The 461,373-nt window shown below is 47.6% G+C and carries 408 protein-coding genes, 22 tRNA genes, 6 rRNA genes, 1 other RNA gene and 1 pseudogene (2 of these 438 cut by a window edge); 113 read left to right on the plus strand and 325 right to left on the minus strand.

The annotated features are described in order from the left end of the window. Together OCU49_RS20325 and OCU49_RS20330 are read left to right on the plus strand one after the other, a co-directional pair. Positions 1-465 carry the end of an ABC transporter permease gene (locus tag OCU49_RS20325; RefSeq protein ID WP_261842373.1) on the plus strand. The gene continues 534 nt to the left of window position 1, outside the view, so 465 of the gene's 999 nt are visible here — the last part of the coding sequence; its start codon lies off the left edge, out of view; its stop codon occupies positions 463-465. Next, positions 462-1,610, plus strand: coding sequence for an ABC transporter permease (locus OCU49_RS20330; RefSeq protein ID WP_261842374.1), 1,149 nt, complete (start codon positions 462-464; stop codon positions 1,608-1,610). The genes OCU49_RS20325 and OCU49_RS20330 overlap by 4 nt, the downstream gene beginning before the upstream one ends. A 78-nt stretch (positions 1,611-1,688) precedes the next feature. Here OCU49_RS20330 and OCU49_RS20335 read toward each other — a convergent pair whose 3' ends face one another. Beyond that, complete coding sequence (locus OCU49_RS20335; RefSeq protein ID WP_261842375.1) at positions 1,689-2,855, minus strand: nucleotide sugar dehydrogenase; 1,167 nt, start codon at positions 2,853-2,855, stop codon at positions 1,689-1,691. Between the two features lie 196 nt (positions 2,856-3,051). Here OCU49_RS20335 and mnmC point away from each other — a divergent pair, with 196 nt between their 5' ends. Both mnmC and OCU49_RS20345 read left to right on the plus strand, forming a co-directional pair. Next, entirely contained in the window at positions 3,052-5,037 is a 1,986-nt protein-coding gene (gene mnmC, locus OCU49_RS20340) for a bifunctional tRNA (5-methylaminomethyl-2-thiouridine)(34)-methyltransferase MnmC2/FAD-dependent 5-carboxymethylaminomethyl-2-thiouridine(34) oxidoreductase MnmC1 (RefSeq protein ID WP_261842376.1), read from the plus strand. Positions 5,038-5,075: 38 nt separating this feature from the next. Next, positions 5,076-5,747 carry a CBS domain-containing protein gene (locus tag OCU49_RS20345; RefSeq protein WP_261842377.1) on the plus strand — a complete coding sequence of 224 codons (672 nt, stop codon included), beginning with the start codon at positions 5,076-5,078 and terminating at the stop codon, positions 5,745-5,747. A 35-nt stretch (positions 5,748-5,782) separates the two neighbouring features. On the opposite strand, the gene OCU49_RS20350 is transcribed toward OCU49_RS20345, so the two are convergent. From OCU49_RS20350 to ccmA, 13 genes are all read right to left on the minus strand, one after another. Beyond that, positions 5,783-6,421, minus strand: a complete 639-nt coding sequence (locus OCU49_RS20350; protein ID WP_261842378.1) for a DUF4126 domain-containing protein — start codon at positions 6,419-6,421, stop codon at positions 5,783-5,785. 17 nt (positions 6,422-6,438) lie between these two features. Further along, positions 6,439-6,651, minus strand: a complete 213-nt coding sequence (locus OCU49_RS20355; RefSeq protein ID WP_261842379.1) for a YheU family protein — start codon at positions 6,649-6,651, stop codon at positions 6,439-6,441. After that, positions 6,652-8,676, minus strand: a complete 2,025-nt coding sequence (gene ligA, locus OCU49_RS20360; protein WP_261842380.1) for an NAD-dependent DNA ligase LigA — start codon at positions 8,674-8,676, stop codon at positions 6,652-6,654. Between the two features lie 39 nt (positions 8,677-8,715). Further along, complete coding sequence (gene zipA, locus OCU49_RS20365; RefSeq protein ID WP_261842381.1) at positions 8,716-10,869, minus strand: cell division protein ZipA; 2,154 nt, start codon at positions 10,867-10,869, stop codon at positions 8,716-8,718. A gap of 229 nt (positions 10,870-11,098) precedes the next feature. Continuing rightward, positions 11,099-12,355, minus strand: a complete 1,257-nt coding sequence (gene ccmI, locus OCU49_RS20370; protein ID WP_261842382.1) for a c-type cytochrome biogenesis protein CcmI — start codon at positions 12,353-12,355, stop codon at positions 11,099-11,101. Next, positions 12,352-12,840 (minus strand): cytochrome c-type biogenesis protein, encoded by a 489-nt coding sequence (locus tag OCU49_RS20375; protein ID WP_261842383.1) that lies wholly within the window; start codon positions 12,838-12,840, stop codon positions 12,352-12,354. Before OCU49_RS20375 ends, ccmI begins: the two co-directional genes overlap by 4 nt. Next, positions 12,837-13,367: a DsbE family thiol:disulfide interchange protein gene (locus OCU49_RS20380; protein ID WP_261842384.1), complete on the minus strand. Its 531-nt coding sequence runs from the start codon at positions 13,365-13,367 to the stop codon at positions 12,837-12,839. Before OCU49_RS20380 ends, OCU49_RS20375 begins: the two co-directional genes overlap by 4 nt. A 24-nt stretch (positions 13,368-13,391) precedes the next feature. Beyond that, entirely contained in the window at positions 13,392-15,356 is a 1,965-nt protein-coding gene (locus tag OCU49_RS20385; RefSeq protein ID WP_261842385.1) for a heme lyase CcmF/NrfE family subunit, read from the minus strand. Continuing rightward, the gene (gene ccmE, locus OCU49_RS20390; protein WP_261842386.1) at positions 15,353-15,820 is read right to left on the minus strand and encodes a cytochrome c maturation protein CcmE; all 468 of its coding nucleotides are present in this window, start codon (positions 15,818-15,820) and stop codon (positions 15,353-15,355) included. The genes OCU49_RS20385 and ccmE overlap by 4 nt, the downstream gene beginning before the upstream one ends. After that, entirely contained in the window at positions 15,817-15,996 is a 180-nt protein-coding gene (ccmD, locus tag OCU49_RS20395; RefSeq protein ID WP_261842387.1) for a heme exporter protein CcmD, read from the minus strand. Before ccmD ends, ccmE begins: the two co-directional genes overlap by 4 nt. 62 nt (positions 15,997-16,058) lie before the next feature. Next, complete coding sequence (locus tag OCU49_RS20400; protein ID WP_261842388.1) at positions 16,059-16,820, minus strand: heme ABC transporter permease; 762 nt, start codon at positions 16,818-16,820, stop codon at positions 16,059-16,061. A gap of 42 nt (positions 16,821-16,862) precedes the next feature. Continuing rightward, positions 16,863-17,552, minus strand: a complete 690-nt coding sequence (gene ccmB / locus OCU49_RS20405) for a heme exporter protein CcmB (protein ID WP_261842389.1) — start codon at positions 17,550-17,552, stop codon at positions 16,863-16,865. 64 nt (positions 17,553-17,616) lie between these two features. Next, positions 17,617-18,267 carry a cytochrome c biogenesis heme-transporting ATPase CcmA gene (ccmA, locus tag OCU49_RS20410; RefSeq protein ID WP_261842390.1) on the minus strand — a complete coding sequence of 217 codons (651 nt, stop codon included), beginning with the start codon at positions 18,265-18,267 and terminating at the stop codon, positions 17,617-17,619. 180 nt (positions 18,268-18,447) lie between these two features. On the opposite strand from ccmA, the gene fliK reads away from it, so the two are divergent. Together fliK and OCU49_RS20420 are read left to right on the plus strand one after the other, a co-directional pair. Beyond that, positions 18,448-20,397: a flagellar hook-length control protein FliK gene (fliK, locus tag OCU49_RS20415; RefSeq protein WP_261842391.1), complete on the plus strand. Its 1,950-nt coding sequence runs from the start codon at positions 18,448-18,450 to the stop codon at positions 20,395-20,397. Between the two features lie 7 nt (positions 20,398-20,404). Then, entirely contained in the window at positions 20,405-20,692 is a 288-nt protein-coding gene (locus OCU49_RS20420; protein WP_261842392.1) for an EscU/YscU/HrcU family type III secretion system export apparatus switch protein, read from the plus strand. Position 20,693: 1 nt separating this feature from the next. On the opposite strand, the gene OCU49_RS20425 is transcribed toward OCU49_RS20420, so the two are convergent. From OCU49_RS20425 to OCU49_RS20580, 32 genes and pseudogenes are all read right to left on the minus strand, one after another. Next, a complete protein-coding gene (locus tag OCU49_RS20425; RefSeq protein WP_261842393.1) occupies positions 20,694-21,101 on the minus strand; it encodes a DUF2802 domain-containing protein in 408 nt (135 codons plus the stop codon). Positions 21,102-21,129: 28 nt separating this feature from the next. After that, positions 21,130-23,205: a hypothetical protein gene (locus OCU49_RS20430; RefSeq protein ID WP_261842394.1), complete on the minus strand. Its 2,076-nt coding sequence runs from the start codon at positions 23,203-23,205 to the stop codon at positions 21,130-21,132. A gap of 2 nt (positions 23,206-23,207) precedes the next feature. Next, entirely contained in the window at positions 23,208-23,975 is a 768-nt protein-coding gene (locus tag OCU49_RS20435) for a ParA family protein (RefSeq protein WP_261842395.1), read from the minus strand. Beyond that, positions 23,975-24,949, minus strand: a complete 975-nt coding sequence (locus tag OCU49_RS20440; protein ID WP_261842396.1) for a flagellar motor protein MotB — start codon at positions 24,947-24,949, stop codon at positions 23,975-23,977. Before OCU49_RS20440 ends, OCU49_RS20435 begins: the two co-directional genes overlap by 1 nt. A 17-nt stretch (positions 24,950-24,966) precedes the next feature. Next, on the minus strand, positions 24,967-25,707 hold the full coding sequence (locus OCU49_RS20445) for a flagellar motor protein (RefSeq protein ID WP_261842397.1): 741 nt from the start codon (positions 25,705-25,707) through the stop codon (positions 24,967-24,969). Next, positions 25,707-26,873: a protein-glutamate methylesterase/protein-glutamine glutaminase gene (locus tag OCU49_RS20450; protein WP_261842398.1), complete on the minus strand. Its 1,167-nt coding sequence runs from the start codon at positions 26,871-26,873 to the stop codon at positions 25,707-25,709. Before OCU49_RS20450 ends, OCU49_RS20445 begins: the two co-directional genes overlap by 1 nt. Before the next feature lie 61 nt (positions 26,874-26,934). Further along, positions 26,935-29,073, minus strand: a complete 2,139-nt coding sequence (locus OCU49_RS20455; RefSeq protein WP_261842399.1) for a chemotaxis protein CheA — start codon at positions 29,071-29,073, stop codon at positions 26,935-26,937. Between the two features lie 12 nt (positions 29,074-29,085). Beyond that, a complete protein-coding gene (locus OCU49_RS20460) occupies positions 29,086-29,889 on the minus strand; it encodes a protein phosphatase CheZ (protein ID WP_261842400.1) in 804 nt (267 codons plus the stop codon). Between the two features lie 10 nt (positions 29,890-29,899). Continuing rightward, positions 29,900-30,283 carry a chemotaxis response regulator CheY gene (gene cheY, locus OCU49_RS20465; RefSeq protein ID WP_207758392.1) on the minus strand — a complete coding sequence of 128 codons (384 nt, stop codon included), beginning with the start codon at positions 30,281-30,283 and terminating at the stop codon, positions 29,900-29,902. Between the two features lie 73 nt (positions 30,284-30,356). After that, entirely contained in the window at positions 30,357-31,067 is a 711-nt protein-coding gene (locus OCU49_RS20470) for an RNA polymerase sigma factor FliA (protein ID WP_261842401.1), read from the minus strand. An 18-nt stretch (positions 31,068-31,085) separates the two neighbouring features. Further along, on the minus strand, positions 31,086-31,910 hold the full coding sequence (locus OCU49_RS20475; protein WP_261842402.1) for a MinD/ParA family protein: 825 nt from the start codon (positions 31,908-31,910) through the stop codon (positions 31,086-31,088). Positions 31,911-31,934: 24 nt separating this feature from the next. Then, positions 31,935-33,470 carry a flagellar biosynthesis GTPase FlhF gene (flhF, locus tag OCU49_RS20480; protein ID WP_261842403.1) on the minus strand — a complete coding sequence of 512 codons (1,536 nt, stop codon included), beginning with the start codon at positions 33,468-33,470 and terminating at the stop codon, positions 31,935-31,937. Between the two features lie 53 nt (positions 33,471-33,523). Further along, the gene (flhA, locus tag OCU49_RS20485; RefSeq protein WP_261842404.1) at positions 33,524-35,632 is read right to left on the minus strand and encodes a flagellar biosynthesis protein FlhA; all 2,109 of its coding nucleotides are present in this window, start codon (positions 35,630-35,632) and stop codon (positions 33,524-33,526) included. A 182-nt stretch (positions 35,633-35,814) separates the two neighbouring features. Then, positions 35,815-36,957 (minus strand): flagellar biosynthesis protein FlhB, encoded by a 1,143-nt coding sequence (gene flhB, locus OCU49_RS20490; protein WP_261842405.1) that lies wholly within the window; start codon positions 36,955-36,957, stop codon positions 35,815-35,817. Next, positions 36,958-37,743, minus strand: a complete 786-nt coding sequence (gene fliR / locus OCU49_RS20495) for a flagellar biosynthetic protein FliR (RefSeq protein WP_261842406.1) — start codon at positions 37,741-37,743, stop codon at positions 36,958-36,960. Between the two features lie 3 nt (positions 37,744-37,746). Further along, entirely contained in the window at positions 37,747-38,016 is a 270-nt protein-coding gene (gene fliQ, locus OCU49_RS20500) for a flagellar biosynthesis protein FliQ (RefSeq protein WP_261842407.1), read from the minus strand. A gap of 8 nt (positions 38,017-38,024) precedes the next feature. After that, on the minus strand, positions 38,025-38,777 hold the full coding sequence (gene fliP, locus OCU49_RS20505) for a flagellar type III secretion system pore protein FliP (RefSeq protein WP_261842408.1): 753 nt from the start codon (positions 38,775-38,777) through the stop codon (positions 38,025-38,027). A 5-nt stretch (positions 38,778-38,782) separates the two neighbouring features. Continuing rightward, positions 38,783-39,223 (minus strand): flagellar biosynthetic protein FliO, encoded by a 441-nt coding sequence (gene fliO, locus OCU49_RS20510; RefSeq protein ID WP_336605351.1) that lies wholly within the window; start codon positions 39,221-39,223, stop codon positions 38,783-38,785. Further along, on the minus strand, positions 39,223-39,663 hold the full coding sequence (fliN, locus tag OCU49_RS20515; RefSeq protein WP_261842409.1) for a flagellar motor switch protein FliN: 441 nt from the start codon (positions 39,661-39,663) through the stop codon (positions 39,223-39,225). Before fliN ends, fliO begins: the two co-directional genes overlap by 1 nt. Positions 39,664-39,753: 90 nt before the next feature. After that, on the minus strand, positions 39,754-40,725 hold the full coding sequence (gene fliM, locus OCU49_RS20520) for a flagellar motor switch protein FliM (protein WP_261842410.1): 972 nt from the start codon (positions 40,723-40,725) through the stop codon (positions 39,754-39,756). A gap of 10 nt (positions 40,726-40,735) precedes the next feature. Continuing rightward, a complete protein-coding gene (locus tag OCU49_RS20525; protein WP_261842411.1) occupies positions 40,736-41,257 on the minus strand; it encodes a flagellar basal body-associated FliL family protein in 522 nt (173 codons plus the stop codon). A gap of 165 nt (positions 41,258-41,422) precedes the next feature. Continuing rightward, positions 41,423-43,234: a flagellar hook-length control protein FliK gene (locus OCU49_RS20530; protein WP_261842412.1), complete on the minus strand. Its 1,812-nt coding sequence runs from the start codon at positions 43,232-43,234 to the stop codon at positions 41,423-41,425. Between the two features lie 110 nt (positions 43,235-43,344). Then, positions 43,345-43,785, minus strand: a complete 441-nt coding sequence (fliJ, locus tag OCU49_RS20535) for a flagellar export protein FliJ (protein ID WP_261842413.1) — start codon at positions 43,783-43,785, stop codon at positions 43,345-43,347. Further along, positions 43,785-45,160: pseudogene (gene fliI, locus OCU49_RS20540) on the minus strand (flagellar protein export ATPase FliI). The gene fliJ and the pseudogene fliI overlap by 1 nt, the downstream one beginning before the upstream one ends. Then, on the minus strand, positions 45,153-45,908 hold the full coding sequence (locus OCU49_RS20545) for a flagellar assembly protein FliH (RefSeq protein WP_261842414.1): 756 nt from the start codon (positions 45,906-45,908) through the stop codon (positions 45,153-45,155). Before OCU49_RS20545 ends, fliI begins: the two are co-directional and overlap by 8 nt. A gap of 3 nt (positions 45,909-45,911) precedes the next feature. Beyond that, complete coding sequence (gene fliG, locus OCU49_RS20550; RefSeq protein ID WP_261842415.1) at positions 45,912-46,934, minus strand: flagellar motor switch protein FliG; 1,023 nt, start codon at positions 46,932-46,934, stop codon at positions 45,912-45,914. Beyond that, positions 46,927-48,603, minus strand: a complete 1,677-nt coding sequence (gene fliF / locus OCU49_RS20555; RefSeq protein WP_261842416.1) for a flagellar basal-body MS-ring/collar protein FliF — start codon at positions 48,601-48,603, stop codon at positions 46,927-46,929. The genes fliG and fliF overlap by 8 nt, the downstream gene beginning before the upstream one ends. A 42-nt stretch (positions 48,604-48,645) precedes the next feature. Continuing rightward, complete coding sequence (fliE, locus tag OCU49_RS20560; RefSeq protein WP_261842417.1) at positions 48,646-48,990, minus strand: flagellar hook-basal body complex protein FliE; 345 nt, start codon at positions 48,988-48,990, stop codon at positions 48,646-48,648. A 183-nt stretch (positions 48,991-49,173) separates the two neighbouring features. Continuing rightward, the gene (locus tag OCU49_RS20565; RefSeq protein ID WP_261842418.1) at positions 49,174-49,797 is read right to left on the minus strand and encodes a 3'-5' exonuclease; all 624 of its coding nucleotides are present in this window, start codon (positions 49,795-49,797) and stop codon (positions 49,174-49,176) included. Between the two features lie 16 nt (positions 49,798-49,813). Continuing rightward, positions 49,814-51,628, minus strand: a complete 1,815-nt coding sequence (locus tag OCU49_RS20570) for a DUF294 nucleotidyltransferase-like domain-containing protein (RefSeq protein WP_261842419.1) — start codon at positions 51,626-51,628, stop codon at positions 49,814-49,816. A gap of 113 nt (positions 51,629-51,741) precedes the next feature. Beyond that, on the minus strand, positions 51,742-53,550 hold the full coding sequence (locus OCU49_RS20575) for a sodium:solute symporter family protein (RefSeq protein ID WP_261842420.1): 1,809 nt from the start codon (positions 53,548-53,550) through the stop codon (positions 51,742-51,744). A 27-nt stretch (positions 53,551-53,577) separates the two neighbouring features. Continuing rightward, complete coding sequence (locus OCU49_RS20580) at positions 53,578-53,835, minus strand: DUF4212 domain-containing protein (protein ID WP_261842421.1); 258 nt, start codon at positions 53,833-53,835, stop codon at positions 53,578-53,580. A gap of 355 nt (positions 53,836-54,190) precedes the next feature. Here OCU49_RS20580 and OCU49_RS20585 point away from each other — a divergent pair, with 355 nt between their 5' ends. Then, positions 54,191-58,138, plus strand: coding sequence for a NahK/ErcS family hybrid sensor histidine kinase/response regulator (locus OCU49_RS20585; RefSeq protein ID WP_261842422.1), 3,948 nt, complete (start codon positions 54,191-54,193; stop codon positions 58,136-58,138). 58 nt (positions 58,139-58,196) lie between these two features. Here OCU49_RS20585 and OCU49_RS20590 read toward each other — a convergent pair whose 3' ends face one another. The 9 genes from OCU49_RS20590 to OCU49_RS20630 form a co-directional block, all read right to left on the minus strand. Beyond that, positions 58,197-58,862, minus strand: coding sequence for a response regulator transcription factor (locus OCU49_RS20590; protein WP_261842423.1), 666 nt, complete (start codon positions 58,860-58,862; stop codon positions 58,197-58,199). 283 nt (positions 58,863-59,145) lie between these two features. Further along, positions 59,146-61,098 carry an acetate--CoA ligase gene (acs, locus tag OCU49_RS20595; RefSeq protein ID WP_261842424.1) on the minus strand — a complete coding sequence of 651 codons (1,953 nt, stop codon included), beginning with the start codon at positions 61,096-61,098 and terminating at the stop codon, positions 59,146-59,148. A gap of 422 nt (positions 61,099-61,520) precedes the next feature. Beyond that, entirely contained in the window at positions 61,521-62,885 is a 1,365-nt protein-coding gene (locus OCU49_RS20600) for a sigma-54-dependent transcriptional regulator (protein WP_261842425.1), read from the minus strand. Between the two features lie 47 nt (positions 62,886-62,932). Continuing rightward, positions 62,933-64,051 carry a sensor histidine kinase gene (locus OCU49_RS20605; protein ID WP_261842426.1) on the minus strand — a complete coding sequence of 373 codons (1,119 nt, stop codon included), beginning with the start codon at positions 64,049-64,051 and terminating at the stop codon, positions 62,933-62,935. A 2-nt stretch (positions 64,052-64,053) separates the two neighbouring features. Then, a complete protein-coding gene (locus OCU49_RS20610) occupies positions 64,054-65,475 on the minus strand; it encodes a sigma-54 dependent transcriptional regulator (RefSeq protein ID WP_261842427.1) in 1,422 nt (473 codons plus the stop codon). Positions 65,476-65,682: 207 nt separating this feature from the next. Further along, a complete protein-coding gene (gene fliS, locus OCU49_RS20615; RefSeq protein WP_261842428.1) occupies positions 65,683-66,069 on the minus strand; it encodes a flagellar export chaperone FliS in 387 nt (128 codons plus the stop codon). A 30-nt stretch (positions 66,070-66,099) separates the two neighbouring features. Then, positions 66,100-68,124, minus strand: a complete 2,025-nt coding sequence (gene fliD, locus OCU49_RS20620; RefSeq protein WP_261842429.1) for a flagellar filament capping protein FliD — start codon at positions 68,122-68,124, stop codon at positions 66,100-66,102. Between the two features lie 99 nt (positions 68,125-68,223). Beyond that, positions 68,224-68,604: a flagellar protein FlaG gene (locus tag OCU49_RS20625; protein ID WP_261842430.1), complete on the minus strand. Its 381-nt coding sequence runs from the start codon at positions 68,602-68,604 to the stop codon at positions 68,224-68,226. Positions 68,605-68,676: 72 nt separating this feature from the next. After that, the gene (locus OCU49_RS20630) at positions 68,677-70,950 is read right to left on the minus strand and encodes a flagellin N-terminal helical domain-containing protein (protein WP_261842431.1); all 2,274 of its coding nucleotides are present in this window, start codon (positions 70,948-70,950) and stop codon (positions 68,677-68,679) included. Positions 70,951-71,248: 298 nt separating this feature from the next. Between OCU49_RS20630 and OCU49_RS20635 the strand changes: the two genes are divergently transcribed. Further along, positions 71,249-71,563 carry a flagellar protein FliT gene (locus tag OCU49_RS20635; protein ID WP_261842432.1) on the plus strand — a complete coding sequence of 105 codons (315 nt, stop codon included), beginning with the start codon at positions 71,249-71,251 and terminating at the stop codon, positions 71,561-71,563. Positions 71,564-71,644: 81 nt separating this feature from the next. Here OCU49_RS20635 and flgL read toward each other — a convergent pair whose 3' ends face one another. The 13 genes from flgL to OCU49_RS20700 form a co-directional block, all read right to left on the minus strand. Continuing rightward, entirely contained in the window at positions 71,645-72,943 is a 1,299-nt protein-coding gene (gene flgL / locus OCU49_RS20640; RefSeq protein ID WP_261842433.1) for a flagellar hook-associated protein FlgL, read from the minus strand. 54 nt (positions 72,944-72,997) lie between these two features. Beyond that, positions 72,998-75,733, minus strand: a complete 2,736-nt coding sequence (gene flgK, locus OCU49_RS20645; RefSeq protein ID WP_261842434.1) for a flagellar hook-associated protein FlgK — start codon at positions 75,731-75,733, stop codon at positions 72,998-73,000. Between the two features lie 76 nt (positions 75,734-75,809). Next, entirely contained in the window at positions 75,810-76,871 is a 1,062-nt protein-coding gene (gene flgJ / locus OCU49_RS20650; protein ID WP_261842435.1) for a flagellar assembly peptidoglycan hydrolase FlgJ, read from the minus strand. Position 76,872: 1 nt separating this feature from the next. After that, positions 76,873-77,964, minus strand: coding sequence for a flagellar basal body P-ring protein FlgI (locus tag OCU49_RS20655; RefSeq protein WP_261842436.1), 1,092 nt, complete (start codon positions 77,962-77,964; stop codon positions 76,873-76,875). 14 nt (positions 77,965-77,978) lie between these two features. Further along, positions 77,979-78,653 carry a flagellar basal body L-ring protein FlgH gene (gene flgH / locus OCU49_RS20660; protein ID WP_261842437.1) on the minus strand — a complete coding sequence of 225 codons (675 nt, stop codon included), beginning with the start codon at positions 78,651-78,653 and terminating at the stop codon, positions 77,979-77,981. 19 nt (positions 78,654-78,672) lie between these two features. After that, positions 78,673-79,461, minus strand: coding sequence for a flagellar basal-body rod protein FlgG (gene flgG, locus OCU49_RS20665; RefSeq protein ID WP_261842438.1), 789 nt, complete (start codon positions 79,459-79,461; stop codon positions 78,673-78,675). Positions 79,462-79,554: 93 nt separating this feature from the next. After that, entirely contained in the window at positions 79,555-80,298 is a 744-nt protein-coding gene (gene flgF / locus OCU49_RS20670; protein WP_261842439.1) for a flagellar basal-body rod protein FlgF, read from the minus strand. A 145-nt stretch (positions 80,299-80,443) separates the two neighbouring features. Next, entirely contained in the window at positions 80,444-82,774 is a 2,331-nt protein-coding gene (locus OCU49_RS20675; RefSeq protein WP_261842440.1) for a flagellar hook-basal body complex protein, read from the minus strand. A 14-nt stretch (positions 82,775-82,788) separates the two neighbouring features. Beyond that, positions 82,789-83,466, minus strand: a complete 678-nt coding sequence (locus OCU49_RS20680) for a flagellar hook capping FlgD N-terminal domain-containing protein (protein ID WP_261842441.1) — start codon at positions 83,464-83,466, stop codon at positions 82,789-82,791. A 38-nt stretch (positions 83,467-83,504) separates the two neighbouring features. Further along, complete coding sequence (flgC, locus tag OCU49_RS20685) at positions 83,505-83,939, minus strand: flagellar basal body rod protein FlgC (protein WP_261842442.1); 435 nt, start codon at positions 83,937-83,939, stop codon at positions 83,505-83,507. Positions 83,940-83,941: 2 nt separating this feature from the next. Further along, positions 83,942-84,349 (minus strand): flagellar basal body rod protein FlgB, encoded by a 408-nt coding sequence (flgB, locus tag OCU49_RS20690; protein ID WP_261842443.1) that lies wholly within the window; start codon positions 84,347-84,349, stop codon positions 83,942-83,944. A 291-nt stretch (positions 84,350-84,640) separates the two neighbouring features. Continuing rightward, complete coding sequence (locus OCU49_RS20695) at positions 84,641-85,498, minus strand: CheR family methyltransferase (protein ID WP_336605392.1); 858 nt, start codon at positions 85,496-85,498, stop codon at positions 84,641-84,643. Beyond that, positions 85,498-86,445 (minus strand): chemotaxis protein, encoded by a 948-nt coding sequence (locus OCU49_RS20700; protein WP_261842444.1) that lies wholly within the window; start codon positions 86,443-86,445, stop codon positions 85,498-85,500. The genes OCU49_RS20695 and OCU49_RS20700 overlap by 1 nt, the downstream gene beginning before the upstream one ends. 69 nt (positions 86,446-86,514) lie before the next feature. Between OCU49_RS20700 and flgA the strand changes: the two genes are divergently transcribed. The 4 genes from flgA (at position 86,515) to OCU49_RS20720 (ending at position 88,293) form a co-directional block, all read left to right on the plus strand. Further along, positions 86,515-87,213: a flagellar basal body P-ring formation chaperone FlgA gene (gene flgA / locus OCU49_RS20705; protein ID WP_261842445.1), complete on the plus strand. Its 699-nt coding sequence runs from the start codon at positions 86,515-86,517 to the stop codon at positions 87,211-87,213. A gap of 128 nt (positions 87,214-87,341) precedes the next feature. After that, complete coding sequence (gene flgM / locus OCU49_RS20710; protein WP_261842446.1) at positions 87,342-87,650, plus strand: flagellar biosynthesis anti-sigma factor FlgM; 309 nt, start codon at positions 87,342-87,344, stop codon at positions 87,648-87,650. Positions 87,651-87,662: 12 nt separating this feature from the next. Next, the gene (locus OCU49_RS20715; protein WP_261842447.1) at positions 87,663-88,157 is read left to right on the plus strand and encodes a flagellar protein FlgN; all 495 of its coding nucleotides are present in this window, start codon (positions 87,663-87,665) and stop codon (positions 88,155-88,157) included. Between the two features lie 60 nt (positions 88,158-88,217). Continuing rightward, positions 88,218-88,293 (plus strand) — tRNA-Arg (locus tag OCU49_RS20720). A gap of 24 nt (positions 88,294-88,317) precedes the next feature. On the opposite strand, the gene OCU49_RS20725 is transcribed toward OCU49_RS20720, so the two are convergent. After that, positions 88,318-89,955 carry a tetratricopeptide repeat protein gene (locus OCU49_RS20725; protein ID WP_261842448.1) on the minus strand — a complete coding sequence of 546 codons (1,638 nt, stop codon included), beginning with the start codon at positions 89,953-89,955 and terminating at the stop codon, positions 88,318-88,320. Between the two features lie 326 nt (positions 89,956-90,281). On the opposite strand from OCU49_RS20725, the gene OCU49_RS20730 reads away from it, so the two are divergent. Next, a complete protein-coding gene (locus tag OCU49_RS20730) occupies positions 90,282-91,205 on the plus strand; it encodes a histone deacetylase family protein (protein WP_261842449.1) in 924 nt (307 codons plus the stop codon). A 70-nt stretch (positions 91,206-91,275) separates the two neighbouring features. On the opposite strand, the gene OCU49_RS20735 is transcribed toward OCU49_RS20730, so the two are convergent. The 7 genes from OCU49_RS20735 to OCU49_RS20765 form a co-directional block, all read right to left on the minus strand. Beyond that, complete coding sequence (locus OCU49_RS20735) at positions 91,276-92,577, minus strand: sodium ion-translocating decarboxylase subunit beta (RefSeq protein WP_261842450.1); 1,302 nt, start codon at positions 92,575-92,577, stop codon at positions 91,276-91,278. A gap of 11 nt (positions 92,578-92,588) precedes the next feature. Next, positions 92,589-94,358, minus strand: a complete 1,770-nt coding sequence (gene oadA, locus OCU49_RS20740; RefSeq protein ID WP_261842451.1) for a sodium-extruding oxaloacetate decarboxylase subunit alpha — start codon at positions 94,356-94,358, stop codon at positions 92,589-92,591. A gap of 60 nt (positions 94,359-94,418) precedes the next feature. Continuing rightward, positions 94,419-94,646 carry an OadG family protein gene (locus tag OCU49_RS20745; RefSeq protein WP_336605352.1) on the minus strand — a complete coding sequence of 76 codons (228 nt, stop codon included), beginning with the start codon at positions 94,644-94,646 and terminating at the stop codon, positions 94,419-94,421. Between the two features lie 320 nt (positions 94,647-94,966). Then, the gene (gene thiI / locus OCU49_RS20750) at positions 94,967-96,424 is read right to left on the minus strand and encodes a tRNA uracil 4-sulfurtransferase ThiI (protein ID WP_261842453.1); all 1,458 of its coding nucleotides are present in this window, start codon (positions 96,422-96,424) and stop codon (positions 94,967-94,969) included. A gap of 109 nt (positions 96,425-96,533) precedes the next feature. After that, positions 96,534-97,499, minus strand: coding sequence for a sensor domain-containing diguanylate cyclase (locus tag OCU49_RS20755; RefSeq protein ID WP_261842454.1), 966 nt, complete (start codon positions 97,497-97,499; stop codon positions 96,534-96,536). 2 nt (positions 97,500-97,501) lie between these two features. After that, positions 97,502-98,548 (minus strand): response regulator, encoded by a 1,047-nt coding sequence (locus OCU49_RS20760; protein WP_261842455.1) that lies wholly within the window; start codon positions 98,546-98,548, stop codon positions 97,502-97,504. A gap of 239 nt (positions 98,549-98,787) precedes the next feature. Next, entirely contained in the window at positions 98,788-105,540 is a 6,753-nt protein-coding gene (locus OCU49_RS20765) for a VCBS domain-containing protein (protein ID WP_261842456.1), read from the minus strand. Between the two features lie 288 nt (positions 105,541-105,828). Here OCU49_RS20765 and OCU49_RS20770 point away from each other — a divergent pair, with 288 nt between their 5' ends. Genes OCU49_RS20770 through OCU49_RS20780 form a run of 3 tightly spaced genes read left to right on the plus strand, consistent with a single transcriptional unit; the run spans position 105,829 to position 110,996 of the window. Continuing rightward, positions 105,829-107,463 carry a peptidase domain-containing ABC transporter gene (locus tag OCU49_RS20770; RefSeq protein ID WP_261842457.1) on the plus strand — a complete coding sequence of 545 codons (1,635 nt, stop codon included), beginning with the start codon at positions 105,829-105,831 and terminating at the stop codon, positions 107,461-107,463. Between the two features lie 12 nt (positions 107,464-107,475). After that, positions 107,476-109,647: a peptidase domain-containing ABC transporter gene (locus OCU49_RS20775; protein WP_261842458.1), complete on the plus strand. Its 2,172-nt coding sequence runs from the start codon at positions 107,476-107,478 to the stop codon at positions 109,645-109,647. Next, on the plus strand, positions 109,644-110,996 hold the full coding sequence (locus OCU49_RS20780) for an HlyD family type I secretion periplasmic adaptor subunit (protein ID WP_261842459.1): 1,353 nt from the start codon (positions 109,644-109,646) through the stop codon (positions 110,994-110,996). The genes OCU49_RS20775 and OCU49_RS20780 overlap by 4 nt, the downstream gene beginning before the upstream one ends. A gap of 580 nt (positions 110,997-111,576) precedes the next feature. Here OCU49_RS20780 and OCU49_RS20785 read toward each other — a convergent pair. From OCU49_RS20785 to OCU49_RS20840, 12 genes are all read right to left on the minus strand, one after another. Further along, positions 111,577-111,653: transfer RNA gene (locus tag OCU49_RS20785), tRNA-Arg, on the minus strand. A 128-nt stretch (positions 111,654-111,781) separates the two neighbouring features. Further along, positions 111,782-111,858, minus strand: a tRNA-Arg gene (locus OCU49_RS20790). Between the two features lie 52 nt (positions 111,859-111,910). Beyond that, positions 111,911-111,987, minus strand: a tRNA-Arg gene (locus OCU49_RS20795). Between the two features lie 4 nt (positions 111,988-111,991). Then, positions 111,992-112,081: transfer RNA gene (locus OCU49_RS20800), tRNA-Ser, on the minus strand. A gap of 61 nt (positions 112,082-112,142) precedes the next feature. Beyond that, on the minus strand, positions 112,143-112,328 hold the full coding sequence (gene csrA / locus OCU49_RS20805; protein WP_205660109.1) for a carbon storage regulator CsrA: 186 nt from the start codon (positions 112,326-112,328) through the stop codon (positions 112,143-112,145). A 129-nt stretch (positions 112,329-112,457) separates the two neighbouring features. Continuing rightward, positions 112,458-113,693 (minus strand): aspartate kinase, encoded by a 1,236-nt coding sequence (locus OCU49_RS20810; protein ID WP_261842460.1) that lies wholly within the window; start codon positions 113,691-113,693, stop codon positions 112,458-112,460. A gap of 35 nt (positions 113,694-113,728) precedes the next feature. Beyond that, the gene (alaS, locus tag OCU49_RS20815; protein ID WP_261845272.1) at positions 113,729-116,284 is read right to left on the minus strand and encodes an alanine--tRNA ligase; all 2,556 of its coding nucleotides are present in this window, start codon (positions 116,282-116,284) and stop codon (positions 113,729-113,731) included. Between the two features lie 191 nt (positions 116,285-116,475). Continuing rightward, the gene (locus OCU49_RS20820; RefSeq protein WP_261842461.1) at positions 116,476-116,961 is read right to left on the minus strand and encodes a regulatory protein RecX; all 486 of its coding nucleotides are present in this window, start codon (positions 116,959-116,961) and stop codon (positions 116,476-116,478) included. 85 nt (positions 116,962-117,046) lie between these two features. Next, positions 117,047-118,090, minus strand: a complete 1,044-nt coding sequence (gene recA, locus OCU49_RS20825) for a recombinase RecA (RefSeq protein ID WP_261842462.1) — start codon at positions 118,088-118,090, stop codon at positions 117,047-117,049. A 95-nt stretch (positions 118,091-118,185) separates the two neighbouring features. Next, positions 118,186-118,683, minus strand: a complete 498-nt coding sequence (locus OCU49_RS20830; RefSeq protein WP_261842463.1) for a CinA family protein — start codon at positions 118,681-118,683, stop codon at positions 118,186-118,188. A 32-nt stretch (positions 118,684-118,715) separates the two neighbouring features. Then, on the minus strand, positions 118,716-119,267 hold the full coding sequence (locus OCU49_RS20835; RefSeq protein WP_261842464.1) for a hypothetical protein: 552 nt from the start codon (positions 119,265-119,267) through the stop codon (positions 118,716-118,718). A 26-nt stretch (positions 119,268-119,293) separates the two neighbouring features. Then, complete coding sequence (locus OCU49_RS20840; RefSeq protein WP_376787885.1) at positions 119,294-120,037, minus strand: substrate-binding periplasmic protein; 744 nt, start codon at positions 120,035-120,037, stop codon at positions 119,294-119,296. A gap of 291 nt (positions 120,038-120,328) precedes the next feature. On the opposite strand from OCU49_RS20840, the gene mutS reads away from it, so the two are divergent. After that, positions 120,329-122,908, plus strand: a complete 2,580-nt coding sequence (mutS, locus tag OCU49_RS20845) for a DNA mismatch repair protein MutS (RefSeq protein WP_261842465.1) — start codon at positions 120,329-120,331, stop codon at positions 122,906-122,908. A gap of 69 nt (positions 122,909-122,977) precedes the next feature. Here the strand turns inward: mutS and OCU49_RS20850 are convergent, their stop codons facing one another. Further along, on the minus strand, positions 122,978-123,814 hold the full coding sequence (locus OCU49_RS20850; protein ID WP_261842466.1) for a 6-carboxytetrahydropterin synthase: 837 nt from the start codon (positions 123,812-123,814) through the stop codon (positions 122,978-122,980). 143 nt (positions 123,815-123,957) lie between these two features. Here OCU49_RS20850 and rsuA point away from each other — a divergent pair, with 143 nt between their 5' ends. Genes rsuA through OCU49_RS20865 form a run of 3 tightly spaced genes read left to right on the plus strand, consistent with a single transcriptional unit; the run spans position 123,958 to position 126,407 of the window. Next, complete coding sequence (gene rsuA / locus OCU49_RS20855) at positions 123,958-124,650, plus strand: 16S rRNA pseudouridine(516) synthase RsuA (RefSeq protein ID WP_261842467.1); 693 nt, start codon at positions 123,958-123,960, stop codon at positions 124,648-124,650. Further along, a complete protein-coding gene (locus OCU49_RS20860; protein WP_261842468.1) occupies positions 124,647-125,699 on the plus strand; it encodes a class I SAM-dependent methyltransferase in 1,053 nt (350 codons plus the stop codon). The genes rsuA and OCU49_RS20860 overlap by 4 nt, the downstream gene beginning before the upstream one ends. A 27-nt stretch (positions 125,700-125,726) precedes the next feature. After that, a complete protein-coding gene (locus OCU49_RS20865; protein ID WP_261842469.1) occupies positions 125,727-126,407 on the plus strand; it encodes a YciC family protein in 681 nt (226 codons plus the stop codon). A gap of 51 nt (positions 126,408-126,458) precedes the next feature. Here the strand turns inward: OCU49_RS20865 and OCU49_RS20870 are convergent, their stop codons facing one another. After that, the gene (locus OCU49_RS20870) at positions 126,459-127,001 is read right to left on the minus strand and encodes a redoxin family protein (protein ID WP_261842470.1); all 543 of its coding nucleotides are present in this window, start codon (positions 126,999-127,001) and stop codon (positions 126,459-126,461) included. Positions 127,002-127,159: 158 nt separating this feature from the next. Between OCU49_RS20870 and OCU49_RS20875 the strand changes: the two genes are divergently transcribed. Further along, the gene (locus OCU49_RS20875) at positions 127,160-127,504 is read left to right on the plus strand and encodes a hypothetical protein (protein WP_261842471.1); all 345 of its coding nucleotides are present in this window, start codon (positions 127,160-127,162) and stop codon (positions 127,502-127,504) included. 1 nt (position 127,505) lies between these two features. Here the strand turns inward: OCU49_RS20875 and OCU49_RS20880 are convergent, their stop codons facing one another. Continuing rightward, positions 127,506-129,206 (minus strand): putative bifunctional diguanylate cyclase/phosphodiesterase, encoded by a 1,701-nt coding sequence (locus OCU49_RS20880; protein WP_261842472.1) that lies wholly within the window; start codon positions 129,204-129,206, stop codon positions 127,506-127,508. A gap of 402 nt (positions 129,207-129,608) precedes the next feature. On the opposite strand from OCU49_RS20880, the gene OCU49_RS20885 reads away from it, so the two are divergent. Next, a complete protein-coding gene (locus tag OCU49_RS20885) occupies positions 129,609-130,445 on the plus strand; it encodes an HDOD domain-containing protein (RefSeq protein ID WP_261842473.1) in 837 nt (278 codons plus the stop codon). A gap of 88 nt (positions 130,446-130,533) precedes the next feature. Here OCU49_RS20885 and fusA (OCU49_RS20890) read toward each other — a convergent pair whose 3' ends face one another. From fusA (OCU49_RS20890) to OCU49_RS20945, 12 genes are all read right to left on the minus strand, one after another. After that, the gene (gene fusA / locus OCU49_RS20890; protein WP_261842474.1) at positions 130,534-132,624 is read right to left on the minus strand and encodes an elongation factor G; all 2,091 of its coding nucleotides are present in this window, start codon (positions 132,622-132,624) and stop codon (positions 130,534-130,536) included. Positions 132,625-132,926: 302 nt separating this feature from the next. Then, positions 132,927-134,819: a propionyl-CoA synthetase gene (locus OCU49_RS20895; RefSeq protein ID WP_261842475.1), complete on the minus strand. Its 1,893-nt coding sequence runs from the start codon at positions 134,817-134,819 to the stop codon at positions 132,927-132,929. 287 nt (positions 134,820-135,106) lie between these two features. Continuing rightward, positions 135,107-135,850, minus strand: a complete 744-nt coding sequence (locus tag OCU49_RS20900; RefSeq protein ID WP_261842476.1) for a 1-(5-phosphoribosyl)-5-[(5-phosphoribosylamino)methylideneamino]imidazole-4-carboxamide isomerase — start codon at positions 135,848-135,850, stop codon at positions 135,107-135,109. A gap of 444 nt (positions 135,851-136,294) precedes the next feature. Further along, positions 136,295-136,410, minus strand: a 5S ribosomal RNA gene (rrf, locus tag OCU49_RS20905). A 161-nt stretch (positions 136,411-136,571) separates the two neighbouring features. Beyond that, positions 136,572-139,461 (minus strand): 23S ribosomal RNA (locus OCU49_RS20910). A 275-nt stretch (positions 139,462-139,736) separates the two neighbouring features. Further along, a tRNA-Ala gene (locus OCU49_RS20915) sits at positions 139,737-139,812 on the minus strand. Positions 139,813-139,875: 63 nt separating this feature from the next. Beyond that, positions 139,876-141,415, minus strand: a 16S ribosomal RNA gene (locus OCU49_RS20920). Together the 16S, 23S and 5S rRNA genes with 1 tRNA gene alongside form the textbook arrangement of a ribosomal RNA operon. 654 nt (positions 141,416-142,069) lie before the next feature. Next, complete coding sequence (locus OCU49_RS20925; protein ID WP_261842477.1) at positions 142,070-142,672, minus strand: Yip1 family protein; 603 nt, start codon at positions 142,670-142,672, stop codon at positions 142,070-142,072. A 140-nt stretch (positions 142,673-142,812) separates the two neighbouring features. After that, complete coding sequence (gene cyoE, locus OCU49_RS20930) at positions 142,813-143,721, minus strand: heme o synthase (protein WP_261842478.1); 909 nt, start codon at positions 143,719-143,721, stop codon at positions 142,813-142,815. Beyond that, positions 143,708-144,727, minus strand: a complete 1,020-nt coding sequence (locus tag OCU49_RS20935; RefSeq protein ID WP_261842479.1) for a COX15/CtaA family protein — start codon at positions 144,725-144,727, stop codon at positions 143,708-143,710. The genes cyoE and OCU49_RS20935 overlap by 14 nt, the downstream gene beginning before the upstream one ends. A gap of 21 nt (positions 144,728-144,748) precedes the next feature. After that, complete coding sequence (locus tag OCU49_RS20940) at positions 144,749-145,198, minus strand: redox-active disulfide-containing membrane protein (RefSeq protein ID WP_261842480.1); 450 nt, start codon at positions 145,196-145,198, stop codon at positions 144,749-144,751. Continuing rightward, a complete protein-coding gene (locus OCU49_RS20945) occupies positions 145,198-145,965 on the minus strand; it encodes an SURF1 family protein (RefSeq protein WP_261842481.1) in 768 nt (255 codons plus the stop codon). Before OCU49_RS20945 ends, OCU49_RS20940 begins: the two co-directional genes overlap by 1 nt. Positions 145,966-146,016: 51 nt before the next feature. On the opposite strand from OCU49_RS20945, the gene OCU49_RS20950 reads away from it, so the two are divergent. Beyond that, positions 146,017-146,238 carry a twin transmembrane helix small protein gene (locus OCU49_RS20950; protein ID WP_261842482.1) on the plus strand — a complete coding sequence of 74 codons (222 nt, stop codon included), beginning with the start codon at positions 146,017-146,019 and terminating at the stop codon, positions 146,236-146,238. On the opposite strand, the gene OCU49_RS20955 is transcribed toward OCU49_RS20950, so the two are convergent. The 13 genes from OCU49_RS20955 to rluD form a co-directional block, all read right to left on the minus strand. After that, the gene (locus tag OCU49_RS20955; RefSeq protein ID WP_261842483.1) at positions 146,239-147,123 is read right to left on the minus strand and encodes a cytochrome c oxidase subunit 3; all 885 of its coding nucleotides are present in this window, start codon (positions 147,121-147,123) and stop codon (positions 146,239-146,241) included. It abuts the gene before it with no gap. Continuing rightward, positions 147,120-147,692 (minus strand): cytochrome c oxidase assembly protein, encoded by a 573-nt coding sequence (locus OCU49_RS20960; protein ID WP_261842484.1) that lies wholly within the window; start codon positions 147,690-147,692, stop codon positions 147,120-147,122. Before OCU49_RS20960 ends, OCU49_RS20955 begins: the two co-directional genes overlap by 4 nt. Before the next feature lie 9 nt (positions 147,693-147,701). Continuing rightward, positions 147,702-149,285 (minus strand): cytochrome c oxidase subunit I, encoded by a 1,584-nt coding sequence (ctaD, locus tag OCU49_RS20965; RefSeq protein WP_261842485.1) that lies wholly within the window; start codon positions 149,283-149,285, stop codon positions 147,702-147,704. 9 nt (positions 149,286-149,294) lie between these two features. After that, the gene (gene coxB, locus OCU49_RS20970; RefSeq protein ID WP_261842486.1) at positions 149,295-150,407 is read right to left on the minus strand and encodes a cytochrome c oxidase subunit II; all 1,113 of its coding nucleotides are present in this window, start codon (positions 150,405-150,407) and stop codon (positions 149,295-149,297) included. Between the two features lie 700 nt (positions 150,408-151,107). After that, positions 151,108-151,713, minus strand: coding sequence for a protein-methionine-sulfoxide reductase heme-binding subunit MsrQ (gene msrQ, locus OCU49_RS20975; protein ID WP_261842487.1), 606 nt, complete (start codon positions 151,711-151,713; stop codon positions 151,108-151,110). Then, positions 151,704-152,717, minus strand: coding sequence for a protein-methionine-sulfoxide reductase catalytic subunit MsrP (msrP, locus tag OCU49_RS20980; RefSeq protein WP_261842488.1), 1,014 nt, complete (start codon positions 152,715-152,717; stop codon positions 151,704-151,706). Before msrP ends, msrQ begins: the two co-directional genes overlap by 10 nt. A gap of 20 nt (positions 152,718-152,737) precedes the next feature. Then, positions 152,738-153,541 (minus strand): CDP-diacylglycerol--serine O-phosphatidyltransferase, encoded by an 804-nt coding sequence (pssA, locus tag OCU49_RS20985; RefSeq protein WP_261842489.1) that lies wholly within the window; start codon positions 153,539-153,541, stop codon positions 152,738-152,740. Positions 153,542-153,674: 133 nt separating this feature from the next. Further along, positions 153,675-154,433 (minus strand): type 1 glutamine amidotransferase, encoded by a 759-nt coding sequence (locus OCU49_RS20990; RefSeq protein WP_261842490.1) that lies wholly within the window; start codon positions 154,431-154,433, stop codon positions 153,675-153,677. Between the two features lie 55 nt (positions 154,434-154,488). Further along, positions 154,489-155,733 carry a 5-demethoxyubiquinol-8 5-hydroxylase UbiM gene (gene ubiM / locus OCU49_RS20995; RefSeq protein WP_261842491.1) on the minus strand — a complete coding sequence of 415 codons (1,245 nt, stop codon included), beginning with the start codon at positions 155,731-155,733 and terminating at the stop codon, positions 154,489-154,491. A gap of 88 nt (positions 155,734-155,821) precedes the next feature. After that, entirely contained in the window at positions 155,822-156,256 is a 435-nt protein-coding gene (locus tag OCU49_RS21000) for a GFA family protein (protein ID WP_261842492.1), read from the minus strand. Positions 156,257-156,452: 196 nt separating this feature from the next. Next, on the minus strand, positions 156,453-159,041 hold the full coding sequence (gene clpB / locus OCU49_RS21005) for an ATP-dependent chaperone ClpB (RefSeq protein WP_261842493.1): 2,589 nt from the start codon (positions 159,039-159,041) through the stop codon (positions 156,453-156,455). Between the two features lie 158 nt (positions 159,042-159,199). Further along, a complete protein-coding gene (gene pgeF / locus OCU49_RS21010; protein ID WP_261842494.1) occupies positions 159,200-159,928 on the minus strand; it encodes a peptidoglycan editing factor PgeF in 729 nt (242 codons plus the stop codon). Further along, a complete protein-coding gene (rluD, locus tag OCU49_RS21015; RefSeq protein WP_261842495.1) occupies positions 159,925-160,893 on the minus strand; it encodes a 23S rRNA pseudouridine(1911/1915/1917) synthase RluD in 969 nt (322 codons plus the stop codon). The genes pgeF and rluD overlap by 4 nt, the downstream gene beginning before the upstream one ends. 184 nt (positions 160,894-161,077) lie before the next feature. On the opposite strand from rluD, the gene OCU49_RS21020 reads away from it, so the two are divergent. Further along, complete coding sequence (locus OCU49_RS21020; protein ID WP_261842496.1) at positions 161,078-162,019, plus strand: outer membrane protein assembly factor BamD; 942 nt, start codon at positions 161,078-161,080, stop codon at positions 162,017-162,019. Between the two features lie 148 nt (positions 162,020-162,167). Here the strand turns inward: OCU49_RS21020 and OCU49_RS21025 are convergent, their stop codons facing one another. The 17 genes from OCU49_RS21025 to rlmE form a co-directional block, all read right to left on the minus strand. Next, a complete protein-coding gene (locus OCU49_RS21025) occupies positions 162,168-164,183 on the minus strand; it encodes a putative bifunctional diguanylate cyclase/phosphodiesterase (RefSeq protein WP_261842497.1) in 2,016 nt (671 codons plus the stop codon). 55 nt (positions 164,184-164,238) lie between these two features. Beyond that, positions 164,239-164,832, minus strand: a complete 594-nt coding sequence (locus OCU49_RS21030; protein ID WP_261842498.1) for a putative pterin-binding protein — start codon at positions 164,830-164,832, stop codon at positions 164,239-164,241. Between the two features lie 463 nt (positions 164,833-165,295). After that, entirely contained in the window at positions 165,296-167,398 is a 2,103-nt protein-coding gene (gene pnp, locus OCU49_RS21035; protein WP_261842499.1) for a polyribonucleotide nucleotidyltransferase, read from the minus strand. A gap of 180 nt (positions 167,399-167,578) precedes the next feature. Then, positions 167,579-167,848, minus strand: a complete 270-nt coding sequence (rpsO, locus tag OCU49_RS21040) for a 30S ribosomal protein S15 (RefSeq protein WP_261842500.1) — start codon at positions 167,846-167,848, stop codon at positions 167,579-167,581. Between the two features lie 118 nt (positions 167,849-167,966). Next, positions 167,967-168,923, minus strand: coding sequence for a tRNA pseudouridine(55) synthase TruB (truB, locus tag OCU49_RS21045; protein WP_261842501.1), 957 nt, complete (start codon positions 168,921-168,923; stop codon positions 167,967-167,969). A 3-nt stretch (positions 168,924-168,926) separates the two neighbouring features. After that, positions 168,927-169,358 (minus strand): 30S ribosome-binding factor RbfA, encoded by a 432-nt coding sequence (gene rbfA, locus OCU49_RS21050; RefSeq protein ID WP_261842502.1) that lies wholly within the window; start codon positions 169,356-169,358, stop codon positions 168,927-168,929. A gap of 6 nt (positions 169,359-169,364) precedes the next feature. Beyond that, positions 169,365-171,887 carry a translation initiation factor IF-2 gene (infB, locus tag OCU49_RS21055; RefSeq protein WP_261842503.1) on the minus strand — a complete coding sequence of 841 codons (2,523 nt, stop codon included), beginning with the start codon at positions 171,885-171,887 and terminating at the stop codon, positions 169,365-169,367. Positions 171,888-171,911: 24 nt separating this feature from the next. Then, complete coding sequence (gene nusA, locus OCU49_RS21060; RefSeq protein ID WP_261842504.1) at positions 171,912-173,402, minus strand: transcription termination factor NusA; 1,491 nt, start codon at positions 173,400-173,402, stop codon at positions 171,912-171,914. Positions 173,403-173,441: 39 nt separating this feature from the next. Next, the gene (gene rimP, locus OCU49_RS21065; protein ID WP_261842505.1) at positions 173,442-173,900 is read right to left on the minus strand and encodes a ribosome maturation factor RimP; all 459 of its coding nucleotides are present in this window, start codon (positions 173,898-173,900) and stop codon (positions 173,442-173,444) included. Positions 173,901-174,241: 341 nt separating this feature from the next. Further along, positions 174,242-174,318: transfer RNA gene (locus tag OCU49_RS21070), tRNA-Met, on the minus strand. A gap of 132 nt (positions 174,319-174,450) precedes the next feature. Next, a tRNA-Leu gene (locus OCU49_RS21075) sits at positions 174,451-174,537 on the minus strand. Between the two features lie 9 nt (positions 174,538-174,546). Further along, positions 174,547-174,906, minus strand: coding sequence for a preprotein translocase subunit SecG (gene secG, locus OCU49_RS21080; RefSeq protein ID WP_261842506.1), 360 nt, complete (start codon positions 174,904-174,906; stop codon positions 174,547-174,549). A gap of 12 nt (positions 174,907-174,918) precedes the next feature. Continuing rightward, positions 174,919-175,683, minus strand: coding sequence for a triose-phosphate isomerase (gene tpiA / locus OCU49_RS21085; RefSeq protein ID WP_261842507.1), 765 nt, complete (start codon positions 175,681-175,683; stop codon positions 174,919-174,921). Between the two features lie 135 nt (positions 175,684-175,818). After that, positions 175,819-177,159, minus strand: a complete 1,341-nt coding sequence (gene glmM / locus OCU49_RS21090; RefSeq protein WP_261842508.1) for a phosphoglucosamine mutase — start codon at positions 177,157-177,159, stop codon at positions 175,819-175,821. A gap of 61 nt (positions 177,160-177,220) precedes the next feature. Beyond that, on the minus strand, positions 177,221-178,087 hold the full coding sequence (gene folP / locus OCU49_RS21095) for a dihydropteroate synthase (RefSeq protein ID WP_261842509.1): 867 nt from the start codon (positions 178,085-178,087) through the stop codon (positions 177,221-177,223). 78 nt (positions 178,088-178,165) lie between these two features. Continuing rightward, positions 178,166-180,139 (minus strand): ATP-dependent zinc metalloprotease FtsH, encoded by a 1,974-nt coding sequence (gene ftsH / locus OCU49_RS21100; RefSeq protein ID WP_261845274.1) that lies wholly within the window; start codon positions 180,137-180,139, stop codon positions 178,166-178,168. Positions 180,140-180,234: 95 nt separating this feature from the next. Beyond that, positions 180,235-180,855: a 23S rRNA (uridine(2552)-2'-O)-methyltransferase RlmE gene (gene rlmE / locus OCU49_RS21105; RefSeq protein WP_261842510.1), complete on the minus strand. Its 621-nt coding sequence runs from the start codon at positions 180,853-180,855 to the stop codon at positions 180,235-180,237. Positions 180,856-180,997: 142 nt separating this feature from the next. On the opposite strand from rlmE, the gene OCU49_RS21110 reads away from it, so the two are divergent. Further along, on the plus strand, positions 180,998-181,300 hold the full coding sequence (locus OCU49_RS21110) for a YhbY family RNA-binding protein (RefSeq protein ID WP_261842511.1): 303 nt from the start codon (positions 180,998-181,000) through the stop codon (positions 181,298-181,300). A gap of 101 nt (positions 181,301-181,401) precedes the next feature. Here OCU49_RS21110 and greA read toward each other — a convergent pair whose 3' ends face one another. The 3 genes from greA to carA form a co-directional block, all read right to left on the minus strand. Further along, positions 181,402-181,878, minus strand: coding sequence for a transcription elongation factor GreA (greA, locus tag OCU49_RS21115; protein ID WP_261842512.1), 477 nt, complete (start codon positions 181,876-181,878; stop codon positions 181,402-181,404). Between the two features lie 19 nt (positions 181,879-181,897). Further along, entirely contained in the window at positions 181,898-185,104 is a 3,207-nt protein-coding gene (gene carB / locus OCU49_RS21120) for a carbamoyl-phosphate synthase large subunit (RefSeq protein ID WP_261842513.1), read from the minus strand. Positions 185,105-185,218: 114 nt separating this feature from the next. Further along, positions 185,219-186,358, minus strand: a complete 1,140-nt coding sequence (gene carA / locus OCU49_RS21125) for a glutamine-hydrolyzing carbamoyl-phosphate synthase small subunit (RefSeq protein ID WP_261842514.1) — start codon at positions 186,356-186,358, stop codon at positions 185,219-185,221. Between the two features lie 343 nt (positions 186,359-186,701). Here carA and OCU49_RS21130 point away from each other — a divergent pair, with 343 nt between their 5' ends. Beyond that, on the plus strand, positions 186,702-188,696 hold the full coding sequence (locus OCU49_RS21130; protein WP_261842515.1) for a methyl-accepting chemotaxis protein: 1,995 nt from the start codon (positions 186,702-186,704) through the stop codon (positions 188,694-188,696). 83 nt (positions 188,697-188,779) lie between these two features. On the opposite strand, the gene sbmA is transcribed toward OCU49_RS21130, so the two are convergent. The 7 genes from sbmA to OCU49_RS21165 all read right to left on the minus strand — a co-directional run bounded on the left by sbmA (position 188,780) and on the right by OCU49_RS21165 (position 192,576). Beyond that, entirely contained in the window at positions 188,780-190,072 is a 1,293-nt protein-coding gene (sbmA, locus tag OCU49_RS21135; RefSeq protein ID WP_261842516.1) for a peptide antibiotic transporter SbmA, read from the minus strand. 240 nt (positions 190,073-190,312) lie between these two features. Beyond that, positions 190,313-191,077, minus strand: a complete 765-nt coding sequence (locus OCU49_RS21140; protein WP_261842517.1) for a trypsin-like serine peptidase — start codon at positions 191,075-191,077, stop codon at positions 190,313-190,315. 103 nt (positions 191,078-191,180) lie between these two features. Beyond that, a complete protein-coding gene (locus OCU49_RS21145) occupies positions 191,181-191,861 on the minus strand; it encodes a trypsin-like serine peptidase (RefSeq protein ID WP_261842518.1) in 681 nt (226 codons plus the stop codon). A gap of 327 nt (positions 191,862-192,188) precedes the next feature. Further along, positions 192,189-192,264 (minus strand) — tRNA-Lys (locus OCU49_RS21150). Positions 192,265-192,310: 46 nt separating this feature from the next. Further along, positions 192,311-192,386, minus strand: a tRNA-Lys gene (locus tag OCU49_RS21155). A 4-nt stretch (positions 192,387-192,390) separates the two neighbouring features. Continuing rightward, positions 192,391-192,466, minus strand: a tRNA-Asn gene (locus OCU49_RS21160). 19 nt (positions 192,467-192,485) lie between these two features. Further along, positions 192,486-192,576 (minus strand) — tRNA-Ser (locus tag OCU49_RS21165). 237 nt (positions 192,577-192,813) lie between these two features. On the opposite strand from OCU49_RS21165, the gene OCU49_RS21170 reads away from it, so the two are divergent. The 4 genes from OCU49_RS21170 (at position 192,814) to msrB (ending at position 198,770) form a co-directional block, all read left to right on the plus strand. Then, positions 192,814-193,650, plus strand: a complete 837-nt coding sequence (locus OCU49_RS21170) for a CvfB family protein (protein WP_261842519.1) — start codon at positions 192,814-192,816, stop codon at positions 193,648-193,650. Positions 193,651-193,714: 64 nt separating this feature from the next. Further along, the gene (locus OCU49_RS21175; protein ID WP_261842520.1) at positions 193,715-194,788 is read left to right on the plus strand and encodes a hypothetical protein; all 1,074 of its coding nucleotides are present in this window, start codon (positions 193,715-193,717) and stop codon (positions 194,786-194,788) included. A 469-nt stretch (positions 194,789-195,257) separates the two neighbouring features. Further along, a complete protein-coding gene (locus OCU49_RS21180) occupies positions 195,258-197,513 on the plus strand; it encodes a slr1591 family oxidoreductase (protein ID WP_261842521.1) in 2,256 nt (751 codons plus the stop codon). 96 nt (positions 197,514-197,609) lie between these two features. Continuing rightward, positions 197,610-198,770: a peptide-methionine (R)-S-oxide reductase MsrB gene (gene msrB, locus OCU49_RS23715; protein WP_336605353.1), complete on the plus strand. Its 1,161-nt coding sequence runs from the start codon at positions 197,610-197,612 to the stop codon at positions 198,768-198,770. 178 nt (positions 198,771-198,948) lie between these two features. Here the strand turns inward: msrB and OCU49_RS21195 are convergent, their stop codons facing one another. The 3 genes from OCU49_RS21195 to OCU49_RS21205 all read right to left on the minus strand — a co-directional run bounded on the left by OCU49_RS21195 (position 198,949) and on the right by OCU49_RS21205 (position 203,124). Next, on the minus strand, positions 198,949-200,745 hold the full coding sequence (locus OCU49_RS21195; protein ID WP_261842522.1) for a GIY-YIG nuclease family protein: 1,797 nt from the start codon (positions 200,743-200,745) through the stop codon (positions 198,949-198,951). 224 nt (positions 200,746-200,969) lie between these two features. Further along, positions 200,970-201,785: a beta-keto acid cleavage family enzyme gene (locus OCU49_RS21200; protein ID WP_261842523.1), complete on the minus strand. Its 816-nt coding sequence runs from the start codon at positions 201,783-201,785 to the stop codon at positions 200,970-200,972. 4 nt (positions 201,786-201,789) lie between these two features. Beyond that, positions 201,790-203,124: an aspartate aminotransferase family protein gene (locus tag OCU49_RS21205; RefSeq protein WP_261842524.1), complete on the minus strand. Its 1,335-nt coding sequence runs from the start codon at positions 203,122-203,124 to the stop codon at positions 201,790-201,792. 139 nt (positions 203,125-203,263) lie between these two features. Here OCU49_RS21205 and OCU49_RS21210 point away from each other — a divergent pair, with 139 nt between their 5' ends. Next, a complete protein-coding gene (locus OCU49_RS21210; protein WP_261842525.1) occupies positions 203,264-204,151 on the plus strand; it encodes a LysR substrate-binding domain-containing protein in 888 nt (295 codons plus the stop codon). 14 nt (positions 204,152-204,165) lie between these two features. Here OCU49_RS21210 and OCU49_RS21215 read toward each other — a convergent pair whose 3' ends face one another. Then, complete coding sequence (locus OCU49_RS21215) at positions 204,166-204,519, minus strand: hypothetical protein (RefSeq protein WP_261842526.1); 354 nt, start codon at positions 204,517-204,519, stop codon at positions 204,166-204,168. Positions 204,520-204,742: 223 nt separating this feature from the next. Here OCU49_RS21215 and OCU49_RS21220 point away from each other — a divergent pair, with 223 nt between their 5' ends. The 6 genes from OCU49_RS21220 (at position 204,743) to OCU49_RS21245 (ending at position 210,100) form a co-directional block, all read left to right on the plus strand. Further along, a complete protein-coding gene (locus tag OCU49_RS21220; RefSeq protein WP_261842527.1) occupies positions 204,743-205,858 on the plus strand; it encodes a high-affinity branched-chain amino acid ABC transporter substrate-binding protein in 1,116 nt (371 codons plus the stop codon). Positions 205,859-205,968: 110 nt separating this feature from the next. After that, positions 205,969-206,895, plus strand: a complete 927-nt coding sequence (gene livH, locus OCU49_RS21225) for a high-affinity branched-chain amino acid ABC transporter permease LivH (protein WP_261842528.1) — start codon at positions 205,969-205,971, stop codon at positions 206,893-206,895. After that, positions 206,892-208,154 (plus strand): high-affinity branched-chain amino acid ABC transporter permease LivM, encoded by a 1,263-nt coding sequence (locus tag OCU49_RS21230; RefSeq protein WP_261842529.1) that lies wholly within the window; start codon positions 206,892-206,894, stop codon positions 208,152-208,154. The genes livH and OCU49_RS21230 overlap by 4 nt, the downstream gene beginning before the upstream one ends. Beyond that, a complete protein-coding gene (gene livG / locus OCU49_RS21235; RefSeq protein WP_261842530.1) occupies positions 208,151-208,918 on the plus strand; it encodes a high-affinity branched-chain amino acid ABC transporter ATP-binding protein LivG in 768 nt (255 codons plus the stop codon). The genes OCU49_RS21230 and livG overlap by 4 nt, the downstream gene beginning before the upstream one ends. 4 nt (positions 208,919-208,922) lie before the next feature. Beyond that, a complete protein-coding gene (locus OCU49_RS21240) occupies positions 208,923-209,624 on the plus strand; it encodes an ABC transporter ATP-binding protein (RefSeq protein WP_261842531.1) in 702 nt (233 codons plus the stop codon). Between the two features lie 275 nt (positions 209,625-209,899). Continuing rightward, entirely contained in the window at positions 209,900-210,100 is a 201-nt protein-coding gene (locus OCU49_RS21245; RefSeq protein ID WP_261842532.1) for a hypothetical protein, read from the plus strand. 110 nt (positions 210,101-210,210) lie between these two features. Here the strand turns inward: OCU49_RS21245 and parC are convergent, their stop codons facing one another. The 3 genes from parC to OCU49_RS21260 all read right to left on the minus strand — a co-directional run bounded on the left by parC (position 210,211) and on the right by OCU49_RS21260 (position 215,144). Further along, positions 210,211-212,493, minus strand: coding sequence for a DNA topoisomerase IV subunit A (gene parC, locus OCU49_RS21250; RefSeq protein WP_261842533.1), 2,283 nt, complete (start codon positions 212,491-212,493; stop codon positions 210,211-210,213). A gap of 37 nt (positions 212,494-212,530) precedes the next feature. Beyond that, positions 212,531-214,420 carry a DNA topoisomerase IV subunit B gene (parE, locus tag OCU49_RS21255; RefSeq protein ID WP_261842534.1) on the minus strand — a complete coding sequence of 630 codons (1,890 nt, stop codon included), beginning with the start codon at positions 214,418-214,420 and terminating at the stop codon, positions 212,531-212,533. 100 nt (positions 214,421-214,520) lie between these two features. Continuing rightward, positions 214,521-215,144: a YqiA/YcfP family alpha/beta fold hydrolase gene (locus tag OCU49_RS21260; RefSeq protein ID WP_261842535.1), complete on the minus strand. Its 624-nt coding sequence runs from the start codon at positions 215,142-215,144 to the stop codon at positions 214,521-214,523. A gap of 179 nt (positions 215,145-215,323) precedes the next feature. Between OCU49_RS21260 and ilvY the strand changes: the two genes are divergently transcribed. Further along, a complete protein-coding gene (gene ilvY / locus OCU49_RS21265; protein WP_261842536.1) occupies positions 215,324-216,196 on the plus strand; it encodes an HTH-type transcriptional activator IlvY in 873 nt (290 codons plus the stop codon). 13 nt (positions 216,197-216,209) lie between these two features. Here the strand turns inward: ilvY and OCU49_RS21270 are convergent, their stop codons facing one another. The 6 genes from OCU49_RS21270 to OCU49_RS21295 all read right to left on the minus strand — a co-directional run bounded on the left by OCU49_RS21270 (position 216,210) and on the right by OCU49_RS21295 (position 221,210). After that, positions 216,210-216,602: an acyl-CoA thioesterase gene (locus OCU49_RS21270; RefSeq protein ID WP_261842537.1), complete on the minus strand. Its 393-nt coding sequence runs from the start codon at positions 216,600-216,602 to the stop codon at positions 216,210-216,212. 35 nt (positions 216,603-216,637) lie between these two features. After that, positions 216,638-217,546: a hypothetical protein gene (locus OCU49_RS21275; protein ID WP_261842538.1), complete on the minus strand. Its 909-nt coding sequence runs from the start codon at positions 217,544-217,546 to the stop codon at positions 216,638-216,640. A 152-nt stretch (positions 217,547-217,698) separates the two neighbouring features. Further along, positions 217,699-218,301 (minus strand): phosphonate metabolism protein/1,5-bisphosphokinase (PRPP-forming) PhnN, encoded by a 603-nt coding sequence (gene phnN / locus OCU49_RS21280; RefSeq protein WP_261842539.1) that lies wholly within the window; start codon positions 218,299-218,301, stop codon positions 217,699-217,701. A 193-nt stretch (positions 218,302-218,494) separates the two neighbouring features. Next, entirely contained in the window at positions 218,495-218,737 is a 243-nt protein-coding gene (locus OCU49_RS21285; protein WP_261842540.1) for a hypothetical protein, read from the minus strand. A gap of 257 nt (positions 218,738-218,994) precedes the next feature. Then, positions 218,995-219,486 (minus strand): acetolactate synthase small subunit, encoded by a 492-nt coding sequence (gene ilvN, locus OCU49_RS21290; protein ID WP_261842541.1) that lies wholly within the window; start codon positions 219,484-219,486, stop codon positions 218,995-218,997. 2 nt (positions 219,487-219,488) lie between these two features. Continuing rightward, positions 219,489-221,210 (minus strand): acetolactate synthase 3 large subunit, encoded by a 1,722-nt coding sequence (locus OCU49_RS21295; RefSeq protein ID WP_261842542.1) that lies wholly within the window; start codon positions 221,208-221,210, stop codon positions 219,489-219,491. Positions 221,211-221,688: 478 nt separating this feature from the next. On the opposite strand from OCU49_RS21295, the gene OCU49_RS21300 reads away from it, so the two are divergent. Beyond that, the gene (locus OCU49_RS21300) at positions 221,689-221,955 is read left to right on the plus strand and encodes a hypothetical protein (protein WP_261842543.1); all 267 of its coding nucleotides are present in this window, start codon (positions 221,689-221,691) and stop codon (positions 221,953-221,955) included. Positions 221,956-222,057: 102 nt separating this feature from the next. Here OCU49_RS21300 and OCU49_RS21305 read toward each other — a convergent pair whose 3' ends face one another. The 3 genes from OCU49_RS21305 to rpmE form a co-directional block, all read right to left on the minus strand. Continuing rightward, complete coding sequence (locus tag OCU49_RS21305) at positions 222,058-222,888, minus strand: 23S rRNA (adenine(2030)-N(6))-methyltransferase RlmJ (RefSeq protein ID WP_261842544.1); 831 nt, start codon at positions 222,886-222,888, stop codon at positions 222,058-222,060. A gap of 146 nt (positions 222,889-223,034) precedes the next feature. Then, positions 223,035-224,306 carry a malic enzyme-like NAD(P)-binding protein gene (locus OCU49_RS21310; protein WP_261842545.1) on the minus strand — a complete coding sequence of 424 codons (1,272 nt, stop codon included), beginning with the start codon at positions 224,304-224,306 and terminating at the stop codon, positions 223,035-223,037. 366 nt (positions 224,307-224,672) lie between these two features. Then, a complete protein-coding gene (gene rpmE / locus OCU49_RS21315; RefSeq protein WP_261842546.1) occupies positions 224,673-224,888 on the minus strand; it encodes a 50S ribosomal protein L31 in 216 nt (71 codons plus the stop codon). 247 nt (positions 224,889-225,135) lie between these two features. Between rpmE and OCU49_RS21320 the strand changes: the two genes are divergently transcribed. The 8 genes from OCU49_RS21320 to OCU49_RS21355 all read left to right on the plus strand — a co-directional run bounded on the left by OCU49_RS21320 (position 225,136) and on the right by OCU49_RS21355 (position 233,990). Beyond that, positions 225,136-227,322: a primosomal protein N' gene (locus OCU49_RS21320; protein WP_261842547.1), complete on the plus strand. Its 2,187-nt coding sequence runs from the start codon at positions 225,136-225,138 to the stop codon at positions 227,320-227,322. Positions 227,323-227,488: 166 nt separating this feature from the next. After that, entirely contained in the window at positions 227,489-229,183 is a 1,695-nt protein-coding gene (gene argS, locus OCU49_RS21325; protein ID WP_261842548.1) for an arginine--tRNA ligase, read from the plus strand. Between the two features lie 3 nt (positions 229,184-229,186). Continuing rightward, the gene (locus tag OCU49_RS21330; RefSeq protein ID WP_261842549.1) at positions 229,187-229,915 is read left to right on the plus strand and encodes an SPOR domain-containing protein; all 729 of its coding nucleotides are present in this window, start codon (positions 229,187-229,189) and stop codon (positions 229,913-229,915) included. A gap of 211 nt (positions 229,916-230,126) precedes the next feature. Further along, on the plus strand, positions 230,127-230,660 hold the full coding sequence (gene hslV, locus OCU49_RS21335; protein ID WP_261842550.1) for an ATP-dependent protease subunit HslV: 534 nt from the start codon (positions 230,127-230,129) through the stop codon (positions 230,658-230,660). Between the two features lie 21 nt (positions 230,661-230,681). Beyond that, entirely contained in the window at positions 230,682-232,010 is a 1,329-nt protein-coding gene (gene hslU, locus OCU49_RS21340) for an ATP-dependent protease ATPase subunit HslU (protein ID WP_261842551.1), read from the plus strand. A 62-nt stretch (positions 232,011-232,072) separates the two neighbouring features. Beyond that, positions 232,073-232,447, plus strand: coding sequence for a gamma-butyrobetaine hydroxylase family protein (locus OCU49_RS21345; RefSeq protein ID WP_261842552.1), 375 nt, complete (start codon positions 232,073-232,075; stop codon positions 232,445-232,447). 147 nt (positions 232,448-232,594) lie between these two features. After that, positions 232,595-233,356, plus strand: coding sequence for a bifunctional demethylmenaquinone methyltransferase/2-methoxy-6-polyprenyl-1,4-benzoquinol methylase UbiE (gene ubiE / locus OCU49_RS21350; RefSeq protein WP_261842553.1), 762 nt, complete (start codon positions 232,595-232,597; stop codon positions 233,354-233,356). A 4-nt stretch (positions 233,357-233,360) separates the two neighbouring features. Continuing rightward, on the plus strand, positions 233,361-233,990 hold the full coding sequence (locus OCU49_RS21355; RefSeq protein ID WP_261842554.1) for a ubiquinone biosynthesis accessory factor UbiJ: 630 nt from the start codon (positions 233,361-233,363) through the stop codon (positions 233,988-233,990). 54 nt (positions 233,991-234,044) lie between these two features. On the opposite strand, the gene OCU49_RS21360 is transcribed toward OCU49_RS21355, so the two are convergent. Continuing rightward, positions 234,045-234,458: a CopD family protein gene (locus OCU49_RS21360; RefSeq protein ID WP_261842555.1), complete on the minus strand. Its 414-nt coding sequence runs from the start codon at positions 234,456-234,458 to the stop codon at positions 234,045-234,047. 144 nt (positions 234,459-234,602) lie between these two features. Beyond that, positions 234,603-235,265, minus strand: a complete 663-nt coding sequence (locus OCU49_RS21365; RefSeq protein WP_261842556.1) for a fumarylacetoacetate hydrolase family protein — start codon at positions 235,263-235,265, stop codon at positions 234,603-234,605. Between the two features lie 190 nt (positions 235,266-235,455). On the opposite strand from OCU49_RS21365, the gene ppnP reads away from it, so the two are divergent. After that, complete coding sequence (gene ppnP / locus OCU49_RS21370; protein ID WP_261842557.1) at positions 235,456-235,737, plus strand: pyrimidine/purine nucleoside phosphorylase; 282 nt, start codon at positions 235,456-235,458, stop codon at positions 235,735-235,737. A 122-nt stretch (positions 235,738-235,859) separates the two neighbouring features. Here the strand turns inward: ppnP and OCU49_RS21375 are convergent, their stop codons facing one another. Next, positions 235,860-236,402, minus strand: coding sequence for a GNAT family N-acetyltransferase (locus tag OCU49_RS21375; RefSeq protein ID WP_261842558.1), 543 nt, complete (start codon positions 236,400-236,402; stop codon positions 235,860-235,862). 292 nt (positions 236,403-236,694) lie between these two features. Here OCU49_RS21375 and OCU49_RS21380 point away from each other — a divergent pair, with 292 nt between their 5' ends. Beyond that, positions 236,695-237,057 carry a VOC family protein gene (locus OCU49_RS21380; RefSeq protein ID WP_261842559.1) on the plus strand — a complete coding sequence of 121 codons (363 nt, stop codon included), beginning with the start codon at positions 236,695-236,697 and terminating at the stop codon, positions 237,055-237,057. A gap of 109 nt (positions 237,058-237,166) precedes the next feature. Here OCU49_RS21380 and OCU49_RS21385 read toward each other — a convergent pair whose 3' ends face one another. After that, positions 237,167-237,937, minus strand: a complete 771-nt coding sequence (locus OCU49_RS21385; protein WP_261842560.1) for a substrate-binding periplasmic protein — start codon at positions 237,935-237,937, stop codon at positions 237,167-237,169. A gap of 346 nt (positions 237,938-238,283) precedes the next feature. Between OCU49_RS21385 and serA the strand changes: the two genes are divergently transcribed. Both serA and OCU49_RS21395 read left to right on the plus strand, forming a co-directional pair. Continuing rightward, positions 238,284-239,516 (plus strand): phosphoglycerate dehydrogenase, encoded by a 1,233-nt coding sequence (gene serA, locus OCU49_RS21390; protein ID WP_261842561.1) that lies wholly within the window; start codon positions 238,284-238,286, stop codon positions 239,514-239,516. Positions 239,517-239,852: 336 nt separating this feature from the next. Continuing rightward, positions 239,853-240,074 (plus strand): hypothetical protein, encoded by a 222-nt coding sequence (locus OCU49_RS21395; RefSeq protein WP_261842562.1) that lies wholly within the window; start codon positions 239,853-239,855, stop codon positions 240,072-240,074. Positions 240,075-240,394: 320 nt separating this feature from the next. On the opposite strand, the gene OCU49_RS21400 is transcribed toward OCU49_RS21395, so the two are convergent. The 8 genes from OCU49_RS21400 to OCU49_RS21435 all read right to left on the minus strand — a co-directional run bounded on the left by OCU49_RS21400 (position 240,395) and on the right by OCU49_RS21435 (position 249,206). Then, positions 240,395-241,345 (minus strand): LuxR C-terminal-related transcriptional regulator, encoded by a 951-nt coding sequence (locus tag OCU49_RS21400; RefSeq protein WP_261842563.1) that lies wholly within the window; start codon positions 241,343-241,345, stop codon positions 240,395-240,397. Between the two features lie 150 nt (positions 241,346-241,495). Next, entirely contained in the window at positions 241,496-242,533 is a 1,038-nt protein-coding gene (locus OCU49_RS21405; protein WP_261842564.1) for an NADP(H)-dependent aldo-keto reductase, read from the minus strand. Positions 242,534-242,559: 26 nt separating this feature from the next. Next, positions 242,560-243,747: a class I SAM-dependent rRNA methyltransferase gene (locus OCU49_RS21410; protein WP_261842565.1), complete on the minus strand. Its 1,188-nt coding sequence runs from the start codon at positions 243,745-243,747 to the stop codon at positions 242,560-242,562. A 121-nt stretch (positions 243,748-243,868) separates the two neighbouring features. Next, on the minus strand, positions 243,869-244,261 hold the full coding sequence (gene gcvH, locus OCU49_RS21415; protein ID WP_261842566.1) for a glycine cleavage system protein GcvH: 393 nt from the start codon (positions 244,259-244,261) through the stop codon (positions 243,869-243,871). A 307-nt stretch (positions 244,262-244,568) separates the two neighbouring features. Beyond that, positions 244,569-245,897 carry an FAD-dependent monooxygenase gene (locus OCU49_RS21420; protein WP_261842567.1) on the minus strand — a complete coding sequence of 443 codons (1,329 nt, stop codon included), beginning with the start codon at positions 245,895-245,897 and terminating at the stop codon, positions 244,569-244,571. A 10-nt stretch (positions 245,898-245,907) separates the two neighbouring features. After that, a complete protein-coding gene (gene ubiH / locus OCU49_RS21425) occupies positions 245,908-247,194 on the minus strand; it encodes a 2-octaprenyl-6-methoxyphenyl hydroxylase (protein ID WP_261842568.1) in 1,287 nt (428 codons plus the stop codon). After that, positions 247,194-248,525, minus strand: a complete 1,332-nt coding sequence (gene pepP / locus OCU49_RS21430; RefSeq protein ID WP_261842569.1) for a Xaa-Pro aminopeptidase — start codon at positions 248,523-248,525, stop codon at positions 247,194-247,196. The genes ubiH and pepP overlap by 1 nt, the downstream gene beginning before the upstream one ends. A gap of 78 nt (positions 248,526-248,603) precedes the next feature. After that, positions 248,604-249,206 carry a UPF0149 family protein gene (locus OCU49_RS21435; RefSeq protein WP_261842570.1) on the minus strand — a complete coding sequence of 201 codons (603 nt, stop codon included), beginning with the start codon at positions 249,204-249,206 and terminating at the stop codon, positions 248,604-248,606. A gap of 315 nt (positions 249,207-249,521) precedes the next feature. On the opposite strand from OCU49_RS21435, the gene OCU49_RS21440 reads away from it, so the two are divergent. From OCU49_RS21440 to OCU49_RS21455, 4 genes are all read left to right on the plus strand, one after another. Beyond that, entirely contained in the window at positions 249,522-249,731 is a 210-nt protein-coding gene (locus OCU49_RS21440; protein ID WP_205659874.1) for a TIGR02449 family protein, read from the plus strand. Further along, positions 249,728-250,027 carry a cell division protein ZapA gene (locus OCU49_RS21445; RefSeq protein ID WP_261842571.1) on the plus strand — a complete coding sequence of 100 codons (300 nt, stop codon included), beginning with the start codon at positions 249,728-249,730 and terminating at the stop codon, positions 250,025-250,027. The genes OCU49_RS21440 and OCU49_RS21445 overlap by 4 nt, the downstream gene beginning before the upstream one ends. A gap of 108 nt (positions 250,028-250,135) precedes the next feature. Beyond that, a non-coding RNA gene (gene ssrS, locus OCU49_RS21450) (6S RNA) lies at positions 250,136-250,315 on the plus strand. Between the two features lie 10 nt (positions 250,316-250,325). Continuing rightward, complete coding sequence (locus tag OCU49_RS21455) at positions 250,326-250,937, plus strand: 5-formyltetrahydrofolate cyclo-ligase (protein WP_261842572.1); 612 nt, start codon at positions 250,326-250,328, stop codon at positions 250,935-250,937. 106 nt (positions 250,938-251,043) lie between these two features. Here OCU49_RS21455 and OCU49_RS21460 read toward each other — a convergent pair whose 3' ends face one another. Together OCU49_RS21460 and OCU49_RS21465 are read right to left on the minus strand one after the other, a co-directional pair. Further along, positions 251,044-251,169, minus strand: a complete 126-nt coding sequence (locus OCU49_RS21460; protein ID WP_261842573.1) for a hypothetical protein — start codon at positions 251,167-251,169, stop codon at positions 251,044-251,046. A 170-nt stretch (positions 251,170-251,339) separates the two neighbouring features. Beyond that, the gene (locus tag OCU49_RS21465) at positions 251,340-252,263 is read right to left on the minus strand and encodes an AEC family transporter (RefSeq protein ID WP_261842574.1); all 924 of its coding nucleotides are present in this window, start codon (positions 252,261-252,263) and stop codon (positions 251,340-251,342) included. Positions 252,264-252,421: 158 nt separating this feature from the next. On the opposite strand from OCU49_RS21465, the gene OCU49_RS21470 reads away from it, so the two are divergent. Continuing rightward, complete coding sequence (locus tag OCU49_RS21470) at positions 252,422-252,934, plus strand: glycine cleavage system transcriptional repressor (RefSeq protein WP_261842575.1); 513 nt, start codon at positions 252,422-252,424, stop codon at positions 252,932-252,934. A 79-nt stretch (positions 252,935-253,013) separates the two neighbouring features. On the opposite strand, the gene OCU49_RS21475 is transcribed toward OCU49_RS21470, so the two are convergent. Continuing rightward, positions 253,014-254,993: a methyl-accepting chemotaxis protein gene (locus OCU49_RS21475; RefSeq protein ID WP_261842576.1), complete on the minus strand. Its 1,980-nt coding sequence runs from the start codon at positions 254,991-254,993 to the stop codon at positions 253,014-253,016. Between the two features lie 327 nt (positions 254,994-255,320). After that, the gene (argH, locus tag OCU49_RS21480) at positions 255,321-256,715 is read right to left on the minus strand and encodes an argininosuccinate lyase (protein WP_261842577.1); all 1,395 of its coding nucleotides are present in this window, start codon (positions 256,713-256,715) and stop codon (positions 255,321-255,323) included. 299 nt (positions 256,716-257,014) lie between these two features. Between argH and hemC the strand changes: the two genes are divergently transcribed. From hemC to OCU49_RS21500, 4 genes are read left to right on the plus strand one after another with little or no spacing between them, the layout of a single operon-like run. Further along, positions 257,015-257,956: a hydroxymethylbilane synthase gene (gene hemC, locus OCU49_RS21485; RefSeq protein ID WP_261842578.1), complete on the plus strand. Its 942-nt coding sequence runs from the start codon at positions 257,015-257,017 to the stop codon at positions 257,954-257,956. After that, positions 257,949-258,755, plus strand: coding sequence for a uroporphyrinogen-III synthase (locus OCU49_RS21490; protein WP_261842579.1), 807 nt, complete (start codon positions 257,949-257,951; stop codon positions 258,753-258,755). The genes hemC and OCU49_RS21490 overlap by 8 nt, the downstream gene beginning before the upstream one ends. Before the next feature lie 2 nt (positions 258,756-258,757). Further along, a complete protein-coding gene (locus tag OCU49_RS21495; protein ID WP_261842580.1) occupies positions 258,758-260,011 on the plus strand; it encodes a uroporphyrinogen-III C-methyltransferase in 1,254 nt (417 codons plus the stop codon). Beyond that, positions 260,012-261,328 carry a heme biosynthesis HemY N-terminal domain-containing protein gene (locus OCU49_RS21500; RefSeq protein ID WP_261842581.1) on the plus strand — a complete coding sequence of 439 codons (1,317 nt, stop codon included), beginning with the start codon at positions 260,012-260,014 and terminating at the stop codon, positions 261,326-261,328. A 100-nt stretch (positions 261,329-261,428) separates the two neighbouring features. Here OCU49_RS21500 and OCU49_RS21505 read toward each other — a convergent pair whose 3' ends face one another. The 4 genes from OCU49_RS21505 to trxA form a co-directional block, all read right to left on the minus strand. After that, positions 261,429-262,499, minus strand: coding sequence for an FAD-binding oxidoreductase (locus tag OCU49_RS21505; protein ID WP_261842582.1), 1,071 nt, complete (start codon positions 262,497-262,499; stop codon positions 261,429-261,431). Continuing rightward, entirely contained in the window at positions 262,462-263,943 is a 1,482-nt protein-coding gene (gene ubiD, locus OCU49_RS21510; RefSeq protein ID WP_261842583.1) for a 4-hydroxy-3-polyprenylbenzoate decarboxylase, read from the minus strand. The genes OCU49_RS21505 and ubiD overlap by 38 nt, the downstream gene beginning before the upstream one ends. An 89-nt stretch (positions 263,944-264,032) precedes the next feature. Further along, entirely contained in the window at positions 264,033-265,292 is a 1,260-nt protein-coding gene (gene rho / locus OCU49_RS21515; RefSeq protein ID WP_261842584.1) for a transcription termination factor Rho, read from the minus strand. A 219-nt stretch (positions 265,293-265,511) separates the two neighbouring features. After that, positions 265,512-265,835 (minus strand): thioredoxin TrxA, encoded by a 324-nt coding sequence (gene trxA / locus OCU49_RS21520; protein WP_261842585.1) that lies wholly within the window; start codon positions 265,833-265,835, stop codon positions 265,512-265,514. 230 nt (positions 265,836-266,065) lie between these two features. On the opposite strand from trxA, the gene ppx reads away from it, so the two are divergent. Both ppx and OCU49_RS21530 read left to right on the plus strand, forming a co-directional pair. Continuing rightward, positions 266,066-267,580 (plus strand): exopolyphosphatase, encoded by a 1,515-nt coding sequence (gene ppx / locus OCU49_RS21525; protein WP_261842586.1) that lies wholly within the window; start codon positions 266,066-266,068, stop codon positions 267,578-267,580. 172 nt (positions 267,581-267,752) lie between these two features. Continuing rightward, positions 267,753-268,118, plus strand: coding sequence for a hemerythrin family protein (locus OCU49_RS21530; protein ID WP_261842587.1), 366 nt, complete (start codon positions 267,753-267,755; stop codon positions 268,116-268,118). Positions 268,119-268,189: 71 nt separating this feature from the next. On the opposite strand, the gene rplQ is transcribed toward OCU49_RS21530, so the two are convergent. From rplQ to OCU49_RS21795, 53 genes are all read right to left on the minus strand, one after another. Next, positions 268,190-268,585, minus strand: coding sequence for a 50S ribosomal protein L17 (rplQ, locus tag OCU49_RS21535; RefSeq protein ID WP_261842588.1), 396 nt, complete (start codon positions 268,583-268,585; stop codon positions 268,190-268,192). A gap of 40 nt (positions 268,586-268,625) precedes the next feature. Further along, on the minus strand, positions 268,626-269,630 hold the full coding sequence (locus OCU49_RS21540) for a DNA-directed RNA polymerase subunit alpha (RefSeq protein WP_261842589.1): 1,005 nt from the start codon (positions 269,628-269,630) through the stop codon (positions 268,626-268,628). Positions 269,631-269,656: 26 nt separating this feature from the next. Then, entirely contained in the window at positions 269,657-270,277 is a 621-nt protein-coding gene (gene rpsD / locus OCU49_RS21545; RefSeq protein WP_261842590.1) for a 30S ribosomal protein S4, read from the minus strand. Between the two features lie 17 nt (positions 270,278-270,294). Beyond that, positions 270,295-270,684, minus strand: coding sequence for a 30S ribosomal protein S11 (rpsK, locus tag OCU49_RS21550; RefSeq protein ID WP_205659855.1), 390 nt, complete (start codon positions 270,682-270,684; stop codon positions 270,295-270,297). A gap of 25 nt (positions 270,685-270,709) precedes the next feature. Then, complete coding sequence (gene rpsM / locus OCU49_RS21555) at positions 270,710-271,066, minus strand: 30S ribosomal protein S13 (protein ID WP_261842591.1); 357 nt, start codon at positions 271,064-271,066, stop codon at positions 270,710-270,712. Between the two features lie 139 nt (positions 271,067-271,205). Next, complete coding sequence (gene rpmJ / locus OCU49_RS21560) at positions 271,206-271,322, minus strand: 50S ribosomal protein L36 (RefSeq protein ID WP_083935407.1); 117 nt, start codon at positions 271,320-271,322, stop codon at positions 271,206-271,208. A gap of 21 nt (positions 271,323-271,343) precedes the next feature. Further along, positions 271,344-272,672 carry a preprotein translocase subunit SecY gene (gene secY / locus OCU49_RS21565; RefSeq protein WP_261842592.1) on the minus strand — a complete coding sequence of 443 codons (1,329 nt, stop codon included), beginning with the start codon at positions 272,670-272,672 and terminating at the stop codon, positions 271,344-271,346. Next, the gene (rplO, locus tag OCU49_RS21570) at positions 272,673-273,107 is read right to left on the minus strand and encodes a 50S ribosomal protein L15 (protein WP_261842593.1); all 435 of its coding nucleotides are present in this window, start codon (positions 273,105-273,107) and stop codon (positions 272,673-272,675) included. Between the two features lie 13 nt (positions 273,108-273,120). Further along, positions 273,121-273,303 (minus strand): 50S ribosomal protein L30, encoded by a 183-nt coding sequence (rpmD, locus tag OCU49_RS21575; protein WP_205659851.1) that lies wholly within the window; start codon positions 273,301-273,303, stop codon positions 273,121-273,123. 6 nt (positions 273,304-273,309) lie between these two features. Further along, positions 273,310-273,810, minus strand: coding sequence for a 30S ribosomal protein S5 (gene rpsE / locus OCU49_RS21580; protein WP_261842594.1), 501 nt, complete (start codon positions 273,808-273,810; stop codon positions 273,310-273,312). 11 nt (positions 273,811-273,821) lie between these two features. Next, positions 273,822-274,172: a 50S ribosomal protein L18 gene (rplR, locus tag OCU49_RS21585; protein ID WP_261842595.1), complete on the minus strand. Its 351-nt coding sequence runs from the start codon at positions 274,170-274,172 to the stop codon at positions 273,822-273,824. Between the two features lie 9 nt (positions 274,173-274,181). Next, the gene (gene rplF / locus OCU49_RS21590) at positions 274,182-274,715 is read right to left on the minus strand and encodes a 50S ribosomal protein L6 (protein ID WP_261842596.1); all 534 of its coding nucleotides are present in this window, start codon (positions 274,713-274,715) and stop codon (positions 274,182-274,184) included. 11 nt (positions 274,716-274,726) lie between these two features. Beyond that, on the minus strand, positions 274,727-275,119 hold the full coding sequence (rpsH, locus tag OCU49_RS21595; protein WP_261842597.1) for a 30S ribosomal protein S8: 393 nt from the start codon (positions 275,117-275,119) through the stop codon (positions 274,727-274,729). Positions 275,120-275,192: 73 nt separating this feature from the next. Continuing rightward, positions 275,193-275,498 carry a 30S ribosomal protein S14 gene (gene rpsN, locus OCU49_RS21600; protein WP_261842598.1) on the minus strand — a complete coding sequence of 102 codons (306 nt, stop codon included), beginning with the start codon at positions 275,496-275,498 and terminating at the stop codon, positions 275,193-275,195. A 9-nt stretch (positions 275,499-275,507) separates the two neighbouring features. After that, positions 275,508-276,047, minus strand: coding sequence for a 50S ribosomal protein L5 (rplE, locus tag OCU49_RS21605; RefSeq protein ID WP_261842599.1), 540 nt, complete (start codon positions 276,045-276,047; stop codon positions 275,508-275,510). A 14-nt stretch (positions 276,048-276,061) separates the two neighbouring features. Further along, positions 276,062-276,379 carry a 50S ribosomal protein L24 gene (gene rplX / locus OCU49_RS21610; RefSeq protein ID WP_261842600.1) on the minus strand — a complete coding sequence of 106 codons (318 nt, stop codon included), beginning with the start codon at positions 276,377-276,379 and terminating at the stop codon, positions 276,062-276,064. Positions 276,380-276,476: 97 nt separating this feature from the next. Next, positions 276,477-276,845 (minus strand): 50S ribosomal protein L14, encoded by a 369-nt coding sequence (gene rplN, locus OCU49_RS21615; RefSeq protein WP_261842601.1) that lies wholly within the window; start codon positions 276,843-276,845, stop codon positions 276,477-276,479. 102 nt (positions 276,846-276,947) lie between these two features. Beyond that, positions 276,948-277,211: a 30S ribosomal protein S17 gene (gene rpsQ, locus OCU49_RS21620; RefSeq protein ID WP_446680417.1), complete on the minus strand. Its 264-nt coding sequence runs from the start codon at positions 277,209-277,211 to the stop codon at positions 276,948-276,950. Positions 277,212-277,213: 2 nt separating this feature from the next. Beyond that, on the minus strand, positions 277,214-277,405 hold the full coding sequence (gene rpmC / locus OCU49_RS21625; RefSeq protein WP_261845276.1) for a 50S ribosomal protein L29: 192 nt from the start codon (positions 277,403-277,405) through the stop codon (positions 277,214-277,216). Continuing rightward, the gene (rplP, locus tag OCU49_RS21630; RefSeq protein ID WP_261842603.1) at positions 277,405-277,818 is read right to left on the minus strand and encodes a 50S ribosomal protein L16; all 414 of its coding nucleotides are present in this window, start codon (positions 277,816-277,818) and stop codon (positions 277,405-277,407) included. Before rplP ends, rpmC begins: the two co-directional genes overlap by 1 nt. A 12-nt stretch (positions 277,819-277,830) precedes the next feature. Further along, entirely contained in the window at positions 277,831-278,517 is a 687-nt protein-coding gene (gene rpsC / locus OCU49_RS21635; RefSeq protein ID WP_261842604.1) for a 30S ribosomal protein S3, read from the minus strand. A gap of 11 nt (positions 278,518-278,528) precedes the next feature. Continuing rightward, a complete protein-coding gene (rplV, locus tag OCU49_RS21640) occupies positions 278,529-278,861 on the minus strand; it encodes a 50S ribosomal protein L22 (RefSeq protein ID WP_205659839.1) in 333 nt (110 codons plus the stop codon). Between the two features lie 16 nt (positions 278,862-278,877). Next, complete coding sequence (gene rpsS / locus OCU49_RS21645; protein ID WP_205659838.1) at positions 278,878-279,153, minus strand: 30S ribosomal protein S19; 276 nt, start codon at positions 279,151-279,153, stop codon at positions 278,878-278,880. 15 nt (positions 279,154-279,168) lie between these two features. Further along, a complete protein-coding gene (gene rplB / locus OCU49_RS21650; RefSeq protein WP_261842605.1) occupies positions 279,169-279,996 on the minus strand; it encodes a 50S ribosomal protein L2 in 828 nt (275 codons plus the stop codon). 14 nt (positions 279,997-280,010) lie between these two features. Further along, positions 280,011-280,307, minus strand: coding sequence for a 50S ribosomal protein L23 (gene rplW, locus OCU49_RS21655; protein ID WP_205659836.1), 297 nt, complete (start codon positions 280,305-280,307; stop codon positions 280,011-280,013). After that, entirely contained in the window at positions 280,304-280,909 is a 606-nt protein-coding gene (rplD, locus tag OCU49_RS21660) for a 50S ribosomal protein L4 (RefSeq protein ID WP_261842606.1), read from the minus strand. The genes rplW and rplD overlap by 4 nt, the downstream gene beginning before the upstream one ends. Before the next feature lie 11 nt (positions 280,910-280,920). Beyond that, positions 280,921-281,559, minus strand: coding sequence for a 50S ribosomal protein L3 (rplC, locus tag OCU49_RS21665; RefSeq protein ID WP_261842607.1), 639 nt, complete (start codon positions 281,557-281,559; stop codon positions 280,921-280,923). A 103-nt stretch (positions 281,560-281,662) separates the two neighbouring features. Continuing rightward, entirely contained in the window at positions 281,663-281,974 is a 312-nt protein-coding gene (gene rpsJ, locus OCU49_RS21670; RefSeq protein ID WP_036511965.1) for a 30S ribosomal protein S10, read from the minus strand. 238 nt (positions 281,975-282,212) lie between these two features. Next, positions 282,213-283,436: an elongation factor Tu gene (gene tuf, locus OCU49_RS21675; protein ID WP_261842608.1), complete on the minus strand. Its 1,224-nt coding sequence runs from the start codon at positions 283,434-283,436 to the stop codon at positions 282,213-282,215. Between the two features lie 29 nt (positions 283,437-283,465). Next, a complete protein-coding gene (gene fusA, locus OCU49_RS21680) occupies positions 283,466-285,559 on the minus strand; it encodes an elongation factor G (RefSeq protein WP_261842609.1) in 2,094 nt (697 codons plus the stop codon). An 18-nt stretch (positions 285,560-285,577) separates the two neighbouring features. Then, positions 285,578-286,048 (minus strand): 30S ribosomal protein S7, encoded by a 471-nt coding sequence (gene rpsG / locus OCU49_RS21685; protein ID WP_261842610.1) that lies wholly within the window; start codon positions 286,046-286,048, stop codon positions 285,578-285,580. 132 nt (positions 286,049-286,180) lie between these two features. Further along, positions 286,181-286,555: a 30S ribosomal protein S12 gene (gene rpsL, locus OCU49_RS21690; protein WP_205660170.1), complete on the minus strand. Its 375-nt coding sequence runs from the start codon at positions 286,553-286,555 to the stop codon at positions 286,181-286,183. 119 nt (positions 286,556-286,674) lie between these two features. Continuing rightward, entirely contained in the window at positions 286,675-290,898 is a 4,224-nt protein-coding gene (gene rpoC, locus OCU49_RS21695; protein ID WP_261842611.1) for a DNA-directed RNA polymerase subunit beta', read from the minus strand. A gap of 68 nt (positions 290,899-290,966) precedes the next feature. After that, complete coding sequence (gene rpoB / locus OCU49_RS21700; protein WP_261842612.1) at positions 290,967-295,067, minus strand: DNA-directed RNA polymerase subunit beta; 4,101 nt, start codon at positions 295,065-295,067, stop codon at positions 290,967-290,969. A 184-nt stretch (positions 295,068-295,251) separates the two neighbouring features. Next, complete coding sequence (gene rplL / locus OCU49_RS21705) at positions 295,252-295,623, minus strand: 50S ribosomal protein L7/L12 (RefSeq protein ID WP_261842613.1); 372 nt, start codon at positions 295,621-295,623, stop codon at positions 295,252-295,254. A gap of 63 nt (positions 295,624-295,686) precedes the next feature. Beyond that, a complete protein-coding gene (gene rplJ, locus OCU49_RS21710; RefSeq protein ID WP_261842614.1) occupies positions 295,687-296,181 on the minus strand; it encodes a 50S ribosomal protein L10 in 495 nt (164 codons plus the stop codon). Positions 296,182-296,393: 212 nt separating this feature from the next. Then, entirely contained in the window at positions 296,394-297,089 is a 696-nt protein-coding gene (rplA, locus tag OCU49_RS21715) for a 50S ribosomal protein L1 (RefSeq protein WP_261842615.1), read from the minus strand. Then, positions 297,089-297,523, minus strand: a complete 435-nt coding sequence (gene rplK / locus OCU49_RS21720; RefSeq protein ID WP_261842616.1) for a 50S ribosomal protein L11 — start codon at positions 297,521-297,523, stop codon at positions 297,089-297,091. Before rplK ends, rplA begins: the two co-directional genes overlap by 1 nt. A gap of 106 nt (positions 297,524-297,629) precedes the next feature. Beyond that, on the minus strand, positions 297,630-298,163 hold the full coding sequence (gene nusG, locus OCU49_RS21725) for a transcription termination/antitermination protein NusG (protein ID WP_205660176.1): 534 nt from the start codon (positions 298,161-298,163) through the stop codon (positions 297,630-297,632). A gap of 13 nt (positions 298,164-298,176) precedes the next feature. Further along, positions 298,177-298,545 (minus strand): preprotein translocase subunit SecE, encoded by a 369-nt coding sequence (gene secE / locus OCU49_RS21730; RefSeq protein ID WP_261842617.1) that lies wholly within the window; start codon positions 298,543-298,545, stop codon positions 298,177-298,179. A 61-nt stretch (positions 298,546-298,606) separates the two neighbouring features. Continuing rightward, a tRNA-Trp gene (locus tag OCU49_RS21735) sits at positions 298,607-298,682 on the minus strand. A 73-nt stretch (positions 298,683-298,755) separates the two neighbouring features. After that, positions 298,756-299,979 (minus strand): elongation factor Tu, encoded by a 1,224-nt coding sequence (gene tuf, locus OCU49_RS21740; protein ID WP_261842608.1) that lies wholly within the window; start codon positions 299,977-299,979, stop codon positions 298,756-298,758. A 105-nt stretch (positions 299,980-300,084) separates the two neighbouring features. After that, a tRNA-Thr gene (locus OCU49_RS21745) sits at positions 300,085-300,159 on the minus strand. Positions 300,160-300,169: 10 nt separating this feature from the next. Beyond that, positions 300,170-300,243: transfer RNA gene (locus OCU49_RS21750), tRNA-Gly, on the minus strand. A gap of 25 nt (positions 300,244-300,268) precedes the next feature. Beyond that, positions 300,269-300,352: transfer RNA gene (locus OCU49_RS21755), tRNA-Tyr, on the minus strand. 25 nt (positions 300,353-300,377) lie between these two features. After that, positions 300,378-300,453 (minus strand) — tRNA-Thr (locus OCU49_RS21760). A 24-nt stretch (positions 300,454-300,477) separates the two neighbouring features. Beyond that, on the minus strand, positions 300,478-301,137 hold the full coding sequence (locus OCU49_RS21765) for a hypothetical protein (protein ID WP_261842618.1): 660 nt from the start codon (positions 301,135-301,137) through the stop codon (positions 300,478-300,480). A gap of 1 nt (position 301,138) precedes the next feature. Next, entirely contained in the window at positions 301,139-301,861 is a 723-nt protein-coding gene (locus tag OCU49_RS21770; RefSeq protein WP_261842619.1) for a type III pantothenate kinase, read from the minus strand. Then, positions 301,858-302,826, minus strand: coding sequence for a bifunctional biotin--[acetyl-CoA-carboxylase] ligase/biotin operon repressor BirA (gene birA / locus OCU49_RS21775; protein WP_261842620.1), 969 nt, complete (start codon positions 302,824-302,826; stop codon positions 301,858-301,860). The genes OCU49_RS21770 and birA overlap by 4 nt, the downstream gene beginning before the upstream one ends. Before the next feature lie 2 nt (positions 302,827-302,828). Then, on the minus strand, positions 302,829-303,344 hold the full coding sequence (locus OCU49_RS21780; RefSeq protein WP_261842621.1) for a dihydrofolate reductase: 516 nt from the start codon (positions 303,342-303,344) through the stop codon (positions 302,829-302,831). A 226-nt stretch (positions 303,345-303,570) separates the two neighbouring features. Beyond that, on the minus strand, positions 303,571-304,404 hold the full coding sequence (locus tag OCU49_RS21785) for a thymidylate synthase (protein ID WP_261842622.1): 834 nt from the start codon (positions 304,402-304,404) through the stop codon (positions 303,571-303,573). 33 nt (positions 304,405-304,437) lie between these two features. After that, positions 304,438-305,235 (minus strand): prolipoprotein diacylglyceryl transferase, encoded by a 798-nt coding sequence (gene lgt, locus OCU49_RS21790; RefSeq protein WP_261842623.1) that lies wholly within the window; start codon positions 305,233-305,235, stop codon positions 304,438-304,440. Positions 305,236-305,405: 170 nt separating this feature from the next. After that, entirely contained in the window at positions 305,406-306,200 is a 795-nt protein-coding gene (locus OCU49_RS21795; RefSeq protein WP_261842624.1) for a sulfite exporter TauE/SafE family protein, read from the minus strand. A 48-nt stretch (positions 306,201-306,248) separates the two neighbouring features. Here OCU49_RS21795 and OCU49_RS21800 point away from each other — a divergent pair, with 48 nt between their 5' ends. Then, on the plus strand, positions 306,249-307,061 hold the full coding sequence (locus OCU49_RS21800; protein WP_261842625.1) for an NRDE family protein: 813 nt from the start codon (positions 306,249-306,251) through the stop codon (positions 307,059-307,061). Between the two features lie 41 nt (positions 307,062-307,102). On the opposite strand, the gene ptsP is transcribed toward OCU49_RS21800, so the two are convergent. Both ptsP and OCU49_RS21810 read right to left on the minus strand, forming a co-directional pair. Next, positions 307,103-309,385, minus strand: coding sequence for a phosphoenolpyruvate--protein phosphotransferase (gene ptsP, locus OCU49_RS21805; protein ID WP_261842626.1), 2,283 nt, complete (start codon positions 309,383-309,385; stop codon positions 307,103-307,105). A gap of 135 nt (positions 309,386-309,520) precedes the next feature. Continuing rightward, positions 309,521-310,015 (minus strand): RNA pyrophosphohydrolase, encoded by a 495-nt coding sequence (locus OCU49_RS21810; protein WP_261842627.1) that lies wholly within the window; start codon positions 310,013-310,015, stop codon positions 309,521-309,523. A gap of 184 nt (positions 310,016-310,199) precedes the next feature. On the opposite strand from OCU49_RS21810, the gene OCU49_RS21815 reads away from it, so the two are divergent. Continuing rightward, positions 310,200-310,853 carry a histidinol-phosphatase gene (locus OCU49_RS21815; protein WP_261842628.1) on the plus strand — a complete coding sequence of 218 codons (654 nt, stop codon included), beginning with the start codon at positions 310,200-310,202 and terminating at the stop codon, positions 310,851-310,853. A gap of 25 nt (positions 310,854-310,878) precedes the next feature. Then, complete coding sequence (locus OCU49_RS21820) at positions 310,879-311,628, plus strand: SDR family oxidoreductase (protein ID WP_261842629.1); 750 nt, start codon at positions 310,879-310,881, stop codon at positions 311,626-311,628. A gap of 483 nt (positions 311,629-312,111) precedes the next feature. On the opposite strand, the gene OCU49_RS21825 is transcribed toward OCU49_RS21820, so the two are convergent. Both OCU49_RS21825 and OCU49_RS21830 read right to left on the minus strand, forming a co-directional pair. Continuing rightward, positions 312,112-314,676: an FAD-dependent oxidoreductase gene (locus OCU49_RS21825; protein WP_261842630.1), complete on the minus strand. Its 2,565-nt coding sequence runs from the start codon at positions 314,674-314,676 to the stop codon at positions 312,112-312,114. A gap of 243 nt (positions 314,677-314,919) precedes the next feature. Continuing rightward, positions 314,920-316,272, minus strand: a complete 1,353-nt coding sequence (locus OCU49_RS21830) for an aminotransferase-like domain-containing protein (RefSeq protein ID WP_261842631.1) — start codon at positions 316,270-316,272, stop codon at positions 314,920-314,922. Between the two features lie 144 nt (positions 316,273-316,416). On the opposite strand from OCU49_RS21830, the gene OCU49_RS21835 reads away from it, so the two are divergent. Next, positions 316,417-317,034, plus strand: a complete 618-nt coding sequence (locus OCU49_RS21835) for a DJ-1/PfpI family protein (RefSeq protein WP_261842632.1) — start codon at positions 316,417-316,419, stop codon at positions 317,032-317,034. A gap of 84 nt (positions 317,035-317,118) precedes the next feature. Here the strand turns inward: OCU49_RS21835 and OCU49_RS21840 are convergent. From OCU49_RS21840 to OCU49_RS21855, 4 genes are all read right to left on the minus strand, one after another. Beyond that, positions 317,119-317,194 (minus strand) — tRNA-Thr (locus tag OCU49_RS21840). A gap of 430 nt (positions 317,195-317,624) precedes the next feature. Then, on the minus strand, positions 317,625-317,813 hold the full coding sequence (locus tag OCU49_RS21845) for a hypothetical protein (protein ID WP_261842633.1): 189 nt from the start codon (positions 317,811-317,813) through the stop codon (positions 317,625-317,627). A gap of 138 nt (positions 317,814-317,951) precedes the next feature. After that, positions 317,952-319,316, minus strand: coding sequence for a sensor histidine kinase (locus OCU49_RS21850; protein ID WP_261842634.1), 1,365 nt, complete (start codon positions 319,314-319,316; stop codon positions 317,952-317,954). Beyond that, entirely contained in the window at positions 319,294-319,977 is a 684-nt protein-coding gene (locus tag OCU49_RS21855) for a response regulator (protein WP_261842635.1), read from the minus strand. The genes OCU49_RS21850 and OCU49_RS21855 overlap by 23 nt, the downstream gene beginning before the upstream one ends. A 327-nt stretch (positions 319,978-320,304) precedes the next feature. Here OCU49_RS21855 and OCU49_RS21860 point away from each other — a divergent pair, with 327 nt between their 5' ends. Beyond that, positions 320,305-320,721, plus strand: coding sequence for a DUF5677 domain-containing protein (locus OCU49_RS21860; RefSeq protein WP_261842636.1), 417 nt, complete (start codon positions 320,305-320,307; stop codon positions 320,719-320,721). Between the two features lie 30 nt (positions 320,722-320,751). Here OCU49_RS21860 and OCU49_RS21865 read toward each other — a convergent pair. From OCU49_RS21865 to OCU49_RS21880, 4 genes are all read right to left on the minus strand, one after another. Further along, positions 320,752-320,828: transfer RNA gene (locus tag OCU49_RS21865), tRNA-Asp, on the minus strand. A 43-nt stretch (positions 320,829-320,871) separates the two neighbouring features. Next, a tRNA-Thr gene (locus OCU49_RS21870) sits at positions 320,872-320,947 on the minus strand. Between the two features lie 133 nt (positions 320,948-321,080). Then, positions 321,081-321,157, minus strand: a tRNA-Arg gene (locus OCU49_RS21875). 104 nt (positions 321,158-321,261) lie between these two features. After that, positions 321,262-324,240 (minus strand): DUF3857 domain-containing transglutaminase family protein, encoded by a 2,979-nt coding sequence (locus tag OCU49_RS21880; RefSeq protein ID WP_261842637.1) that lies wholly within the window; start codon positions 324,238-324,240, stop codon positions 321,262-321,264. 420 nt (positions 324,241-324,660) lie between these two features. Here OCU49_RS21880 and OCU49_RS21885 point away from each other — a divergent pair, with 420 nt between their 5' ends. Then, complete coding sequence (locus tag OCU49_RS21885) at positions 324,661-325,095, plus strand: c-type cytochrome (RefSeq protein ID WP_261842638.1); 435 nt, start codon at positions 324,661-324,663, stop codon at positions 325,093-325,095. Between the two features lie 100 nt (positions 325,096-325,195). Here OCU49_RS21885 and rep read toward each other — a convergent pair whose 3' ends face one another. Next, positions 325,196-327,211: a DNA helicase Rep gene (gene rep / locus OCU49_RS21890; protein WP_261842639.1), complete on the minus strand. Its 2,016-nt coding sequence runs from the start codon at positions 327,209-327,211 to the stop codon at positions 325,196-325,198. A gap of 343 nt (positions 327,212-327,554) precedes the next feature. Here rep and OCU49_RS21895 point away from each other — a divergent pair, with 343 nt between their 5' ends. After that, positions 327,555-329,291: a putative bifunctional diguanylate cyclase/phosphodiesterase gene (locus OCU49_RS21895; RefSeq protein ID WP_261842640.1), complete on the plus strand. Its 1,737-nt coding sequence runs from the start codon at positions 327,555-327,557 to the stop codon at positions 329,289-329,291. Positions 329,292-329,294: 3 nt separating this feature from the next. Here the strand turns inward: OCU49_RS21895 and OCU49_RS21900 are convergent, their stop codons facing one another. Together OCU49_RS21900 and OCU49_RS21905 are read right to left on the minus strand one after the other, a co-directional pair. Continuing rightward, a complete protein-coding gene (locus tag OCU49_RS21900) occupies positions 329,295-330,806 on the minus strand; it encodes a YifB family Mg chelatase-like AAA ATPase (protein WP_261842641.1) in 1,512 nt (503 codons plus the stop codon). 76 nt (positions 330,807-330,882) lie between these two features. Then, positions 330,883-331,140, minus strand: a complete 258-nt coding sequence (locus tag OCU49_RS21905; RefSeq protein WP_261842642.1) for an accessory factor UbiK family protein — start codon at positions 331,138-331,140, stop codon at positions 330,883-330,885. Between the two features lie 301 nt (positions 331,141-331,441). Here OCU49_RS21905 and amtB point away from each other — a divergent pair, with 301 nt between their 5' ends. Both amtB and glnK read left to right on the plus strand, forming a co-directional pair. Next, entirely contained in the window at positions 331,442-332,701 is a 1,260-nt protein-coding gene (gene amtB, locus OCU49_RS21910) for an ammonium transporter AmtB (RefSeq protein WP_261842643.1), read from the plus strand. Between the two features lie 185 nt (positions 332,702-332,886). Then, positions 332,887-333,225, plus strand: a complete 339-nt coding sequence (gene glnK / locus OCU49_RS21915; RefSeq protein ID WP_261842644.1) for a P-II family nitrogen regulator — start codon at positions 332,887-332,889, stop codon at positions 333,223-333,225. Positions 333,226-333,869: 644 nt separating this feature from the next. Here the strand turns inward: glnK and rrf (OCU49_RS21920) are convergent. The 7 genes from rrf (OCU49_RS21920) to OCU49_RS21950 all read right to left on the minus strand — a co-directional run bounded on the left by rrf (OCU49_RS21920) (position 333,870) and on the right by OCU49_RS21950 (position 342,281). Continuing rightward, positions 333,870-333,985: ribosomal RNA gene (rrf, locus tag OCU49_RS21920) — 5S ribosomal RNA — on the minus strand. A 160-nt stretch (positions 333,986-334,145) separates the two neighbouring features. Further along, positions 334,146-337,035 (minus strand): 23S ribosomal RNA (locus OCU49_RS21925). 275 nt (positions 337,036-337,310) lie between these two features. Then, a tRNA-Ala gene (locus OCU49_RS21930) sits at positions 337,311-337,386 on the minus strand. 63 nt (positions 337,387-337,449) lie between these two features. Beyond that, positions 337,450-338,989: ribosomal RNA gene (locus OCU49_RS21935) — 16S ribosomal RNA — on the minus strand. 672 nt (positions 338,990-339,661) lie between these two features. After that, positions 339,662-340,897 (minus strand): organoarsenical effux MFS transporter ArsJ, encoded by a 1,236-nt coding sequence (gene arsJ / locus OCU49_RS21940; RefSeq protein WP_261842645.1) that lies wholly within the window; start codon positions 340,895-340,897, stop codon positions 339,662-339,664. Continuing rightward, entirely contained in the window at positions 340,894-341,907 is a 1,014-nt protein-coding gene (locus OCU49_RS21945) for an ArsJ-associated glyceraldehyde-3-phosphate dehydrogenase (RefSeq protein WP_261842646.1), read from the minus strand. The genes arsJ and OCU49_RS21945 overlap by 4 nt, the downstream gene beginning before the upstream one ends. A gap of 32 nt (positions 341,908-341,939) precedes the next feature. Then, complete coding sequence (locus tag OCU49_RS21950; RefSeq protein WP_261842647.1) at positions 341,940-342,281, minus strand: ArsR/SmtB family transcription factor; 342 nt, start codon at positions 342,279-342,281, stop codon at positions 341,940-341,942. A 250-nt stretch (positions 342,282-342,531) separates the two neighbouring features. Between OCU49_RS21950 and astA the strand changes: the two genes are divergently transcribed. After that, positions 342,532-343,572, plus strand: a complete 1,041-nt coding sequence (gene astA / locus OCU49_RS21955; RefSeq protein ID WP_261842648.1) for an arginine N-succinyltransferase — start codon at positions 342,532-342,534, stop codon at positions 343,570-343,572. 316 nt (positions 343,573-343,888) lie between these two features. On the opposite strand, the gene OCU49_RS21960 is transcribed toward astA, so the two are convergent. Continuing rightward, positions 343,889-345,286 carry a sensor histidine kinase gene (locus OCU49_RS21960; protein ID WP_261842649.1) on the minus strand — a complete coding sequence of 466 codons (1,398 nt, stop codon included), beginning with the start codon at positions 345,284-345,286 and terminating at the stop codon, positions 343,889-343,891. Next, positions 345,286-345,996, minus strand: a complete 711-nt coding sequence (locus tag OCU49_RS21965) for a response regulator (protein WP_261842650.1) — start codon at positions 345,994-345,996, stop codon at positions 345,286-345,288. Before OCU49_RS21965 ends, OCU49_RS21960 begins: the two co-directional genes overlap by 1 nt. Before the next feature lie 174 nt (positions 345,997-346,170). On the opposite strand from OCU49_RS21965, the gene OCU49_RS21970 reads away from it, so the two are divergent. Further along, positions 346,171-346,650, plus strand: a complete 480-nt coding sequence (locus OCU49_RS21970; RefSeq protein WP_261842651.1) for a Spy/CpxP family protein refolding chaperone — start codon at positions 346,171-346,173, stop codon at positions 346,648-346,650. Positions 346,651-346,714: 64 nt separating this feature from the next. On the opposite strand, the gene OCU49_RS21975 is transcribed toward OCU49_RS21970, so the two are convergent. Beyond that, positions 346,715-347,326 carry a uracil-DNA glycosylase family protein gene (locus OCU49_RS21975; protein ID WP_261842652.1) on the minus strand — a complete coding sequence of 204 codons (612 nt, stop codon included), beginning with the start codon at positions 347,324-347,326 and terminating at the stop codon, positions 346,715-346,717. Positions 347,327-347,768: 442 nt separating this feature from the next. On the opposite strand from OCU49_RS21975, the gene OCU49_RS21980 reads away from it, so the two are divergent. After that, a complete protein-coding gene (locus OCU49_RS21980) occupies positions 347,769-348,920 on the plus strand; it encodes a cytochrome-c peroxidase (RefSeq protein ID WP_336605356.1) in 1,152 nt (383 codons plus the stop codon). A gap of 60 nt (positions 348,921-348,980) precedes the next feature. Here OCU49_RS21980 and OCU49_RS21985 read toward each other — a convergent pair whose 3' ends face one another. Further along, positions 348,981-350,972 carry an SLC13 family permease gene (locus OCU49_RS21985; RefSeq protein ID WP_261842653.1) on the minus strand — a complete coding sequence of 664 codons (1,992 nt, stop codon included), beginning with the start codon at positions 350,970-350,972 and terminating at the stop codon, positions 348,981-348,983. A 122-nt stretch (positions 350,973-351,094) separates the two neighbouring features. Between OCU49_RS21985 and OCU49_RS21990 the strand changes: the two genes are divergently transcribed. Beyond that, complete coding sequence (locus tag OCU49_RS21990) at positions 351,095-351,928, plus strand: LysR family transcriptional regulator (protein ID WP_261842654.1); 834 nt, start codon at positions 351,095-351,097, stop codon at positions 351,926-351,928. A gap of 6 nt (positions 351,929-351,934) precedes the next feature. Here the strand turns inward: OCU49_RS21990 and OCU49_RS21995 are convergent, their stop codons facing one another. The 5 genes from OCU49_RS21995 to tkt form a co-directional block, all read right to left on the minus strand. Continuing rightward, complete coding sequence (locus OCU49_RS21995) at positions 351,935-353,254, minus strand: methyl-accepting chemotaxis protein (protein WP_261842655.1); 1,320 nt, start codon at positions 353,252-353,254, stop codon at positions 351,935-351,937. A 341-nt stretch (positions 353,255-353,595) separates the two neighbouring features. Continuing rightward, complete coding sequence (gene fba / locus OCU49_RS22000; RefSeq protein ID WP_261842656.1) at positions 353,596-354,645, minus strand: class II fructose-bisphosphate aldolase; 1,050 nt, start codon at positions 354,643-354,645, stop codon at positions 353,596-353,598. A 90-nt stretch (positions 354,646-354,735) separates the two neighbouring features. Then, positions 354,736-355,896, minus strand: coding sequence for a phosphoglycerate kinase (locus OCU49_RS22005; protein ID WP_261842657.1), 1,161 nt, complete (start codon positions 355,894-355,896; stop codon positions 354,736-354,738). 36 nt (positions 355,897-355,932) lie between these two features. Then, complete coding sequence (locus OCU49_RS22010) at positions 355,933-356,952, minus strand: glyceraldehyde 3-phosphate dehydrogenase NAD-binding domain-containing protein (RefSeq protein ID WP_261842658.1); 1,020 nt, start codon at positions 356,950-356,952, stop codon at positions 355,933-355,935. A gap of 63 nt (positions 356,953-357,015) precedes the next feature. Next, positions 357,016-359,010 carry a transketolase gene (tkt, locus tag OCU49_RS22015; protein ID WP_261842659.1) on the minus strand — a complete coding sequence of 665 codons (1,995 nt, stop codon included), beginning with the start codon at positions 359,008-359,010 and terminating at the stop codon, positions 357,016-357,018. Between the two features lie 333 nt (positions 359,011-359,343). Between tkt and metK the strand changes: the two genes are divergently transcribed. From metK to OCU49_RS22060, 9 genes are all read left to right on the plus strand, one after another. Beyond that, positions 359,344-360,534 (plus strand): methionine adenosyltransferase, encoded by a 1,191-nt coding sequence (gene metK / locus OCU49_RS22020; RefSeq protein WP_261842660.1) that lies wholly within the window; start codon positions 359,344-359,346, stop codon positions 360,532-360,534. A gap of 123 nt (positions 360,535-360,657) precedes the next feature. Next, on the plus strand, positions 360,658-361,395 hold the full coding sequence (locus OCU49_RS22025) for a 16S rRNA (uracil(1498)-N(3))-methyltransferase (protein WP_261842661.1): 738 nt from the start codon (positions 360,658-360,660) through the stop codon (positions 361,393-361,395). Between the two features lie 144 nt (positions 361,396-361,539). Further along, complete coding sequence (gene gshB / locus OCU49_RS22030) at positions 361,540-362,499, plus strand: glutathione synthase (protein WP_261842662.1); 960 nt, start codon at positions 361,540-361,542, stop codon at positions 362,497-362,499. A gap of 53 nt (positions 362,500-362,552) precedes the next feature. Continuing rightward, positions 362,553-363,503 (plus strand): energy transducer TonB, encoded by a 951-nt coding sequence (locus OCU49_RS22035; protein WP_261842663.1) that lies wholly within the window; start codon positions 362,553-362,555, stop codon positions 363,501-363,503. A gap of 117 nt (positions 363,504-363,620) precedes the next feature. After that, a complete protein-coding gene (locus OCU49_RS22040) occupies positions 363,621-364,235 on the plus strand; it encodes a YqgE/AlgH family protein (protein ID WP_261842664.1) in 615 nt (204 codons plus the stop codon). A gap of 18 nt (positions 364,236-364,253) precedes the next feature. Then, entirely contained in the window at positions 364,254-364,730 is a 477-nt protein-coding gene (gene ruvX / locus OCU49_RS22045; RefSeq protein WP_261842665.1) for a Holliday junction resolvase RuvX, read from the plus strand. Beyond that, positions 364,711-365,223: a bifunctional pyr operon transcriptional regulator/uracil phosphoribosyltransferase PyrR gene (gene pyrR / locus OCU49_RS22050; protein WP_261842666.1), complete on the plus strand. Its 513-nt coding sequence runs from the start codon at positions 364,711-364,713 to the stop codon at positions 365,221-365,223. Before ruvX ends, pyrR begins: the two co-directional genes overlap by 20 nt. A 28-nt stretch (positions 365,224-365,251) precedes the next feature. Further along, positions 365,252-366,268 carry an aspartate carbamoyltransferase catalytic subunit gene (locus tag OCU49_RS22055; RefSeq protein ID WP_261842667.1) on the plus strand — a complete coding sequence of 339 codons (1,017 nt, stop codon included), beginning with the start codon at positions 365,252-365,254 and terminating at the stop codon, positions 366,266-366,268. A gap of 15 nt (positions 366,269-366,283) precedes the next feature. After that, the gene (locus OCU49_RS22060) at positions 366,284-367,561 is read left to right on the plus strand and encodes a dihydroorotase (protein ID WP_261842668.1); all 1,278 of its coding nucleotides are present in this window, start codon (positions 366,284-366,286) and stop codon (positions 367,559-367,561) included. A gap of 102 nt (positions 367,562-367,663) precedes the next feature. Here the strand turns inward: OCU49_RS22060 and OCU49_RS22065 are convergent, their stop codons facing one another. The 3 genes from OCU49_RS22065 to OCU49_RS22075 all read right to left on the minus strand — a co-directional run bounded on the left by OCU49_RS22065 (position 367,664) and on the right by OCU49_RS22075 (position 371,981). After that, positions 367,664-369,397 carry a BCCT family transporter gene (locus OCU49_RS22065; RefSeq protein WP_261842669.1) on the minus strand — a complete coding sequence of 578 codons (1,734 nt, stop codon included), beginning with the start codon at positions 369,395-369,397 and terminating at the stop codon, positions 367,664-367,666. 480 nt (positions 369,398-369,877) lie between these two features. Continuing rightward, on the minus strand, positions 369,878-371,020 hold the full coding sequence (locus tag OCU49_RS22070) for a trans-sulfuration enzyme family protein (RefSeq protein ID WP_261842670.1): 1,143 nt from the start codon (positions 371,018-371,020) through the stop codon (positions 369,878-369,880). Positions 371,021-371,072: 52 nt separating this feature from the next. Next, a complete protein-coding gene (locus OCU49_RS22075) occupies positions 371,073-371,981 on the minus strand; it encodes a LysR substrate-binding domain-containing protein (RefSeq protein ID WP_261842671.1) in 909 nt (302 codons plus the stop codon). Between the two features lie 178 nt (positions 371,982-372,159). Between OCU49_RS22075 and OCU49_RS22080 the strand changes: the two genes are divergently transcribed. The 5 genes from OCU49_RS22080 to OCU49_RS22100 all read left to right on the plus strand — a co-directional run bounded on the left by OCU49_RS22080 (position 372,160) and on the right by OCU49_RS22100 (position 378,105). Further along, positions 372,160-373,125: an NAD(P)-dependent oxidoreductase gene (locus tag OCU49_RS22080; protein WP_261842672.1), complete on the plus strand. Its 966-nt coding sequence runs from the start codon at positions 372,160-372,162 to the stop codon at positions 373,123-373,125. Between the two features lie 105 nt (positions 373,126-373,230). After that, entirely contained in the window at positions 373,231-374,664 is a 1,434-nt protein-coding gene (locus OCU49_RS22085; RefSeq protein ID WP_261842673.1) for an aldehyde dehydrogenase family protein, read from the plus strand. Between the two features lie 543 nt (positions 374,665-375,207). Next, positions 375,208-376,221 (plus strand): TRAP transporter substrate-binding protein DctP, encoded by a 1,014-nt coding sequence (gene dctP, locus OCU49_RS22090; RefSeq protein WP_261842674.1) that lies wholly within the window; start codon positions 375,208-375,210, stop codon positions 376,219-376,221. Beyond that, positions 376,221-376,757: a TRAP transporter small permease subunit gene (locus OCU49_RS22095; RefSeq protein ID WP_261842675.1), complete on the plus strand. Its 537-nt coding sequence runs from the start codon at positions 376,221-376,223 to the stop codon at positions 376,755-376,757. Before dctP ends, OCU49_RS22095 begins: the two co-directional genes overlap by 1 nt. Before the next feature lie 25 nt (positions 376,758-376,782). After that, positions 376,783-378,105 (plus strand): TRAP transporter large permease, encoded by a 1,323-nt coding sequence (locus tag OCU49_RS22100; RefSeq protein WP_261842676.1) that lies wholly within the window; start codon positions 376,783-376,785, stop codon positions 378,103-378,105. Between the two features lie 75 nt (positions 378,106-378,180). On the opposite strand, the gene OCU49_RS22105 is transcribed toward OCU49_RS22100, so the two are convergent. From OCU49_RS22105 to OCU49_RS22125, 5 genes are all read right to left on the minus strand, one after another. Then, positions 378,181-378,699, minus strand: a complete 519-nt coding sequence (locus tag OCU49_RS22105; RefSeq protein WP_261842677.1) for an NUDIX hydrolase — start codon at positions 378,697-378,699, stop codon at positions 378,181-378,183. 77 nt (positions 378,700-378,776) lie between these two features. Continuing rightward, entirely contained in the window at positions 378,777-379,349 is a 573-nt protein-coding gene (locus OCU49_RS22110; RefSeq protein ID WP_261842678.1) for a cytochrome b, read from the minus strand. Positions 379,350-379,450: 101 nt separating this feature from the next. After that, on the minus strand, positions 379,451-380,674 hold the full coding sequence (locus OCU49_RS22115; RefSeq protein WP_261842679.1) for a sensor histidine kinase: 1,224 nt from the start codon (positions 380,672-380,674) through the stop codon (positions 379,451-379,453). Further along, positions 380,640-381,326 (minus strand): response regulator transcription factor, encoded by a 687-nt coding sequence (locus OCU49_RS22120; protein ID WP_261842680.1) that lies wholly within the window; start codon positions 381,324-381,326, stop codon positions 380,640-380,642. The genes OCU49_RS22115 and OCU49_RS22120 overlap by 35 nt, the downstream gene beginning before the upstream one ends. 178 nt (positions 381,327-381,504) lie before the next feature. Continuing rightward, positions 381,505-382,371 (minus strand): SDR family NAD(P)-dependent oxidoreductase, encoded by an 867-nt coding sequence (locus tag OCU49_RS22125; RefSeq protein WP_261842681.1) that lies wholly within the window; start codon positions 382,369-382,371, stop codon positions 381,505-381,507. 223 nt (positions 382,372-382,594) lie between these two features. On the opposite strand from OCU49_RS22125, the gene OCU49_RS22130 reads away from it, so the two are divergent. After that, the gene (locus OCU49_RS22130; RefSeq protein ID WP_261842682.1) at positions 382,595-383,383 is read left to right on the plus strand and encodes an SDR family NAD(P)-dependent oxidoreductase; all 789 of its coding nucleotides are present in this window, start codon (positions 382,595-382,597) and stop codon (positions 383,381-383,383) included. Between the two features lie 93 nt (positions 383,384-383,476). Here the strand turns inward: OCU49_RS22130 and OCU49_RS22135 are convergent, their stop codons facing one another. Continuing rightward, complete coding sequence (locus OCU49_RS22135; RefSeq protein WP_261842683.1) at positions 383,477-384,007, minus strand: peroxiredoxin-like family protein; 531 nt, start codon at positions 384,005-384,007, stop codon at positions 383,477-383,479. 162 nt (positions 384,008-384,169) lie between these two features. On the opposite strand from OCU49_RS22135, the gene OCU49_RS22140 reads away from it, so the two are divergent. Together OCU49_RS22140 and OCU49_RS22145 are read left to right on the plus strand one after the other, a co-directional pair. After that, positions 384,170-385,009 carry an AraC family transcriptional regulator gene (locus OCU49_RS22140; protein ID WP_261842684.1) on the plus strand — a complete coding sequence of 280 codons (840 nt, stop codon included), beginning with the start codon at positions 384,170-384,172 and terminating at the stop codon, positions 385,007-385,009. Between the two features lie 177 nt (positions 385,010-385,186). Further along, positions 385,187-385,858, plus strand: a complete 672-nt coding sequence (locus tag OCU49_RS22145; protein ID WP_261842685.1) for a haloacid dehalogenase type II — start codon at positions 385,187-385,189, stop codon at positions 385,856-385,858. A gap of 17 nt (positions 385,859-385,875) precedes the next feature. Here the strand turns inward: OCU49_RS22145 and OCU49_RS22150 are convergent, their stop codons facing one another. Continuing rightward, positions 385,876-387,072, minus strand: a complete 1,197-nt coding sequence (locus OCU49_RS22150; RefSeq protein WP_261842686.1) for a benzoate/H(+) symporter BenE family transporter — start codon at positions 387,070-387,072, stop codon at positions 385,876-385,878. 122 nt (positions 387,073-387,194) lie between these two features. Between OCU49_RS22150 and OCU49_RS22155 the strand changes: the two genes are divergently transcribed. After that, positions 387,195-387,755 (plus strand): helix-turn-helix domain-containing protein, encoded by a 561-nt coding sequence (locus OCU49_RS22155; protein WP_261842687.1) that lies wholly within the window; start codon positions 387,195-387,197, stop codon positions 387,753-387,755. 136 nt (positions 387,756-387,891) lie between these two features. Here OCU49_RS22155 and OCU49_RS22160 read toward each other — a convergent pair whose 3' ends face one another. Then, complete coding sequence (locus OCU49_RS22160) at positions 387,892-388,416, minus strand: DUF3833 family protein (protein ID WP_261842688.1); 525 nt, start codon at positions 388,414-388,416, stop codon at positions 387,892-387,894. 87 nt (positions 388,417-388,503) lie between these two features. Continuing rightward, positions 388,504-389,259 carry an SDR family NAD(P)-dependent oxidoreductase gene (locus tag OCU49_RS22165; RefSeq protein ID WP_261842689.1) on the minus strand — a complete coding sequence of 252 codons (756 nt, stop codon included), beginning with the start codon at positions 389,257-389,259 and terminating at the stop codon, positions 388,504-388,506. A gap of 97 nt (positions 389,260-389,356) precedes the next feature. Here OCU49_RS22165 and OCU49_RS22170 point away from each other — a divergent pair, with 97 nt between their 5' ends. After that, on the plus strand, positions 389,357-389,728 hold the full coding sequence (locus OCU49_RS22170; protein ID WP_261842690.1) for a thiol-disulfide oxidoreductase DCC family protein: 372 nt from the start codon (positions 389,357-389,359) through the stop codon (positions 389,726-389,728). An 8-nt stretch (positions 389,729-389,736) separates the two neighbouring features. On the opposite strand, the gene OCU49_RS22175 is transcribed toward OCU49_RS22170, so the two are convergent. Genes OCU49_RS22175 through OCU49_RS22185 form a run of 3 tightly spaced genes read right to left on the minus strand, consistent with a single transcriptional unit; the run spans position 389,737 to position 391,219 of the window. Further along, on the minus strand, positions 389,737-389,952 hold the full coding sequence (locus tag OCU49_RS22175) for a TIGR02450 family Trp-rich protein (RefSeq protein ID WP_261842691.1): 216 nt from the start codon (positions 389,950-389,952) through the stop codon (positions 389,737-389,739). 2 nt (positions 389,953-389,954) lie between these two features. Continuing rightward, complete coding sequence (locus OCU49_RS22180) at positions 389,955-390,611, minus strand: ChrR family anti-sigma-E factor (RefSeq protein ID WP_261842692.1); 657 nt, start codon at positions 390,609-390,611, stop codon at positions 389,955-389,957. Next, the gene (locus tag OCU49_RS22185) at positions 390,608-391,219 is read right to left on the minus strand and encodes a sigma-70 family RNA polymerase sigma factor (protein WP_261842693.1); all 612 of its coding nucleotides are present in this window, start codon (positions 391,217-391,219) and stop codon (positions 390,608-390,610) included. Before OCU49_RS22185 ends, OCU49_RS22180 begins: the two co-directional genes overlap by 4 nt. 205 nt (positions 391,220-391,424) lie before the next feature. On the opposite strand from OCU49_RS22185, the gene OCU49_RS22190 reads away from it, so the two are divergent. The 3 genes from OCU49_RS22190 to OCU49_RS22200 are packed head-to-tail and all read left to right on the plus strand — an operon-like array spanning position 391,425 to position 394,783. Continuing rightward, complete coding sequence (locus tag OCU49_RS22190; RefSeq protein ID WP_261842694.1) at positions 391,425-392,780, plus strand: NAD(P)/FAD-dependent oxidoreductase; 1,356 nt, start codon at positions 391,425-391,427, stop codon at positions 392,778-392,780. Continuing rightward, positions 392,773-393,582, plus strand: a complete 810-nt coding sequence (locus tag OCU49_RS22195; protein WP_261842695.1) for a DUF1365 domain-containing protein — start codon at positions 392,773-392,775, stop codon at positions 393,580-393,582. The genes OCU49_RS22190 and OCU49_RS22195 overlap by 8 nt, the downstream gene beginning before the upstream one ends. After that, complete coding sequence (locus OCU49_RS22200) at positions 393,569-394,783, plus strand: SAM-dependent methyltransferase (protein WP_261842696.1); 1,215 nt, start codon at positions 393,569-393,571, stop codon at positions 394,781-394,783. Before OCU49_RS22195 ends, OCU49_RS22200 begins: the two co-directional genes overlap by 14 nt. A 100-nt stretch (positions 394,784-394,883) precedes the next feature. On the opposite strand, the gene OCU49_RS22205 is transcribed toward OCU49_RS22200, so the two are convergent. The 6 genes from OCU49_RS22205 to OCU49_RS22230 all read right to left on the minus strand — a co-directional run bounded on the left by OCU49_RS22205 (position 394,884) and on the right by OCU49_RS22230 (position 398,821). After that, positions 394,884-395,309, minus strand: coding sequence for a nuclear transport factor 2 family protein (locus OCU49_RS22205; RefSeq protein ID WP_261842697.1), 426 nt, complete (start codon positions 395,307-395,309; stop codon positions 394,884-394,886). Beyond that, positions 395,306-396,091 (minus strand): SDR family NAD(P)-dependent oxidoreductase, encoded by a 786-nt coding sequence (locus tag OCU49_RS22210; protein WP_261842698.1) that lies wholly within the window; start codon positions 396,089-396,091, stop codon positions 395,306-395,308. Before OCU49_RS22210 ends, OCU49_RS22205 begins: the two co-directional genes overlap by 4 nt. A gap of 12 nt (positions 396,092-396,103) precedes the next feature. Beyond that, positions 396,104-396,697 carry a DUF3833 domain-containing protein gene (locus OCU49_RS22215; RefSeq protein ID WP_261842699.1) on the minus strand — a complete coding sequence of 198 codons (594 nt, stop codon included), beginning with the start codon at positions 396,695-396,697 and terminating at the stop codon, positions 396,104-396,106. A gap of 12 nt (positions 396,698-396,709) precedes the next feature. Further along, on the minus strand, positions 396,710-397,219 hold the full coding sequence (locus OCU49_RS22220; RefSeq protein WP_261842700.1) for a chalcone isomerase family protein: 510 nt from the start codon (positions 397,217-397,219) through the stop codon (positions 396,710-396,712). After that, a complete protein-coding gene (locus OCU49_RS22225) occupies positions 397,212-397,736 on the minus strand; it encodes a DUF2878 family protein (protein WP_261842701.1) in 525 nt (174 codons plus the stop codon). Before OCU49_RS22225 ends, OCU49_RS22220 begins: the two co-directional genes overlap by 8 nt. A gap of 173 nt (positions 397,737-397,909) precedes the next feature. After that, complete coding sequence (locus OCU49_RS22230) at positions 397,910-398,821, minus strand: helix-turn-helix domain-containing protein (RefSeq protein WP_261842702.1); 912 nt, start codon at positions 398,819-398,821, stop codon at positions 397,910-397,912. A gap of 170 nt (positions 398,822-398,991) precedes the next feature. Here OCU49_RS22230 and exaC point away from each other — a divergent pair, with 170 nt between their 5' ends. Next, positions 398,992-400,512, plus strand: a complete 1,521-nt coding sequence (exaC, locus tag OCU49_RS22235) for an acetaldehyde dehydrogenase ExaC (protein WP_261842703.1) — start codon at positions 398,992-398,994, stop codon at positions 400,510-400,512. Between the two features lie 191 nt (positions 400,513-400,703). Then, entirely contained in the window at positions 400,704-401,072 is a 369-nt protein-coding gene (locus OCU49_RS22240) for a SpoIIAA family protein (protein WP_261842704.1), read from the plus strand. A gap of 120 nt (positions 401,073-401,192) precedes the next feature. On the opposite strand, the gene OCU49_RS22245 is transcribed toward OCU49_RS22240, so the two are convergent. From OCU49_RS22245 to OCU49_RS22300, 12 genes are all read right to left on the minus strand, one after another. After that, positions 401,193-401,969 (minus strand): heme ABC transporter ATP-binding protein, encoded by a 777-nt coding sequence (locus OCU49_RS22245; RefSeq protein WP_261842705.1) that lies wholly within the window; start codon positions 401,967-401,969, stop codon positions 401,193-401,195. A 26-nt stretch (positions 401,970-401,995) separates the two neighbouring features. After that, positions 401,996-403,060, minus strand: coding sequence for a FecCD family ABC transporter permease (locus OCU49_RS22250; RefSeq protein WP_261842706.1), 1,065 nt, complete (start codon positions 403,058-403,060; stop codon positions 401,996-401,998). After that, entirely contained in the window at positions 403,060-403,992 is a 933-nt protein-coding gene (locus tag OCU49_RS22255; protein WP_261842707.1) for a heme/hemin ABC transporter substrate-binding protein, read from the minus strand. Before OCU49_RS22255 ends, OCU49_RS22250 begins: the two co-directional genes overlap by 1 nt. After that, the gene (locus tag OCU49_RS22260) at positions 403,989-405,071 is read right to left on the minus strand and encodes a hemin-degrading factor (RefSeq protein WP_261842708.1); all 1,083 of its coding nucleotides are present in this window, start codon (positions 405,069-405,071) and stop codon (positions 403,989-403,991) included. Before OCU49_RS22260 ends, OCU49_RS22255 begins: the two co-directional genes overlap by 4 nt. Before the next feature lie 155 nt (positions 405,072-405,226). Then, positions 405,227-407,101, minus strand: a complete 1,875-nt coding sequence (locus OCU49_RS22265; RefSeq protein ID WP_261842709.1) for a TonB-dependent receptor plug domain-containing protein — start codon at positions 407,099-407,101, stop codon at positions 405,227-405,229. 174 nt (positions 407,102-407,275) lie between these two features. Further along, positions 407,276-407,431, minus strand: a complete 156-nt coding sequence (gene hemP, locus OCU49_RS22270) for a hemin uptake protein HemP (protein WP_261842710.1) — start codon at positions 407,429-407,431, stop codon at positions 407,276-407,278. Between the two features lie 295 nt (positions 407,432-407,726). Then, a complete protein-coding gene (locus OCU49_RS22275; RefSeq protein WP_261842711.1) occupies positions 407,727-408,938 on the minus strand; it encodes a tetratricopeptide repeat protein in 1,212 nt (403 codons plus the stop codon). A 47-nt stretch (positions 408,939-408,985) separates the two neighbouring features. Continuing rightward, the gene (locus OCU49_RS22280; RefSeq protein ID WP_261842712.1) at positions 408,986-409,732 is read right to left on the minus strand and encodes a TonB family protein; all 747 of its coding nucleotides are present in this window, start codon (positions 409,730-409,732) and stop codon (positions 408,986-408,988) included. After that, complete coding sequence (locus OCU49_RS22285; protein WP_261842713.1) at positions 409,732-410,142, minus strand: ExbD/TolR family protein; 411 nt, start codon at positions 410,140-410,142, stop codon at positions 409,732-409,734. Before OCU49_RS22285 ends, OCU49_RS22280 begins: the two co-directional genes overlap by 1 nt. Beyond that, complete coding sequence (locus OCU49_RS22290; protein ID WP_261842714.1) at positions 410,142-410,651, minus strand: MotA/TolQ/ExbB proton channel family protein; 510 nt, start codon at positions 410,649-410,651, stop codon at positions 410,142-410,144. Before OCU49_RS22290 ends, OCU49_RS22285 begins: the two co-directional genes overlap by 1 nt. After that, positions 410,641-412,011: a DUF3450 family protein gene (locus OCU49_RS22295; RefSeq protein WP_261842715.1), complete on the minus strand. Its 1,371-nt coding sequence runs from the start codon at positions 412,009-412,011 to the stop codon at positions 410,641-410,643. The genes OCU49_RS22290 and OCU49_RS22295 overlap by 11 nt, the downstream gene beginning before the upstream one ends. Next, positions 412,008-412,784, minus strand: coding sequence for a DUF3450 domain-containing protein (locus OCU49_RS22300; protein ID WP_261842716.1), 777 nt, complete (start codon positions 412,782-412,784; stop codon positions 412,008-412,010). Before OCU49_RS22300 ends, OCU49_RS22295 begins: the two co-directional genes overlap by 4 nt. Positions 412,785-413,265: 481 nt before the next feature. On the opposite strand from OCU49_RS22300, the gene OCU49_RS22305 reads away from it, so the two are divergent. Continuing rightward, a complete protein-coding gene (locus tag OCU49_RS22305; RefSeq protein WP_261842717.1) occupies positions 413,266-413,409 on the plus strand; it encodes a hypothetical protein in 144 nt (47 codons plus the stop codon). A 105-nt stretch (positions 413,410-413,514) separates the two neighbouring features. Here OCU49_RS22305 and OCU49_RS22310 read toward each other — a convergent pair whose 3' ends face one another. From OCU49_RS22310 to OCU49_RS22335, 6 genes are all read right to left on the minus strand, one after another. After that, positions 413,515-414,633 carry a YHYH protein gene (locus OCU49_RS22310; RefSeq protein WP_261842718.1) on the minus strand — a complete coding sequence of 373 codons (1,119 nt, stop codon included), beginning with the start codon at positions 414,631-414,633 and terminating at the stop codon, positions 413,515-413,517. A gap of 154 nt (positions 414,634-414,787) precedes the next feature. Further along, positions 414,788-416,131, minus strand: coding sequence for a flavin monoamine oxidase family protein (locus OCU49_RS22315; RefSeq protein WP_261842719.1), 1,344 nt, complete (start codon positions 416,129-416,131; stop codon positions 414,788-414,790). Positions 416,132-416,150: 19 nt separating this feature from the next. Next, positions 416,151-417,437 (minus strand): NAD(P)/FAD-dependent oxidoreductase, encoded by a 1,287-nt coding sequence (locus OCU49_RS22320; RefSeq protein WP_261842720.1) that lies wholly within the window; start codon positions 417,435-417,437, stop codon positions 416,151-416,153. 14 nt (positions 417,438-417,451) lie between these two features. Beyond that, the gene (locus OCU49_RS22325) at positions 417,452-417,805 is read right to left on the minus strand and encodes a cupin domain-containing protein (RefSeq protein WP_261842721.1); all 354 of its coding nucleotides are present in this window, start codon (positions 417,803-417,805) and stop codon (positions 417,452-417,454) included. Between the two features lie 125 nt (positions 417,806-417,930). Beyond that, positions 417,931-418,968, minus strand: a complete 1,038-nt coding sequence (locus tag OCU49_RS22330) for an AraC family transcriptional regulator (RefSeq protein ID WP_261842722.1) — start codon at positions 418,966-418,968, stop codon at positions 417,931-417,933. Between the two features lie 110 nt (positions 418,969-419,078). Next, positions 419,079-419,486, minus strand: a complete 408-nt coding sequence (locus OCU49_RS22335) for a flagellar basal body-associated FliL family protein (RefSeq protein ID WP_261842723.1) — start codon at positions 419,484-419,486, stop codon at positions 419,079-419,081. Positions 419,487-419,834: 348 nt separating this feature from the next. Here OCU49_RS22335 and rsd point away from each other — a divergent pair, with 348 nt between their 5' ends. Further along, positions 419,835-420,314: a sigma D regulator gene (rsd, locus tag OCU49_RS22340; protein WP_261842724.1), complete on the plus strand. Its 480-nt coding sequence runs from the start codon at positions 419,835-419,837 to the stop codon at positions 420,312-420,314. A gap of 9 nt (positions 420,315-420,323) precedes the next feature. Further along, positions 420,324-421,304 (plus strand): WD40 repeat domain-containing protein, encoded by a 981-nt coding sequence (locus tag OCU49_RS22345; protein ID WP_261842725.1) that lies wholly within the window; start codon positions 420,324-420,326, stop codon positions 421,302-421,304. Positions 421,305-421,404: 100 nt separating this feature from the next. On the opposite strand, the gene OCU49_RS22350 is transcribed toward OCU49_RS22345, so the two are convergent. From OCU49_RS22350 to OCU49_RS22360, 3 genes are read right to left on the minus strand one after another with little or no spacing between them, the layout of a single operon-like run. Next, positions 421,405-422,469 (minus strand): 3-oxoacyl-ACP synthase III family protein, encoded by a 1,065-nt coding sequence (locus OCU49_RS22350; RefSeq protein WP_261842726.1) that lies wholly within the window; start codon positions 422,467-422,469, stop codon positions 421,405-421,407. Beyond that, complete coding sequence (locus OCU49_RS22355) at positions 422,466-423,179, minus strand: hypothetical protein (protein WP_261842727.1); 714 nt, start codon at positions 423,177-423,179, stop codon at positions 422,466-422,468. The genes OCU49_RS22350 and OCU49_RS22355 overlap by 4 nt, the downstream gene beginning before the upstream one ends. A 53-nt stretch (positions 423,180-423,232) precedes the next feature. After that, positions 423,233-425,335: an efflux RND transporter permease subunit gene (locus OCU49_RS22360; RefSeq protein WP_261842728.1), complete on the minus strand. Its 2,103-nt coding sequence runs from the start codon at positions 425,333-425,335 to the stop codon at positions 423,233-423,235. 143 nt (positions 425,336-425,478) lie between these two features. Between OCU49_RS22360 and OCU49_RS22365 the strand changes: the two genes are divergently transcribed. Further along, positions 425,479-425,955, plus strand: coding sequence for a YHS domain-containing (seleno)protein (locus tag OCU49_RS22365; protein ID WP_261842729.1), 477 nt, complete (start codon positions 425,479-425,481; stop codon positions 425,953-425,955). Positions 425,956-426,037: 82 nt separating this feature from the next. Here the strand turns inward: OCU49_RS22365 and rpiA are convergent, their stop codons facing one another. Next, entirely contained in the window at positions 426,038-426,709 is a 672-nt protein-coding gene (rpiA, locus tag OCU49_RS22370; protein ID WP_261842730.1) for a ribose-5-phosphate isomerase RpiA, read from the minus strand. Between the two features lie 223 nt (positions 426,710-426,932). On the opposite strand from rpiA, the gene ilvA reads away from it, so the two are divergent. Continuing rightward, positions 426,933-428,450, plus strand: coding sequence for a threonine ammonia-lyase, biosynthetic (ilvA, locus tag OCU49_RS22375; RefSeq protein ID WP_261842731.1), 1,518 nt, complete (start codon positions 426,933-426,935; stop codon positions 428,448-428,450). Positions 428,451-428,497: 47 nt separating this feature from the next. Here the strand turns inward: ilvA and OCU49_RS22380 are convergent, their stop codons facing one another. The 11 genes from OCU49_RS22380 to OCU49_RS22430 form a co-directional block, all read right to left on the minus strand. After that, entirely contained in the window at positions 428,498-428,998 is a 501-nt protein-coding gene (locus OCU49_RS22380; protein WP_261842732.1) for a hypothetical protein, read from the minus strand. A 149-nt stretch (positions 428,999-429,147) separates the two neighbouring features. Next, positions 429,148-430,389: a transporter gene (locus tag OCU49_RS22385; RefSeq protein ID WP_261842733.1), complete on the minus strand. Its 1,242-nt coding sequence runs from the start codon at positions 430,387-430,389 to the stop codon at positions 429,148-429,150. 220 nt (positions 430,390-430,609) lie between these two features. Continuing rightward, positions 430,610-431,398 carry a hypothetical protein gene (locus OCU49_RS22390; RefSeq protein WP_261842734.1) on the minus strand — a complete coding sequence of 263 codons (789 nt, stop codon included), beginning with the start codon at positions 431,396-431,398 and terminating at the stop codon, positions 430,610-430,612. A gap of 27 nt (positions 431,399-431,425) precedes the next feature. Further along, on the minus strand, positions 431,426-432,169 hold the full coding sequence (locus tag OCU49_RS22395) for a C39 family peptidase (RefSeq protein ID WP_261842735.1): 744 nt from the start codon (positions 432,167-432,169) through the stop codon (positions 431,426-431,428). Between the two features lie 188 nt (positions 432,170-432,357). Beyond that, positions 432,358-433,689: a FapB/FapC family functional amyloid domain-containing protein gene (locus OCU49_RS22400; RefSeq protein WP_261842736.1), complete on the minus strand. Its 1,332-nt coding sequence runs from the start codon at positions 433,687-433,689 to the stop codon at positions 432,358-432,360. A gap of 43 nt (positions 433,690-433,732) precedes the next feature. Further along, the gene (locus OCU49_RS22405; RefSeq protein ID WP_261842737.1) at positions 433,733-434,362 is read right to left on the minus strand and encodes a FapB/FapC family functional amyloid domain-containing protein; all 630 of its coding nucleotides are present in this window, start codon (positions 434,360-434,362) and stop codon (positions 433,733-433,735) included. 2 nt (positions 434,363-434,364) lie between these two features. After that, positions 434,365-434,709, minus strand: a complete 345-nt coding sequence (locus OCU49_RS22410; protein WP_261842738.1) for a hypothetical protein — start codon at positions 434,707-434,709, stop codon at positions 434,365-434,367. A gap of 382 nt (positions 434,710-435,091) precedes the next feature. Next, positions 435,092-436,474, minus strand: a complete 1,383-nt coding sequence (locus OCU49_RS22415) for a sigma-54 dependent transcriptional regulator (protein ID WP_261842739.1) — start codon at positions 436,472-436,474, stop codon at positions 435,092-435,094. A 199-nt stretch (positions 436,475-436,673) separates the two neighbouring features. Continuing rightward, entirely contained in the window at positions 436,674-438,071 is a 1,398-nt protein-coding gene (locus tag OCU49_RS22420) for a TRAP transporter large permease (RefSeq protein ID WP_261842740.1), read from the minus strand. After that, positions 438,068-438,664 (minus strand): TRAP transporter small permease, encoded by a 597-nt coding sequence (locus tag OCU49_RS22425; protein WP_261842741.1) that lies wholly within the window; start codon positions 438,662-438,664, stop codon positions 438,068-438,070. Before OCU49_RS22425 ends, OCU49_RS22420 begins: the two co-directional genes overlap by 4 nt. 240 nt (positions 438,665-438,904) lie before the next feature. Continuing rightward, on the minus strand, positions 438,905-439,888 hold the full coding sequence (locus OCU49_RS22430) for a TRAP transporter substrate-binding protein (RefSeq protein WP_261842742.1): 984 nt from the start codon (positions 439,886-439,888) through the stop codon (positions 438,905-438,907). Between the two features lie 431 nt (positions 439,889-440,319). Here OCU49_RS22430 and OCU49_RS22435 point away from each other — a divergent pair, with 431 nt between their 5' ends. Further along, a complete protein-coding gene (locus OCU49_RS22435) occupies positions 440,320-441,915 on the plus strand; it encodes a methyl-accepting chemotaxis protein (protein WP_261842743.1) in 1,596 nt (531 codons plus the stop codon). A gap of 61 nt (positions 441,916-441,976) precedes the next feature. Here the strand turns inward: OCU49_RS22435 and OCU49_RS22440 are convergent, their stop codons facing one another. Beyond that, positions 441,977-443,323: a sigma-54-dependent transcriptional regulator gene (locus tag OCU49_RS22440; protein WP_261842744.1), complete on the minus strand. Its 1,347-nt coding sequence runs from the start codon at positions 443,321-443,323 to the stop codon at positions 441,977-441,979. A gap of 72 nt (positions 443,324-443,395) precedes the next feature. After that, complete coding sequence (locus OCU49_RS22445; protein ID WP_261842745.1) at positions 443,396-445,633, minus strand: PAS domain-containing sensor histidine kinase; 2,238 nt, start codon at positions 445,631-445,633, stop codon at positions 443,396-443,398. 281 nt (positions 445,634-445,914) lie between these two features. Between OCU49_RS22445 and OCU49_RS22450 the strand changes: the two genes are divergently transcribed. The 3 genes from OCU49_RS22450 (at position 445,915) to OCU49_RS22460 (ending at position 450,180) form a co-directional block, all read left to right on the plus strand. Further along, the gene (locus OCU49_RS22450) at positions 445,915-448,062 is read left to right on the plus strand and encodes a Tex family protein (RefSeq protein ID WP_261842746.1); all 2,148 of its coding nucleotides are present in this window, start codon (positions 445,915-445,917) and stop codon (positions 448,060-448,062) included. 171 nt (positions 448,063-448,233) lie between these two features. Continuing rightward, complete coding sequence (gene gshA / locus OCU49_RS22455; protein ID WP_261842747.1) at positions 448,234-449,799, plus strand: glutamate--cysteine ligase; 1,566 nt, start codon at positions 448,234-448,236, stop codon at positions 449,797-449,799. A gap of 138 nt (positions 449,800-449,937) precedes the next feature. Next, on the plus strand, positions 449,938-450,180 hold the full coding sequence (locus OCU49_RS22460) for a YciI family protein (RefSeq protein WP_261842748.1): 243 nt from the start codon (positions 449,938-449,940) through the stop codon (positions 450,178-450,180). Positions 450,181-450,203: 23 nt separating this feature from the next. Here the strand turns inward: OCU49_RS22460 and OCU49_RS22465 are convergent, their stop codons facing one another. Next, positions 450,204-450,494 (minus strand): hypothetical protein, encoded by a 291-nt coding sequence (locus OCU49_RS22465; RefSeq protein ID WP_261842749.1) that lies wholly within the window; start codon positions 450,492-450,494, stop codon positions 450,204-450,206. A gap of 52 nt (positions 450,495-450,546) precedes the next feature. Next, entirely contained in the window at positions 450,547-451,422 is an 876-nt protein-coding gene (locus tag OCU49_RS22470) for a LysR substrate-binding domain-containing protein (protein ID WP_261842750.1), read from the minus strand. Between the two features lie 230 nt (positions 451,423-451,652). Here OCU49_RS22470 and OCU49_RS22475 point away from each other — a divergent pair, with 230 nt between their 5' ends. The 3 genes from OCU49_RS22475 (at position 451,653) to OCU49_RS22485 (ending at position 455,743) form a co-directional block, all read left to right on the plus strand. Then, positions 451,653-452,807 (plus strand): TauD/TfdA family dioxygenase, encoded by a 1,155-nt coding sequence (locus OCU49_RS22475; protein WP_261842751.1) that lies wholly within the window; start codon positions 451,653-451,655, stop codon positions 452,805-452,807. 210 nt (positions 452,808-453,017) lie between these two features. Further along, positions 453,018-453,701, plus strand: a complete 684-nt coding sequence (locus OCU49_RS22480; RefSeq protein WP_261842752.1) for a hypothetical protein — start codon at positions 453,018-453,020, stop codon at positions 453,699-453,701. Between the two features lie 137 nt (positions 453,702-453,838). Continuing rightward, positions 453,839-455,743, plus strand: coding sequence for an MFS transporter (locus OCU49_RS22485; RefSeq protein ID WP_261842753.1), 1,905 nt, complete (start codon positions 453,839-453,841; stop codon positions 455,741-455,743). Between the two features lie 58 nt (positions 455,744-455,801). On the opposite strand, the gene OCU49_RS22490 is transcribed toward OCU49_RS22485, so the two are convergent. After that, positions 455,802-456,668 carry a LysR substrate-binding domain-containing protein gene (locus tag OCU49_RS22490; RefSeq protein WP_261842754.1) on the minus strand — a complete coding sequence of 289 codons (867 nt, stop codon included), beginning with the start codon at positions 456,666-456,668 and terminating at the stop codon, positions 455,802-455,804. A 133-nt stretch (positions 456,669-456,801) separates the two neighbouring features. On the opposite strand from OCU49_RS22490, the gene OCU49_RS22495 reads away from it, so the two are divergent. Continuing rightward, positions 456,802-457,461 carry an ureidoglycolate lyase gene (locus OCU49_RS22495; protein WP_261842755.1) on the plus strand — a complete coding sequence of 220 codons (660 nt, stop codon included), beginning with the start codon at positions 456,802-456,804 and terminating at the stop codon, positions 457,459-457,461. A 589-nt stretch (positions 457,462-458,050) separates the two neighbouring features. Continuing rightward, positions 458,051-458,749, plus strand: a complete 699-nt coding sequence (locus tag OCU49_RS22500; RefSeq protein ID WP_261842756.1) for an HNH endonuclease — start codon at positions 458,051-458,053, stop codon at positions 458,747-458,749. A 544-nt stretch (positions 458,750-459,293) separates the two neighbouring features. Here the strand turns inward: OCU49_RS22500 and OCU49_RS22505 are convergent. From OCU49_RS22505 to OCU49_RS22515, 3 genes are all read right to left on the minus strand, one after another. Beyond that, positions 459,294-459,593 (minus strand): cytochrome C oxidase subunit IV family protein, encoded by a 300-nt coding sequence (locus tag OCU49_RS22505; RefSeq protein ID WP_261842757.1) that lies wholly within the window; start codon positions 459,591-459,593, stop codon positions 459,294-459,296. Positions 459,594-459,598: 5 nt separating this feature from the next. Next, positions 459,599-460,225 carry a cytochrome c oxidase subunit 3 family protein gene (locus tag OCU49_RS22510; RefSeq protein ID WP_261842758.1) on the minus strand — a complete coding sequence of 209 codons (627 nt, stop codon included), beginning with the start codon at positions 460,223-460,225 and terminating at the stop codon, positions 459,599-459,601. A gap of 854 nt (positions 460,226-461,079) precedes the next feature. After that, a protein-coding gene (locus tag OCU49_RS22515) for a 4a-hydroxytetrahydrobiopterin dehydratase (protein WP_261842759.1) crosses the window boundary here: on the minus strand, positions 461,080-461,373 show its 3' portion. It continues 15 nt past the right edge of the window; only the last 294 of its 309 coding nucleotides appear in the window; the start codon falls outside the window, past its right edge; it ends in the stop codon at positions 461,080-461,082.

Here is a 461,373-nt window from a genome sequence, read left to right on the forward strand (position 1 = left end):
GATCAGGACTGGAGCTGGGCCAAACTTAAGTCAGTACTGGAACACTTGTGGATTCCAGTACTGGTTATTGGCACCTCTGGTACAGCAGGTATGATTCGACGTTTACGTGCAAACCTGATGGACGAGTTACGTAAGCCCTATGTTGTAACAGGTCGCTCAAAAGGCTTAGGCGAGACCCGTCTGCTGATCAAGTATCCCCTGCGTCTTTCAATGAACTTCTTTATCGCGGATATCGGCAGCTTATTGCCGAGTATCATCTCCGGAGCAGAGGTTGTTGCGGTAGTACTATCTTTGCCAACGACAGGCCCCATACTCCTTGCCGCATTACAAAGCCAGGATATGTATCTGGCGGGATCCTTCCTTATGTTTCTCGCAGCGCTAACAGTAGTAGGTGTGCTTATTTCTGACATATTACTCGCCATGATTGATCCCCGTATCCGTTTACAGGGAGGCGCACAACGATGAGTCAGCACTGGGTCAGCGACAAACCTTTTGATCCCCATGCCACCAGTGCACTTAGCCCTGAGCAGGAAAAGTTTTTTCTGGCCTCACAATGGAAACTAATTTGGTGGAAATTTAAGCGACACCGTATCGCAATGCTGTCCGCAGTATTTTTAATTCTGACCTATAGCATTGCTTTTTTTGCTGAGTTTTTTGCGCCTTATGCACTGGATACACGGCATACCAATAAGATCTACTCTCCCCCTCAATCTATTCACTGGTTTGATGACGGCAAGCTTGTCGGGCCGTATGTACATGGCTGGTCTTACCAGCTAAATATGGACAAGCTCATTCGCGAGTACACTGAAGATAAGACAGAAAAATACCCTGTTCAATTTTTCTGCGAAGGCGATGACTACGAACTCTGGGGCATGTTCAAAAGCAATGCTCATCTGATGTGTGTCGATGCACCTGGCAGTTTGTACCTGCTGGGCACTGACCGTCTTGGCCATGACATGCTCTCACGTATTATATACGGCGCGCGGATCTCATTAACCATAGGCCTTATTGGCATAATACTCAGCTTCACAATGGGCCTCACTCTGGGTGGTCTGGCCGGTTTCTATGGTGGTTGGATTGACAGCAGTGTCCAGCGGGTAACCGAGATTATTCGCTCATTCCCAGAACTGCCACTGTGGATGGCTCTGTCTGCGCTGTTACCGCTGAACTGGAGCCCGTTATGGATATTCTTTGGTATCACACTAATACTCGCAATGCTGGACTGGACTGGCTTAGCCAGGGCTGTACGTTCTAAAATTCTCGCCCTGCGTGAGGAAGACTACACAACAGCGGCCATCCTGATGGGGGCTAAACCATCCAGAGTTATTACCAGACATATGCTGCCAAGCTTCTTTAGTCACCTGGTAGCATCAGCATCATTATCCATACCAGCAATGATACTCGGTGAAACGGCCCTGTCATTCCTTGGTCTGGGGTTACGCCCCCCCATTACCAGCTGGGGAGTATTGCTGAACGAAGCTCAAAACATCAATAATGTTGCAGTCTACCCATGGCTTATGTTGCCTGTTGTCCCGGTGATACTCGTTATTCTGGCCTTCAACTTTATGGGAGACGGTCTGAGAGACGCAGCTGATCCTTATCGAAACTGAGCTAGCATTCTCTAAAAGAAAAGCTCAAACAACAAAAAAGGCCTCTTATGAGGCCTTTTCATTATCAATAACAGTTATCTAATCGCTGCCAAATAAATCACGTGTATACACGTTATCAGCAACATCTTTGATATCGTCAGACAAACGATTAGCTACAATCACATCGGCAATACTTTTAAACTCATTCAGGTCTCTGATTACCCGGGAATTAAAAAACGTTTCATCTTCAAGTGTTGGCTCATACACAACTACTTCGATACCCTTTGCCTTCACCCGCTTCATAATCCCCTGAATCGCTGATGCACGGAAATTATCAGACCCGGATTTCATTACCAGACGATAAATCCCTACTACTTTTGGCTCACGGCTTATTATCGAATCGGCAACAAAATCTTTGCGGGTAGTGTTTGCATCAACAATCGCACGCACCATATTACTTGGAACATCTTTAAAATTTGCCAACAATTGCTTGGTATCTTTAGGTAAACAATAACCACCATAGCCAAAAGACGGATTGTTATAATGGTCGCCAATTCGCGGATCAAGCCCTACACCCTTAATAATTTGCTCGCTATTCAGGCCATGACTTTCAGCATATGAATCTAGTTCATTAAAATATGCAACACGCATAGCAAGGTAAGTATTTGAGAATAACTTCACAGCTTCAGCTTCAGTAGAATCCGTAAACAACACTTCAATATTATCTTTACGGGCCCCTGTCTGTAACAATCCTGCAAACACCTCAGCTCTGGAAGAGCGTTCTCCGACAATAATTCGTGAAGGATAAAGGTTGTCATATAAAGCCTTTCCTTCCCTCAAAAACTCTGGCGAAAACATCAACTGCTCGCAGCCAAGCTCTGCTTTCAAACGCACAGTAAAACCGACAGGCACCGTGGATTTAACAACCATCACGGCATTAGGATTCAGTGACATAACATCTCGAACAACACTTTCAACAGAACTGGTATTGAAGTAATTCGTTTCCGGGTCATAATCAGTCGGTGTAGCAATGATGACAAAATCAGCATTTTCATATGCTTTCTGCTTATCCAGTGTCGCTGAAAAGTTCAGGCTATCGTCCCGTAAAAAGGCTTCAATTTCGACATCAATAATAGGGGCTTGGCGACTATTAAGTAACTCTACCCTCTCAGCAACAATATCCAATGCAACAACTTCATTGTGCTGCGCCAGTAAAAGCGCATTCGATAAACCTACATAACCAGTTCCGGCTACAGCAATTTTCATATACTTAAACCTATTAAAAGCTTGATTCCAAATAACAAAGTCCGTTTCTGTGTAGCATAGTCATACCTCTGAAATTCTAACTATGGAACTTCACTTCAGGTTAAATGACCGTCCGGCTATCAACACAACTTCTAGAGTAGAAAATGTTACCATAGTTTCCCTGATTTAATCCGAATATCCCTGCAGATCTACTGATATGAGCCAAAACACTTCTTGCCAGAATGCCCTACTCGAATGGCGTGACAACCAACCTTTTTCAACTCAATATGAAGATGTTTATTTCAACAGTGAAAATGGACTCGAAGAAACGGATTACGTTTTTCTTCAGGGGAATAACCTTAAAGAACGCTTTCAAAACCTTACAAGCCATAACAATCAAAACTTTGTAATTGCGGAAACGGGCTTTGGCAGCGGTATGAACTTTCTCAGTACCTGGAAGTTATGGCTGGAATACGCACCTAAAAATGCCTATTTACACTTCATCAGTGCTGAACGCTTTCCCTTTAGCCGTGAAGACCTCCAAAACGCTTTAAGCATATGGCCTGAATTTCAACCGTTCCTGCCGGAGTTAATCCGTCAATACCCAATGCTAATCACTGGCTTTCACCGTCTAAACTTTACTGATAGCCGAATTAAGCTAACGTTGATGTTTGGTGATGCCTGCGCTTCCTATACCCAGTTATCAGGTAAGATAGACGCGTGGTTCCTTGACGGTTTTGCACCTTCAAAAAATGCAGACATGTGGCAACCAGAATTATTCGAAACGATGGCAAAGCTCAGTAAAACCGGCACAAGCTTTTCCACATTCACCTCAGCAAGCATAGTCCGCAAGGGCCTTCAGTCAGCAGGGTTTGAAATCAGAAAAATACCGGGATTCGGCCTTAAGCGAGAAATGCTAACAGGTAGTTTTCTAAACAAAACCAAAACAATATCATCCGGTACACCTTGGCTAAACGTACCTCAGCCTCCGAGCCATCAACGACACGCGACTATCATTGGTGCCGGCCTCGCTGGCTGCTGTACGGCCTGGAGCCTCGCTCAGCGAGGCTGGCAGGTTGAAGTCATAGATCGACATTCCAAAGCAGCACAAGCCGGCTCAGGCAACCACCAGGGCGCCCTATACGCTAAACTGCCCGCTAAACCTATCAGCAGCAGTCAAATCCATCTCCAGGGATTTGTATATTCGCTTAACTTTCTTGAAAACTGTATTTCTGCATCTGATATCTGGGACAAATGCGGCATGCTACAACTAGCCACTAATGAGAAGGAGACATCACGCCAGGCAACACTTGTTGATACGGCTCTTTATCCATCAAGTCTTATTCATGCCGTAGAACCCCTCGAAGCAAGTAGCATTGCAGGCCAGCAAGTTAACTGTTCTGGATTACATATTCCGAATGCCGGCTGGGTAAGCCCAGGAAAACTCTGTAATCTTCTGCTACAGCACTCAAATATCAAAACACGCTTCGATACTTATGTAGACCGGATAAATTATTCGGACAACGAATGGCACCTCTATGATGCAGATAACAACACCATTGCCCAATCAACCATCGTCATAGTTGCCGGTGCCAGTGAAAGTAAACGCTTTGAACAGCTAAGTCATTTTCCAGTGAAACCCATACGGGGCCAGGTCAGCCTGCTAAGCACTACACCACAAACACCCACACTCAATACTGTAATCTGTGGTGAGGGCTACATCTCTCCACCATTAGATGATCAATGGTGCTTTGGCGCCAGCTTTGACGTTAAAACTCCAACTAATGAGCTTCGTGACGAAGATCATAAAAGTAACTTTAAAAAACTTCAGCGGGTTTTGCCGGAACTGGCAGCTCACTTCGAGACTCATAGTAATAAGATTCACGGTCGGGTTAGCCATCGTTGCGCATCCGCAGACTATATGCCAATAATCGGTGCAGCCCCCGACTACAATGCCTTTATCAATGATTTTGCTAAGCTGAATAAAGACAGTAAATGGCACTTCGACTGTCAGGCAAAACACCATCCAGGCCTCTATGTAAACCTGGCACACGGCTCGAAAGGATTAATCACAGCTCCTCTTAGTGGTGAAATATTGGCAGACATACTCAATTTGACACCTATACCACTGGAAAAAAATTTGATAAATGTTATGAATCCAGGCCGTTTTATCATCAAGAATTTGAAAAAAGGGACGATATAGAGGTATACATATAAGAGAATCAACTAACGGATCCACACATGGCGCTAGTCATTTACGATCAAGGGTATCGCATCCAGACACCGGTGAGGTCGAATTTTCCACCGACAGGTGTTGAACAACTGACAGACTTGTCGCAATCCAAAGAGACTGCGACACAAGCTGATCACGAGCGTGATCTTATTGCCGCCACTCAGCATAAAGAGTCGCAGCAGAATAGTGCACGCGCGCATCAAAAAGCGGCAAATATCTACCAGCAAGCCCGAAGTAGCAACCCTGCAGAGGCCGAACCACGCAGCTATATTCCTGCAGCAATGATCATGTCACAACCTGTTCAGAGTGTTTTATCTGGCAGCCCTATCCGTGCAGCACTTTATAAGATGCAACAGTTACGGATTGATCACCTGATTGTACTTTCTGGCCAGGGCTTACTGTTAGGCGTGGTAACAAAGTTACTGCTGATGCAGGCACTCAGCAAAGCATCCCTGATGGGTAAAGAACTGGAAGATACAATCGACGGCTGTTTCGATACTAAGGTTGTTACAGCTACGCCGGAAACAAATATCCGGCAATTAGCGGTTACCTGTGTCGACAAGAAACTAACCTGCATACCGATCGTCAGTGAGGAAGGAGACATCAAGGGAATAGTAACCCGAACAGACCTGTTACAATCTCTGATCAACAATGAATGGCTGGATAGCCGGGGATTATAACCTTCCCGGCCACCTCTATTTACTTAAGGAAAAATCTAGTTTTCAAGCAGAGACTTAGGTGCAATCTGCTCTTTCTTATCTTCAGGAAAAATCCAGCGGAAAACCTTTTTAATACCAGTCCATATTTTTGGTAACAACCAAACGGCAAATAAAATAAAGACTAATAACGCGACAAGAAAAAATACCGGTTGAGTCAGTGCTGTCCATAACCCTGCTATGACCAGAATATCTTCTGAAAATGAAGCTAACCAGTTTGAAAGCGGTTCCGGCGATGTATTGATTAATACCCGACTACCGGCTTTCAGTGTATGGCTGGTAGCAGCCATTGTGCCGCCGACCAGCCCTGCAGCTAACATTGCAGCACCATTAACATCGCCCATTGCACCTGCTGCTAACACAGCTCCTGCCGGAATCCTGATAAAGGTATGCAAGGTATCCCATCCGGTATCAACACCAGGAACCTTATCGGCAAAAAACTCTACGCAATACATAAAGCCTGCGGCAATCAGCACCATTGGATCGGCTACTAATTCTAATCCGGGCGGCAGCGCCATATGCCCCATATTAGACATCAAACCAAGCATCAGAATAGCTGCATAAAGATTTATACCACTGGCCCAGCCAACCCCCATACTCAACGCAATCAAGGTTATTACCTGATCAAGCTGTTCCATAAGCACCTCGCACAATTTCAGAGAGTGTTACGGTAAACTATATTACAAGCGCCTGTATTCTGACTGAATAAGATAACTACTTCGCCACTGCTCAACCTTGCCTCAACCTGTGCTACACGGTCCTTCAGTGCCATTTCAACACTGCCATAATCAGTGCCGTCGCGGGTGACAAACTCTTCTATCAAGTTGAGTAAAGCATCCCTGGAAAGCTGATCATGAGGAATTATCATTTAGCCTTCCAGCTCAGTTAGCCGCTCAATCAATTGCGCTTCATCGAGCACGTCTATCCCCAGAGATTCTGCTTTTTCCAGTTTGGAACCTGCTGCAGCACCCGCGACTACATAACTGGTTTTTTTCGATACACTGCCAGCCACTTTCGCACCCAGATTCTGTAACCGCTGTTTCGCTTCATTTCGGGTTAATTGCTCTAAAGTTCCGGTTAAAACCCAGGTCTGACCATCCAAAGGTACCGTTTGCTCACTCACTTCAATGTTCGACCAACTTACGCCTGCATCCCGGATCGCCTGAATAACTTCAAGGTTATGCGGCTGACGGAAGAAACTCAAAATGTAACGCGCCACAACCGGACCTACATCCGGCGTCTGCTGCAACATTTCTTCATCAGCGGCCTGTACCGCTTCCAGGCTTCCAAAGTGCATTGCCAGTGTGCGCGCAGTAGCTTCACCAACTTCACGGATGCCTAACGCGTAAATAAAACGGGGTAATTCAGTTTGTTTACTGGCATCAATGCTATTCAAAACATTAACTGCTGACTTATCCCCCATACGTTCCATTTTAGAAAGCTGAAGATGCTTAAGATGGTACAAATCTGCCGGACTGTGGACTAACTCCCGTTCCACTAAGCCATCAATCAGCTTCTCACCCAGGCCATCAATATCCATCGCTTTACGGGAGATATAGTGTTTCAGGGCCTCTTTACGCTGCGCCGCACAACTTAAACCACCGGTACAGCGTGCAACTGCTTCGTCTTCAAGGCGCATGACTGCGGAATCACACACAGGACAGGTATCCGGCATAACGACTGGCTTAGTTCCTTCAGGCCGACGCTCTGACACAACGCTGACAATCTGCGGAATAACATCACCGGCACGGCGGATAATAACACTGTCGCCAGCGCGCACTCCTAAACGTTCCACTTCATCCATGTTATGCAAAGTCGCATTACTAACCGTCACCCCACCGACAAACACGGGTTCTAAGCGCGCCACGGGCGTAATTGCGCCAGTACGCCCCACCTGAAACTCAATCGCTTTTACTTCAGTAATTTCTTCCTGTGCAGGAAACTTATGCGCAATCGCCCAGCGTGGTGCCCGCGATACAAAACCTAGGCGCTGCTGAGTACGTAATTCATTAACTTTAAATACGATACCATCGATATCGTACGGCAAAGCTTCACGGCGTTCAGACAGATCTGCAAAGTATTCCATACATCCCGCTACACCATTTACAGCACGCATTTCAGGATTAATTTTAAACCCCCAACCCGACAGCTGCTGTAACACACCGGTATGCGTATCGGCCAAATCACCCTCAACGATACCTACGCTGTAGCAGCACATTTCCAATGGACGCGAAGCGGTTATTCTGGAATCAAGCTGACGTAAGCTCCCGGCGGCGGCATTACGAGGATTAACAAAAGGCTTATCCCCTCTGCTCAGAGCTAATTCATTCAGTTTCTCAAAGCCCGCTTTCGGCATATAGATTTCACCGCGAACTTCTAAACGCCGGGGATAACCCTCGCCCAATAAACGCAACGGAATACTGTTGATCGTCCTAACATTTTGCGTAATATTCTCACCGGTTGAACCATCACCACGCGTTGCTCCCCGCACTAACTTGCCGTCTTCGTACAGTAAACTGACAGCAATACCATCAAGCTTTGGCTCACAAGCATACTCAAGCTCGCTATCCAACAGTTCAAGGCGGTCCTTCAGACGCTTATTAAAGGCCCGCATGTCATCGGCATCGAAAGCATTATCAAGTGACAACATTGGCATTTCATGACTCACCTGCCCAAATGCGGCAAGAGGTACATCACCGACCCGCTGAGTTGGCGAATCATCAGTTATCAGCTCAGGATTATCTGTTTCCAGACTTTTTAATTGCTGAAACAGACGGTCATATTCCGCATCCGGTACGGTGGGCTCATCCAGCACATAATACTGATAGTTATAACGACGTAGCTGCGCCCGCAAACGCTCTGCTGTCTGACTGACAGAAGTATCCTGACTCATGAAATTTCCGGTGAACTTGATTTAAGACCCCAGCTGTGATTACAGCTGAGGTTTGAGTTTACGCATTTCAAAATGGCGAATGCGTTCACGATAATGTTCTTTAGTCTGAGTTCTCATGCTCGAGCGATTTTCATCCAGCAATTCACCGCCCAGATTTTTAGCGACAGCTTCCGCAGTACCCAACATACACTCGTATGCATTCATGACATCACGAGGCTCTTCCATCGACATAAAGAAAGTCACTCCGCGGGTATCCAGACTTTCCATATTATCAATATCAAAAATGCCAGGCTCCATCGCATTAGTCATGCTGAACTGAATAGCCCCCTGATCAAAACCATCTTCGTAACGGTTAAAGATCTGCATTTCACCAAAGTGCATGCCGCATGCTTTAACAATTTGCAGCAAGTTACGACCGTTAAAGCCGTCTTCTTCACGGGTAACAACTGAAATAACTAAAACTTTATCCGCATCCGGGACAGCTTGTACAGTACGTTTCTTTGACTCAGGCACAGCAACAACTGACTCATTAGCTTCCTGAATCGGCTCAGCTACCTCTTCTAAAAGCTCATCAAAAGTCTTTTCCTCTATATCCATAGATGGTTCTATGTACATAGGCTCTGGTTCAATATCAGTAAAAGTTGGCTCTTGCCGTTCTATTACCGATTGCTCTTCAAGCTGCTCAGACTCATACACCGCTTCACCAATCAGTGGTGCATGGCTAAGATCATCAGTATCATCCTGGTCTGCATTATAACGCGAAGCAGGCACCGTCATCTCTTCAGCGGCTATGTCGTCAACAATAGCCTCTTCAGTTACGAAATCTTCAATTACAAGCTCTTCAATTACTGGCTCTTCAGCGCTAAAAGAGCCGGCTGTAGCCAATTCAGCTCTTGTTTCCGGATCTGAATAATTACTACCAAGATCCATAGTCGCTTGCATTGGGCCTGAAGTATGAGCAGAACCATTGCCAAACAGCTCTGTTATAGGCTTCTCAAAGTCCAACTCGCTATTCTGATCATCATCTCCCTGATCAACGTCATCCACTGCCTTTGTCAGACGTGGAGAAATGAACTCCTCTACCCCCTGACTTAAATCATCAATGTCTTCTTCATCATACTGGTAGTGAGAAGGCCTGGAATCGACAGGTTCAGACTGCAGCTCGCGACTCGCTTCTTCGAATTGATAGACCGGCTCTGCTTCAGTTTCAGGCGTATCATAATGCATATCAGTTGATGCTGACTCCTCCCTCACTCGAGAAGCAGATACACCATCATAGTCATACAAATCTTCATCGACAGCCTCCAGAGGCTCAAACAATGGATCTCGCTCTGCAAAACTGTCAGCATCAAATGCAGGAGCACTATTTGCAACTCTCTGATCTTTAGAATTATTACTCTTGGATGCACTACCATCTAAAGCAGAAATTACCTGTGCATCACTTATATCTTCATTACCTGCACTGAAAGAAACAGGCGCTTCTGTCGCTGGCGCTTCTGAAACAGGGCTTTGAGTTTCGGCAATTAACTCTGGCTGCGCATCATATTCAGCGGCATAACGTACATCGCCAAGATTCTCGAAGTTAACCTCATCATCTTTCGAGGCTTCAGCAAACGCAGGTTCAGTTTGTATAAATTCCGACGGTAAGTCTTCAACGACAGGCTGATCAATGAAAGCGTCATCAACAAAAGATTCTTCAGTCACTTCAGAAGTATTAGCAACAATACGTGGCGCTGAAAGGCCATCATGGCCAGTAGTATTGAAGTCCTGCTGGGTATATTCAGTATCGTCGTTAGATAACGTCTGATTAACAGTCTCAAATTTTGGCTGAATATTGTCATCAAAATCGGCTTCAGAGCTAACTTCAGATGCCAACTCGCCCAACTCTACAGCAGGCTCTGCTGTATATTCATCGGAGGGTTCTGGGGGTAATTCAGATTCGACATCACTGGCAAGAGAGTCTGAAAACTCACGCTCAACAAAATCCGTATGATCAGGATCGTCAAGAACACGAAAGCCGCCATTAGGCAGCTCGGGGTTGTGGGTTTCGTCAGGAAGATCCACCAGGCTCTTATCGATCTGCATGCGCAATGTATTTCGATTGCTGCGCATACGTCGCCACCCGTCGATGATGATTAATGCAATGACTATAACGCCACCAATAATCAGCCATTCACGTAAACTTAGCTCCATCAATGAATCTAACCCTTAGCAATAACAATAGACTGTAAAAATAACGTCTATTTTATGATTGAGCATAAGCACCTGCAACACAACAAATCACAGATAAGTGATTGTTTAACAAAAAACAGGCGCAAAACCCGGCTTTATATATATGACCCTTTTTTTTATCTGATGTTCCAGGTCATCCGTCCCACCGAACCTTTATTACTTCGCAAGGCCCGGCAAGACAAAACAGAGCTTACTCAACAATATGATCGATAGACAGGTCTAATATATCAACTTGTTGCTGAACAGCAACAGGAGAAATGGTGCCGGTAAGATCACCAGCCTGCGGACGCAACTCACCACTTGAGGAAACCCGGGCAATGACTTCAACTTCAGCAACAGAAGAAAGCGTCATCTGAGGCTGCATCGCCATGCTGTCATCTAACACAACTTCAGCGGGTAAATCAGCCACGGTTAAACGCACTGCTGCTAATGGCACACGTCCACCAACAGGTCGGGCAAAAATAAATACCGGACTATCTGCACTTACCGAAGCAGCAATTTCAGGCTTGAGCGAAACTTTAATACGCAAAGATGCCGATTTAAGTTCAGGCAATTCAGGTACAGTTTCACCCAGCTCGATCAATGCCTGACGCGCAGACTCAATACCACTGCGTAATGACTCCTGCTGAACAGGCTCAGCATTATCATAAGCACGGCGCCAAAAGCCTAATGCCTCGCGATAACGCTGGTTTTCATAAGCATCAATACCTAATAATCCTAACGCAGTTACTTCATAAGGTTCATTCGCAAGAATATCATCAAGAATACCGCGAATCTGACCATTCATCTGATTCTCATTCGCTAGATATAACGCCTGTGCATATTGCCCCTGAACGCCTGCAAACTGCGGCGCATCCTCAGGTAAAAACTCCAGTACCCGGGCAAAACTGCGGGCTGCATCCTGATAACGCTGCATATTCATGTAGCTATTAGCTAACAAAAACCAGCCTTCCGGCTTATCCGGCTCAGCACTTAAACGGGCTTCAAGCTCTGTCACAGCTTCATTCATACTTGGGGTCTGTCCGTTAAACGGATCAGCCTCCCCGTTCAGCATGGCAGTCACATCGTCCACACGGCCATATTCGCCGTAAATTGCAATGGCGGATACTGGTACCAGAATTGCCAGTAAAATTGCCGTAACAAGTGTCTGAGATGTTAATCGCAACGGCTTACCGTTAAGAGCCTCAAGATCGGCGACATCATTAAGCAGGTTCTTTTCCAGCTCCAGCTTTAATCCCGCATGATCATCATTCGATAAATTACCTGCATCGAGCTCAGCATCAAGTTCCGTTACACGTTCTTTATAGATTGCAATGTTCTGTGCCTGACGATCAACCGCAACATCTTGCGGCTGGCTCAGTGCTCGGCGGGCACGAAAATAAGGTAACAGAACAAAACACATTGCTAACACTGTTAATGCGGCAATACCTAACCAAAAACTCGTCATGCGTCTTTATCCTGATCCTGTTTTAAAAGCGCATCCAGGCGTTGCTGCTCCTGAGGAGACAACCCAGATTTTTCTTGCTGTTTACCTACAGACTTCTTACGACGGGTAAGTGCAAAAATAACGGCAACACCTATCACCAGAAGTCCCGCAGGCGCATACCAAAGTAAATAAGTCTGACTGGATACACGGGGACGATAGAGCACAAACTCACCATAGCGCATCACCATGAAATCAATGATTTCATCATTATCAGCACCACTATCCAACATCCGGTAAAGCTCATCACGAAGATCTTCAGCAATAGGAGAGTTAGAATCTGCAATATTCTGATTTTGACACTTAGGACAACGCAGTTCAGCACTCAACTCCTGAAAACGTTCTCTGGTTGCGTTATCTTTAAACTCATATGTATCAATAGCGGCAACGCTTGCCTGGCTAATAAGCACTAACCAACCTGCAAACAAAACACCTAAGGCTTTACTCATGAATCAGCCTCCAACGCCTGCATCTGTGCTTTTAATTTTTGCCAAACTTTCTCATTAACCTCACCGATGTGTTTATATCGGATAATTCCGTCAGCATCGATAAGGTAAGTCTCCGGCGCACCGTACACACCCAAATCCAGCCCTAACCGGCCATTTGGATCAAATACATTTTTCGCATAAGGGTCCAGATACTTGTCCAGCCAGACTTTTGCTTTAGCCCGGTCATCTTTATAGTTAATCCCGTAAATCGTCACGCCTTCATCTCGGGCAATACGGTTCAGCTGCGCATGTTCCTGCTTACAGGTAGGACACCAGGTAGCCCAGACATTTATCAGTGCAGGACCCGTTAAGTCAGAAGCGGACATTATCTGATTTTCATCATATAAAGACGTTAGCGAAAACTCAGGAACAGCTTTACCCAGCAAAGGGGACGGGATAGATGTAGTATCCTGCCCTATGCCGCGCCACAGGAACAACGCCAGCCCGATAAAAATAAACAATGGCAATAAAACTAAAAAACGACGCATCGCAGAATCCTATTCTTAATGTCTTCAGACAGCCTGACGGCTAGCCAGCTCACGTTTTGCCTGACGGCTATAACGCTTATCCATAGCAGCTAAAATACCGCCTAAAGACATCAGCAGGCCACCCAGCCACAACCAGCGTACGAATGGCTTATACTGAACCCTTACAGCCCAGGCACCATATTCCAACGGCTCACCTAATGCCACATACAGATCACGGGTAAAACCCGGATCAATTGCGGCTTCGGTCATTACATTGCCACGGGCTGCATATAAACGTTTTTCAGGTAACAGCTGCGTATAAGGTTCACCATCTTCGAGGATCCGAATAACGCCCTGATCAGCTTTATAGTTTGGTCCCTGTACTTTACGGGCACCATCAAAAATAAACTCATATTGTGCAAAAGTTACCCGGTCACCCGGCGCCATTCGTAAATCACGTTCTTCATTATAGATAGACACCATCAGCGCACCGACTATTGTGACTGCAACGCCAACATGCGCCAGCATCATACCTACATAGCTACGGGACAAACCACGCATTCCGGACCACAGACCAGACTTCGCAGAAACCCGCTTATACAGATCCTGTAACCCAGTAAATGCCAGCCAGAAAACCAGCACCATAATACCGACAACCTGAAAGTTAAATTCCCCCTCATACAACCACTGCGTACCAATACCGGCAACAATACTTAATACAGCAGGTTTCCATAACTGACGAGCCAGCAACTCAATCTTAGTCTGGCGCCAGCGCGCCATAATACCTATCCCCATAAAGCCAGCCATCAACAACACCAGAGGAATAAACAGTGCGTTGAAGTAAGGAGGACCTACTGAAATTTTACCCCAGCCTAACGCATCGACAATAAGAGGATAAATTGTCCCCAACAACACCGTCATAGTTGCGATAACCAGCAGAATATTATTTATCAGTAACAGAGTTTCCCGGGATACCAGACTAAAACTGGATTCGCTTTTTACATCGGCAGCTTTCCAGGCATACAACACTAAAGAACCACCAACTGAAATCGCCAGTAACACCAAAATGAAATAGCCACGCGCTGGGTCCGAAGCGAAAGCATGCACCGACGTCAACACACCGGAACGTACCAGGAAAGTCCCTAATAAGCTCAACGAAAAAGCAAAAATTGCCAGCAATACCGTCCAGCTTTTGAAGACGCCTCGTTTTTCAGTCACAGCCAGTGAATGTACCAGTGCAGTACCGATCAGCCATGGCATGAAAGACGCATTTTCAACCGGATCCCAGAACCACCAGCCGCCCCAGCCAAGTTCGTAATATGCCCACCAGCTTCCTAACCCGATACCCAGAGTCAGAAACGCCCAGGCAACATTTGTCCAGGGACGGGACCAGCGGGCCCATGCTGCATCTAACTGGCCACTTAGTAGCGCAGCGATCGCAAACGCAAATGCAACCGAGAAGCCCACGTATCCCATATACAACATTGGCGGATGAATAATCAGACCAATATCCTGTAGCAGAGGATTAAGATCTGCACCATCTTGCGGAAATACCGGCAAATGACGATCGAACGGATTGGAAGTAAGAATAATGAAGAGTAAGAAACCTACGCCAATCATACCCATTACAGCTAAAACCCGGGCTACGATCGCCGGTGGTAAATTATCACTACGTACAGCAACAGCAACGGTCCAACCACCCAAGATAACGATCCACAGCAACAACGAGCCTTCGTGACCACCCCAAATTGCACTTATTTTGTAGTAAACCGGCAACGCTGAGTTTGAATTACCTGCGACATAAGCCACCGAGAAATCATCGACAACAAACGCAAAACCAAGGCACAGCAGAGCTATAAATAAAAACAAAAACTGAGCAACAGCCAATGGACGCGCATAAGACATCCACAGAGGATTATTGTTGGCAGAGCCAATCAATGGCACCGAAGCGAGAAGAAAACTCAGGCAAAGCGATAGGATCAGGGCGTACTGGCCAAATTCAGGAATCATTCTGCCTTAGCCTCTTGTGCACGCATCTGCTCTGGCATTTTGCCAGCTTTTTCTAATGCTTCTGCCACTTCCGGTGGCATATAATTTTCATCATGCTTAGCAAGAACTTCGGCAGCAATTAATTGCCCCTGCTCATTCATTTCGCCCTGCGCAACAATGCCCTGACCTTCGCGGAAAAGGTCAGGTAAAATACCTTCGTACACTACATTTACAGTACTGGCAAAATCAGTCAGGCCAAACTCAACCCGCAAACTTTCCGGGTCACGCTTCACACTGCCTTCAACGACCATACCACCAGCACGAATTCGGGTTTCAACCGGCGCCTTACCAGCCGCGATATCCGTCGGCGAATAAAACAAATTGATATTTTGACTTAGCGCGTACATCACCAGGCCAACGGCAACTGCTGCGCCAATTACTATAGATAAAACGATGAATAATCGTTGTTTACGCTTAGGGGTCATATTTGGCTTTGCTCCCGGCGCAGACGGCGTGCCTGCTCTTTATGAATCTGTTTTTTGGTACGCAGAGGTGCTATCAAATTCAGCACCACCACAACCAGGGCAATCGCGTAGCTCAACCAGACATAAAGTCCGTGGCCACCCATCGCCAGAAAATCACTAACACTCTCGAAACCCACTACAACCTCACTCGCACCGGTTTGCTCATTCCGCCGATGCTCTTAATATTAGTTTCGGAAACTTAACGGCTTTGCGCCTGAACCAATTCTTTCACCCAGCCACTGCGGCGCTCACGGGTAACGATTTCATTACGCAGCCTTAGCATCATGGCAACTGCAAAAAAGCAATAAAATCCCAGCACCATAATCAACAGAGGCATCCACATTTCAACTGGCATGGCAGGCTTTTCTGTCAGCGTGAAAGTCGCTGGCTGATGCAGAGTATTCCACCAGTCAACCGAATACTTAATAATTGGAATGTTAACCAGACCAACCAAAGCTAATACAGCGGTAGACTGCGCCGCAGTAGTTTGGTTTTCTATAGCTGAATTCAGCGCCATAACGCCAAAATAAAGAAACAACAAAATCAGCATAGATGTTAACCGGGCATCCCATACCCACCAGGCACCCCAGGTAGGTTTACCCCAGATAGCCCCAGTCGCTAATGCCAGCACTGCGATTGATGCTCCTATTGGCGCGCAACATCTGGCGACCATATCCGCCACTTTCATTTTCCATATCAGTCCAACAGCGCCGGCAATTGCCATCAACATATAGCAGGACTGAGCAAGAATCGCAGAAGGCACATGGATATAAATAATTCTAAAACTATTGCCCTGCTGATAATCTGCCGGCGCAAACGCTAACGCCCATGCAGTACCGCCCAACAACAGCAATAAGGCTGCCCAAGCAAACAAAGGCAACAACTTGCCAGTAATGTCATAACACCAACGGGGAGAGGCCAACTGGTAGAACCACCGTGGCACCCACTTTTTATCTGCCATATTACAACTACTTAACTGTTTAACAGTCTGTCAATTTGCCAGTTAACTACTGGCACTTATTCGCAACGCGGCAGCAATGGCAAACGGCGCCAAAACCAGCCCTAAAACTAAAATCGCGCCCAACAACGCCAAATAACCTGACAATGGTAAGCCCGTAATCGCTGCCTGAGCAGCCCCGGTGCCAAAAATCAGGACCGGGATATATAAAGGCAGCACCAGCAACGAGATAAGGACGCCACCTTTGCGCAAGCCTACTGTCAACGCAGCGCCAATTGCACCTATCAAGCTCAGGGTTGGCGTACCGAGCAGCAAACTCGCCATCAACCCCCACATACCTTCTACAGGCAGGAATAACATCACTGCCAGCAATGGTGATAACAATGTCAGCGCCAAACCTGTCATCATCCAGTGCGCAAATACTTTTGCCAGCACCACTAAAAACAATGGCTGTGGGCTCAACAAGGTTTGCTCAAGTGTTCCGTCTTCAAAATCTGACCGAAACAACCCATCCAGAGACAATAACGTAGCCAACAATGCAGCTACCCATATAACCCCTGGTGCTACTTCTTCCAAAAACGTCGGCTCAGGGCTTACACCTAATGGAAACAGACTGGCAACCATGAGAAAAAAGATCAAAGGGTTAACCAAGTCACTCTTGCGGCGGAAGGATAATAACAGATCCCGCTTCAGCACACCCCAAAAGAACATTTCACCAGCACCGCCGTTAGTCATATGTTTGACTCCGAAGTTCCGGTAGTTTTCCTTATGCACACAAATATTTGCCCAAGACAGGTTTTCATTTTACCTGTCCTCCGCGATTAGCTAATTGATCAAGGTTAATTTTTCGTAAAGTTCCTGCCATTGCTAACTCATGATGGGTGGTTAAGATAACCATTCCTCCCTGAACGGCATGATTGGCAATTAGCTGCTCAAGAGTAGCAACCCCCTGCTTATCAATAGCAGTAAAAGGCTCATCCAGAATCCACACTGGCGCAGTGCTTAAATACAACCTCGCCAGACTAACCCGGCGGTTCTGCCCGGCGGAAAGTGTATGACAAGGCACATCTTCAAACCCCTTTAAACCAACTTTCTGCAACGCCCAGTCAAGCTTTTCCACATTAATATGTGGCTGTATTGACGCATACCAATGCAAGTTTTCTAACGGTGTCAGCAAAGCTTTAACACCCGCCTGATGACCAAAATAAAGTAAATTTTGACGATACTCATCAGCACAGTCAGCAAGTAGCTGATCACCCCAGAAAATATCGCCTTCGTAATGATTAGACAGCCCACTCAACATTCGCAGCAAGGTTGTTTTCCCACTGCCATTTTGCCCTTCTATGCGAACCACATCACCCGCGGTCACGGTAAATTCAAGCCCGTCAAACAGTACGCGCTCATCCCGTTCACAAAACAGATTATCGACCCGAAGTGGTTCAACTGCCAATCTAAAAACCTCAGTTAAGCCTGAATATCACAGACATTTTTTTCACAATAAACACGGACTAAACCTATAATTTTTTCAGTATCCGCCGAAAGCAAGGCATTATATACAAAATAACTTCGTGAAGTGCACAGTTGCGGCAAAACTACTGCGCTATATCAACGCTCCGTGAGGCTACCAACTATGTTACCTCCCTCCAATATTCAAAATTCTGCGGGCACAACCAGTAACCCGCGAACTACTCAGGAGCTGGCAAACGCCCTTACGGTAGGTAAAGCGGCACAAGTTACCATCAAGCAGGTTTCTGTCAGCCCACTATCAGGCAATAATCCAAACCAACCCGCAACGGCCTCTTTAGTTATCCAGCTTGGAGGGCAGCAATATCAGTTAAAAATTCAACAACAGCCCGGAGAGTCTCTCACCGCACAGACCCAGGCTATTTTAACACGTACGGCGGACGGCAAAATCCTGCTCGACTTTTTACAGCAACCATTAACACCAGGGAAAACTGCGCCACCATCTGAGCAGACAGTTAAAACCAATGCCTCTGCTACATCGGCTGACCAGACAGCCCGCAATAACACTCCTGCAGCGCCTCAAGCGAAAACAACCAGCCAAGCTACTGTGAATCCCCATCAGACACTATCGACTGGCACGCAACGCAATTCCCCCATACAGGTAAACCTTGGACAGCCCCAACCTGCAGCATTGACCATAAACCGCCCTATATCAGGACAGACAATACAAGTTATTCCACAAGCACCACCTGCTGCTGCACCGCTTCAAACAGGCACAGCCCTTGCTTCAGTAACAACGCAGCCAGCAAGCCATACCCCACACTCTACTCAAAGCAACACAGCTCAACCTCCCGCTGCTCAATCAGGCATAACTAACGCTCAACCAGCAGAGAGTCAGGCAAACAACCGGCCTCTTCAAAAGTCATCGACTCCATCAGGAGCAGTGCCAACAAACAGCGCGCCAGTATCTCAGTCGCCAATAAATCAAAACAGCCAGAGAACGGCTCAAGCCACTGTAACAGCTAATCAAAGTAGCCCTACAGCCTCCTCATCAGCTCAAACAGTTCAATTATTAGCACAACCCAGCGCAGCACTAAGCAAGCAACTACCGCTGCAAAGGCCAGTTTTAGTTAACATTGAACAATCCACTCTACAAACAAACGGCAGCCAGACAATACAAGTGAAACTCGGTGACCAAAGCCTACAGCTTCGAAGCCCAATACCACTTAGCATCAACGACAAAGCAGTATTACTCAGAACCTCTGGTACACAGGCGGTACTGCAACCCATTAGCCCGGATATTCAAAGCAAAGAAAACCAAAAAATCATCAGCGAAACCCTACGGGAAGTTTTACCCAATCAGCAACCACTGGCCAATGTACTTAACCAGCTACAACAGATTGGTAAACAGAATAATAAACCGGAGAACAGTAATCTGAACAGATTACTGTCATCACTTATGAGCCTCTACAGCGTGCCTTCAGAAGGCGGTAAAGAAGCCAGCCAAAGTGTGCAGCGCAATGTACAAGACGGCGGTTTATTCAGCGAACGGCAGTTACTGAACAACAAACCACCTGCGCAGGACCTGAAAGCACAACTCGGTCAGCTCTTAAATGCTGCTGACAGTTTGCCGGAACAACCGCGCCAGCAAATGCTGGATCTGATAAAGTCATTACTTAACCGGGTTACTCAAAACCAGCTGGAAAGCCTGCAACAAAATCGCACAAACCCTGACGGGAGTCTCGAACGTTTATTTACGTTAGACTTACCGGTCCGGCAAGGCCAGCAGCTTGATAACGTAGAGTTAAAAATTAACGAGTATCGCCGCGAAGTTAACGAACAGGAATGGCAAAGCAGCTGGAAAGTTCGCCTGCACTTTAATTTAGAACAGCAAGGCACTGTCGATGCCGAGATATTACTGGAACAGGAAAACGAAGTAACCGCGCAATTCTGGTGCAGCCATCCATCAACAACAAACTTATTAAACGAAAAGCTCAACAGCTTTAACCAACATTTACAGGACCAGGGATTCGTTATCAACAACCTGAATTGTCATACGGGTAAAACACCCACTGCCAAAAATCAAGTACAGCAACTTATCGACATAAATACCTAGAGTAAACATGGCCAAAAAACCGACAGAGCAAAAACAGCTTAATCAGAAAGCCATCGCGCTGAATTATGACCGGGACTCTGCGCCAAAATTAGTGGCGAAGGGACGAGGGGTTATTGCCGAACAGATTATCGCCCTCGCTAACGAACATGACGTACATATTCATGAGAGCCCAGAGTTGGTAGAAGTACTGCTACGGCTGGAACTTGGGGATGAAATACCAGAAAGCCTGTACCGCGCAATCGCTGAAATAATCGCCTTCACTTATAATCTAAAACAGAATACAGCAAAGTCATAAATCAGCGTCGACCACGCACTTGTGGAGCTGCAACTTCCTTATGCAGTAAAGCCATCAATTCGGCTTCCGGACGGCCAATACCACAATTCTGTACAAGATCATCTACATCAGCGCCCATTTCCATAAGCCTCGCGGCCTGATTATACGCCAGCACACCCGGATCACGGTTAGCCAATTCCTGCTGTTTCTCGGCAGTAATGTTAAGACGACTCTCAATATCAACCAAGCGGTGCCCCATACCAATTGAGCTACTGGTCATCGCCTGAATTTCATTACGCAGAACGTTGATCAGCGCCTCGTACTGACGCTGATGCTGCTGTAGCTGACGATGAGCGCGTAAACTGTAAACAGTTGCAACAACAGCCAACAAAGCGACCACTGTGAATCCTATCCATATCATTACGTTCATCACTCTACCGACTCAACCAGGGAGGCTATTATAACGCCTCTTCCAGCTGTTTACACAAGGCAGGAATATCAACAATTGCACACTTATGTGTCATGCTGGTTCCCAACAACCAGGGGCGGCGGGTTTTATCTGTATTCAGAGTTACCTCATCCATACTGATAACCTGCGCCGTTATCATTTTGTCATATGTGAGCGCCCATGGTTTGCCCTGCAATAACAGGATCTCATCATAGGTTGCGTTATGTGGCTCATAGCTTTCAGGAATTAACCACATCGCCGTATCCACGACATCAATCTTAAAGTTCAGATCCAGAAAACTACCTAATACCCAGTCATACTGATCATCGAGTACCAAAGACATATCTGCAATATGCCGTGGCTCCAGTACATGCTCTAGCGGCATTGCTAACTGCAAACCATGCATTTCAACAATAATACACTGCATATCCACTGCCGGCGCTGGCTCAAATAAGGTCGACACTTCCGGTTCAAAACTTTCTCCAGTTGCCGGAATAGCTTCTTCCAGCTCTTCGGGAAACTCTATAGCGTCATCTACAGATGCAACAGAAGCTTCCGTGAATACATCAGACTCTGTTACTTCTTCGTCGACTTCAGCCTCTGCAGCCATAGCTGCAGCAAACTCAGCAGCCAATTCATCTTCGGATAACGACTCAGAATCTGCCAAGAATTCTATATCAGTAGCAGTTTCAGCGTCATCTTCACCTAAGTCAAAGTTAATCTCGTCTTCAACAACCGCATCAACCGTATCCAGAATATCTTCCGACTGCTCCACATCTGCGGACTCTACAGACAAGTCTTCTGATTCAGCACTAAGACCTATCTGATGATGAGTCGAAAACTCCTGAGCAATCTGCTCTATTTTCTGTATAACAGCTTCGGCAACAGAGTGATCAGAAACAATTTCAGCTAACTGAGACAGTAACGCGGCTATCTCATGCTCATCATGATGCTCTTCCTGCTTTGCAGGAACCGCTGGCTGCATACTGCTAATATCTTCAACATATGCATCCAGATCCGCTGACGCAGACAGCTCATCCCCTGAAGGTTCTTCAACATCTTCGACAACAGAATCTGTAGCAGGTAGTAAAGCCTGAGGCTCAGTCGCTATCTCAGGGATATCTTGCAGTGCTGCAACCTGCTCATCAGAAACAGTTTCATCAAACAAATCAGTATCGTACTGATCCAACTCTTCGTGTAGCAACTCTGCTGCAACACTTATCGGATCACTGATTGTGGAAATTCCATCTTCAGCGGTTACATCGTCAGATTCAGGAATGCCCACTTCAGGTGCATCAGCCAACTCCGATACCTGATCACTCAGCATATGCTCATCCGGCGTCTGTTGTGTAGCAGACAACCCTTCAGCATCTTCAGCTTTAACCGATTCAATAGCATGCAAGGCAGCATCAAGCGCTTCTTCGTTATCCGGAGTAATAAGATGCTCATCGGCAACCTCTGCCAATTCCGTATCTAGACCATCAGAAACATCACTAACCGCAATATCCTCAAACGCATCATCCATTAGCTGAACAGGCTCTGATAGTTCCTGCCCAACCATATCAGGCACAACTGTATTCGTATCAGACAAATCACTTTCCGATACATCTTCTACCTGCGACTGAAGCGCCACATCAGATATTAAACCTTCAGCCTGGATATTTTCTGCAATACCAGCAGACAAATCTCTAGTGTCATCTGATGATGAAATTGAAACTTCTGAAACCTGCTCAACCTGCTCAACCTGCTCAACCTGCTCAACCTGCTCAACCTGCTCAACCTGCTCAACCTGCTCAACCTGCTCAACCTGCTCAACCTGCTCAACCTGCTCAACCTGCTCAACCTGCTCAACCTGCTCAACAGTATCAATAGCCTCAGACAGCAATGGAAGCTCATCAAGCTCCGGCTCGGCAATAACTTCAACTTCCTCAGTCGGAATATGAGGCTCTTCAGTAACTACTTGTTCGAGCTCTCCCTGCGCGACAACCTCACTCAGTTCATCTTGTGCTTCAGGGTCTGTCAGTAATGCATCCAGATATTCCTGCACCATTTGTTGCTGGTGATTGCTCCATGGGGTATCTGTCATAGTTATGGCCTCTCTCCAAGCGCACGCAATATCCGGCCATAAGCTTGCACACCGGCACTGCTGTCATCCAAAGCAGAAGGTGTTACACCCTTCGAACTGGCAACCCGGAAGCGAGCATCAACAGGTACCACAGTACTGGCCATTTGCTCGGGATAACGCTGATGTAACTCACGCAGACAATTCACGGATGATGCTATCGAACGATCGTAAAAAGTGGGAATAAGTGTGAACTCGAGCTTTCGTTTACGCGCCCGGTTAACCATATTGATCGTCCGCAACATACGGTCCAGCCCTTTCAGCGCCAGATATTCTGTCTGTACCGGAACAAGTAGATGCCTGCAAGCCGCCAGTGCGTTAATCATCAGCACACCCAACACAGGAGGGCTGTCTATCAGTACAACATCGTAGCGGTCTTTCAGTAAGCGCAAAGCTTTAGCAACCTGAAGCCCCAGACCTTCCTGCCCTACAGCTTTTCGCTCTAGTGTCGCCAGCGCTGTAGTGGCCGGCATCAGGTCAATTTGTGGATCAGTGGTCGGCACAAGAATACTGTCGACACGGTTCAGTGAAATCTGCGACTGCATAAACAAATCGTAAACACTGTGCTCCAGCTCATCCGGGTCATATTTAAAATAACTGGTCATAGAGCCATGCGGATCAAGATCCACTAACAAAACTCGCTTACCTGCATCGGCCAATAAACCAGCCAAAGCGACCGCCGTTGTCGTCTTACCAACACCGCCTTTCTGATTTGCTATTGCCAAAATCTGCATTATTGTTCTGTCTCCACCGGCGTCGTTACTGGCTGTGTAAGCCTTTCAACCTCAAGCTCATTGCGAGGTATTTTACGCCTAAAAATTACTTTACCATCATCAGTTTCAACCCGCTCCATATCAGCGGGGGCTGCCCTGTCTTCTACTAAAACTGAGCTCACAGCATCTTCACTCACCTGCTGACTGCCAAATGCCGCCACTACCCGCTGCGTTTTACGGTCTCTGGATACGACAATAACAGCACGACGGTTAATCCGCCGACCATCCTCAGTGCCGTTATCCCGCACTGGCTGATACTCTCCAAACCCTACCGCAGCCATACGGTGAGGCTCAATACCGTTCAGCTCCAAAATGCGCACAATTGATGCTGCACGGGCGGCAGATAACTCCCAATTAGAAGGGAATTCATCTGTAGAAATATACTGATCATCCGTAAAACCTTCGACATGTATCGGGTTTGGATAATCTTTCAAAATCTCTGCCACCTGAGCAAACAAAGGGTCAACACTTATGGCGGGTAGAGCACCACCTTCAGGAAATACCAGATTAGAACCCAGCTCAATTGCTACCCATAAATTATTACTTTGCACTTTCAGATGACCCGAGCGAATCAGTTTTTTAAACTGCAGCTGGGTTTTATCTGCTATTTCACCCAGAATAACGCTATTTTCTGGCTTAGGCGGTACAATTTTAACAGTTGGGCTATTGTCATTTGACTCACCACCATCAAAAATCCCAATCCCGATGGAGTCAGCCTCAGCATCCTGATTAGCCGGACCTTCAAGCTGATCCGTCTGAAATCCCGCAAACACACCTGATAACGCTGAAGCAATGTCTTTATATTTTTCTTCATTCACAGAAGAGATGGCATACATCACAACAAAAAAAGCGAACAGAATCGTAATAAAATCTGCGTAGGAAATTATCCAGCGATCAGTATGGGAATTATCATCTTCGACTCTACGACGTGGCATCTGACACCTCTTAACGGTTAGCTGAGGTAGCCTTGCAAACGCTGTTGAATAATACGCGGACTTTGCCCTTCGGCAATGTACAGTAAACCTTCAAGCATCATTTCCTGATAATGAAAACGCTGTTGAATCAATGCACGAATTTTATTAGCAACAGGTAAGAAAAACAGGTTAGCAATACCAACACCATATACCGTCGCCACAAACGCAGTCGCAATACCGGCACCCAGTTCATCAGGGCTATCAAGGTTCGACATGACATGAATAAGGCCTAATACAGCACCAATAATTCCCAATGTCGGCGCATAACCCCCCATCCCCTCGATGACTTTCGCCCCTTGAATATCCCGGTATTCACGGGTAACCAGCTCGGCCTCAAGTGATGAACGAATAACATCAACTGCACGCCCATCAACTAATAACTGCAAGCCAGACTGAATGAAAGGGTCTGATTGCTGCTCAATTTCTACTTCAAGGCCCAGCAAACCTTTACGACGGGCTGTCGCACACCAGCCTACAATCTCAGTAATACCATGCTCAAAATCAACTTTATTACGCCCAAAAGCCCAGCCAAGCAGATATATACCACGTTTAAAATCACCGCTTGGTGACTGCACCAGAGATGCTGCAAAAGTACCGCCAATAACAATCAGTGCTGCCGGAATATTAATCAGTTGTTCCAGCTCACCACCGTCTAAATAATTGCCGCCAATGACTGCTAACAGCGCCAGGATTAACCCACCAATGCTGACCAGATCCATTAACGCCCTCCCTTATTTTTTAACAGCTGCCCAATATCATTGAGCTTAAGTATGTGGTCTGCCACACCTGCATTTATAACAGCTTTTGGCATGCCAAAAATAGTACAGGTAGACTGATCCTGAGCCCAAACACTGCTACCGGCCTGTTTAAGCAACTTGGCACCTTCGGCACCATCTGCGCCCATCCCGGTAAGCACAATTCCTAAAACATGCTTACTGTGTATCTTTGCGGCAGAAGCAAAGGTCACATCAACACTCGGCTTATAGGTTACCCGCTCATCGCTCGGAAACACTTTCACCCGATCACCACGACCTGGTTCAAAAATCATCTGGCTGCCACCCGGTGCAAGATATGCATGCCCCGGCTTTAATACGTCACCATCTTCAGCTTCTTTAATATTGATCTGACAAATACCATTCAACCGTTGAGCGAAGACAGAAGTAAATGTCTTCGGCATATGCTGAACCAGTAAAATTGGATAAGGAAATCCAGCTGGAATAGAAGGTAATATATCCTGAAGTGCCGCAGGACCTCCCGTAGAAGAGCCAATCACAACAACTTTACAGGTAGGAAAGCTGACTTTATTAACAAAATCATGTCCGCCGGATGTTGTAGATGAACCAGACACTGGAACGCCTGCTGCAGGACGTGAAGTTGCTTTCGGTGGTGTTTGGCGAGCTAAACTTGCTGCACTTGTCGTGCGTGAAGAAGGTACTGAGTCAGCCCGACTACTCAGAGAAGCAGATTTACGCGGCGGATGCGAACGATGCCGGTTCCCAAGTAACAGAACCCGTTCAACTACCTGCGCCGACACATCGCTTTCTTTTTCGATCCACAGCTTAGCGTCTTTTTCCAGGTAATCAGCGGCACCAGCTTCCAGTGCCTCCAGTGTTACCCGGGCACTTCGCCGTGTGAGAGAAGATAGCATCAAGATCTGACAGGGCGCATCTTTCATTATGCCCTTAACTGCTTCAATGCCATTTAACACTGGCATCTCCACATCCATCGTAATTACATCAGGATTAAGCTGAACAGCCTGCTGAATTGCTTCACGGCCGTTTTTAGCAGTTCCTACAATTTGAATACGCCTGTCCTGGCGCAAAATCTGGCTAATGCGGTTACGAAAAAAAACAGAATCATCAACAACAAGAACCCTAACCGCCATCCATTCCTCCGGCGACAAATAAAACTGCGAGCCATGCCCTGACGGGCATGGCATAACTCACTTAAGACGCGTAATGCTTAAGCAGATTAGGGATATCGATAATCAGCGCGATACGGCCATCACCGGTTATAGTTACACCAGATAAACCAGGTGTACCGTACAGGACACTACCCAACGGCTTGATTACGACTTCTTCCTGACCAACCAGCTGATCAACAACAAACGCTACCTGAACAGTACCAACATTGGCGATAACCACGTGCCCCTGATCCGGCAACTGATCACCCTGGTGACCATCTACTAACCAACGTTTAAGATGGAATAGCGGCAGAGCACGATCACGTACAACAATTGCCTGCTGACCATCAACCACGTTAATTTGCGTCAGATCCAGACTGAAGATTTCATTCACATTCACCAATGGTAATGCAAAAGCTTGCTCTTCAAGCACGACCATCAGAGTTGGCATAATAGCCAGTGTCAGAGGTACCTGAATCTCAATACGAGTACCTTCACCGAGAGTAGAGTCGATTTCCAACTTACCATTCAGCTGAGAGATCTTCGTCTTAACTACGTCCATGCCGACACCACGGCCAGACACGTCAGAGATTTGCTCTTTAGTCGAGAAACCAGCAGCAAATATCAGGTTAAAACACTCTTGATCGCTGAGTCGGTTCGCCGCTTCAAAATCCAGCATGCCACGCTCTACAGCCAAACCACGCAGCTTATTCGGATCCATACCTGCGCCATCATCTTCAATGACCAGCAAGATATGGTCACCTTCCTGCTCTGCAGATAACAGTACACTGCCTTCACGAGGTTTTTCACGGCTAACACGTTCGTCCGGCATTTCAATACCGTGGTCAATTGAGTTTCGTACTAAGTGAATCAACGGATCTGCAAGTGCTTCAACCAGGTTTTTATCCAGATCAGTATCTTCACCACGTAACTCCAGGCGAACTTCTTTGTTCAACTGACGGGAAAGATCTCGTACCAAACGAGGGAAACGGCCAAATACTTTTTTCACCGGCTGCATGCGTGTCTTCATAACAGACATTTGCAGATCACCGGTAACCATATCCAGCGAAGCAAGTGCTTTAGTTAACTCACTGTCTTCATTATCTGCACCCAGTCGAACCAGACGGTTACGAACCAGTACCAACTCACCAACCATATTCATGATCTGATCAAGCAGGCGGGTATCAACACGAACATTAGTTTCAACATTAGCTTTTTTCGCATCTGCCGCTTTAGCCGGAGTAGCTTTTGCGGCAGGCTTAGACTCAGCCTTAGGTGCATCAACAAAAGCGCCCTGACCTTTAGACTGAAGATCATCCAGCAGATTTTCAAACTCTCGTTCAGTAATCAAATCATCCTGAGCAGTTCTGGCAGATGCCGGTGTTGTCGCCTTTACGGGCTCTGCTGCCGGAGCAGGTGCTTTCGTCGCCTGCTGCACAGCTTGGTCTAGCAGTTGATCAAACTCGGAATCAGCCATTGAACTCGTCTTAGGCGTTGCAGGATCAGCACCTGGCACACCATTCGGCCCATGCAGTTCGTCCATCAATGAATCAAATTCATCTTCTGTAATTAGATCATTTTTCGCACTGACTGCAGGCACAACACCTGGCGCACCACTGCCATGAAGATCATCCAGTAACGATTCAAACTCATCTTCAGTAATCAAATCTGACCCTGCAGACACCGGAGCTTCTTCGGCAGCAGAAATTCCTGAAACCATTTGACTGAACTGTGCACCCAAATCAGCAGCGGGCTCAGCCGCGGCAGGAGCAGGTGCGACATCCGCAATTGCCTGACCGGCAGCCAGGGCATCCAGCTTGGCGATAAGTTCAGCAGGTGCAGGTTCTGGATTCTCTCCGCCGCGAACATCTTCAAACATTGCATTTACAGTGTCGAGGGCCTGTAATACAACGTCCATCAAGGCTGCAGATACTTGTAAATCATCATTACGCAGCATGTCGAAAAGATTTTCTGCACTGTGGCAGCAGTCAACCATTGGCTCAAGCTGTAAGAAACCCGCACCACCCTTAACGGTATGGAAACCACGGAAGATTGCATTTAACAACTCCCGGTCTTTTGGATTTTGCTCGAGATCAACTAACTGCTCAGACAGAAGTTCAAGGATTTCTCCCGCTTCTACCAAAAAATCTTCCAGTATTTCCTGATCAACATTTAAAGCCATTGCCTACCCCTGTTAAAAACCTAAACTGGAAAGGAGGTCATCCACATCATCCTGGCTGGAAGCAACTTCACTCTTATCTTTTGCTGCCAATTGTGGGCCTTCAGCCATTACTTTCTTTTCTTTCGCCAATGCTTCTGCTTCGGCCGTCATTCCATCAAAACCATTCAGACGATTAACTCTGGAAGCAACTTCCATCAAATTAACCAACTGAGATTCAATATCTGTTACCAACTGAATTACACGCTTTATCAGCTGACCAGTTATATCCTGATACTCTTGCGCCAATAAAATATTCGTCAGCCGTTCTTTCAATTCAACCAGCGCATCTGAATTATCACATGCATGCTGACAGGCAAGCTTATACAGGCCTTCTAACTCTGGCTTTTCTTGCTGAACTTTATCGAACTCATCCAGTAAACGCTGGCGACGATTAAAGCCTTCTTCAAGCTCCGACACCAGAGTCAAAGAGATATCTACGCTATCGATAGTCTTATGCGCGTTACTCTCAGTGAGTTCAATAACATAAGACAAGCGATCACTTGCATCAGATATTGAAGCAATGTGCTCTTTAGAATCCTGCAACATTGCACTACTGCTGACATCATCAGAGAAACTGACAATTGCATTGTGCAAAGAACGAGTAAGAGTGCCTACTTCGTGATACAACGCTTGATGGCGCTTCTCATTCAGATCATGGATCAGCGTCATTGCTGCGCCAACATCACCATTAGCCAAATGCTCTACTAATTTGTCAGCATCCTGCTTCAGCTCAAGCTCAAAGCCACCTGCGCCTTTATTATCTTCCGTCTCAGACATAGCAGCCCACCTAGCCTAGTCGTTCAAAAATCTTATCGATTTTTTCTTTCAGCACAGCTGCAGTAAACGGCTTAATTACATAGCCATTTACACCTGCCTGAGCCGCCTCAACAATCTGATCACGCTTAGCTTCCGCTGTAACCATCAATACCGGAATATGCTTCAGATTCGGATCAGCCCGGACCGTCTTAAGCAAGTCGATACCGGTCATAATTGGCATATTCCAGTCGGTTACCAAAAACTCAATGCTACCGCTTTGCAAAATCGGCAAAGCAGTCTTGCCGTCATCGGCCTCAACTATGTTAGTAAACCCCAGATCACGGAGCAGATTTTTAATGATGCGTCTCATAGTAGAGAAGTCATCTACTACAAGTATTTTTATGTCTTTCTTCAAGACTATCCCTCCATCAGGAAAACTATCTGACTGACTGCAGTTAGCCAGCGTTGTCTTACCCACAGACTGCCAGCTATTGCCAGTCTCTTAATCGACTACGCAAGCGTAACGCTGCCTGACTATGAATCTGGCTAACTCTGGATTCACTGACACCCAGGATCTGACCAATTTCTTTTAAATTCATTTCTTCGTCGTAATACAACGACAACACTAATTTTTCTCGCTCCGGCAATCCTTCAATTGCTGTCGCAATCGCCTGAATAAAACCAAATTCTTCATGCTCTTCTTCAGGACTTAAATTCTCTGCGGCGATGTTTTCGCCAGGACCGTCTTCCTGCGGCTCAATCAGTTTTTCAAAACTGAACAACCGGCTCTCCGCGGAATCTTTTAATAATGCGTGATATTCAGTGACAGTGATATTTAATTCGGCAGCAACATCCCCATCTTGGGCATCTCTACCAGTACGGGATTCAATTGCCTGAATTGCTTCGGAAACTCGGCGCCCATTGCGGTGCACAGAACGGGGAGTCCAATCTCCCCTACGCACCTCATCAATAATTGAGCCGCGAATCCGGATGCCGGCATAAGTTTCAAAACTTGCGCCTTTAGAAGGGTCATATTTTTTGCCGGCTTCAAGCAAACCCACCATGCCTGCCTGAACTAAATCATCCAGCACAACATTTGCAGGCAAGCGCGCCAGCAAATGATGCGCGATACGTTTTACTAACGGCGCATATTGCTCAATCAGCTCTTGACCTGACTTAAACTGTAACTGGTTATACATATTCGCTCTTCTGACTTGTCAGCGTTGATTAGCCCCTTTAACCAATCGCTCAACAAAAAACTCCAGATGACCACGGGGTGATGAAGACACTCCCCACTCATCTACTTTTGCCGCCAGCAGCTTATATGCTAACGAGGCTTTGCTCTTAGGAAACGCTTTTAAAACAGCACGTTGCTGTTGAACACCCTTGCGGACCGACTCATCATAAGGGATTGATCCCAGGTATTGAAGCGTCACATCCAGAAACCTTTCCGAAACGGTTAACAGCTTACTATATATATTCCTGCCTTCCTGCTCAGAACGTACCATATTGGCAAGTACTCTAAATCGACTCACCTGATAGTCCCGATTCAACAGCTTCATGAGTGCATAAGCATCAGTTATCGATGTCGGCTCATCACAAACGACGACAACCACTTCCTGGGCAGCTTTGACGAAACTTACTACCGTATCGGAAATACCCGCTGCAGTATCGATTATCAGCACATCCAGATCATCTTCGATATCGCTAAACGAGTGAATCAGTTCAGAATGTTCATGCGCACTCAGGGTTGTCATGGCCTGCGTACCGGAAGCTGCTGGCACAATATGGACGTTTTTATCCACTTCAATCAACAGATCGCGTAAGGAACAGTCTCCCGCTAACACATCAGTAATATTTTGTGTTGCCTTAACTCCAAGCAGAACGTCAACGTTTGCCAACCCTAAATCGGCATCCATAAGCACGACCCTTCGACCTATCTCACCTAATGCAAGACTCAGGTTTACAGATACGTTCGTCTTACCAACGCCGCCCTTACCACCGGTAACAGCAACAACTTTCACGGGGTGCGGACTAGTCATTATGTCTTCCTATCTGATATCCCATCAATCAACCCACTGCCCATTTTGTGAAAGTTTATCCTGACGACGATCCTGAGCCATGCGTTGATTGCGTGATACACGCTGTGCAGTAACCACCGCACGGCTCACCAAATCACGCTTATGAGCAACTTCTAAATCGTCCGGAACCCGCTGTCCATCGGTCACATAAGTGACAGGCAAGCCGTTATCCACAATCAGTTCAATGGCCTCACCAAGATTCCCGGACTCGTCTAACTTACTGAGAATACAACCATTAAGCCCCATACGGCTGTAAGTTTCATAGGCATTTTCAATAACATGCCGCTGACTTGAGCATGAAAGCACCAATAATTTTTTCATTCGGACGCTAACACTTTGTAACATATCCAGTTGAGCTTGCGTATGCGGCTCATGCGCACTCATACCAGCAGTATCAATCAACACCAGTCGCTTATTACGTAACGACAATAAAACTTCATCCAGGCTATGATTTTCATCTACAACCCGCACTGGAATATCTAAAATCCGGCCAAAAGTTAACAACTGCTCATGTGCAGCAATACGATAAGAATCTGTGGTAACAAGCGCGACACTTGAACTGCCATGCTTCAAAACATAACGCGCTGCTAACTTGCCGATAGTCGTTGTTTTACCTACACCCGTCGGACCTACAAAAGCAATCATCCCGCCACGTTCGACAAAATCACCACCGATAACAGGAATAGAATCACTCAGCTTAGCTAAGGTATCTCGCCAACTATCATCCAGACTTGCAGTACCATCCAGCTTAATTAGCTGTCGCCGCAAGTGAGGACCTATACCAAGCTTTTCCAGGCGATTCTCTACCCGGCGCTGCAGAACACTTTCTTCCGAAGCCTCTGGCTGTGGCTTTGGCATAACGGTTGCCCGTTCAGGCGCTGATACAGCCTCTTTAGGCTGAGAAACTTGCTGTATGAGTAATGATTTAAGCGTATCGATTTCCGCCCGCATAGTCGCAACCTGAGGATCAGGTGCCGGAGCGGTATAAGACGGTTCCTGACGGGTAGCCGGCTTAGACTGAGCAACATACTCATCAATACCAGGTGCAGGCGGAGGTGTTACTGGGTCCGGAGGTACGATTGACCCAGGCTGACGTTGTTCATTACGTTCGAAGTTACGGGCTGCCTGCTGGGCTTGCCGCTGCTTAAGAGTATCAAGAATGCCATCCAGGTCTGTATCATCAACCTGTTGATTTTTTGCTTTCGCCGGCTCTTCAGTACCCGCCTGAGCAGCTGCAATTCTGGCCTGAGCTTTACGTAACTCATCTGCCAGATTACTCTGCAACTTCGGGCTAGCTTCCCGGGCGCTTTGCTGCTGAAGCTGCTGTTGTTGTTTTTCCTGGGCTTGTTTTCGCTTAAAGGCTTCCTGCGCGGCTTCATACTCGTGCTCGTGAGCGGCAACAACCTCTACCCCTCCGGCAACCCGATGATTAGACACAATAACAGCGTCAGGTCCGATTTCTTCTCGAACCCTCTGCATTGCTTGTCGCATGTCCGGCGCAAAAAAACGTTTAACCTTCATAACCGTTCCTGTATATCGGCCATCCCTTAAAAAACTTTGATACTTCAACACTATTACTGATCACGATTCTGCCCCCCAACAGTGGCAATAATCGTCACCCGTTTATTCTCTGGAATTTCCTGATAAGAAAGTACAGAAATCTGCTGTTCACCATATCTGACAAACTTGGCTAATAAAGGCCTCACTGGTGCAGCAACCAGTAACACAGCCGGCCGGCCTGCGATTTCCTGTTGCTGTGCAACATCCGCAAGCGACATTTGTAACTGCTCAGCCATACCCGGCTCAATCACGAGCCCTTCACTATTACCTTGCTGCATAGAGCCAAGTAATAACTGCTCCAATTGAGGATCAAGTGTAATGACCGGCAACTCCGGCTCCGAACCATTAATATTCTGTACAATCAATCTACACAAGGCGACCCGCACCGCTGCTGTCAAACTCATAGGATCAGCACTGCGCGGCACAGCTTCAGCCAATGCCTCCGTAATGGTACGGAAATCCTTAATAGGCACCTGCTCCATTAACAGATTCTGAAGCACTTTCAGTATGATACTGACAGACAACTTGCCAGGTACAAGATCTTCTACCAATTTTGGTGACGTTTTTGCCAAGATATCCAGTAACTGCTGGACTTCGTCATGTCCCATTAACTCATGGGAATGTGCCTGAAGCAGCTGATTCAAATGCGTAGCTACCACGGTTCCGGCATCAACAACGGTATACCCAAGCGTCTGAGCTTGTTCTTTCTGGCTCTGCTCAACCCAAACTGCATCTAATCCAAAGGCAGGGTCTTTGACTGTAATCCCCTGCAAATTACCAAAAACCTGTCCCGGGTTAATCGCCAGCTCACGGTCGGGATACACCTCAGACTCACCGACAATTACTCCCATTAAAGTAATCCGGTATGCGCCAGGCATCAGATCCAAGTTATCTCGAATATGAACAGACGGCACAAGGAAGCCTAAGTCCTGAGACAACTTTTTTCGTACACCTTTAATACGATTAAGTAACTGTCCACCCTGCAACTTATCTACCATAGGAATGAGACGATACCCCACCTCAAGGCCTATCATATCCACAGGCATTACATCATCCCAGTCCAACTCTTTCACATCTGCATCTGGCTCCGGCATTGGCGGCGCTTCAGCCTCGGCAGCCTTCGCTTGTTCTTCCGCTTCCAGGTTACGCTTATAAATAAAATAAGCACCAGCACCACCAATCAACGCCAGCGAGAGGAAAGCAAAGTGTGGCATACCGGGAATAATACCCATAATAAACAGGATTGCCGCCGCAACCGCCAACGCACGATGCGAGCCAAACAACTGCCCCAACACCTGTTGCCCCATATCATGCGAGGCATTTACCCGCGTAACCATGATCGCTGCGGCAGTAGATAACAGCAACGATGGAATCTGAGCAACCAGACCGTCACCAATAGTCAGCAATGAGTAATAACGAGCCGCCAGATCAAAGGAAAGATCATGCTGGACCATACCGATGCCCAGACCACCCAGAATATTGATGACCAGAATCAGAATACCTGCAACCGCATCACCCCGAACAAACTTACTGGCACCATCCATTGAACCGTAAAAATCAGCTTCCTGAGTAACGTCCTCACGACGGGTTTTAGCCTGCTCCTGATCAATAATGCCGGCATTTAAATCGGCATCAATTGCCATTTGCTTACCGGGCATCGCATCCAGAGTAAATCGCGCACTCACTTCTGATATACGACCAGCACCTTTGGTGACTACGACAAAGTTAATAATGACCAATATAAGGAAAACAACCAAACCAACTACATAGTTACCGCCTATTACAACCTCACCAAAGGCCTCGATAACTTTACCCGCAGCATCTCCACCTTCATGACCATACAACAACACAACTCGCGTAGAGGCTACATTCAACCCCAAACGCATGAGCGTTGCTATCAGCAAAATCGTCGGAAAAACTGCAAAATCAAGTGGCCGCATTGCATATACGCACACAAGAAGAACAACAATAGAAAGGGCAATATTGAAGGTAAACAGAACGTCCAGCAGGAATGGAGGCATTGGCAATGTCACCATTGCCAAAATTACCAGCAGCAGGAAAGGCACACCCAGGTTGCCTTTACCTATACTGCGAACATTATTATAGATAGCCGCTCTATCCACTGCCTGCCTGCTTAGTCAGAGACGCCTACACATTAAAAAAGCGTCAAAAAAACATCATTAAATATAAAACCACTCGTAGAGTGAGTAAAATACCATTAATAAGCAGCAACAAACATCAATTTTTTGACGCATCACTTCCCATACTGAGAGATAATGCAAGAAATTCGCCAACTTACCGACAGTTACTCAGTTTCATCCCGTCGTAGCTCATCAGGAATAGGCAGTTTTTCAGACAACCTCTGAGGGGCCGGCCCCTCTTTCTTATTATGTCTCTTCAGCTGATACACATAAGCAAGCACTTCAGCCACAGCTTTAAATAGCCCGCCCGGAATTTCGTCATCAATTTCAGTAGAATAATAAATTGCCCGGGCCAATGCAGGAGAAGACAAGATAGGCACATCATTCGCTTCAGCAATTTCTCGAATCTTCAACGCCAGAAAATCACCACCTTTAGCTACCATCACTGGCGCATGACCACGATCCTGGTCATATTTTAAAGCCACAGCAAAATGAGTCGGGTTGGTAATTACTACATCAGCCTCCGGAACAGCACTCATCATCTGCCGCTGTGAAATTTCGCGCTGCAACTGTCGGATTCGGCCTTTTACTTCAGGCTTACCTTCAGTATTTTTCATTTCATCCTTAACTTCCTGCATCGTCATCTTGAGCTTTTTACTGTAGTCATGGATTTGAAAAGGGACATCAATAACGGCGATCAAAATCATCGTTGAGCTCATTGCAACAAATGCCCAAAGCACTATTTCTGTTGCACCAGCCATTGCTGTGCGGATATCTTGCGCACCCAAAGCAAACAATGACTCTTTAACATTGTCGAGAATAAAGAAAGATAGCGAACCAACAACTAAGAACTTAGCCAGAGCCTTAAATAGCTCAATAAGCGCTTTCATCGAAAACATGCGCTTAATGCCCGAAAGCGGATTAATCCTGCTCCCTTTCGGCATCATAGCCTTACCACTCATGTTCCAGCCGCCTAAACCTAATGGGCCCACAAAGGCTGCAACCAACATAATAAGGAAGAACAACGCCACAGCCATCAATCCTTCTCGCAAGGAATACCCAAGATGCTGGAACATAAGATTTGGATCAAAAGCAGCCTGCCGATCAAGCGCGAAGTTATAGCTCATCATATTCATCATGACATCAGCAACTGTTTCGCCCAGCATAATAGCCGCAAAGGCAGCGGCCAAGAGAGACACTGTCGTCGCCAATTCTTTTGAGCGAGCTATATCCCCCTTCTCTTTAGCGTCCCTTAATCGTTTGGGGGTGGGTTCTTCGGTTTTCTCCTGACCACTCTCTTCAGCCATTTACAGTCCTCCTACCCCAAGTACCTGCTCTATATACTGGAATGCGAACTCGGTGAAACGATAATACTGCCCCAGAAAGCCCTCGAGACTTACCCAGGTGATGATCAACCCCATTAACATAGTAAAGGGAAAGCCAACAGCAAATATATTTAGCTGAGGGGCCGCTTTAGTCATAATGCCAAATGCAAAATTAATAACCAACAATGCAGTCACCGCAGGCAAAGACATTAATAGTGCACTGGAAAACAACCAACTACCTGAAGTGACAAGAGCCATCAAACCGGAGGAAGAAATACTGCCTTCCGTAACAGGCAGAACATAAAAGCTTCTCACCAACACTTCTATCAACACCAAATGGCCATTCATCGCTAAAAACAGCATCATCACGACCATCAGATAAAACTGCGACAAAACAACCACAGATACGCCATTAGCAGGATCACTCACCGACGCGAAGCCTAAACCCATCTGAGAAGCTATTAACTGACCACCAAGCGCATATATCTGAAACAAAACCTGAATGAGAAACCCCATAGAGATTCCGATCAGGATTTGCTCTGCAATCCACAAATACGTTTGTAATGACAAGCCATTAATTGTTGGTAAATCGGGTAATAAAGGAACTATTACGACAGTAACAGCCAGAGCCAGCCCCATACGTATACGTGCAGGAACCATCCGCGTACCAATAATTGGCACAAGCATAAAAAAGGAAGCCACCCGAAAAAATGGCAGCATAAACTCCGCTACCCACTGTTCAATTTCGAGAAAACTGGAACCAAACACCCATCACCCCAGAAACAGAGGGATATTTGTAAAAATATTGCCGAAGTGATCCAGCAACTTTGTCAGAATCCAGGGACCCGCCCACATAATTGTCAGCAAAGTCACCAGCAAACGCGGCAAAAAACTCAGCGTTTGCTCGTTAATCTGAGTAGCGGCCTGAAAAGTCGCTATCACCAAACCAACTAACAGTGAGGGTAATACGATTACCGCGACCAATACCACAACCAGATAAAGCGCCTCACCATACAGATCAAGAACCATTTCCGGCGTCATAGAATCACCTACACAACTACAAAACTAGCGGCCAGAGTTCCCACAACCATAGCCCAGCCATCTATAAGTACAAATAGCATAATCTTAAACGGCAAGGAAATAATAACAGGAGATAGCATCATCATACCCATTGCCATCAAAATACTCGCCACCACCAAGTCAATCACCAAAAACGGGATAAACAACATAAAACCAATCTGAAATGCAGTTTTCAACTCACTGGTTACAAAAGCAGGCACAAGCACGTTAAATGGAATTTCTTCCGGCGTATTAACCGGTGGTGTCCGGGAAATATTCATAAACAGGTTAAGATCGTTTTCACGGGTTTGTGCCATCATAAACTGTCGAAATGGCACACTGGCAGCCTGAACGGCCTCTATCGAGGTTATTTCCTCATTAATATAAGGCTGAACTGCCGCTTCATTTACCCGATCGATAACCGGAGTCATAATAAATAAGCTAAGAAATAACGCTAAACCTACCATTATCTGGTTCGAAGGCGTTTGCTGCAGACCCAATGCCTGCCGCAAAATAGCAAATACAATGATGATTCGTGCAAACGATGTCATCATCATCATAATTGCAGGCAGGAAAGTAAACAGAGTCATCAGCGCAAGAATCTGAATCGTCACGCTATAGTCAGCAGAACCATCCGGATTAGTTGTCAGCGTTACTGCTGGAATAGCAGGATCAGCCGCTATAGCTAAAGCAGGGAACAACACACAAACTAAAACTAAGAAACCACGTATCGTAGTTATCATTCCCTTCATTCCTGCTTCACCCTGCTCAACGCCTGCTGTAGCTTCACAGCAAAATCGCCTTTCTGACCAACCTCAATAAGCGGATTATCATAACTGGCAAGCAGATTAACTCTGCCTGGCGCAACGCCCAATAGCAGCTGCTGCTCTCCAGCCTGAACCAGCACCACTTTTTCTCTTGCACTTAATGGCAAGGCAGCAACAATTTGCAAACTTTTATTTTGCCCTGGAAGGCCAGAATACCTGCGCAACAACCAAGCCAATGTAAAAATAAGCCCAATTACAACAATCAGACCAAGAGCAAGTTGTGAGATGGCGCCAGAATTAAACGGTTCTTTATACACCAGACCAGTAGACGGGTTTGCTGCTACTGCTCCTGATACTGTCTCAGCAAATAGCCAGGACGACTGCAAACTGAAAATCAGAAAGACAAGAGAACGCCAGACCACTAGCGCAGTTTCTCGATGCGTTCTTGCGGACTGATAACATCAGTCAGGCGAATGCCATAACGGTCATTAACAACAACAACCTCACCATGCGCCACCAGTGTTCCATTCACTTTCACATCAAGTGGCTCACCGGCTACACGGTCCAATTCAATCACAGATCCCTGATTAAGCTGCAACAAATTACGAATCGGGATTTCAGCATGTCCTACCTGCATAGAAATCGTTACCGGAATATCTAAAATCACATCGAGCTTAGGATCATTTACGAAGGAACCGTCATCAGTCAGCTCATCCAGTTCAACTGTCTGGGCAGCCTCACCTGTAGCCTGTTCAGCAAGCGCATCGCCCCAGTCTGCATCGCCGCCAACCTGCTCAGCCATTGCGGCACCCCAGTCATCGGCCATTGCACCCTGGTCAACATTATCTGTGTCATCACTCATGCCAGAACTCTCATCGTATTGGTAATTTCAGCAAACTTAACTGCTTTTCAGTTCAGTTATATGGATAGTCTTTACTTATTTAAATAACTATCAACGCTTTATTTGATTCAGAATTTTAACCGCCAGGTTTCCACGTGAAGTACCGAGATTACAAGTAAATATCGGCACCCTGTTAGCGGTTAATTTCAACTTATCCGGTATATCAATAGGTATGATATCACCAACTTCAAACTCAACCACATCACGCAAGGTTAATTGGCGCTCCGCAATTGACAGTCCCAACTCCATTGGTGCTTCCATAACTTCCTGTTGCAAGCTACTCAGCCATTGCTCATCCAGCTCTTCTTCTGCACGCTGGAAACCAGACACTAGTGTATCTTTTATAGGTTCCAGCATGGCATACGGCATAGTGACGTGAAACTCGCCCATGCCGCCATCAAGGTCTACCTGAAAAGAACTGACAACAACTACTTCTGAAGGGTTGATTACATTTGCCATTGCCGGGTTAACTTCGTGCCCATTAACCTCAAACTTGAGTGGCATTACTGGCTGCCAGGAGTCTTCCAGATCTCCAAAAAACTGTCCAATAACCTTATTGATCAGGCGTAACTCTGTTGGTGTAAACTCACGCCCTTCAATTTTGGCATGCCGACCATCACCGCCAAAAAAGTTATCCACCAGTTTGAACACCAGCTTGGCATCCATCACCAGCAAAGCAGTACCCCGTAACGGCGAAACACGTAATAGGTTAATACTGGTTGGAACGTATAGCGTATGTATATAGTCGCCATACTTCATAATCTGTACGCCGCCCACAGACACATCCGCATTACGGCGCAGTAAATTAAACAGGCTTATTCGGGTATGCCGGGCAAAACGTTCATTAATCATTTCCAGAGTAGGCATCCGACCACGAACAATTCGTTCGTGACTAGCCAGGTCATATACCCTAACCCCACCCGTATCCTGAGGCTCTTCTTCCTGAGTTTCTACATCTCCGCCATCAACACCATGTAATAAGGCATCAATTTCGTCTTGCGACAGCAGATCTTTAACGGTCATATATTAACCTTCACTGCATGATAAAACCGGTAAACAGTACTTTTTCAATGCCTGGTTTACCGATTTTCTCCTGCATTTCTGCCTGAATTTCCTGTGTTGCTGCAGCCTGTAAATCAAGTTTCCCCTGCAAAGTACGCAACGTTGAAAGAGACTGGTTACTAAACAGACGGGTAAGACGATTGACGATACGCGGCATATGCTTTGTCAGCGCAGCAACGACTTCATCATCACGTGTTTTGGTCTCTACATAGACCTGAAGGTAATGGGTTTTACCGTCATTACTGTTTATTGTCACAGTAAAATACGGATCCCCGGAAAGAATTCGAATCTTGCTATATTGTGCCTGTTTTGGCGCGGCAGGGGCTGCTTCAGCCGTCTCAACTGATTCATCATCCCCACCCAAAAACATCAAACCGCCTACAGCACCGCCTGCAGCAACTAAAATAGCGCCAACAATAATCAGGATAAGCTTCAGCTTACCGCCTTTTTTGCCTTCACCGGCCCCATCTGCTTCAGTATTTTCTTCAGCCATCAAAATTCCCAGCGGCATTCAGCCGATTTACCTAACAATAATGGGCTTAATATAACATACTGATTCAGCAGCGGAAGCCACCAAATTCCGCATTCCGCGCAGAAGAAATATATTCCTGAGATGGATTTTTTAAAATTCTACACTAGCTGAAGTTCAAACTGTCGTTTAAGCATAATAGTCAACCATTGAAATGCTTTGTTCTGCCTGACTAACGAGCACTTCAGACTCGCCGTCTACCTCACCATCGGCACCGTATCCCGCACTGGCGACCGCTTCACGCTCCTGAGCATTTTCCCGCTGTCCTGACCCCTGATCCTCTACCGAAGAGTCAGCCAATTCCAGGCCCTGCTCCGCAAACATTTCCCTCAAACGTGGCAGACTTTGCTCTAAGGACTCTTTGACACTGGCATGCGGCGTATTAAAAACAACACTTACCTGTTCATTTTTAATTTCCAGTTTCACATTCAGGCTGCCAAGCTCTGGCGGATCAAGACGAATTTCCGCCACTTTACCATTCTGCGATGCTAACCAGACAACTCTATCACTAACAGCTTGCCCCCAGGCAGGATTACCCGGCCTCAAGCCCTGCTGCATTTGTAACTGATGCGGTTCTGCTCCCACTTTTTCAGCGCGTGCCGCACCAGTCGCAGCCAATGAACTGGTAAGTGACTCAGCAAAACTCTCACCCCTGGCTTCAGCACTTACAGCCGCTGTTGATGTTTTATTAGCTGTCTGATTTGCCAGTTGCTCACTTAGCTGAAATGCTGAGTTTTGTAGCTTTGCCAAGCTATCTGATCCAGCAGCTCCAGCTAAGAAAGTTTTTTGCCCTTCAGGTGAGCCTTTATTGTCTCCAGCTTTATTGTCAGCAACCAACCCTTTCAGTAAACCATTTTCTTCAGCAGCACTTTGCCCAACACCATTCACAGACGGACTAACTGTCTGCTTAGCATCTGACTTAGCAATACCTGCTGCCTGTACAGCAACGCTTTCAGCACCCGGAGCCATCACTTTTGCCGCCTGAGACTCCACTGATTGCTGTGCAACTTGCTGCTGTACTACCTGAGTATTCTGTAATGACTCTGCAGATACATTACCTGTAGCTTGTGGCAAAGCCGTGGCTAAGGAATCACTTGGGGATGCGGTAACCTGTTGATCAGCTGCGGTTACGGCATTCCTACCTGCAACAGAAACCTGTGCATTAATCAGCGCCGGATCAACAATGCGCTCAGCCTGATCAGGACTATCGCCTACTGGCGTAATCGGCGCTACCGGGGTGAGTACCCCCTCATTCTGCTGCCGGACACCTGCTGTATTCTGAGCACCCTCAACAACTGCAGTTTGCTGAGCTACTTGCTGCTGAGTTTTTTCACCAGCAACTGACACTGAAACGTCTTTGGCTGCAACAACTTGTTGCTGTCCGGCAGCATCAGATGTTACTGGCGTTTTTTCCGTACCAGATGCAGCCACCAATTCATGTACAGCTTTACTTAAAGGCGCTTCATCAACAGGTACCCGTGCAATCTCTGCCACTAGCGGCTCAGTTGCCACCTGAGAAACAGCTGCACCCTGAGACACTGGAGCCCCAACCAAAGCACTAGTCGCAACAGCCTGAGTAGAAGCGGCGCTTTTTTCCTGAATCAATGAATACTCAGCGGTGACGTCTGCTTCCAGAAACTTCTTCAACTCGCTCAGCGCATCGCTACCATCAATATTCTCTTGCTTGCCAGAAACACTCTGAGGGGATTTTTCCTGTTCAATTGATGCCTGCTGATGCCCAGGCGGCAAACTCTCTCCGCTTACTGCCGGCACTTGCCCCTGAGAGCTGACGGCAGCAGACTGACTCGCCCGAGCCTGACTGGTTTGTAAAATCATGGCATTAAAGTCCCCACCAGCCCCCGCATTTGCTGGTGCGACGCCGGCTCCAACCAAATCTGGCATTGATCCGGTACTGATAGAAACAGGAAGCGATGAATTCATATGGCAGCCCTAATTAAACACTCAAAACGCTTATTACGTTTATTTATTAGTATTTAAAGCAGGATTAATGCCAAAAAAGGAAAAACGCCTAAATCAGGTTTGATTTATCGTTAAATGAAAGGAGTACGGACGAGCTGAGAACGCTCATCTATTTGTTGTTGTTGTTTTTTATCATCGGCCCGGCGCTCATCATCCCGCGCCTTTTCTATTACCGAATCAATCGCTTTAAAATGTCCATAAGCAGCCTTCCAGTGCTCACGGACCTTCTCAAGATGTTGCTGATCAGACTCAACCGCCTGACGTTGTTGCTGGATCGCGGTACGCAGCTTTTGCATGAACGCCTGATGGGTATCCAGTTGCTGAACACTCACACCAGCAGCACCATTTGCATAAAAATTATTGGCATATTCAGCATAATACTGCTCCAACTGCTGCATTGTCTGAATTCCTTTCTGAATTCGCCCCTGAGTATCAGCCAGCAACTGATCAGCCTGCTTACGCTTCCGCTCAGCCTGCTCCAATACGATTGCCAACCGTTTTGAGCGTTTCATCACTGAGCCTTAACTGAAGCAGCGGTGCTTTCACCGCCTTGTGGATTCGGAGACAAAACCATAGCCATACTTTGCAAACTGGTATTAAAGTCAAAAGACTCCTTTAATCCCTGCTGAAGAAACTCACGCATTAACGGCATTCGCTCAATCGCGAAATCTGTCTCAGGATCACTCCCTCTCATATAAGCCCCCACCGAGATTAAATCACTACTTTGTGATACTTGGCATAAATCTGCTTAAAGCCCATAGCCGCCTGCAAATGCTCGGGAGACACAATCTGCGGCATCGCCCTGCTAATAGACTGTTCAACATCGATCGCAGGATAATGCCCACGCTCAGCAAGTGAACGAGATAACACCACATGGCCATCTAAAATTGCCCGGGCAGAATCAGCGATAGGATCCTGCTGATCATCGCCTTCCGTTAACACAGTATAGAAAGCAGTTACTGAACCACCACCATGATCGCCATTACCGGCGCGCTCAACCAACTTAGGCAGTTTAGCAAACACTGAAGGCGGATAACCTTTCGTCGCCGGAGGCTCTCCTACCGCCAGCGCAATCTCACGCTGCGCTTGTGCATAACGGGTTAGCGAATCCATCAGTAAGAGTACATTTTTACCCTGATCGCGAAAATACTCAGCAATACGGGTAGTCAGCTGCGCAGCACGTAACCGCATCAAGGGAGAATCATCTGCGGGAGAGGCAACCACTACGGAACGAGCCATCCCCTCTGCGCCCAGACTGTGATCTATAAACTCCCGTACCTCTCGCCCCCGCTCACCGATCAAACCAACAACAACTATTTCTGCTTCAGTAAAGCGGGTCATCATCCCCAGTAATACACTTTTACCGACACCACTGCCGGCAAACAAACCTAAACGCTGCCCCCGGCCAACGCTTAGCAGGGCATTCATACAACGAATACCGACATCAAGCGTCTGATTAATTGGCTGGCGAGCCAGAGGATTAATAGTACGACCATGCAAAGGCACTCGGGTATCACACCCCAAAGGCCCACGCCCGTCCAGCGGCTTACCAATACCATTAATAACCCGGCCTAACAGACTAAAACCAACCTCTACATCACCACCACCCTGCTTTGGCAGAACTTTAGCCCCAGGGGCAAGCCCTTCCACAACATCTATTGGCATCAAATAAATACGATCGCCCGCAAAACCAACAACCTCAGCCTCCGTTGGTAAACCTTTTTCAGGATAAACCAGACAATAATCACCCATTGAAGCTTTAATACCGACAGCCTCAAGTGTAAGTCCAATCAAACGGGTTATGTGGCCTTCAGAAACAGGCACGGGCGGGACATAAGACACATTATGAAGTCGTGATAAACGCGTTAAAAGACGATTATCACTCATTATTTAAATCAGGCGCACCCTGGTGTGCCACCTCAATGAGATGTGCCTGTAACTGGCTGGCAACTGCCTGAAAACGTACCTCAGCTGTATGCTCGATCAATGCATTACTGGTCTTAACCTTGCAACCACCAGCCTGAATCGAATCATCCGCCAAAAACCGCCAGTTATCATGACTTTGCAGCAAAGGCTCAAGCAGCTCTACCTGCTCAGGATTGACAGATATATTAACCGTACCACTCTCTCTGGGTAGTTGCGACACTGCATCCTGAACGGCTTGTTTAACCGCCTCTGTGCTGGTTTCTAGTTCAGCATTAACAACTGCACGGCTCAACTCCAGCACCATATCCACCAACATTTTTTCGACGTCAGTATTGATTTGCTCCAACGGTTGCTCAAGCTGCAGAAACATTGCTTCTAACTTCGACACCTGTTGAGCAATATCATTATTACCGGCAGCTAAGCCTTCCTGATAACCAGCTTGTTGCCCCTCTTGCTGACCAACTTCAGTGCCTGACTTAAGTCCTTCCTTGTAACCTTCCTGACGAGCATTTTCTCGAATCGACTCAAGTTCAGATAAGGTAAGCTTTTCAGCAACAATTTCATCTTCAACAACGGCAACCTCAGGCTCCTGAGGCATTTCATGCAAAGCCACTACATGATGGCTCTTCACCACTGGCAATTCCCAGGGCTGCGTGATTACTGCTTCATCGGCGCGAATACGCACCATAGAACTATCAATAGCTTTCATCGGTTAGAGCATCTCTTCGCCACCGCCACCCAGCATGATTTCACCATCATCTGCGAGGCGACGTGCCACACCCAGAATCTCTTTCTGAGCTTCTTCCACTTCACTTACACGTACCGGACCTTTCGCTTCCAGATCGTCGCGCAGCAAGTCAGCAGCACGTTTAGACATATTGCGGAAAATCTTTTCCTGCAAACTGGTATCAGCACCTTTAAGCGCAACCACCAGTACATCGGTATTTACTTCACGAAGAATAGCCTGAATACCACGATCTTCAATATCAATCAGATTATCGAATACAAACATAAGATCGGAAATCTGGTCGCTGAGACTTTCATCAACTTCTTTGATTTTCTCCATAATGTCTTGCTCAAGAGAACTGTCAATGAAGTTCATAATCTCTGCGGTTGTTTTCAGGCCACCCAGAGATGCTGTCTGACTGGATGCACCGGCAAACTGCGCTTCCAGAATATCATTCAATTCTTGCAGCGCAGATGGCTGAATCTGATCCAACGCGGTAATACGCATCAGGATATCCAGACGCACTACATCATCAAAACTTGCTAACACTGCCGCAGACTGATCGGCAGAAAGATATGCCAACACCACTGCCTGAATCTGAGGATGTTCGTAACGAATTATTTCCGCAACCTGACGCGGGTCCATCCAGCGCAATGTTTCAAGACCGGATGTATTGGTATTCATCAGAATCCGGTCGATCAGCGTCTGAGCTTTCTCTAAACCTAAGGCCTGCCCAAGCATCTCTTTAATATAAATATCATTATTAATACCAATGCTTGTCTGGTCACTAATCGCTTCCATAAAGTCTGCCATTACCGCTTCTACCGCTGACTGTGGAATATTATCCAGGTCATTCATCGCAGAACCGATCAGCTGAACTTCTTTCTGCCCCAGATACTTGAGTATCTCTGCGGCATCAGCCTCCCCCATACTGATAAGCAATACCGCTGCTTTCTGCAGCTTATTCAACTCAATAGCTGGCTCAGTACTTTGATTTGGCTCACTCATCTTCGTTTACCCACTGACGAATCGCCTGCGCCACTTTGGCAGGGTCTTCAGCAATCATACTGCGAATGGCATTTAACTGATATTCGTATGTCTCATTAGGCGTCGGTGACAAAGCACTATCAATACCACTGAAAGTCACCTGATCAGCAGACATACCATCCATTTCCAATGACTCTAATTGCGCAGAGATCTCACCTTCAGGACTGCTCTCATCTGTTTTTTCTTTCTGACTGGCAACAGCCAGATGATTCAGAATTGGACGCAACAAACCAAACACTAGCAACAGAACAAATAAACCTGCAGCAGCCTTCCGGGCAATATCCCACACCCATTCCTGCTGCCAGATTGGAATTTCTTCATCAACAAACTCTTCCGGCGCAGCAAAAGGTGAATTCAAGACATTCACACTGTCACCACGTAACGCAGAAAACCCTACGGAGTCCCGAACCAGAATCGTCAGCCGATCCAGATCCTGCTGAGCCCAGGCAGTCTTACCAGCGCCAGCAGCTCCTCCCGCAGGAAGAAAATCATCAACGACTACAGCAACAGACAGACGCTTAACACGCCCCATCTGGTGTCGCGTGTAGCTTATCGAACGATCTAGCTCATAGTTACGCGTGGCCTGTGAACGGGCACTTTGTGGCGGTTCACTTTTTGCTATAGGCACACCATTAGCGTCGAGAACCACTTCAGGGACAGTCGTTTCTCCCGGAGGCTGGTTAGATAATGCCCCAGGAATTCCCCGTGCTTCATCGCTCCCAGTTGTATTCTCATCCAGGGTTTGCTCACTACGTAAAGAAGGTAAGTCCGGATTAAAAATCTCATCCGTTTGCTCAACAGCTGTAAAGTCGATATCAGCAGAGACTTCTGCCCGAAAATTACCTAATCCAACAACCGGCTGTAAGATACTGTTTACCCTGTTTAGCAATGTCTCTTCAATCTTACGGGTATACTCCAGCTGCTTCGCCGCCAACACCACATCAACATCTGCATCACGTGTATTCAGCAGTCGCCCTTTCTGATCAACAACAGTTACATCTTCACTGGAGAGTGATGGAATACTGGATGCAATCAGATTAGCTATAGCTTCAACCTGCACACGGTCTAACTTACGCCCTGCCAACAACTCAAGAAACACTGAGGCTGTTGGCTTACGCTGATCGCGAACAAATACAGACTGCTTAGGTAACGCCAGATGAACCCGCGCCTTGCGTACCGAAATCATACTGCTGATCGTACGGGCTAGCTCCCCCTCAAGACCACGGCGATAGCGGGCGTTTTCCATAAACTGACTGGTGCCGAGCCCTTGTTCTTTGTCGAGCAACTCGAAGCCAACAGTGTTATCACCACTGAAACCTTCAGAGGCGAGACGCAAACGTGCTTTATGTAACTGTTCATTAGGCACCAGGATCGAACGACCTGATGAATCAAACTTATAAGGGATACCGAATAACTGTAGTTGATCAACGATTTCATTCGCATCAGCATAGGCAACATTATTATACAGAACCCGGTAATCAGGTTCCTGAGACCACAGCACCACAGCAAAACCGATAGCGATAGTAGCCGCCAAGCCAATCATCAGCCCGAGCTGACGAACTAAGCTTAAACGATTGTAACCAAAGGTAACCCCTTTGCTGCCACCCGCTGCCATAGATGCGTTTTCCATTTAGTTGAGTGCCTTACACAACCGTTAATTTAAAAAGTGCCATTAAATTGGCATCTTCATAACATCTTCATAGGCCGACACCATCCGGTTTCGAACCTGCGTCATCGCCTGAAATGAAACAGATGCTTTTTCCATGCTGATCATCACCTGATGCAAATCAACACCCGGGTCTCCCCGCTCAAAAGACGTAGACAGAGCTTTGGCTTCTTTCTGCATGCCATTCACTTTATCCACAGCCCCTTTCAGCATTTCGCCAAAACCTGGTGCATCATCAGTGACACCAGCAACCGGCATCGCCATTGGAGCCTGCTGCATACCTTGTTGCGCCTGGGACTTCATCGCGCGCATCTGTTCTAAAACAGAATTTATGTCAGCTCTTTCGATCATACCCACCTCAGAAATCGGCAATATATTGACATTATATGCGTAGACTAGGTCTATTCAAGTAATAATCTTCCATATTCGCCAAAAAAACGTCATTCAATAACGTCAAAAAACTATACACATACACTTAAAAGCAAAAAACGGGCCATTAAGCCCGTTCATTTTTTGACAGATAGATATAACAAATTACACCCTCGGAGCTTCTCCGTATTTCAGACGCACATACATCAACGCCACCGTAATGGCATCTCCTAACGCGGTATGCCGCTCAAGTATCGGAATATCAAGATTCTTAGAAATTGTATCGAACCTGAGATCAACATTGCCGCCAATACTCTTCCACTTAAGAATGTCATGATATACATGCGACAACTCAATTGCCTTTCCCGGCAACCCAAAGCCATAACGGGGCCGCAAGAATTTATCTAACATACGAATATCATAATTGACGTAATAACCCAGTACGGGACGATTGCCTACAAACGCCAGCACCTGCTCCAACGCCTCATCCATCTCCACACCATCAACCAGATCTGCAGCTCGTATCTTATGAATTTTTATCGAATCTCCGGTAAGGCTTTTTGGCGGTTTAAGTTTAATATCCAGCCTTTCACTGGTGACAACTTTTTGACCTTTGATCTTTACAGCACCGATAGAAAGAATCTCTCCTTCTTTGACATTAAGGCTAGTGGTTTCACAATCCAGCGATACCACTTCATCTCCCTCATAAGGTGCGAACAGCTCTCCATGAGGCCCGGCCTTATGATCTATCCGTTCTTTAAACTGCCTGATGGTGCGGGGAATAATCATCCTGATTGCCTCCAGATTAACCTGCCAGATGATAACGCAACGCAAGATGCTTCTTAAAACCCTTCACTATATGTAAAGCATCACGCAACATATCACGTTCCATTTTATCCAATAACGCAAGATCAACGGTATTGGGCGTTTGATCTACATTACCTGATTCCGTGCGGACAACTTGTTGCCCCAGCCTTACCTGAATAAACAACGACAGCGCCTCACAAAGCTCACGACCATGTTTTTCTTTAATTTGCCCTAACTTTACTAACGCCTCTATTCGCTTAAAAGTATTGGTTTCAAGAATCCGATATTCCAGTGCCAGGGTTCGAATACCGTGAACAATCGGGAAGATCCCCCCTTTCTTCACATCCAGCTGACCTTTCTCTTTAAGGCTTCCAAAAAAACTCAACGGGGTATCAAACTCCAACGCTACTTTTGCAAAGTGAGCAAAAAACACTTTATTACTCTGCAGGTGTCGCATAAACCAGTTTCGTGAAGTCTTAAACAGTGCATGATTTCCCGCTACAGGGTGAGCATCGACTGCGATTGCCAGATTCATTTGCGCCAGCCCATCACAGTTTTGTGACCAGTCACTTAGCTGCTGAGTCCAGTCTCCAATTGACTTAACCCAGGCCGGATTCGATACCATGATATTGCCCGGACACTCAGGAAAGCCAAATGAAATAAGAGTGTCAGTAAAATGGCGCATAGTTTTATACATGTCTGGCCAGATTAAACCGTCCCGATAAATCAGGCCGTTATCCTGATCCGTTTTCATTATTTGCTCGCCTCGTCCCTCACTTCCCATTACCACCAGGCAAACATGAGGCTGCATATCCAGCGGAACAATCAGATCAAACAACTTAGCAATAATCCGTCCGTTCATTGCCGCAATCAGATCCATTACAAAACGCGCTTTTACACCCTGACCAACCACTGCACGAACCAGATCACTTAAGCCTTCAGCAGCCTCTCGCAGAGCAGCAATATTATCTGCACGCTCAATTCGCAAACCAATAACATGAGAATGACTGGAGAAGTAACTGAGCACATCAGTGAGCTCTACAACCCCAAGTAATTGCTGATCATCCATTACCACAACCCGCTCGATATGTTGCTGTGTCATAGTAATCAGAGCATTAAATAAATAATCATCCGAAGCAGTGGTTATAAGGCGGTAACTGGCAATCTCGGCCACATCTGTATCTAAAGGAAACCCATCAATAACGATGGCGTCCAGTAAATCAGTTCCAGTGACCATACCGTAACGATTACCTCTCTTAACCAACATGCAATCAGCCCGCTGCTGGCGCATTAACCGGGTAGCCGTTTCGATACTGTCTCCCTGCTGAATAATAAGCGGCTCACGGATGGCGCCATCTTTTATCTGCGCAAGCATGAATTCAGCCATATCCTGATCGCCACCCAACTCAGAGCGAATCTCAGTTTTCGCAGATAAACTCTGCTGAAAATAATCCGCAAACCGGCTATTTACAGCACACAGGTCCAAGAGGGCTTTGGTCGGTAAAATATGGCAAATAGTTTCTTCTTCCGCGATGAAGTTATGAATCGCGCGTCCTTTTATGGCAGACCAGCCACCAAAGTAATCTTCTGCGGTGTAGTGCACGAAGACATGGTCAACATCACTGCCTCCGACATCATTCTCACTGACAACACCTTTTAATATAACGTATACCCCTTCAGGCACATCACCAGCCGCCAGTATCGTCTCATTTCGCTGGTAATAACCAATATCAAGACTATTACGCAGCAGTGTCTGTTCAGGCTCATCAAGCAAGCTGAACGGCATATTCGTCATATTAAAAGAGGAAGGCATTAATACGGTCCTTATTATTTAAAACACCGGCGGAACCTGCCGGACAGAAAAAAGGGCACGCCTGCTCTCGCGGGCGCGCCCTTATCACTTCTCTCCAAAGGAGAGGCTAACTATTAGTGAGCGTGAGCTGCACCCGCACCACGTGGTACACGGATATTCTCAACCATGTTTTGAATTTCAACTGGCGGAGGCGGCGTCATCATAGAAACAACATACGCAACAGCAAAGTTCAGAAGCATACCCACGAAGCCGAAGCCACCAGTAGAAATACCCAGGAACAGATCTTCTTTCGCACCACCCATGAAGGTGAAGTAAACCATATAAGCTATTGTCGAGCCCAAGCCTACAATCATACCTGCAATAGCACCTTCCTTATTCATACGCTTATTGAAGATACCCATAACGATTACCGGGAATACCGAGGAAGAAGCCAAGCCGAATGCGAGAGCAACCACCTGTGCCACAAATCCCGGCGGATTTATCCCAAAGTAACCGGCAATACAAATAGCCACCACTGCAGCTATCCGCGCATACATAAGCTCCTGCTTATCCGAAATATTCGGATTAATACAGGTCTTCATAAGGTCATGAGATATCGCAGTAGAGATTACCAGCAGCAATCCGGCCGCTGTAGACAGTGCCGCAGCTACAGCACCCGCCGCCACCAAGGCAATAACCCAGTTAGGTAGCTGTGCAATCTCAGGGTTTGCCAGAACCATGATGTCGCGGTCAACATACACTTCGTTGGCATATGGTGCGCCATTCACAGCCACTGGATTTTCAACAGCATTAGTAACTGCACGCTCGCCATATTCACCGCGGTTTTCACCGTCAAAGGCGGGCTTACCTTTCTTACCATTGAAAGCAGCGCCAGCAGCGTACTGAACTTTGCCATCACCGTTATAGTCATGCCAGCCAAGCAGACCTGCATTTTCCCAGTTTTTGAACCACTGAGGCATCTGCGCGTATTCAGTACCTGCGTTATCAGCACCGTTAATAGTCTGAATCAGATTTACACGACCAAAACCAGCAACACCTGGTACAGAGGTATACAGAATAGCAATAAAGATCAGCGCCCAGCCTGCAGAAGTACGTGCATCTTTTACACGAGGTACAGTAAAGAAACGAACAATTACATGCGGTAAGCCTGCGGTACCTGCCATAAGAGCAGCTGTTAAACAGAACATATCAATCGTTGATTTCTTACCTGCTGTGTATTCAGCAAAACCAAGATCTGTAGATAACTGATCAAGGGTTGCCAGGACCGACAGACCTGAGTCCAGAGTTGCACCTAAACCAATCTGCGGCAGTATATGGCCGGTAATTTGTAATGACAGGAAGAATGCTGGCACAGTGAAAGCCAGAATCAGTACACAATACTGTGCAACCTGAGTGTAAGTAATACCTTTCATGCCGCCAAGAACGGCGTAGAAGAATACGATTGCCATGCCGATAAACACACCCGTGTTAATATCAACATGCAAGTAACGAGAGAATACGATACCCACACCACGCATCTGACCAGCTACGTAAGTGAAGGAAATTACGATTGTACAAATAACCGCAACAATACGCGCAAAATTAGAGTAGTAACGATCGCCGACAAAGTCAGGGACAGTAAACTTACCAAATTTACGTAAATAAGGTGCCAGAAGCATTGCCAATAGCACATAGCCGCCAGTCCAGCCCATTAGATATGCAGCACCATCACGACCAATGAAAGACACAAGGCCCGCCAGAGAGATGAAGGAAGCCGCAGACATCCAGTCTGCTGCGGTTGCCATACCGTTTGCCACTGGATGTACACCACCACCGGCTACGTAGAATTCTTTTGTTGACCCTGCACGGGCCCAGATTGCAATACCGATATAGAGCGCAAACGAGCCGCCTATAAACAGGTACGTCAGTACATCAAGACTCATAATACCGTCCTCAGATTCTTGTTATTGTTATTCGTGAACGTCGTATTTCTCATCCAGCTTATTCATGCTGAATGCGTAGGCCCAAATCAGACCAACGTAGACGAAGATAGAACCCTGCTGATCAATCCAGAATCCTAATGGGAAGCCGAAGAACGGAATTACATTGAGTTGTTCCACCAGCAAGATACCGCACACATATGAGACTACAAACCATATAGAAAGGTATGTAATGATAATGCGCAGATTTTCAGACCAATAGGCCTGAGCGTTCTCAGACGAAGACATTGGCACCATCCTTATTTTTGTTATTGGGTTAATAGAATTTCGTCATATAACGCTAACAAAGTGCCTCCGCTTAGAAAGCCCCGACTTTAGTATCAGGCTGTTTTTTGAGCACCCACCGGTTTCGCTACAAGCCAGTAACAACAAGGGATTCAGATGAATGTTTTGCAGTGCAGCGCAAAGCTGCCTGTAGACAAAGGTATAATTCTGCACGGTGCTTTTTTACTGCATTTTTACTGCCAGACTGTGTTTAAATGAAACTCTGACATGCAATAAAACTCGCTGTGAATGATTTGCAGGCGCCAAAAGTTTACCGGCAGCAGGCAGTATTTCCTCCACAGTACAGGAACCGGAAAACATGCTCTCTGGCGCATCAATTATTTTCATTTCACTGGCCTATGTATGCCTGCTTTTTGCCATCGCGTATTTTGGTGACCGCAGCCGTAAAGGACGTTCTTACGCCAGCAATCCGGTTATCTATTCTTTATCTCTGGCCATATATTGCTCCTCCTGGACTTTCTATGGCGCAGTTGGTCGCGCAACTACCAGTGGCTGGGAGTTCCTTGCGACATATTTAGGCCCTGTACTGGTATTTATATTTGCCTGGCGGATCATCGAAAAAATCATTCTTGTCGGTAAGCAACAAAACACCACCTCCATTGCCGATTTCATCTCATCCCGCTACGGTAAAAGTCAGTCACTGGCAATTCTGGTAACTGTCATCGCAGTATTTGGCACCATTCCATATATAGCGATGCAGCTAAAAGCTGTGGCCATCAGCTTCGATGCGCTGACACCAAATATTGCAGACGGTCTTAGTAAAGGCAGCGATACAGCCTTATTTGTAGCCTTGCTGATGGCGGTTTTTGCCATTCTCTTCGGTACCAGGCATATAGACGCAACCGAACACCACGAAGGCATGGTATTAGCGGTAGCATTTGAATCCATCATCAAACTAACCGCTTTCATAATGGTCGGCCTGTTTGCGGCATTTGAAATTTTTGAAGGGGTAGATGATCTGATCTTTAACATCAGTCATCAGCTTAGTTACAACGTAAACTTCCGCGGACCGCTGAGTAACGGCTTTATCATTGAAGTATTACTGGCCTGCGCAGCAATCATCTGTCTGCCACGTCAGTTCCATGTAACCATTGTGGAAAACACCCAGCTGGATAACCTGAAAACCGCCCGCTGGCTATTCCCTCTCTACATGGTGTTGTTAGCTCTATTTGTTTTACCAATTGCCACAGCAGGCATGAGCGTTTTTAACCCTAGCACTACCAACGCAGATACTTACGTACTCTTACTACCATTACGTTTTGGCCACGAGAACCTGGCTGTCTTCGCGTTTATTGGTGGTTTATCAGCAGCCACCAGCATGGTAATTGTTGCTTCTATCACACTGGCAACCATGGTGTGCAACGACATAATCATGCCATTACTGTTACGTATTTCCTGGTTACATCTGTCTGACAATAGAGACCTTGGGGCACTGCTTCTGCGGGTACGACGCATCACTATCGTCTGCCTGATGCTAATGGCTTACTTCTATTACCGTATTCTCGGCGACCAGACGTCTCTGGCGTCTTTCGGTTTACTGGCGTTTGCGGCTGCAGCTCAGTTAATCCCCGGCATTATCGGTGGTATATACTGGAAGAATGGCTCCCGCTACGGCGTACTCGCCGGATTAAGCGCTGGCTTCATTCTCTGGATCTACACCCTGGTTTTACCAACGTTGGCCAGCGTTGGCTTACTCGACAACAATATCATTGAAAACGGTTTGTTCGGCTATGAAAGCCTTAAACCCATGGCACTGTTCGGTATTACAGGACTGGACATTCTGACTCACGGCACTCTGTGGAGCGTCGGTGTTAATACCTTGTTATATTTCGGTGTCTCCCACTATACCTCGCAACGACTGGTTGACCGGATTCAAGCCAGCGCATTTGTTGATGCATATAATAAGGACCTGAACGAGCCTCAACGCACCACCAACACCCATGCAACCGTTGGCGACCTGCAAACCCTGGCTGAACGCTTCTTAGGCACTAACCGGGCACAACACGCCTTCACCGACTTTGCCCTGAAGTTCAGCCAGACACCACCACTGGCCGGCGAAAAAGCCAGTCACGAGCTAATCCAGTTTACTGAACGCTTACTCGCAGGCGCTATCGGTGCGTCTTCCGCACGTATAGTGCTGGCTTCAACCCTGCGTGGCAAAGACATGCAGATCGGCGATATTGTGACTATCGTGGATGAGGCTTCACAGGCACTACGCTTTAACCGCTCCTTACTACAATCCACCATCGAAAATATTTCGATGGGGATCAGCGTTGTGGATCAGCAAATGCGTATCGTTGCCTGGAACCGTCGCTATATTGAGATGTTTAACTACCCCGAGGGACTGGTCTGTGTCGGCCGGCCAATTGAAGATATTTTTCGTTATAACGCCCGTCACGGTGAATATGGTAACGGTGATATCGAAGCATCAGTTAAAGCCAGACTGGATGCGATTCGCTCCGGTGAAAACCAGTCTTATGAACGCCACCGCCAGAACAATACCGTGCTGGAAATTCGCGGCAATACCATGCCCAATGGCGGATTCGTTAATACCTATATGGATATTACTGATCATAAAGAAGTTCAGGAAGCGCTCCGCGAAAGTGAGCAGAACATCCGTATTTATACCGACAATGTGCCAGTGTTAATCGCATACCTGAATAATGATCAGTACTACCAGTTCGTGAATAAATCTTACGCCCAAACCTTCGGTATTGACCGCCACAATATTGCCGGCATGCACTGCACCAGCGTTCTCAGCAAAGAAGAATATCAACAACGCCTGCCTTATATTAAAAGTGCTGTTGCTGGTGAACGACAACGCTTTGAAACCCAGCTACCGACCAAAGATGGCTCGCCACGCTACGCAGAAGTCACCTATATTCCACACTTTGGCTATCAGGGAGAAATCCCCGGCTATTTCACTCTGTATCAGGACATTACTGAGCGACGCCTGGCTGAGCAGGCTTTACAGGAAACCAACGAAAATCTGGAACAACGGGTACAGGAACGAACTTACTCCCTGTCAGTAGTAAACAATGAGTTACGTAAAGAAAACACCGTAAGAGCACTGATTGAGGATGAACTGCGCCAGGCAAAGGCAAGTGCTGATGCAGCCAATCTGGGCAAAACCCGCTTTCTGGCTGCAGCCAGCCATGACGTGCTACAGCCATTAAATGCTGCCCGCCTGTTCACCTCAGCTCTCGCACAGCAACAGCACAGCGAAGCCACCACTCAGCTCATAGACAACCTTGACGGCTCCCTGAAAGCTGCTGAGACGCTAATTTCTGCTATTCTGGACATATCCAAGCTGGACGCTGGCGCTCTGGTGCCAAACCGTAGCCATTTCAGCCTGACAACGCTGTTTGAGAATCTAAACACCGAATTCACTGTACTGGCTAACGAAAAGGACCTGCTATTCCGTTTCGTTAACTGCCATCAGATTGTTCATACCGACCCCCAGCTGTTACGACGAGTACTGCAGAACTTTATTTCCAACGCTATACGCTACACCCAGAAAGGCAAAATTTTGCTGGGCTGCCGCCATACCGGGAACAGCATTCGCATCGAAGTGTGGGATACAGGTGTAGGTATTCCGGAAGACAAGCTCAGTGAAGTCTTCGAAGAGTTCCGTCGTATCAATAATCCTAAACATTCAAAGGTAGAAGGCCTGGGCCTGGGCCTGGCTATAACAGAACGTATCGCTCATATTCTTGAACATCCGATCAGCGTCCGCTCATGGCCAGGCAACGGAACAGTATTCAGCGTTAACGTACCGCTTGGCGACACCAGCAAAGCGATTAAACAACAACCGGAAAGCCGTGGCTGGACCCGCAGCAAAGGACTTGAAGGCGTCAACATCTTAGTTGTGGATAACGAACCAAGCATCCTGGATGGTATGACTGCATTGCTTCAGGGGTGGTCCTGCAACACCTTATGCGCGTCATCGAGCATCAATGCTATCAAGCTTATTGAAGAGCAAAACTTTACTCCGGATATTATCCTGATGGACTACCATCTGGATGACAGCCTGACCGGCACTATGGCTCTTAAAGACCTTTCCCGTCTTTGGCCAGTAAAAATTCCGGCAGTAGTTATTACTGCAGACCGTACAGACGAAGTACAAAGTGAAATCCGCCAGTCTGCTGCTCAGCATCTGAATAAGCCAATTAAGCCGGCAGCATTGCGGGCCATGATCAACAAACTCATATCCAGCAGCCGGCAACAGGAATCCGAACCGTCCTGAACGGCACAAAAAAAGGGCCTCCAGGCCCTTTTTCAATATTAGCGTTATAACAACAGTACTAAGCGAGTTCAGTCTTCGGTGGCTCTACACCTAACCGTTGTGCTGCGATAACTGCCTGAGTACGACTGTGCACACCTAACTTACGCAAAATAGCAGTTACATGGGCTTTAATTGTCGCTTCAGACACACTTAGCTCATAAGCAATCTGCTTATTCAGTAAACCTTCGGTCAGCATTGTTAATACACGGAACTGCTGCGGTGTCAGTGAAGCAAGATTATTGGCAAACACCTGATCTTCCGCTGGCACATCGTCCATATTATCTGCCAACGCCTGCGGCAACCATTCTTCACCCTGCAAGACTTTAGAAATAGCTTCAGCAATAATATCCAAAGGCGAAGACTTAGGAATAAAGCCAGATGCGCCATAATCGATAGCACGCTTCATTACCTGTGGCTCTTCACTGCCGGAAACTACGACAACAGGAATACCCGGGTTCTGACCACGTAAAAACACCAGACCAGTGAAACCATTCGTGCCAGGCATATGCAGATCCAACAAAACCAGATCAGCATCACTGTGCGTATCCACAGCCTCCTGAACCGCCGCCAGCGAATCAGCTTCTACAATTTCAACGCCGGAAACAGCTTGAGTCACCGCCTGTTTAAGCGCGGCACGAAACAGCGGATGATCATCCGCAATGATAATTTTCTGCGCTAACTGCATTCAACCTCTCCCCATATGCGTCATGTTACTTAGCATAGCAGTGAAAACCCTTTATCAAAGGCAGGACTCAGTCCTGTTCACACTGCTTATTTAACTAACATCTTATCACTGGCTACCCGCTAAACAAACTTCACCCGCAGGCTCTGGCGGATTTTATTGTTTAAGCTCAACAAGTTAGCCTTAGACTTAAGTCGAAGATTTACCAAATTTAAACCTTCATACATTTGTTTCCAGTATAAACAACAACGCCCCGTACAAAGACGGGGCGTTCATTGTTCAACACTTACTTACGGTTCATACGATGTTCAATCAGATCGTCGACCACCGATGGATCAGCCAGTGTTGAAGTATCACCCAAGGCAGCAAAATCATCTTCAGCAATCTTACGCAGAATGCGTCGCATGATCTTACCGGAACGGGTTTTTGGCATACCCGGCGCAAACTGAATTAAATCCGGTGATGCAATTGGGCCAATTTCCGCACGCACCCAGTTACGCAACTCTTTCATCAGCTCATCAGATTCTTCAAACCCAGACTGTAAAGTCACATACACATAGATGCCTTGCCCCTTTATCTGATGCGGATAACCAACAACAGCAGCCTCAGCAACAGCAGCATGTGCTACCAGTGCGGACTCAACTTCAGCCGTTCCCATACGATGACCGGATACATTGATAACGTCATCTACACGGCCGGTAATCCAGTAATAACCATCTTCGTCACGGCGGGCTCCGTCACCGGTGGTATACATACCTTTGAAAGTAGAGAAATACGTCTGCACGAAACGTTCGTGATCACCCCAGATTGAGCGTGCCTGCGCCGGCCATGAATCCGTTAACACCAGATTACCATCAACAGCGCCGCTCAGCTCATTGCCTTCATTATCCAGCAACGCAGGCGTAACACCGAAAAATGGTCGTGTCGCTGAACCAGGCTTCGCCGCTGTCGCACCAGGTAAAGGTACAATCATTACGCCGCCAGTTTCAGTCTGCCACCAGGTATCAACAATTGGACATTTTTCCTGTCCTACAACCCGGTGGTACCACTCCCATGCCTCAGGATTGATTGGTTCACCAACCGAACCAAGAATCCGCAATGAAGACAGATCAGCATCTCCTAACACATCTTCACCCTGCTGCATCAGGGCACGGATAGCAGTAGGTGCGGTATAGAACTGATTAACTTTGTGCTTTTCAATCACCCGGCCAAACCGACTGTTGTCCGGATAGCTTGGAACACCTTCAAACATAAGCGTTGTTGCGCCGTTCGCCAGCGGACCATAAACAATATAGCTATGCCCTGTTACCCAACCAACATCCGCTGTGCACCAGTAAATATCACCCGCTTTATAATCGAATACATACTCATGGGTCATGGAGGCATAGACCATGTAGCCGCCCGTCGTATGTTTCAGACCTTTAGGCGCGCCGGTTGAACCTGAGGTATACAGAATAAACAGCGGATCTTCTGCATTCATTTCTTCCGCCGGGCACTCAGCAGATGCAGCAGCTGTTAATTCTTCATACCATTTATCGCGACTATCGTCCCAGGCAACTTCTTTATCAACACGCTTAACAACCAGAACACTGCTGATACATGCGGCAGCAGCCGGGTTTTCCAGCGCTTTATCAACGTTGGCTTTCAGTGGAACGGCTTTACCACCACGTAACGAATAATTCGCAGTAATAACTACTTTAGAATTAGCGCCTTCAATACGGGCAGCCAGTGCTTCAGGGGAAAATCCACCAAAGACTATAGAGTGCACAGCACCGACACGGGCACAGGCCAACATTGCTACTGCAGCTTCAGGAATCATTGGCATGTATAAAGTAACAACATCACCCTTTTCAACACCCTGAGCTTTCAGAACATTAGAAAAACGGCTAACACGCTCATGCAGATCACGGTAAGTAATGTTTTCAGACTCGCTCGGATCATCGCCTTCCCAGATAATTGCGACCTGATCACCACGGGTTTCCAAATGACGGTCTAAGCAGTTATACGCGGCATTCAGGGTGCCGTCTTCAAACCAGCGGATATCTACATTGTGCGGATCGAACGACGTATTCTTAACTTTTGAATAAGGCTTAAACCAATCGATACGCTTGCCATGCTCACCCCAGAACGCATCAGGATCGTTAACGGATTGTTCGTACATCGCTGTATATTTTGCGTTGTCGATATGCGCAGAAGCGGCCATCGCTTCAGAGACCGGATACATCTTTGAGTCGCTCATGATCATGCCCTTAACTTGTTATTTTATATTCGTTATCAGCTGATAATGCATAACTGACAGCTATGCATCCATGCTCAGGATACAGAGTTTGCCTGCGCAACTTGCTCCCAACAGTAGGTTTATTATATAGACGCCGGGAGTTGGCGAGGCGCGAAAATCTGTTTCCAAATTAATTAAAAACTCTACTAATTGCATGCTTTATGCGGCATTGCCTCACATGCTATCGCCAGGAATTCTCAATGTTAATCTGATGTCTGATCAATGTATAAAGACTGACCTGTGGCCTAAATTAGACATTGGTCGATTCGAGGCAAGCCATTAGTCTTAGATACATGAAGGCCGAGCGTATCTTTATAGCCCTATATGAACAATAGGCTACAGGTTCTGCAAATGTTGCCATTTGCAGAACAAACATCTAATAACTAGCCAAGCATAGCATCAAGATCGACACCATCTTCACGCATTTTCGCCAATTTATAACGCAGTGTGCGTGGGCTGATTCCTAATTGCTGTGCAGCGTCTTTACGGCTACCTCCGGTCTCCCGAAGCGTATCAATAATTAACTGGTATTCATGCTGGCGCACACCCGCAACTAACGGATTAGCGTCACTTCCGGATGACAACTCAACATTCTGATCGAACTCAGCTGTCTGTATACTGGTCGGCTGAATATGTAAATCACGGGCATTAATTAATGCCCCTTGCTGTAGGATTAATGCCCGTTGCACCACATTATCAAGCTCACGAACGTTACCCGGCCAGTCATGGTTAGTCAGCGCCTGCTCCGCATCAGGCCCAAGAGAAACCGCTGTCCGATTCATTTTAAGTGAGTACTTACTAAGCAGGCGTTTTGCCAACGGCGCTATATCCGCCCGGCGTTCTCGCAGAGGTAGCCACTGCAATGGAAAAACATTCAGACGATAATATAAATCTTCACGGAATTTATTCTCACCGACATAGGCTTCTAACTTGCGGTTGGTTGTAGCCAGAATCCGAACATCAAGGCTAATCACTTTTCGTCCGCCAACTCTTTCAACTTCCTGCTCCTGAAGCACCCGTAAAAGCTTAGCTTGCAGACCCAAATCCATTTCGGATATTTCATCCAGCAAAATAGTCCCGCCGTTAGCTTGCTCGAACTTACCCGGATTACTGCTATAAGTACCGGTAAACGCACCTTTCTCATGACCGAACAAGGTAGCTTCCAGCATACTTTCCGGAATTGCTGCACAGTTAATGGCGATGAAAGGCTGATCCGCACGTGGCGAATGATTATGAATATATTGCGCCAACACCTCTTTACCCGTTCCGCTTTCGCCTGTAATCAGTACGGTTGAATCAGTTTCAGCCACACGGCGAGCGACCTGAAGCAGTTGTTTACTGGAGTTTTCTTCAGCAATTGGCTGAAGATTATCCTGCTTACGAATCTGCGTACCTGTATAACGCTTAACAACCTCGATGAGTGCATCCGGTTCAAACGGTTTCATCAGATAATCGACAGCGCCGCTACGGATTGCATCTACCGCTTTATTTACCTGACCATATGCCGTAATCAGCATCACAGGAAGACAAGGATGTTGCTGCTGAATTTTTTCCAGTAATTCATGGCCGTCCATGCCGCCCATGTTTACATCACTGACAACCATATCAACAGACTGCTGACCCAGAAGCGTTAATGCATCTTCGCCGGACTCAGCCTCAAGACAACTAAAATCTGCCAGCTCTAAAGTATCTACAAGGGCTTCTCTCAAGCTAGCATCATCTTCAACTACCAGTATCTGCGTTGCCATGTATATTCCCGTTACATTATCTATATAAAGTATGAAGAGCCGCCAACTTATACGCCGCTCATATCAGAATCTTTTGGGTAAGGCAGCAAAAATGCAGCCCGGGTCCCTTTTCCTGGTTCAGACACCAACACAAATTCACCGTGATGCGCCTTAGCCACTACCTGAGCGACTGCAAGCCCCAGCCCTGTACCATGTGATTTGGTTGAATAAAAAGGTTCGAGTACTTTCTGACATTGCTCCTGATCCATACCAGGTCCGTTGTCAGCTACCATCAGGCACAACCGCTCATCAAGTACAGACGCTTCGATACTTAACTCAGCACCTTTGCCGGTCGCCTGCAAACTGTTCTCTACTAGATTCATTAAAGCACCCAACAAGGCTTCTTTATTACACTGCAGCTGAATATCCGGTACTGAATTTATGCATTCGCAGTCTGCATCCCAGGTTACCAGCGGCACATCTAACGCATCTTCAATATCCCGAAACAACTCCACCAGTGTTATACGATCATCCAGGCGTGTCTCACCCCGGGCAAATACCAACATATCCCGCACCTGATGTTCGAGGTTTTCAAGACGGGATTTAATTTTGCCGGCAAACTTGATTTGTTTGTCGCCCGGTAAACCCGGCTTAATCAGATGACTGGCATACAGTAATGCTGCCGATAAAGGCGTACGAATCTGATGTGCCAGCGACGCCATCATTCGTCCCATTTCGGATAAACGCTGATAGTGCGCCACCTGTCCTTGCAGTAACCGGGTTTCTGTCTGATCCGTCAGCATAATCAACTGACCGGTTTCATTTTCAAGTGAACGGGTGGATAAGCTGACCCTTCGTCCGCTTTTTAAGGACACTTCATGACCATCGTCACTGCGCGGTGCAAAGCTTCGCTGAATGACTTCAATCCAGGGTACATCTAGTAACGGCGTCCCAAGAAACTCTTCTGCCGCTACATTAAACTCACTGATCTTTCCTTTTGAACCCACTACCACAACGCCTGCTGGTAACAAATTTAAAAGATTATCCATTCGACCACTAAGCCGGGTATTTTCAGCCAGCTGCTGTGCTTGCATCCCCTGACTTTCTGCTAAACGGTTCTGCAGCACTTCAACTTGCTGCCTTAACTGGGTATTTTCTGCATCAGCAGATATATTCTGATCAGCCATAACTACTTACGCTGTATTCCATACTTACGCATTTTTTCAACTAAGGTTGTTCTGCGAATCTGCAATTTGTCTGCCGCACGGGCAACAACATTATTGGTACTGTCCAGCGCCTGTTCAATCAATGTTTGCTCAATACCTTCCAGATAGGCTTTCATATCCATTCCAGCTTCAGGCAACCCTGCCCCTGAGATGACATTCTCTTCGGCAGACACTCTTTCAGAAGCATCAGCTTCAAAACGCTGTTGCATAAGCAGATCTGCTTCACTTTCAGATACAAAGCGAAACTTCTCCGGTAGCTCCTGAATGCCAATAACACTATCAGGATGCATAATTGTCAGACGCTCTATCAGGTTAGCTAATTCGCGCACATTTCCTGACCAGGGATACTGGCACAAGGACTCAAGTACCGCTGGAAGAATCCGAATCCGGCCAAAGCCCTGTGCTTCTGCACGCTGAATAAACAACTCACACAGCACGGGCAAGTCCTCTAAACGGTCTCGTAACGCCGGCATAGTGATTGGAAACACATTTAAACGGTAATAGAGGTCTTCCCTGAATTCACCAGCCTCAATCATAGCTTCAAGATCTTTATGCGATGCGGCAATGATTCTTACATCGCAATCGATGGTTTTAGTACCACCTATACGCTCAAAGCACTTTTCCTGTAAAACTCTTAGCAGCTTAACTTGCATGGTTAACGGCATGTCGCCAATTTCATCAAGAAACAGAGTGCCGCCATTCGCTAATTCAAAACGCCCTGCCCGGCTGGAAACCGCCCCCGTAAAAGCACCTTTTTCGTGCCCAAACAGTTCACTTTCCAATAACTCAGCAGGAATTGCACCACAGTTAATAGGTACAAAGGGACCACCAGCGCGGTCAGACACCTTATGCAAACAATTTGCGACAACCTCTTTTCCTGTACCCGACTCACCGCTAATCATGACACTTACATCGCGGCTGGCCACCTGTGCCATCAGACTACGGATATCATTCATAGCAGAGCTCTTGCCCGCCAGATCAGAAAAGGTTCCCATGAGTTGTGCAGCGTCATCTGACTGTAAGCTTAAATGCGAAAACAATTGCGCCAGATGCAGCTGCTGCATAATCTCAGCAAGACCAGCGTTTGCATCTATATCACCAACAAACCGCTGCAAAACATCTTCATTAATCGTGTCACGATAAGCCCAGCTGCCAACAGCAATCAAAGGCAGCTTTTTCGGCAAGCGTTGTTCAAGTAATTGATTAATATCTATTGGATGATCGCAACGTCCCAGTAATACAGCTACAACATCATCTTTGGTGCCACTTGAAGCCTGAAGCCAACTGACATAGTCCAGACTATTACACTGAATACCGGCAAAATTAAGCCCATTAGAAAGACTCTCCCGAAGAGCTGAATCATCATCTACATAAAGAAGCTGCATAAGCTATTCACACTGTTGCTGAACAAAACAAAGACCTACTCATTACCAACGTCAAATTTATGACATACAAGCAGTCTACACAAGTACTAATCTGTTATTTTTTTGACGCTAGATGTATTTACCACAAAACCCGGCTTCAACAAGACAAAAAAAAGCCGGTATCAAAACTGATACCGGCTTCCTTAAATAACTAAGCTCTGGCTAGAACTAAGAAACTTCCATTTGTGCCCAGCCCGACTTGATCGTCAACAGCAGATCCATAACTTCCTGCACTTTTTCAGAATTTACTTCACGATTTGCTTCAGAAATCGAACGAACCATGTAGTCATACAGAGCATCCAGGTTTGCTGCGATCTCACCACCTTTCTCATGGTCCAGGTAATCTTTAAGCGCCAGTACAATATCAGTGGCCTTATTCAGCTGAGTTGAGCGCCCCTGAATATCATTACGCTCAATAGCCCCTTTCGCCTTAGCCAGCGAACCTAATACACCGTCAAATAGCATAGTAATAAGCTGTTGTGGAGAAGCCGCATGCACTGCAGAGGCCAAGCCTACACTCTGATACTGACGAAGGGCATTTAAATTAACACTCATTTTTTTACTCCAATAATATCAGCTAAACACTTAGCTAGACTTAGCGGTAAATGGTAATCGATCCACCAATCCTGTCAATGAATCTGACGTTGTTCTGAAACTGGCCAGGATATTTTCCATCGCCACATACTGACTAGTTAACCGCTCATGCATAATGGCCATTTTACGATCCAGCTCAGTCTGGTCAGTCTTTATATCTTCAAGCTGATTATTAATACTGTCTTCACGGTTCTTGATAACACCTGTATTAGACAGAAAACCATCTATCAGCAAGGACATTTCACCGGCAAACCCGCGAGAAAACGTAAAACTAAAACTTCCTGAAGCGCCTTCCTGAACCTGTAAATTCAAACCGTAAGGAGCAGTATCAATTTTTGGCAATAATACATCACCTGCACCAAACGCAGCTTCACCAGCAATCGTACCGGAAACATCAGTACCATTCAGCCTTACCGAAGCAGTTGAGAGCCCGGTTGCATTCGTAAAATCGGTACCGGAAGCAGTGAACTCCACTTTTGTATTTGCGCCATACTGTCGAGATTGAAGCTTAAATTCACCGCCATCGATCACTACATCAATAGCCTGACCAGCTTCTTTCAATGTAGTTTCATTATTAATTAACGACTGTAGCCCGGCACGTAACTCTTCTTGCGAATTATAAGTACCCGTCAATGTTAATGCCGCAGACTCAGTACCGTTTACATTAACCGTAAATGTATAATCACCCGTACTCGTATCAACTGGGAAAGTCGACGTTAAACCCGCACCTGTTACAAAACCTTTACTCGGGGCAGTTGTAATATTTGCCTGATAAGTGCCCGCTGTCGCCCGGGATCCAAAACTACCCACTTCTACCGACACTGCACTATTTGTCGAACTTGTAGTCGTCGAAAATATTGCAGCGACATCTGCAAAGTTATCTTTAAAAGCAGCATCAAAATCATCAGTATCTATCTCAAGCGTTCCGTCCAGCTTGGTTAAAATACCTACATTACTCAGGGAATTAAAACTATCCACACCAGGCACAGATGAAGAAATCATACTGCGCATACGTGACAACAAGTTCTTAGCAGTACCGTCGTTAGCTAACTCGCCCCGCTTGGTCTGGTTAGTTTCACTATCTGTTGTCGTACTGGTCAACCCCTTGAGGGTCTTATAAAGCGTGTTGTAGCCCTCAATAAAATTATTAACAGCTGTTTTAGCAGTTTCTTTATCTTCTGTAATAGAGAAACTCAGCTTATCGCCCGGGCTTGCCTTATTAAGTGTTAAAGAAAGTCCCTGAATAACATCATCAATATCATTACTTGGACGCTTTACATTCAAACCATTGATATTAATGGAAGCGTCTTTAGCCTGCTGAGTTTCAGTTACGTTGCCGTGATTTGATTCATTAAAATTCAGAAAATCCAGGCTGGCATCACTGCCAGAAATACGTAATGCATTTTCCTCACCTGAAGGCGCAGATATTAATAACTGATAAGAGCCATCAACCAGCAGCACAGAAGCTTCTACATCTGAACTGTCTGCATTAATTTTATTGGCAATTTCCTGAATAGAGTCTGTCGCGGTCACTTCTATTTCAAGCGCAGTTAAGGCTTCGTTTTCTGCAAAGCTTGAAGGATTACCGGAGGCATAAGTCCACTCCCCCTGCGCAATCGTTAGCGTACCGCTCACACCTGCTGCTGCATCTTTATCAGCAAACGTCTGATTCGCAACTAAGGACTGCCCCTGCGCGACTTCCAGCACTTCCAGCTGATACGTACCCAGCTGAGCATTCGCATCCAGAGTATTCGCTGTAACAATATCAGTTGTAGGCAACGACACAGAACGTGCTTTAAAAGTGTCAGGATTAGACAACGGCGTCATTAAGTTCTGAAACTCAGACAAACTGCTTTTCAGAGTACCGTAAGCTGAAACCTGCGCATCGAGAGTGGTCTTTTTACTGTCCAGGCGGGATTGCTGTGGCGCTTTCTGAGCATCAACTAAGCTATTTACCAGACTAGCCGTATCGATTCCTGAGCCGGCTCCCAGTGCAGAAACAATATTAGTAGCCATAGTAAATCCCTCTCGTTCAGACGCTTAGCTTAGTTGTTACAGAATGCCCAGATATTCTACATGAATACTGCTTTAACGGAGCCATCATATAGGTTGATATCAGGCTTTATCGTTAAAGATCAGCCCCATTGCTGCTTCCAGATGTTTCGCTAGCTCAACAGCCTCTTCAGAAGGATACTGTCGAATGACTTCCTGAGTTTCGCTGTCCAATACCTTTATGATGGTATCGTTACTTTCTTCATCAACAGAAAACGCTAAATTACGTTGTTTACTGTCCATAAACTCATTCAAACGATCAGCCAAAGCAGCAGCTTCTTCATTAGTTAGCTTTTGCTGTGGTGCCTCGTTATTTGCAGTTTGAGCTGGCTGCTGAACAACAGAATCAGTTACCGGTTGCTGTGTTTGGGCTTGTTGTGTTTGCTGCAGTGGCTGCCCGGTTGCACTTGCAACATTAGCAGCATTGATTGATTCCACTGACATAATCTCACCTCCAAAAACAAAAACCCCCCGATGGCACGAGGGGTTTTATCGGTTAACGTAAAGCGTTACCTATTACTGTAGTAAAGACAGTACCTGCTGTGGTGCAGCGTTAGCCTGAGCCAACATTGCAGAGCCAGCCTGTTGCAGTACCTGCGCACGACTCAGGTTAGCAGATTCTGCTGCAAAGTCGGCATCAAGGATCTGAGAACGTGCTGCTGCAGCATTTTCAGATACGTTAGACAGGTTACTTACTGTAAAGTCCAGACGGTTATTTACCGCACCCAGCTCACCCCGGGTTTCGTTGATAGTTGTCAACGCATTATCAATAACACCAATTGCTTTCTGAGCGCCTGCTGCTGTTGAGATATCAACACTGCTGATAGATGAACCTGAACCATTACCACCAAAAGAAGTGTTCTGCTCAATTAAGCCAGTATTTGCTGCGCCACTACCACTCAACTCAATGCTAATTGGATTACCGTTTAACGATTTCAACTCAAGACCTGGTGCATTCGCGCCAGCCGATAAACCTAAGGTATTAAGTACCTTTTCACCATTCACATCACCGGCAGCAACGTTAAACGCTGCATTTGAATCCAGTACAATCTCACCCTGGTCATTAACAGACGCATGTACACCCGTTGTTGCCTGCGCACCGTTAATATCAGCCACGATCTGATCCAGATCATCTGCATCAGTTAATACAACTTCCTGGTCATTCAGACGAATCGTATCATTATCGGCAATTGCTGTTGCGGCTGTAGTACCGTTAGCTATACCGAAAGCTGTTTGAATATTACCTGCACCGTTAGTACCGTCAGCTAAGGTAATACTGCTTTCAGAGTATAAGAATATCTCTGTGCCATCATCACTCTTAGAAGCTGTTACACCAGTATTTGTAGCATCAGCATTGATTGCAGTAATAACTGCATCAATATCAGTACCGCCGGCAGCGATTGTACGACCATTGATAATAATATCATCCGTACCAGCAATTGCCTGACTTGTATCTGCAGTACCTGTAAGCTGGGTACTTGTCTTAGCTAAATCAACTTCGCCAGAAGACTCTGCTACTAAGCTTGCAACTACATTCGTATCACCAGTAGCAGCATTGATGTTATCGACCTTGCCTTGCAGTGAATCAGTGTTTTCATGATCAATAATAGAGCCATTAATAGTCAGCTCACCGTAGGCTAATGCCGTAGCGTTCAATGCTCCACCACGAATAGTGTCGTCACCTCTGGTTTCCTGGAAACCCAGGTTTGCCAGATCCCCTGATGTACCATTAACCCCAGCCTCCACAGTAATATCATTACCGTCATCCGACGTAAGGCCAATTTGACCAAGTGATGTTTGCTCTGCGGCAGATAAACCTGTAGCAGTTGTAATACCAGCAGCACCACCAGCACCACCAAATGTAATAGAAGCACCTGTACTATTAGACAAATTCAGCTTGCCACTATCATCGATAGACGCTGTTACTGCTCCCGCTGTTTGAGTATTAATCTCGCTAACTAACTCTTCCAGATTATTGGTAGCACCAAGCGTATACAATGAAGTACCGCCGTTAGTTTCACCTATCGAGATAGTTAACGCCGCAGCTGAAGTTGTAACACCGTTACCAACATCAGTTGCTTCAACATTGTTAAAGCCACTCGCAGTAACACCGTTTACATTGGTATTAATCTGACTGATCAGCTCATCAAAGTTTTTGCTTGAACCGTCAAAGGCGCCTATATTCTGACCGTTAATCAGTACATCGCCATCATCAATAGTCGTAGCAGTTAACGCCTGAGCAAGATGAGTACCAGCCGTGTCAGAAGAAGTAGAACCTAAACCTAAGCTCTTAGAGTCCAGCTTACCGATTTCAAAAGAAATTGTCTGGTTAGCTTCAGAACCTACCTGCAGAGCAATTTTACCCTGGGAACCGTCCAGAATGTTCTGGCCGTTAAAAGAAGTTGTTTCAGAAATACGGTCTAATTCTGCAACCAGCTGCTGTACTTCCGCGTTCATTGAGCCACGGTTACCGGAATCGTACGTGCCGTTGGCAGACTGGATAGACAGTTCACGCATACGCTGCAGGATGTTAGTAGACTCGTCCAGTGCACCTTCTGCAGTTTGGATAAGTGACACACCGTCATTTGCGTTACGAACTGCCTGGTTCAGACCGTTGATTTGAGAAGTCATACGGTTAGAGATTGCAAGACCAGCCGCATCATCTGCTGCTGAGTTGATACGCTTACCGCTGGATAAACGTTCACGTGCTTCGTTCTGCTCCATCTGCGCACTGTTCAAGTTACGCTGTGCATTCAGTGACTGAATATTGGAATTAATTACTAATGCCATGAGACCTTCTCCTCTCAACCAAGTCTGACTGGTTGTTTATTTGTCCAGTTTGAATCACATTCATCCGTGTAAAAATATGAATACGATTCCAGTATGTTTTAAGTTATCGACCGTCGGTCGTATTACTTGAAATTTTTTTTAACTTATTTTTACAGCAGTTATTTCACGATGTTAATACTCTGTGAAACCCTTATTATTGCTGCCTATAAGCTCGCTTCAGGTGTACTATATCGGTCACTAAGGAACAGACTTTAATCACATCTGCAAATTTTTATTACATAAATACTCAGGTGATAAAATGATCGACGCACTACGGAAAATTCTCCAGCTATCTGAACAGATTCTGGAGGCTGCTGAAGCCCAAAACTGGCAAGCAGTAGAAACATTACAACAGCAAAGAGAGTTGGCAAGCGAAGAAACTAAGTTAACGGATGTTCCGCAGGATAAAGACACTTCTCTGCAAGCAGAAGACCTGATCAGACATATCAGCCAGATTGACGAAAAGTCACTCGTGTTGATCGAAGCAAACAGGCAAGAATTGATTAAGGAAAAGCTGCAATCAAATAAGCGCAATAAAATGGCACGCGCTTATCAAAACCAGCCTAAATATTGAAAAAGGCAGAATGAAACATTCTGCCTGAAGGTATGAGTTACGCTTAATTAATAGAGTTAAGCCTAATTTATAAAGCTAAACCTAATTAATATAGTTAAACAAGGACAGAGAACTCACTCGACCAAAGGTAGCCTGAGCAGCCTGCAGCGTTGTTTGCTCAAGCGTAAATTCACTGATCACTTTCGACATATCCGCATCTTCTATGCTTGATATTGCCGTTTGTGTAAATAACTTGAAGTCCAGATTAGACGAACTGACGTTTTCCAAGGTTTTCAAACGTGAGCCTACAACTGTTTGTGATTCAGTGGTTTTATCTGCCGACATTTTGAATTGCTCTAACGCCCGGGCAACAGCCTCGTTTCTTTCCGTTCGCATTTGCTCGTTTTCAATCGGCTGAGACAGCACATTTGATAAAGCAGTAGCTGCATCCATCACATTCATTTTTTCAGGCGTAGCTGAGAGCTTTATTTCATTCGCACTGGCAATATCAGCAGGTTCATGAAGCTCCAGACTCAAACCGTGAATATTTATTTGCGCAGGCGTAGCCGCAATGTCACCCACCGCAATATTAGCAATATCATTACCGCTAGCATCTTTAACCGGTGCACCAGAGCTATCAAACACTGAATATTCAAAGTTATCAGGAGTCGGTTCAGTAACCCTTATAGTTAATTCACCCAGCCCTTTCGTTGCTTCCTTAAACGTATTTTCCGCCGCTAATGTCGCAAATTCCGTAGTACGTACGAAAGGCTCAACAGGTGGCACTTGTTGTGCGGCATTAAACACAGCCTGGCCAGACAGCTTTGTCTGTAACGGGCCATCAATTGATTCAAATAAAGCCTCACCTGAATCATTTGAAGGCACAAACAAATCAGATCCTACCTGAATCAGCCTCTGGCCATCATCACCCACATAATCATAACTGCCATCACCCTGCTTCACATAAGGCGCATCACCACCTTTGTTACCGGCAAACAGGTATTCACCCTGAGCATCCTGCGTATTCATCAGACCTGCGACATAGGTCACCAGCTGATCCAGCTCCTGAGCGATGGTACTTCTGTCAGCATCATTGATAGTGTCACTACCAGCCTTAATCGTCAGTTCCCGCATACGGTCAGTCGCTATATTAATTGAGTCAAGAATCGAATCTTCCTGCTCTAAACGACGCTGAGTTACATTGATATTGTCATCATACTTATTGTACTGAGAAAGCTCGCGTTCCAGCTTAACCACCTGCGCGGCACCAACCGGGTCATCAGATGGATTACGTAATCGTTTACCGGTAGAGATCTGATCCTGAAGATCTGCTATTCGCGATTGCGAACGTTGCATGTCATCAATTGAACGCAAAAATTGCTGTTGTGTTGAAATTCTCATGACCTGATTACCTTTTACTTAAACAGCCGAAAGTAATATCCGCTTTAATGACGTTTATACAGCTTGTAACAGACTGTCAAAAATAGATTGTGATACACGAATTAGCTGGGCAGTTGCCTGATAAGCCTGCTGGAACTGAACTAAGCGCGCAGCTTCTTCATCAAGGTTTACACCGCTGACGCTGGCTTTTGTATTAGCGGTTGTGTCCATGACAGCTTTACTGGCATCGGTTGCTATTTTTGATGTCGCTGTCGTTGTACCAACTTTTTCAATCAAACTGCCATACAAATCCTGATAGTCTGACCCACCGACAACTTTAGTGTTCTGCAGGTTAGATATTTTTAATGCATTACGGTTGTCTGATATACCGTCTTTATTAAACTCAAAACTAAAGCGGTCTCCTGATGAAGGCTGATTCGCAATAGTAATATCATAGCCATTAAGGCTAACAACCTGCCCAGGTGTAAACGCCTGATTAACCAGCGGTCCATTACCTGTATCCAAAGGCACAGGATTGGTTGGCTCACTGATGTCATACACGGTGTAACGAATGGGGTCTGCATTATCAAAGACAATTTCAACGGGCGGTTGTAACTGGCCGTCTACAGCAAAAGATGTCGCGCTTGTATCGGTAATATCGACCGTTGCCACACCCGTCCCCTGGTTACTGTCGGCAGGAGAAACCCTCACAGGTGAAGCCAGAGCCAACTGATTACCATCCTGAATAACTTTTTTAAGGTCTTCAGCACCTGTGCGCACAGCGTTAATGGAATAACGATCGCCATCAACAAAAGTACCATCAACCTTCAGCGTGACTTTTATGCCGTCAACAGCAAAAGATAAGGTACCCTTATTCGGATCAAGGTAATACTCACCTTCACTCACATCAGCAACACCTTGTGCCACATTGCCAACAGTGGACGCAACATTATTAGTAGCATCAATCATATTGACACTTGCACCGCCGATAAGCCCCGTACCGCTGGAAGCAATACTCAATGAGGTAACTGTACCGTCTATGGTTGCCGTAGAATCATCCAGATAACCTGAAGCAATTGCTTTAACTTGTGCAGGGGTATTAGCAGTTAAAGCAGCACCCGCCCCTTGTGTTGTGTCATTGGTGTACTGCTTTACCGTCATGACATCTGCATCGGTATTATCTGTAAATTCAACAGCTATGTTACCGCCTGTAGAATCAGTAATTTTGACGTCAGTCCCATCCATAGCAATGCTGATATTGGACATATCATGCCCGGCCGTTTCCAGGCCAGCCAGCGCAACATCTAACGCTGCTTTACTGTTAACAGCTGCAGTACCACCAGTCGGTAAAGTAATCGTCATTGTTCTGGCCGTACCGGTATTATCCAACACCTCTACAGTATACTGAGCGCCGTTAGCACCCGCTTCTGTAATGTCAGTAATGCCGACAGCAGAGGTTGCACTCACACCTGAAACGCCCGCTGTTCCATTCAAAGCATCAGCCACACCTTTGGCTGAATCAACGCCGGCAAAAGCAGTCGCCACACCGTTCAATGTTACTGTTAAATTTTCCGTGGGTGCCGTTACAGCTGTTGTACCACTGGTTAAAGCAGCAACTGTGCCAACGGAATTAGCCTCTACAGTACGATCGGCAGTAGAAGGCGTTAGCCGGTCAATATCAAACACCTTGCCATCTTCTTCCCGGGTCAGCGTGATTTGATTTTCTCCGCCATACGTTAACTCGTAACCAGACGCCTGCAGTAAATCTACGTTTTCAATCGACACGGCTGAAGATGATAAATCAGATCGGTTAGCAACATGCGATTGCAGGCGGCTTGCCTGAGCAGCAGATGAATTAACATCACTGAAGATGTCACCACCATAATTATTATTTACATCGATACCTGAACGGTGTTGCTGGTTCATAGTTTCAGATAATGCGATTGCAATACGGCCTAATTCATCCCGGGCATCATTTAACGACTCATCACGATAGCGCAATACACCGCCCAGTTTTCCGCCACTCAGCTGATCAGTTACTTCAGTGGTATTACCAGCAATAACAAGCTTTACAGAACGTTCATTAGGGATGGAGTCACTGGGAGTGCTGATCATCTGGTTAGATGATGGTCCAACCACCAGCGGCTGGCCATTGGCCAGAAAGACACTGTAACTTTTATTACCTTCTTCCAACACATTGATAGACACTAAGTCAGACAACTCATTGACTAACTGATCGCGCTGATCTTCGAGTTCGTTACTCGGTTTATTGGCTGCGACAGCAAGATTAATTTTATCATTCAGATCAGCAATATTTGATCCAAGCGTACTTACCTGGCTGGTGTAATCATCAATCAGAGTATTTACGTTTGCTTCCTGAATTCGCAGATTTGCGTCCAGGTTATTGAACCGCTGCACCAGCGCCTCAGTCTCAGCAATAAACAACTCACGATTCGGGTTTGAAACCGGATCATCTACTACGTTTTGTAATGAACTGAAGTACTTGTCCATTGCATCAGACACACTGGTGGTTTGCTGAGCCAGCAAATCATCTAACTGCGCCGTCAGAGAAGAGAATGTAGATGACTGGTTATAACTGGATAAGTCGCTCCACAATTGCTTGGTCAATAAATCATCGGCGAGGCGTTCAACACTGGTAACTTCAACGCCACCGTAAGCCGGTAAGCTATCAAAATTAACACGCTGGCGGGTATAACCATCAGTATTAACATTACTGATGTTCTGTCCGGTTGTAGCCAACGCATTCTGGTTAGCAATTAAGCCTTGCTTACCAATGTTTAATAAATTCATTTCAAACTCCTCGCCAGGAATATAGTGCCGTTACTCTGGCCTTTCGGCTGACGTACTTTATGCTATCGGCCGATAATTAACTTTCTTTGCTATTTGTGCCGGTGTTATTTACCAAACTGGTACTGCTATCTGCCCGGCTAATCAATTCACCACTAAAAATCCGGCTGATTTTATTTGAGTACTCGGGATCAGTGGCATATCCAGCCTTCTGTAACTCTTCAACATACGTAAAAGGATTAGCTGCTTGCTGCAAAGCATCCTGATATCGGGGGCTGCCTTTAAGAAAAGCCACATAGTCGTTAAAGCTTTCCTCATAAGAATTATAAGATCTGAATGAAGCTTGCTCACGCTGTGCAACGCCGTCACGGTACTCAAGAGTACTAACCTGAGCTTGCTCACCACTCCAGCGAGAGTCGGCTTTAATATTGAAAAGGTTATAGCTGCTGTTTCCGTTCCCTTGCTGAATTACGTGTTTTCCCCAGCCAGTCTCAAGCGCAGCCTGAGCCAACAGCACCTTAGGATCTACACCTAACTCATCAGCAATCTTTTCAGCGATAGGTAATAAGGACTCGACAAAGGCTTCGGGTGAGTCGAACTTACCCGGAAGAGACTCGCCAGCAGCAACAGATGTTGCTTTAGCAGACTCACTTACGTTTGGCACTGCACTGTCGGCCTTCCGAACAGACTGTTGTTGAGCCTGTCCTAAAATTGCAGAAGCTGCCGCGCTTGCAGTACTGTCGAAGGCTCTGCTTAGCATCTGCTCAGACTCACTAAGCTCAGGTTTCTCGCTTGATTTATCTGCACCAGGATCAACTTCGATGCCATAACCGGAGCTTAGCTGTTTAACAATAATATCTGCCAAGCCGATACCACCAGATTCCGACAAGTTCTTTGTCAGCTGAGTATCCGCCATGTCCTGATAGAACTTCACCTTTGAGGAATTCAAAGGATTATCCGAGCTGAATGCATCATTAGCCTGACGCATACTCTTCATCATCATGTTCATGAATAGCTGTTCAAACTGCTCGGCAACCGCCTTCAAAGCTTCCGGATCTTTCTCCTTCGCTTGCTGACGCAGCTTATTCATTTCACCAAACTCGGTATAAAGCTGTGCATTCTGACTAGCGTTAGTCTTCATCTTAAATCACCACTAACTCAGCTTTTAACGCTCCGGCCTGGCGTAGCGCTTCTAATATAGCCATCAAATCACCAGGGGCTGCGCCTACCTGATTCACAGATTCGACAATATCCTGAAGAGATGCACCAGGTGCAAACTCAAACATGTGCCCGCTGCCTTCATCTACTTCAATACCCGTCCTTGGCGTGACAATAGTTTCACCTTGCGACAGAGGATCTGGCTGATTTACGTCGATGTTTTCATTGATGGCAACAGTCATACCACCATGCGTAATAGCAACAGGCGAAACCCGCACATTCTGACCAATAATGATGGTACCGGTACGTGAATTAATAATGACCTTAGCTACTTCCTGCGCTGGCTGAACGTCGAGGTTCTCTAATACAGACAGGAAAGATACCCGCTGGGACGGATCACGTGGAGCCCGAACCCGGATAGATGTCGCATCAATCGCTTTAGCCATCTCAGGCCCTAACAGACTGTTAACCGTTTCAGACACACGACGTGCGGTCGTAAAATCCGGATGATTCAGGTTAAGCACCAAACTATCACCCTGCGCAAACGCGTTAGGCACTGTACGCTCTACTGTTGCACCACCTGGAATACGCCCCACGCTTGGCACATTTAAAGACAACCGTGAACCATCAGCCCCTTGCACACCAAAGCCCGAGACGACCAAGTTTCCCTGAGCTAAAGCATAAACCTGACCATCAGCACCTTTAAGCGGAGACATAATCAAGCTACCGCCACGCAAACTCTTAGCATCACCAAGAGTAGAGACCGTCACATCAATAACCTGACCCGGCTTAGCAAACGGAGGCAAGTCAGTATGGATCGCCACCGCTGCAATATTTTTTGATGCCGGATCAATATTAGGCGGAATTGCCACGCCAAAATTATTCAACATGTTTCTAAAGGTCGCTGAGGTGAACGTCGTTTTATCACCTGTACCATCCAGGCCAACAACCAAACCATATCCAACCAACTGGTTGCTACGCACACCCGCAACTGTTGATATATCTTTAAGCCGTTCAGCAATTGCGCCTGTACTTAACAGAAGCGAAACAGCCACTACTATCATTGATCTAAGCATCTGCCTTCTCCTGATTAAAACGGCCACAACTGACCAATAAAGAACTGCGATAACCACCCCATAGTATTGGAGTCATGCACTGCTCCGGTGCCACTGTAAGAAATACGCGCATCAGCAATTTGTGTCGAGTTAACCGTGTTATTAGCACTGATATCCTGAGGACGAATAATGCCGCTAACACGGATATACTCGTCACCCTGATTCAGGGTCAGCCACTTTTCACCTTTCACTACCAGTACACCGTTGGCCAGTACTTCATGAATGGTTACGGAGATATTACCCGTCAGGCTGTTACTCATATTTACTTTGCCCTCTCCATCAAAGTCTGTGGTCGAGGCACCAAAGTTTGCCGATATAGGGTTACCACCAATAGACAGGTCCTGGCCAAACAACGTAGGTTGCGCCAATGTCTGCGTATTACTTTTATCAATTTCCGTCTTACTGTTTTTCTGAGACGAAGTACTTTCCTGCAAGACAACAGTAATGATGTCACCCACGCGATGTGCCCGGCCGTCACCATACAAATTAATATTTGTCGCACTGCTAAAAATAGAACCATTAACCGATTTAGGCGTCTGTAAAGCCTGTGGACGAATAGGTGCAAAATGCGGATTATCCGGTTTAGGTGGCGTACTCACACACCCGGACAGCACCAAAGCAGAAACTAAGATAATCAACATTTTATTCATGATATTCACCCAAACTGGCTTACAGTTGCTGCGTTACAAACGACAGCATTTCATCTGCAGTCGAAATCACTTTAGAGTTCACTTCATAAGCACGCTGTGTCGTAATAAGGTTTACCAGTTCCTCAACAGCATTGACGTTTGAACCTTCAAGAGAACCTTGCAACAACGCACCGGTACCGCCTTCGCCCGGATTATTTAAAATAGGTGCGCCACTTGCATTGGTCTCCAAAAACATATTTTGACCAATGGCTTCCAGCCCCGCCGGATTAACAAAGTCCGCCAACTGTATCTGGCCAATATTTTGTGCCGCGGTATTACCTGCTGTAACGACTGTTACCTGTCCATCCTGACCTATAGTCAAAGTCTGAACTTCAGCAGGCAACGTTATGCCGGGTTGCAACACAAAACCTTCCGCTGTTACCAGTTCATTATCAGAATTAATTTGCCACTGACCATGACGTGTATAACCGGTGTCGCCCGTTGGCAAAGTGACCGGAAAAAAACCTCTTCTGCCATTGATCGCAACATCAAATGCATCTCCGGTATTCTCAATCGAACCTTCCTGAAACAGTTTTTGAGTACCAACAATCCGTACACCTGTTCCCAGCTGTAAGCCGGATGGCAACTGAGAACCTTCTGCAGATTCGGCACCTGGCTGACGCTGTGTCTGATACATCAAATCCTCAAACACGGCTCTGTCGCGCTTGAAACCAACAGTACTCACGTTTGCCAAGTTGTTCGAAATAACCCGCAATGCTGTATCCTGAGCAGACAAACCTGTTTTCGCTACAAATAACGCACTGTTCATTTTTTACCTCTCTGAGTAGCGTACAAACCGCTACTTTTTTATTCTTAGTCAGTAATGCTCGATAGTTAACGAACAATCACTTATTGAATACTATTACTGCATTTGCAATATACGTGCCGCTGCAGTGGAGTTTTCTTCTGCCGTCTTCATCATCTTCACCTGCATCTCGTACTGCCGTGACAAAGAAATTATCGACGTAAGCTCACCGACAGAATTAACGTTACTGGTTTCGAGAAAACCGGATACAACTTTGACATCATTTGCCGGCGGCAAAGGCACAGCATTGCCGGTATGCATAAAAGAATCCAAGCCTTTAAATAAAGTTCCGGGCTCAGGATTAACCACTTTTATCCGATCAACAATCGCCAGCGCTTCCGGCCCTTCACCTAATGGCTGAACTGTAATGGTTCCATCACCACCGATATCCAGTTTTTCAAAAGCAGGTAACGTGATAGGAATACCGCCATTCCCCATCACAGGGGCTCCTCCAGCGGTTACCAACTGATTTTGCGCATTAACCGTAAACTCACCCGAGCGGGTATAAGCTTCCTGACCATCCGCACCAATCACTGAAAACCAACCATCACCCTCGATAGCCACATCCAGATCCCGCCCTGTAGGCGTAAGTACTCCGGAACTAATGTCAGTCGCAGGGCGCTCGCTCATGGCATAAACCCTGGATGGCAAGCCATCGCCATATACAGGCATAGCTCTTGCCTGAGCCAAATCAGTTTTAAAGCCGGTAGTATTTACGTTGGCAAGATTGTTTGAGTGCGCATGCTGGGAGCGCATATTCTCGGTCGCCCCACTCATGGCCAGATACAGCACCTTATCCATTACTTACCTCTCTATGCATCAACACTAGCGGTGACAGATTGCCGCTTTTTACAATACATATAAAAAAGCAATTAGTGTGCCAACATAAGCAGAAATACCCAGCAGGTTAAGAACCGGCCGGGTATAAGGAAAATAAACAGAGTATTTAGATCTGAAGTATTGCCTGAGTAACGGTATTCAGCGTCTCTAAGGTCTTGGAGTTTGCCTGGAAGTTTCGCTGCGCTTCAATCAGCCGCACCAATTCACTGGAAAGATCCACATTCGATTGCTCTAAAGCCGCCGAACGTAAATTACCATTCAACCCGGTACCCGGTGGGTTCAAAATTGCATCGCCTGAAGTCAGGGTTGCAATCCACTCCGTATCACCTGAAGGCTGCAAGCCTGACTGATTTTCAAAGGTAGCAAATGCAACTACGCCCAGATTTTGCGTCTGTCCATTTGAGAAACTGGCGACCATTTCACCGGTTTCAGCGAATGTCACACCAATCAAATCCCCTTTGGTATAACCATCCTGTGTCGCTGCTTTTACAATAGACGCAGAGGCAAACTGAGTCGTATTTGTAATATCCAGGTCAATAACCGTAGTCGGATCAGCCGGGTCAGCACCCGTAATTGAAATACTTGGCGCAGTACCACCGATCGGTACATTCACACCGTTAACCGAACTAAGCAAACCATTGGTTGAGTTAAATGTCACCAATATAGGCCCGGTCTCTGAAGTACCGCCCGGCTCACCTGGATCTGGCGCTTTACCTATATCAAGAGTTTCTGTCCCGTTAAGGTAAGCATACATCCGGTAAACCCCTTCATAGGAGTTATCACCTGAATCAATGGTTGATATAGCCATTACTGGCTGAGTACCCGGAGTCGTGGTAGAACCATCACCAAAGTCCACTGCCAATATATCGTTCGGCACATCACCGGACTCTGGCTTATAAGTAACCACCAACTGGTTAGAAGCATTGAACGCAACGGATGCAACATCAGGATTAGCATCTAAGATTGCCGCCTGATTTGCAGCAATTTTTGAAGCAATTGTTTCCTGAGTATCCGCAGTATCTAACTGAATAGAAATACCACCGATTGTTATCGAAGGTGACGCATCCAAAGTCCCACTTGCAAAAGCAGCACTGTTAAATGCATACGTATGAGATTCGCTTGCTGCCAAGTTAGCCGATGTTATAGCAACATCCGTTATCAGGTTACCCGCACCATCACGCAACTGAATATCATCAACATCTGAAGCAGAAGCTTTAAAACGAATATCTAAAGACTCGCCATCTGCAGCAACTTGCACAGAACGCACACGAGTATCAGCATTTAGCAACGACTGAACTTCACTGCCAAAGTCGTTCATTGCGGTTGTTTCAGTAACAACACCGCCCGTCGCACCTGAAATACTGGTAGCAGGCGCAGACTCGGAATCATCGAACTGAAAATACACAACAGCTGAGTTAGCAGGATCATTAATTATATTGATTAAACGTGGCTGACCTGCTGGCAAGTTCGCATTGTAATCATCAATAATCGTTTGCGCTGATGTTTCTAACTGATCACCTAAGTCCGCATTCGTACCGGTAGTGGTGATACCCGTTAAGTTAACCGTGTAAGTACCAAGCGCAATATCCACACCCGTTACACCTGCACCAGAGCCAGTAATTGTCATTGCCTGAACCTGACCAGGAAAACGATAATCACCATCTACCAGCGTACCATCAGGATCTAGCCCAATACCGCTTCGTAACACATCCTTATCAATTGTCTGACCACTAATGACAACTGTACCACCCGCTACATTGGGAGGCGTTGCTCCAGAAAAGTTAAGCGTTTGCACTTCTCGAATAGGTGGTTGCTCAACCATATTGAACTTAATCGTATGCTCGTTACCAAGACTGTCAAACGTACGCACTGTAGTACTGTAAGAAAAGGTCGCTGGATTATCTCTGTTATAAGGCTGCGTCAAAACACCTGCATCTAAACGATCATCAACGTTAAAAGATAAATTAATATCTTCTGTCGCCTTTGGCGGACTCTCTTTCTGAGTCACTGCCAGATCACCAATCGGCAAGCGGTTACCATCACTATCCAACCCGTAACCCTGAAGCTTCTTACCTGACTTTGAAACAACAAATCCATCTTTATCCAGCTCAAATGCACCCGCTCGGGTATAACTCACACCTCCCTGGCCATCATCTAACTGGAAGAATCCAGATCCGTTAATTGCCAAATCCAGATTGTTATTTGTGAATTCAATGGTGCCCGCCTGAAAGTCCTGGGCGATATCCGTAACAATTACACCTGAACCGGCAACATTACTTGAACCCGCACCAACAACAGCCGTTGCATAAATATCACCAAACTCAGTCCGGGATGATTTGAAACCGATGGTGCTGGAGTTAGCAATGTTATTACCTGTCACATCCAGATCGGTTGTTGCTGCTTTTAAACCTGTAATCGCAGTATTAAAACCCGCCATGTTACTCTCCCGCCTTAACCAATCTGCTTGATGTCACTAAACGCAATAGATCCGGCGTCAGTATTCAATTTCATGCCAACACCGTTTTGCCCAAGGGTCACACTGTTGACGTTATACGACAGATAACTGTTAGCAACTTTATAGCCATCTGCGGTTGCTGCCTCAGCCACTACACGGTAATCCCCGGAAGCAGCATCACCGGCATTCCAGGCAAAATTAAGATCACCGGCATTCTTAGCGCCCAAATCCAGCGTTTCAATTTTCGCACCGTTACTGTCATAAATTGAAACACGTAGATTCGTTGTTGAGATCGGCAATTCAATAATGCCTTTCACATCTTTATTATCCGCAGTAATGGTTGCTACATCTGTTTTGGCATAAACGTTTTGCCCAACCATAGATGATGCCTGAAGCGCTGACTGACTAGACAGCAGCGAATTCGACAGGTTATTCATCGTTACATTCAGATTATTAATGCTCTCAACCTGACTCATGCTGGATATTTGTTGCATGAAATCGTTGGTTTCTGCCGGACTGGTAGGGTCCTGATTTTGCAACTGTGCGATCATCAGCTGCATGAACATATCACTGTCACTGGATGTCTGAGACGTCTGAGTCGACTGCGATTTATTCTGCGCATTAATCTGATCGTAGACACTAGATGTCGTTTGATTCGTATTAATAGTAGCCATAACTAATTACCTCTGAACTCTCACGTAGCCCGACACTATCAACCCTGACCCAAGGTCAGCGCCCGCTGCGTCATTTGCTTCGCAGTATTCATAATTTCAGCATTGATCTGAAATGAACGAGAAGCAGAAATCATATCTGCCATCTCTTCTACAACGTTTACGTTAGGATAAAAAACATATCCATCTTCGTTTGCCATTGGGTGATTCGGGTTGTATTCCTGACGCAACGGCGCATCACTCTCAACAATTCCCGCAACTTCAACCCCCTGACCAGCCTGCGTACCTAGCGGTACACCCGGCTGCATTTCATTTTGTCTTCCAAGCTCAAAAACAGCCTTTCGAGCACGATAAGTTTCACCATAACTACTGCTTACACTGTCCGCATTGGCCATGTTACTGGCAGTCGTATTCAGACGAACTGTCTGAGCACTCATTGCCGAACCGGCGATATCAAAAATATTAGACAATGACATAATTATTCACCCTTAATCGCGCTTTTTAATCCCTTGAATTTTTTATCAAGAAATTGAAATGAAGCCTGATAATCCAAAGCATTTTCTGTATAGCGCGCCATCTCAGTCTGAACATCGACAGTATTACCATCAATACTTGGCTGGCTCGGAATGCGATACATCATCTCAGCGGCAAAATCCGGATTAACCAGGCCTTCGCTATGCCCGCTCTTGGTTTTTGCCAACTCCAGCTGTCCCATCTGCATTTGCGACTCTTTACCCTGCAGAATAGCTTTGAAGTCCATATCGCGCGCTTTGAAATTCGGGGTATCTGCATTTGCAATATTGTTTGCCAACACTTCTGCACGCTGACTACGTACGTAGACTGCTTGCTCATGTATTCCCAGTGCTGATTCAAAACTTATTGCCACGCCGACACTCCTTTTTTATTAACTGACCACTTAAAAGCAATTCAAATGCCAACTATACAAAACGCAACAAAAACAATAAGTTAATATTAACCCAGAAGTACAAAGCGGCAATTAAATCGCCTTATATCCAGAAAGGCGGCAACCCCTGACAGTTGAGCGGCAAGCAAGCGGCAATTCCCTCCTCCTAATGCCCCTGCTTTCCCACAAATGCAGGCATTCCTCATAATCAAGACACAAAAAAACCCCGAATAACCTAGTTATTCAGGGTTTAAAGTAACAAATGAAAATCTGTTAAATGGCTTTGTAAATAATTCCTGGTCGACAATGAATCATTTCATAGCAATCACTCAGTCCCGATAAAGACTCAGAAGCGCCTAAAAACAAATAGCCACCTTTCTTTAAAGACTTATGCATCTTTCTTAAGATTTCTAACTTTAACTCTGTAGAGAAATAAATAAGTACATTACGGCAAAAGATAATATCAAGCTGACCTATGGTGCTATATGAACCTAAAAGATTCAGCTCACGGAAGTTAATTCTCCGCTTAAGCTCAGGCTTAATTGTCCAGATATCATCCCCTTTAGGTGCGAAAAATCGATTCAACCGCTCCTGAGACAAACCTCTACCTAAAGCCAACCGCTCGTAATCACCTGTTTTAGCTTGCTGAAGCACCCGTGTGCAAATATCAGTAGCAACTATTTCTTCACCACTAAAACTGCCTTTCCCGGACTGTTTAAACTCTTCAATCGACATGCTTATTGAATAAGGCTCCTGACCGGTAGAACACGCCGCTGACCAGATACGCAAGCGCTGCCTGCCACCAGCAGCCAACTCAGGCAACACCTGATTATTCAATATTGCATAAGGATGTATATCACGGAACCATAACGTCTCATTCGTCGTCATGGCATTAATAACCTGCTCGTTTAAAGCCCGGCTACCCGGCCGTTTCAACTGCTCGACCAAGGTAGCGAGAGTGGCGATACCACGCTCCTTCATCAGGCGCCCTAAGCGGCTTTCAACAAGATACAGCTTATGCCTGGCTAGCAGAATACCGCAGGCATTTTCCAGATAATCACAAAACTGGGTAAATTCCTGATCCGTAATCTTTAACTTAGAAGTATCCAGAACCTTTACTCCACCACCTATTAAAGGCCGGACTCAACCGCCTTCATACGATCTACAACTGCAGTTGCCAATTCATCAGCATCGAACTTGCCAATAAATGCATCAGCTCCCACCTTTTTAATCATGGACAGATTAAACCGACCACTTAAAGAACTGTGCAACACAACATGTAACTTACGCAAGCCTTCATTTTCACGGATACGGTTAACCAGGGTATAACCATCCATTTCAGGCATTTCGATATCCGACACTATCATCAGGAATAACGAAGGCACATCAACACCCTTATCAACCAACTGCTCTAATAATGTTAATGCTGCTTTACCGTTCTTAGCTGTCGTAACTTTAATGCTCATGCCTTCAAATACCTGTTGCACCTGCTTCAATGCAATATTTGAATCGTCCACGACCATCACGTGATATTCCTTCGCGTGATTTTTAACTTCCTCAGTAGCTATATCTTCACTCACAGCAGTATTGGTAGGAATCAAATCCGCCAAGATCTGTTCAACATCCAGAATTTCGATCAGGTTACCATCATGTTCAAGTACAGCAGTCAGATAATTCTGACCAACCAATTCAACTGGAGGTGGAGTAACGTTATCCCAATGCGTTGCCAAAATCCGGTCAACCCGTCGCACAAGAAACGATAAAGTACGGCGACTATATTCAGTAACAACAAGAAAGCAGCTGCGGCGCTCATCCGGACTAACAGGCTCTTCCCCTATAGCCTCGGACAAATCTATAACAGGAATAGTCTCACCACGGATATGAGCCATGCCTTTTAAGGACGTTGTTTGTTTAGGAATTCCCGTCAAATCCGGGCACGGAAGAACTTCCCGCACCTTAAATACGTTGATACCATATTCCTGATCAGTATTAAGGCCAAATAGCAATAATTCCAGGCGGTTATGGCCAACATCACTCACCCGCTGTCGCTGGTTTACACTAATCTTATTTACTGACATGATTGTTCCTACGTACTGAGTGGGGCTGCTTAGTTTACTCAAATGGTAAGTAATGGTTTAAATTATCCAGTGAATAACTCAACCATCACATTAATATGTACTTTTATAGCGATCTTCACTCTGGCAGTAAAGGCCCAAGCAACCCCATACCACGCCAAAATCAAACAACAAGCCGAAGATTACCTGCATTCTATCTACACTATTGAACAACCATTAGCGCGCACAACAGTTCGCCTCAAAGCTTTAAGCCCACAACTTAAACTGCCTCGTTGCAAGCAGCCAATCAGCTTCAAACACGCACCAACACGGGCCAGCAGGGTAAGTATCGCCGTTCAGTGCAGCCAGCCAACATGGCGTGTTTTTCTCACAGGTACTATCGAACAATGGCTTCCTGTTGTTCGTACAACCAGACCCATTAGCAAGGGCACCATTTTGGGGGATAAGGACCTGGTTCTAATGGAAACAGACATTCGACGCGTTAACAAACCCTACTATACGGACCGAACCGAACTGCTAGGCAGACAATTGAAGCGAACGCTTGGAATTAAACAACTCATATCTGCCTCATCTTTGAGTAAGCACTTAATGGTCAGGAAAGGAGATCTTGTTGTCATAGAGGCTAAAAAAGGCGGTATGGTTATACGTATGAACGGCATCGCGATGGATAACGGAGAACAGGGAAAACAAATCAACGTTAAAAACTCACGTTCAGGCCGTATCATCCGCGCATATGTTACCCGGGTTGGCGTAGTATCAGTTTCTCCCTAGCCCATTCGCACCTGCGAAACTTCACTGATATACTTGTTCTAAATCTCTGACATTTATTTAAGTTTTTTTTCTAAAGATTATCCGTGTCACGCCGATACACTCACTCATAGAAGAATGAGGTTCAGAAAATGGTTATTGATATCACGGGTTTATCGTCCAATCAGGCGACCCAATCTCGTGGCAAGGTGAGCGAACAACCTGCAACGGGAAATAAAACAACTGAAAACACTGCTACGGCCAGCAAGCCTGCCAGCAGCGTTAATATCAGTGATACCGCTCAGGCTATTCAGAAGACTATCGACAACAGCTCAGCTGATGACGGTATTAATTCTGATCGTGTTGCTGAACTAAAAGCCGCTATCGAAGATGGCAGCTATCAGGTTGATGCACTAAGCACTGCTAAAGGTATTTTCCAGATAGAAAGTCAACTTGGTTAGTAATATACGTTTATGCAAACAGTAACGCCTGCACAATTTAATGAACTCAATACCCTGAATCAGCAGGGTATTGTTGTTATCAGTAAATTAAGCGGCCTCCTTGACCAGGAATTCGCGGCGTTATCTGAACGAGACGTTGAGAAAATCCAAAGCACTGTTCAAGAAAAAACAGATACTCTTCGCGAGCTTGAAGCAAACAGTAAATCTCGAAATGAGCTTTTTGCACAGCTGCAAATCACCGCGAACAAACAAGGTCTCGATACATTTAAGAGCTCACTCCCTTCCGCACAACAAGCCGTGTTTCTAAAACACTGGAAACCTTTGGAAGAACTACTCTTAGAAGTAAATGATAAAAACCAGAGAAACGAGACCGTTGTTAATCGTAACAGCCGCAACCTTGATCGACTGATGAGCATCATTCGCGGACAGAACCAAAAGAACATGCTCTACGACAATATCGGCGGCAAAGGCAATTACTCTGCACAGCAGCGCTTAGGAAAAGCTTAAAATTTTTCCGTCCTTACCCCGTGACTCCTCACAGAAACATCAGTAGAATCAGCGACCTGCCTCCCCGTAGTTCAACCGGATAGAATAGGGCCCTCCTAAGGCTTAGATAGGGGTTCGAGTCCTCTCGGGGAGGCCACTATCCCACCTACGCTTCCAACAGTTACTTTATTAACTCTCCTAGCGGGCCGTGAGGCAGGGATTTAGCCGGCAGTTTTCTGAACCGCTCAAGCACACTCAGCTTTTTTTGCTGAATCTCCGATAGCTGGCCTTTACGCAACAATCCCAAATAACGATCTACCATTTTTAACCGCCCCTCCCGGCGATCTTCATCATCCCGCGCAGTCTCCAGGAACAGCTGAGCGAGATTCAGCATTGCTGAAAAATTGGTAAAATCAAACTCTACAGCCGCACCAAAAGATTTAATCGCCCCTCCTACTTTACCGCTCATATAATGCTTAATACCCAAGCGATTAGCTTTAAGACTCATTTCAGCATCTTTTGCTTTCTTGCTTCCAGCTTCAGGTACTGGCGCTATAGCCTTCTCCGGCTCCAGCATAGGCACTGCATCACCTGACAAGGCCAACACTTCACGATCAAGATTCAGCGGCGCTTCAAGACGATCATTAATCAGTATTGCCTCTTTCAGCAAACGCTCTCCCTCTCCGAAATCACCAGTACTTTCTGCAAACTGACTTCTGATTAAATGACTACGCACTTCCAGCCCCAGATCATTAGGAAAGCTTTTCTTTGCCCGCTGCAACAACACATCCATATCACGTGAGAGTTGATACTGCGTTTTTTCATCCGAGCCTTTGGCTTCTAACATAAAAACATTCGCCAGGCATAAATATGGCTCTGCTGAACGCAGGCTACTTCTTTTACCCAAAGAGATCGAACGCTTATAAGCAGACTTGGCAACCTCCATCACTTTCGTCTTTGTCGCCACACGGCCCAACTTCATTTGCCGGGGAATACCTAAAGGTGCTTTAGCCGTTGCTTCACGTAACATCTCACGCGCCTCACCTAAATCCCCCAGACGCTCATAGACTTCAGCTAAAAGATCATATGCAGCCACCATCAAAGGATGGCGCTCAATCAGCTTAAGCAACTGCTCCTGAGCCTGAGCCAGCTCATCTAACCCGCAATAGGCTTTTGCGAGATAAAAGCCTGCTTCTTTTTCGCCGTTTTCCTGATAAATCGATTCAAATAATCGCCGCGCATCCTCAAATCGTCCCAACTCTAAGAGCAATGAACCACGCACAATCTGCAGATGATCAAACTCCGGATGTTCACGATAAATCAGATTCTCGCAAATCTTCAAAGCCTGCCCAATTGACCCAGCCTCAACTGCTAAATCAACAGGACGCAAAGCCATCTTACGCCGCATAACCTGATCAATACGCTGCTTAAGCTCTTCCATTGTGAATGGTTTGATTAACAGGTCATCCGGATTACTATCAATAACCTGTAAAATGGCTTCCTGAGAAGAATCACTGGTCATACAAATCCAGGCAGCACTTGGCCTGATAAACCCGCGATAACGTGCTTCTTCCAGTATTTGAATACCCGTGACGGAATCACGTACATTATGGCTAAGCAGAATGATGTCAAAATCATTCTGGGAAACGAGCGGTATAACCCTCTCATTGCTCGTGACAGCTTTAATATTATGCATGCCAAACTCGCGCAACATGTAATACACCGTTGCACGCATATTGCCACTACTGTCGATCAACAGAACACTTGTGTCACTGTAATCAATTTGGCTATTTAGTTTTACATCGGAAACAAGTGGCACAGAAACGCTTTTCCTAAAATATATCAACACGCATGAATAACTCTAATCAGGTTATCAGAATGTCAAAAGCAGGTGGAGCGAAGTCGGAGGGGATTTTACCCAAAGCATCTTAAAATGGGCAAAAAAAAAGCACCGGTGTAGGGTGAAACACGCGGTGCTAAATACAGTTCTATGCTGTGATGATCATATTACGCAGCTACTCGCCAGCGCACCATGATCCATGTCAATATCTGTACCATAAAGCAAATTAGTTACACTTTTGACTAAGCGCCCGGACTTTGTAAATTCAGTAGACTACAAAAAACACAGGGAATAAGAATAATATTATGACTACAGCCTTTATTAGCCATGAGGATTGCGGCCTGCACAATATGGGCCCGGAACACCCGGAAAGCCCAGTCAGGCTAATCGCAATCCAGAAGGTCTTAAGCAAAACAGGACTGATTGAAGATCTCGCTCAGTTCGAGTCTGTTCACGTTACACCAGAACAGATTAAACGGGCGCACTCCAGCCATCATCAGTCAGACTTATTAAAACTGTCACCTGAGACTGGCATCAATCACGCCGATGCCGATACCGCTCTTTGCCCAGACAGCATGCATGCAGCAAGCCTGGCAGCAGGCTCTGCAGTACTGGCAACAAAGCAGGTTATCAGCAAGCAAGTAAATAATGCGTTCTGCTCCGTACGTCCGCCAGGCCATCATGCTGAGCATGGATTAGCGATGGGCTTTTGTTTGTATAACAATGTCGCAATAGGCGCGATGCACGCCTTACTGCAACCGGAAATAAACCGGATAGCCATCGTTGATTTCGACGTCCATCACGGCAATGGCACCGTTGATATATTCAAAGACATGCCTGAAGTCATGGTGTGCTCAACATTTCAGCATCCATATTACCCCGGACGTTTTCACGATATTCAGCGTGAGAATATCATTAACTGCCCCCTCTCAGCAGGCAGCGGAAGTCTGGCATTTCGACAACAATTAGAAGACGTCTGGCTACCCGCACTACAACAACATAAGCCTGACATGATTTTTATTTCAGCGGGATTTGACGCCCATGAAGAAGACCCTCTGGCTGATCTCAACCTTCGGGAAGAAGACTATTACTGGGCAACCAAACTGATCATGGATGTAGCCAACAGCTATAGCCAAGGGAGAATCGTGTCCATTCTTGAGGGCGGCTACAACCCTGTCGCACTCGCCTTCAGCGTGCAATCTCACCTGGAAGCTCTCAGCGGTAAATAATCGCTCTGAAGTTTTTCAACACAAACAAAAAAAGGCTGCCAATGGCAGCCTTTTCTACAAGCTTGTAGCATTAGCCAACAAACTTAATCATAACACCAGCAGCAACTGCCGAGCCGATTACACCCGCTACGTTTGGCCCCATTGCGTGCATGAGCAAGAAGTTCTGAGAGTTAGCCTCCAGACCCAGCTTGTTAGATACACGAGCAGCCATAGGTACAGCAGATACACCTGCAGAACCAATTAGCGGATTGATCGCATTACCACCTGCCATCTTATTCATGGTTTTAGCCATCAGAACACCGCATGCAGTACCGATACCGAATGCAACAACACCCAGCAGCAAAATACCCAGAGTTTCTACATCAAGGAACTTATCTGCAGACAACTTAGAACCAACAGACAAACCCAGGAAGATAGTAACAATGTTAATCAGCGCGTTCTGTGCCGTATCACTCAGACGATCTACAACGCCACATTCACGCATCAGGTTACCGAAACAGAACATACCTAACAGTGGAGCAGCATCCGGTAGCAGCATAGCAACCAGGATCAGCAACACAATCGGGAACATGATCTTTTCAGACTTAGCCACATGACGCAGCTGAACCATCGCGATCTTACGCTCACTTTCAGTTGTCAGAGCACGCATAATAGGCGGCTGAATCATTGGTACCAGCGCCATATATGAATATGCAGCTACAGCAATCGCACCCAAAAGATCCGGCGCAAGCAGACTAGCAACATAAATCGCTGTCGGACCGTCAGCACCACCGATAATACCGATCGCTGCGGCGTCCTGAATACTGAAGTCCATGAGACCCAGCGTCGTCAGACCAACAGCACCCAATACCGTCGCAAAGATACCAAACTGCGCTGCAGCTCCCAGGAACAGAGTTTTTGGATTCGCCAGTAGCGGACCAAAGTCTGTCATTGCACCTACGCCCATAAAGATAAGCAGAGGTGCTACTCCCGATGCAATCGCTACGTTGTAAAAGTTATACAACATACCGTTATTGAAGCCTGCATCCTGTGCAGCATAGACCGCAGCAGTATGTTCAGCAGCAGTTGAAGTCGCATAAGCGCTCTTCAGTTCATAAATGTCATTAGTATTAACATTTAATGAAGCAGCAATTGACTGAATGACTTCAGGACCACCCAGGTTAAGGGCATTTTCAACAGCCGCGTAAGCCAAACCCGCTTCCGGGATATTGGCCATAATGCCGCCAAAGCCTATTGGTACCAGCAACAGTGGTTCAAAATTCTTACGGATAGCAAGAAACAAGAGCAACAGGCCGACTAATATCATCACAACCTGCCCGCCAGAGATATTATATATCCCGGAGGCGTGCCATAAATTCAGTAGGTTTTCCATGTAACCAGCCCTTATGCCAAGCTAATCAGGCTATCGCCCACTTGAACAGTATCACCTTCTTTCACATCAACGCTGGAAACAGTACCGGCACGTGCAGCACGTACTTCAGTTTCCATCTTCATTGCTTCCAGAATCACCAGAACGTCGCCTTCCTGCACAGCCTGACCAGCTGCTACTTCAACCTTCCAGATGTTACCTGCCAACGGAGCTGGAACAGATTCAGCAGGACCAGCAGCCGGCGCTGCAGCTGCAACTGGAGCAGCAGGTGCCGCAGCAGTAATATCACCACCTTCAGAAACCTGAACTACGTAGCTCTGACCATTAACGTTGATAGTATAAGTCTGTGGACCAGTATTCTTAGGTGCAGCCATGGCTTGTGCGTCCTCTAAAGTTGGTGCCGGTTCAAAGGCATCCGGATTGTTTCGGTTTTCCAGGAATTTCAGTCCGACTTGTGGGAATAACGCATAAGTCAGCACATCATCAATCTGGTTATCAGCAAGGGTCAGACCTTTATCTGTCGCCAGTTGTTCCAGTTCAGCTTTCAGCTTATCCAGTTCAGGTTCAAGCAGGTCAGCCGGACGACAGGTGATTGCTTCTCCGCCATCCAGTACACGCGCCTGCAGGTCAGCATTATAAGCCGCTGGTGCTGCACCGTACTCACCTTTCAGAATACCCTGAACTTCTTTAGAGATGGTTTTATAACGCTCACCCATCAATATATTGATAACAGCCTGAGTACCCACAATTTGTGAGGTAGGCGTTACCAGAGGAATCATCCCCAGGTCTTCACGAACCCGAGGAATTTCCTGTAATACTTCATCAAACTTATCTGAAGCACCCTGTTCGCGAAGCTGATTTTCCATATTGGTCAGCATGCCACCAGGCACCTGTGCAACCAGAATACGGGAGTCAGTACCACGCAGAGACCCTTCAAATTTCGCATACTTCTTCCGTACTTCACGGAAATAAGCAGAAATTTCTTCCAGCAGATTCAGATCCAGACCTGTATCACGGTCAGTACCTGCCAGCGCTGCTACTACAGACTCTGTAGAAGTATGGCCGTAAGTCATCGACATAGAAGAAATCGCAGTATCAACACGGTCTATGCCGGCTTCAACCGCTTTCAGAATACTCATATCAGACAAACCAGAAGTTGCGTGCGCGTGCAGCTGAACTTCCAGTTGGGTCTGCGCTTTCAGACGTGACACCAGATCAAAAGCATCATAAGGCGTCAAAATACCTGACATGTCTTTAATCGCAATAGACTCAGCACCCATATCTTCCAGAGTCTTAGCGAACTCAACCCACATGTCTGTGGTATGCACGTCACTCTTGGTATAAGAAATAGTGCCCTGTGCATGCTTGCCAGTTGCTTTAACCGCCTTGATAGCAGTTGCCAGGTTACGGGGATCGTTCATCGCATCAAAGATACGGAAAACATCCACACCGTTTTCAGCAGCGCGCTCTACAAACTTTTCTACTACGTCATCAGCATAATGACGGTAGCCCAGCAGGTTCTGACCACGCAGCAACATCTGCTGCTTAGTATTCGGCATCACTTTTTTCAGTTCGCGAATACGTTCCCAGGGATCTTCACCGATAAAGCGGATACATGAATCAAATGTTGCTCCGCCCCAGCTTTCCAGGGACCAGAAACCAACCTTGTCCAGTTTTTCAGCGATCGGCAGCATGTCATCCAGGCGCATACGCGTAGCAAACAGCGACTGATGTGCGTCACGCAATACTACATCGGTAATGCCAAGAGGTTTTTTATCAGACATGGGTATAGGCCTTTTGTCGATTATTGCTCTTAAAATAAATTCGTTGCTTTCGCTAAAAAATTAGCGAGAACGATGTTGATGAACCGCAGCAGTCATAACCGCAACCAACTCATCATTATTATTAGCAGCTGGTGCAGCTGCAGGGGCTTTCGGTCTAGCTTTTGGCTCTGGGTCCGGTGCAATCTTGCTCACAACAGCTGACATGCTGTTAGTTGCAAACACCAGCAAGGTCAGGAATACGAATACGAATCCCATACCAAAAACCATAAGGCTTAAACCTTCGGACATTAGACTTTCCATCTAACGGGCGCTCCTCTGTTTCACCAAAAATCCCGCAACACCGTAAAGTGTTCCGGAACCAGATTCAGCCTGAACCTTATAGTTCTCTGCAAACGACAATTATTCTTGTAGTAAAAAATAATTGGGTAGCCTGCAAATTGGCTGAATTGTTAATAAACGGGCAATAATTAAACCCGAAAACTGCCCTACAGGCAACAAGTTCCCCGCACTTTAGCGACAAAAAGTTGCTTTTAAAATCTTGTAAAAAAACTACAAAAAACGCTAATTCCCAAAATCATGCAGTCAAAATGTCGCTCTCAAGAAAGCCATCAAGTACCCGGCCGATACACCTTCACATTACTGTAACCTTTATCTTGCAGACTCTGCGCATGCATCTGGCTCATGACCCCTTTATCGCAGTACAACAGGTATTCCTTGGTCATATCTAAAGCTGCAAAGCTGGTCTCCAGTTCAAAGAACGGTATTTTCAGCACTTCACATTTAGGCATATTCAGAGGCTTTCTCTCCTGCTCATGCTGATGTCGCACATCGATAATCACTTGCCCCTCAGCGACACGCGTTAATGCTTCAATCGATTCTTCGGCATCCAGGTCTTCGATGATTTTATCTATCGCGACTACCTGTGCATTTTCCAACGCCTGCTCCAGCACCTCATAATCGAAGTTAGCCTCTTCCTCTTCGATACGCTCTATCTTCGCATTCGTCGTCGGACGGTCTGAAATTACCCCACAGTACTCAGGAATACTTTTAGCCATATCATAAGCGCCAATCTGCTTAGTAATATCAATAATGTCCTGCTTATCCATAGTGATCAGCGGCCGCAACACTAACTTACTGGTCGATCCGTCAATCAACGCCAGATTAGGCAACGTCTGACTGGACACCTGGGCAACACTTTCACCGGTTACCATTGCATGCAACTTCATCCGGCTGGCAACTTTCTCGCCAGCCCGCATCATCATCCGCTTCAGCACTACGCCCATCTGGGTATGGTGTACATTCTGCAGAATCTCACCGACCACTTCTTCAAATGGTACGGTGACAAACTTAACCCGCGCAGCTGAGCCATATTTTTGCCATAAAGAAAGTGCAACTTGCTTCACGCCAATCTCATGTGCCTTACCGCCCAGGTTAAAAAACAGGAAATGGGTTTTGCAGCCACGGCGCATTGTCATATAGCTGGCAACCACAGAATCAAAACCGCCTGAAATCAGTGACAGAACCGCTTCCTGACTGCCTAACGGATAGCCACCCAGGCCTTTAAACTTATTCGCAATGATGAACAGATTCTCATCGCGAATTTCCAGTTTTACTTTTACATCAGGTGAGTGCAGATCAACACCTGCTGTATCACAGTGTTGCAAAAGGCCACCGCCTACATAGCGCTCCAGATCACCGGATTTAAAATCGTGCTTACCTGCTCGCTTAATTCGTACTACAAAGGTTTTGCCCCGTACGATGTCAGCATATGCTTCCCGGGTTAACTGGAAAACATTATCGAAATCACCCAGCGGATGCTGGTCAACTTCCAGAAAATGCAAAATACCTGGTGTTGCCTGCATAACTTCTATCATTTGTTCACGAAGCTGAGCGTCTGAACTTTTCACTTCTACTTCAATTTTATCCCACAGCGCCCGCACCTTAATGTCATCGCTGAGGCGTTTCAGAGTAATCTGCATATTGGACTGTAATCGCTGAATGAAACGCTTACGGACAGGTTTGCTCTTAATAGTAATTTCAGGAAATAGCTTAACGATAAACTTCATAGTGTTTTTTACATGTGGATTGGAAATGAGGTCGGCTATTATACATAGCCGCCTATATATTGAACAAAATACCGACAGAACTGCCGGTTAAAGAGAGAGGAAATAGCAATTAATCGACGGCAGAATACAAACTGACACAATTTCGACCGTTTTCTTTTGATGAGTAGAGCGCTTTATCAGCACATGCAATCCATTCCTGGCTCGTCTGAATGCCGATTTCCAGTGAAGCTAACCCGAGACTAATCGTATATTTCAGTTCTTCACCGTCGCAGGTTACAACAGATGATTCCACCGCCTTACGTAACCGCTCAGCCAGCTGAGCAGCGTCCTGTAATGAAGTATCGCCCAAAATAATCGCAAACTCTTCGCCACCATAGCGGCCAGATATATCGATTTCCCGGGCATTGTGCCGAACCAGTCGGGCTAAATGACGAATCACGTCATCGCCAACGGGATGCCCATAGTTATCATTAATACTTTTAAAATGATCTATATCCAGCATTAACAGACAGGAACGATGCTTAACCCGCTGCCAACGCTTGTATTCGCGTTCAAGACATTCTTCCCAGTGCGCCCGATTATACAGCTTAGTCAGACCATCAGTCTGACTAAGCACTGCCAGTTCCTGATTTGCTTTCTGTAAGCCCTGTTTATGCACAGCAGTATCAGTCACATCGTAGACAATCATGCAGATGTGCGTCACTTCCCCATCCGCCGTAAACAAGGGAATAAAGGTCACGTTCTGATACATAAACTCAGCACCACCGGTGACCGGACGGTAATTATCAAAACGAAACAGATATGGACGCTGCTCCCATATCATGAAAGCTTTATTTTGTAGTAAGAAAACCGAATCCACTTTTTTCCGAAACCAGTCGTCCGGAATATCTTCAAATAGCCCGGTAATAACCTGATGCTTAACCTCAGTGGAAGATTTACCACTGTGATTCTCCATAAAGTCATTCCAAAACTGCACTTTAAGTTCCTGATCAATGACCACCAGCCCCACATCAATATTGCGGAGTATTTCCATCAGGGAATAAAGTTTGTCGATCTGATGTTGTTCCAGAGCCATAATCAATCCAGCAAATGCAAAACTTTTTCACTCAGTTTTTGCATTGATTTTTCAGTAAATAACAGCAACAAGTCACACTTAATTGCATGACCTTCTATTCCATAGCTGATCTCAATCGCTAACGTCTTCTGCAAAGTCTTAATATTGTCATCCATCAGGTCTGATATATGACAATGCTGCCCAAGAACTACCGGGTGCCCCTGACTGAACTTAAAATCCAGTTGTTCGGAAATACCGCCCAAACACGCACCAATTAAAACATTGGCAACATCCATCAACAGTTCCAACTCTGCCTGCTCATCAACGCCTTCGCTGTAATTCATCAATGCGGCAAGATCAAGAAAACTGGAATCATTCAGAATCAGTAACGCTTCACCAGAGATACCGCCACCGATAAACCCCTGACAAACCCCTGAAATACTTTCATCCGCTTCAATGGCACTCAGCGCCATGCTTACTTCGCTAACAGCTATGTAATTCACATTAGGAACAGGCAGCATTACAAATACATTCAACAGCCGTGCTAATAAATCACCTGCACGGCCCATCGCGATGTTAGCGATTTCCTGATAACAATCACGCAAACGCGGCGACAGCTCTCCGGATACACTCAGTTTCTTAACATCCTGACTGGTATCTTCCGCTGCCACTTCAACAACAGGTTCAGGTTTGAAATCCCCATCATTAAACACACCGTACTGAAGCAGCACATGATTGAGCGTATTCTGATCAACAGGTTTTTTAATGAAGTCTAACGCACCTAACAGCTTTACCCGCTGATACGCTGAGGGTTGAATGTCACCGGAAATGACAATGACCATAGTCGGTAGGTCTTCACGCTGAATTGCTTCCAGAACCTGATAACCATCCATCACAGGCATATTCAGATCAAGCAGCAACACATCACCTTTTCCGGCACGGATTGCTTCCAACGCTTCGCCACCATGGGTTGCAAAACTTATATCAACAGCAAGATTATCAGGTAATGACCTGGCAATTTGCTTGCGCGCCAGCGCGGAGTCATCACAAATCAGTAAAGGCGTAGCCATACAGCACTAATTCCATTCTATACAACAGATTATCAAGGGTACGCCGGCACATAAATGCTTTAAAAACAGTCATTTTTAGTGCAAAAGGGAAAGCGACACAATGATCAAAAAATGTACATTTCGCTCGAGTGTATCAGCTCTCCCCAAGCCAGGTAAGAGCAGATTCAAACAGAAGTAACCAAATTGCCCAGAAACAAAAAAAGGGCTTTACGCCCTTTTTCTTTTCTGCTCAGCGGAATTTACCACTCGATTTTCTCGACACCTTCAAACGTCAACTCACTGCCATCAGCCATAGTAACGACACCTGAGGTATCCGGATTCAGCTCTAGTGCCTTGGCCGCCAAGTCATATTCCACTTCCTGGCCATCAACCGTAATAGTCCATGGATTGCTTGGATCACTGGCACCGTCCTGAGATAACTGAACAATATCAGTCCAGCCACCACCATTGCCTCCGGAAAAGGTATCGTTTCCATCAAAAGGATTATAAATGTATGTATCAGAACCATCGCCACCGGTAACAGTGTCACTCCCTGTTCCACCGGACAACAAATCATCACCCGATCCACCATCTATATTATCGTTACCTTCACCGCCTAATAACTGATCGTTACCAGCACCGCCATCCAGCAAATCATTGCCACTGCCACCACTGACATAATCTTTATCATCACCGCCATAAAGATGATCATTTCCTGTCCCCCCCAGGAGGGTGTCTTCCCCATCACCGCCATATAGATGATCGTTTTTATCCCCACCGTCCAGCAGATCATTTCCGCCCTCGCCATAAAGATGATCATTTTTATCACCACCGGAAATGTAATCAGCGTTATCCGTACCAGTAATATCGTCATTCTTTGAACTACCGGAAATAGCATTTAGTCCACTGGTATCAGTAATTTCACTGCCATAATTGGAATAATCTATTCCTGAGCTGGCAGAGCTTTCCTGCGCTGCTGAATTACTATCCCAGGCATTCCCCTGGGACTCAGCCTCATAAAGGCTGGTTACATCGGATTCAGATAAGCTGCCGTCAAATACTTTGACCTCATCCATCTGCCCTGTCATGTCATAATAGCCGCTGCTATCAATACCTGAACGGCCAAAATGGATCGTGCCGTTAGCGGAATCAATATTGGCATTTGAATTATTAGGCGATCCCTGAATCTGGGTTAAATTCTGCTTAGCGCCATCGATGTAAAGCTCATTTTGGGATACATCGCCATTAGTAAACACAGCTACCACATGATGCATCTGCCCATCATCAAAAGCACTTGCGTCAGCACCAAACAAATCCGAGCTCCAGGTATTAAATCCAATACTTCCACCCTTTGTATAAAGCCCATACTGGTGCGAGCCGGCAATAGCTTCCCAATTGCCATCCGGATTAATCTGAACCCAGAGCGAAACAGTAGTCTGACCTCCATTACTGGAATTCAGGTTCAGATTGTCCATTGCAAAGCTGGCATCGTTGATGGCTGCTGCAGCCCCTACCTGACCATCAGCAACAGCACTAACTGTACCGTTAACACCACTCGGCAGACCATTATCAAAATCCATCTCACCAAGCAGTTTTTCTGCTGAGACAGCAGTTGTCGCAGACGAACCTGTATTCGATCCTGTAACCGTAATCTGTATTTGCTGAGTATGCGTAGCTCCGTGCTCATCTGTTGCAGTCACGGGGATTGACAAGGTTTGTGTTTCATCAGTCTCTAAGGAACTATACGCATCATTACCTGGATCAAAACTGTAGCTACCATCAGCAGCTAAACTAAAACCATCTGGCGCAACAGCTCCTTCCTGCATGCTATAAGTGACACTGCTGCCATCATCTATATCAGTAACGACAAGTTGACCATTGACCGTAGCATCTGCCTGAACAGTTTCAGTTTGCGTCAACTGAATATTATCCAGGTACATACCCCGTCCATAATTCTGCGCCTCACCTGTAGCTACGAACTCAATAGTCATTGGCTGGCCAGTGCCAGTAAATGTTATTTGCCCGTCTTCCCAGGAAAGATCAGACTGACCACTGGCATTGTCGGAGAATGTATTTATTACTTCGCCGTTAATTTTAACCTGCATTTCGTTAACATTAGCACCGTAGCCAGCCCGACCTGCAAAATCAAAATCCAGGGTATAACTAGCACCATCTACCGTATCTACTGAACGGGAGATATGCGTAGCATCATCATAGTTATCGAGCTTATCGTCATTCAGCTCAATGAATTTACCATCACCGGTGCTGCCTGACCCTGAGGTCCAGACTTCTATTGCATCCGAATCAGTTCCCCAACCATCAGCGTTCTGTACAAAGCTATCGGCATCATTGCCGCTCTGTACATCATTAAACGTAGTGTTGAATAGAACTGTCGTATTCGACACTCCTGCCTGAGGTACATCCACAGAAATGGGCTGGACAACCGACATCACCGGCGCATCATTGGTCCCAGACAATACTATCTGCAACTGCTGCGTATCAGTTTCACCATTATCATCAGTAACAGTAACAGGAATTGTCAGTGTCTGACTGTCGCCAACAGCAAGATGCTGATAAGAGTCATCAGCAGGATCAAAGGTATAGGAACCATCACTGTTAAGGTTGAAGCCAGCGGGTGCATTCCCTACCAGAGAATAACTCAGAGATGCTGAATCATCGGCATCTGTTGCACTGAATGAGCCACTTAGCTGCGGTGCATCCTCAGCTACATTTCTGCTTATGTCAGCTCCCGCCACCGGCGCATCGTTGGTACCGTTAACGGTAATCTGAATCTGCTGCGTATCAGTCGCGCCGTTTTCATCGGTCACCGTCACAGGAATGGTCAGGGTCTGAACATCACCTGCATCCAGGCTATCGTAGGCCGCATCCTGTGGATTAAAGCTGTACGAACCATCACTGTTAAGCGTGAAGCCCGCTGGTACTGAAGCACCGCTGGTCACGCTGAAACTTAAGGTCGCTGAATCATCCGAATCCGTCGCCGACAACTGACCCGAGATCGCTGAATCACCTTCGCTCACCGTGGCAGAGACATCCGCCCCTGCAACCGGCGCATCGTTGGTGCCGTTGACGGTAATCTGAATCTGCTGGGTATCAGTCGCACCGTTTTCATCGGTGACTGTGACAGGAACTGTCAGCGTCTGAACATCACCCACATCCAGGCCATCGTACGCTGCATCCTGTGGATTAAAACTGTACGAGCCGTCGTTATTAAGGGTGAAGCCCGCTGGTGTGCTCGCACCGCTGGTCACGCTGAAGCTTAATGACGCAGAGTCATCCGCATCGGTCGCGAATAACTGACCAGAAATAGCTGAATCACCTTCGCTCACCGTGGCAGAGACATCCGCACCGGCCACCGGCGCATCATTAGTACCGTTAACGGTAATCTGGATTTGCTGGGTATCGGTCGCGCCGTTTTCATCGGTGACTGTTACCGGAATCGTCAGCGTCTGCACATCGCCTGCATCCAGGCCATCGTAGGCTGCGTCCTGTGGATTAAAGCTGTACGAGCCATCGCTGTTAAGGGTGAAGCCAGCTGGCACTGAAGCACCGCTGGTCACGCTGAAGCTTAATGAGGCCGAGTCATCCGCATCCGTCGCGGACAGCTGGCCGGAGATTGCACTGTCGCCTTCGCTCACGGTGGCAGACACATCCGCACCGGCCACCGGCGCATCGTTCGTGCCGTTGACGGTAATCTGGATCTGCTGGGTATCGGTGGCACCGTTTTCATCGGTCACCGTCACAGGAATGGTCAGCGTTTGCACATCGCCCACATCCAGGCCATCGTAGGCTGCGTCCTGTGGATTAAAGCTGTACGAGCCATCGCTGTTAAGGGTGAAGCCAGCTGGCACTGAAGCACCGCTGGTCACGCTGAAGCTTAATGAGGCCGAGTCATCCGCATCCGTCGCGGACAGCTGGCCGGAGATTGCACTGTCGCCTTCGCTCACGGTGGCAGACACATCCGCACCGGCCACCGGCGCATCGTTCGTGCCGTTGACAGTAATCTGGATTTGTTGCGTATCGGTGATACCGTTTTCGTCAGTCACTGTGACTGGAATGGTCAGGGTCTGAACATCGCCGGCATCCAGGCCATCGTAGGCTGCGTCCTGTGGATTAAAACTGTACGAACCATCGCTGTTAAGGGTGAAGCCCGCTGGCGTATTCGCCCCGCTGGTCACGCTGAAGCTTAAGCTCGCTGAATCATCCGCATCGGTCGCCGCTAGCTGACCGGAGATCGCTGAATCGCCTTCGCTCACCGTGGCAGACACATCCGCACCGGCCACCGGCGCATCGTTAGTGCCATTAACGGTAATCTGAATTTGCTGGGTATCGGTCGCGCCGCTCTCATCGGTCACCGTCACGGGAATCGTCAGGGTCTGCACATCACCTGCATCCAGGCCATCGTAGGCTGCATCCTGTGGATTAAAGCTGTAGCCGCCATCCGTATTCAAGGTGAAGCCCGCGGGTGTCGAGGCACCGCTGGTCACGCTGAAGCTTAATGACGCAGAGTCATCCACATCCGTCGCAGACAGCTGACCAGAAATAGCACTGCCACCTTCGCTCACCGTCGCAGACACATCCGCCCCTGCGACCGGCGCATCGTTGGTACCGTTCACCGTAATCTGAATCTGCTGGGTGTCCGTCCCGCCGTTTTCGTCAGTTACCGTCACAGGAATCGTCAACGTCTGAACATCGCCTGCATCTAAACCATCGTAAGCCGCATCCTGTGGATTAAAGCTGTACGAACCATCCGCATTCAGGGTGAAGCCCGCTGGCACGGACGCACCGCTGGTCACGCTGAAGCTTAAGCTCGCCGAGTCATCGACATCGGTCGCCGCCAGCTGACCCGAGATCGCACTGTCGCCTTCGCTCACCGTCGCAGACACATCCGCCCCAGCCACCGGCGCATCGTTGGTACCGTTCACCGTAATCTGAATCTGCTGGGTGTCCGTCCCGCCGTTTTCATCGGTCACCGTCACAGGAATCGTCAGCGTTTGTACATCGCCGGCATCTAAACCGTCGTAGGCAGTATCTAATGGATTAAAGCTATACGAGCCATCTGCATTCAGGGTGAAGCCCGCTGGCACTGAAGCACCGCTGGTCACGCTGAAGCTTAGGCTAGCTGAATCATCTACATCAGTTGCAGTCAACTGACCGGACACAACTGAGTCACCTTCTAATACAGTAGTACTGACGTTCGCGCCTGCCGCAGGTGCATCATTAGTACCACTAACTGTAATCTGAATTTGCTGAACATCGGTAGCCCCCTGCTCATCAGTCACGGTGATAGGAATTGTCAAAACCTGACTATCCCCAACACCTAAGTGTTGATAAGCACCAGCAGTAGGTTCAAAACGGTAGTTACCATCAGCATCCAGCGTAAAACCAGCTGGAGTATTCGCGCCTGGCGTGACACCAAATGTAAGGTTGCTGTCATCATCTACATCCGTGGCCACCAGCTGACCGGCAATCGCAGCTTCACCTTCCTGAACATTCGCAGTTATATCTGCTCCCGCAACCGGAGCATCATTCGTACCATTAACGGTTATGCGAATTTGCTGGATGTCTGTCGCACCATGCTCATCTGTCACTGTAACAGGTACAGTGACGACCTGACTGTCACCTGCACCTAAGCGCTGATAAGCACCATCAGCAGGGTCAAAACTATAATTGCCCTGTTCATCGAGCGTAAAACCAGCTGGCAGTGTTGCACCGTCAGTAACAGAAAAGGTTAGTACTGCGCCATCATCAGCATCAGTAGCCGTTAGCTGACCATTAATAGCCGTCGCGCCTTCATCCAGACTGCTGACAATATCCGCACCGGCAACCGGAGTATCGTTGGCACCGGAAATAGTAATTTTAATGAACGCTGTATCTTCTAAGCCACCGGAATCCGTTACACGAACAGGAATCGTCAACTGCTGAGAATCACCTGCACCCAAATGATCATATGCACCACTGGTAGCATCAAAACTATAATCACCGTTCGATTGTAATGTGAATCCCACTGGTAACTGATCAGGATCAACAGCCGTAAAAGTGAGTTGCTCACCGGCATCCTGATCCTGCGCTACCATGCTGGCATTAATCACACCCTGATCTTCTACAACAGTAACATCCGCTGCTTCAAGCACCGGCGCTTCATTTACATCAGTCAGGTTGACAGTAATGGTTTTGGTAAAGGTATTACCGCTAGAATCAATCGCGGTAATTTCAATTGGATATTCTGAGCGTGTTTCAAAGTCCAGCGTAACACCTTGCTTAACGACCAGCGTATTGCCACTGACTTCAAAGGTATTCGCCCCTTCTCCGGTAAGGCTAAAGCTCAGTTGATTCTCACCCTGATCATCGGTACCTAAAATAGTTGCTACAAAGTCACCGGCAACGGCACCTTCGGCCACATCTGAGTCTGATAAGTTGATATCACTGGGTGCATTATCAATAAAGGCCTGTTCACTCTGAAGTGCACTTGCGAGATTGTCGAAGTTAATATCGACCGGAATTTGAGCAGTAAAATCACTGTCGTTACTGGTGACTCGAATATCTAACCCAAACTGCTGACCACGAACGGGGGTAAAATCTTCCAGCGTAGCTAAACTGTCCCCCTGTAAAACAAACTGACTGGAATCAAGCGTAAAGCTAAAGTTACCGCCAGAAACAGGCAACTCGAGAACAGCTAGCTGCGTACCGGCAGGAATCACACCACCTTCAGGCAGCTCAGAGAAAGCATTGATGTCTGTAAAGCTAAATCCGGTTGAGGAAAATACCGGTGAATAGTCCTGATTTGCAGTATCAGCCTGATCGTCTTCCTGATCATCAATACGCCCCTGCAGATTCTGTTTGAACAGCTCTTCATTGTGCTGCTGTTCATCACCCAGATACTCTTCTTCCAGATCTCTTACCCGGCGATTGTTACCCAGCCCCTGGTTAAACAGGTCCTCGGTCGCTTTATCCCTCGCGTTTACAACACTGTCGCCTTTGCTTTCCTCAGCCATGGTTTACTGCCTCTGGTCTTAAACTTTTATAAAACTCAAAATATGCCCGAACAATACGCTGTAGAGACAATCACTTACAGCAAAAACTTCTGTAATCACTTGTGTCTCATCAGGATTAGTAGCAATATAAGTCGGCGTTATAAGAATGGAATTTAATGGGCTACACCCAAGATCCAAATAACCTATTTTCGGAATAAATGAACACAACTCATGAGTATAAAGAAGTCACATGTGTTTTCCGTAAAACGGCTAAGAACTCCGGGGACCTGGAGTCAACCCAGTGTTCTGATGTCTTCCCTGGCAATCAACATTCTCGCGCTCGCACTGCCTACCGTAATCCTCCAAGTATATGATCGTATAATACCCAATCAGGCCATCGGTACTTTTATATTCCTCATTCTGGGTATGCTTGGTGTCGTAGTAATCGACACTGCACTGCGTATTTTCCGCTCATCGATACTCAGTTGGCATGGCGCAAAATTCGATCACAGAGAAAGCCTGAAAGCGATGAACCGAATTCTCGATGCCGATAATCAGGCATTTGAGGACAACACCGCCGGCTATTACCTGGATAAGATTCAGGCATTGGAACAGATTCAGGAATTCTATTCCGGTCAGTCAGTGCTACTGATCATGGACTTACCTTTTGTCATTCTTTTCCTGGGACTGATTTGGGTCATTGCAGGCCCACTTGTAGCTATACCTATTACTTTGCTAATCGTATTCCTGCTGGTTGCTTTTATAACCGGCAGAAAGCTGCGCAAAGCGTTAGAAACTCGCTACACAATGGAAGATCGCCGTCAGAACTTTATTATTGAATCCCTGAAAGGCATTCATACGATTAAATCTATGGCGATGGAAGCACTGATGCTACGCCGCTATGAAAAACTGCAGCATCAGTCAGCGGAAAGCGTTTACGAATTAAGCCGGGTTAACAGCATTGTTCAGGGCATAGGTGCAACCTTCTCCCAACTGGCAGTCGTCATCTTTGTTGGCGTTGGCAGCCTCTTTGTAATAGAAGGTAATTTAACTGTCGGTGCGCTGGCAGCAGGCACTATGCTTTCCAGCCGGGTGCTTCAACCGGGCCTGAAAGCTATGGGATTCTGGACACAGTTCCAATCTCTACAGCTGGCACTGGAAAAAGTTAATCAACTCTATGCACTGCCAACCGAATCCAGCGGCGAACTAAAAAAAGACGATGGCCTCAGTGGAAAAATTGAACTACGAGAGATCAACTTTAGATATCCACATCAGGAAAACGACCTGCTACACAACCTTTCCCTGACAATTGAACCTGGCCAGGCAATTGGCATTACCGGTAATAATGGTACAGGTAAAAGTACCCTTATCAGCTTACTGTCCGGCTTCACCCAACCAAGTGAAGGCCAGATCCTTCTCGACAATCATCCGATGCTGAATTACAACACCGAATTCTTGCGCGGACAGATAGGCATCATGCCGCAAAAGGGCGTACTGTTTGAAGGCACCATTCTGGAAAACATGACTCTCTACCGGGAAGGTGAAGCATTAGAACAGGCATTAGAACTATCTAAAGTTCTGGGCCTTGAAGAGATTGTCGCCCGACTGCCTGACGGCCTGGACACTCAAATTGGCGGCGCAGCAGTCGATACCTTATCTGAGGGCGTACGCCAAAAAATCATCATGGTTCGCTCGCTGGTTGGCCATCCCAAGATTATTTTATTTGATGATGCAAACGCCAACTTCGACATAAAGAACGACAACCGACTATTGAAGGTTATCGGGCAATTAAAAGGCAAACGCACTATGGTCATTGTGTCGCACCGCCCTTCTTTCCTGAGACTTTGCGATAAGCAATATGAACTTCAGGAAGGTCAGCTCGTACCTTATATTGATCCTTATCAGGCACACATGACTACCCAGCAAAAACTGCAGACATCCTAGGTTATGAATCAGATGACTACGCCCCCTGTTTTTGAGCGCCCACCTATCGTATCGGAACGACTGGCAGAAGCACTCCGTAATGACAGCAATGATGAGTTTCATGACACATCCCCCTATGCTGCCTGCCTGCTTCCCTTGCTGCGAGAACTTGGCTGGAATAATTACGCCAGAGAATTGGTTGAAGCACTGCCACACTTCTCCGAACAAATAGACCTGATCGACCTGCGCAACATACTGGTCACGCTGGGCTATGACAGCTCACCATTAAAAACCGATATACATTCTTTACAGAACGAGCTTTATCCGGCCCTGTTCATATCCAACGGCGGAAAAGTACTACTGTTGCAAGGCAAGCGTGACGGCCTGATTTATTATTACGATGCGCAGACCAACCAATACGAGTCCACTCCTCAACTGCGCTTAAAAGGCACTGCTTACTTATTCACAGACAGCAACGCCAGCTATGGCAATAACCCGACTGACGTTCCGGGTGAAGACTGGTTCGGCAACCTGCTGCAGCGCTTCCAAAAGATGATCATTCATCTACTGGGTATGACCTTTATTATTAACCTAGCAGCCCTGCTCGTGCCTATATTCATAATGGTTATCTATGACAAGGTAATTGGTGCTAAATCAGCGGAGTCTCTGCCATTCTTAATTTCCGGGGTCACAATACTACTGATTACAGACCTCGGGCTTCGTTTTCTAAGAGCCAAACTGCTCGGGATAACCGCCGGCAGAATGGATTATCTTATAGGCAACGAAACATTTAAGCGTATGCTCTACTTACCGCCGCTCTATACAGAGCGCTCAACTGTTGCTGCTCAACTATCCCGCCTAAAACAGTTCGATTCGGTACGTGACTTCTTTACCGGGCCCAGTGCCGCTGTCGCATTAGAGCTGCCTTTTGTAGCCATGTTTTTGATTGTAATAGGGATTCTGGGAGGACCATTAGCACTAATACCTCTCGGCATGGTCATCGCATTTATCATTCTCGGCCTGATCTGGATACCGGTAATTAACACCCGCATCCTACGCGCAGGTAAAGCCCGCACTGATAAGCAACGCATTATTATGCAAACCGTTGCAGGCCGAAAAGAAATCAAAGCAATTGGTGGCGAAACAGTTTGGTGGGAGCGCTTCAGAGAAAACTCAGGTGAAGCAGTACTGGCTAACTATCAAACCTTCCTGTCGAACAACCTGATGAACAACCTAGCTCAGGGACTAATGACATTCTCAGGTGTCGCTGTACTGGCCATAGGTACCATGCAGGTTATTAACGGCGACATAACTATCGGCGCCCTGATTGCGATCATGGCCTTAGTCTGGCGAGTACTTTCACCATTGCAAAGTGCGTTTTTATCCTTCTCAAAATTCCAGCAAGCACTTAAAGCGATTAAGCAAATTAACCAACTGATGCGCCTACGCAATGAACGCAAAGGCGGAAAGTCAGGTCTTGTCCTGTCCAAACTGAAGGGCAACATTCGTATCGACAGAGTCAGCTTCCGCTATGGCCCAGACAGAGACCCGGCACTGCTTGGCGCTTCTTTTGAAGTAAAAGCAGGTGAGATGATCGCCATTACCGGTAACACTGGCTCAGGTAAATCCACGCTGATTAAAATGATTGCCGGTATGTACGCACCTCAGGCAGGCACGATTAGCATGGACAGCATGGACTTACGCCAGCTAAATGCGATGGACCTGCGTCGCGCCGTCGCCTATGTTCCCCAGCAAACACATATGTTTCACGGCTCTATTGCGCAAAACATTCGCCTAAATAATAGTCTCGCAACCGACGCCGACATTCACTCTGCTGCTCAGGAAGCGGGGGTACTTGATGAGATTCTCGCCTTACCTCAGGGCTTTGACACCCGGCTTGGCGACACTGTCATTGATCATATGCCACCTGGCTTTTTACGCTCTCTTTCTATGTGTCGCGCCTTTGTCAGCCCGGCCAAAATATTGTTACTAGACGAACCAGGCGCCTCACTAGACCTGGAGTCAGATAACCGCTTCATCGAGCAACTTAAACGCCTCAAAGGCAACCGCTCTATCGTAATGGTCAGTCATCGCCCAAGCCATATACGCCTGGCCGACAAAGCAGTATTAATGGAGCAAGGCACAGTGATACACATTGGACCGCCACAAGAAGTAATCGCCCTGACGCTGGAGAAGTCAGCATGAGTAAAAACAACAACGTGTTTTCCTCACACGGCGGCGCCAGCCTGCCGCGCGCCCGCGCCCGTTTTCTTGCCCAGGCAATCCAGCTGGAAGAACACGAACCAGCAGGCATTATTAACGCAGCTATTTATTTCACAGCTTTTATTCTGATAGCTGCAATCGTATGGGCAACCTTAACAAAAGTAGATGAAGTTACTTCCACCCGCGGTGAAATCGTACCCGCCGGACTCATTCATGATGTTCAGCATCTTGAAGGCGGCATTGTCAGTGAAATTCTTGTGCGAAACGGAGACCAGGTACAATCTGGGGATTTATTACTCCGCTTTGCACCTCCTGCGAGTCAGTCTGAGCTTCAGCAACTGGAAATTCGCCGTGCTGCTTTTATTCTCGAGAGTGAGCGCCTGCAAGCCATTCTGGATGATCGCATCCCATCATTTGGCGATACTGGCAACAACTATCCAGCCCTCGCTGACAAACAAATGACCATTTACTCCGCACAACTGGCAAGCCAGAACAGCGAACTCAGCGTCATTGACTCCCAGATTCGCCAACGAAATGAAGAAATCAAACAGCAGCGCAACCGTGCCCAGTCAATCAAAAAGAAAGTAAGCTTGCTCAAAGAACAGGTAGCTATACGCGCCAAGCTGGTGAAAAGCAACGTCGTATCTAAGGCGGAGCTGCTTACCAGTCAGACCAGCCTTGCAGACGCTCAAAGCGAAAGCCTCAGCATTGTCGATGGTATTCGGGTAGCTGAATCAGCGCTAACTGAAGCAGAACAAAGACGTATTGAGCTCAGCGCACGCTTTAAGAAAGATATTGAACTGGAAGCCGGCAGCGTTGGCGAAGAACTGGCTGAAATTGATCAGTCACTAATCCGTGTGCGCGACCGGGTTAAACGTCTGGATATATACGCCCCACTGACAGGTATTGTTCAGGACCTTTCTATTACCCGAATCAATGCTGTAGTTGATCCTGGCCAGGTAATCATGCAGCTGGTACCAACAGACGACGAAGTCGTTGTTGAAGCACGCGTACTGCCTAATGAAATTGGCCACATCAGTGTCGGACAACGTGCTGAAATCAAAGTAGACAGTTACGACTCCGCACGTTTTGGAACAGTTGACGGGGTTATCGAAAGGCTTTCCGCGACAACCTATCTGGATGATAAGAAAGACCCTTACTTCAGAGCTGAAATAAGTCTGACAACCAACTGGGTTGGTGACAATACCAAGCTTACACTGTCCCCGGGTATGACAGTCACCGCAGACATCAAAACCGGCAGTAAATCCATTATGGATTATCTGCTCAAGCCCATATCCCGCGGTCTGGACACAGCCTTTAGGGAACGCTAAGAACTCATATAAACCGCATGTATTAACATGCGGTTTTTTTTGCCCTAAAAACCTCTTCTTTATCTCCAACAACTAACACTTAACAGCCTGACGGCAATCACAAGCTACACCACCCACTCTGCATGACGAACAGAGCGGCACCAAGCCCGCCAGAACCCTAATAAACCAGCTGCTTATAGTAATATTCTGTTATAGGGCTACAGCCTTCTGCCAACCATGCAATTAGTGACAGCATATAGCGACAAATGCCTAGCAACAGACAACCAACTCAACAACACCACGACACCACGACACGACCACCCTCCCCCTCACAACCATAAGGACCGTGCAAAAAGGCAATCATCTATTTAGTGTGTTTAACCAAGACTTTTTTCTTAGCACACAAGAGCCTGAGATGCCCTCAGAGAAGCCATTCATAAACCGTACTAGAGGATTACCGGCATATACAAAAAGCGTAACAGGGAACATAGATAAGCCAGAGAACAAACACAGAAGAGATAAAGAAGTCATTTAAAAACAGGCAACTAAGCCAGATCAAATAATATCTGAAAGAATTAGACTGAAATGAAAAAGGAGACAGTGGCGCGCCCGGCACGATTCGAACGTGCGACCGCCTGGTTCGTAGCCAGGTACTCTATCCAGCTGAGCTACGGGCGCTTAATCACTGCAAAACTGTCTCAGAAAAAACAGACATAAAACAAACTCTTGACAGTGTCACTACACTGCAACTCGTTTGCTCTACATTTGAATAAACACAAAGACTTAAAACAGATACTTGGATTGGATGGCGCGCCCGGCACGATTCGAACGTGCGACCGCCTGGTTCGTAGCCAGGTACTCTATCCAGCTGAGCTACGGGCGCTAAATCCAAGTGTGTTGTATTCCCATTATGCCACTTAAACATCACATTTAAGTGGCGCGCCCGGCACGATTCGAACGTGCGACCGCCTGGTTCGTAGCCAGGTACTCTATCCAGCTGAGCTACGGGCGCTAAATGGCGGTGAGAGAGGGATTCGAACCCTCGATAGAGTTTCCCCTATACGCCCTTAGCAGGGGCGCGCCTTCAGCCACTCGGCCATCTCACCTCAACAACGGCGCGAATAATACAAGAATGATTTTCAAAAGAAAAGCATTAATTTCAAAAATTTACTCTTGATTACCTTCTTGCTTCTCTTTCTGAATACGCTGATAGATTTCTTCGCGATGAACAGACACATCTTTAGGTGCATTAACACCAATGCGCACCTGATTACCTTTCACACCCAGGACAGTAACAGTGACGTCGTCACCGACCATTAGCGTTTCACCTACACGGCGAGTAAGAATTAACATTAAATAATCTCCTTATTTAAGCGCCAGAGCGTCCTAATCTGTATTACTTACAACAGATTAACAGACCTCTGGCGTTAAACAAATAAAATGTGCAACAACAGCTACATAGAACTACTTAAACAGTGGCTGCTATTCACTAACTGTATCAACGGCATTCAAATCAAAGGCCGAGTGAAGTCCCCGGACAGCTAATTCCAAGTACTTTTCAGCAATTACGACAGAGACTTTAATCTCTGAAGTAGAAATCATCTGAATATTGATGTTTTCATTAGCCAGGGAATCAAACATCTTACTGGCTACACCAGCATGCGAGCGCATGCCTACACCAACAATTGATACTTTAGCTATCTTGTTATTACCAATTACCTCACGTGCACCCAGCTCTTCCTTAACCTTCACCAGAATCTCTTCTGCCTGGTTAAAGTCGTTACGATGCACTGTAAACGTAAAGTCTGTTGTGTTGTCTGCCGCCACGTTCTGCAAAATCATATCGACTTCAATATTGGCACGACTAACTGGACCCAAAATCCGCGAAGCTACACCGGGAATATCAGGGACACCCAGTATTGTCAGTTTTGCTTCATCACGGTTAAATGCAATCCCTGAAATGACCGGTTTTTCCACTGTATCCTCTTCCTCTGTAGTTATAAGCGTTCCTGGTCCATCCTGAAAGCTGTGTAATACCCGCAATGGCACATTGTATTTGCCAGCGAACTCCACAGCCCGAATTTGCAGTACTTTTGAACCCAGACTGGCCATTTCCAGCATTTCTTCAAAAGTAATCTCGTTGAGCCGCTGAGCGCCCTCAACAACTCGTGGATCAGTTGTGTACACACCGTCCACATCTGTATATATCTGACACTCATCCGCTTTAAGCGCAGCAGCAAGCGCTACACCTGTAGTATCAGAGCCACCACGACCCAGAGTCGTAATATTACCTAGCTCATCAACCCCCTGGAAACCGGCAACGACAACAACCCGCCCCATATCCAGTTCCGCACGCATCTGATCGACTTCTATGTCCTGAATACGTGCTTTCATGTGGCTGTCATCGGTCAGAATTTTGACCTGACTGCCCGTGAATGAACGCGCACCTACGCCACGAGCTTCCAGTGCCATACATAATAGCGCAATGGTTACCTGCTCACCGGTAGAAACCAGTACATCCATCTCACGGGGAGTAGGCTGCTCCTGCATTTCTTTAGCCATACCAATCAAACGATTAGTTTCGCCACTCATTGCAGAAACAACGACAACGACATCATGACCGGCCTGACGAAAGCCTTTAACTTTATCAGCGACAGCCTGAATGCGCTCTACCGAGCCAACAGAGGTGCCACCGTATTTCTGTACAAATAGGGCCATTTACCTATTTCCTTAATAGCCTTTCAGACTAAAAACTACGACAAATTCTTTTCGACCAACCCGGCAACATCTGCCAGAACAGCAGGCAAAGCTGCTGCATCGGTACCACCACCCTGAGCAAAATCAGGACGACCACCGCCCTTACCACCCAGCTTAGCTGTTAACTCACGTACCAGATCACCAGCCTTCACTTTAGCAGTTACATCTTTGCTTACGCCTGCTGCAAGGCTAACTTTATCGTCCGCCACTGTAGCCAGCACAACCACTGAACTGCCCAACTTATTCTTTAACTGATCAATGGTGTCACGCAGCGCCTTAGGCTCTATGCCTTCCAGCACTTCAGCAAGCACTTTCACACCAGCAACATCAACTGCTGCACTTACCAGATCAGCACCTTTAGCTGCTGCAAGCTTAGCTTTTAATTGCTCAAGCTCTTTTTCCAGCTGACGGGTTTTACCTTGCTGATCAGTCAGTTTTTCCTGTAGCTGCTCACTAACACCTGCCATGTAATCCAGAGCAGCCTTACCGGTAACAGCCTCAACACGACGTACACCTGCAGCAATACCACCTTCAGATACAATCTTCAGCAAGGCAATATCACCTGAGCGCTGAGCATGAGTACCACCACACAGCTCGACAGAGAAGTCTCCGCCCATGGTTAACACCCGCACCTCATCATCATACTTTTCACCAAACAGCGCCATCGCACCTTTTTCTTTGGCGGAATCTATGTCCATGATGTCAGTTTCGATCAGGGTATTAAGACGAATCTGCTCGTTAACCATATCTTCAACGACTTGTAACTCTTCAGCAGTTACCGCTTCGAAATGAGAGAAGTCGAAACGTAGACGGTCAGCATCATTCAAAGAGCCTTTCTGCTGCACATGAGAACCTAATACACGGCGAAGCGCTTCGTGAAGCACGTGAGTCGCAGAATGGTTAACCGCCGTCTTCTGACGTCGTTCAGCATCAACTTCAGGGAACAGAGTATCGCCCAGTTTAATAGCCCCTTGCTGCAGTTCACCATGATGCAGATGATTCTTACTTTCTTTTGTGCAATCCGAAACACTGAACAGACAGTTATCTGCCTTCAATACACCGCTATCGCCAACCTGTCCGCCTGATTCTGCATAAAACGGCGTTTCGTCCAACACAACAATGCCAGTGTCACCGCTATTCAATGAATCCACAGCCGCACCATTGCTGAACAAACCAACAACCTTGGCAGACCCCTGAAGATGCTCATAACCTGTAAAGCTGGTTTCACCTTCAAGGTTTAACGTGTCATTGTAATCGACGTTAAATTTACCGGCCGCTCGCGCCTGATTACGTTGTTGCTCCATTGCCTGCTCAAAACCAGGCATATCAATCGTCAGTTCTTGCTCACGAGCCACATCAGCAGTCAGGTCTACCGGGAAACCGTAGGTATCGTATAGTTTGAAAACAGTTTCACCCGGAATTTCAGTACCATCCAGCTTGGAAATAACGTTTTCCAACAGCCCCATACCGTGCTCAAGCGTTTTGGCAAACTGCTCTTCTTCTTTAAGCAACACCTTAGCTATTAACTCTTGCTGCGCAGCTAAATCAGGGTAAGCAGTGCCCATTTCAGCAACCAGTGCCGTAACTAGTTTGTAGAAAAATGCGCCCTGAGCACCCAGCTTTTTACCATGACGCACAGCACGACGAATAATCCGACGCAGCACGTAACCTGCACCTTCATTACTCGGGATTACGCCATCTAGAATCAGGAAAGAGCATGAACGGATGTGATCAGCTATTACTCGCAGGGATTTATTATCCAGATCATCACTACCGACAGCAGTCGCAGCTGCTTTCAACAGGTTTTGGAATAAATCAATTTCGTAATTAGAATGTACGTTCTGCAGTACAGCAGCGATACGTTCAAGCCCCATACCTGTATCAACAGAAGGCTTAGGTAACGGCGTCATTTCACCGTCAGCTGCACGGTTGAACTGCATGAATACCAGGTTCCAGATTTCGATATAGCGATCGCCATCTTCTTCCGGGCTGCCCGGAGGCCCACCCCAGATATCTGCACCGTGGTCATAGAATATTTCAGAGCTTGGTCCGCACGGGCCAGTATCGCCCATTGACCAGAAATTATCTTCATCCAACTTAGAGAAGCGCTCAGGATCGATACCAACTTCTTCTTTCCAGATCTTTTCTGCTTCATCATCACTGATATGCACAGTAATCCAGAGCTTTTCTTTTGGCAGCTCCAGTACTTCTGTCAGAAATGTCCAGGCAAAGTTAATTGCATCGCGCTTGAAATAATCACCGAAGCTGAAGTTGCCCAACATTTCAAAGAAAGTGTGGTGACGAGCGGTATAACCAACGTTATCCAGATCGTTATGCTTACCACCCGCGCGAACACAGCGCTGCGAAGTTGTAGCACGTGAATAAGCACGCTGATCACTGCCCAGGAATACATCCTTAAACTGCACCATGCCTGCATTGGTAAACATCAGGGTAGGATCATTGGCTGGGATCAGAGAACTACTTTCAACAATCTGATGGCCGTTGTTTTCAAAGTAGTTTAGAAATGCCTGTCGCAGTTCGGCACTTGTCATATTTTTCATACAGTTATCGCTCGCAACACCTAAAATAGCACCCTGATCGATTCATTTGCCTACGCATTCAATCAAAAGTAACAAAAAAAACAGTGTAAAAATGGCGATGCAGTATATAACGTGACAATAAATTGTTCGAATATTTTTAGTAACTAAGGCTAATATTAATATTTCTTTTTGATTTACAGGTTTTATTCTTCTTTTGCATCAATAGCATAGCGGGTTTGCTCTGCATCAAAACCTCGTTGCATCATGTAACGCATGCGTTTTGCATAGCCTTTTGCATCATAGTTTTCTTCTCCTTTAAACTTACGGCGATACACTTCCAACGCCTGAGAAAACCAATCCACCTCCTGCTCTTCCATAGCAAAATCCAGCATTTCAGCAGAAATACCTTTATCTCTCATATCGAAACGGATTTTCATAGGACCATAGCCCTGATTAATCCTTTGACGTAAAAAACTCTCTAAAAAACGCTCATCACTGATATAGCCACTTTCCTGTAATGAAAAGAGTACATTTTCTAGCTGACTCTCATCACAACATTTTGGCTTCAATTTAGTGATCAACTCTTTCATTGAGTATTCACGTCTTGCCAGCAAGCCAAAAACCGCATTTTTTATATCCGAATCAGATTCAAGTGTAGCCTGAGTTGCAGCAGAGCGATTAAAACTCATAACATTTTCCTTCTGGCAGATACAAAAAACCCTGCACAAGAGCAGGGTTTAATAAACATCAGCAAACTTTTATCTGACTTATCGCTTACAGATCCAGCTGAGGAGCTGCTTCAGCTTCTTCGCTTTCATCTTCTTCCGAAGCAGTTACCAGCAACTTAGCACGGATAGCAGCTTCAATCTCTGTTGCGATTTCAGGATTCTCTTCCAGGTAACGGGCAGCATTTGCTTTACCCTGACCGATCTTGTCGCCCTTATATGCGTACCATGCACCGGACTTATCAATCATCCCTTCTTTTACACCCAGATCAATTACTTCGCCCATATGGTAGATACCCTGACCATACAGAATCTGGAATTCAGCCTGACGGAATGGAGGAGCAACCTTGTTCTTAACAACTTTAACCCGGGTTTCGTTACCGACAATTTCGTCACCCTGCTTCACTGCACCGATACGACGGATATCCAAACGAACAGAGGAATAAAATTTCAGTGCGTTACCACCAGTCGTTGTTTCAGGGCTACCAAACATAACACCGATTTTCATACGAATCTGGTTAATAAAGATCACCAGAGTATTGGCATTCTTTACATTAGCCGTCAGCTTACGCAGCGCCTGAGACATCAGACGCGCCTGCAAACCTACATGAGAATCACCCATGTCACCTTCGATCTCAGCTTTAGGTGTCAGGGCAGCAACAGAGTCAATAACCAGAACATCTACTGCACTGGAACGAACCAGCATATCTGTAACTTCCAGTGCCTGCTCACCAGTATCTGGCTGAGATACCAGCATCTCATCTACATTAACGCCCAGCTTCTCAGCATAATTAGGGTCCAAAGCATGCTCTGCATCAATGAACGCACAGGTCTTGCCCTGCTTTTGAGCTTCGGCAATAACTTGCAGAGTAAGAGTTGTTTTACCCGAAGATTCCGGACCGTAGATTTCAACAATACGACCCATAGGCAAACCACCAATACCCAACGCGATATCCAGCGTCAGAGAACCGGTCGACACAGCAGGAATAGCTTCACGCGGCTGATCACCCATACGCATAACCGTACCTTTACCAAACTGACGTTCGATTTGGCCAAGGGCGGCATCAAGGGCTTTCTTTCTGTTGTCGTCCATATTAAAACCTATAATCTGTAGAGAAATTAAATACTGTACGTTTGCACAGCATTATTGTCGCAGCCGAATCACATTGCAAGTAATAATATGTTTTTTTATACAGTATTTTTATCCAGTAGTTTCACCAGGCCGCTAAGTGCCTGTTCTACGGTCTGAAGTCGCACGGAATCCCGGTCACCAGCAAACTGATATCGCTGAGCGACAGACTCAGATCCACTTCTCCAGGCAATCCAGACAGTCCCTACCGGCTTTTTTTCCGTACCACCACCAGGCCCGGCTACACCACTCACAGCAACACTCAGCTGTGCCTGACTATTAGCAATTGCGCCTGCAGTCATGGCTTCAACCACCGGCTGACTCACCGCCCCATGTGCTTCAATCACAGCCAGCGGCACATTTAACATACGGCTTTTAGCTTCATTACTGTATGTCACAAAGCCTGCATCAAACCAGGCAGAGCTTCCGGCCAGCGCTGTCATCGCCGTAGCAATCCCACCACCTGTACAGGACTCGGCTGTCGACAATATAACGTTTTGCTGTAAAGCCCGATCCGCTAACTGTTCAACCAGCTGTAAAATATTTTCCGTTCCCATCAGTCTTCTCTTTTCTACTTCAGACGAACAAGCTAGCTTTGCCCATGAACAAGGAATTCACGCAAAGCATCCATCTCAGATATACATGGCAAGGTCTCAACAGCAATCTCAGCAGAACACCATGGCCAGGGTAACCGCTGTGCCCAGGAAAATATCACCGACTGCTTGTCAGCCAGGGACAAATTCATTTGCTGTATTTCAATATCGAGACGCTCAATTTGCTGATCACCAGCATACCAGCGGTACCAACCTGCACCGATTTTAATTTCTGTTGATCGTTTGTCTTGCATGCAAACAAACCAGCGGCAAGTAACGTAACCCTGCTCATCAGGCATGCTTTCAGACAGGCTCTCAGGTAAGCAAAATGTGTAGATATTCTGGTGAGCCTCATTGAAACGCTGTACCAGAGTCGCTGTAATTTCTGCTTCACCACTAACTTTCGGAGGAAAATTAATGTTGTTACTGTCAACCTGCATTCGGAGTTCAGCATCCTGAATAAAGACCTGCGGCATCAGATGAGGTTTATTATTATCCTTAGCAATAAGGTATGCCTCTATATGCCGTCTGAGCTGCCCCATACCCATCAATACACACTCCTGCTAATTACTATTCATTTAACCGCTTGAGCATGACGCCCCAGCCTGGACTTCCAGATGCCGTCCAGCACTCCCACTTCAAGTAATGCTTCATATGCAATGTTGAAGGTTTCGATAAGTATTTCTGCTTGCGGATGCTGTTTACTGATAATCAAATACTCAGATATAGCCCTAAATGGCTCATCGGCCGTTACAACTGTCTGCTCAGCAGCATTGCCTATGGCTCTTTGTGCAGCACTCCAGCCCACCAGATCATTCGATACAACAAAATCCACCCGCTTTGCGGATAGCATTTCGAAACACCCATCCATATCACGTGCTTCATAACGGACCAGTTGTTTCTGCTCAATCATATATCTGAGTTCCGGCTCAGTCTGATATCCCAGTGGCTGGCAATATGACAAGCCCTCCAAGTCATTCGCTTCCGTGAAATCAAAGGCAGCATCTCTGTGCATAAACACCCGGATGGTCACCCTGTTCACCGCCCTTGAGTAGAGAAACTGCTCGGCCCGGTCTGCTCCCCAGGCATATGGAAAGGTTGCATCACTCTGAACATTCAGAACCCGCTGATAGCCGCGGTTCCAGGGGAAAAAAGATAACTCGGTATGATACCCCATCTCACTAAAGACCCGCTTCACCACCTCAGTAACGACACCACCTTCTGGCAGTTCGTCACTTACATATGGCGCATAGTCAGGGCCACTGACTAGATTTATGCTTCGATGCGACGCTGTCGCATGGCCAACCACAGTGGCCAATAAGATCACCAAACTAAAAACACGTATTACGACGAACCTGAAAATCATAGGAAATACACTCTACAACAGATCATTCAAACGTTCTGTTCGCGCTAAGGATATGAATTTATAACAAATTTCTATAAGCATTGCAGGCGTAAACCAGTCAGAGGTAACAGGTCCTACCTGACCTTCTCTGCTGTATATTTTTATCCTCATATCAAATACGAATCCTCATGGCGGATTCAGCAGCGATTTGGTAACCTGCTGTGCTCATTAATACCTCTCACATAAGACTCAGTCGCACGAATTATGACCGCACAAAACAACGCCGCCGTAAAACATACTCCAATGATGCAACAATATCTGAGCATCAAGGCTGAACACCCTAATCAACTGGTGTTTTACCGTATGGGGGACTTTTATGAGTTGTTTTACGACGACGCTAAAAAAGCATCGCAACTGTTAGATATCTCTTTAACAGCCCGAGGCAAAAGCGGCGGTAACCCAATCCCAATGGCTGGCATTCCGTATCATTCAGCGGACGGTTACATCGCTAAAATTGTTCGTGCCGGCGAATCTGTGGCCATTTGTGAACAGGTTGGCGACCCAGCCACCAGCAAAGGTCCTGTTGAACGTAAAGTCATGCGGGTAGTTACCCCGGGAACCATCAGTGACGAAGCATTGCTGGATGAGCGCCGGGAAAGCTTACTGGTAGCTATTAACCACCAGCAATCCCATTATGGTATCGCGATTGTAGATATCAGCAGCGGTCGGTTCAGCCTCTTAGAGATCCATGGTGATGAAGCTTTGTATGGTGAGCTTGAACGGCTAAAACCTGCAGAAATTTTGTATAACGATACTGCTTCATTTGGCGAACACCTTAACGGTTACAAAGGCTTACGCCCACAAGCACCCTGGCACTTTGAATTAGAAACAGCTGAACGTTTGTTATGCCAGCAATTCCAAACCCAGGACCTCAGCGGCTTTGGTTGCGCTCATGTTCCACTGGCTCTGGGAGCTGCAGGCTGCCTGTTACAATATGCAAAAGATACACAGAGAACCAATCTGCCACATATACGCCGCCTGATTCTGGAGCAACGGGATGAAAGCGTTATTCTCGACGCCGCCACCCGAAAAAACCTGGAAATAGATATAAATCTTGCCGGCGGCAAAGAAAATACCCTGGCATCAGTTATCGACAAGACAGCAACCCCAATGGGCAGCCGGATGTTACGGCGCTGGCTGAACCGCCCGCTGCGTTGCCGTAACACCTTGCAGGGCCGGCAAGCAGCTATTCAATGGTTGATGGATAACTACCGTTTTGAACAACTATCACCTGCTCTAAAACAAATCGGTGATATCGAACGGGTGCTGGCACGTATTGCTTTACGCTCAGCACGCCCCCGAGACCTTGAACGCCTGAAAAACGCCTTTCAAACGCTGCCGGAAGTGCAACAGTTACTTGCCGGTAATCGTCCGGCACGCCTTAGTGAACTCTCCGACAGCGCCAGTGAGTTCCCCGAACTCAACGAACTGTTACAAACAGCTATCATTGAAAATCCCCCGGTGGTTATACGTGACGGCGGTGTAATAGCTACTGGCTACGACAGCGAATTAGACGAGCTTCGCGGCCTCAGTGAAAACGCTGGCAGCTACTTAGTAGAACTCGAGCGCAGAGAACGGGAACGTACTGATATTGCTACCCTAAAAGTTGGCTATAACAGGGTACACGGTTACTTTATTGAAGTGAGTAAAGCGCAGGCTGTCGATATGCCTGCAGAGTACATTCGACGTCAGACACTCAAAAATGCCGAGCGCTATATCACACCGGAACTAAAAGAATTTGAAGACAAAGCGCTCAGCGCCAAAAGCCGTGCCCTCACCCGGGAAAAAGCACTCTACGAAGTATTAGTAGAACAACTGGCTGAACAACTTGCGCCACTGCAGGACAGCGCTCAGGCAATTGCCGAGTTGGATGTTCTCTGTAACCTTGCCGAACGGGCAGACAGCCTCGAATTTGTTGCACCTGTTCTGATAGACCAACCTCTGATCGAAATTCATCAGGGCCGTCACCCAGTAGTAGAGAGTGTTCTGAATGAGCCTTTTGTAGCGAATAACCTGACCCTTTCGCCACAAAGACAAATGCTGATAATTACCGGCCCTAACATGGGCGGTAAATCCACCTATATGCGTCAGACAGCCCTGATTACCCTGTTAGCGCATATTGGTAGTTACGTCCCTGCTGTGGCCGCTACAATTGGTTTAGTTGACCGAATATTTACCCGTATGGGATCTTCTGACGACTTAGCAGGCGGACGCTCAACCTTTATGGTTGAAATGACTGAAACAGCTAACATTTTACACAATGCGACCGAGCACAGCCTGGTGCTGATGGATGAAGTCGGTCGTGGTACCAGTACTTTTGACGGTTTATCCCTAGCTTGGGCGGCGGCAGAATACCTGGCTGATGAAGTCAAAGCTCTGACCCTGTTTGCCACTCATTACTTTGAACTGACTGTTTTACCTGAGTTAAGTAAAGCCGTATTCAATGTGCACCTGACAGCAATGGAACACAAAGATCACATTGTTTTCATGCACGAAGTACAGGAAGGTCCCGCCAGCCAAAGCTATGGTTTACAGGTAGCTCAGCTAGCAGGTGTCCCGCAGCACGTTATTCAGCGAGCCAAGCAAAAACTGGTACAACTGGAAGATGATACCGGACACAGTGAACACAAACGTCAAACGCCACCTATGCAGGAAGACTTATTTTTCGCACCTAAGCCCCACCCTGCTCTGACGTCTTTACAGGAACTTAACCCAGACGACCTTTCACCACGGGAAGCGCTGGAACAGCTATATGCTCTGAAGCAAGCAGCCATGCGGCAGTAAGATACAACAGAGCAACAGACACAAAAAAAGCTGCCAATGGCAGCTTTTTTAGTTTTATAACAGCAATATTTAAGCAGTCGCAATCGCGCCTTTACCAACACCTTCATACGCACGCACCAGAACTTCATGTTCAGGATTTGCTTGTTTTACCTGCTCAGCCAAATGACAGGCAATTTGCTCAACCGTAGTCTCCGTATCCATCAGATGACAGCGACTGGCTGGCAGTTTGATTTCAAACTCACCCTGCGGCGCGGTGTAGCTGTAGTGATGTAACTCGCCTTCGCCCGTTTGTAAATGACTACGGGTGCCAATATAAATATCACGAAAATTTTCTGCCCAGCGCGCTTCTTCTTCACTGCTGCGCTGACCGTCTAAGAAAATCTCAATACGGGAACGATGGCCGTGAGCAATACGCTGACAGTTACCATCATGCTGCTGTAAACCGTGACTGTAATGGTAGTAAGCCCCCTGAATACTCTCAGGTATAAAGCTAATCTCCAGCCCTTTAACTTCATCCGGAAACAGTTCCAGGAGCTGATCTTTACACCAACGGGCTAACCCTTCGGGTGTAATAGCATCCAGCTCGACTAATACTATCGCCTCGCGTGGCGAACGGCAGTAGAAGCTCTCACCTTCCGGGTACTTCCAGGCAATCTCTGTTTGCTGCGGGTCTTGCTGCAATACCAGATCATCCATACCTGTCGGTACGACCAGAGCATGATCAATGCAATCATCAAACCAACGTTTCACGGCTTTCTTTACGATACCAAAATCGCAAATCATCCCCTGTTCATTGAGGCTGCCATCCAGCACCAACTGTACCAGCCAGGACTCTCCCAACAGGCCTCGCTGGCCATCCAGATATGAAAAATCGACATTGGTTAAATTATCAACAAACAGCTTCACGTAGGTTCACACAGAATTGGTTATTAAATGGGCCGCTATATTAGCTCAATCTGAAAGCTTTTGCATGATTCAGACGTACAACTCTGAGGCCAGACTGAGGTATAATCCCGGCTTTATCCATTACAGCGGTAACCATTCAGATAATGCGACTCGACAAATACCTCAGCCAGGCAACCGGCCTGCCCCGCAGTCAGGTTAAACGCCTCATTAAGAGTCAGAAAGTACGGCTCAACGACAAGGTGAATCAGGACCACGGCTTTCAGGTTAAAACCGGTGACCTGGTGTTGCTCGACGGCCGGGAAATTCCACCCCCTGGCCCACGCTATCTGATGTTACATAAACCGCAGGACACAATTTGTGCTACAGAAGATCAGGAACACCCAACAGTGCTTGATCTGCTGGAGCTGGAAAACGTCAAAAATCTGCACCCCGCCGGACGTTTGGACATCGACACGACCGGACTGGTACTCATCACCGACGATGGGCAGTGGTCGCACCGCATCACATCACCACGTCACCGTTGCGACAAGGTGTATCTAGTTACGACTGAAGACCCTATCAGCCCGGAAACAGCGCCTGCTTTTGCAGAGGGTCTTATGCTGCGTAATGAAGAAGAACCTACCTTACCGGCTACGCTTGAGTTGCTTGATGAGCATCACGCCCGCGTAACCCTGCAGGAAGGCCGCTATCACCAGGTAAAGCGCATGTTCGCAGCAATGGGGAACAAAGTTGCAGGCCTGCACCGCGAAAGCGTTGGTGGCATTGTGCTGGATGAAGATCTGGAGCCAGGTGAGTTCCGTTTTCTGACTGCCGAAGAGGTTGCCAGCATCCGATGAAAGATTTCGCTTTTGATCTGTTACGCCCGGAACTGGCCCAGGCCACTGGCACAACACTTTGGATTGCTGATGAAAATGCACTGCAACCCGAATTGGCGATTACTCCCCGGAATAATGTAACTGTTATCAGTAACCGGATAGATCTTACCGATTCTCTGACGGAACAGGGTTGGCAATGCCGTTTCAGTGATTTTAATTTTTCAGAATACGCTGACGGTAGCATCGATACACTTATCTACCGGGTATCTAAAGAGAAACCGATTGTTCATCATGTTATCAATCAGGCAATACGGCTGCTCAGGCCCGACGGCAAACTGTTTATCGCCGGACTGAAAAACGAAGGCATCAAGACCTATCTTGATAAAGCTAAAAAACGCTTTGCCGGAAACATGCAAACCGAAAAGTCCGATAAGAACACCTGGATGGGCATTCTAACCCGACCAGACGCGTGCGATACTGACTCACTCGATGATCAGGATTACCCTGTGTTGCGTGACGTCGCCAGCGATGAGACTTATCACTATTACAGCAAACCCGGTGTGTTTGGCTGGAATAAAATTGATAAGGGCAGCGAGTATCTGATCGAACAGTTGGGGCGTTTTACTGAACGTCTAAAACAACCCGCAACACGGATTTTGGATCTGGGCTGTGGTTACGGCTACCTGGCTATGAATTGTGCCAGCGATGATTGTTTTGTTACCGCCACAGATAACAATGCAACAGCCCTGCAGGCCTGTCAGGAAAACTTCTCTCGACATAAGATTAACGGTGAAGTCATCCCGGCAAACTGTGCTGAAGGCATCGACAGCCGTTATCCAATGATTATCTGTAATCCTCCGTTCCACCAGGGATTCAGTGTTACCGGAGATCTGACAGATATATTTTTACGGGCAACCCGGCGCAGACTCGAAAATGACGGCATTGCAGCCTTCGTAACAAACCTGCACATTCCACTGGAGCGTAAAGCCAGTGCGCACTTTAACCGGGTTGAAACTCTCGCTGATAATGGTAGCTTCAAGCTGGTATTACTGGCGAAACCTAAACGTTAATTTAACTCATACTTTGTAGGACATAAGATGGCTTTTACCTATCTCAAGCAAACCTGGTTCTTCTTCAAGATGAATCTGCTTGCCATCATCAAAATACAGCTGCCGTTTATCATTATCCTCAATATTATCGGCACCATTGTACTTGGCTCACTGGATGGCGAACGCTCAGAAATAGATCCTTCTGTGATGATGCTGTCACTGGTCAGCCTGCTTTTTTTACCGCTTTACTGGGGAGCAACTATTGCCTACCTGAACTCAGTGGTTGAAGACCGTCCACTAACAGCCTTTCAGGCATTACAACTAAGCTTGTCACGCTGGGGCTCTATGTTCCTCACCTACTTCATTTCCGGTGCAGGCATTGTCTTAGGTCTGATGTGTTTTATTATTCCGGGGTTATACCTGACCGTTCGCTGGTCCTTCGCTGATTATCACTGTATGTTGGAAAAATCATCGCCTGTTGAAGCCATGAAAGATAGCTGGGATACCACCCGGGAGTACTTTTGGGATCTTCTGACCGGCCTTGTATGCCTGTTCGTACTGATCACTGGTGCAAACGTCGCTGTTAGCTGGTTATTCAGCACTATGGGGATTGATTCAATAGTTGTGCGATCGCTTCAGGATATTTTCTTCGGCTTCCTAAACTGCCTGTTTATGATTTACGGTTTCCGGGTATTCTGCGTTATGCGTGAAGCTCAAAACCAAGACTGACATCCATAAAAAAGGCCACACTTCGTGGCCTTTTTTAATCATTCTCTGCAACTAGCCTTCGGCCAGCAGCTGACGAATATCCGCTTCTATCGCATTGGCCTGCGCAGTATTTGCATGCGTCTCACCAATATAAACTGATCGCACACGTCCCTGCTTATCAAGCAGATAAAATGCTGGCCAGTAACGGTTTCCCATCGCTCGCCAATAGGCAAAATCATTATCCATCATCACCGGATGATGAAGCTCAAATTCCTTTATCTTCTCAGCGACGTTATCCCTGACTTTTTCATGATCAAACTCAGGTGTATGAATGCCCAATACAGTGAAACTTTCACCTGCAAAGGTTTTCTCCAAAGCATTTAACCAGGGAAATGAGCGATAACAGTTCCAGCAATCAAACGTCCAGAAATCCAGCAGCACAACTTTTCCACTCAAGTCCTGCAGACTGAGTGGCTCACTGTTTAACCAGGCCTGGGGATCAGTCTGAGTCAACGCCGGCGCTGGTACCCGCTGTTTAAGCTGTCCAGCCTGCAAAACACTGCTCATCATTAAGACGCCAAACGCCAGTAAGACAGCACGCATAAGGTTCGGCATAGATTTTTCCTCTCGTCGACATACGTCGGCTCACCCTCGCAAGGTTAATTCTGTGACTGCAAATAATGCTGTCAGTTCCGACAAGTCAATTTTCACTTGCAACATGTCTGATTTTATAGATAATGATAACCATTATCATTTAGTTAAAAGGAATTGCCATGACCGCTCTGGCCATTAATGCCTGGTTAAACACACCGCTGCCAAGTATCAGCCTGACAAACTCAATTTCAGGCCAGCTCATTGCCTGCTGGCAGGGTGAAGCAGTTCAGCAATTATTCGATGATGGTATCCTCACACTAACAGAGCTCCACAGCTCTGACCGCAATACACTGTCGCGCCTTTCCCACGACTTACTGCTCATGGCTTGTGCCAGCAGCCTGTGCCATCGCCAGGGCGATGGCTGCTTTAACTGTATAACAGGACGCCTGCTACAAAGTTATATGCAACACAACCGTAGTCAGAACAGCAGCAAACAATATGTACCATTAACAATGGCAGGCTAAATTAATCCTTCAGTACTGGCGAAAGTAACTGCGCAATGACCGCAGCAGATTCGGGAGTGCTGAAGTAATAGCCTTGTATTTCGTCACAACCGCATTCCTGTAAAAATGTTAGCTGCTCCCGGGTTTCAACGCCCTCAGCAATCACTGCGATATTCAAATTATTGGCCATAGCAATTATTGCCGTGACTATTTCAGAATCGCTTTTACCATTGAATAATGCCTGCACAAAAGAACGATCAATTTTTAGCTTATCCACATCAAACAGCTTAAGATAATTCAGTGACGAGTAACCGGTACCGAAATCATCAATTGCCAGACAGACCCCATGTTGACGGATACTGTTAAGTATTTCGGTCGCTTTATCCACATTTTCAATCAGTGATGTTTCTGTCAGTTCAAGCTCAATTCTGTCTGCAGTCACACCTGTAGAATGGATAATATTCAGAATTTCCTCATCAAGCCGGCCTAATTTAAATTGCTTGCCAGAGATATTAACAGCCATTTTCAGACGTTGATCAAACCGTTGATGCCAGTCTTTTAGCTGTATACAAGCGGCAGTAAATACCCAACGGGTAAGTGTAGAAATCAAACCGGCATTCTCAGCAATGGGAATAAACACAGCGGGCGAAATCCACCCTCTTAACGGATGATACCAACGCAACAAAACTTCAAAACCCGTTATACGATGATCCTGAGCGCAGACCTGTGGCTGATAAACAACTGTCAGCTCCTGATTCTCCAGCGCTGTGCGCAGATCCCTCTCAAGTAATAAATGCTCCTGTAACACCTTACCCATCTGATCGGTATAAAACATAAAGCTGTTTCGGCCACTCTCTTTAGCTTTATACATTGCGATATCGGCGTTCTTAAGCAGCTCCTCAGTATTTTCCCCGTCGAGTGGATAGACACTAATTCCGATACTGGCACTCACATAAACGGCAGACTCGCCACCAATATCAAATGGCTGGCCCAATGCTTCAACCATCTTTTTAGCAACCTTTGCCAGATGCTCAACTGCCTGCAAATCAGTAAACACCACGACAAACTCATCGCCTGAAATACGCGCAACAGTATCGACCTGACGGACTTGTTGCCTGAGAGTTTCAGCAACAGCATTTAATACCTTATCACCCGCGCTATGCCCCAGACTGTCATTTACTCGCTTGAAATGATCGAGGTCGATGAACATGACTGCCAGCATGGCATTATCGCGGCACGCCTTATCGATGGACTGCCCGAGGCGATCATCCAGCAAGGTACGGTTAGCCAGCCCGGTCAGGGCATCATAGTGCGCCATATAATGTAAACGCTTACGAGAATTGTCATATGCACTGATATCTGAAAAAACACCCGCATAGTGACTTACGATACCGTCATGGTCCCGAATAACATTAATGTTCAGCCATTCAGGATAAACTTCACCGTCTTTGCGGCGATTCCAGATCTCTCCTTGCCACTGGCCAGTTTCTAATATTGCATGCCACATCAATGAATAGAAATGCTGATCATGCCGATGCGAACTGAGCAGCCTGGGCGTCTGCCCGATAGCTTCTGAAATGGAATAACCAGTTGTTGCTACAAATGATTTATTTACCTGAATAATCTTTAAATTAAGATCGGTCACCATGACTGACATAGGAGTCTCAGCAATCAGTCGTTGGCAAATTTCAGGGTCGAATACAGCATCAATGCAATTAATCATAAAGATCAGGCACTCCGCTAAAATAATCGAGAAAATACTTCTGACCTTTATTCGAATTTATAAGAGTTCTGCGATTAAACAGTCCACTCCGGAAATTCGCCAGGCGCTCAAAAGTATCGTTTAAATTCACTCTCCAGTTACTATTCTCCTCCAGAAAAACTGCAACTTCTTTGCCTTGCATCAAAGCCTTGTCTGACCCCATTACAAGGTGCTGGAAACAATTTTATACATCTGCACATAATGATCATTTTTTGCACAAAACCTAACCATTCGTCTTAAAATCAATAACTTTACGATTACAAATCAAACTGTCATCTTGGGTAGCCAAACCCTTTATTCTGGCTACTTTCAGTGAGTAAAATGTGCTTCAGCCAGCAGTAACAGAGCAATGAAACGCCCTCTATGAAAAGAAAAATCCCCATCAGCCTTCCTCCCCGTCCGGAAGCACTTGTTACCATCGCTAAAGCTCTGAAGTCGAGTGATGTCGATCTGGATCAGGTCTACCGTGTACTCAGATCTGACGTCGCACTCTTCTCTTCCGTTATATCAACAGTTAATAGCCCGGCGATCGGTGCTGCAGCCAAAATTAAATCGATCGAACATGCTGTAAACATGCTGGGCCTGAAAAAGGTTTACTCAGTCGTACAAATTGCAGCATTAAAAAATAGTTTTCCGACACATATTCGTCTTGAACGTTTCTGGGATACTGCGACTGAAGTCGCTCAAATTGCTGTGATGCTTGCCCGGCGCTATAAAATGATTACCACTGATGACGCATACACACTGGGCATGCTCCACGACTGTGGCATTCCGCTGATGCTGACATATAAAAATGACTTTCTGAATGTGATGCGTAAGCTAAATGGCAGTGATTTACAGGATATCCACAAGGCTCAACTGAGATTCTATGGTGTCAGCCACTTTCAGGTTGGAGCAGCACTCGCACGCCACTGGTTCATACCTGAAGATACTCACTTAGCCATAACGGGCCAGGCTAACTATCTGGATGTACTAAAACAGAAGAAGGATGAACATGAAGACATGCGCATGCAGCTCTGTACATTATTGCTGGCAAAAGAAATCAGTACCGCCTACCGCACCTATTGGCGTCTCAATGATACTGAAGGTACTTTATTCGAACTGAAGCCCGTACTGGCATTTCTGGGCTTATGCGATATGGACTTTCTCGACCTGAAAGAAGAGCTCATCCCTGAACTGGATGAGCTCGCAGCTTGTTAATTAAGGCCTTCGAAATACAGCCATAGATTAAAAATCAAAGACACAAAAAAACCCGCCAATGGCGGGTTTTTTTATAGCAACTTAAGAATTACTTCTTAGCAGCTGCCTTCTTTTCTTTTTCAGCTTCGATCACTGTCTGAGCAACAGAGTTCGGGCAAGGCATGTAGTGAGAGAACTCCATAGAGAACTGACCACGGCCTGAAGTGATAGTACGCAGGTGTCCAATGTAACCGAACATTTCAGCCAGAGGAACGTCTGCTTTAATACGTACACCACTTGCACCAGCTTCCTGATCTTTGATCATGCCGCGACGACGGTTAAGGTCACCGATAACATCACCAACGTGATCGTCTGGAGTGAACACATCAACCTTCATGATAGGTTCGATCAACTGAGGACCGGCCTTAGGCATAGACTGACGGAACGCGCCTTTAGCAGCGATTTCGAAAGCTACAGCTGAGGAGTCAACCGCGTGGAAACCACCATCGTACAGTTCAATTTCAACATCCAGTACAGGGAAGCCAGCCAGAGGACCTTCGTCCATCATGCCCTTGAAGCCCTTCTCGATTGCTGGGAAAAATTCCTTAGGAACGTTACCACCAACAACAATAGACTTGAATGTGAAACCAGTACCTACTTCACCTGGCTTGATACGGTAGTCGATCTTACCGAACTGACCGGAACCACCAGACTGCTTCTTGTGCGTGTAGCTGTCTTCAATTAATGAAGTAATTGTTTCGCGGTAAGCAACCTGTGGCTGACCTACTTCCAGTTCAACACCGTAAGTACGCTTCAGGATGTCTACTTTGATATCCAGGTGCAATTCACCCATACCTTTCAGGATGGTTTCACCGGAATCTTCATCAGTTTCAACAATGAAAGTTGGATCTTCTGCAACCATCTTACCGATCGCAACACCCATCTTCTCAGTAGAACCTTTGTCCTTAGGAGATACAGCAATAGAAATTACTGGCTCAGGGAAGATCATAGGTTCCAGAGTACATTCATGTTTAGGATCACACAGAGTGTGACCAGTCTGAACGTTCTTCATACCAACGATAGCCAGGATGTCACCCGCCTGAGCAGTGCTCAGCTCGGTACGCTCATCAGCGTGCATCTCAACCATACGGCCGATACGCTCAGTCTTACCAGTGAATGAGTTAAGGATAGTGTCACCCTTATTCAGTACACCAGAGTAAATACGGATAAAGGTCAGTGCACCGAAGCGGTCATCCATGATTTTGAATGCCAACGCGCGCAGAGGCTCATCTGTAGAAACAGTCGCTACTTCACCAGTAGGCTCACCAACTTCATCAGTCAGAGGCTGTGCATCAACTTCAGTTGGGCTTGGCAGGTAATCAACAACCGCATCCAGGATCAGCTGAACACCTTTGTTCTTAAACGCAGAACCACAGTAAGTTGGGAAGAAGTCCAGAGCGATGGTACCTTTACGGATACAACGCTTGATGTCTTCGATAGAAGGCTCTTCACCATCCATGTAAGCCATCATCAGATCATCGTCCTGTTCAACAGCAGTCTCGATCAGCTTCTCACGGTACATCTCTACGTCATCTACCATGTCCGCAGGGATATCAACGATTTCGAAGTTTTCTGGCTTACCAGAATCATCCCAAACGTATGCAGTACGAGACAGCAGATCAACCAGACCTACGAAGTTTTCTTCGATACCGATTGGCAGAGTCATAACCATTGGGTTTGCACCCAATACGTTCTCAACCTGGTCAACAACGCGCAGGAAGTCTGCACCCATGCGGTCCAGCTTGTTAACGAAGATGATACGTGCAACTTCAGATTCGTTCGCGTAACGCCAGTTAGTCTCAGACTGAGGCTCAACACCACCGGAACCACAGAATACACCAACACCACCATCCAGTACTTTCAGGGAACGGTATACTTCAACTGTGAAGTCAACGTGACCAGGAGTATCGATGATGTTGAAACGGTGATCCTTCCAGTAACAGGTAGTCGCCGCTGACTGGATAGTAATACCCCGCTCAGCTTCCTGCTCCATGAAATCGGTGGTAGATTCACCGTCATGTACTTCACCGGTTTTATGGATCTTACCAGTCAGTTTCAGGATACGTTCAGTCGTAGTAGTTTTACCCGCGTCTACGTGGGCGAAAATACCGATATTACGGTAGTGTGATAAGTCTGCCATTGCTTCACTCAATTCTATGTGGGCGTAAATTGCGCGCTATTATACAGAACTTTGCGTCTATTTGGATAAGTTTTAAGCAGGACATCAGGCTTTTTTCAAAAAAAAACCATTTGACCAGCCAAGCGTTCACTAAAAATGTGAAAAAAACGCAGCTTTAATGAAAGTAACGTGAATTTAGCTGCTAGTTAGGCGTGATTAAGTATTTTTTTTGCCAACAGGTAAATATATAAACTCTGATTTTTCTCCAGCAAAAAAGGCAGTAAAAACTGCCTTTATTCAAGCTAAAAAAGCATCACTATTAACTACTGAGAAATCAGACCTCGTCGATCCATTATGGCTTCAATTTCAGGTAAACTCGCAGGATCATCTATCGTCGAAGGAATCGAATAATCCTCTTTATCAGCAATCTGACGCAGTAATTTACGCAGAATTTTACCCGAACGGGTTTTCGGTAAGCGTTGCACCACTACAGCCTTTTTAAAGCTAGCAACGGCACCTATCTGCTTTCGAACCATTGCAATCAGCTCGGCCTCAAGTTCTGCCTCATCAAGCTCCACACCATTTTTTAACAGTACCAATCCAATAGGTTGCTGACCTTTGAGGCTATCATTAATACCAATCACCGCACACTCGGCAACTGCAGGATGGCCAGCAACAACCTCTTCCATTTCGCCAGTGGATAAACGGTGGCCAGCCACATTTATGACATCATCAGTACGGCCCATAATGAAAACATAGCCATCTTCATCTTTATAGCCACCATCACCGGAACAGTAATACCCTGGATACTCTGACAAATACCCCTCTTTAAACCGGTTAAAATCCCCCCAGACAGTCGGCAAGCAACTTGGCGGTAAAGGCAGTTTAAGGGCAATACTTCCCTGTTCACCGTCAGGTAGTTGATTCCCTTCAGCATCCAGAATTTGTACATTAAAACCCGGCACAGGTACTGTTGATGAACCAGGTTTAGGATCCAGATGCTCAACACCTGTTAAGTTTCCACAAATAGCCCAACCAGTCTCCGTCTGCCACCAGTGATCAACAACAGGCTTATTCAGCGTCGCTTTCGTCCATTCATATGTTGGAGGATCCAGCCGCTCACCTGCCATAAAAACAGTCTCTAGCGAGCTTAAATTATACTCAGCCAGACAAACTGACTCGGGATCTTCTTTCTTAATCGCTCGAAAGGCTGTGGGTGCTGCAAATAACGCTTTGACCTTATATTCAGAGCAAACACGCCAAAATGCCCCCGCATCAGGAGTCTTAATAGGTTTACCTTCATAGACTACTGTCGTACAACCCGCCAGAAGTGGCCCATAGACAATGTATGAATGACCTACCACCCACCCCACATCAGAGGCGGCCCAAAACACTTCTCCCGGCTCCATATTATAAATAGCCTTCATGCTGTACTTAAGTGCGACAGCATGACCACCGTTATCACGTACAACACCTTTAGGCTTCCCCGTAGTACCGGATGTGTAGAGGATATATAAAGGATCTGTCGCTTTAACCGGCACACATGCAGCAGGCACTGTACTCTGCATTGCGTCATGCCAATCAACATCACGCCCATCAGTCATGCTGGCTACAGCCTGGGGGCGTTGCAATATTATGCAGGCATCAGGTTTATGCCTAGAACGCTCAATAGCCTCATCCAGAAGCGGTTTATACTCAATGATTTTGCTGATTTCGATGCCACAGGAGCACGAAACAACTACCTTGGGCGCGGCATCTTCTATACGTACGGCAAGCTCTTTAGGCGCAAAGCCGCCAAACACTACTGAATGAATAGCACCCAAACGGGCAACAGCCAACATAGTAATAACGGCTTCCGCGACCATAGGCATATAGATAACAACCCGATCACCTTTTGTTACACCGCTATCGCGCAAAACACCGGCACATTTTGCTACTTCATCACGTAGCTCTGTGTAACTATACTGCCGCTTCTGGCCAGTCACTGGTGAATCAAATATCAATGCAGTTTGATTACCACGGCCTTCTTCTACGTGATAGTCCAGCGCCAGATATGCCGTATTTAACTCACCATCCACAAACCAGCGATCGATGCCGTTATCGTCTTTACTGAGAATCGTTTGTGGTGCTTTATACCAGCTCAGTTGAGCGGCCTTTTCTGCCCAAAACAATTCTGGCGTTTCAACTGACTTTGAATATTCGGCGATATACGACATTTCAAGCGGCCTCTTCTCTATTATTGTTGTACTTTCTCACACAAATTATCTGCCGAGCACAGCCGGACCTGACTCAGACGTTACAGATACTCTAATAGATAAAGACAGCAAAGAAACTACGACATAAGGCTAAATTGTCGACCATATTGAGTAAATTTCATAATTAATCATGAAATTAATACCAAAAACAAAATCATTGTCGACAATAAATCAAAACCGCAAAAGTAAATGACATAAAAAAACGGAGCATATGCTCCGCTTTTTTATCAATTAGTAACGACTAAAATTTACATCATGGCAGGATTCGGTACATCCTGAGATGCTACTCTCAACGCGTCTTCCATAGAAACAGCGCCGTTAAAGAATGCTCTACCGACAATCGCACCAGCAATATTAGGCAACAGTTGTAAGCGTGAAATATCATCCAGAGACTTAACCGTACCGCTGGAGATTACCGGAATACGCAGCTCACTTGCCATTTCTGTTGTAGTTGCCAGTGTCGCTTCAGCATGATCAAGATCGTAATTAATATCGGTATAAATTAACGCGCAAATACCTGAATCCTGCAATGCATGCCCAACCTCTAAAGGTGTGAATGCAGTAGAGTCACGCCAGCCATTAACCATTACGTGATTATCTTTAACATCAATACTCGCAACTACCCGACCAGGGTAATGTGCGCATACTTCGCTTAAAAAATGACGATCCATTACAGCTGCTGTACCTAACACAACTCGCTTGGCACCGTGATCAAACCACCATTGAGCGGATGTCATCGTGCTGATACCACCACCTACCTGAACTGGCACTCCTGCCTTATCAATGATTTCACAAATAATATCTGCATTATGCTTTTCACCCCGCATGACACCATCTAAATCAACAAGGTGTAGATATGTAGCTCCTTGTTCTACAAATTTTAATGCGGCTTCAACTGGATCTACATCATACTGAATTGGACTTTCTAAATGTCCATGCTGCAAATTTACACACTTACCATCTAGTATCTCGATATCAGGAAAAATAATCATTCCTTGCCTCCAATTTGTTTTTAGCGCTCACTCGAAAAAACATAATTAAGCATAGACGAAAATTTTAAATTTCCCCATGAAAGACTGTCGGTAACAGGCATTGACGGTAGAAAAAAGCAAAATAAATCAATAATTTCGCTACTACTGTCTAAAAAATTTACAACGACTTGGTAATCATTCACAACAACATCAATTTTATGGATCTAAATTCACTTCACTCATTATTTAATCATTACGAGAATAATATCAAAATCATCTCTGTTAACATTTCTTCCTGGCCTGACAGACTGAATTTTCCTTAAACCACCAAAGCCTTTCTGGCCATAATAACGTTCTAAAACGTCGCTGGATTTTCAAACAGGTGAGCTTGAACAACTGAAGACCTGACTTTTCTGCAGACGAAAAAAAACCCTGCTACAACGTAGCAGGGTTTCTTAAATAGGTGCTTGGCGATGACCTACTCTCACATGGGGAATCCCCACACTACCATCGGCGCTAAGACGTTTCACTTCCGAGTTCGGTAAGGGATCGGGTGGTTCCATCTCGCTATGGTCGCCAAGCAAAAAACTGTAACAATAAAAATCCTGTATGCCTTCTTCAGGCTAATCCGAGTCTTAAGATGATGTACAAACTCTAATCCAACATGCTTTGCAGCAATGTATCTTCATCAATCACTTGATCCGTGTTGTGTAATCACACAACCAAACGCTTTTGGCGTTATATGGTCAAGCCTCACGAGCAATTAGTACTGGTTAGCTCAACGCCTCACAACGCTTACACACCCAGCCTATCAACGTCCTGGTCTTGAACGGCTCTTCAGGGGACTCAAGGTCCCAGTGAGATCTCATCTTGAAGGGGGCTTCCCGCTTAGATGCTTTCAGCGGTTATCCTGTCCGAACATAGCTACCGGGCAATGCCATTGGCATGACAACCCGAACACCAGAGGTTCGTTCACTCCGGTCCTCTCGTACTAGGAGCAACTCTTCTCAAATCTCAAACGTCCACGGCAGATAGGGACCGAACTGTCTCACGACGTTCTAAACCCAGCTCGCGTACCACTTTAAATGGCGAACAGCCATACCCTTGGGACCGGCTTCAGCCCCAGGATGTGATGAGCCGACATCGAGGTGCCAAACACCGCCGTCGATGTGAACTCTTGGGCGGTATCAGCCTGTTATCCCCGGAGTACCTTTTATCCGTTGAGCGATGGCCCTTCCATACAGAACCACCGGATCACTAAGACCTACTTTCGTACCTGCTCGACGTGTCAGTCTCGCAGTCAAGCGCGCTTATGCCTTTATACTCGATGCATGATTTCCGACCATGCTGAGCGCACCTTCGTACTCCTCCGTTACTCTTTAGGAGGAGACCGCCCCAGTCAAACTACCCACCACACAATGTCCGCGATCCCGATAAGGGACCTGCGTTAGAACCTCAATAGTACCAGGCTGGTATTTCAAGATTGGCTCCACTCGAACTAGCGTCCAAGTTTCAAAGCCTCCCAGCTATCCTACACAAGTAATATCAAAGTCCACTGCGAAGCTATAGTAAAGGTTCACGGGGTCTTTCCGTCTAGCCGCGGATATACGGCATCTTAACCGCAATTTCAATTTCACTGAGTCTCGGGTGGAGACAGTGTGGCCATCGTTACGCCATTCGTGCAGGTCGGAACTTACCCGACAAGGAATTTCGCTACCTTAGGACCGTTATAGTTACGGCCGCCGTTTACTTGGGCTTCGATCAAGAGCTTCGCCGAAGCTAACCCCATCAATTAACCTTCAAGCACCGGGCAGGCGTCACACCCTATACGTCCACTTTCGTGTTTGCAGAGTGCTGTGTTTTTAATAAACAGTCGCAGCCACCTAGTATCTTCGACCCCCAACAGCTTAGAGAGCAAGTCTCATCACCGTCAGGGGCGTACCTTCTCCCGAAGTTACGGTACCATTTTGCCTAGTTCCTTCACCCGAGTTCTCTCAAGCGCCTTGGTATTCTCTACCTGACCACCTGTGTCGGTTTGGGGTACGATTTCTTGTTATCTGAAGCTTAGAAGTTTTTCCTGGAAGCATGGCATCAACCACTTCGTCCAAAAGAGGACTCGTCATCGACTCTCAGCCTTAGGGAACCGGATTTTCCTAATTCCCCAGCCTACAGCCTTAAACACGGACAACCAACGCCGTGATGGCCTAGCCTTCTCCGTCACTCCATCGCAATAACAAGAAGTACAGGAATATTAACCTGTTTCCCATCGACTACGCCTTTCGGCCTCGCCTTAGGGGTCGACTCACCCTACCCTGATTAGCATTGGATAGGAACCCTTGGTCTTCCGGCGGGGAGGTTTTTCACCCCCCTTATCGTTACTCATGTCAGCATTCGCACTTCTGATACCTCCAGGATGCCTTACAGCTTTCCCTTCAACGGCTTACAGAACGCTCCTCTACCACGCAAACAAGTTGCGTCCGTAGCTTCGGTGTATGGTTTGAGCCCCGTTATATCTTCCGCGCAGGCCGACTCGACTAGTGAGCTATTACGCTTTCTTTAAAGGGTGGCTGCTTCTAAGCCAACCTCCTAGCTGTCTGAGCCTTCCCACATCGTTTCCCACTTAACCATAACTTTGGGACCTTAGCTGACGGTCTGGGTTGTTTCCCTTTCCACAACGGACGTTAGCACCCGCAGTGTGTCTCCCATAATTGCACTCTACGGTATTCGGAGTTTGCATCGGGTTGGTAAGTCGGGATGACCCCCTAGCCGAAACAGTGCTCTACCCCCGTAGGTGAGATATGAGGCGCTACCTAAATAGCTTTCGAGGAGAACCAGCTATCTCCGAGCTTGATTAGCCTTTCACTCCGATCCACAAGTCATCCGCTGGCTTTTCAACGACAGTCGGTTCGGTCCTCCAGTTGATGTTACTCAACCTTCAACCTGCCCATGGATAGATCGCTCGGTTTCGGGTCTAATCCCAGCAACTACACGCCCTATTAAGACTCGGTTTCCCTACGGCTCCCCTAAACGGTTAACCTTGCTACTGAAATTAAGTCGCTGACCCATTATACAAAAGGTACGCAGTCACGGAACAAGTCCGCTCCCACTGCTTGTACGTACACGGTTTCAGGTTCTATTTCACTCCCCTCACAGGGGTTCTTTTCGCCTTTCCCTCACGGTACTGGTTCACTATCGGTCAGTCAGGAGTATTTAGCCTTGGAGGATGGTCCCCCCATGTTCAGACAGGATATCACGTGTCCCGTCCTACTCGATTTCACTGTGTATAAGTTTTCGTATACGGGGCTATCACCCACTACGGCCGCACTTTCCAGAGCGTTCTACTAACTACAACACAGCTTAAGGGCTGGTCCCCGTTCGCTCGCCGCTACTAGGGGAATCTCGGTTGATTTCTTTTCCTTCGGGTACTTAGATGTTTCAGTTCCCCGAGTTCGCCTCTCAAGAGCTATGTATTCACTCAAGAGATACCCAGCTTACACTGGGTGGGTTTCCCCATTCGGAAATGTTTGGATCAAAGCCTGTTTACCGACTCCCCAAACCTTATCGCAGGTTACCACGTCCTTCATCGCCTCTGACTGCCAAGGCATCCACCGTGCACGCTTAGTCACTTGACCATATAACCCAAAAGGGTCTGATTCAAAGTGACTGATAAAACTTCATAGCCATCTACTTTATACAAAGTAAATAACGCTGAAGTAACGATACATTTACGCCGGATTAGCGCTTGTACATTTTTTACTTCTTAATTCTCGTTTTTTACAGGATTTAAATTGTTAAAGAGCGTTCTGTCTAAAAAAAGACAAAAGGTAATACACATGATTTTCATGTATTAGCTTTTGTATTCTCAAATACAAATCTTAAGTACTAACCACTCTCAAGGCATGAGAAATGGTGGAGCTATGCGGGATCGAACCGCAGACCTCCTGCGTGCAAAGCAGGCGCTCTCCCAGCTGAGCTATAGCCCCAGTACTTACTCTACAACTGATCAGATAATTCGTGTGAACGCTTGCTGAGAATCCGCTATCGTTTAAGGAGGTGATCCAGCCCCAGGTTCCCCTAGGGCTACCTTGTTACGACTTCACCCCAGTCATGAACCACACCGTGGTAACCGCCCTCCCGAAGGTTAAGCTAGCTACTTCTGGTGCAATCCACTCCCATGGTGTGACGGGCGGTGTGTACAAGGCCCGGGAACGTATTCACCGTGACATTCTGATTCACGATTACTAGCGATTCCGACTTCATGGAGTCGAGTTGCAGACTCCAATCCGGACTACGACCGGTTTTGTGAGATTAGCTCCCCCTCGCAGGATTGCAGCCCTCTGTACCGGCCATTGTAGCACGTGTGTAGCCCTACTCGTAAGGGCCATGATGACTTGACGTCGTCCCCACCTTCCTCCGGTTTGTCACCGGCAGTCTCCTTAGAGTTCCCACCCGAAGTGCTGGCAAATAAGGACAAGGGTTGCGCTCGTTACGGGACTTAACCCAACATTTCACAACACGAGCTGACGACAGCCATGCAGCACCTGTCACTGCGTTCCCGAAGGCACATCAGAATCTCTTCCGACTTCGCAGGATTTCAAGAGTAGGTAAGGTTCTTCGCGTTGCGTCGAATTAAACCACATGCTCCACCGCTTGTGCGGGCCCCCGTCAATTCATTTGAGTTTTAACCTTGCGGCCGTACTCCCCAGGCGGTCTACTTAGTGCGTTAGCTGCGCCACTAAGACATCAAGTGTCCCAACGGCTAGTAGACATCGTTTACGGCGTGGACTACCAGGGTATCTAATCCTGTTTGCTCCCCACGCTTTCGCACCTCAGTGTCAGTATCAGACCAGGTAGTCGCCTTCGCCACTGGTGTTCCTTCCTATATCTACGCATTTCACCGCTACACAGGAAATTCCACTACCCTCTTCTGTACTCTAGTTATCCAGTATCAGGTGCAGTTCCTAGGTTGAGCCCAGGGCTTTCACATCTGACTTAAATAACCACCTACGCGCGCTTTACGCCCAGTAATTCCGATTAACGCTCGGACCCTCCGTATTACCGCGGCTGCTGGCACGGAGTTAGCCGGTCCTTCTTCTGCAGTTAACGTCACAGCTAGCAGTTATTAACTACTAACCTTTCCTCACTGCTGAAAGTGCTTTACAACCCTAAGGCCTTCTTCACACACGCGGCATGGCTGCATCAGGCTTGCGCCCATTGTGCAATATTCCCCACTGCTGCCTCCCGTAGGAGTCTGGGCCGTGTCTCAGTCCCAGTGTGGCTGATCATCCTCTCAGACCAGCTACGGATCGTCGCCTTGGTAGGCCATTACCCCACCAACTAGCTAATCCGACGCACGCTCATCTAATAGCGCAAGGCCCGAAGGTCCCCTGCTTTCCCCCGTAGGGCGTATGCGGTATTAATCCAAATTTCTCTGGGCTATCCCCCACTACTAGGCAGATTCGTACGCGTTACTCACCCGTCCGCCGCTCGTCAGCGGGTAGCAAGCTACCCCTGTTACCGCTCGACTTGCATGTGTTAAGCCTGCCGCCAGCGTTCAATCTGAGCCATGATCAAACTCTTCAGTTTAATTTCGACACTGTAAACAGTGTCTTAAATCTAGCTCAAAGTTAAACTAACTTTGTAAATCTCATAAATGAATTCACTAGGTTGCTTATCTTTGATAAAGCTTTTGTGCTTCATCTCAACAAGCGCCCACACGAATTATCTGATCAAATTGTTAAAGAGCGTTGCTTAATCCGTCTCAGCAGTCGGTGTTGACCGTGGTTGCTGTCGTCTCAAGCGAGGTGCGTATTCTACTCAACACCCGGTGGAAGTCAACGCTTATTTTCAGAAGATTTTGAATCATTCCGCAGAATGTTTCAAAACCGGAAAAACAAACTTTCGTTCCGGTCGAAGCATTTCACTCGAACTTCAAAACAAGCTGTTTATCAGTGAGTTACTTTGTTTCTCATTGTGTCTGCTGTCTGCGTTGCCGCTGTCTTGCGTCTCAATGTGGGGGCGTATTATAGGGACCAACTGAAAAGAGTCAACAGCCTTTTGAGCAATAATTGTAATTAGTTTTTGCACTGCAAAAATCGCGGCTTTTTATGGTCAAACTTATAACTAAACTTAGCTATAACTACAGACATAAAAAAACCCCGCTTTCTAAAGCGAGGTTCTGGATAATTACTGCCTGACTGTAAGCGATATTTTAAATAACTATTACTCTATCGCTCTCATTCAGGACACGTAACCAAGCGGAATAACTGTTTGCCATAACAACACACTGGTAACAATCATACCGACCATAGTACACAGCCCTACCGTTAAAATTGAAGACGAAAAGAAGAAGGCGCGATCTTCAGGAATTTCCATGATAACGGGCACACCTACATATAAGAGATACACGGCATAACAAAGTGCTCCTAAACCAACCAGCACGTTAAACCATAACATTGGATACAGACCTGCTAATCCAGACATAAACAATGGCGTTGCAGTGAATGTCGTAAGTATCAAACACTCATTCATGTTTACATGACCACCGTATGTTTTTTCCATCCAGTGTATGGCGTAGGCAATAAAGGCTACGGCTACCCAGCAAGCAAAATAGAATGCTATGGCTGCAGATAATGCACTTGTCACTGTAAGCTTAACAAAATCATTACCCGTTAAACTCCAACCTACCTGGGTTGTACCTATAAACATACTTACAGCTGGTATCGCTGCAAGGATGCTGATTTGCGCCATAAACACATGCGCTATGCTATAGCGTTCTTTATGAATTGATCCCCACTCTTCTTTCGGGTGGTGAAACATGCCAACCATATGATGTATAAACATGATACTTCTCCTAATTTTGAATTTAAGGCGTATCAGTTGGCTATGACCGACTTTCGGTTTCGGTGTTAAGCGTACTCTCGCCTCAATTGCGCAGCTAGGTCAGTAACCTGTCGCCGCTCCGTCAGACACTCATCTTTCCTCTAGAGTCCGAATACTAATCCCATCGAATAATGATCTATTAACAAAACAACAAACAGCCACATAATGTAATAGATGCTGTATCTGAACATCGCCATCTGGCTACCTGCTACATCCCTGAATACTTTCCATCCCCAGTGCAGAAACCTTATGTTCAGTACGCTGATTCCCAGCAAATAGATCAAACCACTCATTCCACTCAGATACGGCAAAGCTGTTGTCGCCACCATTAACAGGCTATACAGCAATATCTGTATTTTTGTATATGCCTCACCATGTGTAACCGGCAACATTGGTATACCGGCATTTTGATAATCAGCTTTCCTGGCCAGACACAGTGACCAGAAATGCGGTGGTGTCCATGCAAATATAATTAATACTAATAATAGACTGTTAGCTTCAATACTGCCGGTCACTGCGACCCACCCAAGCAACGGAGGAGCTGCACCTGCGATACCGCCTATAACAATGTTTTGTGGCGTAGCCCTCTTCAGGTATACGGTATAAACCACCGCATAACCTAACAGGGCAAATAACGTTAACAGTGCAGTCAATGGATTAACAAAAATGGCCAGTATGCTTAAGCCAATAATTGAAATAACCACAGCAAATAACAGCGCCTGCCGTTGTGATAACCGCCCTTCAGGTAACGGCCGGCGTCGGGTGCGGTACATCTTTTCATCAATCTTATTATCCAGCACATGATTAACAGCAGCAGCACCGCCGGAAGCTAAACCGATACCAACGGTCGCCCACAGCACGATGTACCAGGGTGGCAGCTCTGTCCGGGCCAGAAACATACCCACTATCGCTGTCAGCAACATGACTGCAACGACTCTGGGTTTACAGAGTTCAAGATAATCACGCCATTGAAAACGACCAAGACTAATCACGGATTTAGACTGTGACATAGTGCACCTCCGTTCTGACTCTTTGATATAACCACAGCAAACTGACTAATAATAAGACCGCCCCTGAGTGATGCGCCATGGCTAATCCCAACGGCAATCCCCACAGGATATTCCCAACCCCTAAAGCAACCTGCGCAAAAACAACCAATAACACACAAGCTAACGGCCATCTCAGCACAGGATTTCGACACAGTATTGTCGTTAAAATCAGTAAATAGATGCATAGCAGTACTGCTACCCCTCTGTGCGTCATCTGAATCGCAGCCCTGGCCTCCAGCGGTAACATGCCGCCCTCATAGTTAGGTCCGACAGGCGCAGACACGTCAAAACCGGTTTTAAAATCCAAGCTGACTGCCTGCTGATCTGAACAACTCAGCCAATGTGGACAAGACCATCCTGCATAGTTTGAACTGGTCCAACCACCCAGAATCAATTGTGAAAACAGTAAAACGACAGCACCAGCCACCAGCAAACTGGATTTATTCAACGCTATAGGTTTAGCCTTATAAGCATTCAGTTTCTGATAAAGACGAATCAGCAAACTTAAGGTTAGTAGCCCACCTAATAGATGCAGCGTCACGACAACAGGCAACAGTTTCAGAGTTACCGTCCACATGCCGAATAGCCCTTGCGTAATCACCAGCATTAACAAACCATATGACAAATACTTGGGGTATCCGGGCATATAGCGCCGACGATAGGCAAACCAGGCTAGCAGCATAATCAGCAAACCCAGAATCGAGGCAAGATAGCGATGCACCATCTCGGTCATACCTTTGCTGACATCAACACTCGTTCCATAAGTATTTTCTGCAGCTTCTATTTGCGATGGAGTACTGGGCACCACAATCTGACCATAACAACCGGGCCAGTCTGGACATCCCAGACCTGCATTATTCAAGCGGGTCCATGCTCCCATCGACACAACAATAAACGTCATGAGAATTGCCAAAACGCAGATACGTCTTGGCCAGCTATTTTCAGGATTACATTGTTCCAGGGCCATACTCGACTCCTTTTGCTGTAATCAACCGACTTTAGATACTTTCAGTAACCGTTTCAGATCATCCAAAATATCCCGGGGAGACTGTTCCAAATGGTAACTCAACACCAGATTACCCAATGGATCTAGTAACACGATACTCTCAGCAGAACCTGCCACCAGATTCGCCAGACGCGGCTCGATGCGATCAGCATCCTTTCCTAAGGCAGTTTTTATTTTTTCTAACCGCTGCATCCAGCCCTGGCATTCCGTCTGACATTCAGGGCTCAGCATAACCAATTGCCATTGCCCACTGGGACTCAACTGCTCTCCCGGAGTTAACGGCAACAGCCCGGTATCATGACTAATAATCAGCGCGCCATTATTCACTTTACCAACTGGCTGCCACCAGCCGCCAAAATAGCTCAGCATGGCAAAAAATAACGGCAATACAGCTACACCAACGATTAACCAGAGACTTGATATTTTTGTCATTACTTATCTCCTTTATTAGCCGCAGTCACTTTGACTTGTTTCATCCAGCTAGCTGTACCGGAAGTTCGCCAAACAAACACAATTAAGCAAATCAGTAATGCAAAACTCATCATGAACCACTGAAACGCATAACCTATATGTCTCTCAGGTGGCATATTCACTCTCGACCAGCCTACCTGCACGCCTGCGACCAGAGGAAAGTCCATTTGCACTACCTGTGGATAAAGTTCAAACCCTAATGAATCTTTTATAGCTTGCAGATCAATCTGCTGGATACGCTGCGGCCAATACTCCTGCCACTGCGTTATTCCTAAGGAAAAACCTTTTACTGGCGTAATCAACCTACCTTGAATCTCTATATCGCCAGTAGGCAAAGCAATCTTGGGTAAGTTATTACGGTTCACATCTGCATTCAGCCAACCCAGATTCAGTAACACATATTCAGGAGACCCTTTCACTTCCAAAACAACCAGTAATTCATAACCAGCCTTTCCCTGACGAATCTTGTTATCCAAAAACATGAATTTCTGATCCAGCAAACGCCCTTTCAACTTTACCTTTATTCCATCTTCCCCAGCGTTAGTACCAATCAATCTAGGCAAATAAGAAAGTGTTGGTAAGGTTGCTTCCCAGCGGTCCAAAATCTGTTGTTTATATTCAGCACGCTCCAATTGCCAAAAACCTAATCCCAACATAACCGGTACCAGAATTAACAACACACCAAATACAACTCGCTTGCACCAACCCCAGCTATGTTCTTTACTCATATCAGTATCCCTTAAGCGGATTCCGTTTTTTTCACACGGAGTATCCAGATCATGCTGATAAAAACTGCCATTCTGATATTGCTTGCCGCGGTGCTTTACTCATTATTTTCCGGTTTGTATTTCCTCGTCCGTGATCAGGGCGCATCTCACCGAACGATACATGCACTATCTGTACGTATAACCCTAACCGTTCTGCTTCTTGCCTTACTTATTTACGGTGTTTACTCCGGCGAACTAATGATTCGCAGCCCGTTTCCTGTATCACCTAACTAATCAGAAAACATAAACAAACAGAAACAAACCAATCCAGACCACATCAACGAAGTGCCAATACCAGGACACGGCTTCAAAACCAAAGTGCTTTTCACTGTCAAAATGACCTTTAAGGATCCGTAACCAGATAATAATCAGCATTAAGGTTCCCAACGTCACATGCATGCCGTGAAACCCAGTCAAAATAAAGAAAGTAGCGCCATATATACCCGCATGAAGCGTTAAACCCAGTTCGTTATACGCTTCCGCATACTCAAGGGCCTGAAAGTAGACAAAAACAATTCCCAACAGGATTGTAATCAGCAACCAGCGCTTTATCGCACTCCGGTTATCTTGCTTCAGAGCTTTGTGAGCAAAGGTCACTGTCACGCTGGACGTTATCAACAAAACTGTATTCAGTAATGGCACATGCCAGGGATCAATAACTGCTTGCGGCCCCGGAAACAACTCCATATCAGGTGTAATAAAGAGCGGCCAGGTTGCTTCAAAGCCAGGCCATAACATGTTCGCAGTCCCTTTCTCACCTTCGCCGCCTAACCAGGGAACAGCTAAAGTGCGAACATAAAACAAAGCACCAAAAAATGCCGCGAAGAACATTACTTCTGAGAAAATAAACCAGCCCATTCCCCAGCGGAAAGAACGGTCCATTTGCGCAGAGTACAACCCCGCATGGCTCTCTTTGATAACATGACCAAACCAGCCAACTAGTATTAGCCCAAGCATTAATGTGCCGATTAACAGCATGACTAATCCCATGCCTCCACCTGCATCAGCAGATAATGCATTGATCAGATTGCCGGCACCAAAAGCCATAAGAAACAAAGCAACAGATGCAAGTATTGGCCAGCGGCTTTCTTCGGGAACGTAATAGGTTGCACTGCTCATAGTTGAACCTCCTCACTGCCTGACGCAGCGGCGAGTGCATCTTCAGGTGTAATATCGAATAAGGTATACGAAAGCGTTATAGTTTTAATATGCTCGGGAAGTTCGTCATCTAACACAAAGAGCAATGGCATTTCCCGCTGTTCTTTTGCATTCAAAGGCTGTCGTTCAAAACAAAAGCAGTTTACTTTTTGTAAATACTGAGCTGCTTCCGCCGGGGCAACGCTGGGAACAGCTTGAGCAATCATATAGCGATCAGTAGGATTAGAAGCAATATAGGCCGTTTGCTTCATTTCGCCGATATACACCTCAATGCTGGATTCACTTGGACGAAACCCCCATGGCATGCCAGCATTATTAACCGCGATCAGCTGTACCTTCACTCTTCGGTTCATATCACTGGCTACGGCTTCCTGGAGCGGACCGGTATTCAACACTTTGCCATTAATCCCAGTCACACGGCAAAACACGTCATACAAAGGCACCAGTGCAAACCCGAACCCAAACATCAGTACACAACTGAGTGTCAGACGAATAATCAGGCGACGGTGCGTTGAGGTAGGCTCAGCCATAAAGTCACCTTACTCAACTTTAGGAGGCTGACTGAAGCTATGATACGGCGGCGGTGAAGACAACGTCCACTCAAGCCCGTGCGAACCTTCCCAAACACGGTCAGTAGCTTTTTTACCGCCTTTCGCACAACAAACAATATTGTAGATAAACAACAGTTGTGAAAAGCCGAACAGGAAAGCCCCCACCGAAGCCACCATATTAAAATCAGCAAACTGCAGTGCGTAATCAGGAATTCGACGCGGCATACCCGCCAGACCAATAAAATGCATCGGAAAGAAGGTTATATTCACGCCAATAAAAGATAACCAGAAATGCAGTTTCCCCATAGATTCGTTATACATATTACCGGTCCACTTTGGTAACCAGTAATAGGTTGCAGCCATGATTGAGAAAATAGCACCGGGCACCAGCACATAGTGGAAATGTGCGACTACGAAATAGGTATCGTGATATTGAAAATCCACCGGCGCAATCGCCAGCATAAGTCCAGAAAACCCACCGATAGTAAATAGCACCACAAAAGCAACAGCGAACAACATCGGTGTTTCAAAAGTCATTGATCCCCTGAACATTGTGGCAATCCAGTTGAACACCTTCACACCTGTAGGTACTGCAATCAGCATCGTTGTGAACATGAAGAAAAGCTCGCCGATCAATGGCATACCGACAGTGAACATATGATGCGCCCAAACCACAAAGGAAAGAATCGCAATTGAAGATGTGGCATATACCATCGAGGTATAACCAAACAGTTTCTTACGGGCAAATGTTGGAATAATTTCAGACACTATACCGAATGCCGGCAATATCATGATGTAAACTTCAGGGTGCCCGAAGAACCAGAATACATGCTGGAACAATACCGGATCACCGCCACCAGCCGCATTAAAGAAACTAGTGCCAAAATGAATATCCATCAACATCATGGTTACCACACCTGCAAGCACAGGCATGACAGCAATTAGCAGGAATGCAGTGATCAACCATGTCCAGACGAACAATGGCATCTTCATGAACGTCATTCCCGGTGCACGTAAATTAAAAATTGTCGCAATGATGTTAATTGCACCCATGATGGAACTAATCCCCATCATATGTACTGCGAAAATAAAGAAAGTCACACTCGGAGGCGCATAGGTCGTTGAAAGCGGCGCGTAGAACGTCCAGCCAAAATTAGGGCCACCGCCTTCCATAAATAAAGTCATCAGCATCATGCTAAAGGCAAAGGGCAGGATCCAGAAACTCCAGTTATTCATACGGGGAAGCGCCATATCCGGCGCCCCAACCATCATCGGTACCATCCAGTTAGCCAAACCGACAAATGCGGGCATAACCGCACCAAATACCATAATCAGACCATGCATAGTGGTCATCTGATTAAAAAACTCAGGCTGTATCAGCTGCAATCCGGGCTGAAACAGTTCAGCCCGGATAGTTAAGGCCATGCACCCACCCACCATAAACATCACCAAACTGAATATCAGATACATGGTGCCTATATCTTTATGGTTAGTGGTATAAAGCCAGCGGGTTATTCCTTTAGCCGGGCCATGGTGATGATCCGTAGATGCCGTTTGCTCGAGCGTACTCATACCAGCCCCCTACTCTTCTTTCAGCTGCTTGATTTGCTGCGGTGTAATCATTCCACCAGCATTCCCCCAGGCGTTTCGCTCATAGGTAATGACCGCGGCAAGGTCGACGTCACTTAACTGCTCTCCAAATGCCTGCATTGCAGTCCCTGCCCTGCCGTGCACTACAATTCTTGCGTGCTCCAGCCCATCACCCGACATCAACGGTGTATTCACCAATCCCGGGAATGCGCCTGGTATGCCCTGACCATTTGCCTGGTGACACGCCATGCAACTGGTTTGATAAACAGCCTCACCTTTTGTGATCAGCTCCTCCATTGTCCAGGTCTGATCCGCGGCAGCTTGCTCTGCTTCCTGTGCCTGATTTTGTGAAGCTAACCATTGCTGATAATCCGCCTCACTTCTTGCATCAACAACGATTGGCATAAAACCATGATCCCGTCCGCATAACTCAGCACACTGGCCGCGATAAATTCCTGGTTCATCAATGACCGTCCAGGCTTCATTAATAAAACCGGGAATCGCATCCTGTTTAACCGCCAGTGCAGGCACCCACCAGGAATGAATTACATCATTAGCCGTGATCAGAAAGCGTACTTTTTTACCCACAGGAATCACCAGTGGCTGATCCACTTCCAGAAGATAGTTTTCACCTTTAGTTGCTTTGTTATTAATCTGATCCTGAGGTGTGGAAAGATTACTGAAGAAATCAATATCCTGATCCAGATACTGATAGCGCCATTTCCACTGATAACCAGTGACCTGAATATTAATATCCGCTTCTGATTTATCGTACATTTGAATGAGTGTTTGACTGGCAGGTACTGCCATCGCGACGAGTATTCCGAACGGAACAATTGTCCATAGAACTTCCACCCAGAGATGCTCATGAAAATGCTGAGCTTTAGCGCCCCTGGATTTACGGTGATAGATAATCGACCACAACATCACGCCAAACACCACTACCGCAATAGCGACGCAGACGTAAAAAATAATCATATGAAGATCAAATATTGCATGACTTATTTCAGTCACGCCTCTCACCAGATTTACTTCCCATTCCGCAAATACAGCTGGCGAAATGACAAACCCTGACAGCAGCAGGGCCAATCGGTTGCATCGCATACAGAGGTCTCCTTGCTACCGGATAACGGGTAAAATTAAACGGTTGTGCCTAAGGCCTTTCTTTGTTTTTTATTCTTCAGCAATTAACAACTTAGTCGAAGGAAGTATAGCAGCAGATATTCACAGGCAAGGCGACAGTCCGCCGATAACGGGATACAGAGTGGCAAGAAACACATGATAGGTTATGCCTCAGCCAGCATGGATAACGGGCCGCAGCAAAATAAGATAACGCCAGAAAAAAAGTGAAAAAAAATATCTTCACTGTTCAAAAAACAGACAAAAACAGGCTAAGAATCAACCCTTTTAAAAGCAAGTCAAAAGACTAAATATACTGTATCAACTCAGAACAACGGGCTTTAATTCGCTAGCCCAGGAAGACAACGAGTAACCAGTAGAGCATAAAAATAATAACAGCGATAAGCGCTAAACTGGATAGCAGACTCAACAGCAAAGATGGTAACGGTGAACGCAGCCTCTTATCACGCCCAGTTGATCCGGATGTACTTATATGCAGGCTGACCAACAAAAGTTTGAAACATAGCTGTGCTAATCGTTTAAACCTAAGCAACAATACCGATATAAGATTAATACTTAACATTTTACCTCCCAGCCAAAATCTTACAGGCCAGGTGCATAACGTTTAGTACTCAGCCGCTCACCTTCACCGCAACTTCAGCAGGCTATCATCTGAATAGAATATTCATTTTTGATATTTAAGGTATAGACGATATCCCAATAATACCGCCAGTATCAGCCCATAAATCAATTGTTCATAGAAGCTGGCACGAATCTGCCAAATGAAGTGCAACATCACCAAAAGACTGGCGGGATATATCCAACGGTGCAACGTTTTCCAGCGCTTGCCCAACCTTCGCATCATGGATTTAGTTGAGGTAATCCCCATAGGGATAAGGATAATTAAAGCCAGAGCACCAACAACAATATAGGGACGCTCTGTCAGTTCACGGAAGAACAAATCTGATCGCCAGCCAATCAGAAAAGTTGCAAACGCCAATAGATGTAGCACCGCATAAAATAATGCATAAAGGCCCATCATTCGGCGAAATTTAAGTGCCCAACCCCAGCCGAAAAAATGCCTCACGGGTGTGATTGCCAGGGTTATCCACAGAAAATTAATCGACCAGGTGCCCATTTCATCAACAATAAACTTGGCAGGATCCGTGCCCAGATCATTACCGAAGCCAAGCAATAGTAAGTTTGCCAACGGCCACAGTGGTAACAGAAACAATAGCCACCAACGCAGGCGCATCTGAGCGACAGAAGAGAATGGTAAATTCAGTACCATTTCTTGAGATCCATCCCCTTATACATTTGCGCAACTTCTTCGCCATAACCATTGTACGGTTTGGTATCAACAATATTCGGGGAAAGCAAAGAAGACGGTAAGCGACGTTCAGTCGCCTGACTCCAGCGAGGATGATCAACCTCTGGATTTACATTGGCAAAGAACCCGTATTCACCAGGGGCAATTATGTTCCAGCTGCTAGCCGGCATTTCCTCTACAAACTCAATCTTCACAATCGACTTTATAGATTTAAAACCATACTTCCAGGGTACCACTAAACGTAACGGCGCACCGTTTTGCGGTGGTAATGCGTTCCCATATACCCCTACTGCCATCAGTGTCAGTGGGTTCATGGCTTCATCCAGTCGTAAGCCTTCAACATACGGCCAGTCGATGGTGGAGAAAATACTATCCTGCTCAGGCATCTGCTCTTTATCAACTAAAGTTTCAAAACGAACAAATTTTGCTTTTGAGGTTGGTTCAAAGCGCTTGATCAGATCAGCCAACGGGAACCCTAACCAGGGAATCACCATCGACCAGGCTTCTACACAACGTAAACGGTAAATACGGTCTTCAAGCGCATGAGGTTTAAGAATATCTTCCAGATTGTACTTACCCGGTTTAGCCACTTCACCAGCAATTTCGACCGTCCAGGGATCAGTCTGGAAGTCCTGTGCTTTACGAACAGGATCACGCTTATCTGTACCAAACTCGTAGAAATTGTTATGCGTAATCGCGTTGTAGTAAGGCGCGGGCTCTTCTGTCGTAGAAAAAGCGTCATTTCGCACAGCAGCAGCCAACTGAGCCCGCATCCATTCAGGACCAGGATACTGCGGCAAATCGGCAGGAATATCGTACTCAAGCGCTCGCGCCAGAGATGGCAAGCCAAGGGAAGAAACCGCCGCCAGGCCGAGACCGGCTTTCATAAACTGGCGACGATTACGGTAAATCGATTCGGGGGTTATTTGCGAAGACTTAATTGAATCAGGCTTTTTTATTAGCATTTAACACCCCTTGGGAATTATTAACTCGACGAGCGCGTTTTACGCTTGCGTACTAACCATAATAACGGACCAGACAAACTGTATCCGAGAATCAGCAACCACAAAATAATCGGTGGGCTGATAGAAATAACCCCAATCACCAGCACAATTGCCAGCAGAATCATAAACGGGATTTTCCCTTTCGGATCAACGTCTTTAAAACTGTAATACAGAACATTACTGACCATCAGAACGCCAACAAGTGCCACATAAACAGCAATTAAATACGCATAACCGCTAACATCGAGATCAAACTCAACACTGGCCCACACTAACCCGGCAACAGCCGCTGCCGCCGCAGGACTTGGTAAACCAATAAAATAGCGTTTATCCACAGAGCCAATCTGCGTATTAAAACGTGCTAAACGCAATGCGGCACCAGCCACATAAATAAAAGCAGCAAACCAGCCTAACTTACCCGCCGAACTCAACACCCAGCTAAAGCTCACCAACGCCGGAGCAACACCGAAAGACACCATATCGGAAAGAGAGTCATACTCAGCACCAAAAGCACTTGAAGTATTCGTCATCCGGGCGACACGACCATCCAGACCATCAAGCACCATCGCTACAAAAATCGCAATGGAAGCATTAGCAAAATCTCCGTTCATGCCGGCAACAACGGCGTAGAAACCAGAAAATAATGCACCCGTTGTAAACAGATTAGGTAACAGATAGATACCACGGCTGCGAGGCTTAACGCTTTCCTGCGCAGTTTCAGGGCTTTCAGGTGGGTTAGCAGAACCGTTGTCTTCAGCGTGTTGATTATCGTGCTGATCGATCATGATATGTTTTCACCGCATATTATTAAGAAAGTCGGCACATTCTACTGCCGTGCCTGTATGAAAGCTAATTTCTACAGCAGTTCTAGTGAATTTACGGTTAAAGTCTAAATAGACGAACAACGCTCGAGATAATTTAAGCGAGTAGGACCCTATCAACAAAGCGACGGGGTAATGCATTAGCAACAGGGGTTTCCCGGGCTGAACTCAATACCCGGTCAAGCTGACCATCACCGTCAGTGTAATGCGCTTTATAAAAAGTAAGACGTTCGACCAAAGTGTCACGATCCACTTCAGGATGAAACTGAAATGCCCAAAAATCCCGGCCATCGACCCTAAAGCTATGCATACACTGATCGGTATACGCCAGTAACTGACAGCGTGAAGGCAATACTGCGGCATACTGGCGGTGCACAGATATAGCCAGAAAGTCACCAGTGATATCGTGAAACAATGGATCTTCTGCTGCCTGAGGTGTCAGTAAAACAGGCAAGCTACCCATTTCGAAATCTGCATCTTTATGCAGAATTTCCCCACCCAGTGCTAATACAGCCAATTGAAAGCCAAAGCAGGAAGCAAACACCGGCAAATCAGTGTCTGCACAGTGTTGGATCAATTTCAGACTCGGCTCTATAAATGAAAACTCTTCCGGCTTCAGCACATTAGCTTCACTGGCCCCGCCTACCCAAAGCGCATCATAATTATCCGCAGCAGTTTCCGGAAAAACCGGCGTATCGAATACATTCAAAACATCAATCTGGGACACATCCAGACCACTGAGTGCAGCAAAGCTCTGGAGCTCTTCTTCACGTACCTGCGGACTATCACGAATCTGTAATAATAGAGTTTTAAGCTGGCTTTTTTCGCGCTTATGCGGCGTGTTCGTGACAGACATAGAGTGACTTCCCGGTAGCTGAAGGTCACCTGATCATAGCGCGAAGCCTGAAAACTTAAAACCTTGGCAGCCAGCCTGGCGGCGACGGTAAATCAGGTAATCGTGCTTTAAGTATTGGTAAACCTTTTTCTGTAAGCTTAGCGGTTATCACTTGTTTCAGCGGGGCACAGTTATTCGCCAAACGCATAGTCAACTTACGGGCCAGTTTTGCCGGTATACGGTCATCAGTAAATAAACCCACCACCAAATTAGTGCCGTGATATATAGGGCGGGTCGCCAGCATATGCTTTCTTTGATACGCATCCAATAATCTTGCAGCACCGACGTCCTGATTTTTACCTGCCGCATTTACAACAGCTTTCGCCAGTATCTCCTGGCTTTTCAGGCCAAGATTAAACCCGTGCGCCGTTACCGGGTGCATACCTACAGCGGCGTCACCTATGACTGCGAATCTCTGGGCAACAAAACGTTTTGCATGTACTCCCACCAGCGGATATAAGTGCCGTGGACCACAAAGTTTCATGCTCCCTAACCGTCCCTTTAGACGCTGCTCGATATCCGCTTCGAACTCCCGTTCTGGCATTTTATGAATCGCTTCAGCTTCTTCACTGCCAACAGTTACGACCACTGAAGAACGATTCCCCAACATCGGCAGCAATGCCAACGTACGACCATAGTGAAAACACTCTATAGCCGTCTGTTCATGATCAGCACTATGCTCCATACGACAAACAATAGCGCTGCGGGAAAAGTCATTCATTGTCGCGGCAATGCCCATCTTGCGTCGAGTCTCAGAAAACCGGCTATCTGCTGAAACCAGCAAGTCACATTGCACCCGTTGACCATCCGACAACTCAACCCAGGCACGCTCTTCATCACTGCCAAGATCAGTCACTGAAGTATCCGTCAGCAATGTAATCTGCTGCTGTTCGTTAACATCAATAGTCGCCTCATAATACGCTTGGCGAATAGCGTAGTTAGGCACCAGATAGCCCAACGCGTCCAGATCCTGACGCTGGTTATCAAAATTAAGCGAGTAATCTGAATCACCATCTACAACGCGGGCTGCACAAATAGGTGCAATATCTTCAGCTTTTAGCTTCTGCCAAGCTCCGCTACGCTGCATAAGCTCAACTGATTGATGAGTAAGCGCAATTTCCCGACCATCTTCAGCAGGTACCTGTAAATTTGCTTCACTGTTTTTTTCAATCACCAATACCCGTAACTCTGACTGTTTCAGCGAACAGGCAAAACTTAGCCCTGCAGGACCGGCACCAATAATCACCACATCGTAATGCATAACCAGCAACCTCCTATTCAGTTTGCCGATTACCCTACTCTCACTATGGCTCTGAAACACCGACCTGCATCAAGCTTCTTGGAGAAAGCTATTTTTCCGGCAAGCAATCCCATTCTGGCAAATCACTTGCAGGTTGATACCAATCCGCTCCGGATGCCCGGAAAACATTTTGCTGAGGCTCAATTCCCGGATGTATATCCAGTGTACCGGCTGGAATCACCATGGCCTTACCGGACTTGGCCAACCAGGGCAGTGACGATCCGCAATGTTTACAAAAAGCTGTTGTGAAATGTTTAGTGTCTGCTGGCGTATATTTACCAATATGCTGGCGACCGCTAAGCCAACTAAACTGTTCAGGCCGGGCTAAAATATTTGCTGCATGCGCACTGCCGGTAAACTTTCGGCAACGTGAGCAATGACAGTACTGAAAAATCCCGAGATTACCGTCCAGTTGATAGGTCACTTCACCACACAGACAACTGCCAGTTACCTGATCTGCAGATTCTGTTTGCACGTCCGGCATAACATTCCTCCCCAAGTTATGATTTTAAAAAACAGCCTGGTAAAACCGATTAATGAATATAATCCAAAAATACAGAAAGATTACAGCACGACAATTATATGTTTGTCGCTTACCTGTTTGGTTAAGGCATAAAAAACCCCGAGGCTGATATCAGCCTCGGGGTTATCCGTTTCAGAAGATTGACTCATTGCCAGCTTTATCGAAAGACAAACTCCCCAGCTTCAACATCTATAGCAATTTCGCTGCCACTGCTAAAGTCGCCGGCCAGTAAACGCTGAGCTAAGGGGTTTTCAATCCATTGCTGAATCGCCCGTTTCAATGGCCGTGCTCCATATATCGGCTCAAAGCCAACATCCACAAGCTTGTCCAGCGCTGTAGAAGTAAGTGTCAGACTCAGTTCTCTTTCAGCCAAACGGCTACGCAAGCGCTGTAGCTGAATATCCGCTATACCTCTCACCTGTTCTTTACCCAGGCTATGGAAAACAACAACTTCATCAATCCGGTTAATCACTTCGGGTCTAAAGTGAGTACCCACCACCTCCATAACAGCATTACGCATAAGACTATAGTCATCATCGCTGCTGAAATTTTGAATAAGATCAGAACCCAGGTTAGATGTCATCACCACTATAGTATTTCGGAAATCAACGGTCCGCCCCTGACCATCAGTAAGACGGCCATCTTCCAATACTTGTAGCAGTATATTGAAGACATCCGGATGAGCTTTTTCTACTTCATCCAAGAGCAAGACTGAATATGGCTTACGCCGCACAGCTTCTGTCAGGTAGCCGCCTGATTCATAGCCAACGTATCCCGGTGGCGCACCAATTAGGCGAGCGACCGAATGTTTTTCCATAAACTCAGACATATCAATGCGCACCATGGCATCGGTAGTGTCGAACAGGAAGCTGGCCAATGCTTTGCATAATTCTGTCTTACCAACCCCCGTTGGCCCAAGAAACAGGAATGAGCCATTTGGACGGTTCGGATCAGCCAACCCAGCCCGGGCACGGCGTACTGCATTGGAAACAGCAGTTACTGCTTCTTCCTGACCAATAACCTGCTCATGAAGTGCATCTTCCATCCGCAATAATTTTTCACGCTCCCCTTCGAGCATTTTTGCAACCGGAATACCTGTCCAGCGAGAAACTACTTCGGCAACTTCTTCTTCACCGACTTTATTCCGCAACAGCTTATTTTCCTGCTCGGTATTATCCGCTTCGGCCTCAGCTTCAGCAGCGGCAACCAGCTGTTTCTCCAGCTCGGGAATTTTGCCATATTGCAGCTCGGACATAATGCTCAGATCACCGGCACGACTGGCCCGCTCTAACTCAATCCGCGCCTGATCCAACTGCTCTTTCACTTGCTGCGAGCCTTGCAAAGCAAGTTTCTCAGCATTCCAAATCTCTTCAAGATCAGCATATTCTTTTTCAATTACGCTGATAGCATCTTCAAGTTCCTGCAAACGCTTTTTTGCCGCCTGATCTTTTTCTTTTTTCAGGGCTTCACGTTCCATTTTAAGCTGAATGAGACGACGCTCCAGCCGATCCATGCTTTCCGGCTTAGAGTCCATTTCCATACGAATACGGCTACCGGCTTCATCAATCAGGTCAATGGCTTTGTCTGGCAACTGCCGATCAGTAATGTAACGCTGAGATAATTTAGCCGCTGCGATAATCGCAGAGTCTGAAATATCCACACCATGGTGAATTTCATAGCGTTCTTTCAAACCACGTAAGATAGCGACGGTATCTTCTTCACTCGGCTCATCAACAATGACTTTTTGGAAGCGGCGCTCCAGTGCAGCGTCTTTTTCAACATACTGGCGATATTCATCCAGCGTAGTTGCACCGACACAATGCAGTTCACCGCGTGCCAGCGCAGGCTTGAGCATGTTACCGGCATCCATAGCACCTTCGCCTTTACCAGCACCAACCATGGTATGCAATTCATCGATAAACAGGATTACCTGACCATCCTGTTTAGACAGTTCATTCAGAACCGCTTTTAAGCGCTCTTCAAACTCCCCACGGAATTTAGCCCCTGCAATCAGCGACCCCATGTCTAGCGATAATACCTGTTTATTTTTCAGGCCTTCCGGCACTTCGCCATTAACAATGCGTTGAGCCAGACCTTCAACAATGGCGGTTTTACCCACACCAGGTTCGCCAATCAGAACAGGGTTATTCTTGGTACGACGTTGTAGCACCTGCACTGTTCTGCGGATTTCATCATCACGGCCAATAACAGGGTCCAGCTTGCCTTCTTCGGCCTGGGCGGTGAGATCAATCGTGTATTTATTTAATGCCTGACGATTTTCTTCTGCGTTAGCAGAATTCACACCTTCGCCACCACGCAACTGCTGAACAGCATCCGTCAGACGTTGCTTATCGGCACCTGCCGCTTTGAGCAATTTACCTACGCCACTTTTATCATCCAGCATCGCCAACACAAAGACTTCACTCGCGATATACTGATCCTGCCATTCACGGGCTAGCTTTTCAGTCAGGTTGAAGAGTTTGCCTACATTAGGTGAAAAGCGAATGTCACCATCACTGTCGGACACCTGTGGCAGCTTGCTATATTCCTGCTGCACAGCACTGCTAAGCTGCTGCGTATTGACGCCTGCCTGTGTCAGTAAAGGCTTTATTGAACCACCCTGCTGTTCCAGCAACGCTTTAAGAATATGAACCGGCTCAATGTAATTGTGATCTTTAGCAATCGCCAGTGACTGAGCATCAGCCAGAGCGGATTGCAACTTACTGGTAAAACGTTCGGGATGCATTAGAACCCTCCTTAAAATTATCTGCACCACTGGCCGTTATGATATCCGGGCTCTAAATGGCCCGCGGGACGGCTGGTGAGTTATTAACTTAAGTAGGGGTTGGCAGGAAGAAATTCAAGCCAGCAGAGGAAATTTAAATTAGAAGAAGCTGATATATATCAACTGTCGATCCAGATCACACTGGCCATCCGGCCGGTGACACCGTCACGGCGGTAAGAGTAGAAATCGTCAGCTTGAGAGAAAGTGCACTGGTCGCCACCACTTACCTGTTCTATGCCTATATTTTGTAAACGTAACCGTGCCAGCTGATATATATCAGCCAGCCACTTACCTTCTGTCACAGAAGGTTTAAAAGCAGTATCCGAAGAAGCCAGTTCATCGCAAAACTGTTGGCGTACTTCTTCTCCGACTTCAAAAGCATCCGGACCAATTGCAGGCCCAAGCCAGACATGTAAGTCTTCCCGCTGATCAAACACCTGCAGGGTATTTTCCACTACACCATCAACCAACCCACGCCAGCCAGCATGCGCAACGGCTACCCGGGTTCCGTCAGCATTACTGATAAACACTGGCAAACAGTCTGCTGTCATGACCACACATACTTGCCCCGGCTTATCCGTCCAGCAGGCATCAGCTTGCGGCACGTCACCGTTACCGGAAGCCTCAACTGCAATAGTACTGTGCACCTGTTGCAACCACTGCACATCTTGCCAACCGTTCTCTGCTGCCAGTAGACGTCGATTTTCGACTACATCTAACGGGTCATCTGCAACGTGATCGCCCAAATTGAGACCCGCATATACACCTTTACTACAACCGCCCTGACGAGTAGTTGTAAAAGCTTTTATCTGTGCAGGCGCCAGCCAGTCTGGGCGAATTAGTTTCATTGGTCTTCTTCGTGAGCCTTAGCATCATCTTTAAGATTAACCAGCAATTGTTGCAAGTCTTCAGGAAGGTCCACTTCCCATGACATCAATTCACCACTGTCTGGATGGAATAACTCCAGACGTTTGGCATGCAGTGCCTGACGTTTCAGATCACGCAGATTCTTCTGTAAATCCGGCGAAATGCCTTTAGGTAAACGGAATCGTCCGCCATACATCTGATCGCCAATTAACGGATAATTGATATATGCCATATGCACACGAATCTGATGGGTACGACCGGTTTCCAACTTCAGACGGATATGCGTATGGGCGCGAAACTTATCCAGCACCCGATAATGGGTAATAGCTTCTTTACCTACACCGACAACAGCCATCATCTGACGATTACGGGAATGACGTCCCAGAGGTTCGTCAACAGTACCGCCACCAGTCATGACATTATTCACAACAGCTTCGTATTCACGACCCATACTGCGTTCTTGCAGCTGCGCAACCAGATCCGTCTGCGCCTGAATCGTCTTAGCAACAACCATCAGACCGGTTGTATCCATATCCAGCCGGTGAACGATCCCTGCCCGTGGTACCTGCGCTATTTCCGGGTTGTAATGTAGCAAACCGTTAAGCAGCGTATCATCCCAGTGGCCAGCAGCCGGATGAACGACTAACCCTGCAGGCTTATTAATGATCATGATGTGTTCATCTTCAAAGATGATGTCTAGCGGCATTTCGCGAGGTACAAAACTGTCTATCACTTCCAGTTTGGCATCAATCACAATTTCTTCGCCACCGAAGACTTTATCCCGAATGCGCCAGCTTTTACCATCAACGGATAAACTGCCATCTTTAATCCAGTTTTGCAGACGTGATCGAGAATAATCAGGGAACAGATCGGCAACCGCCTGATCTAATCGCTTACCTACTAGCCCGTCCGGGACGGTTGCGCTTAATTGCACCTGTTCTGTCATGCTATATATTCTTCACTTTTTTTGCGCTCTTTGTACGGTTTCATCACACAAAGGCGGTTTGATGCTTTGGCTTCACTACGGGTTATGGTTAAATAAGCCCGGTAAAATTTTGCCCATTATAACTGAAAGTGGCCTAAACCGCTGTCTTACAAGAACAGTGGTAACAATTATCAGGATATTTTTTATGCGCCTAGCTAAGCTGTTCGCGATTCTATCGATTTGTATCATAACCGCCGGTTGCTCGTGGTTTGGTGGTGGTGATGAAACCGATAACCTGGATACGCCGGAACAAACCATTTATGACGAAGCGATTACCGCCCTGAAGGCCAGTAACTACGCACTAGCAATTGAAAAACTGCAGCTACTGGAAGCACGCTACCCGTTCGGCCAGTATTCCGAGCAGGCTCAGCTGGAACTAATTTTCTCCTATCATAAGAACGGAGAAGAAGAAGCTGCTAAAGCAGCCGCTGACCGCTTCATTCGCTTGCAGCCGAATCATCCGAATCTTGACTATGCACTGTACCTGAAAGGTTTAACTGCCTTTAACCAGGATAAATCTGTATTTGAAGACTATCTACCTGTAGATGAAAGCACCCGCGATCCAGGTAACGCTCTGGATTCATTTAACAGCTTCGACACTCTGATCAAACGTTTCCCGAACAGCCAGTATGCGCCGGACTCACAAAAGCGCATGGTCTACCTGAAGAACCGTCTGGCACAATATGAAATTCACGTGGCACGTTATTACGTTCGCCGTGAGGCATGGCTTGCAGCTGCTAACCGTGGTCGCTATGTAGTTGAGAACTATCAGGAAACACCGTTAGTACCCGAAGCACTTAGCATCATGGTACTGGGCTATAGTCAACTGCAACTGCCTGAACTGGCTGCAGACGCTAAAGCAGTTTTAGACACTAACTTCCCAGGCTACCAGACGAGCATTAAGCGCGCCAAGAAGGAATCTCTGCTGAGCTCTGCCACCTTTGGCTTGTTAGGTGATGGCGATCAGGAATCAGCTAACCTGCAACCGGAGCCACAGGTTGAAGAGGATAGCAACGAGCGCTCCTGGTTCAGCATAATGACTTTCGGCGTATTTGATGATGACGAAGAGGCGCAACCAGCCCAGTAAAACATGGCTTAACCTAGACGAAAAAAAGAGCGGCATAGCCGCTCTTTTTTATTACCTGCTGATCAGTAATCAACGCTTATGCATTTATTCACTTTAAATATTAGTATCAGCTTTTCTACAACTCTATAATCTGCAAAAAACTGCTATTTCATACGGAACGGTATCGCTCCACAGACTGCTTAAGAAAACGTTCAAAATCCGGCTGAGATAACGGCCGACTGTAATAATAGCCCTGAGTAAACAGGCACTGATTACTGACCAGAAACTCTTCCTGCTGCTGACTCTCAACACCTTCAGCAACCACCTGTAACTTAAGACTTTGCGCCATTGACAGAATCCCTTTTACCAGCTCATCGTCATCCGGATCAACGGTCAGATCTTTAATAAAAGAGCGGTCAATTTTAAGTATATTAATCGGGAATTTTTTTAAATAACTCAGCGAAGAATATCCCGTACCGAAATCATCTATCGCCAGACTCACACCCTGTTTACGAATATCTTCCAGCTGATCATGAATCCCCTGATCGTCTGCCATCATCAAGCCTTCGGTAATTTCCAAGACCAACCGTTCTGGCTCAAGCCCGGTATCTGCCAGCACATCCGCAACCATAGCGGCAACATTCTGCTTCTGAAACTGCCGGTAAGACATATTCACGGCAAGATGCAGCGGCAAGCCACTGTCCTCTTTCCAACTGACAGCTTGTTTACAGGCTTCCCGCAATACCCATTCTCCAATAGGCACTATTAATCCAATCTCTTCCGCTAACGGAATAAATACGTCCGGGGTAACAAAGCCATTTTCGTGATCGTACCAGCGAATTAAAGCTTCAGCGCCCACCATCCGGTCAGTATGCGGATTAAATACCGGCTGATAATTCAGCATGAATTCGTTGTGCTCCAGCGCATCATACAACGCAGCTTCCAACTTACGTCTGTCGTGCGCTTCAACATCCATCTGCGGCGTAAAAAACTGGAAATTATTGCGACCACGCTCCTTCGCTTTATACATAGCACTGTCTGCTTTACGCAGCAGTGTACCTGTACTGTCACCGTCATCCGGAAAAATTGTTACACCGATACTCGCAGATACAAAAGCGTCGTTACCTTCCAGGCGATAAGGCATTGAAAGCCGGTCGAGAATCCGCCCAACTATATGCTCTATAACCAGTGAATCTTTAACATCAGGCAGCACCACCGAAAATTCGTCGCCACCAAAGCGTGACGCGGTATCACTTTCACGCAGCACATCCAATATACGGCTTGATGCTTCCTGCAATAATTCGTCGCCTACTGAATGCCCCAAGGTATCGTTGATATGCTTGAAACGGTCCAGATCTAAAAACAACAAGGCAACTTTACTGTCATCGCGACGGGCGCGGGCAATCGCTTGCGAAAAACGGTCTTCAAAAAGATTACGATTGGCCAGCTTGGTCAGCGAATCAAAATTCGCCTGATACTCAACCCGCTCTTTAGCTTCTTCAGCAATCATCTGGCTGTTGCGCAACTGTTCTTCTACTTTATAACGCTCTTTTATCTCACTTTTTAGGTTTATGTTACTCAACATCAACTCATGCGTGCGCTGCTCTACCCGCTCTTCAAGACTGACCTGCATATCCAATAAGCGTTTATTATTACGATAAAGATAAACGGCTACGACTAAACCAAGAATCAGAGCGATGACGCTCAGCACCAAAGAGTTACGGTAAGATTCAAAAGATTTCATTTGCCGGGTCAGTGCAACTTCTCTGTTGAGAAAGTCCCTGTCCTGCTGATACTGATGGGACGCTTCGATCAGTTGCTGAAAGATCGCCCTTACCTCTCCAAATTCAGCCGCTGTCGGTGTGTCTAAACCGTACAGCACGCCATCAATATGCATGATTGCAGTTTGTAACTGTTCCATGTCGAAGCCATCATTAACAGCATCAACTCCTAACTTACCAGACTCAATACTATCTAAACGACTCCAGAGAATATTGAACCATCGATCAAAGCTATCACGACTACTTTCATAACGAGCTTCAGGATAAGCCTCAGCATATTGCACAGCGGTACGCATCAACTCATATTCATACTGCCGTAAAAAAAACACCAATTCAGAGCGGGTTGGACCCACCTGCATGCCTGATATTTGCTTGAACAGCCAGAATGAGCTGAACATACTCATGATAATAACTACAAGCATCAGAGTAGCGATAAAAATTGATGTTCTGGAACCCGGTTTAATCATGAACGTCGAACTTCACTAACTGCCAGATTGCACGTGAGTAATAAGTACCATTTTTCAACGCTGCGTCTTCAGACCAGGGATAAATAACCCAGACAGGTCCCTTTGAACGCACAGTTAATGGTTCACCATTATTTTCTATGGCTAGAATAACGTCGAAAGATTCAAAATCCTCAAACGGAATTTCAATCTTATATTCATTCGCCGCTTCAGCTGAGACCATAGCACCTGTCGCCCCTGCTGCTGCAAGCACATCACGTACTAACGGCCCTTTAAAAACATTCATGCCTTCCGTCCAGCGGGTCTCAGTACTGATCGTACGTTGCTGAAACTGCAATAACTGATCACGATCTAACTTGAGCGCACCATCCGAATTCTGCTCAGTGATATTACCGCTAAGTGTAAGTAATACCTTGCCTTGCGGTGTAGTCAGATCTATATCCTGCGCAAACAGAATGGTAGGAAAGAAGCAGCATAAAAACCATACACATAGCTTTTTCTTCAACATCACAGCCTCCCGTGAAATCAAACAAAAAATAATACTCATAGGTTCTTTATCTGCTTCCTTTTGCGAACGTACATCTGCCATATTGGTTCAATGCCTGAGCCGAACTCCAGCCTCTAAATACTCAAACCGGATCCCCTGCAAACATCTATGAGCAACCAGTAACAATTCTATGTTAAAAAAACCATTACCGCTCTACGCGAGGTATGCAGAATCCACCATTATGAGAATAGAAACAGCCATTTTTTCAAACAAAAACTATCAAAATAGCAAAAACACTGCACACCTGACATACAGTTTAAAAGCTATATAAAAACGAACCATTACAACTAAAAGAAATAAATATTCACATCATTGATATTAAAATTATTTATAAACAGCAACTTAGCCAATACCACTTTATAACTGACAAGTAACAATCAAACAGATAACTTGATTTAACGCTTAGCAACACTTCAAACAAGGTCATATAGCAACAGACAATGCAACACCCGTAAATTTCGGGCACAAAAAAGCCCGCTTAAGCGGGCTTTTTTAGCAGTCAGTCTTATTCTACAGACTCGTCCTGCTCAAGATCACGCATGGTCAGCTTAATACGGCCACGGGCATCGACGTCCAGAACTTTAACCTTCAGTACGTCATCCATCTTGATATAATCCGTAACTTTCTCGATACGCTTGTTAGCGATTTGAGAAATGTGAACCAGACCATCTTTACCTGGCAGGATGTTTACGAATGCACCGAATTCTTCGATACGAACAACCTTACCTTCGTATACTGCGCCTACTTCAGCTTCTGCAGTAATTTCGATTACACGGTCAGTTGCCATCTTCGCTGCTGCTTTATCAGCTGCGTAGATGCGTACTGTACCGCTGTCATCGATATCGATAGTCGCGCCAGTTTCTTCAGTCAGTGCACGGATAGTCGCACCACCTTTACCAATTACGTCACGGATCTTCTCTGGGTTGATCTCGATCAGTGTCATTGCTGGCGCATTGTCTGGAAGTTCTGGGCGAGAGTAACCGATTACCTTACCCATTTCTTTCAGGATGTGAGCACGGGCTTCATATGCCTGTTCCAGTGCGATATCCATGATCTCTTCGGTAATACCCGTGATCTTGATATCCATCTGCAGCGCAGTAACACCTGCTTCAGTACCGGCAACTTTAAAGTCCATGTCACCCAGGTGATCTTCATCACCCAGAATATCAGTCAGTACAGCGAAACGCTCGCCTTCTTTAACCAGACCCATCGCGATACCAGCAACAGGAGCCTTCAGAGGTACACCAGCATCCATCATAGACAGAGACGCACCACATACAGACGCCATAGAGCTTGAACCGTTAGACTCAGTAATCTCAGATACGATACGGATAGTGTATGGGAATTCTTCCTGAGTAGGCAGAACCGCAGCAACACCACGACGAGCCAAACGACCGTGACCGATTTCACGACGACCAGTAGCACCGATACGGCCAGCTTCACCTACAGAGTATGGAGGGAAGTTGTAGTGCAACATGAACGGGTCTTTACGCTCGCCTTCAATTGCATCGATGATCTGCTGATCACGTGCAGTACCCAGCGTACAGGTAACAACTGACTGAGTTTCGCCACGGGTAAACAATGAAGAACCGTGTGTACCAGTCAGAATATCAATTTCAACTTCGATATCACGAACAGTCTTAGTGTCACGTCCATCAATACGTGGCGCGCCATCCAGAATACGTCCGCGAACAATTTCTTTTTCCAGTGAACTGATGATACCGCTAACTTCGCCGGCAGACGCAGCGTCTTCACCTTCGCATAAAGCAGCAACAGCTTGCTCACGTACTGCACTCAAAGCAGCCTGACGCTGCATTTTGTCAGCAGTCTGGTAAGCAGCTTCAACACCTGCAGCAGCAACGCCACGCACCTGTTCAATCAGCGCTTCGTTTTTAGCAGCCGGTTCCCAAACCCAGGCTTCTTTACCTGCTTCAGCAACCAACTCATTGATTGCACCAATAGCAACCTGCATTTCTTCGTGGGCAAATACAACAGCACCCAGCATTTCGTCTTCAGACAATTCCTGAGCCTGAGACTCAACCATCAGTACTGCATCAGACGTACCAGCGACAACCATGTCCAGCATAGAGCTTTGCAGCGCTTCATAGCTAGGGTTCAGTGAATAGCCGTCTTCTTCAGTGTAGCCAACACGTGCGCAACCGATAGGACCCTGGAAAGGGATGCCGGAAATAGCCAGTGCAGCAGACGTACCCAGCATCGCAGCGATATCCGGATCATTCACTTTGTCAGCAGACATTACAGTACAGATAACCTGTACTTCATTCATGTAACCTTTCGGGAACAGTGGACGAATCGGACGGTCGATCAGACGGGAAGTAAGCGTTTCTTTTTCAGAAGGACGCGCTTCACGCTTGAAGAAACCACCTGGGATACGACCAACAGAGTAGTATTTTTCCTGATAGTGAACAGACAACGGGAAGAAACCCTGTCCTTCACGGGCGCTCTTAGCACCAACAACGGTACACAGTACCTGAACGCCGGCCATAGTAACCAGTACAGCACCAGTTGCCTGACGAGCGACACGTCCAGTCTCCAGTGTTACCTGGTGCTGACCGAACTGAAATGTTTTAGTAATTGCTTGTGGCACAATAATATTCCTTAAGCTTAACCAGTAAAATGCCCGTTTATCGCGTTATCGGCCTCTTTTAGCCAGTACTCTGTTAACCCCTCAATGAAGGCCTATCAGAGTACAGGCTGGTTGATAATCGACAATTAAACAGGCTTAAAAAGCACCGGGGTCATCGATTGATGACCCCGGAACACTATCTTAGCGACGCAGACCTAAACGACCGATCAGATCGACGTAACGGCTAACATCTTTACCCTTCAGGTAATCCAGCAGCTTACGACGCTGGTTTACCATGCGGATCAGACCACGACGAGAGTGGTGATCATGGATGTGACCTTTAAAGTGAGACTGCAGACCAACGATGTTGTGAGTCAACAGAGCAACCTGAACTTCAGGGGAACCAGTGTCGCCTTCACCACGTGCGTATTCTGCAACGATCTCAGCTTTCTTTTCAGCAGATAATGCCATTTTTATAACTCCAGAGTTTAATATGCACACGGCCTGAGCCGCCGGATTAAAAGTCGCGATGCACCGAGCATATTTTCAGTACATCGTCAGAATGTTCTGATTAAGATCAGAACAAATTTTAAACTTTTTGCTGGGTATTTAGTAAACGCCGAGATAACAGCCGTCCACTGTCGGTAACTTCACCTATTCCAAGGAATTCATCACTCTCTGTCAGAATACGTACTAACGCCTGCGCGCACTGCGTTTCCAACTGCACTTTCTGACCCCTTATCAAAGCCAGAACCTGCGTTTCATCAAGAATAACCTCAGGGGTATCCGCTACCGGACTCCAGGGCGGCAATAATAACCCATCCAGATGCTTTTGTATCCCATCCAGATCAACTTCAGCAGCCATTTTTTCCACTAAAGCTTCCAGCTCAGATAAAGGCATCATATCCGCCGCTTTATACGGCCCGGAATCAAGACGACGCAACATTTGAACATGCGCACCGCAGCCCAGCATCTCACCCATATCCTGAACGATAGAACGAATATATGTGCCTTTACTGCAACGGATATCAAGGTCAACTTCATCGCCACGAAAGCCCAGCACTTCAATGCTGTAAACCGTCACCTGACGACTCTTAACTTCAACCTCAATCCCCTGCCGCGCTAATTTATATAACGGTTGCCCATTATGTTTTAACGCCGAAAACATCGACGGCACCTGGGTTATCTCACCGGTAAATTCACGCTGTAACAGCTCATCAATTCCTGCAAAGCTCAGATCAGCCGGTAACGGCCGCTCTTCCACTACCTGACCATCCGCATCACTGGTATCGGTCCGCTGGCCTAATTTAGCCGTGGTCTGATAACGCTTATCTGCTTCAAGTAAGAATTGTGAGAATTTGGTGGCTTCGCCAAAGCAAAGTGGCAACATACCAGTGGCCAGAGGATCTAGCGCACCGGTATGACCTGCTTTAGCAGCACCATAGAGACGTTTAACAATTTGCAGAGCTCGGTTAGAGGAGATCCCACCGGGTTTATCCAGCAGGAAAATACCATCCACCGGCCGGCCTTTTGCCCGCCTGGCCATGGTTTACTCCCCTTTCGAATCCGGGCTTTGCTGATCAGTTTCCTGCGTTTCGTCAGACAGCAGTTCTGCATCTGAACGACGCGCCTGGAAAATAAGGTCATTCAGACGACGACCCCGATCAACACTGGCATCAAAATGGAAGCGCAGTTGCGGCATAACCCGCAATTTAACCAGTTTTGCAAGCTGCCCTCGCAGGAAGCCTGCAGCCTGGTTCAGCACTTTTAGAGACTCGGCAATGGCTTCATCGTGATCTTTACCGCCTAATGGCAGTACCGTCACGTAAACATCAGCATAGCCAAGGTCTTTTGCGACCTTGACATAACTGATGGTTACCATACCCAGACGCGGGTCTTTTATTTCCCGCTGAATCAGCTGAGCCAGTTCCTTCTGGACCTGGTCAGCAATTCGTTGTGTACGACTAAAATCTCTTGCCATAACGCCTTACAGAGTACGTTGGATTTCAACAGAATCGAATACTTCGATCTGATCGCCAACCTTAACATCGTTGTAGTTCTTAACGCCGATACCACATTCCATACCCTGACGTACATCAGCAACGTTGTCTTTGAAGCGACGCAGAGATTCCAGCTCGCCTTCATAGATAACAACGTTGTCACGCAGTACACGGATACGCTTGTTACGGTAAACGGAACCTTCGGTAACCATACAGCCTGCAACCGCACCAATCTTCGGTGCACGGAAGACATCACGTACTTCAGCAATACCAACGATTTCTTCGCGGAATTCAGGAGCCAACAGACCCGTCATCGCCTGACGCACATCATCGATGATGTCGTAGATTACGCTGTAGTAACGCAGTTCGATCTCTTCACGCTCAATAACCGCACGGGCCTGAACATCAGCACGAACGTTAAAGCCGATCATGATCGCGCTGGAAGCCAGTGCCAGGTTGGCATCAGTTTCTGCAATACCACCTACACCGCCAGAAACGATGTTCACCTTAACTTCTTCAGTACTCAGATCGTTCAGAGCGCCGGTCAGTGCTTCCAGGGAACCACGTACATCAGACTTCAGGATCACGTTCAGAGACTTCTGTTCACCTGCCTGCATGTTCGCAAACAGATTTTCCAGCTTAGCCTGCTGCTGACGCTGCAGTTTAACTTCACGGTATTTACCCTGACGGAACAAGGCAACTTCACGGGCCTTCTTCTCGCTGGAAACAACGGTAAACTCATCACCGGCACCCGGCGTGCCATCAAGACCCAGGATCTCAACAGGAATAGACGGACCAGCAGACTTAACCGGCTTACCGTTTTCGTCCAGCATCGCACGTACACGGCCATATTGCAGACCAGCCAGCACGATATCACCCTGATTCAGAGTACCGTTCTGTACCAGCAAGGTTGCAACCGGACCACGTCCTTTATCAAGACGAGATTCAACAACAACACCGCGACCCGGTGCTTCAGGTACAGCTGACAGTTCAAGAATTTCAGCCTGCAGCAGTACTGCATCCAGAAGCTCATCGATACCCTGACCTGTTTTAGCTGAAACATTAATGAACTGAACGTCGCCACCCCAATCTTCAGGCAGTACGTCACGCTGAGCCAGTTCGTTTTTAACACGATCCGGATCGGCTTCTTCTTTATCAATTTTGTTAACCGCGATAACCAGTGGTACACCCGCTGCACGCGCGTGATTCACAGCTTCTTCGGTTTGCGGCATCACACCGTCATCCGCAGCTACTACCAGAATTACGATATCTGTCAGCTGAGCACCACGAGCACGCATTGCGGTAAACGCGGCGTGACCCGGTGTATCCAGGAAGCTGACCATGCCTTTATCAGTTTCTACATGGTATGCACCGATGTGCTGAGTAATACCGCCAGACTCACCTGCTGCAACACGCGTTTCACGAATGTAATCCAGCAGAGATGTTTTGCCGTGGTCTACGTGACCCATTACAGTAACTACCGGAGCACGTTCCTGCGTTTCACCTTCAACAACTTCGTTGCTGGTGCTTTCGATCAGCTGATCTTCTACAGTATTTTCCTGCATTGCGACCGCAGTATGACCCATCTCTTCTACAACCAGCGTTGCAGTGTCCTGATCGATCACCTGGTTGATGGTAGCCATAGCACCCATCTTGAACATAACCTTGATCACGTCAGCCGCTTTAACTGACATTTTCTTCGCCAGCTCAGCAACTGTAATTGATTCAGGAATATGTACGTCATGCACAACTGGTGCAGTTGGTTTCTCAAACGCCTGAACGTTATCGCTGGTCATACCCTTACGAACGGGCTTACCGCCACGACGGTTATCACGGTCACGTCCGGAATTACCACCCTTACGGGACAGACGCTTATTACCTGGCCCTTTGTTACCGCCAGAAGGCTTGCTTTCATTACGGAAAGCAGGCTTTTCACGGCCTTTTTTCGCAGCTGGCTTTGCATCAGCAGCTGGTTCAGCATTACGTGCCGGACGCGGTGCTTCAGTCGTGCTCTTTGCTTTAGTATCTGCAGCCGCTTTAGACTTAGCTTCTGCTGCCGCTTTAGCTTTAGCATCAGCAGCTTGCTTGTTGCGTGTTTCTTCACGCTGCTTTTCTTGCGCAGCCTGCAGATCCGCATCACGACGCGCGCGATCAGCATCTTCTGCTGAACGGGCAGCAGCTTCCTGATCTTTAGCTGAAGTATCTTCTTCATCACGCTTAACATAAGTACGCTTTTTACGTACCTCAACGTTAATCGTTTTTTTACCGGAAGCACCGGCACCTTTCAGCTGACTAGTAGTTTTACGCTTCAGTGTGATCTTCTTAGGTTCACCCTTAGACTTTTCACCGTGACTGCGCTTAAGATGTGCCAGTAATTTCTGACGCTCATCTTCACTTACCTTGGAGGCTTCCTTCTTACCGGAAATACCGGCTTCGCCCATTTGCGTTAACAAACGATCAACGGGAACGCCAACTACCTCGGCAAGTTGTGTTACTGTGACTTCTGCCATATTCGTTACTCTCCTACGTTGACCTTATTCTTCGTCCGCAAACCATGGTGCCCGGGCAGTCATGATCAGTGCTGCTGCTTTTTCATCATCCAGCTCTTCAATATCGAGCAGATCTTCAACAGCCTGTTCTGCCAGGTCTTCCATGGTTACAATGCCCTTGCTTGCCAGTACAAACGCCAGATGACGCTCCATACCTTCCATTTCAAGCAAGTCCTGAGCTGGCTCTGCACTTTCCAGCTTTTCTTCGCTAGCCAGTTCCAGATTCAGCAGGGCATCTTTAGCGCGGTTACGCAGCTCTTCAACGATTTCTTCATCAAAACCATCAATTTCAAGCATTTCGTCGACCGGTACATAGGCAACTTCTTCAAGAGAAGTGAAGCCTTCGTCGATCAGAACCTCTGCGATGTCATCATCAACATCTAAATGCTTGGTGAAGGTTTCCAGTATTGAACCAACTTCAGACTGCTGCTTTTCAGCCGCTTCATCTTCAGTCATTACATTCAGTTTCCACTCTGTCAGTTCAGATGCCAGACGTACGTTCTGACCACTGCGACCAATTGCCATTGCCAGATTTTCTTCAGCAACTGCAACATCCATAGAGCGGGTTTCTTCATCCATTACGATGGAAGCTACATCGGCAGGCGACATAGCATTGATAACCAGCTGAGCCGGATTGTCATCCCACAGAATGATATCAACGCGCTCACCGCTCAATTCGTTAGATACAGCCTGTACGCGTGCACCACGCATACCCACACATGCACCTATCGGATCGATTCGGCCATCATTAGTTTTAACTGCGATCTTAGCGCGCGAACCCGGATCACGGGACGCCGCACGAATCTCAATAACTTCTTCTGAAATTTCAGGCACTTCAATGCGGAACAACTCGATCAGCATCTGATTGCTGACCCGACTCATTACCAACTGAGGACCACGGCCTTCTGTGCGAATCTCATGCAAAACAGCACGGATACGATCACCCATACGAAACGCTTCCCGCGGTAACAATTGATCACGCGGCAGTACTGCCTCAGCATTATTACCAAGATCAACAATGATGTTATCGCGGGTAACCTTCTTCACAGAACCGGAAATCAGATCACCGATACGATCGCTGTACAGCGCAACAACCTTAGCGCGCTCAGCTTCACGTACTTTCTGAACAATAACCTGCTTTGCAGTCTGGGCAGCGATACGGCCGAACTTAACAGATTCAACCTGCTCTTCATGAACATCGCCAGGCTGCAGGCTAGTATCAATCTCTTCAACTTCCTGCATATTCAGCTCAGTACCCAACAATGGTACTGCTTCGTTGCTAACCACATCCCAGCGACGGAATGTTTCGTAATCACCGGTTTCACGGTCGATAACAACACGAATTTCCGCTTCTTCGTCGTAACGTTTCTTGGTTGCGGTCGCGAGCGCTAACTCGATGGCTTCAAAGATAACTTCTTTGGAAACATCCTTTTCGTTAGAAACTGCTTCAGCAACCAGGAGAATTTCTTTATTCATGCAACTGCCCCTACCTCAAATTCCAATCCTGCCCGTGGGTTATTTAAACTGCGGTACAATATTTGCCTTCTCGATATGATCGATTGGTAACAAATATTCATCCGCATCTACAACCAGCACGATATCTTCATCTTCGATACCATTCAGGACGCCCTTAAACTTGCGACGGCCATCAAATGGCATCCGTAAACGCAGCTGAACTACATGACCAATGTAATCCTGGTACTGCGATAGTTTGAACAACGGACGATCCATACCTGGTGAGGATACTTCCAGCGTATATTCACCGCTGATTGGATCTTCTACGTCCAGAACACCGCTAATCTGACGACTGACTTGCGCACAGTCATCAACACCAACGCCATTCTCTGAATCGATATAGACACGCAGCATGCTTTGCCGACCCTGCGACAGCATCTCAATGCCCCAAAGCTCCAAACCTAACGCCACTACAGACGGTTCGATCAGGGCTTCTAAAGTACTCATCTTTGCGGACACGCAAAAACCTCAGATTAACTAGTTAAAACCATTAAAAAATGGGTCTTCGACCCATTACTTTCGCGGCTTTCCTGAGCCGCAAGTACGAAAAAGCCCCTAAAAAGGGGCCAATCAGCGTACTAATTGAACGGTATCTAGCGTAATAAAACAGTATTTTATTACGATAAACACCGCGCGAACTGAATTTCTTCAATTCCGTTTTACTTTAGATAAAATTAACTTAAGTAAAACACTCCATACAAAGATCCGTACGAAGCGACAGCACACTGCTGCTTTGGCAGAAAAGATCTAATGTAAACAGATATCTTTTGACTACCAGCAGTTATCACTGCTGTTTTTTGTGGTAGCGGGGGCCAGATTTGAACTGACGACCTTCGGGTTATGAGCCCGACGAGCTACCAGGCTGCTCCACCCCGCATCAAAAAACCGGTGGGTATTATAATCTCACCGCGCCTATTTAGCAATAACAGGACTTTTGAGGACCAGCGCATCAAATCATGCTGCTAACTGGCTATTCGACTGTTGCAGCATCAGATGCTGAACAATGAATTGGTGCCGAAGGCGGGACTTGAACCCGCACGACCATTAGGCCACCACCCCCTCAAGATGGCGTGTCTACCAATTCCACCACTTCGGCTTAAAAACTTTATTCCGCTGGAGGTACGTCTGCATCAGCAGGCGCGACAACCTCTTCCAGCACAGGCAGCTCATCAGCCTGTTGAACTTGCTCAACAACTGCCGCAGAAGGAATACCTGCATCAGTTACTGTGCCAGCTTTTTCTTTCGCATAGACAGCCAGCACAAAACTGGTGACAAACAGACCAACAGCCATTACGCCTGTCATACGACTCAGAAAAGAGCCTGAACCCTGACTACCGAATACAGTCTGAGATGCACCACTACCGAAAGCAGCACCGGCTTCTGCGCCCTTACCCTGTTGCAATAAAACCAGAGCAATAATCGCCGCCGCTAATAAAACATGTACCGCAAGAATCAGAGTTTCCATTTAACTATTCACTCACTTCAGACGCGCTGCGGCAGCACCACAGATCGTCAAAAAATCTTCAGCCTTCAATGAGGCACCACCAACCAGACCGCCATCGATATCCTGTTCAGACAGGAGCTCTGCTGCGTTGCTGGCGTTCATGCTGCCACCATACAGAATTGACACGGAATCTGCGACATCAGCATCGAGTTTTTTCAGCTGTGCGCGAATTGCTGCATGCACTTCCTGAGCCTGCTGAGGCGTCGCGGTTAAACCCGTACCAATTGCCCAGACTGGCTCATAAGCAATTACAGTCTGCGCCATCGCCGCAATCCCTACCCGATCACTAACTGCCGCAATCTGAGCAGCAACAACCGGGAGCGTTTCTGATGCTTCACGCTGTTCCAGCGTTTCACCTACACACAAAACAGGCACGATATCAGCAGCCAGCGCAGCGGCAAATTTCTCTGCCACCTGCATATCTGTTTCTGCAAACAAAGTACGCCGCTCTGAATGACCCAGAAGCACATATTCGCACCCCAGATCTTGCAGCATAGACAAAGCAGTCTCACCAGTGAACGCACCTTTAGGCTGATCACTGACGTTTTGGGCACCGACCTTAATAGCTGAACCTTTCACAAGCTCCGTGGCCTGATCCAGATATACCGCTGGCGGACACACCAACACCTCTACACCATGCGCAATTTCGACCCCTGCAACCAACTGACTCAGCAATTCCCGGTTTGCTTCACGGGTACCGTTCATCTTCCAGTTACCGGCAACGATTGTTTTACGCATATAATTTCCTCTGTGTAAGGCGGCGCACATAGTACCCAGTTTCAAAATAAGTTACAAGATCTTAACATTGCTACAGCAGAATAAGTCTTAGAAGAGACGAATCAGGCAACTGAAACGCCTTATAAATCAACTTAATCAGACCTCGATAGCTGCCTCAACCGCCGCCGCCAGCTCTGCTGTCAATTCCTCAACCCAGACTGCATCATCACCCTCAATCATCACCCTTACCAAAGGCTCGGTACCGGATGGCCGCAACAACACCCGACCACGATCCTGCAGACGCGTTTCAACATCAGCAACTGCTGCCTGAACCGCAGGCAAGCTGACAACATCTATCTTTTCAGCCAAACGAACATTGATCATCGTCTGTGGCATTTTAGTCATTTCACCTTTCAACTCGGCCAGCGACTTATCATTTGCCATCATCGCTTTCAACACCTGTAGCGCCGCCACAATACCATCACCGGTCGTCGTCACGTCGCGACAAACCAGATGCCCGGAAGACTCACCACCTAGCAACCAGCCCTTCTCAGCCAGAGACGCCATTACATAACGATCACCTACATTGGCACGTTCAAATGGAATATCCGCCTGTTGCAAGGCCTGCTCCAGACCGAAGTTAGACATCAACGTGCCAACCACACCGCCATTTAAACGGCCTTCACGGTGCAGCTGCATAGCCATAATAAACAGCAACTCATCGCCATCAACCTGAACACCATTATGATCAGCCATAATCACCCGATCACCATCACCATCCAGTGCAATACCAAGATCTGCCTTGTGCTCAATGACTGCCGCCTGCAAAGCCTCCGTAGAAGTGGCACCACAACCGTCATTGATATTCAGACCGTCCGGGCCAGCACCAATAGTAACGACATCAGCACCCAGCTCACTGAAGACCTGAGGTGCTACGTGATAGGTTGCTCCATTGGCACAGTCAACCACAACCTTGAGACCTTTCAGACTCAAACCGGCATTAACCGTGCCTTTACAGAATTCAATATAACGTCCGGCAGCATCATCGATACGCCGCACTTTACCCAGCTCAGCAGCATCAACAGTTGTTAGCGCCAAGTCTAACTGAGCTTCTATCGCATGCTCGATGTCATCTGACAACTTTGTACCCTGATCAGAAAAAAACTTAATGCCGTTATCATAATAAGGGTTATGCGAGGCACTGATCACAATGCCGGCATTAGCATTAAAGGTTCGGGTCAGATACGCAATCGCCGGCGTCGGCATTGGCCCTAACAGCAACACATCCACACCTGCAGCAGACAGCCCCGCTTCAAGTGCTGACTCAAACATGTAGCCAGAAATACGCGTATCTTTACCAATGATAATTTTACTGCGCCCTTCTCGCGCAAATACCTTTCCCGCAGCCCAGCCAAGCTTCAGCATAAAATCAGGTGTTATAGGTGCAGTACCTACTTTGCCGCGTATGCCATCAGTACCAAAATATCGTTTAGTCATATTAATTCCTTTCTGTTCCTGCACGCCGCTCACCAAAGCAACACGGCCACATTCCCCTTTATTAATCTGGCTTGCGCTCTAACATCACAGCTTCACACATACGCACAACATCTGTTGTTTCCTGCACATCATGTACACGGAAGATCGCGGCTCCTTTCGTGACACCTAAGGCCACTGTTGCCAAACCGCCAGATAACCGCTGATCGACCGGCTTATGCAGCACATGATCAATCATACTTTTACGCGAAGTACCCAGTAATAATGGGCAATCAAGGCGATGTAGTTGCTCCAGCTTGTTCAGCAACCTTAAGTTATGCTCCAAAGTCTTACCAAAACCAAACCCTGGATCAAGAATAATTTTCTGCCGACTTATTCCCGCCACCTCACAAGCTGCTATACGGGCGCTCAGAAATGCTTCTACTTCATCGATCACATCCGCATACGCTGGTGCATCCTGCATCGTTGCCGGACTACCCTGCATATGCATCAAACAAACAGGTAAACCACTTGCTACCGCCGCCTCTAACGCTCCCGCCTTTCCCAGAGCCCGCACATCATTAATTAATCCAGCGCCAAGCGATGCAGCTTCACGAATAACCTCCGGCGAACTGGTATCAACTGAAATTATCGCATCAACCTCACGGTTCAAACGCTCAACAACCGGCAGCACACGGTTCATTTCTTCCTGCAAACCGACCGGTGTAGCACCTGGCCGCGTGGACTCACCACCAATATCAATAAAAGCAGCTCCCTGCTCAACCATCTGCTGAGCACGTTCAATCGCTCGCTGAACCGACAGCTTTTCTGAGGCATACAAAGTACCGCCATCAGAAAACGAATCCGGCGTTACATTCACAATTCCCATCACCTGAGGCCGCGTTAAATCCAACTGACGGGAAGCAAACTGAAACTGACTCAAATTACTCATTATTCATTGTTCCTACTTCAGAACGTAAAAAGGCCAGCACAGAAACGTGCTGACCTTTTAATATTTCACTGCTGGGTATTAATGCAGATTTTGATCTGGTGCATCCGGCTGATCACGCTGCTCATCATCATCACGAGGCATATCATCAGAAGCTTCTTCTTGCTTATCGGAAGCATCAGCACCTGGCGCAGAAGAATCAGACTTAGGCTCATCTTTCTTAGAATCGCTATCACTCCAACCTTCCGGCTCAGAAACTTCTGTACGGGCCATTAATTCATCAATCTGTGAAGAATCAATCGTTTCATACTTCATCAATGCTTGCGTCATTGTCTCAAGGATGTCGCGATTATCTTCAAGCATTTTGTATGCCTTAGCATAACAGTCATCGATAATCGTTCTCGTCGTTGCATCAATTTTCTGCTGCAATTCTTCAGAAATCGGCTTACTACCCTGACCATAACCACGGTTAAACGGATCAGATTCTTCTTCATCGTACAGCAATGGCCCCAGCTCTTCACTCAGACCCCAGCGCGTAACCATATTACGGGCAATGCTTGTAGCACGCTGAATATCATTGGACGCACCAGTGGTCACACCGTCTTTACCCAAGGTCATTTCTTCAGCAATACGGCCGCCATACAAACTGCAGATATTTGCCATCAGCATTTTACGGCTGTGACTATAGCGGTCTTCTTCCGGCAGGAACATAGTCACACCCAGCGCACGGCCACGTGGAATAATAGAAACCTTATACACAGGGTCATGCTCAGGCAGTAAGCGACCAACAATCGCGTGACCTGATTCATGGTACGCCGTATTCAGACGCTCCTCATAAGACATAACCATCGATTTACGCTCAGCGCCCATCATGATTTTATCTTTCGCTTTTTCAAACTGATCCATACCAACAGTGCGCTTGCTGGCACGCGCAGCAAACAGAGCCGCTTCGTTAACCAGGTTAGCCAGATCTGCACCAGAGAAGCCAGGCGTACCACGAGCAATTAGCTCAGGCTTAACATCATCACCCAGAGGAACCTTACGCATGTGTACTTTGAGAATCTGTTCACGACCACGGATATCCGGCAGCCCTACATGCACCTGACGGTCAAAACGACCTGGTCGTAACAACGCAGGGTCAAGAACGTCAGGACGGTTAGTCGCTGCAATTACGATAACACCTTCCGTACCTTCAAAGCCGTCCATTTCAACCAGCAACTGATTCAGAGTCTGTTCACGCTCATCATTACCACCACCCATGCCAACACCACGGTGTCGACCTACCGCATCGATCTCATCAATAAAGATGATACATGGCGCATTCTTCTTAGCCTGTTCGAACATGTCACGCACCCGGGATGCACCAACACCTACGAACATTTCGACAAAGTCAGAACCTGAGATTGTAAAGAACGGCACCTTAGCTTCACCGGCAATTGCCTTAGCTAACAGAGTTTTACCTGTACCAGGGTTACCCGCCATCAAAACACCGCGAGGGATATGGCCACCCAAACGCTGGAATTTACCGGGATCACGTAAGTAATCAACCAGCTCCTTCACTTCCTCTTTGGCTTCTTCTACACCAGCCACGTCATCAAAAGTTGTTTTAATCTGATCTTCACTCATCATCCGCGCTTTGGACTTACCAAAAGACATCGGGCCGCCTTTACCGCCGCCTCCGCCCTGCATTTGACGCATGAAGAACATAAACACAGCAATAATTACCAGGATAGGGAAGCTAGCAACCAGCAACTGCGTCCAAACGCTTTGCTTCTCAGGCTGCTTACCTTCGATAACTACATTGTGATTATAAAGATCATCAACTAACTTCGGATCCTGCAATGCAGGACGCACAGTCTGAAAACGTTCACCATTCTTACGGAAACCTTCGATGGTATAACCCTCGATGATTACCTTACTGACCCGATCGTCCTTCACTTCTGTAATGAATTCCGAATAATTTAGCGACTGCGTACTGGTTTCACCGCTAAAATTATTAAAAACTGTCAGCAGTACTGCCGCGATTACCAGCCACAGTACTAAATTTTTTGCCATATCGTTCAAAGGATGACCCTCTGTTTGCTACTTAACTTTGTGTCTTAAAACCCAAGCCTGCAAAAACTACAGTACTTCACAGGCTTTGACCATATTTACGGCCGGAAATTACGCCCAACCATATAAACTTCACGGGAACGCGCCCGAGAGGCGTCCGGCTTACGAGTATAAACCTTAGTAAAACTACTTTTTACATCCTGCATATAGTCATCAAAGCCTTCACCCTGAAAAACCTTGGCAATAAAATCACCACCGGGACGTAAAGTTGTCCGTGCCAGATCCAGCGCCAACTCAACAAGGTACATAGCTGCCGGCTGATCTATTGCGGACATACCACTCATATTGGGGGCCATATCCGAAATTACAAGGTCTGACAGCTCATCTCCCAGAGTTTGCAGAATCTCATTCAATACAGACTCCTCCGTAAAGTCCCCCTGAATAAACTGCACACCGGGCAAATTGTCCATCGGCAATATGTCTGATGCGACGACCCGACCATTATCACCGACAAGCTCCGCAGCCACCTGAGACCAGCCACCAGGCGCAGCCCCAAGGTCTACGACAGTCATACCAGGTCGGATCAGTTTATCTTTCTGGTTTAGTTCCAACAACTTATAGCTGGCACGAGAACGATAACCATCTTCTTTGGACTTTTTTACATACTGATCGTCGAAGTGTTCTTGCAGCCAACGACCACTGCTTTTTGATCTGGACAAATTAACCTACCGATTGAATATCAGCCAACGCTACTCTGGAAGGCTTAAGTGAGGTAAAATTGCGGCTAAATTTGCAGCACTTACAAGTCAACCTGTAAACCCGCCTGCAATCCCCATCATTTTAAAGGCCAAGTATTTTAGTATGAGCTTAACCACAGCGCAAAAGAAGCAGTTCCGTAGCATAGGCCACGGCCTGAATCCGATCATTACCGTTGCCGGGAATGGCCTCAACGAAAACATTCTGCTTGAAGCAGACCGCGCCCTGGAAGATCATGAACTGATCAAGGTTAAATTCGTTGTTGGCGATCGCACCGTCAAAAAAGCTCTAATCAAAGAAATGAGCCAGATTGTCGAAGCGCAAATCGTTCAGGAAATCGGCAACATTGCACTACTATACCGTGCAGCGCAAAACCCGAACCCTAAATTGTCAAACCTGCTGCGCTAAATACTATGACAGCAAACAGTTAAATCTGCTGCTTAAAAAGCTAAGCAGATAAAAAGAAACCGCCAAATGGCGGTTTCTTCGTTTCTGATACACAGAAATACTTATACGTGATGCACTTGGTCAATTTCATATTCAACAGCGCCACCCGGCGTGTTAACGACAACCACATCACCTTCTTCTTTGCCTATCAGGGCACGGGCAATTGGAGAACCAACAGAAATCTTACGATTTTTGATGTCGGCCTCATCCTCACCCACAATCTGATAACTGACAGTATCGTCAGTATCCAGATTGACGATATCCACAGTTGTACCGAAGATAACTTTGCCGCTATGAGGAATCTGAGTTACATCAATTACCTGAACAGCACCAAGCTTACCTTCCAGATCCTGAATCCGCCCCTCAATGAAACCCTGCTGCTCACGCGCAGCATGGTATTCAGCATTTTCTTTCAAATCACCGTGCTCGCGAGCATCCGCAATTGCGGCAATAACCGTCGGACGCTGAACAGTCTTCAGGTCATCAAGCTCTTCGCGTAGGGCCTTTTCACCCTGCACTGTCATTGGAAATTTTTGCATATCAAGTCTCTCTTATAACTTAGTGCAGATCCTGCAAACGGCGTACAACCTTCTCTTCACCGTATTGCATAGCCATGATCATCGCTTCAGCGCCAGCCAGAGTAGTAGTGTAAGGCACCTTGTGCTGCAGAGCAGAACGACGGATCTCAGCAGAGTCCGCAATCGCTTTACGGCCTTCAGTCGTGTTAATGGCATAAGCAATCTCGTCGTTCTTCAACATATCAACAATGTTCGGACGACCTTCCATTACCTTATTCACCAAACCAACTTCGATACCTGCATCGGTCAACAGTGTCGCGGTACCGCTGGTTGCTACCAGCGAGAAACCCAGATCCTGCAGATCACGCGCTAACTGCAACGCACCCTGCTTATCAACATCACGCACTGAAATGAAAGCCTTACCCTTAACAGGCATCTTTTCACCAGCACCACGAACAGCTTTCATGAAAGCTTCGCCAAAGGTCTCACCAACACCCATCACTTCACCGGTGGACTTCATTTCCGGGCTCAGAATAGGGTCAACACCCTGGAATTTGTTGAACGGGAAAACAGCTTCTTTCACGTTGAACATTTCAGGTACGATTTCTTCAGTAAAACCAAGCTCGCTCAGTTTCTTACCAGTCATAACCAACGCAGCGATTTTCGCCAGCGAAACACCGATACACTTAGATACGAAAGGCACAGTACGGGAAGCACGCGGGTTCACTTCAATTACGTAGATTTCACCGTCCTGGTAAGCCAGCTGAACGTTCATCAGACCAACCACACCCAGTTCCAGCGCCATCTTCTTAACCTGATCACGCATCTGATCCTGTACATCAGCAGGCAAACTGTACGGTGGCAGAGAACATGCAGAGTCACCTGAGTGAACACCCGCTTGCTCGATATGTTGCATGATCGCACCGATCACAACCGTTTCGCCATCGCAGATCGCGTCGATATCGACTTCAACCGCAGCATTCAAGAAGTGATCCAGCAATACAGGTGCATCATGAGATACCTGTACAGCAGTATTCATGTACTGACGCAATTCAGATTCGTTATAAACGATTTCCATCGCACGCCCACCCAGTACGTACGAAGGACGCACAACCAGCGGGTAATCCAGTTTAGCTGCTTCGATGATCGCCTGCTCCTGACTACGCACAGTCGCGTTTTCAGGCTGCTTCAGACCCAGACGCTTCAGCATCTGCTGGAACTGCTCACGGTCTTCAGCACGGTCAATCGCCTCAGGAGATGTACCAATGATAGGCACACCCGCCTGTTCCAGCGCTAACGCTAACTTCAGAGGTGTCTGACCACCGTACTGCACGATCACGCCTTTAGGCTGTTCAACATGCACAATTTCCAATACATCTTCCAGCGTAATCGGCTCGAAGTATAAGCGGTCAGATGTATCATAATCTGTTGAAACAGTTTCAGGGTTACAGTTAACCATGATCGTTTCAAAACCGGCATCACGTGCCGCCAGCGCAGCATGTACACAGCAGTAATCAAATTCAATGCCCTGACCAATACGGTTCGGACCACCACCAATAACCATGATTTTGTCACGATTTGACGGCTTAGACTCACACTCTTCTTCGTAAGTGGAGTACATGTAAGCGGTATCTGTCGCGAATTCAGCGGCGCAAGTATCAACCCGCTTAAAGACCGGACGAATATCAAAGCTATGGCGCTGTTTACGCAACTGCTTCTCACTCACACCCAGCAAAGTTGCCAGACGGGCATCAGAGAAACCTTTACGCTTCAGGCGATACAGCGTGTCTTTGTTTAGCTCAGACAACGCCATTTCAGAAACACGTGTTTCTTCTTTAATCAGGTCTTCGATCTGAACCAGGAACCACGGGTCAATGCCGGATAGCTCATACAGCTCTTCCATAGACATACCCAGACGCATAGCATCTGCCAGGTACCAGATTCGCTCAGCACCAGGCTGCTTCATCTCACGAATAATATCGGAACGCACATCTTCGTCGTCCAGATTAACGATAGGATCAAGACCGGTTGCACCAACTTCCAGACCGCGTAGCGCTTTCTGCAGAGACTCCTGCTGAGTACGGCCAATCGCCATTACTTCACCAACAGACTTCATCTGAGTTGTCAAACGGTCGTTAGCCTGCGGGAACTTCTCAAAAGTAAAGCGAGGAATCTTAGTAACAACGTAATCGATTGCCGGCTCAAAAGATGCTGGAGTCGCACCGCCAGTAATATCGTTCTGCAACTCATCCAGGGTGTAACCAATCGCCAGCTTTGCAGCAACTTTAGCAATTGGGAAACCAGTTGCTTTAGATGCCAGCGCAGAAGAACGGGATACCCGCGGGTTCATTTCGATAACAACCATACGGCCAGTCTTCGGACACATACCGAACTGTACGTTAGAACCACCTGTTTCTACGCCGATTTCACGCAGTACTGCCAGGGAGGCATTACGCATGATCTGATATTCTTTATCAGTCAAAGTCTGTGCCGGTGCAACAGTGATGGAATCACCGGTATGTACACCCATTGCATCGAAGTTCTCGATCGCACAGATAATGATGCAGTTGTCGTTTTTGTCACGGACAACTTCCATCTCGTATTCTTTCCAGCCGATCAGCGACTCATCGATCAGCAGTTCGCTGGTCGGAGACAGATCAAGACCACGCTCGCAGATTTCAACAAATTCTTCTTTGTTGTATGCGATACCACCACCAGTACCACCCATAGTGAACGATGGACGGATAATACAAGGGAAGCCCAACTGTGCCTGAACCTGAATAGCCTCTTCCATGCTGTGAGCAATCGCAGCACGTGGGCATTCCAGACCAATTGACTTCATCGCCTTATCAAAACGGTTACGGTCTTCAGCTTTATCGATAGTATCGGCATTCGCACCGATCATCTCTACGCCAAACTGCTCCAGCACACCTTCGCGCTCAAGATCCAGCGCACAGTTCAGTGCAGTCTGACCGCCCATGGTCGGCAAAACCGCATCCGGACGTTCTTTCTCGATAATTTTGGCAACAGTCTGCCACTGAATAGGCTCGATGTAAGTCGCATCAGCCATACTTGGATCGGTCATAATGGTGGCTGGGTTAGAGTTCACCAGGATAACGCGATAGCCTTCTTCACGAAGGGCTTTACAGGCTTGAGCACCTGAATAGTCAAACTCACAGGCTTGACCGATAACGATAGGCCCCGCACCGAGGATCAGAACACTTTGTATATCCGTACGTTTAGGCATGTGTAATCAACCGATCTTAAAAAGATTCAACGGGAATTTTACCAGCCGGTAAAACTCTCTTAATTCAAATCCGCCCGGATATACCGGGCGGAAAATATTGCTGCGACGGGAAAATCAGCCCGCCTTATGCTCTGCCATTGCCGCAATAAAGCGATCAAACAGAGGGGCCACATCGTGTGGGCCCGGACTAGCTTCAGGATGCCCCTGGAAGCTAAATGCTACCCGGTCAGTTCTTTCAATTCCCTGCAGGGAACCGTCAAACAGCGACTTATGAGTTGCACGGATGGTTTCAGGCAGAGAATCTTCATCCACTGCAAAACCGTGGTTCTGACTGGTAATCAGCACCTGTGAAGACTTCAAATCCTGCACCGGGTGGTTTGCACCGTGATGACCGAACTTCATCTTCACTGTATTTGCACCGGATGCCAGCGCCAATAGCTGATGACCCAGACAAATACCGAACACAGGTACATCAGTGTCACAGATTTCACCGATAGCCTTAATGGCATAGTCACACGGCTCTGGATCACCAGGACCATTCGACAGAAAAACGCCATCAGGATTCAGCGCCATAACCTCAGCAGCAGATGTCTGAGCAGGCACGACCGTCAAACGACAACCGCGCTCTACCAGCATGCGCAGAATGTTACGCTTCACACCGTAATCGTAAGCAACTACATGGTAAGGCAATTCTTCAGCAGGACGGTCTGAATGACCGTCAACCAGATCCCAGGTAGAAGACGTCCAGTCATAAGCTTCTTCAGTGCTCACAACCTTCGCCAGATCCATACCCTTCAGACCCGGGAACGCTTGCGCTGCAGCCAGTGCATCCGCTTCGCTCAGGTCTTCGCCGGCCATAACACAACCGCCTAAAGAACCTTTTTCACGCAGAATACGCGTCAGACGACGGGTATCGATATCCGCGATACCAACAATATTATTGGCCTTCAGGTAATCATCAAGGTTCTGCTCATTACGCCAGCTGCTTGCCAGCAATGGCAGATCTCGGATTACAAGACCGGCAACCCAGGTTTTAGCGGACTCTTCGTCTTCTTTCGTCGTGCCCACGTTGCCAATATGCGGGTATGTAAGAGTCACAATCTGACGGCAATAGGACGGATCCGTCAGTATCTCCTGATATCCAGTCATAGAAGTGTTAAATACCACTTCGCCCGATGACTGGCCATCCGCGCCAATAGCTACTCCCCGGAAGATACTTCCGTCTTCAAGGGCCAGAATGGCTGGTCTTGTCAAATCAACCTCCCCGCTTAGAGCGCATCTAAACAGAATCAATAACTTATAATTAGCAGCCGATAAGTTGCAAAAAAGCGAGACAGAACAAAAGTCCGTCTCGCTTTCTCAATAATTCGACTGGTGCATTTACTATATGCAAAACGGCCGTATTTTAGTCCATTACCCAGCCACTGTCTATGGCCATCCTTCATCCTTAAACAGCAATAACCATTCATAAGTATATTCACCACTCTGAGGAAGCACCTTATCCCCTGTCATCGTTTCGTCATACGTAAAGCATTTAATAGCGGCGATTTTTAAGGATGTAATTCGCTCTTACACCTGCAATCCGGAAACGAAGACAATGAAAATATCCAACATCAACCGCCTGACCACTGCTGCTTTATTACTGATCGTCAGCATCTTGGCCATGGCGATGACCTGGTCACTCTCTGAACTCAACCAGAATTTCAATGCCACTCGTCAATATACTGACCTGCAACAGCATATAACCAACACCATCAGCCGTCCGGTACTGACTTATCTTAGGCTAGCTGATGCAACATTGCTTACCGATATCGATAACAGCATCAATGCACTTAACGATGAGACATCACCACTTCAAACTCTTCCACAAAAATCACGTGAACAGCTACACACACAACTGCAAAACTTGCAGTCCACTGCTCTTTTTGAATTACGCGAAGCTGGAAAGCTAAAAAACCCGCAATCATTGCTCATAAATGCGGAAAGCGAAATACTCGCCAGCCTCAGCCAACTCACCGATTACACAAAGCAGGCACCCACAAACAAAATCCAACTTGCCAACCGTTACCAACAGCAAACTGAACTTCTATTATTACAACTACCAACACTCAGCCAAAGCCGGGAGCGCTATTTCTACAGCGAAAACAGAAACAGAAGCAACCTGCAGCTCACGCTCAACCAGCTCACCCAACAACTGGAAACGCTACGTAATCTGCCACGCCTTAACATATTCGCAGAAGCCGAAGAGGATGACCTGCAATCACTGCTGGGATTCGAAACAGAAACAAGCAGCGATACCAATAAGGAAGAACTCGGCGACACATACATAGATGAAACAGCCAGCTTGCTGCGCCGTTACCTGAAAGATCTGAACAATATTGAAAACATATACACAACCAAAGCCTCCGCCAGCAACAATAGCCTGCAACAGATCACTGCCCTGGAAACCACCCTGCAACACCTGAAGGAATATGCCGATCAGCAATACCAGGCGACAGAAGATAACGTATACATACTGTTAGTTTGTTGCGTATCACTGATAACCCTCGTCGCCATCCTGATGAGTACAGTTAACACCTTACTTAGCAAAACACTCCGCAACACCAGCATTAACATTGAACAATTGGCCAATGGTAACCTTTCACTGCTTACTTCCGAGAAAAGCAGCATTAACGAGGTCAATACACTTAACAATGCCAGCCACCAGCTCACTAATTACCTACAGCAACTGATCGCCCAGCTAGACCAACAAAGCATCAGCCTGGGACAGCTCGGCAAAGACCTCAACAACAGTGCCAGCTCGCTAGATGATGTCGTCGCGGCACAGCAATCTGCTACCCGTGAGGTCGCCGACGAAGTTGCCAAGCTCCGCCAGTCAAATACTGAAGTTGTGCGAAACGCCATTCATACTTCTGACTCCACACAACAGGCAATCAAACTCAGTATCAATGGCGTTAATCAGATGAATAACACCCAAGAAAGCATTCTCAGCCTGGTATCCGAAACGAAGGCAACCCACAAGACATTCCAGGCATTAAAAGAAGACGGAAAAAACATCGGCACTGCACTGAGTGTCATTCAAAAACTCGCCGACCAAACCAACTTACTAGCCCTCAACGCTGCTATTGAAGCTGCCAGAGCCGGCGAGCAAGGCAGAGGTTTTGCTGTAGTTGCCGACGAAGTCAGAGGCCTAGCCAGTAACACTACAACCGCTGCCGAGCAGATTAATGCCATTATTCTCAAGCTAAACGGCGCAATTGATCAGTCTTCCAACCGTATTGAACACCAGCAGAGCATCGTTCAGCACACTGTCTCACTCGCTGATAACGCCAAACAAAACATTGACGATATCCGTAATGCTATCGATGACATCAATCAGATGAATGGCGTTATCGCCGCTTCCGCTGAAGACCAGTCGAATATGACCCACCACATAGCCAACATTATTCAGTCAACTGTTGAGCAATCCAATCGCGCCGCTCAGGAATCAGACAACAATCAGCAATATGCCAGCAACGTTAAAAACATCAGTAACGACTTACTCAGCCTGCTAGCTAACTTCTCAGAGAACAAAACAAGCCGAGACAGATAAGACCCACAAAAAAGCCCTGATACCAAAAAGCATCAGGGCTTCAAAACCTAATTGTATAACCTAACGCTTACTCAGCACTTCACTTACTGAGCAGTACCCGGCTCAGCAATCGCTTCACTGTCTATGTCAGGCAACGGCTGATGATGAATAACTGCCTCAAAAGATGCCAGACGCTTATAAACAGACAACAGCTCTACAATAGTTGTCCATGAATTCACCAGATACTGGAACGAGTTACTCACCTGACCAAAGGCAGTCAAAATCTGCTGTAACACACCAAATGTAATTGCCCCTACCGCAATCGTCGGCACCAGCAATACAAATACAAATATATTATCTGCCTGCAAATACATCATGCGGGCAACGTTAAAGTACATGTAATGAAAATATAGACGGAAGTAATTTTTACGTACGTTACCAAACAACTCCCTCAGTGTAACCGGCTCAGCGCGGGTCTCATCATCCTCGCCATATACCAGCTCTTTACGGAAAGCAGCTTCCACCCTCTGATTTTTAAATTCCAGACCTGGCAACTTAATACCCACCAGCGCCAATAAACCTGTACCAAAAATCGCCCACACCAAAGCGGCATAGAACAACGGATGCGCAATCGCACCCACCACAGGCAACTCTGATACGTAATCGGAAAGCGCCCAAAGCACCGGCAAAAAGGCAAACAAAGTCATCACAGAATCTATAATGGAGACACCCAAGCCTTCCATAATTGATGCAAATCGCATGGTATCTTCCTGAATCCGCTGTGATGCACCCTCAATATTACGTACCTGCTCCCAACGAGCGGTGTAATACTCATTCATTGCTGTACGCCAACGGAAGATAAAGTGGCTAACAAAAAAGCGTGTCACGACAAACACAAAAATAGCCAGAAAAGCTATTTCAGAAAATATAATAATCAGATCAAACAGCTCAGAGGAAACTGAAGAGACTTTTTCATCCGTGACTGAAGCAGCCACCTCTCCGCCTTCAGGATCAATCGGCTTCAACGCAGTCTGAACTAAATCGAAAAACGGCCGACGCCAATTGTTAATCGCCACTGAAACCTGAACAGAAAAATAGGTCGAAAACAGAATCGCCGATGAACCGGCAATCGACCACCACTGCCACTTATGATTGGCATATTTAAACCAAAACAAAGCAAACAAAGCCGTGCAAAGAAAGTAATAACCATAAAAAAGCAAAAATGAATCTGTAACAAAATGCCCTAAACCAATAACCGGCTGCTCATCCGTAGTATTCAAGCCGACCAGAGCGGCCATTTCTTCATTGAACCCATACCAGATCGCACAACTAAAACCCGAAAACAGTACCACCGATAAAAAAAACAACTTCGGGTTAGGGAAAAAAGATTTAAACATAAAAACATTCCTATCAGGCGAGTCTCTGTAAGACGGGCATCAAAGGCAAAAGTTCAGGATTCCTTCCACACCGATCAACATACAGATTAACAGAGAACCATAACGTGAGCATGCCTTAACAAAACAAATAATATTTTGCTTTCTTATACTTACAAAACATAAAAGCTTAGAAGACCATCAACAGCACAGCAAATAACATATAAACATCACTACACTTTTTCCGCACTCAAACAGTGGCTGCTACCATTTCCAACCCACCTTTTGCGGCGCAAAATTTTCAGTCGTTACCGCCAGACTTTCATCCGTTTCCAAACGCCCACTATGCAAACCAACCAAATACCAGCCATCTTTCTCTTCAGACAATACCGGACCACCAGAATCACCACCCGTTGTCCGACAGTTACTCTGAAGTAAGCGATTACCATCATGCAAAGCTTTAACTTTACAGCCTGACTGAACAGTCAACACAAAAGCCCGATCACCCCGATATCCTGCCTGCACCAGAGACTTCCCCTGAAACACACCTTTAGCATCCAACAGGGGTAAATAACCTAATTGCTTACCCAGCGGGCGGCTCAGTTTTAGCAACGCCCAGTCCCGTTTTACCTTATTCATTTCATTTTGTTTAGAGTACTTATACCCAGGCGCAATTTGCATAGCCACGCCTTTAGCTACCCCCTGAAAGGTTTCTTTTTCAACGCCAGCGACAAAGGTCACATACTTTGGCGGATACCATCGTCCGACTCGCGAGTTCCACAAACAATGCGCAGCCGTCAAAACCACATCTTCAGCCACCAATGTCGCGGTACAATGCCCATACCCGGCCAGATTTATCCGCCCAATTGCCCGCCAGGGATACTGCTGACTGGACACCCACTTTCGCGCATCTGGGTAATTTTTATGCAATGCAGAGCTGGATTTATCTGCCGCCAACACAAATTGCCCTGCAAGCACACAAAGCCCACCAAGCAACAAAGACAGAAACAACCGAGAAACTTTACTCACAAACAAAACACCCGTATTAACCAAAGCATCACTAAGCACTCAAGATATAAAATTTAAACTAGAACATAAAGATACTCTCAGGCCAACTAACCAGACAACATCATCAATCTGACCAGAGCCCTGAGTAAACCCTGGATGCAACAGCCAGACTCTGAAACCGTCCCGCTCTGACACTGTGCAACCCCAGCAAATACCAGCGCCCACCTTTGTTTAATAAAAGAGGGCCGCCGGAATCACCTCGCTTACTCTGACAATTACTTCTGAGTAAACGACGCTGATCATGCACACCGGTAATAAAACAACCACGCTGCACGGTCAGAACTCTCTGATAGTCTTCTCTGTATCCGGCATGCACAACCGGCATTCCAACAGATACTTGCCGACCATCAGACAAAGTCAGAAACCCTAATGAATCACCGAGCGGCTCAGCCAACCTCAACAACGCCCAGTCTGACCGGACATCCCGCCAGGGTTTATTCACCGGATTAACAGCAGCCTTCACTTTGCGTGATACTAACATTCGTTTAATGCGCGAACTTCCCTGTACAGCATCACCATGCACACCGGCCACAAATGTAAGATATTGCAACGGATACCAGCGTCCAGTTTCACGATTCCACATACAATGCGCCGCCGTAAGCACAACATCCCGTGCCACCAAAGTCGCCGTACAATAACCACGACCAGCTAAATTAATACGACCAATCGCACGCCAGGGAAAAATCTGCTCTGAAACCCGAACTCTCTGTGGATAAGTATGTGGCTGATAATTTTTTTCAGACAAAAAAACAGATGCCGGACCACCTTGCGCCTCAGCAATTAAGAACCAGATAACAAGAACAGCTATCCAGATGTCACACAGAACTCCCTTTCCGCTCACCCCCGATTCAATTCTATGAATCATAACGTTTAAATGTTTTGAATTACCCCTGCCGCCGCATCCTGCACCGGGTCTTCACAGCTTAGCAGAGGAACTAGCATCCCAAGAGAACAAATACGTCTATACAAGGCAGATAAAATAACAAAACAAAGATATCTGAGACGACGAAAAGCAAACTTAATATAAAATCTGGTAAAGAATAAGAAAGGAAAAATAAGAATGAAGAGAAAGTGGTGGGTTGTATAGGATTCGAACCTATGACCAATTGGTTAAAAGCCAACTGCTCTACCAACTGAGCTAACAACCCACGCTGTACTTCTCCCATACCACTCATCTGAAGAACCCAGAAAAAGTGGTGGGTCGTATAGGATTCGAACCTATGACCAATTGGTTAAAAGCCAACTGCTCTACCAACTGAGCTAACGACCCGTTGTGGCTCCTCGAGCTGGACTCGAACCAGCGACCAATAGATTAACAGTCTACTGCTCTACCAACTGAGCTATCGAGGAACAACGTACTCACATTAAATGGCGGAGGAGCAGGGATTCGAACCCTGGAAGGGCTATTAACCCTCGCCGGTTTTCAAGACCGGTGCTTTCAACCACTCAGCCACCCCTCCTGTGAGTGGCGCGTATAATAAAGGATTCTGATTTTGTGTCAACACTCACGTTAAAAAAACCGCAACTTTTTAGCAAAAAAACAGAGTAGCCTTCATGCTCAACTATGCTGATGATATACAAGGTACTTATCACAACCCTCAGGCCTTAATTTCCCATCATATAACTGGGATAATGTCGTCACGGCTATAGTGAATAAAACCACTGCAGAACCTTACTGAATCCAACTGGACACACACATGGCAACTATTGGCAGAAGCAATCAATTAAAAGTAGTAAAAGAGGTTAAGTTCGGCGTCTATCTTGACGGTGAAGAACTTGGCGATATTCTGCTGCCTGTTCGCTATGTTCCTGAAAACACCAAAGTCGGCGACACACTGGATGTATTCATTTATCTGGATTCGGAAGACTACCTGATCGCAACCACACTGGAACCTAAAACAGCCGTCGGTGAGTTCGCCTGCTTAACCGCCGTTTCTGTGAACCGCATTGGTGCCTTCTTCGACTGGGGATTACCAAAAGACTTACTGGTTCCTTTTAACGAACAGAAGCAAGCTATCGAAGAAGAAAAAAAATATATCGTTTATACCTACCTGGATAACGAGACCGATCGAATTGCCGGCTCAACCAAGCTCAACAAATTTCTGGATAACTACCCACACTCATTCAAGAAAGGCCAACAGGTAGACCTGCTCATTGAAGACCACACGCACATTGGCTACAAAGCCATCATTGACGGCACCCACTGGGGCGTTGTTTATGATAACGACGTATTTAAGCCACTGCGTTACGGTCAGAAAATGAAAGGTTTTATTAAGCAAATTCGTCCTGACGGCAAAATAAACCTAAGCCTGCAAAAACTTGGGTACGGTAAAACCGACGACGTCAGTAAGCGCATTATGCATATGCTGGAGGACCAGGATGGTTTCATTGCCTGCAATGATAAAACACCACCTGATGTTATCTACAAGCTATTCGGCGTCAGCAAGAAAGCCTTCAAACTCGCGATTGGTCGCCTCTACAAAGAACGTAGCATCATAATTGATGAACGCGGTATCCGTCTGATCACTAAGTAAATCGTCCAGTGCCGCTTTCTGTGGCACCCTGTTAGACTCAGGCAAACCTTTTCCGGAGAGCCTGATGTCTGCTTTTATCATTGCCGCTACTAAAACAATTGATGGACAGTCCTTTGAGAGTAGCCAAACTCCCGATGATTGCCATGCAATGCAAGCACAACTGTTAAGCGCAGGCATCAACCTTCACCACCTGATCATAGACCCCCTCAGTACCGACTGGCACAGCCCTCTTGAAGCCGGACATTACCGCAGTGGTGCCGCACCTATAGAAGCATTAACCCAGGCCATTTCAATACTTCAGTCACCCAATACCGCGGTGGTAATCAGCGGTAATGATCCATTACGCACCGGATATGAAAAAGCCGAACGCTTACAACGTATGGAAATATACGGCAGAGATTATTCATTAATAGCGGCCTACACCGAACTTAGTAAAACCTTTGCGAATAAACATGACTTCAGCGAAGAGCAGTTCCGTGAGATAGCAAAATCCCTCTTCGATAACTACCTACAAACTTTTACCACACAGAATCCAGAGGCCACTCTTCCAAACGCCTCCTGGTTCAACCCTATCAGCGACTTATTCAGAGGCGTTGACTGCGCCAATCCTGTACAAGACTTCTGCGGCCAGTTAATTCTCTGTAACGCTGAAACGGCTGAAAAACTGGCAATACCTGACTCTGAAAAAGTAGAGATACTCGGTGCCAGTTGCCTGACCCTTTTGCAGGATGGCAAACCTGCCATTGAAGAAATCGCTGAATACAGACATCTGAAAACGGTCTACCAAAGAGCCTGTCAGCAATCAGGTGTGAATTTCAAAACAGAGTTTTTGCAGGGCAATGCAATTCTCGATGTCTATACCTGCTTCCCTGTTGTACCAATGGCGTTCCTGTTTGCAGCAGAATTCATCGATTCCGCAGCTGAGTTCACATCCTTTCTGGCAAAACACCCAGTAACGTTCAATGGAGGTATGAACCTCGCCAAAGGCCCATGGAATAACCCCACTCTAAGCAGCCTTGTGGACAGCTATCAGGCACTAACAACAGGCCGGGCTTCACTTGCAGGTATTCATGGTAATGGCGGTCTGGGTTATAAACAGGGCTTTGCGATTCTCTCCCGTGCAGACCACCACAATTAAAGTTACCCACATATTCTGTGCATAAGCCTTGGAAAAACATCTGCATAACCTCTGCAAGCATTGATTCTAAAGGCTTACAGACAACGAGTGGTTTCTGATCAAAATTAAAAATAAACAGGCAAAGAATAATTTACAAATACTTATTGATAATCATTATTATTTGCATTAGTATCAATTCCGCTCGTAAGTGGTCGACAAAGTACTCACCTCACCGATACTTTGTCATCGCAGGCGGCGTTGATTTGGCCAGCGTCGCCTGCAAACTTACAACCAAGCTTTACAGGCTCTTGTCATAAGTTTTTTAGCGGGTGCTATCACCCGCTATTTTTTTATCCGGCTGTATTCTCCCCCCTTTAGCTTAAGCAACCATAGTGCAACTGTTTGCTGATATAAATCAGCATCTGCTGGCTGTATATGCCCGCAGGCCTGAGCTACTATAGGCCGCACTTTCACCAGCCCGGTTTTCTTCATGCAACAGGATCTCACTCCAAAATCTAAACATTTGATTTTTGTTGGCGGCGGCCACGCCCATGCACTGGCACTGCGCATGCTTGCCATGAAGAAACCTGAAGGCGTGAAAATCACTTTGATATCCAACGCTATCCAAACACCTTACTCTGGTATGCTGCCAGGGTTGATCGCCGGTCACTATAGCTTTGATCAGGCACACATAGATCTTGGCCGCCTGTGCCGCTTTGCCGGCATCAGCTTTATAGAAGACCAGGTCACCGGAATTAACCCGGAAAAACAAACGGTTCAGTGCCTTAACCATCCTGACTTTAACTACGACATTCTCAGCATTGATACCGGTTCGGTACCCGGACGCAATCAGGTACCTGGCGCCAGTGAATGGAGCATCCCGGTTAAACCCGTAGACGAATTCTTAGCACACTGGCAAGCCATTCAGGCTCGCATCAACATCACACCTGATGTTCAGCTCCAAATAGGTGCTGTAGGTGGTGGTGCCAGCGCTGTTGAAGTGGTCCTCGCCATGCAGCATAAACTGCAGCAAGCAAACCTGGCTAACAAGGTAAATTTTCATGTCGTCAGTGGCCCCGATGACATACTGCCCAATCACAACGATAAGGTACGGGCCAAATACCGAAAAGTACTCAGCAAGCGAAATATAAATACGCATACTGGTTTCACTGTCAGCCAGGTCACTGAAAACTGCCTGCATACTGCTGACGGCCGTAAACTGGATTTGAACTATATCATCTGGGCAACGGCCGCTACCGGTGCAGACTGGCCAGCAAAAGCTGGCTTACAGACTGGTGCGTCCGGCTGTATTGAAGTCAACGATTGCCTGCAATCATTATCACACTCAAACATTTTCGCCTGTGGTGATATTGCAGATATGGTCAATCACCCACGGCCAAAAGCAGGGGTGTTTGCCGTTCGCCAGGGTAAGCCGCTCTTAAAGAATATTTTGGCAATACTGGCAGGCAAAAAGCTCACGCCGTTTAAACCGCAAAAACAATTTCTCAGCTTAATAAGCACTGGCGATAAATATGCCGTTGCTTCCCGCAGTAACTGGTCACTGGCAGGTCGCCTGATCTGGCACTGGAAAAACCATATCGACCAAAAATTCATGCGCCGCTTCAGCGAAGTTACTATGTTGCCCGACGCACAAAGTACTAAAACGGTTAAAGTTGAAAATCCGGATATGCGCTGTGGTGGTTGTGGCGCTAAAGTCGGCAATACCGTATTACAAAGGGTGCTCTCCCAGCTACCCTCAAACCTCAGTGAAGATATACCGGTCGGTTTGCAGCACCCTGATGATGCCGCCGTTATCGCCGTGCCAGACGGCAAGCTGTTGGTTCAGTCCGTGGACAGTTTCAGACAACTAATCAACGATGACTACCTGTTCGGTAAAATTGCTGCTGTACACGCACTCGGTGATGTATTTGCTATGGGTGCTTCCGCTCACAGTGCCCAGGCTTTGGTTACCCTGCCCCATGCCAGTGATGAATTACTGGAAGAACAACTTCTGCATCTGCTAAAAGGCGCATTAGAGATATTCAGCGAATCCGGCGTTACTCTGGTTGGCGGTCATACCTCAGAAGGTAGCGAATTATCACTGGGCTTTGCTGTAAATGGTTTTGCAGACCCTCAACAACTGATGACAAAAGGCGGTGTAAATTCCGGAGACTACTTGCTGGTCACCAAACCTATTGGTACCGGTGTTCTGTTTGCCAGTGATATGCGTGGCCAGGCCCATGGTCGCTGGATCAGCGACGCTCTACAACAGATGCAACACTCTAACTTTCGCGCTAGTCAGGTATTGAATGAATTTAACTGTAAGGCCTGTACTGATATCACTGGTTTTGGCTTAGCTGGTCATCTGCTGGAAATGCTCACACCGGCCGGACTCAACGCTGAACTATGGAGCGATAACTTCCCTGTTCTGGAAGGCGCTGAACTTTGTCTGGAAAGCGGTTTACAAAGCTCGCTTCACCCCGATAACCAACGCTACGGTAACAAAGTAAAGATTGCTGAAAGCATATCTGTTGGCCGACAAGAGTTATTGTTTGATCCACAAACAGCCGGCGGCTTATTGGCAGCAATTCACCCGGATAAGCTGGACGCCTGCCTGAGCGCACTTCAGGCCGAAGGTTATAAACAAACAGCTGTCATCGGTCGAGTCACAGATATCACCAGCTGCAGCGCAAAAATAAACCTGATTACTGGACTGGAAAACAAACCGGAAAATAATCCGGAATAAGCACAGTAAAAAAACATCTAAGTTTTCAGCTTTGTTTCATTCCTCAGAATTAACCTGTGTTTCATGATCTAAGCACCCAATTCTGAGGGACACACCATGAACAAAAAAATAGCCATCCCAGCCGTTCTGGCTGTCGCAGTGGCCGGTGCCAGTGCTCTGGTATGGTCTGCCAATGACCAGGCCAGCCAGAATGCTGCGCCTATTGCTAAAAATGCGATGACCAGCGAAGGCCTCGCCATCGCAACTTTTGCCGGTGGCTGTTTCTGGTGTACCGAAGCCGGCTTTGAAAGGCTACCTGGTGTGAAAGAAGCAATTTCAGGTTATACCGGCGGTGAAGATACGACCCCTACTTATCAAGAAGTCGCAGGGGGCATTTCAGGCCATACTGAAGCCGTACAGGTATTCTATGACCCTGAAGTTATTACTTACCGCGGTTTAGTTGAATCTCTTTGGCGCCAGATGGACCCTACCGATGGCACAGGCTCATTCGTTGACCGTGGTAGTCAGTATCGCCCAGGCGTGTTTTTCCACAATGAAACACAACGCAGAATTGCAGAACAGTCCATGATGGAACTGGCAGCTTCAGGTCGTTACAGCCAGCCACTGGCAACCGAGCTGACTCAGCTGGAGAAATTCTATCCTGCAGAGGATTATCATCAGGATTATTACAAAACCAATCCGATCCGTTATAAGTTCTACCGATTTAACTCCGGTCGCGATCAGTATTTACAGAAAACCTGGGGAGACGACCTGAGCCCTGACTTCACTCAGTTTGGCCGTGACGATAACACACAGCAACTGGTTACTCAGGACCGTAACGACTTTGTAAAGCCCAGCGACGCTGAGCTCAGAAAGACTCTGACAGAGCTACAGTATGAAGTCACTCAGGAAGACGCTACCGAACGACCATTTAGTAATGAATTCTGGGATAACAAACGTGAAGGCGTGTATGTGGATATCGTCAGCGGTGAACCACTGTTCTCTTCCAAAGATAAGTTTAAATCTGGTACAGGCTGGCCAAGCTTTACTAAACCACTGTACTCAAGCTCAATTGTTGAGCATACAGATTCCAGCTTTTTTATGACCCGTACTGAAGTACGCAGTCAAAATGCTGACTCACACCTGGGTCATGTGTTTAAGGATGGTCCGGCACCAACCGGATTGCGCTACTGCATTAACTCTGCATCAATGCGCTTCATCGAGAAAGATCAGTTGGCTGCTGCGGGTTATCCGGAATTGCTTAGCCTATTTGAATAACTGAAACACTCTTTTCGGAACGGGCTTTTCAACGCAGCCTTTTCGAAATAACCTTTTCAGAAATACCCTTTCGTTCCCCAACGAACGCAGACGCTGTCCGCAGCGTCTGCATTCTTTTCAGCAATAGTCAGTGTCGCATCAATACACTTTGCATCATCTGAACTATTGCCTGAAGCCCCTAGCTACGGCATTTGGCCCGCTTTTCTTCCAGGCGCGCCATCAGCAATGCCATTTCATCGCTTTGTCCGGTTGCAGACTTAGATTTTTTCGCCTGACGCTTAGCTTTTTCTTCAGCAACTAGCTGACGTAAACGCTGCTCTTTACCCACAGGACTGGCATCTGAAGCTGCAGGCTTTTCAGCTTGTTTCTTCACCGTAGACGCACGACGCGTCGCCTGAAGCGAGGCTTTACGCGCAGCAACCTTAGCAATCAGCTTCGCCATTTCCGTGGTTTCTGCATCCTGATTAGCCAACTGATCAAGCAATTTCTTCTCGGCCGCCGAAACAGGCTTAGGTTCAGATACCTCAGGCTGAATTTCAGGTTGAGACACTGGCTGCTGATGCAATGACATATTTGAAGCAGCAGATTCAGCGTCTGCTGCGGTAACAGATACCTCTGCTAATACAGGTGAGGTAATTGTCGCGTTATGTTCAAGTACGCGTTGCGTATTCACAGACACGGTCGGCTTTTGTGCCTCTGAAGCAGCATCAGCCACGCGCTGGCGACGTTTCAGTGTCAGTGTCTTACGCTGGCTAACAACCACCTGCTTCCCGTTAGCATTAACGCAGTCACGATTCGCTGTAAATGCTGTTACTTCCTCCGGTACATCAACTGATGATTCCGTCACAGAAGCAACTACCGGTGCAACCTGATCAGCTAAAATATTCGTCGTATCAGTAGCCATAGCATCCACTATTGGCTGAACAGATGCAGACACTACGGTTGTAACCTGCTCAGTTGCAACGATGGCAACATCAGGCTGAGCTTGCGGCTTATCATCACTCTTAACAGAAGTTTTTACTTTTGATTTCGTTGCTGCTTTCGCCTTCGCAGGCGCTTTCTTCGGCTTACTCGCCCGGGAATCCAGACGCGCAATCAGGGCTGCCATTTCAGCGGCTTCTGCCCGCTGCTGTGCCTGCCGCTCTTCCATACGCGCATCTTTTTCTTGCGCGATAGCTTCACGAATTTTCTTCTCTTTTGCCGCAGAGTTTACACGACCAGTAGGTAATGCTGCCGCTGACTTAGCCGGTGTCGTAGTACTGCTTTTAGCTGCCGACTTAGTCGCCGCAGACTTCTTCGCCGCTGTTTTCTTGGGTTTCTTACCCCGTGCATCCATACGGCTAATCAACAGTGCCATTTCACGGGCAGCAGCTCTTTCTTTGGCAACCTTTTCTTTAATTTTCTGGTCCTGACGCTCGTCGTAGGCGAGTTTCTCAGCCTTACGCTTAGCTGCCCACTCAGCGTCAGATAGCCTTGGTTTTTCTGCCTCTTCAGCAGCAATAGCGACAGGTGATTTTTTCTGTTTTTGCTCAACGGCCTGCTCAGTGGTTTCAGCTTCAGCCGTGTCATCAGAACTCTGATCTTTAGTACTGATAGACACTTCATCCAGTAACTCTGAACCTTGCTCTTCAAGATTCAACAGGGCATCACGGGTGAGATCTTCTTCTGCTGCCTTAGGCTTCGTACGGCGCGGAGCTTTAGGCGCCTTAAGCTTTAACCCTTGCAGGCTGGTGCCGCCGGTTTCTTCCAGTGCAGCCTGCATCAGTTCACGCAACTCTGCTGTATCTTCAGCAAACGCCCACTCACTGACAGCAAAACTGTCTATTCCGTATTCACGGATATCATCATATAGGTGTGCTTCTACGCCGGCTTCTGCCGCTTTCAGGATAACTTCCCAGCGTCGGTCAATATCTTCCCGACTGGTACCGACATAAATCTGTTCAGTAGTCGTATTAGTAATGGTAAAAACGATCAAAAGAGGATGACTCCGTACACAAAATCTACAACCGATAGGGCAAAAAGATCGCGTATTATAGTGATCCTTTTTTTAAAGGTAAGACTTGAAATTCAGATATTTTTTTGAATCTTCAGGAAGGAGTACAACGATGATAAAAAAGACACATCCAAACAATTAATTTTGTTTGATTTTTTACCCCGCCTTTTGATTAGCGGCTCTCGCAGACAGGGCAAAATTATTCATTAAAAAGCGAAATCACGGCGCCATTGTGCGGCACTCATTATGATCCTTTTCTGCGCAGCTGCTTCAGTTGCCACCTGACGGATTAGTACAGCGTTATCTGCGGCAATATCGCCCTCTAAATCGTAAAGATTATTTTCAAAGCCAACTCTTACATCGCCACCCTTTTGCATAGCCAAGCGGGCACAACGATGCTCATCTGCACCAAAGGCACATACCATCCAGGGCGTTTCATCATGGTGAGCGGCCAAAAAAGGCAATAAATCGTCTGGGGAAGACTGTTGCTGAGCATGGTATCGCCCCAGCACAAATAACAAATGGTGCGGGACTGAAGGAATAACACCACTTGCTTTCAATTGATGATAGCGCTGAACATCTTCAGCACTATAGAGAATGTACTGACAGACAATTTGCTGTTCCGCCAACCAGTGAAAAAAGCCCTGTGCGTCATTAACATCCTGCCCCTCAGGTAACAGTTCCCGCAAAGCGACGGACACCGCTTCGGGCTGAACTTCACGCACCATCGCCATTTGTGCAGGCGGTTGATATATACCTGCGGCCTCAGTGGTTAATTGCACCACAATATCATCACCCACTTCAGCTTTGAGCATATCCCAGATTTGTTGATTCAGCCCTGTATCCAGTGAATGGCGTCCCTGCTCGTCCCGGGCATGGGTGTGAATCATAGTGGCACCAGCGGTTACCGCCTGACGGGCAGCATCTACGACTTCCCGGGGCGTTACTGGCAAGGCCTGGTGATCTTTTTTCTGTTTATATGCCCCGTTTGGCGCAACTGTAAGAATCATTTTCTGTGTCACCGACTCAGCTCCCTATAACCTTAAAAGTATCGTCCAGCGCGAGCGTGAACTTGTCCATCAACTCATCTGCCTGAGCCTGCTGCAGAATAAATGGCGGTGCTATTAAGACATGGTGGCCATTACGGCCATCGATAGTACCCGCCATCGGATAGCACATCAGCCCACGTTCAAAAGCCGCCTGCTTCACTTTTATATTTAAAGCCGTTTCTGCTGCAAATGGCTGCTTAGTCTCTCTGTCAGCAACCAGCTCTATGCCCATGAATAAACCGCGACCCCGTATATCACCTATATAAGCATGCTCAGCAAAACGTTCACGCATGCCGCTGAACAGGTAGTCACTCATGACCTTAACATTATCTAACAGCTGTTCTTCTTTAATCACAGACTGTACAGCCAGAGCAGCCGCGCAGGCCGAGGGATGTGCCATGTAAGTGTGGCCATGCTGGAAAAATCCGCTACCTGCAGCAATGGTCTGATAAATATCATCGCTGACCAAAGTCGCACCTATAGGCTGATACCCCGCACCCAAACCCTTTGCAATTGTTAACAAATCAGGAGCAACGCCATCTTCATTACAGGCAAAAACATGACCGGTTCGACCCATCCCACACATCACTTCATCAAAAATCAACAATATGTCGTACTGATCACAAATTTCACGCACCCTCTGCAAATAACCGGGCACAGCGGGCACAGCTCCGGCTGTCGCGCCGACTACCGGCTCAACGACAAATGCCAATACTTTTTCCGGCCCGGTTTCCAGTAATGCCTCTTCCAGTTCACCTGCGACTCGCTGGCCATACTCAAACTCAGTTTCGTTATCCCGTTGGTCCCGATATGTATAGCAGGGGGCAATATGCTGCACCGGTGACAATAATGGATCAAACTGCTGACGACGCCACTGGTTACCACCAACAGCCAGTGCCCCCAGTGTATTACCGTGATAACTCTGTCGCCGGGCAATAAAATACTGCCGTTCAGTTTCACCTTTTTCCGTGAAATATTGCCGGGCCATTTTTAATGCCGCTTCAACTGCTTCTGAACCACCGCTGACAAAGTAGACGTGCTGAAGATTCTCTGGCGCCTCAGCAACCAAAGCATCAGCCAAACGCTCAGCCGGTTCAGAAGTAAAGAAAGCACTGTGGGCAAAAGGAATCGCATCCATTTGCTGCTTCACAGCCGCTATTACTTTCGGATGATCATGACCAAGGCATGACACAGCAGCACCACCACAACCGTCAAGGTAACGCTTACCCTGCTGATCAATAATGTACGCCCCCTCACCGGAAACGGCATAAGGCAGCTCAGAATGGCAGTGACGGTGAAAAATATGACTCATGCTGAATGTCCTGTGCTAGTCACCTCTGAATTGTACAAAGGTGTCAAAAGAGCTTCTGTATTAAAGATGCTATTAAAACTATTGGCCAGTCGGGCGACAAACGCGTTATGCTCTTTCTGCCATGCCAAAAAGGAATACCATGCGTCGTCACCTGCCCCCTCTGAATGCCATTAAAGCTTTTGAAGCTGTTGCCCGTCAGCAGAGCTTTACTGCGGCAGCTGTTGAATTGTGCGTGAGCCAAAGTGCCGTCAGTAAACAAGTTGCCCGCCTGGAAGCACACTTGCAATTGCGGTTGATTGAGCGCCATGCAAAAGGTATTCGTTTAAGCAAAGAGGGAGAAGCTTATCTTCAGGTACTGACTGAAGCGCTGGATGCTATCGATCAGGCAAGTGCCCGACTCAGTAATGCACCGCAGCAGTTGCGTATCGATACTTTGCCATCACTGTCGAGCATCTGGCTAATACCCCGACTCAAAGACTTCCAGAAACGGCACCCGGGAATCCAGGTTGAACTGGTTACCGGAGACGGACCGGTGGACTTCACTGCCTCAGAGGCGGATCTTGCCATTCGTTGTTTTTCCGATGCAGCCGCCGGTAATCATACTCAGCTATTACTCACAGAACGGCTACACCTCGTTGCCTCACCGGCATTACTTGAATCACGGCCAGTCGAGCGGCTCAGCGATCTGAAACAGTTTACCTTGCTGCGCCAAACTACCCGGCCGGATTTATGGCAGCAATTTTTCCAGCACTGGCATGAGAACGATCAGGGATTTACATACGGATTCGCATCACAGCATTTCTTTATGACACTGCAATCGGTTAAAGAAGGGATTGGCATGGCACTGTTACCGGACTTTCTGGTTGCAGAGCAATTAGCCAGCGGTGAGCTCTGCGCTCCGCTAAATCTTAGCCTCGACAGCGGCTATGGTTATTATCTGCAAATACCCACACATAAACGCCAACAGCTTCAGGTGCGTCAATTCAGCCACTGGCTGCAGACACAGCTATCAGCAACAGATTATTAAAAGCCTCATAGCTGTCAGCCGCGTAGCTCCTCTATGCGCTCGGCTAACATTTTATATTCGCCATATGCCTCGCCCACTAACGTTCTTAAACCATTAGAGAACTCGTTAATCTGATCGACATCGCCATTTGGCAGCACAATATCCCAAGCTGCCTGCAGGGTTTTATCCATCCGAAATAATGGCTGACACTCAGCACTCTGCCAAATTTGCTGCAGTTGAAAACTGCGCTGCGCAACCAACAGACAAGCTCTAACTGCCGGACGCTGCTGAAGAATAAAAATAGCTGCTGAACGGGCTTCCGCCGTTGGCAAAGCCACAGCAGGGAAACTCATAAACACACACAAAAATAATGGAAAAAGAGGTTTCATTAACACTCCGGGTTCACCAGAAAAATATCCAAAAAAGTAGAATTACTCTGTTAACGACCATTAGCACAGCAAGTTTAGCTAAAATAGCTTAGCCACGTATCAAAAAAACTGGCCATTTGGTCAGGAAGCGTTTGCAATTAACCCTGTGGCACAGGTAGAGTTAGCCACTGCGTCAGAGGCGATAGATGCTTCTGCAACAGAATAATAAATGGAGATCATTTCGATGAATCAATTTCGCAAAACTGTGCTCGGTCTAAGCACTGCGATTTGTATTATGGGCATGAGCGCAGCTGCTCAGGCTGAAACTCTGAAAATCGCTCTGGCGGGTCCGGCTACTGGTCCTGTAGCTCAGTACGGCGATATGCAGAAAATCGGCGTAATGGCAGCTATCGACGATATCAACAAAGCTGGCGGCATCAATGGCATGCAGCTGGAAGGTGTTATCTACGACGACGCTTGTGATCCAAAACAGGCTGTAGCTGTTGCTAACAAAATCGTCAACGACGGTATCAGCCACGTAGTTGGTCACCTGTGTTCTTCTTCTACTGAACCTGCTTCAGACATTTACGAAGAAGAAGGCGTGCTGATGATCACTGCAGCATCTACTTCTCCGTCTATTACTGAGAAAGGCCAGCAGATGGTATTCCGTACTATCGGTCTGGATAGCCTGCAGGGCAGCCTGGCAGCAGAGCACATCAAATCTGTTAAGCCTAAGCGTCTGGCAGTTATTCACGATAAGCAGCAGTACGGTGAAGGTCTGGCGACAACTGTTCGCGATTCCCTGAAAGATGCTGGTATCGATGCCGTTATGTTTGAAGGTGTTACTTCAGGCGACAAAGACTTCTCTGCGCTGATTGCGAAGCTGAAGAAAGAAGGCGTTGATTTCGTTTACTACGGTGGTTACCACCCAGAGCTGGGTCTGATTCTGCGTCAGTCAGCTGAAAAAGGTTTCGATGCTCAGTTCATGGGGCCTGAAGGTGTTGTGAATGCTGACCTGGCGAAAATCGCTGGTGATGCAATGGAAGGTGTACTGGCGACTGCTCCTAAGAGCTTCGATCAGAACGCTGTTAACCAGGCGCGTGTAGAAGCGATCAAGGCTAAGGGTGAAGACCCAACTGGTCCTTTCGTATTCACCGCTTACGCTGCTGTTGAAGTTATGACTAACGCCATGACTCAGACTAAAAGCACCGACACTGAAAAGCTGGCTGAATTTATCCGTAGCAACGGTGTATCTACAGCAATCGGTGATGTGAAGTACAACCAGCAGGGCGACCTGACTGAGTCTACTTTCCTGGTTTACCGTCTGCATAAAGATGGTTCTAAGACCGCTGCACAGTAAGTTTTAACTACAACCGATCAGGTCGTACAGACATAATCTGTCCGGCTTAGATCCCGAGACCCTTGCACCGTGATCCGGTGCCGGGGTTTCGTTATATCTGGTCCCTGCAAATGTCAGAATTTTCTCTCTATCTATTGCAACAGCTCATTAACGGGCTAACCATCGGGTCCACCTATGCCCTGATTGCTATCGGCTATACAATGGTTTATGGCATCATCGGCATGATTAACTTTGCCCACGGCGAGATCTATATGATCGGCTCCTATGTGACATTTATTGTCATTGCGGGTCTGCTGGGCATGGGAATGGTGAGCCTGCCAATCGTTCTTGTCATCGCGCTTGTTATTGCGGTGTTTATTGCCAGTACTTACGGCTGGACAGTAGAACGGGTTGCCTATCGGCCACTGCGTGGCTCAAACCGCCTGATCCCACTTATTTCCGCTATCGGTATGTCTATCTTCCTGCAGAACTTCGTCGTTCTGGCACAAGGTTCACGTGACGTAGCGCTGCCGCCACAAATTACCGGAGGCTGGACCTTCGGCGATGTCAGCAGTTTTGAAGTGTCTATTTCTTACATGCAGATGATGATCTGGGCAGCCACACTGGTCACTATGACAGTACTGACGCTGTTCATTTCCCGCTCTCGCATGGGCCGGGCCTGTCGGGCCTGTTCCGAAGATCTGGGTATGACCAACTTACTGGGTATTGATACCAACAAGATCATCGCACTGACATTCATCATCGGTGCTGCTCTGGCAGCCGTTGCCGGCCTGTTATTGGGCCTGTATTACGGCGTTATCAATCCGTTCATTGGTTTCATTGCCGGCCTTAAAGCATTCACCGCTGCCGTACTAGGCGGTATTGGCTCGATTCCGGGCGCAGTACTGGGTGGTCTGCTCTTAGGTGTTACCGAAGCAATGACAGCAGCTTTCTTCCCTGCTGAATATAAGGATGTAGTGGCATTTGGCCTGCTGATCCTGATCTTATTAATACGTCCTAGTGGCCTCCTGGGTAAGCCGGAGGTTGAGAAAGTATGACCCATAGTAAATTTTATAGCGCTATATTTGCGGCGGGAATCACCTTCGTTCTGGCCTGTGTAATGATAGGTATTAAGCTGGATACCGATGGTACTCAGCTGGCGATTAAAGGGGCGACTGCCGCACAGTGGGGCTGGATAATTGCCGGTATTACAGCGGTCTTTCTGTCACAGATTTTCTCCGCACAAATTGATGCGACCTTCACAAAATTGCCGATACCTAAAGCCAGTAACCTGATTCCTGAAGCGGCAAAATCAGATGCAATGAAGCCATGGCTAATGGCTGGCCTGATCGTTATTCTGCTGGTCTGGCCTTTCATGGTTTCCCGTGGATCTGTTGACCTGGCAACACTGACACTGATCTACATTATGTTAGGTCTGGGTTTGAATATCGTAGTCGGACTTGCCGGTCTGCTCGACTTAGGCTTCGTAGCCTTCTATGCAGTTGGTGCTTACACCTACGCTTTGCTGTCGCTGTATTTCGGTTTCTCCTTCTGGATCTGTTTACCGTTATCTGCTGCACTGGCGGCTTTATTCGGCTTTGTCCTCGGCTTCCCGGTACTGCGTTTACGCGGTGATTATCTGGCAATTGTTACCTTAGGCTTCGGTGAAATCATCCGTATCCTGCTGAACAACTGGACCAATGTAACAGGTGGACCCAGCGGTATTTCCGGTATTGCTAAGCCAACTCTGTTTGGTCTGGAATTCACCCGTAAAGCAAAAACTGAAGGCGCTGAAACCTTCCATTCATTCTTTGATATCAGCTACTCCAGTTCTTATAAAGTAATCTTCCTTTATCTGATTGCGGTACTGTTGGTAATCTTTTTGATTTACCTGATCAACCGTTTGATCCGGATGCCAATCGGTCGCGCCTGGGAAGCACTACGTGAAGACGAAATTGCCTGTCGCTCTCTTGGTCTGAACCGTACATCTATCAAGCTTTCTGCTTTCACTATCGGTGCTTCTACCGCAGGTTTTGCAGGTTGTTTCTTCGCAGCTCGTCAGGGCTTTATCAGCCCGGAATCCTTTATTTTCATCGAATCCGCAATCATTCTGGCGATTGTAGTTCTGGGTGGTATGGGGTCGCAGGTTGGTGTCATTCTGGCAGCAATCATTATGACTATCCTGCCTGAACTTGCCCGTGAATTCTCTGAATACCGGATGCTGTTATTCGGCCTGTTAATGGTTGTCATGATGCGCTGGCGTCCTGAAGGCATACTACCGATGAAACGACCGCAGCTGGAGTTGAAGAAGCGATGAGTCAGTTACTATTAGATGTAAAAGATCTGACTATGCGGTTTGGCGGCCTAGTGGCCGTCAACGGTGTCAGCTTAGAAGTTAAAGACAAAGAAATCGTTTCTGTTATCGGTCCTAACGGTGCAGGTAAAACGACTGTATTTAACTGTTTGTCCGGATTTTATATCCCAACCGAAGGCAGCGTTAAGCTTCGTGGCGAGCAGATTGCTGGTCTGAAAGACTTCCAGATCTCACGTAAAGGTCTGGTACGTACTTTCCAGCACGTACGTCTGTTCTCTAAAATGACAGTGATTGAGAACATGCTGGTTGCTCAGCACCGTCACCTCAACACAAACTTGCTGGCCGGTTTATTCAAAACGCCTGGGTACCGCCGTAAAGAAACCGAAGCAATGGACCGTGCCGCTCAGTGGCTGGAAGAAGTTGGTTTGCTAGAGTTCGCTAACCGCGAAGCTGGTAACCTGTCTTACGGACAGCAGCGTCGTCTGGAAATCGCTCGTTGCATGGTTACTCAACCTGAATTGCTTATGCTGGATGAGCCTGCTGCAGGTCTGAACCCGAACGAGACTAAAGAGCTGGACGAGCTGATCATCAAATTGCGTGATGTTCATGAAATCTCGATTCTCCTTATTGAGCACGATATGGGACTGGTTATGGGCATCTCTGATCGCATTTACGTGATCGCACAGGGAACACCATTAGCCAATGGCCTGCCGGATGAAATCAAGAATAATCCGGACGTTATCAAAGCCTATCTAGGGGAGGAGTAAGCGGATGTTAGAAATTAATAACGTTAACACCCACTATGGTCAGATTCAGGCGCTGCATGACGTATCTATTGATATTCAGAAAGGCGAAATCGTTACGCTGATCGGCGCTAACGGTGCAGGTAAAACCACTCTGATGATGACTATCTGTGGTGACCCACAGGCATCGTCAGGCCAGGTGCTTTTCGACGGTGAAGAGCTGAGCTCTCTTAATACACCGGAAATCATGCGCAAAGGTCTGGCTATCGTGCCGGAAGGACGCCGTGTTTTCAGTGGTATGACCGTTGAAGAAAACCTATTCATGGGCAGCTACTTCCGCAGCAAGGAAGATGCAGAAAAAACCGTGCAGCACGTGCTGGAACTGTTCCCTCGCCTTGAAGAACGTTACAAGCAGCGCGCCGGCACGATGTCTGGTGGTGAACAGCAAATGCTGGCCATCGGTCGCGCCATGATGAGTAAGCCTCGCTTGCTGCTGCTGGATGAACCTTCACTGGGTCTGGCACCCATCATTATTCAGCAGATTTTCGACATCATCCAACGTTTACGTGATGAAGGTGTAACCATCTTCCTGGTAGAGCAGAATGCAAACCAGGCATTACGTATTGCAGACCGCGGATATGTTTTAGAAAACGGCCGCATCGTCAAGAGCGATACTGGTGAAAACTTACTGACAGATGCTTCCGTACGGGAAGCTTATCTGGGCGGTTAACACTGATTTTAAAGATAAAAAACCAACCTTCCGGTTGGTTTTTTTATGCCCAAAACACACTTCTCAGTTGTAAATCAGTCGCAAGAAAACCTCATAATGGTTAGATGGTTTTGTTTGAAAGCCCATAATTAATCTACACTTTGCTTGAGCTTAACGGGCAATTAATGCACAATCGCCACCTATAGATAATTTGTCGCATTTTAACGACAAAAAATGATCGGCTGAACCTCATTGGTATCAACCGGCTGGATAGAAGTAACCAAGAGGAAATACAGATGGCACAGCTTTGTCTTGAATGCAGATCCCTGCTGACAACACAATCAATTCGCCTGCATGACAGCCTCCAGGAAGTGAAGCACGTACATAACAATACTTTGTACGCCTGCAACTGCTGCCATGCGCAAATTGCGCTAACCAGCGTCCCACACCAATGGGTACTGATGAACGCGAAAAGCAGCCAGAAAAAGGTCGCTTAATAAACAGCTGATTACTGTGGCGAAATATACAAAAAAGGCGCTCAATGAGCGCCTTTTTGCTATCTGCTTGCTTTAAAAAGGGCTTATTAAGCCCCTTTCTTCGGTGGTATCTATTCTGCAGAGTCTTCTTCACTACCATTTGTCGAAGCCGCTACTTCCAGCGAATCCACCCGCTGGTAGCCGCGCGGTAACTTATTACCACGACGACCACGCTCACCACGATAATGTTCCAGATCAGCTGGCTTCATCTTCAGATGCTGGCGACCGGCATGCACCATCAGTGTATCGTCCGCCGACACAGTCACCATTGCCACCAGTAACTCTTCTCTTGATGCAGCACGTGCAGATGGAATATTAATGATCTTATTGCCTTTACCACGCCCCAGCTCAGGCAACTCAGCAACCGGGAATACCAGCATCCGGCCTTCATTAGTCACAGCCACCAGTAAGTCTGCCGCCTTATCGGCAATGGCTAACGGCTCCATACCTTTAGCATTCTTTGGCAGAGTCAGTACAGCCTTACCTGTTCGGGTTTTACTGGTCAGATCGGCGATCTTAGTAACAAAACCATAACCGGCATCAGATGCCAGCAGCACAGCGTCCTGATCCTTACCTGCAATAGCACCATCAATGGTAGCATCTTTTGGTAAGGTCAATTTACCGGTTACCGGCTCCCCCTGCCCCCGAGCAGATGGCAAGGTATGGGACTCCAGCGCGTAAGCTCGTCCAGTAGTATCCAGTAGAATCAGTGGCTGGTTCATACGGCCTTTACAGGCCAGCTTGAAACCGTCACCGGACTTATAGTTCAGACCATTAGGGTCAATGTCATGGCCTTTCGCTGCACGAATCCAGCCCTGTTTAGACAAGACAACCGTGATCGGATCAGCACTCAGTAAAGCCTTTTCATCCAATGCTTTAGCTTCTCCACGGGTAACAATCGGTGAACGGCGATCGTCACCGAAGTCTTTTGCATCGGCCTTCAATTCATCTTTAATCAGCTTACGCATCAGCTTGTCGGAGCCAAGTATTTCCTCCAGATACTTACGCTCAGTTTCCAGTTCATCCTGCTCGGCACGGATCTTAATCTCTTCCAGCTTTGCCAACTGGCGTAAACGGATTTCCAGAATTGCTTCAGCCTGGGTCTCAGTGATGCCGAAACGCTCCATCATCACTAGCTTAGGCTTGTCTTCTGTCCGAATAATTTCGATCACTTCATCAATATGCAGATAAGCAACCATCAGGCCTTCAAGGATATGCAGACGTGCCAGTACTTTATCCAGACGGTGTTGCAAACGGCGACGTACTGTCTCAGTACGGTAGGTCAGCCATTCAGTCAGAATCTGACGCAGATTCTTTACCTGTGGCCGGCCATCAATGCCAATCATATTCATGTTTACGCGATAGGTACGTTCCAGATCAGTACTGGCAAACAGGTGCGCCATCAGCTGTTCGATATCCACACGATTCGAGCGTGGCACGATGACCAGACGGGTAGGATTTTCGTGATCAGATTCATCCCGCAGATCAGATACCATCGGCAGTTTTTTCTGCTGCATCTGCTGTGCTATCTGCTCCAGGATTTTGGCGCCAGAAACCTGATGAGGCAGCGCCGTAATGACAACGTCACCTTGCTCCTGGGTATAAATTGCCCGCATCCGCAGGCTACCTTTGCCAGTTTCATACATCTTGCGCAATTCATGCAGCGGCGTAATTAATTCCGCGTCTGTCGGCATATCCGGGCCAGGCATGATTTCACATAATTCTTCGATACTGCTGCTTGGTTTATTCAGCAGCTGGATACAGGCTTTAGTCACTTCACGCAGGTTATGTGGCGGAATATCGGTCGCCATACCAACAGCAATACCCGTCGTGCCATTCAGCAGTATATTAGGTAAGCGCGCCGGTAAGGTAAGCGGCTCCTGTAAACTACCGTCGAAGTTAGGGCCCCATTCTACAGTCCCCTGACCAACCTCTTTCAGCAATACATCCGCATAACGTGCCAGCTTAGCCTCGGTATATCGCATTGCAGCGAATGATTTTGGATCATCCGGTGACCCCCAGTTGCCCTGCCCGTCCACCAGCGGATAACGGTAAGAGAATGGTTGCGCCATCAGCACCATTGCTTCATAACAGGCACTGTCACCATGTGGATGAAATTTACCCAGTACGTCACCGACAGTACGTGCTGATTTTTTATGCTTTGCGGTCGATTTCAGACCCAGCTCAGACATCGCATATACAATTCGACGCTGCACCGGCTTCAGACCGTCACCAATGTTAGGTAATGCCCGGTCAAGAATTACGTACATGGAGTAATCCAGATACGCTTTCTCGGTATATTCTTTCAATGACAGACGTTCAACGCCTTCATCAATATGTACGGTTCCACTCATATTCTTTTCCTAAGCCAGTTATCTGGCATAACTGATCTCAGACTTCCGCCAGATTACCCTTAGTTTCCAGCCATTCTTTGCGATCGGATGAACGCTTCTTGGCCAACAACATATCCATGGTTTCATTGGTATCGTCGCCCGGTTCTATCGTCAGCTGTACCAAACGGCGGGTATCCCGCGACATAGTTGTTTCACGCAACTGAAGTGGATTCATCTCACCCAGGCCCTTGAAGCGCTGCACACCAATTTTGGCATTTTTACGTTCAGCTTTAATGTGGGCAATGATGCTCTCTTTTTCAGAGTCATCCAGCGCGTAGTGGATATCCTTGGCAACGTCAATTCGGTATAGCGGCGGCATCGCGACAAATACGTGCCCGGCACTGACTAACGGCCTGAAGTGACGTACAAATAATGCGCATAGCAACGTTGCAATGTGCAAACCATCGGAGTCCGCATCGGCAAGAATACAAACCTTACCGTAACGCAAACCGTCCAGCTCATCGGAACCGGGCTCAACACCGATCGCCACCGAAATATCATGTACTTCCTGAGACCCAAGAATCTCACCTGAATCAACTTCCCAGGTATTAAGAATCTTGCCTCGCAGCGGCATGACCGCCTGATATTCACGGTCTCGTGCCTGTTTAGCAGAGCCACCAGCGGAGTCACCCTCCACCAGGAACAGCTCTCCTCGCATAGCTTCACTGCCAGAGCAGTCCGCCAGTTTCCCGGGTAACGCAGGCCCCTGAGTGACTTTTTTACGGATTACTTTTTTATTAGCCCGTAATCGCTTCTGCGCATTACTGATAACCAGCTCTGCCAGCAACTCACCGTCTTCAACATTACTGTTCAGCCACAGACTAAACGCATCTTTTGCAGCCGCTGACACAAACGCTGCTATCTGACGCGACGATAAACGCTCTTTGGTTTGTCCGGAGAATTGTGGATCCTGCATTTTCACCGAGAGGATATAACAGCAGCGCTCCCAGATATCTTCAGCAGAAATTTTTACACCGCGGGGCAACAGACTACGGATTTCACAGAACTCACGCATCGCTTCGAGCAAGCCGGTACGCAGACCATTTACATGGGTGCCTCCCTGCGCGGTAGGAATCAGGTTGACGTAACTTTCGCCGGTCAGATCACCGCCTTCTGGCAGCCACTGCAGTGCCACATCAACCGCATCAATGTCGCCCTGAAAAGATACTGTAAACGGCTCAAGCGGCAAAGTTTCAAATACCTGAGTTGTGCCTTTCAGATAGTCCACCAAACCATCTTCGTAATACCACTCTTCTTTCTCTTTCTTAACACCGGACTCATCAGTAAAAACAACCCGCAAGCCTGAGCACAGCACAGCCTTGGCACGCAGCATATGCTTAAGTTTAGTGAGGTTAAACTTTGGTGAATCGAAATAACTGGCGTCCGGAAAGAAGCGTACAGTGGTGCCGGTGTTGCGCTTACCGCAAGTATCGATCACTTCCAGATCAGAGACTTTTTCGCCATCAGCGAAACTCATCCGGTAAACCTGGCCGTCACGCTTAATGGTCACTTCCAACAACTTAGAAAGTGCGTTTACTACAGAGACACCTACGCCGTGCAAACCACCGGAGTAGTTGTAATTATCGTTGGAGAACTTACCACCGGCATGTAACCGGGTCAGAATCAGCTCAACACCGCTAACCCCTTCTTCCGGGTGAATATCAACCGGCATACCCCGGCCGTTATCGCTCACACTGATAGCACCGTCTTTATGCAGCACTACGTCCATCTGATTAGCATGGCCAGCCAGTGCTTCATCGACACTGTTATCTATGACTTCCTGCGCCAAGTGGTTTGGCCGGTCCGTTTCGGTATACATTCCCGGCCGACGCCGCACCGGGTCCAGGCCACTGAGGACCTCTATCGCTTCCGCATTATAATTGGTCATTCTTCTCTTTTGTCCTTCTTGTGCCGGTGCTGCTGTTCTGACTACCGGTATACATCAGGCATTGCATCTGCTGATGTGCTGTCTTACATAACAAACTGTTTTACGAATCCACAGAGGGTAACCCGGGGATATCCGGCAGCTCAACCCGGCCTTCGGAAAACGCCACAATTGCCGGTATAACTGCTTCAAACTGCTGAAAACCATGATCCCCACCCAGCTGAACCAACATGGGAGAGTCACTTAACTTATCCACAGCCTGACGGTAATCCAGAGTCTCATCGTCAGTCTGGGTAAGCAATAAATACTGTTGTGGCTGTGCAGTACTGGCAACATCAAGCGCCAACATCTGCTGTAAATGCAATTCCGTCAGTGTATAAGCTTCGCCGGTATACAGGTTACACTGCAGCCCCAACATTTCAGCCAACAATTCATAAGGCCTAACCGCCGGATTCACCAGCACAGCTCGAAGCTGATATTGCTCCCCAAGCCAGAGACTGTAATAGCCGCCAAGTGAACTGCCGATTAAGGTGATCTCCCGATCCTTATACTGCTTAATCAGCGCCTCTACCTGAGCAATAGCTTCCGCTGGCCAGTGGCTAAGTTCTGGCACTATCACATCTTCGGCACGGCCTATAGCCATCATTGCCGATTGGAACTGGCGCGCTTTAATTGAGTCCGGGGAACTGTTGAAACCGTGTAAGTATATGAATAATGGCATTGCCATTGATTGATCCTTATTACCTGTCGTGATCAGCCCTGCTTACACTGATACTTTCTGTGTGCTCAATGAGAATACCTTGTTGCGTGGTGGCAATGAAGCGGTTCCAGTAAATTAATCCTCATTCTGTCAACGGGCTTTGCAACTGCAGTCTTTTCCAGCCGCATATGCAATAATTCCTGCTTATGGATATCAAGAACCTCAAGCTATTTCTCAGCCTCAGCGACAGCCTGCATTTCGGGCGCGCCAGTGAAGCCTGTCACATCAGCCCATCCGCGCTGAGCCGCAGTATCAAACAACTGGAAGACAGCCTTGGCGTCACCCTCTTTGAACGGGATAACCGTACGGTTTCACTGACTCACGAAGGCAAAGTTTTTCAGGAATACGCCCGCGAAGCCCTTATACAGTGGGACGTAGTAAGAAATAATCTATTAGCAGAAGCACAGGAACTGCACGGTGAGATCAGTGTATTTTGCTCAGTAACCGCGAGCTACAGCTTTCTATACGATATTCTCAGCGACTTCCGCCAGCAGCATCCTAAAATTGCCATTAAGCTGCATACCGGTGATGCTGAAAGCGCCATCGCCCGTATCATCTCCGGCAGCGAAGATATCACCATTGCCGCTAAACCCGACAGCCTGGCAGCTCCGCTGGCCTTTAAACCTATTGCCGCCTCACCACTGGTGTTTATTGCACCGCTGCAGGATGCGACTCTGGACCCATTGTTAGCGTCCGGGCCCGTACAATGGCAAGAGATACCGATGATATTATCTGAGGAAGGGGTTGCACGTAAGCGTGCAGACCAGTGGTTCAAAGACAACCGGATCACACCGCTTATTTATGCACAGGTTGCAGGTAATGAAGCCATAGTAAGCATGGTTAGCCTGGGTTTTGGAGTCGGCGTTGTACCCAAAATAGTACTGGATAACAGCCCTCTGGCAGACCGGGTACGAATATTAAAAAACGCCCCGGATCTAAAAGCTTATGAAGTAGGCCTGTTTGCACTCAGGAAGAAATTGCAAAGCCCAATCATTAACGCCTTCTGGTCGCAGTTATAGCAACCGGAATAACTTACTCGGCGAACAAGGCTTCAACTTCTGGCAGCACAGCAGGACGACCACGTTCATTCAATGCAGCACCAATCACCAGCGCATCCAGACACAACTTTTCATCAGACAAACGAATAACCCGCTGACGGAAGCCAAACTTCACCTTACTGATTCGCTCTACACTTACTTCTATAACGAACTCATCACCGCTGGTCAGCGAAGCTTTGTAGTCCATCTCTGAACGAACCACAACCAGATTTACGCCCTGCTGAGCCAATGCAGCAAAATCGACACCTTTAGACAGTAAATACTCATGACGGGCGTGTTCTAAATAGTTGAAATACACACCGTTATTGACGATACCTTGCATATCCAGCTCATAATCACGGACTTTGAACTCAAGACGATATGGCATAACTCAGACGCTCCGACAGCATAAAAAAATGCATCTTAGCAGCTGTCGGCCTGACCTTCGAGCAACAGCCCTTTTAATGCAGCAGGTGCTGCAAACGAAGAGCCTTTAAGGGTCTTCCAGTAATGCTTCGGATACTCCTCATCATATCCATTTCTGGCGCTAAAATCAGACAGCGGAATATCCAGACATCCATCACCATCCAGGTCATAACCAAGAGGCTCTCCGGTAGCTTTATCCATACGGGTCAGCTGATAAGCCGCCCGGGTACGCATATCAACAAAAGGATTATCCGCAATAAAGTGCTGTAGTTCTGGCTCAATCGATCCGACTGTCATCACACCTTCCGCAAACGAAAAAGTATTTACCATGCCACGGCCACCATTTCCTGAGATCGTAAACACAGCGACACCGTCAGCAGCCAGCGCTTCCAGTGTCAGGATAATCTGATAGGTATAATGCCATTCCGGATATAGCTCGCCCCATTGGCGCACAGTATCTTTATAGTGACGCACCCGACCCAGGCTCAGCGGCACATCAAAAGCACTGACTAACGTTGAGGACTCCCAGGAAAGCACCAGGGCATCTATCGGCATCGACTTCTGCCGAACCTGAATCTCACGCAGACTTAACAGAATTTCCTGCATTGGATGCTGCTGGCCAGACAGCGGATACTGCAAAAAAATAAACCGCGGATCAGCTGCAATTAACCGCACCACATCGCCATGGTAATAAGGCTCGTTATAATCATCGTCATCCAGATCAAACATGCCGTACAACAGAATATGCTCATCACGTTCTTCTGAAGTTACAAAACCATTCACCGGTGGGTAAAACCGGTCAACAATCGCAACCCGAAAAACTTTATTAGCTCCGACAGTCATACTTGGCAGCCCAGCACCAAACAATGCAACAATGACTACCCAGACAGAAAAGCACCTGACCATAAATGACTCCACACTGGAATTTCCCCTGTGTATCAAAACGATACAAACAACACCCGGTTTGACTTCAGTATAGACAAGAGACAAAAAAGGCCGCCCAGAGGCAGCCTTTAAAAATCAGACAGGGCCGGCAACAACCAGCCCATAATGGAAAATCAGTGGGTCGAATAGCTGGGAGCCACTTCAGCAGGCGCTAACTCTTCAATTAGCTTAAGTAACTGCGCCACACCGTACTGCACTTCACCGTTGTTATCGATACGGCGGACATCATCCGGCAAGGTATCAACAATCTCATCATGCCGCTGTAAACGGGCTTCGATTTCATCTTCCGCCTCACGGCCACGCTTAGTCAGACGCTCGCGTAAAACAGCTGCATCCACATCCACCAGCACAGGTATCAGATTCGGGTAAGAGTGCATTGCAAAAGGCAGATATTCACGGGAACCGTTCATAACCACATTGATACCGTTTGCCAGCCAGTTTTCAACTTCAGAGCCGACTGCATAACTGTAACCATGTGAGTACCATTGCATCGCAAACATTCCCATATTCACCCGCATCTCGAATTCATCTTCCGATAAATGAATATGATTTTCACCACCGATATTAACCGCCCGGGTAATATAACGGTGGGCAACAAAACAGCCGTGCTGTGGTTTCAGCCGCTGACGACATCCGTCCAGCAAGCTGTCTTTGCCACTGCCCGAAGCCCCCACCAGATAAAGAAGTTTGCCACGCATGTAGTGTTCTCTGTTCATTAACGAAGACCACAAGAGTAATACGCCTATAGCAGAAAAACCAGACCATAAAAGCCGCAAATTGAGTAACTTAAGGCGCTATCTGAAGAGAGGTTTCGCACAATTTCCGAAATAGGGGTTTCGGAAATTGTGCGTGATACAGTTTTACAACTGCAGGCTGAAACAACCTGAACTAACTCTGCACTGCTCCGGATCAGACAAACATTTCCTCATCCAGCCATGCATCATGAGACTTTGGCCAACGGGAATTGTGATCTACTTGCCAACGGATCGGATTAGTAGCGGTAACACTACCATTCTGGTCATACTGGCAACCGGTCAGATTCAGGGGTTGCAGAGTACTGCTGTTCACTGTCACAGCCAGCGCCAGCAGCACAATTGCCGCCAACATACTGACCAGCAGCGAGGCTGGTTGAAGTTTAATGTCTGGGAACATAGACACCTCCTATATGGAACGTCAGGAGGTGATCAGCAATGGCCGACTACCCGTCAGACGTTCATCATTCCCGATTCACATAGCCACACTGTAACTGAATTACCGGTTAATCCGGTGCTTACACAAACCACTGCTAAACAGCAGTCTGTATCAGCTTCAGTTACCGTAGAGAAACGGAAGCGGATTTTAAGTATAGTCCCCGGACAAAAAAAATGCCGCTCAATGAGCGGCATTTTTCATGTATCACAACCAATGGCTTACAGGCTAAGTACCTTCTCACCGCGTGACAGACCAGATACACCGGTACGGACAACTTCCATAATGCCGGCAGAGCCGATGGCATCAATGAAAGCATCCAGTTTGTCACTGGCACCAGCCAGCTGAACGGTATAAGTCGTTGCCGTTACGTCGATGATCTGACCGCGGAAAATATCCGAAGTACGCTTAATCTCATCACGCATCTGACCCGTAGCTTTCAGTTTGATCATCATCAGCTCACGCTCAATGTGATCGCCTTCAGTCAGGTCTACAACTTTTACCACATCAATCAGCTTGTTCAGCTGCTTAGTGATCTGTTCAATTACGCGGTCGCTGCCCAGAGTCGTTACTGTCAGACGTGACAGAGTTGAGTCTTCAGTTGGCGCAACTGTCAGGGATTCAATGTTGAAGTTACGTTGTGAAAACAAACCTACAACCCGTGACAAAGCACCTGGTTCGTTCTCCATCAACACAGAAATGATATGTCTCATGGTTAGGTTCTCTCCGTCTTGGTCAGCCACATATCACGCATAGAGCCGCGAGGCACCTGCATTGGATATACGTGTTCGAATGGATCTACTGCAATATCCATAAACACCATGCGATCTTTCAGCGAGAACGCTTCCTGCATGGCCGCTTCCAAGTCTTCGTACTTATCAACCTTCATGCCCACGTGACCGTAAGCTTCAACCAGTTTGACAAAGTCTGGCAGTGACTGCATGTATGACTGAGAATGACGTGATTCATAGTTCATATCCTGCCACTGACGAACCATACCCAGAGACTGGTTATTCAGGCAGATAACCTTAACCGGAATATCGTACTGGCTAATGGTAGACAGTTCCTGAATGTTCATCTGAATACTGCCTTCACCGGTTACACAGGCAACGTCGGCTTCAGGGAAGTTCAGTTTCACACCCATAGCTGCTGGCAAACCAAAGCCCATAGTGCCCAGACCACCAGAGTTAATCCAGCGGTTAGGCTTATTGAACTTGTAGTACTGTGCAGCAAACATCTGGTGCTGACCTACGTCAGAACAAACGTATGCATCGCCGTTAGTTACCTTGCTCAGCATCTCGATAACCTGCTGCGGCTTCATCAGCTCGCTGTCATCGGTACGGAAACGGCCACCATGACGGGTACGCCATTCTTCGATCTGCTGCCACCAGGACTCCAGCGCTTCTTTATCAATCTGCTTCTTGCTGGATTTAACAATGCTAACCATTTCAGACAATACAGACTTAGCCGGTCCAACAATTGGCACGTCCGCTTTAATTGTCTTAGAAATCGCCGCCGGATCGATATCAACGTGGATAATCTTCGCCGTCGGACAGAACTTGTCCAATGCGTTGGTTACACGGTCATCGAAACGCGCGCCTACAGCCAGAATCAAGTCTGCATGGTGCATAACCATGTTAGCTTCGTAGCTACCATGCATACCCAACATACCGACGAACTGACGATCAGTACCAGGATAACCACCTAGACCCATCAGCGTATTGGTAACAGGTACATTCAGTAACTGAGCCAGTTCGATCAATTCATTGCTGGCATCGCCCATGACGATACCGCCACCGCTATAGATAACCGGACGCTTAGCACCCAGTACCATATCCATGGCTTTCTTAATCTGACCGGTATGGCCGCGGGAAACCGGGTTATAAGAACGCAGTTTCACTGACGCCGGATACTCGTACGGGTAACGTTCAGTCGGCGTCGTCATATCCTTAGGGATATCGACAACAACAGGACCCGGACGGCCGCTTTCCGCAATATGGAAAGCCTTTTTAATGATGCTTGGAATATCTTCCGGGTTCTGCACGCTAAAGCTGTGCTTAACCACCGGACGGGAAACACCGATCATATCGGTTTCCTGGAAGGCATCTTCACCAATCAGATGGCTCATTACCTGACCGGTAATAACCACCATAGGAATAGAATCCATATACGCAGTAGCAATACCTGTTACTGCATTCGTCGCGCCCGGACCTGAGGTCACCAGCGACACACCGGCTTTACCGGTTGCACGGGCATACGCGTCAGCCATATGCGTGGCTGCTTGCTCGTGGCGTACCAGAATGTGTTTGACATCTTCCTGCTGAAACAGTGCATCATAAATATGCAATAACGCCCCACCCGGATACCCGTAGATGTACTCAACGCCCTCATCTTTAAGGGCGCGAACAACCATTTCTGCGCCTGATAATAATTCCACTTCTTCACCCTCTATTCACATCGCTCCACGGCGATGGATCACTAGTTACGATACTGCAGACGTGCGCAAACCGCCCACCGGCGATTCGACATCATCCAGCAGGCTCTTGCAAAGACTCGGGGTATTGAGACGGGCAGGAGCAATCTTAATTCGGCACCAATCTGAGGATCAAACTCGGGAAAGGTCCTGAATAAATAAGCTGGGTGACGCTTATTTAACCTGGCCTTCGGGGTAACCTACTGAGCCAGAGAGATAAATTTTTGAGGCAGCAATTCTGACATCAAGTCAATGATTATTCAAGCAACTTAGGAATTCTAAACAGCCATAAAACCGGGTGATGCAGAATGCGGATATTGAATGCTATAGTGGCGGCAACAGGGATCAAAAAATGTGGTATCTAAATCCACATTATTACTTACATAAGTACCCGCACAAGAGTCACTATCAGGCGTGAGTATGCCGCCATGGAGATAACTAGATGAGCATTGCCGAAATTAAAAACAAAGAACGCGTTATCGACGAATTACTGCTCGTTCTGCGCAAGATCATGGTAGAACCCGACATTTGCGAAAAAGCGATGACTGCAGCCCGTGACCATATCAACGATGAGCACGCCAACATTAGCATTGCTGAAGCACTGTCTGCCTGCTCAAACGTAAAGATTCCACTGGAGCACAGTGAAGCTGACACCCTGTTTCTGGAAATGCTTAAAGAGCTAATTCGCGACGAACAGGCACTGTACTAAGCACCTCTGTTAACACTCAAATAAGTACCTCTGAATATACAAAACGGCGATTATCTGTGGATAATCGCCATTTTTTTGCATCCTGAAAACGTTATCAACGGGTTATTCCGGTGCCAGCCACTCTAACCGGTCAACGGCAGCCCCTTCAGCCAGCGTACTCAAAACAGCCGGCATCGCAGCCTGAATATTATCCTCCAGCGGCCAGGGCGGATTCACGACCAACATACCACTGCCATACATACCGCCAGCATCTGCCGGATTTATCTCAATTTCAGAGCAAAGAATATTGCGGATACTGGTACGCTGTAACTTATGCTTCATGCTCTTCCAGCGATTTGCTTCCAGTAACGGATACCAGATCGCATAACTGCCATTTGGCCACAGCTGTTTAGCCTTTTTAATAAATGCGACCACCTGGTCATACTCAGACTTATCTTCATACGCCGGATCAATCAGCACCATACCGCGGTTAGGCTTTGGCGGCAGTATTGACAGCACACCTTCATACCCGTCACGCTGATGCACAGCAACCCTGCCATCCTGCCTGAAATAACGCTTCAGAACCTGCGACTCCTGTGGATGTAACTCCATCAGCATCAATTTGTCTTTTTCCCGGGCAAAATGCTGCGCCAGTGACGGTGACCCCGGATAGAACTTAAGATCTTTACCTTCGTTCTTTGCAGCTACAGCTTCACAGTACAGCTCCGTCCCCTTCAATCCGGTATTCCACAGCTTACTGATGCCGGACTGAAACTCCTGATTCTTCTGCGCCTGCACATCAGACAAGTCATACATCGCACGCCCGGAATGGGTTTCCAGATACGACAATGGCTTATCCTTACGAGTAAGAGATTGCAGCATCATGCTGAGGATCAGATGCTTATGCACATCGGCAAAGTTTCCGGCATGGTAGCCGTGCAGATAACTGAGCAAGAAATATTCTCCGGAGAATCTAAAACAGAATAACGAGAGTTATGGGAAGTATTGTGCAGTAATCATCTGGCAATCGAAAGTAATTAGCGTTGCCAGAAACGAAAAATGCCCCTTTAAAAGGGGCATTTTCTACGGAAGCTGAATGCTTACTTATTCAGCAAAGCATCAACAGTCGTCAGCGGGTAATGATCCGGCAGTGGCAGACGCGCAACACCCGTATCAATCGCAGCCTGAGCAACGGCTTCAGATACAGCCCCCAGCAAACGCGAATCAGTTGGCTTAGGAATGATGTACTGGTTACCGAATTCCAGAGAATCCAGCTCATATGCATCCAACACTTCCTGAGGCACAGGCTCTTTAGCCAGCTCAGCCAGCGCACGTACTGCAGCAGCTTTCATTTCTTCGTTGATTGCAGTTGCACGAACATCCAGTGCACCACGGAAAATGAATGGGAATCCAAGTACGTTGTTTACCTGGTTAGGGTAATCAGAACGACCAGTCGCCATAATCACATCATCACGGGTAGCGTGAGCCAGTTCTGGCTTAATTTCCGGATCTGGGTTAGCGCAGGCGAAAACAACCGGGTTAGCAGCCATTTTCTTCAGCTGTTCAGCACCCAACAGGTTAGGACCGGACAGACCAACAAATACGTCAGCACCTTCGATCGCATCATCCAGCGTACGCTTGTCAGTTTCAGTGGCAAAAGCCGCTTTTTCAGGTGTCAGGTTATCACGGCCTGAATGGATAACACCGGTACGGTCGATCATGTAGATGTTTTCGACCTTAGCACCCATGTTTACCAGCAGTTTCATACAGGCGTGTGCAGCAGCACCGGCACCCAGACAAACGATAGACGCTTCGTCCAGCTTCTTACCGGCAATTTCCAGCGCGTTAATCATACCTGCAGCAGTTACAATCGCGGTACCGTGCTGATCATCGTGGAATACAGGAATATTGCAACGCTCAATCAGAGCACGTTCAACTTCAAAACACTCAGGTGCTTTGATGTCTTCCAGGTTAATACCACCAAAAGTGTCTGCGATACGAGCAACAGTGTCGATCAGCGCCTGAGGGCTTTCAGAATCAACTTCGATATCAATGGAATCTACGCCAGCAAACTTCTTGAACAGCAGAGATTTACCTTCCATAACCGGCTTAGACGCCAGTGGGCCAAGATCGCCCAGACCAAGAATCGCAGAACCATTGGAGATAACTGCAACCAGATTACCTTTCGCCGTATATTTATACGCATTCTCTGGGTTTTCAGCGATAGCGCGGACAGGCTCAGCCACACCAGGGCTGTAGGCCAGGGCCAGATCACGGGCAGAGGCAGCGGATGTCGTCAGCTCTACACTGATTTTACCCGGACGAGGAAACTCATGATAGTCGAGTGCAGCTTGTTTCATATCTTCAGACATGGTCGCAATTCCAAGAAGTAATTTATTAGTTATAAGTAATCCGGAAATCTGGAAAAATAGCCCATTACTCCGTCTAACAAGGGCGTTCCAGACTCCTTAGGACTTGGCATCATATAGAAAAGCCCGACGCCCCTCAACCGACCTAACAGTCCAAATTTCTGTAAACAAAGCGACAAAAAGCATTTCCCTCGCGACCCGAAGGCACATATCTGGCATTTATATTTGATAATCCATTGATTTACAGGAAGAACCACTACCTATCCTGTAGATAGATAAAAATCAGCCTAACTTCAGACTTTCGTCGGTATTTTTGCAGAGCAACAAAAAAGGCGCCATAAAGGCGCCTTTTTTCGTATAGCGGAACTCTTATTTGTTAAGAGAACGGCCGCCGAAACGCTTGTTGAAGCGGTCAACACGACCACCAGTAGTCGCTTCTTTCTGCTTACCTGTGTAGAAAGGGTGACACTGGCTACAAACGTCCAGGTGAATGTCTTTGCCCAGAGTAGAACGAGTTTTAACAACGTTGCCGCAAGAGCAAGTAGCGTTCATCTCTACGTAATTAGGGTGGATACCTTCTTTCATGATGAAACCTCAGTAGTTTGTAATGCCGCCACCTGATCTTTTGCCAGGCACCGCATCCGGGTCGCCAGTTAAAACAGGCTACCCATAGGAATAAGGCCCGCGATTATACGCATCTATCTGGCCACCAGCAAGTGCTTATTAAAAGGCGCGATTACCAGCTGGTAAAGCCCGTGCTAAAACGATTTAATACACCCCTGACACAGACTTTCACAGCAACTTTTTCCACAACAACTTTGAATCACCATTAATGCCATATCTCCGTCTTGCTATTCCGTCACCGCTGCGTCGTTTATTTGACTACCTGCCTCCGGCAGACTGTGACCTGTCCACACTGACACCGGGCATACGGGTTAAAGTGCCATTTGCAAACCGGCAGTTAATTGGCCTGCTGATCGAAGTTACTGAAGAGACCGATATTCCGGTCAAAAAGCTAAAGCAGGCACTGGAAATTCTCGACAAAACGCCGCCTTTGCCTGCACACCTGTTGAAACTGGCTCGCTGGTCTGCCAGCTATTATCAGCACCCGGTAGGCGAAGCGCTCAGCCAGGCCTTACCGGTGTTATTGCGTAAAGGTGAGCCTGACAATTATATACCCGCAATGAAATGGCGAGCCTATGCCGACGCCAGTACTGACAGCATTGCCAAAAATGCCAGCAAACAGCGCCAGTTACTGCAATGGTTAATGAACAACCCTGCAGGCTTAACACCTAAACAGTTAAAAGAAGCTGGCGGTCAGAAAGCCACTTTAAAAAGCCTGCAAGAAAAAAACCTGATCGAGCAATTCACGCCTCAGCCTGATGAGTCGACAGAGAATATACTGCGTGAAACACCTCTGGCACTGAATGACCAGCAGCAAACTGCCGTCAATTCGTTATCTGCAGACAATGGCTTCCGCTCCATACTGCTTTACGGTATTACCGGCTCAGGCAAAACCGAAGTTTATTTGCAGGCAATAGAAGCCCAGCTAAAACAAGGCAGACAGGCATTAGTGCTGGTACCGGAAATAGGCCTCACACCACAAACCGTTACCCGCTTCAAAGCACGCTTTAACGTCAGCATTGTTTCGCTGCATTCTAATCTGACCGACAAACAGCGGCTGGAAGCCTGGCAGCAAGCCCGCGAAGGCGTAGCAAAAATTGTCATCGGCACCCGCTCGGCAATTTTCACTCCGCTGAAGCACCCCGGCATTCTGATCATTGACGAAGAACACGATGCTTCTTTTAAACAACAGGACGGTTTCCGTTATTCCGCCCGGGATTTAGCTGTTATGCGTGCCCACCGGGAAAACATCCCGATCATGCTGGGCAGCGCCACACCCTCTATTGAAAGCCTCTACAACGTTCAGCAGCAACGTTATCAATGGCTGCAACTGACACAGCGCGCAGGTAACGCCAAACCACCAGGATTTGAATTACTGGATATCCGGCAGGACAACCTGCAGGACGGTTTAAGCCCTGCGCTGATAAAACAAATAGGCGGACACCTGCAGCAAGGCAATCAGGTACTGGTATTTATTAACCGTCGGGGATTTGCCCCCAGCCTGATGTGTCACGACTGCGGCTGGGTTGCCGATTGTCGCCGTTGCGATGCGCATATGACACTGCACCGCAGCCCTCCACATTTGCACTGCCATCATTGCGACAACCAGCGTCCAATCCCCCGGGTATGCGACAGCTGCGGCAGCACTGAACTCAAACCAGTTGGCTCAGGCACTGAACGTACCGAAAGTGCACTGCAGCAGCTGTTCCCGGAAATACCGGTTATCCGGGTCGATCGGGATACAACACAACGTAAACAAGCCCTGCAGGACATCGTCGATCAGGTAAACTTAGGCGACCCCTGCATACTTGTAGGCACCCAAATGCTGGCCAAAGGTCATCACTTTCCTAAAGTTACCCTGGTCGCCATTCTTAATGCAGACAGCGGCCTGTTCAGTGCTGACTTTCGCGGCATGGAACGTACTGCCCAGCAAATATTACAGGTAGCAGGCCGTGCCGGCCGTGCCGAACTGCCCGGCAAAGTCGTGATGCAAACTCACCATGCTGATCATCCTACTATTAACAGTCTGATTAACGACGGCTATCTGGCCTTTGCCCAGCAAGAACTCAATACCCGTAACAGCGCCAACCTGCCACCCACAATCAACTGCATAATGTTACGGGCCGAAGCCCGCTGTCAGGGTCAGGCAGAACGTTTTCTGATGCAGGTACGGCAACAGTTTGACCGTCAGGACGGCAAGCCACAGTGGATCGGCCCACTACCCTCCCCTATGGAAAAACGTGCCGGATTATTTCGCGCCCAGCTGCTCTTACAAAGCCACGACCGCAAAACCCTGCACGGGCTGGTCAGCCATATCGCCACCCAGCTCGAAGCCTCACCGGAAGCCCGAAAAATACGCTGGTCAATTGATGTCGATCCCATCGAAATGTTCTGACACACCTCAGTGCCCGGTCATCCGGGCCTGCAGTACCACCACATCTATGTACTCCGAAAATTCTCCTGCCTAGCCACTTAACAAACAGCCCCCGACAAGGGATAATAGCCGGCCCTAACGATATATTCGGCGTGTTCTCGCCCCAACCGGTAACAGTACATTCATCATGAAACAACATATTGCGGATCTTATTAATGCTGCCCTGGACACTTTGACCGACAACGGCACTCTGCCGGCTGACGCTCAGCGACGTATCATGGTAGAAAATACCCGCGACAAGGCGCACGGTGACTTTGCGTCTAACGTTGCCATGACACTGGCCAAAGCGGCGAAGACTAATCCACGTCAACTGTCTCAGGCAATTTGCGACGCGATGCCAGCGTCTGAAAGCATTGCCAAAACTGAGATTGCAGGCCCAGGCTTCATCAACTTCTTTCTGGCCAGCGACGCAGCAACAGCTGTTGTTGGCCGCATTCTGGAAGCTGCAGACAAATATGGCCACAGCGAAGTAGGTGCCAACCGCAAAGTACAGGTTGAATTTGTATCCGCTAACCCAACTGGCCCGTTGCATGTCGGCCACGGCCGTGGCGCCGCAGTAGGCGACAGCATCTGCCGTTTGTTAAGTGCAACTGGCTGGGACGTTACTGCCGAGTTCTATTACAACGATGCCGGCGCCCAGATCAACAACCTGGCCCTGTCTACTCAGGCACGTTGTAAAGGTCTTGGCCCTGAAGATGCAAGCTGGCCGGAAGATGGTTACCGCGGTGACTACATTAAAGAACTGGCCGATAGCTACATGGCCGGCGACAGCATTACCGCTGAAGACAAGCAGGTAACCGGTCTGAAAGATGCCGACAATCAGGATGCTATCCGTGACTTCGCAGTTGCTTACTTGCGTCGCGAACAGGATCAGGACCTGAAAGCCTTCGGGGTTAACTTCGATATTTATTTCCTGGAATCCTCTCTGTACAGCGAAGGCATGGTTGAGAAAACCGTACAACAACTGATCGATTCCGGTAATACCTATGAGCAGGACGGTGCGCTGTGGTTAAAAACCACTGAATTCGGCGACGATAAAGACCGCGTAATGCGCAAGACCGACGGCGGTTACACTTACTTCGTACCGGATGTTGCTTACCACCTGAATAAGTGGAACCGTGGCTTCAAGCGGGTCGTAAACGAACAGGGTGCCGATCATCACAGCACCATTACCCGTGTACGCGCCGGCGTTCAGGCTGTTAGCCAGTCAACAGGTATGGACATCCCGGCTCAATATCCGGATTACGTACTGCACCAGATGGTGATGGTAATGCGCGGTGGCGAAGAAGTTAAAATCTCTAAGCGTGCCGGCAGCTACGTAACCCTGCAGGATCTGGTAGAAGAAGTAGGCCGTGATGCAACCCGTTACTTCCTGGTTGCACGTGCAACAACTTCCCAGCTGACCTTCGACATTGATCTGGCGATTTCCCAGAGCAACGACAACCCGGTTTACTACATTCAGTATGCCCACGCCCGAGTTTGCAGCGTCATCAACAAACTTGCTGAACGTGGCTGGGAATGGAATCAGGACATGCAGGTAGATCTGGCACTGCTGGATACCGATGCAGAAAAAGCCCTGATGAAGCGTCTGGCAACTTTCCCTGAAGTCGTTCAGCGTTCTGCTGAAAATTGTGAACCGCATCAGATTGCTAACTATCTGGTTGATCTGGCCGGTGACTTCCACAGCTACTACAACAGCAACAAGATGCTGATTGAAGATGCTGAACTGCGTAACGCACGTATCACTCTGAGTGCAGCCTGCCGCCAGGTTCTGGCTAACGGTCTGGACTTGTTGGGCGTTAGCGCACCGGAGCACATGTAATTTATGGCACCGCGGGATTACGCTAAAAAGAAACCTGGGGGCAAGGCTTCAGCGAGCCGCGCCCCACGGAAAAAGGCTGCACCAGCTAAACCGCAGCCTAAATCCGGTTTTCCAATCATCCGGATATTCCTCAGCACTGTCTTTTTAGTGGGTTTTGGCTATGTCCTGTGGCAACTCACTCAGGTATCTCCTGATCCTCAGGCAGAAACGCCTCAGGCTGCCAGCACGCCTGCCAGAACCACAACTCCCGCACCTAAGCCAGTTGCCAAAGCTCAGAAGCCGGTAGCCCAACCAGCACAAAAGGCAGCTCCCAAACCTACACCTAAGCCGGTTGCTAAAACCAGCAAACCAAAAACAGAAGCGGCAAAACCCACAGTACCTGTCACAGATAAGAGCAATGAACACTACGAGTTCTATGAAATGCTCCGCGACAGCGAAGTGGATACCAGCAACGCCGGTACGTACAAATCAACGCCGAAAACTGAAAAGTTGAAAAAGCGTTACATCCTGCAGGTGGGCTCATTCCGCAGCGCACAGGATGCCGAGCAAATGCGTGCCAAGCTAATCATTCAGGGCCTACCGAATGTGCATACCCGCAAAGTAACCAACAATGATGGCAGCCTCTGGCATCAGGTACTTGCCGGTCCGTTTGATAACCGCCTGCAACTGAACAAAGCTCAGGACAAGCTGGTACGTATGAATATCGATCCATTATTACGGGTCGCCAAGTAAGCGCTGTTTGAAGCCCTTGTAACAGCCCCTGTAAACGGCGCCAGTTAAGACCGGCTTATAAGACCTGCTCAAGACATCGCTTTATACACCTACTACACCTGCTCTCTCCATGGCCAATTATCAGCTTAATTGGCCCCAGCCTATTGAAATATCCCCATCCAGTCCCATATTGATACTCAATCACGAACCGATACGGGACTTTATTTTACCCATGACCACCATAGTATCAGTACGACGCGGCAACCAGGTTGTTGTTGGCGGCGACGGCCAGGTATCCCTCGGCAACACCGTAATGAAAGGGACGGCCCGCAAAGTACGTCAGTTACCTAAGCATCAGGTAATTACCGGTTTCGCAGGCAGCACCGCCGATGCCATTACCCTGCTGGATCTGTTCGAGCAGCAATTAGACAAGCACCAGGGCAACATCTTCAATTCAGTAGTACATCTGGCCCGCGAATGGCGCAGTGACCGCGTACTCCGCAAACTCGAAGCCCTAATGCTGGTTGCCAACAAAGAAAAGACTTACCTAATCTCAGGTAGCGGCGACATCATTGAACCTGAAGACGGCGTAATTGCCATCGGTTCTGGCGGCAACTTTGCACTGGCATCAGCCCGTGCACTGGTAGATAACACTGAACTGCCTGCCCGTGACATCGTTGAAAAGAGCCTGCAAATTGCCGCAGGCATCTGTGTCTTCACCAACGCAAACCTGACTATCGAACAGCTTGAAGCAGAAACTGCTTAAGCGACGCTGGAGCTTTTTAAAATGTCCAACATGACACCTCGCGAAATCGTTCACGAACTGGACCGTCACATCGTCGGTCAGGACGACGCCAAACGCGCCGTTGCAATTGCCCTGCGTAACCGCTGGCGCCGTATGCAGCTGGATGCTGAGCTGCGCGTTGAAGTAACCCCAAAAAACATTCTGATGATCGGCCCGACCGGTGTCGGTAAAACCGAGATTGCTCGCCGCCTGGCTAAACTGGCAAACGCACCGTTCATCAAGATCGAAGCGACTAAGTTTACTGAAGTTGGCTACGTAGGCCGTGATGTTGAAACCATCATCCGCGACCTGATGGACACTGCCATTACTATGCTGCGTGAACAGGAAATGGAAAAAGTCCGTTTCCGTGCAGAAGATTCAGCGGAAGAACGTATTCTGGATGCCCTGCTGCCACCGGCTCGCCCGACAGGCTTCGACCAGCCAGAAGAAAAGCAGGACAGCGCTACCCGCCAGCTGTTCCGCAAGCAGCTGCGTGAAGGCAAGCTGGACGACAAAGAAATCGAGATCGAACTCAGCCAGCCACAGATGGGCGTCGAAATCATGGCCCCTCCGGGCATGGAAGAAATGACCAACCAGCTGCAGAGCATGTTCTCTAACCTGGGTAACAACCAGGCTAAGCCACGCCGCGTGAAAGTCAAAGAAGCTCTGAAACAGGCAATTGACGAAGAAGCCGCGAAGATGGTCAACGATGACGACCTCAAGCAAATGGCAGTAGAAGCCGTTGAGCAAAACGGTATCGTCTTCCTGGATGAGATCGACAAAGTATGTAAACGTGAAGGCCAGGGTGCAGATGTATCCCGTGAAGGTGTTCAGCGTGACTTGCTGCCACTGATCGAGGGCAGCACAGTTTCTACTAAATACGGCATGATCAAAACAGACCACATTCTGTTCATTGCCTCCGGTGCATTCCACCTGGCTAAGCCATCTGATCTGATCCCGGAACTACAGGGTCGTCTGCCAATCCGCGTTGAGCTAAGCGCCCTGACACCGGATGACTTCCGTCGTATTCTGACAGAACCAAGCGCATCACTGACTGAACAGTACCGTGCGCTACTGGCAACTGAAGGCCTGACGATCGAGTTCTCTGAAGACGGTATCAGCCGCATTGCTGAACTGGCATTTGAGATCAATGAACGTACCGAAAATATCGGTGCACGTCGTTTGCACACAATGCTGGAACGCCTGCTGGAAGAAGTATCTTTCACCGCTTCCGACAAAGACGGTCAGAGCATTGATATCAACCGTGCCTACGTTGATGAACATCTGGGTGAACTGAGCCAGAATGAAGATCTGAGCCATTACATCCTGTAACAGAGTAACGCTGACGCGATGCCCCTGCCTAACAGCAAGGGCCTCGCTGCCGGAGCATCACTATGAGCAATTTCCCGCAAGATATTAAGCTACATCAGAAGTCCCGCACGCTGGAACTGGTTTACCCTGAACAGACTTTTGAACTGACAGCGGAATACCTTCGGGTGCACTCCCCTTCAGCAGAAGTACGTGGTCACGGTAAAGGTCAGGAAGTACTGCAAACCGGCAAACAGTTTGTCGGCATTAAAGGCATCGAGCCAAGCGGCAACTACGCGCTGAAGATCATTTATGATGATGGTCATGACAGCGGCCTGTACACCTGGGACTACCTTTACGAACTCTGCACTCACCAGCAGGAGTATTGGGATAAGTACCTGCAGGAGCTCGCTGACGCCGGCGAAACCCGCAACAATAATATGATTGCCCGCGGCCTCTAAGGCCGTCAGTCAAACTGCACGACTCCTCCGGTGTGGCTCTCACACCGGACATTTCCCCAATCTCCTTGACATAAACCAAGACAAGCGCAGTACAGCTCTGTAAAATCCCCCTCTAATTAAGAAGCGCTTTATTCAGACAGGCCCGCCATGACCGATCAGAAGAAATCCCAGGACCAGACAGACTTTGGTTTTGAACAAGTAAATGTGGACGAAAAAGCCGGCAAAGTCGCGGACGTATTTCATTCCGTTGCCAGCAAATACGACGTCATGAACGATCTAATGTCTGGCGGTATCCACCGTATCTGGAAAAAGCTGACGATCGAACAAAGCGGCGTACGTCGTGGCCATCAGGTTCTGGATATTGCCGGTGGTACTGGCGATCTGACAATGCGCTTCTCACGCCTGGTAGGCAGTGAAGGTAAAGTAGTACTTGCCGACATCAACGACTCAATGCTGAAAGTGGGTCGCGACCGTTTAATGGACCGTGGTATTACCGGCAACGTTGAATTTGTTCAGGCCAACGCAGAAGCCCTGCCGTTCCCGGATAACAGCTTCAACTGCATCACCATCGCTTTCGGCCTGCGTAACGTAACCGATAAAGACAAAGCACTGGCATCTATGGCACGGGTACTTAAGCCAGGCGGCAAACTGATGGTGCTGGAATTCTCCAAAACTGAAAATCCGCTGCTAACCAAGGTGTACGACACTTACTCCTTCAGCCTGCTGCCAAAAATCGGCAAGATGATCACCGGCGACGAAGAAAGCTACCGTTACCTGGCAGAATCAATTCGCATGCACCCGGATCAGGAAACCCTCAAAGGCATGATGACCAACGCTGGCCTGGTACAGTGTAAGTACCAGAACATGACTGGCGGCATCGTTGCCCTGCATACCGGTATCAAACCGTAAACCAATGGCCGTCGAACTGTTTAGCGCCACCTTGCTGACACTGGCAGAAGCCGCGGTTAACCCGTTGCTCTGCCGCAATCCGGATATTGCCCGGCGTCTGGCCCGTTTAAACGGCAAAATTATTGCCATTGAACTGACCGATGCCAAGCTGCAATTATCAGTACAGCCTCACCCTACAGGCCTGCAACTGGACCTGATGCAACGGGACGACGCCGACGTAACACTCAGCGGCACCTGTGGTGACTTTCTGACGCTGCTCACCAGCGCCGACCAGAGCACAGCGATGTTCGGCAAAAGCATTCAGATCAGCGGTGACAGTGCCCTGGCGACCCGCCTGACCAACATCCTTAAAGATGCCGCGTTAGACTGGGAAGGCATTCTTGCCAGCATCATTGGCGACTTACCTGCCGGCCAGCTGGCTGCGTTCATCCGCTACAAAGCAAACTTCTATCTGCAGGCAGGCCACAGTCTTAAGCTGAATTTAGAAGAGTATCTTAAGGAAGAAATTCACTTACTGCCTACCCGCCCGGAGATAGAACACTTCCTTAATCAGGTAGACAACGTCAGACAGAATACTGACCGCGCCGAAGCCCGGATTGCGCAGTTAAAGGCTAAGCTCGATAACCGCCAGTAATTATTCGTTTAGTACTTTTTGGACAGCAGCTTTTCGTTAAGAGCCTTCCGATAATCAGAAAGGCTTCACCACCACAAAAATCAAAATCGGAATAAAGATCAGCAACGGCAATTCGTTAAACAAACGGAAATAGCGCCCACTGCGATCCAACGTACCCGCCCGCAATTTTTTCAGATACTGACGACACCAGAAATGATAACCGATCAGCAACAGCACAAAGCTCAGCTTCGCATGTAGCCAGCCACCACTAAAGCCGTAGCCCAGCCACAGCCAGGTTCCCAGAACCAGCGTAAACATCGCCATCAGGGTCATAAAACCATATAGCTTGCCAGCCATAATCTCCAGACGGGCAACATCCTGCCCCGCTTTACGCCCTTCTACAAAGTGCACAAAAATACGCGGCAAGTAGAAGATACCGGCCATCCAGCTGGTCATCGCCAGAATATGAAAAGTCTTAATCCACAACATCTGTTAATAATCCAAATAAAAAATACCAGCCATGCCGATTCAAGAGCGCGTCATCACCAGAATATGAACAGTTTTAATCCACAGCATTAATCATTAACCAAGATAAGACAAAACAGTCCGTCATCAACTCAAATCAAACACGACTTAAAGGATATGCGTTTCAACGCGCAGTAAATCCGCCAGCTCAACGAGTAAACGATCGCCCGGATTAACCGCACCGACACCTGCAGGCGTGCCAGTCATGACCACATCACCGGGTAGCAAAGTGAAGTGATGGCTCATATAGGCAATCAGTGCGTAAATTTTATGTACCATCAGGCGGCTACTGCCAGCCTGACGTAACTCGCCGTTAACCGTCAGGCTCAGGCTAACATCATCAATATCTGTTACTGCTGCAGGCTCAACAAAAGCAGACAGCGGGCAGGAAGCATCAAAGGCCTTGGCTTTCTCCCAAGGGTAACCGCGCTCTTTCAGCTTGGTTTGCAAGTCACGTAATGTCAGATCCAGCCCAAGGCCGATACCGACAATCGCGCCTTCAACCACAAACTTATTCGCATTCTTCAGCGGCTCACCAATCAGAATGGCAATCTCCGTCTCGTAATGCACTTCGCCATAATCCAGCGGAATCTCCAGCGGTTCAGCCATATCTGCCAGCGCAGTAGAAGGCTTCATAAACAACATTGGCTGGCTGGGTACAGGGTTATCTAACTCAGCGGCATGCTCCGCATAGTTACGCCCGACACAGATCACTTTACCAACCGGCAGTTCAACGGCTGTACCATCCACATACTGATGTTTATATTGCATAGCTGATCCCGTTCTGTTGTTTATGCGCCAAGATCATACTCCGCACCACTTAAGACCTCAACGCGCAGATAGTCATATAAGCCACCAAAACAAGACCCTAAACTGATCGCGACATCCGGCAAACTCAGCAGTGACAACGCCCTGCGGAATACCTATTATTGGCTCACATTTAATTAACAGGAATACCGCCATGTTGCAGGTAAACGAATATTTTGAAGGCGCCGTAAAATCTATCGGCTTTGAAAACGGTGAAGGTCAGGTAACATCCGGCGTAATGGCTGCTGGCGAATACACCTTCGGTACCTCTCAGGACGAACTGATGAAAGTCATGAGCGGCGAACTGATCGTAAAACTGCCAGGTGAAGAAAACTGGCAGACATTCGCTTCCGGTAGCGAATTCAACGTTGCAGCCAACCAGTCTTTCGAAGTGAAGGTTGCCGCACCAACTGCATATCTTTGCTACTACAGCTAATACGGCTGCGTTAGCCCAAACGCTGATAGCCTATTAAGCTGGCCAGTCATGAAGCTAATCAGTAAAGCACTGGTTAGCTTCATACATCAAAACAACCTTAGCTACGCAGAAGCCAAAACAGACTACCTGGCTATTTCCCGAGCCATTAGCAGATCACGCTGAGCATCATCACCCAACTGAAACACATGCTCGCCCACTTCTTTAAAGCCATTCTTTTCATAAAAACGAATCGCCCTGGGATTATGCTCCCATACCCCGAGCCAGATAATATCCGTGTCGCTCTCACCAACACAACCATCGCCACCACCTTCAGCTGCAGCAAGCACTGCATTCATAAGACCCTGAGCAACGCCCTGCCCCTGCCAGCCATTCAACACATATAAGCGATGTAACTCCGCAGGGCATGTAGCATCAACGCTTTCCTTATGAGACAACACCAACAACTGTGCAAAACCCACTAACTTGCCGTCCACTTCAGCAACAAAAGTCACGTAGTTAGTGTCGAGTAATTCTTGACGCTGAATATCACCACTGAAGCTATCCCGGCAATAAAGATCCATATCCTCAGTGCCGTCATCAAGCGTAAATGTATCGCGGAACGTCTGTTCAGCAAGCTGAGCTAAAGCATCCGCATCATCGAGGTTTGCGGGTCTGATAGTTGTCATTGAAAGTGAGTCCCTTCATCTGGAAGAACAATTGTTTTGGCTATTTTACTCTTAGAAAACATCACTGCCACAAGAGCAAAAACTTACTCGAAACAAAGATGCATTAAACTCGTAGAACAGCTATTCATAAAATAGCTCGCTAGGTAAACGTGAAAAAAGACTAACTGTGTAACGAGACCTGCAATATCAGATTGTGGATAACAATAACTAGAGCACATCCAGAAGCCAGCCTAACAGGCTAAGGCCCTGATGATTCAAACCTCCAGCAGAACCAACAAACGAAGGTGCAAATATGGAACGTGTCACAGGAATTGGAGGGTTCTTTTTTAAAGCTGCAAACCCTGAAGAACTCGGGCAATGGTACAAAGATCATCTTGGCATCGATTTAGCGCCTCAGCACACAGGCGGATTACCCTGGCAGCAAGACGCAGGTTTCACAGTATTTGATCCTTTTACAAACAACAATCCAATGATCCCTGCAGGCAAGACCTGGATGATCAATTTTCGGGTGAATGACCTGAGCAAGATGATAGGACAGCTACAGTCAGCTGAAATCACAGTCAGCGATATTGAAGATTATCCACATGGAAAGTTTGCCACCCTGACAGACCCCGAAGGAAACGTCATTCAGCTTTGGCAGCCACCAACGGGTTAAAAAGACATAGCTGTTAGGGACACATAACATAAGTAAGGCCGGGTAGAATCAGCGACTAATTATTACTTTTACCCGGTTTCATTAATCCCTGGTACTCTCTTGAATACCTTTATCGGACCTGTAATCCAGTTACAGTTAGTTCTGATAAAGAGACGCCTGTATGCAGTCGATAAATTTCGTCCAAAGAACCATCCGCATACATAGCTTCAAGCGCCTCATCCAAACGTTCCATTTGCATCTGATATTTCGGATTAAATGAAGGATATAAAGCTTCGGTATCATATACAGGCAACATTGGTTTCAGCGGTAATTGAAGATCTTGTATAAGCTTCTGCATCACCAATAAATCAGCAAACACAAGATCAAGCCGCTTCCCGGCAATCATTCGTCCTGCAATGGCTTCCGACTGTACCCATTCAATTACCTGAAACTCTGCACTGAGAATTTGCTTTGAATATTGAAATCCTTTTATCAGAGCCAGCCTTTTATCCAGTAATTTATTAAGGCTTTTATACTCACCATAATCGCTGTTGCTTCGCTGCCAAAGTGCCCGAAAATGCACGGCATTTGGATACTTTCCATGAACAAGTTCAGGCCGTTCTGGAGTATCCATTGTGAAATGATACTCGCCTGCCTGGACCATAATCAGACAGCGCTGCCAGGGCAAACTATCGAAGAGCACCTTAAAGCCCGCTCTATTTGCTGCCGCCTTAATGATATCCACACTGATTCCAGTAGGCTCTCCTTCCACGGTGTACGAATAAGGCGACCATTCAGCAAAACATGCTTTTAATTCATCAGCTAAAGATAACGACGACACACTCAACAAAACAACTGCAAAAACCAGACGGCGAGTCAGGTAGTCAAAAAAAGTGTGCATACACCTATCCTTTAGCTATCACATTATTTTTATATTTCTCTGCCATAAGCCATATATACATAAGCAGACCTATACTCAGCCCCACTCGTTAAAATAGCAACATAATGGAATTTAGCAGCCCTATTCACTCGAAAGTCTACCAACAATCAATAGGTTATGAAGGCCACTCATAATATAGTGAATTTTTTTCCACTCAGAACAACATCCATCAATCCAAAAGCGACATATTTATGCTAATATGCGCCCCCTGATTGATGTAATCCATCTGTGACTATGGTTTACATAGGTTTCGGCACGAGACTGAACAGTCAGACCCCACAATTAGACATACTAATGAGTTTCGGAAATGAGCCAACATACACCTCTGGATAAAAGCAAAATCAAAATTTTGCTGTTAGAGGGCGTCCACCAGTCCGCACTGGATACGCTAAACGCACAAGGTTACACCAACATTGAATATCTGACCGGCTCATTACCGGAAGATGAGCTGATTGAACGTATTAAAGATGTACGTTTTATAGGTATTCGTTCCCGCACTCAATTAACAGAAAAGGTTTTTGCTGCAGCAGAAAAACTGATTTCTGTCGGCTGTTTCTGCATAGGCACCAACCAGGTAGACCTGAATGCAGCGATCAAGCGCGGTGTGGCTGTATTCAACGCTCCTTATTCTAACACCCGCTCTGTAGCTGAGCTGGTGATTGCTCAATCGATTCTGCTGTTACGTGGCGTCCCTGAGAAAAGTGCCAAAGCACACCGGGGTATCTGGCAGAAGTCGGCTAAAAACTCATTTGAAATCCGTGGTAAGAAACTCGGGATTGTCGGTTACGGTAGCATCGGTTCGCAGCTGAGTGTTATGGCTGAATCACTGGGTATGGAAGTTTGCTTCTATGACACTGTAACTAAGCTGCCACTGGGTAATGCCTCTCAGGTAGGTTCCATGAAAGAGCTGTTGAATACCTGCGATATTATTTCATTGCATGTACCTGAAACCCGGGCGACCAAGAATATGATGGGCCCTAAACAGTTTGCTGAAATGAAGCCTGGTTCGATCTTTATCAACGCTGCCCGCGGGACGGTAGTCGATATCGATGCACTCTGTGGTGCATTAAGCGAACAGCGCTTGCTGGGCGCCGCTATTGACGTATTCCCGATTGAGCCACGTACTAATGATGATGAATTCATCTCGCCATTACGTGAGTTCGACAATGTTATTCTGACGCCTCACGTGGGTGGTTCCACCATGGAAGCGCAGCAGAACATTGGTTACGAAGTTGCAGAGAAGCTTATTAAATACAGCGATAACGGCACCTCTGTCAGCTCGGTTAACTTCCCGGAAGTTGCTTTACCAGAGCACCCGGATGTTCACCGTCTGTTACACGTTCACGAGAACAAGCCGGGTGTACTAACGGCAATCAACGAAGTGTTCTCTGAAAACAACATCAACATCAGTGGTCAGTATCTGCAGACTAACGAAAGTGTTGGTTACGTGGTTATCGAAGTAGATGCCGACTGTTCTGATATGGCCTTGTATAAGCTGAAGCATGTACCAGGCACTATTCGCTGTCGCCGTCTGGTATAAACATTTTCGGCTAAACGCCTGAATCAAAAAAGCATTGCTCTGGCAGTGCTTTTTTTTTGGCAAAAAAGTCTTCAGCAATGATCTACATCTCACATTGGGCAGCCAGACTACCCAAGCTGACAGACGGTACTTTTCGAATACGACTTTTCTGCTAAATCCCTCCGAAAGCCCCGTCATTTCAGCCAATAACGACCTATATGATTAAATTCTGTGCAGTTTTTATTTTCAGCCGACTGTATATATATTATTCTATATGTATATCTCTAAAAACGTGCTGCATATCGGAACATGCCGGCACAGGAAACACGATTAAGAGTCGATGGAGTGATATCGAAGATGGAAAATAAGCGTTTATGCAGTGATTGCTTCCTGCTGGTACGTCGTCAACTGGTCACCTTGCACGACAACCTGGTTGAAAGAAACCATGTATTCAACGACACCATTTATGAATGCCAGGCATGTAAACACATGATCCGGCTTTCACATGTGCCACATCAGTGGAGCGTAATGGAGCCTGTTGAAGCAGAAGAAGTTCATCATAATGCGAAGACCGCCTGATCACTGAAAACCAGCCTGCCTAGCAGGCTGTTTTTTTATCTGCTGAACGCCTCAGCACAGCTTTCTACACTCTGTAGAAAAGCCCTTAAAACAGTTCAATTAATAGACAAAAACGGCCAAATGACGCAGCTGGCAGTTCCGAAGTAAACACCCAGAGAATCTACACAGCTTTATCCACAGATATTCTGTATAACTTTACACTTTGGTGTGGTCACACCTATATGCATAAGCTGTCAGCGCCTGATCCTCAGACCAGTCGAGAATCTAACAAGGGATTCCAAACATCCAAAGCACTCAGTAGCAACTCCGTACTTATTACATTACTGATTGGACGCTAACAAAAACTGCTTAAGTGTGACGTTTGAACGGGCAAGGCCTAACTTCTCGCGGATATTTCTGCGGTGAAAATCTATGGTACTTTTCTCCAGGTGCATATTTTGCGCAATCACTTTACTGGATAAGCCATTACCAATCGCCACTGCCACTTGCTGTTCTGTCGGGGTCAGTTGCGCCAGTGAGGTATTTTGCGGATGCCGTAACGCGCCTAAATGCTCCCTGATATGCCCCAGGCAATCCAGCTGCTGCTGGGTTAAGCCGCTCTTTTCCAGTTTACGCAGCCAGGGCTGGACGATGTGTTCAATGCTGGCATAGATCTCTGTTTCCAGCGCTTGCTTATCTTGCTCGCGCTGATTCAGCAGTACCCGCATGGCGGTGTTAATTTCTTCCAGATCATTGGCCCGGGCCCGCACTTCAAAACGCTGCTGCTGTAGCGCCTGCTCCAGTGTTTGCTGTTCTGAACGCTGCTGCTGATGCTGATAAAGAAACTTCAGGTCACCGTTCACCAGTTCCTGAAACTCTTCCATTAGCCCCTTGTATTGCTTAGCTTGCAGGTTATGCCGGGTATCAAGCACACATAAGGTTCCGAAGGGCTCATTGTCCGGCCAGCTCAGTGGATAACCCAGATAAAACGACAGCCCCAGCACCATATCGGGATTGTCTTTCCAGTCTTTCTCCAGCTGTGCATCGGTGACTAAAAGCGGCTCACGGGTTTCGATTACCCGGTCGCAATACAGACCACAGTTACGCGGGCTTTCTTCATGGGCACGGTAAGGGTTACCGGTGGTGTCACTGCTCACCAGCATTTCGATATCCCGGGGTTTAATCCGGGTAATAAGCGCGGCGGGCGTATCAGTCATACGCCCCATCAGGTCCACCAGACGCTGCCATCGGGCCAGCATTGGTGCCGGAATATCAGGTTTTACCTGCGACATTACAAAAACCTCTGCTGTTATTTTTATAGGTTTTTATAGCGTGCTACAAAGGCACGGTTGCTTACATATTACTAAGCAATACCGCTTTAAGAAAGAAGCCCGGATAAACCGGGCTTCTGTTGATGATCTTTCAGTACGTCACTATGCAACTTACGGGCAGGGATTAGAATGCTGTTTCGTCAGCAGTTCCAGCTGTTCCGCCAGTTCTGCTGATAGACGCATATCGAAGGCATCGATATTGCTTTCCAGCTGTTGCATTTGCGTTGCGCCAATAATGGTACTGGCAACAAAGTCTTTGCTATCCACATATGCCAGAGCCATTTGCGCCGGATTCCAGCCATGCTGTTGCGCCAGAGATACGTAGTCCCGCGTAGCGGCGATACCTGCCGATTGAATGTAACGGCCAAACTGTTTGTATAAAGTCAGGCGGGCACCTTCCGGCCACTGATCATCCAGATACTTACCTGACAATACACCGAAGCCCAGCGGTGAATACGGCAGCATAGGCACGTTTTCACGTATTAACACTTCCGTTAAACCCACTTCATCAGAACGGTTCAGTAAGCTGTAAGGGTTTTGCACACTGACAACCTTAGGCAAGCCAAGCAGTTCAGCGTATTTAACAAAGTTCATCACACCCCAGGGGGTTTCATTAGATAAACCGATGTAACGCACCTTACCTTCATCCACCAGCGCTTTAAGTACTTTTAACGTATCCAGCATGGCGGTGCCGTCATGCTCAGGCTTATGCGTATAGTTCAGCTGGCCAAAGAAATTAGTGGCTCGGTCTGGCCAGTGCAGCTGATACAGGTCGATATAATCTGTCTGTAAACGCTGCAGGCTGCCTTCTACTGCGGCTCGGATATTGGTTTCATCAAAATGAATATCAGGGCGCATAAAGCGGGTCATTTCCGCAGGGCCGGCCACTTTAGTCGCCAGGATAACCTGATCACGGTTACCTCTTTCCTGCATCCAGCGGCCAATAATCGCTTCGGTCTGCCCCTGTAAACTTTCGTTCACCGGGGCCGGATAGACTTCGGCGGTATCAACAAAATTCACACCGCGCTCAAACGCATAATCCAGCTGCGCAAATGCCTCTGCCTCAGTGTTGTCCTGCGAGTATGTCATGGTACCTAAACACACCCGGCTTACTTTCAGATCACTGTCGCCCAACTGGTTATAACGCATAGCCTATCCTCTTAATGCTGCTGCGGTTATACCGGCAGCAGACGTACAAAGTATGATTTCAGGTAGTCCGTTTCAGGAATCGCCGGATGTATCGGATGGTCTCCACCCTGATGTCCCTGATCAAAGATCTGTGCCTGACGGTCAAGTGCTCGGCTTTCAGAACGGATCATATCCACCAGACGGTCACGCTGCAGGTGCATAGAACAAGACGCTGACACCAGCAGACCATTCTTCGCTACCAGACGCATCGCAAGCTGGTTCATACGGCGGTACGCCTGTTCACCGTTACGGATATCTTTACGCTTCTGGATAAAGGCTGGCGGATCAAGAATAACCACATCGAACTTCTCGCCTTCTTCCAGCAGCATCTTGCAGCCCTCAAATGCGTCGCCCTGCATCGTCGTGAAACGGTCAGCCGCTTCGTTAATCCGTGCATTTTCTTCTGCTACATCCAGTGCGAACTCAGAGGCATCCAGACAAGTCACGTGATCAGCACCGGCAGCCAGCGCCTGTACACCCCAGCCACCTACGTAGCTGAACAAATCCAGTACTTTTTTGCCGGCAACATGCTGCTGCATGCGCGCACGGTTTAAACGGTGGTCGTAGAACCAGCCGGTCTTCTGTCCGGTCTTAACCGGCGCCACCAGCGGTACGCCATTTTCCATCAACGGTGCCAGATCAGGCACTTCGCCGTATACAGTTTCAACGTAGCTTTCCAGGCCTTCCATATCGCGCATCTTGCCGTCGTTACGGAACAGTACACCCTGAGGTTTAAAGACTTTCAGCAGTGCTGCCAGAATTTCATCTTTAAGCGCTTCCATACCTGCAGTCGAAATCTGTACGACAAAAATATCGAAATAGCGATCGATTACTAACCCGGAAAGCCCGTCACTATCGCCAAATACCAGGCGGTAACATGGCTGATCGAAGCAGGCTTCACGCAGCGAAAGAGCAATCTTTAAGCGATGAACCAGTAAAGACTGATCCATCGTCTGCTTAGCTGTACGGCTAATTAAACGGGCACAAATCAGCGTATTCGGGTTTACATAGGCAACACCCAGCGCTTTACCGTTAGCCGTTTCTACCACTACCTGCTCGCCTGCAGCGAACTGTTTCAGTGGCGTCGCCTTAGTATTTACTTCGTTGCTGTAGATCCAGACATGGCCACCGCGCAAACGTTTATCTGCGCCACTGTTTAATCGTAATACTTGCAAAATTCATCCACTCTCTGATTACAGCAACCGCTAACTACCGGTTACAGATAACGGTATCCGCGATACCGTAAAAACAACAAAGCCCCGCCGACAGGCGAGGCTCAACTTTGAAGCTTAAGACTTACTCTTCAGCTTCACACAGTTCAGCATAAACTTCAGCATCCAGCAGTGCATCCAGCTCTTCCTGAGAACCAACACGCATCTGGAAGAACCAGCCATCACCGTAAGGATCGCCGTTCACCTGTTCAGGCTCATCTTCAAGCGCTTCGTTAACAGCAATCACTTCACCGGTCAGTGGCGCATATATATCAGATGCAGCTTTAACAGACTCAACCACACCCATGTCGTCGCCCAAAGCAAACTCTGAACCTACTTCAGGCAATTCCACAAATACTACATCACCCAGCAGCTCCTGCGCGTGATCAGTAACACCGATAGTAACCACCCCGTCGCCTTCATGACGAATCCACTCATGGCTGGCCACATATTTTAATTCGCTAGGGATATCACTCATTTCTCTGTTCCTAAATGACAGTTAAAAACCGGTCCTTTCCGACACTGAAAAGGCACTACAACTTCAAACATATTACGTATGTATTGCAGATGCATGATTGTATTGGCAATCAGGCATCATATATTTCTAGACCATCTTTAAAGTGATAGCCAGTTGTCACTAATCAGACCAGTGACAAGGTCAATAATTCGCTAAACAGCAGCTTTGTCTCAGATCATTCCAGACTATATTTATGCACTGTTTCAAACGCGGCTATTCTACCTGCCAAAGCCGCAGCTGAACATAAATGACTGGTTTTAGATGTAAATTAGCTGCGTCGGGCAAAGCGTGGCAAATTGCCGCTCAGCCCCATTGCTTGCTGCACAACGTGATTCTTGATCATCGGCGTCTTGTTCATCAGGCTCATACCGACATTGCGCAATAAGCGGGGTACGGCGGCATCTGTTGCAAACAGACGCTTAAAGCCTTCCATTGAAGCGGCCATCTTAAGGTTTTCACCCTGCCGCTGACGCTGATAACGGTGAAGTACATATTCGCTCTGCCACATTTCACCGGCAGCCTGTGCATCAAGAATAACTTCCGCCAGCACTGCTGCATCCAGCAAACCCAGGTTTACCCCCTGACCGGCCAGCGGATGAATGGTATGCGCCGCATCACCGATAGCAGCAAAACCTGCCTGTACATACCGGCTGGCATGTCTCTGGCGTAATGGCACAGACATTCGCGGCTGTGCAGCAGTCACATTTCCTAAGCGCCCTTCTATCGCATGCTCCAGTGCCCGGCAAAATGCATCGTCGTCCAGTGTCATCAGTTCTGCAGCATGATCAGGAGAGGTCGACCAGACAATGGAACAGTGTTGATCATTCTTGCCTGAAACCGCTAGGTCTGAAACCGGCAGAAACGCTAACGGGCCGTCATCAGTAAACCGCTGCCAGCAGGTATGCTGATGGCCGTCTGCCACTTTTACAGTGGTAACGATTGCATGATGACCGTAATCCCATTCCCACATAGGTAAATCAGCCAGCCGGCGGGTATTAGACATTGCGCCGTCGGCAGCGATTACCAGCCCGGCTTTAAGCGTTGAACCATCGGCAAAACTTAAAGTGCGTAATTGTTGATTATTATCAGTTTCAATTTCAGACAACCCGGTGAGCCTGCTACCTGACTGCCACTCAATAGCCGGCATCGCCAGGCTTGCCTGATACAAGGCCGCCAGTGTTACCCGGTTCTCAACGATGTGGCCCAGATACTCTTCCTGCAATTCATGGCTGTTGAACTGAATGTTGCCGCTGCCTTCTCCGTCCCAGACATCCATACGTGTATATGGCGTAATCCGCATCTGTTGCATCAGAGGCCAGGCCGAAGTGCTTTGCAGTATCTGCTGTGAGGCAATTGTTAATGCGCTAACCCGGTTATCAAATGCATCGCTACGCTGTTGCTGTTCGGCTGAAATAAGGCTTTCGCGATCACTGTTGCGTGCTTCTATTACCCGTACAGTCAAACCGCTGTCGGCCAGCAGACAGGCCAGCGTCATACCGACCATGCCGGCACCGACAATCGCAATGTCGACCTGATCAGCCTGCTGCTGAGGTTGTTTCTTTTGCTGTAGTTTCTGGTCTTGCGAAAGTTCAGTCACAAAAAGCCTCTTAACTTTTGTTCGGCGCCGAATGCTCTGCAGGCGCTTTCGCCTGTAAGTCAGGTGCGGCGATATCTAATCCCATCGCGCTGCGGGCAAATACAGTTTTCATTAACGGGCAGCTATCCAGCATCTGTAAGCCAGCACTACGGCCCAGCGCCAAAAGTGGCTGATTATTAGAAAACAGCTTCATGGTCTGATCACTGAAGCCCACGGTTTTCTGCTGATCACCCCGCACCAGTTCCTGAAACAGCTGTAAATCACTCAACTGCCCTAAAGGCTCACCAGCTTGCCTGGCCTGAATAATGTATTCCGCTAAGCGAACAGCACCCCGTAATGCCAGGTTATACCCCTGCCCTGCTATCGGATGTAGCGCATGGGCGGCATTACCCAGTAATACCAGACCTTTACGGACCTGTTCTTCTGCAAATGTAAGCTTAAGCGGATAATGATGACGTTCACCGACACGCTGGAAATACCCCAACCGGTACCCAAAGGTATCCTGCAGGCGAGCCATAAACTCAGTGTCACTCAGTTCCAGTGTTTCTTCCAGCTGATCGGAGGGAACAGTCCATACCAGTGCTATTCGCGGTTCACCATTCTGATCTTCCAGCGGCAACAGTGCCATCGGACCATTGCGGGTAAAGCGTTCATAAGCGACACCCTGATGCGGCTGCCCAGGCGTCAGGTTGGTCACAATGGCATGTTGCTGGTAATCCTGCTGCTGGTAACCAATCCCCATTTGCTGACGTAATGTAGAGCGGCCACCATCAGCCATTACCACCAGCTCAGCCGTTAACTGAGATACCACTCCTTCCTGCTCCAGTTGCAGCTGCATGTGCTGCTCAGCTGACTGGATGCCAGTGACGGTTGCCGGACAGATAAAATCAATATTGGTCGCGTCGCTTTCCTGCAGGCGGGCCAGTAACACCTGGCCTAACCAGCGGTTTTCCACCACGTAGCCTAATGCTGGCACGCGTTCCTCTGAGGCGTGTAGGCGGGTAATACCAAAGCGCCCCTGATCTGATACATGTATATCGTTGATAGCAGCCAGATGCGTCTGTAATGCGTCCCAGATACCCATGCGTTCATAAATAACCCGGCTGCCATATGCCAGTGCGGTTGAGCGGGCATCATAGCTTGGCTGATACCCTTCAATCGCCGATTCAGGTAAGGCATGGGCTTCTACAATAGCAATTTTCAAATCCAGCGCATTACTCGCCTGAATCAGAGCTGCCGCCAGACTGGCGCCTACCATGCCGCCGCCAACAATGACGATATCGTAGTGCCTGTTCATCAGTTGTTTGCCTGTACTGCCATTAGCGTTTCAATATCCGCAACCTGCTTTGGTACACCGGCAGACAGTACTTCACAGCCGTCTTCAGTCACTACCACATCATCTTCAATGCGAATCCCTATGCCACGCCAGCGGGCGTCTACATCGGTGTTGTCCGGGGCGATATACAGCCCTGGTTCTACTGTCAGCACCATGCCCGGCTGTAACGGCCGCCATTCACCTGCCAGCTTATAGTCACCAACGTCATGTACATCCATCCCCAGCCAATGACCAAGACGGTGCATATAAAAATCCCGGTAAGCTTCAGACTTAATTAGCTCTTCAGTCTCACCTTTAAGAATGCCCAGTTCCACCAGCCCTTCGACCAGAATCTCAACGGAACGGTCATGCGGGTCCTGCCAGAGCACGCCTGGCTTAATCATGTCGATACAGGATAACTGTGCTTTCAGGACTAACTCGTAGAGGGCTTTTTGTTCCGGGCTAAAACGCCCTGATACCGGGAATGTCCGGGTGATATCACTGGCGTAATAATCCAGTTCAGCGCCGGCATCAATCAATACCAGATCACCGTCTTTCAGCGCTTCACTGTTTTCCACATAGTGCAGTACACAGGCATTTTCACCGCCACCGACAATGGCCGGGTAAGCAGGCTGCCGACAACCATTCATCGCAAAATGGAAATTCAACCGGGCTTCCAGCTGATATTCAGTCACACCCGGCTGGCAATTCTGCATCGCCTTACAGTGAGCCGCCGCAGAAATCCGGCCAGCTTCACGCATGACGGCTATTTCCGCATCAGACTTAAACAGCCGCATTTCATGCAACAATCCGTCTAACTGCTGAATACCAGTCGGTACCTGCTTGCCCTGACGCTTAGCCATGCGCAGGCTGTCCCGCCAGGATCGGACCTGAGCATCCAGCTGAGTTTTATCTGACCCGTAGAAAATCTGATCGCAGCCCTGCATCAGTTTAGGCATTTGCTTGTCTTGCTCTTCATTCGCAAACGCAAGATCTACACCCAGTTCAGCCACAGCCCGTTCCGGCCCTAACCGATAGCCATGCCAGATTTCCATGGTTTTATCCCGCTCACGGCAAAACAGTACCGTTTGCGGGTTCTTGCCAGCGAGCAATACCAAGAGCGCATCCGGCTCATCAAAACCTGTCAGGTAATAGAAATCGCTATCCTGACGGAAAGGAAACTCAACATCTGAATTACGCGGCTGCATCGTTGCCGCAGGTATAAGTGCAATACTTCCGGCAGGCAAGCTGCTAAGTAAACGCTGGCGGCGTTCTGCAAATTCATCACGGGGTATAGAGGTCATACGGGTCATAGTTAGCCTCGGCAGTCATCAGTACTGATTATCCGGCATCAGCGGCTATCCCAGACAGCCGCCCTGAAAATTCCTGACTTAGTGCAGCACTGGCTGCTGTGGATCAGAGTCACCATTGTCTTCCACAGGGTGCGATTCGCTGAAAAACATCAGTGTCGCCATACGCACGTATTCCTGCAGTTCCATCAGACCATTTTCATTGTCTTCTTCTGCTTCATCCTGATCCAGCTCAACCCAGGAGATTTGCTCCAGATCACGCAGTGCTTCAAGCTGATCGTCATTCAGGCTGCTATTGGTATGTGCACCATTGAGACCAAAACCAACCAGAAAACCCTGACACCAGCTACCCAGTGCCGTAACCCGTTCATTCAGGGATAAGTCGTCATCCGGTAGCAGTAAGCGGAAAGTAAAATCTGCATTTTTCATCTGGCTCAGTACACCTTCATACAGATCTACCAAAGCAATACGGGAGCTTTCGTGTTTCAGCGCACTGACATCCATCATCTCCAGTGCTGCAAACATCCAGCGCTCCTGGGTGAAATCTGCGCCTGCGGTCAAATAACCACACAATAAACCGTGCACCTCTGCGGCAGTCACAGACATGCTGTCTTCTGCAATCAGTACATCTGCAATTTCATAATATTCAGGAATAAAATCTTCAGGAGAGTTTTCGACACTCATAAGTCTTCTCTGTCTGGCTGCGGAAAAACCGCCAAAAATAAATTACCGCCACAGAGCACTGTAAAAACAATAAGATAGCCGAAGAATTAAGGGCATTGCCATGTATCGGCAGAGTAGCAGTAAGCACCTGTAAGCCCTATGCCACAACGGCTATTCAAAATGACAGGAATTCTGTTGCGAAGATGTTCTACATCCTAGCATTAACAGGTAGCATTCTCTATGCGGGCAGCCCGGTGAGCCAGTGAATTTGTTCCGGTCGTTGCATTCGTCTTTAAAGCTATGTTAAACAAGAGCCTTTTACCTCCGGTAACCGTTATGAGCGAGCAAGATCTGCGCACCCTTGAGAGCCAAGTCGAGCAACTGATCCAGTACTGTCAAAGACTGGAACTGGAAAACCGTCGCCTGCACCGGTCGGAAACCCAGCTGAAAGAAGAACGTAACCGTTTACAACAGCTGCACAATGACACCCGGAAACGGGTCGATGCCATGATCACCCGTCTGAAATCACTGGAACAGGAAGCATGAGTAAAGCTAAAAATGTCGCGGTAAAACTGCTCGAAAAAGAGTACGTGATCGCCTGTCCGGAAGAAGCTGAAGCAGAATTACAACAGGCAGCGGCGCACTTAAACAGTAAATTACTGGAAATTAAATCCTCCGGGAAAATTATCGGTATGGAGCGCATCGCAATTATGGCAGCGCTGAATATCTCACATGAATATATCGCTTTCAGACAACAACAGCCTGAAAATTTAAGTGATAATATCAAAAGCTTAAGTGACAAAATCCAGGCGACTCTGGATGCTGCAAAACAACAGGACTAGCCCTTTTATACACTGTCTTCCGGCCTGAAAAACACACTCTGCAAATAACACAGATTTAGTTTTTTTCAAGAGCTGACATTCGGTCTTTCAAGAGTATAATGGCTCGCAGCTCCCCAGGGTTTCTCGGTCGATTGGTTACGTCCCTTGAGCCGATAAACACACTTCCGGAAGCTTCTCGAATAACTGGTGTGCATGTCCGCATGACGGAAAGCCTAATGTTATTCAGGGGCTACCACCTTGAACCTTCGGGTTCAGGGCCACAACCAACGCTTATTGCCCTGGGGAGTCATATTTGCGTATGAACCAATCTGTATCTACTGCCGATTACCGCCAGAATTTGCGCCGCGAAATGCGCCGTAAACGTCGCGGTCTTTCCGAACAGCAACATAAACACGCCGCTCAGGGTCTGTTGCGCACTATTCGTCGCCTTCCTGCTTTCAAGAAAAGTAAAAATGTTGCCATTTACCTCGCCAGTGACGGTGAAATCGACGCTAAGCCTATTATCGACTTATGCTGGTCTCTGGGTAAAAACTGCTACCTGCCTATCCTGCATCCGGTAAAACATAACCGTTTATGGTTTATGCCTTATACCCGTCGCACCCGTTTGCATAACAACAAGTACAAGATTCTTGAGCCTGCTGAAGTGAAGCAGCCAAGACGCCCTGCATGGGCGATGGATCTGGTGTTGTTGCCACTGGTTGCTTTTGACCCTAAGGGCGGACGCCTGGGAATGGGTGGCGGCTACTACGACCGGACATTCTCTTTTAAACAGAAATGGCGTCAGGGCGGTGGCACTAAAATGATTGGCCTGGCACACGACTTACAGAAAGTAGAAAAACTGGAGATAGCCAGCTGGGATATTCCGCTGGAAGGTATCGCTTCAGATAAAGCGTTTTACAGCAGTAAATAAAATATTTGTCAGGAATTTAGAAGGGAGTGCCGGCCTGCTGTCTGATACAGCCCCGGCATGACTCAATAGCAAAACTAACTATCGGCATCAGGAAAGGTAAGATTGATTAGCCGTTAAATGCCTGACTTACAACAGATATCAGCTCAATATCACTATTGGTTACGCCAGTAATGACTGTCCCCAATACAAATACCGCAACCAGAATCACCATTATATCTGGTCCTTTCTTCATGGTATTTTCGCCCTCTCATACTTTTGGCACTAAAAAAAATAGCGGGTAAGTTTTCCATAACAGGAAATATTTGCAAGCTTTTCCCTGCAATTACCCAATATATATCGACAAGTTTATACCAATATTTAGAAAAAAATAATAACTTTAGTGACTTAGCGCCACTTTCTAATTCATTTTAGGACTATTTTCACACAAATCATTAAAATAACTGGCAAACTTAAGCAAGCCAATAAAGTTTGCACAGAAATAATCGCCGCCATGGTTTCACTGTCGCCGCCTAACTGGCGCGATAAGATATAAGCAGAGGGAGCAGTCGGTAAGGCACTGAAAATTATGAGAGTTATTGCCACTCTATAATCTTCGACAAACAACCACGCCAACCCTAACATCGACAGGGGCATCAATAATAACTTCAACATACAGCTCAGTAATAAAGCTGAAGATGGCTTTTTGAGTGTATCCAGTCTTAAACCGGCTCCGACACACAGCACACCTAAGGGCAGAGCCATTGCTGCCAACAAACTAGCTACTGACGCCACTACAGTGGGCAATCCAAAGCCGCTAAGGTTCAATAAGAACCCCACAAAACAGGCAATAATTAACGGATTACGCGAAATACTTTTGCCAACACCCACCCATGAGATGTTTTTATCTCCGGCAGAAAAGACAGCTACAGATAACAGGTTCACCACCGGAATCATAACTGTCAGTAATACCGCCAGAATAGCGACCCCTTCATCACCTAATATGCCGGCGATAACCGCAAAGCTAACATATGTATTGAACCGGACTGTGCCCTGGAAGACTGAGGTAAAAACCGGCCAGCTAAAACGCATACACCACTGCAAGCCAGCCAGTAAGGCTGAAAACACTAACGTTAACCCAACCATCCAGCCGGCCACATTCACAAAATCAATGCCGGAAAAGTCCGCCAGCGACAATTTATAGACTAAAAGCACGGGGAAAAGGACAAAATAGGTCGCTTTTTCTGCTGCGGACCAGAACTCCTTGTGTAAGAATTGGCTATGCTTCGCTGTGTAACCCAGTAATAACAATATAAATACGGGCCAGAGAGCAATAAGAATGTCTTTCATAATGGGATAACTATCCTTACTAAAGGCGTTCTGATGTTGAAGTGCATAACAACATTAAGTATCAATCTTTCTGTCTTAAGGTTGCTACGGGCACGGCACACCCGTATCACCAGACATTGGTTAACCGCCAAGTAGTAATAACACAGGAGCAAAGGACTATGACTTCATTAGTCTTAACCGTTATCGCACAGGACAAACCGGGCTTAGTTGAACTGTTGTCCGAAACCATCGCCAACCACAAGGGTAACTGGCAGGAAAGTAGTATGTCCCGCCTGGCTGGTCAGTTTGCCGGCATCCTTATCATTGAAGTCCCACAGGGTAACAGTGAAGCACTAACAGCAGCACTGAATGACCTTCAGTCTCAAGGCTTAAACGTCAATGTTCAGGCCAGCAAAGATGCTGCACCTGAAGAGACCTATCAGCATGTCACTATTGAGCTTATCGGCCATGATAAGCCTGGTATCGTACGTGAAATTTCTCATGCGCTTAACTCATTGAAAATCAATGTGGAAAGTCTGAGTACCGAACTGGTCAGTGGTTCTATGTCTGCTGAAGAACTGTTTAAAGCAGAAGCATCTCTCCGGGTTCCGACTTCAGTCGAACTGGACGATCTGCAAAATGCACTTGAAGATATTGCCAACGATCTGATGGTTGATCTCAACCTGAACTGATTTGCTTATTTTACAAGCGCCGTAAGCACAACAGCCCGCATCATGCGGGCTGTTTTCGTTCTGTTAAGTCATTATCTTCTCAGATACTGAAGCGCTGAATTAATCCCTGCTGCTGTTTAGCAAAGTCCAGCAATTCTGTACTGCTACCGGAAGCCAGTTCAGCCCCCTGTGCAGTTTCACCAGCTGCTTCACTGATAGATACCAGCGTCTGACTCACCTGTGCAACAGCACTGGACTGCTGCGCAGAAGCTTCTTCGATATGCGCATTCAGTTCGCGAATATGCGCCACAGCATCATTCATAGACTTAAGAACATCCTGGGAACGGTTGGCATTCGCGACACAATCCTGAGTCTTGTCATAACTGTCGTTCATGACTTCCCCTACCCGCTGAATACTGTTCTGCATATTTTCTACCATGGTCTGTATATCCATCACAGAATGGCGTGTCTGTGCTGCCAGCCCCCGTACTTCATCAGCAACGACGGCAAAGCCTCTGCCCTGCTCCCCTGCCCGCGCAGCCTCTATCGCAGCATTAAGTGCCAACAGGTTAGTCTTATTGGCAATACCCTGAATAGAATCAAGAATAGATGCTATCTGTTCACCAAAGGCAGACATTTCATTACTCACTGTCATCGCCTGATCAATACCTTCAGCCTGAGTCTCGATGCTGTGTAAGGTATTACTCATCTGCTGATTAACATCGACACTGAGTTTTTCAAACTCTTTCACCGCTGTCAGCGTAGTCTGACTATGGTTAGCCACTTCCTCAACACTATGTTCCATTTGCACAGCTGCTGAAGAGGTCTGCTCCAGCTGTTCGCTCTGTTCTGACATAGCGTGGGTCGTCTGCTGACTGATGGCAGCGTTCTGCTGCGCAACATCCGAGAGTTTTTGCGAACCTTCTGAAATCTGCTGCAGAATCTCTCTCAGACTAGCAACAACCGCATTCAGATCAATACTCAGTTCACCAAATTCATCTTTACGCTGATCATCGAACGTTACCTGTAAGTCACCGTCTCTTACCCGGTTAAGGCGTGCTTTAATCACTGACAGTGGCACATTAATTGTTTTCATAATCCACCAGCCAATCACTGCAGCAAAAATTGCTGCACCAATCGACAGAGCAGTAATCAGTGTATTGCTAAGGGCAACCGATTCGGCTTCTTTATCCCGGGCATTCATTGCTGACTGATAGGTCGTATCTATATAAGCATTCACCGCAGTCTGGGTATCTGCCAGAATCGCGCGCAGTGCCAGCATATGTTCAGCCAGCACCTGGTCGGCAGCCAGCTTCTGACGATATAAAGCAACCAAACCTTCGTCACCATATAACTGCGCTTCTACCTGCCCAAGCGTTACTTTTACACCACGGGCAAGCTTATCCGCTTTAAACAGATCATCATAAGCTTTACGCAGTGCGCCATTACTGGCAGCTAAAGCCTCATCCAGCTTATTAATATCCTGAGAACGCTTAAACGCAACCAACTGAAAACGATGCACACCTAATGTTTTGGTGATTTTCTGCACCAGTTTCCCGGCAGGCTTACCTTTACGCGCAATAGCAAAACGCTGCACCCAGGCGTTCAAAGCATCGCCCTGGCTCTGAAAGGTAATATCCGCTTCTATCGCTTTACGGCGGGCAATCAAACTCTCAGCATGACCATCCATAACCGTCAGCGCTTCGCTGTTAAAACGCTCGCTCAGCGCTTTTACATCGTTCAGTGCTGCTATTAGCTCAGGTCGATCCGCCACCTGGCTTAACAGACTTTCCTGTTCAGCATTAAACTTTTCAATACTTTGCGTAAACACTTCCCGCTCACGCTCAAGACCTTCACCGTCAGCCTGCCCCAGAGCAGTGAATAAAGCTTCATTGGCTTCCTGAAGGTAAATCATTTGCCGGTAACTGCCCGACAGATTAGGAATTACATTGTCGGTAACATTGAAAAATTCTTGCGAGATCGAGCGACTGGCCAGAAAGCCGCCACTACCTACTACTATAATAAAAACCACCATCAGCACGTAGCTGGCAGCAATTTTATGGGTGATCCTGACGTTCATCCCAAAAACCTCCGAAGAAACACTAACTGTTATATACAGCTAACTGCATGTTGGCTTCTGCTGATACGAAGCTCTTTTTATTCGTATAATTTTTATCTTACAAAATATGAAAAAATCGTCTGAAAACGACCTTTATGACAGGTTATGCCAGTTAAGCGGCTAACAACAGAGCAAAGCTCTTGTCATTTACTCAAGATGGGCAGCCGCAGACTAAACAAAAGTCTATACCCATAAAATCCCCCCATCGCTCACAGATACCCCTAATTACCAGACATAAAAAAACCGGTACTGATTTCTCAGTACCGGTTTTCAAACAAAATCTATAACTTAGCGCTGTTTCAGCATCTGCTCAGCACGATCGCATGCTAAACGAACCTGATTAGGCGCAGTACCACCAATGTGATCCCGCGCGCTGACTGAACCATCCAGTGTCAACACATCAAATACGTCGTTACTGATATCGTCTGAGAACTGCTGCAGTTCTTCCAGTGTCATTTCACCCAGATCTTTGCCGGTCTCAATACCGTAAGCAACAGCTTTACCAACGATCTCGTGTGCATCACGGAAAGGAATACCTTTACGAACCACATAGTCAGCCAGGTCAGTCGCTGTAGAGAAACCACGCAGAGCAGCTTCACGCATGTTGTCATGCTTAGCTTCAATAGCCGGCACCATATCAGCAAAGGCCCGCAGGCTGCCTTTTACGGTATCAATTGCATCAAACAGTGGCTCTTTGTCTTCCTGGTTATCTTTGTTGTATGCCAGCGGTTGAGACTTCATTAACGTCAGCAACGACATCAGATGGCCGTAAACACGACCACTCTTACCACGAACCAGTTCAGGCACGTCCGGATTTTTCTTCTGCGGCATAATGGAAGAACCGGTGCAGAAACGATCTGGCAGGTTGATGAAATCAAACTGCGCAGATGCCCAAAGTACCAACTCTTCAGAGAAGCGTGACAGGTGCATCATCATTACGCTGGAAGCGGCACAGAATTCAATCGCGAAATCCCGGTCAGATACTGAATCCAGTGAATTCTCTGTCGGCGCTGTAAAGCCAAGCAATTCAGTCGTCATCTGACGGTCAATCGGATAAGTAGTACCAGCCAGTGCCGCAGCACCCAGTGGCAATATGTTGACCCGCTTACGGCAATCAGCGAAGCGTTCGTAATCCCGGCTCAGCATTTCAAACCATGCCATCAGGTGATGACCAAATGTCACCGGCTGAGCAGTCTGCAAGTGTGTGAAACCTGGCATCACTGTAGCGGCTTCCTGACGGGCAAGACCGATAATGCCTTGCTGCAGACGATTGATTTCAGCCAGTACCAAATCAATTTCATCACGTACATACAGGCGAATATCTGTCGCTACCTGGTCATTACGTGAACGGCCAGTGTGCAGTTTTTTGCCGGTAACACCGATTTTCTTAGTCAATGCCGCTTCGATATTCATATGAACATCTTCCAGCTCTATCGACCATTCGAAATTACCCGCTTCGATGTCTTGCTGAATTTCAGCCAGACCATTAAGAATATCGTCGCATTCAGCTTCGGTAAGTACACCAACCTTAGTTAGCATCTTCGCATGCGCCACGGAGCCTTCGATGTCCTGACGATACATACGCTGATCGAATTCAACCGACGCAGTAAAACGGGCTACAAATGCATCCGTCGGTTCATTGAATCGGCCGCCCCATTGCTGGTTGGTTTTTTCTTCGCTCATACTTACCTCTATACTCAACACCAGGCCACCTGATGTTCATCCGGAATTAAGGGCCTGCATTATACATTACTCACCCATAGCCGACACATCCGCCAGCATATTTTCTTAGTCTTCACCGGCAGATTGGACTCACATTTATCCACAATGCCCTGTTCGTCGGTAAGAACGGAATAAAGCCTGATGAAGATCATAACCTGCCGCGCATTTGAGGCTGCTTTAGCCCTCCGGATTCTGGTAAAATCATTTCTTTTATTCAGTACGGGCCTTAGCCCTTTACGACAGCCCTCCAGGATATGTTCATGACAACTCCCGTTATCCGTATAGCTACCCGCCAAAGCCCGCTTGCTCTATGGCAGGCCGAATATGTAAAAGCTGAACTGGAACGCCACCATCCGGGCATTCAGGTTGAATTGCTGGGCTTCACGACTAAGGGCGATGTACTACTGGACTCGCCGTTGTCTAAAATTGGCGGTAAAGGCCTGTTTGTTAAAGAACTGGAAGTTGCCATGCTGGCGAACGAAGCCGACATCGCAGTGCACTCGATGAAAGATGTGCCAATGGAATTCCCTGAAGGACTGGAGCTTGCCGTTATTTGTCCACGGGAAAAGCCAACTGATGCTTTTGTTTCCAACAACTACAAGAATATCGACGATTTGCCGCAAGGTGCTGTTGTTGGCACTTCATCACTGCGCCGTGAAGCACAGATTCGTGAACGTCGCCCGGATCTGGTTATTAAAACCCTGCGCGGCAACGTTAACACCCGACTGCGCAAGCTGGATGAAGGTCAGTATGATGCAATCATCCTGGCAACAGCTGGTTTATTACGCCTGGAAATGGCAGACCGCATCGCTTGTGAAATCACTCCTGAAGAAAGCTTACCTGCCGGCGGCCAGGGTGCTGTAGGTATAGAATGCCGTAGCGAAGACGCTGCGACAAAGGCACTGCTCGCACCTTTGCATGATACACATACCGCCAGCCGGGTAACTGCAGAACGCGCAATGAACCGCCGACTGGAAGGCGGCTGTCAGGTTCCTATCGCCTGCTATGCAACACTGGATGATGAAACAGACCAGCTTTACCTGCGCGGTTTGGTTGCCAGCACCGACGGTACAGAAGTTCTGCGCGATGAGATCACCACTAACGCTGCGGGTGCAGAACAGGCGGGTATTGAGCTTGCCGAGCGCCTGCTGGCAGCCGGTGCAGACAAAATTTTGGCAGAAGTTTACCGGGAAAATGGCTAACTCCGTTTTACAGGGCCTGCGTGTTCTGGTCACACGGCCAGAGCATCAGACCCATAGCATCTGCAGCACTCTGGAAACACAGGGCGCAATCCCTGTTCGTCTGCCATTACTGCAAATAACACCAGTCTCCGAAGCAGGTGCAGGCTTTGCGCTACTCAAGCAAAAAGTTCTCGATCTAGATCTGTATCAACAGATTATTGTTGTCAGCCCCAATGCTGCCCGCCTTGCCGGTGAACTGATTGACACATACTGGCCTCAGCTACCTGTTGGGATAATCTGGCACGCTATTGGACAAAAAACTGCAGAAACTCTTGCTGAATATGGAATAACAGCCAGCATCAGCCTGAAAGGCACTGATTCTGAAGCATTACTGAGTCATCCTTCCCTGCAAAACATCACAGAACAACGCATACTTATTATGCGCGGTGAAGGCGGCAGAACATTACTTGCCGAGACTTTACAAAGCAGAGGTGCACGGACCGAATACGCCGAACTCTACCGGCGCAGCCGTCCGGACTATACCTCGCACCAGATCAACAGTACTATTTACAGTTCTCTGGACGCTATTCTTATTACCAGTGGCGAAGCCCTGGAGAATTTATTCAGCCTGCTGGGCAGCCATCAGGAACATAACTCGCAACAACGCGGTCAGATACTTTCGACCTGCCTGTTAGTTCCCAGCGCCAGAGTAGCCAAATTAGCTACAGCCCACGGCTGTAGAAAAGTTTATATTGCTCAGGGAGCCGACAGCCAGGCTATGGTTCAGGCACTAATCGCGACGATCGACGTGGAAGAATAACAATGAGAAAGAACGGGAAAAATAACCGCAACACCAGGACCGATGCCAACGTCATCGAAGGCGAGATCATTGAGAAGGATACCCCCGTGGAAAAGCCAGCAGAAAACTCTGCATCCGCTAAAGACAGCGATACTAAAGAGAACAAGCCAGACGTGAAAAAATCAGCACAGAATTCGGCAAACACGGACTCCCCAAGCAAAAAGCCTACCAAGCAAAGCGCTGGCTGGGCAGGCAAAATTGCACTGCTACTGGCACTGCTTGCCATTATCGGAGTCGGCTACCTTTACTGGTTACAACTTGAATCAAAAAACAACGTCGCGGCAACACAGGCTCAGGCTAGCTCTGAACTGGACGATAAGCTGCAGACAAGTAAACAACAGCAAAACAGCCAGCTCAGCAATTTGAATAACCAGCTACAGGCGCTGGAAAGCAAAGCTAACGCTGATGCAGCTAATATCGAAGAACTGCAAACCCGTTTAACCCGCAGTATTCAGCAAATTACAGCGACCCAGCAAAACACCCGTAAAGACTGGATCCTAGCTGAAGCAGAATACCTGCTGCGTCTGGCTAACCAGCGAGTACTGATGGAGCAAACACCTCAGGGCGCGCTGAAACTACTACGTTCTGCCGATAAGATTCTAAAAGAAACCGACGACGTTACTATTTACGCGGTACGTAAAGCTCTGGCAGCTGACGTTGCTGCACTTGAAGCAGTGCCTGAGCTGGATACTGAAGGCTTGTTCCTGCGTCTTGGCGCACTTAATGCGCAAGTCAGCCAGCTCAAACTTATCCCCCTGACTGAACAGCACAAGTTGCCGGAAATTGTTGCCGATGTCAGCAATGAGACATTCACAGAAACCTGGACTGATAATCTCAAAAAAGCCTGGGCAACCATTGCTGACAAATTTAATCAGCTGGTTGTCATTCAGGACCGTGATGCGCCGGTTGAACCTTTACTGTCGCCACAACAGAACTATTACCTGCAGCAGAATCTTCACCTGATGCTGGAGCAGGCACAGTTATCGCTGCTACAACGCAAAGCCAGCACCTATGAAAACAGCCTGACAAAAGCTGAAGGCTGGATAGCGACATACTTCGAATCCAATGACAGCACAACTAAAGCGCTGGTTCGCAGCTTAGGAGAACTTAAGCAGATCAATGTATCTCCTGTATTGCCGGACATTTCAGGCTCGCTAAATGCCCTGAAAAAGTACCTTCAGGACATGCGTAAGCTAAAGGAACAGGAGGCAGCATAAATGAAAAAGTTATTAATACTGCTGCTAATCCTTCTCTTTGCTGGCGCCTGGGTGGGCCAGCTGATGATTCAGGATTCAGGCTATACACTGATTGCCTATAACAATGTCACTATTGAAATGAGCCTCTGGGTATTTCTGATAGCCATGTTTGCGGTGTTCTTCCTGTTTCACTGGGCACTTAACCTGTTACGGGGATCATTACGCTCAGGCCAGCGGTTTCGCCTGTGGAGTCAGGGACGCAATCAGCGCATTGCCAATACTAAGAGCCTGAAAGGCTTAATCGCATTGTCTGAAGGTAAATGGTGGCAGGCTCAGCGTTTACTGACCCAGGCCGGCGATAAGTCGGAGTTACCTTTGATTAGCTATCTTGCTGCTGCCCGTGCTGCACATGAACAGGGCGAAGATGCCGATTGCGACGAATTACTGAATAAAGCCCGGGACGCTGCGCCACAGGCTGAAATTGCCGTAGGAATAAGTCAGGCACAAATCCTGCTATCCCGTGGACAATATGAACCTTGTCTGGCGACCCTGCTTGATCTGAACAAGAAAGCCCCGAAAAACACTTATGTCATGAAGCTGTTGAGAGAAGTATATATTCAGCTGAATGACTGGTCGGCACTGAGCAAACTGATTCCGGAATTACGCAAGCATAATGCAGTAAAACCTGCCAAGTTATTAAAAACTGAGCAGCGTTGTTACAGCAATATTCTCGAAAAAAGTATCAGCCAGTTACCAGCCCATGCTGACAACGAAGAAAAAGCCAAAGCGCTGGGCACCGCCTGGCACAATATGCCAGGACAGCTTAGCAGTGATGATGTTTTAGCTCGCCACTACACTAATCTGCTGGTAAGCATTGGTGCTGAAGAAAAAGCTGAAGCGGCTATCCGTGACTTACTAAAACGCAACTGGGACGATTCACTGATTGCCCTTTACGGTCGTATTCAGGGCAGTGATGCCAAGAAGCAGCTTGAGTTTGCGAAAAGCTTTCTGAATGACTATCCAATGAATGCTGATCTGCTACTGACACTTGGCCGGCTCTCCCTGCGTAACCAACACTGGGGCAAAGCTGTTGATTACTTTGAGCAGAGTCTGGAAGAAGAATCCCGACCAGAGACACTGAGTGAACTGGCTCGCCTGCTACAGCATATGGGTGAAACTGAGCGCACACTGAAACTGATCGAGAATAACTTCAGCCTGATAGGTAATGGTTTACCACAGCTACCTATGCCGGAAAAAGCAGTCGCTATAACTAAGCCTGAGCCAATCATTTCAGATGATCATATTCATGCGAAACCACGCTTCAAGCCAATCAGTTAAAAACCAGGTTTAACACACACAAAAAGCAGCCTATGGCTGCTTTTTTTATATCTACACTCAGCTGTACAATTAGTAGATAAACACTAACGAGTGCAGAGGTTTATGTACGTGGCGCGTATGCAAATACATCAGCGTGCATGTAATCACCATTAAAACCTTTCGCTTCACAGGCATCTAACAGCGCATACACCATACCCGGTGAACCGCTGGTGTACATAACCATATCGGAAAAGTCATCATAATCAGCCAAAATGGCATCCGGAATCAGGCCCGTACGGCCATTCCAGGCCTGACCATTTTCTGGCTCACTGACGACCAACTCATAACTGACATTCGCATGTTCAGTAGCCCATTGCTCTGGTAACTTATCCAGATACAGATCTTCAGCAACCCGTACTCCCCAATAGATATGAATCGGATTTGATACCTGGTTAGCCAACAAATGCTCAGCAATACTTTTGATCTGAGAAAAACCGGTGCTGGCCGCAACCAGTACAATCCGTGTTTCAGGCTTGAGGCTGGCAGCATTCAGATAGCAGTCACCTTTTGGCAGCTCAATCTCAATGCTAGGATTATTCTGAATATGATCGATCATCGCGATAGACAACTCACCATCAGGCATGCGACGGATATGTAACTCCAGATCGCTACCATGGTCGGGTGCACTGCCAATTGAAAATGGCGCACGACGGCCATCCGGCAAGATCAGCTCCAGATATTGCCCGGCATGGAACTCAACAGCCTGACTGGCTGTAACCGGTAAATGTAAGCGCACCCGAAACACTTCGTGGCTTAACTGTTCTACTGAAGCAATATCACAAACCAGCTTTTTCACTCGAAACTCTCCAGGGCCTAGCAGCCCATCAATCTTCACCCTAATGTCACCCTGAGGTATTGCAGTGCAGGCATATATTTTTGCGGGCTGCTGCCCATCTCGTAAGCTTACATCTAACTCGGGGTAACGCTGTATTATTCTTCCGGCTAACAGCTCTGCTTTACAGATCTGACAGACGCCATTCAGACAACTGCGGCGCATCTTATACCCTGCACGTTCCAGCGCAAGTAAAATCGATTCTCCAGTCTCAGCTTCTAACTGATACTGTCTTTCACCGCCAATTATCTGAATTAAAATATCAGTCTCCGAAAATACCCAGCTCTTGCCAGATATCATCTACTCGCTGCTTAATGGCTTCGTCCATGACGATCGGCTCACCCCATTCACGGTCAGTTTCACCCTGCCATTTATTCGTCGCATCCATACCCATTTTCGAGCCCAGACCAGACACCGGCGAAGCAAAATCCAGATAATCAATCGGCGTATTATCAATCATCACAGTGTCCCGTTGGGGATCCATACGCGTAGTAATTGCCCAGATAACATCATTCCAGTCACGAGCGTTTACGTCGTCATCGCAAACAATCACGAACTTGGTGTACATAAACTGCCGCAAGAATGACCAGACTCCCAGCATGATACGTTTCGCATGACCCGGATACTGCTTCTTGATAGTGACTACAGCCATTCGGTATGAACAGCCTTCCGGCGGCAGATAAAAGTCGACAATTTCCGGAAACTGCTTCTGTAGAATAGGTACAAATACCTCGTTCAGAGCCACACCCAGAATAGCCGGCTCATCCGGTGGACGTCCGGTGTATGTGCTGTGATAAATAGGTTTTTTACGGTGCGTAATCCGCTCTACAGTAAACACAGGAAAACGGTCTACTTCATTGTAATAACCCGTATGATCACCAAACGGACCTTCGTCAGCCATTTCATCCGGATAAATAAAACCTTCCAGAATAAACTCCGCGCTGGCCGGCACCTGTAGATCACTGCCAATGCATTCAGTAACTTCGGTTTTTCCGCCGCGCAATAAACCGGCAAAGGCATATTCCGACAATGAATCTGGTACAGGGGTTACCGCGCCCAGAATGGTTGCCGGATCAGCACCTAAAGCAACCGCTACAGGGAAAGGCTCACCCGGGTGCGCTTTTTGCCATTCACGGAAATCAAGCGCGCCACCACGGTGGGCCAACCAACGCATGATTAATTTGTTTTTTCCGATAAGCTGCTGACGATAAATCCCTAAATTCTGACGTGGTTTTTCTGGCCCACGGGTAATCACTAATGGCCAGGTCACTAAAGGACCAGCATCACCCGGCCAGCATGTCTGAATAGGCAGCTTATAAAGATCGACATCTTCGGCTTCAATAACATGCGCTTGGCAATCAGCCTTACGGACAACCTTCGGCCCCATATTAAGCACTTGCTTAAATATTGGCAGTTTGTCCCAGGCATCTTTCATGCCTTTAGGTGGCTCAGGCTCTTTTAGCATTGCCAGTAATTTACCTACTTCCCGCAGGCTGGTAACGTCTTGCTCACCCATCCCCATAGCTACCCGTTTAGGCGTACCAAACAGATTCGCCAATACCGGATAGTCATAACCTTTGGGGTTCTCAAACAGCAGCGCAGGACCGCCAGCACGCAGTGTGCGGTCGCAGATTTCGGTCATCTCAAGATGTGGATCTACCTCCATCGAGATTCGCTTTAATTCACCTAGTTCTTCCAGAGTGCGGATAAAATCACGCAGATCTTTATATTTAAGATTACTCATAACGGCCCGGCAATCAGGTTTTAATAACAAAGATTTAGCAATAAAAAAGGGTAAGCCATAAGCTTACCCTTTTGTATTCAGAATGTTTATCAGGAACGTCTCATAGACAAGAAGAATTCGTCATTTGTCTTGAAGTCTTTCAGCTTATCGAGCACAAACTCGATCGCTGCGGAGTCTTCCATCGGATCCAGAAGTTTACGCAGAATCCACATACGTTGCAGCTCATCTTCGTCCGTCAGCAAGTCTTCACGGCGGGTGCCAGAACGACGAATGTTGAAAGCAGGATAAACGCGCTTTTCAGCAACTTTACGGTCCAGATGTACTTCAGAGTTACCGGTACCTTTAAATTCTTCGAAGATAACTTCATCCATCTTCGAACCGGTATCAACCAGAGCCGTTGCAATGATTGTCAGGCTACCGCCCTCTTCAATATTACGTGCAGCACCGAAGAAACGCTTAGGACGCTCAAGTGCATGCGCATCAACACCACCGGTCAGTACCTTACCGGATGAAGGAATAACCGTGTTATATGCACGAGCAAGACGGGTGATGGAATCAAGCAGGATAACCACGTCTTTCTTATGTTCAGTCAGACGCTTTGCCTTCTCGAGCACCATTTCAGCTACCTGAACATGGCGTGACGGTGGCTCGTCGAAAGTAGATGCAACCACTTCACCACGAACTGTACGCTGCATCTCTGTTACTTCCTCAGGACGCTCATCAATCAGCAGTACAATCAAATGTGTTTCAGGGTTATTCCGGGTAATGGAGTTAGCAATGTTCTGCAACATCAGTGTTTTACCCGCTTTAGGCGGTGACACCAGCAAGGCACGCTGACCTTTACCCATAGGGCATACAAGATCGATAACACGGGCAGTCAAATCTTCAGTACTGCCGTTACCCAGTTCCATTTTCAGACGGTCCTGAGCAAACAGTGGCGTCAGGTTTTCAAACAGAATCTTGTTCTTAGCATTTTCAGGCTTATCAAAGTTGATCTTATCAACCTTCAGCAATGCAAAGTAACGCTCGCCGTCCTTCGGAGGACGAATCTTGCCTGAAATAGTATCGCCGGTGCGCAAATTAAAACGACGGATCTGACTCGGAGAAACGTAAATATCGTCAGGACCAGCCAGATAAGAGCTGTCCGCAGAACGCAAGAAACCAAATCCATCTTGTAATATTTCCAGCACGCCATCGCCGTAAATATCTTCACCACCTTTAGCATGACGCTTAAGTATGGCAAAAATAACATCTTGTTTGCGGGAGCGGCCCAGGTTATCCATTCCCATTTCTTTCGCTATATTTAACAGCTCAGAAACGTTTTTCGTTTTCAGTTCGGTAAGATTCATAATGTATGAGTAGAAGGACGTAGCCACGTTGAGAAAGAACGCTGGAGAAATCGTTCAGACTAGATTGAATTGATTAAGAGAACCGGAATCAGACAGTAATTCCAGTAATAAGGAGTCACAACTATAATCGCTTGTTTACGGTTAGTCCAGCATTCAGAGCGCAAACTTTATACAGCTCGGAGGAAAGGAAACCAACCGTAAACAATAGCAATTCGACGCTTACAGACTTGTCTCGATAAAGCCTGCTAACTGAGATTTAGACAGAGCACCAACTTTGGTCGCTTCAACATTACCATCTTTGAAAATCATCAGAGTAGGAATGCCACGAATACCAAACTTAGGTGGCGTTTCACTGTTTTCATCAATGTTGAGTTTGCAGACTTTAAGCTTACCATCGTATTCTTTTGCAATCTCTTCCAGAACTGGCGCGATCATTTTACATGGTCCGCACCACTCAGCCCAATAGTCCACCAGTACCGGTGCTTCAGACTTGAGAACATCCTCTTCAAAGGATGCGTCGGTTACATTGATAATATCACTCATAAAAAGCCTCGCAGGCAGATTCGCGTCAATAAATAATTGCCTCGATAATACCATTCAAAACGAACAAATGTGAATACCGTATACCCCTACAATGCCCTACAGCCGACATCTAGTGATCTCCGGCAGCTATATATCAATAGATATTAATCCCACATTGCCTAAATACTCACATCTAAAAAAGTTTTTGTTAAACTGACTGGCAACGTAATAGTTATTGGATACATGCCAGCATGCCGCAGGATAATGCTTTAATAGCCAGCCAGGATACTTTACTGGCAGCTATTGACCTCGGATCGAACAGTTTTCACATCGTCATTGCTAAGCTCGATCAGGGTGAACTGTTACCAATTGATGTTTTATCAGAAAAAGTACAGCTAGCCGCCGGATTAGATAATAACAATCGACTAAGCGAAGAAGCCCAGCAAAGAGGTCTCGCATGCCTGCAACGCTTTGCTGAACGCATTAAATGCCTGCCTGCAGGCGCTGTTAGCGCAGTTGCAACTAACGCGCTGCGTGAAGCGACAAACAGTCGGGAATTCATTGTTAAAGCCGAAACCATTTTAGGCCGCTCTATCGAAGTTATCGCCGGCATAGAAGAAGCCCGCCTTATCCACCTGGGCGTAGAACACACACTTGCTGCAGATTCCGGCTCACGCCTGATAATCGATATTGGCGGCGGCAGTACAGAATTAATAATTGGTGAACGTTTTGAGCCATTGCAACTGGAAAGCCTTGAAATGGGCTGCGTCAGTTTCAGTAAGCGTTATTTCAAAGATGGCGTTATTAATGAGAAAAACTTCCAGCTCGCTGTATTCGGCGCCCTGCGTGAATTATTGTCGATAAAACGTCGCTATAGAAGTCAGGGCTGGCAGCACTGTGTTGGCTCTTCAGGGACAGCTAAAGCAATACGTCAGGCGTGCATAGAATCCGGATACAGCGATAACGCAATCACAGCAAAAGCACTCAAACTTCTGCGTCAACGTATTCTTGAATTTAGTCATGTTGATGAGATTTCAATCCCCGGTATTAAAGAACAGCGAAAAGCGGTCATTGCCGCTGGCATAGCAATTTTATCGGCAGCATTTGAATCCTTAGGCATCAAAGAAATGCATATTTCACAAGGCGCATTACGTGAAGGGCTCCTATATGACATGACCGGAAGATTGCATCATGAAGATGTACGTGAGCGCAGCATCAATGCATTTATGCAGCGCTATCACGTCGATCAGGAACAAGCCTTACGTATAGAACAGACTGCACTTATCGCACTGACACAGGTTCGCAGTGACTGGCAGCTACAAAATAATGAATATCAAAACATGCTCAGCTGGGCAGCACGCAGTTATGAAGCAGGACTAACAATTGCACATAGCCAATACCACAAACACAGTGCTTATCTGATTTTAAATTCAGACCTGCCAGGCTTTAGTCGTCAGGAGCAACTACAACTAGCAACACTGATACGTAATCATCGCCGTAAATTTAATGAAGCAGACTTCGAACTTTTATCTAAACGTGAAATTGAAGTGTTCCGGCGACTCTGCGTCTTACTGAGAATATCGATACTGCTACACCGCAGCCGGAGTAAAGAACCGATCCCTGCATTCACGCTGACGGCCACAGCCAGCACAATATCCCTTACCTTTCCTGATAACTGGCTAAGCTATCACCCACTGACTAAGGCTGACCTTGAACATGAAGCCGGCTACCTATCCAACAGTGGCTATTGCCTCAGCATAAACTGATAATTTACTTAGCAACCAATTATAAAAAAACCGAACTCAGCTTACTGACTTCGGTTTTTTTGCCTCAGATCATCAAACAATCACTAATTCCCTCTCTGACTACTCACTCAATGGATGAATCTATAAAAAGCATTTAGCCTTAAAGCGTAACAATTCATCTGAGAAGCAATAAATGGAAAAGACCAGCGAACTGATCTGGCAAGATACTCAGCACCAGGAGCTGTTTCGCCTTATAGATAAGATAAAAGAAAGCGGTGTCGAAGCGGATATTTTTGTGCGCTTATATGACTACGCAGAGCACCACTTCAATCTGGAAGAAGCTTATATGCGGGAATCAAACTACCCGGAGATAGAACAACATATAGCAGCTCACAATAAATTCCGGCAGGAATTAACTAACATGGTTACGCAAAACCATGATTATGATGAAATGCTGCGTGAAACACTGTCTACATTTTTGAGCGAATGGCCGAAACGGCATATTTTCGGCATCGATAAACGATTCGAAGCTTACATACTTAGCTCAGACATCAAATAACTAAATTACAGGCAAAAAAAAGCCCGGCTCTTATTATGAGAGCCGGGCTTTTTCTTGATCAGAAACGAAGATTAATCTTCAGAATCATCAACCACAACAGCTGCATCAGCTGGACGGTCAACCAGTTCAACCAACGCCATAGGAGCGTTGTCACCAGCACGGAAACCACATTTCAGAATGCGAATGTATCCGCCTGGACGAGCCTCATAACGAGGACCCAGTTCGTTGAACAGTTTACCAACAGCTTCTTTGCTGCGGGTGCGGGCAAAAGCCAGACGACGGTTAGCAACCGTGTCATTCTTTGCCAGAGTGATCAGAGGCTCAGCAACGCGGCGCAGCTCTTTAGCTTTAGGCAGCGTAGTCTTGATGAGCTCATGTTCGAACAAGGACACAGCCATGTTCTTGAACATTGCTTTGCGGTGTGCACTTGTACGATTTAAGTGACGACCTGATTTACGATGACGCATGTTTAATTCCTTGCCAAACTATTAAGGTTAAAAAACGCGATTAGGAAGCGACTTTATCGTCGTTCCGAATACTTGCCGGCGGCCAGTTTTCCAGGCGCATGCCCAGAGAAAGACCCTTAGATGCCAAGACATCTTTAATTTCCGTCAGCGATTTCTTACCTAAGTTCGGAGTCTTAAGCAGTTCTACTTCGGTACGCTGAATCAGATCACCGATGTAGTAGATCTGTTCTGCCTTCAGACAGTTGGCGGAACGTACAGTCAGCTCCAGATCATCAACCGGACGCAACAGGATCGGATCGATCTCTGGCTCTTCCGGCTCATCTTTAACCTGATCCTTACCACCTTCCAGATCTACAAACACAGCCAGTTGCTGCTGCAGAATAGTTGCAGCACGACGGATGCATTCTTCCGGATCGATAGTACCGTTGGATTCGATATCAATTACCAACTTGTCCAAGTCAGTGCGCTGTTCCACACGAGCACTCTCAACAACATAAGACACCAGACGAACTGGGCTATAAGTTGCATCAAGCTGCAGACGGCCGATAGTACGCGACTCGTCTTCGTCAGATATACGGGCATCAGCCGGTACATAACCTCGACCACGTGCTACACGCAACTGCATGTTCAGGCTTGCGCCTTCACTCAGATGAGCGATAACGTGATCTGGGTTAGCGATTTCGGCATCCTGGTTCAGCTGAATATCAGCTGCAGTGACAGGGCCTGCTTCGCTCTTAGAAAGAGTCAGAGTTGCTTCGTCGCCGTTATGCAGAGCGATAGCTACGCCTTTCAGGTTTAACAGGATTTCGATAACGTCTTCCTGAACACCTTCCAGAGTGCTGTACTCATGCAATACACCGTCGATTTCTACTTCCTTAACTGCACAACCTGGCATAGAAGAAAGTAGAATACGACGCAACGCATTACCTAGCGTATGGCCAAAACCGCGCTCAAGTGGCTCCAGAGTAACTTTTGCACGAGTCGAGCTAATTTCCTGTACGTCGATGTGACGTGGGCTTAGAAACTCGTTTACTGAACGCTGCATAGTTCCACCAATTATGAAGTCAATGATTACTTAGAATACAATTCGACAATCAGCTGCTCGTTGATTTCGGCAGACAGATCACTACGCTCAGGCAGGGACTTAAAAGTACCTTCCATTTTGCCAGCATCTACTTCTACCCATTCAACTGAGCTACGCTGAGAAGCCAGATCCAGGGCGCTTTTAATACGCAGCTGGTTCTTAGACTTTTCACGAACGGCAACAACATCACCCGCAGAAACCTGGAATGAAGGAATGTTAACGCTCTGACCGTTGACTGTAATCTGGCGATGTGAAACTACCTGACGTGCTTCAGCACGGGTAGAGCCAAAGCCCATACGATAGACAACATTGTCTAAACGCCCTTCCAACAGTTGCAACAAGTTAGTACCAGTCGCGCCATTGCGACGGGCAGCTTCCTTGTAGTAGCTGCGGAATTGCTTTTCAAGAACGCCGTAAGTACGACGAACTTTTTGTTTTTCACGAAGCTGTAAACCGTAATCGGACAGACGACCGCGACGAGCGCCGTGTACGCCTGGCACGTTTTCAGCTTTACACTTGCTGTCCAGTGCACGTACACCGCTCTTCAAGAACAGGTCGGTACCTTCACGGCGAGACAGCTTACATTTTGGTCCTATATAACGAGCCATATCTTACTGTCTCCGGATTAAACGCGACGTTTCTTAGACGGACGACAACCATTGTGTGGAATCGGTGTCACGTCAGTGATGTTGTTAACCTTGTAACCGCAACCGTTCAATGCACGAACTGCAGATTCACGGCCTGGTCCAGGACCTTTAACAAAAACGTCTAAATTCTTTAGGCCATACTCTTGCGCTGCCACACCTGCACGTTCTGCAGCTACCTGAGCTGCAAACGGTGTGCTCTTACGAGAACCGCGGAAGCCGGAGCCACCCGCAGTTGCCCAGCTCAGAGTATTTCCCTGACGATCAGTAATAGTAATGATCGTATTGTTAAATGAGGCGTGGATGTGCGCTAAGCCATCAACAACCTGCTTTTTAACCTTTTTACGTGTGCGAGTATTTGGCTTTGCCATATTGGAAATTCCTATCGCTTACCACTTACTTGCGGATTGGCTTACGTGGGCCTTTACGGGTACGCGCATTAGTCTTAGTGCGCTGACCACGAAGAGGCAGACTGCGACGATGACGCAGACCACGAAAACAGCCCAGATCCATCAAGCGTTTGATGTTCATGGATACTTCACGACGAAGGTCGCCTTCAACACTTAACTTGGCGATTTCGCCACGTACGTTGTCTAGCTGATCTTCTGAAAGCTCTGCAATTTTTGTGGATTCTTGAATACCACAAGCTGAACAAATGCTTTTCGCTGTAGTGCGGCCAATTCCGAAGATGTAAGTCAATGAAATTACCGCATGCTTATTGTCAGGAATATTGACGCCTGCTATACGGGCCATTCAATTTACTCCAACTTTATTAGCATGTTACCTGTCATATAAGACAAGCACTGCAAATTCTTCTATTAATGGAAGGCGCAGGATGTTACACCTTGATTAAAATTAAATCAAGCCCCTTGCCTTCCACCCCAGACCAGGATTAACCCTGGCGCTGCTTGTGTCGTGGTTCAACTTTGCAGATTACTCGCAAAGTTCCGTTACGACGTACGATCTTGCAGTTACGGCAGATTTTCTTTACAGATGCACGTACTTTCATGATCAACTCCAGTAGCAGGGGCTAGCGCAGCAGGCCAGCACCACCGCCTTTAAGATTCGACTTCTTCATCAGAGATTCATACTGATGGGACATCAGATGCGATTGTACCTGAGCCATGAAATCCATGACTACAACAACCACGATCAGTAACGATGTACCACCGAAGTAGAAAGGTATATTCCACGCAACAACCAAGAATTGAGGCATCAAGGAAACTGCTGTGATGTAAAGAGCGCCAAACAAAGTTAAACGACCCAAAACACTGTCAATATACCGAGCGGATTGCTCCCCTGGGCGAATACCCGGGATAAATGCACCAGACTTCTTCAGATTATCAGCAACTTCTTTCGGATTGAAAACAATCGCGGTATAGAAGTAGCAGAAGAAGATGATACATACAGAAAACAGCAGAATGTATAACGGCTGGCCCGGACCCAACGCTAACGCAACACTCTGTAACCATTCCATACCTTCAGTCTGGCCAAACCACTGACCAATTGAAGCAGGGAACAGTAGAATACTTGACGCAAAGATCGGCGGAATAACACCAGCCATATTAACTTTTAATGGCAGGTGGCTGGACTGCGCCGCATACATACGACGACCTTGCTGACGCTTCGCATAGTTAATGGTAATACGGCGTTGACCGCGCTCCATAAACACTACAAAGCCAACAGTCGCAACAGCCAGTGCTGCGATGCCCAGCAGAGCCAGGATGTTTAAATCACCCTGACGTGCCGCTTCAAAGGACTGACCGATTGCACCAGGCAATCCAGCCACAATACCAGCAAAGATCAGGATAGAAATACCGTTACCGATACCTCTCTCTGTCACTTGCTCACCTAACCACATCAGGAATACTGCGCCAGCTACAAGCGTCACGACTGCTACAAAGTAGAAAGACGGACCTGCGCTGAATGCTATTCCCTGATTAGCCAGACCTACCGCCATACCAAACGACTGAATGGTAGCCAGTATAACTGTACCATAGCGGGTATATTGGTTGATCTTACGGCGTCCAGCCTCACCTTCTTTCTTTAACTGCTCAAGAGTAGGGCTTACTACGGTCATCAACTGCATGATGATAGACGCAGATATGTACGGCATGATACCCAATGCAAGGATACTCATACGTTCCAGCGCCCCGCCGGAGAACATATTAAACAGACTCAGGATAGTACCCTGATTCTGATCGAAGAGTGCTGCTAGGCGATCAGGATTGATACCAGGTACCGGAATATGTGCACCGATACGGTATACAACGATCGCAATCAAAACAAACAACAGGCGAGACTTAAGTTCGCCTAAGCCGTTTTGAACACCTGCTGGTACTGGTCCTTTCTTAGCCATTTATTCCTCGACTTTTCCGCCAGCAGCTTCGATAGCAGCCTGAGCACCTTTGGTGACTTTCAGACCTTTAACGGTAACTGCTTTAGTGATTTCACCAGACAGGATCACGCGCGCACGCTTGATGCTTTCTTTGATGATATCGGCTTTCTTCAACGCTTCCAGGTCGACCACTTCGACACCAGCTTTAACCAGTTCATTCAAACGGATTTCAGCAACAAAAGGTGCCTGACGTGAAGTGAAACCAAACTTAGGCAGACGACGCTGTAAAGGCATCTGACCGCCTTCAAAACCTGGCTTCACTGAACCGCCTGAGCGGGATTTCTGACCTTTATGACCACGGCCACCGGTTTTACCCAGGCCAGAGCCAATGCCGCGACCAACACGCTTAGCAGCGGATTTGGAACCTTCGGCAGGACTTAGTGTATTAAGACGCATAACGTAATACTCCTTATTCGCCTTCTACACGAACCATGTAGTTTACTTTGTTGATCATGCCGCGAACGGAAGGTGTATCTTCCACTTCAACAGTATGACCGATACGGCGCAGACCCAGACCCTTAACGCACTCACGGTGCTTAGGTAGTTTACCGATAGGGCTGCGTACAAGTGTAACCTTGACTGTAGATGCCATCGTTAATTACCCCAGGATATCGTCTACGGACTTGCCACGTTTTGCAGCAACATCTTCAGGAGATGTCATGCTAGCCAAGCCATTGATTGTTGCACGTACAACGTTTACTGGGTTTGTAGAGCCGTAGCACTTAGCCAGTACGTTGTGAACACCTGCCAATTCCAGTACAGCACGCATTGCGCCACCGGCGATTACACCAGTACCTTCAGATGCAGGCTGCATGTATACCTTAGAAGCACCGTGACGGGCTTTAACAGCATATTGCAGAGTTGTGCCATTCAGGTCTACAGAGACCATATTGCGACGCGCTTGCTCCATTGCTTTTTGAATAGCAACAGGTACTTCACGTGCTTTACCACGACCGAAACCAACGCGGCCGTTACCGTCACCAACAACAGTCAGGGCTGTGAAACCGAAAATACGACCACCCTTAACTACTTTGGCAACACGGTTAACCTGAACAAGCTTCTCTTGCAGGTCACCGTCTTTCTGTTCGTGATTTGCCATTGTCAAACCCCTTAGAATTCCAGGCCGCCTTCACGGGCCGCTTCTGCCAACGCTTTGATACGTCCATGGTATTGGAAACCAGAACGGTCAAAAGCAACCTTAGATACGCCAGCGTCTTTAGCACGCTGAGCGATTAACGCACCGACTTTAGAAGCCGCGTCAGAGTTACCAGTACCACCTGCACGCAGATCTTTCTCTACAGTAGATGCTGCAGCCAGAACCTGACCACCATCAGCAGAGATAACCTGTGCATAGATATGACGAGGTGTACGGGTTACACATAGACGGGTAGCACCCAGCTCACGCATTTTGAAGCGAGCACGGCGAGCACGGCGAATACGAGATGTTTTCTTATCGTTCATGACCCTACCTTACTTCTTCTTAGCTTCTTTACGGCGTACGTATTCGTCAGCATAACGAACACCTTTACCTTTATAAGGCTCTGGTGGACGGAAAGCGCGAATCTCAGCAGCAGCCTGACCCAGTGTTTGCTTGCTAGCAGCAGTCAACACAACTGTGGTTTGGCCTTCCATTGCAGCTGAAACACCTTCAGGCAATTCGTAATCGATTGGGTGAGAGAAACCCAGGGTCAGGTTTACACTGTTGCCTTTAACGGCAGCACGGTAACCAACACCTTGCAGAACCAGTTTCTTAGAGAAACCTTCGCTCACACCTACAACCATGTTATTAACCAGAGAGCGTGTAGTACCAGCCAATGCATTGGCTTGCTTGCCGCCATCACGTGGCGCAAACTTCAGTACGTTATCTTCACTGGTTACTTCTACAGACTGGTGTACAGACAGATCCAAGGCACCGTTCTTGCCTTTTACAGAAATCTGCTGACCATCAATTTTAGCTTCAACACCTGCCGGTAGGACAACGGGACTTTTAGCAACTCGAGACATAGTTCTAGCTCCTAGAATACCGTGCAGATGACTTCGCCGCCGATACCGGCAGCACGTGCAGCGCGATCGCTCATCACACCTTTAGAGGTAGAGATGATAGAGATACCCAGACCGCCAGCTACTTTAGGCAGCTCGGAAGCAGCCTTATAAACACGTAGACTTGGACGACTTACACGCTGGATAGACTCAATAACCGGCTTGCCTTCGAAGTATTTCAATTCAACAGTCATAACTGGCTTAACGTCGCCTTCAACAGCGAAGCCAGAGATGTAACCTTCCGATTCTAAAACAGAAGCGACAGACGCCTTCATTTTAGAAGCAGGCATGGTTACAGCTGATTTCTCAGCCATATGACCATTACGAATACGAGTTAACATATCCGCTAGAGTGTCTTGCATACTCATGCTTAATTTTCCTTACTATTGTGCAGCGTAGTGCGGTAGCAGAATGACAATCACCCTGCCCTGACCACCATGCTTACCAACTAGCTTTCTTCAAGCCCGGAACATCACCACGCATAGCAGCTTCGCGCAATTTAATACGGCTTAAGCCGAATTTGCGGTAAACAGCGTGTGGACGACCAGTAACTTGACAACGACGTACCTGGCGAACCGGGTTAGCGTCACGTGGCAGCTTCTGAAGAGCTACCTGTGCTTCCCAACGATCATCTTCAGATGAAGCTGGGTTACGGATGATTGCCTTTAACTGAGCACGTTTCTCAGCGTACTTAGCAACCATTTTTGCGCGTTTTGCTTCGCGCGCTTTCATACATTCCTTAGCCATTTTTCTACCCTACTTTTTGAATGGGAAGTTCAGGGCTGCCAGCAGGGCACGACCTTCATCGTTATTACGGGCAGTGGTAGTGATAGTAATATCCATACCACGCAGCTTATCTACTTTATCGAAATCGATTTCAGGGAAGATAATCTGCTCTTTAACACCCATGCTGTAGTTACCACGACCATCAAAAGATTTCGGGTTCAGACCACGGAAGTCACGGATACGAGGGATAGAAACATCAACCAGACGGTCAAGGAATTCCCACATACGCTCACCGCGCAGGGTTACCTTACAACCGATAGGCCAGCCTTCACGTACTTTAAAGCCAGCAATAGATTTGCGAGCTAAAGTTACAACAGGCTTCTGACCAGAAATTTGCTGCATATCTGCAACAGCGTTTTCTAGCTGCTTTTTGTCACCTAGCGCTTCACCAACACCCATGTTCAGGGTGATTTTGGTCAGGCGAGGAACAGCCATCACGTTTTCGCTCTTCAGCTCTTCTAGAAGCTGCTGCTTAACGGAATCTTTATAAAGGGCTTTTAATCTAGACATGGCATCAACTCCTATTACTTAGCGATTACTTCGCCGTTGGATTTGAAGAAGCGAACTTTGTTGCCATCTTCCAGAACCTTGAAGCCAACACGATCACCTTTACCGGTAGCCGCGTTGAAGATCGCAACATTTGAAACAGCAAGCGCTGCTTCTTTTTCTACGATGCCACCAGGCTTACCCATCATAGGGTTAGGCTTAGTGTGCTTCTTCACCATGTTGATGCCAGATACAATCAGGCGATCATCAGCAAGAACGCGTAAAACCTTACCGCGCTTACCTTTATCTTTACCTGCAATGACGATTACTTCGTCGTCACGAATAATTTTCTGCATGCTTTCCTATCCTTTCCTACTACCCTCTCATGCTCAAAAACGCCAACCCCGTTAAGAGTTAGCGTTTTTCAAAAAAATCAAACTTAACGTTTAATTTTTAAAGCACTTCAGGCGCCAGGGAAATGATTTTCATAAACTTCTCTGAGCGAAGTTCACGAGTTACTGGTCCAAAAATACGTGTACCGATTGGCGCGTCGTTTGCGTTCAACATAACCGCTGAGTTTACATCAAAGCGGATAACTGAACCGTCAGGGCGACGAACACCTTTACGAGTACGAACTACAACAGCGTTAAGAACCTGGCCTTTTTTCACCTTACCGCGTGGAATTGCTTCCTTCACAGTAACTTTGATGATGTCACCCACACTCGCGTAACGGCGATGTGAGCCACCCAGGACCTTGATACACTGCACACGCTTGGCGCCGCTGTTATCAGCAACATCAAGCATAGTTTCTGTTTGAATCATGGTCTCTACTCCAAAATTCAGACTTATTCCTTCGCTTAACCACTGTTTTCACGGTGGTTTCTGGCGAAAAAACAAGTCTGCCAGAAGCAAAGGTGCGTTATATTACACCTTTACTGCCTGTTCTTCAATCTTAACTAGCGTCCAAGACTTACTTTTTGAATACGGACGGGATTCAGCGATAACCACTGTGTCACCCATGTTGCATTCATTCTGTTCGTCATGCGCATGCAGCTTAGTTGAACGAGTTACGAATTTACCGTAAATCGGATGCTTCTCTTTGCGTTCAACCAGAACGGTGATGGTTTTGTCAGCTTTGTTGCTAACAACTTTACCAATCACTGTACGAGTACGTTTTTCTGCAGCCATCATTAGTTACCTGCTTTCTCATTCAGTAAAGTCTTAGTACGGGCGATATCGCGACGCACCTGACCTAACATATGGTTCTGAGTCAGCTGACCAGTTGCTTTCTGCATACGCAGATTGAACTGATCCTTCAAAAGACCCAGCAAAGTTTGCTGTAGCTCTTCTGCGGATTGTTCGCGCAATTCAGTTGCTTTCATCACATCACCGTCCGTTTAACAATAGTGGTTGCTACTGGTAATTTAGCAGCCGCCAGATTGAATGCTTCGGTGGCCAGTTCATCAGGTACACCGCTCATTTCGAACAGTACTTTACCTGGCTGAATCTGAGCTACCCAGTATTCAACGCTACCCTTACCTTTACCCATACGTACTTCAAGTGGCTTGCCGGTAATCGGCTTATCTGGGAACACACGGATCCAGATTTTACCACCACGCTTTACGTGACGAGTCATGGTACGACGAGCAGCTTCGATCTGACGAGCTGTAATACGTCCGCGACCAGTGGCTTTAAGTGCGATTTCACCGAAGCTTACTTTGCTTCCGCGTTCCGCTAAACCACGGTTACGACCTTTCATTACCTTACGGAATTTCAGTCTTTTAGGTTGCAGCATTGATAATTACCCCTACTTTGAACCTTTCTTTTTAGGCTGAGCATTCTTCTGAGCACGCACTTCTTCAATGCCGCCCAGGATCTCGCCTTTAAAGATCCAGACTTTAATACCAAGCACACCATAAGTAGTATGCGCCTCATAAGTACCGTAATCGATATCAGCACGCAGAGTATGCAAAGGTACGCGACCTTCACGGTACCATTCGGAACGTGCGATTTCAGCACCGCCCAAACGACCACCTACCTGAATTTTGATACCCTTAGCACCCAGTCGCATAGCATTCTGTACAGAACGCTTCATTGCACGACGGAACATTACGCGACGCTCCAACTGGCTAGCTACACCTTGAGCAACCAATTTCGCATCCAGTTCTGGCTTACGGACTTCTTCGATGTTGATGTGGACAGGTACACCCATCATTTTAGAAACAGCATTACGCAGTTTCTCTACATCTTCACCTTTCTTACCAATCACGATGCCTGGACGGGCTGTGTGAATGGTGATTTTTGCATTCTGTGCAGGACGCTCGATATCGATGCGGCTCACAGATGCTGCTTTCAACTGACCTTCCAGATACTCACGTACCTGAAGGTCATTCAACAGTTTACTAGCGTATTCGTTCTTGTCTGCATACCACACAGAAGTGTGATCTTTAACAATGCCCAAACGAATACCTGTTGGATTTACCTTCTGACCCATAGTGGTATCTCCTAGCAGTCAGCGACCTTGACGGTGATGTGTGAGGTACGCTTCAGAATACGATCTGCACGACCTTTAGCACGCGGCTTAATACGCTTCATCGTCATACCTTCGTCAACGAAGATCTCAGATACGCGTAGCTCGTCAATATCAGCACCTTCGTTATGCTCTGCGTTAGCAATAGCAGACTCAAGTACCTTCTTAACTAAAACCGCACCTTTTTGAGGGCTGAAAGCCAGAATATCCAGGGCTTCACCCACCGCTTTTCCGCGGATTTGATCGGCAACCAAACGCGCTTTCTGAGCGGAGATATGGGCGCCTTTGTGCTTAGCGGCTACTTCCATTTTCTATACTCCCGAATTAGCGTTTAGCTTTCTTGTCTGCTGCATGACCCTTGTACGTACGGGTAGCGGCAAACTCGCCTAATTTATGACCAACCATGTCCTCGGTGATAAACACCGGTACGTGCTGACGGCCATTATGGACTGCAATCGTTAAGCCTACGAAGTTAGGGAACACCGTAGAGCGACGAGACCAAGTTTTGATCGGACGACGATCATTGGCCTCAATTGCAGCCTCTACCTTTTTCAACAGGTGAAGGTCAATAAAAGGACCTTTCTTCAGTGAACGTGGCACAGCTGTATCCTCTGATTATTTCGCTTGACGACGACGTACGATTAACTTATCAGTACGCTTGTTCTTACGAGTCTTAAGACCTTTAGTCGGCATACCCCATGGAGACACAGGATGACGACCACCAGAAGTACGACCTTCACCACCACCATGTGGGTGATCAACAGGGTTCATAGCAACACCACGCACCGTTGGACGCACACCGCGCCAGCGCTTAGCACCAGCCTTACCCAGAGAGCGCAGGCTGTGTTCAGAGTTGCTTACTTCACCTAAAGTCGCACAACAGTCAATTAAGACTTTACGCATTTCACCAGAACGCAGACGCAAAGTTGCGTGCGCGCCTTCGCGTGCCACTAACTGAGCAGAAGTACCGGCAGAACGTGCAATTTGAGCACCCTTACCTGGCTTCATTTCAATACAGTGAACAACGCTACCTACTGGGATGTTCCGCAGCGGCAGGCAGTTACCTGGTTTAATGTCAGCGTCCTGACCAGAAATTACACGGCTGCCAGCTTTCACGCCCTTAGGAGCAATGATGTAGCGGCGTTCACCGTCAGCGTATTTCAGCAGGGCGATATGTGCAGAACGGTTCGGATCGTATTCCAGACGCTCAACAACAGCAGGAATACCTTCTTTGTTACGACGGAAGTCGATCAGACGGTAATGCTGCTTGTGTCCGCCACCAATGTGACGAGTTGTGATGCGACCATAGGTATTACGACCACCGGTCTTGCTTTTCTTTTCGACCAGAGCAGCAAAAGGCTTGCCCTTGTGAAGATCGTTATTAACGACCTTAACAACGTGACGGCGGCCAGCAGAGGTCGGTTTAGATTTAACAATAGCCATTCTTATAACCCCTCTTATTCGCCATCGATGAAGTCGATGTCGTGACCATCAGCCAGGCATACATATGCCTTACGAATGTTAGAGCGCTTACCCAAACCACGCTGAGTGCGTTTGGTTTTACCCTTCACGTTTACGATGTTCACGCCAGTTACTTTAACTTCAAATAGCTGTTCAACGGCCTTTTTAATTTCAGGCTTGGTTGCGTCAGCCGCTACACGGAACACAACCTGCTGAGAACCTTCAGCAACGATAGTCGCTTTCTCAGAAATGTGTGGACCTAGCAGTACTTGATAGATGCGTCCTTGGTTCATGCTAACGCCTCCTCAATTTTCTTAAGAGCAGCGACAGTAACCAGAACTTTATCGAAACCAACCAGACTAACAGGATCAATGCCAGCAGCGTCGCGTACGTCTACATGAGGTACGTTACGAGCAGCAAGATACAGATTCTGTTCTACATCTTCTGTAATCAGAAGAACATTAGCCAGTTCCAGCTCATTCAACTTAGCAACGAATTGCTTAGTCTTAGGCGCTTCTACGCTGAAGTTATCAACAATAACCAGACGCTCTTGACGAACCAACTCAGAGAAGATGCAACGCATAGCTGCGCGGTACATTTTCTTGTTTACTTTCTGAGTATGGCTACGTGGTGCAGCTGCGAAAGTCACACCACCAGTACGCCACAGAGGACTACGAATAGTACCGGCACGCGCACGGCCAGTACCTTTTTGACGCCATGGCTTAGCACCACCACCGCTTACAGCGGCGCGGTTCTTTTGAGCCTTGGTGCCTTGACGACCACCGGCCAGGTACGCCGTAACGACCTGATGAACCAGTGATTCATTGAATTCTTTACCAAACGCTAGGTCGGAAACTTCAACAGATCCGCCAGCTCCTGCAAGATTCAGATTCATTACAAACCCCCTTAGGCGCCAGCTTTAACAGCTGATTTAACGAATACGTCACCGCCAGTGGCACCAGGAACAGCGCCCTTAACCAACAGCAGATTACGCTCAGCATCGATGCGAACAACTTCCAGGGACTGAACGGTTACACGCTCCGCACCCATGTGTCCTGCCATCTTCTTGCCTTTCCAAACGCGACCAGGAGTTTGACACTGACCAATAGAACCAGGAGCACGATGAGAAAGTGAGTTACCGTGAGTAGCATCTTGCATGGAGAAATTCCAACGCTTGATACCGCCCTGGAAGCCCTTACCTTTGGACTGCCCGGTTACATCAATTTTCTGACCCGCTTCGAAGCGTTCAACAGTCAGTTGATCACCAACATTTATAACTTCGTCACCTGAGAGACGGAACTCCCATAAACCGCGACCAGCTTCGGTCTCAGCTTTGGCAAAGTGACCTGCCATTGCTTTAGTAACACGGCTAGCGCGACGTGATCCTACAGTTACCTGCACAGCAGAGTAACCATCAGCATCATCAGTCTTAACCTGTGTAACCCGGTTCGGCTCCACTTCGATGACTGTGACTGGCACAGACACACCGTCTTCATTGAAGACACGTGTCATACCTGCTTTACGTCCGATTAAACCTACAGACATTTTTCTAACCTCAATTGCCAGTTGTGTACGGGGCTTTTTACCCGCTATGGCTGCCCGTCCAGGGCATTCCACACGCAAACTAAAAGTTTGCGCATCTGTCTAATTAGCCTAAGCTAATTTGCACTTCGACACCCGCAGCAAGGTCTAGCTTCATCAGTGCGTCAACAGTTTTTTCTGTTGGCTCAACGATGTCCAGAACACGCTTATGTGTGCGGATTTCGTACTGGTCACGTGCATCTTTATTCACGTGTGGCGAAATCAGCACTGTAAAGCGCTCTTTGCGAGTAGGAAGTGGGATCGGACCATGCACCTGAGCTCCAGTCCGCTTAGCAGTCTCAACGATCTCCTGAGCGGAAGAGTCAATCAGGCGATGATCAAAAGCTTTCAGACGAATTCTGATTTTTTGGTTCTGCATTTCGATCACACATTTCCTAGATTGTTAAACGGCTTGACGCCGACCTAGCCCCAATTAATGGGGTAGCGCATTCTACTGAACCCCCATAGGCAAGTCAAGGCTATTTATTAACCAGCAATAACCCCATCTAACCAAGTCTCCCTTAGAAAAGTAATTTGCACTACACAGCCTGCAACAGGACTTTTTTACAGACACAAAAAAAGACCCCGCAGGGTCTTTTTTCAGTAAAGATTATCGATTATTCGATGATCTTAGCAACAACGCCTGCACCAACTGTACGACCGCCTTCACGGATCGCAAAACGCAGACCTTCTTCCATCGCGATTGGGTTAATCAGGGTAACATCCATCTTGATGTTATCGCCTGGCATTACCATTTCAACGCCTTCTGGAAGCTCACAAGCACCGGTGATGTCAGTTGTACGGAAGTAGAACTGTGGACGGTAGCCTTTGAAGAATGGCGTGTGACGACCACCTTCATCTTTGCTCAGTACGTATACTTCACCTTCGAAACGAGTGTGAGGAGTGATAGTACCTTTCTTAGCCAGTACCTGACCACGTTCAACGTCGTCACGCTTAGTACCACGCAGCAGTACACCAACGTTCTCGCCTGCACGACCTTCGTCAAGCAGCTTACGGAACATCTCTACACCAGTACAAGTAGTTGTCTGTGTATCACGTACACCAACGATTTCTACTTCTTCACCAGTCTTAACGATGCCACGCTCAACACGACCTGTTACAACCGTACCACGACCTGAAATTGAGAATACATCTTCAATTGGCAGCAGGAATGGCTGATCGATTGCACGCTCTGGCTGAGGAATATAAGTATCCAGCGCTTCAACCAGGTTCTTAACAGCAGTTGTTCCCAACTCGTTATCGTCCTGACCGTTCAGAGCCATCAGTGCAGAACCTGCAATGATTGGAGTGTCATCACCTGGGAATTCGTACTGGTCCAGCAGCTCACGCAGCTCCATTTCAACCAGTTCCAGCATCTCAGCGTATTCTTCAGAGTCAACACCGCCGCAATCTTCAGCCAGCAGGTCAGCTTTGTTCAGGAATACTACGATGTATGGTACACCTACCTGACGAGACAGCAGGATGTGCTCACGAGTCTGTGGCATTGGGCCATCAGTCGCGCCACATACCAGAATCGCACCGTCCATCTGAGCCGCACCAGTGATCATGTTTTTAACATAATCGGCGTGACCCGGGCAGTCTACGTGCGCGTAGTGACGTTCGTTAGAATCGTATTCAACGTGAGAAGTCGCGATAGTAATACCACGCTCACGCTCTTCTGGTGCATTATCGATACCGTCAAATGCAACAGCCTCACCACCAAATACTTCTGCACATACGCGAGTCAGCGCTGCTGTCAGAGTTGTTTTACCGTGGTCAACGTGGCCAATTGTACCAACGTTAACGTGCGGCTTATTACGTTCAAATGCTTGCTTAGCCACGATCAATACCTCTTAAATAATTAGGTAATTTATTTTGCATTAATTACAGCATCAGCAACCGCTTTCGGCGCCTCTGCATAATCAAAAAATTCCATAGAATAGGTAGCACGACCCTGAGTGGCAGAACGTAGATCGGTTGCGTAACCAAACATCTCGCCCAAAGGTACCAGGGCGTTGATCACTTTGCCCGAACTACTGTCTTCCATGCCTTGTACGATACCACGACGACGGTTCAGGTCTCCCATCACATCACCCATGTTACCTTCCGGCGTTACTACTTCAACTTTCATCATCGGCTCAAGTAAGCAAGGATCAGCTTCCAGTGCAAACTTTTTCAATGCCTGTGATGCAGCGATTTTAAACGCCATTTCGTTGGAGTCTACATCATGGAAAGAACCATCAAACAAACGCGCCTTCAGACCAATCAATGGATAACCACCGATTACTCCATTCTTCATTTGCTCTTCTATCCCTTTGTGGATAGCAGGGATGTATTCTTTCGGAATCGTACCACCAACAATCTCGTTAATGAATTCCAGACCTTCATCATCAGAAGGACTAAACTCCACTACAACGTGACCGTATTGACCACGCCCACCGGACTGTCGAATAAACTTGTGGTTTGCTTCGACCGGCTGACGGATCTTTTCGCGGTAAGCCACTTGTGGCTTACCAATATTCGCTTCGACACTAAATTCACGACGCATACGATCTACCAGAATATCCAGGTGTAATTCACCCATACCTGAAATGATCGTCTGCCCGGTTTCTTCGTCGGTTTCTACACGAAAAGACGGATCCTCCTGAGCAAGTTTGCCCAGCGCAATACCCATCTTCTCCTGGTCAGCTTTGGTTCTCGGCTCTACAGCTACCGAAATAACCGGCTCAGGAAACTCCATGCGCTCCAGAACAATTTTCTTGCCCGGATCACACAAGGTGTCACCAGTGGTAACATCCTTCATACCGATCAGAGCAGCGATATCGCCTGCGCGAACCTCTTTAATCTCTTCACGGTTATTGGAGTGCATCTGCACCATACGACCAACACGCTCTTTCTTACCTTTAACAGAGTTAACAACACTGTCGCCGGTAGCCAGAACGCCGGAATACACCCGAACAAAAGTCAGTGTACCTACAAAAGGATCGGTTGCGATCTTAAACGCTAATGCCGCAAAAGGAGCCGCGTCGTCCGCCTCACGGGTTTCGAACACTTCACCTTCGTCATCTACCGCACCTTCAATCGCTTTTACTTCGACCGGAGATGGCATGTATTCGATAACAGCATCCAGCATTGCCTGCACACCCTTATTCTTGAACGCCGAACCGCACTGCATCAGCACAATATCGTTATCAAGAGTACGGGCTCGCAAACCAGCTTTAATCTCGTCGTTAGATAATTCACCTTCTTCAAGGTACTTATCCATCAACTCATCAGTTGCTTCAGCTGCCGCTTCGACCATCTGCTCACGCAGCTCGTCAGCTTTAGCCTGCAAATCCGCAGGAATATCAGCCAAATCATAGGACATGCCCTGATCACTTTCATTCCAGAGAATTGCTTTCATCCGAACAAGGTCAACTACACCCTTAAATTCTTCTTCAGCACCGATAGGCATATTAATTGGCACAGCATTAGCGCCTAGACGTTCTTTAAGCTGGTCAACAACCATATAAAAGTCTGCGCCGATACGGTCCATCTTATTGACGAACACCATCCGCGGAACTTCATACTTGTTAGCCTGACGCCAAACAGTTTCTGTTTGAGGCTGCACACCAGAGGACGCACACAGCACCACAACAGCACCATCTAATACCCGCAGGGAACGCTCAACTTCAATCGTGAAGTCAACGTGCCCCGGTGTATCAATGATATTGATGCGGTGGTCTTCGAACTGCTGATTCATGCCCTTCCAGAAACAGGTAGTCGCCGCAGAAGTAATGGTAATACCACGCTCCTGCTCTTGCTCCATCCAGTCCATGGTTGCCGCACCATCATGAACTTCACCGATCTTATGAGAAAGACCCGTGTAGAACAGTACGCGCTCAGTAGTCGTGGTTTTACCCGCGTCTACGTGTGCGCAAATACCAATGTTACGGTAACGTTTGATAGGCGTTTTACGAGCCACAACACAATCCTCAGATATTTAGAAGCGGTAGTGAGCGAATGCTTTGTTAGCTTCAGCCATGCGGTGAACGTCTTCACGCTTCTTAACCGCTGCGCCACGACCTTCAACTGCATCACCGACTTCACCAGCCAGACGCAGAGCCATGGACTTCTCACCACGCTTACGAGAAGCGTCAACTAACCAGCGCATCGCCAAAGCGTTACGACGGGAAGGACGTACTTCTACAGGCACCTGGTAAGTAGCACCACCAACACGGCGAGACTTAACCTCAACCATTGGCTGGATAGCTTCCAGAGCCTTATTGAACATTTCGATTGGATCTTCGTTAGTGCGCTCGGAAATTTTATCCAGTGCACCGTATACGATCTTTTCTGCTACGGATTTCTTACCGCTAATCATCAGGTGGTTGATGAATTTAGCCAGTGTTGTGTTTCCGAACTTAGGATCCGGCAGAATCTCACGTTTTGCCGCAACTCTTCTTCTTGGCATGATAAGCCCCTTATCAGGTCTTCAGGTTATTTCAGGAATGGATACCTGACCTTACTCTTATGTGTTTGCGATCTAGCTAAGTAGCTTGCACCCTAAAAGGGTTTGACTGGCTTCGCTGTCCCGAAAAAACTATTAAGACTTAGGACGCTTGGTACCGTACTTAGAACGACCTTGTTTACGGTCGTTAACGCCACTGGTATCCAGTGCGCCACGTACTGTGTGGTAACGAACACCCGGCAAATCTTTTACACGACCGCCACGGATCAGAACAACAGAGTGTTCCTGCAAGTTGTGACCTTCACCACCAATGTAGGAAGTCACTTCAAATCCGTTAGTCAGACGAACACGACATACTTTACGTAATGCTGAGTTCGGTTTCTTAGGGGTCGTTGTATAGACACGGGTACAAACGCCACGACGTTGAGGACATGCCTGCAGTGCAGGAACATCACTTTTAGCCGCTTTGCGTTTGCGTGGCTGTCGTACCAACTGGTTAATAGTTGCCATTAAGCAAACTCCACGCTTTAAAAAAGCACCAATAAAACGATGAGATTTTATTATCCCATCACGAAAGGGCCGAGATTGTACTCAATCTCGGCCCACCAGGTCAATATTCGACCAAACTTTTACTCTGAATCTGGCATTGCAGCCTGATTCAACGCTTCAGTCAGCGCCTGCTGAACGTCTTCTGCACTTACAGTAACGCTATCTTCAACCTGCATTGACTTACGCTTACGCTCTTTGTGATACGCCAGACCGGTACCAGCCGGAATCAGACGCCCCACAACAACGTTCTCTTTCAGACCACGTAAGTAGTCTTTCTTACCGCTCACTGCCCCTTCGGTCAGTACGCGAGTAGTTTCCTGGAAGGATGCTGCAGAGATAAAGGACTCAGTTGCCAGCGATGCCTTGGTAATACCCAGCAATACGCGGTCAAACTTAGCCAGAACTTTATCCTGTGCTTCCAAGCGCTTGTTAGCTTCCACAACGTGGTGGAACTCAACCTGCTCACCAGTAATAAAGTTGCTATCGCCGCCACCGGTAATCTCAACTTTACGCAGCATCTGACGCACAATCACTTCGATATGCTTGTCATTGATGCCTACACCCTGCAGACGGTATACATCCTGCACTTCTGTGTTGATGTATTTCGCCAGCTCGGTAACACCCTTGATGCGCAGAATGTCGTGTGGGTTAGAAGGACCATCAGAGATCACCTCACCCTTTTCAACATGCTCACCTTCAAAGATGTTCAGGTTACGCCATTTAGGAATCATGATCTCAATCGGATCAGCATCCGCAGGACTAATTACCAGACGCTTCTTACCTTTAGTCTCTTTACCGAATGTAACGGTACCGGAGATCTCGGCCAGAATTGCAGAATCCTTTGGCTTACGCGCTTCAAACAAGTCAGCTACCCGTGGCAGACCACCGGTAATATCCTTGTTCACAGAACCTTCCTGCGGGATACGCGCCAGTACATCACCAACACCTACATCTGCGCCATTGGTCCAGTTCAGGATCGCATTCGCTGGCAGCAAGTATTGTGCTGGCTGATCTGTACCCGGGTGGCACAGTTCAGCACCACTAGCGTCAACCAGTTTGATCATCGGACGAATATCTTTACCTGCTGCAGGACGCGCCGCAGGATCAAGAATTTCAATCGTAGACAAACCAGTTAATTCATCAGTCTGCTGTTTAACGGTAATACCGTCTTCCATACCAACAAATTCAATCTTACCGGCAACTTCTGAAATAACCGGGTGCGTGTGCGGATCCCAGTTAGCAACGATTGCACCAGCATCAACGCTAGAACCGTCCTGAACCTTAATCATCGCACCGTAAGGCAGCTTATAACGCTCACGCTCACGACCGTGCTCATCAGTTACACCGATCTCACCTGAACGAGAAGTCGTTACCAGTGTACCGTCAGCTTTTTCTACAGACTTCAGGTTATGCAGACGAATTTCACCAGCATTTTTAACCTGAACACTATCAACTGCTGCTGCCCGCGATGCCGCACCACCAATGTGGAAGGTACGCATGGTCAGCTGGGTACCCGGCTCACCGATTGACTGAGCAGCGATAACACCGACTGCTTCACCTGGGTTAACCAGATGACCACGACCCAGATCACGGCCGTAACAGTTAGCACATAAACCGTAAGTTGTTTCACAGCTAATTGCACTGCGCACAACAATCTCATCGATAGAAGAGTAACGCTCATTATCGCTCAGGCGCTTAACCCAAGCTTCATCCATCAGCGTACCTTTTTCGATCAGTACATTTTTACCGCTAGGATCAAATACGTCACGAGCAACGGTACGACCCAGAACACGATCACCCAGACCAACAACTACGTCGCCGCCTTCGATCAATGCCTGCATCACCAGACCTTCTTCGGTACCACAATCCTGCTCTGTGATAACCAGATCCTGCGCAACATCTACCAAACGACGCGTCAGGTAACCGGAGTTAGCCGTCTTCAGTGCCGTATCAGCAAGACCTTTACGTGCACCGTGTGTAGAGATGAAGTACTGCAGTACGTTCAGACCTTCACGGAAGTTCGCTACGATAGGCGTTTCGATGATTGAGCCATCCGGCTTAGCCATCAGACCACGCATACCCGCCAACTGACGAATCTGGGCAGCACTACCTCGGGCACCGGAATCGGCCATCATGTAAACAGAGTTAAAGGAATCCTGATCAACCAGATTACCTTCACGATCGGTAACCTCTTCTTTCTTCAGGTTATCCATCATCTTCTTAGCAAGGATTTCGTTGGCACGGGACCAGATATCGATAACCTTGTTGTATTTCTCACCCTGAGTTACCAGACCGTCTGCATACTGCATCTCGATCTCTTTAACTTCAGAGTCAGCATCATTAATGATGTTGACCTTTTCATCAGGGATTACGAAGTCATTCACACCGATAGAGGAACCAGACTGAGTCGCCTGACTAAAGCCCATGTACATCAGCTGGTCAGCAAAGATAACTGTATCTTTCAGACCAACGTTACGGTAACAAACGTTAATCAGCCGAGAGATAGCTTTCTTCGTCATCGCCTGGTTAACCAGAGAGAATGGCAGACCGCTTGGTACGATATCAAACAACATCGCACGTCCAACAGTCGTATCTACGATAGATACCTTCTCTTCTTCGTTACCTTCGATATCGCGGATAACTTCTTTAATACGTACTTTGATATTAGCCTGCAGATCAACCTGCTTAGCACCGTGCGCACGCTTAACTTCCTGGATGTCCGCAAATACCGAACCTTCACCAGCAACGTTAATACGTGAACGCGTCATCCAGTACAGACCCAGTACAACGTCCTGTGAAGGAACGATGATAGGCTCGCCGTTTGCAGGCGACAGTACGTTGTTGGTAGACATCATCAGCGCACGGGCTTCAAGCTGTGCTTCGATTGTCAGAGGCACGTGTACAGCCATCTGGTCACCATCGAAGTCGGCATTGTATGCCGCACATACCAATGGGTGCAGCTGAATAGCCTTACCTTCAATCAGCACAGGCTCAAACGCCTGAATACCTAAACGGTGAAGTGTAGGTGCACGGTTTAGCATGATTGGATGTTCGCGGATTACTTCATCCAGAATATCCCATACTAATGGCTCTTCACGCTCAACCATCTTCTTAGCAGCTTTAATCGTTGTCGCATGACCACGCAGTTCAAGCTTAGAGAAGATGAATGGCTTGAACAGCTCAAGTGCCATCTTCTTCGGCAGACCACACTGATGCAGACGCAGGTACGGACCAACTACGATTACAGAACGACCAGAGTAATCAACACGCTTACCCAGCAGGTTCTGACGGAAACGACCCTGCTTACCCTTGATCATATCAGCCAGGGACTTCAGAGGACGCTTGTTGGAACCGGTAATAGCACGACCGCGACGACCGTTATCCAACAGCGCATCAACAGATTCCTGCAACATACGCTTTTCGTTACGTACGATGATATCCGGAGCACTTAGGTCTAACAGACGCTTAAGACGGTTGTTACGGTTGATAACACGACGATACAGATCGTTCAGATCAGATGTCGCGAAACGACCACCATCCAGCGGTACAAGAGGACGCAGATCTGGCGGCAGAACCGGCAGAACATTCAGGATCATCCACTCTGGCTTGTTACCAGACTGATGGAAACCTTCCAGCAACTTCAGTCGCTTGGACATCTTCTTAATTTTAGTTTCAGAATTAGTCTGCGGTAACTCTTCACGCAGCACTTCGATCTCTTCTTTCAGATCGATAGCTTTCAATAATTCCTGAACAGCTTCAGCACCCATACGGGCATCGAAATCATCACCAAACTCTTCGAGAGCTTCAAAGTACTGCTCATCGTTCATCAGCTGGCCGCGTTCCAGGGTAGTCATACCCGGATCGATTACCACGAACGATTCAAAATACAGTACACGCTCGATATCACGCAGCGTCATATCCATCATCAGACCGATACGGGACGGCAGTGATTTCAGGAACCAGATATGCGCAACCGGAGATGCCAGTTCAATGTGACCCATACGTTCACGACGAACTTTGGCCAGTGCAACTTCAACGCCACACTTCTCACAGATAACACCGCGATGCTTAAGACGCTTGTACTTACCACACAGGCATTCGTAATCTTTTACCGGACCAAAAATCTTTGCACAGAACAGACCATCACGCTCTGGCTTGAAAGTACGGTAGTTAATGGTCTCTGGCTTTTTTACTTCGCCAAAAGACCAGGAACGAATCATCTCAGGGGAAGCCAGGCCGATACGGATCGAATCGAACTCTTCCTGTTGTCCCTGGGATTTAAGCAGATTTAATAAATCTTTCATTTTCTTCGGCTCCTCGGGGGAGTATGCCGCCGAACGCTGTTGTCGGCGGCAAACTATCCGTTAACGGCTTATTCAGCTTCCAGTTCGATGTCGATACCCAACGAACGGATCTCTTTGACCAGTACGTTGAAGGACTCAGGCATGCCTGGCTCCATACGATGATCACCATCAACGATGTTTTTATACATCTTGGTACGGCCGTTTACGTCATCGGACTTAACCGTCAACATTTCTTGTAGCGTATAAGCTGCACCGTACGCCTCCAATGCCCACACTTCCATCTCACCGAAGCGCTGACCACCGAATTGCGCCTTACCACCCAGCGGCTGCTGAGTAACCAGGCTGTACGAACCTGTAGAACGGGCGTGCATCTTATCGTCAACCAGGTGGTTAAGTTTCAGCATGTACATGTAACCAACTGTTACATGACGGCTAAACTCGTCACCGGTACGACCATCAAACAGTTTGAACTGTCCAGTGTCGCTCAGACCTGCCATGCGCAGCAGTTCCTTAACTTCAACTTCTTTGGCACCGTCAAATACTGCTGTGGCCAGTGGAACACCGCCCTTCAGGTTCTTCGCCAGCTCCAGTACATCGTCGTCGCTCAGGCTATCGATATCTTCGTGACGGCCTGACTTGAAGCCACCCAGCTCGCTGTTGTACACGCGACCCAGGAATTCACGAATTTCTTTAACTTTCTCGATACGCTCACGCTCAGCGTCCAACATGGCATTGATCTTACGACCCAGACCTTTGGCAGCCATACCCATGTGGGTTTCCAGTACCTGACCAACGTTCATACGCGACGGTACACCCAGCGGGTTAAGCACGATATCAACCGGCTCGCCATTTTCGTCATAAGGCATATCTTCAACCGGCATGATTACCGAGATAACACCCTTGTTACCGTGACGACCCGCCATCTTGTCACCCGGCTGGATGCGACGCTTGGTAGCTACGTAAACTTTAACGATTTTCTGTACGCCCGGCGCCATATCATCGCCAGTCTGCAACTTGCTCTTCTTGTCTTCGAACTTGTTATCCAGCTCTACACGACGTTCTTCAAGTTGCTGTTGAGCCAGTTCAAGCTGTTCCTGTACTGCTTCATCAGCAACACGGATGTTGAACCACTCAGTCTTTTTCAGTTCAGCCAGGAAGGCAGCAGAAATTTCTTCGCCTTTCTTCAGACCTGCACCACCTTCGGCTTTCAGTCCCAGTAACGCACGCTCAAGACGCTCGAAGGTAGCCTGCTCAACAATGCGCAGCTCTTCGTTAAGGTCTTTACGGATACGATCCAGTTCTGCAGTCTCAATAGACAGCGCACGCTCATCTTTAGCAACACCGTCACGGGTGAATACCTGTACGTCGATAACCTTACCAACAGTACCAGTCTTAACACGCAGAGACGTATCTTTAACGTCAGATGCTTTTTCACCAAAGATTGCACGTAGCAGTTTTTCTTCCGGTGTTAGCTGAGTTTCACCTTTAGGCGTAACTTTACCAACCAGAATATCGCCAGGACCTACTTCTGCACCGATGTGAACGATACCTGCTTCATCCAGCTTAGCCAGAGCAGATTCACCCACGTTCGGGATATCAGAGGTAATCTCTTCAGCACCCAGCTTAGTATCACGCGCCACACAGGTCAGTTCCTGAATGTGGATCGTAGTGAAACGGTCTTCCTGAACAACTCGTTCAGAAATAAGGATGGAATCCTCGAAGTTGTAACCATTCCACGGCATAAATGCGATACGCATGTTCTGACCAAGCGCCAGCTCACCCAGGTCAACGGACGGGCCGTCAGCCATGATATCACCGCGCTCAACTGTTTCGCCCTGACGGACGATTGAACGCTGGTTAATACAGGTGTTCTGGTTAGAACGGGTGTATTTAGTCAGGTTGTAGATATCTACACCCGCATCACCCGCATCAGTTTCTGCATCATTTACACGTACAACAATACGTGCCGCATCTACTGATTCGATCACACCGCCACGCTGAGCGGTAACACACACACCAGAGTCACGGGCAACATAACGCTCCATGCCAGTACCAACCAGCGGCTTATCAGCACGCAATGTAGGTACAGCCTGACGCTGCATGTTTGAACCCATCAATGCACGGTTAGCATCATCGTGTTCCAGGAACGGGATCAGCGCGGCTGCAACGGATACTACCTGACGTGGAGAAACATCCATGTAGGTAACTTTTTCCGGAGCCATTACGGTGAATTCGTTCTGGTGACGTACCGCTACCAGCTCATCAGTCAGACGCTTGTTATCATCCATACCGGCAGAAGCCTGAGCGATAACGTGACGACCTTCTTCAATTGCTGACAGGTATTCAATATCATCAGTAACCAGACCATCCACCACCTTACGGTAAGGACTCTCCAGGAAACCGAAATCGTTAGTGCGCGCATATGTCGCCAACGAGTTGATCAGACCGATGTTTGGACCTTCCGGCGTTTCGATTGGACATACACGACCATAATGCGTTGGGTGTACATCTCGAACCTCAAAACCAGCACGCTCACGAGTCAGACCACCAGGCCCTAATGCCGACACACGACGCTTGTGAGTAACTTCTGACAGCGGGTTGTTCTGATCCATAAACTGAGACAGCTGACTGGAACCGAAGAACTCTTTAACTGCCGCAGCAACAGGCTTAGCGTTAATCAGATCCTGAGGCATCAGGTTATCAGACTCAGCCATGCTCAGACGTTCACGAACTGCACGCTCTACCCGTACCAGTCCTACACGGAACTGGTTCTCGGCCATCTCGCCAACAGAACGAATACGACGGTTACCCAGGTGATCGATATCATCAACCACACCTTTACCGTTACGGATGTCGATCAGGGTCTTCATTACATCCAGGATATCTTCTTTATCCAGGATGCCAGCACCAGTTTCAACTTCACGCGCCAGACGACGGTTAAACTTCATCCGACCAACAGCAGACAGATCATAACGGTCATCGCTGAAGAACAGGTTTTCGAACAGGCTTTCAGCTGACTCTTTAGTCGGCGGCTCGCCTGGACGCATCATGCGGTAAATTTCTACCAAAGCTTCTAACTGGCTACGCGTAGTATCTACACGTAAAGTGTCAGAAATAAAGGAACCACAATCCAGCTCATTGGTATACAGCGTCTGGAATTCACTGATACCTGCCGCACGCATTTGCTCCAGCAGTTCTTCAGTAATTTCAGCATTACCTTCGCACAACAGCTCACCAGTAGACGCATCTACGATGTCGCGTGCCATGACCTTACCTACCAGATATTCAACAGGAACATCCAGCTGTGTCATGCCATCTTTTTCAATTTGGCGAATATGACGAGGCGTAATACGACGACCAGACTCAACGATTACGTTACCGCTGGTGTCTTTAATATCAAATGTAGCGGTTTCACCACGCAAACGCGCAGGTACCAGCGTCATCAGAAACGCATCGTCAGCCAGCGTCCAACCGGTGTTATCAAAGAAAGTTTCGAGGATCTCTTCAGCGGTATAACCCAGCGCGCGCAGCAAAATAGTTGCCGGCAGCTTACGTCGACGGTCAATCCGTACAAACAGGTTATCTTTAGGATCAAACTCGAAATCCAACCATGAACCACGGTAAGGAATTACGCGAGCAGAGTACAACAGCTTACCGGATGAGTGCGTCTTGCCCTTATCATGGTCGAAAAACACACCAGGTGAACGGTGCAGCTGAGATACAATTACACGTTCAGTACCATTCACGACGAAGGTACCGTTGTCAGTCATCAGAGGCATTTCGCCCATGTAGACTTCTTGTTCTTTAATGTCTTTGATCGCTTTGTTCGAAGACTCGCGATCATAAATCACCAAACGTACTTTTACGCGCAGCGGTGCCGCATAGGTGATACCACGCATCTGACATTCTTTAACGTCAAACACTGGCTCGCCTAGACGATAACCTACATATTCCAGCGCGGCGTTTCCTGAGTAGGAAACAATTGGGAATACGGAACTGAAAGCCGCATGCAACCCGGCATCTTTACGTTCTGCGGGATTAGCATCCAGTTGGAGGAATTTCAAATATGAATCCAACTGAATCGCCAGCAGATAAGGCACATCCATCGCTTCGGGTAATTTTCCGAAGTCCTTACGGATGCGTTTCTTTTCAGTATATGAGTAAGCCATCTAAGTTCCCCAGCATCTGCACCTGAAAGATTCGTCCAGATCGAAGGTTAATTCTCGATCTGTGAACCGTTATTATTTATGTGACTAATAACGGAAAAAGGCCGGTGACATTTTGTCACCAGCCGTATGTGTATCAGCTAACTATTTAGAAATAGCAGTAGCATGACACAAGGCATAAAAGCCCTTACTTAACTTCAACAGATGCGCCAGCTTCTTCCAGAGCAGCTTTCAGCTCTTCAGCTTCATCTTTGCTAACGCCTTCTTTAACAGCTGCTGGAGCGCCGTCTACCATGCCTTTAGCTTCTTTCAAGCCCAGACCAGTAGCTGCACGAACAGCCTTGATTACGTTAACTTTCTTGTCGCCAACAGCAGTCAGAATTACGTCGAATTCAGTCTGTTCTTCAGCAGCACCGCCAGCGTCGCCGCCAGCAGCAACAGCTACAGCAGCAGCTGCAGATACGCCGAATTTTTCTTCCATTGCGCTAACCAGCTCAACAACGTCCATTACAGACATTTCAGCGATTGCATTCAAGATATCATCTTTAGACAAAGACATGGTTCAATTCCTAAAATAGGGAGCTCAGTAAGCTCGAATAATCTATTTAAAAAGCGCTTAAAATTAAGCTGCTTCTTGTTCTTTCTGGTCGCGAAGGGCCGCCAAAGTGCGGACCAGCTTGCCTGCTGCTGCTTCTTTCATAGTGCGCATCAGCATTGCAATACCTTCGTCGTATGTTGGCAACGCAGCCAACATGTCTACAGCAACTACCTGACCTTCAAACACAGCGGTTTTCAGCTCAAACTTGTCATTCTTTTTCGCGAAATCCTTCAGGATTCGCGCACCGGCACCTGGGTGCTCGATAGAGAATGCAATTAGAGTAGGGCCTACGAATGAATCATTCAGACATTCGTAATCAGTGCCTTCTACTGCACGGCGAGCCAGGGTGTTACGTACGACTTTTAGCCATACACCCGCTTCGCGCGCCTGCTTACGCAGTTCAGTCATTGTCTCAACGGAAACACCGCGTGAGTCAGCAACAACAGCAGAAAGAGCACCTTTAGCAGCTTCCTGGACTTCAGCGACGATCGCTTTTTTGTCTTCGAGTCCTAATGCCACGATTTACTCCTGGGTTAGTCTTAATCGACTGTTTACCAATCGCTTCATCTAAAACAGATAAAGCGCCGAGTACGGTGGTTGAATTGATCCTGTTAAGGGGATCACACCGTCTGCGCAGGCCGGTAACCATTAAGATCAACAACTAAGCTGATCACCTGCGGTCTTTGACAGCCTCCGTAATAAATTACAGAGACCCTCAATTTTTTACTGGCTTACGATGACAGTGAAGACTGATCAATCGCCAGACCCGGTCCCATAGTAGTGGACAGGGTTACTTTCTTAACGTACACGCCTTTAGCAGTAGAAGGCTTCAGCTTTTTCAGCTCGGCCATCAGTGCTTCAAGGTTGCCTTTGATCGCAGCAGCGTCAAAATCAACCTTACCAACACCAGCGTGGATAATACCGTTCTTGTCAGTACGGAAACGCACCTGACCAGACTTAGCATTGTTAACTGCAGTTACAACGTCTGGAGTAACTGTGCCAACTTTAGGGTTAGGCATCAGACCACGTGGACCCAGAACCTGACCCAGTTGACCAACAACGCGCATTGCGTCAGGAGTAGCAATAACAACGTCAAAGTTCAGATCGCCGCCTTTAATCTGCTCTGCCAGGTCGTCAAAACCGACAACATCAGCACCGGCTTCTTTTGCTTTCTCAGCATTTTCACCCTGCGCGAACACAGCAACACGAACTTCTTTACCAGTACCGTTTGGCAGTACGCTAGAACCACGAACGTTTTGATCAGATTTACGTGGATCTACACCCAGGTTAACTGCAACGTCTACAGATTCTTTGAATTTAACAGCAGATACTTCAGTCAGTACTGCTACAGCTTCTTCAACTGTGTATTGCTTACCAGGTTGTACCTTCTCAGCAATCGCCTTCTGGCGCTTAGTCAGCTTAGCCATTATTCAACACCTTCTACGTTCAGACCCATACTACGTGCACTACCAGCGATAGTACGTACAGCTGCATCCATATCAGCAGCAGTCAAGTCAGCCATCTTAGTAGTCGCAATATCTTCCAGCTGTTCACGGCTAACCGTACCAACTTTCTCAGTATTAGGACGACCAGAACCGCTCTTCAGGCCAGCAGCCTTCTTCAGCAGAACAGACGCTGGAGGAGTCTTAGTGATAAAAGTAAAGCTACGGTCTGCATATACAGTAATGACAACCGGAGTTGGCATACCTTTTTCCAGGTTCGCAGTTTGAGCATTGAACGCTTTGCAGAATTCCATAATGTTTACACCGTGCTGACCCAAAGCCGGACCAACTGGTGGACTTGGGTTTGCAGCACCGGCAGCAACCTGTAGCTTGATGTAAGCTTCGATTTTCTTAGCCATGTTTAACTCCTAATGGGTACAAGCGCCTTTCAGCTCCCCGCTTTCAAATACGGAAAAACCCCAGCGCCCACAAAGGACCGCCGAGGTTATTACCACAAGTTTTTTATCAGGCTTTTTCGACCTGACCAAACTCCAACTCAACCGGAGTTGAGCGACCGAAGATCAGCACTGCAACCTGCAGGCGATTCTTCTCGTAATTCACTTCTTCGACAACGCCGTTAAAGTCTGCAAACGGACCATCAGTAACACGAACCATTTCACCTGGCTCGAATACAGTCTTAGGACGCGGCTTATCAGCACCACTCTCAACACGCTGTAAAATTGCATCCGCTTCACGCTCAGTGATCGGAGCAGGCTTATCCGCTGTACCGCCAATAAAGCCCATTACACGTGGAGTATCTTTAACCAGGTGCCAAGTCTCATCATCCATATCCATCTGGACTAATACATAGCCAGGATAGAATTTACGCTCAGACTTACGCTTCTTACCTTCTTTGATTTCGACAACTTCTTCAGTCGGAACCAAAATATCGCCGAAGCGATCTTCCATACCGGCGAGCTCAACGCGTTCCTTCAAAGAATTCATTACGCGTTTTTCGTAACCGGAATACGCATGTACAACATACCATCGCATAGCCATGCCTTTTTCCTCTTTAACCGATTACGCCGGATACAAGCCAGCTCAGCGAAGAATCAAGACCCCACAACAACAGACCCACGATCAGAACAACAACTGTTACGATCAGAGTAGTCTGTGCAGTTTCCTGACGACTCGGCCAAACGACCTTTCGAATTTCTGCTTTGGCTTCTTTAAACAACGTAAAGAACGCCACACCCTTCTCTGTCTGCAACGCAACAAAACCCGCCGCCAGAGCCAATACTATTAGCGCCAGAACACGGTATAGAAGAGACTCTTCAGAATAAACCGAATTACCAACCACACCTGCAACAACAAGTGCAGCTACTACAAGCCATTTAAGCCCGTCTAACTTTGAACCTTCGGAAGTCGCTTTAGAGTTCACGTTCAGCCTCGGTATCTGAAGAATTGCTTGATTTTATTGTGATGCCAACCCTGAAAAGGATTGGCAGGCCAGGAGGGACTCGAACCCCCAACCTGCGGTTTTGGAGACCGCTGCTCTGCCAATTGAGCCACTGGCCTACTGCAATAGGGAGGCAAATAGTACACGCCTCCCTCAGTAGTAGCAAGCCTTAACTTGCTAAAAACTCAAAGATTATTCAATAATCTTTGCAACAACGCCTGCACCAACTGTACGACCGCCTTCACGGATCGCAAAACGCAGACCTTCTTCCATCGCGATTGGGTTAATCAGGGTAACATCCATCTTGATGTTATCGCCTGGCATTACCATTTCAACGCCTTCTGGAAGCTCACAAGCACCGGTGATGTCAGTTGTACGGAAGTAGAACTGTGGACGGTAGCCTTTGAAGAATGGCGTGTGACGACCACCTTCATCTTTGCTCAGTACGTATACTTCACCTTCGAAACGAGTGTGAGGAGTGATAGTACCTTTCTTAGCCAGTACCTGACCACGTTCAACGTCGTCACGCTTAGTACCACGCAGCAGTACACCAACGTTCTCGCCTGCACGACCTTCGTCAAGCAGCTTACGGAACATCTCTACACCAGTACAAGTAGTTGTCTGTGTATCACGTACACCAACGATTTCTACTTCTTCACCAGTCTTAACGATGCCACGCTCAACACGACCTGTTACAACCGTACCACGACCTGAAATTGAGAATACATCTTCAATTGGCAGCAGGAATGGCTGATCGATTGCACGCTCTGGCTGAGGAATATAAGTATCCAGCGCTTCAACCAGGTTCTTAACAGCAGTTGTTCCCAACTCGTTATCGTCCTGACCGTTCAGAGCCATCAGTGCAGAACCTGCAATGATTGGAGTGTCATCACCTGGGAATTCGTACTGGTCCAGCAGCTCACGCAGCTCCATTTCAACCAGTTCCAGCATCTCAGCGTATTCTTCAGAGTCAACACCGCCGCAATCTTCAGCCAGCAGGTCAGCTTTGTTCAGGAATACTACGATGTATGGTACACCTACCTGACGAGACAGCAGGATGTGCTCACGAGTCTGTGGCATTGGGCCATCAGTCGCGCCACATACCAGAATCGCACCGTCCATCTGAGCCGCACCAGTGATCATGTTTTTAACATAATCGGCGTGACCCGGGCAGTCTACGTGCGCGTAGTGACGTTCGTTAGAATCGTATTCAACGTGAGAAGTCGCGATAGTAATACCACGCTCACGCTCTTCTGGTGCATTATCGATACCGTCAAATGCAACAGCCTCACCACCAAATACTTCTGCACATACGCGAGTCAGCGCTGCTGTCAGAGTTGTTTTACCGTGGTCAACGTGGCCAATTGTACCAACGTTAACGTGCGGCTTATTACGTTCAAATGCTTGCTTAGCCATGTCTCTTTATTCCCAGTAAAAGGTAATAATATCTTGTGAATTTCTACCACGTTGCCACATACAACAAAGGGTAGATATATCGCTATATCTACCCTCTGCAAATTCTGGAGCTCATGGGCGGAATTGAACCGCCGACCTCACCCTTACCAAGGGTGTGCTCTACCCCTGAGCTACATGAGCACAACATTAGTGGAGCGGGTAGCGGGAATCGAACCCGCCTCATCAGCTTGGAAGGCTGATGTAATACCACTATACCATACCCGCCCTTCAAGCCTATGTAGCCTAGTAATGGTGGTGGGAGGTGGATTCGAACCACCGAAGCTTGCGCGTCAGATTTACAGTCTGATCCCTTTGGCCACTCGGGAACCCCACCTTACCATACTTCGCCATTCTGAAAATGGTGCCGGCACCAAGAGTCGAACTCGGGACCTACTGATTACAAGTCAGTTGCTCTACCAACTGAGCTATACCGGCATCAGCAGCGAAGTGGCGCACATATTACTCACGAGACCGGGCGCTTGCAACCCCTTTACACAACTTTTTTTCAATTTTTAGCAACAAACCCATTTCTGCCGCTATCAGCTTGATTTTACTGGCTGTTTCTTCACCGCCAGGCAGCTCAACCCAAACCTCAAAACCACCGGTTTTACGCGCCAGCACCGACATCTCCGCAGCAACCCCGACAGGTAGCTCAGGCTCAAGCTGCGCCAACACTACCTGCGCTGTATTTAATTCAACAAACTGCGCAACCATCTGCTGGCTATATTGCCTTAACGTAAAACCTTTAGCCTGTAGCATTTCGATTTGCGGAACAACTAAAGGCAAGCTCACTGATATTTCATAACCCAGCACTTCATCTCTGCGCTGATCCTTTAATAACGCATTCAGATCAAAAACCTGTATAGCCTCCAGCAGCTGCTCTGCCTGCGCACTGGTATACAGACCGCTTACGACTCCGCAATACAACTCATTACGAACAGCAGTACGGTCCGCCTTTACGATATCTCGCCGTAACAGATCATCGGCATTCACTTCACTGAGAAGGCGGACATTGCCTTTATCTTCATCACGAGAAGTCACTGCCTCCGAATCTTGTTGCGAATACCACGCGAACACGATGACGTTCGCCAACAGTAACAATGAAACAATCCAGCGCATCCTAGCCCAACACCTTAGCTAATCCATCCATCACAAGATCCGGCTGATACTTACATATACCGCCCTGCTCTTTTATCAGTTCGGCAAACAACTCCCCGTCACCACCGGTAACATAGATAGGCAACGAAATCTCTCGGGCCAACTGATGCGCCAGCGCTCGAAACACCCAGTTTAAACCATGCTGAACAGCCGAACTGGTATCAACACCTGGTAAGTACTCAAAGTTATCCACCGAACGATCAACAACGATCTCCGCCGTATTGGACAACAAATTTCTGGCCATTAAAGGCAACCCCGGAACAATATAGCCTCCCAGATGCTGACCATCTTCAGATAGCTGCTCAACGGTAATAGCACTGCCACAATCTACTACCCAGCACGCAGCCTTCGCCTGACTATAAGCTGCGATCATCGCCAGCCACCTGTCGACTCCCATTCTGGATGGATCTTTATAACTGTTTATCACGCCGGCCGCAGCCGCACTGGTCAAAGCGAATTCAGCCGCTATTAGCAATTGCGACTGGCACCATGCTATAAGCTCAGCATTCACCTTTGCACCTGCCACAGAAGCGACACGCACACGCTGAACCTTTTCAGTTAATTCTGCACTCAGTAGACGTGGGTATTCTTCTACCAGGCAACGTCCGCGTTTCTGCTGACCTTCACTGCCTGCCAGGCGCCATTTAAAAAAGCTGTTACCTATATCTATATCCAGAACCGTCATGACGCCCTCAGACTAACCTCACCACCATGAAAGGCCTCAACTCCATTTACTGTCTCGAGCAACAATGCACCCGTATCGTTTACACCACGACACAACCCCTGAATATTATGCTGCGCGGTTTGCAATACAACCGACTCATCCTGAAAACTATTTGCCGCCTGCCACTCATCCCGCAAGCCACTAAAACCTTTTTCCACAAATTCTTCTAATGTCGGAATCAAAGCATTAATTAACGTTGCCAACACTCGAGTACGCGACGGAGCCTCACCCAGAATTTCAGTCAGATCCACCCAGGGCTGTTCAACTTCACGCATTTCCTGGCGGGGCATATTTACATTCATACCAATACCGACAACTACATTACATTCACCGGATGCATCACCAACCATCTCAAGTAACACACCTGCCAGCTTACGGTTACGCCACAATAAATCATTCGGCCACTTAACCGACACATCATTAACGCCCAACTTTCGCAAACCACGTAATAAAGCGACACCCACAACCAGACTCAAACCTTCCAGCGCTGCAACACCGCTACTAAATTGCCAGGTAAGAGAGAAATAAAGATTCGACGCAAAAGGACTGACCCACTGCCGCCCTCTGCGGCCGCGTCCAGCGGTTTGCTGCTCAGCCACATACAGACGAGAACAATTACCCGGCACAACAAGGCCCGTTAATGCTGCAGCGTTCGTCGATGGCATTGTGAATTCAATAGGCTGCAGCTCAACCTTATCCGCTATAGCCGGGCTAAAACCCTTAATCAGCTGCTCAGCACTGAGCAAATCCACTCCGCCCGGAATTCGGTAGCCACGTCCCTTAACACTGTAAACTTCCAGTCCAAGCTCCTGCACCAACTGCATCTGCTTCCATACAGCGCTACGACTGACACCCAACGCCTTGCCCAGATCCTGTCCGGAATGAAATTTTCCGTCCGCCAGCAACCCCAGAATCGCCGACAGCATATCTACGCAGCCTCGCTGATACGCTGCAATACAATAAAGCTATATGCGTAAGGATTAGTTTCATCTGGCTGATACGTCTCACGACCTGCTTCAGCCCACTCCCCCGGATGGAACTCAGGAAAGAACGCATCTCCTTCTACACTGGCATGCACCTGTGTCAGATAAAGTGTGTCAGCATCAGCCAACGCCTGATTATAAATTTCAGCGCCACCGATTATCATCGCCTCGTCACGCCCATCGACCAGGCAAATACTTTCTGCCAGCGCCCGGGCGTCCGCCAGACTGTGGACAACTTTTACGCCATCATGCTGGTACGAGGTATCCCGGGTAATAACTATATTGGTACGGCCTGGCAAAGGACGACCAATAGACTCGAACGTTTTCCGCCCCATGATAATAGGCTTACCCATAGTCACCTGCTTGAAATAACGCAAATCCTCTGGCAGATGCCAGGGCAGGTTGTTATTAATACCAATAACTCGGTTCTCGGCCTGAGCCACAATAATTGCAAGTTTCATGAATATCCTGTCCGGGTAAAGCAGCCAGTCAGAAGGCCCGACTGGCTATAAATTTGCTGTTTAATAATACGGCATGTTGCTCAAGTTCTTCAAAACAAAAAAGCAGTCACAAATGGATCTGCGACTGCTTTTAAATCACTTACGCCAGTTATCCACAAGACCAACCTAATGCCTTCTGCAGTGCTAACTCAACGCTTACGAAATTGTTATCTTTCAAACTGGTAATTTACACCGCGATCGGCGCACCTATATGCGCATCCGCTTCGTAACCTTCAATTTCAAAGTCATCGAATTCATAATCAAAAATTGAAGCTGGGCGACGCTTAATACGTAACTGAGGTAACTGCTTAGGAGTTCGCTGCAACTGTGTTTCCACCTGTTCGAAGTGATTAGCATAAATATGCGCATCACCCAAACTTAGGACGATATCACCTACTTCCAAGTCACACTGCTGTGCCAACATATGCGTCAACAACGCCAGAGAAGCCGTATTATAAGGATGCCCCAGAAACAAATCATTACTGCGGATATACAATGAAGCACTCAATTTGTTATCAGCCACATAAAACTGATAGAGCGCATGACAAGGTGGCAACGCCATCAAACCTTCGGCAGCATTTTCCTGGGGACTTTTCGACTCATCTGGCAACAACGCCACATTCCAACCATTAATGATATGACGACGAGAATTAGGGTTTTTCTTTAGCCCATCCACCAGCGCCTGTACCTGATCATAAAACTGACCATCAGCCCCTTTCCAATTACGCCACTGCGCACCATATACAGGCCCCAGCTCACCGCTCTCCAGCGCCCACTCATCCCAGATGCTGACGCCATTCTCTTTCAGATAACGCACATTCGTGTCGCCACGCAAAAACCACAGCAACTCTACAGCTATCGATTTAAAGTGCAGTTTCTTAGTTGTCAGCAACGGAAAACCTTCCGCCAGGTCATAACGAATCTGTCGCCCAAACACAGAGCGCGTGCCAGTACCGGTACGGTCACCCTTATCAGTACCTTTCTCCATCACATCAGCTAATAAATCTAAATAAGCCTGCATACCAACCGCCTCCAGTATTCTGAAGATAATGCCTTATACCCGGGCATCACCTGCGGCACGCTTCTGTGCCATCAACAAAAAGATCGTGCCAATAATAATCATCGGCAGTGATAACACCTGCCCCATCGTCAGCCAGTCCAGTGCAATAAAACCAATATGTCCGTCTGGCTCACGGAATAACTCAACGACAGAACGGAAAAGGCCGTACATCAACAGAAACAAACCGGATGCAGCCATCGGTGGTCGCGGTTTACGGGTATAAAACCAAAGCACCGCAAACATCACCAAACCTTCCAATACCATCTCATATAGCTGCGACGGATGTCGTGCCAACCGGTCACCAGCACCTGGAAAAATAACGCCCCAGGTCTGATCCGTTGCCCGCCCCCATAGTTCGCCGCCAATGAAATTACCTAAACGCCCTGCACCCAGCCCAATCGGAATCAAAGGTGCCACGAAATCAGCAATTTCAAAAAAGCCTTTTTCATACTTATACGCAAAAAAAGCAATCGCGGTAATAACGCCTAATAAGCCACCATGGAACGACATACCGCCTTCCCAGATCGCAAATAACCACAGAGGATCTTCAAGAAACTGCTGAAAATTATAAAACAGCACATAACCAAAACGCCCTCCCAGCACGACCCCCATAGCACCCCAAAAAATCAGGTCGGAGACTTGCTGAGCATTCCAACCAGAACCCGGCCGTGACGCGCGATAATTTCCCAGATACCAGGCAGAAGCAAAACCTATCAGGTACATCAGGCCATACCAATGAATCTGTAACGCACCAAAATCAACCGCAACTGGATTGATATCATGTACCCACATAAAATTCCTTAATCATTAAACTCAGTAACAGCCAGATGAAGACAAATAAAGCACCCACCCGTTCAATGGATGCTCATCTTAATATCAGAAGCAAGGAAGATACAGTGACTTATCAGATTATGCCTGCCGGAGCGATTTAGCAGACGCCATTATCGCTCCCGCAGTAAAGATCAAATATTTGAAAGGATAAACTTACCGGCAACCAGCAATAAAAAGACCGAAAATGCCCGGCGCAACATAGTCGGTGACATAGAATGCGCAAGCTTTGCACCGAACTTAGCAAACCCATAGCTGGTCAAACTTATACCCAGCAAAGCCGGTAAATAAATATACCCCAGACTCCACTCACCAAGATTCGAATTCCCCTGCCCCATCAGCGCATTAGTAACCGCTCCGGCCACAGCAATCGGAAAACCACAGGCAGCAGACGTTGCCACTGCTTCCTGCATGTTTACTTGCTTCCAGTTAAGATAGGGCACTGTTAGCGTACCGCCACCAATACCAAAAATCGCCGACACCCAGCCAATAAAACCACCAGACACAACTAAACCTGGCCGGGATGGTCTGCTACCGCCTTTTGGCACAACATCCAACCCCATCATTATCGCGACATACAGTGCAAACACCCCAATCGCCAGCTGAATAACCTTACCTTCAAGCTCTATGGCGGTCACTACCCCTAATGCCGAACCAAAAGCAACACCCAGCCCTATAAACCTGAATAACCGCCAACGTACTGCTCCACGCTTATGATGCGCAGAAATAGAACTGATAGACGTCACCACAATTGTTGCCAGAGACGTTGCAACCGCAACATGCGTCAGCACCTCAGGCGCCATCCCCTGCAACTGAAATGAGACTACCAGCACAGGCACAATAACAAGCCCGCCACCAACACCGAACAACCCTGCCAACACTCCAGCAAACGCACCCAGCACCAGGTACCCCAAGAACAGTAGCAACATCACTTTTTTCCCGATAAGGTTGACTGAATCCAACAGAGCGATGATCTCATGTGCCTTATTGTTTTCGCCTATAAACAACACCCGGAATACAACCTTATTCTGGTTGCCAACCGTGACGAACAATACGAACGACCCACGCAATCACTACATATCTGGGACTCTCCGACTGGCATCATTGCCGGTCGGGATTCTCTCCAGAGCGGTACCTGGTTAGGTATCGCTCATAACGGCCACTTCAGCGCCATTACTAACCACCGCAACGGTTTACACATCCGTTCGACCAGTCGCTCACGGGGCTTACTTACCACCGAGTTTTTAAACTCTTCCGTAAGCGCACAACATTATGCAGACGAAATAAGTCAAACAAGCGTTCCATACAATGGTTTCAACCTTATAGTAGCGGATTCATCTGGGCTGTACCACGCCTCAAACGTTACCAAAGAATATCAATATCTTAGATCAGGTATTTATGGCCTGAGCAATGCTCTGCTAGATACCGACTGGCCCAAAACCCGCCAACAAAAACAGCGTTTGAAAGACGCTCTGCAAGCACATAACCCTAACCCACAGACACTTATTGAGATGATGGCTGATCCACAGCGTTACCCTGACGAAACATTGCCAGACACTCATGTCGGCATAGAGATAGAAAGAGCACTTTCCAGCAGCTTTATACAGCTTGAAAGTTACGGAACCCGCGCCACTACAGTGGTCATGCAGGACTACCATGGAAGAACCCGAATTATCGAACAGAATTATACTGCTGCCGGTAAAGCAGAACTGATTGAATATGAATTACAGATTGAACCTTTCGGCGGTATCACAGGACAAACGGAACCGGCGACAGAAAGCGCCGGATAGAGCATCAGAAGCCTTTTGGAGAAGGCTCCTGCAAACAACACTCAGTCGGGAATCGTTGGCCGGGTAAACTGACCCAACCCCCACTTCTTCAGAGTGTCACGGATCAGCAAATGTATTTTATCTGCATCGTCCATCGACAAGATAGTCGACAACAAGCCACTGGTTTGCTCAATCGTCACATGCCGAATGGTATACTTCACACGCGGCAAATTAGTCGCGTTCATTGATAGTACGTCATAGCCCATAGCCATCAGCAGCACAGCACCACCAGGATCTGCGGCCATCTCACCACAGATACTCACAGGCACTTCTTCCTTGTGCGCTTCCTGTACGATGAACTGCAACGCACGCAACACAGCCGGGTGATAAGACATATACAGATTAGCTACCCGCGGATTATTACGGTCAACCGCCAGCAAATATTGCGTCAGATCGTTTGAGCCCACTGAAATAAAGTCTACCCTGCGAGCAATACGCCTCACCTGATACACAGCAGCTGGCACCTCCACCATCACCCCTATCTGCGGATCGGCAACCTTAAAGCCCTCTTCACGCAACTCATTGACCGCCTGACTAATCAGCGACTTAGCTTCATCTACCTCATGCACACTGGTAACCATAGGCAGCATAATACGCAGATTATCCAACCCTTCAGCGGCACGCAGCATGGCACGAATCTGAACCAGAAATATTTCCGGATGATCCAGTGTTATACGTATACCCCGCCAGCCAAGAAAAGGATTTTCCTCTTCAATGGGAAAGTAAGGTAAAGGCTTATCACCACCGACATCCAAAGTACGCATAGTGACCGGCCGTGGCGCAAAAGCCTCCAACTGGCGCCGATACGTATCAGTCTGATCCTGCTCACTGGGGAAAAACTCCCGAATCATGAACGGAATTTCAGTCCGGTACAGGCCAATCCCTTCAGCGCCACGATCCAGAGATCGTGCAACATCTGTAACCAGACCAGTATTCACCCATAAAGGCATCCGGTAACCGTCTTTAGTTTCGGCAGGTAGTTCCTTCAAACCTTCGAGACCAGCATCAACCTGACGTTCTTCGTCGATTATATCCTGATAGCATTTGAGCAGATCATCAGACGGATTAACAAATACCCGGCCGGAGAAACCATCCAGGATCAGCTCCCGTCCCTCAATCCGGGTGTAAGGCAGATCAACCGCCCCCATAACCGTCGGAATACCCATTGAACGCGCTAAAATAGCAGCATGAGAGTTACCAGAACCGTTAACAGAGAGTAAACCGACCAACTTATCAGTAGGCACCTCACCCAGCATTGCCGGCGTCAGCTCATCAGCAACAAGAATCGCGTTTTCCGGGAAATCAATTTCTGCAAGCGAAGGGGCTGACGACTGCAACCAGGTAAGAATCCGGCGACCCAGATCGCGAATATCACTGGCCCGCTCGCGCAAGTATGGATCTTCCATCAGCGAAAACTGACGAACATGCTCCTCAACGACTTCCCGTAATGCACCCTGCGCCCAGTTACCTTTTTCAATTTGCGTAACCACTTCTCCGGCCAGCGCATTGTCATCCAGCATACGCAGATAAACATCAAACAATTCTCGCTCTTCAGAGCGTAAACGTTTCGATAAACTGCGGGCAACCTTCTTAATATCCTTACGCACAGCCGCCAGTGCGCTCTGAAACTTTTCTTTTTCTACATCAATGTCTTTCGCTTTCCGGTCCGGCACACCGTTTAAGTCAGCCAGCGGCGTCATAACCACCGCCTGACCTATAGCAACACCTACACAACCGGAAACACCTTCAAACTTACGGTCGGTTTTACCTTTATTCTTTACATCATCCAGCTTGCCAATCGACCCTGTCGCTTCAGCATGTGCGATCACACCTGCCAGCTGAGCCGACATAGTGACCATAAAAGCTTCTTCAGTTTCATCAAAACGGCGAATGGCTTCCTGCTGAACAACCAATACACCCAGTAATTCACGGTGATGAATAATTGGCACGCCTAAAAATGCGTGGAATTTTTCTTCACCGGTTTCCTGAATATAGCTATAAGCACGGTGCTTAGATGCATCCTCAAGATTTATTGGTTCGGCACGCTCACCAACCAAACCGACAATACCTTCAGAACGGGAAAGACTGGCCTGCCCCACAGACTTCTTATTCAGTCCCTGAGTAGCCTTAAGAATAAAACGCTGAGTGCCGGGATCGAGCAAATAGATAGAGCAAACATCCGTACGCACTGCTCGCTGTACTCGACGAACGATAACCCTCAATACCGATTCCAAATCCGGTGCGGAGTTAACCTCTTGTACTATTTTACGCAGTGCTTCTAGCATGCTTTCGCTCTCCCAGGCGTTATTATCATTGAATGTATCTCAGATCAGACACATACAGTGCCTGCCTGACCGGCAGTTTATTAACCGGGTAACTATCTGCTTATGCAAACCCTCTTCTGAAATCTGCCTGAGCGATTAAAGCCAGCCGTCCAATACAAGACGGGTTAGCTTGGGTGACAATTCACGCATTGCTTTGCGATACACATCACGCTTAAACGCCACAACCTGGCCTAACGGATACCAGTAGCTTACCCAGCGCCAGCCATCAAACTCTGGCTTTGCAGTCTCATCGATACTGACAGCACTGTCTTCACTAAGCATCCGCAATAAAAACCATTTTTGCTTCTGGCCGACACACACCGGATGTGAGTGATGCCGAATCATTCTCTTGGGTAATCTATACCTTAGCCAACCACGGGTTACAGCAACAATCTCTACATCTTCCGGCGACAGTCCGATCTCTTCTTTAAGTTCACGGTACATCGCCTGCTCAGGAGTTTCTGAGCGATCAATCCCCCCCTGGGGGAACTGCCATGCGTCTTGTCCAATTCGTCTTGCCCAAAGTACCTGACCCATCGAGTTTGCCAGAATGATACCGACATTCGGTCTGAACCCGTCTGAATCAATCACGGTAATTCCTTATAAATCTTTTGCCCTATTGTTCCATAATTCCGCGCGCAGGCGCAAACCACAAAGCCACCAGCGACAAGGATCATTTGCGAGGATCGTGCCAAGTCACTATGCTAGCGCCTTTAGAACCTTTTTCAGCCGGCTGGTTCATTCATACTTGCCGTCATTTCAGGAGAGCAGCACCGTGGCACTGGCAATTTTTGACCTTGATAACACCCTACTGAACGGCGACAGCGATCATGCCTGGGGCGAGTTTCTATGCGAAAAAGGCATTGTTGATACGGAAGCTTACCGTCAGGCAAATGATTATTTTTATGAACAGTATGTTGCTGGCACACTGGATATTCATGAATTTCTGACTTTCGCACTCAAGCCCCTGGCGGAACTAGAGACAGAACAACTTCAGAACCTGCACCAACAGTTCATGGAAGAAAAAGTTACTGCGATGATGCTGCCAAAAGCTGCTGAGTTACTGCAAACACATAAAAACAACGGTGATTACACCCTGATTATTACCGCTACAAACCGTTTCGTAACCGGCCCGATTGCAGCCAAACTTGGCGTCAACGAAATCATCGCGACCGACCCTGAGATGATTGATGGCCGCTATACCGGCAAAATCGCTGGCACGCCCTGCTTTCAGGACGGCAAAGTCACCCGACTAAATACCTGGCTGGAAAACAATCCATACTCATTAGAAGGTAGCTACTTCTACAGCGATTCAAATAACGACTTGCCACTGCTAAAGCTGGTCGATCATCCGGTAGCAGTTGATGCCGATGAAACCTTGACTGCCACAGCCGAACAGAACAACTGGAAAATCATCAGCTTACGTTAAACCGCAACTGTAACAGGAGCGCCCCATGTCAGAAAATACTGTTTTGATTACCGGGGCGAGCCGCGGCATTGGTGCTGCAACAGCCCGCCTACTGGCCAGCCAGAATTACAATATTTGCCTGAACTACCACCAGCAACGCAATGCGGCAGTACAACTCAGCGAGGAACTGACCAAGGCCGGCTGTAAGACACTTATCCTCCAGGCAGATATAAGCCAGGAAGATCAGGTCACAGATATGTTTCGCAAAATAGATACCGCTTTTGGCTCGCTTACTCACCTGGTCAACAATGCGGGCATTCTCAAGCCTCAAATGCGCCTGCAAGACATGTCTGCTGAACGCATTAATCAAATCCTGACGGTAAACGTCACCGGATATTTCTTATGCTGCAGAGAAGCGATCAAACGCATGTCTACTGCAAACAGCGGCAAAGGTGGCGCAATTGTTAATGTTTCATCCGTAGCAGCCCGCACTGGTTCACCGGGTGAATATATTGATTATGCAGCTTCGAAAGGTGCTATCGACACCCTGACAACCGGACTGGCAACCGAAGTCGCCAGCGAAGGCATTCGGGTGAATGGCGTCCGTCCGGGATTCATATATACAGATATGCACACTGATGGCGGCGAACCGGGCCGGATTGAACGGCTCAGACCCGCCATTCCTATGCAACGTGGCGGACAGCCTGAAGAAGTTGCTGCTGCCATCGCCTGGCTACTATCCGATCAGGCCTCTTACACCACAGGCAGTTTTATTGACCTTGCCGGCGGAAAATAACATTCTGTTACTCACCCGGTTAACCACTCTTATACCAGAAACAAAAAAGCCGGCACCTTTCGACGCCGGCTTTTCATTTCATCATTACGATTAATAATACAGTTTACCGTTCTCTGGATCGTACCCTGAATCGAAAAAGGCGCCGTAACCTACAGCATCAACAGTTACTCTGAAGTTGTCACCGCCAGATATAAGCTCGGTTTCCGAATTCTTCGCAAAAAACAAAAGCAACGCATGCAAAAAAGCCGGCATCTTTCGACGCCGGCTTTTCATTTCAGCAATACGATTAAGAACGTGGCTTACCGTTCTCTGGATCGTACCCTGAATCGTAAAAGGCACCGTAACCTACAGCTTCAACAGTCACTGTGTAGTTGCCACCGCCAGATATATGCTCGATTTCCTAATTCTTCGCAAAAAAACAAAAGCAGCGCATACAAAAAAGCCGGCGTCTTTCGACGCCGGCTTTTCATTTCAGCAATACGATTAAGAGCGTGGCTTACCGTTCTCTGGATCGTACAGTGCGCCGTAACCTACAGCTTCAACAGTTACTGTGTAGTTGTCACCGAAGTATTCAATTTCCAACTCACGGCCTTTCTGACAGTACTCGTAAGGCAGATAACCCAGTGCAATGTTCTTACCAATGCTTGGACCGTAAACGATACTGGTAGTGTAAGAACGACGACCTTCAGAGTCGATCAGCGCTTCACCGGTAGCCGGATCAAGAATTGGGCAGTTACCAACTGGGTAACGGGCAACACCAGCAGAGTCTACGTTGTCGTTCATTGTCAGAGTACACAGGTACGCTGGCTGGTGCTCACGCTCACGGTGAGCCAACAGAGCATCCTTACCGAAGAATTCAGCAGCCTTAACTTTAGGACGCGCCAAATCAACTTCCAGCAGGTTGTATTCTGTCAGGATATCAGCGTTCTGCAGACGTAAGCTCTTCTCCAGACGACGGCTGTTTGCGTAAGTTTCGATACCTACAGGTGTTACACCCTGTGCGTATACCGCATCCCACAACGCCAGACCATCTTCCATCTTGAAGTGGATTTCCCAACCTTGCTCACCTACGTAAGAAATACGGAAGAAAGTGTAGTCAACGCCACCGATCTTGATGTCTTTAACCGCTGCGAACGGGTAGTTTTCCAGGCTGATAGACGCTGGATCATCAACAACTTTTTCCAGAACTGTACGAGCGTTAGGACCCCATACACCCAGACAGCCGTAGTTTGCAGTCTCGTTGGTCACTTCAGCATTAAAGCCCATATCCTGAGCCATACGCTTCAGCCATACCAGGTCACGGTGACCAGCATCACCACCATCGATTACACGATAGTGCTGCTCGCCCAGACGCAGTACTGTTAAGTCGGCACGTACGCCACCTACAGCATCCAGGAAGTGTGTGTATACACCCTTACCGATTGGCGTATCAGCACCAACTTTAGCAACACAAGTGTATTCCATCAGCTTCTCAGCATCAGGACCGGTAACATCAATGATCGCGAAGTGAGACAGGTTAACCATGCCTACATCTTCAGACATCTTCAGATGCTCAGCGTTAGATACACGGAAGAAGTGACGGCTATCCCATTCAGCTTCACGAACAGGAATACGGTCGCCGTACTCTTCTAACAGATGTTCGTTGCTCGCGTAACCGTGAGCACGTTCCCAACCAACGATTTCCATGAAGTAACCGCCTAGCTCGTTTTCACGCTCCCAGAATGGGCTGCGGAACTTACCACGGGCAGCAGTGTATGGCTCACGGTTATGAACAGGTGGGTTATAAATCTTGAAAGCAGACTCGTAGCAACGGTCGTGAATGTACTGTTCTTCACACTGGAACGGGTACGCACGAGCAACATCAATGCTGCTGTGGTCAAATTCAGTACGGCCATCAGTCATCCAGTCAGCGATAACTTTACCAGTACCCGGGCCGTCTTTAACCCATACGGAAACACCGTACCACAGGCCACGAACATTCGAAGATTCACCAATCGAAGGACCGCCATCTGCAGTTACCTGCAGTAGACCATTGAAAGAGTATTTCTCGTCGTAACCCAGCTCAGCCAGGATAGGCGTCAGTTCCATCGCCTTTTCAAGTGGCTCAATAACTTCTTCCAGCTCCAGATCACGCTGTGAAGGAGACAGACGCGCTTCTTCTTTTTCAAGAATGTCACGTGGGTGACACATGCGTGGCTCTTTCTCTTCGTAGTAACCCCACTCTAACTGACCGCCTTCGGCGCTCTTCGGGTCACCAGTATCACGCAGGTAAGCAGAGTTACCCTGGTCACGCAGCAATGGGTAACCAATTTCTTTACCGGTATTTTCAAACTCGTTAAACGGTTTGAAGAATGTCAGTGGGTGATCAACAGGCATAACTGGCAGATCTTCGCCCGCCATTTCTGCGATCAGTCGGCCCCAAAGACCAGCACATACAACCACGTGCTCAGCTTCGATGTAACCGCGCTCGGTTTCTACACCTTTAATGCGGCCATCTTCAATTTTCAGACCCGTGCATGAAGTGTTTGCAAACGTCGTCAGCTTGCCTGTTTTTTCAGCAGCTTCTACCAGTTCACCGGCAACTGTCTGAGAACGTGGCACAACCAGACCTGCATCCGGATCCCACAACGCACCCTGGATAACATCTTCTTCCAACAGCGGGAATTTTTCTTTAGCTTCAGCAGTGCTCATCATACGAACATTGTTACCGAAAGCTTTACCGGAAGTTACACGGCGCTTCAGCTCATCCATACGCTCAGTATCGCCATTACGCGCAACTTCGATACCACCGATACGCTCATAACGACCCATCGCTTCATAGAAGTCGATTGAGTACTTAGTAGTGAACATCGTCATCTGATCGTGAGCTGTATTGAAACAGAAGTCAGATGCGTGCGCAGTAGAACCGATGTCTGTTGGGATTGCAGACTTATCGATACCAACGATATCGTCCCAGCCACGTTCGATCAGGTGGTGGACGACTGACGCGCCAACAATACCGCCCTGGCCGATAATAACGACCTTGGCTTTACTCGGAAATTTAGACATTTAGATTACGCCTCCAAGCTGTCAGGTTATCGAACAGCAAGACTAATAATTGTTATGGGATACCTCAGTAGGTATTCACCATACTGATTAAGGCAAATGTTAAGTTATAGCGCTGCCAACAACTTATCCATTCACGCCATCCTTTTACGTCAACATGTCGGACTCGGACTATGGGGCTGTTATTTATGTGTTTAATATCGTATACGGCCAGCAACTTGATCAAAATCACCGAATCACGACGCATCAGTACATATATGGACTAATCACATCCCGCACCTTTTTGAGTGCCATTGGTAACACATCTAAATCAACTGACCCTAATGCTAAACGCAGTGCATGAGGCACATAATCAGTCGTTGCAAAAGGCTCAGCTGTCGATACTGAAATATTTGCCCGTAACAACTCCATCACAATCTGATCTGCCCGAGCCTCTTCCGGCAAAGGTAGCCAGATAAAATAAGCTGCCGGATGACTGATATATTCAAACTCATGCAGTATATCTTTCGCCAGACACTGCCTGGCCTTTGCATCCTCGCGTTTTTCCGCCTCTAGCCGGGTAACCGTACCGTCTTCAATCCAACGGCAAGCCAGCTTGGTCATTAGGCCCGGAGTATTCCAGGTAGTCGCCCGTATCGTTCGCTCTATACGGGGTACATAACTGACCGGTGCAGCCACAAACCCTACTCTCAAGCCTGTAGCAACACTTTTAGATAACCCGGAAACATATACGGTTCGCTCAGGCGCGATTGCAGCTACCGGCAAAGGTGCATTCTCCGCATGAAATGCATAAGCAGCATCCTCAATAATAAGTAAGTCATATTGTCTGGCTATATTTACAAGCCTCTCTCGTTGCTGCGCGCTCAGAACCCAGCCCATAGGGTTATGTAGCGTAGGCATCGTATAAACAGCGCGAATCTTGCGTCGCTGACACAGTAACTCCAGCGCATCCAGATCAGGACCACCAAGCCCCCCCTCGCCTTCAGATAAAAAAGGCAGCGGCGCCAACTCCAAACGATGCACTTCAGATAACACTTTAAAACCCGGGTATATCAGCGCATCAGCAGCAACCACATCGCCAGGCCTGAGTAACGCCATCACCGTTGTTGCCAGCCCATGCTGCGCACCACTGACTATCAGTACTTGCTCAGAACTCACATCAAGACCGCGGTCTATAAGATGTTCCGCAACTATTGCTCGCTCATGTTTTCGGCCCGCATGAGGCTGATAATGCAGCAATGCTTCCAGATCTCCGGAGGCTCCTAGCTCACGCAGTGCCTCACGAAGTATTTTCGTCTGACTGGGTAAAGAGGGCGAATTAAAGTTTAAATCCAGAAGCCCGTCAGTTTTTGACGGCTGATCTATACCGTGGCTTGCCGGCAAGGCTGTTTCCCTGACAAAGGTACCTCGCCCTGTCTCACCACTCACAAGCCCCATTGACTCAAGCTCCGCATACACTCGCGATGCGGTTACCAGCGCAATACCATTTTCTCTGGCCAGATTTCTGTGTGTCGGCAACCGGGAACCGGGGGTCAGGCGTCCATCCCGAATATCGGCAGCAAGAACATCCACAATCTGCTTATAGCGCGAAACTGGCATCTGAAATGTATCCATGACAATAATTTTATTGTCATGATATTAGTTAATAGAATGTCTCTTCACAAGCTGCTGAATAACGGGAAAGACATCCGTTGCTCTGCCTCTGACAGACTAACAATCATAAAAATCTGAAGGACAACACACATGCATATTTCCATCTTAAGCTTCGATGCATTTAACGAACTGGATTCACTGATTGCGCTGGGTATTTTAAACCGGATTCAAAACAAGGGCTGGCGAGTTACCATCGCCAGCCCAACTCCACAGGTGAAGTCAATGAATGGTGTCATCATGCAGCGCCACGTTTCCCTCAGCGAAGCCAGTAACGCTGATGCTGTAATTGTTGGCAGTGGTATGAAAACCCGCGACATCATTCAGGACAAAGACATCATGTCACAACTGAAGCTCGACCCGTCACGTCAGTTAATCGGCGCGCAGTGCTCAGGAGCTTTAATACTTGCCAAGCTAGGCCTGCTTAACGAAGTACCTGCCTGTACTGACCTGACTACCAAACCCTGGGTACAGGAAGCAGGTGTAGAAGTACTCAATCAGGCTTTTTATGCAAAAAACAATATAGCGACTGCCGGTGGTTGTCTGGCGTCTCAATATCTCGCCATCTGGCTTATTGCACGCCTGGAAGGCATTGACGCTGCTAAAGACGCCATGCACTACGTTGCTCCTGTCGGCGAAAAAGACGAATACGTACAACGGGCCATTAATAATATTGCTGAATACTTACCGGATGACTTTGTCGTGTGTTGAGCACTAAATACATGAATAACGCAGATATTAGATAGCAAAGCTGATACAGCATGCAAAAAAAAGGGAGTATAAATAAAGAGGAAGTGGTGCCGGCACCAAGAGTCGAACTCGGGACCTACTGATTACAAGTCAGTTGCTCTACCAGCTGAGCTATACCGGCTAAATTCACAGAAACGTAAATTTAATGTGCGCGCCTGAGAAGCTAAAAACACATCTCAAACGGCATGGAACGGCGCGTAATATAAGGGTTTCGGCAACACGGATCAAGTAGCTTTTTAAAACATTATTAAAAAATAATTATTTTAAAAAAATTCAGCACTAAACAGCACCGTTACAATGATCTAAAAAAGACTGGTTAGAAGAAGTACTTCACCAGACTGCGAAGCTATTGGCAGACATAATTTAGCCTGAATAAAACAATTGATGACACTGCTCTAACCAGGCTCTGAAATTGAAGCTTACCGTTATCGATACAAAGTACTAACAAACCTTTTCGGCGCTAAAGGGGTGAAGCTCCACAAGGTTTGTTATCACAAAAATTTGCTGATGTATTATTCAGACTCAGGCGTTGAAACCCTCAGCACAGCCGTTTAATTCTGATAACCCACAATCGAATCGCGGGAGCGACGTGTCTTCCAGGCAACCACTAAGGAAACTGCCACAATACTCGCGAACGCCGCGCCGATGACAGCCAAACCTAAAGTAGCAAAACCAACCAACGCCAGACTACCAATAATCAGTGAAGCGATCATAAGCAGAATCTTATTTACAGTTTTCATACAGGTCTCCAGTTTCCAATGAACTCGTCAGGTCGATCCCTTTCGATGTACACAGTATGTAATTTCAAACTGGAGCTTACCTGCCATTAAGTTTACATATTTGTAAACTTTGCTCTTCCTGCTAGTAAGCCTTGATACTTACAAACGCTCAGCAACCGGAAACGCCAGCTGAACTTTCAATCCATGAGAACTCTTATTACCTGTCGTATCAGCCAATACTAACTTAGCCTGATGTAACTGAGCGATTGTATTCACCAACGATAGCCCAAGCCCGCTGCCTGATGTACTACGGCTCTTTTCAAGACGATACATAGGTTCAAGCACTCTCAGACGCTCACTTTCTGGTACTCCAGGACCATTATCCTCAATTGTTAAAGAGCGTTCGTGACAGGACAACCAGATAACACTCCCCTCAGGAGTATGACGAATTGCGTTTTCAATCAGATTGGCCAGCAACTGAATCAGTAACTCCCGTGAGCACATAACATCAGTTTGTCCCTTAATATCCAGCCGCAACTTACGCCCTGAATCTTCAACAACCGGGCTATAAATATCAGCCGTTTCCAGCACAATTTCATTCAGTGCTAATGGCTGAAAACTTGCCCTATATTCACCGGAATTAAGATAGGCAATGCGCAAAATAGCTTCAAAGGTAGCTATCATTTTATCTATCTGCTCTAGCGCTGCTTCCAGTGTGACGGCATTTTCTTCCGCTTCAGGACTGAGCAAAGCTGATTCAATTCTGGCTCTGAGACGTGCCATAGGCGTTTTCAGATCATGCGCAATATTCGCGGATAAATCCTGCGTCTGCTTAACCAGGCTTTCCAACCGAACGGTTGTTAAATCAATGCGCTGAGCCACCAGGTCTAAATCATCACGGGCCTTATTCAGATTAATCCGGGCGGACAAATCACCCGCAGCAATAGTATCCAAAGTCTTACTGATACGGTTATACCGCTGCTGGTTATACAAACCTATCAACAGGCCCGCCATTAGTGTTACCAGACTAACAATAATGCTGACCACTAAATAAGACTGACCGATACGCTCCAGAACGTCGTAACGATGATCCAGATTAATGGCAATCACCAACTGCCCACCTGCTGCAGGCGCATTATAAATACGCCAGCGACTTTTCTCATGGGAGTGAACAATATCTAACTCGACATTCGAAAGCCCTGCTTTACGATATAATTTGTCGGATTGATAACCGTAAGTTTTTTTGCCTGCATCAATAAAACTGGCAAAAATAACAGAGCTATTAGGCAATAGTCCTACCGCCGCTTGTTGTTCCTGTAACTGCCGGGCAAGCGTTTCGTGCCGTAGCTTAAGCTCATCATTGATACCACTGTCCAGCTCACGACTTATCCATTGCGCGCTGAACCAGCCCGCTGTCATCAATACTGTTAGGAACAACAGAGTCAAAAAGACAGCCTGACGTAAAGCCGTCATTTTTTTCAGACGGCGGAAGCTATTCAGGCTAACTGACTTGATCGATAACATAGCCCGCTCCCCGCACTGTTCGGATCAGCGTGTCATTAAAAGGCTTATCTACTTTGCCCCGCAGCCGGCTGATATGGGTTTCCACTACGCTTGTGGTTGGATCAAACCTCAAATCCCAGACCTTTTCCAGCAACATTGCTTTTGTCTGAATGCGCCCCGGGTTACGTAACAATATTTCCAGCAACAGAAACTCTTTTGTATTCAGTTCTATACTTTTACCTTGCCGAACACACTGACGCTTCAGCAAATCCAACTCTAAATCTCCCGCCACCAGCACCTGACTACTTTCTTGCGGGGTTCCCAGAGACCGACGACCCAAAGCATTAATCCGCGCCAGCAACTCAGTAAAAGCAAAAGGCTTAGCCAGGTAGTCATCACTACCTGCATCCAACCCCTGAACCCGACATTCAACATCACCCAGTGCAGAAAGAATTAATACCGGAACGTTATTCTTTGCAGCACGCATGGCTTTAAGAACCGATAAGCCATCCAGCCCCGGTGTCATCCTGTCGAGCAAAACAACGTCATATTCCTGGGTAGTGGCTGCGGCCAGCGCATGGCGCCCGTCTTCCAACCAGTCCACCACATGCCCGGCATCGGTGAGTCCTGTTTGAATCCAGTTACCCAGCTCTGAATCATCTTCAAGTACGAGAATACGCATGCATTCGCCCATATCTGCTAATTAGTCTGTTTCTGCTTAATACGAGCAGGCCTGAATTTATATTGCAGCGATGGTAGTTTTATACCGCTTCTAAAGTCAAAATCTTCATGATAAACACGGCTACTGAAAGCATTTTCCTGCCACAGCTATACCAGCATTTTTTTCAATGCTTGCAGGCCACACACATATAATTCTGTATCCGGCACAACTCAGGCATATCATTTAATTGTTCAGCACGCAGACGCTTATATGCTGTAAAGACATGTAACTTAAACTGCAACAAACTCACTTCATACGCCTCAAATTCACGTAAAACAGAATTATCATTTGCCGAACCACAGCAATACAACATATATATCAGCAGCTGAATCCGCCGTCATAACAAGAGCTAAGACAGCTTCGCAAAAAAACGGATACTCTGAGCTAAGCATTCTTACAACCGCTCGTAAAGCTGGTATGGAGGACTACTACAATGCCCTTTACGTAATGGGAAGTACCGCCATTCATTCTGGATTACTTTCTATCGAAGAGCATTTAGTAACTGACGCTAACAATGTCGTTAAAAAACTAGTCAATGAGCCATTTCATGAGAACTACGAAGTCACAGTATTATCAGCAAGTGACCTTATGATGAATGCGATTTTTGCTATAGATACGATCTACAACCGTACGGAAAACAAAGAGGCTGGAGAACTTGGAAAAAGGCTTCAATTGGCACTATCCCATGAAGCTGAATGCTCATAAATCAAAACGAAGGAAACAAAAGAAGATAAGTGGCGGAACGGACGGGACTCGAACCCGCGACCCCCTGCGTGACAGGCAGGTATTCTAACCAACTGAACTACCGCTCCGCAGCGGATGTCTTCAAAGAAGACTTTCTAAGAAAACAAGAAGTGGTGCCGGCACCAAGAGTCGAACTCGGGACCTACTGATTACAAGTCAGTTGCTCTACCAGCTGAGCTATACCGGCGATGTGACCATAAAGTGACCATTCGATCCTAAGCCACTTTCGATTGGCACTTTCGCGCCCGTAGCTATGTTGGATTGAGTAGCATGTTCCGAAGAAAAACATGCACTAAGCCAGAATACGTTGTAACAATAATTGGCGCGCCCGGAGGGATTCGAACCCCCGACCAATAGGATCGGAACCTACTACTCTATCCAGCTGAGCTACGGGCGCATCAATGCGGCTTTCGACGCGGGCTGTATATTACCTACGAAGCCCTTAAGTGTCTATATGCTAAGGCACCATAAATTATAAATCACGTTTAAACCAAACAGTCACTAGCGCTGATGCCTCCAATAACTCTGGAGTTCATTAACAAAACTGTTATCCAGCTTCCCTACACTATTGAGATAGAGCACAAACTCTGAGCCATCCAACCGGGTAATAGTGACAGTTGTATTTTCAAGATCATCCTCAGAATAAGCAGGTTTGATCGACTCTATATCACTGAATGATGCTCTCTCAGTTACCAACTGATCATTTACTTGCCAGTATGAAAAAACACCTTCTTTAGTAAACCCATTCCCATCCAAACGAAAATCAATAACAGAATCGCTATAAAACATAACTGGAGAGCGTTTAGCATCAACTAATCTCTGATCCCAAAAGAACTGTAAATGGTGCTTCCATAAGGCATTCCCTTCCAGTATTTGTTGGGTCGCTGTGATATTGCTACTGATAGCTGCATAATTTAAACACAGTAATCCAGTCCCCAAAATCACTGCAAAATGATATACACGCAAAACTGAGTTTTTAGCAACTGCTTCCTTATTTCCCTGAGCAATATTCAACTGCTTAATAAAATTCACTAACGGCAGCAATAACAAAGGAGTAATAATTAAAGCTGTTAACGACAGTAAATCTGACTGTGCAGATGTCCCAAACCAGGCAAACATAAAAGCTATTGCTAAAAACATAGCAACAACTTTAGAAAACAAACGATTCTCACCAAAATACTGATTGCTGCTTTGTAGCAAGCGGGAATACAGAGGAAAATACCAAAACCAGGCAAATATCCCACGCATAATAGGCATGACTGAAGGCTTGTCTGTCACCGACACATACCGCCAGTTACGGTAAAACCAGTAGCTCACATAAATAAGAAAAGTACCTAGTGAGAGAGCCATAAACCGGCTCGTAGTTACCGGGTAAAAAACCTGTTCGGAAGGCTGGTAGCGTCTGGCAGCTATACGCCAAGCAATCAGACTAAATATATATAAGATAAACACCAGCCCAAAAGATCCGATCGCTAACAGCTCAGGTACTGAAGTATTGGCGCTTATCTCTTCCCAAAAAGTCTTTTCTGGTGGAGTTGAATAAATCTGATAAGCAAGATATCTGTCTAGCTTGCCTAAACTGGCTCTATAACGCTCGATCTCTGCAGGCGTAACAAAAGACTTAAGATGCCTTAATCGATAATCTAGCGTTAGTTCACTTAACGTTGCATCAAAGCTATACACCGCCTCAAAATCGAATATATTATTTTTTTCATAAAAAGACTCAGCATTAAAATGCCAGCCTTCGGGCAACTTAACCTTTATAATGTGCCGATTATCTAAGGGATAAGTTATATGTAATGGATCCTTACGTTTTACTGATGAAGGCTCTTTCGTATACTCTGTTAATGTTCCCGGATAGAAATCCAAATAATATTGCTTCTGATCATCATCCACACTCCATGGCTGCAGAAGCTGATACTCCTCTTTACTAACAAAAGCACCATCAACACTTTCGTTAATAGTTAACGATGATGCTTGCAGTAGCTCTCCATATTCCTGCTGATAGTAACCCTGGTATTTATTGCTGATGCTTTGCAGGCTATTCTGAGCAAAACGATTTCGCTGATATTCTGCATCCCGACCGGTATAACGTGTTTTAACACTCAACACGCCTGGCTGATCAACCCCCTGTGTCAGATCAAATGTTTCTTCAATTAACATTGAAGTGTTTGGAGTAGTCCCGGCCATCCTCGTTAGCTCAGTCACACCTTTTTTGATCACTAACGCATAACCATAATCTGGCTGATAAATCTCATCGAGCGCACCAACCTGATAGCTCCGGGTCGGGTCAAGCCAATAGACTTTACTATTCAATAAAACTTTAACAATCACATGATCAAAAGCCAGCGCAGACGGTAACCGCTCTGTAAGCGTTTCTCCTGTTTCAGTATTTACAAGAGCAGGATATGCCTCAATCCCCAAACGCTTGAGCATCGCTAGTAAAAGGACAACCTTATCTTTACAGTCTCCATACCTTCGTTGCAATGTTGTTTCTGCACTGCTGGGAGCATGAGAATTCGTCCCCATTTCCAGCCCCAAATAGCGAATCTGTTGCTGATTAAAAAATAGCGCCTGGGTAATTTTCTGCTCAGGTTGCATTAACGACAGATTCAGAGACACCAACTGCTCTGCCACCCCCTCCTGAGCATCCAGCGCGGCCTCGTATAACGGAATGGCCCAATCAACGACTTGGGACCAGTCAGAATATTCAGAAAGATAAATTCTCCCCCATGGTTCATACCACTCAGGAGTATCCGACTCCAACGTCCGCGCACTGGAATTTATTACAGAATAAAAATACCGGCTAACGCCATCGTTGGTTTCAACCGACATTTGATCAGCAGTTCTTTCCGACCGCTGCTTTATAGGCTTACCATCAGGCCATAACAGACTAAATTCCGCCTGGTGAATCGGAACACTCCAGTCAGTACCTAATGATGTTGAAAACTTCCCATCTAAAACGGGATTAGAACCATAGATGGTATAACTATAATCAAGAACATCTCCTATGCGCACATCTTCGATAATAATACTCAGCGTCAGTGCGCCATTATAAATCAGTGCATCCTGCTCTCTTTCACTCTGCAACACCTGAAATCGAGATGTTTTCGACTTTTCAATAACTTGGCCGTCTCGCACAATATTTAAAGTGTGTAACTGCAGTCGCTCATAACTGGGGTCATAATCAATTTGAATCTGAGAATTATCTTCAACTGCACTAGTATTTAGTAACTGCAGAGCGTATCGCCTGTAATACTCAGTTTCTTTAGCCAACGCGTTAATCTGCCTATCATAAAGCAGATAATAGGTCCCATTAGACAGATCATTAACCGGAATAGAGGAAGGAGAACTCAGCTCGATTGATTGAATCCAGCTGGGAGCCGGAGTGACATCCATAGCGTCAGCATTAACTTTCGATGGAAAAAACAATATTCCAAGACAATAAAAAACGTACGACAGAACTATAGTGACTCGCATACACAAACTTTCCTTCCATGAGTAATTGCCACTGAGAATGACAACATCTTCTTCTACCTAAAATATTAACCGGCCATCGAAACCAGACCTTGAAAGACAAACCAAGCGTAGGAGAAACTATCATTATTAAAAGATCAGGCGCAACCAGACTCAATCCCACCTATTAAATTAATACAACTAGCGCGAATTTCTTCAGGCAGCCTTGCAAAACCTCCTAAGTAACTGACAACATTTCTCCTACTATCGACTAAATAATTGACCCGGTGCGTAAAGTCCCCATTTTCGTTGCAGGCTTTTACCGCTATAATCCCCGCCGACAAGATATATACGCAACTGTTGCCAAACTCAGGCTGGTCTCAAAACCGGCGTCAAAGAACAGTTGCCGGACTTTAAAATTAAGCGATGAATGAGGTCGTGACTGTGAGTAATATTGCTGCCAAAGCTGTTTCCGCCCTGTTTGCCCTGGTTGTGGGCTTTCTGGCAACCACTACATTAGCAAACACCGATGACAATGCTGCGATTGCCGACCGCCTGAAGCCGGTTGGTAACGTATGTATCGAAGGTGAAGAGTGTGCAACTGCAAGCCCGGTAGCGTCTGCTTCCAGCGGTGGCGGCGCCCGTTCATCAGAAGACATTTACACAACTAAATGTGCAGCATGTCACGGTACTGGTGTCCTGAGCGCACCTAAATACGGCACCGCTGACTGGACTGACCGTGCGAACAAAGGCATGGAAACACTGCTGGCAAACGCAATTAACGGCTTCAATGCAATGCCTCCTAAAGGCACCTGTTCAGATTGTTCGGATCAGGAAATGCAGGACACTATCCAGTACATGATCGACAGCGCTAACTAAGCCTGACGACAAGTTTGGATAAAAGAAAACCGCTGCCTGGTAACAGACAGCGGTTTTTTTATAGCTATAATTTTTCGCGGTTTTTTAACTCAGCTGCTTATTAAAGATCATCTAACAAATCACGTAAACCGGATAAGGTGGCACGTCCCCTTGCTTTATTGGTGGTTTCACACACATCCCCTTTGCCTTCATAGACCAAGTCATCCTGAGGAATCTCTTCAATAAAGCGGCTTGGAGCACAATCAACTTTTTCACCGTACTGCTTACGCTGTCGTGCTAACGTCAGTGTCAGCTCCTGTTTGGCACGGGTAATACCTACATATGCTAAACGACGCTCTTCTTCGATATCACCACTTTCAATGCTATTACGATGCGGTAACAGCTCTTCTTCCATACCTATCAGGTAGACATACGGAAACTCGAGTCCTTTTGAAGCATGCAGGGTCATCAGCTGAACTTTATCAGACTCATCCTCTTCTTCCTGACGCTCCATAATATCCATCAGTATCAAACGGGCAATTGTTTCACGAATACCTGCATCAGGATCATCTTCCTGTAAACGCTCAAGCGTACTGCGCAATGAATCCACCAATATCCAGACATTCTGCATACGTTTTTCACCGACGACATCACTGGAACTGTTTTGCATAATCCAGCCTGTGTAATCAATATCGTCGATCATTTTTGCAATGCCGTTGATCGGATCACCCCGTTCGCATTGCTCCAATATACCCTGAAGCCAGTTATTGAAACGACGTAAACGCTCCACAGCTGCTGGCGGTAATACCTGCTCCAGACCCAGTTCATCACAAGCATTAAATAAACTGATTTGACGGGTATTGGCATACTCACCAAGCTTTAACAAAGTCGTTGGGCCAATTTCCCGCCGGGGCAAATTAATAATTCGCAGGAAAGCATTATCATCATCGGGGTTAACCAACACTTTCATATAGGACATGATGTCCTTTATCTCAGCACGACCAAAAAAAGATGTACCGCCATTCAGCTTATAAGGAATCTGAAAGCTCTGTAACTTTAGTTCCAGTAGGCGAGCCTGATGGTTACCCCGGTAAAGAATTGCAAAGTCTTTGAACTGGCGGCGTAAACGTAAATGCTGGTCCAGAATATCTGTCGCTACCCGTTCACACTCAGCATCTTCATCAGCATTGAATACCACCCGAATCAGTTCACCATAACCCATATCACTCCAAAGGGTCTTATCAAACACGTGTGGGTTATTTGATATAACACTGTTGGCAGCTTTCAGAATACGGCTGGTTGAACGATAGTTTTGCTCAAGTTTTACAACTTTCAGACTGGGAAAATCTAACTGCAACTGATTCAGGTTTTCAGGCCTTGCGCCTCGCCATGAGTAAATCGACTGATCATCATCACCGACCACTGTCAGAGCACCACGGATACCAACTAACATTTTGACCAACAGATACTGACTGGTATTAGTATCCTGATACTCATCGACTAGCAGGTAACGAATCTTATTCTGCCAGCGCTCTAACACTTCTGGATGATTCAGAAACAATTGCGCCGGTAATAAAATAAGATCATCAAAATCAACTGCATTGTAAGCTTTCAGGCTCTGTGCGTAGGAGTCGTAAGCTCTGGCAGCAAGTATATCTGCGGGCCCCTGAGCCTGCACAAGGGCCTGCTCAGGGCTAACCATCTCGTTCTTCCAGTTAGAGATCGTATTTTGTACTGCATCGACCTGATCGACATCTTCATTGTTATGCAGCATCAGGCTTTTTAGCAGCGACTTGGTATCCTGATCGTCAAATAACGAAAAACCTTTTTTAAAGCCAAGGGTTTTATGCTCTTTACGAATAATATTGAGACCCAGGTTGTGAAAGGTCGACACCGTCAGTCCGCGAGTAGCCGATTTTTTCACCAGAGTACCAACCCGCTCTTTCATTTCACGGGACGCTTTATTGGTGAAAGTCACTGCCGCAATATTGTGCGCTTTAATACCGCATCGCTCGATAAGATAGGCAATCTTCCGGGTGATCACACTGGTTTTGCCTGATCCGGCTCCGGCCAGAACCAACAGCGGGCCACTGATATAGTCAACCGCTTCTTGCTGGCGAGGATTAAGTTTTGCCATAAAAACCTGAGAAATAGCTAAAGTTATTGCCTAAAACTGCCGATAGCTTATTGTTGGCTGAAAAACAAACTCACGAAAATCCCGTAAGATATTATTTTTAAACCACTTTTTATCACAGAAAGTACTTGATCAAAGCTATCGCCATGTTACTCTTGAAAGAATAAGGCGTATGGATTTTTAGAAATAAGTGTCTTTGCAAACTTCTAGTCAACCTACTCAAATGTAAGTTGAGGCTGTTAAAACCTCAGGTTGCAATTATGTCATGGAATGACAACGCATAGAATTGCAAAACGATGGTAAACAGTTACAGGACGTTTTCAACAGATTTGTTTTGAGATGTCTTATGACTTCTGTACAACCCGCGTGCATACAATCTGGCGTTGATTGCTTACTGATCGGCGCCAATGAAGATACCTGGCGACTGGCTGAGCTACTCGCTGAAGAGCACCTGTTTGTATGCCGTCAGGTAATTGCCAGCCAGCTCGAGACCAAGCTCGCAACTCTGCCTGATGTTATTTTTCTACATGCCTGCCAACCCGGCGACTACCCTATTCTGCTATTACAACAACTCTGTCAGAAGCACCCTGGCATTCCAGTCATTGCCTTCGACCTGAATTTCAGTCGGTTTCGCAATCAAAGCTTTCTCTCCGCAGGCGCAACTGAATACCTGGTCACTTCGGATCTCACTACAGACAGGTTGAAGCGAGTTATTCGCTATTCAGTTAAAGCAACACCACAACAGCAAGCTTATCCGTCAGAACAATTTCATTCAGCACCACAATCCGACTTGTTAACAGGTTTACAGAACCGACATCATTTTTATACCCAGCTATGTGACACCCTGAGCCAGACAACCAAAAGCATCGCACTGATTAACATCGATCTCGACGGATTTAGCCGCTTTAACCACCTGAATGGCAGCCAGGCTGGTGACCGCATTGTTCAGATACTGGCACGCCGCATTGCCAATCTGTTCGACTGTGACATAGCCCGTATGGGTGCCGATGAATTCAGTCTCTTTTATTTATTAGAGGCCGAACAGGATACTGAAGCAGCCCTTAAACCGATTTGCGAAGCTCTATTAGCATCTCTTAGTGAGCCTTATCAGCTCAACGATGGAGAGTTTACTTTGCCTTGTAGCGCGGGCATCAGCATTTCAAGACAACACCAGGATGCAGACAGCATAATTTTTCAGGCTCATCAGGCACGGTTACAGGCTAAACAGCGTAGCGAATGCAGCTACAACTTTTTTGCCAGCAGCCTGCCCGATGCCGAAGCTGGTCAGAATGATCTGGAACCCGACCTGATTGTCGCGCTTCAGAAAGAACAGTTTGAACTGTTTTACCAACCCCGCGTAGACATACGTACCGGTACTATTATTGGCGCAGAAGCACTCATCCGTTGGCGGCATCCAGAACGAGGATTAATTGCGCCGGGTGAATTTATCGATCTGGCTGAACGCACCGGACTCATTGTCCCTATTGGTTATTGGGTTATTTATCGCGCCGGTATGGATATGCAAACGATCAATCGGGCGAAACTCAATATAGGCCGCATCGGCGTCAACTTGTCATTCCGGCAATTTGAAGACCGCTATTTAAGTCGTACAATTCAACGTTTGATCGAAAAGTACCAGATAGACACTTCTATTTTGGAGTTTGAATTAACTGAATCAGCGCTATTTAGTAATGAAGCACATATTCGTCAGGGTATAGAAGAACTGAATCAGTTGGGTATTACCTTCTCGCTGGATGATTTCGGCACCGGTTACTCATCTTTTACATTGCTGCAAAAACTCCCGGTAAACAGCCTTAAAATTGACCGTTCCTTTACTCAGGGTGTTATTGAACAGCAGGACGACCGGGAAATCGTGAAAGCTATCATCAACCTTGCACGCAGCCTGAATATAGAAGTCATAGCCGAAGGCGTTGAAACCCGCGCGCAGCATGACTTTCTTATCGAGCACGACTGTTATCAGGCTCAGGGCTTTCTGTACAGCCGCCCTATGCCCTTCCAGGATTTCTTCAACATGCTGCAAAACAGCCAGCAAACACCCCAAAAACACACTCAGACTAACTGATTTTCACCCCGCAACTACCTGCACACCGTTAAATCGGAATCCTAACGCTTCTAACAACGCTGTCTGATTTATATTTTCGGACTGATTCATATCAGCAACCGTCCTCGCGACTTTCAGGACCCGATGGGCCGCCCGAGCTGACAATTTTAGACGCTGCATCGCGTTAATTAATAATGCCTGCTCCACACCCCCCAAAGCACAATACACCTCGAGATCAGCTGTGATTAACTCAGCATTACGGCACCCCTGTCTCTGCATCTGTAGCTCATGAGCCAGCATTACCCTACCTCGAACGTCATCACTTGATTCACCACCTCCTCTTGCCATTAGTTGCTCCGCAGGCAAACCTGGCACCCAGGAAAACAAGTCGATGCGATCTAATAAAGGACCAGAAATTTTATGCTGATAACGACTGATTTGATCCGGTGTACAACGGCATCGTCCGTCAGAGTCTCCCAGATACCCACAAGGACAAGGATTCATTGCTGCTACCAACTGAAAACGCGCAGGAAAACTCAATTGCTGAGCAACTCTGGATATCTCAACCTTACCTGATTCCAGAGGCTCACGGAGAACTTCCAGTACTGTTCGGGGAAATTCAGGCAGCTCATCCAAAAATAATACGCCCTGATGCGCCAGAGAAATCTCTCCCGGACGGGGCTTACTGCCTCCCCCTACCAATGCAACAGATGACGCAGTATGGTGCGGCGCACGGAAAGGCCTGCTTCCAGCCAACAAACTACTGGAATCCATACCTGCAACAGAATAAATCGCAGCTGTTTCAAGTAGGTCTTTCCGGGATAACTGAGGCAACAGTCCCGGTAAACGAGATGCCAACATACTTTTTCCGCTACCCGGAGGGCCAGAAAAAAGAATGTTATGCCCGCCAGCAGCGGCTATTTCTAATCCGCGACGCGCCTGATGCTGGCCTTTGATATCAGCCATATCGGCCACATTCGTACTGACTACAGTGGTCGATTCAGCATTTGTAGGAGAACATCTATGCTCATCACTCAGACTATTACAAACACTGAGTAAATCTGAATCACTAAAGACGGTCAAATCATCAACCAACATAGCTTCAGCAACATTTCCCTGGGCAACCCAACAAGCGTTACCCGCCTCCTGACAAGCAATAGCGGCTGGTAAAACACCCCGAACCGGTCGCAACTCACCACCTAGCCCCAGTTCAGCCATAAACTCATACGCCTGAAGTTGCTTTACTTTCAGCTGATCACTGGCGAGTAATATTCCTAACGCAATCGCTAAATCATAGCGACCACCCTCTTTAGGTAAATCCGCCGGTGCAAGGTTCACAGTGATCCGCCGGGCAGGAAAATCAAAACCAGAATTAAGTAACGCACTGCGTACTCTTTCCCGGCTTTCCTTAACTGCCGCTTCGGGAAGCCCAACGATTGCAAAACAAGGTAAGCCACCGGAAAGATGTATTTCCACATTGACCAATGGTGCAGTGACACCCAACTGTGCCCGAGTATGAATAATTGCCAGCGCCATAAACCCTTCCCTGGTGAACGCTTGAAGAAAAGACCAGCATTAATGGTCTGTTATTATCTTTATAAGCCTGTAAATATTATTGTTTATCAGCCTGCTCTATACGTGACTCCAGTACAGACAGCTGGCTCTCAAGTGCTTCCAACTTCGCCCGGGTACGCGCTAACACCGCTGACTGAGCATCAAACTCTTCGCGGTTAACCAGATCCATTTTACTGAATGCGCCTTGCAACACGCCCTGAATCTGACCTTGTAAATTCGCGTTACCACCTGGAGCTTTACTCATTAACTGGCCAAGCTGATCACTTAACCCCTGTAAAAATGCCTGATTAATCATACAACCTCATACATCCGGAGCTCCGGATTTCGTAATAGTAATGACCTCTAAATATATCAAGCAATGCACTTTTTAACACGTATAAGCACTGTAAAGAAAAGCACCAAAACAGTGCGAATCGCATTTACCGCTGCGCCATAATTGCCCGGAGCATATTTTACTATCACTCAACAAACTATTATTTTGCCACCTAAATCAACGCAACCAACTGTTATTAATAGACTATTTATTTAGTGGCACAATTTCTGCCATAGCCTGAGTAAAAGATGATTTGAAAATCAGCAATTTACTGGAGGACTCGATGGAAAATCAGATATTTGCCTTACAGTACGCTTTGGATACCTTTTACTTCCTGGTATGCGGCGCACTGGTTATGTGGATGGCCGCTGGCTTCGCAATGTTAGAGGCAGGATTAGTACGTGCTAAAAACACAACAGAAATCCTCACTAAAAACGTCGCCCTATATGCAATCTCATGTTTTATGTATCTGGTCTGCGGATATCAGATCATGTACGGCGGTGGCTTTTTCCTTGATGGTATCGGCAGCCTGGACATCAATCAGGTACAGGCGGATTCAGCAAGCAATGGATTCGAGGGGGATGCAGTATATTCACCAGCTTCTGATTTTTTCTTCCAGGTTGTGTTCGTTGCAACAGCCATGTCGATCGTTTCTGGTGCTGTCGCTGAACGTATGAAACTCTGGGCATTCCTCAGCTTTGCAGTGGTTATGACAGGAGTTATTTACCCTATGGAAGGTGCCTGGACCTGGAACGGTGACGATGTATTCGGTCTCTACAATCTTGGTGACTTAGGCTTCTCTGATTTCGCAGGCTCAGGCATTGTACACATGGCTGGTGCAAGCGCAGCACTTGCAGCCGTATTGTTATTGGGGCCTCGCCACGGCAAATATAAAGGCAACTCAATAAAAGCTATTCCTGGTGCAAACCTGCCACTAGCGACTCTAGGCACTTTCATTCTATGGATGGGCTGGTTCGGTTTTAACGGTGGATCCGTACTGAAACTCGGTGATGTTAACAGCGCACACAGTGTTGCTATGGTATTCCTTAACACCAATGCAGCAGCGGCAACAGGTGCAATCTGTGCCTTGCTGACAGCCCGTGCACTATTCGGTAAAGCAGATTTAACAATGCTATTGAACGGTGCATTAGCTGGCCTGGTAACCATCACTGCAGAGCCTTCAACACCAACTCCTTTGCAAGCCAGCCTGTTTGGCGCTATAGGCGGTGTCTTAGTTGTATTCTCTATTCTGACGCTGGATAAACTCCGCATTGATGACCCAGTAGGCGCTATTTCAGTACACGGAGTTTGTGGCTTACTTGGCCTCATTCTTGTACCAGTAACCAACGACGGTTCTACCTTCAGCGGTCAGCTAATCGGTGCTGCAACAATATTTATCTGGGTATTCATTGTCAGCCTGATTGTCTGGGCTATTTTGAAACAATTGATGGGTATTAGGGTAAGTGCTGAAGAAGAATATCAGGGTGTCGATCTTGCCGAATGCGGTATGGAAGCCTACCCAGAGTTTGCAAACAAGAGCTAACAATTTGAGTTATCAAGGGTACAACTGCGACGATTATTGATCCTGTTCCACATCGTAGTTGTAGCCTTGATTTATTAAACAGCTAAAGCTGGGTATAATTGCCCCCCAGATTTTAGGCTTAAACTCCAACTGTCTGAGGCTCTTGTTAAGACAAGACCAAAACAGACCCAAGCGAGGATACAATGATGAAACTGGTAAGTGCGGTTATTAAGCCGTTCAAACTGGATGACGTACGTGAAGCCCTGTCCGAAATCGGTATTCAGGGTATCACAGTGACTGAAGTTAAAGGCTTTGGTCGCCAGAAAGGTCATACCGAACTCTACCGTGGTGCCGAATACGTGGTAGATTTTCTACCTAAGGTAAAAATCGAAGCAGCTATCGATGAAACGATGCTGGACCAGGTCATCGAAGCCATCAGCAAAACAGCTAACACCGGAAAAATCGGTGACGGTAAAATCTTCGTAACTCCGCTGGAACAAGCGATTCGTATCCGTACCGGCGAAACTGACGTAGACGCTTTGTAAGCGCTTAACTTCTGACAACTCAATCTCTAAGCAAAACGACTCCATCGTCAGCCTAGGGGTTGAGTTAATTCCTTCTACACATACCCTATAGCACCACCTGCTTACATCAGAACACTTAATATCCAGCCTTCTTCCTTTTCTTAAAACCTTCTTTCCTTCACAAGCTTGAAATAAGAGCTTCACGCATTTCTATTTACTTTACAGTTACTTATATCTTGCTACCAAGCAGTTACTGAAAAACAAACAGCTTTCTTTACATCAATATGAAGCCTTGTTTAAAAGAAATTTAGGCTCATGAAGCCTCATCCAACTTTAAGCTTGAACTGCTAACTTCTCTTTTCAAACCAACTTTTCGATCCAGAAAGAACGCCCGTACAAGCCTCCTAAAGGAGCGCTCATGTTAAGGCTATACATTCACGGTAACTTACGCTTTTAACTGATAAACGCTTAGCTACCATCCGGCAGAGCTATTTTAAATAGGTCTTATTAAACAGTCGGTGCTAGCCTTTCCGGCGGACGATAGAGCCTGATACTGCAGCCTGGCAGGGTTTCTTAAACAGGTGACCTTGAGCAGCCGATGGCCGACCTTTTCTGCAGACGAAAAAAAAACCCTGCTACAACGTAGCAGGGTTTCTTAAATAGGTGCTTGGCGATGACCTACTCTCACATGGGGAATCCCCACACTACCATCGGCGCTAAGACGTTTCACTTCCGAGTTCGGTAAGGGATCGGGTGGTTCCATCTCGCTATGGTCGCCAAGCAAAAAACTGTAACAATAAAAATCCTGTATGCCTTCTTCAGGCTAATCGAGTCTTAAGATGATGTACAAACTCTAATCCAACATGCTTTGCAGCAATGTATCTTCATCAATCACTTGATCCGTGTTGTGTAATCACACAACCAAACGCTTTTGGCGTTATATGGTCAAGCCTCACGAGCAATTAGTACTGGTTAGCTCAACGCCTCACAACGCTTACACACCCAGCCTATCAACGTCCTGGTCTTGAACGGCTCTTCAGGGGACTCAAGGTCCCAGTGAGATCTCATCTTGAAGGGGGCTTCCCGCTTAGATGCTTTCAGCGGTTATCCTGTCCGAACATAGCTACCGGGCAATGCCATTGGCATGACAACCCGAACACCAGAGGTTCGTTCACTCCGGTCCTCTCGTACTAGGAGCAACTCTTCTCAAATCTCAAACGTCCACGGCAGATAGGGACCGAACTGTCTCACGACGTTCTAAACCCAGCTCGCGTACCACTTTAAATGGCGAACAGCCATACCCTTGGGACCGGCTTCAGCCCCAGGATGTGATGAGCCGACATCGAGGTGCCAAACACCGCCGTCGATGTGAACTCTTGGGCGGTATCAGCCTGTTATCCCCGGAGTACCTTTTATCCGTTGAGCGATGGCCCTTCCATACAGAACCACCGGATCACTAAGACCTACTTTCGTACCTGCTCGACGTGTCAGTCTCGCAGTCAAGCGCGCTTATGCCTTTATACTCGATGCATGATTTCCGACCATGCTGAGCGCACCTTCGTACTCCTCCGTTACTCTTTAGGAGGAGACCGCCCCAGTCAAACTACCCACCACACAATGTCCGCGATCCCGATAAGGGACCTGCGTTAGAACCTCAATAGTACCAGGCTGGTATTTCAAGATTGGCTCCACTCGAACTAGCGTCCAAGTTTCAAAGCCTCCCAGCTATCCTACACAAGTAATATCAAAGTCCACTGCGAAGCTATAGTAAAGGTTCACGGGGTCTTTCCGTCTAGCCGCGGATATACGGCATCTTAACCGCAATTTCAATTTCACTGAGTCTCGGGTGGAGACAGTGTGGCCATCGTTACGCCATTCGTGCAGGTCGGAACTTACCCGACAAGGAATTTCGCTACCTTAGGACCGTTATAGTTACGGCCGCCGTTTACTTGGGCTTCGATCAAGAGCTTCGCCGAAGCTAACCCCATCAATTAACCTTCAAGCACCGGGCAGGCGTCACACCCTATACGTCCACTTTCGTGTTTGCAGAGTGCTGTGTTTTTAATAAACAGTCGCAGCCACCTAGTATCTTCGACCCCCAACAGCTTAGAGAGCAAGTCTCATCACCGTCAGGGGCGTACCTTCTCCCGAAGTTACGGTACCATTTTGCCTAGTTCCTTCACCCGAGTTCTCTCAAGCGCCTTGGTATTCTCTACCTGACCACCTGTGTCGGTTTGGGGTACGATTTCTTGTTATCTGAAGCTTAGAAGTTTTTCCTGGAAGCATGGCATCAACCACTTCGTCCAAAAGAGGACTCGTCATCGACTCTCAGCCTTAGGGAACCGGATTTTCCTAATTCCCCAGCCTACAGCCTTAAACACGGACAACCAACGCCGTGATGGCCTAGCCTTCTCCGTCACTCCATCGCAATAACAAGAAGTACAGGAATATTAACCTGTTTCCCATCGACTACGCCTTTCGGCCTCGCCTTAGGGGTCGACTCACCCTACCCTGATTAGCATTGGATAGGAACCCTTGGTCTTCCGGCGGGGAGGTTTTTCACCCCCCTTATCGTTACTCATGTCAGCATTCGCACTTCTGATACCTCCAGGATGCCTTACAGCTTTCCCTTCAACGGCTTACAGAACGCTCCTCTACCACGCAAACAAGTTGCGTCCGTAGCTTCGGTGTATGGTTTGAGCCCCGTTATATCTTCCGCGCAGGCCGACTCGACTAGTGAGCTATTACGCTTTCTTTAAAGGGTGGCTGCTTCTAAGCCAACCTCCTAGCTGTCTGAGCCTTCCCACATCGTTTCCCACTTAACCATAACTTTGGGACCTTAGCTGACGGTCTGGGTTGTTTCCCTTTCCACAACGGACGTTAGCACCCGCAGTGTGTCTCCCATAATTGCACTCTACGGTATTCGGAGTTTGCATCGGGTTGGTAAGTCGGGATGACCCCCTAGCCGAAACAGTGCTCTACCCCCGTAGGTGAGATATGAGGCGCTACCTAAATAGCTTTCGAGGAGAACCAGCTATCTCCGAGCTTGATTAGCCTTTCACTCCGATCCACAAGTCATCCGCTGGCTTTTCAACGACAGTCGGTTCGGTCCTCCAGTTGATGTTACTCAACCTTCAACCTGCCCATGGATAGATCGCTCGGTTTCGGGTCTAATCCCAGCAACTACACGCCCTATTAAGACTCGGTTTCCCTACGGCTCCCCTAAACGGTTAACCTTGCTACTGAAATTAAGTCGCTGACCCATTATACAAAAGGTACGCAGTCACGGAACAAGTCCGCTCCCACTGCTTGTACGTACACGGTTTCAGGTTCTATTTCACTCCCCTCACAGGGGTTCTTTTCGCCTTTCCCTCACGGTACTGGTTCACTATCGGTCAGTCAGGAGTATTTAGCCTTGGAGGATGGTCCCCCCATGTTCAGACAGGATATCACGTGTCCCGTCCTACTCGATTTCACTGTGTATAAGTTTTCGTATACGGGGCTATCACCCACTACGGCCGCACTTTCCAGAGCGTTCTACTAACTACAACACAGCTTAAGGGCTGGTCCCCGTTCGCTCGCCGCTACTAGGGGAATCTCGGTTGATTTCTTTTCCTTCGGGTACTTAGATGTTTCAGTTCCCCGAGTTCGCCTCTCAAGAGCTATGTATTCACTCAAGAGATACCCAGCTTACACTGGGTGGGTTTCCCCATTCGGAAATGTTTGGATCAAAGCCTGTTTACCGACTCCCCAAACCTTATCGCAGGTTACCACGTCCTTCATCGCCTCTGACTGCCAAGGCATCCACCGTGCACGCTTAGTCACTTGACCATATAACCCAAAAGGGTCTGATTCAAAGTGACTGATAAAACTTCATAGCCATCTACTTTATACAAAGTAAATAACGCTGAAGTAACGATACATTTACGCCGGATTAGCGCTTGTACATTTTTTACTTCTTAATTCTCGTTTTTTACAGGATTTAAATTGTTAAAGAGCGTTCTGTCTAAAAAAAGACAAAAGGTAATACACATGATTTTCATGTATTAGCTTTTGTATTCTCAAATACAAATCTTAAGTACTAACCACTCTCAAGGCATGAGAAATGGTGGAGCTATGCGGGATCGAACCGCAGACCTCCTGCGTGCAAAGCAGGCGCTCTCCCAGCTGAGCTATAGCCCCAGTACTTACTCTACAACTGATCAGATAATTCGTGTGAACGCTTGCTGAGAATCCGCTATCGTTTAAGGAGGTGATCCAGCCCCAGGTTCCCCTAGGGCTACCTTGTTACGACTTCACCCCAGTCATGAACCACACCGTGGTAACCGCCCTCCCGAAGGTTAAGCTAGCTACTTCTGGTGCAATCCACTCCCATGGTGTGACGGGCGGTGTGTACAAGGCCCGGGAACGTATTCACCGTGACATTCTGATTCACGATTACTAGCGATTCCGACTTCATGGAGTCGAGTTGCAGACTCCAATCCGGACTACGACCGGTTTTGTGAGATTAGCTCCCCCTCGCAGGATTGCAGCCCTCTGTACCGGCCATTGTAGCACGTGTGTAGCCCTACTCGTAAGGGCCATGATGACTTGACGTCGTCCCCACCTTCCTCCGGTTTGTCACCGGCAGTCTCCTTAGAGTTCCCACCCGAAGTGCTGGCAAATAAGGACAAGGGTTGCGCTCGTTACGGGACTTAACCCAACATTTCACAACACGAGCTGACGACAGCCATGCAGCACCTGTCACTGCGTTCCCGAAGGCACATCAGAATCTCTTCCGACTTCGCAGGATTTCAAGAGTAGGTAAGGTTCTTCGCGTTGCGTCGAATTAAACCACATGCTCCACCGCTTGTGCGGGCCCCCGTCAATTCATTTGAGTTTTAACCTTGCGGCCGTACTCCCCAGGCGGTCTACTTAGTGCGTTAGCTGCGCCACTAAGACATCAAGTGTCCCAACGGCTAGTAGACATCGTTTACGGCGTGGACTACCAGGGTATCTAATCCTGTTTGCTCCCCACGCTTTCGCACCTCAGTGTCAGTATCAGACCAGGTAGTCGCCTTCGCCACTGGTGTTCCTTCCTATATCTACGCATTTCACCGCTACACAGGAAATTCCACTACCCTCTTCTGTACTCTAGTTATCCAGTATCAGGTGCAGTTCCTAGGTTGAGCCCAGGGCTTTCACATCTGACTTAAATAACCACCTACGCGCGCTTTACGCCCAGTAATTCCGATTAACGCTCGGACCCTCCGTATTACCGCGGCTGCTGGCACGGAGTTAGCCGGTCCTTCTTCTGCAGTTAACGTCACAGCTAGCAGTTATTAACTACTAACCTTTCCTCACTGCTGAAAGTGCTTTACAACCCTAAGGCCTTCTTCACACACGCGGCATGGCTGCATCAGGCTTGCGCCCATTGTGCAATATTCCCCACTGCTGCCTCCCGTAGGAGTCTGGGCCGTGTCTCAGTCCCAGTGTGGCTGATCATCCTCTCAGACCAGCTACGGATCGTCGCCTTGGTAGGCCATTACCCCACCAACTAGCTAATCCGACGCACGCTCATCTAATAGCGCAAGGCCCGAAGGTCCCCTGCTTTCCCCCGTAGGGCGTATGCGGTATTAATCCAAATTTCTCTGGGCTATCCCCCACTACTAGGCAGATTCGTACGCGTTACTCACCCGTCCGCCGCTCGTCAGCGGGTAGCAAGCTACCCCTGTTACCGCTCGACTTGCATGTGTTAAGCCTGCCGCCAGCGTTCAATCTGAGCCATGATCAAACTCTTCAGTTTAATTTCGACACTGTAAACAGTGTCTTAAATCTAGCTCAAAGTTAAACTAACTTTGTAAATCTCATAAATGAATTCACTAGGTTGCTTATCTTTGATAAAGCTTTTGTGCTTCATCTCAACAAGCGCCCACACGAATTATCTGATCAAATTGTTAAAGAGCGTTGCTTAATCCGTCTCAGCAGTCGGTGTTGACCGTGGCTGCTGTCGTCTCAAGCGAGGTGCGTATTCTACTCAACACCCGGTGGAAGTCAACGCTTATTTTCAGAAGATTTTGAATCATTCCGCAGAATGTTTCAAAACCGGAAAAACAAACTTTCGTTCCGGTCGAAGCATTTCACTCGAACTTCAAAACAAGCTGTTTATCAGTGAGTTACTTTGTTTCTCATTGTGTCTGCTTGTCTGCGTTGCCGCTGTCTTGCGTCTCAATGTGGGGGCGTATTATAGGGACCAGCTGAAAAGAGTCAACAGCCTTTTGAGCAATAATTGTAATTAGTTTTTGCGCTGCAAAAACCGCGGCTTTTATCGCTATGTTGATCGCCACATAAGCCGCTAACGACAGGCATAAAAAAACGCAGCTATATAAGCTGCGTTTAAAAACTGTAGAACATCTACTTTTCTTCTACATAAAGCCTTATTCAGAACACTAAGCTACAAATACCTGCAAGCATACAATTATGCATACCGTGGTAATTTTAATGACACCAAAGCTGCAATGATCAAACTAAGCGCGCTGATCAGCAAACAAGCCTCTAAACCCCAAAGCTGATACACGCCGCCCGACAACACAGTACCAAATAAGCGCCCAGCAGCATTCGACATATAATAGAATCCTACATCCAGCGATACACCTTCAGCTCGCGCATATCTGAGTATTAAAAAAGAATGCAAAGAAGAATTAACAGCAAACACAGCACCGAAAACTAACAGACCACCAATAAGCACAACACTTGTAAGCCCGTTTAGTAATTGTGCCGCAACAAGCATCCCCAACGGGATAACGCTTAACACTGCTACCCAACCAAAAGCGGCCCTACCTGCAGGTACATATTCAACTGTCTCTTTAGCTTTTTTTCTGGCTCCGGTAATCATAGGTGCCAGTGCTTGCACAACACCATAGCCTATAACCCACACTGCAAGAAAACTGCCTATTTCAGAATGCTGCCATCCAAGCACTAACTGCAGATAGACCGGTAACGCAACCACAAACCAGACATCCCGTGCGCCAAACAAAAATAACCGCGCAGCAGATAATACATTTACAGGCTGACTGTTCGAAAAGATCTCCCGAAATTTTGGTTTAACTTTCATTTGGCCCAGATCACCGCTTATGAGCCCAGCGGTAAGCAACAGAACTGCCAGGAGTAATCCGGCCATTAACATGAGACTGCCGCTAAAGCTTAAGACCTGCAACAGCAAAGCCCCCATAAAATAACCAACTCCTTTGAGGGCATTTTTCGAACCAGTCAGCAACGCTACCCAGCGATATAGACGTCCTTCCTGCTGTTCAGGAAGCAATGTCTTAATCGCGCTTTTCGCACTCATTTTATTGAGATCTTTTGCTATACCGGATAAAGCCTGCGCTACCATTACATATATTACAGTGAGATATTCATTCGGCACCGTGAGCATTAAAAGCGCACCTATCTGTAATAGCAGCCCTGCATGCATCGTTCGGTTAAGCCCCATACGGGCTGCTAACCAACCACCCAGTAAGTTAGTCACCACACCACACAGTTCATACAGAACAAATAACATCGCAATCGCAAATGGGCTGTACCCCAAACTATTAAAGTGCAACACCACCAGCATGCGTAAAGCACCATCTGTCAGAGTAAAACTCCAGTAACTGAGGGTAACCAGTAAATACTGCTGCCAGGGTGTTAAAGCTTTTTTTGTCAGGAGGTTCACAGCTGAGCAGCAACCTTCTTCGTCAGCTCCATCATCCGGTTCACATAACCGATCTCATTGTCATACCAGACCAGTAACTTCACCTGACGCTTATTAATCACCATTGTTGATAGTGCATCTACAATTCCCGAACGGACATCATCTACGTAATCTATAGATACAAGCGGCCGCTCTTCATATCCAAGCACACCAGCCAGATAGGTTTCGGATGCGTCTTTCAGTACTTTATTAACTTCAGCTATATCTGTATCTCTTGAAACTTCAAATACACAGTCAGTTAAAGAGCTGTTTGTCAGTGGTACCCGAACTGCAATACCGTTTAGCTTCCCCTGAAGCTCAGGAAAGATCAGCGCAATTGCTGTTGCTGAGCCGGTACTTGTAGGAATGAGAGACATACCTGATGCCCGCGCCCGACGCAGATCTTTATGCGGCGTATCCAAAATACTTTGGGTATTCGTAATGTCATGAATGGTCGTCATCGAACCATGCACTATACCCAGCTGTTCATGTATAACCTTAACCACAGGCGCCAGGCAGTTAGTCGTACAGGAAGCAGCGGTAACAATGTGATTTTGCTGTGGATCATAAAGATGATCGTTGACACCCATCACAATGTTAAGCGGACCATCTTTGACGGGCGCAGATACCACCACTTTCTTTACACCCTGAGTAAAGTAGGGCTGCAATGCAGGCGTTGTTTTATGTACACCGGTACAGTCCACAACGACATCCACCTTTTGTGCTGCCAGTGGTAAATCATTAATATTATGTTGCTGACAGTAACTAATTTGTTTGTCGCCAACCCGCATTGCGGCACCATCTGAAGTCGCTTCAGCCTGATTCGACCACTTGCCGTGCTGTGAATCGAAATTCAATAAATGTGCAGCAGTGGCCGCATCAGCTGCAACATCGTTAATCAATACGATATCCAGCTCCGGCCAACCCCAGCACGCCCGCAAAGCTAACCGCCCCATGCGACCGAAACCATTTATTGCCACCCGAACACTCATGTTATGCCTCCCATGAAAGCACTATTACTTAATTAATTTTCGGCAGCATTGCAGCACGCCAATTCTGTCAGTGTCTGTAAATCTGTTACTAATTGCTGTTCACGCTTAGCTAACTGATCAAGCATTTCTTTCAGCCAGCTAATCTGCCAGGCATCCCCCTGTAAACGATAATGCATCCATACACCTTCGCGTCGCGCCTGAACCAAGCCACTGTTACGCAGGTACGCTAAATGCCTCGAGGCCAGACTTTGAGATATGCCTAAGCAGTCCACCAGATCACATACACATACTTCATCATGTTGGTTAAGAATGTTTAACAAACGTAGCCGGACGGGCTCCGATAAAGCTTTAAAAAACTGCGCACTAGCTTCCATAAAACAGCCCTAAGATTTCAGATTAATAACGACGAAACACAATACATCTGTTTATGCGCATATATTAATATTAGTTTTATGTATTGCAATAGCTAATGGTCCTTAATATGAAGAAAACAGACTTCCGCCTGCAGAAGCCCTTTACGTCTAGACTTAACAATAGGTCGACGTTGATAACTCTAGACATCTTCGCCTGTACATCTTCGTTAATTGGTCCACAGCAACAAACCTGATAACCAAGGGGTGAAACATGGATACAACCACTAATCTGATTCGTCCTATCACCATAAAAGATCTGGATGTGCTTTTTGATATCGCACTTGAAAGCGGACCAGGCTTTACTTCATTACCCGCTAACCGCAATTTACTAGCCGAAAAAATCCGCCATAGCTGTAGCGCGATGGAACGGGATATTTCATCCCCCAAAGGTGAGTCCTATTTATTTGTTATGGAAGATGCCGAAACAGACAAAGTAGTTGGTGTTTGCGGTATTGAAGCCGCTGTAGGATTACAAATGCCTTTTTATCACTATCGTATAGGGATCGTTGTACATGCATCCCGGGAACTGGAGGTTCACAATACCTTCGAAACACTTTATCTGTGTAACGATTACACCGGCTGCGCGGAAGTATGCACCTTATATTTACGTCCTGGTGCCAGACAAAACCAGAACGGCAGTCTGTTATCAAAATGTCGCTTTATGTTCATGGCGCAATTCAAAGAACGTTTCAGCAAAAAAGTTATCGCAGAAATGCGTGGAGTCAGTAATGACCAAGGAGAGTCTCCCTTTTGGAACGGGCTTGGTCAGCATTTCTTTTCAATGGAATTTTCACAGGCAGATTACCTTACCGGCACAGGTAACAAAGTATTCATTGCAGAGCTAATGCCTAAACACTCGATTTATATACATTTACTACCCGACTTCGCTAAAGAAGCAATTGGTGAAGTGCATGATCAAACCGCACCAGCCAGGAAAATGCTTGAAAGCGAAGGATTTCGCTATGAGAACTATGTGGATATATTTGATGGCGGGCCAACATTAGCCTGCAAACTGGATGATATACGCGCAATACGAGACAGCGAAAGCCTCACAGCCTTAGTTCAGTCAGACGCACCTGCTGCAATCATCAATAATCGTTTTTTAGTCAGTAACACTCGCTTACAGGAGTTTCGTTGCCTGCTGGTAGACGCCAGTCGTGATACTGGTCATATCTATTTACCAGAACGCTGCCTTAGCCAACTGCATATCCGCCCCGGAGACCAGGTACGCGTCGCTCCGCTCAAGCCCTAAACAAACCACACAAACCACACAAACCACACAAACCACACAAACCACACAAACCACACAAACCACACAAACCAGATTAGCGAAATTTAACGACTATTTATAATCAAATATTAATCCATCAAAAACTAACTGTGATTAATCCTGACAGCTATAAATCACCAAAATAGCTATCAGGATGCTTGTAGTCATAATCATGAAAAGTCAGTTATCAAAATTAACCTTTAAAAAACAATGACCTTGCTTAAGAAACGAAAATAAACAATAGCTCACTTAACAGGTTAACATTACATCAAATTATAATTTTGATGACTCATGAAACTTACATATCATTGGCCAGTGGCAAATCAATACATACCAACAAGCCTTTACCTGACGAACTACTGGCCTCTATTCGCCCACCTAATAATTCTACAGCCCGCTTGGCAATACTCAGCCCCAGACCATAACCGTTATCCAGCTGTTGCTGCCTATAAAAAGGATCAAACAGCCTGCCCAGCTGAGCTTCATCAACACCGGGTCCGTTATCTTCGATACAAATCCGGCAACGCTCTCCAACCTGTTGCACGCTGACACAAATCTCACTGCCTGCCGGTGTATGTTTAAGCGCATTACCTAATACATTATCCACAGCACGCCGGAGCAGCTCCGCATGCCCAAACACACCTAATCGCTCCCCTCTATCCTGCCACTTAAGCGAATGCTCAGTAGCAATGAAACGGCAGTCCTCAACCAGACTGTTCAACAACGGCTGTAACTCAAAGTACTGCGCATCTCCGGACTGACTTTCAAGCCGTGCCAAACTCAGAATTTCATCTATTAACCGGCTTAACCGCTCACACTCCAGGTTTATCCGGGTTACCAGGACCTGATCATCTTCACCAAGCCGCTGTTCTACTAACCCTGCTGCCATTTGCAAACGCGCCAGAGGAGCCCGTAACTCATGCGATACATCCTGCAACAAACGCTGATTTGCACTTAATGCCTGCTCAACATGGTCTGCCATACGGTTAAATTCCCGGGCCAGATCGCCTATTTCATCCGCTCTTGCTGAAAGCCGGGTATCTGTACGAACTGAATAGTTTCCCTGATACAAATCTTCAGTATGCTGCCGTAAGCGCTTAATTGGCCGTATAACAATCCAGGTTAACCACAGACTGGCCAACGCCGAAACAACTATAATCACCACCATCTGTACCGACAGCATAAACTTGAAAACCGACCAGTACAGTGACTTGCGCGGATTGATATCAACAACTACCCGATAATCATTGCCACTATCTGCTGTCAGCGTTAAAAACATACTGCCGGGCTTTTCTTTTCCGACTGGCCGTTTAGGCCCGGCTATTTGCTTACCATCCGCCGCATAAATCCTGACTTTAAAATAAGGCAAAAACTGCCGCTCACGCTGATTATGCTCACGATTATCATGGCCACGCTTTTCTCGCCCGTAGCCTTCCTTTTTCTTTCCGTCATTATGCCCGCCATCATTATCGTATGACGGTTTCAACCAGGATGGCGAACGCTGTACTGAGCCGGTACGCTCAAAACGCTCCACCAACACTTCCGCAAATCCCATCGCTTTGGCAGCCAACACTTCCTGATGTTTTTCGCGCTCTACTACACGCCCCATCACAAAGGCAGTAATCAGCACCACCAGCAAACTGGTTAACCAGATAGACAGAAATATTTTCCAGCCCAGAGACGTGAAGCGTTTCATCACACAGCTCCGGCATTATCAGCAACAAATAAGTAGCCTTCGCCACGTACTGTTTTAATGATGGTTGTTGCAGGTAATTGCTGCTGAATTTTCTGCCGCACCCGGCTAACATGCACATCAATTGCCCGGTCATAAGCAGTCAGCTTACGATGCAGAACTTTCTCAGTAAGTATGTCCTTACTTACAACCTGACCAGCATGTAGCATCAACTGCGCCAACACATTAAACTCAGCACTGGTCAGCGGTAAATCAACGCTGTTTACCTGCACTTCACGGCAGGCAGTATCCAGCGTAATACCATGCATACCTAACTGATGCTGCTCATCAGCACGCGCCTGAGGCTTTGCCCGGCGAAGCACCGCCCGAATGCGGGCAACCAGTTCACGTGGGTTACAGGGTTTCGCCAGATAATCGTCCGCCCCCATTTCCAAACCAAGTATCCGGTCAACATCATCTCCCCGCCCTGTCAGCATAATCACCGGTATCTGCACTGCCGGACGAATCTGTTGCAACAACTCAAGACCACTCTGGCCCGGCATCATGATATCCAGAATCAGTAAGCTGAAAGCATTATTCTGCAAACGCGGTAACGCTTCTTCAGCACTGTGTGCAAAACTAATCTCAAAACCCTCATGAGACAGGTATTCACCCATCAACTGACACAGCTCAGGGTCGTCATCTATCAATAAAATCTGTGGCTGTTCAGCCATATTCAATCTGCCTCTGTTATCTCTAATATCCCTGCTTATGTTAGCCAGAATAAGCAAAAGCAGGATACCTTGCACAGCCTTTACCTAACTTTACATCGACTTAACCCAACTTAGCACAGACATCTCACATACTGCAGTCATCGAATCAGACGCAATCCCCAAAGGAGATACATCATGCGCAAATCAATCATTATCGCGATCACTACTGCAACAGTTGGCCTGACTACTTTAGGTATAGGCGCCGCTCAGGCGGGCAACAGCGAAGGCTATGGCTGTGGTAAAGGTGAATATTCCGAGCGAGGTGAACACGGAAAGGGCCGTCACGGTAAGTTCGGTATGCAGGGAATGTCCCTTGAGCGTCTCGATAAAAAGCTGGAACTGACAGATGCTCAGGAAGACACTCTGGCACCATTGTTTGATCAGCAATTCGTAAATATGCGTCAGCAAATGCGTGAAATGAAATCTCTACGCCAGGACCTTAAGAACCTGAACGTTGCGGATACAGACTACTCGCAGCAGGTTGAAACGCTAATTAAACAGGGACAGGACGCCGCCGCTACCCTTATCCGTAGTAAAGCCGAGCTGAAGCAGAAAGTTTACGCAGAGTTGACGCCTGAACAACAGGAAAAATTTACCAGCCTGGCAAAGAAATAAACGGGAATTGCTTTTTCTCAGACCTCACGCTTTTCACACACTAAGCGTTTTAACAGAGCATCTTTCAGGATGCTCTTTTTTTATTTAATAAGTCCGCCACCAGCCGCTGCAGCTCCGGTATAATATTTTCTTCGAACCATGGATTACGTTTCAGCCAGATATTATTGCGCGGACTAGGGTGAGGCAAAGGCAAATGCCTAACCAGACCCGGCGCCACATCATAGTATGTCCGCCAGTCATGAACCCGCTCTGTCAGAGTTTGCTTACTCTTTCCTAAATGCCATTCCTGCGCGTATTGCCCTATTAAAAGATTCAATTCTAACGCCGGTAAAGCAGCTAACATCTTTTCACGCCATATAGCAGCACACTCTTTACGGGGCGCAAGATCACCTGACTTCCCAGTTCCTGGGTAACAAAAACCCATTGGAATAATTGCAAAGCAAGCAGGGTCATAAAATGTTGCTTTATCCACGCCAAGCCACTGACGTAACCGATCCCCACTGGGGTCATCGAAAGGAATACCGCTGGCATGCACCCTGCGCCCAGGTGCCTGACCAGCTATCAGAATAGGCGCTTCAGCTGCTGCCTGAAATACAGGACGTACACCATGAGGCAGTGCTGCTTCACATACCCGGCATGCCCGTGCTTCCCGACTGATCTCTTCAATATGCTGCATAACCGGAAGCTCCTTTATCTCAACAGGATTCACAGGATCGTCACAGGCACTTCCTGAGACTGCCACTATATCCCTGCATCATAGTTACAAAGTAATTGACAACCAAACGCAACAGATCAAAAAGCTATACCGAAAGTACATTTCAAACCTCCTCCCATTCAAACTGCATGTCACGCTATCTGACTCAGGCTTACCGGTATTTCAGTTCAAAACATATTACTTGATCAGCAACATCATCGACCCTGACGCAATGAAGGCATCCGCCAACTGATTAAATGCCCACACCAACGGCTGTTACTTATGTTTCACAACTGCGACTAAAACAGATAATTATGGCTAGAAACACTACCTAAACTGATCAGGATCAAACAGAACTGACATAACATTCGCAGGGCTATGTTAGAATACCGAATCAAACTAATTATCATTTGAATTATCTATTATGACTCGATCTGCTCCATTGCCATACGTTATGATCTTGATGACAGCGACCAGTCTGGCGCATGCTGCCGAACCGGTATTCACAACAAAAGCAGAACTTGGTAAGGCGCTTTTCTTTGATGTAAACCTGTCAGTTAATCGCAATCAAAGCTGCGCAACCTGCCATAACCCAAGCACAGGTTTTGCTGATCCACGGGATAACGGCGTTAAAGGTGCAGCATCACTGGGCAGCGATAATACATCTGTCGGTGACCGTAATGCTCCGACAGCGGCCTACGCACTATTTAGCCCAGCCTTTGAATTAAAAGATGGTAAGTATCAGGGCGGTCAGTTTCATGATGGACGGGTAAATACGCTCGCAGAACAAGCTATGGGCCCACCAACAAACCCTGTCGAAATGGCTATGCCGGACAACACAGCTATCTTGCAACGCTTACTGGAAAACGCCAGTTACCGAGAGAGCTTTAATAAACTCTATGGCCCAGAAGTACTTAACGATGCTGAACAGGCATACCTGGCAATGGCCGACAGTATCGCAACCTTTGAAAGCACCGACTTCTTCGCCCCATTTGACTCAAAATACGATCGCTACCTTAAAGGTGAGTATCAACTGACCGACGCAGAGGAACTGGGGCGTACCCTGTTTTTTTCTCAGCAGTTTACTAACTGTAACCAGTGTCACCAACTGAAAACCCGGCCCGGTATGAATCAGGAAACTTTTACAAATTACCAGTACTTCAATATTGGTACGCCTGTAAATAATGACTTACGGGCAGTAAACGGTGTAAGCCCTGAACATAAGGACCGCGGTCTGCTGGATAATCCAGCTGTTGAAGACCCAGCCCAGGCAGGTAAGTTCAAAGTACCCACGCTACGCAATGTTGCGGTGACCGGCCCTTATATGCACAACGGTGTGTTCCAGGACTTACGCACAGTTATTCTTTTTTACAACAAATACAACAGCCGTAGCGCTAAACGCCAGATTAACCCGGAAACCGGTAAGCAGTGGCAATCACCGGAAATTCCAGAAAATATTGCACTGAAAGAACTGGAATCCGGACCCGCACTGGATAACAAGCGCATTGACGCTCTTGTCGCCTTTATGAATACCCTGACCGATCAGCGCTATGAACATCTGCCGACAAAAAACTGAACAGCTAAAAATACAAAAAAGGCGCCTTACGGCGCCTTTTTCAGTGAGTATAACGGCGAATCAAAACACTACATTCATCATTACAATCAGTACAACTAAGAACAGTAGCGTCATCACACCACCGGCTTTCATGAAGTCCGGTACCCGATAGCCACCAGGTCCCATAATCAGCGCATTCACCTGATGCGTAGGAATCAGAAAGGAGTTGGAAGTCGCTAAAGCAACTGTCAACGCAAATACTGCTGGGTCTGCTCCCGCACCAATCGCGATGTTTACAGCCAGAGGCACCAACAGAACGGTTGCACCTACGTTAGACATTACCAGGGTAAAGAAAGTCGCCAGCACAGCAACAGCCAGCTGTAATCCCCAGATAGGCATGCCATCCAGCAAGCTAAGCGTCTGATCAGCAATCCAGGCTGCAGTACCTGTCGTCTCGACCGCCATACCTAAAGGAATCAAACTGGCTAACAGAAACACTGTCTTCCAGCTAACTGATTCATAAGCCTCTTCGATGCTCATTACACCAGATAGAACCATGCCCACAGCACCGGTTAACAGCGCAATAGAAAGACGAATATCTGTGAACAGCACCATAGTTAAGGCAATCAGGAAGAAACCCAGAGCCCAGCCTACTTTATGCGGGCGCAGATCTTCTTTCGGATAGTTACTGGTAACAACAATAAAGTTCAGCCGGTCCTGTGCCACCCGGTTAAGGGCTTCCCAAGTGGTGTGACATACCAGCGTATCACCCGCCTGAAACTCAACAGTACGGATGCCCTGACCTGCCATTGACGTTTCGCCAGCCCGGTGCATAGCAACCATCGCCAGACCATAAGCGTTACGTAAACGAACATCCTGGGCAGACTTGCCTACCAATTGAGAGCTTGGCGGAATAACAACTTCTGCGATACCCGCCTTAGCAGCAGATAAAGCTTCAGAAAATGAGTCCAGCTCCGGACGACGATCCAATTCAAAGTCCGCTGTAAACTTATCCAACGCATCAGCAGAACCCATGATTGCCAGAATAGTGTTAGATTCGATACCCACACTACGCTCTAAACCACCGGCACCAATTCGACGAATACCGTTAGTAAACTGAGCTGCAGTAACACGTACCTGATATGGCCGTTCAATTTCTGCCAGCGTCTTATCAACCAGTGTACTGTCTTCAGGTACACGAACTTCCATCAGTTCGTAATCAACACCATAAGTGTCTTTGAAGTATTCCAACGTACTGACAGCTTTACTGTCACCTTCGTTGTTCGGCAATACAAAACGGCCCGCAACCATGAAGTACAATATGCCGGTAAGAACCAGACAGATACCAACAGGCGTGACGGAAAACAGCGACCATGGATCCATTTGCTGATCAGCAGGCAAGGCCTGATTAGACGTCAGCATCAGATCATTTAGCAAAATCAGGGGGCTGGAACCAATCATGGTCATGGTACCGCCCAGGATGGCACAGAAGCCCATCGGCATCAGCAAACGTGACATTGGCAAGCCAGTCCGACCAGAAATACGGCTAACAACCGGCAGGAATAGCGCAGCAGCACCTACATTCTGCATAAAGCAGGAAATAAAACCTACAGTACTGGATACAATAGGAATAATGCGTTTCTCAGTACGCCCCCCTACTTTTAAAATCCAGTTGGCAACTTTACCCATGAGTCCGGTCTTATCTAAGCCGGCACCAATAATCATTACGGCAATAATCGACACAACCGCGTTACTGGAAAAACCGTTAAACAATGCTGTACTTGGCACCAGACCTTCTTCCAGCCCCATTAAGGGTGCAAAAAGTCCGGTTAATCCCAGCAATACCATTATCAGAATCGCCGCAACATCTACGCCGACAACTTCAAATGCAAATAAATAAATTGTCAGTATCAATACTGCAGTCACCCAGGCAATTTCCACACTGGGTACAACCTGACTCATCAGGATGGCTAACACCAAAAATACCGCGCCCGCGACGGTTTGTTTCATAGGCAAACGCTTTAACCAACGGAGTGGAAAACCCCGGGATTGCGTTTCTGTGCTTGTATTCACAGACCTGTTTCCCCTCACCAAATTTCAGATAGATAGATTCCGGGCGTAATTCTAGTTATGTTTTGCTATTCTAAAAAACGAAAAAAACTAGCCACTATGAACAAAAAAATCGAATTGCAATTATGGATACAGTTTTACTGAAAACCTTTCTTGAGGTCACACATGCCAGAAACTTCGGCAAAGCCTCGGAAACATTGTGCGTTGCACCATCTACGGTCAGTGCCCGCATCCGACAACTTGAAGAAATACTCGGCCTAAGCCTGTTTATCCGTAACCATCAACAGGTAAGTTTGACCCCTGCCGGTGAGCACATGGTGCGTCATGCACGCTTCATTCTGAATGCATGGGAACGTGCTTATGAAGATATTGCGCTAAGTGCCAATCTGAATAAAAGGCTCGTAGTCGCAGGCACACCCAGCCTCTGGGATATATTTTTACAGGACTGGTTAAACGACGTGCACATCAAAATGCCTGAGCTCGCTCTGCGGGCAGAAGACAGCACCACACTTAGAGTGATGGAAAAACTTGAAAGAGGCTCAATTGATATCGGTTTTATTTACGAACAGCCAAAACTGGCCAATCTGGTCATCGAGGAGCTGAAATCAATTCCATTACAGCTGGTTTCAACCCAGCCCGGCTTAAATGCAGACCAGGCGACCTCCAGTGGCTATATCCGTGTTGAGTGGGGAAGTGTATTTAATTCATTGCACGAGCGGTATTTTCCACAGCGTCCTCTCGCACCGGTGCGCGTCAACAGTATGCGCATTGCACTGAAACTGATGCTGAACTGCGGTGGGTCAGCATATTTACCGACCATCACTACCGCTGAACGTATTAATAACGGCGAGCTGTTTATTGTTGAAGACGCCCCCCGGCTCGAAATGAAAGCTTATGCTGCTTACTCACCTCACGGAGAGCACCATGATCTGATCAAACAACTTCTGACTATGTTGTGATCATTATCAGTCCTGCAGAGTATTCGAAAACTGATCAATCGCGTTGACAACTTCACTGGCGCCTTGCTGAATCTGGGTAATCACATCGCCAGTCTGGTTAGCCAGCTCTACACCATGGCAGGCTTTAACCAGGCATTTTTCCATGCTTCCTGAAGCCATTGATGTAGATTGCTGAATATTAGTGATCATTGTCGATATTTCAGCGACTAATTCAGATGTGCGTGTCGACAAGCCTCTCACTTCATCAGCCACAACTGCAAAACCACGACCCTGATCACCGGCTCTTGCAGCTTCTATTGCTGCGTTCAACGCCAGCAAATTTGTCTGATTAGCAATCTCCTGAATAGTATTAATAATCGAGCTAATTTCAATCGACTGCTTATTCAGGTTTTCTATATACGATGAAGACGTTTTGACAGACTCAGCAATATTAACCATCTCCTCTACTGCCTGATTAATAACAACACCACCTTCTTCAGCAGTTCGCATCGTCTCACCTGAAATGCGGTAAGCAATTCGGGCACTTTCCCGCTCTGCGTCCGTCTGCAAAGTACGGCGGGTAATATCTGAGGCAAACTTTACAACGCTGCACAATTCACCCGCACTGTTATAAACCGGGTTATACGTCGCTTCTAACCAAAGAATATTCCCTGACTTTGTTAAACGCTTAAAACGTCCACGAAAATACTCCCCCTGATTCAGCCTTTCCCAAAAATCACGATATTCATCTGAATCAACATAATCAGATTCACAGAATATCCGATGATGCTTACCGATAATTTCGCTTTTCCGGTAACCAACCGTCGCCAGAAAGTTATCATTGCACTCTGTAATACAACCATCAGGCTGAAACTCAATAATGGCAGCTGAACGGTTAAGTGCATTTAGCTTTTCCTTCAACTCTGTTTCAAAAACCACAACATCAGTGATATCAGAGGCAAATTTAATGATTTTAACCAGCTTACCTACATCATCAAAGACAGGATTATAGGTAGCCTGCAGCCATAAAATCTCACCGTTTTTACTGATACGTCGAAAGCGGCTCTCAATAAACTCACCATTGTTTAAGCGGTGCCAGAAATCCAGATACTCTTTACTGTTACTGTATTCAGCCTCACAAAAAATCCGGTGATGCCGGTCCACCAACTCTTGTAATTCATAGCCGGTTACAGCCAAAAAGTTTGGATTTGCAGTGATTATCTTACCTGCGGGAGTAAACTCAACAGACGCCATGGAGCGGTTAATAGCATCAACAACCAGGGCATTATGGTTATTAGCCTCCTCGGCAGAGGAATCATCCTGATTAGATTTTTTGAAAAAAAACATAGATCTCACCTGACTGATCTGGATAACAACCCGAAATACTCCCGGGCAGTAATCGCGATGGAAAATTAAAAGCAGTCAGAAATAGAAAACGGCCCTGTGAAACCCGATAATCTCGGCAGCCCGTAAGATGTTAAAACCTGGATAAATTAAGGCAGCAATCCTTAGCTCTAATCATGTCGTCATTCCCTGACTCTACATAAGGCATGTAATAGCCTCTTATTAAAATTACTCCAGAACTCCGTATCTGGCAATTCTGGTAACTAGCTGTATACCCATTCGGTGCATTATTGCCTGGACATAAAAAAAGCGCCATCAGGCGCTTTTTTCGAAAGAGAGATAACTTACATCTCACCTGTGCTGTATTTATCAGCCATATCTTCCAGAGAAATAGCAGTCAACTTGCTTGCCTGACCAGCTGCTCCAAAGGCCTCATAACGATCAATACAGATATCGCTCATCGCAACCATAGTTGCTTTAAGGAATTTACGCGGATCAAATTCAGAAGGATTTTCTGCCATGAAACGACGTACTGCACCGGTAGATGCCAGACGCAGATCAGTATCAATGTTTACTTTACGTACGCCGTGCTTAATGCCTTCAACGATCTGCTCAACCGGCACACCGTAAGTTTCCGGAATCTCGCCACCGAACTCATTAATAACTGCCAACCATTCCTGTGGCACAGAAGAAGAACCGTGCATAACCAGGTGGGTGTTAGGAATACGTTCGTGAATCGCACGAATTCGGTCAATAGCCAGAATGTCACCGGTAGGTGGACGAGTGAACTTATAAGCACCGTGAGATGTACCGCAGGCAATTGCCAGCGCATCAACCGCAGTTTTGCTTACAAAGTCAGCAGCTTCTTCCGGATCTGTCAGCATTTGTTCCTGAGACAGAGTACCTTCAGCACCAACACCATCTTCTTCGCCAGCCTGACCTGTTTCCAGAGATCCCAGGCAACCCAGCTCGCCTTCTACAGAAACACCGCAAGCATGCGCCATTTCAACAGTACGACGGGTAACATCAACGTTATATTCGTAGCTTGAAGGTGTTTTACCATCGCTCATCAGGGAACCGTCCATCATTACTGATGAGAAACCCATCGCGATAGAGCGCTGACAAATAGCCGGTGAAGTACCGTGATCCTGATGCATACATACAGGGATATGTGGGAATTCAGCGATTGCAGCCAAAATCATATGACGCAGGAAGTTAGAGCCGGCGTACTTACGTGCGCCGGCGGATGCCTGCACAATAACCGGTGAATCAGTTTTGCTCGCCGCTTCCATAATGGCGCGCATCTGCTCCAGGTTGTTTACATTATAAGCTGGAATGCCGTAGCCATTTTCTGCTGCGTGATCCAGCAGCTGACGCATACTGATAAGAGCCATGTTTTCACCTTTATCTGTGTTTATGGCCCGCAGGCCATCATTATTCCGTCTGCCCGGCTGATTCATCAGCCAGGCAATAATTCATTGCGCTTACGCGCGGCTTTCCAGCATCGCAACCGCTGGCAGCACTTTACCTTCAACAAACTCGAGGAAAGCACCACCGCCGGTAGAAATATAGGATACCTGATCAGCAATCGCATACTTATCAACAGCTGCCAAAGTGTCACCACCGCCTGCTATCGAAAAGCCTTTGTTTGCCGCAATAGCAGCCGACAATACTTTAGTACCATCACCAAACTGATCAAATTCAAATACGCCAACCGGACCGTTCCAAATGATAGTCCCGGCATCTGCCAGCAACGCTGCCAGCTGGGCAGCAGATTCAGGACCAATGTCCAGAATCATATCGTCTTCAGCAACATCATCAACCGACTTGATTTCAGCAGCCGCTGACTCAGAAAACTCTTTTGCTACTACTACATCGACAGGCAGAGGAATCTTTACTTTTTCCATCAATGCCTTAGCGGTACCAATCAGATCATGTTCGCACAGTGACTTACCGACTGGCTTACCAGCAGCTGCCAGAAAAGTATTCGCAATACCACCACCAACAATTAACTGATCAACTTTATCAGACAAAGATTCCAGAACAGTCAGCTTGGTCGATACTTTAGAGCCACCAACAATCGCTGCCATTGGGCGGGCAGGATTATCCAGCGCTTTAGCCAGCGCATCCAACTCGCCTGCCAGTAACGGGCCTGCACAGGCTACTGATGCAAATTTAGCAACACCATGAGTAGACGCCTGGGCACGGTGTGCCGTACCAAAAGCATCCATCACGTAAACATCGCACAAAGCAGCCATCTGCTGAGACAGTGCTTCGTCGTCTTTCTTTTCGCCTTTATTGAAGCGTACATTTTCCAGCAATACCAGATCGCCTTCCGCCACTTCAAAGCCACCGTTTAACCAGTCACTGATCAGCGGTACTTCACGGGACAACAGCTCAGACAAATGAGCAGCAACCGGTGCCAGTGAACTGGCAGCATCAAACTCACCTTCAGTCGGACGACCCAGATGAGACATCACCATTACCTTGGCACCCGCTTCAAGCGCGTGCTTAATAGTTGGCAAAGATGCGCGGATACGGGCATCACTAGTCACTATGCCGTCTTTAATCGGCACGTTTAAGTCTTCACGAATCAGAACCCGCTTACCGCGCAGTTCCAGATCAGTCATTTTCAGTACGCTCATAAGGCTTCCTATCAACTTATTTCTACGGGCATACGTCTAGTGACGGCACGCCAGCCAGGCCTTCGCCACATCCAACATACGGTTGGCAAAGCCCCATTCATTATCAAACCAGCAAAGCAGTTTCACTAAAGAACCGCCACTGACCCGGGTCTGGGTTCCGTCGACAATTGCCGACCGGGGATCCCGGTTAAAATCCACCGAGGCGTGTGGCTCTTCGGTATAGCCCAACAACCCTTGCAACGGCCCTTGTGAAGCCTCCCGCAGCAGTTGATTAATCTGCTGTGCATCGGTGGCGGTACGAACATTCAGACTGATGTCCAGTACCGATACATTAATAGTCGGCACTCGTAAGTGCAGACATTCAAAACGACCGGACATTTGTGGCAATAAGCGTTCAATGCCTCTATTCAACCCGGTATCCACCGGAATGATTGAATGCATAGCGCTGCGGGTCAGTCGCAAATCAGTCTGATGATAGCTGTCGATCACCGGCTGATCGTTCATCGCCGAATGTACTGTGGTGGTTACACCATTCTCAATGCCAAGCTCACCGTCGATCAGATCCAGCAACGGCACGATACAGTTAGTGGTACAGGAACCTGCCGCCACAACCTTCTGATCCGCCGTTAGTATTTGATCATTGAATCCATAGACAATGGTGGCATCCACATCCGCCTGCGCCGGCTGAGAAAACAGCAAACGGGCAGCACCGCTGTCCAGATGCCGCTGCGCAGTCGCACGGTCACTGAAGGTACCGGAGCATTCCAGCACCAGATCAATATTCATTTCCTGCCAGGGTAATTTTTCCGGATCCGCTTCATTAAGCACCCGAATAGAATCCCCATTTATCAGCAGGTTTTCACCATCATGATCCACCGGTACAGGAAAACGCCCGTGGGTGGTGTCATAACGGGTCAGATAACAAACTGTCTCGATATCTGATAACTCATTCAGAGCAACAACCTGCAACTGATCACGGTAACCGGACTCATAAATCGCCCGCAGCACACTCTGACCAATGCGCCCATAACCATTAATTGCAACTCTGTATGTCATTAATCTGCAGTCCGCCGTAATAAAAACGGCCAGTCGAAAGACTGGCCGTGATCATGTCAGTAATTAAAGAACTGACTTAACTTTTTCTACAACGTTTTCGACGGTAAAGCCGAACAGCTTGAACAGCTCACCTGCAGGCGCAGACTCGCCAAAGCTAGTCATACCAACAATCGCGCCATTCAGGCCAACATACTTGTACCAGAAGTCAGCCTGAGCAGCTTCAACAGCAACACGCGCTGTCACAGCAGCAGGCAGAACTGCTTCACGGTAAGCCGCATCTTGCTTATCAAACATATCGGTAGCAGGCATAGATACAACACGTACTTGTTTGCCTTCTGTTTCCAGTGCTGCCGCAGCATCCATTGCCAAACCAACTTCAGAGCCGGTAGCAATAAGGATAGCGTCAGGTGTACCTTGCGTATCACGCAGGATATAACCACCGCGGGCAACGTTTGCCAGCTGTTCCGCAGAACGATCCTGATGTGGCAAATTCTGACGTGAGAAAATCATCGCAGTAGGACCGTCGTTACGTTCCAGTGCAGACTTCCATGCAACCGCAGACTCAACCGCATCACATGGACGCCAGGTGCTCATGTTTGGCGTATGACGCAGGTTAGCAATTTGTTCGATTGGCTGGTGAGTCGGACCATCTTCACCCAAACCGATAGAATCGTGCGTGTAAACGTGAATTGCACGCTGCTTCATCAGAGCCGCCATACGCAGTGCGTTACGGGCATACTCCATGAATACCAGGAAGGTCGCGCCGTACGGAATAAAACCACCGTGCAGTGCAATACCGTTCATGATCGCAGACATACCAAACTCACGTACGCCGTAGAACAGGTAGTTGCCAGATGCATCATCTTTAGTCACACCCTTACAACCAGACCATAAGGTCAGGTTAGAGCCTGCCAGGTCAGCAGAGCCGCCCATCAGTTCAGGCAATAACGGACCAAATGCGTTCAGCGTATTTTGAGATGCCTTACGGCTGGCAATTGTTTCACCTTTTTCCTGCAACTGCTGAATAACTTCATCAGCCTGTGCAGAGAAATCAGCTGGCAATTCGCCGGTGTAGCGACGGATCAGCTCACGAGCCAGGTCTGGATATTCTTTGCTGTATGCAGCAAAGCTTTCGTCCCAGTCATTCTCAGCATTCTGACCAGCTTCTAAGGCACTCCACTGCGCATAGATATCTTCAGGGATAACGAAAGAGTCGTGCTCCCAACCCAGCTCTTTACGGGCCAGTGCGATTTCTTCTTCACCCAGAGGTGCGCCGTGGCAGTCTTCTTTACCTTGTTTATTTGGCGAGCCAAAACCAATAATGGTCTTGCAGCAAATAAGGGTAGGCTGTTCAGTATTCTCGTGAGCTGCTTCGATAGCCGCACGAATCTGATCATGATCATGACCATCAACGTTTGGAATTACCTGCCAGCCGTAAGACTCAAAACGCTTAGGTGTATCATCAGTAAACCAACCTTCAACTTCACCGTCGATAGAAATACCGTTGTCATCGTAAAACGCAACCAGCTTACCTAACCCAAGCGTACCCGCCAGAGAGCAAGCTTCGTGAGAGATACCTTCCATCAGGCAGCCGTCACCCAGGAATGTATAGGTGTTGTGATCAATGATCTCGTGATCTTCACGGTTAAACTGCGCTGCCAGAGACTTCTCTGCAATCGCAAAACCTACCGCGTTAGTCACACCCTGGCCGAGCGGGCCAGTGGTTGTTTCAACACCTGGCGCGTAGCCATATTCCGGGTGGCCTGCCGTTTTAGAATGCAGCTGACGGAAATTTTTGATGTCATCGATAGAAAGGTCGTAACCTGTCAGGTGCAACAGGCTGTAAATCAGCATGGAGCCGTGACCATTAGACAGGACGAAACGGTCGCGATCCATCCAATGTGGGTTGGATGGATTGTGTACCATGAAATCATTCCACAGTACTTCGGCGATATCTGCCATACCCATTGGCGCACCAGGGTGGCCAGATTTAGCTTGCTGTACAGCATCCATGCTCAGTGCACGGATCGCATTCGCCAGTTCTCTACGCGAGGACATTCATTCACTCCGGGGTTGGAACCCAAGTTGAGGTTGAAATAACACTTGTGCCGCAAACATGCAGCATTCAAAAAGTGGCGGTATTTTCGCTCAACCAGCAGACAGCTTCAAACCTATTTCGAGTAAATTTCATAAAATTGAAGCAAATTCATGATGAATTGCGAAAAAAAACGCTTAAACAGATATATTCCCCATGCATTCGGCCTATAAGATCATTAAACTATCCGCCAATTTATTTATCTCCTCCCATCCGGCGTGAAGTTCAAAACTCGACCCAGCGAACAGCCAGGTAACAGCCAGGGAGTCTTAATACTGCGAGGATTACCATAAACTATGAGCGAATACAGCTTATTCACTTCTGAGTCAGTTTCAGAAGGTCATCCGGATAAAATTGCCGACCAAATTTCCGATGCGGTGCTAGACGCCATTATTGCTGAAGACAAATACGCCCGTGTTGCCTGCGAAACTTTGGTTAAAACCGGCGTTGCGATTGTTTCAGGTGAAGTCAGTACTTCTGCCTGGGTCGATCTGGAAGACTTGGTACGGGGCGTTATCAATGATATTGGCTACACTTCGTCTGAAGTAGGCTTCGACGGCAGCACCTGTGGTGTAATGAACATCATCGGTAAACAGTCTATCGATATCGCTCAGGGCGTAGACCGCTCTAAACCTGAAGATCAGGGTGCCGGCGACCAGGGCCTGATGTTTGGCTATGCCAGCAACGAAACAGACGTTTTGATGCCAGCACCTATCTGCTACGCACACCGTCTGGTTGAACGCCAGGCTGAAGCACGTAAATCAGGCTTGCTGCCATGGTTACGCCCGGATGCAAAAAGCCAGGTAACCTTCCGTTACGAAAACGGCCAGCCTTGCGGTATTGATGCAGTCGTACTGTCCACACAGCACGATCCTGATATTTCTATGGCTGACTTGCAGGAAGCCGTTATGGAACTGATCATCAAACACACTCTGCCTGCAGAATGGATTGATGCCAGCACCAAATTCCACATCAACCCAACCGGTAAATTTGTTATCGGTGGTCCTGTGGGCGACTGCGGTCTGACCGGCCGTAAGATTATCGTTGATACTTACGGCGGCATGGCCCGCCACGGTGGCGGCGCTTTCTCTGGAAAAGACCCTTCTAAGGTAGACCGCTCAGCAGCTTATGCTGGTCGTTATGTTGCTAAAAACATCGTTGCTGCTGGCCTGGCTGATAAGTGTGAAATTCAGGTTTCTTACGCCATCGGTGTTGCGGAACCAACCTCCGTATCGATCAACACTTTCGGTACTGGCAAGATCAGCGACGAAAAGATCATTGAACTGGTCCGCCAGCACTTCGATCTTCGCCCGCACGCGATTACTCGTATGCTGGATCTGTTGCATCCAATGTATCGCCAGACAGCAGCTTACGGTCACTTCGGTAAAAACCCTTACGAAATGACAGTAAAAGATGAAACTTTCACAGCCTATAGCTGGGAAAAAACAGATAAAGCCGCAGCTTTACGAGCCGACGCAGGTTTGTAAAACACTCTCTGTCTGCTTGTTAAAAAAAGCATCTGAGCATTGCCAGATGCTTTTTTTTCGCCTGCTAAACCCGCTATCATTCCAGTAGACATAACCACTGATCAGGCCAGGCTAGAAATTGCTATGAGAATCCCCCGTTTTTATGAAGACCAGCCCCTTGCGGCCGATCAGGATATTCAACTCAGCGACGCTGTCGTACAACATGTCGCCCGCGCTCTGCGCATGCGGCCCGACGACCAGCTAACCCTGTTTAACGGCGACGGCTGTGAATACCACGCCCGCCTGACAGAAGTCGCTAAACGCCAGGTCAGTGCCCGCATAGAAAGGGTCAGCCAGCCAGGTCGTATATCTCCCCTGCAGATTGAAATAGGTCAGAGCCTGTCCCGCGGTGAACGTATGGATTACGCCATTCAGAAAGCAACTGAACTCGGCATGTCAGGCATGACCCCGCTATTCTCCGAACGTTGTGAAGTAAAGCTCAGCAATGAACGCCAGGATAAGCGTCTGCGTCACTGGCAACAAACAGCTATCAGCGCCTGTGAACAGAGCCTGCGCTGTGATGTGCCGCAAATTCAGCCACCACAGACACTCTACGAATGGATCACGAATGTCGACGCAGATCTAAAACTGGTGTTACACCACCATACGGAGCAACCCTTAGAAACGCTGCAACCGCCTGCATCTGTTGCATTACTGATAGGTCCTGAAGGCGGACTCAGTGAAGCAGAAGTAGAGCAGGCATTAGCGGCCGGCTTTAAGCCTGTCGCTTTCGGTCCCCGGGTATTTCGTACCGAGACCGCTCCTGTAGCCGCGTTATCTGTGCTGCAGTTTTTATGGGGCGACCTGAACACGAAAAACTGAACCCAGAGTGACAGATGTTTTCTATTACTCTGTATGGCACACAAACCTGCAGCCAAGTAAACTCTGCAATAACGTATATCAGCCAGACTCATGTGACCCTTTTAATTCCGGTCACTGGCGGCTCACAAACTACCAGGTTATCGAATGACTATTAAAATCGGCATCGTGATGGACCCCGTTGAGGACATCAGCTTTAAGAAAGACAGTTCCCTGGCCATGCTCTGGGCCGCACAGCGTAAAGGCTGGGAAATCTGGTATATGGAACAACAGGATCTTTACCTGCGTGACGGTAAGGTATTGGCTAAAATGGCACCGATGACCGTCGCTATGGATCCGGACAATTTTTTCCAGCGCGGTGAATATCAGATCCAGGAAGTTTCCACGCTGGACGCTGTGCTCATGCGCAAAGATCCCCCATTCGATAATGAATTCATCTACACCACACATTTACTGGAAATAGCTGCAGCTGCCGGTAATACCCTGATGGTTAACCGTCCACAGGCATTGCGGGATTACAATGAAAAAATCTTCGCTACACATTTCCCTGAATGCTGCCCACCAGTACTGGTAACCCGCCGCGATGAGCTGCTTCGGGAATTCCACGCCGAATATAAAGATGTCATCTTTAAACCACTTGATGGCATGGGCGGCACATCCATTTTCCGCATTCAGGAAGAAGGGGTGAACCTGGGAGTTATTATTGAAACCCTGACTAAATTCGGTACCGAAACGATTATGGCGCAGAAATACCTGCCGGAAATTGTCGACGGTGATAAGCGTATCCTGCTGGTAGACGGTGAACCTGTACCTTTTGGTCTTTCCCGTATTCCAACCAACGGGGAAGTGCGCGGCAACCTGGCAGTCGGTGGGGTTGGTGTTGGTCGCCCTCTAACCGAACGGGAACTGTGGATCGCCAAGCAAGTTGGTCCAACCCTGAAAGCACAAGGCATTCTGTTTGCCGGTCTTGATGTTATCGGCGACTACCTTACCGAAGTAAACGTTACCAGCCCAACCTGCATCCGTGAACTGGATGAGCAGTTCGGCCTGGATATCGGTATGCAACTGATGGACGTTGTTGAAGCCAAGCTGGCAGCACGTGGATAACACTGTTTAATGCCTGTAATACTTCGCCATAAAACACTTGCAGAGCGCTGTTCATGAACAGCGCTGTACAAGCCTCTGTTTCATCCGGTGACCGGCTGGGTTTTACCATATTCATGGCCGTTGCAATCCATGCAGTCGCCATACTGGGTATTAGCTTTTCGCTGCCAAATGTCAGCGAGATACCACAGACACTGGAAATCACACTGGCTAACTTTAAAAGCGATGAAGCCCCCGAAAACGCTGATTTTATTGCCCAGAACAACCAGTTAGGCAGCGGCCAGTTAGAAGAAAAACAGCTACCATCCACTCGGGAGAAAGCTGAATTTCAGGCAGACGACATCCGTGATGTTACCTCACGATTAGCAGTTGATAACCGTCAGTTTAACCTTGACGATCTCTCTCTGTTAGAAACCGCACTGGCAGAAATAGATGGCATGCAGCGCGAACTTGAAAGTAACAGTCAGCACGAAGTCATCACCAGTCTCGCCAAACAGCAACAAAAAGCAGCGCCACAAAATCAGACACAGCAACAGCAGGCTAAATCTGCAGCATCCGTACCCGGAAATGCCGATACGATCATCGCCCGTAACTTAGAAATCGCCAGTCTTGAAGCACAGTTAGAACTCCAACAGCAGGCATTTGCAAAACGCCCCCGGGTTAAATGGATGACATCTGCCAGCACCCTGAGCCACAACGATGCAGAATATTTATCCAGCTGGCGCCGTCGTATTGAAGCAGTTGGTAATCTTAACTATCCGGTACAGGCGCATCAGCAACGTCTCTATGGCAGTCTGCGTTTACTCGTTGCGATTCAACCGGACGGCTATGTAAAAGAAATTCAGATACTGCATTCATCCGGTAGCAGTTTGTTAGATAATGCCGCTATGCGAATTGTGGAACTGGCCTCACCTTTCCAGCCATTCCCGGAAGAAATGCGTCAGACCACCGATATTCTGGAAATTATTCGCACCTGGAAATTTGAGAAAACCACCCGGGTGTACTAGTCCTAGTACTAAGGTCATAACAAATGGCCCGCATGCTGGCGTTTAAACAACCCGCTATACACAGCAATGCTGGCTCTGTCTCAGACAGCACCAGCGGCAGAAAAGGAGCCCTCCGTTATGTCCTTATCTTCTGACTCTGAAACGCCATCTACCACACCACCAGGCAATCTCGATAACACTATGTGTCTGCGTGATCACTTTCTGATTTCAATGCCGCATATGCATGATGGCAACTTTGCGCAAAGCCTCACCTATATCTGTGATCATAACGAAGAAGGTGCGATGGGGATTATCATCAACCGCCCGATGGACCTGAGTTTCCAGGCATTACTCAGCCATCTGGAAATAGATGCTGATCACGAAGCCACACCACAACCTGTCTATGCCGGCGGCCCGGTACAAACAGATAAAGGCTTTGTCCTGCATCTCAGTACCGAACAGGAATGGCTCTCCTCCTATGAAGTCAGCGACAGCGTCAGCATTACCAGCTCACTGGATATTCTTGAGGATCTGGCCAATAGCAAACAGCAGATCCCCAGTCTGGTTGCGCTCGGCTATGCCGGGTGGGGTGCTGGACAGTTGGAAGAAGAAATCCGCCAGAATGCCTGGTTAAGTTGCCCGGCAAATTTAGATATACTATTCCACATTCCTGCCGAGCAACGGCTACATGCTGCCGCTGCAAGTCTCGGTGTTAATCTGGATCTTATGACAGCCCAAAGTGGCCACGCATAAATTTCACAAGAAGAATTAATGAGCGAAACTACTCAAACCGTACTGGGATTTGATTTCGGCACCAGCCGTATAGGTGTGGCTGTTGGTCAGAGTCTGACCGGTACCGCTGCGCCGCTTGAGCCAGTTGCCGCCCGCGACGGTATTCCCGACTGGCAAATATTCGATCAGTTGATAGCTGAATGGCAACCCACCTCTTTAGTAGTAGGTATTCCGTTGAATATGGATGCAACTATCAGTGATATGGCGCGCCGGGCGCGGAAGTTCGCCAACCGCCTGAAAGAACGCAGTAAACTGCCCTGCTACCTGATGGATGAACGCCTCACTTCAGACGAAGCCAAGCGCATCAGTGTATCCCGTGGCGGTAGCCATAACTTCAAGCAAAACTCTGTAGACGGCATTGCCGCGCAACTCATTCTGGAAGACTGGCTGGCAAGCGATAGTCGCATTTCCAGCGAAACCCGACTGGAGGACCTATATGGTATCGGGCGTGATTAAGGTCGACGCGTTATTAGAAAAAATGACCCTCGAGCTGCAAAACTATCTGAAAGCTAAGCAAATCGATAACCCAATGATCATTGGTATCCGTACCGGTGGCGTCTGGGTTGCAGAAGCCCTGCAAAAAAGCCTCGAACTGGACAGCCCTATGGGCGTTCTGGATATAGCCTTCTACCGGGATGACTTCACCCGCATGGGCCTGCACCCAAAGGTACAGCCGTCTATACTGCCCACCGCAACAGAAGGCCGGCACATTATCCTGGTGGATGACGTTCTTATGAGCGGTCGAACAGTACGTGCTGCAATGAACGAAATTTTTGATTATGGCCGCCCCGCGTCTATTACCCTGGCAACGCTGATCGACCTTAACCGTCGTGAACTGCCAGTACAGGCAGATGTGATCGGTGAAGTAATGCTGCTGGATGCCGGTGAACGGGTAAAACTGACCGGACCACAGCCATTATCCATTGAAATCAGCAAACGTGCCGACTGAGTCCTGGCAAACACTTCGGAACCCCAACATGTTTGAACAACAAGATCCAAATCAAATACAGCTCAACAGCGAAGGTCAGCTTAAACACTTCCTGACGACCGAAGGTCTGAGCCGCGAACTGCTGAGCGAAATCCTCGATACCGCCGACTCTTTTGTCGACATGAGTGCCCAGCAAGTCAAAAAAGTCCCGCTGTTACGCGGAAAGACTGTCGTTAACCTGTTCTTCGAGGCCAGCACCCGTACTGCCAGTACCTTCGAACTGGCAGCCAAACGCTTGTCCGCTGATGTGCTTAACCTGAACATCAGCACGTCTTCCACGGCGAAAGGGGAAACCCTGCGAGACACCCTGATGACAATGGAAGCGATGCATTCTGATATGTTCGTCGTGCGCCACTCCGACAGTGGTGCTCAACATTACATTGCAGAAAATGTGACGCCAAATGTAGCAGTCATCAACGCCGGTGACGGGCGCCATGCTCATCCTACTCAAGCGATGCTGGATATGCTGACCATTCGTCAGCACAAAGGTGACTTCAGCCCGCTGAAGGTAGCCATTGTCGGTGACATCCTGCACTCTCGGGTAGCCCGCTCACAAATTCATGCCCTGCGAACACTGGGCGCTGCTGAAGTCCGGGTTATTGCGCCACACACCCTACTACCACGTCATATCGAAGCACTGGGCGTACAGGTCTATACAGACATGAACCAAGGCCTGAAAGATGTCGACGTCGTCATGATGCTACGCCTGCAACGGGAACGCATGCTCAGCGCCCTGCTGCCAAGTGAAGCTGAATTCTACAAACTCTATGGCCTCAGCGAAGACAAACTGAAACATGCCCACCCGGATGCCATTGTCATGCATCCCGGACCGATTAACCGTGGTGTCGAAATTGAATCCGCGGTTGCCGACGGACCACGCTCCCTGATTCTGAATCAGGTGACCAACGGTATCGCGGTACGTATGGCGGTTATGTCAATGTCTATGAGCGGCCAAACGACCGAAGCTCAGCGCCGTGCTGAACAGCAAGCCAGCAGTGCAGAATAAGCGGGAAGAATAAACATGAACATCAAGATTCAAGGGGGTCGTGTGATCGACCCGGCCAGCCAGCTGGATCAGGTTACCGATCTTTATATCAGTGCCGGTAAAATTGCCGCTATTGGCGAAGCACCTGCAGGCTTCACGGCAGACCAGACCATCGATGCCAGCAATCAGGTTGTCAGCCCTGGGCTAATCGATCTTTGCGCGCATGTACGGGAGCCAGGTTTCACCCGTAAAGGCAATATCAATACTGAAACTGCCGCTGCTGCCGCTGGTGGTATCACCACTCTGTGCACACCGCCAAACAGCAAGCCAATCGCCGACACTACTGCCGTCGTGGACCTGATTCAGGACCGCGCCCGTGAAGCCGGCAACGCACGTATTTTACCTATGGGTGCAATGACTCAGGGTCTTGCCGGTGAACAGTTGAGTCCACTGCACGGCCTCAGCCAGGTCGGCTGCATTGCATTCACAAACATGCGTCTGCCAGTTAAAAACTCGCTGGTTCTGACCCGTTGTCTGGAATACGCAGCTACACACGATTTACTGGTTATCTTTCAGGCGGAAGATGCAGGCCTGTCTTCTGGCGGAGCGATGCATGAAGATACCACCTGTACCCGCCTCGGCCTGAACGGCATTCCGGAAACGGCAGAAACCATCGAAGTTGCCCGCTGCCTGTTACTTATCGAACAGACAGAAGTCCGCGCTCACTTCGGCCAGCTATCCTGCGAACGCTCAGTCAAAATGGTCATGGAAGCCCGTAACCGTGGACTGCAGGTCACCGCTGACATTGCTATTCAGAACCTGCTGCTGACAGACGAAAACGTTAACGGCTTCGACCCTAACTTCCACCTGATTCCACCTTTGCGTAGCCAGCTGGACCGTGCAGGTTTACGCCAGGCTCTTCTGAGCGATGGATTTCAGGCAATCTGTTCGGATCATCAGCCACATGAAACGGCAGCCAAGCAAGCACCTTTTGCCGCAACAGAACCGGGCATGACAGGTCTTGAAACGCTGCTGTCACTATCTCTGATTCTGGTGGACCAGGAGCTGATCAGCCTGCCACAAATGCTGTCCAAGCTAACCTCTGGTCCGGCAAAAGTACTGGGTATTGAATCTGGCCAGATTGCTGAAGGCTTGCCGGCAGATCTGTGCATCTTCGATCCACAAGCTGAATGGACACTGACACCGGAGACCTGCAAGTCTGCCGGTCAGAACACCCCTTTCATGGGCCATACGCTGAAAGGTCAGGTCAATTACACCCTGCTGGAAGGGCAAGTGGTTTACCAGCTGAACTAGTCTTTATTCAGACACAAAAAAGCCGGTATCTTTCGATACCGGCTTTTTTATTTCCGTTCTAAGCCTGAATTAAAAGCCTGACTAAAAAGCAGGGCTTAAAGCCTAGGAAAGATCAGAGATTTCCTTATTGATCATCTCGCGAATCTGTTCTTCATCCTGAACCATATCGCTGCTTTCTTCACGAAGTGATTTCAATAAGCCAATCGTCATCGCGATAATGACAAAGGTGAACGGCAAGGCACCGGCAATAGAGGCTGCCTGCAGTGCTTTCAGCGCTTCTTTACCACCCAGCAACAGAATCATCAGAGTTACTGCACCCAGCAGCATGCCCCAGATAATACGCTGCTGTACCGGCGGACGACGGCCGAAAGATAACAGACGACCCAATACCAACGTACCGGAGTCAGCAGAAGTTACGAAGAACACCACAACTACAACCAGAGCTGCAATTTTTGCAACAGTAGCCATCGCCCCAGGCGTTACTACATCAAAGGCTGCGTAAAGCGTACCGGCATAATCCCAGTTGTTTACAGCAGTATTGTAGATGCTCATATCAGCACCGTAGATACCTTCATAGATACCCGCAGAGCCAATTACACCAAACCATACAACCGCAACCATTGAAGGTACTAACATTACACCCACAACAAACTCACGTACGGTACGACCACGGGAGATACGCGCAATGAACATGCCTACGAATGCAGCCCAGGCAATCCACCAGCCCCAGTAGAAGATAGTCCAGCCACCCTGCCATGTACGTTCTTCAGGGCTACGTGCTGTCCACAGTGTCATCTGGACCGCTTCAGACACATACTCACCTAAACCGGTCAGCGTGCTGGCAATCAGGTAATTTGCATTACTGGCAACCAGGAAGTACGCGAGAATAACAATACAGATCCAGGTATTCAGCTCAGACAGAATCTTAATGCCTTTTGCCACACCAGTGGTTGCAGAGAAGGTCGCAATTACTGTAATCAGCAATATAGACACAACAGTAACTGTCTGTGATTTCTCTTCCAGAACACCCAGAGAAACCAGACCGGAACCAATCTGCTCAACTCCTAAGCCCAGCGTAGTCGCGATACCGAAAATAGTACCGAATACAGCCAGGATATCGACAGTGTGACCAATTGGGCCATAAATCTTATCGCCAATCAGCGGATACAAAGAAGAACGCATCGATAACGGCAGTCCTTTACGGAATGCGAAATACGCCAGCGATAAACCTACAATCGCGTACATACCCCATGCCACTGTACCCCAGTGGAAGATCGTCAGCTTCAGACCGCCGGCAACAGCATCTGCAACCAGATCGTTCGGTACAGGAAAACCTTCATCTCCAGGCATCAGACCAGCAGATAAAGCAGCCTGTTTCGCTTCAAAGAAGGTTGCCACAGCCGCCTTAACTTCTGAGCTAAGAAACGGGTTACCACCGCTCCAGCCACTGGCAAAATGAATCAGCGGTTCAGACATCGAGAAAAACAGCATGCCAGCACCGGTACCACAGCCAAACAGCATGGAGAACCAGGCAAAGTTAGTAAATTCTGGGCGATCGCCATCCTGCCCCAAACGAATCTGACCCACTTTGGAAAACATTACATATACACAGGCAATAAATGCCATCAGCATCACTGCAATGTAATACCAGCCTAAAGTCTGTTCAATCCAGGCTTTCAGTCCGAGAAACTGTTCACTTGCAGCCTGGCCAAGCAAAACAGTGTAAAGAATAAACACCCCAACCATAACAATAGCTGTAATGCCGAGAGTCGAATTGAGGCCCTTAAGAATGCCTCGCTTCTCTATGAGTCGGTCTAACTCTTCGTCGTTATACATCTTGCATCCTTCTTATAATTATTTTTCAGAAACACTATCAGGCAACATTCCTTTCACAGGAGATGCAACGTCCTTATAAAACCAGACAGAGTACTGCGACCCACACTGTATCCGGCACCCATCGGAGTGAAAGCAGACGGCTGATGTTCCTCTGAAGAGAAACAGCAGTACCCGGCTGCGTAACCACTCGATATGCGATACAGAAAATGGATCATTTGCGTTCAAAAAGGGACAGTTGAGTAACTATCCGCTGAATATGCCAACATTTAATCTGTTAAAGCAGAAAATGCCTGTTCAAACATCGCGAAATAGCCGGTCAACAAATGCGCCGAAAATCACGGTAGCAAAGCAGACCGCCAGAAGATTGTTCATAATCGCCATAAACACGTTGAATATCGCCATGTTTTAATACAATTACGACGCTCTTCTGCCGGACGGATACGTTTGAGTTGTTTTGTTTTAATATTTAAAATCAAAACCTTATGAGGATATAGCCTGCTCAAGATCGGCAATAAGGTCATGAATATTTTCAATACCGATGGAGAAACGTAGTAAGTCATCCGGCACAGGACTCGTCTCACCTTCAATCAGTGCCCGGTGCTCAACAAGACTTTCGACACCGCCCAGAGAGGTGGCACGAACAAAATGCTTCAGGCTACCCATAATACGTGCAGTCTTTTCCCGCCCGCCGTCGAACCGAACGGATAACATACCGCCAAAACCACCTTGCATCTGCGCCGCAGCTATTGTGTGCTGTGGATGACTTTCCAGGCCCGGATACATCACCGCTTTGACCCCCGGATAGCCTTCAAAATGACGTGCAAACGCCATCGCATTTTCGCAGGCACGCTCAACCCGTACATGCATAGTGCGCATCCCACGTAACAGCAGCCAACTTTCAAATGGCCCTAAAATACCACCATGCTGCGCCCGGATTAACGCAGCTTTCTGCCAGCGATCATCTTCACGGGCACAAATTAACGCCCCGGCAACCACATCACTATGGCCATTAATGTACTTAGTCGCTGAATGGAACACATAATCAGCACCCAGTGCTATCGGCTGGCTGAGTAACGGCGTTGCAACAGTAGAATCAACAACCAGCTGAGCGCCAGCCTGATGAGCTAAATCAGCAGCCTGAGCGATATCCACCACTTCCCAGGTAGGATTCGCAGGTGTTTCAGCCCAGACCAGTTGCACCGGTGCAGCCTGAATAACATCCGCCAGATTTTGCATATCACCGACATCATAGAAATCCAGCTGAATCCCCCAGTCTTCGCAGAAAGTAATCAACCAGCCGCGCAACGACCAGTACATCACTTTAGGCGCAATAATACGGTCACCTGGACGTAACGTCTGAACCAGTGCAGTAGCTGCTGCCATGCCTGAGGCAAACATTTTACAGGCTGCGCCATTTTCCAGCTTACACAGCACTGCTTCAGCCATCTCAGCATTAACGCTCTGATCCCGGGCATAAATACGGCTACTGTCGTACAGTTCTCCCTGTTCATCGCGGGCGAAGGTAGTCGAAGGCTGAATCGGCGGTACTACAGCTCCGGTTTTCTTGTCCAGGTAATGACCGGCCTGTGCCAGTAGTGTTTCGACCTTATCCTGCTGTTCCATATAAATGTTCCTTGCCAGTAATTATCTTACTGATGTTATACAAGTTGTCTGTTTAAGCGCCGCTGGCTTGCTGTTTAAGCCAGTCTATAAAGGTAATTACCCGTGTATCATTCAGTAAAGCCTTAGGCACTGCAATGCCCCATTCGCCATTCCCGGCGGTATATTCAGCCACAGGCCGTATTAACTGACCTGCCGCCAGTGCATCCTCTGCGACAGGTCCATTCACCAACGCAATTCCCTGTCCGGCTATCGCCATCTCCAGCGCAACAGCCAACGTATCAACAACTACGGGGCTTTGTCGCAACTGCTCGTCAGCGCCCAGTGATACAAACCATTCATCCCAGCCCCAGTAACCCTTTTCTGTGGAGACCATCAACAACGGATAGTTTTCCAGCTGCTGTACACTCAACGGGCACTCGGCTTCCTTTACCAGTTGCGGAGAACATACCGGATAAACCCGGGATGGAAACAGTTCTATCCAATGCACATGCGCCGGCATCTTTGTGCGGCTGTAAATAAGGCCAATATCGGTATTAGCTTCATCAAATTCCCAGGCAGAATTATTTGCCCGTAAGTTAATCTCAATATCCGGGTGCTGAGCGCGAAAGTCACTCAAACGGCTTGCCAACCAGCGAATCGACAAGGTTATATAAGCTTGCAAGCGTAACGCGGGGTTAGCATTCTGAGCTTTTACTGCTTCAGCACCTTTGATCAGTAATTCCAACGCAGCTCTAACGCTAGGGTACAAAGCCTCACCAGCTTCCGTGAGCACAACATTACGTCCCTGACGGGCAAATAGCTTTACACCGAGATCTGCTTCCAGCGTATGAATCTGATGACTGATAGCCGGATGCGTCAGATTCAGCTCCTCGGCCGCGCCGCGCACACTCTGTAAACGAGCAGCAGCTTCAAAACCTTTTAATGCTTTTAAAGGCGGCAATTTACGTAAATCGATAGCCATCAAGAATGTCCGGGAATTCAAGTATTACTGCAATATTTAACTTACCAGTCAGACAATTGGAAGATTTTATTTACCAATCATGTAAAAAAAGATCAATTGTTACCAATCACTCCAGCTCATACCTTTAAGAGCAATTGAAAACAGCGCAACAGACAATAAAAATCAGTGAGGGTGACACATGAAAATCGGATTTATCGGACTGGGTAACGTCGGCGGCAAACTTGCGGGTAGCTTATTACGTAACGGTAAAGATTTAACCGTCCGGGATCTTAATCAGGAATTTGTTGATGATTTCGTATCCCGTGGTGCCAGCAGCGCCAGCTCACCGAAAGAAATGGCCGAGAAGTGTGATGTGATCATTACCTGCCTGCCCTCTCCTGCTGCATGTTCTCAGGTTATGGAAGCCGACGACGGTGTCATTGCAGGCTTATCTGCCGGCAAAATCTGGATGGAAATGAGCACCACTGACGAAGCCGAAGTCCGTCGCATCGCTGAATTAGTTGAAGCCAAAAATGCAATGCCGGTCGACTGCCCAGTATCCGGTGGCTGTCACCGTGCCGGCACTGGCAACATTTCCATTTTCGCTGGCTGTAGCCGGGAAGCCTTTGACCAGGCACTGCCAATCCTCACGACCATGGGCCGTCGTATCATCCACACTGGCGCACTGGGCTCCGCGTCTATTCTTAAAGTCGTGACTAACTATCTGTGTACCGTACATCTCGCCGCCCTGGCTGAAGCACTGACTGCATCTAAAGTGCTGGGAATGGATATGAACGTTGCATATGAGGCCATTAAAGCATCTTCGGGCAACTCCTTCGTACATGAAACAGAATCTCAGGTCATCCTTAACGGCAGCCGCGATATCAGCTTCACTATGGACCTGGTCTTAAAAGACGTAGGTATCTTTGATGAAGTCACCAAGCGCAAAGGTATGCCTCTGGAGATTGCCCCACTGATGGTAGAAATATTCAAAGATGGCCAGGACCGTTACGGACCACGTGAATTTTCACCTAATATTATTCGCCGTATGGAAGAAGCCTGTGATGTACAGGTACTGGGGCATAACTTCCCCGATGAAATGCTCGACGATGAGCCGGAAGAGCCGGGCTATGAAGTCGTTATTCCGGGCCGTCAGGATTACTAACAGACGCACCCCATTAACGCCAGTCACTTTGACTGGCGTTTGACCTTCTATACTCAGTAGCGTCAGATACGCTTACATCCGCTTTCTCAGACTGCAGGCAGGCCTATGAAAACCCTCGACAACCTTTATATCAACGGACACTGGCAAGCATCCGCCAGTGACAGCTTCATCGATGTCATTAATCCAAGTAATAATCAGGTTTTTCTGCGTGTGCCACAGGGCAACAGCGATGATATAGAACTGGCTGTCCAGGCTGCCCGACAGGCATTACCGGCCTGGGCCGCGTCACTGGCCAGTATCCGTGCTGACCTGATGCGTAAGATTGCCACCGAAATGCGCAACCGTTACGACGAGCTGGTAGACGCGCATGTAAAATCAATGGGCTGTCCACGCCATATGACCGGTGCATTCCATGTCGACGCGCCTATAGAGGCAATGGAGTTTTATGCTGACCTGGCCTACAAAATGGAATCTGTAGAAGAACGTAATAATGTCCTGCTATTGAAAGAACCTGTCGGTGTCTGCGCCTTTATCAATCCATGGAACTACCCTCTGCATCAGCTGATCGGCAAAGTAGCACCCGCTCTCGCGGCTGGTTGTACGATCATCGCAAAACCTGCTGAACAGACCCCTGAACTGGATTTCCTCATGGCAGAGATCTTCCATAAGGTAGGCCTCCCGGCAGGTGTATTTAATCTTGTATCAGGTATGGGCACGGAAATAGGTCCGGTCATGTCCAGTCACCCTGAAGTCGACATGGTTTCTTTTACCGGCTCGACCCGGGCTGGCATTCAGGTAGCTGCTGCCGCAGCACCCGGCGTTAAACGCGTATGCCAGGAACTGGGCGGCAAGTCTGCATACATCATTACCGAAGAGGCAGACCTCGCTGCAGCTGTCCGCTATGGCGTCGAGGACGTTATGGGCAACACAGGCCAAACCTGTAACGCACTAACCCGCATGCTGGTTCCTCAGAGTCGCTACGAAGAAGCTGTCGCACTGGCGGCTGAAATTGCCGCTGAGCAGGTTGTTGGCGATCCGGATGACGACGCGACAACCATGGGCCCTATGGCCTCACACCGACAAAAAGAAACCGTTGAAAACTATATCCGCTTAGGATTAGAAGAAGGTGCGCGGCTTGTGATAGGTGGCCCGGGCGCACCGGAAAGTCTGCCTGAATCTATACGTGACGGGGCATTCGTTCAACCCACAATTTTTGCTGATGTTCATAACCATATGCGCATTGCCCGGGAAGAAATTTTCGGACCGGTTCTGTGTATGATTCCTTATTCAGATACAGAAGAAGCAATCGAGATTGCCAACGACACGCCTTATGGATTGTCTTCCGGCGTCTATGCTAAGGACGCCGCCAGTGCGATTCCAATTGCCCGACGTTTACAGGCAGGTCAGTGCTATATACAAGGCGCGTATTTTTCCATGGATGCACCCTTCGGTGGTTATAAGCAGTCGGGTAATGGCCGTGAATGGGGTGAACACGGCATGGATGAATATATGGAAACTAAAGCCATTATCTGTGGCTAAATAATGTCATATTCCGTAGCATCAGCGAATCATTCTTAGATTTGCTGATGCGCCCAGACACTCCCCAATTTTTATTTCTTCCGTCTAGTGAATAGAAAAAGCATGGTCAAAACGACCAGAAAAGCCTTTTTGTGCATTATTTTTTACACTTAAAAAAATATTTTTCTTCCTTCTCTCCAGAAACCACTGAATAATATGCTGTATACACTGGGAAAAACGTCTTATTTAATGCAGCCAAAAATCCATTTTGACTAGCCTTTTTGGGCTATTTTTCTGCTTTACCTAAAGTAGTACTGTAAGCATCGTTGATTAAGATCAATATACACGCTGGCAGTTGCGGTTCTGTTCATGGTTACGTCGCAAACAGGTACAGACAAGCGCAGGAGCTGCTATATATAATTTTTAATCAGGCTATCGCCCCGGTAATCATCCTGTCATTTAACAGTGTTAATGCACCATGAAATATCCACTCTCTGATTTTTGTCAGAGTGGCGGTAGCGGACTATATTCCATCAACAGCCAAGCGTGAGATTAGGGATAACTATGAAAAGAAGAAATATGCTAAAAGCAGCTGCTGCCGGTATCGCAGCAGCCCCTCTGGCAATGACGGCAACGACAGCTGAAGCAGCAACAGTACGCCTGCGTATGCAAACTTACTGGGGCACTGAGTCTGACGAAATTCACGACGAATTCATCGACGACATCAAAACCTCCTCTAGCAAAACACTGCGGGTTAAGCGTTTCCGCGGCAGTGAGCTGGTACCTAATGCCGATATGATGCAGGCAGTTGGTAAAGGCACCATCGACATGTGTCAGGGTTACTCCGGTTACTGGCCTGGCCAGCTGGATATCGCATCCATTGAAGCCGGTCTGCCAGGCGCATGGACTGACTACGACGAAGCTCAGTATGTAATGGAATCTAAAGGTCTGATCGATCTGATCCGTGAAGCATACGCAGAGAAAGGTATTCATTACCTGGGCCCAATCATGGGCGGTCCATTCGACCTTCTGACCACTAAACCGGTTAAGAGCCTGGAAGATCTGAAAACCATGAAGATCCGTGCGACACCAAGTATCGCAAAGGTTCTGGAAAAATTTGATATTCCTACGGTATACCTGCCAGGTGGCGAACTGTACCTGGGTCTGTCTACCGGTACTATCGACGGCGTAATCTATGCAGGTACTAACGAGTACAAAGCACTGAAACTGTTTGAATCTGCTAAGTACTACACCTTCCTGAACATGGTTAACCCAGGTTACACCGATGACATGCTGATCAACAAAGCGAAGTGGGATGGAATGTCTCCTGAGCATCAGCGCATCATCGAAATGGCATACGCGAAACACGCGCGTAAGATGCACACCTGGATGGTTAGCGGTTCTATAGAAGCCGGTACTGAAGGTCTGTTCGAATACAACAGCCTGAGCGAAGAAGATTCTCAGCGTCTGCGGACTGCTGCCCGGGTTATCTGGGAAGAAGAAGCCGCTAAGTCTGAGCGAAACGCTAAAGCCATCAAGATCCTTGAAGCCGCTGCTAAAGCGACCGGGAGAGCGTAATGGCCGGGATATCTCGCTTACTTGACCTCCAAGACGGGATATCCGAATTCATCGGCAAGGCCATCTCATGGATGTGCCTTGCCATGATGGGCGTTCTCGTATACGAGATCACCGCGCGATATCTGTTTAACAGCCCAACCTCATGGGCACACGAAACCACCACCATGCTATACGGTACTTTCTGTATTCTGGCCGGTGTGTATACCCACAAGCATCACGGCCATGTACGCAGTGAAGCTATCTACCATCTGTTTTCACCCCGTGGCAGAGCAATACTCGATGTCATCACCGGTGGTATCGGACTGGTTATCTTTGCCGTGTTCTTTAATGTGGCGTTCGAATTTGCTGCCGATTCATGGCGCAGTGGCGAGCTGTCATCGAAAAGCACATGGGCACCACCGATTTACCCGTTTAAATCTGTATTACCTCTGGCTGTTGGCCTGATGTGGTTACAGAGCCTGGCTCACTTTATCCGTGATCTGCGCGTTGCCCTGAACATGGATAAGCCGTCGCAACCGACCGCTACTTCCGAATAAAATAATTTAATAAAGGAAACTAACGGTGTTAGATCTCGATCCTTTAGTAGTCACCGGGGGCATGTTCGGCTGCATGCTGCTGATGTTGATTCTCGGCGCACCACTGACCTGGTCACTACTGACCGTCGGTGTTGGTTCTGCCTATTTCCTGTGGGGGCCTGCCGGCCTTGAATTGCTGGCTATCAGCACCTTCGCCTCCATGGACAACTTTCTGCTCGTCGCTTTACCGATGTTTATCTTCATGGGTCTGATGCTGCAACGTTCCGGCATCACCGACGAACTCTTCGACATGATTAACAAGCTGATGGGCGGCACGCCTGGCGGTTTGGGCATGGGGACAATTATTGTCTGCGCCCTGATAGCAGCGATGGCCGGTGTTTCTGGTGCGGCAACCGTCAGCCTGGGTATTATTGCCCTGCCAGCCATGCTTAAACGTGGCTACGATAAGAAACTTGCAACCGGCACCATTATGGCCGGCGGCGCGCTGGGCTTTCTGATTCCGCCAAGCGTATTAATGATCATCTACGCCTTCCTGGCACGGGAATCTGTTGGCAAGCTATTCGCTGCTGGCCTTATGCCTGGTCTGATGTTGGCAGGTATTTACATTCTATATGTCTATATCCGTGCCAAAATGAATCCATCACTGGCACCGCCAATTGATGAAGCAGACCGCGTCGATCTGAAAGGTAAACTGATAGCACTGAAAGCTCTGGTTCTGCCAGGCTCACTGATCGCAACTGTACTTAGCTTCATTATTTTCGGTATCACTTCACCATCAGAAGCATCTGCTGTCGGTGCTGTCGGTTCAATCATCTGTGCTGCGCTGTACCGAAACCTGACTAAAGAAGTCATGAAAGATGTACTAATCAGCACCACTAAGCTGATGGGGATGCTGCTCTGGATTACTCTGGCCGCTGTATTCTTCAGTAAAGTGTATATTGGCCTGGGTGCCGGTATGGTGTTGGAAGAGTTCATCGAAGACGCCGAACTATCTGCTTACTGGGTAATTGTCGCCATGCTGGCCTGTTACTTCCTGTTAGGTATGTTCCTGGACGACTTCGCCATTGTCTTCATTACAGTACCGTTATTCGTACCTATCGTTGATAGTCTGGGCTTTGATACTGTCTGGTTCGCCGTGCTGTTTATCATCAGCATGCAATCCGCTTACCTTACACCGCCCTTTGGCTACAATCTGTTCTATATGCGATCGGTTGCACCGCCCAGCGTTACCATTTATGACCTGTATAAGGCTGCGATTCCTTTCGTATTCCTGCAGATCATTGGTCTGGCACTGGTAGTCACCTTCCCACAAATCGCACTTTGGTTACCGGAACTGATCTTCGGTTAAATCGATGAGTCAGAATCTAAAAACAAAAAAGGCTGCCCGGTTAATCCGCACAGCCTTTTTTATTCGCTCACAAGCTCAGCTAAGTAACTCAGAAACAATCAGACGCAGTAAGAAAGTTTCCCGATCGATCGACAATCCCTTCTTATCACTCCCGGCTATAATTGCTTCGTTATGCCGGATTGCTTCATAAATATTCATCCATACCGGATGCATGCCGTTTTGTAGCTCATGCGCTTCAAGCTGAGGCTCGCCCAGTTCGCCAACTAACTCACAGCGATAACAGAGTGAACGCATCAGTACCCAGTCAAAACCAGGCTTATGCCAGGGACGGTATTCATCGTACTGACCATAGGCCTGAATATTGGTCACGCTGGTCGCTCCGGTTTCTTCACGTAACTCACGAATCAGTCCCTGAATACTGTCTTCCCCTTCATCAACCCCACCGCCTGGCAATGAGTAATCATCATAACGGGCGGTATACAGCAACAAAATATTATCGCCCTGAAGAATAATGCCCCGGGCTGCACGGCGCATAAACAAACGACCGTCATCAGTAAGTGCTTCCGGTTTTGGAGCTGAACGAAGCAAGCGCATAAACAGATAATTCCAGCAGTAAAAAATGCAATTATCCATTGTCGAACTGAAGACACAACCGCTTTCCAGTCTTCCCGTTATTTACCAAGACCCATCCGGTGCATCACATCATGACCTGCCTTACGATGTTTAATGACAGCAGCCACATGTAATACAACGACCGCTAACAAAGTCCAGGCCAGAAGTTCATGATATTCTGAGGTAAAATCTTCCAGCTTAACCCCCATCCAGGTATCCATTGTCGGAAACAGTTTAGGCATAGGGATACCAAAAAGAGTAACTCCGTGACCGCCAAAATCTGTCTCAGCCCAGCCTAATGTAATGATCACAGCCGGCAGGACATACAGAGCTAAATGCCCCGCATGTGCAGCGCGTTTTTCCAGCAGCGTAAACCCTTCTGGCAGCGCCGGCGGCTTAATCAGTAAACGGGCAGCAATGCGGATAATTAACAACATCGCCAGCAATACCCCTGTCGAGATATGCATCCCGAAAATAAACTCTTCACCGGCTGAGTCTTCAGCAAAAAAGCCATGCATCAGATAGCCACTGGACCACATAAGCAAAAAACCAAATGCCATAAGCCAGTGAATAACCTTCACTAATACGGAATATTGATCATGTTCTTGTAAGTTTTGACGTATTTCAGACATAGCAAAGCCTCTTGTCATTCAAGTTGTAAAGTTAATTGCTTTTAAAGTTCGAAAATCAGAAGTGCTTATCGCACGCTCAGAAAGGTAGTTCGGACAGGTTTCTAAGGAGGCGTAAACTGAATATCAACACAGAAAGACTGTTGCTGATATCCGCTGCTTAATTGCCAGTTACAGCGTTCACAAATCCGGCAAACAATCTCTAACCCGTATCCATAGCTGTCCTGTTCAGACATCGCCGTACTCACCGGATTAAGCATTTGTAACCGATGTCCGGACAGCTGTATCTGCAGAAAGTCCTCGCCATAATTCAATGCATTGCGCAGCAGGTTTTCCAGTAATACATTCAACAACGCCGGGGGAGCAATTATGCTCGCGCCACCGGAAATCCTGTAATCAATACCACGACTCAGAGCTAATGGCTGATATTCCTCCAGCATTAATCTCAGGCATTTGTTCAGATCAACAACTTCACACTCCAACCGCTGCTGACTGTTACCCAGCAATAAAAATGCATTGGTTATACGCTCTGACTGTTCACAGGCCCGCTCTATACGCTGCACGCTGCGCAGCTGCTTTTCAGCAGAACAGCCTGGTAACTTCAGCACCGCCAGAGAGTTCCGGATAATGCCCAGAGGCGTCCGCAACTCATGACTGGTATGCCGGGTAAAAGCTTTTTCGGTCTGTAAAGAACGGGTAAGCCTTTTTACAAGGTCACTCAACACCCGGCTTAACAGTCCTATTTCATCCTGTCGGTTTGCACCGTGAAATGAGCGTTCATCCGGTAAGTCTCCCTGTAATTCAGATGCCAGCAGGAGTACTGGGCGACTGATCATTCTGGCGATCCAGATCGCCAGTAAAAGCCCAACAACTGTCATACAAAAAGCCACTAACCAGAGAGCTGATTTCATCCTCGATTCAAACTCAGTCGCAAGGCTAAAGCGCCGTTCTTCGAGCAGAAAATACAATCGGTCGCCATCCGGTAAATCTGTTACCAGAACATGTACTCCTTCCCTTTCATTCAGCTCATAATTGCCTTCAGATAGCATACTGACAGCCGTCGGCAAGCTTATGTCTCCAGCCCGAAACACCTGCAAATAACTGCTGGATGGTAACGGTGTTGAGGCATCCAGCTGATACTGACTGATAAAGGATTGCCGTTCGTTCTGCAGGTACGCCTGTAAGATGTAGTCTTCAGTAGTACCCACCACTACTGAAACAATCAGAGTATAAAGGCCGGTTAGCAGCACAATAAACGTCATCAAGATCAGCGTTACGCGGCGAAAAAATGACTTATTCAGGGATAGCAATTCGATACCCCCTGCCATGTACAGTTTTGATCAGCTGATGCTGGAAAGGCTCATCTAACACTTTGCGCAGGTTATAGATGTGAATCCGTAGCGGATCACTCCCCGGAGGCCCTTCCGGCCAAAGCTCAGCTTCCAGCTGCATCTTGCTGACCGGCTCCGGTGCCATCCGCAGTAATAAAGCCAGCAAGCGAAACTGTAATTCATAGAGATGGATACTCTGCCCCTGGCGGTTAACCTCACGCAGGCGATAATCCACCCGTAGATCTGCGTACTGCTGTACGCCACCCGACTCAACCAGCTGCCGCTTCAACAAAGCCCTCAGACGCACGGCGATCTCTTCCGGTGCAAAAGGCTTTACGACATAATCATCGCCGCCACTGGCAAAACCCGTCAGTTTATCTTCAAGGCTGTCCCTTGCGGTAAGAAACAGTACAGGCGTATTTATGTGGTAACTTTCACGCAGCTCACGACAGGTAGTCAGGCCATCTTTTACCGGCATCATGATATCCATGATGATCGCCTGATAACTATTATCCTCTTTCAGCAACTCAAGACAGCTCTGACCGTTGAACGCAAAATCCACTTCAAAGCCTGTCTCGGAAAGATAATCCGCCAATGATCCGGCCAGATCAGGGTTATCTTCCACTAAAAGTACACTGATATTTTCCACTTGAATTTACCGACTGACTAATTCTGCATGCAGCATAGCAAGTATGAAGTAAAGCAGATGTAAAATAGCTGTTCGGACACTCCAGGTAACCGGGCCAGCTATATGCTGATGTTTAGAAACGACGGTTACTTTTCAGCGCGGCAAATGATCCGGAGGCACACTCACAACAGTGCCTGTTTCAGCCAATAACGAGTTTTTTTTGCCCGGCACTATTTTCAACTGAAGGCAGCCCCGCCCAATATGGTTGCTGCATATTTGCCAACCGCAGGCTTTGTTGCCACAGATTCTCAAAATCATGCTGTTGTTTGGTCACGCTGCGACGATAACCGATATCCCGAAGGCCGTTAAAATAGCTACCGCCAAACGACAATCGCGAAGTTAGCAGCAGCTGATGCATTTTATCTGCTGCCTGCGCCGGCGATATAGCAAACCAGTCCCTCATTAAACGCATCAGCCAATTACCTTTTCGGGCCATCTTTGTGTTCACAAACCCCGGATTAATCGCATCAATATCTATGCCATAAGCGCATTGATGATTCAGCCAGTAAGCCATAAGTGCATTAGCTTTGAATGCCTCGTTCATACCTTTCATACCGCTATACTGCCGGCCAAAAACCTGCTCATCCAGATCCAAGCCACCAACATTCAAACTGCCATTTATCAGCACCCTGGCATCCTCTGCATTAAGTAATAAAGGGCGTAGCAAAAGCAGTAGCATGAAACGATGCAGGTAATTGACGACGAAAGCTTTATCCACACCCAAGTCATCCACAACAGGTTCACGTTGATACACCCCGGCATTCAACACCAGACAATCCAGCGAATTATGCTCTGCCAGGTATTCTGCAGCCACCCGTTTCACATCACCTATATTGCCAAGATCAGCAGGGTAATAGTTAATGCGCCCCTGACTCAGCGCAACCAGGTTCATACCTTTAACCTGATTCGTACCACCAATCACATCAATATAATGCCCTCCAGCTGACAGTTTCATTGCCAGTTGCTGGCCTATACCGGATGTACCGCCGGTTATTAGAATACGCATAACTCACCCTCTGTTTCGTGATACCCGCACAGTATCGACAACCAAAGGTTAAACACTGGTTAAGGGGCTTCCAGCCCGCTCAAAGCCAACAACTACAGAGTAAATTCGACACTCGCCACAATAAAAACAACTGTGCTAAATTCAAAGACTCTCACCCTTCAAAGCTAAAGCTCTAAGAAGCCCGGCATTTAGAAAAGTAGTTTTCAAGAAAAGGATATTAGACATGTCTGGCAGTTATGATTTTTCCGACAAAACGGTCATTGTCACTGGTGCCAGTCAGGGTATTGGTGCCGCCATTTGTGAACAGTTTCTCACGGCCGGTGCGACAGTCATCCAGGCGTGTCGGAGTAAGCCCGTTAATCATCATTCAAACGCTTACTGGCAACCGACAGACCTGGCAGATCCGGCACAAATCGATGCTCTTTTCGACAGAATAATTAACGACTTCGGCCAGCTGGACGTGCTCATCAATAATGCCGGTGTGCAACTGGCAAAAACTGTTGATATGACCAGCAATGAAGAATGGCAATGGCTCAGCGATATCAACATGCGGGCCCCTTTTATGTGCTGTCGCCGAGCCGTACAGATCATGAAAAAACAGGGTAAGGGAGCAATCGTCAATATCGGCTCAATTGGTGGAATAACCGCCGACCATGAACTAGCTATTTATAATGCCTCTAAAGCCTGGATGCATGGTCTTACCAAAGCAATTGCAACAGATCACGGCAAACAGGGTATCCGCTGTAATGCGGTGTGCCCGACCTGGACTATGACAGAGATGTCGACAGAGTTTTTTGATGCGGAGCCAAACCCAAAGGCAGCCAGACAGGGTGTGTCACGTCGCCATCCGCTGCAGCGATTAGCAAACCCGGATGAAATAGCCCATGCCTGCCTCTGGCTGGCCAGTGATCAGGCAAGCTTCATCAGCGGTCAGTTACTCAGTGTTGACGGTGGTATGACTGCCAGCTCAGCAGTTGATCCGGTGATTGATATCAGCGGTGTACAAAACTGAAGGTAAAAAAAGCCGCCTTAAAAAAGGCGGCCAGGAGGAGAGGATGCTGACGAAAGAAACAAGCTCAGGTAGTTTTTCCGTCAGCGTAGCTGGTTAAACCAGCTCACCACGTGCTGGATAATCCTTTTCCACCACGAAGTTAACAGCACCCAGTACTTCACGGAATAATGGGCGGGCAAATGGCATAGTGCTGATCTGCGCCCAGTACAGGGTGTTATCCGGGCGTACCAGGAATAACCCCGGTTCACTGAATTCTGCAGTCTCTTCAATACCGATTGAAGTTAAACCGCGTCCTGCTGAACGGTGTAAACCCCAGGCCTGAGCCTGCTCTTTTGTTACACCGTAGCCCAGATTAATATTTTTCAGTTCCCAGTCGGCCAGGGCCTGCTCAGTACGGGCCTTATCATCACTGCTCAACGCCAGTACAGACACACCTGCCGCGGCAAAATCACCCGCCAGTTTATCCAGTTCTTTCAAATACTTGGCACACAATGGGCAATGTAAACCCCGGTAAAAAACCAGCATAGTGAAATTAGCCGGCGTCTGATCCGACAAAGACCAGGCACCATTGAGAGTTTCCACATTCAGCGCCGGCACAGCCTGACGGGTCTTAAGCACAACCATTTTATTTCTCCAGAAAACTGCTTTTTCGATACCTGACACTTTACCTCTAAGCAATGTACGATTAGTATGCAATTTGTGCGGTTTTACTATCATTTTGTACTTAGATCAAAAGCTCTGAATGATATCTAACCCGATCTGTTTTCATTACCAGGTAACCAAGTTATGGACCGTCTTTCATCATTGCTACAAACCTTCACGCCTACCGCCAGACAAATAGGCATGCTGGAATACGGTCCGGAGGGTATGTTGTTGCCAGAAGGCTCAAACATCCTCTTTCTTAATCAGGGTGACTTAAGCATCGATGCAGATCCCGATTTACAAATAAAGTGTGGCGACCTGCTATGGATCACTCATGATGAATTCCGCACCTTATCCAGCACCAGTGAAGACCTGCAATTACTGTGCTGTAACATGGATTTTGGCCCCAGCCAGCTAAACCCGGTATTCGATAAACTGCCACCTGTCGTGCAGATTCATGCCGATGACCAGGCCCGTGAAACCCTTAACCCCACACTGCAACTTTTACTTTTAGAAAGCATGCAGCAGCGCTGTGGCCAGGAAACGGTGCTTAACCGGCTTGCCGAAGTATTGCTGGTACACATGCTGCGTTTTCTGATGAAAAACCAGTTATTAGAATATGGCGTGATTGCCGGCTTGTCTGATATCCGCCTCGCGCGAGCAATTACAGCCATGCATAATCAGCCAGAACAGCGCTGGAGCGTAGAGACACTGGCCAACGAAGCAGGCATGTCACGAACTGCATTTAATCAGCACTTCAGAGATACTGTCGGCTGCCCGCCGGGAGAATATCTGACCCGCTGGCGGATGCGACTGGCTTGCCAACTGCTGGAAAACAACCATCTCAGCATAGGCCAGATCGTCGATCAGCTGGGCTACCTCAGCGACACAGCCTTCTTCCGCGCATTTCGCAAAGCAGTCGGTGTATCACCGGGTCAGTATCGTCAGAAGGCCATCGCAAACCAGGGTATCGCTTTACAATGAATTACTACACCTAAGGTCTATACAGAGGTTACCTGTTTCTGATCTATATTAGAGCTGAAACGGCTACCTGCTATAAGGCTTATAAGCAGCTCACTTACTATACAAAGTGACGCCCGAAGGTAAGCTGAAACAACTGCAGACCAAGAAATCAGCAAATTACCTCAGAGGCAGATATTCATGGCGACACTGGCATTCGATGTTTACGGTACGCTTATTGATACTCAGGGAGTTGTATCACTGCTGGAGCAGATGATTGGTGGGCAAGCCCAACAATTCTCCCGCCACTGGCGGGAAAAGCAACTGGAGTATAGTTTCCGTCGCGGTCTGATGCAGGACTACCAACCGTTCAGTATCTGCACCCGGGATGCACTGCAGTTTACTGATACCCTGATGGCCACTGAACTTAGCACAGAGCAGCAACAACAGCTGTTACAGTCTTACGGTACATTGCCCGCATTCAGCGACGCCCAGCCCGCATTAGATGCATTACAACAGGCAGGGCATCAGCTATACGCCTTTTCCAATGGTCAGGCTGAAGCCGTTGACCAACTACTCCGGCACGCAGATATCCGGGATTATTTTCAAAGCATCGTCAGTGTGGATGCTGTACACAGCTTTAAACCTTCACCCAGTGTCTATCAGCACTTCTTGCATCAAAGCCGCAGCCACAGTAACAAAACCTGGCTGATTTCCGGCAATCCTTTTGATATCACCGGAGCACGCCACGCCGGCTGGCACGCTGCCTGGATCCGCCGGGACCCAGACCAACCCTTCGATCCATGGGAGCAACAGCCCGATATCACACTCTCAGGGCTGGAAGCACTCCACGCACACTTAAAACCAGCCTAACAAATTCATTGCTGCCGTTAGCTTTTAGGAGCAGTATTCGCCGCTGCCCTGGTTACCGGCTGCCAGAGCTTACGACTGTGATATGCAAGTAATCCCAGTAACAACCCCCAGAAGGCACTGCTAACCCCCAGTAAACTGACACCCGATGCAGTCAGCAGAAACGTCAGCATAGCAGCCTCCCGGTGCGCTGCTTCAGTAAATGCAGCGCTCAGGCTGTTAGCAATCGTCGATAACAACGCAAGACCCGCAATACACATAATCAGCGCCTGTGGAAAAGCTGCAAATAAAGCCGCAACTGTGGCACCGAACACACCGGCAAACACATAAAACACACCTGCCCAGACAGAGCTTCTGTAGCGTTGTTCAGCATCCGGATCAGCTTCTTCACTCATACAGATCGCCGCTGTAATCGCTGCCAGGCAGAATGAAAAACCCCCAAACGGCGCCAGTAATACCCCCGTCAGGCCGGTAGTGGATATCAGAGGGGAAATGGGAGTGTCATATCCATTCGCCCGGATAACTGCAACGCCCGGCACATTCTGTGAAGCCATCGTTACCACAAACAAGGGAATGCCGACGCCTATAAGCGCAGACCAGCTGAACTCAGGCATGATGAACAGAGGTACAGCCAACTCGAAGTCCACACTTTGCCATGCAAGTTCGCCACCAATCACACAACCGGCAATACCCACACATAACACCAGCGGAATGCAGTAACGCGGCAACACCGGCTTTAACAGCAAATAGCTTCCCAACATTGCGATAACCAGCCACAAACTTGTATCTGCGGCTAAAAATAAGTCCAGTCCAAAATTCAGCAGCACTCCGCCCAGCATGGCCGCCGCCAGACATACAGGCACCTGTCGCATAATCAGGTTGAACCAGCCTGTGAGCCCACATAGCGCAATCAGTCCGGAGCTGAACAGAAACACACCTATTGCCTGCGCCATATCCAGTCCTGCTAATGACGTCACCAACAAAGCAGCACCCGGTGTCGACCAGGCGGTGACAACGGGCTTTTTGTAATACAGAGACAAGCCAATGCTGGTAGCCCCCATACCAATTCCCAGCGCCCACAACCAGGAACTGAGTTCAGCGGCTGACGCCCCTGCTGCTGCCGCTGCCTGAAACACAATCACTGCCGAACTTGTATAGCCCACCAGCACCACGACAAACCCTGTGGATATATGGGAAAGATTTAACCATTGCCGCATTTTTGCTCTGCTCCATTACCTGCCCAAATTGTGCGTTATAGCGCACAACGTAGACAAGCCTATCACTTGTACGTTATAACGCACAAGAAAATATTATTTGCTCAATAATCTGGAAAAGATACATGCAGGAAATCAGTGCCTACCTTGCCACAGCCCTGAAACAGGCGCGTAAAGATCAGGGCCTCAGTCTGGATAAAGCCGCAGCAGCAACCGGCGTCAGTAAGGCAATGCTAGGTCAGATAGAGCGTCAGGAATCCAGCCCGACACTGGCGACTTTGTGGAAAATAGCCAGCGGGCTGCACGTCAGTATGTCGAGCTTACAAGGACCCGCATTAAACCCTGAAGAAAACCGTCCCCGTAACGCCGCAGAACTGCGCGAACAACCGACACAAGACCGGGTACTGGTAGCCTCACTGTTTCCATTTGATCCGGCACTGGGATTTGAAATGTTTGAGCTGACACTCCTGCCAGAATACGAACGCTATGCTGAACCTCATGAACCCGGTGTCATAGAACATGTGATCGTCATTGAAGGTAGCATCGAAATTTTTACAGATAATCAATGGCATTTACTCAGCAAAGGCGATGCACTGAGATTCGCTGCAGATAAACCTCATGGATATCGTAATTTGCAAGATTGTTCCGGGGTTTTCCACAACCTGATTCACTATCCAAAGCGCTGATTGTCCACTGTTACTCTGTCATTGGTTGTTCCCTGACCAACATCCGCAATCCACCGAGTGATAAGGGACTCAGCCATTGGTGCGCAGACTGCTAACAAACTTACCCACAGAATTCGGGGATGATTCCAAGGCCTTATTACTGCTTTGAAAAAAAGATACTTACCGTCCCTAAAGTCAGCCCCCATTTACTGACCCGGGCGCGGTTTACCATTACCTTTTCATTCAATAAATACATGCGATCATCAAACTGCACTTTCCAGGCACGCCCCTGTATTTCCAGATTCATGCTATAACGCCAATACAGATAATGGCTTTCCTGCAGCCCACTGGCTGCGCCAAGAATGTCTTCAGCTTCTCCGGAATACACACAGTCACCCTGATCAGTGATCAACCATACCCGCTGACTCTTCTCACCGTCGTCATACTGAAAATCTTCTGTAAGCCGTAACTTCTGTCCATCTATATCGCCCTGAATATAGACTTTAAAACTGCGTCTGAGCTTGCCAAAGCGGTCTTCAAATATCCCGTAAGCCAGCGTCTTGCCCTGAAAATAATTAAAGATATCCAAACGCTGCGGTAACCGGAATTCTGATTCAGCAGATACGCCATGCATGTCAGGCATAGCTGAAGACGTATTAAGGGGGGAAGGTTGATAGTCCATAAATATATCCTGCTGAAAATCACCTTAGGTATACGCCGGCAGAAACAAAACAGATCAGTATCAGCTAGAACAGCTCAACAATTACAATCAGGCACCTACTGGCTGACCATCCCAGGCAAATACCTGTCCGGAATCTTCCGGGCTCAGCTGATCAATCACCTGTAATAAACACGCCGCAGAATACTCGGCTGTGAATAACTTATCGGATGGTACATTACGTTGAAAAGGCTGCGATAAATGACTATCCACTGTGCCGGGATGTAATCCGCATACAATCATCTCAGACCGGGTACGCCGGACTTCAATCGCCATATTTTTTAACAGCATATTAAGAGCCGCTTTACTTGCACGGTAGCTATACCAGCCGCCTAAACGATTATCTGAAATACTGCCAACCCGGGCAGACAATGCCGCAAATACACTTCGACGTCTGGGATGAAACAACGGCAGAAAATACCGGGCAACCAACATAGGTACTAATGCATTTACCTGCATTAACTGCAAAAAGTTATTCCCGCTAATTTCTTCCAGACGCTTTTCAGGTTGCAACTGACCATGATGCAGTAACCCGGTTGTTACCAGCACCATATCTAACGGCGTATCAATATCAGCCACCGCATCAGCTAACGCCTGTTCATTCAGAGGGTCAAGTACACGGGAGATGACCTTCTCAGGATACTCAGTGTCAAAAGAGTTCTCCCGTTGGCGGGAAAAGGCATACACTTTATCTACTCCGGCAAGCGCAGAAAGGGTACTCACTATGGCTCCGCCAAGCGCGCCATTAGCACCAATTACTGCTACATTCATACCTTGTGTAAAGCTCTTCAGCTCAATAGGATTCATTGTTAAACTCCTCTTATTTGCTCTCAGAGAGAGTGAACCGGAATTCCCGATAGCCCGTATACTGGAATTAATCTGACCTGTTAAGAAGGTTCAACACGTGCGTAAACCTAAGGTGTTTTTTGACGGTAGCTGTCCCTTGTGTCGTAAAGAAATACGACATTACCAAAGACTGGATAAAGCCCATCGGCTGGAATGGCTGGATCTGCACAATGCAGAGCAGACTTTACAGGCATACGACATCAGCCAGCGTCAGGCCATGCAGTTATTACACGTGATTGATAATCAAAATATATCCCGGACCGGTGTAGCGGCTTTCATCGTTATCTGGGATAACCTGCCAGGATACCGGCATCTGGCCACAACTGTTCGGCTATTACACTTAGAGCCGTTAATGCAATCGCTATATCTTCACTTTGCCCGCTGGCGCTTTACCCGCCGCTGTAACGATGGCTGCTCAACAGAGCTATAACCAAAGACTTATTTCCAGCCCTGCTGCCAATGTTCACTGTTTTTTAGCTCACGCCAGTCAATGTTGTAATCATGGCCATTAATAACCGCCTGCAAAATGCAGCCGGTTATCAATTCTGCATCATCGCGAATCAACTCTGTCACCATAAAGTGTCGTTCTTTGTTTTGCGGCAATACTGCCGTCCACTTACTCAGTAACAGTTTGTTCGGATTCAATGGACGCATGCTCAGAACCCGGTAACAGGCTGGACCAGACGTCCCAGCAAGCTGGTAAATTTCAGAGGAGCATCAGTAGCAATCAGACAAATACAGTCGGTATTGCTGTCCACCAGCGGCTGATGTTCAACCTGCTCATCGAGATCAGCCACATCACCTCTGGCAAAACGGCCGATTTCATCACAGAAGGACCCTTCAAGAACCAGTGTCAGCTCATTTCCTTCATGAGTATGCGGTAATAGATTTTTTCCCGGCGCAATTCGCATCAGACGGGAGACGCCACCAGACTGACAGTCCAGATCGTAATAACTGATACCTGAAACAATTCTCTTCCAGGGAACCTTATCCAGATCACAACCCAGATAATCCCCTAACGGAGCAGGTAAACGGCTATCAGACTGTGGCTTTGGAGCAACCGGAAGTTCAGCAGGCGCTGCAGCCGGTGAATCCAGCATCGCCAACATATTATTTAAAACATCGTCAGACAGTTCTGCCGGTTTCAGATCTTCCAGCAAGGAACCGCCGATAGCTTCCTGCGCATTGGCTCTTTCCCGGCAATGCGGGCACATAGATAAATGACAGGCGACAACCAAAGCCATGCCCTGAGACAGAGAGCCTGCGGCATAACTCAGCAAAGTTGCCTCATCAAGATGGTGACGGATATTCATGCGTCTCTCCAGGCTGCTTTAATCTTTTCACAGGCAAGGCGTATTCGGGATTTCACACTGCCCAGAGGTATACCCAGACGTTCAGCAATTTCCCCGTGGGCCCTGCCCTCGTAGAATGACATATAAATCACCTGAGCCTGATTCTCCGGTAAAGTTTCAATAATCGCACCAAGATGGCCGCTGATAACCAGCTGTTCGCCGGCATCTTCAACGGTTTCATCTGGCTGATCAAAAGTTTCATCAAATGAATATTCCGGATACTTTTGCTTTCGCATCCAGTCGATACTCTGATTCCGTGCCAGGGTAAATATCCAGGTACTTGCAGCTGCTTTGTCTCGCTTGTACATATGCGCTTTTCGCCACATCAGTAGCATAGTTTCCTGCATCAGCTCTTCAGCGACGCTTTCAACCAGCCCAAGACGTAAAATATATGCCTTAACCCGCGGTGCAAAATGCCCAAAAAGGCTGACAAACAGCTTTTTATCCTGCTGTTTACCCAGCTCTGCCAGCAACTCGCTCCAGTCTGTTACCGAAGCAGTTCCCGGGGCATCTGCGGTTTTTAATGCAACAACATTATTCACAGTATCATCCGGTTGCTCGTGATTCATATACCCTTCTACGCAGCCAATATTGGTTTAGATCAGTTGTAATTAAAAATAGCTCAAACTGACAGATGTAGTACGAATCTTCCCCATTTTGAAGCTAAAATATCTAAAACAATTAATAAGATAGCTCAATTTCATGCAGACAGCGTGATCTAATTTAATCGCAGCAGCGTAGATATGAACAACACAGCGCAAAACGGACAGAGCCATGAATGTGACTGCTATCAAACCGAAAAAAATTGCCGTTATTGGCGCCGGTATTTCCGGCCTGAGCTGCGCATGGTTATTAAACAGGCAGCATCAGGTTACCCTATATGAAAAGGATGACCGCCTCGGTGGCCATGCCAATACAATAGGTTTTGACCTGCAAGGCCAGAACATTGATGTCGACACCGGCTTCATCGTCTACAACCCGGTAAATTACCCAAACCTTGTCGCCTTTTTCGATTACCTGCAGGTCCCTAACTGCGAAACAGATATGTCATTCGCAGTCTCGGTGAACCAGGGCCAACTGGAATACTCAGGATCCGGCCTGGCAGGATTATTTGCCCAGAAGCGTAATCTTATCCGTCCGGCATTCTGGCGAATGCTGAAAGACTTAAATCACTTCTATCGCCACGCAGGGCAAATACAGCAAGACGCACAGACCCGACAACTAAGCTTGCGGGAGTTACTGGCTGAGCTGGGCTATAGCGACAGTTTTATCTATCAACATTTACTACCAATGGGCGCGGCTATCTGGTCAACGCCGGTTGAACTGATGCTGGATTACCCTGCTGCCAGTTTCATGCGATTCTGCGAAAACCATGGTTTATTACAAGTAAAAGATCGTCCTCAGTGGCGCACTGTTATCGGTGGCAGCCAGGCATATGTCAGCCGAGTTGCCGCTGATCTCGAGGATATCCGCCTCAACAGCCGTATACACCGCATTATCCGTCAGCCAGGTGGTGTTATTGTTGAAGATCTGCACGGTGGGCAGGAACAATATGACGACGTCGTACTGGCGTGTCACTCAAATCAGGCGCTGGCGATGCTGGATTCACCCAGCTCAGCTGAACAAAACCTGCTGGGGAATATGCCTTATCAGAGAAACCAGGCCTATTTACACCTTGATACCAACCTGATGCCTAAACGCAGGGCCGTTTGGTCAAGCTGGAACTATCTCGCAGAAGGTGAACAACACCAGCAACAGGTCGCGGTAACTTACTGGATGAATCAGCTACAGCCGCTGAATACCGAAACGCCGGTGCTGGTATCGCTGAATCCGCCAACCGCACCAGCCCAGAGCAGCATTATCCACAGTCAGTTTTATGACCATCCGGTATTTAATCAGCAAGCCCTAGAGTCACAACAGAAACTCTGGCAGTTACAGGGACAGCAGAACACCTGGTTCTGCGGTGCGTATTTTGGTTACGGCTTCCATGAAGACGGTTTGCAGGCAGGACTGGCAGTCGCCGAGCAACTAGGCGGCAGTCACCGCCCCTGGATAGTCCCCGACGCAAACAGTCGCATATTCACAACAGCAGCTAAACAAGCTGTACGTGAGGTCCTGCAGCATGGCTGAATCTCATACGCAAGCGCTGCAATCAGGCATTTATGTTGGCAAAGTCATGCACCAGAGGCTGCAGCCTAAACAACATGGTTTCATGTACCGGACTTTTTCACTCTGTGTTGATCTGGATGAACTCTCCATGCTGAATAAGCTGCGACTGTTATCGATTAACCGCTTCAACCTGCTGGCCTTTTATGAACGGGATCACGGCGCCAATAGCCAAGGGCTACGTCAGCACATCAGCGATCTGCTCAGCAAACGTGGCTATAAACATGCCAGCGCCCGGATTAAGCTGCTCTGCTATCCACGTATTCTCGGTTATGTATTTAACCCGCTAAGTGTGTATTTCTGTTACGACAAAGACGATCAGTTACAGGTGATTCTTTACGAAGTCACCAACACCTTTAAGCAACGGCACACTTACCTGATTCCGGCAGATAACACTTCCCGCTTAGAGCACAGCTGTAATAAACAGATGTACGTCAGCCCTTTTATGCCACTGGATACACGGTATAGCTTTACCATTCAGCCGCCAGCCAAGGCTGTCAGTATTGGTATTCGTCAATACGATCAACATCAGCAACTACTCTTCAAAGCCACTTTTGCAGGTCAGCACACCAGTATTACTGATACGGCATTATTCAGACTTTTTATTAGCCACCCTCTGATGACACTTAAAGTAATGATTGGCATTCATTGGGAAGCCTTCCAACTGTGGCGTAAGAAGCTCCAGCTACAGCCCAGAGAAAAAGGCCACAGAAACAGTATCAGCTGGTATGACAAAAACGGAGATTTCCATAATGAAAGCTTATGAATGCGAACACCCGACGAAAGCCGTCTGCTGGCAGGACAAGCTGTTCCTCCGTTATATGCAGGGTTTAAGTAATCAGTTACAGGGACAGCTAAGACTACAACTGCCATCCGGTTTCAGATGCAACTTAGGCAATCAGAGTGAGCCCATCGCAACACTTAAACTGCACAGCTGGTCAGCACTGAAAAGTCTGTTTTTCGGCAACATAACGGGCTGGGCACAAGCTTACATAAAACAACAGTGGGACAGCAGTGATCTGACCGCGCTTATCAATTGGGCAATCGCCAACGAAAGCATCCTCGATAACATGACCCGGGGCAGCTGGATCAATACATTACTCGACAATCTGTATCACTTACGTCGGGATAACAGCCGTACCGGCAGCCGGGAAAATATCGCTGCCCATTATGATCTTGGTAACGATTTCTACGCGCCCTGGCTGGACAGCACCATGAGTTACTCAGCAGCAATGTTCCAGCATCCGAACGAAGATCTGGCGCAGGCCCAGCACAACAAATACCAACGTATTCTGGAACTGCTCAATGCTCAGGCCAACGATCATATTCTCGAAATAGGCTGCGGCTGGGGAGGCTTTGCGGAGCAGGCCAGTTGTGAAAATGCACTGAGAATTCACGGTGTGACTCTCTCAACTGAACAACTGAGCTGGGCAAAGCAACGCATTACCAACGCAGGTAAACAGGATGAGGTGCACCTTAGTCTCACAGACTATCGTGATCTTAATATCCAGTACGATGGCATCGTCTCTATTGAGATGTTTGAGGCTGTCGGCGAAAAACACTGGGACGAATACTTCCAGGTATTACGTAAGAGCCTTAAGCCTGGTGGTAAAGCGGTTTTACAAGTGATCACTATCGATGATCAGCGCTTTCACACCTACCGTAAACAAGCTGATTTTATCCAGCGCTATATTTTCCCTGGCGGCATGTTGCCCAGCCGGGAAGCACTGCACAATAAATTTGCTGAACAGGGCTTTCAGTTACAGCATGAAGAATTCTTTGGCCTGGATTACGCCCGTACACTGAACATCTGGCGGCAAAATTTTGAACAGCAATGGCCAGCAATTAGCCAGCACGGGTTTGATGAAGATTTCCGGCGCTTATGGCGCTATTACCTGACGTACTGTGAAGGTGGGTTTATTTCAGGCAGCATCGACGTTGGCCTGTTTGTGATCACCCCAGAGTAGACCAGAATCTATTCTAAAAACTGAAGCTGGCTAAGAATGAAGGCTTACTAGTTAAAAGAATAAGGGTTCGAACTGATCAGGATCTAAACCTGATAAAGGTTTAAGGCTGAGAAGGCAGTGCCAGTTTCTGACGGATTCGCCGGATAATACGCCCAAGTACAGGCAGCCGCTGAAATAACAAACTGGCATCCCAAAAATCCGCATGTAAGCAAACCCGGCCTTCGCTATCCAGTTCAATCCTGCTGACACCGTCAACTGACAACTTTCCGGTTAAACGACTCTGCCCTGTGAAGGTCCAGTAAATAAAGCCACCCTGCCCGGTTTCGGCCAACTGATGAACTTCAAAACCCACGTCATCCAGACGGCTATACATATCCACAAAGATATCCAGAAATGCGCGTTGTCCGGTTACCCGGTTAAAAGGATCGGAAAACTCAGCATCCGCACTCAATAAAAACGCCAGATCATTAACAGTATCCGGCGTAAGTTCACTGAGAGCCTGTGCATAACGGGCTAATGGTGTCATCGGGTATCACTCCGGGTAAGTTTCGTCACCGCTTTAAAATACCAGCTATAGGGTAATAAACGCAGCAATTTCAGCCAGATAACAAAACGCCCCGGAAAACTTACCTCAAAGCGCGACTGCTGCAGGCCGGCAATGATTGCTTTGGCAGCATCTTCAGGTTCCATTAGCGCAGGCATCGCAAACTCATTCTTATCAGTTAAAGGTGTGCGTACGAATCCTGGATTAATCACCTGTATTTTCACTCCACTGCCTGACAGATCAAGATACAGAGACTCACATAGATTAATCAGTGCTGCTTTACCTGCGCCATACGCGGCTGCCGTGGGCAACCCACGATAGCCCGCAACAGAAGCCATCACCGCAATCTGTCCCTGCTTCTGCTTAATGTATTGTTCAAGAAGCGGTTCAAGACAATTCAACGTGCCGTAAAGATTCACATCAAGTAACGCCTGGCAACGCGATGCTTTGAAGGCTTCAACTGGAAAGGGGTCATGCGTACCGGCATTGAGGATGGCCAAATTTGGTAATGTGCCGGCATGTTGCCAGCGCTGAAAACAACTCTGAATCTGTATTGGCTGGCTGATATCCACAGGTTCGATAAACAACTTACCCGGCGCATCCACCAGTGAAAGCTGCAAAGCCTCAAGCTGCGCTTCAGATCGGGCAGACGCAATGACATCCACACCTGCCAGACATAACTCTCTTGCCAGCGCTGCTCCGATGCCACGTCCGGCACCCGTCACCCATACCCGCTTCCATGGCAAACTTTGCTGATCACTCATAAGACTCTCCGTCTATAGCTGGCAGGACTTATCTGCCGGGGGTAATGCCTGCTCGCTGATCCGACTGATATGCAGCGTTATTTCCCCCACATCCAGCCCCAGCTTGCTCATCTGTGTTCGGTTTATCAGATTGCTTTCATCAATCAGATACAACCAGTCATCCAGTGCCAGTTGCCATTCACTGTCACCGACCGGTACTTTAAGTACATAACGCCAGTGCAAAGTATTTCCTGCCACCCGGCCACGGGCTTCACCAACCACATCCGCAGCCGTACCTATGTAATTGTCACCGTCTTTACGCAAACGCCAGCAACGGCTCTGAATCTCGCCGTCGGAAAAGTAAAAGCGCTCATCCAGAACACCTTCATCGCCTTGCCAATAACCGTTGATGTCTGCGGCGAAACGGCGTGTCACCTGACCACGATAATTCTGTACTATTCCGCTAGCTTTGAGCTGTCCGCTAAAAAACTTTGCCAGCTCCAGCTTCGGCGTGTTATTCCGATAAGCATCCAGCGGCACAGCACAGCCCTGTAAAATAGCTGCCAATCCCAGCAAAATAAGAATACAAATAGTTAATGTACGGTAGCTTCGTGTTGCTCTGCTCATGATTCAGCCTCCTCAGCTATCCGGCTCGCCACGCAATTGTTTAGCCATTCTTGAATAACGGCCGTCGTCAGCCAGCCAGATATTTATAAATGCCCTGGCAAATCCGGGGTGCTCGACATTACCTAACAGCTGACCATTAAAATAAAAATCACCGCTGTCAGAACTACGCATATGAAACGTCAGTTGATCATCAGTACGGATATCCGGCCATAACGCCGCAAGGTCCGCTAACCAGGGCTGCATTTCCTGTTCAGATACCTTATTTGCCAACTGATTAGCCGTTTGCTCGATCAGTACCTGATTGCTGATTTCACGGCGATAGATAATCTGCAGCACCAGCGGTGCTTTCAAGCCATCAAACTGTCCCTGTAAATTAAACAGCCGGGCCTGATACACGTCGTACCAGAGAAAACTTAACCGCGCCTCGCCAATCGGACGCAGGCCCTTAGGTAATTCAGCAAACGCTGACATGCTCATCACTGTCAGCAACATGAGTGAATACATACGCAAACAATTAAACATAACGACGCCCCAGAGTCTGACTCATCCACAGCAACCCCGGGAACAACAATGCCCATATTGCCGCCAGCAGTAACAGACTTTCAATATCAGTCCAGCCCAACGTCACTGCGCCTAGCTCAGCCGCTGCAAAATAAGTTGCCGCGCCGGCAACAGCACCCAAAGACATTGCCAGATACCAGCGCCCGAAAAAGAATTTAAGCCCCTGCCGCAAAGTAGCAGCGAAGCCCAGCCAAAGCAGAAATAACCAGAAAGGCGGCAAGCCACTGTCAGGTGAAAAACGGAAGAAACCGAGAAAAGTTAAAACACTGTCAACAAAGAAACCTGCACAGCCGCAGGCTACAACTACCAGCGCTTCAGTAAACAGATGCCGGTGCATCAAAAGATGGGCAACTAACAACAACAGAACTGGCCAGCGAGCGCTGTCTGCCAGCAAAATACTTAACCACCAGAGCAATTGGAACCACAGCAGGTTTACCCAGATATTTTCGCTCAAGCCGCGAAATGTATGCCGCCACATAATAATCACCTCTGAGACGTCTATACGCCCGGGTGACAGGAACGGATCACTCTTGCAGAAGAACCGTTATCTGCAGAGCTTTAGTCTGCCAGATATTCAGAGACAAATTGTCAAAGCCAAGCTCTCAACAACTGATTTTCAATGCCAAGCACTCGAAGCCAGATTAAAACACCTTATCCACAGAGGATACGTTGCCGGAATTCACTCGGTGAACAACCAAAACTACGCTTAAAACGGCGGCTGAAATGGCTGGGATTGGTATACCCCAGGTCATAGCAAATGGTGGTGATCGGTTCGCAACTCGCCAATCGCCGGGCAGCTTCTTTCATGCGCAACTGATGCTGCATTTCACCGGGAGAGCAGCCCAACTGACGATTAAACTCACTGTATAAACGGCTGCGGCTCATACAACCAAGTAAACACAGACTATCGATATCCAGAGGCTTATTCAGCTGCTGCTGAATAGCATCTATTACCGCTGCCATACCATTGTTGTCTGGCAACTCAGCACAGTGCTGGAGAATAAACTCCCGCCCCTGATGCCGCAGCATTCGCATCACCAGCTCAGTGACGCCCAGCTCGACCATTAAGGTACGATCCGGATGGTTCTCTGCATACACATGTACCAGATGTTCAAGTAACGACTGCGTCGCCGATGCGTGATGTACATGCAGATATTCCGGCAGATATCGCCATTCACCTAACCCATCAGCATTCCCCAGCTGCTGATTCATGCGGTCGGCAATCTGCTGCACCCGCTCCTTACTGATCTCCACCGTCATGCAAGTCGTGGGACGGCTGTCACTGGCACCGGGGAAATCAATATCCACCGCTTCACCGGGTGCAATGACAAACGACTCATGGGGAAGAAAATGCTCTCCCAGTTTACGCTGACCGCTGTGCATAATTTTACGGCCACTGATCATGCCGCAGTACAGGAGCTCATTGGCTTTAAGGCCAACCTTTTCAGCAGGAAAATACGTATCGTAGATCGACAATTCAGAGTCAGTTGCACCAAAACTCACACGGTTTTCTACCAGCACCTGCGGTCGCCTCAACTGCGTCAGTCGTTGTGAAGAAATCATGTGAACATCCTTTGTTGTTGTTTTTGTGCAACGCACCAGAACGAGAAGCAACAGTTCTGGACTGATGGAACAGTGCTTCAAACTGCCCCCGCGTATGCTGTTAAACAGCTGATTACCTATCAGACAAAAGTATGTGTATTACCGGAAAAAAACAATAAGAGGTCGACTAAATGATATATGCAAAACCTGGATCCGCAGACGCTGTTGTCAGCTTCAAAGCCCGCTACGAAAACTTTATTGGCGGTGAATGGGTCGCACCGGTTAATGGAAAATACTTCGAAAACCCAACACCGGTAACCGGAGAAGTGATTTGCGAAATCCCGCGTTCAGACGCTGCAGACATTGAACTGGCTCTGGATGCAGCACACGCTGCAAAAGCTGGCTGGGCCGCTACTTCAGTGACAGTGCGCTCCAATATTCTGCTGAAAATTGCTGATGTAATTGATGCTAATCTGGAAGCTCTTGCTGTCGCAGAAGCCTGGGATAACGGCAAGGCTGTACGGGAAACACTGGCTGCAGATGTACCTCTGGCGGCGGATCATTTCCGCTATTACGCAGGCTGCATCCGCGCTCAGGAAGGCGGTATTGGAGAAATCGACGCGAATACAGTGGCCTATCATTTCCACGAACCCTTAGGTGTAGTGGGTCAGATCATTCCCTGGAATTTTCCACTACTCATGGCTGCCTGGAAACTGGCACCTGCACTGGTCACCGGTAACTGTGTTGTACTCAAACCCGCTGAACAAACACCAGCCAGCATCCTGTTACTCACAGAGCTGATTGCCGACCTGCTACCAGCCGGTGTTCTGAACGTGGTAAACGGTTTTGGTCCGGAAGCAGGTCAGGCACTCGCCGCAAATACCCGCATTGATAAAATTGCCTTTACCGGCTCAACGCCAACCGGCTCTCATATTCTCAAGTGTGCCGCAGAAAACATCATTCCTTCCACAGTGGAACTGGGCGGTAAGTCACCGAATGTTTACTTCTCCGACGTACTTGATCAGGAAGATGAATACGTCAGTAAATGCATTGAAGGGGCTGTACTGGCATTCTTCAATCAGGGCGAAGTATGTACCTGCCCTTCCCGCCTGCTGGTGCAGGAAGATATCTATGATGATTTCATCGCCAAAGTCATTGAGCGTATGGCGCAAATCAAACGCGGTAACCCGCTGGATACCGATACGATGGTCGGCGCACAGGCGTCTCAGCAGCAGTACGATAAGATCCTCAGCTATTTTGAAATAGCCCGCCAGGAAGGTGCTCAGGTACTCACAGGTGGTAACGCAGCAGCGCTGGATAAGGGCTTTAACGAAGGTTACTACATTGAGCCAACCTTGCTAAAAGGCAACAACAGCATGCGGGTATTTCAGGAAGAAATATTTGGCCCTGTGGTATCAGTCACAACATTTAAAGATGAAGCTGAAGCACTGGCCATCGCCAACGACACCGAGTTCGGTCTCGGAGCGGGTGTCTGGACCCGGGATATGAACAAAGCCTACCGAATGGGCCGGGGGATTCAAGCCGGTCGGGTATGGACTAACTGCTACCATATGTATCCGGCACACGCTGCTTTCGGCGGCTACAAAAAATCAGGTGTTGGCCGTGAAACCCACAAAATGATGCTGGACCACTATCAACAGACTAAGAACATGTTAGTCAGCTACGATATCAATCCACTTGGTTTCTTCTGATCCGTCAAACATCACACTCAAAAGCCGGCTCTACTGAGCCGGCTTTTTTTATTTGCCTTTTTGGCCTCTCGTTTCTCACTATAAACAGCACAATAAACTTTGAAATAGCCGCCGGATTGTTAGCTAGCTAACATTATTTCTACATATTCCACGTCATACTTTTAAGCAGTTAAATATATGACGAAGTTATTATGTTTGAGTTACTCCCCCAAAGTGAAGCCAGCGTGTATGGCTTTAAAATAATTGGCAAGCTGACTCTGGAAGACGAAAAAACCATGATCCATCTGCTCAACGATGGTATCACTGCCTATGGCAAGGTTCGTCTGCTGATCAATATGAATGAATTTACCGGCTCATCGCCTGCAGTTCTCTGGGAAGATCTGAAATGGATGACATCACATATTACGGCGGTAGAGCGACTGGCTATCGTCGTCGACTCTGACGCACTGGCCTGGATGATCCGTCAGGACGCGCGAATTGCAAAGTATGTAGGCGTTGAAGAAAAGCATTTTAAATCTGTGGATATAGACGCCGCATGGGACTGGCTTGTCACTGACTAACACTCTTACAGCAAAAGCGCTTTTAAACATGTTCTCTGTTGTAGCATTCCCTGCCGCAACTTTGCAGCTGAAGGCTATCCTTCAGCTGCTTTTTTCATAATCGATAAATATCCTGACAGCTTAAAGCGTAACCACTAACGGCCGGTCCTGGCTCGGATGACGCATCACCTCGACTTCAATATCATACAACTCGCGTATCTGTTCAGGTACCAGTACATTATCCACAGCACCTTCCGCAACCAGCCGGCCACCGCCCAGCAACACAATCCGGTCGGCATACTGCGCAGCCAGATTCAGGTCATGCAAAATAGCCATCACTCCGGTGCCCTGCTTCGCCAAACGGCGGGCTACTTCCAACGTCTGATGCTGGTGAGACAAATCCAGCGCAGAAGTAGGCTCATCCAATAGCAAGTATCTGTCGCCGGCCGGCTCTGCCTCCCAGATCTGAGTCAGTACTCTGGCAAGCTGTACCCGTTGTTTCTCACCGCCGGACAGAGCAGGATACAGCGCCTCACTGAGATGGCTCACATCCAGTAGTTGCATCGCCTGAGCAACAATTTCCCGGTCCCGCAAGCGGCCAGTACTATGTGGCAAACGTCCCAGCATCACCACCTCTGCCACACTGAATGGGAACATCAACTCTGAGGATTGCGGCAGTACACCCACCATGCGAGCTATTTCATTAGCGGACCAGGCAGAATAGCTACGTCCATTCAGGTTTAGTTGTCCGTCAAAAAAACGCTGTTCACCGGCCATAATCTTCAGCAATGATGACTTTCCGGCGCCATTCGGTCCCAGTACAGCCAGCATTTCACCCGGCTGAATCTGCAGCGTCACCTCATCAAGAATAGTTTTTTTACCTACCTGAAAGCAGATATTGTCCGCACTGAAACTCATATATACCTCTGCTTATGTACTATCACTTAGCCAAGCTTACGGGCACGGTAAACCACCATGCCGATAAAGAACGGGCCACCGATTATCGTAGTGATAAGACCTATTGGCAGCTCCGCCGGCGCAATCAGCGTCCGTGCCAGCATATCGGCACATAAAAGAAATAATGCGCCCAGAAGCGCAGAAGCAGGCAACAGATAACGATGATCAGGCCCCAGCGTTAACCGCACAATATGTGGGACGATAAGCCCGACAAAGCCAATCATGCCAGACACAGCAACACTGGCACCGACACCCAGTGCTGTCAGCAAAATGATTCGTTTCTTCACCGCTTCTATTCGTACGCCTAAATGCCGCGCTTCAGACTCACCCAGCAACAGCGCATTCAGATTCTTCGCCTGCATGGGTAATCCAATGATGGTAATCAGGATAAGTAAACCGGCTGCTATAACCAGCTCCCAGGTAGCTCCTCCTAAACTGCCCATGCTCCAGAACGTCAGCGTCCGCAGCTGCGCATCATCCGCCATATAGGTCATGATACCGACACCGGCGCCCGTCACTATGCCAATGGCAATACCCGCCAATAACATAGTGGTCACTGAAGTGCCGTAACGGGTGGTCGCTATCCTTGCGACTATCAAGGTTGTCAGAAATGCACCGCTAAAAGCAGCGATCATCAGGGCATAAGGACCGAGCCACTGATATACCACCGAAAAAGAAGTGCCGCCGAGTACAATCATCGCCACCGCTGCCAGTGAAGCGCCACCGGTGACGCCGATCAGCCCAGGGTCTGCCAGCGGATTACGAAACAATCCCTGCATCGCAGCGCCGCAAACAGCCAGCGCCGCACCTACCAGCATGCCCAGTACTGTTCGGGGTAAACGAATCGACTCAACCACCAGTTGCATGTGCGCTGGCACATCGGCGACCACCAGCCCGACACTCGCCAACACTGCCTGATAAGACTGTGTCATGCTGATCGACATAGGCCCGACGCCTACCGACAGTAATACACTGAGCAAGAGTGCGGCTGACAGGCTGAGCAACGACCATTTAACCCGAATCTCCCGCGTTGTTAATGCCGTGGTTGTCATTATTGGTTGGTCTGCAGTGCGGCTTTCAAAGAAAGTTGCCCAGCCGGTTCAGCCGATGATTTCGCGACAGTCTGCCCGTTATCTCGCCCTGTATCCGGATAGAAAGCGCGAATCAGTCCTTCTACTGCTTCGCCAATACGCGGTCCGAAGCCCAGCATCAGCATACCGTCCATTTTCACTAAACGGCGCTCAGTAGCTGCCGGCGTCATAGCAAAACCCGGTTTAGTCAGAATGTCAGAGTTCACTTCATGATTACCGCCCCGGGTCATCATCAGAATGACATCCGGCTGGGCCGCTGCAATGGCTTCATTTGGCATCGGCTTATAGCCGGTAAAACCACTGGCCGCATTCACACCACCAGCCAGGCGAATGATGGTATCTGCATGGGTATTTTCACCACCAATAATGGCACTGCCATTGGCGTTACTCAGTACAAACATCACTTTCACTGGTTTATCCACTGCCAGTAAACGAGTCTGCGCCTGTGCAACAGAGGCTTCTACAGCCTCCCACAGCATCTGGCCTTCTTCCGACTTATCTACTAAGGCAGCCAGCCCGGTAATTTTCTCTTCTACTGCGCTCAGTGTTGGTGCCGCACTGTAGTTATGAATAACGACCCCGGCAGCGGTAATCTGTTTGAGGATTTTTTCCGGGCCGGAATCGTCTGTTGCTATTAACACTTGCGGTTGCAGCGACAAAGCGCCTTCCGCTGAAATATTCCGCTTATAGCCGATCTGCGGTAACTGCGTAGCCCGTTGTGGATAACCGGAAGTTGTATCTACTCCGACTAAACGCTGTTCTTCACCCAGGGCATAGATGATTTCGGTCAGCGAACCATCAGCTGAAATAATCCGCTCCGGTGCGGCTTGCAATGCCGGTGCCAGCACTACCAGACCCGCCAACAGTATCTTACGTAATTGAATGCACATCATGCTGCTGCCACCCGGGTCGGCAAGCTTTCAGCCAGTTCACGCCATACCGGATTTTCCGGATTACCTTCCTGACGCTGGCCAAAGAACTGTGCAATGGTTTCACCCTGATGGTCATATAGTTCGACAGAGGTCACTGCGCCATCTTCGGTAGGTTTACGAATCAGCCAGGCACTGGCAACGCCGCTTTCCAGCAAATGCAGATTAAATTCCGGATCCAGCACATTCAGCCAGGGCCCCATTCTTTTGATGGTTTTAACCGAACCGGTATGAATCTGAATATTGCCGCGATTCCCAACAAAGCACATGATGGATAATTCTTTTGCCGCCGCTTGTTCCAGTAACGTCACTACACCCGCCGGATCTATGGCTTCTGCATGCGGTGCACCCACTAAACGAAATGCCTGTTCACGACTAATCTTATGCCGGCGCAACATGCCAAAGAACTGGTGCACGTCTGTCATAGCCAGCCACTCTTCGGTCAGTTTAGCGACATCAACCTGATCATCCGTAACATACTCAGCGACTTCAACACTGTCATCATAGGTCTGAACGCCAGACTGCTCCGTCGCACGAAATTTCTCTACCAGATCGGCATAGCCCTGTTCATTACTATCTGACTGCAGGAAAATCTTCTGGATAGCTGTGCCGGTTTTATCAAAAAACTGCAGGCTGAAACGATCACCCCGGGCAGTTTCTTCACGTACCGCATAACCAAATGCCCAACGGCTCAGTACAATCCGCAAATCAATTTTACGGTCTTCTGTAATTACCAGCCCCATAGGGCCGCCAATGCGTACGTTATCGTAAATACCTTTACGTTCGTGTACTGCATATTCGTTGCGGGTCAATGTCATGATGTAGCCCAGTTCAGGCATAGCACGGATCATATCGGCAAACTGGTCATTCAAACGTACACTCTGTACGCCACACTGCTGATCAATCAGTGCAGCTTCAGAGACATCCAGTTTTGCGGCAACATCCCGGCGACGGGTTTCTGGCTCGGCAGCCATCAGTTGAGTAAAGCTTTGCTGCAGAGGGCTGTCAGCCAGGCGACGGAGAAATAATTCGGTTAGTGGCATTGTCTGTGCTCCAGAGTTTCCTGTTCGTCAGGAATTGTCATCAAAAGTATGTTGTTAACGCGCGATGCCGCGTTGCTTTAAAGGAGGAAAAAGCAACACGGCATACTGCTTACGCGGGCAAACTGAAGGCTGAATACAGGCTTCAGCTACCTACATCAGAAGTTATAAGACAGTGATAAACGGTACTCACGGCCAACTTCTACAGCTTCAGTGCTGTCCATCACCCGCTTATCACCCACGTTGTATACAGATGCCTGTACATCAAAGTTGTCACCTAAGTGCTTGGTGAAGCCAACATTTACAATGCTATGGCTGGCAATCGTGCTGGTATTCGTTGTATTGGTGTACTGCTTACTGACTGAACGCACTGCCATGTACAAGCTACTGTCGATCGAAGGTAGCTGCTGATTGAGTTTCAGATTGGCGGTATGGCGCGGACGTTTAGTCAGCTCTTTCCCGGCATCTGTCCCGCTCTTATTCTCGGTATCAAGGAAGGTATAGTTAAACGTCAGTTTGCTGGTATCACTCAACTTCCAGCCAGCGGAAGCCTCTAAACCACGAATTTCCGCTTCATTCACGTTAGTGTACTGGGCAGTTGTTATGCCACCTGAAACAGTGTCAGTGGTGGTAATCAGATCATCCACTTTGGTATTAAACACACCGACAGATGCGTCAAGTGCATCGCCAACATAGGCCATGCTGATTTCAGCTGTTTTACTGGTTTCCGGTTGCAGATTATCGTTACCCACATAACGGCGTGTAGGGCCCGCCGGTACAATGTAAAGACTGGAGCCCTCACGGATGGACGGTGCGATATAGCCATGGGAATATCCGGCCTTCATCGACCAGGCATCACTTACCTGCCAGTTCCAGTAAGCTTTCGGGCTTACCTCGCCGTCGTAACGGTTATGTTCATCGTAAGCCACACCCAGCGTCAGGCTGTGCGCTTCATTCAGATCAATCCGGTCTTGTACAAAACCAGACCAGGAGCGGAATTCATCAGAAAAGTTGAGATCGAAACGATCAGCACCTTCAACACGACGCTCTATACCTGCACTAAGATAATTGCTGTCATTCAGTGCACCGTCGATATTCAAAGACAGGTTTTTTTCAGTAATCTTCCATTTATTAGTGCCTTCAGTCAGATCCGTTTTACCGATAACGCCACCAGTACTTAGATTGAAGTCACCGATTTTAGTTGAGTAATCTGCACTGAATAAACGCCGGTCCAGATCCAGTTGATTCAGAGTCGGGGTTCCGGAGCGGTTGCTATCAATATCCTGACCATCTTCCTTACCGGCAATCACACCAAACTGCAGACGATCCTCATCACTCAGATCTATGCCCAGATCCGCCTGAAAGTTAGTCACTTCACGGGCTGATTTAATCGTCAGACCAGAGTCATCTTTCACAGCATCAGAATTACTCTGCTCCAGCGCCAGGCTCAGGTCCATGGATTCACCAAGCGGACCGGCACCGGTAATACTCAGGCCTTCGCCGTCGCCACCGGAAGCTTTAAAGCTCTGTACATCTGCAGTGATGGAACCACCCCATTCATCACCCGCCTGTTTAGTAATGATGTTAATCACACCCGACAAGGCATCGGAACCGTACAAAGTAGATGCCGCACCACGGATAATCTCGATACGCTCGATGTTTTCCACCGGTACCCAGTTATATCGATACCCCGGCCCAAACGGCAGATTTCGGTCGGTATTTGGCACCCGCTTACCATTCACCAGAATCAGGCCATATTCGGCATCCATGCCGCGTATTTTGATAACTTTAGCGGAATTGTTACCGGAAATGCCTGTTGTAATACCCGGTGCAGTTTCCAGCGCTTCAACCAGATTAGTAGCACCACTAGCTTTGATTTCAGCAGCAGTTACAACGCTTACCGAACCGGAATAGTCTTCAGCCGTAATAGGTGCTTTCGCGGATACAAATATGGTGTTGTCGTCTTCTGCCAGTGAATTCTGGGCGTGCGAAAGCAGCACAGCCGTTGCCAGCAATGATGGAATAGTTTTCATAGTTAATGTGTCAGTTAGTTGTGTCTATATGCATCAGAATTAACGGATGCAACCTGATCATTCCTTTGAACGATCCACTAACTGGCTGCCGGTGTGGTGGCTATCTTAGCGGGGATATTTGTTGCTATGTCTGTCACATAGCAACGGATAGTTTTCTGACTATCCGGATAAAAATTACTTCGTCAGTATCAGTTTACCGTTACGGGTAATACGCAAACGGTAGTCTTCGCCATTGTGTACAATGATCACCTGATTACTTTCAGACATCAGCTCCTGAAGCTGAATCCGTTTTGCTTCCTGAGAAGTAACAACAACGGGTTTATCGATCACTTTTCAACTCTCTTACTGAATGAACTCAACGCTGAGTGGAAATTAAGATTCTTTCTTAAGACCAACCAAACGCTATTCTTAATGATAAGTATTATCATTTAATCATTTTGCAAGAAGTTCCGCAACCATTTTGTGCAGTTAGACTAATAACTAATTCATTTATCCACAGAACAAAATCAAACAGAAATAGCCTGCAGCTAATAACCACAACTGATCTAAGCACCTTAAAACAAAGGTACCTGTTCAAAAAAAGATATTTTCTTAAAACAAACCAAACAAAATTAAACACTTAATATCAGGCAGGATTATCAGCATCTTTCTGCAGCGTTTCGATATAACTTAACCAGTTATTCGCGCTATCCTGAGCGGAAGGGTATTCACTAGCCTGCTCAAAGCTCTGTCGGGCTTTATCCAGCTGAGCATTATTCAGGCTGGCCATCCCCTGCATAATATACAACTGTCCGGCATCATCCGGATGTGCAGTGATTGCTTTACCATAAGCCCGGTACGCGGCCTGCCAGCGACGCAGTTGCATATTCACTTGCGCCAGCTGCTTATAGATAATCGTGCTACCTGCTCTTTCTGCCAGCATCTCCAGCAATGGCCGGGCCGACTGATAATCTTTGGCTAACAGATATGCCTGCACCAACATCTTCTGAGTTTGACGGTTATTCTTTAACCGCTTTGCCGCCAGCGACTCACGAATAATCTCCACCGCCCGTTGCGGCGAGCCTTCCTGAATCAGCAACTGTGCCAACCAGCGCACGTATTTATCACTCTGCAGCACACCTTTAACATAGGCTCCGCGCAGGGTAACCAACACCGATTTATCATCGTTCTGTTGCTGATAACCATACGCCAACTGCTGCCAGAAATAAGCATTCTCTGGCTGACGGGTGACCAATACCTTAAGCAGGTCTGTCGCTTGCTTAAATTGTTTCAGACGCCAGTGAGCAACCAGCTGCACCTGATACCAGCTATCCGGCGGCGACTTATGTAATGCAATTGCCTGGCGGGCTGCGGGTATAACCTGTGCCCAGTTTTCCAATGCACTGTAAGCCTGTGCCTGCATCAGATAATCATTGGCGCCAGGCTTACCACCCGTCTGCTGCCAGGCTGAAAAGTTCTTCAAACTACGCTGCCATTGTTCAGACTGATAGCTAAGTTGTGCAATATTATGCAGCAACTGTAGCTGACGTGGCTTTTCTAACTCTTTCAGTTGATATGCCTGACTAAATGCCTTTAGCGCCTCGGCATAGCTTTCTTTGGCCAGCTGGACAGCGCCAAGCATTTGCAACGCCTGAGCCCGGGCATAGCCTGAGAGCTTATTCTGAAGTAATGCGTTTACCTGCTTCAGAGCCTTGTTGTATGCCTGCTCATTGTAGGCTTTATGCACTTCGATAAGCTTTTTATACACAGCCGGTTTTAGCGTTTTAGCAAATGCAGGAGATACTGTCCCGACGGAAAAGCAGACCAGCATCACCAGTAACGCAGCACGAATATTCATAGTCTTAACCTGTGATTAGTATTAGCAGCGTTGAACTGCCACTCAGATTATTTTTTAATTTGGAATTCCAGTCTTTGCCGGGTGCGGTAAGCACTGCCGGTTGCTGCATAACGCCATCCCAAAACCGCCCTTCGTACGACTTTATCGAAAACTTTTTTAGGTTGAGATTCGACAATTTTAAAACTGCCAGGTAACACGTTTCCGCCTGCATCTACCTCATACTCAGCAATAACATACCCCTGCACTTTTCGGCGCAACGCCCGGCGGGGATACTGAGGATTAATTCTCACCTGCGGTGCAGCTGAAACATTCATCGGCAGTTCTGCTGATAAAGCAGAAGGAGCCATAACCGGAGACGGTTGCGCTTCTGCCGGCGCGGGTGCCTCTACTGTCTCTACAGGCTCAGCCACGGATTCAGGCTTTGCCGGTTTAGACGGCGTTGGTTTCGCTACTTCCAACTGATCTGTATGAGGGGACACCTTCAAAGCCATATCCATTTGGATATCCGGCAAATCCAGCTTCACTGCTACCGGCTGAATATCCAACTGAGGCTTCAGGTCTATTTTTGGCTGATCCGGTCGCGGCTGAGGCTGAGAAAGTTGTGGCGGTGTCAGCGCTTCCCGCTGACGCACCTGTAATTCATCATCAAACTGCAAACGCTGCATATTCAGCTTCAGCACTTCCTGAACCACTTGCTCAACCGGCTGGCCAATTCCGGCCAGTCGTGCCATCACCAGAAACAGCATCAGCGTAATCAGCACTGCCAGTGGCGTAAACGCCATTTGCCGCATCATTAGCTATCTTCCCGGGTAGCCACCGCCACCTGCTCAATGCCCATCAGATTGATAATATCCAATACTTCGATCAGCAATCCTGTACTGGCATCTTCATCGGCCTGAATCAAAATCCCTAAGCTGGGCTCATCCGCTCTTAGCCGCTCCAGCGCCGGGCGGACCATACGCACATCCAGCTGCTGTTTATCCAACCAGATTTCGCCTTCAGCCGTAATGGCAATACGCGCACCCTGGGCATCAACAGGCTCGGCACTTTGTGCCTGCGGACGGTTAATTTCCACTCCGGCATCACGTACAAAAGTCGTGGTCACAATGAAAAAGATCAACATGATGAAAACAATGTCGAGCATAGGTGTCATATCAATGCTGGATTCATCTTCCTGTGCATCAAGATTAAGTCGAACAGCCATCAGATACGGCTCCGCCAGTTATTGCTTAAAATATTTAAACGCTGCCGCTGTTGTTGGCTATAGCGCTGAAGACGGCCGTAAAACAATAATCCACTGACCGCCAGCACCATACCTGCCATCGTTGGCAAAGTTGCTTGCGCAACACCGGCCGCCATCAAGCGCGGATTAGCAGCACCGCGTAATGCCAACACATCAAACAACTGAATCATGCCAACAACGGTGCCTAACAGCCCCAGCAAAGGGCACAGGGCAATCAGGGTTTTAATCATTGCCAGCGATGTCTGTAAGGCAATACTCGCTGCACATTTCTGCTGCAAAAAACTGCCATAACTGGTCGCCGACTGACAGTCGCTTAACAGTCTTGGAAAGTCCCGTACTAAAAACCAGCAACGTTCCAGCAACAAACTCCACAGCAACAGCGCCAGCGCCGCCAGAACCAGCAATACCGGACCACCAGCCTGGAAGAACTCTTCCAGTACCAATTGCATAAATTGTGGATCAGGCAGCATTGGCTGCCTCCGGATAACCATCCATTGGTTTTTCCGGCTGATTCGCTTCTTCGTGCTCAACCAGAATCGCCAGGCTCTTTTGTTGCAGGAACTGCAAGGTACGGCGGGTTCGCGAGAACAAATGGCTATGACAGAACAGCAACGGAATCGCCACACATAAGCCTAATACAGTCGTAATAAGCGCTTGCGAAATACCACCCGCCATCATCTTAGGATCACCGGTGCCGAATAACGTAATACTCTGAAAAGTACCTATCATGCCGGTTACTGTGCCTAACAAACCTAATAACGGTGCAACAGCAGCGATAAGTTTAAGCAACGCCAGCCCCTGTTCCAGCTTTGGTGTTTCTGCTAATAACGCGGCATCCAGCCGGATCTCCATATCTTCCCGGCTACTGCCACCCTTTGCGGCAAATAACAGACGTCCTAAAGGATTGTCCTGACGTGGCTGTTGCACAGCGGACAACTGGCGGTGAATCTGTAAGCCTGTATAACCGCTCACCAGCACTCGCCAGAGTGCGACCAGTAAGCCAATTACACCCAGACCAATAATCAGATAACCAACACCACCACCTTGTTCAATACGGGCCTGTAATGTTGGTTTAAGCGCCAGTAACTGCAGCAATCCACCGCGGTTAGGATCGACCAGCACGGTATCTGTTTCACCGCGAATAAAAGAGGCGGCTTGCTCACGAACAGACGAATCGGGCTGCCTGGCCAGCTGCTTCAGGCGGTTATCAACGTACATCAGAAACTCGCCATCTTCAGTAATCGCATTGAAAGCGCCAATGCGAACAACCTCAGCTGTGCGAGTTTCACCGTTGGCCATCACCACAGGTGCAGTAAAAGCCTTCACCTGACCGCTATACACCAGCTCTTGCTGAAAAGCCTGCCAGAGTGCATCCAGCTCAGTACGGGTCAGTACTTCCTGTTGCTCACTAAAATCCAGACGCTCCGAACGTCCGGGTAATTCAGCGCTCACCAGTGAATCCAGCAACACGCTCTGTAAATCCTTAGCCTGCTGTTTTACCACGCCAAAAATTTCACCTAATTGCCCGGTTCGGTTTTTCAGTAAATTCTGCTGTTCTGCTAGCAAAGTTTCCTGTTCATCAAATTGCGTTTTCAGCTCAGTCTGACGTGCCTGGCTGGCAGTTAAACGCGCTTCAGCCTGACGCAGCAATTGCGCTTGCTCATTACTGGACTGGCGAAAGGTTGCCAGCCGCTGCTGATCTGTCGCCTGTTCCCGGGCAACCCGGTCCTGCACAGTATTCAGCAACGCCTGCATATCTACTTCAGCTGCAACCAAATTCATACTGCCACTGAACAGCATTAAAGCCGTCAATAGAAAACCTGTTCTCATGGTTGCGTCTCCTGAGTAATAACCGGTAAAGGCAACGTCAGCAGATCAGGTACCACTTGCTGTTTCGCCAGCTGGATAGCTTTATGTATCGCCGTATTCTGACTGCCCGGCAGACTATCCCAGGCACCGGTTGTCGCATTCCAGATGCCACTCTCCTGGCCATCCCTGGTCTGATAGTAAAGCGCTGTGCGGCCCAGCCGGATAAAATTCACTTCCCTGCTATCATCACCTGCCAGCAGCTCACCGCTATATGCTTCCAGCGTGCGGCCATACTCAACTTCAGTTTGATATGCGTTCAACAACTGGCGGTATTTTTCCGCCAGGCTGATATCTGCACGTACAAGTAAGCTGTCCAGACGTTGTAACCGCTGTTCACGTTCACTCCGCAGGAATGGCAGATCCGCTTCGACAAAGCGGTGCAGGCCAGCCTGCATTTGCTCCAGCAACGGCAAGACAGTTAATTCCGTCTGTTGCAGCGACGCCAATTGTTCTTCAGTGCTAACCAGCTCTTTCTGCTGGGCAGTAATGAGTTTTTCCAACTGCTGGTTATAAGCATCCAGTAAATCTGCCTGACGCAAGGCGTTCAGATACTGCTGATGGTCAGAAATAATTTTGCTATCCAGAGAGTCTATTTGCTGTTGCTTCACAGCAGCCTGCTGTTGGGCCTTGGCCAGGGTTTGCTGGGTTTTTTCCAGTGCCGCAGCACCGGTCAGAGACGCCCAAAGGCAGAAAGTACCCGCGGAGAATGCGAGCAGAATATGACGGGAATTCATGACTTATTAATCTAAATGAGAATGATTGATCTTTAATTTAGCATACCAGAGCAGCCAAATACCAGTACGAAATCATCCCTGTTCGACAATTAGACAACCGCCTCAGACATAAGAGCATCAGGGAGCTGCAGCAGAACTGCTCAGCTTACAAACATATTTATCCACAGATTTTGTGCATAAACGAGGAACAGAAAGCCAATCAAAATACTCAAAGCCAATAGTCTTATTCTTACGACAACTGACAAGTTCAGATAGCCTTTCTTTTATGCTTTACCCACTCTGGGTACAGTGATACTCAAAAACTTATATTGATCCACCAATAATTATGGCGATCAAAAATTGACCTGCTATAATTCCCGGCCTTCGGATGAGAGAACAGGCAGTCCCCACCGGAGAATAGTTGAACTAAACCCATTAAGCCTCAGATGTAGGCCACTGCGATAAGACAGTGAATCAGACTGGCATCAGTCAAGGATGAAACATGCAAGCCCGCGACGCACAACAACAAGTTGTTGAAACGCACACCCGCCCAACCGCTACCACCGGTAATACTCAAACCACCAGCAGTACTGACCTGGCGATCAATACCAGCGACAGTTCGGTGTATCAGCTTAGCTGCGACTAAAAACTCCACATATATTTCGTAGCTGCTGTAATGTGCGGAACAGATAACAGATTTGAAAATGCCGTCATCATGACGGCATTTTTTGTATCTACTCTAAATAAACACTCAGGGCCTGCCACGTTTAAAGTCAGACGATGGCGTACCTTTATAGCAACGTGGAATCACCGGCCAGCTATTAGTTAAAAAGTAAGCATATGTGCCTTGTGGATAACCCGGCGTAGTAACAAAACGACCATTACATTCATCCAGTTCTCCCAGCCCTTCAATATATTCATAATCAGCCGTGAAAGTACCGTCATAGTGGCCACCAGGGTTACTGCCTCCATCAGGGCGATGCCCGGACTTTACCCGATAGCTTGAAGCTAACTCTGACACAGCCCCGCCATTACCGTTGCTATAGCCGTATAATGCATAAATAGGAAAGCCATCCGCTGCCCAGCCAATCTGCGGAGAATGCTCATCCGCACTGACTGCTAAGCCTTTCAGTAACAGGCTGGGTAAACCATGATAATGATAAGCCCCGGTCGGCTGAACATGCGCATGGTTATCGTCCAGCCCCAGCGTGACAGCACCGGACAGCGCTTCATACTGCCAGCCACTGTTACGCTTGCCCTGATACCATTCGGCAGCACCGGGATCGAATGGCACACCGTTCACACTGATGCCAAAATCTCCCATGCTCAGAGGCGTAATCCGATTTGCCTGCCGCGGATAAGCCGGCACCCGTAAACGGTACTTCTGTTCCTCTATATGATGTGGATTACCCCGATTAGGAAACACTCCTGTGTAATGATCTGAAATGCCATTCGCAGTCAGAATACGGGTATCACCTTCAACATCTACCTCAATCAGATTCTCTGTAATAGGAGCGGTGTCAGCCCGCACCAAATTCAGTTCGCCATCCGACTGAATCACACTGTGCTGACGCTTCTGACGCGTACCGGCTCCCCGGGGTACACCCAACGTATGTTTACCGTTACGGTTATTATGTGCCGCGTTGCTTTGCTGAGAATATCCACCTTCAGGCATACAAACCAAACGGTTATCACGGGACGGGGTTCCGCAACGGCCTTGCAATTCACCCTGCGGCGTATTCATCCTGCAACTGGCACCCTGAGAACGGTTATCGCAAGCATCAAATGCCGCCTGCGGCGGTCGGGCCTGAGAACCAGATCCGACACCTGCCAGCAATACGGCCACAGAGAGAGTAACAAAAGCTTTCATGACATGCTCCGGTGTGTTCTTAGCCAAACTGACTTTAGCTCTATGTTGCAATAACCGTCATTCTGATACGCAACTTCTCCGGATACAACGCCAGTCAGGCCATCTTCACTGTATCTCCGTATTCTTAACTCTACTTCACGTTACCTTGTGAACATTAGCGTAAACGTTCAATCCGCCGCGCTTCTCTCAAACCGGAGAGACACGCACCTTGCGTAGTCGCCGGATAATCGCTGCTAGTTGCTTCTCCAGCAAAAAACACCCGGTTAGCCACGGGGGCTCCAAGATCCCGACGTTGCTCTGCACGGGCTGTTACCGGAGTATAAGAGTATGCCCCTAAGGCAAATGGATCCGCTTGCCAGCGACTAATATGTGCGCTCGTCGGTGCAGGAATATCTTCACCGTATAACTGTTTCAATACATCCATGGCATCGGCAACAATTTCTTCATCGCTACGTTGCTCAAGCTCATGGGCATAGGCCGCTGCATTGAAACCGAGTAACACCGGTTTTCCGGAATACTTATAAACGTTATACCACTCTGCAAACCGGCCCTTTTGCTCGCCGGCATACTGAATCAGATCAATATTTTTATCCTGCTCCCAGAATACCTGCGGAAACGTCAGCCAGACTTTATTTAACAGCCCCATGGCCAGATCATTAATTGCCTTGAGCTTGTTTTGCGGTAATGCCGGCTCAAAGCGAATCCTGCCCGCCTTCAGTACACCTAAAGGCACCGTCACCAGCACACGGTCTGCTGTATATGTATCGCCAGCTGTAACTTCCACTTGCTGCTCGGCATAACGAATATTTGTGACCGGGCTATTCAGCTGAATCATCAGCCCTTTCGCTAGAAAATCAGTTAAACCATCGTAGCCATTTGTGAACAGCACATCTTCACCCGGCATATCTTCGCCTTCATCGTAGCCTTCAATGCTGATCCTGGCAGCATCTCCAGCATACTCATGCTCCATTTCAGTATTCAGCAAAAAAGCAATCTGCCGATCATTCAGGAAATTTAATTCGCCATCTTCACGTGCCTGTTGCACGGCATCAGCTACAGAAGCAAAAGGATCATCTTCAAGATAAGCTTCGGCATAGGTTTCAAACACTTCCTGATAACGGAAAAACATCTCACGGGTAACTTCGTCGCGACGACCATCGGCACCATAGATCACAGCATTCTCGTACTCAGTAATATCAGTCATCCCGGTACCGGACTGCTCCGCAAGCTCGGTAATCGGATTGCCTTCTATACCGTGAATCCAGCCAGCCCCCATATCGTATGAAAGACCATCTTCCCGAAGTGTCCAGATCCGTCCACCCACACGGTTTCGTGCTTCCAGCACTGTGACATCGTAACCCTGTTTATGCAGCTCTTTTGCCGCTGCCAGTCCCGCAATACCAGCTCCAACAACGATAACCCGTTCCTGCGCCTGTAACTGTAAGCTGAATATGCAGCCTGCCAGCAACAATAAGCCCTGCTTTAGATATTGAATCATCTGTCATTCTCCTGCCGTTTCAGCCCACTAAATCCCGTACTGCAAAATAGAGCATGGCCATTGCCAACCCAGGTTTACGCAAGTAAGTTCCACCGGGATAACTACGGTGCCGAATCCGGCTAAATAAATCGAAGCGGCCAGCATCACCGGCGATAGCTTCTGCCATCAGCCTGCCAGCCATATTTGCCATCAGAATCCCATGGCCGGAAAAGCCATGTGCGTAATAGAGATTATTTCCCAGCCGGCCGATATCCGGCATCCGGTTCATAGTCACCGCGATATTACCGCCCCAACAGTAATCAAACTGCTGCTCAGGTAACTGCGGGAAAATATGCTTAATACGGGCTCGCATAACAGCCTGCAGATTCTCAGGCTGACGCTGCGTTAAGCCAGTGCGACCACCAAATAGCAAACGGCCATCTGCCGACATTCGGTAATAACTGGTCAGGTACTTACTGTCTGCCACCGCCATGTTATTGCGAATCAGCGTACAGGCCTGCTCTCCCAATGGCTTTGTTGCACAGATATAACTGCCCACCGGCAAGATACGCTGTTCAATGCCTGGTAACAGATTCGCCAAATATGCGTTGGCGGCCACCACTACCTGTTTACAGCTGACAATGCCCCTATTTGTGACTATCTGGGGGCTACTTCCCTGACGAATTTCCAGTACCCGGCTGTCGGCAAATAGCTGTACACCAGCATTCTTCGCTGCAAGGGCCAAGCCCTGCGCATAATTTAGCGGATGCAAATGCGCCCCCTGGGGGTCAAACCAGGCACCGTGATATGCAGGACTATCCAGTTGGTCTCTCAGCTGCTGACGGTTAAGTATTTGCAGTGAGTAATCATATTCACTGGCCAGTAATTCCTGAGTTTCCCTAAACTCATGCATATGTGCGGGCCGCGCTGCAAGTTCAGCCTGCCCGTCGGCTAAGTCGCAATCGATGCTGTATTCTCTAATCCGCTTACGCACCAGTTGTAATGCTTCCACAGAGATCCGAAACGCCTCCCGGGCATCGTCCCTGCCCATATGCTGCTCCATTGCCTGAGGTGTTGCGCCATAGCCAACGATTAACTGGCCACCAGCCCTGCCAGAAGCCCCCCAGGCCATCTTTTCAGCTTCCAGCAACACTACGCTGAAACCTTGCAAACTCAGCTCCAGTGCCGCACTAAGACCGGTCATCCCACCACCAACAATGCAGATATCCGCAGTCATATCACCCTGCAAGACCGGGTCTTGTGGGGCATCATGGGCAGTAGCCGCATAATATGAATCCGGATACCCCTGTAACGCTGTAGTATTCATCAAAGTAATCGCCTTCACTGGTACACAATAAATACCTTGCGACTGGGCTGGTGTATTTCCCAGATACCCAGACTGTTAGCAGGGAAGTACAACAAGTCTCCCGCCCGAATTTCCGTGGTGAGACCCTGCTCATCGGTATAGCTGCAGTGGCCTGCCAGGAAATAACACATTTCAGCTTGTTCAATCTGTCGACGCCAGCGACCCGGACCAGATTCCCAGACACCCACTTCCACATTGCCATCATCAAAGATCTCCGCCAGCCCACGCAGCTTAGATGCGGGACCATCGACAGGAACCGGCGTTTCGCCCCAGTCATCCAGAGCTTCTGTCACTGCCCGTTGTACTCCTGGCATTTTAAATATTGCCATCTCTACTATCTCCCACCGATTCACAGAATCCATAATTGTGAGGGTCAGATGAGTATCAGCACAGATGGGGAACAGGACATAAAGGGGTGATATAAGGCCAAAAACTGAATATAAGTGGCCGCTTATTACTTAGACTGCTGTCTGTAGAGCTGTTGTCTGTAAGATTGCGGCGCCATCCCGGACCAGCGGCGAAAAGCAGCACGGAAGTTTGCGACATCCCGATAACCCATCTGTAAACCAATTGCCGCTATATTCAGGTGGGTCGTGAGGAGCAAGTGCCTGGCCCGCTCAAACCTAATACGGTCAAGTGATACCTGAAAACTGCCACCCTCAGCTGCCAGGCGACGCCGTAACGTACGGGGTGACAATGACAGTCTTTCAGCAATTGTTGATAAACCTGCTTTACCTTCATGCTGTCGCAACAGGTTTTCAACCCTCGCTGTCACACTGGTTTCAGTTTGCAGAGCCTTAATACGGTTTTCACACAACTCATTCATATACTGGCTATATTCAGGATGAGCGAAAGGAATCATCCGGGCAGCATCCACTGCAGCCAGAGAAAGCCTATTTTCCGGCTGATCATATTGTATATCGCAGCCCAATTTATCTGCCCAATATTGCTGATCATCAGCGTCTTTTACATGGGCAAAGCTAACCTGCGCAAAACAAAGAGATGTTCCAACCAACTCTCTTGATACTGCCAGTAACATCGCAAAACAGCTTTCAACTTCAAATACAGATGTAATCGTATCAGTAGGTGCAGGTTGCATTACTAACTGCAACTGATCGTGATGTTCACGCAAACTGAAACGACCTGAAAAACTCAATAAACGGCTATATTTCACCGCTACCTGCCAGGCTTCTCGGAGCGTTGTAGCACTCATCATCGCAACACCAAGAATGCCAAAGTCTTTCAGCGTCTGTCTTAAACCATGCTTTAAAGCCAGGTACGGATCACAATTCAGATTGGCAATACGTACATATAAAGTTAGCTCCTGATGTAAAGACAAACGTATTGCCGGATCAGCAAAGCTATCAGCGGTCAGTGCTAACCCCTGAAGTAACTCATCTAAGTCCAGTTGCTGATCATGAATAAGATCATCAGCCAGCTGCTTGATCTCCAGACCCAGCCAGATACGCGGCTCGTCAGTGTTTTGATGCATGTATTCTCTGCTTACGCTGTTGTAATCCTGAGACGGAACGTCGGGGCAGGACCAAAAAAAACGGCGCCAGGTTAACTAAAACAAGGCGCCGTATTGCTTAATGCTTAGCTTTATTGAATAACGAAGCTGGTGAAGAACAGGTCAGAGACAAATGCTTCTCCTTCCTCTGCTAACAGTACTTTCTGTACAGTCGCCAACAGTTCTCTGGCCAGCGCATCCTGCGCTTCTACAGACTTCAGCTCATTTTCCTGCTTGTCACTCAGCACCATCAGCACTTCATGACGAATTTCCGGCTTATAGAAATTGACTGCGTGATGCGCATCCGGTGATGCAACCTGAACTGTTACTTGGCATTTCAGAAAACGTAACTTTCCTGTATTGGAAAAATTGGCGATGAATGGCTTCATCTCAATATAGTTAATGTAATCCTCAGGGACGCCACCTTCATCCTCATCCGCCGCCCACACAGGCGTTATAAAACAAGCCATCATCAATACTAAAAACCAGCGACGCAGCATAGTTCACCTTTCCCCGTACTATTTATCTAATTGCATTAATTATCACAGTAATCAATGACTTTTGCCTACATTGCCGGAGTAGACATCCCCAAATTGGCACCAGTATAACGCGATCCTCCCCTGTTGCCATATAGCTGATCCTTGCCACCTGTGATCCGTTAGGATTAGTATGTATCGCAGGGATGGAAAAACCAGATATTCAGGCGACTGTTAGCTTTAGTCCGGAGTGCTGTTGATGGGCTACAGAGCAGAAATATTGCTCAGCAGTGTCTGATGTCTTCAGTTGAAGACAACACCTGCAGGACAGCGGTATCCTCTTGCTGGGTTCTAAACACAAGGAACACCACCATGTTAGAAAAATGCAAAACCGCTCAGGAACGTTGGGGCGGTGTAAGTGAGATCATCGATAACTGGCTCACCGAACGCCAGCAACTGATCAGTCACTTTGTCAGTCTGCCACAGACATCTGCCAACGAACTGGCAGCGCCTATCCAGACCTTCTGCCAGATTCTGATGGACTATCTGTCTTCAGGACACTTTGAGGTCTATGAGCAACTGCTTAAAGAAGGTGACGAGTTTAACGATGGCAGCCTGGAAGCGGCTCAGGACCTGTTCCCAAAGATCCAGACGAATACCGATGAAGCGCTGGACTTTAACGATAATTTCTCCAGCTTCAACGGCGAAACACTTAAAGATATGCAGGAACTGGCTGACCGTCTGTCTCACTTGGGTGAGTCACTGGAAGAACGCTTCTCTCTGGAAGACCAGATGATTGAGATTTTGCATATTGCCCACAAAGATCAGGTTTACGACACCAGCACTACCTAAGGAAAAGCAATGGGGAATTCTGTTCGAGTGCTTGCCACGGCACTGTTAAGTGCCGGGCTGTTATCCGGTTGTGGTTCCGGAGATGCGCCCAGCAAAACCTTCGAATATGCCCAAAAAGGAGCATATTCAGCAGAAATATCCCCCACAGGTAAATTCACCGCACTGGGTTCGTTTAACCATGGCGGCAGTTTATGGAATAACCTCCAGCAGGAACGTCTGTACAACTGGAATCATGCCAATGGTGAGTACACCATTATTGCAGCCACCGCTTTTGCACCGGACGAAACCTATGCAGCAACGGCTAATCAGCAGGATCTGGTACTCTGGAGTTTACAGGACGGCCGACCGGCAGGCTTCTGGCGCTCACCTGCTGAAATTCTCGGAATGGACTTATCACCGAATGGTGATTACGCCCTGTTAGGCCTGGCAGATCATACTGCCGTCTATTTCGATGTGAAAAACGGTGGCGTAAAAAGAACACTTGGCCATCAGGCCCGGGTAAAAGCGGTTGATCTCAGTGAAGATGGTAAATTTGCCTTAACCGGTTCAGATGCCTGGAAAACTAAATTCTGGAATATCGAAACCAACGAGCTTCTGCACAGTATCGAGCTGGGCAATGTTGTCGACACAGTCGCACTCGCTCCAAATAACGATAAAGCTTTCAGCTCTGCCAGTCTTGATGATGCCATCATCTGGAATACCCAGACCGGCAAAGTCATTCATACCCTGTCAGATAATCGTGATTTATTTGCCCGCCGCCAGACTTTTACTGCCGCCGAGTTTTCTGCTGACAGTCAACGCTTACTGACTGGCACCAACTCCGGTACTGTACAGCTGTGGAATGTTGCAACAGGTAAACAGCTCCGGGAATGGGCGATTGAAAAGCGCGATGCATACGGCCCTAACAGTACAGCTGTATATGCGGTCGGCTTTGGTCAGGGTAAGTACTATGCTGTAGGCTCAAACGGAATATTTAACGAGCTGAAATAATCTGCGCCAAACAGCAAGATTGCTGATTCACTGTACTCTCTTAGCAAAGGCTGCCGATAAGATCCAGATTCACCGGACAGCCTTATTCGTTACAACAGCCTCAATGCTGATAAATAAACCCGCCATACATATACTTAGTTGCCTCAGCACCCAGTACCAGTACACGGTTACCCCGCTCTAATTTACCCGACATAATCAGACCATTCAGGCTCGCCCAGATAGCCGCCGAACCAAGGTTTCCCCACCGTTTTGCATCATTCACAATACGCTCACAGGGTAATTGCAGATATTCGCTCAGTAAGCGATCTATATGACCGTTGGCCTGATGCGGCAGAATATAATCGAACTCATCCAGCGAAAATCCCTGCCCGACAATCGCTTCAATACCTTTCAGAAACAATTGCGGACCGGCTTCCCGAACACTATCTGCACGATGTAAAAAATACGGCAGTTTCTGCTCACATTCAGGCCGCTCAGAACCGCCCCCACACAATTGAAAACCCGGAGCTTTATTCAACCCAATGTGACCACTGAAACAGTGGCTGATTATCTGCTCATTACTGCCGTCATCACGATCCAGAATCACCGTTGCAGCTGCATCGCCCATCTGTACATAATTAATTAGCTGCGCGGTATCTATGAAGTCATTGTCTATATCAAAAAATACCGAGCCGACTTCCGTACCCACAATACAGACAGGTTGCATCTGAGGATTATGGTGCAACATTGGCACAGCGATCTGCAATGCGCTGGCAAATCCGGTGCAGGCCTGCCGCAGTTCCATATACGGTGCCTGTAACGCCAGTTCTTCAGCAATCCAGGCAGCGCTGGAAGGTAATAATGTATGTGGTGTAGCAGTATGGGATATCAGATATCCCAGCTCAGTATCTGCTGGGCAACCTTCCAATGCTTGCCGGATCGCCAGAGCAGACAAAATAGGTGCCGATACCTGTGGCTCAGACAGCGCCTGATCTAAACGACGACTAACATAACGCCCTTCGATACCTAAGCGCTTGGCAATGATACGTGCCTGCCTGGCAGTCTTGCGCCCACACAACTGCTCTAAGTGAGTTAGTAATACATCATTACTGATATGTTCGCCTGGAAACGCATTACCACAACTGCGAAGCTTTGCCTGACCTGGGGCGATCTGAACACTCATCATGCCGCTCCTTTAATGTCAGCATCAGTAGCCGATGCCATCTGCAATAAACGCTGAAACAGCGCCCTGGTATCTATCTCCAACATCTGAAATGCAGTTTCCTGCTGCTGCAGTAAATTCACTAAGCCCTCATGAATATGAAATTGACAAGGCTGATCATAAATATTCGTCTGAAGCCGGATAGCATGACGACGGGCAATACTGACGTGTCGGGCTTCATCCCTTTTTATCAAGCCAAACAAACCGGCAGCTGCAGTGCCTTTAATATTACTGTTGGCAACAGCATTCATTAGCACACAGACACAGGCATCGAGCTGACTGATAGTATAAAAATGCCGGGCAACATTATCGCTGGCCTGTTGAATACGCGCATAAAAAAGCTGTGACTGGCGTTTCAGACGATGCAGCTTTTCGTACTCAGGTAATTGCTGCAACAAGCGCTGCAGCGCTATTTCATGTAGACGCTCATCAGCTTCTATTTGCGCCAGATAAAACTGTGAATCCGTTCGACGGCTATATTCTGTATTAAACACATGAATTGCCGATTGCTCGCCACACAGTAGTAATGGCACCAGACGGGCAAGCGCATCTTTCTGACTCTCTGCCAGTCCGGCAGACAAATCAGAATGCGCATTCAGCCACCCTCTCACAGGATGACCGGGCGGCTCAGTAATTGAAGAAGCTTCAGGTAAAGGAAAACAGTGCTGATTCATATCTTAGTCCTGCTATAAGAACAGTCAGATGACCCAACACCTATGGTAGATATTTACCTGAAATGCCGCTGAAAAAAGCGGTTTTTTAACAAACTTGGTAACAGATACATGTCTGCTAACAGAGCTATAAAAATAATCAATATGCTGAACAGGCTGATTTCAAAGATAGGTTTGAAGTCTGACAAAAGACCTACACTCAGCGCCAGTATCATCGTCAGACTACTGATGAACACCGCCGGAATAACATCTGTCCAGAGCCGCTGCAAAGCCACTGATTCGTCTTCACTACGTCGGTAACGACGATACTTAAATAATATGTGCAAACTGTCATCAACAATGATGCCTATGATCATTCCCATCACCACAGCACTGCCTAAAGTAATCGCACCACCACTGATTCCCAACAAACCATAAGCGAGTATCAACGGTGCAAAGTTACAGATAAACACCAGCGTCATTAACCGCCAGCCCCGGAACATCCAGCCAATAAACAAACTGATAGCAAACAGTGCGACCAGTAACGAAAGCAACATGCTCTGCGCATTACTGATACTCAGATGTGCAAACATCAGGTCTGCGCTACCGCCAGTATAAATATTCAGCGAGCCTGGGTTTTCCTGTACCCACTGCCGCACCCGGTCATCAAAAGCGATCATAGCCCTGGCACTCTGCTGTGGCATACGTACCCTTAGCTTAAGCATATGAGTATCGGGGTTATACAGCTGTTCTTCCGCCAGTCGCAACCAGCTATCTGGCTGGCGGAGAGCCCTGCTGCCAGGCACAATTTTCAGGACTTCTTGCTGCGTACTCAGCCAGGCTGTAAACGCATCAAGCTGCTGTAAATCATTAAGGCTGAAAGCTGAAGCATTCTCTGTACTAATCACATAACTTATACCCGAGGCGCCGGATAACTCAGTATCAATAATATTCACCGATTTTCGGAAGCTGTAATCCTCAGGGAAATATTCGTATACATTGTCATCAACCTGCAACTGCGTTAGCCCCCAGCCTCCCAGCAATAAGAGTAAAGCAGCTGCTGTCACGATCCGTTTATGGCCACGGCAGGCCAGCCGGGAAACATTCAACCTGGACATACAACCATCGGCGATTGCTATTGATGGTGTGAAACGTTTAAGCCCAAGTTGTAACCAACTAATGGTCAGCAAGTAAGAAACCAGCAACCCAACAGCCGCTGCTATACCCGTTACCATCACAGGTGGGGAAGGGCTAAATAATAAAGCCAGAAAGCCTACAGCAGTTGTCAGGCAGCTTAGTGTAAGAGGCTTAATATTCATCGCAAAACTGTCACGTATCGCATCAGCAGGCACTTTGCCATTTGCCCGAGCCTGATAAAACGACAACACATTATGCATTGCCGTTACCAGGCTCAGGCCAATTATAATAATCGGCGTAAACGCATTAATGGCCGTCACTGAATGCCCCATCCAGCTGATAACACCAAAAGCAGCCAGAGTTGATAGCGTACCTACCCCCATCAGCAACAAAGGAATCGCCAAACGACGGAAACTCCACCACAGCAAACTGAACATAATCCCCAGCAACAAAGGAATGAAATACTTCAGATCATGACGAACTGTATCGATATAGGCATTATTCAATGCCATAGTGCCAGACAGATAACCAACTATATTATCTGAATACGCGTCCTTAACCTGTGCAGAGACAGTGCCATTAAAGGCCAGTATCTGCCGGGCTGACTTACGGTTTTCCAGCGCCACATCTAATACAAGCAGAGCTGTCCGGTTATCCGCAGAAATAAAACTGCCATCCAATACCTGGCGGGCATCCCGACTGAGAAAGATATTCGATTTCAGTTTTAAAGCCGTTAAGAAACCGCGCACTTTGACTACTTCTGGCAGCGCTTCAAGTTGCTGATGCAAAGCCCTGCTTTGACGATAAAACCCATCTTCTTCCAACAATGAACGGCCATCACGACTCTGAACGACCACCAGCAGCCGTTCTCTGCTGGTAAAGTTTTCCTGCAAACGCTGATACTCCGCAAATAACGGATCATTACGGTCAAAATACGCAAGAAAGCTGGCATTCGTCGTAAGGTGCTGTAATCCGGCAATCGCCAGAGGCAACAGAATCAATAACGCAAAGTTCAGATATTTCTGTCCGGGAAAAAGTTGCACTACTGCGGCTCCAGATTTTAATGACGCATAATTCAGTTTATTTTCACATTTGAACGGCAAGCTTAAAGTCCGTTCATTCATTTAATAACAGCTAGATTAGCCTTAATCTGCTTGTTAGTGACACTCTCACAGAGGATAAAACCATGTTCACACACACTTACACAACGGGTTTTATACGCTCATGGCGAGCGCTGGCAGTCATATTCTTCGCTGCCGTGCTATCAGCCTGTACCAGCCTCGCAGACCAACCGGTTTATCAGAACGAAGCGGGGGCGCTGGAAGGCCATGATCCGGTGGCATATTTCACTGAAGGTAAACCGGTCAAAGGCTCAGCGGCATTTAGCAGTCAGCAAGACGGCACCATCTGGTACTTTTCCAGCGCCGAGAACAAAAACCTGTTCGACAGTAATCCCGAAAAATATACCCCTCAGTACGGCGGCTATTGTGCACAGGCCATGGCACACGGTTTGGTCGTGTCTTCCGACCCTGCAGCATTCACCATTAAAGATGACAAGCTGTTCCTCAATTACAGCTTAGGTGTACGTCAAACCTGGCTGGAAAATGTTGATGCCAATATTAAAAGTGCTGATAGAGAATGGCAGAAGAAAACTTCGCCTTAATCATTAGCTCTTAACAGCAGACACAAAAAAGCCGTTGCAAAGCAACGGCTTTTTTATAACGTCTGTGACAGACAATAGACGATCACACAGTAATTTCTACCACGCCATCCGGTGTTCCCATCAACACAATATCTGCACCGCGCTGAGCAAACAGGCCATTAGTGACAACACCCACAATATTATTCAGGTGCGCTTCCAGTTCTTTTGGCTGCTCGACTTCAAGGCCATGTAAATCCAAAATAATATTACCGTTATCTGTCACGAAGCCTTCGCGGTATACAGGCTGACAATCCAGTTTTACCATTTCTCGGGCTACCTGCGAACGCGCCATAGGAATGACTTCAACCGGTAACGGGAAAGCACCCAGTAGATCCACTTGTTTGCTGGCATCAACTATACAGACGAACTCTTTCGCAACCGCCGCTACAATCTTCTCACGGGTCAGTGCACCGCCACCACCTTTAACCAGATTCATCCGACCATCAAACTCATCTGCACCGTCAACATATACTTCCATCTGATCGACAGAATTCATGTCATACACAGTAATACCATGGCCTTTCAATCGCTCAGCAGTCGCTTCAGAACTGGCAACAGCACCATCAAACAAGTGCTTAATTTTTGCCAATTCATCAATAAAGAAATTTGCAGTAGAACCCGTACCAACACCAACAATGGAATCTTTGCCCAGCTTACCCTGTATATGTGCCACAGCCGCCTGAGCTACCGCTAATTTCATTTCATCTTGTGTCATGCCCGCTACCCATCAGTATGAGAAATAATTGAGCGAATTATACGCAGCATTGCCTCCTGATGTAACAACCTGAGCCTGTGGAATAAAACTATACTAAATACAAGGTAAACAGCATGCTTACCTAGACGCCATGCTCGCTAACTTGTAGCATTTGCTCCCTTAAATTGAAGAAAGCACCGGATTTTGCCTGCAAAATTCAGGAAACAGCGAAAAGAACTGAACCATGCCCGATCGTTATATAAAGAAAATCCTTGAAGCCCGCGTATATGATGTGGCTGTTGAGACACCACTGGATGAAGCCCGTGGCTTATCCGAACGACTGAACAACCGAGTTTTACTGAAACGTGAAGACGAACAACCGGTGTTCTCTTTTAAGATTCGTGGCGCTTACAACAAGATGATTCAGCTCAGCGAAACAGAACGCCAACGCGGCGTCATTGCAGCTTCTGCAGGCAACCACGCTCAGGGACTGGCAATGGCCGCTCAAAAGCTGGGGGTTGATGCCACTATTGTCATGCCTAAAACCACCCCTGAAGTAAAAGTGAACAATGTTCGCCGCTATGGTGGCAATGTCATTCTTCATGGTGATGCTTTTGATGCTGCTAATGTGCATGCCAAAAAACTGGTCGAAGAACGTGGCCTGACTTACGTTCACCCATTCGATGACCCGGATGTGATTGCCGGCCAGGGCACAGTCGCTATGGAATTACTGCGTCAGGAATCCGGACCGATTAATGCGATTTTCGTACCCGTCGGCGGCGGTGGTCTGCTGGCAGGTGTATCTGCTTATGTAAAATATCTGCGCCCTGACACTAAAGTCATCGGTGTTGAGTCCAGTGAATCTGCAAGCATGCAGGCAGCATTAGCAGCCGGTGAACGGGTCACACTTGACCAGGTTGGTATCTTTGCCGATGGTGTAGCAGTTGCGCAGGTTGGCCAGTACACCTTTGAAGTGGCGCAGAAGTATGTCGACGAAGTCATCACTGTCAGTATTGATGAAATCTGTGCGGCCGTAAAAGACATCTATGACGATACCCGCTCTATTTGTGAACCCTCCGGTGCATTAGCCGTTGCAGGTATGAAGAAGTTTGTTGACCGCGAGCAGTGCAGCGATACCACTATGATCGCCATTTCTTCCGGTGCCAACGTCAACTTCGACCGGTTACGTCATATTGCGGAACGCTCTGAAATAGGCGAAAACCGCGAAGCAATCATTGCGGTTAAAATTCCGGAACGCCCTGGCAGCTTTAAACAATTCTGCAGCGACCTAGGCAAACGCAATATTACTGAGTTTAACTATCGCTATGCTAATGATGAAGATGCGCAGATTTTCGTCGGTGTTCAACTTACTCCGGCACCGGACGCACGTTCAGAATTACTCAGCGAACTGAAAGGCAACGATTACAAAGTAATCGATTTGTCTGATAACGAGATGGCTAAACTCCATGTACGTTACATGGTCGGTGGCCGTACCCCAGCTTCAGTGAATAACGAAATTTTATACCGTTTCGAGTTCCCTGAACGCCCGGGTGCTTTAATGAACTTTTTAAGCAAACTGGGCGGCCGCTGGAATATATCCATGTTCCACTACCGTAATCATGGTGCAGCCTATGGCCGGGTACTGGTCGGCTTACAGGTACCGGCTAATGAGCACAATAAAGTACCTGAATTCCTCAATGATATCGGTTACAACTACTGGGAAGAAACCGAAAATCCAGCCTATAAACTATTTTTAGGTTAGAACAAAAAAGGCGACCAACAGGTCGCCTTTTTTATCAACGTAAAAAGTTATGGCATTTCCGGAGAATGTTGGAAGCCTCGCCCAAAAAACGCCTGCCATACAAATGCCATAATACTGGCCAGTCCCCAGGCAAGACCGAATACCACACCAATATCCACAATCCCACGCCAGGGCTGATCTAACATGTGCACTAACTGCACCATCACTAAAATACCCGCCAGTAAACAATAGGTCACTATCATGCGGCGGCGACGTATATCAAAAAAGCCCATACAAAATAACGGCGCCAGTATCAGCCGTACAGGCGTTACATTGCTCTTAAGAAATAATAACCTAGCGGCTACCCTTGGTGAATATGCCTGCTGGAAACCACGATATCCTTCAAATACACCCATAAATACAACACAGACCACCAATCCCAGCCAGTGATACCAGGCTAATGGATAAGCAAAACTTTCCAGCCCAATAGCACCCAAGCGGATAATGGCGTTCCCGAGAATGAATGTCAGCCCTAAAAAGCCCCAGCAAACTGCTACAAATCCCAACACAGGTTATCTCTGTTCAAAACTGCAAAGCGGCAATTATAGAGCATCCATAAGAAAGGACGAAAGATCTGGATCAAACCGCAAGCTGACAACAGTAAGATCGCAAGGTAAAAAAGCCTGGATGACGAGGGAGACCATCCAGGCGCTCTGCACTAGAAGCGGAATGGGAACCTCATTGACAGAGCAAAATCGGGCGCATCAGGTGTTAAACCGATACCCAGAGAAGTAGACATAGAGAGTTTGTCGCTAAGTGCGTAAGTCGCACCTATAGAGAAAGTCGCCGCGTTACCATCACTGCCAATAACTTTTTGCTTAGCGCCTCCATCAAACTGAGTCTCACTCTCAGTACTGATGCGTTGTGATAAAGACATACTCAGACTGGTTCTTTCATTCAGTACGAATGCCATACCCACCCCGTAATGAATCGAGTCGCCTAATTTTACTTTACCCGGCTGGCTGCCAGGGTTAGAGCTAATATCTCCAAAACTGCCTTCAAAGTTGTGTGTATAACCTATATTTGCAAACAGAATTGCCGGATCCGTAGTTTTAACAAAAGACAGCCCCGTAGTCAGACTATACAAACCGCTCCCGGTCGGTAATTCACTAGGGTAAGTCAGATCATCACCGTTGGTAGCCGTTTTAGTAATACTAGGTACACCGTATGGATCTGTACCTGTTGGAATTTTCAGACTGGTATTCCAAACAATATCCGGACTGTTTTCTGTTTCTGCATATAACTGATACGCAGATATTAAACTAATATCACCCAAGCCGGTTTCACTAACATCAGCCTCAACACCACCACTGACATTTCGCTGAAAATTCGTGTTTCGGTAAACATATGGGATTGTCATCCCAACCTGCCATTTATTGGTCACGTTATATCGACCAGTCACATCGAAAGTAAATACATCGGCTTTAACATCATCTACCGCTATATCACCAAGGAATATAGCATCCAGGGCTAAAAAACCTTCCAACACCAAATCTTTGCGATCGTAGTGGCTATAATTGAAGCCAGCTTCAATTGTGAACTTATCACCAAAAAGCACGTGTTCTTCCTGCAAAACATTTTCTACGCTGGAACTTGGCCCAGCCGACTTTTTAACATCCTCTTTTGCCGTCCCGGCGGTCTGTTGGCTTGATTGTTGATTCGTTACAGCAGGCTGACCCGTTTCTAATTGCTGAAGACGGCCTTCCATCTTTTGCAGCATTTCAGCCTGATTCTTGTTAATAAGTTGAAGTTGCTTTATTTCGAAACGAAGCTGATCAGCTTCGTCGGCGGTCATTGCTTCACCATTTTCTGCAATAACACAGGTTGAAACAGACATCCCCAAGGCCACACATACCGCTACGGTACAGCTTCGAAGACGAAGATATACTAACTTTTCCATGGTGTTCCCCTCTTTCTTTAGCCACGTCAGACACCAAAAGGTTCCGACTGAAAGCGAGACACTGCCTGCACACACTCATTATCCAGCAGCCTACAACCCCATTCACTGCTGCTTTCCTCACCGGCTGTTCCCGGCTTAGCGGTGTTCGCCTGTTCTTATTTTCCTTAATGCTAGCAAGCACCGCCGTACCTGAAGCACGGCAATACCCACTAAACATAGTTTATAACCCCTGTAAATTACTCAAAGCCCTTTGAAAATTTCTTGAGACTCCAGATAAATTACCAGAAGGCGCTAGCTGAACATTCAAGCCAATACGGTTAAGCACCTGATTTAAATTGCTATTAAGCTGAGTACTTTGCAGGATATTACCTGCCGACAGTATTTGTCGACGCGATATTCGCTGAGCCACAGTACCAACATCAGGCACATCAACTTGGTAACCAACACCAGAACCATTCGCATTAATCTGAGTAGTTACACCATTTTCATCAGCAAAACTTTCCTGTCCTGCACCTATCTCTACTAAGTCAGGATTACGTAACCGAGGCATTCCAGAAGCATCGGTCACTGTCCATTGCACATTGTTATGAACCCCGTTTTCATCCCCTGCAATTTGAATGTTTTGAACAACTCCAGCTATATCATCTAATGCACCATTATCAGATACGCCATCCAGAACCTGATTAGCAACGCCATTACTGGCAACACCTAAATCCCTGGTTCTGTAGATCGTTATATTAGGACGAAATCCCTGACTGAAACTGATATCCATATGCAATTCCATACTGAAATTCTGTCCTGCACGGTGCCAGTCGGTAGCCATCACAACGCCAAAAAAACTCACGTCACGGCCATCAACAAAACGCCCCCGCATATCTGCTAATGCAACATCAGATACGTTTTCACCTTCCAGACCAAAAGGCCCGGCAATAGCTGTTGGAGCAACCAGCCACACACTAGCAGCAAGAGCTCCGGGTACTACTTTTTTCAACCATCTCATACCTTTCATGATGGTATCTCCTCCCGAATCGGGCGGTTAAAACAGCTCTGCATGGGTAAACCCATGTTCCAGTAGCTGCGCATCACTCAGTGGCGCAAACACATTCACCAGATTTCTGGCAGTTAGCGGAGGCGGTGGGTTAAGCAACACGCTGTTGCGGTCAAACCCTTTCCCGATAACAGCAAATACAACACCGTTCCAGCTGGACACGAACTCATCTTTAGGCATAATTTTGTTCCCAAGCGCCGGGTCTGCAATGTAAACCAGATCCTCAGTAGTTTTTTTCAGCACGACAAAATGCTTATAGCCTTTGAGATCGAGCAGCACGATAGTAGGTATCTGTATGTCCTTCAAGGTATCAGCACCAACCTGGTAACCCCTGCCACGCATACCTATTTGTTCCACGTAATGCTTTATATTTAATAAGGAAAAGCCCTGCTCCCGAACCAGGTCAAGATCGCTGACCGCGAATAAACCATCTAACATGTCCTGCTCAGTAACCTTCAATCCATAGCCATATCGCATAACTGTCGCCAGTGATGCGGCACCACAACTAAAATCCGTCTGCTGACGGATAATGTGATGAAAGCGTTTTTCACGCATACTTAACACACGTTTATTTATTAGTGTGGCCTGAGGCAATGCAGCATTGAACTGGATATTAGCTGCATTTGAAGGTATAGAAAGAAACACACCAGCACTCAACAGAATAACCAGCATATAGCTGGAAAGCAGAGTGTAGGATTTATAAGATGGTCGTCGTTCGATAACACTGGGCATATCCATCTCCTGGGAAGGCGACCGGACTCCTTGGATAACTCCTGCATTATCCTCTTCCGGAAACCTTGCACACTCGGGTAATTATCATCCTGACAATCACCCGAGAACTTTCTAATCAAAACGAGATGCAATTACTAAGATCCTTTCCCGAATGCATACGTTGTAAGGCAGTATTCAGAGTAATTAAGTTACTCACCACCAGTACCGCCGCCACCATCAGCAGGAGCAGCATTTACACGACTAATTGCCAAGCTGTTATTTTGTACGTTAGTCGCACCTGCAGCACTATTGACCCCAATATTACCCCTGGCGCCATTCAATACATTACCGCCTAAAATAGCGTTATTCTGATTACGCACATAACGGCTCACAATATATTGTGAAGAACCAGTCAGAGTACCGCCCAATGATTGAGAACCTACTTCACGGAAGCCTAAACGACCACTTTCACGGCTTGGTCCAACAGTTCCTCGCTCACGACTAGGTCCAATACGGCCTCGTTCACTGGAACTGCTGATATTACCGCTCTCATTAAAGTCAAATGTACCTTTTAGGTTACCCTGACCATTACCGTTCTGATCATCAAAATCTATATGACCCCAAAGTACAGCGTTGTCACCATTGGCATGGTCACCATCATCCATCCATATTTCTGGATAAACGCCACCATCCTGTGTGGACTGACCACTATACGTAGCAGGGCCATTTGTTCCTGAGTAACTTGCACCTGAATTCGTACCGCTATAACGAGCTGGACCGTTCACACCTGAGTATCCACCCGAACCAGAACCCCTATACGAACCATTCAGGTTGCCGCTAACACTGAAACCGGCTGTAATAACTTCATACGATTCTTCTGCTACATTTGTAGTCGTATTATTTTTACTTACCTGATTTAACGAAACTGTTGCTTCACCCATTGAGCCAGAAGCTACGGCACCTGCAAACGAATTTGACTGTATATTGCTATCACCGGCAGCACTGTTCAAAGCAATATTACCCCGGGCATTTCTCAACACATTTCCACCGACAACTGCATTATTGGTACCGCCAAAATAGTCAGTTGTATTGCCACTAGCCTTCTGATCAACAAACACTTCTGCATCAGCAGAGCCGAGTACGAAGGCAGCATCTGCTGCTGCTAAAGCCGCAGCATTACTCTGAACGTTGGTCTCACCAGCCACAGAGTTCAAACCAATATTACCTTTAGCATTTAACAAGACATTGTCACCCAAAAAAGCATTGTTATCTGAGCGATCCAGCCCCCCTTTATTGCCATGACTTCCCTGCTTCATATCAATAACAGCCATCCCTAATGAATCCACTCGAATTCTGCCGGTAATATCTACCTCACCGCTATACTCAACATCTTTCTTTACTTTGACATACTTTTTAAGAGTCGCACCGTCTTCACCTCTGTCCCCATGGTGCCCACCATTACCTTCAGCTATAGCTGTTCCGGTAAAACTCAATGCTGCAACGGCTATCGCCAGCGGCGCAATTTTGAATACCTGTTTCATGGTCTTTCTCCTTATTTTCCCCTGAGTTCGGGCATCTACCCGATCATTGCTCAGCCCCAACCGAAACGGTCAGGCCAAAACTGTTACTTGTTGCGTTTCCGGAACCTGCTAGCTGATTGATCTGCACCACACCGCTTGCGCCCTCAAATGCTGAGCCACTGATAGAGGCTTCACGATGTTGTTGTATCTGATCTTGGTTCGGTTGACCGCCGGGTTGGCCGGTGACCGTGAGACTGAGCTCACTTTCGGTCACCGCAACCCCGCCAATGGCGAACCCGATCGCGATATCATTAACCTGTGCGTTTGATACGCCACTGGCATGGTTGACAGAGATCATTCCAGAGGCGTTCGAAAATGCACTCCCCTGGATCAGACTCACGGCAGAATCCGGTGCGTCACCCAACAGTTCTACTCGCTGTGCCGCATGTATAGAGGCACTGGCAATTCCCTGACCAACACTGAAAGCCAACGCTCTCGCATTCAGTTGGGCATTCGAATCACCCGCAACAATATTGACGCCAATGACGCCACTACTGCCTTCCAGGGCCATATCCTGAATCACTGCTTGGGTGGAATAATGCTGCAATTGAGGCACTGGATCAGCGGCAACCTGCACCACCGAACATCCCAGTAAAGCCACTAGCAGACTTGCCTTAATCTTTAAGGGTGTCATGATCAACGACCCCCCAGATTTACTTTGATTGTCATTATTTGATTGCCCTGATGCACCGAACGATTACCTCGTCCTTTATCAGATGAATCCTCATCCCAAAGGATGATTTCATGCTGCTGTGCAGCAACAACCAATGCTTCACTTCCCTGTCCCTGCATTCCTGCAAGGTGCTCATCAGATAACTGCTGATTCACAGTCAATGCTAATCCAGTCAGTTCAGCGAAAGCAGCATCTGTATTCAGTGCTACAGGCTGAGCCGAAACACTGCCATGCCAGCCGGCAACCAGCAGCGTCAATGCTGCTACAGCTTTGGCAAGCGCTTTAGTGTTGTGCTGGAAACTGCTCATGTTGCATACCTGTCAATCACGTTATCTCGCTTCAGGTATTGCGAAAACGGGGCCAGTTTTTTTAACTAGATGAATTAAAAGGGAATTTAAACTTAGAAGAGATAAATCACTCTGATAGTGCGAGTAATTAGGTCGCGAAGTGTTACATATATCTAACACTCAACTTGTGCACTCTATTGAATATCTATAAATAACAAATAGTTAGAAACCAAGTTATGCATGTTACTTATGTGTTACAGATATGATCTACGTGATATTCATCACTACAAAAGTGTTACATATCTGATAATGATCGATTTCAATAACACTATTAACTAACTGATAAAATAAGAAAAAGCCCGCATTTAGCGGGCTTTAGCAACCAATGAATCAGCTGACAGTGTCAGCTCACCATACTGCTGTCGTCAAAACCGATATCGTACTTAGCCAGTAAGCGATATAAAGTCACTCTTGAAACGCCCAGGGTTTTAGCCGCTTTACTCATGTTATGCCGACAATGTTGCAACGCATTTTCAATCGCATGACGTTCTGCGAGATTCCTGGCATCCGCCAAAGACATAACATCTCTGGCAACAAAGCCATCCACCAGTCCCAGATCCATCGGGCACACTAACCGGCCTTCACACATCACCACAGCACGCCGAATCCGGTTAATCATCTCGCGAACATTTCCCGGCCAGCCATATGCGGTCATCGCCTGTAATGCCTGTTTCGAGAAGCCTTTGATCTTGCCATGACCTTCACCACGAAAGTGTTGAAAGAAAAATTTAGCCAGCAACTCAATATCTTCTTCCCTGTCCCGCAAGGCAGGTGGGCGCAGCTGAAGAACATTTAACCGATAAAGTAAATCTTCTCTAAATTTCTGAGCTTCTACAGCCTTATCCAAATCTACATGAGTCGCCGCCAGCACCCGAACATCCACTTTGATATCTTTAGTCGAACCTACCCGCTGAATCACCTGCTCTTGTAAAAAGCGCAGCAAATTCACTTGTAGAGGCATTGCCAGATCACCAATTTCATCTAAAAATAAAGTCCCACCATCCGCCGCTTCAATACGGCCAATCTGACGTTGAACCGCACCGGTAAAAGCACCTTTTTCATGGCCAAACAGTTCAGACTGAATAAGATGTTCAGGCAAAGCACCACAGTTTACCGTTATAAAAGGTTTGCTCGCCCGCACAGAACGTTCATGAATCGCACGGGCAATCAGCTCTTTACCGGTTCCGCTTTCACCTCGGATAAGCACCGGAGCATCAACCGCTGCCACTTTGCGAATACCACTAAATAATTTCAGCATTGACTGACTACTGCCAACCATATGGTAATCGTCGTAATCTCCTTCTGTAAGCTGTTTAGACAAACTAGCCATGCCGTAAGCATGACCAAGTGTTGTCACAAGACTGGACACCCCACCATCATCCAACGGCAAGGTATAGTAATCGTAACAGGCATGATGAATCAGCTGGCACAGATCATTCTCATCCAGACAACGATGCTTTGTCAGCAATAGCCACTCAGTATTTTTGTTACGCGCGAACAGATCATCTGCGGCCAGTAAATCTGCCGTTTCTACCTGTTCAAGATGCACTATACCGACTCTGTAGTGCTTCGGCCGTGCCTGTTGGTGCGCTTGTTGAAAATTATCTACGCGGTCAACCCGCCACCCGTGTTCAGCAATAATTTCACTTAACTGTGTTGATCTGGCGCCAGTCGTATCGACATAAAGTAATGGCCGCTCCTGATCAGATATCAGTGAAGTTTCCATAAAAATCCCCCGTTACAGCTCCCTGCCCCGTCATCCCTGATTATTATTTTTGAGCGACACGTTTCATGTGTCGCAAGATTGAGGATAGTTAAAAAACCTGATGTTTATAGGAAAAACTTTTCTGGCAAACAATAAAAGGTGATTATTTTTCACACAAAAAAGGCCGCATAATGCGGCCTTAAACAAACGTTCTTTGGTCTTAATAACCCCGTAATTCGTCGATATATTCGGGTAAAAACAAAGAAATTTGCGGAATATAAGTGATCAGAATCAGGAAGAATAAAAGTAAACATAACCATGGCAGGCATGCCTTAATTACCCAGACCATATTCTTTCCGGTTATACCGGCAGTCACAAATAAATTCAGACCCACCGGCGGCGTCAGCATCCCAATTTCCATATTCACCACCATGATAATACCCAGATGAATCGGATCAATTCCCAGCTGAGTAGCAATCGGGAACAATATAGGCGCCATGATCAGAATAATTGCTGACGGCTCCATAAAGTTACCGGCAATCAACAGCAGAATATTCACCACAATCAGGAAACCCCAGGCAGGTAAACCCCAGGTGATAATGGTTTCTGCAATAGCATGGGGAATACGCTCAGTTGTCAGTACATGAGCAAACAGCATTGCGTTAGCAATTATGAATAGCAGCATCAGTGACACTTTCGCAGCATCCATAATTACTTTACGCACTTCAGGATGACGCACCGACTGTGGCATAGCCCAAAGCATTTGCAACATATTACGGGCAACAGCGCGCAGAATAGCTTCCCCGTCATTACGCCACGCAACACCTTTCATCGGACCGATATCCCGATATCCCATCACAGAAACAAGATAGGCATATACAGCAGCGACCGCAGCCGCCTCTGTCGGGCTGGCAACACCACCATAAATTGATCCCAGTACGATGAAAATCAGCATCAGGCCGCCAAGGGCAATCAAGAATGATTTAGTCAACGCACCAAAGCCCGGGAATTTTTCTGCCGGTAATTTCATGATCCGGGCCGCGATATAGATCGCCAGCATCAAAATACCACCCATCATCAGGCCAGGAATAAAGCCAGCCATGAACATACGTGACGCAGACACTTCTGTCGCAGCAGCATACACCAGCATAACAATTGATGGGGGTATCAGGATTCCCAGTGTGCCGGCATTCGCAATAACACCGGCAGCGAAAGACTCAGGGTAACCGGAACGCACCATACCGGCGATAACAATAGTACCGATGGCAGCAACAGTTGCCGGCGAAGAACCTGAAACCGCGGCAAACAGCATACATGCCATCACAGAAGCCATCGCCAGACCGCCACGTATATGGCCCACACTGTCGATTGCAAAATTGATCAGGCGTTTAGCAACACCACCAGTGGAAAGAAATGCCGAAGACAGAATAAAAAACGGGATCGCCAGCAAAGTGTAATGCTCGGACGTCGCTTCAAAAAACTTCAGCGCCACTGATGCCAATGAATCATTTGAAAATAACAGAATGGTAGCCACACTGGATAAACCCAGCGCGATAGCAATTGGCATACCGATGAAAATACAGCCAAACAGCAGTATAAAAAGAATCGCTGTGGTCATGACCGGCCCTCCTTATTGTTCTCTTTACCCGGATCAGATCCCTCAGCTGTACTCTTACTTTGTTCAGCCTGCAGCTCTTTCGCTATTTCCATACTTTCTTCAGCTTCATCAGTGAAATGGAAGCCATCCGCTTCACCTTTCACAATTTTCAGACCCAGCTGTAGTAAACGGATAATCAGCATGACAAAACCGATAACCAGAATGCTCATCACTGTCCATTTAGGAATAGGAAGATCTTCCATCTCAATACCAATCATTTTCATTTTACTGAGATAGATCCATGAGCCATATAACAGCAGACCTGCATATGTCAGACACAAACCCAGCGCCAAAATCGTCAGCGCCCGGTGAATTTTGTTGGGCAACAGTTTTACAAACACATCCACCCCAATATGCACACCGGCCTTAATGCCATATGACGCACCGTACAAAACGAACCAGGCAGCAATCAGCAGAGTAACCTCCTGCGCCCAGTGAATACCGGTATTAAAACCAAAGCGTAAAACAACTTCGGCAAATACCAACAGGGTCATGCTGACCAATAACAGAGACAGAAACATTTCTTCCAACTCTGTAACAACTTTACGAACCATGAGGCCCCCTGTGCGGGTGCTTCCCGCTATTCTTATGATTTCTCCTGGCGTCAAAAAGCCAGTAAGCGATCACTTACTCAATTAATAAAACAGACTCAGGAGAGCAAATCCTTTGCAGATATCCGTCTGGCCCACCGGGTTCCCACCGACCGACCCACCTGCAAAATATTCGCGATCTGGAAAGTTACTCCGACTGACCCTATACGTCAGCCAGAGCAACAGTTACAACGGATCTACAGCTTAGTTGTTAGACATTTCAGCTGCTTTTATCAGGTCAGCACCGATCTCATCAGAGAACTGGCTCCATACCGGCTTCATAGCAGTTACCCACTCAGCACGTTCTGCATCAGAAATTTCCAACACTTCAGAACGCTTAGAATCAATAATCGCCTGCTTATCATCACGCGCCTTATCAGCGGCTACCTGATTACCAAATGCAATGGCTTCATCCAGTGCTTTTTTCACTTCAACACGGATATCATCATCCAAACCATTCCAGAACTCAGCAGAGCTCACCACCATGTAATCGAGAACGCCGTGGTTAGACTCAGTAATGTATGGCTGAACCTCAAAGAACTTCTTCGAAAAGATGTTAGACCAGGTGTTTTCCTGACCATCGATCGCTTTAGTTTGCAGCAGAGTAAATACTTCAGAAAAAGGCTTTTTCAGTGGCACCGCTTCTACTGCTTCAAATTGTGCCTGTAGTACATCAGACGTCATGATGCGGAACTTCTTACCGGACGCATCAGCAGGTACACGCAGCGGATCGCTTGCAGACAGCTGCTTCAGACCGTTATGCAGATAACCCAGACCTACCAGGCCTTTAGATTCAACCGAAGATAAAATTTTCTGGCCCGCATCACTTTGCTGAAAGCGTTCTACCGCTTGCATATCTTTAAACAGGAACGGCAGATCGAACAACTGCAGTTGCTTGGTGTACTTCTGGAATTTTGACAGTGACGGAGCCGCCAGCTGTACATCACCCAGTAACATGGCTTCCAGTACTTTGTTATCGCCAAATAACTGAGAGCTTGGGAATACTTTTACTTCTACCTTACCCGGCAGACGTTCAGCAACCAGTTCAGCAAACTTGTTAGCCATCTGACCTTTAGGGGTATTTTCAGCCACCACATGGGAGAATTTAATTTCGATTGGCGCGGCTGTTGCGGCACTGGCACCAAAGATTAAAGCCATTGAAGTAACAGCTGCAGTTAATAAACGCATAACGCTCTCCTGTTGTAATTATTAGCGTTGTCATTGAGCGCTCAGGCTCAATGATTATGTCTCTCGGGATTGAGATGCGTATATTCTTTGCAGAGGCTGTGCCAAGTTTGTAATCACATAACTAAAAACAAATAAAACACTTTAAAATCAAATAAATAAAAACATTACGTAGTTTTTTACACATAGATCAATAAATACTTTTATGGGTGGATACCCACCCATTTACCCCATTAATATCTGGGGGGATTTCACCCATTTAAAGATTATTTTTATGTCATAAATCAGTCATTCTGTTGAGCTGGATCAAGTGAGTTTTTGTCTCCTATCAGCGACTACCCAAAGTAGTTACTCCCCGCCTAGAAACCCTTTTAAATGAGTGGTTATATGACTTCAAACTGTACAGTTATTCTCTTCATCTCAGGTCTGAACCCATGACGATCCAAAGCAAAGTAAACCTCAGTCTGGCGGCTGTTTTTCTTCTGGTATTGCTCACATCTATTACGACGATCTATCAGAGCGAATCTTCGCTGGCCCTGACTGTGGCTGAACACAATACCCAAACCACCGCTGACAACTATTTCGACAGCATCAATATCATGATGCTCAGTGGCGCAATGGCAAACCGCAAAGCGTTACAGGATAAGATTCTGAGTAACCCGGAACTTATCGAAGCACGCATCATACGTGGCGAGCCGGTAAGCAAAATCTTCGGGCCAGGTCTTCCGGATGCAGTCATTATTGACGGGCTGGACCGCCGCGCCATGAGCGGTGAAGAAGTCAGTGTCGAACTGGATGATGATCAGGGCCACCGTCTGACAGTCATTAAGCCGATTATTGCCAGCTCATCATATAAAGGAACTAACTGCCTTACCTGTCACCAGGTTGAAGAAGGCACCATCATGGGCGCGGTGCGGGTCACATACTCCTTCGACAGCCTCGATGCCTCCATCATGAACAATGTTACCCGGGTCGCATTATTGGAGCTGGGGATGTTTGTGATTGCATTGTTTGTAATTGGTACTTTGTTGCACAGAATTGTAGTTAAGCCACTGCGTCAGATGAGCAAAACTATTCACAATATCGAGCAGAACTCTGACTTAACACAACAGTTAGAAATCCATAATAATGACGAAATTGGCCAGACAGCTGCATCATTCAACAGCATGTTGCAGGCATTCCGGGGCAATATTCAGCACGTTGTCACCTCAATTGATTTACTCAGCAACAGCAGCCAGCGAATTTCAGATATTACCGAGCAGGCAAGTAATTCTTCACAGAATCAAATGCAACTGGCCAGTGAAGTATCAGATGCAATGGCGACTATGAGCGAAGCCACCCAAAGTGTATCCAGCAGTGCCGATGCCACTGTGTCAGCGTCCGGCCAGGCCCTGGCAGAAAGTAATAAAGGCGCCCAGATTTCAGCCCAGACGCAGCAAATAATCGAGCAGCTACAGAGCAAAATTCTGCAGGCAGCGGAAGTGATTCAAAAACTCGAACAGGAAAGCCACGAAGTCGACTCAACCCTTAGCGTTATTCAGGGTATCGCCGAACAAACCAACTTACTGGCACTGAATGCTGCCATCGAAGCTGCCCGGGCCGGTGAACAGGGCCGCGGCTTTGCGGTTGTCGCCGACGAGGTGCGTTCCCTGTCGCAACGTACACAGACCGCGACCATTGAAATCAATACTATGATCGACTCGTTCAAAAACAATGCTCAGCACGCTGTAAATGTTATGCAGGAAGCCAATATCAGTACTGAAGAAAGCGTCGAACAGGTTCAGAGTACTGTCGCATCACTGACCAACATCACCAGCGAGATGGAAGCCATTGCCAACACCAATCACGCCATCAGTGATGCCGTGCATCAGCACAGTGACGCGACTATAAGGGTTGAGGAAAGCATTGCTACCATCAACCAGGGCACTGAAAGCGCCATCAACCGGGTAGAACAACTCAGTGAAGTTTCTCATCAGATCACCAGTCTGGCCGAAGAACTGGAACAGCGTGCCCAGCAGTTTAAAGTCTGAGGTTTCAAACACAGATATAAAAAAGGCTGCCCATGGCAGCCTTTTTTACTGGCCTCTCCGGTCAGTGCTTAAATTCGCTTTTGTCTAAGCCGTATTTCTTCATTTTGTCGTAAAGTGTTTTACGCGGCAGCCCTAATTCAGCCTGAGTATCCTTAATCGACCCCTGACAACGGCCCAAAGTTTTCTGCAAAATAAGCCGCTCAAACTGTTCAACCTGATCAGGTAATGTCAGCCCGGTTTTCGTTGCACCGTCCAGTTCATCAAACTCGAAGTTGTAGGCGTCACCCAGTAACACATACCCCTCAGCCACGTTACGTAGCTCACGAATATTGCCCGGCCAGTTGTGGGACATCAGCAATGCCAGCTTGTCACTGCTCAATTGCGGTACTTCCCGGTGATACTGAGCTGATGCAATCAGGGCAAAATGCTGAAACAGCATAGGAATATCTTCGCAACGTTCGCGCAGTGGTGGAATAGGTAACTGCAATACATTCAGGCGGTAATATAAATCCTGACGATATTCACCGGCTTCACTGAGCTGTTTAAGATCCACCTTAGTGGCAGCAATCACCCGTAAATCCAGAGGAATCTGCTGATTCGAACCCAGACGTTCAATAGTACGTTCTTCCAGCACCCGCAGTAATTTCACCTGCAGTGACAGCGGCATACTTTCAATTTCATCGAGAAACAGCGTTCCGCCATTGGCATGTTCAAATTTCCCAATACGACGCTGCTTAGCATCTGTAAACGCGCCTTTCTCATGACCAAAGAGTTCACTTTCAATCAGGTTCTCAGGCACCGCACCGCAGTTAATCGCAACGAAATTTTTATCCCGGCGATTACTGTGCTCATGAATATACCGTGCCACCAGATCTTTACCGGAGCCGGTTTCGGCGTGCAGTAAAATATCCGCAGGCGTATCTGCCACATGCTGAATCATATTTCGTAGCTGCTGAATACTCGGCGACTCACCAATAATCCGCGGACCTATACCGCCCTGCGCCTGCAATTCTTTACGCAGTTTACGGTTTTCCAGGGTCAGATTGCGCTTTTCCTGCGCCCGGCGAATCACATCCACCAGCAGCTCAGAAGAGAAAGGTTTTTCGATGAAGTCATACGCACCATCTCGCATGGCCTGAACCGCCATAGAGATATCACCGTGTCCAGTAATAAGAATAACCGGCAGGTCAGCATCCATCTCATGCACCTGTTCCAGTAATCCAAGACCACCTATGCCAGGCATACTGATATCGGTAACAACAATGCCCGGCCATTCACTGCTCAGTTGTGGCAACGCATCTTCAGCAGCTTCACACGCGGTAACTTCATAACCGGCCAGCTCCAGCGTCTGGCCAACCGCCACCCGGATATGCTTCTCGTCGTCGACGAGCATAATTGAATTTGGCATCAGCTATTCCTGGCTTAATTTCGGCAGCAGCACCGGCCTTCAATAGCCGGCAGAAAATCTGCCCGGATAATATCACGCCTGAACTGAGGAAGGCACAACCGGTAGAAGCACGGTAAATACAGCGCCGCCATCAGGATGATTAGTTACCGTCAGCTGCCCACCCATACTGAGAATAATACGGTGCGAGATAGATAGCCCCAGCCCCAACCCCTGCTTATCCAGTTTGGTGGTGTAAAAAGGCTCGAAGACCTTTTCCAAGTCCCGCTCAGGCACTCCCGGCCCGAAATCCCTCACCGCAATGCTCATCATCGTATTCTGCTGGCTGGCACTGATTTCAATCCGTGGAGATGAAAGCGCATCCATCGCCTGCATCGCATTACTGATCAGGTTTACTAACACCTGTTCCAGACGCAGCATATCTCCCAGCATATACACTTCAGCAGCATTTTCAGGCCAGACAATATCAACCTGCGCTTTAGCCAGTTGGCCATACATGATAGCCATAGCGCCATCTTTAGCAGCCTGCAGACTTATGGGAGACAACTGCCCTGTGGTCTTACGGGAAAATTCTTTTAGCGGGCCGATGATTTTAGCCATACGTTCCGTGAGTAAACTTATCTCGCCCAGATTTTCCTGAGCCGGCTCCGGCTTATTAATATCCAGAAACGAACGGGCATTATCGGCATAGCTGCGAATCGCCGTCAGAGGCTGATTCAGTTCATGATTAATTCCCGCCGACATCTGTCCCAGCACCGCCAGCTTAGCCGCCTGAATCAATTCATTCTGAGTATGTTTATGCTGTTCCATCTCAGTAAGTAACCGGGCATTAGCCCGGGATAAGTCTTCGGTTCGCTCATCCACCCGGTGCTCTAGCATATCCCGGGCTTTGCGAAGTTTCTGTTCGTATTGTTTACGCTCGGTCATGTCATGCACAGTCACAATGAAATACCGGTCGCCTTCACGGATCATCCGACCAATCACTAACTCCACCGGTATCTGTGTGTTATCTTCCCGGCAACCCAGCGCTTCTATCATCAGCTCGGTATCGTCATCAGTACTGGTAGTTATATGTTGCCAGCACACAGCTCTGTCCTGCTGTGCCAGTAAGTGACTGAAATACTTGCCTTGAACATCTTCAGCAGGATAACCAAACAGTTTTTCTGCCGTCGGATTAAACGACTCAATACGGCCCAGATGATCCAGCGTAATCAGGCCTGCATGGGTATTATCAATAATTGCCCGAACCCGCGCTTCACTGCTTTCCAGCGCTTGCTGTTCCTGACGTTTAAACTGTTCGCGCTGTTCTGCTACACGTCGCCGGGTAAACAGAAACAGCAACAAAAACACCAGCGCGCCATAGCTAAAGCTGGCCAGCAAAACGTTGGTAAATACTTGTCGTTCTACGGCTTTAATATTGGCCAGAATAGACACATTAAAGCCTGCATCTTCCACCTGACGGGTTTGTTGTAAATACTGGCGGGTTTTAACCCCGTCCAGCGATTCACTGGAAGCCCAGTCCCCATCAACTAAAGTAACCAGCTCAGTACCATCTCCACGGTCTTTACGTTTAATCACGTTCAGCGCTTCAAGAGATTCTTCACCATAGCGCAAGCTGCTGAGAATCCGCTGTAAATCATCCTGTGATAAAGGCGTCAACGTGCGAAACTTCCACTCTGGCCGGGTGCTGAGGAAAATGACCCCGTCTTCATCCGTCACCAGAATATCGGTTAACGGATCATTCCAGTCATTCTCAATATCATTAATGTCGATCTTTACGATGATGACGCCCAGCGTCTTACCCCGGTAATGCACCGGATAGGAAAAGAAATAACCACGTTTTTTCGAGGTTGTGCCTAAAGCAAAATAGCGGCCTGCCTGGCCACTAATACCGTCTTTGAAGTACGGTCGGAAAGCAAAATTACGGCCAACGAAGGTTTTTTCTTTATCCCAGTTGCTGGCTGCAACTGTCATACCTTCACTATTCATCAGATACGCATCTGACGCGCCTATGGTTTCATTAACCTTTTCCAGATACAGGCTGGCCCGGGCTTCGGCATCACCGCCTGGATGTAATAAAGGATTCAGCAATTCAGAGTGGGTACTAATCAGTTTAGGAATGTCTTTATAGCGATCCAGTTCTTGCTGCAAACTCAGTGAATAACGGCCCAGATCTGCCGCAGTACGGTACTGCAAATCCGCCAGCGCGCGTTCACGGCTGATAGTCGCGGTCTGATACACCACTAAAATAAGTACTGCTATTAAACACAGAGCCAGAAAAGGCCTGGATGTTAATCGTTCCTGAGTTGCCACTGTTCAGCCTTAGATATGTTCTACATTCTTATTATTTTTTGCAGGCTCAGTCGCCCTGTACAGACTATCAATAAACATTTTCAGCAGCTCTGGCTGCGTCAGTGAAAATATTTCAGCATCCTGTTAGACATAAGTCGACTACAGCCGTGCCTTCATAACAACCTTTTTAACCGCCAATCAGACTAAAGTCTAACAGGGTTTTCATGCATGTTATGGCTACTGCTCTACTGGACAGGCAGGTATGATAAAGCACTATACGTTCTGAGTTACCCAGGTTACCGATGACTTCACTTGCTCAATACCTTGCTACCGATCTGAATATCCGGGCCGCCCAGGCCGAAGCCGTTATCCGTCTGCTGGATGAAGGCGCCACCGTTCCCTTCATTGCCCGTTATCGTAAAGAAGCTACACAGGGGCTGGATGACACACAATTGCGCCAACTGGCTAAACGGCTGGAACAACGCCGGGATCTTAACGCCCGCCGCGAGACTATTTTGCAAAGTATTCGTCAGCAGGAAAAGTTGACTCCACAATTACAGGAAGCCCTGGAAGCAGCCGACAGCAAATCCCGCTTAGAAGATCTGTATCTGCCATATAAACCGAAAAGACAAAACAAAGCAGAACAGGCCCGGGCAGCTGGACTGCAACCCTTAGCAGACACGCTTAGCCGCCAGCAGGGTACGCCGGAAAAACTCGCGACCCGATATCTGAATCCGTCCAAAGACGTCAACAGTAGCGAAGATGCACTGGAAGGCGCCCGCCAGATTCTCACCGAACAGATTGCCGAACATGCTGACCTGCAAAGCCAGCTGCGGCAATGGTTATGGAACCGTGGCGAGCTAAGCAGCAAGGTGATTAAAGATAAACAGCAGGAAGGTGCTAAGTTTTCCGACTATTTCGACTTTAGCCAGACCATCAGTAAATTACCGTCACACCGGGCACTGGCGATTCTCCGTGCCCAGCAAGCGGGCATCGTCCGTTATAAGCTGCGCCCAACTGAAGCCGATGCACAGCGTCCAGCAGAATTGATCAGCAAATTCATGCGCTGGCACTGCGATAACAGCCCGGCCGGACGCTGGCTGGCGGCATGCATTCAACAGGCATGGCAGAAGAAACTATTGCCATCACTTGAAAATCAGCTGATCAAACAGCTTAAACAAGACGCCGATGCAGAAGCTATCAGCGTATTCAGCCGTAACCTGAAAGACCTGCTCCTCGCGGCACCGGCAGGTTTACAGGCAACACTGGGGCTGGATCCGGGATTACGTACCGGCGTTAAAGTCGCCGTGCTGGATAACACCGGTAAAGTTCTCAAACACGCGACTATTTACCCCCACGCACCACAGAAAAAATGGTCAGAATCCGAAGCCACACTGGCCCAGTTGTGCCAAAAATATGCTGTCAACCTGATAGCCATAGGCAACGGCACGGCCTCCCGGGAAACCGAACAACTGGTCAAAGAGTTGCTGCAACGTAATCCGGACATTCAGGCAATTCCTGTCATCGTCAGTGAAGCCGGTGCATCGGTCTATTCCGCATCCGAGCTGGCAAGCCAGGAATTACCTGAACTGGATGTATCTATCCGCGGTGCAGTTTCCATCGCCCGTCGCTTACAGGACCCGCTGGCCGAATTGGTAAAGATCGAACCTAAAGCCATTGGCGTCGGCCAGTACCAGCATGATGTCGACCAGAACGCCCTGATTCAGTCACTGGAAGACACCGTGGAAGATTGTGTTAACCATGTAGGGGTTGATCTGAATACGGCTTCCGCCCAGCTGCTCAGTCAAGTGGCTGGCCTTAACATGACAACCGCACAAAACATCGTCGCTTATCGCGATCAGAACGGTATTTTCACTAGCCGTCAGCAACTCTTAAAAGTGCCCCGTTTAGGGCCAAAGGCTTATCAGCAGTGTGCCGGATTTCTGAAAATCAGCGCGGCGAAAAACCCGCTAGACAGCTCTGCTGTGCATCCGGAGGCATATACGGTTGTCGAGCGCATCGCCAAAGCCCAGCGCTGTAAAGTCAGTGAACTGATCGGCCAGCAACAGCGACTGCAACAATTACACTTAGAAGATTACTGTGATACTCAGTTCGGCCTCTACACCTTAAAAGACATCATTCGGGAACTGGAAAAGCCCGGCCGTGATCCACGCCCTGAGTTTCGCACCGCCAGTTTTCAGGAAGGTGTCGAAACTCTGGCAGACCTGCATCCGGGTATGCAGCTGGAAGGCAGCGTGACCAATGTGACTAACTTCGGTGCCTTTGTGGATATAGGTGTACATCAGGATGGTCTGGTACATATCTCCCAGCTAGCCGACCGCTTTGTTAAAGACCCGCATAACATTGTCAAAACCGGTGACATTGTAAAAGTACGTGTCATGGAAGTAGATCCGCAACGCAAACGTATCTCTTTAACCATGAAGGCTTAAGCATATAAGTAATGTGAAACAGCCCGGAATGTCGGAATTTTGGTAGAAGCGGCGTTATTCGTCGCATAGAGTCAATTTTGAAAGCAACAAACTTGCTCTGAAACTGTATTATGTTGCTTTATCAGTAGGCTATAATGCCCGTTCTTTTTTACCTGCGAAGGAAGCTGTATTTTGTCTGCGGCACTGGAAAAAAATCTGCAACGCCTGGCCGAGAGTGGCCTGTCATCAAGTCTGAAAGGCATGCTTCACGGCATCGAGAAAGAAGGCTTACGGGTCGACGCTGAAGGTATTATCAGCCAGACAGATCACCCGGCGTCACTGGGTTCTACGCTGACCCATAGCCATATCACGACCGATTATTCTGAAGCCCTGATGGAATTCATCACGCCGGTGTTCAATGAATCCGCGGATGCTCTTCAGTTCCTGCAGGACCTGCACCACTTCAGTTTCCAGAAGCTCAACAGTGAAGAACTCTGGGCTTCAAGCATGCCGTGCCGCATTGATGGCGACGCCATGATACCTATTGCCCGTTACGGCAGCTCCAACGTCGGTCAGATGAAATACACCTACCGGGTTGGCCTGGAACACCGTTACGGCAAAATGATGCAGGCCATCGCCGGCATTCATTACAACTTTTCATTGCCTGACGGCCTGTGGGAAAACCTGCAAAAGCTTCAGGATAACAACGACAGCCTGCAGAAATTCCGCTCAGACAGCTACTTCGCACTGATTCGCAATTTCCGCCGTTACTCATGGTTGCTGTTGTACCTGTTCGGTGCATCACCGGCACTGGCTGCCAGCTTCATGGCCGGCCGGGAACATGATCTGGAAAGCTGGGACGAAGATACCTTGTATCGCCCGTACGCAACTTCTTTGCGCATGAGTGATCTGGGCTATTCCAACAAAGCCCAGGCCGATCTGAATATCTGCTTTAACCATCTGGATACTTATACCCGTTCACTGCAAAAGGCGATCAACACGCCTTATGCAACCTATGCGGAAATGGGCATTAAAGTAGATGGTCAGTACAAACAGCTGAACAGCAATATTCTGCAGATAGAAAACGAATACTACAGCGACATCCGGCCAAAACGGGTTGCACAGAGCGGTGAAAAACCGATAAATGCCCTGCAGGAACGCGGCGTTGAATACATTGAAGTGCGCAACACGGATATCAACCCGTTAATGCCACTGGGTATCGACCAGTCACAGTCTGATTTCCTTGATGCTTTCCTGGTCACTTGCCTGTTATCCAATCCGGCAGAGATAAGTGAGTCGGAATGTACACGCATTGGCGAGAACAACGATCTGACTGTAAACCGGGGACGCGAACCCGGCCTGACGCTGAATAATAACGGTACGCAAATGACCGTTGCCCAGTGGGGTAATGACATCATTGCCGATATCAGCAAGACTGCTGCCATGCTAGACAATGTTTATGGCTCTGAACGTTTCAGCAGTGCAGTTAACCAGCAGCAGGAAAAACTGGATAACCCTGCACTGACACCTTCCGCGCAAGTGCTTGAAGGTATGAAGCACAGCGGTCAGGGATATGAAGCCTTTGCTTTGGCGAAAAGTCGCGAACACCGCGAAGCCATCAGCCAGTTACCAATCAGCGCTGAGCAACAGGCGTATCTGGAAAAACTCAGCAGTGAATCGCTACAAGAACAAAAAGAGATCGAGCTGGCCGACAATGTCGACTTCGATCAGTATCTGGCCGATTACATGGCTAAATAAATACCGTTCTGAAAATAAAAAGCCGCTGTTATCAGCGGCTTTTTTATATCCCGGAAACATCAGCAGGAAAGATTATGTTCATTGTATCGATCAGTTATCAGTGCCCGCTCAGCGATATCGAATCTCATCTGGAAGAGCATGTCGCCTTTCTTGATCGCTGCTTTTCTTGACAACTTTTTTGCCAGCGGTACCTTTTTAGCATCCGGCCCAAAACAGCCCCGCACCGGCGGTATCATTCTGGCAACGGCCCCAAGTCTGCCTGCATTGAAAGCCATTCTTGAAGAAGATCCGTTTAAGCGTGAACAACTGGCACACTACGAAATCACTGAATTCATTCCCAACAAGGCAGCTGTAGGCTTGGAGCATTTGCTCGCAGTCTGAAATATATATTCTGAGCTGTATCTTTAAAACCAACGCCCCAGTCGCATAATTTTTCGCCAACAAAACCCCATCAGTCCCGGAAATAATCGCGGAAAACATACGCCAACAAAAATTAAAGCGCATAACAGAATCCAAAAGCCATCCGTGCTGATATAGAGCATCTCCTGAGCTCCGTCTTCATCATGATTATCCCAGGCCCATCTTCCATTCAGCCCGAACCACAACAAGACTGCAGTTGGCGCCGCAAACGCAACACTGACAAACAGATTCATCATAAAGCTAATGATCGGCCCCTCTTCTTTTTCCCTGGCCATACCCTTCTCCTGTTTTGTATAACCTGATCCCGCGCATTCAGCTAAACCTGATTTAGCTAACTTCTTCTAATAACCAGTCCTTAAAGACTTTCGCTGCCTTACTTAGCGGACTGTCCTGCCGGTGCGTCAGGTAATAACTTTCGGTACTGCCTACATAATCATTCAACGGCGCAACTAACTGTCCGGCTGCTACCTGTGGCGCAACTATTTCATCATAGCTCAGACAAATACCGCAGTTAGCCACCGCCATCGCAACTGTTGTCGCCGCACTGTCCATCTTATGCATCAACAACGGCGTATCATGCTGCAACCCCTGCTGTGCCAGCCAGGCATGCCAGTTCTGCTGATTACCGATCACATTCAATAGCGGCCATTTGAGCACGTCAGCTGTCTGCTCAATCTCAGCGGCCATCTGAGGGCTGCAATACGGCCGCAGCTTAGGCGCAATCAACCGGGTAAAGTCCAACTCAGGCCAGTCTCCGGTACCGTGTCGCAACGACAGCTCAGCGGTGCCGGCAGTGAATTCACTGTCCCAGTTAGCATTAATGATCCGCAGGCCCAGCCCGGGAAATTGCGAAGTGAATTTGGCTAACCGGGGCGCCAGCCAGAGAATGCCAAAAGCAGTGTTCACTTCAATTGTTACTTCACCGTCCTTCAGTGGTGAAAAAATGTCCGAAGTACCGCGTTGCAGCTCCTGTAATGCGCCCTGCACTACAGGTAAATAGGCCCGTCCCCGTTTAGTAAGGCTGATTTGCCGTGGCATTCGGTTAAACAGAGGCTCACCGAGATTATCTTCCAGTAAACGGATTTGCTGACTGACCGCCGACTGGGTCATATTCAGTTCCCGGGCAGCCACGGTAAAATTCAGTTCTCTGGCAGCGACCTCAAAAGTGCGCAGCCAGTTTAATGGAGGTAGTTTAACCGGCATATTTTTCTCAGTACCAAACCCTGTTAAAGCGTTGTATCACGCCATCTTCAACTGCTTACTATCAATTGCTTAAGAGTACCATTAGCTGTGCTTATGGTGACCCCCCATATTCATCGTTTGTCGTTTTTTTGCAGCCCATTATCATTTACAGCCTGTCGCTCACAATGCACATACCAGACGTATTTGGGCCAGTTTTCGGAATGCATAACAATTATTACGGGCACACATATATGTTAGACGGTACACCAACAGACGGCCGGGCAACCGACACTCAGATCACTTCAATCACCCAACAGGAACGCAGCCTGCAGATTGAATGGAACGACGGCAAGCACGCCAGCTTTCACTTTCTCTGGTTACGCGACAACTGCCCAAGTGGTTTTCACACCGATACTCAGGAACGTATCTTTGATCAGCTATCCGTCAGTGCCGACATTCACCCACTGAGCATCTATCATGATGCTGAGTCCCTGCATATCGACTGGTCTGAAGGTGAGCAGCGCAGTGTATTTTGCCATCAGTGGCTGCGCGACCATGCATACTCCGGCAACCTGCGTCAGCGTCAGAGCTCTACCTATCAGAGCTGGAACAGCAGCTTTATCAACAGTATTCCTGAAGCAGACAACAACGACGTTATGCAGGATGACAAAGCACTGTTCGACTGGATGACTGCACTCGACCGCGACGGCCTGGCAATTATTCGTAACATGCCGATTACTGATGAAGCAGTAGTCGATATTGCACAGCGCATTGACTACCTGCGCCGGACCAACTTTGGCGTTACCTTCAACGTAATCTCTGTACCTAACCCGATCAACCTGGCTTACACTTCGATCGCCTTACCTCTGCATACCGATCTGGCGAATCAGGAAGTGCCTCCTGGTTACCAGTTCCTGCACTGCCTGGCGAACGACAGTGAAGGCGGCGCTTCAGTATTTGTTGATGGCCTACGGGTGTTGGAAGACCTGCGCGGTGAATGCCCTGAAGATTTCCAGCTATTAGCAAAATACGCGATTCCGTTCCGCTTCCATGACAACGAACACGATATCCGCCAGCATCATCCGGTGATCAACCTGAACACCTTTGGCGAAATTGTAGAAATCAAATACAACGCCCATCTGGCAGATATTTTCGATCTGCCGGAAGAAATTATGCATGAGTACTATCTGGCCTACCGTAACCTGATGGGCCGCCTGCGTGACCCACGCTACACCATCAAACTGATGCTGCAGGGTGGCGACATGGTGGTGTTCGATAACCGTCGAGTTATGCACGGTCGGGATAAATTTGACCCGAGCACAGGTACCCGTCATTTACGCGGCTGCTATGTGGACCGGTCAGAATTCCAGAGCCGTCTGCGGGTGCTCGGGCAACAGTTCACCTGATTCAACGCCCTGCATCAAAATTACGCCGGTACAGTAACACTCTGTACCGGCGCTTTTATATCTTCCCTTCGTAGTCGCTTACACCGACACCTTGCCTGGCTAATTCAGCCACACTGAAACACAAATAATTCCCTGTTTAGATAATTCTGCGGTAACCTAACGCCGCAACAATGGTCATACCTGCATATCTGAATCATTCAAGGAATCGTTATGTTCACCCGATACACATCCGCCTCCATATTAGGTTGTATGGCAGTGTTACTGAGCGCCTGTAGCAGCCAGCCGGAAATCAGCAATACACCACAGGCTCTGGACGGCAGCTGTGACTACGATCGCCGGGAACTGCTGGCAAAACTGCCCGCTCTGGCAATTGAAGTAAACGGTGAAACAGAACTTGAAGGCGCTAATGGCGAATACTTCAGCGTACCGGCTGAGCGTTTAAAGGCCTTCCCGAAAGCCCGCTATTTCCAGCTGGATATCAGCACCCGAATCGGCGGAAATTGCCAACCTACAGTGCTGCACAGCATCGCACCGCTGAGCATCGATAATCTGGACATTACACCGAACGACGGCCGTCTGTATCAGAGCAGCTCTGTACTAAAAGCAGTAAAAGCCTGCCTCGGTGAATACTCCATCAGTTTCTGTCAGGAAAACGGCCTGACCGAAGCACTGGATCTGGACCAGGCCAGTTTGCTGCGTCAAAGCCAGCCAAGACTGCTGCGCCAGTGCTCCGTAGATACACTGACAGCCCTGCAATCAAAACTGGTAACCAATAGCAGTGATGCTGGCTACCTGATCTGCTCACCAGGCCTGGACAGCGATGAAATAGCCATTCAGATCAAAGCCTCCGCCGGCGCTTCAGGCAAGGTATTCAGAGCCTTCGAGCCCCGCTGATAACAGCCTCTTCAAATTACATCGGTTTTTCTGCGGCCAGCCATCGAATTATTTGATAGCTGGCCAGTCGGATTTAATTGACAGAACAAAAGCTTAGGGCATAAAGTCGCGGAAAACGCCCTAAGGAACCACACTCTATGACGGCGACGCTACTCTCCCTGATCGCTCTGTTTCTGAGCGGTTTCATTATGTATCTGGGACACGGCCTGAATAATATTCTGGTGCCTTCCCGTCTCAGTTCTGAAGGCATCAGCGCCGATAATATCGGTCTGGTCATGGCCATGTTTTCGGTAGGCTTATTGCTCGGTGGATTGTACGCCCGCCGATTAATGGTCCGGGTCGGACATATTCGTTTATATACCGCCAGTGCTGCTATCGGTGCTATCAGTATCCTGGTCTGTTATCTCTGGCTGAACGAATGGTTATGGGCAGTCATGCGTATACTTATTGGTTTCAGCATCGCAGCGACCAACATTGTTGCTGATGGCTGGTTGAGTGAACGCGCCACCAATGAGACCCGCTCACGAATCTTATCGATCAACCAGGTCGTCATGCTGTCGGCAATGTTCCTCGGCTCCTTTCTGGTCAACCTTGCTCCGGTTAACGAAGCGACCTTATACATTATTGGCGGCCTGATGTTCTGTGCCGGGGTAATACCTATTGCACTCAGCAAGGTACCTGTACCGGACATCGACGACTCGCCACGCATGCCGATGATACAGCTGGCGAAAATATCGCCTGCCGGCGTGACCTCAGTATTAATGTGCGGCTTGCTGCTTGGCTCAGTTCTGGCCTTACTGGCGGTATATGCAAAAAACAAAGGCATAACCGGCGTCGACGTCTCACTACTGTTCGGTGCGGCAATTCTGGGTGGTTTTATTCTGCAGTTTCCGATTGGCTATCTGGCAGACCGCTTTAACCGACGCTCCGTTATAATGTATTGCACCCTGATATCCATGGTCGCAGTGTCTCTGGTGCCATTCAGTGTCGAACTGGACTGGTTTATCTGTACCTTACTATTGGTCGCTCTGAGCAGCGGCATCATGGCCACACTTTATCCTCTGGGTGTTTCGGAAAGCTTTGACCGTTTGCAACAAAATCAGATGAGCGCCGCAATGGGCTCGATGATGATTCTCTATGCCGCTGGCGGTGTAATCGGGCCGATTCTTGCTGGCTTCATGATGGAGAAATTCGGCGATAACTCATTCTTCGCAATGCTCGCAGTCATGCACGCCATATTCGTCATATTCATTTTCTACCGCACCAAAATGCGGGTTTCCATTCCTATTGAGCAACAGGAAGCTTTTGTTGCTCAGGGTGCATCAGGTATCGTCAGTGCGGAACTTGATCCACGAACCGAATACACCGACACCATTCCGGAACTAAGCCCTGCCGCTCAAACCGCTGTGGATATGGCTACCCATCATCCGGAACTGGCAATCGACATGGTAATGCTGATTGCTAAAGCTAATCCGGAGCAGGTCAACGAAGTTGCCGGAGCAGTGGCAGCCATCGACGGCATGGACGTTACCGAACTGTATAACCGCCTTAACGAGCTAACACCAAGTCAGGACACAGAGTTGGCACAAAGCATCATAGCCGCCTCTACAGAGGCCCCTGCTGAACTGGTTAGCGCAGTCTTTGAAGAAGCTGAGTCTGAAGATATTCCGGAACTGGCAGCCTCAATGGCAGAAGCATCACCGGAACAAAGCCTCGATATCATTGAAGCAGCCACTGAAGCGGTACTGGTAGACGATAACCCTGAAGCGGTGGTTGAAATTGCCGAAGCTTACCTCAGCAATGTATCCGACAACCTGGAGGATATGCGTTACGCAGATCGTTTAGCGGATGAAAGTGAGCAAAACATTACCGACATGGTATCGATGATTGCCGAAAAAGCGCCGGATCAGGCAGTGGATGTTGCCGCAGCAGCTGTTGAAGCCGTCCCGGAAAGTGCTTCAGACGTTATGGAAGCCCTGCATGAACATGATGCTATCGATGATCTGGTCTCTGACCTGAAAGATAAACCAGATCAAGCGTAACACTCAGCTAACCGGGCAGAACTGATGTTAATTCAGTACAGCTAAAGTGACTGCCCGGCTAATCATTCGAACTAAGCTGAATACAGTCAAAAAATGCCGCCACATGGGGATTCTGGCGGCCATTTTTCAGACACACCACCTCATCCCAGTTAACCTCCTGCATACCGGTAACAGGAACCGCACAGATCCGTGGATCCTGATTTACTTCCCGGTTATACAGAAAGCCCACCCCCATATTGCGGGCGACCGCTTCGAACACCGCCTCGCGACTGCCCATGACCAGCGCCGGCTGAACATTCAACTGGCGCTCCGCCAACGCCGTTTCCAGCTTCTGCTGGGTATTCGAGCCCTGCTCGCGAAAAATAAGCACTTCTTCACTGAGCTGCTCCAGCGTTAGCTCTGCTTCATTTGCCAAACCATGTCCAGCGGGTAATAAAGCCATTAGGCTCTGCCGGGCCGCCAGCTGTTTATGCACCCGCTGGTGCTCCGGCGAACCCGCCAGCACCGCTACATCCACTTTCAGATTCAACAGGTTCAGCCAGGTATGCTCAGCATTAGCGAACAGCGTTTCAACCCGGACTTCAGGATGTCTGCGACGAAACTCAGCTATCAGATCCAGCGCAACATGTGGGCCGTCAGCACCGATTACCAAACTGCCAGTATGCTGAGTATCCGGCGATAACAACTGTCGTGCCTCCGCCTCAGCACGGAACATCTGCCGGGTAATTTCAAATAACGTCTGCCCTTCAGCAGATAATTCAAGCCGGTGGCCAACCTTACGAAACAGCACTTTCTGGCTGTCCGCTTCCAGCGCTTTTAGCTGCACACTTACTGCCGGCTGGGTCAGACTCAGACGCTCAGCAGCATCCTGCACTGAACCACTCAGAGCGAGTGCATGAAAAGCTTTTAGCTGTGCATGTGTCATCAGATAACCCACAAAAGAATTTATAAATTTGTTAATCGCATTGTTTTGACCACGAATAGCTCACTGCGGCATAAATAGACCATAACTTTATGACAACAGATCACACACACCAGCATTCAAGAGCAGTCAAATAATGAACAATACCTCTGCGCCAAACTATATCTTTGAAGCCAACGAGAAACCAACCCGTCCGCTGCATCAGGTGCCACTGATTGTTGCCACGGAAGAATCCGTAAAAGGTTACGGCTGCCTGGTCGATGATCCGGATACCTTTGAGATTGAAATTGCGCGCTGGCCAGCACAGGGCTGGCGCCCTGTCGACGAAGGCACCGGCGATGAAGCTGGCTGGGTAGAAGGTGTTTTTTACGGTGAATGGCGCGGCGACATTCTGCACGGCAGCAACGAAGCAGTGAATGGCGAATATGTACTTGGCTGGTCCTGTGATCCACAACAGGCACAGAGCGAAACCCCAAGCGTACCAAGAGATCAGGTGCTGCTCTGGCACATGAACTACCACCCAGACGGCGGCCAAATGTTCTACCCACTGGATAACAAACCCTTCGTCGTACCGGTTGCTTTACCCGGCGATGACCTCACACCTGAGAAGGTTGTCGCCTTCTGGTGTGACGGCAGTCGTGGGTTATATATCCATCCGAATATCTGGCATGAGGGTATTTTCCCGGTGGAAGACAAACAGCGTTTTCAGGATCGGCAGGGGCGGGTTCATGCTCGGGTTAGTTGTGATATTGGGGAGGAGTTTGGGGTTTATCTTTCAGTGCCGCTGAAGCGGTAAATGGTTTTATGCAGTGGACCGGAGATTTAGGCTCACTGTTTTATTTGTCTGCCGTTTGAAGTTTCTGATGATCTTTTCGCTTACGCGACTCAAGACTTTTATAACGGCGCAAAAGTCTTAAGAATCTAAACGCCGCCCCACCGCTTGTCCGGCTTCGCCGGATTCCCTGCGCTTCTCATTTTAAAATGGATGCTGCGGAACTCGGCCGCTTCGCGCCCTCAGACAGTCCTCGCATTATTCCATTTTAAAACTGCGATGCTCAGCTTCGCAGAAGGGGATTATAAGGCCGTGCCAACCAGCTTAGATTGATTTTAATCTATGGATTTCAAACGCTTTGCTACGTATAGTCAGAATCAGATGGGATGAACTGAAGTACCCGTAAGGCATTTTAGGATTAACGTTTTTTAACGTGAAAGCCAGGTACTTCAAAGCAATATTCAGGATGAATACTTCGCTTACCCTACCCGAAATGTCTTGCTCTACTTTTCATCCAAAAATCACAAGCCTTACAAGGAATCAAAGCTTGCAAGCGTCATTACCTTGCTAGGGCACAATATTAAATCGTTAAGTGTATTCATAGAGAGTTGTGATGGATTCATATTTAGACATATTACCTGCGGGTTCAACTGCTGTAGCAGTTAAAACTAAGGGACATAACTTTTATATTGACGTCAATGGAATATCTTCAACCGGTTGTTGGGTTGTATCAAAAGATAGAATCGATGATTACGTATTGGTATTTCATGAAACAAACAATGGTAATGATGTTTATATTGGTGAGTTTGTCGGAAAAAATGCAGAAGAATTTACTGAGCGTCAGGGAAAGAAATATCCCCGTTACAGGATTTTTCTTAAAGATATAAAACTGGCTATTAACACTACCGAAAATTGGACCACTTTTGTTGGTAAAGGAAATGGTGGCTTCGAGCGTATTTATCTAGAGAATAAAGGAAAACAAAAGCCCGTATTTTTAGACCCTGATTCAGCCGAAGCTGAAGAGGGGTATAAAAAAGATTCATCTCGTATGACTTCAAAAAGAGATAAAAAATTAGCTGATTCGAGAAAGAAAAAAGATAACTACACATGCCAATCTTGTAGTAACAAATATTTCGTTAATAATAAGTACGTAATTGACTGCCATCATCTGGAGCCTATTGCACTAGGAAAGCGTAAAACTAAAATTGAAGACTTAATTTCACTTTGTCCAACATGCCATAGAATAGCTCATACCAGAGTCCCTCCTTATGAGTTGGATGATTTAAAGGACATAGTGGCAAAATACACTTAATTTGGAAAAGAAAGATCTTTGTTAAAGGCAAGAGACAAAGAGAGACAAAGGGTCAGGTCTTTCCTTTTGCCTTTTCTATGTACCTCACCTGCAGTTGGCACCCATCTTCCCCTTATGTGTCGCTGAGCATTGCAGGGCTTGAATGACTAGCACAACAAACTGTTTGAGAGCGCGTAGCGGTCGAGTTTTTGTTGTGCCATTTAAGTCCGAAACGCACAAGGTACCCGGCGAAGCCGGGCAAGCATTGGGGCGGCCTTTAGATTGTTAAGACCTTTAGCCGTTTAAAGGTCTTGACTCGCGTTAGCGAAAAGATCATCTAAAGAAAAAATTCAGCACACTAATAACGATAAACACCAAACACTCAAAATACCCGGCGAAGCCGACGAGCTTTAGCCGTTTAAAGGTCTTGACTCGCGTTAGCGAAAAAGATCATCCAAAGTTAAAATCTCAGTACGCTAATACCGACAGAATAGAGAAAATTACTCAACCGAAAACGCAGGAAAAAGGCAAGTATATAGGCGCCTGCCGTTTACCTCTGCTTGCTCTATTTCTCCAGATCCACCAGATTCGCAATACCTTCCGGGAAGAGATATACCATCAGAATCATAAGTGGCAGGATCACAAAATAAAGATTCATCGCAAACCGAAAATACGGGTGGGCATTCCGCAATTCCATAAAATAATCAATCACAAGCCAGCCTTTAACTCCAATGGTCACGGCAACGGCCAGAGATATAATCAGACTCGGTTCGGCAGATTCCGCAATTACTGCGCTGCCGAGGGTCAGTGTGATCAGAACCAGCCATACATAATTTTTGAACCGGTAATTAAGTACAGTAAACATTGCCATTACCTCAGAACATAAAGCAGCGGAAAGATAATAATCCAGACCAGATCGATCATGTGCCAGTAGCAGGCGATGGCTTCCAGGCCATCATGATTATCAGCGGTATAAGCACCGCACTTAAGCCTGTAAATCGCCCAGAGGATTGCACCGCCACCCCAGCCTACATGCAGGAAGTGATTGAAGGTCATGTAGTAATACACAGTAAAAAACAGGTTTGTTTCAATCCCAATCCCCTGCTCAATATTCCAGTAGTACTCCCAGGTTTTGACCACCAGATAGAAAACCGCACAGATGATGGTGCCCCAAAGCCAGCGGATCGCCGTTATGATCCGGTTCATCCGAACACTGGTAACCGCTTTCGCCACACAATAACTGCTCGTTAACAACGCCAGAGTGTTCAGGGTGCCTGCCAGAGTATTGAGTTGCAGAGGCCCCTGATTAAATACCTCCTGATGAAATACTTTGGCAATAAAGTAAACCAGAAACATCAGAGCGAATTCTGTCATTTCGGCGTAAATACCAACCCATACGGCTCCATTACCCGGAATTCTGTTTGGTTTCGGCAGAAAATTAACTGGCGGAACTTCCCCCAGAACATCTCTACTTGTGACCACGTGATTATCAGCCATAACGGAATACTCCATCGGCATCATTAAAGGGCGAGAGAAAAACAGTACTACTCAAATGTTCACTTACTACGCTTTCCATTAATAAGGCACAGATATAAATAAATGAAAAATAATAAGCACAGAATAATGACTCGGGCAGCAGGATCATTGATTTCGGTTAATTTGTACTAAATAAATCTCACACCCCAGATATGACAGACCGGCTTATACAGCCACAGCCGCACCCTCTGTATATCGACTTCAGACATGTATCAGGAATGACGCTCAGCAAAATGCCAGCACTGTTAGCTTTGAAGAGATGTACTTCATCAATCTACCTAGGAAGGAGGAATTGGCAGCAGCCATTAGTGTTTCCGAAACGAGGATTGGAGCAAGATCTGAGATCAGATTCGTCCTTTTCTAAACACTTTATCTGCAGTTGGCACCCATCTTCCCCTTATGCGCAGCTGAGCATTACAGCTATTGAATGATCAGTAGCGCAAACTGTTTGAAGGAGTGGAACGACTGAGTTTTTGCGATGCCATTCAATAGCGAAACGCGCAAGGTACCCGGCAAAGCCGGGCAAGCATTGGGGCAGCGTTTAGATTCTTAAGACTTTTGTGCTGTTATAAAAGTCTTGAGGCGACGAAGTCGAAAAAGATCATCCTAAGAAAAAATTCAGCACCATAATGGCGATAGACACCAAACACCAAACACCAAACACCAAACACCAAACACCAAACATTCAAAACACCCGGCGAAGCCGAACAAACTTTAGTCGTTTAAACCTTCTGACTCGCGTAAGCGAAAAAGACCATCCGAAAATAACAATCAGCACACTAACAACGACAAGTGCCGAACCATCAACCCCCCATCTAAACCAATAACTTCTCAACCGAAGTAGCCAGTTTAAAATCCCTCTCACTCAAACCACCAACATCATGCGATGTCAGCGTTATATCCACCTTGTTATAACAATTAAACCACTCAGGATGATGATTCTGCTTATCGCAAATAATCGCCACCGAACTCATAAACCCAAAGGCCCGTACAAAGCTACGAAACTTAAACTGCTTAAAAATCGTATCGCCACGTCGCTCCCAGGGGGACTCCAGTCCATCATTCAGAGTATTCAGTGCCAACTCAATCTGTGCTTCATCATAGGCTTC

The sequence above is a fragment of the Aliamphritea ceti genome (genome assembly GCF_024347215.1).
GTDB classification, from domain to species: Bacteria; Pseudomonadota; Gammaproteobacteria; order Pseudomonadales; family Balneatricaceae; genus Amphritea; species Amphritea ceti.

Excerpts from the sequence above, each read along its gene's own strand:
- OCU49_RS20330 (WP_261842374.1), top strand. The coding sequence starts at position 462 with ATGAGTCAGCACTGGGTCAGCGACAAACCTTTTGATCCCCATGCCACC.
- OCU49_RS20335 (WP_261842375.1), bottom strand. The coding sequence starts at position 2,855 with ATGAAAATTGCTGTAGCCGGAACTGGTTATGTAGGTTTATCGAATGCG.
- mnmC (WP_261842376.1), top strand. The coding sequence starts at position 3,052 with ATGAGCCAAAACACTTCTTGCCAGAATGCCCTACTCGAATGGCGTGAC.
- OCU49_RS20345 (WP_261842377.1), top strand. The coding sequence starts at position 5,076 with ATGGCGCTAGTCATTTACGATCAAGGGTATCGCATCCAGACACCGGTG.
- OCU49_RS20350 (WP_261842378.1), bottom strand. The coding sequence starts at position 6,421 with ATGGAACAGCTTGATCAGGTAATAACCTTGATTGCGTTGAGTATGGGG.
- OCU49_RS20355 (WP_261842379.1), bottom strand. The coding sequence starts at position 6,651 with ATGATAATTCCTCATGATCAGCTTTCCAGGGATGCTTTACTCAACTTG.
- ligA (WP_261842380.1), bottom strand. The coding sequence starts at position 8,676 with ATGAGTCAGGATACTTCTGTCAGTCAGACAGCAGAGCGTTTGCGGGCG.
- zipA (WP_261842381.1), bottom strand. The coding sequence starts at position 10,869 with ATGGAGCTAAGTTTACGTGAATGGCTGATTATTGGTGGCGTTATAGTC.
- ccmI (WP_261842382.1), bottom strand. The coding sequence starts at position 12,355 with ATGACGAGTTTTTGGTTAGGTATTGCCGCATTAACAGTGTTAGCAATG.
- OCU49_RS20375 (WP_261842383.1), bottom strand. The coding sequence starts at position 12,840 with ATGAGTAAAGCCTTAGGTGTTTTGTTTGCAGGTTGGTTAGTGCTTATT.
- OCU49_RS20380 (WP_261842384.1), bottom strand. The coding sequence starts at position 13,367 with ATGCGTCGTTTTTTAGTTTTATTGCCATTGTTTATTTTTATCGGGCTG.
- OCU49_RS20385 (WP_261842385.1), bottom strand. The coding sequence starts at position 15,356 with ATGATTCCTGAATTTGGCCAGTACGCCCTGATCCTATCGCTTTGCCTG.
- ccmE (WP_261842386.1), bottom strand. The coding sequence starts at position 15,820 with ATGACCCCTAAGCGTAAACAACGATTATTCATCGTTTTATCTATAGTA.
- OCU49_RS20400 (WP_261842388.1), bottom strand. The coding sequence starts at position 16,820 with ATGGCAGATAAAAAGTGGGTGCCACGGTGGTTCTACCAGTTGGCCTCT.
- ccmB (WP_261842389.1), bottom strand. The coding sequence starts at position 17,552 with ATGACTAACGGCGGTGCTGGTGAAATGTTCTTTTGGGGTGTGCTGAAG.
- fliK (WP_261842391.1), top strand. The coding sequence starts at position 18,448 with ATGTTACCTCCCTCCAATATTCAAAATTCTGCGGGCACAACCAGTAAC.
- OCU49_RS20420 (WP_261842392.1), top strand. The coding sequence starts at position 20,405 with ATGGCCAAAAAACCGACAGAGCAAAAACAGCTTAATCAGAAAGCCATC.
- OCU49_RS20425 (WP_261842393.1), bottom strand. The coding sequence starts at position 21,101 with ATGAACGTAATGATATGGATAGGATTCACAGTGGTCGCTTTGTTGGCT.
- OCU49_RS20430 (WP_261842394.1), bottom strand. The coding sequence starts at position 23,205 with ATGACAGATACCCCATGGAGCAATCACCAGCAACAAATGGTGCAGGAA.
- OCU49_RS20435 (WP_261842395.1), bottom strand. The coding sequence starts at position 23,975 with ATGCAGATTTTGGCAATAGCAAATCAGAAAGGCGGTGTTGGTAAGACG.
- OCU49_RS20440 (WP_261842396.1), bottom strand. The coding sequence starts at position 24,949 with ATGCCACGTCGTAGAGTCGAAGATGATAATTCCCATACTGATCGCTGG.
- OCU49_RS20445 (WP_261842397.1), bottom strand. The coding sequence starts at position 25,707 with ATGGATCTGGTCAGCATTGGTGGGTTAATCCTGGCGCTGTTAGCAGTC.
- OCU49_RS20450 (WP_261842398.1), bottom strand. The coding sequence starts at position 26,873 with ATGGCGGTTAGGGTTCTTGTTGTTGATGATTCTGTTTTTTTTCGTAAC.
- OCU49_RS20455 (WP_261842399.1), bottom strand. The coding sequence starts at position 29,073 with ATGGCTTTAAATGTTGATCAGGAAATACTGGAAGATTTTTTGGTAGAA.
- OCU49_RS20460 (WP_261842400.1), bottom strand. The coding sequence starts at position 29,889 with ATGTCTGAGACGGAAGATAATAAAGGCGCAGGTGGCTTTGAGCTTGAG.
- OCU49_RS20470 (WP_261842401.1), bottom strand. The coding sequence starts at position 31,067 with ATGTATAACCAGTTACAGTTTAAGTCAGGTCAAGAGCTGATTGAGCAA.
- OCU49_RS20475 (WP_261842402.1), bottom strand. The coding sequence starts at position 31,910 with ATGACTAGTCCGCACCCCGTGAAAGTTGTTGCTGTTACCGGTGGTAAG.
- flhF (WP_261842403.1), bottom strand. The coding sequence starts at position 33,470 with ATGAAGGTTAAACGTTTTTTTGCGCCGGACATGCGACAAGCAATGCAG.
- flhB (WP_261842405.1), bottom strand. The coding sequence starts at position 36,957 with ATGGCTGAAGAGAGTGGTCAGGAGAAAACCGAAGAACCCACCCCCAAA.
- fliQ (WP_261842407.1), bottom strand. The coding sequence starts at position 38,016 with ATGACGCCGGAAATGGTTCTTGATCTGTATGGTGAGGCGCTTTATCTG.
- fliP (WP_261842408.1), bottom strand. The coding sequence starts at position 38,777 with ATGATAACTACGATACGTGGTTTCTTAGTTTTAGTTTGTGTGTTGTTC.
- fliN (WP_261842409.1), bottom strand. The coding sequence starts at position 39,663 with ATGAGTGATGACACAGATAATGTTGACCAGGGTGCAATGGCCGATGAC.
- fliM (WP_261842410.1), bottom strand. The coding sequence starts at position 40,725 with ATGACCGTTAAAGATCTGCTGTCGCAAGACGAAATTGATGCCTTATTA.
- OCU49_RS20525 (WP_261842411.1), bottom strand. The coding sequence starts at position 41,257 with ATGGCTGAAGAAAATACTGAAGCAGATGGGGCCGGTGAAGGCAAAAAA.
- OCU49_RS20530 (WP_261842412.1), bottom strand. The coding sequence starts at position 43,234 with ATGAATTCATCGCTTCCTGTTTCTATCAGTACCGGATCAATGCCAGAT.
- fliJ (WP_261842413.1), bottom strand. The coding sequence starts at position 43,785 with ATGAAACGCTCAAAACGGTTGGCAATCGTATTGGAGCAGGCTGAGCGG.
- OCU49_RS20545 (WP_261842414.1), bottom strand. The coding sequence starts at position 45,908 with ATGAAAGCTATTGATAGTTCTATGGTGCGTATTCGCGCCGATGAAGCA.
- fliG (WP_261842415.1), bottom strand. The coding sequence starts at position 46,934 with ATGAGTGAGCCAAATCAAAGTACTGAGCCAGCTATTGAGTTGAATAAG.
- fliF (WP_261842416.1), bottom strand. The coding sequence starts at position 48,603 with ATGGAAAACGCATCTATGGCAGCGGGTGGCAGCAAAGGGGTTACCTTT.
- fliE (WP_261842417.1), bottom strand. The coding sequence starts at position 48,990 with ATGATCGAAAGAGCTGACATAAATTCTGTTTTAGAACAGATGCGCGCG.
- OCU49_RS20565 (WP_261842418.1), bottom strand. The coding sequence starts at position 49,797 with ATGATTATTCCCCGCACCATCAGGCAGTTTAAAGAACGGATAGATCAT.
- OCU49_RS20570 (WP_261842419.1), bottom strand. The coding sequence starts at position 51,628 with ATGCCTTCCTCTTTTAATATGACGAATATGCCGTTCAGCTTGCTTGAT.
- OCU49_RS20575 (WP_261842420.1), bottom strand. The coding sequence starts at position 53,550 with ATGAGTCTTGATGTACTGACGTACCTGTTTATAGGCGGCTCGTTTGCG.
- OCU49_RS20580 (WP_261842421.1), bottom strand. The coding sequence starts at position 53,835 with ATGTCTTCGTCTGAGAACGCTCAGGCCTATTGGTCTGAAAATCTGCGC.
- OCU49_RS20585 (WP_261842422.1), top strand. The coding sequence starts at position 54,191 with ATGCTCTCTGGCGCATCAATTATTTTCATTTCACTGGCCTATGTATGC.
- OCU49_RS20590 (WP_261842423.1), bottom strand. The coding sequence starts at position 58,862 with ATGCAGTTAGCGCAGAAAATTATCATTGCGGATGATCATCCGCTGTTT.
- acs (WP_261842424.1), bottom strand. The coding sequence starts at position 61,098 with ATGAGCGACTCAAAGATGTATCCGGTCTCTGAAGCGATGGCCGCTTCT.
- OCU49_RS20600 (WP_261842425.1), bottom strand. The coding sequence starts at position 62,885 with ATGGCAACGCAGATACTGGTAGTTGAAGATGATGCTAGCTTGAGAGAA.
- OCU49_RS20605 (WP_261842426.1), bottom strand. The coding sequence starts at position 64,051 with ATGGCTGATCAGAATATATCTGCTGATGCAGAAAATACCCAGTTAAGG.
- OCU49_RS20610 (WP_261842427.1), bottom strand. The coding sequence starts at position 65,475 with ATGCAGCTTCTTTATGTAGATGATGATTCAGCTCTTCGGGAGAGTCTT.
- fliS (WP_261842428.1), bottom strand. The coding sequence starts at position 66,069 with ATGAGTGTTAATTTAAATGCCCTTCGTCAGTATCAGAGTGTAGGCTTG.
- fliD (WP_261842429.1), bottom strand. The coding sequence starts at position 68,124 with ATGGCTACTAATATTGTTTCTGCACTGGGAGCCGGCTCAGGAATCGAT.
- OCU49_RS20625 (WP_261842430.1), bottom strand. The coding sequence starts at position 68,604 with ATGTCAGTGGAATCAATCAATGCTGCTAATGTTGCAAGTGCAACCGGG.
- OCU49_RS20630 (WP_261842431.1), bottom strand. The coding sequence starts at position 70,950 with ATGGCATTAGTAATTAATTCCAATATTCAGTCACTGAATGCACAGCGT.
- OCU49_RS20635 (WP_261842432.1), top strand. The coding sequence starts at position 71,249 with ATGATCGACGCACTACGGAAAATTCTCCAGCTATCTGAACAGATTCTG.
- flgL (WP_261842433.1), bottom strand. The coding sequence starts at position 72,943 with ATGAGAATTTCAACACAACAGCAATTTTTGCGTTCAATTGATGACATG.
- flgK (WP_261842434.1), bottom strand. The coding sequence starts at position 75,733 with ATGAATTTATTAAACATTGGTAAGCAAGGCTTAATTGCTAACCAGAAT.
- flgJ (WP_261842435.1), bottom strand. The coding sequence starts at position 76,871 with ATGAAGACTAACGCTAGTCAGAATGCACAGCTTTATACCGAGTTTGGT.
- OCU49_RS20655 (WP_261842436.1), bottom strand. The coding sequence starts at position 77,964 with ATGCTTAGATCAATGATAGTAGTGGCTGTTTCGCTTCTGTTAAGTACA.
- flgH (WP_261842437.1), bottom strand. The coding sequence starts at position 78,653 with ATGAATAAAATGTTGATTATCTTAGTTTCTGCTTTGGTGCTGTCCGGG.
- flgG (WP_261842438.1), bottom strand. The coding sequence starts at position 79,461 with ATGAACAGTGCGTTATTTGTAGCGAAAACAGGTTTGTCTGCTCAGGAT.
- flgF (WP_261842439.1), bottom strand. The coding sequence starts at position 80,298 with ATGGATAAGGTGCTGTATCTGGCCATGAGTGGGGCGACCGAGAATATG.
- OCU49_RS20675 (WP_261842440.1), bottom strand. The coding sequence starts at position 82,774 with ATGGCGGGTTTTAATACTGCGATTACAGGTTTAAAAGCAGCAACAACC.
- OCU49_RS20680 (WP_261842441.1), bottom strand. The coding sequence starts at position 83,466 with ATGGCTACTATTAATACGAATCAAACGACATCTAGTGTCTACGATCAG.
- flgC (WP_261842442.1), bottom strand. The coding sequence starts at position 83,939 with ATGTCATTGTCTAATATTTTTGATATCGCCGGTTCGGCAATGAGTGCT.
- OCU49_RS20700 (WP_261842444.1), bottom strand. The coding sequence starts at position 86,445 with ATGTCAGTAAATAAGATTAGTGTAAACCAGCGACAGCGGGTGAGTGAT.
- flgM (WP_261842446.1), top strand. The coding sequence starts at position 87,342 with ATGGTTATTGATATCACGGGTTTATCGTCCAATCAGGCGACCCAATCT.
- OCU49_RS20715 (WP_261842447.1), top strand. The coding sequence starts at position 87,663 with ATGCAAACAGTAACGCCTGCACAATTTAATGAACTCAATACCCTGAAT.
- OCU49_RS20730 (WP_261842449.1), top strand. The coding sequence starts at position 90,282 with ATGACTACAGCCTTTATTAGCCATGAGGATTGCGGCCTGCACAATATG.
- OCU49_RS20735 (WP_261842450.1), bottom strand. The coding sequence starts at position 92,577 with ATGGAAAACCTACTGAATTTATGGCACGCCTCCGGGATATATAATATC.
- oadA (WP_261842451.1), bottom strand. The coding sequence starts at position 94,358 with ATGTCTGATAAAAAACCTCTTGGCATTACCGATGTAGTATTGCGTGAC.
- OCU49_RS20745 (WP_336605352.1), bottom strand. The coding sequence starts at position 94,646 with ATGTCCGAAGGTTTAAGCCTTATGGTTTTTGGTATGGGATTCGTATTC.
- thiI (WP_261842453.1), bottom strand. The coding sequence starts at position 96,424 with ATGAAGTTTATCGTTAAGCTATTTCCTGAAATTACTATTAAGAGCAAA.
- OCU49_RS20755 (WP_261842454.1), bottom strand. The coding sequence starts at position 97,499 with ATGGCTCTGGAACAACATCAGATCGACAAACTTTATTCCCTGATGGAA.
- OCU49_RS20760 (WP_261842455.1), bottom strand. The coding sequence starts at position 98,548 with ATGGCTACGCCTTTACTGATTTGTGATGACTCCGCGCTGGCGCGCAAG.
- OCU49_RS20765 (WP_261842456.1), bottom strand. The coding sequence starts at position 105,540 with ATGGCTGAGGAAAGCAAAGGCGACAGTGTTGTAAACGCGAGGGATAAA.
- OCU49_RS20770 (WP_261842457.1), top strand. The coding sequence starts at position 105,829 with ATGTCTTCCCTGGCAATCAACATTCTCGCGCTCGCACTGCCTACCGTA.
- OCU49_RS20775 (WP_261842458.1), top strand. The coding sequence starts at position 107,476 with ATGACTACGCCCCCTGTTTTTGAGCGCCCACCTATCGTATCGGAACGA.
- OCU49_RS20780 (WP_261842459.1), top strand. The coding sequence starts at position 109,644 with ATGAGTAAAAACAACAACGTGTTTTCCTCACACGGCGGCGCCAGCCTG.
- csrA (WP_205660109.1), bottom strand. The coding sequence starts at position 112,328 with ATGTTAATTCTTACTCGCCGTGTAGGTGAAACGCTAATGGTCGGTGAC.
- OCU49_RS20810 (WP_261842460.1), bottom strand. The coding sequence starts at position 113,693 with ATGGCCCTATTTGTACAGAAATACGGTGGCACCTCTGTTGGCTCGGTA.
- alaS (WP_261845272.1), bottom strand. The coding sequence starts at position 116,284 with ATGACAAGTGCCGAACTGCGACAGGCATTTCTAAACTACTTTGAAAAC.
- OCU49_RS20820 (WP_261842461.1), bottom strand. The coding sequence starts at position 116,961 with ATGAGTTTTAATCGCTCTGCTGCAACTCAGGCTACACTTGAATCTGAT.
- recA (WP_261842462.1), bottom strand. The coding sequence starts at position 118,090 with ATGGACGACAACAGAAAGAAAGCCCTTGATGCCGCCCTTGGCCAAATC.
- OCU49_RS20830 (WP_261842463.1), bottom strand. The coding sequence starts at position 118,683 with ATGGGAACGGAAAATATTTTACAGCTGGTTGAACAGTTAGCGGATCGG.
- OCU49_RS20835 (WP_261842464.1), bottom strand. The coding sequence starts at position 119,267 with ATGGGTATGGGGCAGCTCAGACGGCATATAGAGGCATACCTTATTGCT.
- mutS (WP_261842465.1), top strand. The coding sequence starts at position 120,329 with ATGACCGCACAAAACAACGCCGCCGTAAAACATACTCCAATGATGCAA.
- rsuA (WP_261842467.1), top strand. The coding sequence starts at position 123,958 with ATGCGACTCGACAAATACCTCAGCCAGGCAACCGGCCTGCCCCGCAGT.
- OCU49_RS20860 (WP_261842468.1), top strand. The coding sequence starts at position 124,647 with ATGAAAGATTTCGCTTTTGATCTGTTACGCCCGGAACTGGCCCAGGCC.
- OCU49_RS20865 (WP_261842469.1), top strand. The coding sequence starts at position 125,727 with ATGGCTTTTACCTATCTCAAGCAAACCTGGTTCTTCTTCAAGATGAAT.
- OCU49_RS20870 (WP_261842470.1), bottom strand. The coding sequence starts at position 127,001 with ATGCCGAACCTTATGCGTGCTGTCTTACTGGCGTTTGGCGTCTTAATG.
- OCU49_RS20875 (WP_261842471.1), top strand. The coding sequence starts at position 127,160 with ATGACCGCTCTGGCCATTAATGCCTGGTTAAACACACCGCTGCCAAGT.
- OCU49_RS20880 (WP_261842472.1), bottom strand. The coding sequence starts at position 129,206 with ATGATTAATTGCATTGATGCTGTATTCGACCCTGAAATTTGCCAACGA.
- OCU49_RS20885 (WP_261842473.1), top strand. The coding sequence starts at position 129,609 with ATGAAAAGAAAAATCCCCATCAGCCTTCCTCCCCGTCCGGAAGCACTT.
- fusA (WP_261842474.1), bottom strand. The coding sequence starts at position 132,624 with ATGGCAGACTTATCACACTACCGTAATATCGGTATTTTCGCCCACGTA.
- OCU49_RS20895 (WP_261842475.1), bottom strand. The coding sequence starts at position 134,819 with ATGTCGTATATCGCCGAATATTCAAAGTCAGTTGAAACGCCAGAATTG.
- OCU49_RS20900 (WP_261842476.1), bottom strand. The coding sequence starts at position 135,850 with ATGATTATTTTTCCTGATATCGAGATACTAGATGGTAAGTGTGTAAAT.
- OCU49_RS20925 (WP_261842477.1), bottom strand. The coding sequence starts at position 142,672 with ATGTTTATACATCATATGGTTGGCATGTTTCACCACCCGAAAGAAGAG.
- cyoE (WP_261842478.1), bottom strand. The coding sequence starts at position 143,721 with ATGTCACAGTCTAAATCCGTGATTAGTCTTGGTCGTTTTCAATGGCGT.
- OCU49_RS20935 (WP_261842479.1), bottom strand. The coding sequence starts at position 144,727 with ATGGCCCTGGAACAATGTAATCCTGAAAATAGCTGGCCAAGACGTATC.
- OCU49_RS20940 (WP_261842480.1), bottom strand. The coding sequence starts at position 145,198 with ATGACAAAAATATCAAGTCTCTGGTTAATCGTTGGTGTAGCTGTATTG.
- OCU49_RS20945 (WP_261842481.1), bottom strand. The coding sequence starts at position 145,965 with ATGAGTAAAGAACATAGCTGGGGTTGGTGCAAGCGAGTTGTATTTGGT.
- OCU49_RS20950 (WP_261842482.1), top strand. The coding sequence starts at position 146,017 with ATGCTGATAAAAACTGCCATTCTGATATTGCTTGCCGCGGTGCTTTAC.
- OCU49_RS20955 (WP_261842483.1), bottom strand. The coding sequence starts at position 147,123 with ATGAGCAGTGCAACCTATTACGTTCCCGAAGAAAGCCGCTGGCCAATA.
- OCU49_RS20960 (WP_261842484.1), bottom strand. The coding sequence starts at position 147,692 with ATGGCTGAGCCTACCTCAACGCACCGTCGCCTGATTATTCGTCTGACA.
- ctaD (WP_261842485.1), bottom strand. The coding sequence starts at position 149,285 with ATGAGTACGCTCGAGCAAACGGCATCTACGGATCATCACCATGGCCCG.
- coxB (WP_261842486.1), bottom strand. The coding sequence starts at position 150,407 with ATGCGATGCAACCGATTGGCCCTGCTGCTGTCAGGGTTTGTCATTTCG.
- msrQ (WP_261842487.1), bottom strand. The coding sequence starts at position 151,713 with ATGGTACTGAATTTACCATTCTCTTCTGTCGCTCAGATGCGCCTGCGT.
- msrP (WP_261842488.1), bottom strand. The coding sequence starts at position 152,717 with ATGCTAATAAAAAAGCCTGATTCAATTAAGTCTTCGCAAATAACCCCC.
- pssA (WP_261842489.1), bottom strand. The coding sequence starts at position 153,541 with ATGATCGATCAGCACGATAATCAACACGCTGAAGACAACGGTTCTGCT.
- OCU49_RS20990 (WP_261842490.1), bottom strand. The coding sequence starts at position 154,433 with ATGTCTGTCACGAACACGCCGCATAAGCGCGAAAAAAGCCAGCTTAAA.
- ubiM (WP_261842491.1), bottom strand. The coding sequence starts at position 155,733 with ATGCATTACGATGTGGTGATTATTGGTGCCGGTCCTGCAGGGCTAAGT.
- OCU49_RS21000 (WP_261842492.1), bottom strand. The coding sequence starts at position 156,256 with ATGCCGGACGTGCAAACAGAATCTGCAGATCAGGTAACTGGCAGTTGT.
- clpB (WP_261842493.1), bottom strand. The coding sequence starts at position 159,041 with ATGCATCCCGAACGTTTTACCAGTAAGTTGCAATCCGCTCTGGCTGAT.
- pgeF (WP_261842494.1), bottom strand. The coding sequence starts at position 159,928 with ATGAAACTAATTCGCCCAGACTGGCTGGCGCCTGCACAGATAAAAGCT.
- rluD (WP_261842495.1), bottom strand. The coding sequence starts at position 160,893 with ATGACAGAACAGGTGCAATTAAGCGCAACCGTCCCGGACGGGCTAGTA.
- OCU49_RS21020 (WP_261842496.1), top strand. The coding sequence starts at position 161,078 with ATGCGCCTAGCTAAGCTGTTCGCGATTCTATCGATTTGTATCATAACC.
- OCU49_RS21025 (WP_261842497.1), bottom strand. The coding sequence starts at position 164,183 with ATGAGTATGTTCAGCTCATTCTGGCTGTTCAAGCAAATATCAGGCATG.
- OCU49_RS21030 (WP_261842498.1), bottom strand. The coding sequence starts at position 164,832 with ATGGCAGATGTACGTTCGCAAAAGGAAGCAGATAAAGAACCTATGAGT.
- rpsO (WP_261842500.1), bottom strand. The coding sequence starts at position 167,848 with ATGGCATTATCTGCTGAAAAGAAAGCTGAGATCGTTGCAGAATACGCA.
- truB (WP_261842501.1), bottom strand. The coding sequence starts at position 168,923 with ATGGCCAGGCGGGCAAAAGGCCGGCCGGTGGATGGTATTTTCCTGCTG.
- rbfA (WP_261842502.1), bottom strand. The coding sequence starts at position 169,358 with ATGGCAAGAGATTTTAGTCGTACACAACGAATTGCTGACCAGGTCCAG.
- infB (WP_261842503.1), bottom strand. The coding sequence starts at position 171,887 with ATGGCAGAAGTCACAGTAACACAACTTGCCGAGGTAGTTGGCGTTCCC.
- nusA (WP_261842504.1), bottom strand. The coding sequence starts at position 173,402 with ATGAATAAAGAAATTCTCCTGGTTGCTGAAGCAGTTTCTAACGAAAAG.
- secG (WP_261842506.1), bottom strand. The coding sequence starts at position 174,906 with ATGGAAACTCTGATTCTTGCGGTACATGTTTTATTAGCGGCGGCGATT.
- tpiA (WP_261842507.1), bottom strand. The coding sequence starts at position 175,683 with ATGCGTAAAACAATCGTTGCCGGTAACTGGAAGATGAACGGTACCCGT.
- glmM (WP_261842508.1), bottom strand. The coding sequence starts at position 177,159 with ATGACTAAACGATATTTTGGTACTGATGGCATACGCGGCAAAGTAGGT.
- folP (WP_261842509.1), bottom strand. The coding sequence starts at position 178,087 with ATGAGTAATTTGAGTCAGTTTCAGTTTGCTTCCCGTCAGTTGGATTTA.
- ftsH (WP_261845274.1), bottom strand. The coding sequence starts at position 180,139 with ATGGCAAAAAATTTAGTACTGTGGCTGGTAATCGCGGCAGTACTGCTG.
- OCU49_RS21110 (WP_261842511.1), top strand. The coding sequence starts at position 180,998 with ATGAGCTTAACCACAGCGCAAAAGAAGCAGTTCCGTAGCATAGGCCAC.
- greA (WP_261842512.1), bottom strand. The coding sequence starts at position 181,878 with ATGCAAAAATTTCCAATGACAGTGCAGGGTGAAAAGGCCCTACGCGAA.
- carB (WP_261842513.1), bottom strand. The coding sequence starts at position 185,104 with ATGCCTAAACGTACGGATATACAAAGTGTTCTGATCCTCGGTGCGGGG.
- OCU49_RS21130 (WP_261842515.1), top strand. The coding sequence starts at position 186,702 with ATGAAAATATCCAACATCAACCGCCTGACCACTGCTGCTTTATTACTG.
- sbmA (WP_261842516.1), bottom strand. The coding sequence starts at position 190,072 with ATGTTTAAATCTTTTTTCCCTAACCCGAAGTTGTTTTTTTTATCGGTG.
- OCU49_RS21170 (WP_261842519.1), top strand. The coding sequence starts at position 192,814 with ATGGCAACTATTGGCAGAAGCAATCAATTAAAAGTAGTAAAAGAGGTT.
- OCU49_RS21175 (WP_261842520.1), top strand. The coding sequence starts at position 193,715 with ATGTCTGCTTTTATCATTGCCGCTACTAAAACAATTGATGGACAGTCC.
- OCU49_RS21180 (WP_261842521.1), top strand. The coding sequence starts at position 195,258 with ATGCAACAGGATCTCACTCCAAAATCTAAACATTTGATTTTTGTTGGC.
- msrB (WP_336605353.1), top strand. The coding sequence starts at position 197,610 with ATGAACAAAAAAATAGCCATCCCAGCCGTTCTGGCTGTCGCAGTGGCC.
- OCU49_RS21205 (WP_261842524.1), bottom strand. The coding sequence starts at position 203,124 with ATGAGTCATATTTTTCACCGTCACTGCCATTCTGAGCTGCCTTATGCC.
- OCU49_RS21210 (WP_261842525.1), top strand. The coding sequence starts at position 203,264 with ATGCGTCGTCACCTGCCCCCTCTGAATGCCATTAAAGCTTTTGAAGCT.
- OCU49_RS21215 (WP_261842526.1), bottom strand. The coding sequence starts at position 204,519 with ATGAAACCTCTTTTTCCATTATTTTTGTGTGTGTTTATGAGTTTCCCT.
- OCU49_RS21220 (WP_261842527.1), top strand. The coding sequence starts at position 204,743 with ATGAATCAATTTCGCAAAACTGTGCTCGGTCTAAGCACTGCGATTTGT.
- livH (WP_261842528.1), top strand. The coding sequence starts at position 205,969 with ATGTCAGAATTTTCTCTCTATCTATTGCAACAGCTCATTAACGGGCTA.
- OCU49_RS21230 (WP_261842529.1), top strand. The coding sequence starts at position 206,892 with ATGACCCATAGTAAATTTTATAGCGCTATATTTGCGGCGGGAATCACC.
- livG (WP_261842530.1), top strand. The coding sequence starts at position 208,151 with ATGAGTCAGTTACTATTAGATGTAAAAGATCTGACTATGCGGTTTGGC.
- OCU49_RS21240 (WP_261842531.1), top strand. The coding sequence starts at position 208,923 with ATGTTAGAAATTAATAACGTTAACACCCACTATGGTCAGATTCAGGCG.
- OCU49_RS21245 (WP_261842532.1), top strand. The coding sequence starts at position 209,900 with ATGGCACAGCTTTGTCTTGAATGCAGATCCCTGCTGACAACACAATCA.
- parC (WP_261842533.1), bottom strand. The coding sequence starts at position 212,493 with ATGAGTGGAACCGTACATATTGATGAAGGCGTTGAACGTCTGTCATTG.
- parE (WP_261842534.1), bottom strand. The coding sequence starts at position 214,420 with ATGACCAATTATAATGCGGAAGCGATAGAGGTCCTCAGTGGCCTGGAC.
- OCU49_RS21260 (WP_261842535.1), bottom strand. The coding sequence starts at position 215,144 with ATGGCAATGCCATTATTCATATACTTACACGGTTTCAACAGTTCCCCG.
- ilvY (WP_261842536.1), top strand. The coding sequence starts at position 215,324 with ATGGATATCAAGAACCTCAAGCTATTTCTCAGCCTCAGCGACAGCCTG.
- OCU49_RS21270 (WP_261842537.1), bottom strand. The coding sequence starts at position 216,602 with ATGCCATATCGTCTTGAGTTCAAAGTCCGTGATTATGAGCTGGATATG.
- OCU49_RS21275 (WP_261842538.1), bottom strand. The coding sequence starts at position 217,546 with ATGGTCAGGTGCTTTTCTGTCTGGGTAGTCATTGTTGCATTGTTTGGT.
- phnN (WP_261842539.1), bottom strand. The coding sequence starts at position 218,301 with ATGAACAGAGAACACTACATGCGTGGCAAACTTCTTTATCTGGTGGGG.
- OCU49_RS21285 (WP_261842540.1), bottom strand. The coding sequence starts at position 218,737 with ATGTTCCCAGACATTAAACTTCAACCAGCCTCGCTGCTGGTCAGTATG.
- ilvN (WP_261842541.1), bottom strand. The coding sequence starts at position 219,486 with ATGAGACATATCATTTCTGTGTTGATGGAGAACGAACCAGGTGCTTTG.
- OCU49_RS21300 (WP_261842543.1), top strand. The coding sequence starts at position 221,689 with ATGAGCATTGCCGAAATTAAAAACAAAGAACGCGTTATCGACGAATTA.
- OCU49_RS21310 (WP_261842545.1), bottom strand. The coding sequence starts at position 224,306 with ATGTCTGAAGATATGAAACAAGCTGCACTCGACTATCATGAGTTTCCT.
- rpmE (WP_261842546.1), bottom strand. The coding sequence starts at position 224,888 with ATGAAAGAAGGTATCCACCCTAATTACGTAGAGATGAACGCTACTTGC.
- OCU49_RS21320 (WP_261842547.1), top strand. The coding sequence starts at position 225,136 with ATGCCATATCTCCGTCTTGCTATTCCGTCACCGCTGCGTCGTTTATTT.
- argS (WP_261842548.1), top strand. The coding sequence starts at position 227,489 with ATGAAACAACATATTGCGGATCTTATTAATGCTGCCCTGGACACTTTG.
- OCU49_RS21330 (WP_261842549.1), top strand. The coding sequence starts at position 229,187 with ATGGCACCGCGGGATTACGCTAAAAAGAAACCTGGGGGCAAGGCTTCA.
- hslV (WP_261842550.1), top strand. The coding sequence starts at position 230,127 with ATGACCACCATAGTATCAGTACGACGCGGCAACCAGGTTGTTGTTGGC.
- hslU (WP_261842551.1), top strand. The coding sequence starts at position 230,682 with ATGTCCAACATGACACCTCGCGAAATCGTTCACGAACTGGACCGTCAC.
- OCU49_RS21345 (WP_261842552.1), top strand. The coding sequence starts at position 232,073 with ATGAGCAATTTCCCGCAAGATATTAAGCTACATCAGAAGTCCCGCACG.
- ubiE (WP_261842553.1), top strand. The coding sequence starts at position 232,595 with ATGACCGATCAGAAGAAATCCCAGGACCAGACAGACTTTGGTTTTGAA.
- OCU49_RS21355 (WP_261842554.1), top strand. The coding sequence starts at position 233,361 with ATGGCCGTCGAACTGTTTAGCGCCACCTTGCTGACACTGGCAGAAGCC.
- OCU49_RS21360 (WP_261842555.1), bottom strand. The coding sequence starts at position 234,458 with ATGTTGTGGATTAAGACTTTTCATATTCTGGCGATGACCAGCTGGATG.
- OCU49_RS21365 (WP_261842556.1), bottom strand. The coding sequence starts at position 235,265 with ATGCAATATAAACATCAGTATGTGGATGGTACAGCCGTTGAACTGCCG.
- ppnP (WP_261842557.1), top strand. The coding sequence starts at position 235,456 with ATGTTGCAGGTAAACGAATATTTTGAAGGCGCCGTAAAATCTATCGGC.
- OCU49_RS21375 (WP_261842558.1), bottom strand. The coding sequence starts at position 236,402 with ATGACAACTATCAGACCCGCAAACCTCGATGATGCGGATGCTTTAGCT.
- OCU49_RS21380 (WP_261842559.1), top strand. The coding sequence starts at position 236,695 with ATGGAACGTGTCACAGGAATTGGAGGGTTCTTTTTTAAAGCTGCAAAC.
- OCU49_RS21385 (WP_261842560.1), bottom strand. The coding sequence starts at position 237,937 with ATGCACACTTTTTTTGACTACCTGACTCGCCGTCTGGTTTTTGCAGTT.
- serA (WP_261842561.1), top strand. The coding sequence starts at position 238,284 with ATGAGCCAACATACACCTCTGGATAAAAGCAAAATCAAAATTTTGCTG.
- OCU49_RS21395 (WP_261842562.1), top strand. The coding sequence starts at position 239,853 with ATGGAAAATAAGCGTTTATGCAGTGATTGCTTCCTGCTGGTACGTCGT.
- OCU49_RS21400 (WP_261842563.1), bottom strand. The coding sequence starts at position 241,345 with ATGTCGCAGGTAAAACCTGATATTCCGGCACCAATGCTGGCCCGATGG.
- OCU49_RS21405 (WP_261842564.1), bottom strand. The coding sequence starts at position 242,533 with ATGCGTTATAACCAGTTGGGCGACAGTGATCTGAAAGTAAGCCGGGTG.
- gcvH (WP_261842566.1), bottom strand. The coding sequence starts at position 244,261 with ATGAGTGATATCCCTAGCGAATTAAAATATGTGGCCAGCCATGAGTGG.
- ubiH (WP_261842568.1), bottom strand. The coding sequence starts at position 247,194 with ATGAACAGGCACTACGATATCGTCATTGTTGGCGGCGGCATGGTAGGC.
- pepP (WP_261842569.1), bottom strand. The coding sequence starts at position 248,525 with ATGACCCGTATGACCTCTATACCCCGTGATGAATTTGCAGAACGCCGC.
- OCU49_RS21435 (WP_261842570.1), bottom strand. The coding sequence starts at position 249,206 with ATGAGTGTCGAAAACTCTCCTGAAGATTTTATTCCTGAATATTATGAA.
- OCU49_RS21440 (WP_205659874.1), top strand. The coding sequence starts at position 249,522 with ATGAGCGAGCAAGATCTGCGCACCCTTGAGAGCCAAGTCGAGCAACTG.
- OCU49_RS21445 (WP_261842571.1), top strand. The coding sequence starts at position 249,728 with ATGAGTAAAGCTAAAAATGTCGCGGTAAAACTGCTCGAAAAAGAGTAC.
- OCU49_RS21455 (WP_261842572.1), top strand. The coding sequence starts at position 250,326 with ATGAACCAATCTGTATCTACTGCCGATTACCGCCAGAATTTGCGCCGC.
- OCU49_RS21460 (WP_261842573.1), bottom strand. The coding sequence starts at position 251,169 with ATGAAGAAAGGACCAGATATAATGGTGATTCTGGTTGCGGTATTTGTA.
- OCU49_RS21465 (WP_261842574.1), bottom strand. The coding sequence starts at position 252,263 with ATGAAAGACATTCTTATTGCTCTCTGGCCCGTATTTATATTGTTATTA.
- OCU49_RS21470 (WP_261842575.1), top strand. The coding sequence starts at position 252,422 with ATGACTTCATTAGTCTTAACCGTTATCGCACAGGACAAACCGGGCTTA.
- OCU49_RS21475 (WP_261842576.1), bottom strand. The coding sequence starts at position 254,993 with ATGAACGTCAGGATCACCCATAAAATTGCTGCCAGCTACGTGCTGATG.
- argH (WP_261842577.1), bottom strand. The coding sequence starts at position 256,715 with ATGAGCGAAGAAAAAACCAACCAGCAATGGGGCGGCCGATTCAATGAA.
- hemC (WP_261842578.1), top strand. The coding sequence starts at position 257,015 with ATGACAACTCCCGTTATCCGTATAGCTACCCGCCAAAGCCCGCTTGCT.
- OCU49_RS21490 (WP_261842579.1), top strand. The coding sequence starts at position 257,949 with ATGGCTAACTCCGTTTTACAGGGCCTGCGTGTTCTGGTCACACGGCCA.
- OCU49_RS21495 (WP_261842580.1), top strand. The coding sequence starts at position 258,758 with ATGAGAAAGAACGGGAAAAATAACCGCAACACCAGGACCGATGCCAAC.
- OCU49_RS21500 (WP_261842581.1), top strand. The coding sequence starts at position 260,012 with ATGAAAAAGTTATTAATACTGCTGCTAATCCTTCTCTTTGCTGGCGCC.
- OCU49_RS21505 (WP_261842582.1), bottom strand. The coding sequence starts at position 262,499 with ATGATATCTGGCAAGAGCTGGGTATTTTCGGAGACTGATATTTTAATT.
- ubiD (WP_261842583.1), bottom strand. The coding sequence starts at position 263,943 with ATGAGTAATCTTAAATATAAAGATCTGCGTGATTTTATCCGCACTCTG.
- rho (WP_261842584.1), bottom strand. The coding sequence starts at position 265,292 with ATGAATCTTACCGAACTGAAAACGAAAAACGTTTCTGAGCTGTTAAAT.
- trxA (WP_261842585.1), bottom strand. The coding sequence starts at position 265,835 with ATGAGTGATATTATCAATGTAACCGACGCATCCTTTGAAGAGGATGTT.
- ppx (WP_261842586.1), top strand. The coding sequence starts at position 266,066 with ATGCCGCAGGATAATGCTTTAATAGCCAGCCAGGATACTTTACTGGCA.
- OCU49_RS21530 (WP_261842587.1), top strand. The coding sequence starts at position 267,753 with ATGGAAAAGACCAGCGAACTGATCTGGCAAGATACTCAGCACCAGGAG.
- rplQ (WP_261842588.1), bottom strand. The coding sequence starts at position 268,585 with ATGCGTCATCGTAAATCAGGTCGTCACTTAAATCGTACAAGTGCACAC.
- OCU49_RS21540 (WP_261842589.1), bottom strand. The coding sequence starts at position 269,630 with ATGCAGCGTTCAGTAAACGAGTTTCTAAGCCCACGTCACATCGACGTA.
- rpsD (WP_261842590.1), bottom strand. The coding sequence starts at position 270,277 with ATGGCTCGTTATATAGGACCAAAATGTAAGCTGTCTCGCCGTGAAGGT.
- rpsK (WP_205659855.1), bottom strand. The coding sequence starts at position 270,684 with ATGGCAAAGCCAAATACTCGCACACGTAAAAAGGTTAAAAAGCAGGTT.
- rpsM (WP_261842591.1), bottom strand. The coding sequence starts at position 271,066 with ATGGCCCGTATAGCAGGCGTCAATATTCCTGACAATAAGCATGCGGTA.
- rpmJ (WP_083935407.1), bottom strand. The coding sequence starts at position 271,322 with ATGAAAGTACGTGCATCTGTAAAGAAAATCTGCCGTAACTGCAAGATC.
- secY (WP_261842592.1), bottom strand. The coding sequence starts at position 272,672 with ATGGCTAAGAAAGGACCAGTACCAGCAGGTGTTCAAAACGGCTTAGGC.
- rplO (WP_261842593.1), bottom strand. The coding sequence starts at position 273,107 with ATGCGTCTTAATACACTAAGTCCTGCCGAAGGTTCCAAATCCGCTGCT.
- rpmD (WP_205659851.1), bottom strand. The coding sequence starts at position 273,303 with ATGGCATCTACAGTCAAGGTTACACTTGTACGCAGCCCTATCGGTAAA.
- rpsE (WP_261842594.1), bottom strand. The coding sequence starts at position 273,810 with ATGGCAAATCACGAACAGAAAGACGGTGACCTGCAAGAGAAGCTTGTT.
- rplR (WP_261842595.1), bottom strand. The coding sequence starts at position 274,172 with ATGAACGATAAGAAAACATCTCGTATTCGCCGTGCTCGCCGTGCTCGC.
- rplF (WP_261842596.1), bottom strand. The coding sequence starts at position 274,715 with ATGTCTCGAGTTGCTAAAAGTCCCGTTGTCCTACCGGCAGGTGTTGAA.
- rpsH (WP_261842597.1), bottom strand. The coding sequence starts at position 275,119 with ATGAGTATGCAAGACACTCTAGCGGATATGTTAACTCGTATTCGTAAT.
- rpsN (WP_261842598.1), bottom strand. The coding sequence starts at position 275,498 with ATGGCTAAGGAATGTATGAAAGCGCGCGAAGCAAAACGCGCAAAAATG.
- rplE (WP_261842599.1), bottom strand. The coding sequence starts at position 276,047 with ATGTCTAGATTAAAAGCCCTTTATAAAGATTCCGTTAAGCAGCAGCTT.
- rplX (WP_261842600.1), bottom strand. The coding sequence starts at position 276,379 with ATGCAGAAAATTATTCGTGACGACGAAGTAATCGTCATTGCAGGTAAA.
- rplN (WP_261842601.1), bottom strand. The coding sequence starts at position 276,845 with ATGATTCAAACAGAAACTATGCTTGATGTTGCTGATAACAGCGGCGCC.
- rpsQ (WP_446680417.1), bottom strand. The coding sequence starts at position 277,211 with ATGGCTGCAGAAAAACGTACTCGTACAGTGATTGGTAAAGTTGTTAGC.
- rpmC (WP_261845276.1), bottom strand. The coding sequence starts at position 277,405 with ATGAAAGCAACTGAATTGCGCGAACAATCCGCAGAAGAGCTACAGCAA.
- rplP (WP_261842603.1), bottom strand. The coding sequence starts at position 277,818 with ATGCTGCAACCTAAAAGACTGAAATTCCGTAAGGTAATGAAAGGTCGT.
- rpsC (WP_261842604.1), bottom strand. The coding sequence starts at position 278,517 with ATGGGTCAGAAGGTAAATCCAACAGGTATTCGTTTGGGCATTGTTAAA.
- rplV (WP_205659839.1), bottom strand. The coding sequence starts at position 278,861 with ATGGAAGTAGCCGCTAAGCACAAAGGCGCCCATATCTCCGCTCAGAAA.
- rplB (WP_261842605.1), bottom strand. The coding sequence starts at position 279,996 with ATGGCTATTGTTAAATCTAAACCGACCTCTGCTGGCCGCCGTCACGTT.
- rplW (WP_205659836.1), bottom strand. The coding sequence starts at position 280,307 with ATGAACCAAGGACGCATCTATCAAGTACTGCTAGGTCCACACATTTCT.
- rplD (WP_261842606.1), bottom strand. The coding sequence starts at position 280,909 with ATGAATCTGAATCTTGCAGGAGCTGGCGGATCTGTTGAAGTTTCCGAC.
- rplC (WP_261842607.1), bottom strand. The coding sequence starts at position 281,559 with ATGTCTGTAGGTTTAATCGGACGTAAAGCAGGTATGACACGTGTCTTC.
- rpsJ (WP_036511965.1), bottom strand. The coding sequence starts at position 281,974 with ATGCAGAACCAAAAAATCAGAATTCGTCTGAAAGCTTTTGATCATCGC.
- rpsG (WP_261842610.1), bottom strand. The coding sequence starts at position 286,048 with ATGCCAAGAAGAAGAGTTGCGGCAAAACGTGAGATTCTGCCGGATCCT.
- rpsL (WP_205660170.1), bottom strand. The coding sequence starts at position 286,555 with ATGGCAACTATTAACCAGTTGGTACGACAGCCACGCAAACGCAAAGCG.
- rpoC (WP_261842611.1), bottom strand. The coding sequence starts at position 290,898 with ATGAAAGATTTATTAAATCTGCTTAAATCCCAGGGACAACAGGAAGAG.
- rpoB (WP_261842612.1), bottom strand. The coding sequence starts at position 295,067 with ATGGCTTACTCATATACTGAAAAGAAACGCATCCGTAAGGACTTCGGA.
- rplL (WP_261842613.1), bottom strand. The coding sequence starts at position 295,623 with ATGTCTTTGTCTAAAGATGATATCTTGAATGCAATCGCTGAAATGTCT.
- rplA (WP_261842615.1), bottom strand. The coding sequence starts at position 297,089 with ATGGCTAAGCTGACTAAGCGCCAGAAGGCGATTGCTGAGAAGGTACAA.
- rplK (WP_261842616.1), bottom strand. The coding sequence starts at position 297,523 with ATGGCTAAGAAAATCGAAGCTTACATCAAGCTACAGGTTGCTGCCGGT.
- nusG (WP_205660176.1), bottom strand. The coding sequence starts at position 298,163 with ATGGCTATGCGATGGTATGTTGTACATGCGTATTCCGGTTACGAAAAA.
- tuf (WP_261842608.1), bottom strand. The coding sequence starts at position 299,979 with ATGGCTAAGCAAGCATTTGAACGTAATAAGCCGCACGTTAACGTTGGT.
- OCU49_RS21765 (WP_261842618.1), bottom strand. The coding sequence starts at position 301,137 with ATGCGCTGGATTGTTTCATTGTTACTGTTGGCGAACGTCATCGTGTTC.
- OCU49_RS21770 (WP_261842619.1), bottom strand. The coding sequence starts at position 301,861 with ATGACGGTTCTGGATATAGATATAGGTAACAGCTTTTTTAAATGGCGC.
- birA (WP_261842620.1), bottom strand. The coding sequence starts at position 302,826 with ATGCTGTCGGCGATTCTGGGGTTGCTGGCGGACGGAAAATTTCATTCC.
- OCU49_RS21780 (WP_261842621.1), bottom strand. The coding sequence starts at position 303,344 with ATGAAACTTGCAATTATTGTGGCTCAGGCCGAGAACCGAGTTATTGGT.
- OCU49_RS21785 (WP_261842622.1), bottom strand. The coding sequence starts at position 304,404 with ATGCAGGCTTATTTAGATTTATTAGCTGATGTGATGGAGAAAGGTACT.
- lgt (WP_261842623.1), bottom strand. The coding sequence starts at position 305,235 with ATGTGGGTACATGATATCAATCCAGTTGCGGTTGATTTTGGTGCGTTA.
- OCU49_RS21795 (WP_261842624.1), bottom strand. The coding sequence starts at position 306,200 with ATGTTGCTACTGTTCTTGGGGTACCTGGTGCTGGGTGCGTTTGCTGGA.
- OCU49_RS21800 (WP_261842625.1), top strand. The coding sequence starts at position 306,249 with ATGTGCCTTATTGTTTTCGCCTATAAACAACACCCGGAATACAACCTT.
- ptsP (WP_261842626.1), bottom strand. The coding sequence starts at position 309,385 with ATGCTAGAAGCACTGCGTAAAATAGTACAAGAGGTTAACTCCGCACCG.
- OCU49_RS21820 (WP_261842629.1), top strand. The coding sequence starts at position 310,879 with ATGTCAGAAAATACTGTTTTGATTACCGGGGCGAGCCGCGGCATTGGT.
- OCU49_RS21825 (WP_261842630.1), bottom strand. The coding sequence starts at position 314,676 with ATGTCTAAATTTCCGAGTAAAGCCAAGGTCGTTATTATCGGCCAGGGC.
- OCU49_RS21830 (WP_261842631.1), bottom strand. The coding sequence starts at position 316,272 with ATGCCAGTTTCGCGCTATAAGCAGATTGTGGATGTTCTTGCTGCCGAT.
- OCU49_RS21835 (WP_261842632.1), top strand. The coding sequence starts at position 316,417 with ATGCATATTTCCATCTTAAGCTTCGATGCATTTAACGAACTGGATTCA.
- OCU49_RS21845 (WP_261842633.1), bottom strand. The coding sequence starts at position 317,813 with ATGAAAACTGTAAATAAGATTCTGCTTATGATCGCTTCACTGATTATT.
- OCU49_RS21850 (WP_261842634.1), bottom strand. The coding sequence starts at position 319,316 with ATGTTATCGATCAAGTCAGTTAGCCTGAATAGCTTCCGCCGTCTGAAA.
- OCU49_RS21855 (WP_261842635.1), bottom strand. The coding sequence starts at position 319,977 with ATGCGTATTCTCGTACTTGAAGATGATTCAGAGCTGGGTAACTGGATT.
- OCU49_RS21880 (WP_261842637.1), bottom strand. The coding sequence starts at position 324,240 with ATGCGAGTCACTATAGTTCTGTCGTACGTTTTTTATTGTCTTGGAATA.
- rep (WP_261842639.1), bottom strand. The coding sequence starts at position 327,211 with ATGGCAAAACTTAATCCTCGCCAGCAAGAAGCGGTTGACTATATCAGT.
- OCU49_RS21895 (WP_261842640.1), top strand. The coding sequence starts at position 327,555 with ATGACTTCTGTACAACCCGCGTGCATACAATCTGGCGTTGATTGCTTA.
- OCU49_RS21900 (WP_261842641.1), bottom strand. The coding sequence starts at position 330,806 with ATGGCGCTGGCAATTATTCATACTCGGGCACAGTTGGGTGTCACTGCA.
- OCU49_RS21905 (WP_261842642.1), bottom strand. The coding sequence starts at position 331,140 with ATGATTAATCAGGCATTTTTACAGGGGTTAAGTGATCAGCTTGGCCAG.
- amtB (WP_261842643.1), top strand. The coding sequence starts at position 331,442 with ATGGAAAATCAGATATTTGCCTTACAGTACGCTTTGGATACCTTTTAC.
- glnK (WP_261842644.1), top strand. The coding sequence starts at position 332,887 with ATGAAACTGGTAAGTGCGGTTATTAAGCCGTTCAAACTGGATGACGTA.
- OCU49_RS21945 (WP_261842646.1), bottom strand. The coding sequence starts at position 341,907 with ATGAGTGTTCGGGTGGCAATAAATGGTTTCGGTCGCATGGGGCGGTTA.
- OCU49_RS21950 (WP_261842647.1), bottom strand. The coding sequence starts at position 342,281 with ATGGAAGCTAGTGCGCAGTTTTTTAAAGCTTTATCGGAGCCCGTCCGG.
- astA (WP_261842648.1), top strand. The coding sequence starts at position 342,532 with ATGGATACAACCACTAATCTGATTCGTCCTATCACCATAAAAGATCTG.
- OCU49_RS21960 (WP_261842649.1), bottom strand. The coding sequence starts at position 345,286 with ATGAAACGCTTCACGTCTCTGGGCTGGAAAATATTTCTGTCTATCTGG.
- OCU49_RS21965 (WP_261842650.1), bottom strand. The coding sequence starts at position 345,996 with ATGGCTGAACAGCCACAGATTTTATTGATAGATGACGACCCTGAGCTG.
- OCU49_RS21970 (WP_261842651.1), top strand. The coding sequence starts at position 346,171 with ATGCGCAAATCAATCATTATCGCGATCACTACTGCAACAGTTGGCCTG.
- OCU49_RS21975 (WP_261842652.1), bottom strand. The coding sequence starts at position 347,326 with ATGCAGCATATTGAAGAGATCAGTCGGGAAGCACGGGCATGCCGGGTA.
- OCU49_RS21980 (WP_336605356.1), top strand. The coding sequence starts at position 347,769 with ATGACTCGATCTGCTCCATTGCCATACGTTATGATCTTGATGACAGCG.
- OCU49_RS21990 (WP_261842654.1), top strand. The coding sequence starts at position 351,095 with ATGGATACAGTTTTACTGAAAACCTTTCTTGAGGTCACACATGCCAGA.
- OCU49_RS21995 (WP_261842655.1), bottom strand. The coding sequence starts at position 353,254 with ATGTTTTTTTTCAAAAAATCTAATCAGGATGATTCCTCTGCCGAGGAG.
- fba (WP_261842656.1), bottom strand. The coding sequence starts at position 354,645 with ATGGCTCTTATCAGTATGCGTCAGCTGCTGGATCACGCAGCAGAAAAT.
- OCU49_RS22005 (WP_261842657.1), bottom strand. The coding sequence starts at position 355,896 with ATGAGCGTACTGAAAATGACTGATCTGGAACTGCGCGGTAAGCGGGTT.
- OCU49_RS22010 (WP_261842658.1), bottom strand. The coding sequence starts at position 356,952 with ATGACATACAGAGTTGCAATTAATGGTTATGGGCGCATTGGTCAGAGT.
- tkt (WP_261842659.1), bottom strand. The coding sequence starts at position 359,010 with ATGTCCTCGCGTAGAGAACTGGCGAATGCGATCCGTGCACTGAGCATG.
- metK (WP_261842660.1), top strand. The coding sequence starts at position 359,344 with ATGAGCGAATACAGCTTATTCACTTCTGAGTCAGTTTCAGAAGGTCAT.
- OCU49_RS22025 (WP_261842661.1), top strand. The coding sequence starts at position 360,658 with ATGAGAATCCCCCGTTTTTATGAAGACCAGCCCCTTGCGGCCGATCAG.
- gshB (WP_261842662.1), top strand. The coding sequence starts at position 361,540 with ATGACTATTAAAATCGGCATCGTGATGGACCCCGTTGAGGACATCAGC.
- OCU49_RS22035 (WP_261842663.1), top strand. The coding sequence starts at position 362,553 with ATGAACAGCGCTGTACAAGCCTCTGTTTCATCCGGTGACCGGCTGGGT.
- OCU49_RS22040 (WP_261842664.1), top strand. The coding sequence starts at position 363,621 with ATGTCCTTATCTTCTGACTCTGAAACGCCATCTACCACACCACCAGGC.
- ruvX (WP_261842665.1), top strand. The coding sequence starts at position 364,254 with ATGAGCGAAACTACTCAAACCGTACTGGGATTTGATTTCGGCACCAGC.
- pyrR (WP_261842666.1), top strand. The coding sequence starts at position 364,711 with ATGGTATCGGGCGTGATTAAGGTCGACGCGTTATTAGAAAAAATGACC.
- OCU49_RS22055 (WP_261842667.1), top strand. The coding sequence starts at position 365,252 with ATGTTTGAACAACAAGATCCAAATCAAATACAGCTCAACAGCGAAGGT.
- OCU49_RS22060 (WP_261842668.1), top strand. The coding sequence starts at position 366,284 with ATGAACATCAAGATTCAAGGGGGTCGTGTGATCGACCCGGCCAGCCAG.
- OCU49_RS22065 (WP_261842669.1), bottom strand. The coding sequence starts at position 369,397 with ATGTATAACGACGAAGAGTTAGACCGACTCATAGAGAAGCGAGGCATT.
- OCU49_RS22070 (WP_261842670.1), bottom strand. The coding sequence starts at position 371,020 with ATGGAACAGCAGGATAAGGTCGAAACACTACTGGCACAGGCCGGTCAT.
- OCU49_RS22075 (WP_261842671.1), bottom strand. The coding sequence starts at position 371,981 with ATGGCTATCGATTTACGTAAATTGCCGCCTTTAAAAGCATTAAAAGGT.
- OCU49_RS22080 (WP_261842672.1), top strand. The coding sequence starts at position 372,160 with ATGAAAATCGGATTTATCGGACTGGGTAACGTCGGCGGCAAACTTGCG.
- OCU49_RS22085 (WP_261842673.1), top strand. The coding sequence starts at position 373,231 with ATGAAAACCCTCGACAACCTTTATATCAACGGACACTGGCAAGCATCC.
- dctP (WP_261842674.1), top strand. The coding sequence starts at position 375,208 with ATGAAAAGAAGAAATATGCTAAAAGCAGCTGCTGCCGGTATCGCAGCA.
- OCU49_RS22095 (WP_261842675.1), top strand. The coding sequence starts at position 376,221 with ATGGCCGGGATATCTCGCTTACTTGACCTCCAAGACGGGATATCCGAA.
- OCU49_RS22105 (WP_261842677.1), bottom strand. The coding sequence starts at position 378,699 with ATGCGCTTGCTTCGTTCAGCTCCAAAACCGGAAGCACTTACTGATGAC.
- OCU49_RS22110 (WP_261842678.1), bottom strand. The coding sequence starts at position 379,349 with ATGTCTGAAATACGTCAAAACTTACAAGAACATGATCAATATTCCGTA.
- OCU49_RS22115 (WP_261842679.1), bottom strand. The coding sequence starts at position 380,674 with ATGGCAGGGGGTATCGAATTGCTATCCCTGAATAAGTCATTTTTTCGC.
- OCU49_RS22125 (WP_261842681.1), bottom strand. The coding sequence starts at position 382,371 with ATGCGTATTCTAATAACCGGCGGTACATCCGGTATAGGCCAGCAACTG.
- OCU49_RS22130 (WP_261842682.1), top strand. The coding sequence starts at position 382,595 with ATGTCTGGCAGTTATGATTTTTCCGACAAAACGGTCATTGTCACTGGT.
- OCU49_RS22135 (WP_261842683.1), bottom strand. The coding sequence starts at position 384,007 with ATGGTTGTGCTTAAGACCCGTCAGGCTGTGCCGGCGCTGAATGTGGAA.
- OCU49_RS22140 (WP_261842684.1), top strand. The coding sequence starts at position 384,170 with ATGGACCGTCTTTCATCATTGCTACAAACCTTCACGCCTACCGCCAGA.
- OCU49_RS22145 (WP_261842685.1), top strand. The coding sequence starts at position 385,187 with ATGGCGACACTGGCATTCGATGTTTACGGTACGCTTATTGATACTCAG.
- OCU49_RS22150 (WP_261842686.1), bottom strand. The coding sequence starts at position 387,072 with ATGCGGCAATGGTTAAATCTTTCCCATATATCCACAGGGTTTGTCGTG.
- OCU49_RS22155 (WP_261842687.1), top strand. The coding sequence starts at position 387,195 with ATGCAGGAAATCAGTGCCTACCTTGCCACAGCCCTGAAACAGGCGCGT.
- OCU49_RS22160 (WP_261842688.1), bottom strand. The coding sequence starts at position 388,416 with ATGGACTATCAACCTTCCCCCCTTAATACGTCTTCAGCTATGCCTGAC.
- OCU49_RS22165 (WP_261842689.1), bottom strand. The coding sequence starts at position 389,259 with ATGAATCCTATTGAGCTGAAGAGCTTTACACAAGGTATGAATGTAGCA.
- OCU49_RS22175 (WP_261842691.1), bottom strand. The coding sequence starts at position 389,952 with ATGCGTCCATTGAATCCGAACAAACTGTTACTGAGTAAGTGGACGGCA.
- OCU49_RS22180 (WP_261842692.1), bottom strand. The coding sequence starts at position 390,611 with ATGAATATCCGTCACCATCTTGATGAGGCAACTTTGCTGAGTTATGCC.
- OCU49_RS22185 (WP_261842693.1), bottom strand. The coding sequence starts at position 391,219 with ATGAATCACGAGCAACCGGATGATACTGTGAATAATGTTGTTGCATTA.
- OCU49_RS22190 (WP_261842694.1), top strand. The coding sequence starts at position 391,425 with ATGAATGTGACTGCTATCAAACCGAAAAAAATTGCCGTTATTGGCGCC.
- OCU49_RS22195 (WP_261842695.1), top strand. The coding sequence starts at position 392,773 with ATGGCTGAATCTCATACGCAAGCGCTGCAATCAGGCATTTATGTTGGC.
- OCU49_RS22200 (WP_261842696.1), top strand. The coding sequence starts at position 393,569 with ATGAAAGCTTATGAATGCGAACACCCGACGAAAGCCGTCTGCTGGCAG.
- OCU49_RS22205 (WP_261842697.1), bottom strand. The coding sequence starts at position 395,309 with ATGACACCATTAGCCCGTTATGCACAGGCTCTCAGTGAACTTACGCCG.
- OCU49_RS22210 (WP_261842698.1), bottom strand. The coding sequence starts at position 396,091 with ATGAGTGATCAGCAAAGTTTGCCATGGAAGCGGGTATGGGTGACGGGT.
- OCU49_RS22215 (WP_261842699.1), bottom strand. The coding sequence starts at position 396,697 with ATGAGCAGAGCAACACGAAGCTACCGTACATTAACTATTTGTATTCTT.
- OCU49_RS22220 (WP_261842700.1), bottom strand. The coding sequence starts at position 397,219 with ATGTTTAATTGTTTGCGTATGTATTCACTCATGTTGCTGACAGTGATG.
- OCU49_RS22225 (WP_261842701.1), bottom strand. The coding sequence starts at position 397,736 with ATGTGGCGGCATACATTTCGCGGCTTGAGCGAAAATATCTGGGTAAAC.
- OCU49_RS22230 (WP_261842702.1), bottom strand. The coding sequence starts at position 398,821 with ATGATTTCTTCACAACGACTGACGCAGTTGAGGCGACCGCAGGTGCTG.
- exaC (WP_261842703.1), top strand. The coding sequence starts at position 398,992 with ATGATATATGCAAAACCTGGATCCGCAGACGCTGTTGTCAGCTTCAAA.
- OCU49_RS22240 (WP_261842704.1), top strand. The coding sequence starts at position 400,704 with ATGTTTGAGTTACTCCCCCAAAGTGAAGCCAGCGTGTATGGCTTTAAA.
- OCU49_RS22245 (WP_261842705.1), bottom strand. The coding sequence starts at position 401,969 with ATGAGTTTCAGTGCGGACAATATCTGCTTTCAGGTAGGTAAAAAAACT.
- OCU49_RS22250 (WP_261842706.1), bottom strand. The coding sequence starts at position 403,060 with ATGACAACCACGGCATTAACAACGCGGGAGATTCGGGTTAAATGGTCG.
- OCU49_RS22255 (WP_261842707.1), bottom strand. The coding sequence starts at position 403,992 with ATGATGTGCATTCAATTACGTAAGATACTGTTGGCGGGTCTGGTAGTG.
- OCU49_RS22260 (WP_261842708.1), bottom strand. The coding sequence starts at position 405,071 with ATGCCACTAACCGAATTATTTCTCCGTCGCCTGGCTGACAGCCCTCTG.
- OCU49_RS22265 (WP_261842709.1), bottom strand. The coding sequence starts at position 407,101 with ATGAAAACTATTCCATCATTGCTGGCAACGGCTGTGCTGCTTTCGCAC.
- OCU49_RS22275 (WP_261842711.1), bottom strand. The coding sequence starts at position 408,938 with ATGAATATTCGTGCTGCGTTACTGGTGATGCTGGTCTGCTTTTCCGTC.
- OCU49_RS22280 (WP_261842712.1), bottom strand. The coding sequence starts at position 409,732 with ATGATGCGGCAAATGGCGTTTACGCCACTGGCAGTGCTGATTACGCTG.
- OCU49_RS22285 (WP_261842713.1), bottom strand. The coding sequence starts at position 410,142 with ATGGCTGTTCGACTTAATCTTGATGCACAGGAAGATGAATCCAGCATT.
- OCU49_RS22290 (WP_261842714.1), bottom strand. The coding sequence starts at position 410,651 with ATGCTGCCTGATCCACAATTTATGCAATTGGTACTGGAAGAGTTCTTC.
- OCU49_RS22295 (WP_261842715.1), bottom strand. The coding sequence starts at position 412,011 with ATGAGAACAGGTTTTCTATTGACGGCTTTAATGCTGTTCAGTGGCAGT.
- OCU49_RS22300 (WP_261842716.1), bottom strand. The coding sequence starts at position 412,784 with ATGAATTCCCGTCATATTCTGCTCGCATTCTCCGCGGGTACTTTCTGC.
- OCU49_RS22305 (WP_261842717.1), top strand. The coding sequence starts at position 413,266 with ATGCAAGCCCGCGACGCACAACAACAAGTTGTTGAAACGCACACCCGC.
- OCU49_RS22310 (WP_261842718.1), bottom strand. The coding sequence starts at position 414,633 with ATGAAAGCTTTTGTTACTCTCTCTGTGGCCGTATTGCTGGCAGGTGTC.
- OCU49_RS22315 (WP_261842719.1), bottom strand. The coding sequence starts at position 416,131 with ATGATTCAATATCTAAAGCAGGGCTTATTGTTGCTGGCAGGCTGCATA.
- OCU49_RS22320 (WP_261842720.1), bottom strand. The coding sequence starts at position 417,437 with ATGAATACTACAGCGTTACAGGGGTATCCGGATTCATATTATGCGGCT.
- OCU49_RS22325 (WP_261842721.1), bottom strand. The coding sequence starts at position 417,805 with ATGGCAATATTTAAAATGCCAGGAGTACAACGGGCAGTGACAGAAGCT.
- OCU49_RS22330 (WP_261842722.1), bottom strand. The coding sequence starts at position 418,968 with ATGCATCAAAACACTGACGAGCCGCGTATCTGGCTGGGTCTGGAGATC.
- OCU49_RS22335 (WP_261842723.1), bottom strand. The coding sequence starts at position 419,486 with ATGCTGCGTCGCTGGTTTTTAGTATTGATGATGGCTTGTTTTATAACG.
- rsd (WP_261842724.1), top strand. The coding sequence starts at position 419,835 with ATGTTAGAAAAATGCAAAACCGCTCAGGAACGTTGGGGCGGTGTAAGT.
- OCU49_RS22345 (WP_261842725.1), top strand. The coding sequence starts at position 420,324 with ATGGGGAATTCTGTTCGAGTGCTTGCCACGGCACTGTTAAGTGCCGGG.
- OCU49_RS22350 (WP_261842726.1), bottom strand. The coding sequence starts at position 422,469 with ATGATGAGTGTTCAGATCGCCCCAGGTCAGGCAAAGCTTCGCAGTTGT.
- OCU49_RS22355 (WP_261842727.1), bottom strand. The coding sequence starts at position 423,179 with ATGAATCAGCACTGTTTTCCTTTACCTGAAGCTTCTTCAATTACTGAG.
- OCU49_RS22365 (WP_261842729.1), top strand. The coding sequence starts at position 425,479 with ATGTTCACACACACTTACACAACGGGTTTTATACGCTCATGGCGAGCG.
- rpiA (WP_261842730.1), bottom strand. The coding sequence starts at position 426,709 with ATGACACAAGATGAAATGAAATTAGCGGTAGCTCAGGCGGCTGTGGCA.
- ilvA (WP_261842731.1), top strand. The coding sequence starts at position 426,933 with ATGCCCGATCGTTATATAAAGAAAATCCTTGAAGCCCGCGTATATGAT.
- OCU49_RS22385 (WP_261842733.1), bottom strand. The coding sequence starts at position 430,389 with ATGGAAAAGTTAGTATATCTTCGTCTTCGAAGCTGTACCGTAGCGGTA.
- OCU49_RS22390 (WP_261842734.1), bottom strand. The coding sequence starts at position 431,398 with ATGAAAGGTATGAGATGGTTGAAAAAAGTAGTACCCGGAGCTCTTGCT.
- OCU49_RS22395 (WP_261842735.1), bottom strand. The coding sequence starts at position 432,169 with ATGCCCAGTGTTATCGAACGACGACCATCTTATAAATCCTACACTCTG.
- OCU49_RS22400 (WP_261842736.1), bottom strand. The coding sequence starts at position 433,689 with ATGAAACAGGTATTCAAAATTGCGCCGCTGGCGATAGCCGTTGCAGCA.
- OCU49_RS22405 (WP_261842737.1), bottom strand. The coding sequence starts at position 434,362 with ATGACACCCTTAAAGATTAAGGCAAGTCTGCTAGTGGCTTTACTGGGA.
- OCU49_RS22410 (WP_261842738.1), bottom strand. The coding sequence starts at position 434,709 with ATGAGCAGTTTCCAGCACAACACTAAAGCGCTTGCCAAAGCTGTAGCA.
- OCU49_RS22415 (WP_261842739.1), bottom strand. The coding sequence starts at position 436,474 with ATGGAAACTTCACTGATATCTGATCAGGAGCGGCCATTACTTTATGTC.
- OCU49_RS22420 (WP_261842740.1), bottom strand. The coding sequence starts at position 438,071 with ATGACCACAGCGATTCTTTTTATACTGCTGTTTGGCTGTATTTTCATC.
- OCU49_RS22425 (WP_261842741.1), bottom strand. The coding sequence starts at position 438,664 with ATGGTTCGTAAAGTTGTTACAGAGTTGGAAGAAATGTTTCTGTCTCTG.
- OCU49_RS22430 (WP_261842742.1), bottom strand. The coding sequence starts at position 439,888 with ATGCGTTTATTAACTGCAGCTGTTACTTCAATGGCTTTAATCTTTGGT.
- OCU49_RS22435 (WP_261842743.1), top strand. The coding sequence starts at position 440,320 with ATGACGATCCAAAGCAAAGTAAACCTCAGTCTGGCGGCTGTTTTTCTT.
- OCU49_RS22440 (WP_261842744.1), bottom strand. The coding sequence starts at position 443,323 with ATGCCAAATTCAATTATGCTCGTCGACGACGAGAAGCATATCCGGGTG.
- OCU49_RS22450 (WP_261842746.1), top strand. The coding sequence starts at position 445,915 with ATGACTTCACTTGCTCAATACCTTGCTACCGATCTGAATATCCGGGCC.
- OCU49_RS22460 (WP_261842748.1), top strand. The coding sequence starts at position 449,938 with ATGTCGCCTTTCTTGATCGCTGCTTTTCTTGACAACTTTTTTGCCAGC.
- OCU49_RS22465 (WP_261842749.1), bottom strand. The coding sequence starts at position 450,494 with ATGGCCAGGGAAAAAGAAGAGGGGCCGATCATTAGCTTTATGATGAAT.
- OCU49_RS22470 (WP_261842750.1), bottom strand. The coding sequence starts at position 451,422 with ATGCCGGTTAAACTACCTCCATTAAACTGGCTGCGCACTTTTGAGGTC.
- OCU49_RS22475 (WP_261842751.1), top strand. The coding sequence starts at position 451,653 with ATGTTAGACGGTACACCAACAGACGGCCGGGCAACCGACACTCAGATC.
- OCU49_RS22480 (WP_261842752.1), top strand. The coding sequence starts at position 453,018 with ATGTTCACCCGATACACATCCGCCTCCATATTAGGTTGTATGGCAGTG.
- OCU49_RS22485 (WP_261842753.1), top strand. The coding sequence starts at position 453,839 with ATGACGGCGACGCTACTCTCCCTGATCGCTCTGTTTCTGAGCGGTTTC.
- OCU49_RS22490 (WP_261842754.1), bottom strand. The coding sequence starts at position 456,668 with ATGACACATGCACAGCTAAAAGCTTTTCATGCACTCGCTCTGAGTGGT.
- OCU49_RS22495 (WP_261842755.1), top strand. The coding sequence starts at position 456,802 with ATGAACAATACCTCTGCGCCAAACTATATCTTTGAAGCCAACGAGAAA.
- OCU49_RS22500 (WP_261842756.1), top strand. The coding sequence starts at position 458,051 with ATGGATTCATATTTAGACATATTACCTGCGGGTTCAACTGCTGTAGCA.
- OCU49_RS22505 (WP_261842757.1), bottom strand. The coding sequence starts at position 459,593 with ATGTTTACTGTACTTAATTACCGGTTCAAAAATTATGTATGGCTGGTT.
- OCU49_RS22510 (WP_261842758.1), bottom strand. The coding sequence starts at position 460,225 with ATGGCTGATAATCACGTGGTCACAAGTAGAGATGTTCTGGGGGAAGTT.